The organism is Bradyrhizobium sp. Pa8, assembly GCF_052588265.1.
The window spans coordinates 4,399,923-4,838,354 of record NZ_CP176767.1; the positions used below are offsets into that span (position 1 = coordinate 4,399,923).

470 protein-coding genes, 5 tRNA genes and 5 pseudogenes (2 of these 480 running past the window's edge) are annotated in these 438,432 nt (G+C 63.9%); 309 read left to right on the top strand and 171 right to left on the bottom strand.

The features are described from left to right. On the bottom strand, positions 1-286 hold the 5' portion of the coding sequence (locus ACKWRH_RS19870; RefSeq protein ID WP_445221966.1) for a MarR family winged helix-turn-helix transcriptional regulator. It extends 179 nt beyond the left edge of the window; 286 of the gene's 465 nt are visible here — the first part of the coding sequence; it begins with the start codon at positions 284-286; its stop codon lies beyond the left edge, outside the window. Positions 287-388: 102 nt separating this feature from the next. On the opposite strand from ACKWRH_RS19870, the gene ACKWRH_RS19875 reads away from it, so the two are divergent. From ACKWRH_RS19875 to ACKWRH_RS19885, 3 genes are all read left to right on the top strand, one after another. Beyond that, a complete protein-coding gene (locus ACKWRH_RS19875) occupies positions 389-2,311 on the top strand; it encodes an FAD-binding monooxygenase (protein ID WP_445221967.1) in 1,923 nt (640 codons plus the stop codon). A 156-nt stretch (positions 2,312-2,467) separates the two neighbouring features. Further along, positions 2,468-3,469, top strand: coding sequence for an SH3 domain-containing protein (locus ACKWRH_RS19880; protein WP_445221968.1), 1,002 nt, complete (start codon positions 2,468-2,470; stop codon positions 3,467-3,469). Positions 3,470-3,689: 220 nt separating this feature from the next. Beyond that, positions 3,690-3,917 carry a hypothetical protein gene (locus ACKWRH_RS19885; protein ID WP_224580733.1) on the top strand — a complete coding sequence of 76 codons (228 nt, stop codon included), beginning with the start codon at positions 3,690-3,692 and terminating at the stop codon, positions 3,915-3,917. Positions 3,918-3,932: 15 nt separating this feature from the next. On the opposite strand, the gene ACKWRH_RS19890 is transcribed toward ACKWRH_RS19885, so the two are convergent. Further along, positions 3,933-4,211: a DUF3551 domain-containing protein gene (locus ACKWRH_RS19890; protein WP_445221969.1), complete on the bottom strand. Its 279-nt coding sequence runs from the start codon at positions 4,209-4,211 to the stop codon at positions 3,933-3,935. Positions 4,212-4,324: 113 nt separating this feature from the next. On the opposite strand from ACKWRH_RS19890, the gene ACKWRH_RS19895 reads away from it, so the two are divergent. Both ACKWRH_RS19895 and ACKWRH_RS19900 read left to right on the top strand, forming a co-directional pair. Then, positions 4,325-4,531, top strand: coding sequence for a hypothetical protein (locus tag ACKWRH_RS19895; protein WP_445221970.1), 207 nt, complete (start codon positions 4,325-4,327; stop codon positions 4,529-4,531). A gap of 87 nt (positions 4,532-4,618) precedes the next feature. After that, complete coding sequence (locus tag ACKWRH_RS19900; protein ID WP_445221971.1) at positions 4,619-4,981, top strand: hypothetical protein; 363 nt, start codon at positions 4,619-4,621, stop codon at positions 4,979-4,981. Positions 4,982-4,993: 12 nt separating this feature from the next. Here ACKWRH_RS19900 and ACKWRH_RS19905 read toward each other — a convergent pair whose 3' ends face one another. The 3 genes from ACKWRH_RS19905 to ACKWRH_RS19915 form a co-directional block, all read right to left on the bottom strand. Then, positions 4,994-5,563 (bottom strand): TetR/AcrR family transcriptional regulator, encoded by a 570-nt coding sequence (locus ACKWRH_RS19905; protein WP_445221972.1) that lies wholly within the window; start codon positions 5,561-5,563, stop codon positions 4,994-4,996. After that, complete coding sequence (locus ACKWRH_RS19910; RefSeq protein ID WP_014495640.1) at positions 5,563-5,907, bottom strand: DMT family transporter; 345 nt, start codon at positions 5,905-5,907, stop codon at positions 5,563-5,565. Before ACKWRH_RS19910 ends, ACKWRH_RS19905 begins: the two co-directional genes overlap by 1 nt. 222 nt (positions 5,908-6,129) lie before the next feature. After that, entirely contained in the window at positions 6,130-6,795 is a 666-nt protein-coding gene (locus ACKWRH_RS19915) for an O-methyltransferase (RefSeq protein WP_445221973.1), read from the bottom strand. A 97-nt stretch (positions 6,796-6,892) separates the two neighbouring features. Between ACKWRH_RS19915 and ACKWRH_RS19920 the strand changes: the two genes are divergently transcribed. From ACKWRH_RS19920 to pdxY, 3 genes are all read left to right on the top strand, one after another. Beyond that, positions 6,893-7,525, top strand: coding sequence for a TetR family transcriptional regulator (locus tag ACKWRH_RS19920; protein WP_445221974.1), 633 nt, complete (start codon positions 6,893-6,895; stop codon positions 7,523-7,525). A gap of 96 nt (positions 7,526-7,621) precedes the next feature. Continuing rightward, positions 7,622-8,266: an FMN-binding negative transcriptional regulator gene (locus ACKWRH_RS19925; protein ID WP_445221975.1), complete on the top strand. Its 645-nt coding sequence runs from the start codon at positions 7,622-7,624 to the stop codon at positions 8,264-8,266. A 152-nt stretch (positions 8,267-8,418) separates the two neighbouring features. Next, positions 8,419-9,237 carry a pyridoxal kinase gene (gene pdxY, locus ACKWRH_RS19930; RefSeq protein ID WP_445221976.1) on the top strand — a complete coding sequence of 273 codons (819 nt, stop codon included), beginning with the start codon at positions 8,419-8,421 and terminating at the stop codon, positions 9,235-9,237. A gap of 4 nt (positions 9,238-9,241) precedes the next feature. Here pdxY and ACKWRH_RS19935 read toward each other — a convergent pair whose 3' ends face one another. Beyond that, positions 9,242-10,567: a hypothetical protein gene (locus ACKWRH_RS19935; protein ID WP_445221977.1), complete on the bottom strand. Its 1,326-nt coding sequence runs from the start codon at positions 10,565-10,567 to the stop codon at positions 9,242-9,244. A gap of 307 nt (positions 10,568-10,874) precedes the next feature. Here ACKWRH_RS19935 and ACKWRH_RS19940 point away from each other — a divergent pair, with 307 nt between their 5' ends. The 3 genes from ACKWRH_RS19940 (at position 10,875) to ACKWRH_RS19950 (ending at position 11,931) form a co-directional block, all read left to right on the top strand. Continuing rightward, entirely contained in the window at positions 10,875-11,039 is a 165-nt protein-coding gene (locus ACKWRH_RS19940; protein ID WP_028169565.1) for a Flp family type IVb pilin, read from the top strand. A 206-nt stretch (positions 11,040-11,245) separates the two neighbouring features. After that, a complete protein-coding gene (locus tag ACKWRH_RS19945) occupies positions 11,246-11,500 on the top strand; it encodes a hypothetical protein (protein WP_445221978.1) in 255 nt (84 codons plus the stop codon). A gap of 101 nt (positions 11,501-11,601) precedes the next feature. After that, a complete protein-coding gene (locus tag ACKWRH_RS19950) occupies positions 11,602-11,931 on the top strand; it encodes a hypothetical protein (protein WP_445222653.1) in 330 nt (109 codons plus the stop codon). A gap of 25 nt (positions 11,932-11,956) precedes the next feature. Here ACKWRH_RS19950 and ACKWRH_RS19955 read toward each other — a convergent pair whose 3' ends face one another. Continuing rightward, positions 11,957-12,520, bottom strand: a complete 564-nt coding sequence (locus ACKWRH_RS19955) for a bifunctional transcriptional activator/DNA repair enzyme AdaA (RefSeq protein ID WP_445221979.1) — start codon at positions 12,518-12,520, stop codon at positions 11,957-11,959. A gap of 140 nt (positions 12,521-12,660) precedes the next feature. Here ACKWRH_RS19955 and ACKWRH_RS19960 point away from each other — a divergent pair, with 140 nt between their 5' ends. From ACKWRH_RS19960 to ACKWRH_RS19970, 3 genes are all read left to right on the top strand, one after another. Then, complete coding sequence (locus ACKWRH_RS19960) at positions 12,661-13,077, top strand: nuclear transport factor 2 family protein (protein WP_445221980.1); 417 nt, start codon at positions 12,661-12,663, stop codon at positions 13,075-13,077. 76 nt (positions 13,078-13,153) lie between these two features. After that, positions 13,154-14,074, top strand: coding sequence for a DMT family transporter (locus ACKWRH_RS19965; RefSeq protein ID WP_445221981.1), 921 nt, complete (start codon positions 13,154-13,156; stop codon positions 14,072-14,074). 73 nt (positions 14,075-14,147) lie between these two features. Further along, positions 14,148-14,549: a VOC family protein gene (locus ACKWRH_RS19970; protein ID WP_445221982.1), complete on the top strand. Its 402-nt coding sequence runs from the start codon at positions 14,148-14,150 to the stop codon at positions 14,547-14,549. A 20-nt stretch (positions 14,550-14,569) separates the two neighbouring features. On the opposite strand, the gene ACKWRH_RS19975 is transcribed toward ACKWRH_RS19970, so the two are convergent. Then, the gene (locus ACKWRH_RS19975; protein WP_445221983.1) at positions 14,570-14,920 is read right to left on the bottom strand and encodes a zinc ribbon domain-containing protein YjdM; all 351 of its coding nucleotides are present in this window, start codon (positions 14,918-14,920) and stop codon (positions 14,570-14,572) included. Positions 14,921-15,227: 307 nt separating this feature from the next. On the opposite strand from ACKWRH_RS19975, the gene ACKWRH_RS19980 reads away from it, so the two are divergent. From ACKWRH_RS19980 to ACKWRH_RS19990, 3 genes are all read left to right on the top strand, one after another. Beyond that, positions 15,228-15,764 (top strand): helix-turn-helix domain-containing protein, encoded by a 537-nt coding sequence (locus tag ACKWRH_RS19980; protein ID WP_445221984.1) that lies wholly within the window; start codon positions 15,228-15,230, stop codon positions 15,762-15,764. A gap of 251 nt (positions 15,765-16,015) precedes the next feature. After that, positions 16,016-16,669, top strand: coding sequence for a cell envelope biogenesis protein TolA (locus tag ACKWRH_RS19985; protein WP_445221985.1), 654 nt, complete (start codon positions 16,016-16,018; stop codon positions 16,667-16,669). A gap of 259 nt (positions 16,670-16,928) precedes the next feature. Next, entirely contained in the window at positions 16,929-17,435 is a 507-nt protein-coding gene (locus tag ACKWRH_RS19990; RefSeq protein WP_445221986.1) for a hypothetical protein, read from the top strand. A 117-nt stretch (positions 17,436-17,552) separates the two neighbouring features. Here ACKWRH_RS19990 and ACKWRH_RS19995 read toward each other — a convergent pair whose 3' ends face one another. Further along, a complete protein-coding gene (locus ACKWRH_RS19995; protein WP_445221987.1) occupies positions 17,553-18,335 on the bottom strand; it encodes a class I SAM-dependent methyltransferase in 783 nt (260 codons plus the stop codon). Between the two features lie 120 nt (positions 18,336-18,455). Here ACKWRH_RS19995 and ACKWRH_RS20000 point away from each other — a divergent pair, with 120 nt between their 5' ends. The 4 genes from ACKWRH_RS20000 to ACKWRH_RS20015 all read left to right on the top strand — a co-directional run bounded on the left by ACKWRH_RS20000 (position 18,456) and on the right by ACKWRH_RS20015 (position 20,700). Continuing rightward, positions 18,456-18,722, top strand: coding sequence for a DUF2312 domain-containing protein (locus ACKWRH_RS20000; RefSeq protein WP_445221988.1), 267 nt, complete (start codon positions 18,456-18,458; stop codon positions 18,720-18,722). Between the two features lie 181 nt (positions 18,723-18,903). Then, a complete protein-coding gene (locus tag ACKWRH_RS20005) occupies positions 18,904-19,185 on the top strand; it encodes a hypothetical protein (RefSeq protein WP_445221989.1) in 282 nt (93 codons plus the stop codon). Between the two features lie 203 nt (positions 19,186-19,388). Next, the gene (locus tag ACKWRH_RS20010; RefSeq protein ID WP_445221990.1) at positions 19,389-19,676 is read left to right on the top strand and encodes a hypothetical protein; all 288 of its coding nucleotides are present in this window, start codon (positions 19,389-19,391) and stop codon (positions 19,674-19,676) included. Between the two features lie 178 nt (positions 19,677-19,854). Continuing rightward, entirely contained in the window at positions 19,855-20,700 is an 846-nt protein-coding gene (locus tag ACKWRH_RS20015; protein WP_445221991.1) for an FkbM family methyltransferase, read from the top strand. A 43-nt stretch (positions 20,701-20,743) separates the two neighbouring features. Here ACKWRH_RS20015 and ACKWRH_RS20020 read toward each other — a convergent pair whose 3' ends face one another. The 3 genes from ACKWRH_RS20020 to ACKWRH_RS20030 form a co-directional block, all read right to left on the bottom strand. After that, complete coding sequence (locus ACKWRH_RS20020; protein WP_445221992.1) at positions 20,744-21,541, bottom strand: transglycosylase SLT domain-containing protein; 798 nt, start codon at positions 21,539-21,541, stop codon at positions 20,744-20,746. Between the two features lie 28 nt (positions 21,542-21,569). Further along, positions 21,570-21,770, bottom strand: coding sequence for a DUF4926 domain-containing protein (locus tag ACKWRH_RS20025; protein WP_445221993.1), 201 nt, complete (start codon positions 21,768-21,770; stop codon positions 21,570-21,572). 71 nt (positions 21,771-21,841) lie between these two features. Then, complete coding sequence (locus tag ACKWRH_RS20030; RefSeq protein WP_445222444.1) at positions 21,842-22,894, bottom strand: hypothetical protein; 1,053 nt, start codon at positions 22,892-22,894, stop codon at positions 21,842-21,844. Between the two features lie 248 nt (positions 22,895-23,142). On the opposite strand from ACKWRH_RS20030, the gene ACKWRH_RS20035 reads away from it, so the two are divergent. The 3 genes from ACKWRH_RS20035 to ACKWRH_RS20045 all read left to right on the top strand — a co-directional run bounded on the left by ACKWRH_RS20035 (position 23,143) and on the right by ACKWRH_RS20045 (position 23,973). Continuing rightward, entirely contained in the window at positions 23,143-23,355 is a 213-nt protein-coding gene (locus ACKWRH_RS20035; protein WP_445221994.1) for a hypothetical protein, read from the top strand. 23 nt (positions 23,356-23,378) lie between these two features. Continuing rightward, the gene (locus ACKWRH_RS20040) at positions 23,379-23,675 is read left to right on the top strand and encodes a cytosolic protein (RefSeq protein WP_445221995.1); all 297 of its coding nucleotides are present in this window, start codon (positions 23,379-23,381) and stop codon (positions 23,673-23,675) included. Between the two features lie 100 nt (positions 23,676-23,775). Beyond that, on the top strand, positions 23,776-23,973 hold the full coding sequence (locus tag ACKWRH_RS20045; protein ID WP_014495617.1) for a hypothetical protein: 198 nt from the start codon (positions 23,776-23,778) through the stop codon (positions 23,971-23,973). A gap of 190 nt (positions 23,974-24,163) precedes the next feature. Here ACKWRH_RS20045 and ACKWRH_RS20050 read toward each other — a convergent pair whose 3' ends face one another. The 6 genes from ACKWRH_RS20050 to ACKWRH_RS20075 form a co-directional block, all read right to left on the bottom strand. Continuing rightward, a complete protein-coding gene (locus ACKWRH_RS20050; protein ID WP_445221996.1) occupies positions 24,164-24,859 on the bottom strand; it encodes a phasin family protein in 696 nt (231 codons plus the stop codon). Positions 24,860-24,987: 128 nt separating this feature from the next. Further along, the gene (locus ACKWRH_RS20055) at positions 24,988-25,161 is read right to left on the bottom strand and encodes a hypothetical protein (RefSeq protein ID WP_014495615.1); all 174 of its coding nucleotides are present in this window, start codon (positions 25,159-25,161) and stop codon (positions 24,988-24,990) included. Positions 25,162-25,868: 707 nt separating this feature from the next. Continuing rightward, the gene (locus ACKWRH_RS20060; RefSeq protein ID WP_445221997.1) at positions 25,869-26,384 is read right to left on the bottom strand and encodes a chromosome partitioning protein ParB; all 516 of its coding nucleotides are present in this window, start codon (positions 26,382-26,384) and stop codon (positions 25,869-25,871) included. 262 nt (positions 26,385-26,646) lie between these two features. Then, entirely contained in the window at positions 26,647-27,225 is a 579-nt protein-coding gene (locus ACKWRH_RS20065) for a Swt1 family HEPN domain-containing protein (protein ID WP_445221998.1), read from the bottom strand. 15 nt (positions 27,226-27,240) lie between these two features. Then, on the bottom strand, positions 27,241-27,843 hold the full coding sequence (locus tag ACKWRH_RS20070; protein WP_445221999.1) for a DUF5343 domain-containing protein: 603 nt from the start codon (positions 27,841-27,843) through the stop codon (positions 27,241-27,243). A gap of 178 nt (positions 27,844-28,021) precedes the next feature. Continuing rightward, complete coding sequence (locus tag ACKWRH_RS20075; protein WP_445222000.1) at positions 28,022-31,789, bottom strand: vitamin B12-dependent ribonucleotide reductase; 3,768 nt, start codon at positions 31,787-31,789, stop codon at positions 28,022-28,024. Between the two features lie 760 nt (positions 31,790-32,549). On the opposite strand from ACKWRH_RS20075, the gene ACKWRH_RS20080 reads away from it, so the two are divergent. Next, positions 32,550-33,446 (top strand): DMT family transporter, encoded by an 897-nt coding sequence (locus ACKWRH_RS20080; RefSeq protein ID WP_445222001.1) that lies wholly within the window; start codon positions 32,550-32,552, stop codon positions 33,444-33,446. Between the two features lie 76 nt (positions 33,447-33,522). Next, positions 33,523-34,698 (top strand): tetratricopeptide repeat protein, encoded by a 1,176-nt coding sequence (locus ACKWRH_RS20085; protein WP_445222002.1) that lies wholly within the window; start codon positions 33,523-33,525, stop codon positions 34,696-34,698. Between the two features lies 1 nt (position 34,699). Here ACKWRH_RS20085 and ACKWRH_RS20090 read toward each other — a convergent pair whose 3' ends face one another. The 3 genes from ACKWRH_RS20090 to ACKWRH_RS20100 all read right to left on the bottom strand — a co-directional run bounded on the left by ACKWRH_RS20090 (position 34,700) and on the right by ACKWRH_RS20100 (position 38,265). Continuing rightward, a complete protein-coding gene (locus tag ACKWRH_RS20090) occupies positions 34,700-36,958 on the bottom strand; it encodes a CHASE3 domain-containing protein (protein ID WP_445222003.1) in 2,259 nt (752 codons plus the stop codon). Beyond that, positions 36,955-37,368, bottom strand: coding sequence for a response regulator (locus ACKWRH_RS20095; protein WP_445222004.1), 414 nt, complete (start codon positions 37,366-37,368; stop codon positions 36,955-36,957). Before ACKWRH_RS20095 ends, ACKWRH_RS20090 begins: the two co-directional genes overlap by 4 nt. 246 nt (positions 37,369-37,614) lie before the next feature. After that, complete coding sequence (locus tag ACKWRH_RS20100) at positions 37,615-38,265, bottom strand: BA14K family protein (protein ID WP_445222005.1); 651 nt, start codon at positions 38,263-38,265, stop codon at positions 37,615-37,617. A 246-nt stretch (positions 38,266-38,511) separates the two neighbouring features. Between ACKWRH_RS20100 and ACKWRH_RS20105 the strand changes: the two genes are divergently transcribed. After that, positions 38,512-38,919, top strand: a complete 408-nt coding sequence (locus tag ACKWRH_RS20105) for an NADH:ubiquinone oxidoreductase subunit NDUFA12 (RefSeq protein ID WP_028148726.1) — start codon at positions 38,512-38,514, stop codon at positions 38,917-38,919. Between the two features lie 355 nt (positions 38,920-39,274). Here the strand turns inward: ACKWRH_RS20105 and ACKWRH_RS20110 are convergent, their stop codons facing one another. The 3 genes from ACKWRH_RS20110 to ACKWRH_RS20120 form a co-directional block, all read right to left on the bottom strand. Next, positions 39,275-39,928 carry a glutathione S-transferase family protein gene (locus tag ACKWRH_RS20110; RefSeq protein ID WP_445222006.1) on the bottom strand — a complete coding sequence of 218 codons (654 nt, stop codon included), beginning with the start codon at positions 39,926-39,928 and terminating at the stop codon, positions 39,275-39,277. Positions 39,929-40,065: 137 nt separating this feature from the next. Beyond that, on the bottom strand, positions 40,066-41,787 hold the full coding sequence (locus ACKWRH_RS20115) for an autotransporter outer membrane beta-barrel domain-containing protein (RefSeq protein ID WP_445222007.1): 1,722 nt from the start codon (positions 41,785-41,787) through the stop codon (positions 40,066-40,068). Positions 41,788-42,005: 218 nt separating this feature from the next. Continuing rightward, positions 42,006-42,692 (bottom strand): DJ-1/PfpI family protein, encoded by a 687-nt coding sequence (locus tag ACKWRH_RS20120; RefSeq protein ID WP_445222008.1) that lies wholly within the window; start codon positions 42,690-42,692, stop codon positions 42,006-42,008. A gap of 94 nt (positions 42,693-42,786) precedes the next feature. Here ACKWRH_RS20120 and ACKWRH_RS20125 point away from each other — a divergent pair, with 94 nt between their 5' ends. The 3 genes and pseudogenes from ACKWRH_RS20125 to ACKWRH_RS20135 form a co-directional block, all read left to right on the top strand. Further along, positions 42,787-43,728 carry a GlxA family transcriptional regulator gene (locus tag ACKWRH_RS20125; protein ID WP_445222009.1) on the top strand — a complete coding sequence of 314 codons (942 nt, stop codon included), beginning with the start codon at positions 42,787-42,789 and terminating at the stop codon, positions 43,726-43,728. Between the two features lie 35 nt (positions 43,729-43,763). Beyond that, on the top strand, positions 43,764-44,558 hold the full coding sequence (locus tag ACKWRH_RS20130; protein WP_445222010.1) for a methyltransferase domain-containing protein: 795 nt from the start codon (positions 43,764-43,766) through the stop codon (positions 44,556-44,558). Between the two features lie 15 nt (positions 44,559-44,573). Continuing rightward, positions 44,574-45,116 (top strand): annotated as a pseudogene (locus ACKWRH_RS20135) (GlxA family transcriptional regulator); the annotation flags it as partial. 14 nt (positions 45,117-45,130) lie between these two features. Here the strand turns inward: ACKWRH_RS20135 and bla are convergent. After that, positions 45,131-46,015 carry a class A beta-lactamase gene (gene bla / locus ACKWRH_RS20140; RefSeq protein ID WP_445222011.1) on the bottom strand — a complete coding sequence of 295 codons (885 nt, stop codon included), beginning with the start codon at positions 46,013-46,015 and terminating at the stop codon, positions 45,131-45,133. Between the two features lie 99 nt (positions 46,016-46,114). Between bla and ACKWRH_RS20145 the strand changes: the two genes are divergently transcribed. Beyond that, entirely contained in the window at positions 46,115-47,017 is a 903-nt protein-coding gene (locus tag ACKWRH_RS20145) for a LysR substrate-binding domain-containing protein (protein ID WP_445222012.1), read from the top strand. Positions 47,018-47,045: 28 nt separating this feature from the next. Here ACKWRH_RS20145 and ACKWRH_RS20150 read toward each other — a convergent pair whose 3' ends face one another. After that, positions 47,046-48,053 (bottom strand): Na+-dependent transporter, encoded by a 1,008-nt coding sequence (locus ACKWRH_RS20150; RefSeq protein WP_445222445.1) that lies wholly within the window; start codon positions 48,051-48,053, stop codon positions 47,046-47,048. A 14-nt stretch (positions 48,054-48,067) separates the two neighbouring features. Further along, positions 48,068-49,015 (bottom strand): alpha/beta hydrolase, encoded by a 948-nt coding sequence (locus tag ACKWRH_RS20155; RefSeq protein ID WP_445222013.1) that lies wholly within the window; start codon positions 49,013-49,015, stop codon positions 48,068-48,070. Between the two features lie 203 nt (positions 49,016-49,218). Between ACKWRH_RS20155 and ACKWRH_RS20160 the strand changes: the two genes are divergently transcribed. Beyond that, positions 49,219-50,277, top strand: a complete 1,059-nt coding sequence (locus ACKWRH_RS20160) for a DUF2155 domain-containing protein (protein ID WP_445222014.1) — start codon at positions 49,219-49,221, stop codon at positions 50,275-50,277. A 13-nt stretch (positions 50,278-50,290) separates the two neighbouring features. Here ACKWRH_RS20160 and aat read toward each other — a convergent pair whose 3' ends face one another. From aat to ACKWRH_RS20210, 10 genes are all read right to left on the bottom strand, one after another. Next, the gene (aat, locus tag ACKWRH_RS20165) at positions 50,291-50,971 is read right to left on the bottom strand and encodes a leucyl/phenylalanyl-tRNA--protein transferase (protein WP_445222015.1); all 681 of its coding nucleotides are present in this window, start codon (positions 50,969-50,971) and stop codon (positions 50,291-50,293) included. Positions 50,972-51,018: 47 nt separating this feature from the next. Next, positions 51,019-52,122, bottom strand: a complete 1,104-nt coding sequence (locus ACKWRH_RS20170; protein ID WP_445222016.1) for a sensor histidine kinase — start codon at positions 52,120-52,122, stop codon at positions 51,019-51,021. Then, entirely contained in the window at positions 52,119-52,559 is a 441-nt protein-coding gene (locus ACKWRH_RS20175; protein ID WP_445222017.1) for a response regulator, read from the bottom strand. Before ACKWRH_RS20175 ends, ACKWRH_RS20170 begins: the two co-directional genes overlap by 4 nt. Beyond that, on the bottom strand, positions 52,556-54,073 hold the full coding sequence (locus tag ACKWRH_RS20180; protein WP_445222018.1) for a sensor histidine kinase: 1,518 nt from the start codon (positions 54,071-54,073) through the stop codon (positions 52,556-52,558). Before ACKWRH_RS20180 ends, ACKWRH_RS20175 begins: the two co-directional genes overlap by 4 nt. A gap of 105 nt (positions 54,074-54,178) precedes the next feature. Further along, positions 54,179-55,534: an acetyl-CoA carboxylase biotin carboxylase subunit gene (accC, locus tag ACKWRH_RS20185; RefSeq protein ID WP_445222019.1), complete on the bottom strand. Its 1,356-nt coding sequence runs from the start codon at positions 55,532-55,534 to the stop codon at positions 54,179-54,181. 59 nt (positions 55,535-55,593) lie between these two features. Then, entirely contained in the window at positions 55,594-56,082 is a 489-nt protein-coding gene (gene accB / locus ACKWRH_RS20190) for an acetyl-CoA carboxylase biotin carboxyl carrier protein (RefSeq protein ID WP_445222020.1), read from the bottom strand. 35 nt (positions 56,083-56,117) lie between these two features. Further along, the gene (aroQ, locus tag ACKWRH_RS20195) at positions 56,118-56,585 is read right to left on the bottom strand and encodes a type II 3-dehydroquinate dehydratase (RefSeq protein ID WP_445222021.1); all 468 of its coding nucleotides are present in this window, start codon (positions 56,583-56,585) and stop codon (positions 56,118-56,120) included. Between the two features lie 259 nt (positions 56,586-56,844). Next, positions 56,845-57,660 (bottom strand): DUF1236 domain-containing protein, encoded by an 816-nt coding sequence (locus tag ACKWRH_RS20200; RefSeq protein ID WP_445222022.1) that lies wholly within the window; start codon positions 57,658-57,660, stop codon positions 56,845-56,847. 236 nt (positions 57,661-57,896) lie between these two features. Beyond that, positions 57,897-58,664, bottom strand: a complete 768-nt coding sequence (locus tag ACKWRH_RS20205) for a DsbA family protein (protein WP_445222023.1) — start codon at positions 58,662-58,664, stop codon at positions 57,897-57,899. Positions 58,665-58,762: 98 nt separating this feature from the next. Further along, complete coding sequence (locus ACKWRH_RS20210) at positions 58,763-60,166, bottom strand: M48 family metalloprotease (protein WP_445222024.1); 1,404 nt, start codon at positions 60,164-60,166, stop codon at positions 58,763-58,765. Between the two features lie 178 nt (positions 60,167-60,344). Between ACKWRH_RS20210 and ACKWRH_RS20215 the strand changes: the two genes are divergently transcribed. The 3 genes from ACKWRH_RS20215 to ACKWRH_RS20225 all read left to right on the top strand — a co-directional run bounded on the left by ACKWRH_RS20215 (position 60,345) and on the right by ACKWRH_RS20225 (position 63,612). Next, positions 60,345-61,532, top strand: coding sequence for a pyridoxal phosphate-dependent aminotransferase (locus ACKWRH_RS20215; RefSeq protein WP_445222025.1), 1,188 nt, complete (start codon positions 60,345-60,347; stop codon positions 61,530-61,532). 104 nt (positions 61,533-61,636) lie between these two features. Then, entirely contained in the window at positions 61,637-62,194 is a 558-nt protein-coding gene (locus ACKWRH_RS20220; protein ID WP_445222446.1) for a biotin transporter BioY, read from the top strand. 83 nt (positions 62,195-62,277) lie between these two features. Beyond that, the gene (locus ACKWRH_RS20225; RefSeq protein ID WP_445222026.1) at positions 62,278-63,612 is read left to right on the top strand and encodes a dicarboxylate/amino acid:cation symporter; all 1,335 of its coding nucleotides are present in this window, start codon (positions 62,278-62,280) and stop codon (positions 63,610-63,612) included. Positions 63,613-63,638: 26 nt separating this feature from the next. Here the strand turns inward: ACKWRH_RS20225 and ACKWRH_RS20230 are convergent, their stop codons facing one another. After that, complete coding sequence (locus ACKWRH_RS20230; RefSeq protein ID WP_445222027.1) at positions 63,639-64,523, bottom strand: SDR family oxidoreductase; 885 nt, start codon at positions 64,521-64,523, stop codon at positions 63,639-63,641. Positions 64,524-64,614: 91 nt separating this feature from the next. Between ACKWRH_RS20230 and ACKWRH_RS20235 the strand changes: the two are divergent. Beyond that, positions 64,615-65,464: pseudogene (locus ACKWRH_RS20235) on the top strand (helix-turn-helix transcriptional regulator). Here ACKWRH_RS20235 and ACKWRH_RS20240 read toward each other — a convergent pair. Further along, complete coding sequence (locus ACKWRH_RS20240) at positions 65,461-66,693, bottom strand: NAD(P)/FAD-dependent oxidoreductase (protein ID WP_445222028.1); 1,233 nt, start codon at positions 66,691-66,693, stop codon at positions 65,461-65,463. The pseudogene ACKWRH_RS20235 and the gene ACKWRH_RS20240 overlap by 4 nt on opposite strands. A gap of 65 nt (positions 66,694-66,758) precedes the next feature. Then, the gene (locus tag ACKWRH_RS20245; protein WP_445222029.1) at positions 66,759-69,131 is read right to left on the bottom strand and encodes an Rne/Rng family ribonuclease; all 2,373 of its coding nucleotides are present in this window, start codon (positions 69,129-69,131) and stop codon (positions 66,759-66,761) included. Positions 69,132-69,176: 45 nt separating this feature from the next. Here ACKWRH_RS20245 and ACKWRH_RS20250 point away from each other — a divergent pair, with 45 nt between their 5' ends. The 8 genes from ACKWRH_RS20250 to ACKWRH_RS20285 all read left to right on the top strand — a co-directional run bounded on the left by ACKWRH_RS20250 (position 69,177) and on the right by ACKWRH_RS20285 (position 79,993). After that, positions 69,177-69,968 carry a hypothetical protein gene (locus ACKWRH_RS20250; protein ID WP_445222030.1) on the top strand — a complete coding sequence of 264 codons (792 nt, stop codon included), beginning with the start codon at positions 69,177-69,179 and terminating at the stop codon, positions 69,966-69,968. Positions 69,969-70,583: 615 nt separating this feature from the next. Next, the gene (locus ACKWRH_RS20255) at positions 70,584-71,879 is read left to right on the top strand and encodes an N-acetylmuramoyl-L-alanine amidase (RefSeq protein WP_445222031.1); all 1,296 of its coding nucleotides are present in this window, start codon (positions 70,584-70,586) and stop codon (positions 71,877-71,879) included. 264 nt (positions 71,880-72,143) lie between these two features. Further along, positions 72,144-74,654 carry a penicillin-binding protein 1A gene (locus ACKWRH_RS20260; RefSeq protein WP_445222032.1) on the top strand — a complete coding sequence of 837 codons (2,511 nt, stop codon included), beginning with the start codon at positions 72,144-72,146 and terminating at the stop codon, positions 74,652-74,654. A gap of 103 nt (positions 74,655-74,757) precedes the next feature. Continuing rightward, positions 74,758-75,889 (top strand): peptide chain release factor 2 gene (gene prfB, locus ACKWRH_RS20265; RefSeq protein WP_445222033.1). Its coding sequence is split into 2 segments (ribosomal slippage): positions 74,758-74,826 and positions 74,828-75,889, totalling 1,131 coding nucleotides; the frame shifts between segments, so codons are not numbered across the junction. Continuing rightward, the gene (locus tag ACKWRH_RS20270; RefSeq protein WP_212107514.1) at positions 75,889-76,770 is read left to right on the top strand and encodes an NAD(P)-dependent oxidoreductase; all 882 of its coding nucleotides are present in this window, start codon (positions 75,889-75,891) and stop codon (positions 76,768-76,770) included. Before prfB ends, ACKWRH_RS20270 begins: the two co-directional genes overlap by 1 nt. Before the next feature lie 13 nt (positions 76,771-76,783). Next, positions 76,784-77,659 carry a DMT family transporter gene (locus ACKWRH_RS20275; RefSeq protein ID WP_445222034.1) on the top strand — a complete coding sequence of 292 codons (876 nt, stop codon included), beginning with the start codon at positions 76,784-76,786 and terminating at the stop codon, positions 77,657-77,659. A gap of 77 nt (positions 77,660-77,736) precedes the next feature. Next, positions 77,737-78,648 (top strand): DMT family transporter, encoded by a 912-nt coding sequence (locus ACKWRH_RS20280; RefSeq protein ID WP_445222035.1) that lies wholly within the window; start codon positions 77,737-77,739, stop codon positions 78,646-78,648. 109 nt (positions 78,649-78,757) lie between these two features. Then, on the top strand, positions 78,758-79,993 hold the full coding sequence (locus ACKWRH_RS20285) for an ABC transporter substrate-binding protein (protein WP_445222036.1): 1,236 nt from the start codon (positions 78,758-78,760) through the stop codon (positions 79,991-79,993). On the opposite strand, the gene ACKWRH_RS20290 is transcribed toward ACKWRH_RS20285, so the two are convergent. From ACKWRH_RS20290 to ACKWRH_RS20310, 5 genes are all read right to left on the bottom strand, one after another. Continuing rightward, on the bottom strand, positions 79,987-81,201 hold the full coding sequence (locus ACKWRH_RS20290; RefSeq protein ID WP_445222037.1) for an O-antigen ligase family protein: 1,215 nt from the start codon (positions 81,199-81,201) through the stop codon (positions 79,987-79,989). The genes ACKWRH_RS20285 and ACKWRH_RS20290 overlap by 7 nt on opposite strands. An 81-nt stretch (positions 81,202-81,282) precedes the next feature. Beyond that, positions 81,283-82,662 carry a glycosyltransferase family 4 protein gene (locus ACKWRH_RS20295; RefSeq protein ID WP_445222038.1) on the bottom strand — a complete coding sequence of 460 codons (1,380 nt, stop codon included), beginning with the start codon at positions 82,660-82,662 and terminating at the stop codon, positions 81,283-81,285. Beyond that, positions 82,659-83,399 carry an ABC transporter ATP-binding protein gene (locus tag ACKWRH_RS20300; RefSeq protein ID WP_445222039.1) on the bottom strand — a complete coding sequence of 247 codons (741 nt, stop codon included), beginning with the start codon at positions 83,397-83,399 and terminating at the stop codon, positions 82,659-82,661. The genes ACKWRH_RS20295 and ACKWRH_RS20300 overlap by 4 nt, the downstream gene beginning before the upstream one ends. Before the next feature lie 3 nt (positions 83,400-83,402). Next, positions 83,403-85,331 carry a glycosyltransferase gene (locus ACKWRH_RS20305; RefSeq protein ID WP_445222040.1) on the bottom strand — a complete coding sequence of 643 codons (1,929 nt, stop codon included), beginning with the start codon at positions 85,329-85,331 and terminating at the stop codon, positions 83,403-83,405. Positions 85,332-85,338: 7 nt separating this feature from the next. Then, positions 85,339-85,500 carry a hypothetical protein gene (locus ACKWRH_RS20310; RefSeq protein ID WP_445222041.1) on the bottom strand — a complete coding sequence of 54 codons (162 nt, stop codon included), beginning with the start codon at positions 85,498-85,500 and terminating at the stop codon, positions 85,339-85,341. Between the two features lie 126 nt (positions 85,501-85,626). On the opposite strand from ACKWRH_RS20310, the gene ACKWRH_RS20315 reads away from it, so the two are divergent. Beyond that, a complete protein-coding gene (locus ACKWRH_RS20315; protein ID WP_445222042.1) occupies positions 85,627-86,505 on the top strand; it encodes a DUF6502 family protein in 879 nt (292 codons plus the stop codon). Next, complete coding sequence (locus ACKWRH_RS20320) at positions 86,502-87,710, top strand: DUF5666 domain-containing protein (RefSeq protein ID WP_445222043.1); 1,209 nt, start codon at positions 86,502-86,504, stop codon at positions 87,708-87,710. Before ACKWRH_RS20315 ends, ACKWRH_RS20320 begins: the two co-directional genes overlap by 4 nt. Before the next feature lie 36 nt (positions 87,711-87,746). Here ACKWRH_RS20320 and ACKWRH_RS20325 read toward each other — a convergent pair whose 3' ends face one another. After that, entirely contained in the window at positions 87,747-89,114 is a 1,368-nt protein-coding gene (locus ACKWRH_RS20325) for a peptidoglycan DD-metalloendopeptidase family protein (RefSeq protein ID WP_445222044.1), read from the bottom strand. A 110-nt stretch (positions 89,115-89,224) separates the two neighbouring features. Then, a complete protein-coding gene (locus ACKWRH_RS20330; RefSeq protein WP_445222447.1) occupies positions 89,225-89,914 on the bottom strand; it encodes a redoxin domain-containing protein in 690 nt (229 codons plus the stop codon). Between the two features lie 204 nt (positions 89,915-90,118). Here ACKWRH_RS20330 and ACKWRH_RS20335 point away from each other — a divergent pair, with 204 nt between their 5' ends. After that, on the top strand, positions 90,119-93,919 hold the full coding sequence (locus ACKWRH_RS20335) for a YhdP family protein (RefSeq protein WP_445222448.1): 3,801 nt from the start codon (positions 90,119-90,121) through the stop codon (positions 93,917-93,919). Between the two features lie 174 nt (positions 93,920-94,093). On the opposite strand, the gene ACKWRH_RS20340 is transcribed toward ACKWRH_RS20335, so the two are convergent. Beyond that, positions 94,094-95,785 (bottom strand): methyl-accepting chemotaxis protein, encoded by a 1,692-nt coding sequence (locus ACKWRH_RS20340; protein WP_445222045.1) that lies wholly within the window; start codon positions 95,783-95,785, stop codon positions 94,094-94,096. Positions 95,786-95,922: 137 nt separating this feature from the next. Between ACKWRH_RS20340 and ACKWRH_RS20345 the strand changes: the two genes are divergently transcribed. Next, positions 95,923-96,090 (top strand): hypothetical protein, encoded by a 168-nt coding sequence (locus ACKWRH_RS20345; RefSeq protein ID WP_445222046.1) that lies wholly within the window; start codon positions 95,923-95,925, stop codon positions 96,088-96,090. Positions 96,091-96,145: 55 nt separating this feature from the next. Here ACKWRH_RS20345 and ACKWRH_RS20350 read toward each other — a convergent pair whose 3' ends face one another. The 3 genes from ACKWRH_RS20350 to tyrS all read right to left on the bottom strand — a co-directional run bounded on the left by ACKWRH_RS20350 (position 96,146) and on the right by tyrS (position 99,378). Next, the gene (locus tag ACKWRH_RS20350) at positions 96,146-96,589 is read right to left on the bottom strand and encodes a DoxX family protein (protein ID WP_445222047.1); all 444 of its coding nucleotides are present in this window, start codon (positions 96,587-96,589) and stop codon (positions 96,146-96,148) included. Between the two features lie 219 nt (positions 96,590-96,808). Continuing rightward, a complete protein-coding gene (locus ACKWRH_RS20355) occupies positions 96,809-98,068 on the bottom strand; it encodes an MFS transporter (protein WP_445222048.1) in 1,260 nt (419 codons plus the stop codon). Positions 98,069-98,124: 56 nt separating this feature from the next. Continuing rightward, positions 98,125-99,378, bottom strand: coding sequence for a tyrosine--tRNA ligase (gene tyrS / locus ACKWRH_RS20360; RefSeq protein WP_445222049.1), 1,254 nt, complete (start codon positions 99,376-99,378; stop codon positions 98,125-98,127). A gap of 164 nt (positions 99,379-99,542) precedes the next feature. On the opposite strand from tyrS, the gene ACKWRH_RS20365 reads away from it, so the two are divergent. The 3 genes from ACKWRH_RS20365 to ACKWRH_RS20375 all read left to right on the top strand — a co-directional run bounded on the left by ACKWRH_RS20365 (position 99,543) and on the right by ACKWRH_RS20375 (position 101,770). Beyond that, positions 99,543-100,646 (top strand): anhydro-N-acetylmuramic acid kinase, encoded by a 1,104-nt coding sequence (locus tag ACKWRH_RS20365; protein ID WP_445222050.1) that lies wholly within the window; start codon positions 99,543-99,545, stop codon positions 100,644-100,646. 112 nt (positions 100,647-100,758) lie between these two features. Next, positions 100,759-101,436, top strand: a complete 678-nt coding sequence (locus tag ACKWRH_RS20370) for a glutathione S-transferase family protein (RefSeq protein WP_445222051.1) — start codon at positions 100,759-100,761, stop codon at positions 101,434-101,436. A gap of 10 nt (positions 101,437-101,446) precedes the next feature. Next, the gene (locus ACKWRH_RS20375) at positions 101,447-101,770 is read left to right on the top strand and encodes a DMT family transporter (protein WP_208086618.1); all 324 of its coding nucleotides are present in this window, start codon (positions 101,447-101,449) and stop codon (positions 101,768-101,770) included. Here the strand turns inward: ACKWRH_RS20375 and ACKWRH_RS20380 are convergent. Together ACKWRH_RS20380 and ACKWRH_RS20385 are read right to left on the bottom strand one after the other, a co-directional pair. Next, on the bottom strand, positions 101,767-102,279 hold the full coding sequence (locus tag ACKWRH_RS20380) for a DUF1697 domain-containing protein (RefSeq protein WP_445222052.1): 513 nt from the start codon (positions 102,277-102,279) through the stop codon (positions 101,767-101,769). The genes ACKWRH_RS20375 and ACKWRH_RS20380 overlap by 4 nt on opposite strands. Positions 102,280-102,287: 8 nt before the next feature. Beyond that, positions 102,288-102,935 (bottom strand): alpha/beta hydrolase, encoded by a 648-nt coding sequence (locus ACKWRH_RS20385; protein ID WP_014495555.1) that lies wholly within the window; start codon positions 102,933-102,935, stop codon positions 102,288-102,290. Positions 102,936-103,280: 345 nt separating this feature from the next. Here ACKWRH_RS20385 and ACKWRH_RS20390 point away from each other — a divergent pair, with 345 nt between their 5' ends. The 8 genes from ACKWRH_RS20390 (at position 103,281) to ACKWRH_RS20425 (ending at position 110,828) form a co-directional block, all read left to right on the top strand. Beyond that, positions 103,281-104,420: a cysteine desulfurase family protein gene (locus tag ACKWRH_RS20390; RefSeq protein ID WP_445222053.1), complete on the top strand. Its 1,140-nt coding sequence runs from the start codon at positions 103,281-103,283 to the stop codon at positions 104,418-104,420. Between the two features lie 115 nt (positions 104,421-104,535). After that, positions 104,536-106,032: a Fe-S cluster assembly protein SufB gene (gene sufB / locus ACKWRH_RS20395; protein WP_014495553.1), complete on the top strand. Its 1,497-nt coding sequence runs from the start codon at positions 104,536-104,538 to the stop codon at positions 106,030-106,032. Between the two features lie 62 nt (positions 106,033-106,094). Next, a complete protein-coding gene (gene sufC / locus ACKWRH_RS20400) occupies positions 106,095-106,847 on the top strand; it encodes a Fe-S cluster assembly ATPase SufC (RefSeq protein WP_028161255.1) in 753 nt (250 codons plus the stop codon). A gap of 11 nt (positions 106,848-106,858) precedes the next feature. Continuing rightward, the gene (gene sufD, locus ACKWRH_RS20405; protein WP_445222054.1) at positions 106,859-108,163 is read left to right on the top strand and encodes a Fe-S cluster assembly protein SufD; all 1,305 of its coding nucleotides are present in this window, start codon (positions 106,859-106,861) and stop codon (positions 108,161-108,163) included. After that, a complete protein-coding gene (locus ACKWRH_RS20410; protein ID WP_445222055.1) occupies positions 108,160-109,407 on the top strand; it encodes a cysteine desulfurase in 1,248 nt (415 codons plus the stop codon). The genes sufD and ACKWRH_RS20410 overlap by 4 nt, the downstream gene beginning before the upstream one ends. Further along, positions 109,404-109,775 (top strand): SUF system Fe-S cluster assembly protein, encoded by a 372-nt coding sequence (locus ACKWRH_RS20415; protein WP_014495549.1) that lies wholly within the window; start codon positions 109,404-109,406, stop codon positions 109,773-109,775. The genes ACKWRH_RS20410 and ACKWRH_RS20415 overlap by 4 nt, the downstream gene beginning before the upstream one ends. Positions 109,776-109,824: 49 nt before the next feature. Next, entirely contained in the window at positions 109,825-110,223 is a 399-nt protein-coding gene (locus tag ACKWRH_RS20420) for a HesB/IscA family protein (RefSeq protein ID WP_080586712.1), read from the top strand. Positions 110,224-110,387: 164 nt separating this feature from the next. Then, the gene (locus ACKWRH_RS20425; protein ID WP_445222056.1) at positions 110,388-110,828 is read left to right on the top strand and encodes a TfoX/Sxy family protein; all 441 of its coding nucleotides are present in this window, start codon (positions 110,388-110,390) and stop codon (positions 110,826-110,828) included. Between the two features lie 31 nt (positions 110,829-110,859). Here the strand turns inward: ACKWRH_RS20425 and fabA are convergent. The 4 genes and pseudogenes from fabA to ACKWRH_RS20445 all read right to left on the bottom strand — a co-directional run bounded on the left by fabA (position 110,860) and on the right by ACKWRH_RS20445 (position 115,559). Then, positions 110,860-111,390: pseudogene (gene fabA / locus ACKWRH_RS20430) on the bottom strand (bifunctional 3-hydroxydecanoyl-ACP dehydratase/trans-2-decenoyl-ACP isomerase). Between the two features lie 104 nt (positions 111,391-111,494). Continuing rightward, a complete protein-coding gene (locus ACKWRH_RS20435) occupies positions 111,495-112,562 on the bottom strand; it encodes a GGDEF domain-containing protein (protein WP_445222057.1) in 1,068 nt (355 codons plus the stop codon). Between the two features lie 165 nt (positions 112,563-112,727). Further along, positions 112,728-114,263, bottom strand: coding sequence for a DEAD/DEAH box helicase (locus ACKWRH_RS20440; protein ID WP_445222058.1), 1,536 nt, complete (start codon positions 114,261-114,263; stop codon positions 112,728-112,730). A 300-nt stretch (positions 114,264-114,563) separates the two neighbouring features. Then, complete coding sequence (locus tag ACKWRH_RS20445) at positions 114,564-115,559, bottom strand: helix-turn-helix domain-containing protein (protein WP_445222059.1); 996 nt, start codon at positions 115,557-115,559, stop codon at positions 114,564-114,566. A gap of 201 nt (positions 115,560-115,760) precedes the next feature. Here ACKWRH_RS20445 and ACKWRH_RS20450 point away from each other — a divergent pair, with 201 nt between their 5' ends. After that, on the top strand, positions 115,761-117,281 hold the full coding sequence (locus tag ACKWRH_RS20450) for a caspase family protein (protein ID WP_354075571.1): 1,521 nt from the start codon (positions 115,761-115,763) through the stop codon (positions 117,279-117,281). Positions 117,282-117,330: 49 nt separating this feature from the next. Here the strand turns inward: ACKWRH_RS20450 and ACKWRH_RS20455 are convergent, their stop codons facing one another. Next, complete coding sequence (locus ACKWRH_RS20455; RefSeq protein ID WP_354243502.1) at positions 117,331-117,615, bottom strand: hypothetical protein; 285 nt, start codon at positions 117,613-117,615, stop codon at positions 117,331-117,333. 121 nt (positions 117,616-117,736) lie between these two features. On the opposite strand from ACKWRH_RS20455, the gene ACKWRH_RS20460 reads away from it, so the two are divergent. Together ACKWRH_RS20460 and ACKWRH_RS20465 are read left to right on the top strand one after the other, a co-directional pair. Then, positions 117,737-118,996: an FAD-dependent oxidoreductase gene (locus ACKWRH_RS20460; protein ID WP_445222060.1), complete on the top strand. Its 1,260-nt coding sequence runs from the start codon at positions 117,737-117,739 to the stop codon at positions 118,994-118,996. 179 nt (positions 118,997-119,175) lie between these two features. After that, the gene (locus ACKWRH_RS20465) at positions 119,176-119,943 is read left to right on the top strand and encodes an outer membrane protein (RefSeq protein WP_445222061.1); all 768 of its coding nucleotides are present in this window, start codon (positions 119,176-119,178) and stop codon (positions 119,941-119,943) included. Positions 119,944-120,032: 89 nt separating this feature from the next. Here the strand turns inward: ACKWRH_RS20465 and ACKWRH_RS20470 are convergent, their stop codons facing one another. Together ACKWRH_RS20470 and ACKWRH_RS20475 are read right to left on the bottom strand one after the other, a co-directional pair. Next, positions 120,033-120,803 carry an SDR family NAD(P)-dependent oxidoreductase gene (locus ACKWRH_RS20470; protein WP_445222062.1) on the bottom strand — a complete coding sequence of 257 codons (771 nt, stop codon included), beginning with the start codon at positions 120,801-120,803 and terminating at the stop codon, positions 120,033-120,035. Positions 120,804-120,824: 21 nt separating this feature from the next. Further along, a complete protein-coding gene (locus ACKWRH_RS20475; protein WP_445222063.1) occupies positions 120,825-121,010 on the bottom strand; it encodes a hypothetical protein in 186 nt (61 codons plus the stop codon). Positions 121,011-121,149: 139 nt separating this feature from the next. Between ACKWRH_RS20475 and ACKWRH_RS20480 the strand changes: the two genes are divergently transcribed. After that, on the top strand, positions 121,150-121,800 hold the full coding sequence (locus tag ACKWRH_RS20480; protein WP_445222064.1) for a hypothetical protein: 651 nt from the start codon (positions 121,150-121,152) through the stop codon (positions 121,798-121,800). Positions 121,801-121,868: 68 nt separating this feature from the next. Here ACKWRH_RS20480 and ACKWRH_RS20485 read toward each other — a convergent pair whose 3' ends face one another. Next, positions 121,869-122,651, bottom strand: a complete 783-nt coding sequence (locus ACKWRH_RS20485) for an outer membrane protein (protein ID WP_028161268.1) — start codon at positions 122,649-122,651, stop codon at positions 121,869-121,871. A 428-nt stretch (positions 122,652-123,079) separates the two neighbouring features. Beyond that, complete coding sequence (gene parE, locus ACKWRH_RS20490) at positions 123,080-125,125, bottom strand: DNA topoisomerase IV subunit B (protein WP_445222065.1); 2,046 nt, start codon at positions 125,123-125,125, stop codon at positions 123,080-123,082. A gap of 271 nt (positions 125,126-125,396) precedes the next feature. Between parE and ACKWRH_RS20495 the strand changes: the two genes are divergently transcribed. After that, entirely contained in the window at positions 125,397-125,927 is a 531-nt protein-coding gene (locus ACKWRH_RS20495) for a DedA family protein (RefSeq protein WP_445222066.1), read from the top strand. Between the two features lie 40 nt (positions 125,928-125,967). Here ACKWRH_RS20495 and ACKWRH_RS20500 read toward each other — a convergent pair whose 3' ends face one another. Continuing rightward, a complete protein-coding gene (locus tag ACKWRH_RS20500; protein WP_028153053.1) occupies positions 125,968-126,969 on the bottom strand; it encodes an MBL fold metallo-hydrolase in 1,002 nt (333 codons plus the stop codon). A 392-nt stretch (positions 126,970-127,361) separates the two neighbouring features. Between ACKWRH_RS20500 and ACKWRH_RS20505 the strand changes: the two genes are divergently transcribed. Together ACKWRH_RS20505 and argC are read left to right on the top strand one after the other, a co-directional pair. After that, a complete protein-coding gene (locus ACKWRH_RS20505) occupies positions 127,362-128,030 on the top strand; it encodes an FMN-binding negative transcriptional regulator (protein ID WP_445222067.1) in 669 nt (222 codons plus the stop codon). Continuing rightward, a complete protein-coding gene (gene argC / locus ACKWRH_RS20510; protein WP_445222068.1) occupies positions 128,027-129,010 on the top strand; it encodes an N-acetyl-gamma-glutamyl-phosphate reductase in 984 nt (327 codons plus the stop codon). Before ACKWRH_RS20505 ends, argC begins: the two co-directional genes overlap by 4 nt. An 83-nt stretch (positions 129,011-129,093) precedes the next feature. Here the strand turns inward: argC and ACKWRH_RS20515 are convergent, their stop codons facing one another. From ACKWRH_RS20515 to ACKWRH_RS20525, 3 genes are all read right to left on the bottom strand, one after another. Next, positions 129,094-129,444, bottom strand: coding sequence for a hypothetical protein (locus ACKWRH_RS20515; RefSeq protein ID WP_445222069.1), 351 nt, complete (start codon positions 129,442-129,444; stop codon positions 129,094-129,096). Between the two features lie 84 nt (positions 129,445-129,528). Beyond that, positions 129,529-129,927, bottom strand: a complete 399-nt coding sequence (locus tag ACKWRH_RS20520; protein ID WP_445222070.1) for an MAPEG family protein — start codon at positions 129,925-129,927, stop codon at positions 129,529-129,531. Between the two features lie 63 nt (positions 129,928-129,990). Beyond that, positions 129,991-131,796, bottom strand: coding sequence for a PHA/PHB synthase family protein (locus tag ACKWRH_RS20525; RefSeq protein WP_445222071.1), 1,806 nt, complete (start codon positions 131,794-131,796; stop codon positions 129,991-129,993). A 253-nt stretch (positions 131,797-132,049) separates the two neighbouring features. Here ACKWRH_RS20525 and ACKWRH_RS20530 point away from each other — a divergent pair, with 253 nt between their 5' ends. The 6 genes from ACKWRH_RS20530 (at position 132,050) to ACKWRH_RS20555 (ending at position 138,077) form a co-directional block, all read left to right on the top strand. After that, the gene (locus tag ACKWRH_RS20530) at positions 132,050-132,325 is read left to right on the top strand and encodes a hypothetical protein (RefSeq protein WP_445222072.1); all 276 of its coding nucleotides are present in this window, start codon (positions 132,050-132,052) and stop codon (positions 132,323-132,325) included. A 209-nt stretch (positions 132,326-132,534) separates the two neighbouring features. Next, positions 132,535-133,755, top strand: coding sequence for an LL-diaminopimelate aminotransferase (locus ACKWRH_RS20535; protein ID WP_014495524.1), 1,221 nt, complete (start codon positions 132,535-132,537; stop codon positions 133,753-133,755). Positions 133,756-133,785: 30 nt separating this feature from the next. Beyond that, entirely contained in the window at positions 133,786-135,102 is a 1,317-nt protein-coding gene (locus tag ACKWRH_RS20540; protein ID WP_028161279.1) for a homoserine dehydrogenase, read from the top strand. A gap of 158 nt (positions 135,103-135,260) precedes the next feature. Next, positions 135,261-136,262, top strand: a complete 1,002-nt coding sequence (gene glpX, locus ACKWRH_RS20545; protein WP_028153063.1) for a class II fructose-bisphosphatase — start codon at positions 135,261-135,263, stop codon at positions 136,260-136,262. 126 nt (positions 136,263-136,388) lie between these two features. After that, positions 136,389-137,108 carry a haloacid dehalogenase type II gene (locus ACKWRH_RS20550; RefSeq protein ID WP_445222073.1) on the top strand — a complete coding sequence of 240 codons (720 nt, stop codon included), beginning with the start codon at positions 136,389-136,391 and terminating at the stop codon, positions 137,106-137,108. 75 nt (positions 137,109-137,183) lie between these two features. Then, complete coding sequence (locus tag ACKWRH_RS20555; RefSeq protein WP_445222449.1) at positions 137,184-138,077, top strand: LysR family transcriptional regulator; 894 nt, start codon at positions 137,184-137,186, stop codon at positions 138,075-138,077. Positions 138,078-138,085: 8 nt separating this feature from the next. Here the strand turns inward: ACKWRH_RS20555 and ACKWRH_RS20560 are convergent, their stop codons facing one another. The 5 genes from ACKWRH_RS20560 to ACKWRH_RS20580 form a co-directional block, all read right to left on the bottom strand. Then, on the bottom strand, positions 138,086-138,244 hold the full coding sequence (locus tag ACKWRH_RS20560; RefSeq protein ID WP_445222074.1) for a hypothetical protein: 159 nt from the start codon (positions 138,242-138,244) through the stop codon (positions 138,086-138,088). 239 nt (positions 138,245-138,483) lie between these two features. Further along, complete coding sequence (locus ACKWRH_RS20565) at positions 138,484-139,170, bottom strand: alpha/beta fold hydrolase (RefSeq protein WP_445222075.1); 687 nt, start codon at positions 139,168-139,170, stop codon at positions 138,484-138,486. 242 nt (positions 139,171-139,412) lie between these two features. Beyond that, on the bottom strand, positions 139,413-140,384 hold the full coding sequence (locus tag ACKWRH_RS20570; protein WP_445222076.1) for an MBL fold metallo-hydrolase: 972 nt from the start codon (positions 140,382-140,384) through the stop codon (positions 139,413-139,415). Between the two features lie 128 nt (positions 140,385-140,512). Then, entirely contained in the window at positions 140,513-140,995 is a 483-nt protein-coding gene (locus ACKWRH_RS20575; RefSeq protein WP_445222077.1) for a bleomycin resistance protein, read from the bottom strand. A gap of 110 nt (positions 140,996-141,105) precedes the next feature. Continuing rightward, on the bottom strand, positions 141,106-141,771 hold the full coding sequence (locus ACKWRH_RS20580; RefSeq protein WP_445222078.1) for a GntR family transcriptional regulator: 666 nt from the start codon (positions 141,769-141,771) through the stop codon (positions 141,106-141,108). 119 nt (positions 141,772-141,890) lie between these two features. Here ACKWRH_RS20580 and ACKWRH_RS20585 point away from each other — a divergent pair, with 119 nt between their 5' ends. The 6 genes from ACKWRH_RS20585 to ACKWRH_RS20610 are packed head-to-tail and all read left to right on the top strand — an operon-like array spanning position 141,891 to position 148,051. Next, positions 141,891-142,685, top strand: coding sequence for an enoyl-CoA hydratase/isomerase family protein (locus ACKWRH_RS20585; protein WP_445222079.1), 795 nt, complete (start codon positions 141,891-141,893; stop codon positions 142,683-142,685). A gap of 9 nt (positions 142,686-142,694) precedes the next feature. Next, entirely contained in the window at positions 142,695-143,954 is a 1,260-nt protein-coding gene (locus ACKWRH_RS20590; protein WP_445222080.1) for a CaiB/BaiF CoA transferase family protein, read from the top strand. Between the two features lie 49 nt (positions 143,955-144,003). Then, positions 144,004-144,996, top strand: a complete 993-nt coding sequence (locus ACKWRH_RS20595; RefSeq protein ID WP_445222081.1) for a Bug family tripartite tricarboxylate transporter substrate binding protein — start codon at positions 144,004-144,006, stop codon at positions 144,994-144,996. A gap of 21 nt (positions 144,997-145,017) precedes the next feature. Then, positions 145,018-145,500: a tripartite tricarboxylate transporter TctB family protein gene (locus ACKWRH_RS20600; RefSeq protein ID WP_445222082.1), complete on the top strand. Its 483-nt coding sequence runs from the start codon at positions 145,018-145,020 to the stop codon at positions 145,498-145,500. An 11-nt stretch (positions 145,501-145,511) separates the two neighbouring features. Beyond that, positions 145,512-147,050: a tripartite tricarboxylate transporter permease gene (locus tag ACKWRH_RS20605; RefSeq protein ID WP_445222083.1), complete on the top strand. Its 1,539-nt coding sequence runs from the start codon at positions 145,512-145,514 to the stop codon at positions 147,048-147,050. Beyond that, complete coding sequence (locus tag ACKWRH_RS20610; protein WP_445222084.1) at positions 147,047-148,051, top strand: 4-hydroxythreonine-4-phosphate dehydrogenase PdxA; 1,005 nt, start codon at positions 147,047-147,049, stop codon at positions 148,049-148,051. The genes ACKWRH_RS20605 and ACKWRH_RS20610 overlap by 4 nt, the downstream gene beginning before the upstream one ends. A gap of 10 nt (positions 148,052-148,061) precedes the next feature. Here ACKWRH_RS20610 and ACKWRH_RS20615 read toward each other — a convergent pair whose 3' ends face one another. Next, positions 148,062-148,475 (bottom strand): cupin domain-containing protein, encoded by a 414-nt coding sequence (locus tag ACKWRH_RS20615; protein ID WP_445222085.1) that lies wholly within the window; start codon positions 148,473-148,475, stop codon positions 148,062-148,064. 50 nt (positions 148,476-148,525) lie between these two features. After that, on the bottom strand, positions 148,526-149,269 hold the full coding sequence (locus ACKWRH_RS20620) for an SDR family oxidoreductase (protein ID WP_445222086.1): 744 nt from the start codon (positions 149,267-149,269) through the stop codon (positions 148,526-148,528). 365 nt (positions 149,270-149,634) lie between these two features. Here ACKWRH_RS20620 and ACKWRH_RS20625 point away from each other — a divergent pair, with 365 nt between their 5' ends. After that, a complete protein-coding gene (locus ACKWRH_RS20625; RefSeq protein WP_445222087.1) occupies positions 149,635-149,808 on the top strand; it encodes a hypothetical protein in 174 nt (57 codons plus the stop codon). Positions 149,809-149,881: 73 nt separating this feature from the next. Beyond that, the gene (locus ACKWRH_RS20630) at positions 149,882-150,640 is read left to right on the top strand and encodes a sulfite exporter TauE/SafE family protein (protein ID WP_445222088.1); all 759 of its coding nucleotides are present in this window, start codon (positions 149,882-149,884) and stop codon (positions 150,638-150,640) included. An 80-nt stretch (positions 150,641-150,720) separates the two neighbouring features. Here ACKWRH_RS20630 and ACKWRH_RS20635 read toward each other — a convergent pair whose 3' ends face one another. Next, complete coding sequence (locus ACKWRH_RS20635) at positions 150,721-151,797, bottom strand: methyl-accepting chemotaxis protein (protein WP_038959475.1); 1,077 nt, start codon at positions 151,795-151,797, stop codon at positions 150,721-150,723. Between the two features lie 282 nt (positions 151,798-152,079). Between ACKWRH_RS20635 and recJ the strand changes: the two genes are divergently transcribed. From recJ to ACKWRH_RS20650, 3 genes are all read left to right on the top strand, one after another. Beyond that, positions 152,080-153,921, top strand: a complete 1,842-nt coding sequence (gene recJ / locus ACKWRH_RS20640; RefSeq protein ID WP_445222089.1) for a single-stranded-DNA-specific exonuclease RecJ — start codon at positions 152,080-152,082, stop codon at positions 153,919-153,921. A gap of 92 nt (positions 153,922-154,013) precedes the next feature. Further along, positions 154,014-154,823 (top strand): SDR family NAD(P)-dependent oxidoreductase, encoded by an 810-nt coding sequence (locus ACKWRH_RS20645; RefSeq protein ID WP_445222090.1) that lies wholly within the window; start codon positions 154,014-154,016, stop codon positions 154,821-154,823. A gap of 108 nt (positions 154,824-154,931) precedes the next feature. Further along, complete coding sequence (locus ACKWRH_RS20650) at positions 154,932-155,729, top strand: aldolase (protein ID WP_445222091.1); 798 nt, start codon at positions 154,932-154,934, stop codon at positions 155,727-155,729. A 22-nt stretch (positions 155,730-155,751) separates the two neighbouring features. On the opposite strand, the gene ACKWRH_RS20655 is transcribed toward ACKWRH_RS20650, so the two are convergent. Next, the gene (locus ACKWRH_RS20655; protein WP_445222092.1) at positions 155,752-156,981 is read right to left on the bottom strand and encodes a lytic murein transglycosylase; all 1,230 of its coding nucleotides are present in this window, start codon (positions 156,979-156,981) and stop codon (positions 155,752-155,754) included. A 132-nt stretch (positions 156,982-157,113) separates the two neighbouring features. Between ACKWRH_RS20655 and ACKWRH_RS20660 the strand changes: the two genes are divergently transcribed. The 3 genes from ACKWRH_RS20660 to ACKWRH_RS20670 all read left to right on the top strand — a co-directional run bounded on the left by ACKWRH_RS20660 (position 157,114) and on the right by ACKWRH_RS20670 (position 157,973). Further along, complete coding sequence (locus tag ACKWRH_RS20660; RefSeq protein WP_254138445.1) at positions 157,114-157,374, top strand: hypothetical protein; 261 nt, start codon at positions 157,114-157,116, stop codon at positions 157,372-157,374. A gap of 73 nt (positions 157,375-157,447) precedes the next feature. Continuing rightward, positions 157,448-157,699, top strand: coding sequence for a hypothetical protein (locus ACKWRH_RS20665; protein ID WP_445222093.1), 252 nt, complete (start codon positions 157,448-157,450; stop codon positions 157,697-157,699). Between the two features lie 85 nt (positions 157,700-157,784). Continuing rightward, positions 157,785-157,973: a hypothetical protein gene (locus ACKWRH_RS20670; RefSeq protein ID WP_135213536.1), complete on the top strand. Its 189-nt coding sequence runs from the start codon at positions 157,785-157,787 to the stop codon at positions 157,971-157,973. 6 nt (positions 157,974-157,979) lie between these two features. Here the strand turns inward: ACKWRH_RS20670 and ACKWRH_RS20675 are convergent, their stop codons facing one another. Then, a complete protein-coding gene (locus ACKWRH_RS20675) occupies positions 157,980-158,507 on the bottom strand; it encodes a MarR family winged helix-turn-helix transcriptional regulator (RefSeq protein ID WP_445222094.1) in 528 nt (175 codons plus the stop codon). Between the two features lie 53 nt (positions 158,508-158,560). Between ACKWRH_RS20675 and ACKWRH_RS20680 the strand changes: the two genes are divergently transcribed. Continuing rightward, a complete protein-coding gene (locus ACKWRH_RS20680; protein ID WP_445222095.1) occupies positions 158,561-159,040 on the top strand; it encodes a carboxymuconolactone decarboxylase family protein in 480 nt (159 codons plus the stop codon). A 32-nt stretch (positions 159,041-159,072) separates the two neighbouring features. Continuing rightward, a complete protein-coding gene (locus ACKWRH_RS20685) occupies positions 159,073-159,576 on the top strand; it encodes a cupin domain-containing protein (protein WP_354243569.1) in 504 nt (167 codons plus the stop codon). Between the two features lie 31 nt (positions 159,577-159,607). Here the strand turns inward: ACKWRH_RS20685 and ACKWRH_RS20690 are convergent, their stop codons facing one another. Both ACKWRH_RS20690 and efp read right to left on the bottom strand, forming a co-directional pair. Further along, entirely contained in the window at positions 159,608-161,176 is a 1,569-nt protein-coding gene (locus ACKWRH_RS20690) for a M23 family peptidase (protein WP_445222450.1), read from the bottom strand. 78 nt (positions 161,177-161,254) lie between these two features. Then, entirely contained in the window at positions 161,255-161,821 is a 567-nt protein-coding gene (gene efp / locus ACKWRH_RS20695) for an elongation factor P (protein ID WP_028151018.1), read from the bottom strand. A gap of 162 nt (positions 161,822-161,983) precedes the next feature. Between efp and epmA the strand changes: the two genes are divergently transcribed. The 3 genes from epmA to ACKWRH_RS20710 are packed head-to-tail and all read left to right on the top strand — an operon-like array spanning position 161,984 to position 164,440. Further along, positions 161,984-163,048 (top strand): EF-P lysine aminoacylase EpmA, encoded by a 1,065-nt coding sequence (gene epmA, locus ACKWRH_RS20700; protein ID WP_445222096.1) that lies wholly within the window; start codon positions 161,984-161,986, stop codon positions 163,046-163,048. Then, positions 163,045-164,139 (top strand): lysine-2,3-aminomutase-like protein, encoded by a 1,095-nt coding sequence (locus ACKWRH_RS20705; protein WP_445222097.1) that lies wholly within the window; start codon positions 163,045-163,047, stop codon positions 164,137-164,139. Before epmA ends, ACKWRH_RS20705 begins: the two co-directional genes overlap by 4 nt. 43 nt (positions 164,140-164,182) lie before the next feature. Continuing rightward, positions 164,183-164,440 (top strand): hypothetical protein, encoded by a 258-nt coding sequence (locus tag ACKWRH_RS20710; RefSeq protein ID WP_445222098.1) that lies wholly within the window; start codon positions 164,183-164,185, stop codon positions 164,438-164,440. A 140-nt stretch (positions 164,441-164,580) separates the two neighbouring features. Here the strand turns inward: ACKWRH_RS20710 and ACKWRH_RS20715 are convergent, their stop codons facing one another. The 7 genes from ACKWRH_RS20715 to ACKWRH_RS20745 form a co-directional block, all read right to left on the bottom strand. Further along, positions 164,581-165,666: a 3-deoxy-7-phosphoheptulonate synthase gene (locus ACKWRH_RS20715; RefSeq protein WP_445222099.1), complete on the bottom strand. Its 1,086-nt coding sequence runs from the start codon at positions 165,664-165,666 to the stop codon at positions 164,581-164,583. Between the two features lie 231 nt (positions 165,667-165,897). After that, entirely contained in the window at positions 165,898-166,476 is a 579-nt protein-coding gene (locus ACKWRH_RS20720; protein WP_445222100.1) for an HdeD family acid-resistance protein, read from the bottom strand. A 69-nt stretch (positions 166,477-166,545) separates the two neighbouring features. Beyond that, entirely contained in the window at positions 166,546-167,586 is a 1,041-nt protein-coding gene (locus tag ACKWRH_RS20725; protein WP_028151012.1) for a PrsW family glutamic-type intramembrane protease, read from the bottom strand. Between the two features lie 569 nt (positions 167,587-168,155). After that, positions 168,156-168,398 carry a hypothetical protein gene (locus tag ACKWRH_RS20730; RefSeq protein WP_445222101.1) on the bottom strand — a complete coding sequence of 81 codons (243 nt, stop codon included), beginning with the start codon at positions 168,396-168,398 and terminating at the stop codon, positions 168,156-168,158. Between the two features lie 136 nt (positions 168,399-168,534). Continuing rightward, positions 168,535-169,542, bottom strand: a complete 1,008-nt coding sequence (locus ACKWRH_RS20735; RefSeq protein ID WP_445222102.1) for an acyl-CoA desaturase — start codon at positions 169,540-169,542, stop codon at positions 168,535-168,537. Positions 169,543-169,664: 122 nt separating this feature from the next. Beyond that, complete coding sequence (locus tag ACKWRH_RS20740) at positions 169,665-170,291, bottom strand: PilZ domain-containing protein (RefSeq protein WP_445222103.1); 627 nt, start codon at positions 170,289-170,291, stop codon at positions 169,665-169,667. A gap of 141 nt (positions 170,292-170,432) precedes the next feature. Further along, on the bottom strand, positions 170,433-171,092 hold the full coding sequence (locus ACKWRH_RS20745) for a hypothetical protein (protein ID WP_445222104.1): 660 nt from the start codon (positions 171,090-171,092) through the stop codon (positions 170,433-170,435). Between the two features lie 551 nt (positions 171,093-171,643). On the opposite strand from ACKWRH_RS20745, the gene ACKWRH_RS20750 reads away from it, so the two are divergent. After that, positions 171,644-172,459 carry a methyltransferase domain-containing protein gene (locus tag ACKWRH_RS20750; RefSeq protein ID WP_445222105.1) on the top strand — a complete coding sequence of 272 codons (816 nt, stop codon included), beginning with the start codon at positions 171,644-171,646 and terminating at the stop codon, positions 172,457-172,459. 91 nt (positions 172,460-172,550) lie between these two features. Here the strand turns inward: ACKWRH_RS20750 and ACKWRH_RS20755 are convergent, their stop codons facing one another. Then, entirely contained in the window at positions 172,551-173,600 is a 1,050-nt protein-coding gene (locus ACKWRH_RS20755; protein WP_445222106.1) for an acyltransferase family protein, read from the bottom strand. A gap of 1,306 nt (positions 173,601-174,906) precedes the next feature. Then, a complete protein-coding gene (locus ACKWRH_RS20760; RefSeq protein WP_445222107.1) occupies positions 174,907-175,137 on the bottom strand; it encodes a PRC-barrel domain containing protein in 231 nt (76 codons plus the stop codon). On the opposite strand from ACKWRH_RS20760, the gene ACKWRH_RS20765 reads away from it, so the two are divergent. The 30 genes from ACKWRH_RS20765 to ACKWRH_RS20910 all read left to right on the top strand — a co-directional run bounded on the left by ACKWRH_RS20765 (position 175,136) and on the right by ACKWRH_RS20910 (position 198,016). Beyond that, positions 175,136-175,393, top strand: a complete 258-nt coding sequence (locus tag ACKWRH_RS20765; protein WP_445222108.1) for a hypothetical protein — start codon at positions 175,136-175,138, stop codon at positions 175,391-175,393. The genes ACKWRH_RS20760 and ACKWRH_RS20765 overlap by 2 nt on opposite strands. A gap of 659 nt (positions 175,394-176,052) precedes the next feature. After that, positions 176,053-176,211 (top strand): hypothetical protein, encoded by a 159-nt coding sequence (locus ACKWRH_RS20770; RefSeq protein ID WP_445222109.1) that lies wholly within the window; start codon positions 176,053-176,055, stop codon positions 176,209-176,211. Further along, the gene (locus tag ACKWRH_RS20775; RefSeq protein WP_445222110.1) at positions 176,204-177,865 is read left to right on the top strand and encodes an AAA family ATPase; all 1,662 of its coding nucleotides are present in this window, start codon (positions 176,204-176,206) and stop codon (positions 177,863-177,865) included. Before ACKWRH_RS20770 ends, ACKWRH_RS20775 begins: the two co-directional genes overlap by 8 nt. After that, positions 177,865-178,167: an HNH endonuclease gene (locus ACKWRH_RS20780; protein ID WP_445222111.1), complete on the top strand. Its 303-nt coding sequence runs from the start codon at positions 177,865-177,867 to the stop codon at positions 178,165-178,167. Before ACKWRH_RS20775 ends, ACKWRH_RS20780 begins: the two co-directional genes overlap by 1 nt. Before the next feature lie 147 nt (positions 178,168-178,314). Beyond that, positions 178,315-179,940, top strand: a complete 1,626-nt coding sequence (locus ACKWRH_RS20785) for a terminase large subunit (RefSeq protein WP_445222112.1) — start codon at positions 178,315-178,317, stop codon at positions 179,938-179,940. A 15-nt stretch (positions 179,941-179,955) separates the two neighbouring features. Further along, positions 179,956-180,201, top strand: coding sequence for a hypothetical protein (locus ACKWRH_RS20790; RefSeq protein ID WP_445222113.1), 246 nt, complete (start codon positions 179,956-179,958; stop codon positions 180,199-180,201). A 252-nt stretch (positions 180,202-180,453) separates the two neighbouring features. After that, positions 180,454-180,780, top strand: a complete 327-nt coding sequence (locus ACKWRH_RS20795) for a hypothetical protein (protein WP_445222114.1) — start codon at positions 180,454-180,456, stop codon at positions 180,778-180,780. 585 nt (positions 180,781-181,365) lie between these two features. Continuing rightward, positions 181,366-182,535, top strand: coding sequence for a phage major capsid protein (locus tag ACKWRH_RS20800; protein ID WP_445222115.1), 1,170 nt, complete (start codon positions 181,366-181,368; stop codon positions 182,533-182,535). A 4-nt stretch (positions 182,536-182,539) separates the two neighbouring features. Continuing rightward, positions 182,540-182,818, top strand: a complete 279-nt coding sequence (locus ACKWRH_RS20805) for a head-tail connector protein (RefSeq protein WP_445222116.1) — start codon at positions 182,540-182,542, stop codon at positions 182,816-182,818. Beyond that, entirely contained in the window at positions 182,815-183,357 is a 543-nt protein-coding gene (locus ACKWRH_RS20810; protein ID WP_445222117.1) for an HK97 family phage prohead protease, read from the top strand. Before ACKWRH_RS20805 ends, ACKWRH_RS20810 begins: the two co-directional genes overlap by 4 nt. Further along, a complete protein-coding gene (locus ACKWRH_RS20815) occupies positions 183,344-184,570 on the top strand; it encodes a phage portal protein (RefSeq protein ID WP_445222118.1) in 1,227 nt (408 codons plus the stop codon). Before ACKWRH_RS20810 ends, ACKWRH_RS20815 begins: the two co-directional genes overlap by 14 nt. Continuing rightward, positions 184,567-184,902, top strand: a complete 336-nt coding sequence (locus ACKWRH_RS20820) for a phage head closure protein (RefSeq protein ID WP_445222119.1) — start codon at positions 184,567-184,569, stop codon at positions 184,900-184,902. Before ACKWRH_RS20815 ends, ACKWRH_RS20820 begins: the two co-directional genes overlap by 4 nt. Before the next feature lie 21 nt (positions 184,903-184,923). Further along, positions 184,924-185,358 carry a hypothetical protein gene (locus ACKWRH_RS20825; RefSeq protein WP_445222120.1) on the top strand — a complete coding sequence of 145 codons (435 nt, stop codon included), beginning with the start codon at positions 184,924-184,926 and terminating at the stop codon, positions 185,356-185,358. Positions 185,359-185,565: 207 nt separating this feature from the next. Continuing rightward, the gene (locus tag ACKWRH_RS20830) at positions 185,566-186,765 is read left to right on the top strand and encodes a tyrosine-type recombinase/integrase (RefSeq protein WP_445222121.1); all 1,200 of its coding nucleotides are present in this window, start codon (positions 185,566-185,568) and stop codon (positions 186,763-186,765) included. Positions 186,766-187,033: 268 nt separating this feature from the next. After that, entirely contained in the window at positions 187,034-187,267 is a 234-nt protein-coding gene (locus ACKWRH_RS20835; RefSeq protein WP_445222122.1) for a hypothetical protein, read from the top strand. A 52-nt stretch (positions 187,268-187,319) separates the two neighbouring features. Next, positions 187,320-187,586: a hypothetical protein gene (locus ACKWRH_RS20840; protein WP_445222123.1), complete on the top strand. Its 267-nt coding sequence runs from the start codon at positions 187,320-187,322 to the stop codon at positions 187,584-187,586. Further along, complete coding sequence (locus ACKWRH_RS20845; RefSeq protein ID WP_445222124.1) at positions 187,570-188,409, top strand: DUF7146 domain-containing protein; 840 nt, start codon at positions 187,570-187,572, stop codon at positions 188,407-188,409. Before ACKWRH_RS20840 ends, ACKWRH_RS20845 begins: the two co-directional genes overlap by 17 nt. After that, complete coding sequence (locus ACKWRH_RS20850; protein WP_445222125.1) at positions 188,409-189,611, top strand: AAA family ATPase; 1,203 nt, start codon at positions 188,409-188,411, stop codon at positions 189,609-189,611. The genes ACKWRH_RS20845 and ACKWRH_RS20850 overlap by 1 nt, the downstream gene beginning before the upstream one ends. A 447-nt stretch (positions 189,612-190,058) precedes the next feature. Next, positions 190,059-190,616, top strand: a complete 558-nt coding sequence (locus tag ACKWRH_RS20855; RefSeq protein WP_445222126.1) for a hypothetical protein — start codon at positions 190,059-190,061, stop codon at positions 190,614-190,616. Positions 190,617-190,809: 193 nt separating this feature from the next. After that, the gene (locus ACKWRH_RS20860; protein ID WP_445222127.1) at positions 190,810-191,340 is read left to right on the top strand and encodes a hypothetical protein; all 531 of its coding nucleotides are present in this window, start codon (positions 190,810-190,812) and stop codon (positions 191,338-191,340) included. After that, on the top strand, positions 191,341-191,907 hold the full coding sequence (locus ACKWRH_RS20865) for a hypothetical protein (protein ID WP_445222128.1): 567 nt from the start codon (positions 191,341-191,343) through the stop codon (positions 191,905-191,907). A gap of 161 nt (positions 191,908-192,068) precedes the next feature. Continuing rightward, positions 192,069-192,581, top strand: coding sequence for an HK97 family phage prohead protease (locus ACKWRH_RS20870; RefSeq protein WP_445222129.1), 513 nt, complete (start codon positions 192,069-192,071; stop codon positions 192,579-192,581). Further along, positions 192,578-192,790, top strand: a complete 213-nt coding sequence (locus tag ACKWRH_RS20875; protein WP_445222130.1) for a hypothetical protein — start codon at positions 192,578-192,580, stop codon at positions 192,788-192,790. The genes ACKWRH_RS20870 and ACKWRH_RS20875 overlap by 4 nt, the downstream gene beginning before the upstream one ends. 316 nt (positions 192,791-193,106) lie before the next feature. After that, a complete protein-coding gene (locus tag ACKWRH_RS20880) occupies positions 193,107-193,445 on the top strand; it encodes a P27 family phage terminase small subunit (RefSeq protein WP_445222131.1) in 339 nt (112 codons plus the stop codon). Then, on the top strand, positions 193,445-193,693 hold the full coding sequence (locus ACKWRH_RS20885; RefSeq protein WP_445222132.1) for a hypothetical protein: 249 nt from the start codon (positions 193,445-193,447) through the stop codon (positions 193,691-193,693). The genes ACKWRH_RS20880 and ACKWRH_RS20885 overlap by 1 nt, the downstream gene beginning before the upstream one ends. A gap of 268 nt (positions 193,694-193,961) precedes the next feature. Then, the gene (locus ACKWRH_RS20890; protein WP_445222133.1) at positions 193,962-194,135 is read left to right on the top strand and encodes a hypothetical protein; all 174 of its coding nucleotides are present in this window, start codon (positions 193,962-193,964) and stop codon (positions 194,133-194,135) included. After that, entirely contained in the window at positions 194,132-196,135 is a 2,004-nt protein-coding gene (locus ACKWRH_RS20895; protein WP_445222134.1) for a hypothetical protein, read from the top strand. The genes ACKWRH_RS20890 and ACKWRH_RS20895 overlap by 4 nt, the downstream gene beginning before the upstream one ends. 394 nt (positions 196,136-196,529) lie before the next feature. Continuing rightward, positions 196,530-196,787, top strand: coding sequence for a DUF7940 domain-containing protein (locus ACKWRH_RS20900; protein ID WP_445222135.1), 258 nt, complete (start codon positions 196,530-196,532; stop codon positions 196,785-196,787). Then, positions 196,784-197,407, top strand: coding sequence for a glycoside hydrolase family protein (locus ACKWRH_RS20905; protein WP_445222136.1), 624 nt, complete (start codon positions 196,784-196,786; stop codon positions 197,405-197,407). Before ACKWRH_RS20900 ends, ACKWRH_RS20905 begins: the two co-directional genes overlap by 4 nt. A gap of 33 nt (positions 197,408-197,440) precedes the next feature. Beyond that, complete coding sequence (locus ACKWRH_RS20910) at positions 197,441-198,016, top strand: hypothetical protein (RefSeq protein WP_445222654.1); 576 nt, start codon at positions 197,441-197,443, stop codon at positions 198,014-198,016. 22 nt (positions 198,017-198,038) lie between these two features. Here the strand turns inward: ACKWRH_RS20910 and ACKWRH_RS20915 are convergent. Continuing rightward, positions 198,039-198,098: pseudogene (locus ACKWRH_RS20915) on the bottom strand (DUF3892 domain-containing protein); the annotation flags it as partial. Between the two features lie 479 nt (positions 198,099-198,577). Here ACKWRH_RS20915 and ACKWRH_RS20920 point away from each other — a divergent pair. Beyond that, entirely contained in the window at positions 198,578-198,802 is a 225-nt protein-coding gene (locus ACKWRH_RS20920; protein WP_445222137.1) for a hypothetical protein, read from the top strand. A 777-nt stretch (positions 198,803-199,579) separates the two neighbouring features. Here the strand turns inward: ACKWRH_RS20920 and ACKWRH_RS20925 are convergent. Both ACKWRH_RS20925 and ACKWRH_RS20930 read right to left on the bottom strand, forming a co-directional pair. Next, entirely contained in the window at positions 199,580-200,437 is an 858-nt protein-coding gene (locus ACKWRH_RS20925) for a hypothetical protein (protein ID WP_445222138.1), read from the bottom strand. A 45-nt stretch (positions 200,438-200,482) separates the two neighbouring features. After that, positions 200,483-200,611 (bottom strand): hypothetical protein, encoded by a 129-nt coding sequence (locus tag ACKWRH_RS20930; RefSeq protein ID WP_445222139.1) that lies wholly within the window; start codon positions 200,609-200,611, stop codon positions 200,483-200,485. A 145-nt stretch (positions 200,612-200,756) separates the two neighbouring features. On the opposite strand from ACKWRH_RS20930, the gene ACKWRH_RS20935 reads away from it, so the two are divergent. Next, the gene (locus tag ACKWRH_RS20935; RefSeq protein ID WP_445222140.1) at positions 200,757-201,047 is read left to right on the top strand and encodes a hypothetical protein; all 291 of its coding nucleotides are present in this window, start codon (positions 200,757-200,759) and stop codon (positions 201,045-201,047) included. A 116-nt stretch (positions 201,048-201,163) separates the two neighbouring features. Then, positions 201,164-201,409, top strand: a complete 246-nt coding sequence (locus ACKWRH_RS20940) for a hypothetical protein (protein ID WP_445222141.1) — start codon at positions 201,164-201,166, stop codon at positions 201,407-201,409. Here ACKWRH_RS20940 and ACKWRH_RS20945 read toward each other — a convergent pair. Both ACKWRH_RS20945 and ACKWRH_RS20950 read right to left on the bottom strand, forming a co-directional pair. After that, on the bottom strand, positions 201,406-202,710 hold the full coding sequence (locus ACKWRH_RS20945) for a hypothetical protein (RefSeq protein WP_445222142.1): 1,305 nt from the start codon (positions 202,708-202,710) through the stop codon (positions 201,406-201,408). The two genes, ACKWRH_RS20940 and ACKWRH_RS20945, sit on opposite strands and share 4 nt — an antisense overlap. 114 nt (positions 202,711-202,824) lie before the next feature. After that, positions 202,825-202,899, bottom strand: a tRNA-Glu gene (locus tag ACKWRH_RS20950). A gap of 226 nt (positions 202,900-203,125) precedes the next feature. On the opposite strand from ACKWRH_RS20950, the gene ACKWRH_RS20955 reads away from it, so the two are divergent. Genes ACKWRH_RS20955 through ACKWRH_RS20965 form a run of 3 tightly spaced genes read left to right on the top strand, consistent with a single transcriptional unit; the run spans position 203,126 to position 203,855 of the window. Then, on the top strand, positions 203,126-203,380 hold the full coding sequence (locus ACKWRH_RS20955; protein ID WP_445222143.1) for a PilZ domain-containing protein: 255 nt from the start codon (positions 203,126-203,128) through the stop codon (positions 203,378-203,380). A 56-nt stretch (positions 203,381-203,436) separates the two neighbouring features. Next, positions 203,437-203,682, top strand: coding sequence for a hypothetical protein (locus tag ACKWRH_RS20960; RefSeq protein ID WP_445222144.1), 246 nt, complete (start codon positions 203,437-203,439; stop codon positions 203,680-203,682). A gap of 5 nt (positions 203,683-203,687) precedes the next feature. Beyond that, complete coding sequence (locus ACKWRH_RS20965) at positions 203,688-203,855, top strand: hypothetical protein (RefSeq protein WP_445222145.1); 168 nt, start codon at positions 203,688-203,690, stop codon at positions 203,853-203,855. Positions 203,856-203,988: 133 nt separating this feature from the next. On the opposite strand, the gene ACKWRH_RS20970 is transcribed toward ACKWRH_RS20965, so the two are convergent. From ACKWRH_RS20970 to ACKWRH_RS21000, 7 genes are all read right to left on the bottom strand, one after another. Further along, positions 203,989-204,627: a glutathione S-transferase family protein gene (locus tag ACKWRH_RS20970; protein WP_445222146.1), complete on the bottom strand. Its 639-nt coding sequence runs from the start codon at positions 204,625-204,627 to the stop codon at positions 203,989-203,991. 340 nt (positions 204,628-204,967) lie between these two features. Continuing rightward, positions 204,968-205,420 (bottom strand): VOC family protein, encoded by a 453-nt coding sequence (locus ACKWRH_RS20975; RefSeq protein WP_014495478.1) that lies wholly within the window; start codon positions 205,418-205,420, stop codon positions 204,968-204,970. Between the two features lie 1,019 nt (positions 205,421-206,439). Further along, on the bottom strand, positions 206,440-206,616 hold the full coding sequence (locus tag ACKWRH_RS20980) for a trypsin-like serine protease (protein WP_445222147.1): 177 nt from the start codon (positions 206,614-206,616) through the stop codon (positions 206,440-206,442). Positions 206,617-206,774: 158 nt separating this feature from the next. Next, positions 206,775-207,449 (bottom strand): hypothetical protein, encoded by a 675-nt coding sequence (locus ACKWRH_RS20985; RefSeq protein WP_445222148.1) that lies wholly within the window; start codon positions 207,447-207,449, stop codon positions 206,775-206,777. A 129-nt stretch (positions 207,450-207,578) separates the two neighbouring features. Next, the gene (locus ACKWRH_RS20990; RefSeq protein WP_445222149.1) at positions 207,579-208,193 is read right to left on the bottom strand and encodes a carboxymuconolactone decarboxylase family protein; all 615 of its coding nucleotides are present in this window, start codon (positions 208,191-208,193) and stop codon (positions 207,579-207,581) included. A 124-nt stretch (positions 208,194-208,317) separates the two neighbouring features. Then, positions 208,318-208,446 (bottom strand): hypothetical protein, encoded by a 129-nt coding sequence (locus ACKWRH_RS20995; protein ID WP_445222150.1) that lies wholly within the window; start codon positions 208,444-208,446, stop codon positions 208,318-208,320. A 269-nt stretch (positions 208,447-208,715) separates the two neighbouring features. Then, positions 208,716-208,958 (bottom strand): hypothetical protein, encoded by a 243-nt coding sequence (locus tag ACKWRH_RS21000; protein ID WP_445222151.1) that lies wholly within the window; start codon positions 208,956-208,958, stop codon positions 208,716-208,718. Between the two features lie 83 nt (positions 208,959-209,041). On the opposite strand from ACKWRH_RS21000, the gene ACKWRH_RS21005 reads away from it, so the two are divergent. Further along, positions 209,042-209,242 carry a hypothetical protein gene (locus tag ACKWRH_RS21005; protein ID WP_445222152.1) on the top strand — a complete coding sequence of 67 codons (201 nt, stop codon included), beginning with the start codon at positions 209,042-209,044 and terminating at the stop codon, positions 209,240-209,242. Beyond that, the gene (locus tag ACKWRH_RS21010) at positions 209,242-209,520 is read left to right on the top strand and encodes a hypothetical protein (protein WP_445222153.1); all 279 of its coding nucleotides are present in this window, start codon (positions 209,242-209,244) and stop codon (positions 209,518-209,520) included. Before ACKWRH_RS21005 ends, ACKWRH_RS21010 begins: the two co-directional genes overlap by 1 nt. A 466-nt stretch (positions 209,521-209,986) precedes the next feature. Here ACKWRH_RS21010 and ACKWRH_RS21015 read toward each other — a convergent pair whose 3' ends face one another. The 3 genes from ACKWRH_RS21015 to ACKWRH_RS21025 form a co-directional block, all read right to left on the bottom strand. Beyond that, a complete protein-coding gene (locus tag ACKWRH_RS21015) occupies positions 209,987-210,163 on the bottom strand; it encodes a hypothetical protein (RefSeq protein WP_445222154.1) in 177 nt (58 codons plus the stop codon). An 86-nt stretch (positions 210,164-210,249) separates the two neighbouring features. Then, the gene (locus tag ACKWRH_RS21020) at positions 210,250-210,552 is read right to left on the bottom strand and encodes a hypothetical protein (RefSeq protein WP_014495467.1); all 303 of its coding nucleotides are present in this window, start codon (positions 210,550-210,552) and stop codon (positions 210,250-210,252) included. A 163-nt stretch (positions 210,553-210,715) separates the two neighbouring features. Further along, positions 210,716-211,210 carry a hypothetical protein gene (locus tag ACKWRH_RS21025; protein WP_445222155.1) on the bottom strand — a complete coding sequence of 165 codons (495 nt, stop codon included), beginning with the start codon at positions 211,208-211,210 and terminating at the stop codon, positions 210,716-210,718. 351 nt (positions 211,211-211,561) lie between these two features. Here ACKWRH_RS21025 and ACKWRH_RS21030 point away from each other — a divergent pair, with 351 nt between their 5' ends. Both ACKWRH_RS21030 and ACKWRH_RS21035 read left to right on the top strand, forming a co-directional pair. Continuing rightward, on the top strand, positions 211,562-211,858 hold the full coding sequence (locus tag ACKWRH_RS21030; protein ID WP_007591377.1) for an HU family DNA-binding protein: 297 nt from the start codon (positions 211,562-211,564) through the stop codon (positions 211,856-211,858). Positions 211,859-211,986: 128 nt separating this feature from the next. After that, positions 211,987-212,163 (top strand): DUF2934 domain-containing protein, encoded by a 177-nt coding sequence (locus tag ACKWRH_RS21035; RefSeq protein ID WP_445222156.1) that lies wholly within the window; start codon positions 211,987-211,989, stop codon positions 212,161-212,163. A gap of 295 nt (positions 212,164-212,458) precedes the next feature. Here the strand turns inward: ACKWRH_RS21035 and ACKWRH_RS21040 are convergent, their stop codons facing one another. Beyond that, positions 212,459-212,686 (bottom strand): hypothetical protein, encoded by a 228-nt coding sequence (locus ACKWRH_RS21040; protein ID WP_208086669.1) that lies wholly within the window; start codon positions 212,684-212,686, stop codon positions 212,459-212,461. A gap of 343 nt (positions 212,687-213,029) precedes the next feature. Between ACKWRH_RS21040 and ACKWRH_RS21045 the strand changes: the two genes are divergently transcribed. From ACKWRH_RS21045 to ACKWRH_RS21055, 3 genes are all read left to right on the top strand, one after another. Beyond that, a complete protein-coding gene (locus tag ACKWRH_RS21045; RefSeq protein ID WP_212483880.1) occupies positions 213,030-213,167 on the top strand; it encodes a hypothetical protein in 138 nt (45 codons plus the stop codon). 286 nt (positions 213,168-213,453) lie between these two features. After that, positions 213,454-213,582, top strand: a complete 129-nt coding sequence (locus tag ACKWRH_RS21050; protein ID WP_445222157.1) for a hypothetical protein — start codon at positions 213,454-213,456, stop codon at positions 213,580-213,582. A gap of 355 nt (positions 213,583-213,937) precedes the next feature. Further along, a complete protein-coding gene (locus tag ACKWRH_RS21055) occupies positions 213,938-214,135 on the top strand; it encodes a hypothetical protein (RefSeq protein ID WP_248883244.1) in 198 nt (65 codons plus the stop codon). Here the strand turns inward: ACKWRH_RS21055 and ACKWRH_RS21060 are convergent. Next, a complete protein-coding gene (locus ACKWRH_RS21060; RefSeq protein ID WP_445222158.1) occupies positions 214,132-214,257 on the bottom strand; it encodes a hypothetical protein in 126 nt (41 codons plus the stop codon). The genes ACKWRH_RS21055 and ACKWRH_RS21060 overlap by 4 nt on opposite strands. Before the next feature lie 78 nt (positions 214,258-214,335). Further along, positions 214,336-214,602, bottom strand: a complete 267-nt coding sequence (locus ACKWRH_RS21065; protein WP_445222159.1) for a hypothetical protein — start codon at positions 214,600-214,602, stop codon at positions 214,336-214,338. A 244-nt stretch (positions 214,603-214,846) separates the two neighbouring features. On the opposite strand from ACKWRH_RS21065, the gene ACKWRH_RS21070 reads away from it, so the two are divergent. Further along, the gene (locus ACKWRH_RS21070; protein WP_445222160.1) at positions 214,847-215,134 is read left to right on the top strand and encodes a hypothetical protein; all 288 of its coding nucleotides are present in this window, start codon (positions 214,847-214,849) and stop codon (positions 215,132-215,134) included. Between the two features lie 68 nt (positions 215,135-215,202). Here ACKWRH_RS21070 and ACKWRH_RS21075 read toward each other — a convergent pair whose 3' ends face one another. Further along, on the bottom strand, positions 215,203-215,367 hold the full coding sequence (locus tag ACKWRH_RS21075) for a hypothetical protein (protein WP_282519378.1): 165 nt from the start codon (positions 215,365-215,367) through the stop codon (positions 215,203-215,205). Between the two features lie 285 nt (positions 215,368-215,652). On the opposite strand from ACKWRH_RS21075, the gene ACKWRH_RS21080 reads away from it, so the two are divergent. The 16 genes from ACKWRH_RS21080 (at position 215,653) to ACKWRH_RS21155 (ending at position 228,197) form a co-directional block, all read left to right on the top strand. After that, on the top strand, positions 215,653-216,414 hold the full coding sequence (locus ACKWRH_RS21080) for an SIR2 family NAD-dependent protein deacylase (protein ID WP_445222161.1): 762 nt from the start codon (positions 215,653-215,655) through the stop codon (positions 216,412-216,414). A gap of 199 nt (positions 216,415-216,613) precedes the next feature. After that, positions 216,614-217,246, top strand: a complete 633-nt coding sequence (locus ACKWRH_RS21085; protein ID WP_028150990.1) for a cold-shock protein — start codon at positions 216,614-216,616, stop codon at positions 217,244-217,246. A gap of 143 nt (positions 217,247-217,389) precedes the next feature. Beyond that, positions 217,390-217,872, top strand: a complete 483-nt coding sequence (locus tag ACKWRH_RS21090) for a DUF192 domain-containing protein (RefSeq protein ID WP_445222162.1) — start codon at positions 217,390-217,392, stop codon at positions 217,870-217,872. Between the two features lie 88 nt (positions 217,873-217,960). After that, positions 217,961-218,037: transfer RNA gene (locus tag ACKWRH_RS21095), tRNA-Pro, on the top strand. Between the two features lie 249 nt (positions 218,038-218,286). Beyond that, positions 218,287-218,502, top strand: coding sequence for a helix-turn-helix transcriptional regulator (locus tag ACKWRH_RS21100; RefSeq protein ID WP_445222163.1), 216 nt, complete (start codon positions 218,287-218,289; stop codon positions 218,500-218,502). Beyond that, entirely contained in the window at positions 218,499-218,837 is a 339-nt protein-coding gene (locus ACKWRH_RS21105; RefSeq protein WP_445222164.1) for a hypothetical protein, read from the top strand. The genes ACKWRH_RS21100 and ACKWRH_RS21105 overlap by 4 nt, the downstream gene beginning before the upstream one ends. A gap of 84 nt (positions 218,838-218,921) precedes the next feature. Beyond that, positions 218,922-219,173, top strand: coding sequence for a hypothetical protein (locus tag ACKWRH_RS21110; RefSeq protein WP_445222165.1), 252 nt, complete (start codon positions 218,922-218,924; stop codon positions 219,171-219,173). After that, entirely contained in the window at positions 219,157-221,322 is a 2,166-nt protein-coding gene (locus ACKWRH_RS21115) for an AAA family ATPase (protein ID WP_445222166.1), read from the top strand. Before ACKWRH_RS21110 ends, ACKWRH_RS21115 begins: the two co-directional genes overlap by 17 nt. A 252-nt stretch (positions 221,323-221,574) precedes the next feature. Continuing rightward, complete coding sequence (locus ACKWRH_RS21120) at positions 221,575-222,351, top strand: hypothetical protein (protein ID WP_445222167.1); 777 nt, start codon at positions 221,575-221,577, stop codon at positions 222,349-222,351. 588 nt (positions 222,352-222,939) lie between these two features. Further along, positions 222,940-223,470: a hypothetical protein gene (locus ACKWRH_RS21125; protein WP_445222127.1), complete on the top strand. Its 531-nt coding sequence runs from the start codon at positions 222,940-222,942 to the stop codon at positions 223,468-223,470. Further along, positions 223,471-224,037, top strand: a complete 567-nt coding sequence (locus ACKWRH_RS21130) for a hypothetical protein (protein ID WP_445222128.1) — start codon at positions 223,471-223,473, stop codon at positions 224,035-224,037. 161 nt (positions 224,038-224,198) lie between these two features. Further along, entirely contained in the window at positions 224,199-224,711 is a 513-nt protein-coding gene (locus ACKWRH_RS21135) for an HK97 family phage prohead protease (protein ID WP_445222129.1), read from the top strand. Continuing rightward, on the top strand, positions 224,708-224,920 hold the full coding sequence (locus ACKWRH_RS21140; RefSeq protein WP_445222130.1) for a hypothetical protein: 213 nt from the start codon (positions 224,708-224,710) through the stop codon (positions 224,918-224,920). The genes ACKWRH_RS21135 and ACKWRH_RS21140 overlap by 4 nt, the downstream gene beginning before the upstream one ends. Before the next feature lie 486 nt (positions 224,921-225,406). Further along, positions 225,407-226,150 (top strand): glycine-rich domain-containing protein, encoded by a 744-nt coding sequence (locus tag ACKWRH_RS21145; protein ID WP_445222168.1) that lies wholly within the window; start codon positions 225,407-225,409, stop codon positions 226,148-226,150. A gap of 704 nt (positions 226,151-226,854) precedes the next feature. Next, on the top strand, positions 226,855-227,277 hold the full coding sequence (locus ACKWRH_RS21150) for a hypothetical protein (protein ID WP_445222169.1): 423 nt from the start codon (positions 226,855-226,857) through the stop codon (positions 227,275-227,277). 476 nt (positions 227,278-227,753) lie between these two features. After that, the gene (locus tag ACKWRH_RS21155) at positions 227,754-228,197 is read left to right on the top strand and encodes a Panacea domain-containing protein (protein WP_445222170.1); all 444 of its coding nucleotides are present in this window, start codon (positions 227,754-227,756) and stop codon (positions 228,195-228,197) included. A 451-nt stretch (positions 228,198-228,648) separates the two neighbouring features. Here ACKWRH_RS21155 and ACKWRH_RS21160 read toward each other — a convergent pair whose 3' ends face one another. Further along, positions 228,649-228,984, bottom strand: coding sequence for a hypothetical protein (locus ACKWRH_RS21160; RefSeq protein WP_445222171.1), 336 nt, complete (start codon positions 228,982-228,984; stop codon positions 228,649-228,651). Between the two features lie 776 nt (positions 228,985-229,760). On the opposite strand from ACKWRH_RS21160, the gene ACKWRH_RS21165 reads away from it, so the two are divergent. Continuing rightward, positions 229,761-230,021, top strand: coding sequence for a DUF6894 family protein (locus tag ACKWRH_RS21165; RefSeq protein WP_445222172.1), 261 nt, complete (start codon positions 229,761-229,763; stop codon positions 230,019-230,021). 588 nt (positions 230,022-230,609) lie between these two features. Here the strand turns inward: ACKWRH_RS21165 and ACKWRH_RS21170 are convergent. Continuing rightward, positions 230,610-230,894 (bottom strand): DUF3892 domain-containing protein, encoded by a 285-nt coding sequence (locus tag ACKWRH_RS21170; RefSeq protein WP_445222173.1) that lies wholly within the window; start codon positions 230,892-230,894, stop codon positions 230,610-230,612. Between the two features lie 386 nt (positions 230,895-231,280). On the opposite strand from ACKWRH_RS21170, the gene ACKWRH_RS21175 reads away from it, so the two are divergent. Beyond that, complete coding sequence (locus tag ACKWRH_RS21175) at positions 231,281-231,793, top strand: hypothetical protein (RefSeq protein WP_445222174.1); 513 nt, start codon at positions 231,281-231,283, stop codon at positions 231,791-231,793. A 65-nt stretch (positions 231,794-231,858) separates the two neighbouring features. Here the strand turns inward: ACKWRH_RS21175 and ACKWRH_RS21180 are convergent, their stop codons facing one another. Continuing rightward, positions 231,859-232,140, bottom strand: a complete 282-nt coding sequence (locus ACKWRH_RS21180; RefSeq protein WP_445222175.1) for a pyocin activator PrtN family protein — start codon at positions 232,138-232,140, stop codon at positions 231,859-231,861. 174 nt (positions 232,141-232,314) lie between these two features. Continuing rightward, positions 232,315-232,512, bottom strand: coding sequence for a hypothetical protein (locus ACKWRH_RS21185; protein ID WP_445222176.1), 198 nt, complete (start codon positions 232,510-232,512; stop codon positions 232,315-232,317). A gap of 85 nt (positions 232,513-232,597) precedes the next feature. Between ACKWRH_RS21185 and ACKWRH_RS21190 the strand changes: the two genes are divergently transcribed. Then, positions 232,598-232,888 (top strand): hypothetical protein, encoded by a 291-nt coding sequence (locus ACKWRH_RS21190; protein ID WP_445222177.1) that lies wholly within the window; start codon positions 232,598-232,600, stop codon positions 232,886-232,888. 111 nt (positions 232,889-232,999) lie between these two features. Beyond that, on the top strand, positions 233,000-233,245 hold the full coding sequence (locus tag ACKWRH_RS21195) for a hypothetical protein (RefSeq protein ID WP_445222178.1): 246 nt from the start codon (positions 233,000-233,002) through the stop codon (positions 233,243-233,245). 383 nt (positions 233,246-233,628) lie between these two features. Here ACKWRH_RS21195 and ACKWRH_RS21200 read toward each other — a convergent pair whose 3' ends face one another. From ACKWRH_RS21200 to ACKWRH_RS21210, 3 genes are all read right to left on the bottom strand, one after another. Beyond that, complete coding sequence (locus ACKWRH_RS21200) at positions 233,629-234,891, bottom strand: tyrosine-type recombinase/integrase (protein WP_445222179.1); 1,263 nt, start codon at positions 234,889-234,891, stop codon at positions 233,629-233,631. 371 nt (positions 234,892-235,262) lie between these two features. Next, a complete protein-coding gene (locus ACKWRH_RS21205) occupies positions 235,263-235,424 on the bottom strand; it encodes an RNA-binding protein (RefSeq protein WP_259225151.1) in 162 nt (53 codons plus the stop codon). Positions 235,425-235,980: 556 nt separating this feature from the next. Beyond that, entirely contained in the window at positions 235,981-236,121 is a 141-nt protein-coding gene (locus tag ACKWRH_RS21210; protein ID WP_445222655.1) for a hypothetical protein, read from the bottom strand. Positions 236,122-236,452: 331 nt separating this feature from the next. Here ACKWRH_RS21210 and ACKWRH_RS21215 point away from each other — a divergent pair, with 331 nt between their 5' ends. Then, positions 236,453-236,644 carry a hypothetical protein gene (locus ACKWRH_RS21215; RefSeq protein ID WP_445222180.1) on the top strand — a complete coding sequence of 64 codons (192 nt, stop codon included), beginning with the start codon at positions 236,453-236,455 and terminating at the stop codon, positions 236,642-236,644. Positions 236,645-236,709: 65 nt separating this feature from the next. Here the strand turns inward: ACKWRH_RS21215 and ACKWRH_RS21220 are convergent, their stop codons facing one another. Next, positions 236,710-237,888 carry an OpgC domain-containing protein gene (locus ACKWRH_RS21220; RefSeq protein ID WP_445222181.1) on the bottom strand — a complete coding sequence of 393 codons (1,179 nt, stop codon included), beginning with the start codon at positions 237,886-237,888 and terminating at the stop codon, positions 236,710-236,712. 258 nt (positions 237,889-238,146) lie between these two features. Here ACKWRH_RS21220 and ACKWRH_RS21225 point away from each other — a divergent pair, with 258 nt between their 5' ends. From ACKWRH_RS21225 to ACKWRH_RS21235, 3 genes are all read left to right on the top strand, one after another. Beyond that, complete coding sequence (locus ACKWRH_RS21225; protein ID WP_254119249.1) at positions 238,147-238,452, top strand: ETC complex I subunit; 306 nt, start codon at positions 238,147-238,149, stop codon at positions 238,450-238,452. A 273-nt stretch (positions 238,453-238,725) separates the two neighbouring features. After that, on the top strand, positions 238,726-239,217 hold the full coding sequence (locus ACKWRH_RS21230; RefSeq protein WP_445222182.1) for an Lrp/AsnC family transcriptional regulator: 492 nt from the start codon (positions 238,726-238,728) through the stop codon (positions 239,215-239,217). A gap of 246 nt (positions 239,218-239,463) precedes the next feature. After that, a complete protein-coding gene (locus tag ACKWRH_RS21235; protein ID WP_445222183.1) occupies positions 239,464-239,763 on the top strand; it encodes a DUF3551 domain-containing protein in 300 nt (99 codons plus the stop codon). 75 nt (positions 239,764-239,838) lie between these two features. On the opposite strand, the gene ACKWRH_RS21240 is transcribed toward ACKWRH_RS21235, so the two are convergent. Then, positions 239,839-240,867, bottom strand: a complete 1,029-nt coding sequence (locus tag ACKWRH_RS21240) for an AraC family transcriptional regulator (RefSeq protein WP_445222184.1) — start codon at positions 240,865-240,867, stop codon at positions 239,839-239,841. A gap of 147 nt (positions 240,868-241,014) precedes the next feature. Here ACKWRH_RS21240 and ACKWRH_RS21245 point away from each other — a divergent pair, with 147 nt between their 5' ends. The 4 genes from ACKWRH_RS21245 to ACKWRH_RS21260 are packed head-to-tail and all read left to right on the top strand — an operon-like array spanning position 241,015 to position 246,692. Next, entirely contained in the window at positions 241,015-242,142 is a 1,128-nt protein-coding gene (locus tag ACKWRH_RS21245; RefSeq protein WP_085971460.1) for an isovaleryl-CoA dehydrogenase, read from the top strand. A 24-nt stretch (positions 242,143-242,166) separates the two neighbouring features. Beyond that, a complete protein-coding gene (locus tag ACKWRH_RS21250; protein ID WP_445222185.1) occupies positions 242,167-243,771 on the top strand; it encodes a carboxyl transferase domain-containing protein in 1,605 nt (534 codons plus the stop codon). Between the two features lie 4 nt (positions 243,772-243,775). Next, positions 243,776-245,779 (top strand): acetyl/propionyl/methylcrotonyl-CoA carboxylase subunit alpha, encoded by a 2,004-nt coding sequence (locus tag ACKWRH_RS21255; protein WP_445222186.1) that lies wholly within the window; start codon positions 243,776-243,778, stop codon positions 245,777-245,779. Between the two features lies 1 nt (position 245,780). Continuing rightward, on the top strand, positions 245,781-246,692 hold the full coding sequence (locus ACKWRH_RS21260; protein ID WP_445222187.1) for a hydroxymethylglutaryl-CoA lyase: 912 nt from the start codon (positions 245,781-245,783) through the stop codon (positions 246,690-246,692). Positions 246,693-246,787: 95 nt separating this feature from the next. Here the strand turns inward: ACKWRH_RS21260 and ACKWRH_RS21265 are convergent, their stop codons facing one another. The 3 genes from ACKWRH_RS21265 to ACKWRH_RS21275 are packed head-to-tail and all read right to left on the bottom strand — an operon-like array spanning position 246,788 to position 249,716. Beyond that, positions 246,788-248,146, bottom strand: coding sequence for a TRAP transporter large permease (locus ACKWRH_RS21265; protein ID WP_445222188.1), 1,359 nt, complete (start codon positions 248,144-248,146; stop codon positions 246,788-246,790). Continuing rightward, entirely contained in the window at positions 248,143-248,697 is a 555-nt protein-coding gene (locus ACKWRH_RS21270) for a TRAP transporter small permease (RefSeq protein WP_445222189.1), read from the bottom strand. Before ACKWRH_RS21270 ends, ACKWRH_RS21265 begins: the two co-directional genes overlap by 4 nt. Further along, positions 248,694-249,716 carry a TRAP transporter substrate-binding protein gene (locus ACKWRH_RS21275; RefSeq protein ID WP_445222190.1) on the bottom strand — a complete coding sequence of 341 codons (1,023 nt, stop codon included), beginning with the start codon at positions 249,714-249,716 and terminating at the stop codon, positions 248,694-248,696. Before ACKWRH_RS21275 ends, ACKWRH_RS21270 begins: the two co-directional genes overlap by 4 nt. 297 nt (positions 249,717-250,013) lie before the next feature. On the opposite strand from ACKWRH_RS21275, the gene ACKWRH_RS21280 reads away from it, so the two are divergent. Beyond that, complete coding sequence (locus ACKWRH_RS21280) at positions 250,014-250,256, top strand: pentapeptide MXKDX repeat protein (protein ID WP_028150975.1); 243 nt, start codon at positions 250,014-250,016, stop codon at positions 250,254-250,256. 153 nt (positions 250,257-250,409) lie between these two features. On the opposite strand, the gene ACKWRH_RS21285 is transcribed toward ACKWRH_RS21280, so the two are convergent. Further along, positions 250,410-250,757: a DUF6481 family protein gene (locus ACKWRH_RS21285; RefSeq protein WP_445222191.1), complete on the bottom strand. Its 348-nt coding sequence runs from the start codon at positions 250,755-250,757 to the stop codon at positions 250,410-250,412. A 267-nt stretch (positions 250,758-251,024) separates the two neighbouring features. Between ACKWRH_RS21285 and ACKWRH_RS21290 the strand changes: the two genes are divergently transcribed. The 3 genes from ACKWRH_RS21290 (at position 251,025) to ACKWRH_RS21300 (ending at position 252,510) form a co-directional block, all read left to right on the top strand. Continuing rightward, a complete protein-coding gene (locus tag ACKWRH_RS21290) occupies positions 251,025-251,246 on the top strand; it encodes a hypothetical protein (protein ID WP_445222192.1) in 222 nt (73 codons plus the stop codon). A 70-nt stretch (positions 251,247-251,316) separates the two neighbouring features. Next, positions 251,317-251,553, top strand: a complete 237-nt coding sequence (locus tag ACKWRH_RS21295) for a hypothetical protein (protein ID WP_445222193.1) — start codon at positions 251,317-251,319, stop codon at positions 251,551-251,553. A 174-nt stretch (positions 251,554-251,727) separates the two neighbouring features. Beyond that, positions 251,728-252,510 (top strand): hypothetical protein, encoded by a 783-nt coding sequence (locus ACKWRH_RS21300; RefSeq protein WP_445222194.1) that lies wholly within the window; start codon positions 251,728-251,730, stop codon positions 252,508-252,510. A 101-nt stretch (positions 252,511-252,611) separates the two neighbouring features. Here the strand turns inward: ACKWRH_RS21300 and ACKWRH_RS21305 are convergent, their stop codons facing one another. After that, positions 252,612-252,770, bottom strand: coding sequence for a hypothetical protein (locus tag ACKWRH_RS21305; RefSeq protein ID WP_028161343.1), 159 nt, complete (start codon positions 252,768-252,770; stop codon positions 252,612-252,614). A gap of 599 nt (positions 252,771-253,369) precedes the next feature. Here ACKWRH_RS21305 and ACKWRH_RS21310 point away from each other — a divergent pair. Continuing rightward, positions 253,370-253,588, top strand: a complete 219-nt coding sequence (locus tag ACKWRH_RS21310) for a hypothetical protein (protein WP_445222195.1) — start codon at positions 253,370-253,372, stop codon at positions 253,586-253,588. 148 nt (positions 253,589-253,736) lie between these two features. On the opposite strand, the gene ACKWRH_RS21315 is transcribed toward ACKWRH_RS21310, so the two are convergent. The 16 genes from ACKWRH_RS21315 to ACKWRH_RS21390 form a co-directional block, all read right to left on the bottom strand. Beyond that, the gene (locus ACKWRH_RS21315; protein WP_445222196.1) at positions 253,737-253,967 is read right to left on the bottom strand and encodes a hypothetical protein; all 231 of its coding nucleotides are present in this window, start codon (positions 253,965-253,967) and stop codon (positions 253,737-253,739) included. Positions 253,968-254,378: 411 nt separating this feature from the next. Beyond that, entirely contained in the window at positions 254,379-255,569 is a 1,191-nt protein-coding gene (locus ACKWRH_RS21320; protein ID WP_445222197.1) for a tyrosine-type recombinase/integrase, read from the bottom strand. Positions 255,570-255,574: 5 nt separating this feature from the next. Further along, entirely contained in the window at positions 255,575-255,841 is a 267-nt protein-coding gene (locus ACKWRH_RS21325) for a hypothetical protein (RefSeq protein ID WP_445222198.1), read from the bottom strand. Then, a complete protein-coding gene (locus ACKWRH_RS21330; protein ID WP_445222199.1) occupies positions 255,838-256,215 on the bottom strand; it encodes a GIY-YIG nuclease family protein in 378 nt (125 codons plus the stop codon). Before ACKWRH_RS21330 ends, ACKWRH_RS21325 begins: the two co-directional genes overlap by 4 nt. Positions 256,216-256,301: 86 nt before the next feature. After that, a complete protein-coding gene (locus ACKWRH_RS21335; protein WP_445222200.1) occupies positions 256,302-256,604 on the bottom strand; it encodes a hypothetical protein in 303 nt (100 codons plus the stop codon). Positions 256,605-256,616: 12 nt separating this feature from the next. Continuing rightward, positions 256,617-256,874 carry a hypothetical protein gene (locus ACKWRH_RS21340; protein WP_445222201.1) on the bottom strand — a complete coding sequence of 86 codons (258 nt, stop codon included), beginning with the start codon at positions 256,872-256,874 and terminating at the stop codon, positions 256,617-256,619. Next, entirely contained in the window at positions 256,871-257,320 is a 450-nt protein-coding gene (locus ACKWRH_RS21345; protein ID WP_445222202.1) for a hypothetical protein, read from the bottom strand. The genes ACKWRH_RS21340 and ACKWRH_RS21345 overlap by 4 nt, the downstream gene beginning before the upstream one ends. After that, the gene (locus ACKWRH_RS21350) at positions 257,317-257,550 is read right to left on the bottom strand and encodes a hypothetical protein (protein ID WP_445222203.1); all 234 of its coding nucleotides are present in this window, start codon (positions 257,548-257,550) and stop codon (positions 257,317-257,319) included. Before ACKWRH_RS21350 ends, ACKWRH_RS21345 begins: the two co-directional genes overlap by 4 nt. Continuing rightward, the gene (locus ACKWRH_RS21355; RefSeq protein ID WP_445222204.1) at positions 257,543-257,788 is read right to left on the bottom strand and encodes a hypothetical protein; all 246 of its coding nucleotides are present in this window, start codon (positions 257,786-257,788) and stop codon (positions 257,543-257,545) included. The genes ACKWRH_RS21350 and ACKWRH_RS21355 overlap by 8 nt, the downstream gene beginning before the upstream one ends. After that, positions 257,785-258,201: a VVA0879 family protein gene (locus ACKWRH_RS21360; RefSeq protein WP_445222205.1), complete on the bottom strand. Its 417-nt coding sequence runs from the start codon at positions 258,199-258,201 to the stop codon at positions 257,785-257,787. The genes ACKWRH_RS21355 and ACKWRH_RS21360 overlap by 4 nt, the downstream gene beginning before the upstream one ends. Next, positions 258,198-258,497 (bottom strand): DUF7673 family protein, encoded by a 300-nt coding sequence (locus ACKWRH_RS21365; RefSeq protein ID WP_445222206.1) that lies wholly within the window; start codon positions 258,495-258,497, stop codon positions 258,198-258,200. Before ACKWRH_RS21365 ends, ACKWRH_RS21360 begins: the two co-directional genes overlap by 4 nt. Further along, on the bottom strand, positions 258,494-258,712 hold the full coding sequence (locus ACKWRH_RS21370) for a hypothetical protein (RefSeq protein WP_445222207.1): 219 nt from the start codon (positions 258,710-258,712) through the stop codon (positions 258,494-258,496). Before ACKWRH_RS21370 ends, ACKWRH_RS21365 begins: the two co-directional genes overlap by 4 nt. 128 nt (positions 258,713-258,840) lie before the next feature. Beyond that, complete coding sequence (locus ACKWRH_RS21375; RefSeq protein ID WP_445222208.1) at positions 258,841-260,304, bottom strand: AAA family ATPase; 1,464 nt, start codon at positions 260,302-260,304, stop codon at positions 258,841-258,843. 1 nt (position 260,305) lies between these two features. Then, complete coding sequence (locus ACKWRH_RS21380; protein ID WP_445222209.1) at positions 260,306-260,734, bottom strand: hypothetical protein; 429 nt, start codon at positions 260,732-260,734, stop codon at positions 260,306-260,308. After that, the gene (locus ACKWRH_RS21385) at positions 260,734-261,045 is read right to left on the bottom strand and encodes a hypothetical protein (RefSeq protein ID WP_445222210.1); all 312 of its coding nucleotides are present in this window, start codon (positions 261,043-261,045) and stop codon (positions 260,734-260,736) included. Before ACKWRH_RS21385 ends, ACKWRH_RS21380 begins: the two co-directional genes overlap by 1 nt. A gap of 98 nt (positions 261,046-261,143) precedes the next feature. Then, positions 261,144-261,458: a helix-turn-helix transcriptional regulator gene (locus tag ACKWRH_RS21390; protein ID WP_445222211.1), complete on the bottom strand. Its 315-nt coding sequence runs from the start codon at positions 261,456-261,458 to the stop codon at positions 261,144-261,146. 94 nt (positions 261,459-261,552) lie between these two features. Between ACKWRH_RS21390 and ACKWRH_RS21395 the strand changes: the two genes are divergently transcribed. The 55 genes from ACKWRH_RS21395 to ACKWRH_RS21665 all read left to right on the top strand — a co-directional run bounded on the left by ACKWRH_RS21395 (position 261,553) and on the right by ACKWRH_RS21665 (position 305,010). Next, positions 261,553-261,804 (top strand): carph-isopro domain-containing protein, encoded by a 252-nt coding sequence (locus ACKWRH_RS21395; protein ID WP_445222212.1) that lies wholly within the window; start codon positions 261,553-261,555, stop codon positions 261,802-261,804. Positions 261,805-262,033: 229 nt separating this feature from the next. Next, complete coding sequence (locus ACKWRH_RS21400; RefSeq protein WP_445222213.1) at positions 262,034-262,294, top strand: helix-turn-helix domain-containing protein; 261 nt, start codon at positions 262,034-262,036, stop codon at positions 262,292-262,294. 12 nt (positions 262,295-262,306) lie between these two features. Then, on the top strand, positions 262,307-262,486 hold the full coding sequence (locus ACKWRH_RS21405) for a hypothetical protein (protein WP_445222214.1): 180 nt from the start codon (positions 262,307-262,309) through the stop codon (positions 262,484-262,486). Positions 262,487-262,633: 147 nt separating this feature from the next. Continuing rightward, positions 262,634-263,512 carry a hypothetical protein gene (locus ACKWRH_RS21410; protein WP_445222215.1) on the top strand — a complete coding sequence of 293 codons (879 nt, stop codon included), beginning with the start codon at positions 262,634-262,636 and terminating at the stop codon, positions 263,510-263,512. After that, on the top strand, positions 263,509-263,706 hold the full coding sequence (locus tag ACKWRH_RS21415) for a hypothetical protein (RefSeq protein ID WP_445222216.1): 198 nt from the start codon (positions 263,509-263,511) through the stop codon (positions 263,704-263,706). The genes ACKWRH_RS21410 and ACKWRH_RS21415 overlap by 4 nt, the downstream gene beginning before the upstream one ends. Continuing rightward, positions 263,703-263,921 carry a hypothetical protein gene (locus tag ACKWRH_RS21420; RefSeq protein WP_445222217.1) on the top strand — a complete coding sequence of 73 codons (219 nt, stop codon included), beginning with the start codon at positions 263,703-263,705 and terminating at the stop codon, positions 263,919-263,921. Before ACKWRH_RS21415 ends, ACKWRH_RS21420 begins: the two co-directional genes overlap by 4 nt. After that, the gene (locus tag ACKWRH_RS21425; protein WP_445222218.1) at positions 263,918-265,261 is read left to right on the top strand and encodes a hypothetical protein; all 1,344 of its coding nucleotides are present in this window, start codon (positions 263,918-263,920) and stop codon (positions 265,259-265,261) included. The genes ACKWRH_RS21420 and ACKWRH_RS21425 overlap by 4 nt, the downstream gene beginning before the upstream one ends. Next, positions 265,258-265,740 carry a hypothetical protein gene (locus tag ACKWRH_RS21430; RefSeq protein WP_445222219.1) on the top strand — a complete coding sequence of 161 codons (483 nt, stop codon included), beginning with the start codon at positions 265,258-265,260 and terminating at the stop codon, positions 265,738-265,740. The genes ACKWRH_RS21425 and ACKWRH_RS21430 overlap by 4 nt, the downstream gene beginning before the upstream one ends. After that, a complete protein-coding gene (locus tag ACKWRH_RS21435; RefSeq protein ID WP_445222220.1) occupies positions 265,740-266,147 on the top strand; it encodes a hypothetical protein in 408 nt (135 codons plus the stop codon). The genes ACKWRH_RS21430 and ACKWRH_RS21435 overlap by 1 nt, the downstream gene beginning before the upstream one ends. 169 nt (positions 266,148-266,316) lie before the next feature. Beyond that, positions 266,317-266,823 carry a DUF7220 family protein gene (locus ACKWRH_RS21440; RefSeq protein WP_445222221.1) on the top strand — a complete coding sequence of 169 codons (507 nt, stop codon included), beginning with the start codon at positions 266,317-266,319 and terminating at the stop codon, positions 266,821-266,823. A 1-nt stretch (position 266,824) separates the two neighbouring features. Beyond that, on the top strand, positions 266,825-267,214 hold the full coding sequence (locus tag ACKWRH_RS21445; protein WP_445222222.1) for a hypothetical protein: 390 nt from the start codon (positions 266,825-266,827) through the stop codon (positions 267,212-267,214). Next, positions 267,211-267,900: a hypothetical protein gene (locus ACKWRH_RS21450; RefSeq protein ID WP_445222223.1), complete on the top strand. Its 690-nt coding sequence runs from the start codon at positions 267,211-267,213 to the stop codon at positions 267,898-267,900. Before ACKWRH_RS21445 ends, ACKWRH_RS21450 begins: the two co-directional genes overlap by 4 nt. Continuing rightward, the gene (locus ACKWRH_RS21455) at positions 267,897-268,526 is read left to right on the top strand and encodes a hypothetical protein (RefSeq protein ID WP_445222224.1); all 630 of its coding nucleotides are present in this window, start codon (positions 267,897-267,899) and stop codon (positions 268,524-268,526) included. The genes ACKWRH_RS21450 and ACKWRH_RS21455 overlap by 4 nt, the downstream gene beginning before the upstream one ends. Beyond that, on the top strand, positions 268,523-268,723 hold the full coding sequence (locus tag ACKWRH_RS21460; protein ID WP_445222225.1) for a hypothetical protein: 201 nt from the start codon (positions 268,523-268,525) through the stop codon (positions 268,721-268,723). Before ACKWRH_RS21455 ends, ACKWRH_RS21460 begins: the two co-directional genes overlap by 4 nt. Beyond that, the gene (locus ACKWRH_RS21465; RefSeq protein WP_445222226.1) at positions 268,720-272,421 is read left to right on the top strand and encodes a DNA methyltransferase; all 3,702 of its coding nucleotides are present in this window, start codon (positions 268,720-268,722) and stop codon (positions 272,419-272,421) included. The genes ACKWRH_RS21460 and ACKWRH_RS21465 overlap by 4 nt, the downstream gene beginning before the upstream one ends. Further along, the gene (locus ACKWRH_RS21470) at positions 272,418-272,753 is read left to right on the top strand and encodes a hypothetical protein (protein ID WP_445222227.1); all 336 of its coding nucleotides are present in this window, start codon (positions 272,418-272,420) and stop codon (positions 272,751-272,753) included. The genes ACKWRH_RS21465 and ACKWRH_RS21470 overlap by 4 nt, the downstream gene beginning before the upstream one ends. Continuing rightward, positions 272,750-273,211, top strand: coding sequence for an ASCH domain-containing protein (locus ACKWRH_RS21475; protein ID WP_445222228.1), 462 nt, complete (start codon positions 272,750-272,752; stop codon positions 273,209-273,211). Before ACKWRH_RS21470 ends, ACKWRH_RS21475 begins: the two co-directional genes overlap by 4 nt. Further along, positions 273,208-273,423 (top strand): hypothetical protein, encoded by a 216-nt coding sequence (locus tag ACKWRH_RS21480; protein ID WP_445222229.1) that lies wholly within the window; start codon positions 273,208-273,210, stop codon positions 273,421-273,423. Before ACKWRH_RS21475 ends, ACKWRH_RS21480 begins: the two co-directional genes overlap by 4 nt. A 61-nt stretch (positions 273,424-273,484) precedes the next feature. Further along, positions 273,485-273,772 (top strand): DUF2312 domain-containing protein, encoded by a 288-nt coding sequence (locus ACKWRH_RS21485; RefSeq protein ID WP_445222230.1) that lies wholly within the window; start codon positions 273,485-273,487, stop codon positions 273,770-273,772. Beyond that, positions 273,772-274,002, top strand: a complete 231-nt coding sequence (locus ACKWRH_RS21490) for a hypothetical protein (protein ID WP_445222231.1) — start codon at positions 273,772-273,774, stop codon at positions 274,000-274,002. Before ACKWRH_RS21485 ends, ACKWRH_RS21490 begins: the two co-directional genes overlap by 1 nt. Beyond that, positions 273,999-274,202, top strand: a complete 204-nt coding sequence (locus ACKWRH_RS21495) for a hypothetical protein (RefSeq protein ID WP_445222232.1) — start codon at positions 273,999-274,001, stop codon at positions 274,200-274,202. The genes ACKWRH_RS21490 and ACKWRH_RS21495 overlap by 4 nt, the downstream gene beginning before the upstream one ends. Beyond that, on the top strand, positions 274,199-274,579 hold the full coding sequence (locus ACKWRH_RS21500) for a hypothetical protein (RefSeq protein ID WP_445222233.1): 381 nt from the start codon (positions 274,199-274,201) through the stop codon (positions 274,577-274,579). Before ACKWRH_RS21495 ends, ACKWRH_RS21500 begins: the two co-directional genes overlap by 4 nt. A gap of 2 nt (positions 274,580-274,581) precedes the next feature. Then, a complete protein-coding gene (locus tag ACKWRH_RS21505; RefSeq protein ID WP_445222451.1) occupies positions 274,582-276,306 on the top strand; it encodes an SNF2-related protein in 1,725 nt (574 codons plus the stop codon). Beyond that, positions 276,303-276,671, top strand: a complete 369-nt coding sequence (locus ACKWRH_RS21510) for a hypothetical protein (protein ID WP_445222234.1) — start codon at positions 276,303-276,305, stop codon at positions 276,669-276,671. The genes ACKWRH_RS21505 and ACKWRH_RS21510 overlap by 4 nt, the downstream gene beginning before the upstream one ends. Further along, positions 276,655-276,978, top strand: a complete 324-nt coding sequence (locus tag ACKWRH_RS21515; RefSeq protein ID WP_445222235.1) for a hypothetical protein — start codon at positions 276,655-276,657, stop codon at positions 276,976-276,978. Before ACKWRH_RS21510 ends, ACKWRH_RS21515 begins: the two co-directional genes overlap by 17 nt. A 139-nt stretch (positions 276,979-277,117) precedes the next feature. After that, positions 277,118-278,236, top strand: a complete 1,119-nt coding sequence (locus ACKWRH_RS21520; protein ID WP_445222236.1) for a hypothetical protein — start codon at positions 277,118-277,120, stop codon at positions 278,234-278,236. Then, positions 278,179-278,925, top strand: a complete 747-nt coding sequence (gene nusG, locus ACKWRH_RS21525) for a transcription termination/antitermination protein NusG (protein WP_445222237.1) — start codon at positions 278,179-278,181, stop codon at positions 278,923-278,925. Before ACKWRH_RS21520 ends, nusG begins: the two co-directional genes overlap by 58 nt. Positions 278,926-279,322: 397 nt before the next feature. Continuing rightward, on the top strand, positions 279,323-279,808 hold the full coding sequence (locus ACKWRH_RS21530) for a hypothetical protein (protein WP_445222238.1): 486 nt from the start codon (positions 279,323-279,325) through the stop codon (positions 279,806-279,808). A gap of 1 nt (position 279,809) precedes the next feature. After that, the gene (locus ACKWRH_RS21535; RefSeq protein ID WP_445222239.1) at positions 279,810-279,938 is read left to right on the top strand and encodes a hypothetical protein; all 129 of its coding nucleotides are present in this window, start codon (positions 279,810-279,812) and stop codon (positions 279,936-279,938) included. Between the two features lie 12 nt (positions 279,939-279,950). Then, the gene (locus ACKWRH_RS21540) at positions 279,951-281,582 is read left to right on the top strand and encodes a terminase (RefSeq protein WP_445222240.1); all 1,632 of its coding nucleotides are present in this window, start codon (positions 279,951-279,953) and stop codon (positions 281,580-281,582) included. A gap of 12 nt (positions 281,583-281,594) precedes the next feature. After that, positions 281,595-281,927 (top strand): hypothetical protein, encoded by a 333-nt coding sequence (locus tag ACKWRH_RS21545; protein WP_445222241.1) that lies wholly within the window; start codon positions 281,595-281,597, stop codon positions 281,925-281,927. Between the two features lie 102 nt (positions 281,928-282,029). Then, complete coding sequence (locus tag ACKWRH_RS21550; RefSeq protein WP_445222242.1) at positions 282,030-282,404, top strand: Gp49 family protein; 375 nt, start codon at positions 282,030-282,032, stop codon at positions 282,402-282,404. After that, positions 282,404-282,568 (top strand): hypothetical protein, encoded by a 165-nt coding sequence (locus ACKWRH_RS21555; protein ID WP_445222243.1) that lies wholly within the window; start codon positions 282,404-282,406, stop codon positions 282,566-282,568. Before ACKWRH_RS21550 ends, ACKWRH_RS21555 begins: the two co-directional genes overlap by 1 nt. Then, entirely contained in the window at positions 282,568-282,939 is a 372-nt protein-coding gene (locus ACKWRH_RS21560; protein WP_445222244.1) for a hypothetical protein, read from the top strand. Before ACKWRH_RS21555 ends, ACKWRH_RS21560 begins: the two co-directional genes overlap by 1 nt. Before the next feature lie 4 nt (positions 282,940-282,943). Further along, positions 282,944-284,281, top strand: coding sequence for a hypothetical protein (locus ACKWRH_RS21565; protein WP_445222245.1), 1,338 nt, complete (start codon positions 282,944-282,946; stop codon positions 284,279-284,281). A 3-nt stretch (positions 284,282-284,284) separates the two neighbouring features. Then, positions 284,285-284,602: a hypothetical protein gene (locus ACKWRH_RS21570; RefSeq protein WP_445222246.1), complete on the top strand. Its 318-nt coding sequence runs from the start codon at positions 284,285-284,287 to the stop codon at positions 284,600-284,602. Then, a complete protein-coding gene (locus tag ACKWRH_RS21575) occupies positions 284,584-284,913 on the top strand; it encodes a hypothetical protein (protein WP_445222247.1) in 330 nt (109 codons plus the stop codon). Before ACKWRH_RS21570 ends, ACKWRH_RS21575 begins: the two co-directional genes overlap by 19 nt. Positions 284,914-284,931: 18 nt before the next feature. Next, on the top strand, positions 284,932-286,956 hold the full coding sequence (locus tag ACKWRH_RS21580; protein ID WP_445222248.1) for a portal protein: 2,025 nt from the start codon (positions 284,932-284,934) through the stop codon (positions 286,954-286,956). A gap of 22 nt (positions 286,957-286,978) precedes the next feature. Next, on the top strand, positions 286,979-287,383 hold the full coding sequence (locus ACKWRH_RS21585; RefSeq protein WP_445222249.1) for a hypothetical protein: 405 nt from the start codon (positions 286,979-286,981) through the stop codon (positions 287,381-287,383). A 14-nt stretch (positions 287,384-287,397) separates the two neighbouring features. Then, positions 287,398-288,933 (top strand): hypothetical protein, encoded by a 1,536-nt coding sequence (locus ACKWRH_RS21590; protein ID WP_445222250.1) that lies wholly within the window; start codon positions 287,398-287,400, stop codon positions 288,931-288,933. Between the two features lies 1 nt (position 288,934). After that, complete coding sequence (locus ACKWRH_RS21595) at positions 288,935-289,324, top strand: hypothetical protein (RefSeq protein WP_445222251.1); 390 nt, start codon at positions 288,935-288,937, stop codon at positions 289,322-289,324. Positions 289,325-289,527: 203 nt separating this feature from the next. Beyond that, the gene (locus tag ACKWRH_RS21600; protein ID WP_445222252.1) at positions 289,528-290,616 is read left to right on the top strand and encodes a hypothetical protein; all 1,089 of its coding nucleotides are present in this window, start codon (positions 289,528-289,530) and stop codon (positions 290,614-290,616) included. A 114-nt stretch (positions 290,617-290,730) separates the two neighbouring features. Then, positions 290,731-291,891, top strand: a complete 1,161-nt coding sequence (locus ACKWRH_RS21605) for a phage capsid family protein (protein WP_445222253.1) — start codon at positions 290,731-290,733, stop codon at positions 291,889-291,891. 84 nt (positions 291,892-291,975) lie between these two features. Then, entirely contained in the window at positions 291,976-292,611 is a 636-nt protein-coding gene (locus tag ACKWRH_RS21610) for a hypothetical protein (RefSeq protein WP_445222254.1), read from the top strand. A 59-nt stretch (positions 292,612-292,670) separates the two neighbouring features. Then, entirely contained in the window at positions 292,671-293,159 is a 489-nt protein-coding gene (locus tag ACKWRH_RS21615) for a hypothetical protein (protein ID WP_445222255.1), read from the top strand. A gap of 17 nt (positions 293,160-293,176) precedes the next feature. Next, on the top strand, positions 293,177-293,578 hold the full coding sequence (locus ACKWRH_RS21620) for a hypothetical protein (RefSeq protein WP_445222256.1): 402 nt from the start codon (positions 293,177-293,179) through the stop codon (positions 293,576-293,578). After that, positions 293,578-295,284 carry a hypothetical protein gene (locus ACKWRH_RS21625; protein WP_445222257.1) on the top strand — a complete coding sequence of 569 codons (1,707 nt, stop codon included), beginning with the start codon at positions 293,578-293,580 and terminating at the stop codon, positions 295,282-295,284. The genes ACKWRH_RS21620 and ACKWRH_RS21625 overlap by 1 nt, the downstream gene beginning before the upstream one ends. Then, complete coding sequence (locus ACKWRH_RS21630) at positions 295,281-295,523, top strand: hypothetical protein (RefSeq protein ID WP_445222258.1); 243 nt, start codon at positions 295,281-295,283, stop codon at positions 295,521-295,523. Before ACKWRH_RS21625 ends, ACKWRH_RS21630 begins: the two co-directional genes overlap by 4 nt. Beyond that, positions 295,523-296,452, top strand: a complete 930-nt coding sequence (locus tag ACKWRH_RS21635) for a tail fiber domain-containing protein (RefSeq protein WP_445222259.1) — start codon at positions 295,523-295,525, stop codon at positions 296,450-296,452. The genes ACKWRH_RS21630 and ACKWRH_RS21635 overlap by 1 nt, the downstream gene beginning before the upstream one ends. A gap of 3 nt (positions 296,453-296,455) precedes the next feature. Beyond that, complete coding sequence (locus tag ACKWRH_RS21640; RefSeq protein WP_445222260.1) at positions 296,456-298,369, top strand: hypothetical protein; 1,914 nt, start codon at positions 296,456-296,458, stop codon at positions 298,367-298,369. A gap of 3 nt (positions 298,370-298,372) precedes the next feature. After that, the gene (locus ACKWRH_RS21645; RefSeq protein WP_445222261.1) at positions 298,373-300,472 is read left to right on the top strand and encodes a hypothetical protein; all 2,100 of its coding nucleotides are present in this window, start codon (positions 298,373-298,375) and stop codon (positions 300,470-300,472) included. Between the two features lie 123 nt (positions 300,473-300,595). After that, entirely contained in the window at positions 300,596-301,681 is a 1,086-nt protein-coding gene (locus tag ACKWRH_RS21650; RefSeq protein ID WP_445222262.1) for a hypothetical protein, read from the top strand. Between the two features lie 20 nt (positions 301,682-301,701). Beyond that, positions 301,702-302,421, top strand: coding sequence for a hypothetical protein (locus ACKWRH_RS21655; protein ID WP_445222263.1), 720 nt, complete (start codon positions 301,702-301,704; stop codon positions 302,419-302,421). Next, positions 302,418-302,948 carry a hypothetical protein gene (locus ACKWRH_RS21660; protein ID WP_445222264.1) on the top strand — a complete coding sequence of 177 codons (531 nt, stop codon included), beginning with the start codon at positions 302,418-302,420 and terminating at the stop codon, positions 302,946-302,948. Before ACKWRH_RS21655 ends, ACKWRH_RS21660 begins: the two co-directional genes overlap by 4 nt. A gap of 31 nt (positions 302,949-302,979) precedes the next feature. Further along, positions 302,980-305,010 (top strand): hypothetical protein, encoded by a 2,031-nt coding sequence (locus tag ACKWRH_RS21665; RefSeq protein ID WP_445222265.1) that lies wholly within the window; start codon positions 302,980-302,982, stop codon positions 305,008-305,010. Between the two features lie 4 nt (positions 305,011-305,014). On the opposite strand, the gene ACKWRH_RS21670 is transcribed toward ACKWRH_RS21665, so the two are convergent. Continuing rightward, positions 305,015-306,676 carry an O-antigen ligase family protein gene (locus ACKWRH_RS21670; RefSeq protein ID WP_445222266.1) on the bottom strand — a complete coding sequence of 554 codons (1,662 nt, stop codon included), beginning with the start codon at positions 306,674-306,676 and terminating at the stop codon, positions 305,015-305,017. A 307-nt stretch (positions 306,677-306,983) separates the two neighbouring features. On the opposite strand from ACKWRH_RS21670, the gene ACKWRH_RS21675 reads away from it, so the two are divergent. The 7 genes from ACKWRH_RS21675 (at position 306,984) to ACKWRH_RS21705 (ending at position 310,842) form a co-directional block, all read left to right on the top strand. Next, positions 306,984-307,871, top strand: coding sequence for a hypothetical protein (locus tag ACKWRH_RS21675; RefSeq protein WP_445222267.1), 888 nt, complete (start codon positions 306,984-306,986; stop codon positions 307,869-307,871). 163 nt (positions 307,872-308,034) lie between these two features. Next, positions 308,035-308,574 carry a sterol desaturase family protein gene (locus ACKWRH_RS21680; RefSeq protein ID WP_445222268.1) on the top strand — a complete coding sequence of 180 codons (540 nt, stop codon included), beginning with the start codon at positions 308,035-308,037 and terminating at the stop codon, positions 308,572-308,574. A 147-nt stretch (positions 308,575-308,721) separates the two neighbouring features. Beyond that, positions 308,722-309,072, top strand: coding sequence for a hypothetical protein (locus ACKWRH_RS21685; RefSeq protein WP_445222269.1), 351 nt, complete (start codon positions 308,722-308,724; stop codon positions 309,070-309,072). Positions 309,073-309,080: 8 nt separating this feature from the next. Then, on the top strand, positions 309,081-309,575 hold the full coding sequence (locus ACKWRH_RS21690; RefSeq protein WP_445222270.1) for a hypothetical protein: 495 nt from the start codon (positions 309,081-309,083) through the stop codon (positions 309,573-309,575). A 13-nt stretch (positions 309,576-309,588) separates the two neighbouring features. Further along, positions 309,589-309,894, top strand: a complete 306-nt coding sequence (locus ACKWRH_RS21695; RefSeq protein ID WP_445222271.1) for a hypothetical protein — start codon at positions 309,589-309,591, stop codon at positions 309,892-309,894. Next, on the top strand, positions 309,894-310,307 hold the full coding sequence (locus ACKWRH_RS21700; RefSeq protein ID WP_445222272.1) for a hypothetical protein: 414 nt from the start codon (positions 309,894-309,896) through the stop codon (positions 310,305-310,307). The genes ACKWRH_RS21695 and ACKWRH_RS21700 overlap by 1 nt, the downstream gene beginning before the upstream one ends. Positions 310,308-310,515: 208 nt before the next feature. Continuing rightward, positions 310,516-310,842 carry a hypothetical protein gene (locus ACKWRH_RS21705; RefSeq protein WP_445222273.1) on the top strand — a complete coding sequence of 109 codons (327 nt, stop codon included), beginning with the start codon at positions 310,516-310,518 and terminating at the stop codon, positions 310,840-310,842. Here the strand turns inward: ACKWRH_RS21705 and ACKWRH_RS21710 are convergent. The 3 genes from ACKWRH_RS21710 to ACKWRH_RS21720 form a co-directional block, all read right to left on the bottom strand. Then, positions 310,839-311,153, bottom strand: a complete 315-nt coding sequence (locus ACKWRH_RS21710) for a hypothetical protein (protein WP_445222274.1) — start codon at positions 311,151-311,153, stop codon at positions 310,839-310,841. The two genes, ACKWRH_RS21705 and ACKWRH_RS21710, sit on opposite strands and share 4 nt — an antisense overlap. Then, positions 311,138-311,302, bottom strand: a complete 165-nt coding sequence (locus tag ACKWRH_RS21715) for a hypothetical protein (RefSeq protein ID WP_445222275.1) — start codon at positions 311,300-311,302, stop codon at positions 311,138-311,140. Before ACKWRH_RS21715 ends, ACKWRH_RS21710 begins: the two co-directional genes overlap by 16 nt. A gap of 253 nt (positions 311,303-311,555) precedes the next feature. Next, positions 311,556-311,632 (bottom strand) — tRNA-Arg (locus tag ACKWRH_RS21720). Positions 311,633-311,795: 163 nt separating this feature from the next. On the opposite strand from ACKWRH_RS21720, the gene ACKWRH_RS21725 reads away from it, so the two are divergent. The 8 genes from ACKWRH_RS21725 to ACKWRH_RS21760 all read left to right on the top strand — a co-directional run bounded on the left by ACKWRH_RS21725 (position 311,796) and on the right by ACKWRH_RS21760 (position 324,260). Beyond that, the gene (locus ACKWRH_RS21725; RefSeq protein ID WP_445222276.1) at positions 311,796-312,038 is read left to right on the top strand and encodes a hypothetical protein; all 243 of its coding nucleotides are present in this window, start codon (positions 311,796-311,798) and stop codon (positions 312,036-312,038) included. Then, positions 312,035-317,239, top strand: coding sequence for an alpha-2-macroglobulin family protein (locus ACKWRH_RS21730; protein WP_445222277.1), 5,205 nt, complete (start codon positions 312,035-312,037; stop codon positions 317,237-317,239). Before ACKWRH_RS21725 ends, ACKWRH_RS21730 begins: the two co-directional genes overlap by 4 nt. 95 nt (positions 317,240-317,334) lie before the next feature. After that, on the top strand, positions 317,335-319,443 hold the full coding sequence (gene pbpC / locus ACKWRH_RS21735) for a penicillin-binding protein 1C (protein WP_445222452.1): 2,109 nt from the start codon (positions 317,335-317,337) through the stop codon (positions 319,441-319,443). Positions 319,444-319,493: 50 nt separating this feature from the next. Beyond that, a complete protein-coding gene (locus tag ACKWRH_RS21740; RefSeq protein WP_445222278.1) occupies positions 319,494-321,236 on the top strand; it encodes an ArnT family glycosyltransferase in 1,743 nt (580 codons plus the stop codon). Position 321,237: 1 nt separating this feature from the next. After that, positions 321,238-322,083, top strand: a complete 846-nt coding sequence (locus ACKWRH_RS21745) for a phosphatase PAP2 family protein (RefSeq protein ID WP_445222279.1) — start codon at positions 321,238-321,240, stop codon at positions 322,081-322,083. Positions 322,084-322,148: 65 nt separating this feature from the next. Further along, positions 322,149-322,886: a glycosyltransferase family 2 protein gene (locus ACKWRH_RS21750; protein ID WP_445222280.1), complete on the top strand. Its 738-nt coding sequence runs from the start codon at positions 322,149-322,151 to the stop codon at positions 322,884-322,886. Further along, on the top strand, positions 322,883-323,221 hold the full coding sequence (locus ACKWRH_RS21755; RefSeq protein WP_445222281.1) for a lipid-A-disaccharide synthase N-terminal domain-containing protein: 339 nt from the start codon (positions 322,883-322,885) through the stop codon (positions 323,219-323,221). Before ACKWRH_RS21750 ends, ACKWRH_RS21755 begins: the two co-directional genes overlap by 4 nt. 90 nt (positions 323,222-323,311) lie before the next feature. Further along, positions 323,312-324,260 (top strand): IS630 family transposase gene (locus ACKWRH_RS21760; RefSeq protein WP_445215585.1). Its coding sequence is split into 2 segments (ribosomal slippage): positions 323,312-323,647 and positions 323,649-324,260, totalling 948 coding nucleotides; the frame shifts between segments, so codons are not numbered across the junction. 6 nt (positions 324,261-324,266) lie between these two features. Here the strand turns inward: ACKWRH_RS21760 and ACKWRH_RS21765 are convergent. Together ACKWRH_RS21765 and metC are read right to left on the bottom strand one after the other, a co-directional pair. After that, entirely contained in the window at positions 324,267-325,955 is a 1,689-nt protein-coding gene (locus tag ACKWRH_RS21765) for a Na/Pi cotransporter family protein (protein ID WP_445222282.1), read from the bottom strand. 176 nt (positions 325,956-326,131) lie between these two features. Further along, positions 326,132-327,316, bottom strand: coding sequence for a cystathionine beta-lyase (gene metC, locus ACKWRH_RS21770; protein ID WP_445222283.1), 1,185 nt, complete (start codon positions 327,314-327,316; stop codon positions 326,132-326,134). A 393-nt stretch (positions 327,317-327,709) separates the two neighbouring features. Here metC and ACKWRH_RS21775 point away from each other — a divergent pair, with 393 nt between their 5' ends. From ACKWRH_RS21775 to ACKWRH_RS21790, 4 genes are read left to right on the top strand one after another with little or no spacing between them, the layout of a single operon-like run. After that, positions 327,710-328,726: an amino acid ABC transporter substrate-binding protein gene (locus ACKWRH_RS21775; RefSeq protein ID WP_445222284.1), complete on the top strand. Its 1,017-nt coding sequence runs from the start codon at positions 327,710-327,712 to the stop codon at positions 328,724-328,726. A gap of 19 nt (positions 328,727-328,745) precedes the next feature. Continuing rightward, positions 328,746-329,951 (top strand): amino acid ABC transporter permease, encoded by a 1,206-nt coding sequence (locus ACKWRH_RS21780; RefSeq protein WP_445222285.1) that lies wholly within the window; start codon positions 328,746-328,748, stop codon positions 329,949-329,951. Beyond that, positions 329,948-331,468: an amino acid ABC transporter permease gene (locus ACKWRH_RS21785; RefSeq protein WP_445222286.1), complete on the top strand. Its 1,521-nt coding sequence runs from the start codon at positions 329,948-329,950 to the stop codon at positions 331,466-331,468. Before ACKWRH_RS21780 ends, ACKWRH_RS21785 begins: the two co-directional genes overlap by 4 nt. A gap of 11 nt (positions 331,469-331,479) precedes the next feature. Further along, positions 331,480-332,217: an amino acid ABC transporter ATP-binding protein gene (locus tag ACKWRH_RS21790; protein ID WP_445222287.1), complete on the top strand. Its 738-nt coding sequence runs from the start codon at positions 331,480-331,482 to the stop codon at positions 332,215-332,217. A 52-nt stretch (positions 332,218-332,269) separates the two neighbouring features. Here ACKWRH_RS21790 and ACKWRH_RS21795 read toward each other — a convergent pair whose 3' ends face one another. Both ACKWRH_RS21795 and ACKWRH_RS21800 read right to left on the bottom strand, forming a co-directional pair. Beyond that, the gene (locus ACKWRH_RS21795; protein ID WP_445222288.1) at positions 332,270-333,304 is read right to left on the bottom strand and encodes a cysteine synthase A; all 1,035 of its coding nucleotides are present in this window, start codon (positions 333,302-333,304) and stop codon (positions 332,270-332,272) included. A 96-nt stretch (positions 333,305-333,400) separates the two neighbouring features. Continuing rightward, positions 333,401-334,630, bottom strand: coding sequence for a class I SAM-dependent methyltransferase (locus tag ACKWRH_RS21800; protein ID WP_445222289.1), 1,230 nt, complete (start codon positions 334,628-334,630; stop codon positions 333,401-333,403). A gap of 648 nt (positions 334,631-335,278) precedes the next feature. Between ACKWRH_RS21800 and ACKWRH_RS21805 the strand changes: the two genes are divergently transcribed. The 9 genes and pseudogenes from ACKWRH_RS21805 to ACKWRH_RS21845 all read left to right on the top strand — a co-directional run bounded on the left by ACKWRH_RS21805 (position 335,279) and on the right by ACKWRH_RS21845 (position 347,320). Next, a complete protein-coding gene (locus ACKWRH_RS21805) occupies positions 335,279-336,730 on the top strand; it encodes an efflux transporter outer membrane subunit (RefSeq protein WP_445222290.1) in 1,452 nt (483 codons plus the stop codon). Continuing rightward, positions 336,720-338,120, top strand: a complete 1,401-nt coding sequence (locus ACKWRH_RS21810) for an efflux RND transporter periplasmic adaptor subunit (RefSeq protein WP_445222291.1) — start codon at positions 336,720-336,722, stop codon at positions 338,118-338,120. Before ACKWRH_RS21805 ends, ACKWRH_RS21810 begins: the two co-directional genes overlap by 11 nt. Positions 338,121-338,156: 36 nt before the next feature. Continuing rightward, positions 338,157-341,306, top strand: coding sequence for an efflux RND transporter permease subunit (locus ACKWRH_RS21815; RefSeq protein WP_445222292.1), 3,150 nt, complete (start codon positions 338,157-338,159; stop codon positions 341,304-341,306). Further along, the gene (locus tag ACKWRH_RS21820; protein WP_445222293.1) at positions 341,306-344,413 is read left to right on the top strand and encodes an efflux RND transporter permease subunit; all 3,108 of its coding nucleotides are present in this window, start codon (positions 341,306-341,308) and stop codon (positions 344,411-344,413) included. The genes ACKWRH_RS21815 and ACKWRH_RS21820 overlap by 1 nt, the downstream gene beginning before the upstream one ends. A gap of 37 nt (positions 344,414-344,450) precedes the next feature. Further along, positions 344,451-345,185 (top strand): tRNA-uridine aminocarboxypropyltransferase, encoded by a 735-nt coding sequence (locus ACKWRH_RS21825; RefSeq protein WP_445222294.1) that lies wholly within the window; start codon positions 344,451-344,453, stop codon positions 345,183-345,185. Between the two features lie 192 nt (positions 345,186-345,377). Further along, positions 345,378-346,094: an ABC transporter permease gene (locus tag ACKWRH_RS21830; RefSeq protein WP_445222295.1), complete on the top strand. Its 717-nt coding sequence runs from the start codon at positions 345,378-345,380 to the stop codon at positions 346,092-346,094. A 163-nt stretch (positions 346,095-346,257) separates the two neighbouring features. After that, a pseudogene (locus ACKWRH_RS21835) lies at positions 346,258-346,863 on the top strand (ABC transporter ATP-binding protein); the annotation flags it as partial. Positions 346,864-346,919: 56 nt separating this feature from the next. After that, a tRNA-Cys gene (locus ACKWRH_RS21840) sits at positions 346,920-346,993 on the top strand. Positions 346,994-347,173: 180 nt separating this feature from the next. Next, positions 347,174-347,320, top strand: a complete 147-nt coding sequence (locus ACKWRH_RS21845; RefSeq protein WP_445222296.1) for a hypothetical protein — start codon at positions 347,174-347,176, stop codon at positions 347,318-347,320. Between the two features lie 81 nt (positions 347,321-347,401). Here ACKWRH_RS21845 and ACKWRH_RS21850 read toward each other — a convergent pair whose 3' ends face one another. Beyond that, positions 347,402-347,596, bottom strand: coding sequence for a hypothetical protein (locus tag ACKWRH_RS21850; RefSeq protein WP_014495402.1), 195 nt, complete (start codon positions 347,594-347,596; stop codon positions 347,402-347,404). Between the two features lie 262 nt (positions 347,597-347,858). Here ACKWRH_RS21850 and ACKWRH_RS21855 point away from each other — a divergent pair, with 262 nt between their 5' ends. The 7 genes from ACKWRH_RS21855 (at position 347,859) to ACKWRH_RS21885 (ending at position 354,611) form a co-directional block, all read left to right on the top strand. After that, the gene (locus tag ACKWRH_RS21855; protein ID WP_445222297.1) at positions 347,859-348,122 is read left to right on the top strand and encodes a hypothetical protein; all 264 of its coding nucleotides are present in this window, start codon (positions 347,859-347,861) and stop codon (positions 348,120-348,122) included. A gap of 534 nt (positions 348,123-348,656) precedes the next feature. Continuing rightward, on the top strand, positions 348,657-349,820 hold the full coding sequence (locus ACKWRH_RS21860; RefSeq protein WP_445222298.1) for a PspA/IM30 family protein: 1,164 nt from the start codon (positions 348,657-348,659) through the stop codon (positions 349,818-349,820). Positions 349,821-349,830: 10 nt separating this feature from the next. Next, positions 349,831-350,490: an OB-fold-containig protein gene (locus tag ACKWRH_RS21865; RefSeq protein WP_445222299.1), complete on the top strand. Its 660-nt coding sequence runs from the start codon at positions 349,831-349,833 to the stop codon at positions 350,488-350,490. A 23-nt stretch (positions 350,491-350,513) separates the two neighbouring features. Continuing rightward, positions 350,514-352,208: a flotillin family protein gene (locus ACKWRH_RS21870; protein WP_445222300.1), complete on the top strand. Its 1,695-nt coding sequence runs from the start codon at positions 350,514-350,516 to the stop codon at positions 352,206-352,208. Between the two features lie 210 nt (positions 352,209-352,418). Then, positions 352,419-352,787: a hypothetical protein gene (locus tag ACKWRH_RS21875; protein WP_445222301.1), complete on the top strand. Its 369-nt coding sequence runs from the start codon at positions 352,419-352,421 to the stop codon at positions 352,785-352,787. A 134-nt stretch (positions 352,788-352,921) separates the two neighbouring features. Next, positions 352,922-352,996, top strand: a tRNA-Asn gene (locus tag ACKWRH_RS21880). 268 nt (positions 352,997-353,264) lie between these two features. Beyond that, positions 353,265-354,611 carry a tyrosine-type recombinase/integrase gene (locus tag ACKWRH_RS21885; protein WP_445222302.1) on the top strand — a complete coding sequence of 449 codons (1,347 nt, stop codon included), beginning with the start codon at positions 353,265-353,267 and terminating at the stop codon, positions 354,609-354,611. A 57-nt stretch (positions 354,612-354,668) separates the two neighbouring features. Here the strand turns inward: ACKWRH_RS21885 and ACKWRH_RS21890 are convergent, their stop codons facing one another. The 3 genes from ACKWRH_RS21890 to ACKWRH_RS21900 all read right to left on the bottom strand — a co-directional run bounded on the left by ACKWRH_RS21890 (position 354,669) and on the right by ACKWRH_RS21900 (position 357,583). After that, positions 354,669-355,010 carry a helix-turn-helix domain-containing protein gene (locus ACKWRH_RS21890; protein ID WP_445222303.1) on the bottom strand — a complete coding sequence of 114 codons (342 nt, stop codon included), beginning with the start codon at positions 355,008-355,010 and terminating at the stop codon, positions 354,669-354,671. 304 nt (positions 355,011-355,314) lie between these two features. Further along, complete coding sequence (locus ACKWRH_RS21895) at positions 355,315-355,626, bottom strand: hypothetical protein (RefSeq protein ID WP_445222304.1); 312 nt, start codon at positions 355,624-355,626, stop codon at positions 355,315-355,317. 142 nt (positions 355,627-355,768) lie between these two features. Beyond that, positions 355,769-357,583 (bottom strand): hypothetical protein, encoded by a 1,815-nt coding sequence (locus tag ACKWRH_RS21900; RefSeq protein ID WP_445222305.1) that lies wholly within the window; start codon positions 357,581-357,583, stop codon positions 355,769-355,771. 17 nt (positions 357,584-357,600) lie between these two features. Here ACKWRH_RS21900 and ACKWRH_RS21905 point away from each other — a divergent pair, with 17 nt between their 5' ends. The 4 genes from ACKWRH_RS21905 (at position 357,601) to ACKWRH_RS21920 (ending at position 361,694) form a co-directional block, all read left to right on the top strand. Continuing rightward, positions 357,601-358,266 (top strand): hypothetical protein, encoded by a 666-nt coding sequence (locus ACKWRH_RS21905; protein ID WP_445222306.1) that lies wholly within the window; start codon positions 357,601-357,603, stop codon positions 358,264-358,266. After that, the gene (locus tag ACKWRH_RS21910) at positions 358,263-359,693 is read left to right on the top strand and encodes a phage portal protein (protein WP_445222307.1); all 1,431 of its coding nucleotides are present in this window, start codon (positions 358,263-358,265) and stop codon (positions 359,691-359,693) included. Before ACKWRH_RS21905 ends, ACKWRH_RS21910 begins: the two co-directional genes overlap by 4 nt. A gap of 62 nt (positions 359,694-359,755) precedes the next feature. Continuing rightward, positions 359,756-361,477: a phage major capsid protein gene (locus tag ACKWRH_RS21915; protein WP_445222308.1), complete on the top strand. Its 1,722-nt coding sequence runs from the start codon at positions 359,756-359,758 to the stop codon at positions 361,475-361,477. A 1-nt stretch (position 361,478) separates the two neighbouring features. Then, entirely contained in the window at positions 361,479-361,694 is a 216-nt protein-coding gene (locus tag ACKWRH_RS21920; protein WP_445222309.1) for a phage head-tail joining protein, read from the top strand. Positions 361,695-361,821: 127 nt separating this feature from the next. Here ACKWRH_RS21920 and ACKWRH_RS21925 read toward each other — a convergent pair whose 3' ends face one another. The 4 genes from ACKWRH_RS21925 to ACKWRH_RS21940 all read right to left on the bottom strand — a co-directional run bounded on the left by ACKWRH_RS21925 (position 361,822) and on the right by ACKWRH_RS21940 (position 365,833). Beyond that, positions 361,822-362,562 carry a hypothetical protein gene (locus ACKWRH_RS21925; RefSeq protein ID WP_445222310.1) on the bottom strand — a complete coding sequence of 247 codons (741 nt, stop codon included), beginning with the start codon at positions 362,560-362,562 and terminating at the stop codon, positions 361,822-361,824. A 472-nt stretch (positions 362,563-363,034) separates the two neighbouring features. Further along, positions 363,035-363,763, bottom strand: coding sequence for a hypothetical protein (locus ACKWRH_RS21930; RefSeq protein WP_445222311.1), 729 nt, complete (start codon positions 363,761-363,763; stop codon positions 363,035-363,037). A gap of 48 nt (positions 363,764-363,811) precedes the next feature. Next, a complete protein-coding gene (locus ACKWRH_RS21935) occupies positions 363,812-364,426 on the bottom strand; it encodes a DUF6680 family protein (RefSeq protein ID WP_445222312.1) in 615 nt (204 codons plus the stop codon). 414 nt (positions 364,427-364,840) lie between these two features. Then, a complete protein-coding gene (locus ACKWRH_RS21940; RefSeq protein WP_445222313.1) occupies positions 364,841-365,833 on the bottom strand; it encodes a helix-turn-helix domain-containing protein in 993 nt (330 codons plus the stop codon). Between the two features lie 510 nt (positions 365,834-366,343). Here ACKWRH_RS21940 and ACKWRH_RS21945 point away from each other — a divergent pair. From ACKWRH_RS21945 to ACKWRH_RS22055, 23 genes are all read left to right on the top strand, one after another. Continuing rightward, positions 366,344-367,351 (top strand): formylglycine-generating enzyme family protein, encoded by a 1,008-nt coding sequence (locus ACKWRH_RS21945; protein ID WP_445222314.1) that lies wholly within the window; start codon positions 366,344-366,346, stop codon positions 367,349-367,351. Positions 367,352-367,362: 11 nt separating this feature from the next. Beyond that, a complete protein-coding gene (locus ACKWRH_RS21950; RefSeq protein WP_445222315.1) occupies positions 367,363-369,003 on the top strand; it encodes an arylsulfatase in 1,641 nt (546 codons plus the stop codon). Between the two features lie 67 nt (positions 369,004-369,070). Further along, complete coding sequence (locus ACKWRH_RS21955; protein WP_445222316.1) at positions 369,071-370,105, top strand: AAA family ATPase; 1,035 nt, start codon at positions 369,071-369,073, stop codon at positions 370,103-370,105. A gap of 7 nt (positions 370,106-370,112) precedes the next feature. Continuing rightward, entirely contained in the window at positions 370,113-371,099 is a 987-nt protein-coding gene (locus ACKWRH_RS21960) for a DUF58 domain-containing protein (RefSeq protein WP_445222317.1), read from the top strand. Positions 371,100-371,124: 25 nt separating this feature from the next. After that, the gene (locus ACKWRH_RS21965) at positions 371,125-371,583 is read left to right on the top strand and encodes a DUF4381 domain-containing protein (protein ID WP_445222318.1); all 459 of its coding nucleotides are present in this window, start codon (positions 371,125-371,127) and stop codon (positions 371,581-371,583) included. Beyond that, complete coding sequence (locus ACKWRH_RS21970) at positions 371,576-372,574, top strand: VWA domain-containing protein (RefSeq protein ID WP_445215211.1); 999 nt, start codon at positions 371,576-371,578, stop codon at positions 372,572-372,574. The genes ACKWRH_RS21965 and ACKWRH_RS21970 overlap by 8 nt, the downstream gene beginning before the upstream one ends. Continuing rightward, positions 372,567-374,090 carry a VWA domain-containing protein gene (locus ACKWRH_RS21975; RefSeq protein WP_445215212.1) on the top strand — a complete coding sequence of 508 codons (1,524 nt, stop codon included), beginning with the start codon at positions 372,567-372,569 and terminating at the stop codon, positions 374,088-374,090. The genes ACKWRH_RS21970 and ACKWRH_RS21975 overlap by 8 nt, the downstream gene beginning before the upstream one ends. Further along, the gene (locus tag ACKWRH_RS21980; RefSeq protein WP_445215213.1) at positions 374,087-375,481 is read left to right on the top strand and encodes a BatD family protein; all 1,395 of its coding nucleotides are present in this window, start codon (positions 374,087-374,089) and stop codon (positions 375,479-375,481) included. The genes ACKWRH_RS21975 and ACKWRH_RS21980 overlap by 4 nt, the downstream gene beginning before the upstream one ends. Before the next feature lie 91 nt (positions 375,482-375,572). Then, entirely contained in the window at positions 375,573-377,261 is a 1,689-nt protein-coding gene (locus ACKWRH_RS21985) for an arylsulfatase (RefSeq protein WP_445215214.1), read from the top strand. 17 nt (positions 377,262-377,278) lie between these two features. Continuing rightward, positions 377,279-378,292 carry an HAD family hydrolase gene (locus ACKWRH_RS21990; protein WP_445215215.1) on the top strand — a complete coding sequence of 338 codons (1,014 nt, stop codon included), beginning with the start codon at positions 377,279-377,281 and terminating at the stop codon, positions 378,290-378,292. Between the two features lie 65 nt (positions 378,293-378,357). Then, the gene (locus ACKWRH_RS21995) at positions 378,358-378,867 is read left to right on the top strand and encodes a hypothetical protein (RefSeq protein ID WP_445215216.1); all 510 of its coding nucleotides are present in this window, start codon (positions 378,358-378,360) and stop codon (positions 378,865-378,867) included. 33 nt (positions 378,868-378,900) lie between these two features. Next, positions 378,901-379,140, top strand: coding sequence for a DUF3302 domain-containing protein (locus ACKWRH_RS22000; protein WP_014495358.1), 240 nt, complete (start codon positions 378,901-378,903; stop codon positions 379,138-379,140). After that, the gene (locus ACKWRH_RS22005; RefSeq protein WP_445215217.1) at positions 379,140-380,081 is read left to right on the top strand and encodes an HlyD family secretion protein; all 942 of its coding nucleotides are present in this window, start codon (positions 379,140-379,142) and stop codon (positions 380,079-380,081) included. The genes ACKWRH_RS22000 and ACKWRH_RS22005 overlap by 1 nt, the downstream gene beginning before the upstream one ends. Before the next feature lie 11 nt (positions 380,082-380,092). Beyond that, a complete protein-coding gene (locus tag ACKWRH_RS22010; RefSeq protein ID WP_445215218.1) occupies positions 380,093-381,526 on the top strand; it encodes a DUF1254 domain-containing protein in 1,434 nt (477 codons plus the stop codon). A 55-nt stretch (positions 381,527-381,581) separates the two neighbouring features. After that, positions 381,582-383,048: a DUF1254 domain-containing protein gene (locus ACKWRH_RS22015; RefSeq protein ID WP_445215219.1), complete on the top strand. Its 1,467-nt coding sequence runs from the start codon at positions 381,582-381,584 to the stop codon at positions 383,046-383,048. Positions 383,049-383,117: 69 nt separating this feature from the next. Then, positions 383,118-384,134 carry a SphA family protein gene (locus ACKWRH_RS22020; RefSeq protein WP_445215220.1) on the top strand — a complete coding sequence of 339 codons (1,017 nt, stop codon included), beginning with the start codon at positions 383,118-383,120 and terminating at the stop codon, positions 384,132-384,134. A 21-nt stretch (positions 384,135-384,155) separates the two neighbouring features. After that, positions 384,156-386,261 (top strand): cache domain-containing protein, encoded by a 2,106-nt coding sequence (locus ACKWRH_RS22025; protein ID WP_445215221.1) that lies wholly within the window; start codon positions 384,156-384,158, stop codon positions 386,259-386,261. Then, positions 386,258-387,262 (top strand): ABC transporter substrate-binding protein, encoded by a 1,005-nt coding sequence (locus tag ACKWRH_RS22030; RefSeq protein WP_445215222.1) that lies wholly within the window; start codon positions 386,258-386,260, stop codon positions 387,260-387,262. The genes ACKWRH_RS22025 and ACKWRH_RS22030 overlap by 4 nt, the downstream gene beginning before the upstream one ends. 285 nt (positions 387,263-387,547) lie before the next feature. Next, positions 387,548-387,727 (top strand): hypothetical protein, encoded by a 180-nt coding sequence (locus ACKWRH_RS22035; protein WP_282519248.1) that lies wholly within the window; start codon positions 387,548-387,550, stop codon positions 387,725-387,727. Positions 387,728-387,865: 138 nt separating this feature from the next. Beyond that, positions 387,866-388,522, top strand: a complete 657-nt coding sequence (locus tag ACKWRH_RS22040) for a protein-L-isoaspartate O-methyltransferase family protein (RefSeq protein ID WP_445215223.1) — start codon at positions 387,866-387,868, stop codon at positions 388,520-388,522. 206 nt (positions 388,523-388,728) lie between these two features. Beyond that, the gene (locus ACKWRH_RS22045) at positions 388,729-390,120 is read left to right on the top strand and encodes a TolC family outer membrane protein (protein WP_445215224.1); all 1,392 of its coding nucleotides are present in this window, start codon (positions 388,729-388,731) and stop codon (positions 390,118-390,120) included. Positions 390,121-390,426: 306 nt separating this feature from the next. Continuing rightward, positions 390,427-391,194, top strand: coding sequence for a PopZ family protein (locus ACKWRH_RS22050; protein ID WP_445215225.1), 768 nt, complete (start codon positions 390,427-390,429; stop codon positions 391,192-391,194). 162 nt (positions 391,195-391,356) lie between these two features. Continuing rightward, positions 391,357-394,233 carry a valine--tRNA ligase gene (locus ACKWRH_RS22055; protein WP_445215226.1) on the top strand — a complete coding sequence of 959 codons (2,877 nt, stop codon included), beginning with the start codon at positions 391,357-391,359 and terminating at the stop codon, positions 394,231-394,233. 96 nt (positions 394,234-394,329) lie between these two features. On the opposite strand, the gene ACKWRH_RS22060 is transcribed toward ACKWRH_RS22055, so the two are convergent. Beyond that, positions 394,330-394,932: a DNA-3-methyladenine glycosylase gene (locus ACKWRH_RS22060; RefSeq protein WP_445215227.1), complete on the bottom strand. Its 603-nt coding sequence runs from the start codon at positions 394,930-394,932 to the stop codon at positions 394,330-394,332. Between the two features lie 130 nt (positions 394,933-395,062). Between ACKWRH_RS22060 and lipA the strand changes: the two genes are divergently transcribed. Both lipA and ACKWRH_RS22070 read left to right on the top strand, forming a co-directional pair. Further along, the gene (lipA, locus tag ACKWRH_RS22065; RefSeq protein WP_445215228.1) at positions 395,063-396,019 is read left to right on the top strand and encodes a lipoyl synthase; all 957 of its coding nucleotides are present in this window, start codon (positions 395,063-395,065) and stop codon (positions 396,017-396,019) included. A 6-nt stretch (positions 396,020-396,025) separates the two neighbouring features. Further along, positions 396,026-396,496, top strand: coding sequence for a type II toxin-antitoxin system RatA family toxin (locus ACKWRH_RS22070; protein ID WP_445215229.1), 471 nt, complete (start codon positions 396,026-396,028; stop codon positions 396,494-396,496). 110 nt (positions 396,497-396,606) lie between these two features. Here ACKWRH_RS22070 and ACKWRH_RS22075 read toward each other — a convergent pair whose 3' ends face one another. The 6 genes from ACKWRH_RS22075 to ACKWRH_RS22100 are packed head-to-tail and all read right to left on the bottom strand — an operon-like array spanning position 396,607 to position 401,759. After that, positions 396,607-397,422 (bottom strand): c-type cytochrome, encoded by an 816-nt coding sequence (locus ACKWRH_RS22075; RefSeq protein WP_445215230.1) that lies wholly within the window; start codon positions 397,420-397,422, stop codon positions 396,607-396,609. Continuing rightward, a complete protein-coding gene (locus ACKWRH_RS22080) occupies positions 397,422-399,044 on the bottom strand; it encodes a b(o/a)3-type cytochrome-c oxidase subunit 1 (RefSeq protein ID WP_445215231.1) in 1,623 nt (540 codons plus the stop codon). Before ACKWRH_RS22080 ends, ACKWRH_RS22075 begins: the two co-directional genes overlap by 1 nt. Further along, complete coding sequence (locus ACKWRH_RS22085; RefSeq protein ID WP_038957228.1) at positions 399,031-399,594, bottom strand: cytochrome c oxidase subunit II; 564 nt, start codon at positions 399,592-399,594, stop codon at positions 399,031-399,033. Before ACKWRH_RS22085 ends, ACKWRH_RS22080 begins: the two co-directional genes overlap by 14 nt. Further along, complete coding sequence (locus ACKWRH_RS22090) at positions 399,591-399,767, bottom strand: hypothetical protein (protein WP_445215232.1); 177 nt, start codon at positions 399,765-399,767, stop codon at positions 399,591-399,593. The genes ACKWRH_RS22085 and ACKWRH_RS22090 overlap by 4 nt, the downstream gene beginning before the upstream one ends. A gap of 19 nt (positions 399,768-399,786) precedes the next feature. Beyond that, positions 399,787-401,043 (bottom strand): cytochrome c, encoded by a 1,257-nt coding sequence (locus ACKWRH_RS22095; RefSeq protein WP_445215233.1) that lies wholly within the window; start codon positions 401,041-401,043, stop codon positions 399,787-399,789. Between the two features lie 8 nt (positions 401,044-401,051). Beyond that, positions 401,052-401,759 (bottom strand): c-type cytochrome, encoded by a 708-nt coding sequence (locus ACKWRH_RS22100; protein WP_445215234.1) that lies wholly within the window; start codon positions 401,757-401,759, stop codon positions 401,052-401,054. A gap of 100 nt (positions 401,760-401,859) precedes the next feature. Here ACKWRH_RS22100 and ACKWRH_RS22105 point away from each other — a divergent pair, with 100 nt between their 5' ends. The 3 genes from ACKWRH_RS22105 (at position 401,860) to ACKWRH_RS22115 (ending at position 403,338) form a co-directional block, all read left to right on the top strand. Beyond that, a complete protein-coding gene (locus ACKWRH_RS22105) occupies positions 401,860-402,120 on the top strand; it encodes a hypothetical protein (RefSeq protein ID WP_445215235.1) in 261 nt (86 codons plus the stop codon). A 105-nt stretch (positions 402,121-402,225) separates the two neighbouring features. Further along, positions 402,226-402,405 carry a hypothetical protein gene (locus tag ACKWRH_RS22110; RefSeq protein WP_014495340.1) on the top strand — a complete coding sequence of 60 codons (180 nt, stop codon included), beginning with the start codon at positions 402,226-402,228 and terminating at the stop codon, positions 402,403-402,405. Between the two features lie 156 nt (positions 402,406-402,561). Continuing rightward, positions 402,562-403,338, top strand: coding sequence for a mechanosensitive ion channel family protein (locus tag ACKWRH_RS22115; protein WP_445215236.1), 777 nt, complete (start codon positions 402,562-402,564; stop codon positions 403,336-403,338). Between the two features lie 7 nt (positions 403,339-403,345). Here the strand turns inward: ACKWRH_RS22115 and ACKWRH_RS22120 are convergent, their stop codons facing one another. Beyond that, positions 403,346-403,957, bottom strand: coding sequence for a CinA family protein (locus ACKWRH_RS22120; RefSeq protein WP_208086773.1), 612 nt, complete (start codon positions 403,955-403,957; stop codon positions 403,346-403,348). A 3-nt stretch (positions 403,958-403,960) separates the two neighbouring features. Further along, the gene (locus ACKWRH_RS22125; protein WP_445215237.1) at positions 403,961-405,142 is read right to left on the bottom strand and encodes a bifunctional 2-C-methyl-D-erythritol 4-phosphate cytidylyltransferase/2-C-methyl-D-erythritol 2,4-cyclodiphosphate synthase; all 1,182 of its coding nucleotides are present in this window, start codon (positions 405,140-405,142) and stop codon (positions 403,961-403,963) included. 282 nt (positions 405,143-405,424) lie between these two features. Here ACKWRH_RS22125 and dusB point away from each other — a divergent pair, with 282 nt between their 5' ends. Genes dusB through ntrC form a run of 3 tightly spaced genes read left to right on the top strand, consistent with a single transcriptional unit; the run spans position 405,425 to position 409,050 of the window. Continuing rightward, entirely contained in the window at positions 405,425-406,426 is a 1,002-nt protein-coding gene (gene dusB / locus ACKWRH_RS22130) for a tRNA dihydrouridine synthase DusB (RefSeq protein ID WP_445222453.1), read from the top strand. Next, positions 406,423-407,598, top strand: coding sequence for a two-component system sensor histidine kinase NtrB (locus ACKWRH_RS22135; protein WP_014495336.1), 1,176 nt, complete (start codon positions 406,423-406,425; stop codon positions 407,596-407,598). Before dusB ends, ACKWRH_RS22135 begins: the two co-directional genes overlap by 4 nt. 9 nt (positions 407,599-407,607) lie before the next feature. Continuing rightward, positions 407,608-409,050: a nitrogen regulation protein NR(I) gene (gene ntrC / locus ACKWRH_RS22140; RefSeq protein ID WP_028147560.1), complete on the top strand. Its 1,443-nt coding sequence runs from the start codon at positions 407,608-407,610 to the stop codon at positions 409,048-409,050. Between the two features lie 167 nt (positions 409,051-409,217). Here ntrC and ACKWRH_RS22145 read toward each other — a convergent pair whose 3' ends face one another. Then, positions 409,218-409,502: a histidine kinase gene (locus ACKWRH_RS22145; RefSeq protein WP_445215238.1), complete on the bottom strand. Its 285-nt coding sequence runs from the start codon at positions 409,500-409,502 to the stop codon at positions 409,218-409,220. A gap of 45 nt (positions 409,503-409,547) precedes the next feature. Here ACKWRH_RS22145 and ACKWRH_RS22150 point away from each other — a divergent pair, with 45 nt between their 5' ends. The 4 genes from ACKWRH_RS22150 to hflX all read left to right on the top strand — a co-directional run bounded on the left by ACKWRH_RS22150 (position 409,548) and on the right by hflX (position 415,211). Beyond that, positions 409,548-411,935 (top strand): ATP-binding protein, encoded by a 2,388-nt coding sequence (locus ACKWRH_RS22150; RefSeq protein ID WP_445215239.1) that lies wholly within the window; start codon positions 409,548-409,550, stop codon positions 411,933-411,935. A 17-nt stretch (positions 411,936-411,952) separates the two neighbouring features. Beyond that, positions 411,953-413,323, top strand: a complete 1,371-nt coding sequence (ntrX, locus tag ACKWRH_RS22155) for a nitrogen assimilation response regulator NtrX (RefSeq protein ID WP_014495332.1) — start codon at positions 411,953-411,955, stop codon at positions 413,321-413,323. A 248-nt stretch (positions 413,324-413,571) separates the two neighbouring features. Continuing rightward, positions 413,572-413,820 carry an RNA chaperone Hfq gene (gene hfq / locus ACKWRH_RS22160; protein ID WP_007591126.1) on the top strand — a complete coding sequence of 83 codons (249 nt, stop codon included), beginning with the start codon at positions 413,572-413,574 and terminating at the stop codon, positions 413,818-413,820. Positions 413,821-413,831: 11 nt separating this feature from the next. Next, positions 413,832-415,211: a GTPase HflX gene (gene hflX, locus ACKWRH_RS22165; RefSeq protein ID WP_445215240.1), complete on the top strand. Its 1,380-nt coding sequence runs from the start codon at positions 413,832-413,834 to the stop codon at positions 415,209-415,211. A gap of 78 nt (positions 415,212-415,289) precedes the next feature. Here the strand turns inward: hflX and ACKWRH_RS22170 are convergent, their stop codons facing one another. Continuing rightward, complete coding sequence (locus ACKWRH_RS22170) at positions 415,290-416,312, bottom strand: DUF2278 family protein (RefSeq protein WP_445215241.1); 1,023 nt, start codon at positions 416,310-416,312, stop codon at positions 415,290-415,292. 192 nt (positions 416,313-416,504) lie between these two features. Continuing rightward, on the bottom strand, positions 416,505-417,359 hold the full coding sequence (mazG, locus tag ACKWRH_RS22175; protein ID WP_445215242.1) for a nucleoside triphosphate pyrophosphohydrolase: 855 nt from the start codon (positions 417,357-417,359) through the stop codon (positions 416,505-416,507). A 126-nt stretch (positions 417,360-417,485) separates the two neighbouring features. Between mazG and queC the strand changes: the two genes are divergently transcribed. Continuing rightward, positions 417,486-418,199, top strand: coding sequence for a 7-cyano-7-deazaguanine synthase QueC (gene queC, locus ACKWRH_RS22180; protein ID WP_445215243.1), 714 nt, complete (start codon positions 417,486-417,488; stop codon positions 418,197-418,199). 149 nt (positions 418,200-418,348) lie between these two features. Here queC and ACKWRH_RS22185 read toward each other — a convergent pair whose 3' ends face one another. Genes ACKWRH_RS22185 through nthA form a run of 3 tightly spaced genes read right to left on the bottom strand, consistent with a single transcriptional unit; the run spans position 418,349 to position 420,005 of the window. Then, on the bottom strand, positions 418,349-418,726 hold the full coding sequence (locus tag ACKWRH_RS22185) for a nitrile hydratase accessory protein (RefSeq protein ID WP_445215244.1): 378 nt from the start codon (positions 418,724-418,726) through the stop codon (positions 418,349-418,351). Continuing rightward, on the bottom strand, positions 418,726-419,385 hold the full coding sequence (gene nthB / locus ACKWRH_RS22190; protein ID WP_445215245.1) for a nitrile hydratase subunit beta: 660 nt from the start codon (positions 419,383-419,385) through the stop codon (positions 418,726-418,728). Before nthB ends, ACKWRH_RS22185 begins: the two co-directional genes overlap by 1 nt. Further along, positions 419,382-420,005 (bottom strand): nitrile hydratase subunit alpha, encoded by a 624-nt coding sequence (gene nthA / locus ACKWRH_RS22195; RefSeq protein WP_445215246.1) that lies wholly within the window; start codon positions 420,003-420,005, stop codon positions 419,382-419,384. The genes nthB and nthA overlap by 4 nt, the downstream gene beginning before the upstream one ends. A gap of 120 nt (positions 420,006-420,125) precedes the next feature. Here nthA and ACKWRH_RS22200 point away from each other — a divergent pair, with 120 nt between their 5' ends. The 5 genes from ACKWRH_RS22200 (at position 420,126) to ACKWRH_RS22220 (ending at position 425,361) form a co-directional block, all read left to right on the top strand. Next, a complete protein-coding gene (locus ACKWRH_RS22200) occupies positions 420,126-420,932 on the top strand; it encodes an enoyl-CoA hydratase/isomerase family protein (protein WP_445215247.1) in 807 nt (268 codons plus the stop codon). Between the two features lie 114 nt (positions 420,933-421,046). Next, the gene (locus ACKWRH_RS22205) at positions 421,047-422,519 is read left to right on the top strand and encodes a DASS family sodium-coupled anion symporter (RefSeq protein WP_445215248.1); all 1,473 of its coding nucleotides are present in this window, start codon (positions 421,047-421,049) and stop codon (positions 422,517-422,519) included. Positions 422,520-422,752: 233 nt separating this feature from the next. Beyond that, positions 422,753-423,904: a methionine ABC transporter ATP-binding protein gene (locus tag ACKWRH_RS22210; RefSeq protein ID WP_445215249.1), complete on the top strand. Its 1,152-nt coding sequence runs from the start codon at positions 422,753-422,755 to the stop codon at positions 423,902-423,904. Beyond that, entirely contained in the window at positions 423,894-424,559 is a 666-nt protein-coding gene (locus ACKWRH_RS22215) for a methionine ABC transporter permease (RefSeq protein ID WP_445215250.1), read from the top strand. The genes ACKWRH_RS22210 and ACKWRH_RS22215 overlap by 11 nt, the downstream gene beginning before the upstream one ends. A 28-nt stretch (positions 424,560-424,587) precedes the next feature. Continuing rightward, entirely contained in the window at positions 424,588-425,361 is a 774-nt protein-coding gene (locus ACKWRH_RS22220; protein WP_445215251.1) for a MetQ/NlpA family ABC transporter substrate-binding protein, read from the top strand. 13 nt (positions 425,362-425,374) lie between these two features. On the opposite strand, the gene ACKWRH_RS22225 is transcribed toward ACKWRH_RS22220, so the two are convergent. Then, positions 425,375-426,364 (bottom strand): helix-turn-helix domain-containing protein, encoded by a 990-nt coding sequence (locus ACKWRH_RS22225; protein WP_445215252.1) that lies wholly within the window; start codon positions 426,362-426,364, stop codon positions 425,375-425,377. Between the two features lie 178 nt (positions 426,365-426,542). Here ACKWRH_RS22225 and ACKWRH_RS22230 point away from each other — a divergent pair, with 178 nt between their 5' ends. The 5 genes from ACKWRH_RS22230 (at position 426,543) to ACKWRH_RS22250 (ending at position 434,689) form a co-directional block, all read left to right on the top strand. Continuing rightward, positions 426,543-427,739, top strand: a complete 1,197-nt coding sequence (locus ACKWRH_RS22230; RefSeq protein ID WP_445215253.1) for a serine hydrolase domain-containing protein — start codon at positions 426,543-426,545, stop codon at positions 427,737-427,739. 15 nt (positions 427,740-427,754) lie between these two features. Beyond that, positions 427,755-429,755: a primary-amine oxidase gene (locus tag ACKWRH_RS22235; protein WP_445215254.1), complete on the top strand. Its 2,001-nt coding sequence runs from the start codon at positions 427,755-427,757 to the stop codon at positions 429,753-429,755. A gap of 688 nt (positions 429,756-430,443) precedes the next feature. Further along, positions 430,444-432,438, top strand: coding sequence for a TonB-dependent siderophore receptor (locus tag ACKWRH_RS22240; protein ID WP_445222454.1), 1,995 nt, complete (start codon positions 430,444-430,446; stop codon positions 432,436-432,438). Between the two features lie 59 nt (positions 432,439-432,497). Beyond that, positions 432,498-433,790: a siderophore utilization protein FsrB gene (fsrB, locus tag ACKWRH_RS22245; protein WP_445215255.1), complete on the top strand. Its 1,293-nt coding sequence runs from the start codon at positions 432,498-432,500 to the stop codon at positions 433,788-433,790. A gap of 83 nt (positions 433,791-433,873) precedes the next feature. Beyond that, a complete protein-coding gene (locus ACKWRH_RS22250) occupies positions 433,874-434,689 on the top strand; it encodes a hypothetical protein (protein WP_445215256.1) in 816 nt (271 codons plus the stop codon). Positions 434,690-434,793: 104 nt separating this feature from the next. Here ACKWRH_RS22250 and ACKWRH_RS22255 read toward each other — a convergent pair whose 3' ends face one another. The 3 genes in view from ACKWRH_RS22255 to ACKWRH_RS22265 are tightly spaced (at most 15 nt apart) and all read right to left on the bottom strand, a layout consistent with a single transcriptional unit that may run on beyond the window. Then, entirely contained in the window at positions 434,794-436,245 is a 1,452-nt protein-coding gene (locus ACKWRH_RS22255; RefSeq protein ID WP_445215257.1) for an aldehyde dehydrogenase, read from the bottom strand. Between the two features lie 15 nt (positions 436,246-436,260). Next, complete coding sequence (locus tag ACKWRH_RS22260; protein ID WP_445215258.1) at positions 436,261-437,004, bottom strand: ABC transporter ATP-binding protein; 744 nt, start codon at positions 437,002-437,004, stop codon at positions 436,261-436,263. Further along, a protein-coding gene (locus tag ACKWRH_RS22265; protein ID WP_445215259.1) for a branched-chain amino acid ABC transporter ATP-binding protein/permease crosses the window boundary here: on the bottom strand, positions 436,997-438,432 show its 3' portion. The gene runs 238 nt beyond the window's last position; the window shows 1,436 of its 1,674 coding nt (coding positions 239-1,674); its start codon lies beyond the right edge, outside the window — the gene reads right to left on this strand; it ends in the stop codon at positions 436,997-436,999. Before ACKWRH_RS22265 ends, ACKWRH_RS22260 begins: the two co-directional genes overlap by 8 nt.

Here is a 438,432-nt window from a genome sequence, read left to right on the forward strand (position 1 = left end):
TCTCGAGCTCGCGGGCGCGGCGGTCGCGGCTGGAGGCGCGGCGCTCGGCAAGGCCTTTCTGGACGAGGCGGTCGATGACGCCGGTGATGGTGGTGCGGTCGTAGGCGATCAATCCTGCGAGCGTCACCTGGTCGAGCCCCGGATTGGCCTTGATGGTCGCAAGTGCTGCGTATTGCACCGGCGTGAGGTCGAAACCGGCTTCGCCAACCTCGGCCAGAAACACCGCCACCGCGATCTGCTGGAACCGGCGCGCCAAGTGCCCGGGCATGTCGTTGTTGTCTTTCACCGAATTCTCCTCGGTCGCAGGGACGGTGCGGATCATTGACAAGTATACTGATAGTCAGCATACTGATCAATATCGAAGAAGACGTTGACGGGAGAGATGCTCATGCAATTCCATCTCAATGGATTTCAGCCGGGCGATCCTGAGATCGCCGATCCCGCCGACCGCATTCAGGCTTCGGGCGCAGCCGGGGCCGTGCCGGAAGAGGTCGATGTCCTCATCGTCGGCTGCGGCCCTGCGGGTCTGACGCTCGCGGCGCAGCTTGCGCAATTTGGCGACATCAAGACCTGCATCGTCGAGCAGAAGTCGGGCCGTTTGCTGGTCGGGCAGGCCGACGGCATCGCCTGCCGCACCATGGAGATGTTCCACGCCTATGGCTTCAGCGCGCGCGTGCTGAAGGAAGCCTATTGGGTCAACGAGACGATGTTCTGGAAGCCGGACGAACGGACGCCGGAGAAGATCTTGCGCAGCGGCCGGGTGCAGGATGTCGAGGACGGGCTGTCGGAGTTTCCGCACGTCATCCTCAACCAGGCGCGCATCCATGACGGCTTTCTCGACATCATGCGCAAATCGCCGGCCAAGCTCGAACCCCATTACAACCGGCGCCTGCTCGACCTCGAGGTCGATGCGGCCGCGGGTCCCGCCGACCATGCCGTGACGGTGCGGCTCGAACGCGTAGATGCCGCGAACGAGGGCAAGATCGAAACGATCAAGGCGCGCTATGTCGTCGGCTGCGACGGCGCGCGCAGCACGGTGCGCAAGTCGATCGGCCGCGAGCTGCATGGCGATTCCGCCAACCACGCCTGGGGCGTGATGGACGTGCTGGCGGTGACCGATTTTCCCGACATCCGCTTCAAGGCCCTGATCCAGTCGGCGAAGGACGGCAGCCTGCTGATCATTCCGCGCGAGGGCGGCTACATGGTCCGCCTCTATGTCGAGCTCGCAAAACTCGATGTCGGCGAGCGCGTCGCCAATCGCAACATCACCGCCGATGACGTGATTGCGAAAGCGCAGCGGATCCTGAACCCGCACACGCTGGATGTGAAGGAGATCGCGTGGTGGTCGGTCTACGAGATCGGCCAGCGCCTGACCGACAAGTTCGACGACGTGCCGGAGGCCGAGATCGCCTCGCGCCTGCCGCGCATCTTCATCGCCGGCGATGCCTGCCATACCCACAGCCCGAAGGCGGGGCAGGGCATGAACGTCTCGATGCAGGACGCTTTCAATCTCGGCTGGAAGCTCGCCGCCGTCCTGCGGTGGCAGTGTGCACCGAGCCTCCTGCATTCCTATTCGGCCGAGCGCCAGGCGGTGGCGAAGGAGCTGATCGATTTCGACCGCGAATGGGCGGGCATTCTCGCCTCCGCCGCCAAGGCCGGTGGTGCCGATGCGGCCAGGACGCAGGACTATTTCGTCAGGCACGGGCGCTACACCGCCGGCACGGCGACGCATTACCGGCCGTCGCTTCTCACTGGCGCGACATTACACCAGCATCTTGCCGAAGGACTCGTCATCGGCACGCGCTTCCATTCCGCGCCGGTCATTCGGCTCGGGGATGCCAAGCCGGTCCACCTCGGCCACGCATCGCAGGCCGATGGCCGCTTCCGCATCTACGCGTTTTCGCCGGCGGAAGATCCCGCGGCTGCTGGCTCGGCCATTCGGTCCCTGTGCAATTTCCTCACCGAAGCCAGGGAATCGCCGGTCAGGCGATACACGCCCGCTGGCGCCGACATCGACAGCGTGATCGACCTCCGAGCGGTCTTCCAGCAGGATCATCGCGAGCTCGCCATTGAAGCGATGCCGTCGCTGCTGCTTCCGCGCAAGGGCCGCTACGGTTTGTTCGATTACGAAAAGATGTTCTGCCCCGACCTCAAGAGCGGCCAGGATGTCTTTGCGATGCGCGGCATCGATCGCAAGGCCGGCTGCATGGTCGTGGTGCGGCCAGACCAGTATGTTGCGGCCGTGCTGCCGCTCGATGATTTTGCTGCGCTTGCGTCGTACTTCGATGGCTTCATGCTGCAAGCGAATTGACGGGCTAAAGCGTTCATCGGCGCGTTGCGCCGATGAACGGCGAATGAATATTGAACCGCGCGCGGCGTCCGTCTCAATCTTTCGACGGATGCGACGACTGCTCGCGGAACGCTCATTGCGCGAGCGCGTTCCGACTGGAACGAGGAGGAATTCGCCATGAGACTCAGAACCGCTTTAGTTGCAGCATTGTTACTTGCCCCGACGGCCGCGCTGGCTGCGCCGGGAATCGTCACCGTCTCGACCGGCTTGCGCGCCGGGCCGGGGCCGGGCTTTCCACTGGTCGACCGCGTCCCCGAGGGCGCCCGCGTCAACATCCATGGCTGCCTGCGCGGCAATGCCTGGTGTGACGTGAGTTTCTCCGACGATCGCGGCTGGGTGTCGTCGCAATATCTCGAATATCTCTACCGCAATCACTACGTCTATCTGCCTGACTACGCCGACCAGATCGATGTGCCGATCGTTCCGTTCGTGCTGACCTCGTACTGGTCGAACTATTACGAGGGGCGTCCCTTTTATCGACGCCACGCCTACTGGAATAATTACTGGACCTCGCATCAGCACGTTGCGGCGCGGATGACGATCGATCCGCGTGCGGCCCGCATCGGCCGTGCGGCGACGCATGACGCCGCAATCGCGCTGGGACGCGAGGGTGTGCGCGGCAAGGGCGACAGGGGCGCCGCCGTGATTTCCGGGCGTGACGCTGTAACCACACGACATGACGCCGCGATTACCAAGCGTGACGCCGCGATCGCGAAGCGCGGCGCTGCGGTCACGGCCGACCGGACCCACGCCGGACGGAGCGAGCGCATCGCGCATGAACGTGCCAATGTGCAGACCCGCAATCCGCGCGATGCGCAGGCGCGCATGATGCACGACCAGACACAAAGCCGCGCGGCGCGTGCACAGCCGATGGCGCGCGCGCACGACGCGCCGCGTGTCTCGGCCGCGCCTGCCGCACGTCCTGCAGCGCCGCACATGGCTCAGCCGAATGTGAGCCACGGTTCGCCGATGAATGCGCGCGCGCAGATGCCGGCGCCGCGCGCGGCAGCACCTGCGATGCCGCACGGCGGCGGCGGTGGCGCTCCGCATATGAATGCCGCTCCGCGCGGTGGCGGCGCGCCGGCTGGCGGGCCCGGTGGCGGTCACCAGAAGCACTGACACCACCAAGAAGGCCCGGCCCTCGCGCCGGGCTTTCTGTTGGGCGCCCTCGGGTTCCCGGCCTGTCTAATTTAAGAAAGTTCTTCGCGGGCAGATTTCATCGATCGTAATATGTCTACTAAAAGCTGTAAGCATCCACTCGGGGCAGCGGGGCAACGGGAGGATGACGATGAGACAGAGCCAGGCGGAGACGCGCCGCCAAAATGTCGCGAAGCGGTCGATGACCAAGGAGGCCAAACAGCTGTCCAGCCTGATCGCCGGGCTGCGCAAATCCCTCGACGGGATTCACAAGGAGCGGACGAGCACGAAGCTCACCGGTGCCGAGATGGGCATGCTCGACGAGCGCCGCAACAATCTGCTGCTGACCATCGCAGCATTGGACGACCGCCTCTCGGCGGTGCAGGGGCTGATCGATCTCGGTCGTCCCCATATCATCCGCGTCCACTGAGCGGATCGCGATCTCCTAACGGTTCCGTCGCGGCGGCGATGGACCCGGGCGCGGTGGCCGGCTCTGCAGGGCATAAGGGTTGGCGTAGCACTGGGCGGACTGCCCGGAAGCAGTCGCGGCGCACTGTGCGATCGACGTGAAACTGCAATCGATGCTGCTGCCGTCGATGGTGTAGATCTCGATGCAGACCGGATAGCGCGGATCGTAGGTCTGCGCCCGCGCAGGTGCGGTGGCAAGCAGCGCCACGCCAGGCAAGCCCGCGACAAGCAGAATCGCATTTCTGATGCTGCGCACGATCAATCTCCATCGCTCAGTTGGAACCAGGGGCACAATGCTGCCGTCGATGGCACCAAATTGCCACGCTCCCGGCGAATTGCCGCCAAAGCCCGCTGCCACGAGGAGAGTTGGTGCAGGGCGACGCAAGGGGATGCGCATTGGCCTATAAAATGGTCGCAGAACGCGACAATGAGAAGTGCAGTTTTGCCCGCGAGAGCCGGTTGCTCATCGTGGCGAAGGCAAAAGTATGGGCGAGCGAGGGATGGCAGGTCGTCATCACCGACCCGGACGGCAAGGCCTACACTCCGCCCGAATTCGATCAGCTGTTGGCGGCGTGACCGCGCGACGGGGCCGATTCTTCTTTTGACGCGTTTTTTTACGCGAACCGGAATCCACTTCGCTCGAAAACGCTCAAGGGGACGACATTGATTTCGCTGTTTCGACCGGGGCGCGACGCGATCGCGCCCCTGGTGACTCTCGCAGCCGCGGCGCTGACGGTGACGGTCGCGTCCGCGCAAAATCTCGATGCCGGCAAGCCGGCCGCAAAGCTCTTCGCGGACGGCTGCGCGACCTGCCATCGCAGCCCGCGGGGATTGGCGAAAGGGCGCTTCAGCCTGACGCTCGCCTGGTTCCTGAAGGACCATTACGCAACCAGTCCCGACTCCGCCAAGGCGCTCGCCGCCTATCTGGTGTCCGTCGACGAACCGCCGCCGCGCGCGACGGCCAAGTCCGGCGCAAAGCCGACCAAATCCGCGCCGCGTCCGCCCAAGGCAGTGCAGAGCCAATAGCCGTCGTTCCGGCTATCCGCGCCGATAGGTCTGTGCGATCAGGCGGTCGTGCACGGTACGCAGGTCGGCGCCCATGCGCGTCTGTCCCGTCGTGATGTATGACAACCAGGCGCCGTCGGCGGCGAGGCGCACGACGTGGAGTTCGGGCGCCGCGTCGGTCGTACGGTGACGCTTCAGGCGCGCCTTCATCCAGTCGTTCCAGAGCCGGCGCAGGGACGGATCTGTCACCACGACCATGCTCAGCGCCGCCCAGGGCGTCGCAAAGCCGAAGGCCTTGCCGGTGAAGACCGCATTGACATAGGCCCGCGTAAAGCCGCCGCGCGGCTTCGGGTCCGCTTCGATAGCGGCGTCGATCTCGGCATCGACGCGGGCGAGGAGATCGGCGAACAGGCCTTCGATCAGCGCCTGCTTGCTGCCGAAATGATGGAACAGCCCGCCCTTGGTGACGCCGGCCGCCGCTGCCACCGCCTGCACCGTGATCCCCGATACGCCGTGATCCATGGCGATCGCCGCGGCATGGTCGAGCAGGGCGCGCCGGACCTGCTCGGGCTGCTTGGCGCGGGTGTAGGCGCTGGCCGGCATCAATGCGCCGTCGTCTGCGAGAACAGGTTGATGACCACGACCCCTGACACGATCAGCCCGATGCCGACGAAGGCCGCGGCGTCCAGCATCTGACGGAACAGCACGAAGGAGACGGTGGCGGTCAGGATGATGCCGACGCCGCCCCAGATCGCGTAGGCGATGCTGAGCGGAATGACCCGGATCGCCACCGACAGCGCGTAGAACGAGGCGACGTAGAACAGCACCATGGCCAGCGTCGGCCATGGCCGCGTGAACTGCGCGGACTGCTGCAGGAAGGCGGACGCGGTCACCTCGAAGACGATGGCGAGGGCAAGCGCTGCGTAGGCATTGAAGGCGGAGGTCATGGCGAGCTCAGATGTGGCGCGCGAAAGATACCGCGCGGTAGGTATGTTTAGCACGCGGAACATGGCTTTTGGCGGGTGGATTTATCACGTGTGAGTGACGAGCCTGCGACAGGGCGGAGCCTGTCGGCGGCGGTTTGCCGGAGTTTTGGCTGTTTCGCCGAGAAGACGAAGCCGCCGCGCGATAGATCGCACGACGGCTCAGAGTGTCGATTTTATGCAGCGTCAGCTGATCCGCACGGAGAGCTCGACGTCTTCGGCGAAGGGCGTGGACATGTAGCCGCTTGCGGGCCCGCGTACGCGCGCGAGATAGTCGGGGCTGTCGTCGGCATTGTCGGCGACGATGATCGCGCCCGGCTTGAGATGGCCTTCGACCAGATCCAGGATCTCCGGGTAGAGCGCCTTGGCGCCGTCGAGCAGCACGAGCTCGACCGTGTCGGGCAGATCGGCGCTGAGCGTCTTCAGCGCATCGCCCTCGCGGATCTCGACGAGATCGATCAGTCCGCCGGCCGAGAGATTGTCCCGCGCCCGCGCCGCCTTGGACGGCTCGAACTCGCTGGTGATGAGGCGGCCGCCGCCATTGTCACGCAAGCCTGCGGCAAGGTGCAGGGTCGAGATGCCGAACGAGGTTCCGAACTCGACGATCACCTTGGCGCGCGAACTGCGCGCCAGCATGTAGAGCAGATGACCGGTCTCGCGGGAGACCGCGAGCGGTGCGTTCTTCAAGCGTCCGTAGAGGTCGCGGTATTCGGTCTTGCTCCGCATCATCCGCGCCCGGTCTGCGTCGGACAAATCGGCGACGGCGGCATGCGTTGCGCCCCTGGCTGCTTCGGCCTCGTCAAACAGGCGATCCAGCAGCGGCGCAAGCGTTGTGATGGTTGGGGTGGTCATTTGATGTCTCCGGAGTTCGCGAAGAAGCGCGTGCTTGCGCAGGGATTGAAATACGACTAATTCGTCGCATTCCCTATTCGCATTGCCCGAGCACGCCATGGCCGACCGTCGAAGCCGTTCAATTTCCTCGAGAAAACAGCCGCAACAGGCCCGATCGAGCGGGCTGGTGGCCGCGATTTTGGATGCCGCTGTTCAGGTCCTGGCCAAGGAGGGAGCGCAGCGTTTCACCACGGCGCGGGTGGCGGAGCGGGCCGGTGTGAGCGTCGGATCGCTCTACCAATATTTTCCGAACAAGACAGCAATCCTGTTTCGTCTCCAGAGCGACGAGTGGCGGCGCACGAGCGAGCTGTTGCGCGGGATCCTCGCGGATGCGGCGAAGCCGCCATTGGCGCGGCTGCGCGCGCTGGTCCACGCCTTCATTCGTTCCGAGTGCGAGGAGGCCGCGATCCGCGTCGCGCTCAGTGACGCTGCGCCGCTGTATCGCGACGCGCCCGAGGCACAGGACGCCCGAGCAGCCGGCGAGGGGATCGTCGCCGTGTTCATGCGGGAGGCGCTGCCCAAAGCCACGGATGCGACGCGTATCCTCGCCGGCGAGCTGATCACGGCGACGCTGAGCGATGTCGGCAAGAGTTTTTCGGAAGAGACGCGGAGCGAGACGGAGATCGCAGTCTATGCCGATGCCATGGCCGACATGTTCTGCGCCTATCTTGCGACGCTGAGGCATTGCTGACGTCAGCGTTTGCGGGCCGATTATTCTTCAGATTTTGCCGGGTCATGGGTTAGCCTTCGCTCGCCGTCCCCTATTCGAGCCATCGAGCGCCGCGCCATGCATCTGCTTCGCCCCCAGTTTCGCATCGAGGAGCAGCGTGCGCTGGAATTTGCCGGGCAACGCGGCTTCGGCATGATCGTCGCGGCGGACGAGCACGGTCCGCGCGCCTCGCACGTGCCGTTTGTGCTGGACCAGCGCGACGGGAGCGTCGTCGTGCAGATCCATTTCACCGCCAAGAATCCGCTCGTGTCGCTCGCAGACGGCACGCGGCGCTTCCTGCTGATCGTTGCCGGCGACGACGCCTACATCTCCAACGACTGGTACTCTTCGCGCGACAATGTCTCGACCTGGCTCTACGAGGCCGTGCACCTGTCGGGCGTGGTGCATCTGCGCGAACTGGACGAGAACCGCGGGCATGGCGATGCGCTGCTTGCGGTGTCCGAGGCGCGGTTGCCGAAGCAGCCCTGGGACCTCGCGCAAATGGAGCCGGGCAAGCGCGAGAGCATGCTGGCTGCGATCCGGGTCGTCGATCTCGTGGTCGACACCGTCGAGGGGCAGGCCAAGCTCAATCAGCACAAGAGCGATGCGGACCATGTCGCGGTCGCCGACCGGCTGGCGCGGTCGGAGGAGACAGGGCACCGGCGGCTGGCGCGGAAGATGCGGGCCCTGCGGCCGGGGCTGGGGTATGGCGTTGTCCCGTAGCCCGGATGGAGCCAACGGGTCGGCGCGAAGCGGCCGCCCGATGACAGCCTCCGCGCAATCCGGGAATCATGCTGCAATCTCAGACCCCGGACTACGCTTCGCTCCATCCGGGTTACCTTGCGTCATCCATTATTTGACCCTACGGACCTCTCATGCTCGTCATCTCCATTCAAAGCCAGGTGGTCCACGGCCATGTCGGCAACAGCGCGGCCGCCTATGCGATGCAGGCGGAGGGCGTGAACGTCGCGGCGGTGCCGACGACGCTGCTGTCGAACCATCCGCGTTATCCGACGTTGCGCGGGCGGGTGCTGGAGACCGAGCTCGTCGCCGATCTCCTGAAAGGCGTCGAAGAGCGCGACCTCGTCGATGAGGCCGCGGTGCTGGTCACCGGCTATCTCGGCTCCCCCGGCAATGCGGCGGTGATCGCCGACTTCGTCGAGCGGGCGCTGACGCGGAATTCGAAACTGGTCTATCTCTGCGATCCCGTGATCGGCGATGACGGCCGCGTCTATGTTGCCGACGGCATTCTGGACGTGTTGCAGCACCGGCTGCTGCCGGCCGCCAACCTGATCACGCCGAACCAGTTCGAGCTCGAGCTGCTGTCGGGCGTCACGATCGCGGACACGCAGGGCCTGCGCACGGCGTGCGCGGCGCTGGCGGGGCAACGTCGCATCGATGTCGTCGCTACCGGTTGCACGCTCGCTGACACGGCAGAAGGGCAGGTGGAGACGATCCTGTGCGCCGACGGCCAGCTGTCGCGCTTTGCGACGCCGCGGTTGCCGATCCGCCCCTCAGGCACCGGCGATCTGCTCACCGGCCTGATTGCGGCGCATCTGGCCAAGGGCAAGGCGATGCAGGCGGCCGTACGGCTCGCGGTCGAAACCATCTTTGCGGTGCTGGTGCGCACGCAAGACGCGGGCACCGCCGAAATGCGCCTCGTACCGCTGCCGATCCCCGGGCGGAAGCCGTAACAGGTCAGGTCGCGCGCTTGCCGGCCGATTGCGCCGACTTCTGCGGCTTGGCCAAACCCTTCTGCTCGCGTGCGGCGTGTGTCTTTCGCAGCTTTGCGTGGGCCGCGGCCCGCGTCACCTTCTTGGACCTCACGTTGGCCGCTTCCTTGTGGTCTCCCGTGCCACGCTTCGAGATGTATTCCTGTCCGTCGACCGGGCCGACATGCGGCGGATCGCGGCCGAGATAGGGCCGGCCGATGCCGAATGCCTTGCCGTTGGCGTCGACCCACTTCCACAGGATTTCGGTCGAGACCCAGCGCTGCGTGCGGTTGTTGCCCTGGGTGCTGACGATGTCGGCCGCCATGCCATGGCCGTAGCCACCGCGCGTGCTGCCGCCATGATAGGAGCGGTCGGAGGCGGCCTTCAGGCCGCTTGCGATCGACTGGCGGTAGTCGTCGCGAAACGCGCTGGTGATGCCCGGCGACAGGCCGGCGGCCTCGGCTGCGAGCATCATGCGAAACAGCTTTCGCTTGAAGCTCTTGTCCATGCCGCCGATGACGTAATCCATCATCTGCATGCTGGCGCGCTCGGCCGCTTTCGGATCCTTCCAGCCAAAATCCTGATCGACCAGCTTTGTGAAGCTGCGCATCACCGTGACCATCTTGCCCCTGCGCTTGACGGTGACGGGGCGGCGGTCCTCGACCTTGATCGAATCCTCCTTCGCGGTGCGCTGATAGAGCGTCCACAGATAGCGGTCGATGCAGGCGTCCATGACAAAGCACTCATCGAGCACGGCGACGGTGTCAGCCGGCGGCGAGGGCTTGCTCGCGGCAGGCGCTGGGTCGGTCGCGATCGCTGCGGGCGACAGCGCATCTGTCGGCACAATCTCGGTGGGATCGGCGGATGCGAGCTTGACCACGGGCTCCGGCGCCGGTGCGGCTTCTGCCGGTGCAGCCTCGCTGAGGATGGGCGGCGGGGGTTCAGGTGATATCTGTAGTGCCGGCGACGCCTCCGCCGGCAAGATCAGCGCCGGATCGGCCGAGGCGAGCTTGATGACGGCGGCGGGCATCTCGGCTGTTGCGGTCTCGGGGGCCGGATCCGGATTCGGTGTCGCGGCGACAGCGGCCGCGATATCGGCGGTCAGGGCGATGCCATCCTCGATGGCCGCAGCATGCGGGACGTCGGCGAGCTCGAGCCGGCCAAGATCTTTCGCGCGCGACACGGCGGCAGCATTGGCGCTGCTTTTCTCGATGAGGGCCGGAGCGGAGGCGGACAGGGAGAGCACCAGCCAGCCGGCGAGAACGGCCGAGGGGCACGAGACCGCCACCAGAAGAGACCGCCGATCATTCATGATCCCTGCCTCCAAACGGTTCTGTTCGAACCAATCTTGCACAGCCAGGCACGCGACGCGTCAATTGTTCGGAGGATGGTGTGGCGGCGCAATGGCGCAAATAGGCGAAATGGGTCTTTTCGGGCGGGTGTTGCCGAGGTGCAACGCGAATTCCCTGCGGTTTCAGGGGCGGCAAGTGGCTGAAAAGCGCCAGCCATTCATTGTCATCAAATTGAAGGGATTGAATTTACTCAATCTTGGATTGCGGTTTGGTATCTCTCCCGTAACGGCAACGTGCGGTAGAGTTGGAAGGATGCGAGTTGTGAAATTGAAATGCCTGTTGACCGAATTTGCCGCCGATGAATCCGGCGCCACCGCGATCGAATACGGCTTGATTGCAGCTGGTATCGCGCTGGCGATCATCGAGATCATCTATGCGCTCGGCACCAATCTCGTCGCAAAGCTGCAATCGCTGGCGACGGCGTTGAAATAAGCCGCGTGGACGCGGGGCATGTGCTCGGTGCCTGACCGCCGCCCATAAAAGTGTCATGTCGCGTCAGGCGGGGCTTCGACCAAGCGCTTGTGCGCATTAAACATATTGCCATGCAGCGGGCGCGCTGTTGCAATGCAGCAGAGCATGTCGCAATGCAGCAAAACGCGCTTAAATGTGCTCCGAACTTCCACTCAGGAGCATCACCAATGAACAAGAAGACTCTGTCGATCGCCGCCGCCATCCTGACGATCGCGGGCAGCACCGCGGCCTTCGCCGCCGAGCTGCCGACCTATGAGGCCAACGGTTTTCCGGTCTCCCCCCTGCAGGTGCGCGTGCTCGGTGCCGCGCATGTCCAGCAGCAGGCAACCGTGCCGACCACGGTCGCTTCGGTCCACCAGGCCCGCGTGCTGACGCCGCGCAAGGTCAAGACCGCTGACGTCACGACGGGCACGGCCCGCTGATCTCAATCGTCTGAAGACAACACGAAGCTGGCTCGTCTCCTCCCGAGCCTGCACGGACCGCGTTCTCTTTCGGGAGCGCGTCTTTTTTTGAGAGGCGTGCCGTGATCTGGCGCGCCGTGCGCGGGTTGAGAAAGTTGCGGCAAGAAAAATCGCCGTCGCGCGCCGGTTGTGTACGGCCGTTCAAGACGAGTGTGATCTCTTTAATAGTTGCTTTGCAGATCGCGGCGCCTGATGCGGGCGTCGCTCATTGGCGGCCAAAAATCGTTTTCATAATGGAGGGCGTCATGCCCGTTGCGCAGAAAGCCGTTATTGCCACCACCTCGCCGCGCGCGTTCATTCTCAGGCATCTTGCATTATTCGCAGCCGCCGCGCTGTTCGTGTTCGTGCTGAGCCTGACCTATGGGCTCGATCTCAGCCCCGGATTTTTCTGAGCGAAGTTGCGCAGCTCGATTCGGGCTACGCATGCTTCGATGAGCGTAGACTGGACGGCGATCTTCCATAGAGCTCGGCGAACGCGGCGTTGAAACTCCGCAGGCTGCCGAAGCCGGCCTGGAACGCGATGTCGGTCATGGTGTGTTCGCCGGCATCGAGCAGGCGTTTTGCGCGCTGGACGCGCAGCGTCTTGGCAAGCTGCTGCGGCGTCGCGCCGACATGGCGCTCGAACAAGCGCGCCAGGTGACGCGAGGAGATGCCGAGCCGCATCGCGAGCGTCACCACCGAATCTTCATCGAGCGCGCCCTCGTTGATCAGCTTCACCGCGCGCGCGACCGTCGAACGCGTGCCGTTCCAGGCCGGGCAGAACGGCGCTGTTTCGGGGCGGCAGCGCAGGCAGGGACGGAAGCCAGAGGCTTCGGCCGCGGCCGCCGTCGGGTAATAGACGACGTTGCGCGTCAGCGGCTGCTTGGCCGGACAGACGGGGCGGCAATAGATGCCCGTGGTCTTCACCGCGGTGAAGAAGCGGCCGTCATAGCGGGGATCCCTGCGCAGGCGCGCGGCGTTGCAGTCGTCAAAACTCAGCATGGCCGGATGATAGCGCATGCCCGCGCGGGAGGAAGGGCCGCCGGATGACCGAGTCCGATTGTGGCGAGCCGCAACGCGCATGGCGGCCTAGAAGGCGGCCCTAGATGCAAGCCCCCTCAATGCCAGTCCTGGAGCGCGCCGTGACCAGCCCGAAAGACATCGTCCTCAACGCCTGGAAGACCTTTTCGTCGCGCGATGCCGGCCGCATCGCCGCGCTGTTCACCGACGATGCCGAATGGATCGCGCAGAAGGGTAACGCCACCGCGGTCGCGCTCGATCACACCGATCACATGGTGGGCGCGCAAGCGATCGCGCGCTTCATCGCGCAGGAGATGCACAGGATGTATTCCGAGATCGATATCGCCTTCCGCGGCGTCTACGCCGACGGCGATGTCGTGATCGTGGAGGAGCGGATGCGTGCCACGCTTGCGGGCGGCAAGCCGTACGAGAACGACTATTGCTTCGTGTTCACGGTGGCCGGGGACCGTATTCGCGAGGTGCGGGAATACATGGACACGCGCAAGGGATGGCGGATGGTGTTCGGCGAGGAGGCATGATGGTTGGGATAGGCCGCGTGCCAGACCTGCAACGGCGTGGGTTGAGGCGGCTCACGCGCTGACATAAGGCTTGCCCATGGATCAGCGAACGAGCGGCGCTGACGCTCTCATTCAGAAGAACGATGCGGCGCCGGCGGTACTCGGCGTCGTCTGCGGCCTGTCGGCTGCGCTGTTCTGGGCGCTGGGCTTTGCCGGCACGCGGCACGGCCTCAAGGTCGGTTTCACCCCGGTCGATCTGCTCGTGCATCGCTATGTCTGGTCGGGCATCGCGTTCCTGCCGCTGGTCGCGCGCGCCGGCATCGGTGATCTCTGCGGCATCGGCTGGGGCAGGGGCCTTGTGCTGATGGTGCTCGGCGGTCCCGTGATGTCGCTGATCTCCTACACCGGATTCCTGTTCGTGCCGCTCGGCCACGGCAGCGTCATCCAGCCCTCATGCGCGACGCTCGGCGGCCTCCTGCTAGCGGCGGTCGTGCTGAAGGAGCACATCTCCGCTTCGCGCCTTGCCGGCGCCCTGGTCATCGTCGGCGGCCTCTGCGTGATCGGCACGGAATCGATCGGCCATATCGGGTCCGATGGTGTGCTCGGCGATCTGACCTTCGTGCTCACCGGATTCATGTTCGCCGGTTTTGGCGCGCTGCTGCGGCACTGGCGCGTCTCCGCCGTGTCGGCCGCGCTCGTCATCAACGTGCTGTCGCTGCTGCTGTTGCCGGTCTATCTCGCCACCGTCGGTCTCGCCCATGTCGCGGCGATCGGCGTGACCGAGAATGCCATTCAGGCGCTGGCGCAGGGCGTGCTCGCCGGCCCCGCCGCGCTTTATCTGTTCGCCGTCTCGGTCCAGCGCCTCGGCGTCGCCCGCGCCGCCGTGATCCCGGCCTGCGTGCCGGCGCTGACGCTCCTGGTCGGCTGGCTGCTGCTCGGCGAGCCGCCGACGATGTTGCAGGTGGCGGGCCTGGTCACGGTGCTGGGCGGGTTCTATCTGGCGCAGCGGCAGCGGTGATCGCGCAGCGCGACCGGAGGTGCGGCAACATTCCGGATTATGCATCCGCTCCGTCCGAGCTACGCTGCCCGTCATGACCATCTTGCTCAACATCGACGTTCCCGACGCAGCGCAAGCGACCACCTTCTACACCGCCACCTTCGGCCTGACGGTCGGCCGCCGCTTCGGCACCGACTTCGTCGAGCTGCTGGGCTGGCCCGCGCCGCTGTATCTTCTGACCAAGCAGGCCGGCACGCCGGGCGCGGGCAGCGACCGCCGCCGCTACGAGCGGCACTGGACGCCGCTGCATATCGACGTCGTCGTCGACGACGTCGATGCCGCCGTCGCGCGCGCACTTGCCGCCGGTGCGACCCTCGAGGCGCCCGCGCGCGATGCGCCCTATGGCCGGATCGCCATGCTGGCCGATCCTTTCGGGCACGGGTTTTGTCTGCTGGCGTTCAGCGCGAAGGGGTATGACGCGCTGCTGGAGGAATAGCTCGAGCGGACGCGGGCGGCTTAGGCCTTCTTCACGAACTCCGATTTCAAATTCATCGCGCCGATGCCGTCGATCTTGCAGGCGATGTTGTGGCCGTCGGTGGCGTCCTGGAGGCGGATGTTCCTGACCTTGGTGCCGCCCTTGACGACCGACGACGACCCCTTGACCTTGAGGTCCTTCATCACGATGACGCTGTCGCCATCGGCGAGCGCATTGCCATGCGCATCGCGCACGCCGGCCTCCTGCGCGACCGGAGTGGCCGCATCGCCCCCAGCGCTCCATTCATGGGCGCACTCCGGACAGACCCAGAGATCGCGGTCCTGATAGGCGTGCTCGGACTGGCAGTTCGGGCATTTCATCGGTTCGGTCATTGCTTGCCTCGTCACCCCCTAGAGCCTTTCCCGTTCCGATGGAATCGGAACGGGAAGGCTCCAGGTTTTTGTTTTGGCGCGTTTTCTTTACGCGAGCCGGTATCCCGAAAACGCTCTCACGGGCGCGCCGCACGCATTCCGCCGGAAAAGATGGATTGGGAGCAAATCCTTTACCATGGCGTCCGGTCCCGGTTGAAGTGCCGGAGCCTTAGGAGTTCGGGAAAAATTCCGCGGTATCCATGTCCTGATCATACGGATGCGTCGGCTCCGCCGTTCGACGCTGCCGCAAGCTTTGGGAGTCCAGGTCATGAGCGAGCATCGTGCCGCTGCCAGACATCAGACGTTGCGAACCGGGATTGTCGAGTTCGACAACGGCACCGGCAGCCTCGTCAGCGTGCCCTGCACGATCCGCGATGTCTCCGGCACCGGCGCCCGCCTGCAACTCAACTCGTCGCTGTGGGTGGCCGAGCAGTTCACGCTGGTCTTCAGCAGCGGACTGCGCAAGAACTGCCGGGTCGCCTGGCGTAAGGGGAGACTGATCGGCAGCGCGTTCACTGAGGGTTATGCGAGCCTGGACGAGCAGGCTGTCATGATGACCGCGGACGAGCAGTCCCGGCACCGGCTCGGGATCGGCGCGCGCGTCAGAGCGGCGCGCGAGACCCGCGGCTACACCGAAGCCCAGCTCGCCGAGCGCATCGGCGTCACGCCCGCCTTCCTGGCGCTGGCCGAGAACGGCGAGGCCGACATTCCGCTCTACCAGCTGATGCACATCGCCGATTTGCTGATGGTCGGCCTCGACGGGCTCGTCGCAGGTCCGCCGCCTGAGGACGTCGACGCGGCGTAGGGGCCACCTCGCGGAACCGTTCGCCCAACAAAAATGTCGAAAACAACCCCATGCACCGTAGAAAACACGCATGATTTCAGGGGGCCGCGAGATCGAATATTGTGTTGATCCTTCGGCAAGCCGGGTCGTCGACTGCCCGGATCGATTTCGGTGATCCCGAATAAAATTTGACTCGTCGGGCAAAACAGGGGCACTATGGCATGGTAGCGCCGGTGCGACGGAGAGGTGCGTCGCCGGGGCCGCGGGGCGACATGCCGAAAAACCTGAAGAGAAAACTGAAGACCTACCAGACCTCGCTCGGCTTCTACGATCAGGCGGTCGCCGCACCCTCGATGAAGTCGGCGCTGGAGGCCTGGGGCGCCAGCTCCAACCTCTTCCATCAGGGCGCTGCGAAGGAGACCGATGATCCCGACATCGTCGCCGCGACCATGGCAAGCCCGGGCGTCGTGCTCCGGCGTCCGGTCGGCTCCGACGGCCCGTTTACCGAGAGCGCCGAGCTGCCGACCGATCTCGTCGACGGTGAGGCCAAGCGAAAACCCAAGTCCAAATCCAAGTCCAAATCCGAGTCGAAGCAGCGTCCGGCCAAGGGCGCAACAAAACAGTCACGCAAGATTGACGATCAAGACGCGCGCAAAGCCGCCGCGGCGTTCGAGAAGGAAGAGCGGCGGCGAGACGCCGAGCGCCGCAAGGAAGAGGCCGCCCGCGCCAAGGAGCGAGTGCGCCGAGACAAGGCGGTTGCCACGGCCCAGGCGGCGCTGGACGCAGCGAGGCGGGAGCACGACGCGAAGGCGGAGGCGATCGAAGCCGAGCGGGCCGCGCTCGACGAACGCGCCGAGGCCGAGCAGGGCCGGTGGGACAAGCAAAGGATGAAGCTGCAGGAGGCGTTGCGCCGCGCGCGGGAGTAGGGAACGCGCTGGGGAGCGCGCGGCCGGTCAATTGGGTTGCGAGCTTGCGTCGTCGCTGCCGAGCCGACACCTGCTCGCACGGCAGCTCAAGAAGAGGTTGAACACTCACAAGATCAGTTATCGCTGCGTGCGGCATTCGTGATTAGGAAAAAATGGCAATGTTGAGGCTGTCAAGGATTCATCTGGTTAGGATGCCGCTTATCACCGTAATACACTCAACGCCGTTTGGGGTTCTGGGTGCGTATTTGGGAGGATAATCATGGCAAGTATTGAACAATTGCACAGACGTGAAGGAGTAAACTTGGTTCAGCTCGAGGCGGACATTGCGTCGGTACGCACGGGAAGCTCCATCGCTTCCATTGCTCTGCCTGATTACGTCGAGCACACCGCGGGTGTGACGCGCGTCGGAGCGCTCAGTGCAGAGGCGGTCATTCGCGACTATGAGTCCGCCGCAAAGGAGATCGAGGCCATGGGCACCGAGTTGATCGACGCCGCGCAGAAATGCGAGGCGCTGACAGCCCAGGTCCACGATGCGATCGCTTTCATGCGCGAAACGGCGGCGGGGTATCGGGAAGAGGGACGGAAGATATTCAAGCGCATCGAAGAATGCGCGCTATTCACCGAAGACGTCCGCAAGACCTGCGAACAGATCAAGCGCAGAATGGCGGAAGTCTCGGTCGGCGAGTCTCCCGAGCCGGAGCTTGCGGAGCAAGAACCCGAGCCGAACGGCATCGCCGTCAGGGCGTTGTTGAGCGAGATACACTGAAGTGGGCGTCGAGCGTCCTTCGTAGGACGGTTAAGTCGTTGCGAAACCCATCGTCGCGCGCAGCGTCGATGGGTTCGCTTCCGCTCGTCGAGCTACGCTTGCTGCTTCACCAGACCTTCAGTCCGGCTTGCGCCCGCTGATCGCGTGCGCCCGGGCGCTGCAGGTGATACGGCCGTGCGGGTCGGCGGCGAGACGCGCCTTCACCCGCTGCATGAGCCCGGTGACGTCGGCCGCCGGCATCGCGGCGATGACAGGTGCGGTAGAGGGAGCCTTCGTCTCGACGTTCCAGAACTCGTCGAAATCGCGAAAGGTCCGCTGCACGGTGATCTCGCGCGTGGCGATCCGCTGCAGCCCCGCCGCGCTCCAGAAACCCTTGAGCGCCGCGAGGGTGGAGACTTCCATATGTGGCGGGCGCGTCGGCGACAGCCCCATCGCGCGCATCTCATCGAGGATCGGATCGAGTGGAAAGCCGCCGCCCGTCATGTCCCACATGTAGGTCGCGACGAGGCCGCCGGGACGAACCACCCGCACCAATTCCGAGACACTCTTCGCAGCATCCGGCACGAACACGAGAACCAGGGCCATCACCGCGGCATCGAAGCTCGCGGCCGGAAACGGCAGTGCCATGGCGTCGCCTGTCTGAAACGCAGCACCGCGGGCTCCGGGTCGTGTGCGGGCAAAGGCGAGTTGCCCCTCGGACGGATCGATGCCCTGCACGTCGGCAGGGGTACAGCGCGCAAGGATGAGTTCGGTGAAGGCGCCATTGCCGCAGCCGACATCGATCCAGCGCTGCCCTTGCGCGGGCTTCAGCCAGTCGAGAAAGACCTCGCCGACCGAACGACTCCACACGCCCATCATCTGCTCATAGGCAGCACCGTCGTCGAAGCGAAGCTCGGGCATGGGACGGCTCCACTGGCGCCTCGTCATTGGCGTTTCCGCCGGCGATGCGAGAGGGCGAGGTTAACACATTGGTCATTTCTTTGCGGTCATTTTCACGGCCTCAGTCAGCAAAGAGGCACCATGTCCGACATCACCATTCCCGGCGGCAAAATCCGTTCCTTCGTCGAGCGGATCGAGAACCTCGACAGCGAATTGCAGGAGTTGAGCGAACAGAAGAAGGAAGTCTTCTCGGAAGCCAAGGGTGAAGGCTTCGATGTGAAAATCCTCAAGGAGATCATCAAGCTCCGCAAGGAAGACAAGAACGAGCGCGACGAGCGCGAAAGCCTGCTCGATCTCTATATGCGCGCGATGGACACGGCGTCGCAGGAGCCGGCGAAAGCGGCGTGAGACGATCGGATTGATGCGTGAAGAGGGATAGCCGCGATCGGTGGATTGCGGCTATCGTTCCAGCGTGACGCGGGGAGGAGGCAAGGAGAAGCCGACAGCGGTCATTCAAGCAAAGTCGCGCGCAAATTAGCTTGCCTTGCTTTGCGTCCTTGAGCACTCTTCCCGGGAAGGAGGCCAACGCATGAAGATCATGACTGTCGCGTGTGCGCTCGGAACGGCCCTGGTGCTGTGCAACCTCGGGATATCAGGCGCTGAAGCCCGGACGCGGAAGGCCCAAGTCGTTCGCGAACCACAGCAGAGGCTCATCGTCACGGCGCCCGTGCTCAGGCCAACGCCGTGGGATTACTACATTGTTCCACGATATCGCTATCGCCCTGAAGACGACCGGGTCGATCCATACGGCCCGCCCTATGTGTCGTCATGGGTCCGCTATGAGGGATGGCGGTGGCCATACTGGTGGTGAAGGCCGCCAACGGACGCGGAATGGAATAGACGTGTAGGATGGGTAGAGCGACTTGTCCGCCGTAGCTCGAAGAGCGAAGGCGGAAGCGAAACCCATCAATGGCCGTCATGGAATGATGGGTTTCGCAAGTGCTCCACCCGTCCTGCGCGCTGCTGCTCGAGGCATCCCCGAGACGTGCTATGCTCCCGGGGGGAGGAATCGGCATGAGAGTCGTTACCGCGATACTCGCTCTCTTTCTTGCAAGCCCGGCCGCCGCCCAGGAATGCCAGACATGCTCAATGGCCGACGCCTGCATGAAGGAGTACGGCAAGGCGACGTCGGAGGCCCAAAGGGCCACGAAGCAGGCAGTCCGGGACTGGAAGCAGAACCTGGACCGAAAGGCCTCCGCCGAATTGTCCAGCAGGGGCATACTCGCATTGCAGGACGCGATGGAGGCGCAGGTTCGTTCGGAGCTGGAGCGGCTGAAGGAGTGCCTGGCGAAGATCAGGTAGGGCGCAAGCGCGCGGCGGGAAGCACGCTCATTCAGGGAGGGTTGAGCCTTTGCGAAAACGCATGATCTTCGCGGCTGGCAAGACACTGGTTAAGACACTGGTTGCGCCGTTGTCGTGACAAGCTTCGCATAAGCGCCCGTTGGGATAGTGGCATCTCCGAGTTAGAGGAGATTCTGTAATGCCGATCGCGGGGCAAAAGCTGGCCTTTGTCATGGCCTCGTCCAACCATGGAACGATGATCGTCAATCGCTTCGACTATCGCATGGTCGGTCCTGACCGCGGCTACGGTGTGGGGTTTCAGATCCTCGAAACGGCTGCTTTCGATCCAGTCGAAGTCAAGATTGCTCTCGAACTGCTGGCATTACGACGGCGGTACCACGGTGACGGGGTGGTCGCTATCGACTGTGGTGCGAATATCGGCGTGCACACGATCGAATGGGCCTCGTTGATGACGGGCTGGGGTTCGGTGGTTGCGATCGAAGCCCAGGAACGGATCTACTATGCCCTGGCGGGCAACATTGCCATCAACAACTGCTTCAATGCGTTGGCGGTGCATGCTGCCGTTTCCTCCGAATCCGGCACGATGCAAATTCCACATCCAAACTATTTTGCGCCTTCCAGCTTCGGCAGCCTGGAATTGCGGCAGCGCCCGAGTAACGAATTCATCGGCCAGCCGATCGACTACACCAACAACACCGTCCTCATCCGAAAAATGACGCTGGACGAGCTCAACTTGCCGCGAGTCGACTTCATCAAGATCGATATCGAGGGCATGGAGATGGAGGCCCTTGCGGGGGCTCGGGAGACAATCAAAAAGTACCGCCCGATCCTCTTGATCGAAAAAATCAAGACGGATAACCGGCAACTCGAGCATTGGCTCAACGACAATGGCTACCGGTTTATGGCTCTCGACATCAACATTCTCGCAGTCCATCAAAGCGACGAGTGTTGGAAGGATATCAACGCGCCTCAAAGCGCCGGCCAGCCCGCTGAAGCACGCGCCCTCGCGACAATGAATGTCTAGGCTGGTGCAAGGTGCCGGCTGACTGCTCCAACTATCCCATGAGCTAATTGCCGTCATCCGCCGCAAGGCGCAGAAATCGCCGTTTCATCGCGTTGACCTTGGCGATATAGCTTGCCACCGAGTGGTCGCCGCAGCGCTCGTCGGCGTTCATCTGAAATTTGCGGCGCGCGTAGGCCGTGGCGGGGCCCGCGCCGCAGAGATGGATGAAGGCGGCCAGATCCTGCTTCTGCTCGCGGCTTGCCTTCACATCGCCGGCGCGGGCGAGAACGTCAGCCACGTTGCGGTCGAGATACACCGAGGCCAGCTCGATGGCGTGGCTCGGGATCGCGCGGGTGTAGAGGCCGGTGAACCCGCAGCCGGTCTCCGTGACCGCGTTGCCGCGGACACAGAACCGTGCGGCGTCGGCGAAGGCCGGGTCGGTCATTTGGTAGAGGCCGACGGCGCTGGAGGCGGGCCGGTAGATCGCGAGCGGGTTGAGGCTCAATCGCCAGCGCCAGTAGGTGCGCGCCACCGGATTGCCCGAACTTTCGACCTGCGCCAGCGCGGCCAGCAATTCGGGCGTGACCGTCGCGGTGGAGAAGGTTCGGAACAGCGGCCCGTATTGCCGCCAGTTCTCGGCCGGCTCCTTGTCGAGGGTGTTGCCGACGAAGACGAACAGCTCGGTCGGCTTGCGGACCAATTGATAGCCGATGTTCAGCAGTGCTGCGACCGCAAGCAGGATCGCCACGCTGCCTGCGATCCGAACCATCCGCGGTGCGCGCGCGAACCTCTTTCGCACCCACCGGGCGCCCCGCCGGACGTTGCGAAGGCGGGGGAGGAGGCGACTGCTTTTTTGTGGCATGGGTTGTTGTGGGAGCGGACAGGAGGTCCTACGGGTCTAGATTTAGCCCCGCACCCTGAGCCGTATATGTGCCAAGCGATGCCCCTGCGTCATCTACGAACTCGATCTCGTATGCTGGCGGCTCGGCCGCATGCGCGATCAGAATGGTCCCTCGGGTACCCGGCGGCAGTGGAATCGCTGGCGTCCTTTGCTTCAAGGTGACTACGTCATATTCTTTCGGCATCGACATATTTTCCTGACTGGAAGCGGACAGTTCGCCAGCGAGTGGCGCTCCGCCGTCGGCTCATCCGCCCTGCTGGCTCACCAATCCAGATCGCCGTAGGGGTCGGCCATATAGGGCGGGGGCATCCAGCGTCCTCGCGGCGGCGGCGGCCTGGGCCGCCGGGGTGCCGCCGCTTGCACGTGCGGCCGTGCGGGCGCAGCCGTCTCGCTGCTCGTCGCGCTCCGCACGACCGGTTTCGCGGGTGCAGGTGCGGATGACGTCGTCAGTTGCGTTTGCAGCGCCTGGACCTGCGCGGCGAGGCGCGCATTGTCCGCCGCATCCTTCTCCTGCGCCGCCTTCAGTTGTTGAATGGTGTCGGCCTGCTCGCGCAGTGCCTGCTCGTTGCGGCTTTTCAGTTGCTCGAGCTTTCCGTTGATGCTGGCAAGTTCGCTGGTGATGGTCTTGAGCGATTGCGCGAGATCGGACGATGATTGGTCAGGCGCCGTGCTGGCAGCTCTTTGAGCGTCAGGTCTTTGAGCGTCAGGTCTAGCAGCGTCAGCTTTTGGAGCCTCAGCTCTTGGAGCGCTTTCCGTTTCCTTGCCGAGCGGCGGCGCGGGCACCGGAGCGGGCCCATCCGCAGCAGCCAGTTGCACGGCCGGCGGCTGCGCCGGAGTTTCGACCGCGGATGCTCGCTGGGGCTGACTGGCGGCCGGCGGAGCCCATCGCGCCATGATCGATTTGGCCTCATCGCGATATTGCGAAGCGAAGGCGGCACCGAGAATGCCGATCGCCAGCACGAGGCCAACCAAGGCACGCAGCATGGTCCGATCTCCCTTCAGGCCTTGATTGCCAACCTTGCTATCCGGTGGCGGGGCCTTGTCCCTGGGAGTTTCGGCTGCCTTCGCACCGGCGCTCGCTTGCGGGGCGCGCGTGCCTTCGTTGCCGCGTTCCATTCCGGAAACCAGCCGGTCCAGCCGCGCAAGGTCCTGCTCTGCGCTCTTGATCTGGTCATAGGCCCGCGCCAGCCCGCCATCGGCGCGCACCTCGTCCGGTTTGGGGCCCTCAGGCTTGGGGCCTTCAGGCTTGGGGCCATCAGACTTGGGTTCGTCAGGCTTGGGGTCGTTCGCTTCAGGCACCGATGCGCGCTCCATCCAGTCGGGCGTCAATGGGAGTGCGGCAGTCCGATCGTCGGAAGGATAGGCCTCACCGTCGTCCAACACAACGCGCGTGCGAAGGAGAAATTATGGCGGGCTCCGGTTGCTGAATCAGCCGGGCGCTGCTCCCCCGGGCATCCCTGCGACGTGCTATGCTATCGCGGGAGGAAGCGCCATGAGGGTCCCCACCGCGACACTCGCCCTGCTTCTTTCAAGTCCGGCCGCGGCCAGGAGTGTCATGCTCAATGGCCGACGCCTGCATGAAGGAGTACGTTAAGACGACGTCGGAGGCCCGAAGGGCCACCAAGCAAGCCATCCGGGATTGGAAGCAGAATCCGGACAGGAAGGCCTCCGCAGAATTGTCCGCCAGGGGCATACTCGCATTGCAAGACGCCATGGAGGCGCAGGTACGTACGGAGCTGGAGCGCCTGAAGGAGTGCCTGGCGAAGATCAGGTAGGGCGGGGCGCAAAGGAGGATCCGATGAAATCGCTTCTGCTGCTCACGGCGAGCGGTCCGCTGCTCATTCTCACTTCGCACCAGTCCCTGGACGACCAGAGGCTCCTAGGGGTGCTCAGGCAAAAAGGTATCGGCAAATTCGTCGCGTTCGAGGTTCCCTTGTCGCTCGCCAGAGAGCGCTACGGCGGGCACTTTCACGCGGTCGAAAGCAATCTGCACGAGACCGATGATTTGAGAGTACTCGACTTCAACGGCCAGCGGGTCTTTCAGCTCTTTCATTTCGAAGAGCTCGGTTCACCGATCCTGATAGAGCAGTCGTGATCCGGTTTGGTTCGGCGGCGAAAGGGGATGTGTTGAGCAGGGCTGTTCCGAAGGGACGCCGATTGAGGTACGGTGGAGGCTTGGACCCGTGGAGTCTGCCATGACGTCATATACTGTCGGGTTGAAGCTCGGGGTGCGTGCCAAGGTGCTCACGATCGAAGCCGAGGACGCATTGGTCGCGGCGCTGAAGATCAAGCTCGAGAACCCCGAGGCACTCGTCACCTACGTTCGCAAGTCAAATCGGCGTGGCGATCGTCGCCACCCGCACGAAGTGCAGCGGGCCAAGACAACCGGCTAGCCGATGCGGAGACTGCAGCAAGTAGCCCGGATGAGCCAACGGGTCGGCGCGAAGCGCCGCCCGATGACAGGCTCCGCGACTTCCGGGAGTTCATTCGACGAGTTTTCCCGGATGTCGCTGTGCTCATCCGGGTTGCGCTTGCTGGCTCACGTCTCTTCCGGCTCCGTGGCGTCGGAATACGCAACTGCCGCTAGTGACGTGTCGCGCGAATTTCGAGCGTCGTCTGGGTGAGCCTGGCCACGAACCCCTCAAAATGCATGACCCGTTGTCTGGTCAATTGTTCATGCAACTCGGCGATCTTCTGGGATTCGGCGACAAACGAGTCGCACACCTGTTTCGCGTACTCCATTTGAAGCTCAAAGGCCTCGACGGGTGAGCGCGCCGTCGCGAGCTTTCCCAGGAAGGCCCAGGCGTGCTCGAGCGACGTCCTCGTGTAGTCGCTATAGGCAGCGGCAATGGCCTGCGTGCTGCTGGCGTGGGAGGGTTCCACCGATGTGACGGGCGCGCTTGCAGCGATCTCCATCCCGGAAGCCTCGCCCGGCAAGGCAGCAGCCGACGGTACCTGCGCACTGATCTCCCGGCTCGTCGCTTGGCTGATCTCTTGCTCGGTCTCTTGGCTGATCTCTTGCCTGTTCTCTTGCTTGTTCTCTTGGCTGACCTCCGCCGAGGCATCCGGCACTTGATGGGCTGCAGTCGCGTGTTGCCCGCCGGTCCCGGTCCGTTGCCCGGCCTTCTTCTTCCCGCCGCGCCGGCCGGATTTTCCCGTTGGCTTATTTTCGCCCGCACTCAACATTGCAAATGACTCCTCAATATCGCTGAAGCCGCAAGCCTCCGTCGTGTTTGCGCTGAAATCGCGATTGTGGATTGTCGCTTGCGTGGCGGCCATGTGGTGAGATTTTGCCGGGTATCGGCAAGGCATCCTGCCGGGTCTTGGCCGTCCTGCGCGCGAGACCATGCTGGCCCGATCCGCGTCATCGATCTCGTCGTTGGCGAGATTGATCCTCGCGTTCGTCGTCACCGGAACAGGGCGACATAGACCACGTAGAGCCAGCCCAAGATGCCGTGGATGATCGCCCACAGGATCGAATGATTGTTGGTGTAGGAGATTGCGATGGCGAGTGCGGAGCCAAAACCCACGCCGTATTTGGCGCCCTCGACCCGAACCCCGTAGTAGCGATTGCCGTTCATGGCGGTCCTTCCTGCGGGGCCACGCTTGCTCATCATGCCTTATAAAAGTATTCCGGTAGTTGTGAAATGGCACACAGACGGCAGCCCTTGGGTCTGCTTCTGTGGCGCCGACACAAGACCCTCGTGCGCCGCTCGGCGATGCGCACCGGGCTGGTCGGCATTTGGCAATTTCGGGATGATCGCTATGGGCGCTTTCAATCGCACGGCCATGCTTTGCAGCTCTTTCATCGTGTCCACCATGAGCGGGTGAACCGAGAGATTTCGCGTGCGCGCAGCGGCGCGTGCAGGGATGTTTCTTGAGGCCCCGCCGGTGACGGACGGGGCCTTTCCATTTTTCATGTCAGCCCACGACTGCCCGGCGGTGCCTTCGCGAAGAAGGATGCAGGGTCATGTGGGAGTATTTTGGACCCGATTTTGCTTTCGACGTGGTGAAGGGAGTGGTCGCCGGAATAGCCTCAATGGCGTTTCAGGTCGTCGCCCCGCGGACGTTTCATGCCGCGAAGCGGTTTCGCGCACGCTGGGTTGCCAGAAAAGACGCAAGACAAGCCGCAAGGCAAGCACGCCGCAACGCGCCGGCGAATGATGAGCCGTGAGGTCTCGTAGGATGGGTGGAGCAAAGCAATACCCCCCGCTTTGGCACATCACGATTGACTATCCTACGGGCTGGCACCAGCCTGACTTCCGAGGCTGGGTTCGGGAGCCGGCAATCAATAGCGGCCGCCGCTGCCCTTTTGCTGCGTGATCCAGTCCGACAATGTTTTCGGTGCCGATTTCGCAGTCCGGCCCGGTGATGCCTTCGCATTGTCGCGGACGCCTTTCGTCGGACGGGCGCGCGGCGCTTCCGTTGCGTTGACGCGCTTCGAGGCAGCCGTCGATGTCTCTGCGGCTTCCTTCTCGAGGCGCAACTGTTTCAATCGCGCCATCTTGATGCGCTCTGCCTCGACTTCGGGTCTTTCGGACAGCAGCGGCTTGGGTTGAGCAAGCTCGGCCGGGACCCGCACACCGAGTATGGTCGTCTCGCCGAGCGCCTTGCAGGCTTCGAGCCGATGCAGTCCCTCGACCAGAACGAGCCGGTCTCCGTCGAGCCGAACGGAAATGGGCTCCTGTTGTCCGATGTCCAGCATACTTTCCGCGATCTCCCCGACGATCTCGGGCTTGATGGCTTTCTTCTGCTTCGTGGGAACGAAGATCTTCTCGATCGGGAAGCTTTCCGGTTTGGGCATAACATGACTCCGCTTCTACCGGGCCCGTCGGAACCCATACCGGTTGTGGTCGGAGTTTAGGAGGGAAGGGCTCGACCGCAAAGGCAATTTTGGCGGCAGAGCATTGATGAGCATTGAAGCCGGAACCGATCTGCGATTACGTCCGGACGATTCCGGTGACAGCTCGTAGGATGGGTTGAGCGAAAGCGAAACCCATCAAAGCTTCCTCCGCGCGGAAACAAGATGGGTTTCGCAAGCGCTCAACCCATCCTACGAGCTACGGCTACAAGCCGATCACTCGGTTCCAATCAGCAATGTACATGTAGATGCGTTGAAACTCGGTTGGCAGCAACATGCGATTGTGGGCGATAAAGTTTCGGGCCTTTTCGAGTTCATCCATTCGTTGCTTCAGCCAATGCTGCGTTGGTACGATGTCTTTGAAATGATCCCATTTGGCGATTATCACTTGGGCCAAGTGGCCGAAGTCAATAAATCCCAATAAATCTGATTTTTCGCCCTCGAGCCAGGAATCCTTCTGCGCGGTCTCTCGACGGCCCTCCGCGTGCTCCTTGATCTTTGGTGGTAGCTTATCCTGCCAGTCCGCGCCTTCCTTTTCGGCAAGAGCGTCCCGGATGAAGTCGCGGATTTCGTTCTCAAAGCAAAAGAGAACCGCGTATAACCGTGCCATTTCTAGCGCTTGGTTTCTTCGAACAACTCCGAAGGGTGCCAAGGCTTCTTGTAGCAAGGTCTCTTCCGTTTCGGTTGACGAAACTCCGATTTGTATGCCTGCCTTGCGAAATGACTCCGCCTCCGACTCAAACATTAGTCCGCGGAATAGGAAGCTTCTGAGTTGATCATTCATTGAAGAGGTGTTCCTTCAATGACTTGAAGATAGCATTGTAAACTTCCACATCCTTGGTCGGCGGCAAATGTATCTCGATATTGTATCTGAGTCCGCCAAAAGTCGGGCCCCGGTCTTTGGCGGATCTTTCGTTGGTTGTCCTTCATCAGAATCTTGCTTGGGTGCATCGGTCGACGCCTTGATGATTGGAGCGCTTCGCGCTGAAAGATCAGAAAGAGGAAGCAAACTAAAAAAGGTCTTGGTCATTAAGCTTGCTAAGTGATCGCTTACATTGTGATAGCTCTTAAATTTTCCTTCAATGGCGTTTCGGTCCGCAGCGGTTGGGTGTTCTTTAATCAGGAAAATATCGTCGTAGGCCTCTCGCACGCCCTGGCCCAATATGGATTTCGATCGCGAGTGGTCGCGATAATCGAGGTAGCGCTGAGTGGGTTTGCCGTCAGCGGTTAGAAAGCCCAGCGACTTCAGAAGCGTAGTGAACGCTCGATCGTTGGTTGAGGAAAATCCCCAATCCTTCAGAAGCTGATTAGTGAATCGCTCGGGCGCTTGACCGTCCTGGATCTTCTGGAAGAGGTCTGGGATTCGACCAATGGGCAATACGTATGTATTGGTAAGAGGCATTCTGCTCTATTCCTCAGCTAAAACGAGTCTTCTATGTTAGGCAGTAGGCAGCCTCGCGGCAATTCAACCTTTGATAGATTTAGTTGGGGAGCTAAGCTAAAAGAAAAGGGCGACCCGTTGGTCGCCCTTCGCATGTGCGTAGGTCAGTCAGGTTGGGCGTAACCTTGGTTGCGCCCCCTCACGAACATCCCGTCGTGCTGCCGCAAGTGTCGCACTTCATACACGTGCCATTCCGCACCAGCGTGAAGTTGCCGCACTCTGAGCACATCTCGCCTTCGTAGCCCTTGGCCTTGGCTTCCGCGCGGCGCTCGGCCTTGGTGGGGACGAGCGTCTGTGCGGTGCTGCCGCCCTTGCTCCACTGGAGCGCCTCGAGCTTCTCCGTGGGAGACAAGTCGTGGCTGGCTTCCTGCTTCAGGGCGACGGCGCCTTCGATGGCATCGCCGGCGCGGGCCGAGGTGCCGTGCGAGGCCAGCGCGGTGACCTTGCTGCCGCCGGTCGGGGCACTGTCGTTGCCCGGGGCGATCGCGGCGGAGCCGCCGCGCATCACGACGAGGTTGTCGGTGCGGGAGCGGGTGAGGCCGCGCGAGACCAGCTTGGTCGCGTGCTGCGTCTCGTCCGGCTCCTTGCCTTCCTCGACGCCCTTGCCGAGCGCGTCGAAGTTCGACTCGGTCGGATCGACATGGGCGAGATCGAAGCGCGACATGTAGCTCACCGCGAGCTCGCGGAAGACGTAGTCGAGGATCGAGGTCGCGTACTTGATGCTGTCGTTGCCCTGCACGGGGCCCGCCGGCTCGAAGCGGGTGAAGGTGAAGGCGTCGACATATTCGTCGAGCGGCACGCCGTACTGGAGACCCAGCGACACCGCGATGGCGAAGTTGTTGATGAAGGAGCGGAGCGCTGCGCCTTCCTTGTGCATGTCGATGAAGATCTCGCCGAGACGGCCGTCATCATATTCGCCGGTCCGGAGATAGACCTTGTGGCCGCCGACGACCGCCTTCTGGGTGTAGCCCTTGCGGCGATCCGGCATCTTCTCGCGCTCGCGCATCACGATGATGCGCTCGACCAGCTTCTCGACGATCTTTTCCGAGACCTGGGCGGCACGCGCCGCCATCGGCTTCTCGTAGAGGGACTCGACCGCATCGTCCTCGTCCTCATCGTCGGCGATGAGCTGCGAGTTGAGCGGCTGGGAGAGCTTGGAGCCGTCGCGATAGAGCGCGTTGGCCTTCAGTGCGAGTTTCCACGACAGCATGTAGGCGGACTTGCAGTCCTCCACCGTGGCGTCGTTCGGCATGTTGATGGTCTTGGAGATCGCACCCGAGATGAAGGGCTGGGCCGCCGCCATCATGCGGATGTGGCTCTCGACCGACAGATAGCGCTTGCCGATCTTGCCGCAGGGATTGGCGCAGTCGAACACCGAATAGTGCTCGGCCTTGAGGTGCGGAGCACCTTCCACCGTCATCGCGCCGCAGATGTGGACGTTGGCCGCCTCGATCTCGCGCTTGGTGAAGCCGACGGCCTGGAGCAGGTCGAAGCCGGGGGCCGCGATCGCCTCTGCACCGATGCCGAGCTGGTCGCGGATGAAGTCTTCGCCAAAGGTCCACTTGTTGAAGGCGAACTTGATGTCGAAGGCGGTCGGCAGGGCCTTTTCGACCTTGGCGATGGCTTCATCGGTAAAACCCTTGGCCTTCAGCGTCGAGGCGTTGATGCCCGGCGCATTGGAGAGCGAGCCGTGGCCGACGGCGTAGGCTTCGATCTCCGCGATATCAGCTTCGCGATAGCCGAGCGCGCGCAGCGCCGCGGGGACCGCGCGGTTGATGATCTTGAAGTAGCCGCCGCCGGCGAGCTTCTTGAACTTCACCAGGGCGAAGTCGGGCTCGATGCCGGTGGTGTCGCAATCCATGACGAGGCCGATCGTGCCGGTCGGCGCGATGACAGTGGTCTGGGCGTTGCGATAGCCGTGCTTCTCGCCGAGCTCGAGCGCCGCATCCCAGGCGGCCTGCGCGTGGCTGACGAGGTCAGCCTGCGGGCAGGACACGAGGTCCATCGGTACCGGGTTCACCGAGAGCGCCTCGTAGCCGTTGGATTGGCCGTGGGCAGCGCGGCGGTGGTTGCGGATGACGCGCAGCATGTGCGCGGCGTTCTTCTTGTAGCCCGGGAAGGTGCCGAGCTCGGCCGCCATCTCGGCCGAGGTCTTGTAAGTGATGCCGGTCATCACAGCGGTCAGGGCGCCGCAGAGCGCACGGCCTTCCTTGCTGTCATAGGACAGGCCCATGGTCATCAGCAGGCCGCCGATATTGGCGTAGCCGAGGCCGAGCGTGCGGAACTCGTAGGAGAGCTCGGCGATCGCGCGGGACGGGAACTGCGCCATCATCACGGAGATTTCGAGCACGATGGTCCAGAGCTGGCAGAGGTGCTCGTAGCCCTTCACGTCGAACTGCTTGGTCTCGGTGTTGTAGAACGTCAGCAGGTTGGCGGAGGCCAGGTTGCACGCCGTGTCGTCCAGGAACATGTATTCCGAGCACGGATTGGACGCGCGGATGTCGCCGGACGCCTTGCAGGTGTGCCAGTCGTTCATGGTGGTGTTGAAGTGCAGGCCGGGATCGGCCGACGCCCAGGCGGCGTAGCCGATTTTTTCCCAGAGGTCGCGCGCCTTCAGCGTCTTGGTCACCTTCTTGGAGGTGCGGGCGTTCAGGTTCCAGTCGCCATCCGTTTCCACGGCGCGCAGGAAGTCGTCCTTCAGCGAGACCGAGTTGTTGGAGTTCTGGCCTGATACCGTGAGGTAGGCTTCCGAATCCCAGTCGGTGTCGTAGATGTCGAACTGGATGTCCTTGTAGCCCTGCTTGGCGAACTGCATCACGCGCTTGATGTAGTTGTCAGGCACGAGGCTGCGGCGCGCGAGCTTGATCTCGCGGCGGAGCGCAGGGTTCTTCTCGGGGTCGAAGCAATCGTCGCCCGAGCCTTCGCAGTTCACGCAGGCCTTCAGCACCGCCTTGAGGTGCTTCTGGTTGATCTTGGAGCCCGTGACGAGGGCGGCAACCTTCTGCTCCTCCTTCACCTTCCAGTCGATATAGGTCTCGATATCGGGGTGGTCGACGTCGACGACGACCATCTTGGCGGCGCGGCGCGTGGTGCCGCCCGACTTGATCGCGCCCGCCGCGCGGTCGCCGATCTTGAGGAAGCTCATCAGGCCGGACGAGCGGCCGCCACCCGAGAGCTTTTCGCCTTCGCCGCGCAGGCGGGAGAAGTTGGAGCCGGTGCCGGAGCCGTACTTGAACAGGCGGGCTTCGCGGACCCAGAGGTCCATGATGCCGCCTTCGTTGACGAGGTCGTCACCGACGCCCTGGATGAAGCAGGCGTGCGGCTGCGGGTGCTCGTAGGCGGACTTGGACTTGGTCAGCTTGCCGGTGAAGGGGTCGACGTAATAGTGGCCCTGGCCGGGGCCGTCGATGCCATAGGCCCAGTGCAGACCGGTGTTGAACCATTGCGGCGAGTTCGGCGCGACCATCTGCATGGCGAGCATGTAGCGGATCTCGTCATAGAAGGTCAGGGCGTCCTCGTCGGAGGAGAAGTAGTTGCCCTTCCAGCCCCAATAGGTCCAGCAGCCGGCCAGCCGGTCGAACACCTGCTTGGCCGAGAGTTCGCTGACGAAGCGCTCTTTCTCGGGCAGCGCCGCGAGGGCATCAGTGTCGGGCACGGAGCGCCACAGGAAGGAGGGGACGGACTCCTCCTCGACCTTCTTCAGGCGCGCGGCGACGCCGGCCTTGCGGAAATACTTCTGGGCGAGCACGTCGGAGGCGACCTGCGACCACTCGGTCGGTACCTCAACGTTCTCGAGCTTGAACACGACCGAGCCGTCGGGATTCCGGATCTCCGACGTGGTCAGCCGGAAATCGATCCCGGCGTAAGGTGACTGTCCCGAAGTGGTGTGGCGCCGCTCTATCCGCATGGTCTTGCCCCGTCCTTTTATCTGCCGGACTGCCTCCGCAAGGCGCCCGGGTCGCTATTTCGGTTCGCGATTCCTCCAAGGACCTCATCGGCCCAAAGGCTTCGCAGTTCAGCCGGTGGATCCGGCCCAGTTTCTCCCGGCGCGATGGCTTGGTGCGAGCACCTTGCATCCGCCGGCATGTCCACACCCATCCGCCCCCAAGGGGATGTGCGCGACATGCGTTCAACGCCCCACACGCCACTTCAACCAATGCCATCCGAGCCTGTTGCCGGCCCGTTCTGGCGCCCGAAAGGTCTGCATTTCGAGGGCAGACAAGCCCTCATCCGCTGCCTTTGGCTGGCTTGGCGGAGTGACGATTTGCGAGACCCTTTGGGGGAGTGCCGGCGGGACGCAAACTCACTCGCGCCGAACGGACCGAAAGCTAGGACTCTCCGTTGCGCCCGTCAAGAACTAGTGCGAGTTCCTGAATCAAATACTAAATATGGTGGATTGCGGGGGATAACAGGGGGCAAGCCCGCGCCTGTTGTTGAGCCAAGTATCAGTGAGTCCTCAGGGATTCCCAACCAAAAAAATTTGCATCCCGTGACGATACGGACCCTTCACCCCGCTGTTCACAGGGCAGGTATATTTTTCGGGACCGGGGTTGCCTCAGCGGGACTCACGTAGGGCTACGGAAGGTGAGGGCAGGCATGCCCGCCGGGGTGGTGGTGGAGGCCGCGAATCCGCGCCAAGCTGACCTCGATTTTGCCGGATTGCCCACATGCTTGATTCGACTCGCCGGGATGCGCGATCGCGCATCGCCCCGGCCGGCCTGATGTTCCTCGCGATCACCTCGATCGGCTGGGGTTTCAACTGGCCGGTGACGAAATTCCTGCTCTCCGAGCTGCCGCCGCTGACCCTGCGCGGGGTGACCGGCGTGCTCGGGGCGGCGCTGCTCGCGGCGCTGGCGCTCGTCCGCCGGCAGAGCCTGCGGGTCGCCCCCGAGATCTGGCCGCGCCTGATCACCGCTGCCGTCCTCAACGTCACCGGCTGGATGGTGCTGATGGGCCTGGCGCTGCTCTGGCTGCCGGCCAGCGAGGCGGCGCTGATCGCCTACACCATGCCGGTCTGGGCCTCGCTGATCGCCTGGCCGGTGCTGGGCGAGCGGCCGACCGTGCTGCGCACGCTGGGGCTGGTGATGGCCTTCGTCGGCCTGGCCTCGATCATGGGCGGCAACGGCTTTGCCGCGAGCGTGGAGAAGCTGCCGGGCATCATCATGGCTCTGGGCGGCGCGATCGGCTTCGCCGTCGGCACGGTGTTCTCGAAGAAGTACCCGATCCATCTGCCGCCGATCACGGCCGCGGCCTGGCAGATCGGGATCGGCTGCCTGCCGATCTCGATCATCGGCCTCTTGGTCGAGACCACGCATCTGTCCCTGGTGACGCCGGTCGGCTGGTGGCTCCTGGTCTATTCGACCGTGGTGCAGTTCTGCATCGCCTATGTCAGCTGGTTCGCAGCCCTTGCGCGGCTGCCGGCCTCGGTCGCCGCGATCGGCACCATGGCCGTGCCTGTCATTGGCGTGGTCGCCTCCGCGCTGGCGCTGGGCGAGCCGTTGGGGCCGGGGCAGATCGCGGCGCTGATCTTCACGTTGGCGGCCGTGGTGCTGGCGACGCGCTAGACAGCGGTCTCTTGCGCGAAGCCGCGCTGCACCTCTAGATAGTTCCCTGCAATTCACCTCGCTCCAGGGGCAACGCATGAGAGTCATCGCGCTGGCCGTCGTGCTCGGCCTGATCCCGTCCCTTGGATTGGCTCAAGCCCATCAGGACCGGGTGTCCTGCGTTGCATCCAATGACGCCCCGGAAGCGGCCGTCATTTCGGCCTGCACGCGCCTGATCGAGGCCGACACGCCGAGCCAGGATGAACGTGCGGGCTTCTTTCATGATCGGGGCAACGCCCGCTGGCGCAGCGGCGAATACAAGGCGGCCGTCGCCGATGAGAGCGAGGCCATCGCCCTCAATCCGGCTTTCGCCGACGCCTATATGAGGCGCGGTGCAGCCAATTTCGAGGACGGCGATGTCGATCAGTCGATCGCCGACTCGACGAAAGCCATCGAGATCGATCCGCAGAATTTTCGCGCCTACACCAACCGGGGCATCGCCCGCGCGAAGAAGGGCGATCCGCACGGTGCAATCGCGGACGAATCCAGGGCGATCGAGATCAACCCGAGATGGATCGCGGCCTATCTCGCCCGGCAAGACAGCCGCAATCGCATCGGCGACCGCGCCGGCGCGTCATCCGATCTTGCCAGCGCCCTCGGCATCGAACCGGACGGCGGTTTCGACGGATACCGATACCGGGCCGTGGCGTTCGGGCGAAAGAAAGACTACGACCACGCCATCGTCGACATCGATCACTGGATCAGCATGAATCCGGCCAGTGCGGCGGCTTACGAGAGTCGCGCCAATGCTCGTTTGCGCCAGAATGACTTCGAGCACGCGATTGCCGATGCCAGCAAGGCGCTCGAGCTGAATCCGAAGCGTTCGTATCCGCTCCGCGTCCGAGGCTCGGCCTATCTGCACACGCGCGATCTCGACGCAGCCATCGCCGACTTCGATGCCAGCATCGCAGCCGACCCCAAGGTCGGATACGTCTACGGGCTTCGCGGCCGGGCCTACGCGCTCAAGGACGATCAGGACCGGGCTATTGCCGACTTCACAAAGCAGATCGAGCTGGATCCGGACAATGAACACGCCTATCGCGCACGCAGCGCGGCCTATGAGAAGAAGCACGACGTTGCCGCTGCGAGCGCCGATTTCGAAAAGGCATGGGCGATAGAAGGTGCGCGCTCGCGTGCGCCCGGGACGATGCCTCCGGATGTCGCGAAGGCGTTCGAAACGAAGCGGCGGAAGCCGCCGCAGAACAATCCTTGAACTAGCTCGCCGTCATCCCGCCGCCGTTCAGCGCCTTCCTGATCATCTCGGCGAGCTGGTTGCGGCGGTAGGGTTTTGTCAGCAGCAGCACGCCGTCGTCGAGCTTGCCGTGATGGACGATGGCGTTGTCGGTGTAGCCGGAGGTGTAGAGCACCCTCACACCCGGCCGGCGCTTGGCCACCGCTTCGGCGAGCTCGCGCCCGCTCATGCCGCCGGGGATGACGACGTCGGTGAACAGGAGGTCGAAGTCCTGACCGGCCTCGATCATGTCCAGCGCGGCCCGGCCGTCGGGCGCGGCGACCGTGTCGTAGCCGAGGCTCTGCAGCTGCGCGGTGACGAAGTTGCGCACCAGCGTGTCGTCCTCGACCACGAAAATGGTCTCGGCGCCGCCTTCGGCCTGCGGCGCCACTGGCGCCGCCGCATCCGTCATGCCGTCGCCCGGCGGCAGATAGAGCTTGATCGTGGTGCCGTGGCCTTCCTCGCTGTAGATCTTGATGTGGCCGCCGGACTGCTTGACGAAGCCGTAGACCATGGAGAGGCCGAGGCCCGAGCCCTTGCCGACCTCCTTGGTGGTGAAGAACGGCTCGAAGGCCTTCTGCTGGATGTCTGCCGTCATGCCGGTGCCGGTGTCGCTGACCGCGAGCATCACGTAGGGGCCGGGCTGCACCTCGGCATGGGCCTGCGCATAGGCCTCGTCGAGCACGACGTGGTGGGTCTCGAGCAGCAGCTTGCCGCCGTTCGGCATGGCGTCGCGGGCGTTGATCGCCATGTTGAGCACGGCATTGGTGAGGCGGGACGGATCGATGTGCGCGGTCATCGGTCCCTGTTCCAGCACGGTCTCGATCTGGATCTGCTCGCCGAGGGTGGGGCGCAGCAGCTTGGCGATATCGGCGATCGCGCCGTTGATCTCGACATTGCGCGGCTGGAGCGGCTGCCGTCGTGCAAAGGCGAGCAGATGCTGGATCAGCTCGGCGCAGCGCTCGGCGGCATCGTCGATCAGCCGTGCCACACGCTGGAGCTCGGGCTGCTGCTTCAGGCTCGCCACCAGCGTCTCGGTATTGCCGGAGATCACCGTGAGCATGTTGTTGAAGTCGTGCGCGACGCCGCCGGTCAGCTTGCCGATCGCATCCAGCTTCTGCGACTGGTGCAGCTGTCGCTCGGTTTCCCGCGAAGTGGTCGCGTCGTGATAGACCAGCACGGCGCCGGAGACGTTGCCTTGTCCGTCGCGCATCGGCCGGCCGCTGATCATCAGATGGCGGGGAACGTCACCGCTGTGCGGGCGGACGATCATCTCCAGATTCTCGAACTGCTCGCCGCGCAACACGCGCATCGAGGGCAGTTCGTCCGCCCTGAGCGGCGTGACGCCGTCGCCGTGAAACACGTCGGACAGGGCGCGCAGATTGCGCAGGCTCATGCCGGCGCGATGCAGCAATATGCGCTCCGCGGCCGGATTGGACAGAAGGACAGTGCTTTCCGCGTCGATCACCAGCACGGCCTCGGCCATGCTGTGGAAGGTGCTCTGGAGCACGTTGACCGACAGGCGCAGCTCGTCATGCGCGTTGACGAGATGCTCGGTGCGCTCGGCGACGGCCGCCTCGAGTTGCTCCTTCGCAGCCGTGGTCTCCAGCAGCGTGCTCTTCAACGCGACCGTGGTGCGCTGGCTCTCGCGCATCAGCATTGCGACCAGCAGCAGGATCACCAGCGCGCCGATCACGTCGATGCCGAGCAGGACGATGCCGGTGCGGCGGGAATTCAGGGAGCGTGCGGCGAGCAATCGCTCTTCCTCTGCGCTCAGATGATCGAGATTGCCCATCACCGTGTCCATGAGGCCACGGCCCTCGGCCTTGCCCTGGAGCTCGGCAACGCCGGCCTGGTCGTTCCCGGCGCGCAGGCGCATCACTTCCGCGGCGATCTCGACCCGGCGCAGCGCCAGCGGCTCGGTGCCCTCCATGAGCGCGACCTGATCGGGATTGTCACGCAGGCTGCGCTTGAGGTCGGCGAGCGCCGGTGCGAGCTGGGCGTGCACCGCCTGAAACTCGTCGCTGAAGCTCGGGTTGCGATAGATCTCGTAGCCGCGCGCGGCGCTCTCGGCGCGACGCATCAGCACGCGCAGATCGGAGATCTTCTTCTGCGTCTCGATGGTGTGATTGACCCAGGCGGCATCGAACCGCGACTTGACGTCGAGTCCGATCGAGGCGGCGGTGATGATCAGGAGGATTGCAAGTCCAGCACCGAGAATGACGCGCTGCGTTGGGATCAAGGGACTTCTTTCTTGTCCTTCGGCTGCGCGGCCTCGCCGAGGCATTCCCGGATCGTGGTCAGGAGCGCGTCCGGCGTGAACGGCTTGCGCAGGCAGCGTGTCGCGCCGAGTTCCAGTGCCATGCGGAGGAAATCGGGGGAGGGCGCGGCAGACGAGGCGAAGGCGTAGCCGGACATCGCGATCAGAGGGATCGCCGGGGCGCGCTCGTGAAAGATGCGGATGGATTCGAAGCCGCGCATGTGCGGCATGAAGATGTCGACCAGCATCACGTCAAACGTCTGCGCTTCGAGCGCAGCCAGCCCCGTTTCGCCGCCGTCAGCCATCGTGACATCGAAGCCCTGACGTTGGAGCAGGACCTCGATGGTCGCGCCGACCATCGGATCGTCATCTACCACGAGGATACGCGGCATGACATTTCCCAGTAGATCGAAGTCCCAACATTCATCGGTGATATAGGCGAATCGCGGGACGGGTCAATTTGGGATTGGATCATTGTAGATATGCACGGTGCGGTGAATAGAGGTCCCTCGCGCTCGGGTGCATAGATCCTCGCGCGCGATGCGCGGGCTGCGCGCGAAACAGGTGATGAGCGCGCGATAAACGAAAGAGGCGCCGCACTGATGCGACGCCTCTTCCTTCAAGCGTTGTCGATCTGCTTACGGGCAGGGATGCCGCTGGCCGTCATAGCCGAGATACGTGCCCGAGGCCGGATCGTAGGACTTGTAGCGCTGCGCGCAATAAGCCGACGAGTCACCACCGCCGTCCGGCACCACCGCGACCGACGGCTCGTCATAGTAGCTGTCGTCGCCATAGTAATAGGGATCGTTGTAGTACCCACCACCGTAATAGGCGTAGGAGCCGAGCCCGCCGATGGCCGCGCCCGCCGCGAAGCCGGGCCAGAAGCCGCCGCGACGATGCCAGCCGCCGCCGTGCCAGTTGCCACCGCCGCCACGCCAGTTGTTACCCGCGACTGCGAGCGGACGGCCTCCGCCACGCCAGTTGTTACCCGCGACTGCGAGAGGACGGCCACCGCCACCACTAAACGTGGCTCCTGCGCTCGGACGCATGGCTAGGCCGGCGCTCGGGCGCGTGGCTCCGCCTGTGAAATTCCCGCCGCCGCCACCGATCCGCGCGCCGGCAAAACTGCCGCCGCCCATGCGGGCGCCGCCACCACCGAAATGGGCGCCGCTGCCACCGCCAAAATGACCACCGCCGTGGCCACCACGGCCCTGGGCGAAGCTCGGCGTCGCCAACGGAAGAACCAACGCGATCGCTGCCGCAGCGCTCAAAACTCTCAGACTGTTCATGTTCAAACTCCTTTTCCCGGAAGCAAACCTCTTGAAGGGCCCGCGGTTCCAGGTTTCACGCCGGTGTGCGTGTATGGCGCAGGTTTCCATGCGGCCGCTGTACCCGGCATGAACGGATCGCGTCCGATTTGCGGCAGTGCTTACGCCGGGGGCACCACATTTTGCGGGGGCACGGCCGTCCCCGCGGAACTGGACATTTCGCCGCCCGGATGGCATCAGGGCCTCACGAAGCAGGGCCCTACCCGTATGAAACAGTTCTTCCTCAAGTTCTTCACCTGGTGGAGTGGCCAGACCTTTGGCACCCAGCTCTGGACCAAGCGGTACGGCGAGCTGGTCGGCCAGGATGAGCAGGGAAACCGCTATTATCGGACCCGCGGCGGCGCGATCGATCCGACACTCGGCTTCGAGCGGCGCTGGGTCATCTATAACGGCTACGCCGAGGCAAGCCGCATCCCGACGGGTTGGCACGGCTGGATGCATCACGTCGTCGATGTGCCGCCGACTGAAGAAAACTACCAGCCGCGCGAATGGCAAAAGCCGCACCAGCCGAACCCCACCGGCACGCCGAACGCCTATCGGCCCTCCGGCTCGACGCTTGCCAGCGGCAAGCGTCCCAAGGCGACCGGCGACTACCAGCCCTGGACGCCCGGCTAGCTTTCCGATCTCCGTCCGAATCCTTGCCGTGGGGGTGGATGCACCAGCATCCGCCTCATCTTGCTGTGGACAACGGGAACAGCGGGGACAGCGCCTGCGCGGGCGTTGCAGCTACGCGAGCGATGCGGCTCAATGGTCCCATCTTACGGAGATGGGAGACCATCGCGTTCGGTTCGGGCAACAGTTCGCGACTGTCCCGAGATGCAGCGGCCGCCGACCAGGACTCGATCGGGAGATAGGCCCCCGGTCTGGAAGTTCGAAATCGCCCGATGGAATGTGCAGCCGCCGTAAGACAGGAAAGGCCGCTTGGGAAACCGAGCGGCCTTTTTCTTTGATTTGTTGCCCTGCTCGCTTCTCAGAGATGGAGACGGAGCGGAGGCGAGTTGCCGACTGGCATCATCTGATAAGGCGGCTTCCAACCCGGCAGTCCGGCGACACGCCGGCGCCAGGCATCAATCGCCGGGAAAGTCGCGGCGAGATCGAAACCCGTCTCCTCGGTCGGATAGTACAGATAGCCCAACAGTGAGAAATCGACGATCGTCGGCCGGTCGCCCAGCATGAAGCTGCGGTCGGAGAGGTGTCTGTCGACGATCGAGAAGGCGCTGTCGGTCCGCGCGCGCAAGTAAGCGAGCACAGCGGGATGGGCGGGCTCCGGCATGAAGCAGCGCTGAAACCGGTGCTGGGCGAAGCTCGAGGTGAACTTGTGGTTGTCGAACAGCAGCCAGCGCGTCGCCTCGAATGTCTCCTCGCGTGTCGGGCCGAACACGCCGTGAGTCTCGGCGAGCCACAGCAGGATCGCACCGGACTGGCTCATATGCCGGCCATCGACCTCGAGGACGGGGACTTCGCCCATGACATTGGTTGCGGCCCGCCAGTCAGGCGTGCGGGTCTCGCCGCCGCCGAAGTCGAGGCCAACCGGCTCCCAGTCGAGCCCGGCGCAGTTGAGGAATAGCGCGACCTTGAACGAATGGCCCGAAGCTCCGACGCAGTGCAGCCGGTATCGCGCCATTGGTCAGGTCCTCCCGTGCGCAGGCGACCGGCAAGCATCCGTGGGCGTCAGTCGCAATCCGGATTGTTGCGACAAGCTGCTGACAGCGTCGTGTCAGCAGCGCGCCGCGCGCTGGTGAGTTCGGTGTGCGTCGAACGTCAGAAGCCGACCCGCAAGCCGGCACGGCCGGTGACGGTGCTGGAGTGGTCGGTCAGCGCGGTGTATTCGATACCACCGTAGAGGCCGACCCCACTGCGGAAGCGCCAGTCGAGCGTCGTGCCCACAAAGCCGCCCGCGATGGAGGCCTGGCCCGGTGCGGCGAAGGCGAGGGCCTGGCCCAGCAAGGTGGCGTTGACATCGCTGTCGCCGACGCGCTGTTGCCCGATCACGCCGCCATACCCGCCAAGCTGGAAGCGAACGGCTTCGGTCTGGGTCGTATAGGTCAGATTGAGCTCGCCGCGCTCTTCCATATTTTGCAGCGTTCGGTTGCCGACCGTGAGGTTCGCGGTCGATCCGCTCTCGGTATAGCCGTCATAGCCGGCTGCGAGATAGCGGACGCGCGCCGTTGGCGTCAGCGTCCAGCCGGGCGCGATCGCATGGCGGTAGCCGAGCGCAAGTTCGGGGTTGACGAACCAGCCGCCGAAATTGGCGGTCGCGGTTTCGAGGCCCCCCGCCGCGAGGTTGTTGTTGATGAGGCGACTGGAGCGATTGGAGGTCGCGCCGCCAAGCAATCCGAAGTCGATGAAGGTCTTGCCGATATCCTTGCGGCCATAGACGCCGCCGAAGCCGATGTCGCTCCGGGCGTCGCCCATCGCGGGATCGATGGTGGTCAGTGTCGATCCGCCGCCGCCATAGGCACCAAGCAACAGATCGGGCGCGACGCGCTTGTCGATGCCGATCGCCCCGCCGTAGAAGTCCGTGACGTTGCGCAACGAGATGCCATCCGCCTGCTGCACGCGGTGGCCGGTGAAGCCCCGTGCCCACACCGTGGTGCCATCCGATGCGGTCACGGTCGGGTTCTTGAACCACACCGCATCGGTCGGCGCTTTTGCGTAGCCCATCACCTGGGCGAAGGCGTCGTCGACCGATGACGTCGTGCTGTCGGCCGCGGCAAAGCCGAGGGCACCACCGCCTGCCGTGCTCGCCGCGCTGGTCCGGCTGCCGGCCAGGCCGGTGACGGCGTCGGTGAACGCGAGCAGGGTGCGGTCCATCACGCCGAATATCGTGGGATCGACCGTGACAAGCGTGTTGCCAGAGGCGACACCGGGCAGGCCGGCACCAATGGTCACGGTCATCGCACCGAGCGAATTGACGAAGGTGAGATTCTGGTTCGGGGCGGACACGCTCAGCTGCGCGACATTGGAGATCACGATCTGTCCGATGATCTTGGAGCCGGGCAGCAGGGTGAGGGCGCTTGTCCTGTTCATATTGATGGCAAAGCCTCCTGTCCCGACGATAGTGCCGGAATTGGTGATCTCGGCGGTCGGAGCGTAGGCGATGGGGCCGGACTCGATACCGGTGAGACCGGAGATCACGCCGCTATTGTAGATGACGGTCTGGTTGCCAACGACGATGCCCGCGACGCCTCCCGAAATCGTGCCCGCATTCGTTACCGTGCTCACCAGGGTGAACATGCCGACGTTCGACCCGATAACGGACGCGTCCGAACCAACGGTGACATTGCTGAAGATCGCATTGAAACCTTGCCCGCCGGCGTTCTGGTTCACCGTCGTTCCGGTGCAACTCACGTTGCCGGAAGTCGGACTGCACACCGCGCGCGCAGGCTGGATGGCGCAGACGAGTGCGCTGGTCGCGGTCAGCACGAAAATGGAGGAAAGAGCGCTCAGGGAGTCCAGCCGACCCGGCACCAGCAACGACATGAACGCTCCGAAGGATGAGTCTTAAATATACCCTGAACAGTATCTGACGAGCCTTCAGTGGGGCAGTACCGTTGACGCAGAATCCTCCATCTGAGGTTGTTTCCGAGCAGCCTGTGGTGAATCTGCTACATTTGCAAATTGCTGCAATCGAAAATCAGGTTGTGCTGCACACGAAGTGTGCAGCCTCCGGGCTGCGAGAGCAGCAATCGTGGCGTTCCTCACATCACCCGTTGGGCTGCGCGCTTCACCGCTTCCAGACGGCGGGCCTGGTTTTGCGCGCCGCGCTCCCGCAGCAGAGCGAGCACCTCGGCGGGCGCCGTATCAGGGGAGCCTGAGTTGAACGGCGGGGCGGGGTTGTATTCGATCTGGAGCTGGATTGCTTCCGCCGTGGTGCGGTCGACCAGGATCGACACCAGCGTCAGCGCGAAATCGATCCCGGCGGTGACGCCGCCGCCGGTGACGCGGTTGCGGTCGATGCAGACGCGCGTCTTGGTCGGCGTCGCGCCGAACTGACTGAGCATCTCCATCGCGCTCCAATGGGTGGCGGCGCGGTAGCCTTTGAGCAGGCCGGCAGCGCCGAGCGCCAGCGATCCCGTGCAGACCGAAGTGACATATTTGGCGCCTTCGGCCTGCCTGCGCAGGAAATCCAGCACCTCCTCGTCGTTGAGCAGGTCGTTGGTGCCGGCGCCGCCGGGCACGCAGATCACGTCGAGCTGAGGACAGTCGGCGAATGTCGTGGTCGGCGTCAGCGTCAGCACGGAGTCGCTCGGCACCGGCTCGATGCGCTTCCAGATCAGATGCAGTTTTGCGCCGGGCACGTTGGCAAACACCTGCAGGGGACCGGTGAAGTCGAGCTGGGTGACGCGCGGAAACACCAAAAGACCGATCTGGAGCGGTGACGACATGGGCAGGTCCTCCAAAGATGAGCTTGACGGACGCAGCCTCTCATGATGCCATTCCGTCCAAAATGGCGTATTTCCCTCACTTTCGGACATGACCATGATCGGCATCCTGATCTTCCCGGATTTCCAGTTGCTTGATGCGGCCGGCCCGATCTCTGTGTTCGAGATCGCGGCGCGCTGCACGGGCAAGACGACCACCGGAATCCGGGTGCTTGCGTTGAATGCGGGGCCCGTGCGCAGCTCGTCCGGCGTGGAAATGATGGCGCGCGACTTCAGGTCGGCGAATGCGATCACCACACTGGTCATCGCGGGTGGCGCAGGCGTAACGGACGCCGCACGCTGCGAGGTCACGCGCGCCTTCGTGCAGCGGCTGGCGCGGCGCGGTGTGCGCGTCGCCAGCGTCTGCTCGGGCGCCTATGTGCTGGCCGAGGCGGGCCTGCTCGATGGACGACGCGCCACCACGCATTGGGGCCGCACGCGGGATTTCGTCGCGCGCTATCCCAAGGTGAAGTTCGAGCCGGACCAGATCTTCACGCGTGACGGCAATGTGTGGACGTCGGCGGGCATCACCGCGGGTATCGATCTCGCGCTCGCGATGGTCACCGAGGACCATGGCGAGGAGATCGCGCAACAGGCCGCGCGCCAGCTCGTGCTGTATCACCGCCGCAGCGGCGGCCAGTCGCAGTTCTCCTCGCTCTTGGAGTTGAAGACGCCGAACGGCCGCTTCGGCGCGCTGCTGTCCTGGGCGCGCGAGAACCTCGATGCCCGGCTGACGGTCGAAGATCTCGCCGATCGTGCCGGCATGAGCGCGCGGCATTTTGCCCGCGCCTTTGCCGCCGAGACCGGTACGACGCCGTCGAAAGCGATCGAGCGCTTAAGGATCGAGGTCGCACGCGAGCGTGTCCAGTCCTCGCGCGAGGCGATCGAGCTCGTTGCGGAGACGACCGGATTTGGCGACCCCGAGCGCATGCGGCGCGCCTTCATCCGCGCCTTCGGCCAGCCGCCGCAGGCGTTGCGGCGTGCGGCGAGGGCGGGTTAGCAAATCTCACCTGGCACTCGAGCGCGGAGGCGAAGATGGGCGGGATGGAGTACAGCAACGAGAACGCGAAACGGCTCCAGAGAATCTATCTCACGGGGGACGTGACCGCCCAGCGCGCCGAGACCATTCGGCAGCTCAATCTGTCCGCCGGCGAGAGCGTTCTCGATATCGGATGTGGTCCCGGCTATCTCTGCGAAAGCATGGCGCAGATCGTTGGGCCTGATGGTGCTGTCGTCGGGATCGATGTGTCGACTGACCTGATCGCGGTCTGCAACCGGCAGAAGGCTTCCGCCTGGACTTCATATGCGATCGGCAACGCGACGGAATTGGGTCAACCCGATGCGTCGTTCGATGTCGTCGTGTGCACGCAGGTTGCCGAGTACGTGCCCGATGTTGACCGCGTTCTCGCAGAGACATTTCGCGTGCTCAAGCCAGGGGGCCGTACGATTTTTGTCGCGACAGACTGGGACGCGGTGGTGTGGCATTCCGAAAGCCCGGAACGTATGGCCGCGGTCATGAAATCATGGGAAGCGCACTGCGCTCACCCGCGTCTCCCGAGATCGATGGCGCACAGATTGGCGAATGCACGACTTCACCTGGACGGAGCGTCGGTCTTTCCAATTCTGAATTTGCAGTACGATGACGATAGCTACAGCAAGGGGCTGGCCCAGGGCATTCGCGACTTCGTCGCCCGCAGGAACGACGTTTCAGCCGATGATCTCGAAGCATGGTACAGCGAGTTCGAGCGTCTGGGCGGGGCGGGACGATACTTCTTCAGCACCAACCGATATCTCTTCAGGGCCTCGAAGCCGGCTGCGCCGCCGCTATGACTGCGTCCTCCCTAGGTGGAGTTCGAGCCGGACCAGATTTTCACGCATGACGGCAATGTGTGGACGTCGGCGGGCATCACCGTGGGCATCGATCTCGCGCTCGCGATGGTCACCGAGGACCATGGCGAGGAGATCGCGCAACAGGCTGCGCGCCAGCTCGTGCTGTATCATCGCCGCAGCGGCGGCCAGTCGCAGTTCTCATCGCTCTTGGAGTTGAAGACGCCGAACGGCCGCTTCGGCGCGCTGCTGTCCTGGGCGCGCGAGAACCTCGATGCCCGGCTGACGGTCGAAGATCTCGCCGATCGTGCCGGCATGAGCGCGCGGCATTTTGCCCGCGCCTTTGCCGCCGAGACCGGCACGACGCCGTCGAAGGCGATCGAGCGGTTGCGGATCGAGGTCGCGCGCGAGCGCGTGCAGTCCTCGCGCGAGGCGATCGAGCTCGTTGCGGAGACGACCGGATTTGGCGACCCCGAGCGCATGCGGCGCGCCTTCATCCGCGCCTTCGGCCAGCCGCCCCAGCCGCCCCAGGCGCTGCGGCGCGCGGCGCGGGCGGGGTAGGCGGACGACGATTGTCAGCCGAAGCTCTTGCCGATCTCGCGTCCAACCGATGCAATCAGCTCATTTCGTCCATTCGGGTCGAGCGTGCTGCCCGTGAGATAAACTGCGACGATGAGCGGCGAACGCTCAGGCGGCCACACGATGGCCACGTCATTGGTGGTGCCGTGTTCGCCCGCTCCAGTCTTGTCGCCCACACGCCAGCCTTGCGGCAGGCCGGCGCGCAAGCGGGTATCCCCGGTCTTGTTGGCGATGAGCCATTTGCCGAGTTGGTCGCGACTATCCGGACGAAGGACGTCACCGAGCAGTAAGCGTTTGAAATTTGCGGCCATCGCATTTGGCGTGGTGGTATCGCGGGGATCACCCGGCGCGGCCTCGTTCAGCTCGGTTTCGATCCGATCCAGTCTTGTCATCTTGTCGCCGAGGCTTCGCGCGAAGCTCGTCAACCCGGCGGGGCCGCCGATGCTCTTCAGCAGCGTGTTGCCGGCGGTGTTGTCGCTCATGGTAATGGCGGCCTCGCAGAGTTCGCGAAGCGACATTCCTTCTCCGCCGACATGTTCGCGGGTCACGGGAGAGTTCGCGACGATGGCGGCCTGCTCGATACGAACGCGTCGTTCAAGCCGTTCCAGCTGGCTGCCTGCGTCCTTGAGAATAGCCGCGGACGCCAGGACCTTGAATGTGCTGCACATGGGAAAGCGTTCATCCCCTCGGTGATGAACATTCGCTCCAGTCGTTGTGTCGAGCACGGAAACGCCAAGCCGGCCTCCACTCCTGAGTTCCAGTTGCTCGACGGCGTTGATGAGCGGTCCTGTTCCGCTTGGCGCAGCACTTGAAACCCGGGGCAGGAGGAGACTTCCCGCAAGCGCAAATGCCGATGAGCTGAACTGACGTCGCGTAAGCATCGAAAACTCCCGTGATTGGCGGGCAGGTTTTGCGTCGCGCTCTCGCGATTGACAAACGATGGTTCGTAAGGCCATCCATAAGCAAAACTTGGATCAGACGTGGCCCGCCGCCCTGCCAGCATTTCCAGCCTGCCACTGAACGCGCTCCGCTCATTCGAGGCCGCCGCGCGTCATCTCAGCTTCACCAAGGCCGGTCTCGAACTTCGGGTGTCGCAGGCCGCCGTGAGTCAGCAGGTGCGGGTTCTGGAAGAGAGTCTGCGCGTCAAGCTTTTCCGGCGTTTGACTCGTGGACTGGCTCTTACGGAAGAGGGCGAAGCGCTGCAGCCTGCAATCTCGGATGCCTTCGGCCAGATCAACCAGGTCCTGGACCGGTTCGAGAACGGTCGGATGCGCGAAATGCTGACAGTTGGTGTAGTCGGAACGTTCGCATCCGGTTGGCTCCTGCCGCGTCTCAGGAGCTTCACCGCGAGCCATCCAAACATCGATATCAGGATCTTCGCGAACAACAATCGTGTAGACCTTGGCGGCGAAGGACTGGACTGCGCTATTCGATTTGGTGACGGTGCGTGGCACGGCACCAACGCCGAGCGTCTGGTCGACGCCCATTTCACGCCGATGTGCGCGCCGCCGATTGCAAAGCGACTCAAAGTCCCTGGCGACCTCCATAAGGAGGTGCTGTTGCGATCCTATCGGGTTGGCGAGTGGGCGCAATGGTTCGATTTGGTGCAATGCGCGCAACCGCGGATGACCGGCCCGACATTCGACTCGTCAGTCTCGCTGGCTCACGCGGCCGCTCAAGGCGCGGGGGTCGCGCTATTGCCGGTCGTGTTGTTTTCGGACGACCTGGCGCGCAGGCGGCTGGTTTGCCCCTATGACAGCCAAGTCTTCCTGGGATCCTATTGGCTGACGTCGCTGAAATCGAAAAGGCTTTCGCATGGGATGAAAGCGTTTCGCGACTGGATATTGGTCGAGTGCAGGAAAAAGCGATCGCGCAAGCCATGAGCGGCTTGCGAGGTTTCCGGCGCAAGCCTCAAATCGCGCTGTCTGTTGCCGTCCTGCCGGATGCTTCCGCCCGCGCCGTCAATCGCCGGGCGATCGGCGTCAGCATGTAGGGCGCAAGATGGATCGGAAACTGCGTCATCGCGAAATAGAGCCAGGTGGTGGGCGGCAGCGCGCCGGCGGTCGCGGCCAGCATCAGGCCCAGATTGCGCTGTGACACCATCAGCCCGAGCGCCAGCGCGCGCTCATAGCCGATGCGGCGGAACAGCAGCGTGGTGACGGCGAGCAGCGTGAAATAGATCGCGAAGGACAGAGCCGCCAGGCCGATCGTGAAGAGCGGCTGGGCCACGAGGTCGCTCACGACATCGCCCATGATCGCGGCTGCGAAGATCAGGAGAATGATGATGTTGAAGCCGTCGATCGGCCGCTTGTGACGCTGGATCGCAGCTGCGCCGAAGATCCATCGGATCAAGGTTGCGGCCAGCAGCGATGCCGCGAGGATGCCGAGCAGCTTCAGTCCGAGCGCCGGCGGCGAGATGGTGAGCATGTCGCCGAGGAAGAGGCCCGCGAACAGCGAGGCCGTGAACGGCACCAGCGCGGTCGAGGTCACCAGCGTGACCAGCACGAGCGTGGCATCGAGGCCCATCAGCGCGGCAAGCGCCGGAGACGCCATCATCGGCGAAGCCATGCTCTGGAGCATCAGCGCGAGTGCAAGGCCGGGCGAGTGAGCCGTGAGCCCCGTTGCATGGGCGACCAGCCCGACGATCAACGGCACGCCGATCGTGGTCCAGGCGGTGGCGGTCGCGACCAGCGCCGGCCGGCGCAAATGGCTGTAGAGCGCGGCTAGGTCGACCCGCATGAAGGAGATGCAGAGAAGCCCGAAGATCGCCTCGGTGACGTAGGGCCGCAGCAGCATCCCGAGCGGCGGGACCGCGGCCGCAATGAACACCACGGCGGCCACCGCACGGGTGCCCTGGCTGCCGAGCCATGTCAGCGCGCGCAGGGGGAGGGCGAAGACGGTTTGGAGAAGGGATGGCATCCGGGACGGCGGCGTCAGCCCAATCCTTTCAGCCACGCGCCGATCTCGCTAACGGCGAGGTTGGCCTGCTGGAGCAATTTGCCCATCGTGAAGAAGCCGTGGAATTGGCCGGGATAGTGCTTGTACGTGACGGGCACGCCGGCCTGCCTGAGGCGCTCGGCATAGTCGTCGCCTTCGTCGCGCAGGGGATCGGCGCCGGCGGTCAGCACATAGGCCGGCGGCAGCAAGGCGAAGCTTTTCGCGCGCGCCGGCGAGGCACGCCAGTCCTGGATGTCGGCAGTGCCGTTGAGATAGTGATCGCGGAACCAGCGGATCACCGAATGCGTCAGCAGCACGCTGGTCTCGGGCTCGCGGTGCGAGCCGTGCGTCATGGCGAAATCGGTTGCCGGGTAGATCAGGACCTGGCCCGCGATCTTCGGACCATTGCCGTCGCGTGCGGTGAGTGCGACCACGGCGGCGAGATTGCCGCCGGCGCTGTCGCCGCCGATCGAAAGGCGCGAGGCATCGATGCCGAGCTCGCGCGCATTCGCGGCAATCCACCTGGTCGCGGCGATCGCGTCATCGGCGGCGGCGGGAAACTTGTGCTCGGGCGCGAGGCGGTAATCGACCGAGATCACGATCAGCGCGCCTGAAACGGCGAGCTGGCGGCAGACGACGTCGTGGGAGTCGAGATCGCCGATCACCCAGCCGCCGCCATGGAAGAACACCAGCGCCGGCGACAGGCCGTTCTGAAGGCGCGGCTGCTTCGGGACGTAGATGCGGGCGGGGATTTCGTCGTGCGGAGCCGGGATCGCCAGCGCCGCGACGCGCGCCAGTTCCGGCGGCTCGGGGTTGGTGGCAAAGCGCGCCTGCCCGTAATAGGCGCGGGCTTCCGGTGCGGTCAGGGTCTCGTAGGCGGGGCGGCCGGCCTCCTGGAAGGCCTTGTAGACGGCGGCGGCATCGGGATCGAGCACGACGGGCATGGGGCGACCTTGGGCTTACTGTTGTCGTTGGACGTCGTTTTCGGGGGCGCTGCCCGCCTCGGCCCCGGGGAGGGGCCGGCCAACTGTCCCATCGGGCCGCCGGTCTGGCCAGCCGGCGGCGGGCAGGGCAGGGATGCCGCCCTTCCCCCGCCGTATTCGCCGTGTTAACCCGATGGCCTGCGAGCGGCGGTATCCCCTGTAGAATGTCCAGCAAGCCCGATTCGCTGTTGAAGCCGCGCGAGAAGATGGTTCGAACCCTTACCCTTACAAGACTTGCCCTGCCAGGTCTTGCGGCGCTTCTGGCCGCCACCGCATTGACGGTTGCGACGTCCGCGCAGGCGCAGATCGGCACGATCTTCTCCGACCCGCCGCCGCGGCCGCCGGGTGCGATTCCGCGCGGCCAGCCGCAGCCTCAGATCCCCGATGACGACGACGAGGAAGTCCCCGCGCTGCCGCCGCAGGGCCGCGTGCTGCCGTCGCGCCCGATGGCGCCGCCTCAGGGACGGCAAGGTAACGTGATGCCGGGGCCGGTCGAATCCCAGCCCCTGGCGCCGCCGCCGGGGTCAACCGTCGCACCGCCGAACCAGCCGCCGTCCGTCGCGGTCGCGCCGCCCAATCCGCAAGCCGCCCCGGGTGCGCCCGGTCAGCGCCCGCCCCAGCAGAAGGGCGGGCCGGGCGGCACTGTCCCGCAGACCCCGGCGAGCCTCCAGCCGGGCGACGAGGTCGTGACCGAGCCGCCGGCCCAGAAGATCGTGAACAAGAAGGCGACCTTCTCCGGCCTGGACAAGATCACCGGGCGCATCATCAATTTCGACGAGGACATCGGCGAGACCGTCCAGTTCGGCGCGCTGCGGGTCAAGACCGACGCCTGCTATACGCGGCCGGCGACCGAAGCCACCAATACCGACGCCTTCGTCGAGGTCGACGAGATCACCTTGCAGGGCGAGGTGAAGCGCATCTTCTCGGGCTGGATGTATGCGGCAAGCCCCGGCCTGCACGGCGTCGAGCATCCGATCTACGACATCTGGCTCACCGACTGCAAAGAGCCGCAGCAGACCATTGCGACCGCGGCGCCCGATCCGGCCGCGGCAAAGCCGCCGGCTCCGCCGCCAGCGCAGAAGAAGGCGGCGCCACCCAAGCAGGCCGTGCAGCAGCGTCCGCCGCAGCCCTTGCCGCCGATCCAGCAGCAGCCGGCGCCGCCACCCCCGCCGCCGCCGGAGCAGCGGCCGGGCCTGTTCGGTATTCCCGGGTTCGGGCGCTAGGCCCCATCACCGATCATGGCCGCGAGGCGATGATATCGAGCGCGCATGCGCCCGGGATCGCGTCGCCGGCCGACAGCCTCAGGAAATCACCGGGGTCGCCGGCGAGGGCCTTGTCGAGCAGTGCGGTGTAGCGCCGACGCGAAATCTCGACCGCGCCAAAACTCTTCAAATGCTCGGTGACGTATTGCGTGTCGAGCAGCTCGAAGCCGCCATGGATCAGCCGCGCGACCAGATGCACCAGCGCGACCTTCGAGGCATCGCGCGCGGTGTGAAACATGCTCTCGCCGAAGAAGGCGCGTCCGAGGCTGACGCCGTAGAGCCCGCCGACGAGGTCGTCGCCCTGCCAGACCTCGACGCTGTGGCAATGGCCGAGCTCGTAGAGGCCGCCATAGAGGTCGCGAATCCGCTTGTTGATCCAGGTGTCCTCGCGTCCCGCCTGCGGCGCGGCGCAGCCGGCGATCGTTGCCTTGAACGAGGTGTTGACGGTGACGCGAAAGGCGTCCGAACGGACGGTGCGCGCGAGCCGTGAGGCCACACGAAATCCCTCGAGCGGGATGACACCGCGCAATTCCGGCTCGACCCAGAACAGGGTCGGATCGTCGGCGCTCTCGGCCATCGGAAAGATGCCGCAGGCATAGGCGCGCAACAGCACGGCCGGCGTGATTTCAGACGAAGCGGAGTCGCGCGAAGTCATGGCGCAACAATAGCAGGATCGTGGAGGTGTTGCGAAGGGGGCGAGGGTCAGCCTGCGGCGGCGTTATTGGTCTTGTCGGGGGCTGCGGGCGTGCGGCGGAACCTCAGCATGACGCGAGTTCCGGTATGGGCGGGGTCGCGCTCGACGGTGGCGTCGAGCTTGGTGGCCATCGCCGCGACGATGCGCTGGCCCATGCCGGTCGAGCGCGGATCCGCCTTGACCTTGTCGCCGACGCCGTCGTCGGTGATCGCCAGCAGCAGATCCTCGCCCTGCGAGGTCAGCTCGACATGGATGGGGCCGGCGCCGTCGGGATAGGCGTATTTCACCGCGTTCATCACCAGCTCGTTGACGATGATGCCGACGGCGACGGCGCGGTCCGGATCGATCTCGATCGGCTCGGCCTTGACCGTCAGCCGCGACATCCGGTTGCCTTCGGCCGAGCGCCTGAGATCCTCGAGCAGCGAATCCAGATACTGGTTCAGCACCACGCTCTTCAGGTCCTGCGAGGTGTAGAGTCGGCGGTGCACCTGCGCGACCGCGGCGACGCGGCCCATCGCGTTGGTCAGCGCCGCCTTGACCTCTTCCTGGCCCGCCGAGCTCGCCTGGAGATGTAGCAGCGAAGCGATGATCTGGAGCGAGTTGCCGACGCGGTGATTGACCTCGCGCAGCAGCAACTCACGTTCGGCGGCGAGCGCGGCGTAGCGGTCGCGCGAAGCGTGGATCTCGGCTTCGGCTTCCTCGCGCGCCTTCTGCAATTCGGCCTGGCGCAGCGCGCCGTCGGCGGCGACGTGGAGCAGGGGGATGAAATCGCCCTTGACGTCCTTGACGAGATAATCGGCCGCGCCGGCCTTCAGCGCGGTGACCGCGATGCTGGAATCCTGCGACGCGGTGACGAACACCACGGGCGGCGCATCAGGGATCGCCATGATCTGCTCGAGCGTCTCCAGCCCGTCGAGGCCGGGCATGTACTGGTCGAGCGCCACGACGTCGATGCAGCCGTCCGTCTCCGCGCGGCGGATGCGCTCCAGGCCTTCCTCGCCGCTTGCGGCATGAATGACCTTGTAGCCGCGCCGCGTCAGGCCGCGCTCGACCAGGCGGGCCAGCGCCGCGTCGTCGTCGATGTAGAGCAGTGTTGGCGTGTGCTGGTTCATGAAGCGGCGGACGGGACCTGGATGACCGAGAAGAACAGGCCGAGCTGCCGGATGGCATTGGCGAAATTCTCGTAGTTCACGGGCTTGGTGATGTAGACGTTGCAGCCGAGCTCGTAGCAGCGCTTGATTTCCTGGGAATCGTCGGTGGTGGTCAGCACCACCACGGGCGAGGCCTTCAGATATTTGTTCTCCTTGATCTGCTTCAGGATGTCGATCCCGGTCATGTCGGGGAGGTTGAGATCGAGCAGGATCAGGAGCGCATTGCCCTTCTGCACGAGCCCGCTGCCGTCGGCGCCGAACAGGTGCTTCATCGCGTCCGTGCCGTTGGCGAAGGGGATGATCTCGTTGTTGACGCCGGATCGGCGGATGTTGCGCTCGATCAGCCGGGCGTGGCCCTCGTCGTCCTCGATCATGATGATGGTGACGGGTTGAGTCATTGTTCGGCGTTCCGGTTGCTTGCGTTCCAGGTGATGGGCAGCGTGATGGTGAAGGTGCTGCCCGTATTCAATTCCGATGATACCGACATGGTACCGCCGAGGCGGCGCACAAGTGCACGCACATGCGCAAGACCGATGCCCTGACCAGGCTTGTCCTGGGTTCCCGCCCGGCGAAACAGGTCGAAAATCCGCTGGTGATCCTTCGGATCGATCCCGCGGCCGTTATCGCTGATCTCGAAGATAGCGTAGCCAAGCTTGGTGCGCCCGCGGATTCTGATCTCGCCGGGGGCGCCGGGCTTGAGATATTTGATGGCGTTGTCGATCAGATTGGAGAATATCTGCTCCAGCGCAAGGCGGTCGCTGACGAGATCCGGCAGCGGCGCGACATGGATCTCGGCCTGCGCTTCGGCGGATTGATGCGCCAGCGTCGAGACGATGGCTTCGATCAACTCGCGGCTGTCGATCTTCTCGGGCACGAATTCGCGCCGGCCCTCGCGGGTGAGGTTGAGGATCGCCGAGATCAGGCGGTCCATCTTGGCGATCGACGACTTGATGAAGCCGAGCGCTTCGGAAAAATCCGCTGAAAGCTGCTTGTCGGGGCCTTCGAGCGTGACCTCGCCGTCAGCCAGCGGCGGGCCATCGGCCGGGACATGGGTGAGGCCGCCGATACGGCGGAAAATGTCGCCGCCAAGCTCTTCGAGTTCGCTGGTGAAGCCCATGATGTTGACGAGTGGCGAGCGGAGATCGTGGCTGACGATATAGGCAAAGCGCTGAATCTCGTTGTTGGCCTCGCGCAGGTCTGCGGTGCGTTCGTCGACGACGGTCTCGAGATTGGCGTAGGCGTCGCGCAGGCGCGCCTCGGCCTCGTCGCGGGCCCGCACCGAGCGCCGCACGAGCCAGAGCGAGATCAGGGCCAGCAGCACGACCAGGCCGGAGCCGATGCCGGTCATTGATGCGGCCAGCGTCTGGCTCCGGTCGGAGTTGGCGGTGCGGATCCGGAACAGTCGTTCCTCCTCGCGGATCATCGCGTTGGCCAGGTTGCTGATCGTGGTTGTGATGTTGCCGGCGGCGGCCTCGCGGATCAGCGCCGTGGCACTGTCGGCCTGCCCCTGCTTCACGAAATTCATCTCGCGCGAGAACTGGTCGAGCCGGATCTCGATCGCCGAGCTCAACTTCTCAATGTTGTCGCGTTGCGCCGGATTGTCGCTGATCTGGCGCGTCAGCTTGTCGAGCGCCGGAACAATCGCTGCAACGGCCTTCTCATGATCCGACTGCAAATCCGGTCCCTGCGTCAGGAGAAAGCCGCGGGCGCTGCTTTCGGCGCGCCGGACTTCGAGCAAAAGGGTGTTGATCTGGTTCTCCACCTCGATGGTGTGGAGCACCCTTGTGCTATCTCTCCGCGCCTCGTTGACGAGGTAGACGGAACCGGCGCTGATCACGGTCAACACCAGAAGACCCGCCGCGAGCAGCAGGATCTGCCAGAATACGCGCCGTCGTTGCGCCTTAGCCGTCACGACGGTCTCGCTTCGTCACGTCAACGGAACTCAAAACGCCCCCTCGGAACTGACCCCGCCGTCCAGAACGCGATGGGGCCCAAAGGGTTCCACGGGAAAGGAGGATTATCCCTGGGCCGGTTCCTTACCGGCGAGGTACTGTTCCAGCCAGTGGATGTGATAGTCGCCGTCGATGATCGAGGGCTGGCGCACCAGGTCGCGGAACAGCGGCAGCGTCGTCTCGATGCCTTCGACCACCATCTCGTCCAGCGCCCGGCGCAGCCGCATCAGGCATTCGCTGCGGGTCTTGCCGTGCACGATCAGCTTGCCGACCAGGGAGTCGTAATAGGGCGGGATGGTGTAGCCCTGATAGACCGCAGAATCGATGCGGACACCGAGGCCGCCGGGCGGATGATATTGCGTGATGCGCCCCGGCGAGGGCCGGAAGGTCTGCGGGTTTTCGGCGTTGATGCGGCACTCGATGGCGTGGCCGATGATCTGCACTTCGCTCTGCTTCGCCGGCAGTTCGCCGCCGGCGGCGATGCGGATCTGCTCCAGCACGAGGTCGATGTCGGTGATGCTCTCGGTGACGGGATGCTCGACCTGGATGCGGGTGTTCATCTCGATGAAGTAGAACTCGCCGTCCTCGAACAGGAATTCGATGGTGCCGACGCCGAGATATTTCATCTCGCGCATCGCCTTGGCGCAGGTTTCGCCGATCTTGGCGCGTGCAGCGGCGGCAAGGACGGGCGAGGGACCTTCCTCCCATACCTTCTGGTGACGGCGTTGCAGCGAGCAGTCGCGCTCGCCGAGATGGATCGCGCCGCCGCGGCCGTCACCGAGGATCTGGATCTCGATATGACGCGGCTTCTGGAGGTATTTTTCGAGATAGACGGACGCATCACCGAACGCGGATTTGGCTTCGTTGGCCGCCGTCGACAGCGCCACCTGGAGGTCGGCCTCGCTCTGCGCGACCTTCATGCCGCGGCCGCCGCCGCCGGCGGCTGCCTTGACCAGCACGGGGAAGCCGATCTTCCTGGCGATCGCCATCGCGTCGTCCTCGGGGCCGACCGCGCCGTCCGAGCCGGGCACCACGGGAATGCCGAGCTTCCTGGCCGTCTTCTTGGCCTCGATCTTGTCGCCCATCAGGCGGATGTGCTCGGCCTTGGGGCCGATGAAATGCAGATTGTGCTCGGAAAGGATTTCGGCGAAGCGCGCGTTCTCGGAGAGGAAGCCGTAGCCGGGATGCACGGCATCGGCGCCAGTGATCTCGCAGGCCGCGAGCAGCGCGGGCACGTTGAGATAGCTGTCCTTGGACGGCGGCGGCCCGATGCAGACGCTCTCGTCCGACAGGCGCACATGCATGGCGTCGGCGTCGGCGGTGGAGTGCACGGCCACGGTCGCGATGCCGAGCTCCTTGCAGGCGCGCAGGATGCGAAGGGCGATCTCGCCACGGTTGGCTATGAGGATCTTGTCGAACATGGTGTCCTTAAGGGACTGGCGCGCGGGAAGCGGCTAGGGCGGCTGACCGCCCACGACCATTACTCAATGATGACGAGCGGCTCGCCGTACTCGACCGGCTGGCCGTCTTCGACCAGGATCTGCGTCACCGTGCCGGCGCGCGGCGAGGGGATCTGGTTCATGGTCTTCATCGCTTCGATGATCAGCAGCGTCTGGCCGACCGAGACCTTGCTGCCGACCTCGATGAACGGCTTGGCGCCGGGCTCCGGCGCCCAATAGGCGGTGCCGACCATGGGCGAGGTCACCGCGCCGGGATGCTTCGACAGGTCGGCCGCGACTGGCGCGGCGGCAGCTGCGGCCGCCGGCAGGACGGCGGGAGCGGCCGCCATCTGCATCGGCATGGTCGCGGCGACGCTGATGTTGCGGGCGACGCGCAGGCGAAGGCCGGCCCGTTCGATCTCGATCTCGGTGAGGCTGGTCTCATCGAGCAGGAGTGCGAGCTCGCGGACGAGCGCGGAATCCTCGCTGGAAAACTTTACGGCTGCTTTGTCGTCTGGCTGGCGCGCCATGTTCTGATCCGAATGTTCTGTGTGAAGAGGGAGCGTCAGGCTTTGGGCTTGATGCCGAGCTTGGCGGCAAGGCCCTGGATGGCGAGGCGGTAGCCCTCGATGCCGAAACCGCAGAGCGAGGCGAAGGCCGCGCGCGCGGTGTAGGAATGGTGACGGAAGCTCTCGCGGGCGTGGATGTTGGTCACGTGCACTTCGACGGTCGGGATCTGCACCGCGAGCAGCGCGTCGTGCAGCGCGATCGAGGTGTGCGAATAACCGCCGGCATTGATGATGATGCCCTTCATCTTGCGGGCGTGCGCCTCGTGGATGAAGTCGATCAGCTCGCCTTCGCGGTTGGACTGCCGGCAGTCGGCCTTGAGGCCGTACGCCGCCGCCGTCTCCCGGCACAGCGTTTCGACGTCGGCCAGCGTCGCATGGCCATACTTCTCGGGCTCGCGCGTCCCCAACATGTTGAGGTTCGGCCCGTTGAGGACGAGGATCGTGTCGGTTGCTGGTTCGGCCATTCCAATCCCGCAAGAGGTGCTTCGGCGTGGCGGGGGTTATAGGTAACAAAGCGCGTGAGGGGAAGCCTTGAAGGGCCTCCCGGGCCGCTTCAAGCACCTCATCCGGGGTGCAAAAACCTGTGCGGAAGCCACGGAAATTGCTTGTTAACCAGTCCAAAGCATGGCTGCCGGATGGGACCGACGGGGAAAGGCCGCCTCATAGGCCAAAAGCCCCCGCCGATCTCTCGGCAGGGGTTCATCTGGCCTTAAGCGAAGCAGCTTAGCCTTCGATGATGTAGACGATCTCGCGCGTCTGCGGACGGACGATCACGTACTGGCCGCGGACGAAGATCACTTCATACCCACGCCACTGCGGATAGATCTCGACGATCCGGGGCGGCAGCGGGTGGAAGTGGACGGACGCCGGGACCGCGGTGCCGACCGAGATGTTGAAGTTGACGTTGGTGGTCTCCTCGATCTTGGTCGACTTGATCGCGGTCGAGATTTCAGTCCGCTTCTCGGCGGGCGGCGCGGCTGCGGTGGCCGAAGCGTTGCCGGTCGTGGTCTGCGACTTCGTGTCGGTCGTTGCCGGACGGTTCTCGGCATTGTTGCTCTTGGCAGCGCCGCCGGCCTTGTTGTCCTCCGCCTTCATGTCCTTGGTGCCGGACTTGGTCGTCGAGTCCTTGGTCGAGTCCGAGCTCATGCTCTTCGACTTGTCCTGCTGGGACTTGTCCATCTGGCCCTGCGCGCGTTCGTCGGCGCGCTGGCCCTTGGTGGCGCCAGCCTTGTCATCGGCCGCGTTCTTGTGCATGGCGCCGCCCGAGTGTTCGTCCTTCATCGCGCCGGAGGACTTGTCCTCGGACTTCATCGTGCTGGAGCCGCCAGCCTGACCCACGGTGCCCTTCTCCGGAGCTGCGGATTCCTTGCCCATCGCGCCGCCACGCTCGGCGGCACCGCCGGACGGCTGCGAATGTTGCGTCGGCTGCGCACCGGCGCCGCCACCGCTGTCGCGGTTCATGGTGCCCTGTGCGTTCGCCAGACCGGTGCCCGCCACGAGCGCGAGTGCGGCAACCGAGATCATAAAGCGGTTAGACATTGAATTTCTCCTCACGTGTTTCTTTGCGTCATTGCCCGCGCCACCAACGAAAGGAGATTTGAGTTGTTCCGGAACATCGGCGGTTCCGGGGTATTTGTTTCTTAAACGCGAGATGAATGCGCGCGCCGGATTCGCGCCAGAATTTGCGCAGAGCTGCGGTCAACGAAAAAGGCCGGCTGTTCAGCCGGCCTCGTCGCATGCGCAAGTTGTGAAACGCGAGATCAGCAGGTCGCTTGTTAGCAGGTCGCCTTGCCGCAGCGGGCAACGCCGATCTTTTCCTTCAGGCTTTCGAGGCCGACGGCGCCGATCACGATCTGCTTGCCGATCACGTAGCTCGGCGTGCCGTTCATGCCCATCGCTTCGGCGAGCTTGAAATTCTCCTCGATGGTGGCGCGCACCTCGGGGCTGCCGATGTCCTTCTCGATCTTCGCCGTGTCGAGGCCGGCTTCCTTGGCTGCCTGAAGCGCGCGCGCCTTGTCGGCGGCGCCGCGGCCGCCGAGCAGCTTCTGGTGGAAGTCGAGATACTTCTTGCCGGTGGGATCCTGCATGCGCACGGCGACCGCGACCTGCGCCGCTTCGACCGAGCCCTGGCTCAACACCGGAAACTCCTTCAGCACGACCTTCAGCTTCGGATCGGCCTTCATGAGGTCGAGCATGTCGCCCATCGCGCGCTTGCAGTAGCCGCAATTGTAATCGAAGAACTCGACGAAGGTGACGTCGCCGTCCTTGTTGCCGAGCACGACCTGGCGCGGCGAGTTGAAGATCGCATCGGAGTTCTGCGCGATGCTGGCTTCGTGCTTCTGCGTTTCGGCCGCGGCCTGGCGCTTGGTGAGCTCGGTCATCGCTTCCTCGAGCACCTCGGGATGGGTGACGAGATAGTTCTTGATGATCGCCTCGATGTCGGTGCGCTGGGCATCCGAGAAGCTGTCGGCCGACGCGGGAACGGCTGCGCCGAACATGGCGAGCGCGAACAGCGCGGGAGCAAGCAGGCGCAGCGAAGGCATAGGCAAATCCTCTTATCGAAAGCTGGTTTCGGAAAACGTCCCGGCGGACTTAAGCTCGGTGTCGTGACGTCGTGGTGTCAGGCGTCGTCTTGGTCGCGTTAGTTGCGCGGCGGCTTGGCCGCCACGATGTCGTCGGCCTTGACCCATCCGGGCGTGCCGACGGCGAAACGGGTTTTCGCGCGCGTGGCGAGCTCGCGGGCGGTCTTGTTGTCGCCGCGCAGATAGGCGGCCTGCGCCGACGCCAGATCGGCCTCGGCATAGTCGCCCTTCCGGCCATAGGCCATCGCCAGCTGCATATAGCCGAGCGCAGCCTCCGGTTCCCGTGCCACCGCGGCCCGGAGAATCCGAACGGCATCATCGGTGTAGGCCTTATTATCCGATCCAACCAGAGCCTGCCCAAGTAACATCTCGATGAGGGGCGCGCTGTTGGACAGCTGCACCGCCTTGCGCAGGGCAGGGATCGCCTCGGCCGGCTTGCCGCCCTCCAGCAGGGCCTGGCCGCGCACCTCGTAGAAATACGGGTTGTTTGGCTGGACCTGGATCAGCGCGTCGATCTGGGCCAGGGCACTGCGCAAATCGCCGTGCAGATAGGTGCTGATGGCGCGGGCATAGCGCGCCGGCATGCTGTCGTTCGTCTGGGGGTAGCGGCGGTAGACCGTCTCCGGCCGCTCCATGAACGCGGAAATCTTGGCGCGCACCATGTCGTGGCGGAGCTGGAGCGCGGGATCGTCCTTCTTGTCCCAATAGGGGCTGGAACTGGCGAATTCCTGAAGCGATGCGACGCGCTCGGCGGGCATCGGATGCGACTGGAGATAGGGATCGGCCCCGCGGGCAGCGAACAGGCTCTCGCTGGTGAAGCGCTTGAAGGTCTCGTACATGCCCTTCGGCGACTGCTGGGTCGCGGTCAGAAATTTCACGCCGGCACGGTCGGCGTTCTCCTCCTGCTGGCGCTGATAGGACAGCAGCGTGCGGCGGATCATCTCCTGCGGTCCGGCGATGGCGGCAACGCCGGCATTGGCGAGCCCGTTGTTGCCGGTGCTGTTGCTGCCGCGGGTGCTGCCCACGGCAATCGCGCCGGCCCCGAGCAGCATGGCGATGATCATCTGGGTCTGGGCGTTGGCGAGCTGTTCGCGCAGCTTGGACAGATGGCCGCCGGCCAGATGTCCGGTCTCGTGCGCCAGCACGCCGATGATCTGGTTCGGCGTCTCCGACTGGAGGATCGCGCCGTAATTGACGAAGATGCGGCGGCCGTCCGCGACGAACGCGTTGAACGAGCCTTCGTTGATGATCACCATCTGGATGTTCTGCTTTTCCAGACCGGCAACGCGCAGGATCGGCCGCGTGTATTCGCGCAGCAGCTGCTCGGTTTCGGTGTCGCGCAGGATCGGCGGCCCCTTGGCCTGCGCATGCGCGGCCGGCATCGGCAACAGCGCGATCGCCGCGGCAGTGACGACGGCGGTGAGGGAGGAGGCCTTCTTGCGCAATGCGATCTGGAGCAACATCAGGCGGTCTGGGTCAAACGGTCTTGATCAAGCAGTTTCGTGATTGGTTTTTGGCGATTGGCGGCGGACCGGATACGAGATATGCCCTTATGAGCCGTACAATGCGGCCAGTCTGGGGCGCAAGCGCCCCGTTTACCGGACCGAACCGACCGGTTCGCCAGCGAAATAGCAGAATTCGATGCACGATGCGACATTGAGGAACCGGGTGGGGCAGTGGCTCGAGCCCTCCCGCCGCAGCGATGTTCCCCCGTTCATGGTGATGGACGTGATGGCCGCCGCGGCCCGAATCGAGGCGGCAGGCGGCCATGTCATCCACATGGAGGTCGGCCAGCCCGCAACTGGCGCCCCAAAGACCGCGATCGCGGCAGCCCATGCGGCGCTCGAGGCCGGGCGGATCGATTACACCTCCGCACTCGGCATCCCCTCGTTGCGCGAACGCATCGCGCGCCACTATCGGGATGCCTATGGCTGTGATGTTAGCCCCGAGCGGATCGTGGTGACGACAGGCTCCTCCGGCGGTTTCATCCTGGCTTTCCTGTCGATGTTCGCGCCCGGCGACCGCGTCGCCGTGACGGTGCCGGGTTATCCGCCCTACCGTCACATCCTCACCGCGCTCGGTTGCGAGCCGGTGCTGATCGAGACCACCAATGACACGCGCCATGCGCTGACCGGCGAGGCGCTGCTGGCGGAGCATCGCAAGGCGCCGCTGAAGGGCGTGCTGGTCGGCAGCCCGGCCAATCCGACCGGGACGATGATGTCCCGCGAGGCGCTCGCCGGCCTGATCGCCGCGGCGGAAGACGCCGGCATCCGCTTCATCTCCGACGAGATCTATCACGGGCTCGACTACGCGTTTCCGGCGGCGACGGCGGCGGCGCTGTCGGAGCACGCACTCGTGATCAACTCGTTCTCGAAATATTTTTGCATGACGGGCTGGCGCGTCGGCTGGATGGTCGTGCCCGAGATCCTGGTGCGGCCGATCGAGCGGCTGCAGCAGAACCTCTCGATCTCGGTGCCGTCATTGTCACAAATCGCGGCCGAGGCGGCCTTCGATGGTGCGGCCGAGATGGAGGAGATCAAGCACGGCTATCAGGAAAACCGGCGCATCCTGATCGAGGGATTGCCCAAGGCGGGCCTCAGCAAGTTCCTGCCTGCCGATGGCGCCTTCTATCTCTATGCCGACGTCTCGGACTTCACCTCGGACAGTTTCGAATTCGCCAAGCAGATGCTGGAGCAGGCGCACGTTGCGGCCACGCCGGGTCTCGATTTCGATCCCATCCATGGTCGTTCGTTCATACGGCTCTCCTATGCGCGTTCCGCAGCGGAGATGCGGGAGGCAGTTGACCGGATCGCTCACTGGCTTAAATAGCCGCGAGTTTTCGACAGCCGTTTCGACACCAACCCGCGGAGTTCAACTTGTCTGACCGTTCCCTCCCGTCCGTCGCCACGCCGCATTCTCTTCTCGCCGCATTGATGTGGCCGACCCGTCCGGGTGAAACCGTCGGCGCACTTCGCGCCGTCGTGCTGATTGCGCTCGGCACCGCCATGATGGCGCTATCAGCCAAGGTGAATCTGCCGCTGCCTTACGTGCCCATGACCCTGCAGACTCTGGTCGTGCTGATGATCGGCGCCGCCTATGGCTGGCGCCTTGGCAGCGCAACCATGATCGCCTACCTCGCCGAAGGCGCGATGGGGCTGCCGGTGTTCGCCGGTCCGGTCGGTGGAATTGCACCGCTGGTCGGCCCGACTGCCGGCTATCTGTATGGCTTCGTGCTGGCTGCCTTCATCACCGGCTGGCTGGCCGAGCGCGGCTGGGATCGCAACGTCGTGCTGCTGTTTGGAGCAATGGCGCTCGCCCACGTCGTGATTTTCATCGCCGGCTTCGGCTGGCTGGCCTACGGCATCGGCCTTGGCGCAACCAAGGCCTGGGCGGTCGGCGTCGCGCCGTTCATTGCGGCATCGGTGGTCAAGAACGCGCTGGGCGCCGCGCTGATGCCGGCGGCCCGCCGGATCGTCGATCGACGCGGGTAAAGCGCGCAATAACGAGCAGTTCCGATTGACAGAGCCGGCCAAGTTGATCTTGGCTGGCTCTGAGTTTGAGGGGGAGTGAAACAATGACGACGACAACGATGGCGGGGGCGCCGGTCGCGCCGGCCGCCGCCAAGCCGTGGTACAAGGTTCTCTACGTCCAGGTGTTGATCGCCATCGTGCTCGGCGCCATCGTCGGCTGGCTGTGGCCGACGCTCGCCACCAACGAATGGATCAAGGCGCTCGGTGACGGCTTCATCAAGCTGATCAAGATGGTGATCGCCCCGATCATCTTCTGCACCGTGGTCTCCGGCATCGCGCATATCCAGGACGCCAAGAAGGTCGGCCGCATCGGCGTCAAGGCGCTGGTCTATTTCGAGGTCGTCTCGACCTTCGCGCTGGTGATCGGACTCATCATCGGCAACCTGGTGAAGCCGGGTGCGGGCTTCGGCAGCGCCGCCGCCAACGCGCAGGCCGTTGCCAACTACGCCAAGCAGGCCGAGGGCCAGAGGTCGGTCGACTTCATCCTGCACATCATCCCCGACACCGTGGTCGGCGCCTTCGCGCAAGGCGAGATCCTGCAGGTGCTGCTGTTCTCGGTGCTGTTCGGTTTCGCCCTCATGGGGCTCGGCGAGCGCGGCCACACCATCCGGAGCTTCATCGACGACGCCGCGCATGCGGTGTTCGGCGTCATCTCCATCGTGATGCGCGCGGCGCCGGTCGGCGCCTTCGGTGCGATGGCCTACACCATCGGCAAGTTCGGCACCGGGGCCATCCTCAACCTGGTCGGCCTGATCGCGACGTTCTACGTCACCGCGGCGCTGTTCGTGTTCGTCGTGCTCGGAACCATCGCGCGCTTCGCCGGCTTCTCCATCTTCAAGTTCCTCGCCTACATCAAGGACGAGCTGCTGATCGTGCTCGGCACCTCGTCCTCGGAAAGCGCGCTGCCTTCCTTGATGGAGAAACTCGAGCGCCTCGGCTGCTCGAAGTCGGTGGTCGGCCTCGTGGTGCCCACGGGCTATTCGTTCAATCTCGACGGCACCAACATCTACATGACCCTGGCGACGCTGTTCATCGCACAGGCGCTTGGCTTCGATCTCTCCTTCGGCCAGCAGCTCACCATCCTGGTGGTGGCGATGCTGACCTCGAAGGGGGCCTCCGGCATCACCGGCGCGGGCTTCATCACGCTGGCCGCGACGCTCGCCGTGGTCGATCCGCGCCTCGTGCCGGGCATGGCGATCGTGCTCGGCATCGACAAGTTCATGAGCGAGTGCCGCGCGCTGACCAACCTCTGTGGCAACGGCGTGGCCTGCGTGATCGTCGCCTGGTGGGAAGGTGAGCTCGACCGCGACAAGCTCAACGCCAACCTCGCCAGGCAGATCGATCCGACCGACATGGAAACGGCCCTCACGACGGACTGATCTGCTTGTGGCGGCGCCACGCGCCGTCAGACCTTGAAATAGTAGGGCTGGTCGAGATCCTCGATCAGCCCTTTTTCTTTGGGCGACCAGCCGAGCAGGGCACGCGTTTTCGCACTCGAGGTCGGAACGTCGACGGCCGCAAATCGCGCGAACCAGCCGAAATGCGCCTCGGCGTCGTCGGCGGATTTCGAGACCACGGGTACGCCGAGCCTCTTGCCGATCACTTCCGCAATCGTTTTGAACGGCACGCCTTCTTCGGCGATCGCGTGATAGCGGCGAGCGGTTGCGCCTTGCTCCAGCGCAAGCCGGTAGACGCGCGCGGCATCGAGGCGGTGCGCGGCTGGCCAGCGGTTGCTCCCGTCGCCGATATAAGCCGCGGCGCCTTTCTCGCGCGCGATAGCGATCAGGCGCGGCACGAAACCGTGGTCGCCCTCGCCGTGGGTCGTGGGCGGCAGCCGTACGATGCCGGCGTGGACGCCACGTTCCATGAGATCTTCGGCGGTGGCTTCCGACACGCGCGGGAAGTGGCGGGCGGCGGCATCATCCTCGGTTGCGAGGCGTCCGGGCGCCAGCAGCGCCACGCCTGATGTGACGATGAGCGGACGCTCCGAGCCTTTCAGCTCCTCACCGATTGCCAGGATCGCGCGGCGGTCGAGCTCGCAATTGTCGGCGAATTTCGAGAAGTCGTGGTTGAAGCCGAGGTGCAGGACACCGTCTGAATCGGCAGCGCCGCCGCGTAAGGACGCATGATCCTCCAGCGACCCACGATGGACTTCCGCGCCTATCGCGGTGAGCGCTGCGGCGCCGGCATCGGAGCGGGCGAGGCCGAGCACGCTGTGGCCGGCGGCCATCAGGTCTCGAACGACGGCGGAGCCGACGAAGCCGGTGGCACCGGTAACGAAAACACGCATGCGAAATCTCCTGGGGTTGGTGGAGAGAACCATCTGCGCTAGCGTTATCCGGGTAAAGTAGTGACATTATCAGGGTATAATCGCTAACAGGATGAACGAGAGCACTGCCGCCGAGAACTTGCTTGGGGCCTATCTGAAGGACCGTCGCACCCGGCTCGATGCAGCCGCGTTCGGCTTCTCCGGCAGCCGGAGGCGCACGCCGGGTCTGCGCCGGGAGGAAGTGGCCCAGCGCGCCAATATCAGCGCGACCTGGTACACCTGGCTGGAGCAGGCTGGAGCAGGGCCGCGGCGGGGCGCCGTCGGCCGACGTTCTGGACCGCATCGCGCGCGCGTTGATGCTGACCGATGTCGAGCGCGAGCACCTGTTCCTGATCGGCCTCGGCCGCCCGCCCGAGGTGCGCTACCAGGCGAGCGAAGGAGTCTCGCCGCGGCTGCAACGCGTGCTCGATGCACTCTCATTCAGCCCGGCGCTGGTACGCACCGCGACCTGGGACGTCGTCGCCTGGAATCGCGCCGCAAGCGTCGTGCTGACCGACTACGGCGCGATCCCGCCGGGACAGCGCAACATCCTGCGCTTCATCTTCTGCGATCCGCGCGTGCGCGCCGCGCAATATGACTGGGACAGTGTAGCGCGCTTCGTGGTGGCCGCATTCAGGGCAGACGCAGCGCGGGCAGGCGCCGTCTCGCATGTCGCCGATTTCGTCGACGAGCTCTGCCGGACCAGTCCGGAATTCGCGGCGCTCTGGCGCGACAATGACGTGCGCCATCATGGCGACGGCACCAAGCGGCTGCGGCATCCCGTTCACGGCACGATGTCGTTCGAATATTCGAGCTTCAATGTCGAGGGCCGCTCCGATCTCAGCATGATCGTCTACAATCCGGCGACGCGTGAAGATGCCGACCGCATCAGGAAGCTGCTGGCCGAGCGCGCCGACAGCTAAAAGCGCTCCGGCCGGTACGGTGCGGGATCGATGGCGGGCGTCTCGCCGCTCATCATCTCGGCGAGCAGGCGTCCCGTTGCGGGCCCCAGCGTAAAGCCCTGGTGGCCGTGGCCGAAATTCATCCAGAGGCCGGGGTGACGCGGAGCTTGCCCGAGCACCGGCAGCATGTCGGGCGTGCAAGGGCGGGTGCCGAACCACGGGTCGGGCTCGACCCGCCTGCCGAGGTCGATCAGCTCTCGCGCCGAAGCTTCGGCGCTGGCGAGCTGCACGGGCGTGGCGAGCGCGTCCATGCCGGTCAATTCCGCGCCCGTGGTGATGCGGATGCCCTTCGCCATCGGACCCATGGCGTAGCCGCCGGCCTTGTCGACCAGCGGCAGATCGAGTGATGCGCCGCCGCTGTAATGCATGTGGTAGCCGCGCTTGCGCACCAGCGGAATGCGGTATCCGAATTTGTGCAGCAGGTTGGGCGACCAGGGCCCGAGCGTCACGACGGCGGCCGCAGCGTCGATGGCTCCCTGGTCCGTGTCGACCGACCAGCCGGTCGCGGTCTGCCGCAGGGTCTGGGCATCGCCGAGCACGATGGTGCCGCCGAGGCGCTCGAACAGCTCGGCATAGGCCGTGACCAGTGCGCCGGGATCGGACACGGTCCAGGTGTCGAGCCAATGGATCGCACCGGGCAGGTCGTCGCGCAGGATCGGTTCGGCCTTGGCGAGCTCGGCTCCCGAGAGCGCGCGAAATCTCACGCCGAATTCGCGCTGGTCTTCTTCCGCCGCCTTGACGGCGAGATCGAAGGAAGCTGCGTCGCGATGCAGGTGCCGGTAGCCCGCGCGGCGGATCAGATTGTCGGCATGGGCTTCGCGAATGAGGATGTCGTGCTCCGCCGTCGCGTAGGCGATCAGCCGCGCCCAGGCGTCGATCGCCTCGCGATGCCGCTTCGGCGCCGAATGCCACCAGTAGCGCAGCAGGGGCTCGATATGGAGATGAAGCGACGACAGGCTGTAGCGCACGTCGTTGGTGCGGCCGGTCGCGATCTTCAGGAGCGAAGCGAGGTCGCGCGGCATCGGATAGGGACGCACGGCTTCGGCCTGGATCATCCCGGCATTGCCGTAGCTGGTCTCGCGGCCAGGCTCCCTGCGGTCGACGAGCGTGACCGCCCAGCCGCGCTGCCGGAGGTGCAGCGCCGCGCTCACGCCGATCATGCCGCCGCCGAGAACAATTGCGCTTTGCATCGTACTGACCTTGCCAAATCAAAACCGCCCGGTTTGGCCCGGGCGGTCTCAACTGATTTGTTCGCCTACTCGCCGCCGCCGAACCGGCGAGACCACCAGCCGGCGCGACGCGGAGCGGCCGGAGTTTCGGTTGCCGCTTCCGGTGCGGGTTCAGCGGCTGGTGCGGGCGGAGCAACCGGCTCTGGCGCTGCCGCAACCGGCGTTGCCGGCTCGCTCGCGCTGCTTGACAGGAAGCTCACCTTTTCCCGGACCGTGGAGCGGCGACGCGCAGCCTTGTCGTCGGCGGGCTCTTCGTCCGCGGCGGCAGGAGCGGGCTCAGGCTGGGCCGGCGCCTCAATCTGCACCTCGGCGTGCGGCTCGGGCTGGCTGACCTCAGGCTCGGCGGTGGTGTGTTCCGCCTGCGCGATCGAGGGCGCAGCCTCGCCGCCAAAGCTGTCGAAATCGGCGACGGCGTCGGTCGCTTCCGACGGCGCATTGGCTGCGAGCTCGTCGCCGATGGAGCCGGCGAGACCTTCCTCGTTGCCACCGCGACGGCGGCGTCCACCGCGACGACCACGCCGGCGGCGGCGATCGCCGTTGCCCTGCTGCTCGCTGCGGGCTGCCTGGTCCTCGCCTTCCTCGCCGTCCTGCTCGGACTCGGAATCCTCTTCACCTTCGCTGGCCGCCACGGCCGCTTCGGAAGACGTCGGAGCGCCATCCTCGCGCAACTCGCCGTCGCGCGGGCCACCGCGGCCGCGCCGACGCCGGCGGCGCTTGCGGCGCTGGCCGTCCTGGTCGGAAGCCGCTTCGCCGCCGGCCTGCTCCTCGGCGAGGCCTTCGGTTTCTTCGGTCTCGACCTCGGATTCCAGCTCCGGATCGAATTCCTCGTCGTCATAGACTTCTTCGGCTACGGGCGGCGGGCTTGCGGCGGCCTGTGCCGCCAGCAGCGCCTTGGCGGCTTCCAGCGTATGCACCTGCTCGCCGCGGTCGATGAGATAGGCCTGCGGTCCGCTGACGCTGGGGTCGGCGATGACGGCCAGCGTGACCTTGAAGCCGTTCTCGAGGTCGCGCAGATGGCCGCGCTTGTGGTTCAGCACATAGAGCGCGACGTCGGTGCGGGTGCGGACCACGAGATTGTGGGTCGCGCCCTTCATCAGGATCTCTTCGAGGCCGCGCAGCAGCTGGAGCGCAACCGAGGAGACCGAGCGGACATGGCCGGTGCCGCCGCAATGCGGGCAGGGATCGGTCGAGGATTCCAGCACGCTGGCGCGGATGCGCTGGCGCGACATTTCGAGCAGGCCGAAATGCGAGATGCGGCCGACCTGGATGCGCGCGCGATCCTGCCGCAGGCAATCGGACAGCTTGCGCTCGACCGCACGGTTGTTGCGCTTCTCGTCCATGTCGATGAAGTCGATGACGATCAGGCCGGCGAGATCGCGCAGACGGAGCTGGCGGGCGACCTCTTCGGCCGCTTCCAGATTGGTCTTGAGCGCGGTGTCCTCGATATGGTGTTCGCGGGTCGAGCGGCCGGAGTTGACGTCGATCGAGACCAGCGCCTCGGTCTGGTTGATCACGATGTAGCCGCCGGAGCGCAACTGCACGGTCGGAGAGAACATCGCGTCCAGCTGGCTCTCGACGCCCATGCGTGAGAACAGCGGCTGGCCGTCCCGATACTGCCTCACCGCGCTGACATTGGCGGGCATCAGCATCTTCATGAAATCGCGCGCCTCGCGGTAGCCGGATTCACCGGCGACCGAAATCTCGTCGATCTCCTTGTTGTAGAGGTCGCGCAGCGAGCGCTTGATCAGCGAGCCTTCCTCGTAGACCAGGGTCGGGGCCTGCGACTTCAGCGTCAGGTCGCGCACCGTCTCCCACATCCGGATCAGGTATTCGAAGTCGCGCTTGATCTCGGGCTTGGTGCGGGCCGCGCCGGCGGTGCGCAGGATGATGCCCATGCCCTCGGGCACGTCGAGATCCTGCACGACTTCCTTCAGGCGGGAACGATCCTGGGCGCTGGTGATCTTGCGGCTGATGCCGCCGCCGCGCGCGGTGTTCGGCATCAACACGGCATAGCGGCCGGCGAGCGAGAGGTAGGTCGTCAGCGCCGCGCCCTTGTTGCCGCGCTCTTCCTTGACGACCTGCACCAGCATCACCTGGCGGCGCTTGATGACTTCCTGGATCTTGTACTGGCGGCGCGGGCGGAAGGTGCGTTCCGGCACTTCCTCCATCACGTCGTCGCCACCGACGGATTCGACGTGTTCCTCTTCGGCTTCCTCGCCGTCCTCGTCCTCGTCGTCTTCCTCATCGGACTCCTGATGACGAGCATCAGTGCTTTCGCCGGCAGCGTAGACGGCGTCGGCCGGTTCGGTGGAAGCGGTCACGGCTTCGGCGAGAGCCTCGGCATGGGCTTCGGAGGCGATAGCCTCCTGCGGTTCGGCAGCGGTCTCGCTTGCGACCACGGGCCCGGCGCCGAAGGCTGCGACAGGCGCGGGCGTCTCGTCGGCATGATCATGGTCGTGATGATCATGGTCGTGATGATCGTGCTGGCCGTCATGACCATGGTCATGATGATGGTCGTCGTGCGCATGATCGTGATGATCATGGCCTTCGTGGTCATGATCGTGGTGATCATGCTCGCCATGTTCGTGGTCTTGATGCTCGTGGTCTTGATGCTCGTGGCCGTCGTGCTCGCCGCGATGTTCCGCATCGGCGTGCAGATGCTCGCCCTCGTGCGGCGCGCCCTCGGTGTGCAGGACCTCGCCCTCGACCGGCTGGGCTGCGGGATCGGCGCCCGCCTCGAGGCCCTCGACGATGTCGCTGCGGACGCGCTCGCCATGACCGCGGCGGCGGGCGTTGCGGTGGCGCGAGCGCCGGCGGCCGTGGGAGCGGTTCTCGCTCTCTTCCTCGGCCTCGCGATGGGCCTGTTCCTCGGCCTCGATCAGTGCCTGCCGGTCGGCGACCGGGATCTGATAGTAGTCGGGATGGATTTCGCTGAAGGCGAGGAAGCCGTGGCGGTTGCCGCCATATTCGACAAAGGCGGCCTGGAGCGAAGGCTCCACCCGGGTGACCTTGGCGAGGTAGATATTCCCGCGCAGTTGCTTGCGTTGCGCGGTCTCGAAATCAAACTCTTCGACGCGATTGCCGCGGACCACGACGACCCGGGTCTCCTCCGGGTGGGTGGCATCGATCAACATCTTGTTGGGCATGTCTTAACTCTTGGCGGCGGCGGGCGCGATTCACCGTGGGCGCGATCTGCGCTGCCGGGTGACGCGACGGTCCACCTGATTCGGGGGTGAGGGGAAGGCCGAAACGCCGTCTCTCGCGCCTTGCCGAAACGGAAGCTGGAGGGCCGAAGCGGCGCGCGGGATTGTCACTCCGCAGCGTCGCGAACGGTCCTTCAGAATTCGTCGGCACACTCTGGCGCATCAAGCGTCGGCCCGTATGAAACATTGGGCGGCGGGGCCGCCCCTCAATCAGTTGCTGCTGGCCAGGCATGGCGCGAGCGCGCTCGCCTTGGGGATTACGAACCGCTCCCTTGGGATTAAGGGACCGGGTAACGAGTCACGTCGCTGTCAAAACCGTCCCGGAAACGCGGTGGTAACCAGGGACCGTCCGCCACCGGGGCTTGACCCGCTCCACCTCGCTGCCGCGCACCGCGCTGGTCTTTGAGGGGAACGGAAAAACGCTGGAATTCCCAAACCTTGAGAGTTCCGGCGCTGCACCGGGAGGCTGAACGCGACACAACCGGAAATATCGGCCGTCAGCATTCCGTACATACGTGGAATGGGCTTACCGTGCAAGGGAGCGTCGCACGGCGGTCACAGTCGGCGAGTTTCGTATATCCGTCATTAAGGATCGATTAACCCTGTGGTTCTATTGCGTTAAAAGAGCTGCTCGGAGGCACGAAATCGGTGGCGAGCCGCACAAATCAAAGGGTTTTGCTGGGATGCGCGGTTCTGTGCGCCGCAGCATTGGCATGTGCTGATTCCTGGCGCCTTAGCGCGGCGGAAAGCCAGCCGCAACCCACTGTTGCGGTAGCGAATTTTCCGACAGCCTCAGCCGCCCGGCTGGCCGGCGATGGTAAGCAGACCCGTTTCATTCTCGATATCGATCAGGCCGTGACCTTCCGCGCCGTCACGCTCGCCGACCCGTACCGGGTGGTGGTCGATGTGCCCCAAGTCAATTTTCAACTGCCTGCGGGCACCGGGGTCGGGGGACGGGGGCTGGTCAAGGCCTTCCGCTACGGGCTGGTCATGCCCGGCGGCTCGCGAATCGTGTTCGACCTGACAGGCCCGGCCAAGATCGCCAATTCCTACGTGCTGGAGGCCGCCAATGGGCAGCCCGCCCGGCTCGTGCTCGAGCTGGAGGAGGTCGACCGTACCGCCTTCGTGCAGTCGCTTGCTCCTGAAAAACGCCCCGAACTGCGGCCCGCAATCGCCGACGCGCCGCCGGCAACGGTTCCGGCCGCTGGCGTTCCGGAAGCCGGGCAGCAAAAGGTCGACGGGCGCCCGATCGTCGTGATCGATCCCGGCCATGGCGGCATCGACAACGGCACGCAGTCGAGTGGCGAGAGCGAGAAGACCCTGGTGCTGGCCTTTGGCCTGGCGCTGCGCGACCGGCTGGACAAGACCGGCAAATTCCGCGTGGTAATGACACGGGACGACGACACCTTCATTCCGCTCAACGACCGGGTCAAAGTCGCCCGCGGGCTCAAGGCGGCCTTGTTCGTCTCGATCCACGCCGACGCGCTGCCGAAGGCCGAGGGCGATGCGCAGGGCGCGACCATCTACACGCTGTCCGACAAGGCCTCCGACGCCGAGGCGCAGCGACTGGCGGATGCGGAAAACCGGGCGGACGCGATCGCCGGTTTCAACCTCGCGGAGGAGCCGACCGACGTCGCGGACATCCTGATCGACCTCACCCAGCGGGAAACTCGTACCTTTTCAAGCCGTTTTGCCCGCCTGTTGATGGGTGAAATGAAGTCGACCGTGCGGATGCATAAACATCCCCTGAAGTCGGCCGGCTTCCGGGTTCTGAAGGCACCTGACGTGCCGTCGGTGCTGGTCGAGATCGGCTATGTCTCCAACAAGGGCGACCTCGAGCATCTGGTCTCCGAGGGCTGGCGGTCCAAGGCCGTGGGCTCGATGGCGCAGGCGATCGACGGGTTCCTGACCAAGCGGATGGCCACGGCCGGATCGTCAAACTGACGACCGGGGGATCGTCGAATTGACGACCGGGGGTTCGTCGAATTGAGAGGGATTTTCCGTCCCGTTGCAAAAGCCCTAGTTTGGCCACAGCGGGCGCTTTATAAAAATGCCGCAGGGGGTTCCGGAATCGGCGAGAATCCCGTTCGGCAAGCGTCTTGGGTCCGGCACTGATGTAATTGAGTAGGCCGGTGAATTCGCGACGTGGAGTTGGCGCCTGTTTTGGGTGCCTTGAGCTGATCCAGAGTTTGAACGGATAAACATATAATGCGCTTGCTGGTGCGGTTCATGGGCTTCCTGTTCGCCGCGGGAACGGTGGTGTTCCTTGTCGGTGTCGGAGCCGTGGCAGGCCTGATCTGGCATTTCTCCAAGGACTTGCCCGACTACTCTCAGCTTCAGGACTACGAGCCGCCGGTGATGACCCGCGTGCACGCGGTCGACGGCTCGCTGCTCGGCGAATACGCCAAGGAGCGGCGCTTGTACCTGCCGATCCAGGCGGTGCCGAAGCTCGTGATCAACGCCTTCCTCGCCGCCGAGGACAAGAATTTCTACGAGCATGGCGGCATCGACTACACCGGCATGGCGCGCGCCGGCGTGCTCTTCATCCAGAACTACGGCTCCAATCGCCGTCCGCAGGGTGCTTCCACGATCACCCAGCAGGTTGCCAAGAACTTCCTTCTGACCAACGAGGTCTCCTTCGCCCGCAAGATCAAGGAAGCCTTGCTGGCGATGCGCATCGAGAAGACCTACTCGAAGGACAAGATCCTCGAGCTGTATCTGAACGAGATCTATCTCGGCCTCGGCGCCTATGGCATCGCGGCCGCTTCGCTGGTGTATTTCGACAAGTCGGTGAACGAGCTGACGGTCGCGGAAGCGTCCTATCTCGCCGCGCTGCCGAAGATGCCCGCGACGCTGCATCCGGTGCGCAACCGCGACCGCGCCATCGAGCGCCGCAACTACGTGGTCGACCGTCTGCTGGAGAACGGCTGGATCAAGCAGGCCGACGCCGACAAGGCGCGCAAGGAGCCGCTGGCCGTCACCAGCCGTTCCAACGGCGCCCACACCTTCGCCGGCGAATATTTCGCCGAGGAAGTCCGCCGCGACATCTTCGAGCGCTACGGCGAGAAGAAGCTTTACGAAGGCGGTCTGTCCGTCCGCACCACGCTCGATCCGAAGATCCAGGTCATGGCGCGCAAGGCCATGGTGGCCGGCCTCGTGAATTATGACGAGCAGCAGGGCTATCGCGGCGCCATGAGCAAGCTCGATATTTCGGGCGATTGGGGCGTGAAGCTCGCCGAGATCAAGTCGCTGTCCGACATCTCGCCATGGCGCATGGCGGTGGTGCTGGAGACCAGCGACCAGTCCGCGCGCATCGGCTTCCAGCCGAACCGCGAGCTCGGCGGCGCCATCAGCAAGCAGCGCGAGACCGGCATCGTCACGGTCGACGGCGTACGCTGGGCGAGGGCGGCCCAGGGCAATGCCAAGGGCAAGACCCCGACGTCGGTGGCGCAGGTGTTGCAGCCGGGCGACGTGATCTATGCCGATCCGCTCTACACCAAGGAGGGACAGCCGGTCGAGGGCCAGTATCGCCTGCGCCAGATCCCCGAAGTGTCCGGCGCGATGGTGGCGATGGATCCCTGGACGGGCCGCGTGCTCGCGATGGTCGGCGGCTTCTCGTTCGACCAGAGCCAGTTTAACCGCGCCACGCAGGCCTACCGGCAGCCGGGTTCGTCGTTCAAGCCGATCGTCTATTCGGCCGCGCTCGACAACGGCTATACGCCCTCGACCGTGGTGCTCGACGCTCCGATCGAGATCGACCAGGGCCAGGGCGCCGGCGTGTGGCGGCCCGAAAACTTCTCGTCCGGCAAATTCCAGGGACCGGTGACGCTGCGCAACGCGCTGCGGCAGTCGCTCAACACCGTGACCGTGCGCCTCGCACAGGACATCGGCATGCCCCTGATCGGCGAATATGCGCGCCGCTTCGGCGTCTATGACGAATTGCCGAACTATCTGTCCTACGCGCTCGGCGCCGGCGAGACCACGGCGATGCGCATGGTCACGGCCTATTCGATGCTCGCCAATGGCGGTCGCCGGGTGAAGCCGACCTTGATCGACCGTATCCAGGACCGTTACGGCCGCACCATCTTCAAGCACGACCAGCGCGAATGCCGCGGCTGCGACGCGCCGGGCGGCTGGAAGAACCAGGCCGAGCCGCAGCTGATCGACCGCCGCGAGCAGGTGCTGGATTCCATGACCGCCTATCAGATCACCGAGCTGATGGAAGGCGTGGTCCAGGCCGGTACCGCAACCGTGGTCAAGGAGGTCGGCAAGCCGATCGCCGGCAAGACCGGCACCACCAACGAGGCCAAGGACGCCTGGTTCGTCGGCTTCTCGCCCGACGTCGCCGTCGCGATCTATATGGGCTACGACAAGCCGCGCGCGCTGGGTAGGGGCAACGCCGCGACCGGCGGCCATCTGGCCGCGCCCATCGCGCGCGACTTCCTCAAGCTCGCGCTCGCCGATAAGCCCGCGGTTCCGTTCAAGGTGCCGGCCGGCATCAAGCTCGTGCGCGTCGTCTCCAAGACCGGCATGCGCGCCGGCCCCGGCGAGACCGGCGGAACCATCCTCGAAGCCTTCAAGCCGGGCACGGCGCCGCCGGACAATTATTCGGTGATCGGCGTCGCCGATGCCGACGGGCGCGGCGGCGTGCCGGCGTCGCAGCAGCAGCAGCCGGATTCCGGCTTCTTCATGCGGCCGGGCACCGGCGGGCTGTACTAGCGGATAAGACAGACGATGGCGGTTCCGGCGGTTGCGCTTTGCGGCCGCCGCCGCTACATCCCAGCTCCAATGCACGCGGGATTCCGCGAGATCAGAGAACAACATGCGCGCCGAAATCGAACGGTTGGTAGAAGAGATCAAGCAGTCAGTCGGGCTGCTGAGGAGGCATCTTTGACGTCGAGAAATCGACGGCGCGCCTCGCTGAGCTGAACAAGCTCGCAGAAGATCCCAATCTCTGGAACGATCCCCAGAAAGCCCAGAAGCTGATGCAGGAGCGCACCTCGCTTGAGGATTCGCTCTCGGGCATCGGCAAGGTCGAGCAGGAGCTCGAAGACGACATCGGCATGATCGAGCTCGGCGAGGCCGAGGGCGATGCCGGCGTCGTCACTGAGGCTGAAACCGCGCTGAAGAACCTCAAGAAGGAAGTCGCACGGCGCGAGCTCGAAGCGCTGCTGTCAGGCGAGGCCGATCGTTTCGATTCCTATCTTGAAGTCCATGCCGGCGCCGGCGGCACCGAAAGCCAGGACTGGGCGCAGATGCTCTTGCGCATGTACACGCGCTGGGCCGAGACGCACGGCTTCAAGGTCGAATTCCTCGAGGAGTCCGAGGGCGAAGAGGCCGGCATCAAGTCCGCGACGATCCAGGTCTCGGGCCACAACGCCTATGGGTGGCTGAAGACGGAGGCCGGCGTGCACCGGCTGGTGCGCATCTCGCCGTTCGATTCCAACGCGCGCCGGCACACCTCTTTTTCGAGCGTGCAGGTGTTCCCCGTCATCGACGACAGCATCAAGATCGACATCAAGGAATCCGATGTCCGCGTCGACACCATGCGCTCGGGCGGCGCCGGCGGCCAGCACGTCAACAAGACCGAATCCGCGGTGCGCCTGACGCATATTCCGACCGGCGTTGCCGTGGTCTGTCAGGCCGGCCGCTCCCAGCACAAGAACCGGGCGCAGGCCTGGGACATGCTGCGCGCGCGGCTTTACGAGATCGAGCTGAAGAAGCGCGAGGAGAAAGCCGCCGCCGACCAGGCCGCCAAGACCGATATCGGCTGGGGTCACCAGATCCGCTCCTACGTGCTGCAGCCCTACCAGATGGTGAAGGATTTGCGCACCGGCGTGCAGACGTCCGACACATCGGGCGTGCTGAACGGCGAGCTCGACGACTTCATGGCCGCAACCCTGGCGCAGCGCGCCTTCGGCACCACCGGAGCCGACATCGAGGACGTCGACTGATGTCCCGCGTCGCCTTCATCGGATTGGGGCGGATGGGCCACGGCATGGCCGGCCGCTATCTCGATGCCGGCTTCACGGTGACGCTGTGGAATCGCAGCAAGGCAAAAGCGGACGACCTGATCGCGCGCGGTGCGCATTGGGCGACGTCGCCTGAGGACGCAGCGATCGATGCCGATGCGGTCGTGACCATGGTCGCCGATGACGAAGCCTCGCGCGCGGTCTGGCTCGGGCCTCAGGGCGCGGCCAAGACGGCGAAGGCCGGCACCATCGCGATCGAGTGCTCCACTGTCTCCTATGACCACGCCCGCGAGATGGGCCGCGAGCTCAACGCGCGCGGGCTGATCTACATCGACTGCCCGGTGACGGGATTGCCCGATGCGGCAGCTGCCGGAAAGCTGACGCTGCTCGCAGGCGCCGATGCGGCCGACCTCGAACGCGCCCGGCCTTATCTCGAACCGATCGGCTCGACCATCCGCCATTTCGGCGCGGTCGGCTCCGGCACCGTCTACAAGCTCATCAACAATCTCCTGGGGGCGATCCAGATCGCGGGCCTTGCCGAAGGCCTCGCCATCGCCGAACAGGCCGGGCTCGACATGAATCTGGTGCTGGAATCGATCCAGGCCGGCGTCGCCGCCAGCCCGCAGGTGCAGCGTCATTCCAAGCGCATGGTTGCCCGCGATTTCAGCGGCGCGACGTTTACGGCGGCGCTGCGGCACAAGGATGCTGCCTACGCCGTGAAGCTCGCCGAAAGCCTGCTGGCCGACAAGCCGCTGGTCTCGCGCGCTGCGGTCGAGTCCTATGCGCAGGCCAAGGCCGCAATGCCCGACGACGATGAGGGCAAGATGATCGAGCTGGTGTCGCGGCCGAAGAAGCCGACCTAGCCGGGCGCATCACATGGGGCAGCCTCGTTCGGAACGTGGTCTCGGCATTGCCCTCGTCGTCGCTGCCGCAATTGCCTGGAGCACCGCGCCGTTCTTCACGCGCCTGTTGCCGTTCGATCCCTGGACCATCCTGTTCTGGCGCGGCCTGTTCGCGGGCAGCCTGATCACCGTGTTTCTCGTCGCGATGCAGGGCCGCGCCGCGCTGTGGCAATTGGTCGTGCCGGGGAGGGGCGGCCTGCTCGTCGCGTCCTTGTCCGCGCTCGGCATGGTCTCGTTCATTCCAGCGCTTCAGATGACCAAGGTCATGAACGTGGCGGTGCTGAGCGCCACCCAGCCCTTCGTCGCGGCTGCGCTGGCGTGGCTGTGGCTCGGCGAAGCCGCGACGTGGCGTACGCTGACCGCGAGCCTGATCGCCTTTGCCGGCGTGGTGATCACGGTCGGCGGCGTTCAGGCCGGCGCCGATCTCGGCGGCGTCGCGCTGAGCTGCCTGATGGTGCTCGCCATCTCCGCCATGACCGTCGTGGTCCGGCGCCATCGCGAGACCTCGATGGTGGCCGCGGCAGCACTGTCGAACTTCGTGGGAAGCCTCGTCAGCCTTCCCTTCGCCCACGACATCGCCCGTGTCGGTGGCAACGGCCTTGCGATCCTCGCGATGTTCGGCTGCCTCCAGGTCGCGCTCGGCCTGACCTTCTACATGCTCGGCTCACGCTTGCTGCCATCAGGACAGGCTTCCCTGGTCGCGACGCTGGAAACGCCGCTGATGCCGTTCTGGATCTGGGTCGCTTTTCGCGAGCTGCCCGCCGTGCATGCGCTCATTGGCGGCGCGCTGGTGATTGGAGCGGTGATCGCCGATATTGCCGGTGACGCTCGCTCGCGGCGCCCCTCCTGAGCAACGTTGTCGGAAATCGGGTGGCGGGCTTTCTCGCGCCGTCCTAGGCGGCAGGCTCGGCCGCCGAGGTGAAACACATGTCCCCGAACGATAACAGGATCGACGCGCGAGACTGGTCGCTGCTCGCGGTGCTCTCGGTTCTCTGGGGCGGATCGTTCTTCTTCAATGGCGCGGCGCTGCGGGAATTGCCGCCGCTGACGCTGGTGTTCCTGCGCGTCGCGCTTGGGGCGGCCATTCTGCTGCCGTTGCTGTGGATGCAGGGGATCGGCTTGCCCAAGGGAGTGACGGGCTGGAAGCCGTTCGTTGCGATCGGGCTGCTCAACAACGTCATCCCGTTCTCGCTGATTGTGCTCGGGCAGACTTTCATCCCGAGCGGACTGGCCTCGATCCTGAACGCGACCACGCCGCTATTCACGGTGATGGTGATGGCTGCGGCCGGCGAAGAGGCCTTGCAGATGCGGCGGGTGGCCGGCGTGGCGCTCGGCCTCGCGGGTGTGATCATCCTGCGCGGATGGGGCATCGAGACGCGGCCGGGGCAGGGGCTCGGCATCCTGCTCTGCCTCGGCGGCGCGTTCAGCTATGGCTTTGCGGCGCTGGCCGCGCGGCGGTTGCTGAAGGACTCAGCTCCGCTGGGAACGGCGACGTTTCAGCTGATGGCATCGACGGTGATGATGGCGATCGTTGCCGGCGCAATGGAGCAGCCGTGGCATCTTTCGATGCCGGGCCTGACGACCTGGCTCGCGGTGCTTGGCCTTGCCGCCCTGTCGACGGCGCTCGCCTACATCGTCTTCTTTCATATCCTGCGGCGTTCGGGTGCGACCAATGTGATGCTGGTGACGCTGCTCATTCCCGTCACCGCCATCCTGCTGGGATGGCTGGTGCTGGGTGAGCCGATCTCCGCGCGCGAGATCGCGGGCGCCATCGTCATCGGCAGCGCGCTGCTCGTGATCGACGGACGCGTACTGAACCTGCTGCGGCGCGGGGTGTAAGTTCCGAGTCCGTCGTTTCACGGCGCGGAAAATCGCGGCGCTTGCCAGCGGCGAACGGCCTTGCGACACTCTCCGCAAAACAAGACTACAAAACATAGGGGAGAGAACGATGCCGGGTCGTCGCGAAAACCTTGCTGCCCTCGCCATTCTTGCTGCCGGCGTGCTCGTCACGGCACCGGCCTTGGCGCAGAAGAAATACGATCCCGGAGCCACCGACACCGAAGTCAAGATCGGCAACATCATGCCCTATAGCGGGCCGGCATCGTCCTATGGCGTCATCGGCAAGACCGAGGCCGCCTATTTCAGGATGATCAACGACCAGGGCGGCATCAACGGACGCAAGATCAATTTCATCAGCTATGACGATGCCTATTCGCCGCCGAAGGCGATCGAGCAGGCGCGCAAGCTGGTCGAAAGCGACGAGGTGCTGCTGATCTTCCAGCCGCTCGGCACGCCCTCGAACTCCGCGATCATGAAATACATGAACGCCAAGAAGGTGCCGCAGCTGTTCGTGGCGTCCGGCGGCACCAAGTTCGGCGACCCCAAGAACTTCCCGTGGACCATGGGTTTCCAGCCGAACTACCAGAGCGAGGGGCGGATCTACGCAAAATACATTCGCGATCACTTCCCCAACAGCAAGATCGCCGTGTTCTGGCAGAACGACGACGCCGGCAAGGACCAGTTCAAGGGCCTGAAGGACGGGCTCGGCGACAAGGCGGCTATGATCATCACCGACAAATCCTATGAGGTCAGCGATCCCTCGATCGACTCGCAGATCGTGGCGCTGCATGACTCGGGCGCTGACATTTTCTTCTCATGGGCCGCCCCGAAGGGCTCGGCGCAGGCGATCCGCAAGGTCGGCGAGCTCGGCTGGAAGCCAAAATTCTTCCTCGCCAATACAGCGACTTCCATCGCCTCGGTGCTGAAGCCTGCCGGGCTCGACTATGCCAAGGACATCATCTCGACAGCCTATCTGAAGGACCCGACCGATCCGACCTGGGACAAGGATCCAGCCGTGATCAAATGGCGCGCCTTCATGGACAAATATTACCCCGATGGCGACAAGGCAAATGCCAACAACCTCTATGGCTATGTGCAGGCCGAGGCGATGGCGCAGGTGCTGAAGCAGTGCGGCGACAATCTCACGCGTGAGAACGCGATGAAGCAGGCCACCAGCCTGAAGGACTTTCACACCGATCTGATGCTGCCCGGCATCATGGTCAACACCTCACCCGACGACTACTTCCCGATCGAGCAGATGCAGTTGATGCGCTTCAACGGAGAGGCCTGGGAGCTGTTCGGCGACGTGATCACCGGCGAAGTCGGCCACGAGCGTAGTCAATAGTCAGGGTTGGCGGCCTTCGCTTTCAGCACCATGCCGCCGGCGACGCCGACGCCCATCACATACATCCACCCCGCGTGGAAGTCGAACAAATGCGAGTTCAGAAGCGAGCTCGCGATGTTCTGTACGACGGCCACGAGCCCGATCCAGGCCGCAAGGCCTTCGTCCAGTAACAGGCGAAGGTGGGCGATCCACATGGCGTAGAGCAGGACGACGCCGAGTGCGCCCCATTGCATCGCGACATTGAGGGTCTGGTTGTGGGGATTGCTGACGATCTCCGCATCGAGGCTGCTTCCACCGGTGGCGGCGCGCTCGAACTGGCGCTTGATCGACCCGGTGCCGTGACCGGTCAGGGGCGCCTCGGCAAAGGCGTGAAGCGCCTTGCGCCAATAGGTCAGGCGTTGGGCGGTCGAGGCTCGGCTGATGTCCTCATGGCCGTGGCGGTATTCCACGGCGATGTCCGCAATGCGGTGGCGCAGATAGGGCGAGGTTGTCCAGGCCAGCGCGCTCGCGGCTATCGTGCCTGCGAGCAGGACCAGCGCCGCGCGCCGGCTCAAATGCCTCCAGGCGAGCAATCCGAGCAGCACCGCGATGCACAGCAGCGCCGTGCGGGCGGAGGCGACGAACACCATGTTGGTGGCGAACAGCAGGATCAATGCCAGACAGATGGCTGTCGCGACCACGTTTCCGCGGTGCCAGAAAGTCAACGCCGGCAGCGCGAGCGCAAAGGCGCACAGCGTGAATTCCTGGCTCTGGTCGATGTAGTTCTTGACGGGAACGCCGGCCGACGCGGTCGCGGTGAGTTTCCAGGCGGGATCGTGCAGCACGATCCAGGAATAGACTGCAAGCAGCGTGCAGGACGCGAGAAAGCCAAGGAAAACCCAGAAACCGCGTTCGGATCGGCTGAAGTGATAGAGCAGTGCTGGAATGAGCACGAGCTTTGCGACCGGCTTGATCGCATGCAGCCGATCGGCCCACGCGCCGTCCGACCAGAGCGTGCCGAGAAGCGCGAGCAGCAGGAAGGCAATGGGCAGGGCGAACGCAGGCCGTGCGAGCTGGCGTCCATAGTCGCGCCAGTCGATGGTCGGCGTCACCACCAGCAGCCAGAGCCCGACGAAGATCGAAGGCGCTGTGGTCGACCAGGGCAGCGACGCCGCGATCAGCACAGCGAGCACATCGGCGGCCCCGATCAGAGCGGGCGATTGGCCCATGGCTTGCCATCGGGCGCGCAAAGCCTGCCGACCGGCCGGGCCGGAGGATGCCGCGGTTTCAGCAGTCATGTGCAACGATGCCTATTGCGCGGCGGCCAGGCTTTCCCGGGGCATCTCATGCCCGAGGAAGTCGCGCGCCTGGGTCTCGTAGCCGAAGCGCTCGGCGAGTTCGTGTCGCCTCGCGCGGATGCGGCCGCGGCATTCCTCCTGCCGCGTCAGCACGCGGGTGATTGAAGCTGCGATCGCATCGGTCGAGAAGGGGTCGAAATAGTCGGCGAGCTCGCCCGCGACCTCACGGAACACCGCGATATCGGAGCACAACACCGGCGTGTTCGCGGCCAGCGCCTCGATGATCGGTATGCCGAAGCCTTCGGCCAGGCTCGGCATGATCAGCCCGTGCGCCTCCGCGATCATGGCGGCCTTTTCGTGCTCGTCGACATAGCCGGCGAAGCGGACATTCTGCGGCAGGTTGCGCATCCGGCTGATCTGGCCCGCATGACCGATCACCACGAGATCGGCCTGAGGGACGTTGCGGAAGGCACGAATGACGGTGGCGACGTTCTTGCGCGGCTCGTTCGACACGATGATGACGAAGTTCGGCCGCCCCGGACGCCCCGACAGGGCTGGGAGGTGGAGGACATCCGGGGCGTCGAACCGGGTGCGGGGATACACGACCCGCGCCGGCAGGTGCGCAAATTGCGGCAACAGTTCCCTGAACCGCATCATGCTATAGTTTGAAACGAAGGCGAGCTCGTCAGCCTGGCGCAGGCTGGTGCCGATCCGCGCCAGGAACTGCCGCGTGGCGATGTCGCTGAGCTTGAGGTCGGTGAGCGGCAGCAAATCGTGGACGACGCAGATCACCTTGGCGTTTGGCTTGCGCCTGATCGCGACCCGCGTCGGGGTGTCCACAACGATGAGATCATAGTCACGCGCGTCGATCCGCGGCGGCGGCAGCAGGAAGAAGGCCGAGGAGTCCTGATAGTTGAAGAATCCGGGCTCGAGCTGGAATTCGCTGAACAGTTCGAGATGGCGCATATCTGGCGGAATGTATTCGAGCGCGGCGGTCCGGTTCTCGATCAGCCGGGCTTGCAGGCCAAGCAGGCCGATCGCGCGCAGGAGGCAGAGGATATTGTCCCGCGACAGCAGCATGGTGGCCTTGCGGCGGAGCCAGTCGAACCTGCGACGCGCGCCGCTGAGCATCACGGGCCCGCTCACGTTGACCTCGTCGAGGAAGCGATAAAGAGCGAGCAGCTCGATGTTGCGCGACTGCGTCGGAAACAGCTTCGTGCGTCGCTCGCGCCGACATAGCTTGCGGTAACGCTTCGAGGTTTCCACCAGCAAGGTGAGTTCGTGGCCTTCCGACGCGAGCGAACGTACCAATTCGCGGGTGAAGTGGAAGATGCCGCGCTTGTGATTGGGTTGTCCGAGCGACTCGGACACGACCAGGATGTTTTGTTTCATGCGCGTTTCTCGCGGAGTTCAAAGGCGTGCGTGGCGGGCGGCTCGACCGCGATGGTCGAGGCGATGCGGCCGTGATCGAGGTTAATGATGCTGGAGCAGGTGCGGCGCAGCAGCGGCAGGTCGTGCGAGGCGATGATCACGATCGCCGCCTGCGAGACCAGGTTTTGCAGCCGTCTCTCGGCCTTCTCCGCAAAATGCTCGTCGACGACGCTGAGCCATTCGTCGAGCAGCAGGATGTCGGCCGGGAAAGCGGTCGCGGTCGCGAACAACACCCGCATCAGCATGCCCGAGGAGAACATCCGCAGGGGCAAGCGCTGCATGCGCGCTTCGAGCTCGGTGAAAGCCCAGATCTCGTCGATCACGCTACGTGTGGGCTTGCGACCGCTGATCCGCAGCAGCAGCGCGATGTTGTCCTCCGCCACGAAGTCCAGATTGACCCCGGCGTTCAGGCCGAGCAGGGGCACGACGTTGCCCCGGACCGTGACGCGGCCACTGCTCGGCGGATAGACACCGGCGATGAGGCGCAGCAGCGTCGACTTGCCGGAGCCGTTGGGCCCGGCAAGCCCGATACGGGCGCCGGCTTCGGCCTCGATCGAGATGTTGTCGACGGCGCGGATGATCCGCATCTCGCCCGGTTCGCGGATGAGGTGGCCGAGCAGCCGCCGCTTCAGCGAGAAGTCGTAGGCGCCGTAGAGCGGATAATCGAGACAGACGTTTTGCAGGCTGATCGAGACCATGCGTCAAATCCAGAATGCGGCTTTGCGCAGGTGGACCAGCGTCAGCACGCTCGCAAAGATCAGCAGCGCCAGCGTGATGAGGACGTAGACGATGCTGGCGGGATCGATATGGCCGCCTGCAAGTGGCTCGCGCCACACCGCGAACAGATGGGTCAGCGGATTGAGCCGCATCACCGTCGAGCGGTGATTGATCATCTCGGCGGACCAGATCACGGGCGAGGCGAGGAAGGCGAGCATCAGCGTGGATTCGATGATCGGCTTGAGGTCGCGATAGCGCGTTGCCGTCGCGCCGAGAACGAGGCTCAAGGCGAAGGTGCAGGCTATGAACAGCAGCAGGCCGGGCAGCGCCGCCAGCGCGTGAGAGAGGTCGTGGGGCGAGAGGATCAGCCACAGCGCCAGCGGCACGCAGGCGTTATGCAGCGCGAACAGCGCCTGGCGGAAGGTGCATTGCAGCAGGAAGATCACCGGCGGCAGCGCCCGGTCGCGGATCAGGCTTGCGGAATTCTGAAGCGCCGTGGTCGCATCGAGCACGACGCTGTTGAGGAAGGTCCAGGCCGTCATCGACAGCGCCAGCATCGGCAGGCGCGCCAACATGTCGGCGTTCGACATCTGGCCGATCACCGAGCCCAATACTGCGACCACGATCGCCATCTGAAGCGACATCCAGAACGGGCCGAGCAGCGAACGCACGTAGCGGTGGCGCATGTCCGACCAGGCCAGTGCCGCCGCGATCCGGACGGTGTCCAGCCAGCCGGTCGCCTGCGGTGGCTCGGCGGCGGTTGCGGGTTCCTTGCACGACGCGGTGACGGCGTCGCGGTAGACGGCCTGCATGCCCTCCCTGAAGGCTGGGGCGGAATAGCGGGTGAGGGCGCGCGTCCGGGCTGACAGTCCCATGCGGCGGCGGCGCTCGGGATCGCTGATCAGTGTGTCGATGGCATCGCCGAGCTTTTCGGCATCGCCCGGCGGCACCGTGATCGCCTCCATGCCGTGGCGGGCGACGCGCGGCACCGCGGTGTCGAGCGCCGTGTTCACGACAGGGCGGCCGGCGGCCATGGCCTCGAGCTGGACCAGGCCAAAGGTCTCGGCATTGGTGACCGACGGCATGACGAAGACGTCGGACAGGCACATCAGCTTGATGCGCTCGCTGTCGTTCACCGAACCAAGCAGGCGGACGCGGTCGCCGAGGCCGAGCTCGCGGATCAGTTGCTCCAGCCGCGGCCGCTCGGTGCCTTCGCCGATGATCCAGACCTCGAACCTGCGGTTGACGGCGGCGCGGATCAGGACGTCGAAGCCCTTGTAGGGCACGAGCCGGCCGCAGGCGAGCACGAGCCGGCCGCGATCGTTCACGTGGTGCGGCTCGATCTTGGGCCAGTCGTATCCCGAGGTGTCGATGCCGAACGGCACGACGTGGCATTTGTCGACGAATTCCCGCAGCAACGGCGTGTTCTCGATCAGCGCGTGGTCCGAGACGATGATCGCTTTCGCCCCGCGCAGTGTCCGCCGCATCAACGGTTCGATGAACCAGCGCAGGCCGGCATGGGTGACGATGTCGGCATGCCAGTGCACCACCAGCGGCCGTTGGACGCCGAAGCCGAAGGCGAAAACGAGGTCGGCGAGCGGGAAGGGGGCATGGAGCGCGAGCAAATCGTGCTCGGCGATCTTGCGCCAGAGCCGCCAGGGATAGGTGGGCGCGGCGGGAAGCGACAGGAGATTGCCGAAAGAGCGGACGCGCTCGACCGGCACGTCATTGACGACGATCTCGCGCCGCTCGGCCGATTGCGAGCAGACCAGCACGGCGGAGGCGAAGCTGTCCTTCAGGCTCGCGCAGATGTCGCGGATCACCGTCAGCGTGCCGCCGAACAGGTCGGGATAATAGATCTTGAAGATGTGCAGCACCGACGGGCGGTGCGGAGTTTCGCTGGTGTGATGCATGATGGTGTCAGCCTGCGAGAAGGGCCGCGACGAACGGTGCGGTCAGCACCGAGATGAAGATCACGCCGCGCAGCAGCGCCGGCAGCATCGGCTCGATTGCACCGTGTCTCCAGTCAGGAGCCGGCACAGCACGCAGTGAGTTGGAATTGCGGACCAAGCGGTCAGCCATGGGTGTGAGTCCCTTTACGTCGCGCCCTCAGTGGCGTTTCGTGTACGTGGGAAAATTTACCACGTCAACCGCAAAGTGGGAAAAAGTGGGATTGTGTCCCACGTGCGGCGCGGGTACAGTTCAGACATGAATGCCAAGTCCGGGTCCAAAGCAGCGGCGCCGCAGCCGAATGCCGCCGCGAAGCTGCACGCGCCGCTGGCACGGCTGCTGCGCCCGCTCGTGCGGCTCTGCATTCGCAGCGGCATGACCTTTCCGGCATTGGCGCAATTGCTTCGCGAGCTGTTCGTCAACGTCGCCGAGCACGATTTTGCGCTGGAGGGGAAGGAGCAGACCGACAGCCGTGTCAGCCTGCTTACCGGGATCCATCGCAAGGAAGTGGCGCGGCTGCGCGGTGCCGGCGCGCCGGTGCACGAGGCGCCGGCCGCGGTGTCGCTGACGAGCGCCGTGATCGCGCGTTGGCTTGCTGCGCCCGAATTCACCGATGCGAAGGGCGAGCCGCTGGCGTTGCCGCGCACGGCCGAGGGCGATGCGCCGTCGTTCGAGCAGCTCGTCACCTCCGTCACCAAGGACGTGCGGCCGCGCGCGGTGCTCGACGAATGGGTCGACCGCAAGCTCGTCACCATCAACGATTCCGACGAGATCGAGCTGGTCGAGGCGGCCTTCGTCCCGAGCGGCGAGGACGACAGCAAATGGCACTATCTCGGCCGTAATCTGCACGACCATATCGCGGCCGCCGCGCAGAACGTCTCAGGCGCGGCGCCGCGCTTCCTCGAGCGCGCGGTGCACTACAACAACATCTCGCCCAAGCTGGCGCGGCGCCTCGAGGCACGCTCGCGCGAGCTCGCGATGGACGCGCTGAAGACCGCCAACCGCGAGGCCAATCGCGCGCTCGCCAAGGACAAGGGCGGTGACGCCCGCTGGAATTTCGGCATCTACATCTACAGCGAAGATGCAGATGGCGAGGCAGAGGCCAAAGAAGGCGGCAAGGAGGGTGGTTCTTCATGAGCCGGCCGCCGCTGATCTCCCGCCGTCTGCTGCTGACTGGATTTTGGCTCGCCGGCACGGCGATGGCCCACGCGCAGGTCAAGCGCGGCACCGATCAGGGCATCGGCGGCACCGGAATCAGGCGCGGTGACGACCACGGCATCGGCGGCACCGGTATCGTCGGCGTGATCCAGCGTTTTGGCAGCATCTACGTCAACGGCGAGCGCGTCACTTATGCGAGCGACGTGCCGGTCCGGATCGACGGCGAGGCCGCGAGCCCCAAGGCCCTGCGCATCGGCCAGCTTGCGCGCGTGGTCGCGACCCGTCAGGCCGACGGCACGCTCGTTACGCGCAACATCACGATCGCGAGCGAGGTCGCAGGTCCGATCGAAGCCGTGAAGGGCAACGAGCTGACGGTGCTCGGCCAGAAGATCGTCACAAGCGACAAGGAGAGCAAGCTCCGTGCGGGCACGCAGGTGGCCGTCTACGGCCTGCGCCGGACCGACGGCGTGATCGTCGCAAGCCTGATCGAGCCGCGGCGCGAGGCAACCGAGCGTGTCACCGGTCTCGTCGAGCGCGGGCCTGACGGCTTGCGAATTGGCGGGCTCAGGCTGAGCGGGGTCGATCCGCTGCTGGTTGGCCAGCGCGCCCAGATCGAGGGCCGTTCGAGCCAGGGCACAATGCAGGCCGCACGCACGCGCATCGACGACTTCTCGGATCTCGTCGGTGCAAGCCGCCTCTCGATCGAGGCCTATGTGCAGCGCGTGGGATCGAACCTCCAGCTCGGCTCCGGCTTCGTGGCTCGTGACGGTTCACGCTTCGGCCCGGCCGCCGGCGAGGCCCGCATGGTGGTCAACGGCGTGTTCGATCGCTCGCGCGGCTTCCAGGTGGAGTCGGCTCAGGCCATCGGCCAGGGGCCTGGAGCACCTCCATCCGGTGGCGGCAATCCCAATCGGTCGCCCGGCGGTTCGATCCTGCATCCGAACCGCGGCGCCACCACTCCGAGCGGCGGTCAGCCCGGCGCGCCCGGTGGCGGACCTGCGCCGGGATCTGGCCCAGGACCTGGCACAAGTGCAAATCCTGGCTCCGCGCCGACGGGCCCGAGCGGCCCGTCAGGCCCTGGCGGATTTGGTTCGCCCGGCGGCGGACCCATGGGACCCGGCGGTGGGATGGGCGGTGGCGGCTTCGGAGGTCCCGGAGGCGGGATGGGCGGCGGCCGGCGATAGGGCGCCGCCACGCTGAAAGCGCGTGGCGCGGGCTTATTAGCCCGCGCTGAGCCGCACGCCGGCGCGCAAAAACTTCTGCGGATCGACCGCTTCGCCATCGATGCGGGTTTCGTAATGGAGGTGCGGGCCGGTGGACCGGCCGGTCGAACCGACGAGACCGATGACCTGGCCGAGCTTCACGATCTCACCGACCTTGACGTTGATCTCGGAGAGATGGCCGTAACGGGTCGAGAGCCCGTTGCCGTGATCGACTTCGACCATGCGGCCGTAACCACCGGACCAGCCGGCTGAAACGACCTTGCCGTTGGCGGTGACGCGTGCGGGATCGCCGGTGGCGGCACGGAAGTCGAGCCCGGTATGCATCGCGGGCCGGCCGAGGAAGGGATCGCTGCGCACGCCGAAGCCGGAGGTGAATTCGACCTCGCCGATGACGGGCTTGCGGTAGGGCACCAGCGCCAGCGTGCGATTGAGCCGGTCCATTTCGGCGCGTGTGACATTGATGCGGTTGAGCTGCTTCTCGAACGGCCCGGCATTGGCCGTCAGCTTGACGGGCACGAAAGGACCGCCCATCGCGGAGCGCGGCACGGCGGCTTCGAGGCTGGCGAGATTGAGGCCGAGGTCGCTGACGACGCCGCGCATCCGGCGCATGCGTGAATCCATGCCTTCCTCGACGGCGCTGAGCGTCGCCATTTGGCGACGCTCGACCTGGTCGAGCGAGGTCGTGAGCCGGACCAGGACGTTGTCGAAACCCTGGTTCTTGGCGAATTGGCTGGTTGGCGGTGCCGCGACGGTCGGGGCGCGCGACTCAAGTCGCGCTTCGCGATCGGGCGGTGCCACGAAGATCACGGTGTCGCTGATCGGCGACGGCTTCGGCGTCCCCTGAGTCGCGCCCTGGTTCGAATCGCCGCGCTGCGGAGCCGTGCGGGGGATTGATCCGGTCACGTCGGGCATGGCCCCGAGCGCCGTGGCTCGGGACTCCAGCGCCGTCTGGCGCTTCATGATCTGGTCGAGCTTCTGGTCGAACTGTTCCTGGTCGAGCAGCTGCCGGCTGGTGGTGCGGTCGACCTTGGCACGGAGCTCGGCGATGCGGTCCTCGTAGGCGTACTGCATTTCGGCCTGGCGCGCGATCAGCCGGGTCAGGACGTCGTCGCGGAAGGCGAAATAGGTGGCGGTCGCGGCCGACCAGAGTCCGAGCAGCACGACGGTGCCGACCACGATCCAGAACACCACGGGTCCGAGGCGGACCTGCTTGCCGTGGTGCACGATGGTGTAGGCGTCGTCGGCGTCGGGAAGGGGGATCGCGACGGCTGCCGCTGCGGCTGCGGGGCGGCGATGGAAGGCCCGTCCGTGGTCGTGCGCGTGATGTTGGGGGTACTGCGAATATTGGGCAGAACTTTTCGACATCGGCACTCCCGCGCCGGTCGGATGAGTCCGTACGGCCTAATTGCCGCAGCAATCTGGGCCGGTCATGGTTAATTTTCCGGAAACGGAACCGCTCGAATTTAACGGATTGGTTAAAGGCCTCTTGCCGCTTCCAGCACCTCGTCGGCGTGGCCGTCGACGCGGACATTGCGCCAGACCCTGGCTACCTTGCCGTCGGCGCCAAGCAGTATCGTGGTGCGAAGAACTCCGAGGAAACTCTTGCCATACATGGACTTTTCGCCCCAGGCACCATACGCCTCCAGCATCTCGTGTTTCTCATCGGAGATGAGCGGCATGCCGAGGCCGTGCTTGTCGCGGAACTTCTCCTGCGCCCTTAACGGATCGGCGGAGATGCCGAGCAGGGCCGTGCCGGCGGCGCCGAAAGCGTCCGCCAGCCGCGTAAAATCGATCGCCTCACGGGTGCAGCCGGGCGTGTCGGCGCGGGGGTAGAAGAACAGGACGAGCTTCCGACCGGCATAGTCGGCGAGCGAGACCACATCGCCGCCGTCGCGGGGCAGCCGGAAGGCGGGCGCCTTCTGGCCCTCGGTCAGGGCCGGCTTCGTCTTCGCGGGCGCGGAGGCCGATTTGGAGGAATTTAACTGTTTCGATGCGGCCTTATGTGATCCTGCTTTTGCTACGGTCCTGGTTGATTTGCTCGCCGGCGTCCGCTGTGTTTTCGCGGACTTTGTTTGAGTCGTTGCCCGTTTGGTCGGGGTCTTCTTTTTAGCCGTTGCACTGCCGGAGGGCGTTTTGGACGATTTCTTTCGGGATTTCTTGGACATACGCCTTCCTTTCGTCGCTTTCGGCGGGTCAACCAAAGCGGTATTGCAGCTCTCGTCCGGTGTGCCGGAATCGCGCCCTCGTCTGGGCAAGTCTGGCGACGCCGGGGTATGGTTACAAGGAATTCCACGCACCACCCCACTGCTCGTTGAACGCGCTCCCGGGGCGAAATGACGAACAGCAGGAATATTAGAGGTATGGCGGCAATGCCGGCGCAGGGAGCTTCGCTTCCCGCGGACGGCTGCGGTCCCGGCGGCGCTCAATCCTACGATGGGCGCCTGTATCGAGAGGCAATGGCAAGGAATACGTCGCCCCAGGATTACAATCGGGATTTCGATCGGCGCGGCGGTCCACAGCAGCCGCAGGAATGGGACGACGCCGACTGGGATCCGGATCAGGAAGCAGCGGCGGGCCATCGGGCGCGCCGGCTGTTGTCGCGTTCCAATTCGGGCTTCCCTCGCTTCGGTGACGGATTTGCGTCATTGCGCCGCTGGCTGGCCGCCGATCGCTGGCTGAAGCGGCTGGCCATCGTGGTCGGGGCGCTCGCCGTCATTTTCGTCGGCTGTTTCGGCGCGCTGTGGTGGCGGCTTGGTGCCGGTCCCATCAATCTCGACATCGCGACGCCTTGGCTCGCTGCCGCCATCGAGGACAATATCGGCCACGGCAACACCGTGGAGGTCGGCGGCACCCAGATCGAGCGGGCCGGGCGGATCCGCATCGCCGTGCGCATCCGCGACATCGTCGTCCGCGACCACGATCACGTCATCGTCGCCACCGCACCGAAGGCCGAAGTGAAGCTGTCGGGGGCGGGTCTCCTGATGGGGCACCTGCGCGCCGAGAGCCTCAATCTCGTGGACGCGGAGCTTGCGATCCGGATCGCGCCCGACGGCACCGTCACCGTGTCAGCCGGTGACACCGCAAAGCCGCTGGCAACCGGCGTCGCCTCCAAGAAGGAAGCCGGCCTGCCGCCGACATTCCCGCGCAACGGTGTCCCGCCGCCGCCATTCGCCACCGGACCTGCAGGTCCGGACGCATCGCAGGCCGCTCCCCAGACGGCTGCCCCGAGTGGCATTCTTCAGGGCCTCGACTGGCTCGACAGTCTGAGCATGACTGGCCTCGACGGCCAGAATCTCAACGAGATCGGTCTGAAGAACGGCAATCTGATCGTCGACGATCAGCAGCGCGGCAGCAAGTGGAGCTTTGAGAACATCACGCTCAGCCTGCGCCGGCCGAGCCATGGCGGCGTCGCACTCAGCCTGGGCGAGGAGGGCGCGCACCCGTGGTCGCTGCGCGCCACGATCGGCCCTGCCGAGAATGGTGTGCGCTCGGTCGACATCCGCGCCGATAAGGTTTCCACCGCCAACATCCTGCTGGCGCTCCGGGTGAAGGACTTCACCTACACCGCCGACCTGCCGCTGACCGGCGAGCTCAAGGGCGAGCTCGGCCGCGACGGCGTGCCGACCTTCTTCCGCGGCAAGATCGCGGTCGGCGCGGGCAACATCATCGACACCGACACGCCAGATTATCCGATGGCGATCGACTCGGCCGAGATCAACGTCGAGTGGGATTCGAACCGGCGGGTATTGGTCGCTCCGTTCAAGATTCTCTCGGGCGCGAACCGCCTGACGCTTCTGGCCCATCTCGAGCCGCCCAACGGCACCACCAACGACTGGCAGCTTGGCTTCAGCGGCGGCTCGATCCTGCTGGGCGGAATCGACAACGAGCCCCCGCTGGTCTTCAACCGCATCGCCATCGGCTTCCGCTTCGATACCGACCACAAGCGCATGCTGCTGACGCAAGCCGATATCAGCAATGGCGAGATCGGCGTCGCCGGCACCGGTGCCATCGACTATTCGGGCGAGCCGCGGCTGACGCTGGGCTTTGCGGGAACGCCGATGTCGGCCTCCGCGCTCAAGCGGATGTGGCCGACGCTTGTCGTTCCCGAGTTGCGCGAATGGGTGATCGAGCGGATCGAGCGCGGCACGCTCCAGCGCATCGAGATCGGTGTCAATTCGCCGACGAAGAACCTCCCGCGCAAGGGCCCGCCCATTCCCGACGACGGCCTGTCTGTCAACATCGTCGCAAGTGGCGTCGCGGTCCGCCCCGTGGATGGCATGCCGGTGGTGCACGACGCCGATTTGAAGGCGCGTGTGACCGGGCGCACCGCGACCGTGAATATCGGGCAGGGCATTGCCGATACGCCGGCGGGCCGCAAGGTCACGATCTCCGACTTCGTCTTCGAGGTGCCGGATATGGCGCCCAAACCGTCGCCGTCGCGGACCAGGTTCCGCGTCGATGGCCCGGTGCCTGCTGCCGCCGAAATGCTCGCCAACGATCGCCTGAGCGATCTGTCGTCGACCGTCGTCGATCCCAACACCAGCAAGGGGACGTTCACGGCCAACATCCAGCTCGGCCTGCCGGTCAAGGGCGAGCTGACCAAGGCCGACACCACCTACGCCGTCACCGCCGATCTCAACGGCTTCTCAGCCGACAAGCTGGTGATGAACCAGAAGCTCGAGGCCAACAACCTCAAGATATCAGCGAGCAACCAGGGCTATCAGGTCAAGGGCGACGTCAAGATCAACGGGCAGGCGGCCTCGCTGGACTACCGCAAGCCGGCCGAGGGTGATGCAGACGTCAAATTGCAGACCACGCTGGACGATGCCAGCCGCGCGCGCCTGGGATTCGATCTGAGCCCCGCCGTCAGCGGATCGCTGCCGATCAAGCTGTCGGGCAAGATCGCCGGTGGTCCCGACCAGACGACGAAGCTCGGTGTCGAGGCGGACCTGACCTCGGTCAAGCTCGACAACATCCTGCCCGGCTGGGTCAAGCTGCCGGGCAAATCGGCCAAGGCCAGCTTCAAGGTGGTGCCGACAACGCAATCAACGCGTCTGGAGGACATCGTCGTCGAAGGCGGCGGCGCCTCGATCAAGGGCTCGCTTGAAGTCGATCCGAACGGCGACCTCATGAACGCGAACTTCCCGACCTACGCGCCGACCGATGGCGACAAGGCCTCGTTGAAGGTGGAGCGTGGCCAGGACGGGGTGGTACGCGGCACGATGCGCGGGGATGTGTTCGACGGCCGCGGTTTCCTGAAGTCGGCGATCTCAGGCAATTCCAAGGACGACGCCAAGAACAAGATGAAGAACGTCGATTTCGACATCGACTTGAAGCTCGGTGCCGTCGCGGGATTCAACGGCGAGGCGATGCGCAGCGTCGATGCCAAGATGTCGCGGCGCAACGGCACCGTCAAAGCCTTCACGCTGAACGGCAAGATTGGCCGCGACACGCCGGTGGCAGCCGATTTGCGCGGCGGCCGCGCCCAGGGCAATCGCGAGGTGATCTACCTCCAGACCAACGATGCCGGCGCGTTACTGCGCTTCACCGACACCTACACCAAGGCGATCGGCGGCCAGATGGTGGTGGCAATGGAGCCGCCGACGTCGGAGCCGAACACCACGCGCGAGGGCCTCATCAACGTCCGCGACTTCACGGTGAAGGGCGAGGCGCAGCTCGAACGCGTTGCCGCCGGCGCGCCCAACGGCACCGGGAACGGCGTCTCCTTCAGCGCGCTGCGCGCCGAGTTCACGCGTCAGAACGGCGCCCTGACGATCCGCGATGGCGTCGTCAAGGGTCCGATGATCGGCGCCACCATCGAGGGCTCGATCGACTATCCCGGCAACCAGGTGTGCATGAGCGGGACCTTCGTGCCGATGTATGGCGTCAACAACATCTTCGGCCAGATCCCGCTGTTCGGCATCTTCCTCGGCGGCGGCAACAATGAGGGATTGATCGGCGTGACCTATGAGGTCGTCGGCACGCCGGCCGCGCCCGTGATGCGCGTCAATCCGATCTCGGCGATGGCGCCGGGCCTGTTCCGCAAGATCTTCGAGTTCAACACCGGCAAGCAGAACTCGCCGTTCGAGGAATTCCCCTCGCAGTCGAACGACGGCTCGACCGGATCGACGCGTCAGCTGTCGAGCGGCTGCACCCTCGCGCGGCGGTAAGCTGGAAGCTCAGAACTCCGTCATGCCCGGGCTTGTCCCGCCTACGCGGCCGAAGCCGCTTCGGCGCGGCGAAGGCCCGGGCATCCACGCTCTTCGTGCAGGGCGGCCATAAAAACGTGGATGGCCGGGACAAGCCCGGCCATGACGCATGTGGAGGGATTGGCGTCGCGAAGCTTAGGCCGCGCGCACGCCCGCCAGGAAGGTGCCGACCTCGCCGGAGAGCTGCTCGGCCTGCTTGGAGAGATTGCTGGCCGCAGCGAGCACCATGCCGGCGGCGTTGCCGGTCTCGTTCGCTGCGGTGCTGACGCCGCCGATATTGGTGGTGACTTCCTTAGTCGCCTCCGCGGTCTGCGAGACGCTGCGGGCGATCTCGGCGGTGGCGGCGCCTTGCTCCTCGATGGCCGCGCCGATCGAGGTGGCGATGCGGCTGACTTCCTCGATGGTGGCGGTGATGCCGCCGATGGCGTCCACGGCCTCCTTGGTCGCGCCCTGGATCTGGGCGATCTTGTCGCCGATCTCGCGGGTGGCTTCCGCGGTCTGGCTGGCGAGCGACTTCACCTCGGAGGCGACGACGGCAAAGCCGCGGCCGGCTTCACCGGCGCGCGCGGCTTCGATGGTGGCGTTGAGCGCGAGCAGATTGGTCTGCGCCGCGATGCTGGAGATCAGCTCGGCGACATGCTCGATCTGCTGGGCGCCGTCCGAGAGCGCGCGCACGATGGTGTCGGTGCGGCGTGCGCTGTCGACGGCGCGGCCGGTCACTTCGGCGGATTGCGTGACCTGGCGGCTGATCTCGGTGATGGAGGAGGAGAGCTCTTCGGCGGCAGCCGCGACCGTCTGGACGCGCTGGCTGGCTTCGGTGGCGGCCGAGCCGACCACGGCGGCGCGGCGATTGGTGCCCTCGGCCGTTGACGACATCGACTTGGCGGTGGTCTCGAGCTCGCCGGAGCCCGAGGCCATCAGGCCGACGAGCTGGCCGACCGAGGCATCGAAGCGGTCGGCGAGCGAGATCAGCGCGTCACGCTTCTCCTGCTCGCTGCGTGTCTTGGCGGCGACCTGCTCGGCCTCCAGGTTGCGCGCCGTCAAAGCGGTCTGCCTGAGCACTTCGAGGGTCTCGGCCATGCGGCCGATCTCGTCACCGCGGCCGGTCTCCTCGACCGGCTTGTCGATGGCACCGTCGGCAATCTCCTGCATGCGGGTCTTCTGGCGATCGAGCGCGCCGAGCACGTCGTGGGCGATCAGCCACGACAACGTCGCCATCAGCAGCATCAGGCCGAGGCCGACCGCGGCAAGCTCGAGCGTCAGCGCGCGCACATCGGCGTCGATGTCGTCGACATAGAGGCCATAGCTGATCGTCGCGTTCCAGGGGGCGAACTTGCGCGCGAACACGGTCTTGCGCACCGCTTCGGTCTGGCCGGGGCGGGGATAGAGATAGGAGGCTACGCCGCCGCCATTCTGTTCGCCGGCCTTGAGGATCGCGTCGGCAATGAGGACACCGTTGGCGTCGATCGCGCCGGTGATCTTGCCTTCGAGCTGCTGGTTGGCGCCGTTGACGAGGAGGGACGTGTCGGCGTTGTAGACGACCGGATAGCCCTGGTTGCCGTTGAAGGTCATGCGCCGTCCGCGCATGTGGAACTGGGCCTTGGCCTCGGCCTGCGTCAGCTTGCCGGCGGTGACGTCGTCCTGGACCGACTGGGCGAGATTGTAGAGCATGTCGACCGCGGTCTTCATCTGCTGGACCCGGTCCTCCATCATGCGGCTCTTGCTGAGGAAGGCCGATACCGCGATGATGGCCGTGACTGTGAGAGCCGCAAGGCAGACCATGCTGGTAAGCTTGGTGCGGATCTTCAGGTGGCTCAGCAGCTTCATCGCAGCCTCTACGAAATGGTTGTTATTGCTCGCATCGGTAGCATGAAGTTCTTACCAATCATGAACATAGGCATGAGGCCGCCGGCCGCGCGCGTGACAGTTCGCAGCCTGATGCGTAACCGTGCAGGCAAAGCGACATGCGTCCGCGCACGTCAGCGCGTATGCAGGAGAAGATCGATCCCGGACCTTGGTGGTCATCGAGCCTGGCGGGAGCGGCAATGAACCGATTCGTTCACCGCCTCATCATGTCCGCGCTGCTCGTCGCGGCCCTCGTCCTGATCTGGAACGTGCTGGGCTCGCGGTAGATGACACCGGCAAAGCTGCCGGTGCCATCCGTGACTTGCGCGTCAATTGCGCGCGTCAGCGTCGCGCAAATGCGCCGCCGGTCGAGGCGCGTTCGTTGCCCATCGCCGCATCGACGCTGATCGGGCCGCCGCCGGCCGCCGAGAGATAGAGGCAGGCGAAGCAGAACAGGATGGCGAGCGTGCCGTTGTTGAGCAACGGCAGGAGCACCGGCGTCTCGCCCTTGAGCATATGTCCCATGAAGTAGGCGAAGGCCATTTCACCGGAGAGGATGAAAGCGGCGAGGCGGGTGAACAGGCCGAGGATCAACAGCGCGCCAAGCACCAGTTCAAGCGTCCCGGCCGCGCCGTAAAGCGACATCAATTCGACTTTCGCGAACATCGGCAAAGGCGGAAACTTGAACAGCTTGGCTACGCCGAATTGAAACAGCAGCAGGCCGGTGATGAAGCGGAACAGGCTCAGGAGAACCGGTTCAAAGCGAGTGAGATAGGGAAAGTTCATTGGTTTGTGCCCTCCATCCAATGGGCGACTTGGACCGTATTCAGTTCGGCCTCGCAAGCCACCCGGGGTCAATTCGGCGCTGACATTTTTGTCATGTGGACAAAATATCGCAGTTCGTCCCTTAACTCCGGTTGCGCCCGAGGGTTTCGCACGCGGTGCAGCGTGTGTCGCCCGTAATTTCCCGGTGACGCAGAGGGATGCAGGTTACGTCGGGGAGACCTACTGCCGCAAGGCGGGGACAATCAGAAATGGAATCATTCCGAGGATCACGCTCGCAAGTGCGAAGACGAGCAGGAGGTTGTAGCCCTGCGTGAAGTCGTGGATGAGGCCGCCGCTCCATGAGCCGAACGCCGAACCCAATCCGCTGCCGATCGAGATGGTGCCGAAGATCGTGCCGACGCGCTTGCCGCGAAAAATCTTCATGGCGGTCGCTGTGATCAGCGGGCCGCGCGAGCCCATCATGCTGCCGAAGCAGACGACGAAGCCGGTCAGCAGGATGATGTTCGGATAATACTGCAAGAGCCAGAGCAGGAAGATGCCGATGATCGAGATCGCGTAGCTGAGCAGCACCGAGGGCCGGCGCCCGATCAGCCCGTCGAGCGCGGATACGCCGAGCATGCCGAACACCAGCACCACGCCCGAAAAACCCCAGGCGGTCGCGGCCTGGAGCGGCGGAAAGCCGGCGTCGATGAGGTAGGCCACGATCTGCGCGGCGATCGAATACATGCCGACCGCGGTGAAGAAGAAGGTCGAGAACAGCGCCCAGAAAGCGTGGTGGCGCATCGCGCTCACGAGCGTCCAGCCGTTGTCGATGAAATCAGGATCGGTCTTCTTGGTGATATGCGGCGAGCCGATCGCGAACATGCGCCAGGGCAGAAGCAGCAGCGGCACGAGCAAGCCGAGCGCAGCAAAGCCGTATACCTGATAGGCTTCACGCCAGCCGAGATGATCGATCAAAAGCTGTGAGGTCGGGAGCAGCGCCAGCACGCCGCCACCCATCGCCGAATAGACCACAGCCATCGCGGTCGGCAGCCGTGGCCCGAACCAGCGGCCGAGCAGGATCGAGTTCGGCACAATGCCGATGAAGGCGACGCCAATGCCGACGCAGAGGCCGATCGAGAGCTGAAATTGCCAGAGCGCCTGCGCATGCGCCGCGATCAGGAAGGCCGAGCCGAGCAGGAAAAGCCCGAGTGCGTAGACGATGCGCGGTCCGGAATGGTCGAACAGGCGCCCGACCAGTGGCGCGGTCAGTCCGCTGATCAGCCAGGTCAGTGAGTAGATCGAGACGACCTGCGCACGGTCCCAGCCAAAGTTTTCGGAGATCGGCTTGAGGAAGACGGTGAAGCTCTCGCTGAGGCCGCGGCCGAGGACAGCGAGCGTGAAGCACAGCCCGAGCACGACGAGTGCGGTGCGCACCGCATCTCGCTGCGTGCGTCCGGCCTGTTCCCGCGAAGCTCCCCTGGGCGTGTTCTGATCCATTGCCGGTCAGGGAGCGCGCTTCGGCGCGCCCTGACAAGCATCAAAAGCTCATACGCCTATGCAGGCCGGATGAGGACGTGCTTCTTCTTGCCGAAGGACAGCTTGATCACGCCCTCGGGCGTCAGATCGGCCGCCGACAGCGCCATCTTCTCGTCGCTGACGGACTCGTCGTTGACGCGCAGACCGCCGCCCTTGATCTGGCGCCGAGCCTCGCCATTGGAGGCAACCAAGCCTGCCTTGACGAAGGCGTTGAGCACGCCGAGGCCGGCGTCCAGCTCGCCGCGCGGAATTTCCACCGTCGGCAGACTTTCGGCCAGCGCGCCTTCCTCGAAGGTGCGGCGCGCGGTTTCAGCGGCCTGGTTTGCTGCGTCGCGTCCGTGCAAGAGCGCGGTCGCCTCGGTCGCAAGCACCTTCTTGGCCTCGTTGATCTCCGAGCCGCCGAGCGCCTCGAGTTTCCTGATCTCGCCCATCGGCAGCGTCGTGAACAGTTTCAGGAATTTGCCGACGTCGGCGTCCTCGGTGTTGCGCCAGTATTGCCAGAAGTCATAGGGCGAGAACTGGTCGGCGTTGAGCCAGACCGCGCCCTGCGCGGTCTTGCCCATCTTGGCGCCGGACGCCGTGGTCAGCAGCGGTGTCGTCAGCGCGAACAGCTGGTGGGTGCCCATGCGGCGGCCGAGATCGACGCCCATGATGATGTTGCCCCATTGGTCCGAGCCGCCCATCTGCAATTTGCAACCGGTGCGCTTGGCGAGCTCGACGAAGTCGTAGGCCTGGCAGACCATGTAGTTGAACTCGATGAAGCTCATCTCCTGCTCGCGCTCGAGGCGCAGCCGCACGGAGTCCATGGTCAGCATGCGGTTGACCGAGAAATGCCGGCCGACATCGCGCAGCATTTCGATCCAGTTGAGCTTGGTCAGCCACTCCGCATTGTCGAGCATGACGGCGTCGCTCTTGCCGTCGCCGTAGCGCAGCACCTTTGCGAACACGCCGCGGATCGATTCCTTGTTCGCCTCGATCTCGGCGACGGTGCGCATCGCGCGCGTCTCGTCCTTGCCGGAGGGATCGCCGACCATGGTGGTGCCGCCGCCCATCAGCGTGATCGGCTTGTTGCCGGATTGCTGCAGCCAGTGCAGCATCATCATGGTCAGGTAGTTGCCGATGTGGAGCGAGCGGGCGGTGCAATCGTAGCCGACATAGGTGGTCGCTTCGCCCTTGACGGCGAGCGCGTCCAGCCCCTCGAAATCGGAGCACTGGTGGATGAATCCACGTTCCTGCAGGGTGTTGAGAAAATCCGATTTAAATGCAGTCATCTGTCGGCGTGCCTGACAATTCTTGGTTTACTGTTTCGGGTGCAATTTAAGGGTCTTCCGTGGGAACTCGATTGCCACCCGCCACTTTGCCTGTGGCATTATAAGATGTGTCCCTCTGGCACAAGATCGGCATGCCGGAGGGGGTCTCTTGAGGACGCTGATCCATGATGTTGACGGCACTCGGTTTGATGAGCGGCACCTCGCTGGACGGGGTGGATGTCGCGCTGATCGAAACCGACGGAAAGCAAGTGAAGGCGTTCGGGCCGTCCGGCTACCGGGCCTATAGCCCGGCGGAGCGCAATCTGCTGCGCCAGGCGCTGAGCGAGGCCGTGCACCTGCCGCGACGCGACGCCCGCCCGGGCGTTCTGGCCGAGGCCGAGCGCGCGGTGACGCTGGCCCATGCCGAGGCCGTGGCCGCCTTCATCGCCCAGAACCGGATGAAGCCGGAGGACATCGACATCGTCGGCTTCCACGGCCAGACGGTGCTGCATCGCCCCGAGAAGCGGCTGACGGTCCAGATCGGCGATGCGCCGGCGCTCGCCAGGGCGATCCATATCCCCGTGATGCACGACTTCCGCGCCGCCGACGTCGAGGCCGGCGGGCAGGGCGCGCCGTTCGTGCCGGTCTACCACCGGGCGCTCGTCCATTCGCTGGAGCGCGAAGGACCGATCGTCGTCGTCAATATCGGCGGCGTCTCCAACATCACCTATATCGACGGCAACGACACGCTAATCGCCTGCGACACCGGACCGGGCAACGCGCTGCTCGACGATTTCATGTATCGCACCATGAACCAGGCCTTCGATGCGGAGGGAAAGTTCGCAGCGCTCGGCAAGGCGGACGAAGCCTGGATCGCGCGGGCACTGGACCTGCCGTTCTTCGCGGCTCCGCCGCCGAAATCGCTCGACCGCAACGACTTTGCCGCGCTGAAGCTCGGCGACGTCCCGCCGGCCGACGGCGCCGCGACGCTGACCGCCTTCACCGCGGCGGCGATCGCCCGGATCATCTCGCTCCTGCCGCGGCGGCCGCGGAGCTGGATCGTCTGCGGTGGCGGCGCCCGCAACCTCACCATGCTGCGGATGCTGCGCGAACGGGTGGGTTCGGCCACCGTCGAGGCCGCCGAGACGCTCGGCTGGGCCTCCGACGCCATCGAGGCGCAGGCCTTCGGCTTCCTGGCCGCCCGCGGCCTCAAGGGGCTGCCGCTGTCCTACCCCGCCACCACCGGCGTGCCGATGCCGATGACGGGCGGAGTGATGGCGCGGCCGTGAGGTCCAGGCCTTGAGATCAAAGGCCGGTTGATGCAAATGCATCGATCTTGACGTGTGGATGCATTTGCATCTATATTGGATGCAGTTGCATCAAACCGCCGGGATCATTGCCATGACCGCTTCACTGAAACTCATCAGCCACAAGCTTTGCCCGTATGTGCAGCGCGCCGTGATCGCGCTCAACGAGAAGGGCGTGCCCTTCGAACGGATCGACATCGATCTCGCCAACAAGCCCGACTGGTTTCTGAAACTCTCGCCGCTCGGCAAGGTGCCTGTGCTGGTGGTCGCGACCGAGAAGGGCGAGGTCGCGCTGTTCGAGAGCAACGTGATCTGCGAATACATCGAGGAGACGCAGGCAGGCCTCAAGCTGCATCCGGCGGATCCGTTGAAGCGCGCCGAGCATCGCGCCTGGATGGAGTTCGGCTCGGCGACCCTCGGTGACCTCTGGGGTCTGGAGACCACGACCGATCCGGCGACGTTCGAAAGCAAGCGCCAGGCGGTTGCGGCGAAATTCGCGCGCGTGGAGGCAGCACTCGGTGCAGGGCCTTACTTCGCGGGCGAGGCGTTCAGCCTCGTGGATGCGGTGTTCGCCCCGATCTTCCGCTATTTCGACCTGTTCGACGAACTGACCGAGCACGGCATCTTCCGCGATCTGCCGAAGGTCCGCGCGTGGCGAGCCGAGCTTGCGAGACGTCCGAGCGTGCGCACCGCGGTCGGCGCGGACTATCCGCAATTGCTGCGTGCCTTCCTGGTACGCCACGACGCGCATCTGCTGAAGCTCGCGGCCTGAGCGCACGCCAATGTCGCAATCCATGGCCTGGCTGATGCTGGTGATCGCCGGTGCGCTCGATGTCGGCTGGGCGATCTCGATGAAATATGCGGAAGGCTACACGCGCGCAGGCTGGAGCATCGCCTCGCTGGTGCTGCTTGCCGCCTTCGTCTTCCTGCTCGGACGCGCTTTGCAGGTGCTGGAGGTCGGCGTCGCCTATTCGGTGTGGACCGGCATCGGCGCGGCCGGCACCTTCCTGCTGGGCGTCGTGCTGTTCGGCGAGACCTTGAGTGCGATGAAGCTTGCCGGCATCGCGCTCGTGCTGATAGGGATCGCCGCGCTCAAGCTGGCCTAGATCTCCGCGGCCATCTTCGCGAGCGTTGCGACGGTATTCATGTTGCGCGCGGTGCCGGTCTTGGCGGCGGGGATGACGAGATTCGACGTCCCCATGCCGTTGCCATAGTGCACGTAAATCTCGCGGCGGCCGAGGCGGAGCTCTTCGTTTTTCTGGCCGCGGATGCTGGTAAGCGCGTCTTCAGGAGGCGCCCTGTCGAGAAAGATCGCGACGGTGCGGTTGGGCGCAGCCTTTGGAAAAGGATTGTCGGCCGAGACTTGCGCCATCTCGGCGGCGCTACGCACGAGCACCCCGACCGGCGCGCCGGCGTAGGCGTGCAGGCGCTTTTCGAGGGCGGTCTTGATTGCAGCTTCCGACTTGCGGCTCGTGAAGACGACGTTGCCGCTCGCAATATAGGTGCGCACAGCGGCGAAGCCGAGCTCCTCGCACATGGCCTTGAGCTCGCTCATCGGCAGCTTGCCGGTGCCGCCGACATTGACGGCACGCAGCAAGGCGACGAAGGAGCCCATTTGAGGCCTTAGCGCACGTTGGCCAGGCGCATGTCGAGATAGGCCGTGATGGTTTCCATCAGCGGCTCGAGCTTGGCGTCGAAGAAGTGATTGGCGCCGGGGATGACCTGCTGGTCGATCACGATGCCCTTCTGCGTCTTCAGCTTCTCGACCAGCGTGTTGACGTCCTTGGGCGGCACCACCGCATCCTTCTCGCCATGCACGATCAGGCCCGACGAGGGGCAGGGCGCGAGGAACGAGAAGTCGTAGAGATTGGCGGGCGGCGCGATCGAGATGAAGCCCTCGACCTCGGGACGGCGCATCAACAGCTGCATGCCGATCCAGGCGCCAAAAGAGAAGCCGGCGACCCAGCAGGCGCGTGCTTCGGGATTGATGGTCTGCGCCCAGTCGAGCGCGGCGGCCGCATCCGACAATTCGCCGGTGCCGTGGTCGAACGAGCCCTGGCTGCGGCCGACGCCGCGGAAGTTGAAGCGCAGCACCGAGAAGCCGCGATGCGCGAAGGCGTAGTAACACTGGTACACGATCTGATGGTTCATCGTGCCGTGGAACTGCGGATGCGGATGCAGGATCATCGCGATCGGCGCGTTCTTCTGCTTGGCCGGGTGATAGCGGCCTTCGAGACGGCCAGCAGGGCCGGTGAAAATGACTTCAGGCATGATGATCTCTTGATTGATCCCTTGAAGACGCTCTTCAGCAATCAACCGATTGTGCGGACTTCATCGACTGCTGTGCCGATCAAACCGCGAATGGAAGAGTGGAGCGGCGCCCTCGGATGGTGCGCGAGCGGCGCGCGGTGAACTGACGCGGGCGTTCTAACATGAGGCGAGGGTCAAAAAGCAAGCATCTTGAACATCCCGCAATGGGCTCAAGATGTTAGCGTGTCATGGCGGCGTCATTGCGCGGTGGGGGATTCGGAATCGAGTTGCCAAGCGCTCCACGGGGGCCCATGTCGGGCTCTAGGAGGGCACACCAGCCCGATCCATGGAGTAATATAATACCTCATGCCGAGCCGTGTCTATCTCGACTGGAATGCGACCACGCCGCTGCGCGCCGAGGCGCGGACCGCGATGCTTGCAGCCTGGGAGCTGGTCGGCAATCCGTCCTCGGTTCATGCCGAGGGGCGCGAGGCGCGCCGGCTGGTCGAGGAAGCCCGCGCCACGCTCGCAGCGGCCGTCGGTGCATTGCCAAGGAACGTCGTCTTCACCTCAGCCGGAACCGAGGCCAATGCGCTGGCGCTGTCGCCCGGTCTGCGAGGGCCGTCCGGCGGCCCTGTCGAGCGCCTGTTGGTCTCGGCTGTGGAGCATGCCTCGGTGCTGTCAGGCGGTCGGTTCCCAGCGGACAAGGTCAACCAGATCCCGGTCACACGCGCCGGCATCATCGACCTCGACCGTCTGAAGGCGTTGCTCGGTGACGGCCCGCCGGCGCTGGTCTCCATCATGGCTGCGAACAACGAGACCGGCGCAATTCAGCCGATCGCAGAAGCCGCAGGGATCGTCCACGAGGCGGGGGGGCTCCTGCACGTCGATGCGATCCAGGCGCTAGGGAAAATCCCGTTCGATATCAAGGCTATGGACGCAGACCTTGCGACCTTTTCCGCGCACAAGATCGGCGGCCCCAAGGGCGTCGGCGCGCTGGTCCTGGCGGAGGGGATCGCTGGACTGGAACCCGTGCTGCGGGGCGGCGGACAGGAGCTGAGCCGCCGCGCGGGAACCGAGAATGTCGCTGGCATCGCCGGCTTCGGGGCAGCGGTGAGAGCTGCCCTTGAGGCTCTGCCAGAGGATACGGAGCGAATGGCAACCCTCAGAGATTCCTTGGAAAATGGTATCCGCGGGATTGCCGGGGCGATGATCTTCTCGGATGACATCAAGCGGTTGCCGAATACCATCCTTTTCACGGCCCCCGGCCTGAAGGCCGAAACCGCCGTGATCGGCTTCGATCTCGAAGGCGTGGCTGTGTCCTCGGGCTCAGCCTGTTCATCAGGCAAAGTGCAGCCGTCTCACGTGCTGTCGGCGATGGGGTATGATGCCACCGTTGCCCAGGGAGCGGTGCGTCTCAGTCTGGGCTGGTCCACGGAACCAGATGACATCAACAGGGCGTTAGAGGCTTGGCGAAAGCTTGGTAATACCCTACTTAGAGTCTAAGCGACGAAACACGGCTTGAACGGTTCTAAGCACGTGCTTTCTGCCGAAAAACATCGTAATACTCGTCCAAGTTTGTGATCCACCGCGGTCCTTGAAACCGCGAGCGGAGGATAGAATGCCAGCCGTGCAAGAGACGGTCGAGCGCGTGAAGCGCATCGACGTCGATCAGTATCGTTATGGGTTTGAAACCCTGATCGAGTCCGACAAGGCCCCCAAGGGATTGTCGGAAGAGACCGTCAAGTTCATCTCCGAGAAGAAGAACGAACCCGCCTGGATGCTCCAGTGGCGGCTCGAGGCCTATCGGCGTTGGCTGACCATGACCGAGCCGACCTGGGCGCGCGTCGACTATCCCAAGATCGACTTCCAGGACCTCTATTATTACGCGGCACCGAAGCCGAAGAAGACGGTCACCTCGCTCGACGAGATCGATCCGGAGATTCTCAAGACCTACGAGAAGCTCGGCATTCCCTTGCGGGAAGTCGCCATGCTCGAAGGCGTCGAGCCGAAGCCCGGAGAGGAAGATCCGGCCCGGCGCAAGATCGCGGTCGATGCTGTCTTCGATTCGGTCTCTGTTGCGACCACGTTCAAGGCCGAGCTGAAGAAGGCCGGCGTGATCTTCATGCCGATTTCGGAGGCGATCCGCGAGCATCCCGAGCTGGTGCAGAAATATCTGGGCTCGGTGGTTCCGACCTCGGACAATTTCTACGCGACGCTGAACTCGGCGGTGTTCTCCGACGGCTCGTTCGTCTACGTGCCGCCGGGCGTGCGCTGCCCGATGGAGCTGTCGACCTATTTCCGCATCAACGAGCGCAACACCGGCCAGTTCGAGCGCACGCTGATCATCGCCGACAAGGGCTCCTACGTCTCCTATCTCGAAGGCTGCACCGCGCCGCAGCGCGACGAGAACCAGCTGCACGCGGCCGTGGTCGAGCTCGTCGCGCATGACGATGCCGAGATCAAATATTCGACGGTCCAGAACTGGTACCCCGGCAATTCGGAAGGCAAGGGCGGCATCTACAATTTCGTCACCAAGCGTGGCGACTGCCGCGGCAACAATTCCAAGATCTCCTGGACCCAGGTCGAAACCGGTTCGGCGATCACCTGGAAGTATCCGAGCTGCATCCTGCGCGGCGACAATTCGCGCGGTGAGTTCTACTCGATCGCGATCTCGAACGGCTTCCAGCAGGTCGATTCGGGCACCAAGATGATCCATCTCGGCAAGAACACGTCGAGCCGGATCATCTCCAAGGGCATCGCCGCCGGCAAGTCGCAGAACACTTATCGCGGTCTGGTCACCGCGCACCGGAAAGCGACCGGCGCGCGTAATTTCACCGCCTGCGATTCCCTGTTGATCGGCGACAAATGCGGCGCGCACACCGTGCCGTATATCGAGGCCAAGAACTCCTCGGCGACGTTCGAGCACGAGGCCACGACCTCGAAGATCTCCGAGGACGTGCTGTTCTACTGCATCCAGCGCGGCCTCAGCCAGGAAGAAGCTGTCGGCCTCGTCGTCAACGGTTTCGTCAAGGACGTGCTTCAGCAACTGCCGATGGAATTCGCGGTGGAAGCGCAGAAGCTGATCTCGATCTCGCTTGAAGGGTCGGTCGGCTAATCGCCGACCCTCGCGGTGCGCTACGGCGCTCCATGCATCATTTGAATAGACTGGACACCAAGATGGCTTTGCTTGAAGTGAAGGATTTGAAGGTTCGTGTCGAGGAGCGTGAGATCCTCCACGGGCTGACGCTGACCGTGAACGAGGGCGAGGTTCACGCGATCATGGGGCCGAACGGCTCCGGCAAATCGACGCTCTCTCACGTCATCGCCGGCAAGCCCGGCTATGAAGTTACTGACGGCCAGATCCTGTTCAAGGGCGAGGACCTTCTGGAGATGGACCCCAACGAGCGCGCCGCGAAGGGTGTGTTCCTGGCGTTCCAGTATCCGGTCGAGATTCCCGGCGTCGCCACCATGACCTTCCTGCGCACCGCACTGAACGCGCAGCGCAAGGCGCGCGGCGAGAGCGAATATTCGACCCCGGACTTCCTGAGGAAGGTCCGCGAGGTCTCGAAGTCGCTGAACATCCCGCAGGACATGCTCAAGCGCGGCGTCAATGTCGGCTTCTCCGGCGGCGAGAAGAAGCGCAACGAGGTGCTGCAGATGGCGCTGTTCGAGCCGAGCCTGTGCATCCTCGACGAGATGGATTCGGGCCTCGACATCGACGCGCTGCGCATTGCGGCCGACGGCGTCAACGCGCTGCGCTCGCCCAAGCGCGCGATGGTCGTCATCACCCATTATCAGCGGCTGCTGAACTACATCGTGCCCGATGTCGTGCACGTGATGTCGAAGGGCCGTGTCGTGAAGAGCGGCGGCAAGGACTTGGCGCTGGAGCTGGAAGCGTCTGGTTACGCCCAGTTCGAGGATGCCGCGTAAGGAATTTTAGGATGAACGTTGCTGTGGCAAAGACCGGAAACGGCCGCGCGGTGAGCGATCTCTTCGCCAGCGCCGAAGGCCGCCTGCCGGGTTCGCCTTCTGTGATCACTGTACGCCGCGAGGCGTTCGAGGCCTATGAGCGTCTCGGCCTGCCGCATCGCCGGATCGAGGAATGGAAATATACCGATCTGCGTGCGCTGGTCGGCGAGGTGCTGCCGCTTGCAGCCAGCCCCGATGCGGCCGCGTTGAAGCGTGCCGCGGATGCCGTCAAGGCGCACGCGATCGCCGGTGCTCGCAAGCTGGTGCTGGTCGACGGCGTGTTCGCGGCCGATCTGTCCGACGTCAAGGCGCTTGCCTCTGAGGCGGGCCTCAAGACCCTGCGGGAAGCGCTGGAGAAGGACGCCGGTCTCCTGAAGACCGCGGCCACCGATGCCGTGATCGCACTGAATGCGGCGCTGGCAACCGACGGTGTCGTGCTGTCGATCGCCGACGGCGCGCAGCTGTCCGCGCCGATCCAGATCATCCACATCGCGACCGCTTCGTCAGCGTCGGCTTTCAGCCGTTCACAGATCGCGGTCGGGAACGGCGCTCGCGCCAACATCATCGAGAGCTTTGTGGCGGCCGGCGCCAAGGCCTACCAGGTCAACGACGCCGTCATCATCTCGGTCGGCGACAATGCCGACGTCGCGCATATCCGCCTGTTGGACGATGCGCCCGACGCAGTGAACGTGACCTCGCAATTCGTCACGGTCGGCGCGAACACGAAGCTCAATTTCTTCAACATGACGACTGGCGCTGCCGTCAGCCGCCTCCAGGGCTTCATCACGCTGGCAGGCGAGGGCAGCGATCTCTCCATCAACGGCGTGAACCTGCTCCAGAAGACCGAGCACGGCGACACCACGCTGGTGGTCGATCATGCCGTGCCGAACTGCGTCAGCCGCGAGGTCTTCCGCGCGGTGATCGACGATCGCGCCCATTCGGTGTTCCAGGGCCGCATCATCGTCCGTCCCGATGCGCAGAAGACCGACGGCAAGATGATGACCCGGGCGCTGCTGCTCTCGGACGAAGCCGAGGCCGACAACAAGCCGGAGCTCGAGATCTTCGCCGATGACGTCTCCTGCGGCCACGGCGCCACTGCCGGCGCGCTCGACGACAGCCTGCTGTTCTATCTGAAGGCGCGCGGTCTGCCGGAGAAGCAGGCCCAGGCGCTGCTGATCCAGGCATTCGTGGGCGAAGCGATCGAGCAGATCGCCGATGACGGCTTGCGCGAACACGTGATCGGCATCGCCGAGCGCTGGCTGGAGCGGCGCCAATGAGCACACATCCCGCAGTCAAGAACGGAGCCTACGACGTCGCGCGCGTGCGCCAGGACTTTCCGGCGCTCGCCATGCAGGTCTACGGCAGGCCGCTGGTCTATCTCGACAACGCCGCCTCGGCGCAGAAGCCGAGCGCCGTGCTCGACCGCATGACGCAGGCCTATACGAGCGAATACGCCAACGTGCATCGCGGCCTGCATTACCTCGCCAACGCCGCGACGGAAGCCTATGAGGGCGGCCGCACCAAGGTTGCACAGTTCATCAACGCGCCGCGAACCGAGGAAGTGATCTTCACCCGCAACGCGACGGAGGCGATCAATCTGGTCGCGTCGTCCTGGGGCGGGCCGAACGTTGGGGAAGGCGACGAGATCGTCATCTCGATCATGGAGCACCACTCCAACATCGTGCCGTGGCACTTCCTCAGGGAACGCCAGGGCGCGGTGATCAAGTGGGCGCCGGTCGATGACGAGGGTAACTTCCTCATCGACGAGTTCGAGAAGCTGCTGACCGCGAAGACCAAGCTGGTCGCGATCACACAGATGTCGAACGCGCTCGGCACCATTGTCCCGATCAAGGACGTTGTGAAGATCGCGCATGCGCGCGGCATTCCGGTGCTGGTCGACGGCAGCCAGGGTGCGGTGCATCTGCCTGTCGACGTCCAGGATCTCGGTTGCGATTTCTACGTCTTTACCGGCCACAAGGTCTACGGGCCGACCGGCATCGGCATCCTCTGGGCCAAGTACGATCACCTCGTCGCGATGCGTCCCTATAACGGCGGCGGCGAGATGATCCGCGAGGTCTCGCGCGACATCGTCACCTATGGCGATCCCCCCCACAAGTTCGAGGCAGGCACGCCCGCGATCGTCGAGGCCGTGGGCCTTGGCGCGGCCATCGAGTACGTCAATTCGATCGGCAAGGAGCGCATCGCCGCCCACGAGCACGATCTCACCACCTATGCCCAGGACCGGCTGCGCGAGATCAACTCGCTGCGGCTGATCGGAACCGCCCGGGGCAAGGGCCCGGTGATCTCCTTCGAGCTCAAGGGCGCTCACGCCCACGACGTCGCCACCGTGATCGACCGCCAGGGCATCGCCGTGCGCGCCGGCACCCATTGCGTGATGCCGCTTTTAGAGCGGTTCAACGTGACCGCCACCTGCCGGGCGTCGTTCGGCATGTATAATACGCGGGAAGAAGTCGACCATCTGGCACAGGCGCTGTTGAAGGCGCGGGATTTGTTCGCATGAGTGACACGGCCGAAGTCAAAGCCAATCCGATGGAGACCCAGTCGGCGCTGCCGCCTGAGGAGACCGAGCGTCTCACCACCGAGATCATCGCGGGCCTCAAGACCGTGTTCGATCCGGAGATCCCGGCCGACATCTACGAGCTCGGCCTGATCTACAAGGTCGAGATCAAGGACGACCGCTCGGTCGACGTCCAGATGACGCTGACGACGCCGAACTGCCCGGCCGCCGGCGAGCTGCCGACCATGGTCGAGAACGCGGTCGCCAGCGTCCCCGGCGTCGGCGTGGTCGACGTCAAGGTCGTCTGGGAGCCGCCGTGGTCGCCGGAACGCATGAGCGACGAGGCCCGCCTCGTGCTCAACATGTGGTGACGGTCTCAGCTCGCATTGAATTCGCTCCGCAACGGACCACATAGATAACATGACCCAGGCAACACCAGCTTCGACACCAAAGCCCCGGCGGCCGCGCCCGCAGGTGATGCGGCTGACGGATGCCGCGGCCCAGCGCATCAGCGAGCTGACGAGCCGCGCCGATTCCGAGATCGTGGGTCTGCGCGTCGGCGTGAAGAACGGCGGCTGTGCCGGCCAGTCCTACACGGTCGAATACGCCCACGATGTCCGCCCGACCGACGAGGTCGTCGAGGACAAGGGCGTCAAGATCCTGGTCGATCCCAAGGCCGTGCTGTTCCTGCTTGGTACCGAGATGGACTACAAGGCCGACAAGATGCAGGCCCAGTTCGTCTTCAACAACCCCAACCAGGTCTCCGCCTGCGGCTGCGGCGAGTCGGTCGAGTTGCGCCCGGCCAAGATCGACGGGTAGGCCCGACTGTCGTCCCCGCGAACGCGGGGACCCATACCGCGTGATCTATCTTTAGCGGGAGGTGCCAGTACCGGAGCTGGCACGACTGACAGTCTTCGCTAAACTTCTCCCTGGGGCTATGGGTCCCCGCTTTCGCGGGGACGACGCTGGGGGAGAGTTGGGCCATGGACCGCGAATTCCTGATCGACCTGTTCGCCGATTTCGGCCCCGTCACCATCCGCAAGATGTTTTCCGGCTACGGCATCTCGGCCGACGGTATCAACTTCGCGCTCGCCTTGCGCGCGGGCCTGTTCTTCCGCGCCGACGAGGTCACCATCCCGGGCTTTGAAGCGGAAGGCTCGAAGCCGTTCCAGTACTCGACCCGCGCCAAAACCGTGCTGGTGAATTCCTATTGGGAACTGCCGGCGCGCCTGTTCGACGATTCCGAGGAGCTTGCGCAATGGGCGAGGGCAGCGCTCGCCGCCGCCCAGCGGGCCAAGGTGAGGAAGCAGCCCAAGGGGAAGAAGGCAGCAACCAAGAAAGTGGTGCGCAAACCCGCGAAGAAACAAGCAGCCAAGAAGGCGGTTCGTAGGGGGGCAAAGCGACTCGTCCGCCGTAGCTCGTAGAGCGAAGGCGGAAGCGTGCCCACCGTTAGGTTCAGTCCACCGCCTTGGTCAGTCCGACCCTCATGTCCTTGGCGATGAAGACACTGACGCCGTCGGCCAGCACGCGACCGTCGGCGATCCCGAGCACCAGCTTGCCGCGCCGGACCATGCGCATGGCGACCTCGTAGCGCACGCGTCGCGTCTCCGGTGTGACCAATCCCGTAGCTTCGACCTCGCCGACGCCGATGGCGCGGCCCTTGCCCGGTGAACCCGACCAGCCGAGTCAGTAGCCGATCATCTGCCACATCGCATCCAGTCCGAGGCTTCCCGGCATCATCGCGTCACCGCGATAGTGGCAATCGAAGAACCAATGGCCGGGCACGATATCGAGCTCGCCGACGATGTGGCCCTTGCCGAACCCGCCGCCGTCCAGGCTGATCTCGGTGATGCGATCCATCATGAGCATCGGCGGGGCCGGCAATTGCGCGTTGCCCGGGCCGAAATAGCCGCCGTCGCTCGATCTCAGCAATTCGTCCCTGGTGTAGGACGGTTGCGGTGTGTGAAAGTCATGGGGATTGGGCATGACGACAAGTCCTCTCGACGCTCGCAGTCAGGCGGCGGGGAAGATGTCGTTCGGCGGGTTGGAATGTCAAGCGCCGGCCGCTTCTTCGGTGCGCTGCTTCGGCGTCAGGCCACCCGGCTGTGCGACTCGATCGCGAACTCCGGATCGGCCTCGCAGATCACGCGGTTGCGGCCGTTGCGCTTGGCGGCATAGAGGCAGGCATCCGCACGCTCGATCAGCGCGTCGGGGTCGTCGCCCTGCCTGAGCATGGAGACGCCGACGGAGATGGTGACGCGGCCGAGGATCTCGCCGGTCGATTTCTTCTTCAATTCCTTCGCCATCACGGCGCGGCGGATGTGATCTGCAACGGTGAGGGCCTGGCGCAGCGCCGTGTTGGGCAGCAGAACCGCGAATTCCTCGCCGCCGTAGCGCGCGGTGATGTCCTGTCCCTTGATGGTCTGCTTCATGGACAGGCCGACCAGCCGCAACACCTGGTCGCCGGTGAGATGGCCGTAGGAATCGTTGAACGATTTGAAATGATCGATGTCGAACAGCAGCAGCGACAGCGGCTCGCCCGAGGCGAGCGCGCTCTGCACGGCCATGCCGATCATGCGATCGAAATATTTGCGATTGCCCAACCCCGTCAGCGGATCGGTCAGACTCTCGGCGCGGATCGCCTCCAGGCTCTGCTGGAGATTGCTGATCTCGTTCTTGGACAGGGTCAGGCGGTCTTCCAGCGCCTTGTTGGTCTCGCGCATCTCGCTGGTCGACCGCAGCAGCGTCTCGACGATCGACTTGATCTGGTCGCGGCTCTTGGCCGCCGACAGTTGCTCGGTCGCACCCGACAGGCTGGCATCGTAGGAGCCGGTCATCCCGAGCGCTTCGTTCAGCACCGTCATCACGTCGTCGATCTCGCCGATGACGCGTGCGCCGACCTTGTCGATGCGGTCGGTGGTCTTGATGTGGGAAAGATAGGTCTCGTAGATCTGCTCGAGATCGCCTTCGGTCAGCTTGCCGTGGCGCGCCAGCGTCTCGTTGATGATCTTGTTGAGCGGTGCGTTATAGCCGGTGGCGTAGACGTACCAGATCTCGTAATTGCGGGGAATTGCGGTCTGTCGAAGCGAACGGATCTGACCGAGAGCAACTTCGGCGAACGCCATCGTGCGTTCGTGTTCGTCGAGCACCTTGACCACTGAACATACCCCACAGCGGTCGGTGCGCCATCGACCGCAGCAATGCTTAAATTATGTTCGTAGGCTAACGGACGATCGTGAACGCTCTGTAAACAGACGTTTGCGAATGCATCAGAAAAAGTGTGAGACGGCTCAGCTCAACCGGAGCTGAATCGCGCCGGCGCGTCAGGCGCCGGCGGGAGAACGCACTGGCCGGAGCAGAAACGCCGGAAGGTGCGAGTGATCGCCGGGCTCGGTATCGGCCTCGCGCTGGCGGCGCGGCTCGGGGCGGCCGATCGACGGCACATGCGATGCATTGGCCTGCTGGCGCGAACCATGACGCGGCTCGGATGATGGCCTGGCTTCACGCGGAGGCCTCGGCTCGCGCGCGGGCCTCGCCTCGGGAGCGGGCCTTGTTTCGGCTGAAGGCCTTGTTTCGGAAGCGTGTCTTGCCTCGCCACGCGGTTCGCGCGGCTCGTGGCTGCGCTCACGGTCGCGACCGCCGCGCTGCGGCTTGCCGCGTCCGCCGCGCGAACGCTCGCGGCCGCGCTGCTCGCGCGGGCGCTCGGTCGCATCGCCGGCTTCTGCGTGGATCTCGTAATCGCCCTCGGCGCGCGGAATGTTCTGGCCGATCAGCTTCTCGATCGCCACCATCGACTTCTGGTCGAGCGGCGTCACGATCGAGATCGCGGTACCGGTGCGGCCAGCACGGCCGGTGCGGCCGACGCGATGGACGTAGTCGTCTGGATGATGGGGGACGTCGAAATTGAAGACGTGGCTGACTTCGGGAATGTCGAGGCCGCGGGCGGCGACGTCGGAGGCGACCAGCAGCGGCAGCTCACCCTTGCGGAATTGTTCGAGCGCCGCCATGCGGGCCGGCTGGTCCATGTCGCCGTGCAAGGCGCCGACGCTGAAGCCGTGCTTCTGGAGCGATTTGTGAACGATCGCGACCTCGCGCTTGCGATTACAGAAGATGATCGCGTTCTTGAGATCCTTGGCCTCGCGCAGCAGGCGGCGAAGCAGTTCGCGCTTCTCGTGCGCCTCGCGCCCCGCAGGCACCTGTGACTGCGTGACGGTCACGGCGGTGGTGGCGGGCTTGGAGACCTCGACCTTCTGCGGATTGTGCAGGAAGGTCTCGGTGATGCGCCGGATTTCCGGCGGCATGGTCGCGGTGAAGAACAGGGTCTGCCGCGTGAACGGGACGAGCTTGCAGACGCGCTCGATGTCGGGAATGAAGCCCATGTCCAGCATGCGGTCGGCTTCGTCGATGACGAGCAGCTCGACGCCGGTCAGCAGGAGGCCGCCGCGCTCGGTGTGGTCGAGCAGGCGGCCGGGGGTGGCGATCAGCACGTCGACGCCGCGCGTCAGCTTGGCATCCTGGTCGCCGAAGGAAACGCCGCCGATCAGCAGGGCGACGTTGAGCTTCTGGCCGGCGCCGTAGCGGTCGAAGTTTTCCTTCACCTGCGCCGCGAGTTCGCGGGTCGGCTCCAGGATCAGCGTGCGCGGCATGCGCGCGCGGGCGCGACCCTTTTCGAGGATGGTGAGCATCGGCAGCACGAAGGCCGCGGTCTTGCCGGTGCCGGTCTGGGCGATGCCGAGCACGTCCTTGCGTGCGAGGACGTGGGGGATCGCCTGTTCCTGAATGGGGGTGGGGGTGGTGTAACCGGTGGCCGCCACTGCGGCGAGGACTTTTTCGGACAGTCCGAGATTTGAAAAGGACATTGAGCCTCTGGTCGAAACCGCCGTTCGGAATCGAGGGTAATTAAGGCTGTCGCGTTCCACCCCGAAACGGCGCGCTCTCAAAGAAGCTGGGGGTGCTGACTCACGCGAACAAAGCGCAAGGCTCAAGAATCGGTCTTCGATCTGAGCCGCGTCGCCCCGGAACATAGGCGGGAATCGGCCAAAGTCAATGGAGCGGGCGCGGGAAGACCCTAAAAAACCTGAGGTTTTTGCCCAAATAGCGGGCCCGGCTGGGGTTTTCCGCTTCCACCGTTAACCGGGCGATAGCGGCCGGAGGGACGGCTAACGCCCTTCCGGGCCCTGCGCCCGGAAATCGCCGGGGGCCATTCCGTACGCGGCGTTGAAGACCCGGTAATAGGTCGCCAGGCTCTCGAAGCCGCAGGAGGTCGCGATATCAGCGATCAGCCGGTCCGGCGCCTCGCGCATCAGGCGGCGGCTCTGTTTCAGGCGTTCGTCCGTCACGGTCTGCGAAAAGCTCTTCGCTGCGGTTTCGAACAGCATGTGCAGGTGACGCACGGACACGCTGAGCTGGTCGGCCACCATCGTCGGCGCCAGACCGGGGTCTTGCAGATGGCGCGCGATCAGGCGACGCGCCTGCGAGAGCCGGGCGGTCCGCAGCGCGGCCTGCCCACGGCGGCTACCGGGCCGCACGATCCCGCGCTCGATCAGGGCCAGATAAGCCAAGGCCTGGACGCGCGAGGCTTGATCCAGGGAGGCCTGGGCGATTGAGGTCGCATCAGTGGCGCCGTCATCGCCCGCGGCGGCCTCATTGAGGTCGGCGAAGCAGGCGCCGAGCAGGGGCGCCAGGCTGGGATCGTTGAAGGTCCGAGGCGCAAGCTCGCGCATGCGCCTGTCCTGCGTGGAGAGGCTGCTCACGGGGATCTTCAGGATACGCAGATGGAAGCCGCCTGCGCCGAGCGGCGCGGTGCGGTATGGCTGGTCGGTATGGCTGGTGGCAAAGCTGCCGTTGGCGATCGCAAAGTCGCCGGTGCGCATGCCGCCGAACCAGCCGCCGCTGCCGAGCTGCTGGTAGACACAGATGCTGTCGCCGGGCGCGTAGGCGATGTCGGAGCTGCTGCGCTCGACCGTGTAGTGCGAGGCCTTCAGCTCGACGAGGCCACCGCCGCCGAGCTCGCGCAGCGAGAATTCGCCGTAGAAGTCCGCGCGGCGTTCGCGCTCGAGTTCGGCGGTGACGCCGAACAGGCCCTTGGACCGGACCTCGCGCCAATAGTCGAACCGGTCATGCGGCTCGACCTCGTCAGTACACCATCGATACACGGCAGCCCCCGCTTGCAGCGCAACTGCCTAGAAAAAAGCAGATTCCGAAGGAATCTGCCATAGTCCTGATGACGGAACCCGAGGGCTCTCGGCGTTGAACCGTGGACATGGCTGGACCGACTATCATCAACGGCAGAGGGTTCCAATGAATCGCTGCTCGAGGGGGCCGGCGGAGCGCCGTTCTGCAACGGGAATTTTACGATGACGCGTCGGCTTTTCAGAATTCTGGCGGCCCTTGGCCTTGCGGTGAGCCTGAGCGGCTTCGCGCTGCCCGCACACGCCGAGAAGCGCGTTGCGCTCGTCGTCGGCAACAACGACTACAGGAACGTCCCCAAGCTCCTCAAGGCGGTCAACGACGCCCGTACCATGGGTGATACGCTGAAGCAGCTCGGTTTCTCGGTGATGGTCGCCGAGAACCAGAGCCGGCAGCAATTCTCCGAGACGCTGCTCGCGTTCGACAGGGCGATCGAGCCCGGCGACACCGCATTCTTCTTCTACGCCGGCCACGGCTTCGAGATCGCGGGCCAGAACTACCTGCTGCCGACTGACGTACCGGCGGCGACCGAGGGGCAGGAGGAGCTGGTGCGCGACGCTTCCATCCTGGCCGACCGCATCGTCGAGCGCCTTCAGAACAAGAAGGCGCGCACGTCGATCCTGGTGTTCGACGCCTGCCGCAACAACCCGTTCGAGCGCAAAGGCACCCGCGCGGTCGCCGGCGGCGGCGGCCTCGCGCCGATGGTGCAGCTGCCCGAAGGCGTGTTCTCGGTGTTCTCCGCAGGTCCCCGCCAGACCGCACTCGATCGTCTCTCCAACGACGACGCCAATCCCAATTCGGTGTTCACGCGCACCTTCGCCAAGGAGCTGCTCCAGCCCGGCGAGAACCTGGTCCAGGTGGCGCAGCGCACCCGCCGTCTCGTCAGCGAGATGGCCGACACCGTCAAGCACCGGCAGGTGCCGGTCTATTTCGACCAGATGGTCGACGACGTCTTCCTCAGCGGCGTTGCCAAGGACGCGACGGCCGCTGCGCGCCCGGCCGATCCGGCGCCGCAGAAGCTCGCGGCTCTTCCGCCGGTGTCGGTACCGCGCGTGCCGAAGGAAGAGACCACCAACGCGCCGATCGCCAGCTTCTCGCGGCACAATGGCGGCTGGAGCGTGGTGTTCTCCTTCGCCGACCCGACGCTCGGCATTTCCTGGCGCATGGCCGGCAATGGCGATTTCCGCGAGACCGGCTTCATCGACACGCTCGATCCGCGCACGCGCAAGCGGATGCCGAACCCGTCGATCGAATTGCCGCCGGATGCGCAGGCAGGCACCATCGAGGTCCGCTATGTCGATCAGTCCGGCGACATGCAGGGGCCATTCCCGATCAGGTTCGATCCCGAGGCCGCGCTGATCCGCGACCAGCGCAAGATCCTCGACATGACCGCGACGAGCTGGCTGTCATTCCGCGAGTTCAACGGCCTGCTCGTCTACTACACGCACCTCGTGTCCTACCGCTGCGCCATCCGCGAGGTGCGCATCGGTATCGACACCGCCGTTCCGAACCAGGTGTTGAAGATGCCGGGCTGCGACATGCGCGATCCCAGCGCGATCAGCGCCGGCATGCCGCTCTACATGAAGCTTGCCCCGGCTACGCAGTTCGTCTCGGTGGAACTGACCTACCGCGACGGCAGCGTGTCGGAGATCAAGAGTTTTCGGGCCGCGAACCGCAGCAACAACTGAGCGGTCTGCGGTTCCATTGTTGGGCGGCGAGCGCAGTTGGCGCGGGGAACTAGCCGCGACGCTTTCCGATGTAGCGCTTGATGGAGTCGATCGCTTCCATCAAGGGCGGCGCAAGCGAGAAGAACGTCCCCATGGCGATCGAGATGACGACATGGCGAAGCAGGACCTTCTCCTGTTCCTCGAACGGATAGCCGTTCTGGTCGATCCGCGCCGGCGCGAGCGTGCCTGCGTCCTGAGGATCCGGCTTCCGCGGCTTGCGCGGCGGCAGCATGATCACGACGAAAAGCACGTTGATCAGCAGCCAGATGCCAAGCACTATCAGTATGGTGCGCAACGCGGGATCATCCTGAAATCAATCGAAATCATCAGCAACGCTACTGGCCATTCGGCATTGCGGCAAACCAATTCCGGCTTGCTGCACTGCACAGAGTACTAAAGTTGTAAGCGAGGCGTTGATGACGGAATCTGATACCCCAGACCACACCGTGCGTCACTCCGTGAGACCCCGGTGTTGCATCGTTGGCGGCGGGCCGGCCGGCATGATGCTTGGCTATCTGCTGGGACGCGCCGGCATCGACGTCGTGGTGCTGGAGAAGCATGCGGATTTCTTCCGCGACTTTCGCGGCGACACCGTGCATCCCTCGACGCTCCAGGTGATGGACGAGCTCGGCCTGATCGATGGGTTCCTGAAGCTGCCGCACCAGCGCCTGCAGATGATGGACGGCCTGTTTGGCGGCACGCCCGTGCGGATCGCCGATCTCCGCCGGCTCCGCACCAAGTACCCGTTCATTGCCTTCATGCCGCAATGGGACTTCCTGAATTTCCTGCGCGAGGCCGGCCAGCGCTTCGCCTCGCTCAAGGTGATGATGAATACGGAAGCCGTCGATCTGATCCGCCGCGGCGAGACCGTCGCCGGCGTGCGTGCGATGACGCCGGAGGGGCTGATCGATATCGAAGCCGATCTCACCATTGCCTGCGATGGCCGGCATTCGACGGTGCGCGAGCGTGCGGGGCTCCGTGTCGAGGAGATCGGCGCGCCGATGGACGTGCTGTGGTTCCGCGTCGGCCGCAAGGCGGACGAGACCGAGAACCTGTTCGCGCGCGTCGAGCCCGGAAAGATGATGGTCACGTTCGACCGCGGCGACTATTGGCAGTGCGCCTATGTCATCGCGAAGGGACAATACGAGGCGGTGAAGGCGAGGGGATTGCAGGCGCTGCTCGGCGACGTCGTGCGCATGGCGCCGATCCTTCGATCCGGCATTGCCGATATAAAGAGCTTTGACGATTTCAAGCTGCTCACCGTCGCGATCAACCGCCTGGCGCGCTGGACGCGGCCGGGCCTGCTTCTCATCGGCGATGCCGCGCATGCGATGTCGCCGGTCGGCGGCGTCGGCGTCAATCTCGCCGTGCAGGATGCGGTCGCGACCGCCAATTTGCTGGCCGACAAGCTTCGGCAGGGCTGCCCAACCGAGAATGAACTCGATGCCGTGCGCCGACGCCGCGAATTCCCGGTGAGGATGACTCAGCGAATGCAGGTGATCGTGCAGAACAACATCATCAGCGGTGCCCTGCAGGGCGGCGATCGGCCACTGAAGGTGCCGCTGGTCGTGCGCCTGATCACTGCGCTGCCATGGCTCCAGGGTATTCCGGCGCGCCTGATTGCGCTCGGCGTGCGGCCCGAGCACGTGCAGTCGAACGCCGCGCCGGCATCGTAGTGCAGGAGGTCGGTAGGGATAACGCGGCGTTAAATCGCGCGCCGCGCGTTGCGTGCGTGCAACAGCGCAAACGGATTCACGTCGCGCCGCTTGCCAATCCGGCGTCTTAACTTTCTTGATTCAAATTTGAGTAAGACCTGCGTGTGACCGTGCACCCATCAAAGGACACGGGGTGTACCATGCGTAACAAATTGATTGCCGCCTTCGCCTGCACGACCGCTCTGGTTTCGACCGGCACTGCTTCAGCCGCCGATCTCGGTGCGCGCTACACGAAGGCGCCCGCCTATGCGGAGCCGCTGTTCAACTGGACCGGTTTCTATGTCGGCGGCCACATCGGTGGCGCATGGACCAACGAGCAGTTCATCAACAACGGGACCGGCGCGCCGTTCGGCGATCTCGTTCCGGGCCAGGGCTATCGCCAGCGTGGCGCCGGCATCATGGGTGGCGCCCAGATCGGCTACAACTGGCAGGCAAACAACTACGTGTTCGGCATGGAAGGCACGATCTCCGGCCTCGACAACAAGGGTACGGTCGTCAACACCGTCTTCGGCGCCGCTGACGATATCTTCACCTGGCGCGCCAACGTGCTCGCGACCGTCGTCGGCCGCGCCGGCTTCGCGGTGCAGAACAATTTGTTCTACATCAAGGGCGGCTATGCCGGCGTGAACAACCGTCTCAACGTCAGCGACACCGTTGCGCCCTCGACGGGCTCGGGCGGTCAGACCCACTGGGCCAACGGCTGGACCGTCGGCGCCGGCTGGGAATACGGCATCACCCGCAATTGGATCGTCGGTCTCGAGTACAATTACGCGGCCTTCGGCAGCCAGACCTATCAGCTCGGCGGCACCTCGGGTAACTACACCTTCGATGCCAAGCCGCGCGATATCCAGTGGGCCGTCGTGCGCGCGAGCTACAAGTTCGACGCACCGGTCATCGCGCGCTACTGAGCACGTCAACGAACGACTGAAGCTAAAAAAGTACGGCCAACTGAAAGCCCCGGCTCTGTCCGGGGCTTTTTTGTCGGCCGCAGCCAAGCTTACGCCATCACGGAGAATCCACCGTCGACGGGGATCGCAGTGCCCGTGACGAAGTTGGAGGCGGGCGAGGCGAGGAACACGGCGATGCCGGCGAAGTCGTCGATGTCGCCCCAGCGTCCCGCGGGCGTGCGCGCCAGCACGCGCTCATGCAGTCCCGAGACCTGCTGCCGCGCGCCGCGGGTGAGGTCGGTGTCGATCCAGCCCGGCAGGATGGCGTTGACCTGGATGTTGTCGGGCGCCCACGCATTAGCGCACGCGCGCGTGTACTGCACGATGCCGCCCTTGCTCGCCGCATAGGCGGTGGCGAAGCTCGCGCCGAAGATCGACATCATCGAGCCGATGTTGATCACCTTGCCGTTGCCCGACGCCTTCAGCGCCGGATAGGCGAGCTTCGAGCACACGAAGGCGCTGGTGAGATTGGTGTCGATCACCTTGTTCCATTCGTCGAGCTCGAGCTCGTGCGGCGGCTTGCGGATGCTCATGCCGGCATTGTTGATGAGGATGTCGATCCGGCCGAGCTCCTTGACGACGCGGTCGATCATGGCCGCGACCGCCGCCTTGTCGGTCACGTCGGTGGTGACGGCAATCGCCTTCACGCCGCGCTGTCTGAGATCGGCGACGGCGGCGGCCGATTTGGTTGCGTTGCGTCCGACCACGGCGATATCGGCGCCGGCATCGGCGAGTCCATGGGCGAGGCCAAGACCGATGCCGCCATTGCCCCCTGTGACGATCGCGACTTTGCCGCGGAGATCGAACCGGTTGGATGTCATATTTGTATTCCCTGGTTTCTTCTATTGGTTGCTCTGCCAGACCAGGACCAGTCCGAAGCCGGCCATGGCTGCGCCATAGCCGGCCCATTGCAACTGGTTGACCATGAAGCTCGACCGCGGCCAGGCGACGGTGCCCGTTCCCTGTCCGATCCAGAGCAACCCGACGGCGAGGGCAAACAGGCCTGCGATCAGCAGAAATCTGCGCATGCATTCCTCCCCGCTGGTCTGCTTCTGTCGTGGCCCACGGCATCAACGATCGCCGCTTGTCACGAAAACTTCCCGCCAGACTAGCCGTAGCTTCGGTTTGGATACAATGGCTGCGGATGCAGGGCCGCTGGGAGGATCCATGTCCGTGCGGAAGATGCTCCTGGGTAGCACCCTTGGCATCGCGGCTGCGGCCGCACTGGTGGCGGCCTATGCCGTCATTCCGCGGCGTGCGGATCTGCGGGCGTTCGATCCGGCCGAGATGGCGCGGCTCGAGACCGCGATGTGGCGCGACTATTACGACAAGCGCTATGCCGCGCTGTTCTACCATCTCTACGAATCGACGCGGACGCAGTTCGGCTTTTCGCCGCTAGGAAGCTTGCAGATCGCGCTCGGCGCCGCCGGGGCCGCCAGGAGGTTCCAGCCGACGCGGTCACGCCGGGAAGCCGATGCGGCGCTGCCAGCGCTCGTTGGATATTACCGGGATTTTGCATTAGCCGCGCCCGTGGCATTCGACGCGCACGAGGCCGCCCGTCTCGAGCTTGACTGGTGGCAGGCGCGGCGCGAGGCGGCGGACCCGCGCGACTATGGCCTCACCATCGCAGGCGTGGCGGCGCTGACCTACGGCAGGAGCGTGGACGATTCCGGCATCAGGCAGTTCGGCATCGCGCGGGCAGAGGCCATGGCGCTTCGCGATGCGCGGGGCGAGGCGATCACCGAGACCGACTGGGCGGGGATCGAGAACAAGCTTGGAGAGGCGTACCGGTCCTTGAAGGCGAGCGTCAGCCGCTGACTATCCGGCAACGAAAAAGCCCCGGACAATGCCGGGGCTTTGACGTCTGAATTTTGGTTCAGATCAGATCAGTACTTCGCGACGACCGGACCGGTCCAGTTGAAGCGGTAGACCAGCGAGGTCGAAATCGTCTGGTTCCAGCTGTTGGCGCGGATGCTCTGGCCGACCGGGAGATTGCTGACGTCGAACAGCTCGTCCTGGGTCTTGGCGTTGTAGAAGGCCGAACGATACTCGGTCTTCATGAACCAGCCCGGCGAGCTGATGCCGAAGAAGTTCAGGCTGTTCTCGACGCCACCACCGATGAACCAACCGTTGCGGTTGTAGCTGTTGAGGTGGGCCCCGACGGGAACGCCGGCGAGGTCCGTGAAGTTGGTCTGGCCAAAGTGAGCGCCCGAGTAACCGCCGTTGACGTAGGTGAGAACGTTCGGAGCGGCCAGCCAGCCGAGGCGCACACCAGCGGCCCAGGAGGTTTCCAGCTTCTGGTTGCCCGTGATATTGTTGCCCGGATCCTGGATGGTGGCGCGGATGCTGCCGAACTGACCGTCAGCGAACACACCAGCGACCCAGGTGCCGCTGAACTGCCAGTCGTAACCGGCGCCCACGGTGCCGAACCAGCCCGAGCCACCCTGGCGCTGGGTGATCGTCAGCGGGGTGCCGCTGACAGTGTCGACAATCGATTGATCGGCATTCGAGAGGCCGCCACCGCCGCCGCCGAAGATGTAGAAGCCGGTCCAGTTGGCGACGGGCGCCGGCATCGGGGCCTTCACGTAGGGACGGGCCGCCAAGTCGGCCGCCGAGGCGGAACCGGTCATCGCGGCAACCGCGGTCAGTGCGAGCAAAATCTTCTTCATTCTAAAAATCCCCAAGCTTTGGTCTGTCCGGCAGGCGCGAGCGCACTGAAGTCCGATTGATCTGATGCCCGGACTATAGCCACTTTCCATCGAAATGCTGTTGCCGGACAGGCACAGTCGCCGGGAAACGCCGCTCGGCGGCGATTCCGGGCGAGATCGTCGAAATCAGAAATAATTCTAATATCTCAATGGTTTGCGTCATTTTGCGAAGATCGAGTTCAGGTAACTTCTCGTTAGCAAATCCGGGTCTGTCCGAAATGGTAGCAATCCTGCCCCAGCCTTGGCACCGGTGAGTCGTTGGCCGAGTCGTTCCGCCTCAAGATGAGTCGGGCAACGGACGCGGCCTGGCCGGCCGCCTCCGCGAAGGGCCGCAAACAAAAAAGCCCCGGCCGTAGCCGGGGCTTTTTGCGTGACGTCAGAAGACTGCCTCAGACGTCCAGCAGCTCCTCGCTCGCGAACTCCGCCTTGTCCGAGATGAATGCGAAGCGCGCCTCGGCCCTGGTGCCCATCAGCCGCTCCACCGAATCCGCCGTGGTGTCGCGGTCGTCGGCGAGCAACACCACCTTGAGCAGCGTCCGCTTGCGCGGATCCATGGTGGTTTCCTTGAGCTGCGCCGGCATCATCTCGCCGAGGCCTTTGAAGCGGTTCACCTCGACCTTGGCGTTGGCGTTGAACTCGCTCTTGATCAGCGCCTCCTTGTGCGCGTCGTCGCGGGCGTAGATCGACTTCGTGCCATGGGTCAGCTTGTAGAGCGGCGGCACCGCGAGGAAGAGGTGGCCCTCGTCGATCAGCCGCGGCATCTGCCGGTAGAAGAAGGTGATCAGGAGCGAGGCGATGTGGGCGCCGTCGACGTCGGCGTCGGTCATGATGATGATGCGCTGATAGCGCAGATCCTCTTCGCGATATTGCAAAAGCTGGCCGCAACCGATCGCCTGCACGAGGTCGGAGAGCTGCGCGTTCGCCGTCAGCTTGTCCTTGCCGGCCGAGGCGACGTTGAGGATCTTGCCGCGCAGCGGCAGCACTGCTTGCGTCTTGCGATCACGGGCCTGCTTGGCGCTGCCGCCTGCCGAGTCACCCTCGACGATGAAGAGCTCGGAGCCCTCGGTGCCGGCGTCGGTGCAGTCGGCGAGCTTGCCGGGCAGGCGCAGCTTCTTGCCGGCGGTCTTGCGTGCCGTTTCCTTTTCCTGGCGGCGGCGCAACCGCTCCTCGGCGCGGTCGATCACGAAGTCGAGCAGCCGGTTGGCCATGTTCGGATTGCCCGACAGCCAGTGGTCGAACGGATCCTTCATCGCCTGTTCGACGATGCGCTGCGCTTCGGCGGTGGCGAGACGATCCTTGGTCTGGCCCTGGAATTCGGGCTCGCGCACGAACACCGACAGCATCACGGCCGCGCCCACCATCACGTCTTCCGACGTAATGGATGACGCGCGCTTGCCCTGACCGACGCGCTCGGCGTGATCCTTCAGGCCGCGCAGCAGCGCGCTGCGCAGGCCGGATTCGTGCGTGCCGCCATCGGGCGTCGGCACGGTGTTGGTGTAGGAGGACAGGAAGCCGTCGGCATCCGCGGTCCAGGCGACAGCCCATTCGCAGGCGCCATGCGCGCCGTTGCGGCCCGATTTGCCCGAGAAGATGTCGGGATGCACCAGCGTGTCGGCGTGGATCGCAGCGGCGAGGTAATCCTTGAGGCCGCCGGGGAAGTGGAAGGTCGCTTCCGCCGGCACGTCCTCGACCCCCTTCAAGAGCTCGGGTGCGCAATTCCAGCGGATCTCGACGCCGCCGAACAGATAGGCCTTCGAGCGCGTCATCTTGAACAGGCGCTGCGGCTTGAACGCGGCCTTGGCGCCGAAGATGTCAGTGTCGGGCTTGAAGCGCACGCGGGTGCCGCGGCGGTTGTTGACCTTGCCGAGATCCTCGAGCTTGCCCTTCGGGTGCCCGCGCTCGAACGTCATGCGGTAGAGTTTCTGGCTGCGTGCGACCTCGACCTCGAGCAACGAGGAGAGGGCGTTCACCACGGAGATGCCGACACCGTGCAGACCGCCGGACGTCTCGTAGACCTTGGAGTCGAACTTGCCGCCCGAATGTAGCGTGCACATGATGACTTCGAGCGCAGACTTCTTCGGGAACTTCGGATGCGGATCGATCGGGATGCCGCGGCCGTTGTCGGTGACGGTCAGGAACCCATCGGCGCTGAGCTCGACTCCGATGAAGGTCGCGTGCCCGGCCAGCGCCTCGTCCATCGAGTTGTCGATGACTTCGGCGAAGAGGTGATGCAGCGCCTTCTCGTCGGTGCCGCCGATATACATGCCGGGCCGGCGGCGCACCGGTTCCAGGCCTTCGAGCACCTCGATATCGGCCGCAGTGTAGTCGGCTTCGCCGCCGGTTCCGCGCGACGCCGTCTTGGCGGGCGCCCGCGACTTCGGCTCATCGCCGCCGAAAAAATCGTCTTTTGCTTTTGGCTTCAACTGCTTGGACATATATTTTGATGCACTTTGATGGCCGCGATGGCGGCGAATCGGTTCGGCCGACTATGCCACGGCTGGCCTGCAGAGGTCACCGCAGGTCCGCCGGACGGGTGTGGGTGGGAGCCAATCCCGGCGATTTTACGCCGCAGGGCCCACCAATTCCCGGCAATTTGACACCTGGTCCCGGCTCAGGCCCGGCTTTGTGACTTGATGTCACACAAGTCCTTGGCTTACCAGTCCTTTTATCTGACAGGACCGTGACGGGGCGGGAAGGCAATCTGGAATGGAGCAGTACGCGCACGCACTGGCCGATTTCGTGCGCGCTCACCAGGCCTGGGCGGCTCCAATCGTGTTCCTGCTCGCCTTTGGCGAGTCGCTGGCCTTCATCTCGCTGCTGATCCCGGCCTGGGGGGCGCTGGTTGCGATCGGCGCGCTGATCGGGGCAAGCGGCATCAGCTTCTATCCGGTCTGGATCGCCGGCGGCATCGGTGCTGCGCTCGGCGACTGGGTCTCGTACTGGTTCGGCTATCGCTACAAGGAGCAGGTCGCGCAGATGTGGCCGCTGTCGCGCTACCCGGAACTGCTGCCCAGGGGCGAAGCCTTCGTGCGGAGCTGGGGCGTGCCCAGCATCTTCATTGGCCGTTTCTTCGGACCCTTGCGCGCCTCGGTGCCGCTCGCAGCCGGCATTTTCGAGATGCCCTATTGGAGTTTTCAGGCCGCCAATTTCGTCTCGGCGCTGGTCTGGTCCGCGGCGCTGCTGCTGTTCGGCGACGTGATCGCGAAGGTCATGGAATGGATCTGGCGCCTGATCTGACCGGGCAGCTCGGCCGCCCGGTCAGCACGTACGGCAGAGCCTAGAGCGAGGCGTTCCAGATCGACGGAATCCAGCGATAGCCCGAACCATCCTTCTCCTTCTCGACGCGGACGAGACCCGGGAAGGCGGCATGGAAGGCCTGGATCGGCATCTTCTCGGCAATCGCCATGTCGTAGAGCTTCCGCCGCGTCTCTTGCGCCAGCGGCTTGTCGACGTCGGAGGCGATGTTCCATTCAGGATGCTTCACGAACAGGAAGGCTGCGCCTGCGGTGATGTCGACCTGCACAAGTACCTTTTCCGCGCCGGACGCGACGATGAAGGAGTTGTGTCCCGGCGTGTGGCCCGGGCTCGCCACCGAGGTGATGCCGGGCGCGACTTCCTTGCCGGACTCGTATTGCGTGACCTTGCGGCCGAGCGCATCGAACACACGTCGGATATTCTTGAAGTTGCTCTCAAGGATCGGATTGCCAGTCCCCTTGCTCATCTCGCCGTCATCCATCCAGAACTTCCATTCCACTGCCGGAACCATGATTTCGGCGTTGGGGAAGGCCGGCTTGTTCTCGGCCGCGAGCAGGCCGTTGATGTGGTCGCCGTGGAAGTGCGAGATGATGACGGTGTCGACTGCCGCGCGGTCGATGCTGGCCGCCGCAAGGTTGTTGTGGAACTGGCCGACCTTGCCCTTGGTCTGCGTGAACTGGTCGGGCCCGAGACCGGTGTCGATCACGACGAGCTTCGGCCCGGTGTTCACGACGACCGGATTGAAGGTGTGGGTGACCTTGTCGGTCGGCAGATGGTTCTCGGCGAAGATCTTGTTGATGTCGTCCTTGCTGGCGCCGGCCGCGTAATTGTCCGTCAGGTTGACGGTCGCGACGCCGTCGCAGACCACAGTGATCTGGTGGGTGCCGACATTGTAGCGGTAGAAGCTCGCATTCTGGGTCGCTGCCGGGGGCGCGGCGGCGCTCGCGGGCGAGGTCTTCACGAAGGGCAGGAGCGCCGAGGCGGCGGCGCCGGCTAGCGTTGCGCGACGAGTGATCTCGGTCATGGCGATGTCCTGGGGCTGGGTTGCGAACGAAAGGCACGGACCGGCGGGGTTGTGGCGCCTTTCTTTCTCGGGAACCCCCAAGCTTAGGGGAAATTCCGCTGCTACCCGATGACATCCGTGCGGCATCCTGCCGTCACGAGGTGCGGCATCCTGCCGTCACGCCCCATCGATTTGGACTTGACCCTGGAACCCGCCGGCTTTATAGCCGCGCGCCATGATCAACGCCGCGACCATCCTGTTCGCCCGTCGCCGCCGCCGCTCTTTAGCGGTTTGGGCGGTCGATCGCGTTTGAGATCATCGTCTTTGCCGCTGGATCCGATCCGCGGCATTCTCTCTCCTGTCAGCGCGATCTGATCCGGCGGCCCCCCAAGGAGGCCCAGCAGGAGACCACGATGTACACGCCACCCATTTTCAAGCAGGACCGCGCTGCGAGCCTGAAATTCGCCGAGGAGCGCGGCTTCGGCACGATGTGCGCCTTTGACGGCCACAAGCCGGTCGCCTCGCCGCTGCCGTTCTACCTGACTTACGCCGCTGACGGCACGCCGCAGGCCGCCTTTCATGTCGCCCGTCACAATCCGCTGCTAAAGCTGGCGGACGGCGCGACCTCCTGGCTGCTCGCGGTCAACGGCCCCGATGCCTATGTATCGCCCGACTGGTACGTCTCGCCGGATCAGGTGCCGACCTGGCTCTACCAGTCGGTGCATCTGAGCGGGCCGGTGAAGCTGTTGTCGGACGACGAGCTGGCGGTGCAGATCGACACGCTCAGCGACAAGTTCGAGAATTGGCTGCTGCCGAAGAAGCCGTGGACGTCGGGCAAGATGACGGCGGGCCGGCTCGAGGCGCTGAAGAAGGGAATCGTGGGTCTGGTCATGACGGTTGAAGAGGTCGAAGGCAGCTTCAAGCTCAACCAGCACAAATCGGACGCCGACTATACCGCGATCGCCAACGCGCTCGGCGCGCAACCCGCGGCCGACGCCAGAGAGATCGCACAATTGATGCAGGACGTGAGGCCGGAGGCCTTCGCGAACGAAACCAACATGCTCGAAAGGAGCGCGCCATGAGCCTCACCGAAACCACCAAGGCCCCGACCACCGGCGCGGCCAAGAAGCCCGCCACCGTCTTCGTCGACGGCGGCTCCGGCACCACCGGGCTCGGCATCAATGAGCGGCTGAAGCTCCAGAGCGACGTCACCGTGAAGACGATCGCCGACGACAAGCGCAAGGACCCCGCGGCCAAGAAGGCGCTGATGGAGGAGATCGATCTCGTGATCCTCTGCCTGCCTGACGATGCCGCGAAGGAAACAGTGGCGCTGGTCGACAGCATGGGCGCTTTAGCGCCGAAGGTGCTCGACGCTTCCACCGCATACCGGGTCGCGCCCGACTGGGCCTACGGCTTTCCGGAACTGACGCCGGACCAGGCCGCCAAGATCAAGGCCGCGAAGAAGGTCTCCAATCCCGGCTGCTATCCGACCGGCGCGATCGCGCTGCTGCGGCCGATCGTCGATGCCGGTCTGTTGCCGCCCGATTATCCCGTCACCGTCAACGCGGTGAGCGGCTATTCCGGCGGCGGCAAGTCGATGATCGCGAGCTTCGAAGACGGCAGCGCGCCGTCCTTCGAGCTCTACGGCCTCGGCTTCGAGCACAAGCATCTGCCGGAGATGCAGCTCTATTCGAAACTGACGCGGCGGCCGATCTTCATTCCCTCGGTCGCCAACTACCGGCAGGGCATGCTGGTGTCGGTACCGCTCCAGCTCGACACGCTGCCGGGCAAGCCCGGCGGTGCGGACCTTCAGGCCGCGCTGGCCAAGCGTTACGCCGGCTCGAAATATGTCTCGGTGATGCCGTTCCAGAACGAGGCGACCAAGGGCGGCAAGCTCGAACCGGAGGCGCTCAACGAGACCAACACGCTCGAGCTCCACGTCTTCGCCAGCGATAAATACCACCAGGCGGTACTGGTCGCCCGGCTCGACAATCTCGGCAAGGGCGCCTCGGGTGCGGCCGTGCAGAACATGCGGCTGATGCTGGGGCTGCCGGAGGAGTAGGGCAGCCTCGTGCCCCGGGCGCAGCGCAACGCTTCTTCGGAGCGATGCGCTGCAGGCCAGGGCCTGGCGCAACGCGCCGTCACTCACTGCGAAACAATGTCGGCTGGAAACGGTCGAACAGGGCGGCCGGCGCAAACATTCTTGCGGGCCGCCACGGCCTCGCGGCGATACATCTCGAGGTCGCCGAGCAAGCGGTCGGAGATTTCGCAGACGTCCCGATGGTCGTTCGCATAATCGACCACGGCGCTCCAGGCGCGCGAGGCCCGGATGTAGGCGTCGCAGCGATCCGACATCAAGGCGCGCGCCATCGGTTTTGCGGCTTCGACAGCTTCGCTGCGCAGGCGTGGCAGTTCAGGACATGGCGTCTGCGCGCCGGCCTCGCGACATGATCCGGCGAGCGCGAGCACCGCGAGGACTGGCAAAAGGATCCGCATCGGGATTTCCCGCTTCGGTTGTTACCCCCGTGCGAGGATATCTTTGGATTGCAATAGCGTCCAGCGACCCTGGACGCTGCGACTTCAAAACACCTTGAAGATCGCCAGTGCCAGCACGGCCTGGGCAAGGAAGCCGACGGTGAACGCCAGCGTGCGGAACACCGGGATGCCGAGCGCGTAGACGATCAGATGCGCGACGCGCGACCAGAAATAGACCGCGCAGGCGAGCACGGTCCATTTCGAGGAATAGTCGATCGCGTTCAGGATCAGCACCAGCGGCGCGAAGAGCACGAGGTTCTCGACCGCGTTGTCATGCGCGAACATCAGGCGGTTCGCCCACTCCGACTGCGGCTTGTCGCCGCGCGAGGGATTGGCCAGCGCGCCACTGAGGCCTCGAATTTGGCAGCGGTTGATGGTGTAGGGAATCCAGAGGATCCCGGTCAGGATCACCGTCAGTGTCAGCCAGAACAATTCGCGCGTCATGGTCCGTCCCCTGTGTCGTCGCTGCGTTGAGAACGAGTCTATACGAAAGCGCGGGTGAGTCCGCTATGCCCGAACCCTGACATAGCTGCCGGGCGCGTCCTCGATCGGCGGCAGGGCCCCGCTGCCGACCGCGCGCGCCGGGACTTCCTCGGGATCGAGCCCGCCCAGCCATTCGCGCCAATCCGGCCACCACGAGCCCTTGTGCTCCACCGCGCCCTTCATCCACTCGGCGACGTTGACGTCCTTGACGTTGTCGTTGGTCCAGTACTGGTACTTGTTCGAGGCGGGCGGGTTGACCACGCCGGCGATGTGGCCCGAGCCGGACAGGACGTATTTCACCGGGCCGCCGAAGAACTGCGAGCCGTACAGCACCGATTCCGCCGGCGCGATGTGGTCCTCGCGGGTGGCGAGGTTGTAGACCGGCACCTTGACCTTGGAGAGGTCGAGCAGCGTGTTGTCGAGCACCATCGTGCCGGTGGAGAGCCGGTTCTCCAGATAGCAGTTGCGCAGGTAATAGGAATGGTTGGACGCGGTCATGCGCGTCGCATCCGAATTCCAATGCAACAGGTCGAACGCGCTCGGCTGCTGGCCCTTCAGATAGTTGCTGACGACATAGGACCAGATCAGATCGTTGGAGCGCAGCATGTTGAAGGCCATCGCCATCTTCGAGCCTTCGAGCACGCCGGCCGCCTTCATGTCCTGCTCGAGGGCCGCGATCTGCTCCTCGTCGACGAACACCAGGAGATCGCCGGCGTGGGTGAAGTCGACCTGCGCCGCGAAGAACGTCGCCGACGCCACGCGCTGGCGGCGCTTCTCGGCGAGCCAAGCCAGCGTGGTCGCGAGCATGGTGCCGCCGACGCAATAGCCGGCGGTGTGCACCTTCATCTCGCCGGTGACCTTCTCGATCACGTCCATCGCCGTGAGCGGGCCTTCCTTCATGTAGTCTTCCCAGCTCTTGTTGCCGAGCCGCTTGTCGGGATTGACCCATGAGATCACGAACACGGTGATGCCCTGGTCGACGCACCACTTGACGTAGGATTTCTCCGGCTTGAGATCGAGGATGTAGAACTTGTTGATCCAGGGCGGCACGATCAGGAGCGGCGTGCGCAGCACGCTCTCCGTGGTCGGCGAATACTGGATCAGCTGCATCATCTCGTTCTGGTAGATCACCTTGCCCGGCGTCGTCGCCATGTTGATGCCGACGACGAGGTTGTCCGGATTGGACTGGCGGATCTTCAGCATGCCCTTGCCGGCCGCGATGTCCTCGGCCAGCATCTTCAGGCCGCGCGCGAGATTGTCGCCGCTGCTCGCCACCGTCTCGCGCAGCACTTCCGGATTGGTCAGCACGAAGTTCGACGGCGAAATCGCATTGGTGACCTGCTGGACGTAGAACTCCGCCTTGCGACGGGTCTGCGGATCGAGCTCGGCGTCCTGCACCAGCTCTTGCGCCCATTTGGCTGTGAGCAGATAGAGCTGCATCACGAAATCGAAGAACTGGTTCGACTTCCATTCCGGATCGGCAAAGCGCTTGTCGCGCGGCGAGGGCGCGATCGCGGGTGAAGCGTCCTGGCCAGCCATGCGGCGCGCCGCCGAGCCCCAGAGGGCGAGATAATCCTTGGCGAGCTTGGTCTGCAGATCCGACGCGCGGGATGTATCCGACAGCCAATATTCGGCGACCGACGTGAAGGTCTTGACCACTTCCGTAAGCTCGGCCGGCGGGCGATCCTGCACCTCGCCACTCTCGCGTGGCTTCAGATACGCGGCGAGCGCCTTGCCGCCGCTCTCCATCGCCCGCGCGACATTCATCGCGAAGGCTTCCGCATCGAACTTCGTTTCGGATCTGGGTGTGTCGGTCGTGGCGCTACTCATGAGCAGAACAGTAACGATTCATTCCGTATTCGTCACCGCGAAGCTCGCATGTTTGGCGTTAAACAAGCTCCAACATGTGCTGCACTGCGACAAAGCCCCTTGGTTTTGTCACAATCAGCGTGCACCTCTTCCGCAGTGGGCCTTGGAAGTATTCTCGCTCGTACCATTTGTGGGCAGCAATGGTTTGAACTTGGGCAGGTTGTCGGGTTAAGCTCCGGCAGCCTTGCGTTGGGATGAGTAGGGGATTTCCCAAGTGTTGGCGTTGAGGGACCTGCAAAAGTCGCTGCCGATCTATGGCGCGCTGCTGATAGCGGCGCTTGCCTTGGGCGGCTGCTCGAGTCAGCTGGCTGACTATACGCCCACCGACGCGCAGGCCCATCCCAGGGAGCCCGGCTCCTACCTTCCGGTGCACGATCTGCCGCCGGATCGTGATCAGGCCGTCATCCCGCCGGACCAGCGCGCCAAGATCGAAGCCGAGCTGGCCGCCGCGCGCGACCGCCAATCGGTTGCCGCAAAAGACGCCAAGTAACGCGGCGTAATCGCTGGCGCCCCCGCCATGCCGTGCTAAAAGACCTCAGTTCAGCCGAGAGTCAGGGCGAACGACTTCAGCTCCTGCCGTCGAATATTGCTCTAAGCGTTTGATTTTGAGTGATTTTCGCGAGGGGGCGAGAGCTTTCCCGAGCGGCTGTCATGGCCGGTCGATTCTGTCCTGACCGGTTGCCTGGAGCCCAGAGAGCCATGGAAGAGTTTTACCGCATCCGACGCCTTCCGCCTTACGTGTTCGAGCAGGTCAACCGGGCCAAGGCGGCCGCGCGGAATGCCGGCGCCGACATCATCGACCTCGGCATGGGCAATCCGGACCTGCCGGCGCCGGCGCATGTCCTGGAGAAGCTGAAGGAGACGCTGGGCAAGCCACGCACCGACCGCTACTCGGCCTCCCGCGGCATCCCCGGGCTGCGTCGGGCCCAGGCCGCTTATTACGCCCGCCGCTTCGGCGTGAAGCTCAATCCCGACACCCAGGTCGTCGCGACACTCGGTTCGAAGGAGGGCTTTGCCAATGTGGCGCAGGCGATCACCGCGCCCGGCGACGTCATCCTCTGTCCGAACCCGAGCTACCCGATTCACGCCTTCGGCTTCCTGATGGCAGGCGGCGTGATCCGCTCGGTGCCCTCGGAGCCGACGCCGCAATTCTTCGAGGCGGTGGAACGGGCGATCGTGCATTCGATCCCGAAGCCGCTCGCGCTCGTCGTCTGCTACCCCTCGAACCCGACCGCCTATGTCGCGAGCCTCGACTTCTACAAGGACCTCGTCGCGTTCGCGAAGAAGCACGAGATCCTGATCCTGTCCGATCTCGCCTATGCCGAAGTCTATTTCGACGAGAACAACCCGCCGCCCTCGGTGCTCCAGGTGCCCGGCGCGATCGACGTCACCGTCGAGTTCACCTCGATGTCGAAGACCTATTCGATGGCCGGCTGGCGCATGGGCTTTGCGGTCGGCAACGACCGCGTGATCGCCGCGCTCGCCCGCGTCAAATCCTACCTCGACTACGGCGCCTTCACGCCGGTGCAGGTCGCCGCGACCGCCGCGCTGAACGGCCCCGACGATTGCATCAAGGAGATGCGCGACACCTACCGCAAGCGCCGCGACGCGCTGGTGGAGTCATTCGGCCGCGCCGGTTGGGAGATCCCGCCGCCGGAAGCGTCGATGTTCGCCTGGGTGCCGCTGCCGGAGGCCTTCCGCAGCGTCGGCAGCATGCAGTTCGCAACCCTGATGGTGGAGAAATCCGGCGTCGCGGTCTCGCCCGGCGTCGGCTTCGGCGAGCACGGTGAAGGATATGTCCGCATCGCCATGGTGGAAAACGAGCAACGGATCAGGCAGGCCGCGCGCGGCGTGCGCCGCTTCCTTGAAAGCGGCATCGAAACGTTGCACAACGTCGTTCCGCTCGCCAATCGGCGTTAAGTTTCTCTTCGGCAGGTTTTCTAAAGCATCATGGTTGCACCCCTGAAAGTGGGCATAGCGGGGCTCGGCACCGTGGGCGCCGAAGTTGTCCGTTTGATCGAGACCCAGGCCCGCGTGCTCTCGGGCCGCAGCGGCCGCGGCATTCGCGTCGTCGCCGTCACCGCGCGTTCGAAGGCGAAGAAGCGCGGCGTGGACCTGCGCGGCGTCGAATGGGCCAAGGACCCGATGGCGCTCGCCACGCATCCCGGCATCGACTGCTTCGTCGAGCTGATGGGCGGCGCCGGTGATCCCGCTCTCTCTGCGGTCGAAGCGGCACTGAATGCGGGCAAGTCGGTCGTCACCGCCAACAAGGCGCTGCTCGCCAAGCACGGCCTGAAGCTTGCCAAGGCCGCCGAAAAGCACGGCGGCGCGCTGAATTTCGAGGCAGCGGTCGGAGCCGCGATCCCTGTCATCAAAACGTTACGCGAAGGGCTTGCCGGAACCGGCGTCACCCGCGTCTACGGCATCCTCAACGGCACCTGCAATTACATCCTGACGCGGATGGAGCAGGAGGGCCTGTCCTTCGCCGAATGCCTCAAGGATGCGCAGCGGCTCGGCTACGCCGAGGCCAATCCGTCCTTCGACGTCGATGGCCACGACACCGCGCAAAAACTTGCCATTCTCGCCAGCCTCGCCTTCGGCACGAAAGTTGCTCAAAGCGCGGTGTATGTCGAAGGTATCTCATCCATCGCGCCGGAAGATCTGCGCGCGGCCGACGATCTCGGTTACCGGCTCAAGCTGCTCGGTGTTGCCGTGCGCACCGCCAAGGGCATCGAGCAGCGCGTGCATCCGACCATGGTTCCAAAATCCTCCTCGATCGCGCAGGTGATGGGTGTCACCAATGCGGTCACGATCGATGGCGAGGGCATCCCTCCGATCACGCTGGTCGGCCCCGGCGCCGGCGGTGCTGCGACCGCATCCGCCGTCGTCGCCGACATCGCCGACGTTGCGCGCGGCATCCGCGCCAATCCGTTCGGGCGGCCGATCTCGCATCTGCGCGACACCAAGAAAGCGCCGATGGAGAGGCACGAGGGCGGCTACTATATCCGCCTGCTGGCGCGGGATTTCCCGGGCACTGCGGCTGCGATCGCGACCCGGCTCGCGGAGCAGAAGATTTCGATCGAGTCGATCGTGCAGCGTCATCCCAATGGCGGCGCTGCGCCGGCGAACGGCAAGGCGGTGCCCGTGCCGGTCATCCTGATCACCTACGCAACTCACGAGGATGCCGTGCGACGCGCGCTCGCCGCCGTGCAGAAGGACAAGGTGATCAGCGGACGGCCGCAGGTGATCCGGATCGAGAAGAACTGAGCATGACCCGGAAAAGTGTGAAGCGGTTTTCCGGAAAGGTCATGCTCAAACAAAAAGGTCATGCTCAAACAATAAGACACGGTTCGAACGAACTGTGGGTGTTACGAGTTGATGCGGACGGAGATTTCCGTCCAAAACTGATCCGAAGGAGTTAGCCGATGTCGACCCATATTTCAGTCCCGCCGCACGCGTTGCTCGAGCGCATCCTCACGCTGGAGATCGTGCGGGTGACGGAGCGGGCGGCGGTGTCTTCGGCGCGGCTGCGCGGGCACGGCAACGAGAAGGCGGCCGACCAGGCCGCGGTGGACGCCATGCGGCGCGAGCTCAACAAGCTGCCGATCGAGGGCACCATCGTGATCGGCGAGGGCGAGCGCGACGAGGCGCCGATGCTGTTCATCGGAGAGAAGGTTGGCATGAACGCCGGCCCGCAGGTCGACATCGCGGTCGACCCGCTCGAAGGCACCACGCTATGCGCCAAGAACATGCCGGGCTCGATTGCCACCATGGCGATGGCCGACGGCGGCACGCTGCTGCACGCGCCCGACGTCTACATGCAGAAGCTTGCGATCGGGCCGGGCTACGACAAGGGTGTCGTCGACCTCGATGCGACGCCGGCTGACAACGTCCGCCGCCTCGCCAAGGCCAAGGGCGTCCAGCCGGAAGGCATCACCGTTCTCGTGCTCGACCGTCCACGCCATGCCAGCATCATCGAGAGCGTGCGCTCGACCGGCGCCGCCGTGCGCCTCATCACCGACGGCGACGTGGCCGGCGTGATCCACTGCGCCGATCCTGATAACACCGGCGTCGACATGTATCTCGGCACCGGCGGCGCGCCGGAAGGCGTGCTCGCGGCCGTGGCGCTGCGCTGCATCGGCGGCCAGATGCAGTGCCGCCTGATCCTGGATTCCGACGAGAAGCGCGAGCGCGCCGCCAAGATGGGCGTCAACGATCCCAAGATGATCTACGGCATCGAGGACATGGCGCGCGGCGACTGCCTGTTCGCCGCCACCGGCGTCACCACCGGCTCGCTGCTGTCGGGCGTCAAGTTCCGCAAGGACGGCGTGATCGAGACCGAGACGGTCGTGATGCGTTCCGTCACCGGTACCGTGCGTTACATCAAGGCCGAGCACCGGCAGTTGGAGAAGTTTTACCTGGGCTGACGCGCTTCGTCATTCCGGGGGCTCGCGAAGCGAGAACCCGGAATCTCGCGCCACAACTTCTGGATTCCGGGCTCGATGCTACACATCGCCCCGGAATGACAATAAGAACAATCAGGGGAAGCGCCCATGTCCGATCTCTCCGCCGTCAAAGCCCTCGTCTTCGACGTGTTCGGCACGGTCGTGGACTGGCGCACCAGCCTCATTACCGACTTCATGTGGTGGAGCAAGCAGCGCGGCATCAGCGCCGACTGGACCGCCTTGGTCGACGGCTGGCGCGGCATGTACATGGCCTCGATGGACGACGTGCGCAAACATCCTGAGCGCGGCTACGTCATGCTCGACGATCTGCACCGCCGCTCGCTGGAAAAGCTGGTCGCGCAATTCTCGATCAAGGGCCTCACCGAAGCCGATCTCGACTATCTCACCAAGGGCTGGCATCGCCTCAATCCTTGGCCCGACAGCGTCGTCGGCCTCACACGGCTGAAGTCGAAATTCGTGATCTCGCCGCTGTCGAACGGTAACGTCGCGCTGCTCACCAACATGGCGAAGTTCGCGGGCCTGCCGTGGGACCTCATCATGTCGGCCGAGCTGTTCGAGCACTACAAGCCCGATCCCGAGACCTATCTCGGCGCCGCGCGCCTGCTGGGCCTCAAACCGGAGCAAGTGATGATGGTCGCCGCCCACAACGGCGATCTCGCCGCCGCGCAGAAGAACGGGCTGAAGACCGCGTTCGTGGCGCGGCCAACCGAATACGGCCCGCTTCAGAAGGTCGATTTCGAGGCGGCCGGCAATTGGGACATCGTCGCGAAGGATTTTCGGGGGATTGCCGACAAGCTCGGCTGCTGAGCGGCACTGCTTCTGTTTGACATCCTTCAGGACAGCGCCTTTCATATCGACAATGTCGATGTGTGAGGTGCGTCCCTGGATACCGAGCTCGCGCGTACATTCCTGACCGTGGTCGCGACCGGCAATTTCATCACCGCCGCCGACCGACTTCACGTCAGCCAGTCCACCGTCAGCACGCGGATCCACTCGCTCGAGGAGCTGCTCGGCTGCACGCTGTTCGTGCGCAACAAGGCCGGCGCGACGCTCACGGTGGCTGGGCGGCAATTTCAGCGCCATGCCTCGACGCTTGTTCGCACCGTCGAGCAGGCCCGCCACGACGTCGGCCTCCCCAAGGGCTTTAGCGGGGCGCTGGTGGTCGGCGGCCGCATCGGCCTGTGGGAGGAGTTCCTGCTGCTTTGGGTGCCGCGTATGCAGGAGGCCAATCCGCAGATCTCCATCCGGGCCGAGAGCGCCCTTGAGCCCGAATTGATGCAGGGGCTGGTCGAGGGACGCATCGACATCGGCGTAATGTACACCCCGCAAAGCCGCCCCGGCCTCAAGGTCGAGTTGCTGATCGAGGAGCAGCTGGTGCTGGTCTCGACCAATCCCAGGAGCGATCCGGAGCCGCAGGAGGGCTACGTCTATGTCGACTGGGGGCCCGAATTCTACGCCCGCCACAGCGCCGTCTTTCCCAATTTCGCGGGGCCTGCGCTGACCGCCAATATCGGCTGGCTCGGGCTGCAGCACGTTCTCGCCAACGGCGGCTCCGGCTATTTTGCGCACCGGATCGTCGAGCCGCTGCTGAAGGCGCGGCGGCTGCACCTGGTGGTGGGGGCGCCGAAATTCTCGATGCCGGCCTATGTCGTCTATTCGGTCGACCAGCCCGACGACCACGTGCAGAGCGCGATAGCGATCATGCGCGACCTCGCGGCCGAACAGAGCCGGCGCGTGACGGAGACGCCAGCGCGCGGCGCCCGCAAGCGCCGCTGATGGCTGGTTTACGCCCCCGAGGGGTTGTTGCTCGCCGCGGCTGCGGCCGCGATTTCACTGGCGCGGTGCACCGGCGCGATCGCCGCCATCGTTTGTGCCAACCGATAGGTGACCCAGCGGAGCAGCAGTTGGAAGAATGACGCTTCGCCCTGTGATGTCGTCGTCATGATCACTCCTGTTGTGCGTGAGGCGTCTGCAGGAAGCGGCCTTCGCGGGCAACCGGCGATGCCACGCTGCTCAAGCTACGCAGAAGAGCGATTTTGACAAACGAATAATATCGGCCGTTATAATCGAATTATTCTATATTAAGAAAAGCAGAAATTGTCTGGTGTGTATTTGGCCAATGGTCCGGACGGCATGCGCCCGGACCCGATTTGAAGAGCGACATTGGCTTGGACGGCCAATGTCACCTCGCCGCGATCGCACTCGCTGCCTTACGGATCACGTCCAAAACCACATCCGGCTTCGACAGCATGGGGACGTGGGACGAAGGCACTTCGGTCACGGTGGCGTTCATGCGCTTCGAGACGAAGTGCTGCAGATCGGGGTGAACAGTCTGGTCCTTGCTGGCGAGGATGTACCAGCTCGGTTTTGCGTTCCACGCGGTGCCATCGACCTTTTGGGTCAGGAGATCCGCAACCGGCGCCCCTTGCGTCGCGTAGACCAGCTTCTGCTCGGCCTCGGGCAGGTCGCCGGCAAAGTGCGTCAGGCCGCTTGGCTTGAGCCAGACGCGGCCCGCCGGCGCGTCGATGTGGCCGAACACCTGCGTCGTCGGAAATTTTGCAATCTGGCTCTGCGAGGTTTCGTCGGCAGCGGGCGCGAGCGCCGCGATATAGACCAGCGCGGCCACCCGCGGATCGGTGCCGGCGTGCGTGATCAGCGTGCCGCCATAGGAGTGGCCGACGAGGACCACGGGTCCGGGAACACGGCCAAAACACGCCGTCACGCAGGCGACGTCGGTCGCGAGGGAATCGAGGCCGTGCTGGCTCGCCATGACCTCATGGCCTTCGGCTTGCAGCACCGGGATCAGCTTGCCGAAGCACGATCCGTCAGCCCAGAGGCCGTGCGCGAAAACGATGCTTGGTTTGGTCATGACATGGTCTCCGTTGGCTGCGCAACGGCGAGCCGAGGTGCTCGCGGAGCGTGAAGCGGGGGAGCTTCACGTCTAACGCGCGATCACGTCAGCTGACAGAGGATCGCAAGGATAATCGGGCGAATGCGAAATTGAGCAGGTTCGGCTCGAGAGCGGAATGCAGCATACGCCCCACACGACAGAGAGCGTGCATCGGTTCAATGGTCCGGGCAGCGTGCACCGCCCGGACCGGTTCTCGAAGATTACAACGTCATCTGCATCGGTTCGGGATAGTAATGGAAGCCGTCACCGGCCTTGGCGACATGGCCGTAGCCCGGCCAGGCGAAGTGATAGGACATCACCGGGGTCTTGTTGGCCGCCAGCATCGTCAGCAGCTTGACGCGCGACTCGGCCGCCTGTTTCGGGTCGGTGTCGTAGGAGAACTCCATCCGCGGCCGCTCCAGCAGCAGCACGGAATGGTGCGAGAGGTCGCCGAGAAAGGCAAAGGACTTGCCGGCCGACGAGACCATGAAGATGGTGTGGCCGACGGTATGACCGGGCGCCGAGATCGCTTGCACGCCGGGCAAGAATTCCTGGCCGTCCTTGAAGAATACGATGCGGTCGCGGACCGGCAGCAGGTTCTTGCGGGCGTGTACCACGAAGTCCTTGGCCGCGCTGCCAAGCTTGCCTTCGTCGGTCCAGAAGTCGAAATCGGTCTGGGAGATGTAGATCTGCGCGTTCGGAAACAGCGGCTTGCCGCCGTCGTCCACGATGCCCCCGATGTGATCGATATGGGCATGCGAGCAGACCACGGCATCGATGTCCGTCGGCTTGATGCCGGCCTCTGTCATGCTCTTCTGCTGCCGGCCGGTGGTCGCGCCGAACATCTTGGAGCTGCCCATGCCGGTATCGAACAGGATGAGCTTGTCGCCGGTGTTGACGATCGGGGAGTTCTGCTCCAGCACGACGTTGTCCGGCGACAGGAAATTGTCCGCCAGCATCTTCTTCACCTCTTCCTTGGGAACGCCGGTGAAGGTCCCGGAGGGATCGCCTAGCGGCAGCGGTCCGTCGGACACGACGGTGACTTCGGCATCGCCGAGCTCGAAGCGGTGCCAGTAGGGGGGCTGGGTGCCGAGTTTGGGAGCGCGGGCAAGCGCGCTGCCGCCGAGCATTGCGCTGGCGCCAAGGCCAGCCCCCAATGCGAACAGGGATCGACGTGAGACATCGATAGTCATGCGTTTCCTCCGCCTTTGTCTTTTGTTTTGCGCAACTGTTCGCGCGCCATCGCAATGCAATCAACGACTGTGTCGCGATTGTGTCTCCTTATCGCGCGATGCGGCAGGACTGGACGAATCTTTTTGCGTCAGGATGGCGTGCGCGTGCCCAGGCGCTCGACGAAGCGCACGAGGTAACCGTCCGGATCCTGGACGAGGAATTCACGCTGGCCGAATTCCTGATCGCCGACCCGATACCAGGCTTCGTTCGGCTGCTCGTAGAGCGGCCATTTGGCTTCGCCGAGAGCCCTCAGCATGGGATCAATGCGATCGACGACCATCTGGAAATTGACGCCGCGTCCGAATGGCCGCTGCATCTCGGCCGTCTCCCAGCGTCCATTCAGTTCGCAGAGCATGACCTGCAAACGCCCCCTGACGAGATACGCAAATCGCGCATCGGGGCGATCATAAGCGAGCTCGAAGCCGAGCAAGTCACGCCAAAACGGAAGGCTGGATTGAATGTTGGAAACGCCGAGTTCGGGAACGAGATCGGCGAAGCCGCCTTTCGGTGCGCTTCCCGTGCTGTCGGAGGTCGCACGAGCGACGGGGTCTGAGGGCAGCGGTTTGTTCATTGCGGCGTTGCCTGATCTTATGACCGATCTTCGGGGCGGTTATCGCAGCGAAGCGGCGCGAAGGCCAGACGCGGAATGGGTCGAACGAATGCTCGCCGGGCGAACCCGCCTCACGCGATCCGCAGCGCGAGGTCGTTTCCTTCCGTTTCGGCAAAGCCCGCCTGCAAGACCTCTTCGCGCTTGTGGCGCAGATGCGCACGCAGGATGTGGGAGAGGCCGGCGCCATCGCGCCGCTGCAGCGCATTCAGGATCGCCTCGTGCTCCTTCACGGCGAACGCCCAGCGCTGCGGCGTCATCGGCGTGACATAGCGCGCGCGCCGGATGCGCGCGGTCACGGAGGCATAGAGCCCGGTCAGCGCGGGATTTTCGGCTGCGGCGACGATGGCTTCGTGGATGGCGCGGTTGCCGCGATAATACTGGATCAGGTCGCCCTCGCGATAATGCCGAACCATGTCGTCATGTGCGGCGGCGATTTCGCCGATCCCGGCGTCACTGATGCGCTCGCAGGCGAGCTCGCCGGCGAGCGCCTCGAGACCCTGGCAGACCTCGAACAGGTCGCGCATGTCCTTGTCGGTCAGCTTGGCCGCGCGCGAGCCGCGATGGGGCAGGAGCTGCACGAGCCCTTCGGCGGCGAGCACCTTGAGCGCCTCGCGCAGCGGCGTGCGCGAGATCTGGAGCCGGTCGCACAGCTCGCGCTCGGGAATCCGCGCGCCCGGCGGGATTTCACCGTCGAGCAGGATGGCGCGGATGCGCCCAACGACCTCCTCGTGAAGCATGGGACGAGTGCTCCGATTTGAATTCAAAAATGAAGTTATACGCCACTATCTCAGAAGTTCCAGCTTGAAAATCCATAATTTTGCATTCAAAAGTATAAAAAACAGAAGGACATGAGGAAATGGACCTGGCGGCGGAGGCGGACGACCTCGTTTTTGAATGCAGGGACGGCATCGGGCGGATCACCTTCAACCGTCCTCAGGCCCGCAACGCCTTCACCTTCGCCATGTACGAGCGGCTGGCGGCGATCTGCGAAGAGGCCAACGACGATCATTCGATCAAGGTGCTGGTGCTGCGCGGGGCCGGCGACAAAGCTTTCGCCTCGGGCACCGATATCAACCAGTTCCGCGAATTCAGGACACCCCAGGACGCCATCGACTACGAGAACCGGATCGATCGCGTGCTCACCACGCTCGAGCAGTGCCGCGTGCCGACGATCGCGGCGATCAACGGGTTCTGCACGGGCGGAGGGGCGGGCATTGCCGCGGCCTGCGACCTGCGCATAGGCACGACCAGCACGAAGATCGGATTTCCCATCGCTCGTACCCTCGGCAATTGCCTGTCGATGTCCAATGTCAGCCGTCTCACCGCGCTGATCGGCGCTGCGCGCGTCAAGGATCTGATCTTCACCGCGCGCCTCATTGACGCCACCGAAGCCGCAAGCGTCGGGCTGCTCGGCGAGCTCGTCGATGACCTCGCAGCGCTCGACAAGCGCGCCGATGAACTTGCCCGGCTCTTGGCCAGCCACGCCCCGCTGACATTGACCGCGACCAAGCAGGCCGTGGCCCGTTTGCAAAGGCGACTGACGCGGGACGAGGGGGAAGACCTCATCCTGATGTGCTACACGAGCCAGGATTTTCGCGAAGGGCTCGATGCTTTCCTCAACAAGCGCGCGCCGCAGTGGCGCGGCCAATAGGACGCCCCGATGCAAAGCGATAGATCGCAATCCAACTCCGGCCGTCCGGGGCCGCTTGCCGGCCTCAAGGTCATCGATCTCACCCATGTCATGGCGGGGCCGACCTGCACCCTGATGCTCGCCGACATGGGCGCCGACGTCATCAAGATCGAGAAATCGCCGAACGGCGACGACACCCGTCACTCCGTGCCGCCGAAGATCGGCGAGGAGGCGGCATCCTTTCTGATGATGAACCGCAACAAGCGCGGCATCGTGCTGGACCTCAAGACCGAAGGCGGCAAAGCGGTGCTGAGGCGGCTGATCGCGGGCGCTGACGTGCTGGTCGAGAACTTTGCGCCAGGGGCCATGGAACGCCTCGGCTTCGGCTACGAAGACCTGCACAAGCAGCATCCGACACTGATCTACTGCTCGCTGTCGGGCTTCGGCCGCACCGGTCCCTACAAGCACCGCCGGGGATTTGACCTCGTCGCGCAGGCGATGAGCGGCATCATGAGCTTTACGGGCGAACGCCCCGATGGGCCGCCGGTGAAGTGTGGCCCGCCGCTGTCCGACATCACCGCCGGCCTGCTCGCGAGCATGGGTATCCTCGCCGCTTATACGCATCGCCTCAAGACCGGCGAGGGGCAGTGGGTCGAGACGTCGCTCTATGAGGCGGCGCTGGTGCAGACCTACTGGCAGTCCACGATCGCGCTGGCCGCAGGCACCGCGCCGCGCGCGATGGGTTCGGCCCATCCGCTCAACGCGCCATACCAGGCTTTTGAGGCCTCGGACGGCTGGCTGGTGGTCGGCGGCGCCAACAAGAAGCATTGGCTGTTGATGCTGGAAGCGCTTGGCGCAAGCGAACTGGCCGCCGATCCGCGCTTCGTCACCGGGGCCGACCGCATGGCGAACCTGAAGGAACTCGAGGCGGTCCTGAGCGAGCGTTTCCGCACCCAGTCGCGGGCGTATTGGCTCGCGGCGCTGGACGAAAAGGGCGTGCCGTGCGGACCCGTGCACGACATGCTGGAGGCGCTCAGCGATCCGCAGACGCTGGCGCGCGAGATGGTTGTCCAGGTCGAGCACTCCACGCTCGGGCCAGTGAAGACGATCGGGCTTCCCGTCAAGTTTTCGGAGACCCCAGGCAAAGTGCTGTCGGGCGCGCCGGTCTATGGTGAGCACACAAGCGAGGTTTTGGCCGAGCACGGGTTCGACCAGAAGCAGATCGAAGCGCTCGAGAAAGAAGGCGCAATTGTCTTGGGCAAAGCGAGGCGCGAGGAACGCGTCGCCTGACCGGACGTCGGTAGAACAAAACAACAAAACATAAAAGCTGGAGGAAATCATGGGTGGGACGTCGAAGCTTCTGCTATCCGCGGCTGCGGCCGTACTCGCCGGCACCATGCCGGCGCTCGCCGCCTGGCAACCGCAAAAGCCGATCGAGTTCGTGGCCACGGCAGGGCCGGGCGGCGGCACCGACAATCTCGCCCGCGCGGTGCAGAACATCATCACCAAGTACAAGCTGACGGAGCAGCCGATCGTCGTCGTCAACAAGGGCGGCGGCAGCGGCGCGGAAGGCTATGTCTACGGCAAGGCCTCCGCCGGCGATCCCTACAAGGTGATCTTCGGCACCTCGAATGCCTGGCAGCAGCCGCTCGTCTCCAAGGTCGCCTTCAACTATACCGATCTCACCCCGATCGCGGCGATGGCGCAGGATGAGTTCCTGCTCTGGGTCAAGCAGGACGCGCCCTACAAGACGGCGGGTGACTATCTGAAGGCGGCCGCATCCGGCGAATTCAAGATGGGCGGCGCGCAGTCAAAGGACACCGACGAGGTGCTGACCCGCATGATCGAGAAGGCCGGTCACGTCAAGCTGACCTACATCCCGTTCAAGAGCGGCGCGGAGACAGCGGTGCAACTCGCCGGCGGACATCTCGATTCCCACGTCAACAATCCCAGCGAAAGCCTCGGGCAATGGCGCGGTGGAACGCAGCGCCCGCTTTGCGTGTTCAGCCCGAAACGCCTGGCGCCGGGCGCCAAGGTCACAGCGACCGAAGGCTGGGGCGACGTTCCGACCTGCGTCGAGCAGGGTCTCGACATCACGCAATACGAGCAGCCGCGCACGGTGTGGCTGCCCGGCAAGGTCACGCCGGAGCAGGCCGCGTACTACGTCGACTTGATGAAGAAGGTGCAGGCGACGACTGAATGGAAGGACTACATCGAGAAGACCTCCCAGGTCGACACGTTCCTGACCGGGGCCGAGTTCGACAAGTTCATCAAGGAGGACCTCGAGCACGTCAAACAGGTCGCGGGCGAGCAGGGCTGGCTGGTCAAGTAAAGCGGAAGGTCCCGCACCATCATGATATCGCGCCGCGCCCTTGAACTTGCGACCGCAATCCTCACCGGCAGCTTTGGTGCGGCCGTCGTCGTCTCCAGCCTCGACAACGGCATCGGCTGGTCGAGCGCGGGCGTCGACGCCGGCACGTTCCCGTTCCTGACCGGCATCATCATCGTGCTCGGAAGCCTCTACAATCTGGTGCGGGGCGTGCTGCCGGCTGCGACGCTTGCAAATGTCCCCATCGCGATCACGCCGATCGAGCTGCGCCGGCTTGCCGGCCTGTTCGTGCCCGCCGCGATCTTCGTTGCCGCGATCCCGCTGGCCGGGATGTACATCGCCTCGGTCCTGTATGTCTTCGCGGTGCTTGCGATCCCGCGGCATCAATCCGTGCCACGTGCGCTGGCGATGGCGGCGGCGACGACGCTCGCCCTCTACGTCGTGTTCGAGCGCATGTTTCAGGTCAGCCTGCCGCATGGCGCGCTGGCCGCCGCATTCGGCTTCTGAGGGCGGGGCCGATGGATAATCTCGGAGAACTCCTGCACGGCTTCACCATCGCGGTTACCGTGCCGCATCTGGCGCTGATGGTGGTCGGCGTGCTGCTCGGCATTCTCGTCGGCGTGCTGCCGGGGCTGGGCGCGCCGAACGGGGTGTCGCTGCTGCTGCCGCTGACCTTCGGCATGCAGCCGGTCTCGGCGATCATTCTGCTCTCCAGCATGTATTGGGGGGCACTGTTCGGCGGCTCGGTCACCTCGATCCTGTTCAACATTCCGGGCGAGCCGTCGTCGGTCGCGACCACCTTCGACGGCTACCCGATGGCGCGTGACGGCAGGCCGACGACGGCGCTGGCGACTGCCTTCGGCTCGGCGGCGTTCGGCGCGCTGATCGGCGTCATCCTGATCACCTTCCTCGCGTCCTGGGTGGCGCAGGTCGCGCTCGCCTTCGGGCCGCCGGAATATTTTGCGGTCTATTTCCTCGCCTTTGCGAGCTTCGTCGGCATGGGCGGCGCGGCGCCGATCAAGACCGTCGTGGCGCTGGCGATCGGCTTTGCGATCGCCGCCATCGGCATCGACACCGTGTCCGGCAGCGTCCGCCTCACCATGGGCATCGACGAGCTGGTCAAGGGCGTGAACTTCGTCGTCGCGGTGATGGGCCTGTTCGGCATCGGCGAGCTGCTGGTTGCGGTCGAGGAGGAGTTTCATGCCCGCGCGGTCTCCTCGAAGATCGACTGGCGCGAGGTGCTTCGTGCTGTCGGCCGCCTGCCGCGCCACAGCGTTGCATTGCTGCGGAGTGCCGCGATTGGATGCTGGATGGGGATCACGCCGGGCGGCCCGACGGCGGCGTCCTTCATGAGCTACGGCATCGCCCGCCGCTTCTCGCGCCGCGGCCGGTACTTTGGCACGGGCGAGGTCGAAGGCATCATCTCGCCGGAGACGGCCGATCATGCCGCCGGCACCAGCGCGCTGCTGCCGATGCTTTCGCTCGGCATTCCCGGCTCGGCGACCGCCGCCGTCATGATGGGCGGACTGATGATCTGGGGCCTCAATCCCGGACCCATGCTGTTCGTCGACCAGAAGGACTTTGTCTGGGGCCTGATTGCCTCGATGTATGTCGGCAACATCGTCGCCGTCGCGCTGGTGTTGCTGACCGTCCCCGTCTTCGCCGCCTTGATGCGGATTCCCTTCGTGGTGATCGCGCCCCTGATCGTGATCATCTGCGTCGTCGGCGCCTATTCGGTGTCGAACTCCTATCTCGACGTGGTCATGATGCTCGGCTTCGGAATGGTCGGCTATCTCTTCAAGAAGCTGTTCTATCCGCTGGCGCCGCTCGTGCTCGCGATCGTCATCGGCGACAAGGCCGAGGATGCATTTCGGCAATCGATGCTGATGTCGAAGGGATCGCTCGGGATCTTCTTTGCGAACAAGCTGGTGACGTGCCTGATCGTGGCCGGCATCGCGCTGCTGCTGCTTCCGCTTGTGCTCCAGCTTGCGCGCCTGTTTCGCAAGCCTGCGCCGCCCGCCAATGAGACGACTGCTCAGGAGAAGGTGATCATATGACCGCAAAGCCGCTCATTGCACTGGCGATGGGAGATCCCGCCGGCATCAGCCCGGAGCTGACGGCAAAGCTCGTGGCGGAGGACGACATCCGCGCGAGCTGCCGGATCGTCGTGATCGGCGACCGCCGCATCTTCGACGAGGGCGCGCGCGTCGCCGGCGTCAAGCCTGATATGACCATGGTGCAGCAAGGGGCTGACCTTCGCTCAGCGAGGGGCGATGCGCTGTTCGTCGATCTCGGCCACCTAGACCCTAAGGAAATCCAGCCGAAGACCGCGACCCTTGCCGGCGGACAATTCGCGCTGGCCAATTACCGGCGCGCGCTTGAACTCGGCCGCGATGGCCGCGCCGACGCCGTCTGCTTCACCCCCTTCAACAAGCAGGCGATGCGCCTCGCCCGCGCCGAATATGACGACGAGATCGCATTCTCGGCCGAAGTCGTCGGGCTCAAGACACCTGCAAGCGAGTTCAACGTGCTTGGCGAACTCTGGAATGCGCGGGTCACCTCGCACATTCCGCTAAAGGATGTCGCGGCAAACCTGTCCAGCGAACGCATCCATCGTGCGCTGAAGCTGACGGATGCTTGCATGCGCAACGCCGGTGTTCCGCGACCGCGCATCGCGGTCGCCGGATTGAACCCGCACGCCGGCGATGGCGGCAATTTCGGACGCGAAGAGATCGAAATCATTGCCCCCGTGGTCGAGGCCGGTCAGCGCGACGGCATTGCCGTAGAGGGACCGTTTCCCGCCGACACCGTGTTCCTGCGCGCCAAGGGCGGCGCCTTCGATGCGGTGCTGACGATGTACCATGACCAGGGCCAGATCGCGATGAAGCTGATGGGCTTCGATCGCGGGGTGACCCTGCTCGGCGGCTTCCCGTTCCCGATCTGCACGCCCGCGCACGGCACCGCCTACGACATCGCAGGGCAAGGCATCGCGTCGATCGGCGCCAGCCGCGCCGCGTTGCTGCTCGCCGCGGAGATGGCCGCGCGCCGCGCTACGTGACGAGGCGGCGCTACTTCGTGATCGGCGTGACCAGCTCCTTGTCTGCTGAATCCACCACGAACACGGCCAGCAGCTTCGCAGGTTCGGTATCGCTGGCATTCGCGCTTATGGCGTGACGGTCGCCGGGCTTTTCGAAGAAATTCTCTCCTTTGCGATAGACCTTGGCGGGCTCGTCATTGACCTGACTGCGGATCGCTCCTTCCAGGATGGTCGCATAGATGAATGCGGAGGGCGGATGCATGTGGGCCGGTGAGGACCCTCCGGGACCATACTCGACCAGCACGCCCTTCATGCTCTTGCCTGGGACGTTCGGCAGCGCCCGGTCGAACACGACCGTCACCTTGGCCAGAGGTGCCGGTTCGGCCGCATGACCCGTCAGGACTGATGCGGCATAAACCGCCGTTGCGATCAGCAATCTGCGCATGGGATCTCCTTCATTGCAGTGGTTGTCGTGATGGAAGGTCTGGCGGATCCTCAGAGCCCTGCGAGCCACGTTGCGAGCGGCGTTTTTCCAAGCCGCGCCTCGCCGAGCGGGTTCAGTGATGTGTCGTCGATGGGGGCGCCGTAGTACGGTGCCTTCGGGTCTCCCACCACCGGTCGGGCGTCGCCGGACGCCTTCAGGCGCCGCGCAATGAATTCATTGAAGGGGGCCTTCTCGGGTCCTGCGATATCGATGGTGCCGTTGAGCGGCCGGCGCATGGCGACCTCCGCGAGGCGATCAGCCACGTCTTCGGCGGCGATCGGCTGAAACAGTGCGGACGGGACGACGATCTTTCCTTCGACCACAGCCGTTTCGGCAATGGCGCCGAGGAATTCGAAGAACTGGGTGGCACGAACGATGGAGTAGGGGACCGAAGAGGATTTGATGATGGTCTCCTGGGCGAGCTTGGCCCGAAAATAGGCGTTGTCGGGCGATCGTTCGGTCCCCACGATCGACAGCGCCACGTGGTGCTTCACGCCCGCGGCTGCCTCTGCCGCGACGAGGTTTGTGCTCGAGCGCTGGAAGAAATCGAGCACGGCGGCGGGCTCCCAGGACGGCGCGTTGGCAACGTCGACCACGACATCCGCGCCAGCCAGCGCTGCTGCGAGGCCTTCCCCGGTCACGGCGTTCACGCCTGATTTCGGCGAGGCTGCAACAGCCTCGTGGCCGTGTTGTTTCAACTTCGTCACGAGCTTGGATCCGATCAATCCGGTCCCGCCGATCACGACGATCTTCATGGCATGTCTCCTCGGCATGCGACGAGCGTGAGTGATCCAGGTCCGTGAGCCGATCACGTCACGTCGCCCAACGTGATGCGAAGCGCAGCTTAGCCGAGCAATGCGGCGGGCTCTTGCCTGTAACCGGCCCGCTTTGCCGGAAAATGCTTCAGAAGACTCGTTGCGACGGGGTGGACGCCGCGCCTGCCGCGGTCGGATCGAAGCCCAACGAAGTTTGCTGCATCTGCTCAGGCCATACGGAGGCGGCGAAATTGCACCGAGATCAATGTTCTTATTGTACTGAGAAATGTACCGGTTCATATTGCGCCGCATCGACCCTCAAATGCACCGAGAGGTGGTCGCGCCAGACAAAGCGGAGCAACAGAATGAACGTGAGTTATCTTGATGTGTTTCTGGCATTCCTCGGAATGACCTTTGGCCTGCCTTCAGTGCTGCCCGGTCTCTTTTTCCAGCCGAAGGCCGAGCCGCCTCGAACCTCGCAAGCGACGTCGACCGACGCCGGCCCAACAGCAACCGATGACGACGTCACGGCGATCTGAGCCGAGTCTCGCCCGCGATGTTTCGGCGTGACGCGAGCCAAGGCGCGAGCGTGACGGTCATGGAGATGCGCAGATGGATTTGACGGTCTCCACAGTGATCATCGCCTTTTCCGGCGTCTTCCTGATCTGCTTCATGAAGGGCGCATTCGGCGGCGGCTTCTCCATCGTCGGCATTCCGTTGCTGTCGTGCGTGATGGATCCGGTCACGGCGGGCGGTCTGCTCGCGCCGCTCTTCATCGCCATGGACCTGTTCGCACTGCGCTACTGGAAGCCCTCGACATGGTCGAAGCCGGACCTGGTGCTGCTGTTGCCCGCGCTCGTGATCGGCATTGCCCTCGGCTATCTCTTGTTCCGTGTATTGGACCATCGCGCCGTCGCGATCGTGATGGCTGTCGTGACGTTGAGCTTCGTCGGCATATGGCTCGTGCGTGATCCGAAGGTGGTCATTCGTCCGCGCTCCTCGCCGAAGGCGGTTGCTGCCGGTCTTGCCTCGGGTGTCACGACCATGGTCGCGCATTCCGGCGGACCGCCGCTGGCGATGTACCTCCTGCCGCTTGGCCTCAGCAAGGAGGTCTACGCGGGAACGACGAGCCTGTTCTTCACCGTCGGCAACGCGATCAAGGCGGTACCTTGGCTGTTGCTCGTGCGGCCGGCGGGCAACGTCTGGATCATGATGGCGGCGTGCCTCCTTGCCATTCCCAGCGGTGTCTGGCTCGGCTGGCGGCTGCACGGAAAGCTGGACCAGCGGCAGATCTACCGGGCGTGCCATGGCTTGCTGGCCGTGACGGCGTTGAAGCTGTTGTGGGACGGAGTGTCTGGCTATCTCGGATAGGCTGCAAGTCGCGCCGCATCACGGCGCGACCATCGTTCGACGGTCACGCTGCCCCGCTCACAGGTCTCGTGATGACGTCGTCACGCTCCGCAGACGATCACGCCGTACCAGCCGAGGCCGCGATAGGTCTCGTAGCCTGGCGTCGCATGGAACGCGACCAGCGCGCCCGTGCGGTCGTGGTAGAAGCCGGACCGCTGGCCGTTCAGCGAGATCGAGATGCGCTCGCTCAAAATACCCTGGCCATCGGAAGCTGCGATGACACGCAGATTGGAATCGACCAGCAGCACGCGCGCCTTGTCGCTGTCGCCGACGCGCACGCCCTGCACGATGGCGCGGGCCTGCGCCTCCCAGTCGAAATGGATGGCGAGCACGCCGATCGGCGCGCCGTTGGCCTGGCCGCCGGCGCGGACGCTGGCACAATAGGTCGCGACCTGGGCATTGCCGAGCAGCGGCTGGTTCTCGACATCACCGGCAACATAGTCGTCGCCGGAGCGCAAGGTTCGCGCCTCGCGAAACCACTTTGTGTGGGCGACGTTCTGGCCGACGACGCGAAAGCGGTCGGCGCGGCCGTTGGCGATGACGTTGCCGTCGAGGTCGCAGAGCCAGAGGTCGAGATAGACGGTGTAGGCGCCGAGGATCACACCGAGGCGCTGCGAGGCATGGGAGACGGCTGCGGCGCTCGGCGAGGCCGCGCAATCGACCACGGCGGAGTCGGTCGCCCACCAGCGCACGTCGCAGGTGCGTTCATAGAGGTTGCGATCGATCAGCTCAATGGCGTTGAGCGACAGGTCGACCATGCGCTCGCCGCGCGAGCGCTGGCTCATGCGGTCGATCGAGGCAACGAGATCGCCGGTGCGCTTCGTAAGCTGGGTTTCGAGCTCGCGTGCGATGGTTTCGACCTGCTGGCCGACGCCGCGCACTTCCTGCGCCACCACCGCGAAGCCCGCGCCCTGCGCGCCGGCGCGCGAACTCTCGATCAGCGCGTTCAGCGCCAGCATCTTCATCTGGTTGGTGATCTGCTGGATCGCTTTGGTCTTGTCGACCGCGATCTGGTTGACCTCCGCGGTCAGGCGATTGATCAGCGCGGAGATATCGGAATCGTCATCAGCGGGTTCGGTGGCGATCGGCTTGGCTTTGAGACCCAGCGCAGCAGACATCGGGGGCTCCCCTTGGCAATGAGGCCTGATCTGCAACGAACCCGGAACAACTAATTACAGATCGAATACGAGTCTTTTTCGAAGATTCCGCCTAACGCCCGCTTAATTTGCTGTTCCACGGATTGCCCAAATGATAGTCAGTCCGCGCAGCAAAGCGGCAATCCACCGCTTTGTGCGGCGCGGACATTGCAAATCCCGGGGGATTCCAGGTCAATCGTCATTGTCGGCCGATCGCCGCAACGCCCAGTCCGATTCCTGGGTTCCTCAAGCCAGTCTCGACTCATGACGCCGCCCGCAACCGCCTTGCCCGTCGAAGTGCCCCAGGCGTTTCTGGGCGTCGCGCGCTCGCTCACCGACAAGCTCTGGCTCGACCGGCTGGATGCGCGCGGGGCGGCCAAGGCGCTCGCCATCGTGCAGCGACACCAGCTGCCGGAGTTGCTGGCGCGGGTGCTGGCGGGCCGCGGCATCGACATCGATGGCGTCAGCGACTTCCTGGATCCGACCATCCGCAAGCTGTTGCCGGACCCGTACACTGTGACGGAGATGGAGGCCGCCGCGAAGCGGATCGCGGATGCGGCGGTGCGCGGCGAGAAGGTTGCGATCTTTGGCGACTACGATGTCGATGGCGCGACCTCGGCGGCGCTGCTCGCCTGGCATCTGCGCCATTGCGGGCTCGATCCGCTGATCCATATTCCCGACCGGATTTTCGAAGGCTACGGCCCGAACACCGAAGCGATCCGCGCGCTGGCCGCCAAGGGCGCCACGCTGCTCGTCACGGTAGATTGCGGGACCACCACCATCGAGCCGCTCGCGGAAGCCAAGCGCCTCGGCATGTCCGTGGTCGTGATCGATCATCACCAGGCCGGCACGGAGCTGCCGGAGGTCGATGCGCTGGTCAATCCGAACCGGCTCGACGATATCTCGGGCCTTGGCCATCTCGCCGCCGTCGGCCTCGTGCTGGTGACGCTGGTCGCGGTCAACCGCGAGCTGCGCCAGCGCGGCTTCTGGACGAGCGAGATGCCCGAGCCCGATCTGCTCGGCATGCTGCATCACGTCGCGCTCGGCACGGTTGCGGATGTCGCGCCGCTGATCGGGCTCAACCGTGCTTTCGTCGCCAAAGGCCTGATCGCGATGCGGCGGCGCGACCATGTCGGTCATACCGCGCTGATGGACGTGGCGCGGCTCAACGGCCCGCCGGAGGCCTGGCATCTCGGATTCATGCTGGGGCCGCGCGTCAATGCCGGCGGCCGCATCGGCCGCGCCGATCTCGGCGTGCGGCTCTTGCTCGAAGGCGACAGCGTCGAGGCGGCGCGGATTGCGGCCGAGCTCGATCGCCTCAACAGCGAGCGCCGCGTCATCGAGCAGGCGGCCGAAGCGCAGGCCGAAGCCGAGGCGCTGGCCTCGATCGGGCTCGAGGACAAGATTGGCGTCATCGTCACGGCCTCCGAAGGCTGGCATCCCGGCGTGGTCGGCCTCGTGGCGTCCCGCCTGAAGGAGAAGTTTTCGCGACCGGCCTTTGCGATTGCGCTGGAGCCCGGCGGCATCGGCACCGGCTCGGGCCGCTCCATCGCCGGCGTCGATCTCGGCAAGGCGGTGCGGCAGGCGGTCACCGACGGCATCTTGCTGAAGGGCGGCGGCCACGCGATGGCCGCGGGCGTGACGTTGAGGAAGGAGAAGCTCGCCGAATTCCGCGCCTATCTCGAAAATGCGCTGGCGCGCGACGTTGCCGAGGCGCGCCATGTCAACGAGCTCTATGTCGACGGCGCGGTGTCCGCGCGCGCCGTGACGACGGAGCTTGCGACCACGCTCAACCGCGCCGGTCCCTTCGGCAGCGGCAATCCGGAAGTCGTGCTGGCGCTGCCATCGCATCAGCTCGTCTATGCCGATGAGGTCGGACAGGCGCATTTGAGGCTACGCTTCAAGTCTGGCGACGGCTCGATCGTCAACGGCATTGCGTTCCGTTCGGTCGGCCAGAAGCTCGGCAATGCACTTCTCGCCAATCGCGGTCAGCAATTGCATGTCGCGGGATCGTTGTCGGTCGACCGGTACCAGGGCGCCGAGCGCGTGCAATTCCGCGTGGTCGACGTCGCGCTACCGGACCAGGGGCCATCCGTGATTAGATAACGCAAGATCCCTCGCGAAAAACGCGGTACGCGTTTGCGCGGAGATCATGCATCAAAAATAAGCCGCTCAAACAACAAAAAAAGGGAGTGAACATGGCAGGGCAGGTCGAGGGCAAGGTCGCGCTGGTGACGGGCGGTGCGTCGGGTATTGGCGAGGCCATCGTCGAATTGTTCGCGCGCGAAGGCGCTACCGTCGTCATCTCGGATATTGACGAGCTGCGCGGCCCGGAGCTCGTCAAGCGCGTCACAAAAGCCGGCGGCAAGGCGATCTTCCTGGAGCAGGACGTCACCAGCGAGGAGCGCTGGATCGAGATCGTCGAAGAGATCGCCAAGCGCTACGGCCGGCTCGACATCATGGTCTCCAATGCCGGCATCGGCATTGCCGTACCCTCGATCGTCGATATGACGCTCGCTGACTGGCACAAGCAGAACGCGATCAACCTCGACGGCGTGTTTCTCTCGGTGAAGCATTGCCTGCCGTTGATGCGCAAAACCGGCGGCGGCTCGATCGTGATGATGTCGTCGCTTGCAGGCCTGCGCGGCGCGCCGGGCCTCTCGGCCTATTCGCTGACCAAGGGCGGCGTGCGGCTGTTCGCCAAATCGATCGCGATGGAGTGCGCGGCCGCCGGCGACGGCATCCGCGTCAACTCCGTTCATCCCGGCATCATCGACACGCCGATCTGGGGCAAGATCCCGACGGGGGCGACGGGCGCCGGCCAGAACGCACCGATCGACCCCGAGGAACGAGCCAAGGTCGCAACCCCGCTCGCCCGTGCCGGGCAGGCCGCGGAGATCGCCTCCGGCGTGCTGTATCTGGCCTCCGATGCCTCGCGCTACGTCACCGGCAGCGAGCTTGTCATCGACGGCGGCATGAACGCCGGCGGCGTGCCGCGGCGGCAATAAGCCGCCGCGCCAGACGCGAAGGGCAGGGTGGCGCCCGCAGGGGCTGACGCAGAGGCGTCGGCCCTGTACAACGAGGGCCTCTTCCGACCGAAAGAGGTTTCCTTCGCCATGGCGCACAGTCTTCAATCTTCCTCATCCGCACCTGCGCCGTTCCGCTCGAACCGGCCTGATCTCGCCACCGACGCGATCCGCACCGCGCGCGAGGACCTCGCAGCCTGCTTCCGCATGGCCGCGCGCAACGGCTTTGAGGAGGGGATCTGCAACCATTTCTCGGCCGTCGTGCCCGGCCATGAGGATCTCTTCCTGGTCAATCCCTACGGTTACGCCTTCCGCGAGCTGACGGCGTCAAGGCTCCTGATCTGCGATTTCCACGGCAACGTGCTCGACGGCGAGGGCGCGCCCGAGGCGACCGCGTTCTACATCCACGCCGAGATGCATAAGCGCCTGCCGCGTGCGAAGGTCGCCTTCCACACCCACATGCCCTACGCCACGGCGTTGTCGATGACCGAGGGCGATCCCCTGATCTGGGCCGGCCAGACCGCGCTGAAATTCTACGGCCGCACCGCAGTGGATCGCGATTACAACGGCCTCGCCCTCGACAACCGCGAAGGCGCGCGCATCGCCTCGGCCGTCGGCGATGCCGACATCGTCTTCATGAAGCATCATGGCGTGATGGTGCTGGCGCCGACCATCGCGGAAGCCTGGGACGATCTCTATTACCTCGAACGCGCCGCCGAGGTGCAGGTGCTGGCGATGTCGACGGGACGGAAGGTGCTGCCGGTCGATCCCGCGATTGCCGCTGAAACCTACAGGCAAATGCGCGAAGGCGATTCCGAATCCGCGCGATTGCATCTCGCCGCGATCCGCCGCCAGCTGGATGCGGAAGAACCGCAGTACCGGCACTAGCGAACGCCACTACGGGCCGGCGCTACGACCCCTGCCGCAACTTCGCCAGCACCTTCAGCCCGCCATAGCCATCGGCGGGCGTGATCCCTGCGCGCTGCTGGAAATCCTTGATCGCCTTCATGGTGTCGTTGCCGACACGGCCGTCGGTGCCGCCGGTGTCGAAACCGGCCTTGGTCAGGCGCGTCTGCATCTCCTGCACCTCGGCAAGCGTCAGCGCGCGTTCGGAGCCGGGGAAGGGCTGGATGAAGGGCGGCGCGCCGAGGCAGCGGTCGCCGAGATGGCAGATTGCGAGCGCATAGTTCATCGAGGGATTGTAGCTCTTCACCGAATAGAAATTCGGTCCCAGCAGAAACGTCGGCCCGCCCGCAACCGGCGTCCACATCTGCGCGGATGCATTCGGTTGCGGAAACGGCTGGCCGTCGGCGCGGGTGACGCCGGCCGATGCCCACGCCGCGTAGGTGCGGTTGCCGCTCGCCTCTCCGGACGCGCGCACCTCGTAGCCCCAATGCTCACCGCGGCGCCACTTGCCGCGATTGACCAGATACTTTGCCGTTGAGCCCAGCGCGTCGTCGGGCTTGCCGAACGGCGACACCTTGCCGTCGCCGTCATAGTCGATGCCGACATTGAGCCAGACCTCCGGCATCCATTGCGAATGCCCCATCGCGCCGGCCCAGGATCCCTGCATCTGCTCCGGCGTGCTCCAGCCCTTGTCGACGATGCGCAGCGCGTTGATCAGCTCGGTCTCCCAATAGGCTTTGCGGCGCGGCTCGTTCCAGGCGAGCGCGGCGAGCGAGGGGAATACCGGCGTCATGTGGTTTTGTTGCACCAGCGGATCGCCATAGGCGGACTCCACGCCCCACAGCGCCAACAGCGTGCCGCGCTCGACGCCGAAATCGCGCTCGATGCGCGCGAGCAGCGCTTCGTTGTTCTTCAGCGCGATCTTGCCGTTGATGATGCGCCAGTCCGAGACGCGGCGGTTGATGTATTGCCAGACCTGCTCGTGGAATTCGGGCTGGTTGCGCATCTGCTTGAACACGCTCATGTCGGGCTCGACCCGGGCCATCGCGCGTTGCCAGGTCGCGGCCGAAATGCCTTTCGCCATGGCGCGTGCACGAAAACCCTCGCGCCATTCGTCGAAGCCCGGAGGCGCGGCGAGAAGCTGCGTGGGGAATGTGATGAATGCGGCTGCGCCGAGCGTGGACCGAAGCAGGGCGCGGCGGCTGCGATTGGCCGAGGAATCAGCTTGTTTCATGGACCCATTCTAGCGGGAATCACGGCTGCTGTGGGCCGCTTCCTGGAACACCGGGAACAGGCCAGCGCCCGCGTTCCGCCGGAACAAAGTGTCGCAGTCCCGCATTCCCTCCGCATACACTGGAGGATGAAGATGAAAAGATATCTGTTTGCCGCCGCCATGGTCACGGCCATCGCCGCCCCTGCATTCGCCGACGAAGTCGGCGTTCACGTCGGCCCGGTCGGTGCCGGCGTGACGGTCGGACAGTCGCACGAATATCGTGAGCGGGATCGCGATCGCGACCGCACCACGGTCATCAAGGAGCGCGAGCCCGCCGACCGCACCACGGTGATCAAGAAGGAAGATGAATTCGGCAATCGCAGCAAGACCGTGATTCATCACGACAACGACTGACGGAGCAGGGCCCCGGCCGAGCGCCGGGGCCCGCCTTCTGCACGCAATCTGCTCATCGAGAATTCGGGGTGGAATGAAGATACGGGCACATGCGGAAAGCCATGTCGTCGAACTCGACGACGGATCGCGATGGCGGATCTATCCCGGCGATCTCGCGACCACGTTGAGCTGGAAGCCCGAAACCGAGTTGCGTCTCGAGCCGAGCCGTGATCGGACGAGTTCGCATGTGCTGGTGAATGCCGCCGATCAGAGCCGCGTGCGCGTGAGCGCGGCGGGCGATGCTTGGCCCGATGGCGAGGTTAAGAAAGCGTTGAAGGGCGGTTGAGCGTCCCTGCGCTCGCCCGGATATCCCCAATTTCAAGCCTGTGGCTTTACGGTCGATTTGCTTCCGTCTGCGTAAGAATGCGCGCATGCGGGAGCTGTTCGACATCATCCGTACCAATCCCTGGCCGTTCGGCGCCGGGCTGTTTGTCGTGATCCTGATGATCATCGCCGAGAACTTTGGCCGCGGCATTCAGGGCGACGGCGCCGTCAGCGATTTCTCGGATGCCGATGGAGGCGACGGCGGCTGCGGTGGTGACGGAGGCGGCGGCGACTAGAGCCGGTTAGTCCTGCAAATCGGCGGCGATGCCGGCGAGCCAGCGCCGGATCGCGGTTTCTGCCTTGGCGTCCAGACTTGCCGCAAGACGCTTCTCCAGTGCGATCACGCGCTCCCTGCATGCCTTCAACAGCGTCGTTCCCCGCTGCGTCAGCGTCCATTGCTGGATCCGGCCGTGGACCGGATGAGGCGTCATCACGATCGCACCGTCGCGATCGAGGTTGCGAATGATCACTCCGACCGTCTGCGGGGTCAGGAAGGTGAGCCGGGCGACGTCGGCGCCCGAGAGACCCGGATAGGCGTTCAGCATGGTCAGCACGGCAAACTGCGGCGATGTCACGCCGAGGTCGGCGAGCGTCCGTTCCATTGTCAGGCGGACCGCGGCATGGGCCTGCCGCAGCAGATAGCCGAGATAACCTTGCTCGCCGCGCTTGCCTTCGCCGGGCGCGGGCACGCGAACGGCAGCGATTTGGGCAGGCGCGGCCGGCTTCCGCGAAGCCTTCGATTTCGTGATGGCAGCGGTCTTGCGTGGCATATAAGAGCTCTTATAAGATATAAGCAGTCTTACAATACACGAGGTGAACGGCAATGTCACACGCCCGCAGCGAATACGAGGATTTCAAGAAGATCGCGCCCGATGCGTATGAGCTTGTGCTGGCGCTCGGCCAGGTGGCGGCCAAGGCGGGCCTCGACAAGCAGCTCCTCGAGCTGGTCAAGCTGCGCGCCTCGCAGATCAATGGCTGCGCCTTCTGCGTGCAGCATCATGTCCTGTTGTCGGAGCGGATCGGCGTGCCCGTGGACAAGCTCAATCTGGTCGCGGTCTGGCGCGAGGCGCCAGTGTTTTCCGCGCGCGAGCGCGCCGCGCTGGCCTGGGCGGAGGCGCTGTCCCTCCTGCCCGATGGCGTCAGTGAAAAGGTCTATGCGGAAGCTTCCGGCGAATTCTCCGCGACCGAGCTGATGTACCTGACCTCGGCGGTCGCCTCGATCAACGTCTGGAACCGCTTTGGCGCCGCGTATCGCTGGACGCCGGCGAAGCGGCCGGCCGCAGCGAGCGCTGCGGCATCTTGATTGCAACAACGAGAAAACAAGGGGAGGTTGTCATGACTGCAATGAGTTTGACCCATGCGCAGCGTCCGGTGCCATCGCGCTCGATGGCGCTGGCCGTCGTCGGCGGGCTCGCTTGCGCGCTTGCGATCGGCAAGGCGTTGCCGGTGACGATGGATGCCGTATCCGGCGCGTTGGCGCCGCTTTGCGCGACCGCGGCGGAGAGCTCGCCGCTCGACAAGGTCGAGCCGATCGGCTCCTACGCACTGCCGAACGTCCCGGGCAAGCGCGTGACCATCGTGCGTGTGTTCTACGGTCCCGGCGGATTCTCGCGGCCGCATCGTCACGCGGGTTCGGTGACTGCCTATATCACCAAGGGTGAAATCCGTTCCCAGCTTGGCGGTGGTCCTGTCGAGACATTTGGTGTCGGCCAGTCCTTCTTCGAGCCACCGGGATCCACGCATCTGGTCTCGGCCAATGCCAGCGCGACCGAGCCGGCGGAATTGATCGCGGTGTTCGTGGCGGACGAGGGCGCACAGCTGACGACGTTGTTGGAGTAGTCCGTAGCGGCCGCGTGAGCGAACTCGCCCCTCAATTCTCCTCGCCGCTCGATCCCTCGCGCAGGTCCGGCTTGATCACGTCCTCCGGCAACGCATGCGCCACCGGCTGCGGCGTGCCGGCGATCTCCGGGCCGACTTCGCGGCCGCGGGCGTGGATCAGGCGTTCATAGGCCGAGACCAGCGTGAGGTAAGGACTGACCCAGATCCACCCGTCGCGGGTAAATACCTGCACGTCGAAATGCAGATGCATCGATGTGCCGGCGGGATGGTCGAGATAGTTGGAGACCACGCCGATCTTCTCGCCTTCGGTGACGATGCGGCCGTTGAGCATGCCGTCGGCGGTCAGGGCCTGCGGGTTCATGTGCATGTAGCGGAAGCGGATATGCTCGGTCCGGCTGTTGACCTCGAGTGTCGCGGCCTGATCCTTGGTGCCACGGATCACGATGGCGTCGCGCACCGCGACGACGCCGCGCTGCCTGGGATTGCAGGGTTCGCGGCCTTCGCCGGGCGGTGGGCACTCGGCGGCGCGGATGTCCTCGCCCTGGTGGCCATAACCGCCGCCGCATTGCCAGACCTCGAAACTGCGGGACTCGCAGAAATTGTCGCGCCAGGGATAGGCCGTCGGGCCGTCGCTCTTGTCGCGCTTGCCGTAGGATTGGGAACGCACGAAGGCGGGCGCCTTTTCGAGCGGAAAACGGATCTGCGCATAGGTCATCACATCCGGATGGCCGGCCTTGTTGCGATAGCCGGTGTTCGGGATGATGTCGCCGCTCGGTCGGTAGGTGAAATCCGGCGACCGCGCTGAAGGACGATCGATGATGCTGGAGGCCATGTCCGTGAGCGGCCGCATGCGTTGGCCGCCGGCGATGCGGAGCCCTTTCAGGAAGCGCTCGGCAACCGGATAGGCTTCCTTGCAGGCGAGCCTCCGCGGCTTTGCGATGCTGTCCAGGCACTGGATGGAGACGACATAGGCAACGCCGAAGCGGGTGAAGGCGTAGCGCACATAGCCTTCCCGGATGAACCTGCGCAGGTCCGGATAGGTTGCCGCAAGCGGCTTGACCTGCTCGCCCTTGCCGCCGGCGGGATCGGCGACGTCGTAAACGAGTGCCGAGCCCGTGATCTGCACCTCGACCGGCCTTGCGTAGACGCGGCTCGGCATGCCGTCGCCGGCGCCGGGTTCGAGCGAGAAGCTGGCACTGTAGCCTGAGGGGCCGGCATCGAACATGTCGGCGGGATTGAAATCGGCCTGATAGCGCGAGAGCGCGAGTGTCCCCGGCGCGTGGTTGCGTTGCGCCTCGAGATATGCGGCCGCATCGAACGGCAGCAGCACGGGCACGGAGCTGCGGGCGATACCGGTGAAGAATTGCGATGAGACCGCGTTGAGCTGCACCAGCGCAGGCATCGCGCGCGGATCGTAGCGTGGCACCGAACGGCGGGGTACGAAGATGAAGTCGCCCGCGACCTGGGGACGGCTGTTGACCTCAGTGCGGAGCTGGTCGAGCGCTGCGCGCCAATCGACGCGCAGGGCCGTGAGTGATGGGCTGCGGATCTCATCCGCAGCGAGCGGCGTAGCAGTGAGGAGCGACAGCGACGCCAGCATAAGCGAGACGAAGCGGAAACCCTTCCCAACCACTGTCTCGCCCCCCCGGCGGCACCTGTCCGATCGTCCCGCTCTCCGTTAGTCCTTGGCGCGCTCGGAGTAGGAGCCGTCTTCGGTCATGACGACGATGCGGGTGCCGACCGCGATGTGCGGCGGCACGGTGGTGCGGATGCCGTTGGAGAGCACCGCCGGCTTGTACGAGGAGGAGGCAGTCTGGCCCTTGGTCACCGGCTCGGTCTCGACCACTTCCAGCGTCACGCGCTGCGGCAGCGCGAGCGAGACCACGTTGACGTCGTGGGTTGACAGCTTGACGGTCATGTCTGGCTGAAGATAGGAGGCCGCGTCGCCGACCACGTCCTTGGAGACCTGGACCTGGTCGTAGGTTTCCGGGTTCATGAAGTGGTAGCCGTCACCATCTTCATAGAGGAAGGTGAAGTTGCGCTCTTCGATCGTGGCCTTCTCGACCTGGTCGGTGGTCTTGTAGCGCTCGGAGATCTTTACCCCGTCCGAGATTCGGCGCATTTCGATCTGGCTGACCGGGGTGCCCTTGCCGGGATGGATGTTCTCGGCGCTCACGACGACATAAAGCTTGCCGTCTTGCTCGATCACGTTGCCCTTGCGAATAGAACTGGCGATGACTCTCAAAGCTATATTTCCTGCTTGCTTGGCCCGGCTCGGGCCAGGACGTGGTCAAATCTCGGGGGGACTCGGGGTCTCAAATCGGACCTCAGCGCCCGTTTCGGGGCGCAACATACTGATTTTGCCGTTGGATGCCAGCATTTTGCTGGGCCGGGGAGCAGCCGGGTAATGGTTGGGGACAAGCCGATTTCGCCGTTCTGGTCGCCCGGGAGGCATCTCGACCGGCGGCCGTTCCTTCAGGCCAGGGGGGCCGTTACCGGGTCTCTCAGGGGCTTTTTCGCCGAGCAGGGGTTCCTCGAGGTCGAAACCTCGGTCCTTCAGGTCTCCCCGGGCAACGAAACCCATCTGCACGCCCCCCGGACCGAGATCATGCGGCCCGATGGCAGCCGTGCCAGCCGGTACTTGCGGACCTCGCCGGAATTCGCCTGCAAGAAGCTGCTGGCGGCGGGCGAGGAGCGGATTTTCGAATTCGCACGGGTGTTCCGTGATCGCGAGCGCGGCGACCTGCATCTGCCCGAATTCACCATGCTGGAATGGTATCGGGCTCGCGCCCCCTACGATGCCATCATGGCGGACACAGTCGTCGTCATCGCCCGCGCCGCGCAGGCGACCGGGATCGGGACGTTCTCCTTCCGCGGCCGGACCGCCGATCCCTTCGCCGACCCGGAGCTTGTGACGGTCGCCGGCGCCTTCGAGCGCTTCGCAGGGATCGACCTGCTGTCGACAATCTCGGGCGGCGAGGGTAATCGTGCCGCGCTCGCGCGGGCGGCCGGCGCCAAGGTCCGCGTCGTCGAGGACGACACCTGGTCCGACATCTTCAGCAAGGTCCTGGTCGAGCATGTCGAGCCGCATCTGGGGCAGGGGCGTTTGACCATTCTGTTCGAATACCCATCTCCAGAGGCGGCGTTGGCGCGCGTGAAGGCCGATGACCCGCGGGTCGCAGAGCGGTTCGAGGTCTATGCCTGCGGCGTCGAGCTCGCCAACGGCTTTGGCGAGTTGACCGACGCCGAGGAACAGCGCAAGCGCTTCACGGAGTCGATGGCGGAGAAGCAGCGCCGCTATGGCGAGGCCTACCCGCTGGACGAGGATTTTCTTGCCGCGGTCGCCGAAATGCCGGAGGCGAGCGGTGTCGCACTCGGCTTCGACCGGCTGGTGATGCTGGCGAGCGGCGCAGCGCGGATCGATCAGGTGGTGTGGACACCGCCTGCAAATGAAACGTTAAGTGAGACATGACGAAGACCAACCTTGCACGCACACTGCGTGAGCCGGCCGAGCTTGTGGCCGCGCAGCTTGCACCGGCGGAAGCGCTGCCCGCGCTCGAGCGTGTCGCCGCGCGCTATGCGGTGGCGATCACGCCGGCGCTGGTCGAGCTGATCGACACGTCCGACCCCGACGATCCGATCGCGCGGCAATTCGTTCCGACCGTCGCGGAACTGGAGATGCAGCCAGGCGAGAGCGCCGATCCGATCGGCGATCACCCGCACTCGCCGGTTCCGGGCATCGTGCATCGCTATCCCGACCGCGTGCTGTTCAAGCTCGTTCACGTCTGCGCGGTCTATTGCCGCTTCTGCTTCCGCCGGGAAATGGTCGGGCCCGGCAAGGAGAACGCGCTCTCGGACGGCGCATATCGCGCGGCGATCGATTACATCCGTTCGCACAGCGAGATCTGGGAAGTGATCCTGACCGGCGGCGACCCCTTGATGCTGTCGCCGCGCCGGATGAGCGAGATCATGGCCGATCTCGCGGGAATCGATCACGTCAAGATCATCCGCCTTCACACCCGCGTGCCGGTAGCTGATCCCGCGCGGATCAGCGACGAGATGGTGGCTGCGTTGAAGGTCGAGGGCGCGACCACTTGGGTCGCGGTGCATGCCAACCATGCGCGCGAGTTGACGGGGCCTGCGCGCGCAGCCTGCGCACGGCTTGCCGATGCCGGGATTCCCATGGTGAGCCAGTCCGTGCTTTTGCGCGGCGTCAACGACACCATCGCCGCTTTGTCGGATTTGATGCGAGCTTTCGTCGAATGCCGGATCAAGCCCTATTATCTGCATCACGGCGATCTCGCGCCGGGGACCGTGCATTTGCGAACGACGCTGGCCCAGGGGCAGGATTTGATGCGCCAGTTGCGCGGACGGGTGTCAGGACTGTGTCAGCCCGACTATGTCATCGACATTCCCGGCGGCGCCGGCAAATCCCCGGTGGGGCCGAATTATGTGTTGGCGGTGCAAAATACCGCAGCCGACGCGCGTGAAGCGGAGACGGAAACGCGCTATCGTATCGTGGATTATTGCGGCGACGTTCATCTCTATCCGCCCGAGACGTGAGCGGTGATGCAGAGAACGCGGGTTTGAGAATGGAGGAACGGACATGAAGAAGATCATGGTGGTGGCAGCGTCGCTCGTGGTCTTGCTTGGCGGCGCGGCGGTTGCACAGCCCGGCAGCTCCAAGGGGTCGACATCCGGCGGCGCCACGTCGGGATCGGTGCCGCAGGCACCCATCGGTCATCGCCAGCCGCGCGCCAGCGATGTGCCGAGCGAGAAGAATCTGAGCGATCCGAACAATCCCGTGAACAAGGAGGACGCGGCGCTCGACAAGAAGATCAAGAGCATCTGCCGCGGCTGCTAAAGCATCGTCCGGAAAAGTGTCAAACGGTTTCCCATCGCGACAAACGCGGGATGCGTTTGCGCGAAGATCATGCTCAAGTAATAAGCCGCTAGCGGCGGGCAGGGCGCGACAGCTCGCCCCGCCCGCGTTTTGCTTTGGCCTTACGCCGAGCGCTCGTGCAGCCCCGCGCGCTGCGAGTTGCGCCGGATCTCGACCGCGTCAGCGAGCTGCTCGAGCGCGGTCGCGGTGGTCGCCCAGTCGATGCATCCATCCGTGATGCTCTGACCGTAGGTCAGCGGCTTGCCCGGCACCACGTCCTGGCGGCCGGCGACGAGATTGCTCTCGATCATCACGCCCATGATGCGGTTCTCGCCGCCCGAGATCTGGCCGGCGATGTCGGCCATGACCAGCGGCTGGTTTTCCGGCTTCTTGCTCGAATTGGCGTGGCTCGCATCCACCATCACCAGCGGAGCGACGCCGGATTTGGCCAGATCGTTGCAGGCGGCCGCAACGCTTGCCGCATCGTAGTTCGGCTTGCTGCCGCCGCGCAGGATGATGTGGCAGTCCTCGTTGCCCGCGGTCGAGGCAATCGCCGAGCGGCCGAGCTTGGTCACCGCCATGAAATGATGCGGATGCGAGGCCGACTTCACAGCGTCCGCCGCGATGCGCACATTTCCGTCGGTGCCATTCTTGAATCCGACCGGGCATGACAGCCCCGAGGCCAGCTCGCGATGGATCTGACTCTCGGTCGTGCGCGCGCCGATCGCGGCCCAGGACACGAGGTCCGCAATGTATTGCGGCGTCGTCATGTCCAAAAATTCTGTGCCGGCGGGCAGACCGAGATTGTTCACCGCGGACAGCACGTTGCGCGCCAGCCGCAGGCCCTTGTTGATGTCGAAGCTGCCGTCCAGGTCGGGATCGTTGATCAGGCCCTTCCAGCCGACGGTGGTGCGCGGCTTCTCGAAATAGACCCGCATCACGATCTCGAGCTGGTCGGCAAGGTCTTCGCGCAGGCTCGCGAGGCGCTCGGCATATTCGAGCGCGGCCTTGGGATCGTGCACCGAGCAGGGGCCGATCACGACCAGCAGGCGGTCGTCCTGGCCGTTGAGGATGGCATGGATGGCGTTGCGCGCCGCCATCACCACACGCGTTGCGGTGAGCGTGCGCGGCACTTCCCGCATCACCTCTTCCGGCGTGCTCAGCTCTTTCAGTTCGCGGATACGAAGATCGTCGGTCGTGCTCAGCACGGCAGGCTCCTGTTTGGTTGAACCTGCCGGCAATAAAAAAGCCGCCAGGTCTGGCGGCTTGTTCGGACGTTTGCTTCAATATTCAGATTGAGCGCGATCCTCCTGCCGCCAGCGAGCTGTCGTAGCTAAAGTACCAAAAATAGCTGGTGACGAGGGTGATCATGGACCGGCATATAGCGCGCCGCGGGGGGGTTGTCACCCCCCAAAACGGCGCCGGCGCGATGAGACGTCTCAGGTGTTGCTATTGCGTGCCGCCAGCGCCATGCCGATCAGGGTGGCGCCGCCGAACAGCAAATTGATGCCGACGAGGATGCCGATCGCCCATTCCGCCGAGCTCGGCAGCCCCGTGATCACCATGAACGCGATCGCGATGTCGACGAGGCCCGAGATCAGGAGCCACGTCCACCGGCTGCTCAAATCGCGACGGTGCTCCAGCGCATACATGATGGTGGCGACGCCCTCGGCGAGGAAGTAGGCGCCGAGCACGATGGTCAGCGTCAGCACGGCCTGCATCGGCCGGGCCAGCAGGAGCATGCCGGCGAGCACGGCCAGCGCGGCCGAGATCAGCGACCACCAGAAGCCCGGCGAGCTGCGCGCCCAATAGGTCACGATCAGTCCGCCGATGCCGCTGATCAGGAACATCCAGCCGAGAAAGATCGCGATCGCAAGGCTTGCGAGCGGCGGCAGGATCAGCGCGGCGATACCGAGAACGGCAAGCAAGATGCCTTCGAACAGGAAGGCCTTCCAATGCGCCTTGACCGTTTCGCTCATGGCGGATTGCAGCCGGGAAAAATCCTCAGGCGATGTCATCGGCAGGCTCCAGATCGAAAGATGTGTGCTCAATCTAGTATGCACACACTCAGCTTGCCATCCCGTGGCTCAACCGCCGCCGTGCGCTGACGAAAAACCTTCGCCGCTGGTGCGAACGCGGTTGCGGCCGAGAATGTAGATCGCGATCGTGACGATCAGGAGCGCGAGGCCGAGCAGGATCGAGACGAAGCCGATCGGGATCAGGGCCAGCGTCAGATTGCGCTCGGGATTGATCAGCCAGTGATGGATCGAGGTCAGCACGAAGGCGAGGCCGAGAAAGCCGACGCCGCCGCCGGCGAGCAGCAGCGCCCACATCCGGCGCAGCTGGCTAAGCCGCTCCCGCGCGATATCGGTCCGCGGCGCGTGATGGCGCGCGACCCGCCGCACCAGGCGGATGGCGAAGGCGATCGAGCTGAAGCCGATCAGCAGGCTCGCTCCGCCCAGCCACATCCGCAGCGTCGGATCGAGATCGGGCATCCGCTGCAAGGTCAGCAGCGGGAAGTCGAAGGCCGAATGCAGCGCGAGCGGGCCGGCGAAGATCAGCAGGCGGCTGGAGAGGCGGGCCCAGTCGCGATGGTGGCGGTTCGCACCCAGCGCCGTGCCGGCACGCGCGATCGTCAGGTAGGCGCCGGCGATGATGCCGAGCGCGCCGTGGAACGGCACGGTCAGCACGCTGCGCAGGGCGGCCAGCGAGCGCCACATCTCGGCATGCTGGACGAGGTAGGCGAGGTTCTCGTAGGCGGCAAAGCCGAGGCCGACCGCGGCGCCATAGACCACGGTGTCCATCGGATTGGCGAAGGTCCGCCGCTTGGTCGAGGAGACCAGCACGATGGCGATCACCTTGACGGCTTCCTCGGGCAGCGCGACCCCGAAGACCGAATGCATGGCGAGCGCCGCCCAGGGGTTGTCAGGGGCTGCAACCATCTTGGCGAAGGGCGCGCGGGCAAGGCCCAGCAGCGAAATGCTGGCCGCGCCGAGCAGGAATGCAGTCCAGACCTGGGCCGGCGGTCCCGGGCGCTCCTCGGCGGCAATGACGAGCCACAGCATCAGCAGCGCCGGGGCGATGGCGGCAGTTCCGATGACGGTGGGCAAAGCTTCAATCAGGTACATCGGCGCCGAAAATAGGTTCCCTTGATCCGCTTATCTACGTCTACCGATGCGACCATTTGCTGTCACGTCACTTAACGGGCGCGACAGCAAGCGTTCATCGGGATCGGCACCGAACGTGTAGAAGACGAGCGCAATCAAGCGCATGACAGAACCAATTCGTCATCCATGGCAGCGGCCGCGCGGCCGCCACCGGATCGCGATTGGTAAGTCAGATCAAGGCACTGCACAGGTTTCTTCGATTCACGATGCACGTGGCTGAGCGGCGAGTCCAGAGGCGGCGTGGCTGCCGCCTGGACCACGCGCGGCCGGGCCAACCGGCCTAGTCACGCTTCGTTGTGCGCCCACGGGGCGGCGCAGCGACCCGGCGTGCCCGCACCTGCTCCAGCTCCCAGAAGGCGCGAACGAGGCACGTGCCAAGGCAGAAGACGATGAGCAGCAGCAGGAAGGCCTGGTCGACAGCGGGGATGTGTATCATGACGTTGATTAAGCAACGTGGATGCCATGCGTTCCCGCAGTCGCCTGCGCCGCGCGCAGCTCGCACGGCGATCTGGGCTGGCGTTTCCCGCGCTTCAATGCGTGGTGAACGGCGGCTGTGCGTCCGGCGCGATGTCGAAGGCGCCGAGATGGAATTCCTGGCCGACGGCCATGTCCGGCTCGGCGTGGTGCGCGAGCAGCGTGAAGGCGGCTTGCGGATATTGCTTCCAGATATCGAGGTCGCCGGCCGTAATCGTCAGCCAGCCAAAGGTGTACATGTAGCGTCCGGGCTCGGTGACCCGGCCAACCCGGTCCCAGGTAATCTTGTTGACTGCCATTCGGTCCCCCGATCGCAAGTCTGCAAATGATGTCCGGCACGAGGCACAGACCCTCAAAAGCTGATCCCGCAATGGGGCCGCGATAGGGCAGCGAGCGGAGGCAAGGCGGCCGGAGGAACGGCCGCCGCCTGCCGCCTTAGCGTGCCGTCGTGGCTGCCTGCGCCTCCGCTTCGGACGCCAGCTCCAGCTGACGGTGCGAGGCGTGGAAGACGTCGTGGACGAGGCCGATCTTCTCCATGCCCAGAATGATCAGGCCGTTGAGATCGATCTCCCACCAGGCGTGCGAGATATAGGCGTCCCGCGGGAAGCGGTGATGGTTGTTGTGCAGACCCTCGCCGAAGGTGAGGATCGTAGTCACGAACTCGTTGGTCGAGGCGTCCTCGACCTCGAAGCGGCGATAGCCGTAGGCGTGGCAGACCGAGCCGGTGAGCTGGCTGGTGAGGATCAGCAGGTAGCAGCGGAGCAGGCCGGAGAACAGCACGCAGCCGATCATGGTGTGCACGCCGCCGAAGGTGTAGCCGATGACGGCGGGAATGAAGACGCCGGACATCCCGTACCAGACCCAGCGCGTGCGCACGAAGAACATCGCAATGGGATCGGCGAGGATGTCCTTGGCGTAGTATTCGTTGTCGGTGGTCGCCTGGTCGAACACCCAGCTGCCCTGGGCGTGCAGGAAACCCTTGAGGGCGCTGACATAGCGATTGCCGAAGCCGTCGAATTGCGGGCTGTGGGGATCGCCGACGTCGTCGGCATAGAGGTGGTGGCGGCGATGGTTCGCGACCCATTTCGCGATCGAGCCCTGCACCGCCATCTGGGCGATGGCGCAGAAGAAGACGCGCATGATCGGGCCGGTGCGGAAGCTGCGATGGACGAACAGGCGGTGCATGCCGGCGCCGATGCCGAACGTCGTCAGCGCGAACATCCAGGCGAAGGTAAACAGCTCCACCTTGCCGACGCCTTGCGTGATGGCCCAGATGATGCCCGCGACAGCGCCGACATAGAGAATGCCGAGGAGGAGATAGCTTTCGCGCAACTTGGCCTGAACGAGCGGGCCTTCAGTGATGACGCCGGGCGGGAGCTGCGGCTTTACGGCGGCAGGCGCGTTTCGGGCGGTCTCTGCCGGGGCGAACTCAGCAATGGACATTCCAGGACTTCCAATAACTCGGGGCCCGCAGTGATTGCGGACATGCTGGGTCACACCCTACCGCGCGGGGATCAGCACCTCCAGTATTTAGTTAAAATTGAGTTAAAATCGATCGGGCCGTTTCAGGCCGATTGCAGCATGGGCGTACGGACAACCAGGCGGACGAGGTCGTCTTGCCGCTGTTTCTCGGCGAACTTGACCGCAAAGCCGTTGTCGAATTTGCGAATGACGCGCCCGACGCAGGCGCCGACCGCAAGCGGGGTTCCGATCGGCGGGTCGTATTCGCAGGATATCGCGACGCCGGCCGTGGAGACGTCGATGATGAAGCAGGCATGGGTGCTGCCGTCGGCGAGCGTCAGAAAGGTGTGCGAGACCTGGGGAACGAAGCGCGCGTCAATGCGCAGGTCCTGAATGCTTGCGTCCTTCTGCTTCTTCTCCAGCCAGGTCAGCTTTTCCGACATCCAGGCGCGCCGTTCCCGCGTCATGTCGAGTTCCATCAGGAAGCCAGCCTTCAGCGTCGCGCTGATAGTGCACTGGAATTCGCCAAAGTCCTGGAAATAGGAGGTCACGCGCTCGCCGACCTTGCCGACAACAGGCACGTCGACGATCATGCGAAACGGGGAGACACGCTTGGTGCGGCAGGCGAAGGTGCGCAGCTGGCCCTCACAATCGTACCAGCGCGGCAGCGAGTAGCTGCCGCTCACGCTGACTTCCACTGCGCGCTGCCTGAGGAACTCTGAGACGGACATGAACGCCAATCGTGTTTCGGAGTGTTTCCGTAGATTCACGGTAGGGCGCAACGTCTAAGCAAACGATACGCCGATCAAATAGCAGGGGTAAATTTCCGGTAAATGACCTGGCCATCTCACGACATCGTCATTGTGTGCCGCTCAGAGAGATCCGAGCAGCACCACCAAGGCGAGCAGGCCAAGGGCCATGAGGAGCTTGATCGCCGTCGCGGTCAGGCTGTCCGGCCTGATCTGAAACCCAAGCCACGGCAATGCGTGCCGCATCGCCAGCCCCGCAGACGCTTCGACGGTCGCGAACACGACGGCGATGCCGGCAATGGCGGACCATGACGCGGCCGGCGGCATCCATGCCGCAAGCCAGGCCGGCACGGAGCCTTGCAACGACGCGAGCAGCGCGAACCATCCGAACAGGGATGCGAAGCCCTTGATGATGTCGGGGCCGAGCGTATCCCGATCGAGCCGGATGCCGATCGTTCCAAGCGCGTGTTCGATGCGCTCGCCGTCGGTGAGGAAGAGGAAGGCGCCGAGACAGAGCGGAACGCGCGACTTCAAGAGCAGGGCGATGACACCGAACAAAACCATGTAGCCGAAGGCATCGCCGAGAATGTCCATGCCGCTCGTGCGCGACGGTGTCGGCACCGTCGCGGCCTGGGGCTGCGGAAGCGATCGGGCGCGTGCCATGTGTTCCAGCATTCTGGCGCGCCGCTCCGGCGCGTAGGGCGCGGTACGGTGCATCCAGGACGGCGGCGCCGGCGAGGCGGCGCCGGTCTGGCCGTCCGAGGGGGATTTGCGCTGCGCCATGGGCCTGCACCGGTTCCAACGGGACATTGGTCGTCGGTCAGGGGCGGGGAGGTTCATGCGGGGCAGCGGATTTCGCCGCATCAGGCGGCTTCTACGATATTCAGAATGTGCATTGCGAGCCACGCCGACGTGCGTTGTGCTGGATATCCCTTCCGCGACTTCCAACGGCGACATCGTCCGCCTGCACAACATCAACGGCGGCGGCGCGGTGACATGCACCAGCGTCATCAAACTGCAAGGCACGAACAATCCAGGCAACGCGATCATCGGCCAAGTCCCGGCCGGTAGCTGCACAAATGTCGTCACGAACGGACAGCCGAGCGGATCAAATCGCACAACCCCATCACTTCCAACGTCACCTTTAACCCGTAATTCGAGCGCTGTCAGACCAACAACCTCTGGGCGTCTGAACTGATTTCAGTATCAGTCAGGCCAGCGGAACGTCTCGGTTGACCAACATCGCGGCCAAGAATGGGATCGTATAATCTTGGCGGGGGGAAAAGGCATGCCCCGGCTTGACGGCCGCGTCTGCCAGTCTAGGTTGCATGACCATGGACTGGCGGCTCAAGGCACTGGCATTCCGCGCGCTGGAGATTCCGGGCGGCGCACAGCTGCATTATTTTCTGCAGCGTCATGTGACGCGAAATTGGCCGCGGCCCGCGCAAACGCTGGATTCGCTCGCCGGCGTTGCGCGTCGCGTGGTCGACGACTACGTGCGGCATCGGAGCGCGATGCCCGCCAGCGTCCTCGAGGTCGGCGCCGGTCGTGATCTGGCGGTGCCGCTAGCGCTGCGGCGCCTCGGCGTCAGGGCGGTGATTGCGTGCGACGTCCAGCGTCTCGCGCGATTAGATCTGGTCCAGCATGCTGCGGACACGCTATTGGCTGGTCAGGTCTGTTTGCGCGATTGGGATGAACTGCAGCGGTATGGTATCGACTACAGGGCGCCGCACCATGTCTCGGTAGATGACGGCCCCGTCGATTGCTCCTGTTCGAACGAGGTCCTTGAGCATGTGCCGGCCGACCAGCTTGCGGAATTACTGAAGGCGTTGCGCGCAGTGACCAACGGCATCACGACGCATTCGATCGACTACAGCGACCACTACGCCAGGTCCGATCCGTCGGTCTCGCGGCTGAACTTTTTGCGCTACTCCGACGCCGAATGGCGGCCGTTCAACAGCGGAAAGCAGTACGTCAACCGGCTTCGGCACAGCGACTACGTGCGGATGTTCAAAGAGGCCGGTTTCACGATTTTGGAGGAATCTTCCGTGAAGGCCGAACCGCCCGCCGGGCTGATCGTTGCGCCACAATTCCTGTCATACGATCCGGATGATCTGTTTGCCACCAACGGGCGCGTCGTTGCGGTATGATCGGTCGCCTGTTCCTTGGGTATTGATCGCGCTGGCCGTCATCTCGATTGGCCTGTCGATACACGCCGGCGGGCCTCGCTGATCAGGTAATTCAAGCCGTCTGACTGACGTCAGTCCGGCTGATGGCGTCATGGGGTTTCAGTCTACGATCGGCGATCCGGTTGCCGAAATTGATGAAGGGGCGCTCGATCAGACGCCATGTCCACCAGGACGCAGCACAGCATACGCCGAGCGCTCCAAACCTCCATACCTCACACAACCAGTTCGGCAGATGGTCGAACTGCGCACCGAGCCACCAAGCATAGTACAGGATGATGCCGTGCAGGAGATAAATCGAGTAGGAGGCGTCGCCGATACGGACCAGCCAGCGTAGCCAAGGATGCGACCAGGCCAATTTCACATGGACGATGCCCAGCAGGACGAGCGCAAGGCAGATTGCGGTCGCAAACGGGAAGATGCGGTTCGGCAGCAGCCACAGGAAGAGCAGCCAGCCGGCGCCGCCGAAGAGTGCGGCCAGCGCGGCCACCTGTGGGAGTTTGATGAGCCGGCTCAGCGAAAAGACGAGCACGCCGCCGAGGAAATTGGCCTGATAGGTTGATGCGAGGTGGAATGACCAAGGGTCATGCAGGACGTAACCGGCCCACGCCAGTCCCGCGAGCAGCACAGCAAGGCCGCCGATTCCGGCGACGGGGATGGCAAGGCCGGCAAGGGCATAGAACACGACTTCGCGCTCAAGCGTCCAGCTTACCGGATAGGCCGGGCCGGGTGGTGGGTGCGTCGGCAGCAGAGTCAGCGAATAAAGGTACTGGCTGAGCGAGACCGGGTCCGGGAACTTGCCGGCCCAGATCATCAGGGCCACGAGGAACATGGCAACGAAGTACATTGGGTAGAGCCGAAAAACTCGCTTGATGCAGAACGAGCGAACCGTGAAGCCGGGCCGGGTGATGACTAGGCAGATCACATATCCGCTGATTGCGAAGAAAAAGTCGACGCCGAGAAAACCCCATTCCTTGAAAAATGGGATTGGATGCTGGGCCAGCTCCGGAAATGCGCGCAGTGCGACATAAGAGTGAAAGTAGGCGACGCTAAGCGCGGCGATGGCTCGCGCGGCTTGCAGCCCTTCAAGCTTGTGCCCGTTCAAACCGTCAATCCTCCTTGACGTGCCCAGCTATGGAGCGGGCCGCAGCCCCTAAAGGGGATAGACAAAATTCACCAAATCGTGGTGGGATGGCTCTGGGTTTGATCACCCTGACCAGAGCTAGGCCGCATTCCCTTGGTCAAGGAACCACTCATTTGGCGACGAGTGAGAGCGGCTGAATGAACGGACGCGCTTGCCGGCGCGGCTCCGACCGGCCTTTTATGGCCGGGGGCGAGCGTGCTGTCCAGCGGGAAACCGTAAAAGCGTCTCGACCAGTCGCTCTGGCTGGTGATCAACCCCCGGCTGCCCGGTCTGACACCGGGCGCGGCTTTGATCGGCCAAAGCCAGAACACCGCCATGTCCAACGTCCTCACGTTCCCGGGCAGCCGCCCGCCATCGAACGTCCGCCCCGTCAATCTGTCATTCGACTACCGGCCGGCGCCCGCCAACTCAGTGCGTCCCGAGCGTCGACGCGCGAACGATGGCGCGCCCCAGCCTTGTTGCATGCGCTAATCATTCGTGAATTGCCCACCCCTGATGCCGTAGAAATACTGATCCAGCTATGATGGCGGTGGCGTTGATTACCGGCTGTGTCAGCGTTTTGGCTCTAGGCGCCACATTCGCGGTGGTCATCTATTTCGATGCTAGAGCGGATCGCAGGCGCCAACAGTAAGGCCGCGCCGGAAGTTGATTGCCTGATGAACAGGATCACTCAAACGTTGGGGCGGACGGGGATGTCCCTTGTTGTCGTCTCTCTCGTCTCTGCCTGCTCCAGCTCAGAACATGCCGCTCCGAAGTCAGTTGCTCGATCTGGCGCGCCGTGGGCCCGAGACCTCAATGAGCCGCCCCCAAATCGAGAGTCCGCGAGTGCCGCAACTGCACAGACAAAGGCAGACCTGAACGCTGCGCGCCAGAAGGCGGTTACCGGGCGGTAGGGGGCTTTCGCGCTGAGTCGTCCGCAAGCTTACGTGTGCTGGCAAAGCTTCACGAGTGGCGGGGCTTCGATCCCGCGCCTAGATCAGCAGAAAATGGTTGTTCCTATATTGAAGGGCTGACGGATCCGCAGGGCTCATGGGTTAGGAGCACGTGCCCGTGCCAACATTCATGGTGCGTTTGGGCAAAGCCAATCAAGGCCAGGATAATCAAAGCCACTGCGACGCATCCGGCTACAACGTTCTGCATCATGGCTGCCACTCCAGGTAAACTGTGACTGGCTTACTCAGCCAGGCACCGGCGAGCAGGCCTTCAAAGTCCGCGCTGGGCGCCCGGTCACCGAGTGATCACCGCGGACGGTGACCGGGCGGACAAGCTATCTGGCGAAACCGGAGTCTAGAAGCTTCAGAGTCGAAATCGGCCACTTGCCGTCGTGGCCATCGATCGAGATCCGGAGCCCGTGCACCTCGTCAAGGAAGACGTGATCAACCGTCCCCGCCTTACCGTCGGTCAGGATAACACCCCTGCCGATTAGCTCCGTCTCGGCAGCATGAAGTTCTCGAAGGATGTTCGTCGCTCGTTTGGTCCAGTCATCGGACATGGTCATGCCCTACGCGGCCGGCGGATTATTGAAGATCCGCGAGTCAGTGCCGCCAACCGTCCTTGTCGAGCTCGACCCTGAAACCTTCCGGCAGCCGCGGCGTCTCGCCTTCGGTCACGACTTGCAGCGCGGGTTACTTCGGTGGGCGCAAATCGCCTTGAAGCCAGCGGCGATTGGAATGCATGGGATCTTCATGCATTGCGAATGTCGTAAGTGCGTGATTGCAGACAGCGCAGCGAAACATGTGCAAGTCCACGCTTAGGCTTTTTGGCTCGATGCTGACGAGCATCATCTGGGACTTGCACCTCGGACAGGCTGGGCGCGCAAATGGAGCCGGCGGAATGGTCCGCGCCAATCTGGCGGCCCACCGTTGTTCGAACTTTCTTTCGAGGTCCGCAGGGATCGTGCTCATGATCCGAACTCCGGGGTTCGCGATCCTGCCCCGGTGCTAACGCCTCAACGCTCACCGCGCCCTAAAGGTCCCAAACAGCACCAGAGGGAACCATCGCGTCCGCAGCGGCGCGGTAGTCGGCCGCCAGCGCGTTCAGTCCGTCGCGCGCGAGAACGAGATCGTCATCGTCCGCCCGATCCGAGCAATGGCGCTCCATCTCGCGCAGCTCCGCGACCCGGCGCTGTGTTGGACACGGCGGCGGAAGAGGGCGGTAAGTGATTGATTTGTTGGCGCTCCCTAGCGGTGAGCAACTGCTAAGCATTTTCAATGCCTTGGCTACTCAGTTAGCCAGCAATCGCACCATTGAATCCCATAGCGAAATTCCGGCATCGGCTAACGCTGATGACGGCACAGACGCGGATTAACCGCGCACATTCCCCGGCAACGTCCGGTATTCTTCCACTCACATAGGTACAGTTTTGCAAATCACGAAGTTCCGGCCGGTTGGCCGAGGCGGGCGACGCATTGGCATGTTCAATGCGGAACTTGATAGCGTTTGCCTCAACAAGCTGACGCTCATTCGAAATGCCGAGGGCGAGGTTCGCGTCTTCGGCGACGACATTACCCGGTTGCTCGATTCAATCGCCAAGGCTGCCCTCGCACATGCGGAGGCTGGCCAGCATGACTGACGAAACCCGCGACCTTACCTTCGGCATCTATGACGTCCTGACCGACCAAGGCCACTGCCTCGCTGACGTGGTGCTTGCACCGGCCGGTGAAGATGGCGAGCCGGATTGGGCCAAGGCCGACCCGGCCAACGTTCGGAAGCTCCCTGCCGATGAATGGCCCGAGGACGAGCCTTCCGCTCGCGCCGCCTGCGTGCTTGTGAGCGACGTGGCCGGCTGCGACCCGGATGCAACGTTCCTGATCCGGCTGAACGACGGCAAGCCCGAGCTTATCCAAATCCATGGCCCGGAGTCCGACCGCGCTATTGCCGAGTCTATTATCGCCCGTGACATCGGGGCCGAGCCGCCAAAGCGCGAGCCGTCCGAAATGCAGAAGTCGATGGCGCTATTGCGGGCGCGGCTGTCATCACGGCCAACTGCGGCTAACGACAACGGCCTGTCGCCATCTAAGATGGATTCATGGGGCAAGCTAACCTTCACTTGGTTTGATGACATCGGCACCGAGGCGAAGAAGGAAACTGTCGTCAAGGGTATGCTTGGTGCCGGCGAGTTCACGATGATTAGCGGCATGCCAGGTTCGGGCAAGTCCGTTATCGTGACTGACCTTGCCTGTCATATCGCGGCTGGCCTGCCGTGGATGGGCAGGAAGGTGAAGCAAGGCTTGGTTGTCTATGTGGCGGCCGAGCGCAAGAAACTGACCGAGCGGCGCATGATGGCCTTCCGCAAGAAGCACGGCGTCAAAGACCTTCCCCTGCTTGTGCTTGGCGGCCTGATAGACATGACCACGGGCACGCTTCACGCCACCGCGATTGCCATGGCAGTCAAAGAGGCAGCGAAGATAACCGGCCAGCCTTGTGTTTGGATTATCGTCGACACGCTGACTCGCACCTTCGGGCCGGGAGACCAGCATCAATCGAAAGACATGGCGAAGTATGTCCGGTCCTGCGACACGATTATCGCTGAGACCGGCTCGCACCTGACCGTGGTGCATCATACTGGCTGGGCTGGCGAGCGCGGCAAAGGCGCTATCGACTTGGATGGCGCGGTTGATGCGTCCTTCATGGTCAAGAAGAACGCGGCCGGCCATGTGCTGGAATGCGACGGCACCAACGACGGCGAGGAAGGCGTCATCTGCAATTTCAGGATGGAGTCTGTGAACGTCGGAACTGACGAGGAAGGCGAGCCGATTACCGCGCCCGTCGTGGTCAAGGCGGTGGATGTGGCCGGATTTGCCAAGGCCGTAGGCCAGTCTGTGCAAGCCAAGGCCGAGACCGAACTTATGGACATCCTGACCGACCTTTCGGCAGGCGGGCATCCTGTCGGCGGTGGCATGTGGCAAGCGCGTTATCACCAGATGCACCCCGACGTGAAGGAGAACACCATCGCGTCAAGATGGAAGCGAGCCGTCAAGGCGCTTGAGGAGGCTGGCCGCGTTCAGTCATCCGGGACACCCAAGGTCTATGTCCCAGCCGAGGTGCAAAACCTAGGTGCAAACGAGGTGCATGCACCTGATGCACCTGCACCTGCACCTAGCGACCATTCAGACAGGCTAGGTGCAAAGGTGCAGGTGCAACCCCCCTTTAGGGGTTGCACTGATGCACCTGCACCTGCCGATGGTTTGGATATTGAAGAACCAATCATAAGCGAAGCAGCCTAATGGCGGGCTGGCCCTATAACACCATAGCTTGGCTCAACCTGCGGGCAGCCAAGCTATCAGCCCATCCGTTGTGCGAGGCGTGCCTGTTACGTGGCCGCACGGTGCTGGCCAAGGCCGTGGACCACATCGTCGCGATAGCCAAGGGAGGCCCAGCATTCCCGCCTTTGGCTGGCCTGATGAGCATGTGTGAGGCGTGCCACAACGCCAAGACCAACGCTGTCGACCACCCCAACGCAAGCGGCTTTAGGCGGGCGCTCAAGGGCTATGACGTGGATGGCAATCCGATAGCGGGTTGGGATTGAAACGCACACAGCAAGCGCGCTGCCAAGCCTAGCTACCCCCTAGGGGCTTCCAAGGACTGGGCTTTCCGCCTCCAAGACCGGCGGCTCAGAAGGGCACAGACTTAGTTTTGTACCGTTCAGTACACAATTCATGAAAGGTAAAATATTATGGGCCTTCGTGGGCCGGGCGCAAAGCCCAAATCTAGCGGCGGCATCCTGTCTCCAAAGCTGCGCAAACGCCTGCCGTGGGAGAAGAAAGGCCTCTCAAGGGTAGGGCGCGTCGTCGCCTTCCTTGAAGACCTGCCGATCACGCAGGGCAAGCTGGCCGGAACGAAGATGGTTGTGCGCGACTGGCAGCGCGAATTCTTGGAGGCCGTCTATTCGGAGGATGCACCCGGCATCCGGCCTGTGAGGACGGCCATTCTGTCGCTGGCCCGCAAGAACGGCAAAACTGGCTTGGTGGCTGGCCTGGCGCTCTGCCACTTGGCCGGCCCGGAAGCCGAGCCTCGCGGCGAATGTTATGCGGCCGCGAATGATCGTTTCCAGGCAGGCAAAATCTTCGCGGAGATCGTGGCCATCCTAGGCCAGCACGCGGAGCTGGGCGCACGCTGCAATATCATCAGGTTCCGAAAGGAAATCGAGGTGCTGGACGGCCAAGGCAAGGGCAGCATATTCGCCGCGCTATCGAGTGACGCCGCAACGAAGCTCGGCCTGTCGCCGTCTTTCACCGTAATTGACGAGCTTGGTTATGCGCCGAAACGCGATCTGTACGACGCCTTGGATTCCGCCATGGGCGCGCGGGATAATCCGCTCTTGATTGCCATCAGCACTCAGGCACCCGACGACAACCATGTATTCAGCACGCTGGTAGACTATGGCTTGAAGGTGCAGGCCGGCGAGGTTGTGGACCCGTCGTTCCATCTCACGCTGTACAGTGCGCCCGAGTCCACCGACCCGATGGCGCGCGAAACGTGGTTGCTTGCCAATCCGGCCTTGGGTGATTTCCGCTCCGAGGAGGACGTGGCCCGGCAAGCTGCACAGGCCGAGCGCATTCCCAGCAAGATGCAGGACTTCCGCAACAAGATCTTGAATCAGAGAGTCGCGGCTCACGTTCGGTTCATTGCGAAGGCTGAATGGGATCGCTGCGGCGGCCCGATCGATATTGAGGCGCTGAAAGGCCGGCCGTGTTTCGGCGGTCTCGATCTCAGCGCTGCCCGCGATTTGACGGCCTGGGTACTGGTTTTCCCGATGGAGGACGGCACGCTGCATGTGTTGCCGCGTTTCTTCCTTCCGGAAAACGGCATCGCAGACAAGAGCGAGCTGGATAAGGTGCCGTACGACGTCTGGGCACGGCAAGGACTGCTGGACTTGATACCGGGCAGCACGATCGATCCGGGTTTCGTTGCAGAGGCAATGGCCGAGGATGCAGCCCGGTTTGATATTCAGGCGGTGGCCTATGACAGATGGCGCATTGAGGATTTGAAGCGAGAGCTAGCGCGCATCGGCGCCGAATTGCCGCTCGTGCCGCACGGGCAGGGGTTTCGCGACATGTCGCCCGCCGTCGACGCGCTGGAGCGTTCCGTAGCCGAGGCGCAGCTGCGGCATGGCTCGCATCCCGTCCTAACAATGTGCGCGGCCAACGCCGTGATTACGAAAGACCCGGCCGGTGGACGAAAACTCGACAAGGCTAAAGCCGCCGGCCGCATCGATGGACTCGTAGCACTGGCTATGGCAAATTCAATTTCTGCGCGCCATGAGCCGAACACACTACCGGCTTGCCTGCTGGCGGCCTAGTGAAGGGGAATTGGAATGATTCAGCTATCGAATTGGGAAACACCGACTTGGTTTGGCGATTTTCCCGAGGGCACGAGCAAGCCGATCGCTGTATTCGACGTCGAGGTGGATGGCCGACACATCAGGGAGATGGGACTTTGGCACAACGGTGACGCGTTCGAGGTGCGATGCAACTCGGAAAACAAGGAAGAGATGACCGACGATTGTCGCGAGCAAATCAAATTCGCAGCGTGTTGCGAATACCGGAGGCGGAATCCCTAGCCCCGGCGCAACGCCAACTCAACAAGTCGCCTGATAGCCTCGGCCCTACTGGGTAGGTCCTCCTGCCGGCGCCGCCAGTCGTCGACCAGCTTCAAGAACGAAGCCGGGATGCGCATCTCAAATCTTTCGGTTTTTTCTTCCATGGGCCTTGACCGTAATGTACGTACATCATATTGTCCGTACGTTACGTATAACGGCCCGCCTAGATGGTTGCAACACCTGGACGGGCCTAACCCAGCAAGGAATATACCCATGCTACAGGCTAGCCAGAAATCTAACACGCCCGTCGCCCAACTAGTCCAGGACTACTGCAAGGTCACCACGCTGAAACAGGGCGCGCTGCCCGAGCGCGTTATCAAGATGCTGGAGGAAACCGGCTACGACGTTTTGAAGGAGCTTGCCAACGAACAAGCTCAGACGTGGGATGAGTTCGCCGCGAAGGTGTCGACGCTTGTTGGGGCGCTTAACGATCCACTTCCCGGCTGGCTGAATCACCTCAAGGACTCATTCGCTGCCGACTTGCTCGCGCTGCCCGTGCCGTCGTTCTGGGACGACGAACTGGCGCAAGCCGCCGAGTGACCACACCATATTACCGATTGGGCCCGCTGCAGAGATGTGGCGGGCCTCTGCATTAAATATTTTACACATCAATGCGACATATTGTCGCGAAATGCCCTGTTTATGGCGTGATTGCGTCAAATCGCAGAAAAACCAGATTTTAATTGTTGAATAATGTCAATAGCTTAGGAAACTCCTAAACGCCAAAATTGCAACAAAATCAACCTATTATCGGTTTTTTGGTCGCTCGCTGCCTAGAGTGTGTGAGGCAAATTTTTTTCTGCACACTTCCGCGCGCCACCAACCATATTGTTACGACTGCTGACTCAACAGCAGCGTTGCCGGCAACGTCCGGCGCACTACCCGGGCAACGTGAAGCCCCAAACAAAAATCAGCGCTCAAGCCGAATGGCCGCGCGCAACCTAGAAACCGGAACATCCCGGCACATATGGCCCAACCGGCCCGCGCAGTCCGCGCCAACAATTCCTGATTTTGTATCGCTCGCCAGCCTCGTGCTGCGCGGGCTTTTGGCGTTTCCGAACGCCGCAACCGGCCGTCGCGACGGCCAATCACCGGGCTTCGGCCCACTTCGTACGGAGACTACACTTGCCTAACATCAATCAACTCAAAGAAACCCGCGCCTCGAAGATTGCTGCCTTGCGTGCGCTGGGCGACAATCCCGACGCGACCAAGTTCGACGCGCTCGAAACCGAGGTGCGTGCACTCGACGTTCAGATTAAAAACGCCGCGACCTTGGCGGAATTCGAGCGCCAGGCCGATGCCGAGCCGGACGCGCGGCTTGACGCTGAGGTGCGCGAATTCTCGGTTGCCAAGGCGATCAGGGAATCCGTTGCCGGTGGCCTGACCGGCCGTGAAGCCGAAGTCTCGGCCGAGCTTGGCAAGGGTCGGGAAGTGCGTGGCGTGATGATTCCCACCTCGCTCATCTTCGGGGAGCAGCGGGCGATGACGGTCGGCGGATCGGCCGGCAACACCGTTGAGAAAAACCTCGGCGGGCTGATCGACCGACTCCGGCCGGTGCTGGCTGTGCAGGGCCTCGGTGCGACCGTGATTTCCGGTCTGGTCGGCAATCTCGATTTGCCGCGTCTGACCTCGGGACCCACCGCTTACTGGGTCGCAGAAGACGGCGCGTCGACCGCTTCCGATTCCACCTTCGACAAGGTTAGCCTGTCGCCCAAGACCGTCTCCGGCGAGATGTACCTCTCGCGTCGCCTGACGCTCCAGTCCGGCGTGGCGATTGAAAATATTCTTCGTCAGGATCTTGCCTTCGTTCTCGCGCAGGCTCTCGACTCCGCGGCGATCAAGGGTGGCGGCACCAATCAGCCTACGGGAATTCTGGCCGGCATCACCGCGAGCACGAGCACGTCAACCGCGATCAACGACCTCGCGGCCGACCTTATCGCGGAGCTGCAAATCGACAATGTTGGAGGCAACACGGGCTTCCTCACGTCACCGACTCTGCTCGGTGTTGTGAGGAAATTGAAGGACGGCGAAGGCCGTGGATTCAGCTTGGCTGAAATCTTCCACGACGAACGAGTCGTCGCCTCGAACAACGTTCCGAACAATGGCGGCTCCCCGGCGAAAGAGCACTTGATCTACGGCGCGTGGTCCAATCTAGTTCTCGGATATTGGAGCGGTGTCGATATCCTGGCCAACCCTTATTCGGATGCGACGAAGGGCGGCCTGCGGCTCCACGCGTTCCTGGATGCGGACATTGCGATCCGCCATCCGGAAGCGTTTTCCTGGAAGGCGATCTAGTCAAATGTCCGCCTTAACTTTGGCGGATGCTAAGGCGCACCTCCGAGTCAGTTTTGACTCGGAGGACACCTACATTCAGCCCCTTATCGACGCTGCCGAGTCGTATATCGAATCCATCGGCGTCACGATTAGCACGCCACCGCAGCCGGCCGTTCTACATGCGGTTCGGTTGCTCGTGTCGCATTGGTATTCAAACCGAGACGCAGCCACCACCGAGCCGCCCAAGGCCATCGCCCTCGGTGTTGACACGCTGCTGGCACCCTTCAGGGAAATCAACATATGACATTAAAAATTGAGGAACGCGCAGCCATTGAGGTGCGCGCAGAAGGCAAAAAGCTAACGGGTTACGCCGCGCTCTATAACACTGAGGCGCGCATTGCGGACTTCAGCGAGACGATTGCACCGGGAGCATTTGATTCCAGCCTTGCCGATGGCAGCGATATCTTAGCTCTTGCAGACCACCGGCGCGATGCAGTGCTGGGACGAACGCGAAACAAAACACTTCGACTTAGCTCTGATGCGCGCGGCCTGAAATTCGAATTGGACTTGCCGGACACAGGCGCGGGCCGGGATGTCGCAGCCCTTGCCGCAAATCAAACTCTCGGGGGAATGAGTTTTGGATTCTCCGTCGAGTCCGGCGGCGACGAATGGAACGGCGAGAAGCGCACGCTGCGCAAGGTTACGCTTCACGAGGTTAGCGTGGTTTCTGCATGGCCAGCCTATCCCAACACTGAATTATCGGCCCGCGCGCGTCAACAGCGCACCGCTGCACAACGCCGTATTGCGCTCTTGGAGATGGAGGCGGGCAATGTGGCCGTTTAACAAGAAAGTAGAGGAGCGCATCGCGTCGTCGGATCCATTCCTCGGCGAGTTCCTCGGCGCGCGCTGGCAAGCCCGGGCCGACATCGAAAAGGCTTCGGGCCACTCGGTGGCGCACGCTTGTATCTCGGCTATCACCGGCAATTTGTCGGCCGTGCCGCTTAAGCTGTATCGCCACACCGACGACGGTGGCCGCGAGCCGGCATCTGACCATCCGCTTTACGATGTGCTCCAAACGCAGGCCTCGCCAACGTTGACGGCCTTCGAGGCGCGCGAGTGGCTCGCCGCGAATGTTCTTATGTACGGGAACGCCGTCGCCCGTATCGAGCGCAATGGTCGCGGCCAGGTCACGTCGCTGCATCCGCTCATTGCCGGCAGCGTGACGGTGGAGCGGCTTGGCAGTGGCCGCTTGCGATATAAGCACGCGCAGCAAAACGGCGGCACGGAAGTCCTGTTGCAGGAGGAGGTGCTACATCTGCGCTATCGTACCAGCGATGGCGTGCTCGGCATGAGTCCGATTCAGATCGCGGCGGCGACCTTCGGGCTTGCCTTGAGCCAGCAAGACACGGCTGGCTCCGCTGCTGAAAACTCATTCCGGCCGGCCGGGGCTTTGGTGTTCCCGGAAAAGCTGGCCGTCGCTGGCAAGGGCGCGGGCAACGCCGAGGACATCGTTGCCAAATTCAAATCCAAATTCGTTGGCTCGCTCAAAGCCAATGAAGTCATGGTGCTGGATGGCGGCGCGAAGTTTGAAACGTTCAGCTTTAACAGCAAGGATTCTGAATTCCTGGAATCCCGCAAACTGTCAAACATGGATATCTGCCGCGTATTTGGCGTGCCTCCGAGTGTTGCGGGCATCACCGACAACAGCACCTATAGCAATGTTGGCGACGAATCCCGCGCACTCGTTACGCGCTGTCTTGCGCCGATGGCAAAACGAGTTGAGCAAGCCATGAACGTCGCATTGCTGACGACAGAGTCGCGCAAGTCGTTTTTCATTGAACACGACATGGCGGCACTACTGCGAGGCGATCTGACGGCGCAATACAATGCGTATGCTGTAGGGCGCAATAACGGCTGGCTCTCGGTTAACGAGATCCGCAAATTCCTGAACATGGGGAAGGTGGTTGGCGGTGACGAATACGTCGTGCCTCTTAACGTAACCAGCCTCGCCGCTGCAAACGACAATAAGAACAAGATTGACGAGGCCGCGGCATGACCCAGCCGGGAGAACTTCGGCAGGAGGTAAAACTCGAGAAACAGGTGAGTGTCAGCGACGGTGCTGGCGGCTCTACGATTTCGTGGGTGGAGGTGCTGACGACACCGGCTCGCATCAAATACCTGAAAGGTGGCGAGACCGTTATGTCAGGCCGGCTCCAGGGCACGCAAACCGTAGTCGTGACGGTAAGAAACCAGCCGGGCCTTGGAGACGCTGACCCGACCTGGCGTCTGACCAGCACGCGCAGTGGCCGCGCGTACGACATCAAAAGTATCACACCGGACGAGCGCTCAGCGTTCGTTGACATCTTGGCAGAAATTGGAGTTAGCTAAATGAAATGCGAAGTTAGGGGCATGACCCTCATCACTGAAGACGAGGGAAAAAACGAATTCACGAAGGTGGCGTTTGCCGATGTCTTCTTCCCTGACGTTTTAATGACCTTCTACGGTGTGCGGCTGACTCATTCCGCCAAGGGCTGGCGGGCGCTCCCGCCGTACGCGCTGACTCGCGGCAGCACAACTCCGGCTGTTCGCTGGTACCCCGGGTCGCCCCTGGCCGAGTCGGCCCGCGATGCGCTGTTGGCGATGTACGTTAAGATGGGTGGGCGATCGCCCGAGGCAGTAGCGAACGACGGTGCAGCCAGGCGGCGGATTGCGGCGCGGAAAGCGCGCGAGGCGCTGCCACATCGCACCGTTGAGCAGATTGACGCCGACATGGCGCTGGGCGAGATGGGGTTGTCTCGACCGGACACAGCCGGCCTGGCCCGGACGCTTGGACTGGCCACGTGATCCAACCCCGCGGGCTGAGGCGGGCCGATGCGGCCAGGTATCTGGGCATAAGCCCCAGCCATTTCGACAAACAGCGGGAGCTGGGCGCAATCCCGGCTCCACGCCAGATGCTGGGCGTTGTCATTTGGGACCGACACGAGTTAGATTCGCTTTTTGACGGCAAGGCACCTGCCGTTGCCAACGATAATAACCCATGGGATGACGCGATTGCGCCACCGCAAACCGAAGCACGTACACGCGTACACTGACAGGCTTGGCAAGTCGCGCATCTATCTGCGCAAGCCCGACGAGAAGCGCATTGCCTTGCCTGGGCCGTTGTATAGCCCGGCATTCTGGACGGCATACGAAAGCGCCATGGCCGCGCAGCCTGCTGCCGAGCAGCCGGAGCGCAACCCTGCAGGCAGCATGTCGGCGGCTATTGCTGGTTACTACACCAGCGCAGAATACAGGCAGATGGCCGAATCCACGCGAGCCAACTACCGGCGTGTGCTAGAGCGCTTCCGGGCCAGATACGGCACATTGCCGCTCTCCCGCCTTGAGACGCGCCACATCAATGCAATCATTGACACGGCGTCGGAAAGGACGACCGAGCCGGCCAAGAAACCCGGCGGCAAGGCTCGGAATGTCGGCGGCCCTGCCGCAGCCAACGTGTTGCGAAAGCGGCTGCACACCGTGCTGGAATACGCCATCGGCGCTGGCATGCTCGCTGACAATCCAATCAAGCGCGCCAAGCGCGTCAAGTACACCGAGAAGTCCTATCGCTCTTGGACGGACGCTGACGTTGAGGCCTTTCGCAATCGCTGGAAGGCGGGCACGCTGCAGCGCCTTGGGCTGGAGATATTCATTCACACCGGACTGCGTCGTAGCGACGCTGTGCGGCTGGGCTGGACGCATATCAGCAACGGCTGGATAACCATCACCACGCAAAAGTCGCAGCACAAGACGACGCTGAATATCCCGATCCACCCGACGCTGTGGACGCACCTGAAAGACATTCCGCGCGCCCAGCGCACCTTCCTGCAAACGCAGTGGAAGAAGGAACGCAGCGCCAAGGGTGCGACGAATTGGATACGCGAAGCGGCGCACAAGGCTGGCCTGCCTTCGGACTCCAGCCCGCACGGATTGCGCCACGCCATCTGCGCCAACCTTGCCGACGTCGGATGCACCCCGCACCAGATTCAGGCGATTACCGGCCACAAGAATCTCAAGGAAATCGAGACGTACACGCAGGCTGCCAACCAGAAGCGGCTGGCGCGCATGGCTATGGAGGCATTGGCTAACCGTCCTGCCGAGTTAGCCAATCGCGGCCCTATAGATTTGAAAATGCTTGGGAATTTTCCGGCAATGGCGCTCCCTAGCGGAATGAAACCACAGAGAATAATGTGTAATATTCTTTCTTTTCAATAGGTTGAAATCATGGTGTTTCGCCTTGTATCTACGCGATGTATCTACGTTTGCCTGACGGGGCGGCGAGGGTTGCGGCAAGCGCAAGCATCACAGCATCTCTGTAACAAAACTTGATTTGACTTTTTATATTGACATTAATCGAAAAATCTATATAATCTCTGCTACTAACGCGACTCAGTCGCAGCGTGACTGCATTTTGAGGGCTCCCCAGCCTGGCAGGCGCTTTCGGTTACTCGGCTGAAACACGCCCAAACCGATATCCCCATAAATGTACATCCAGAATCCGCTTGCCGTAACGGTCGAGCGTATCGATGCCGCTATCGACCTGATTTCCGAGGTCATGGTTCGGCATGACCGCCCGCAGTTCGCGCCGTATGTTGAGCGGCTCGAACGAGAGCTAACCCTCTTGCAATCGAAGGGTGACGTCATGGCTCGGGCTCGGCGGCGACTCGCAACACGCGCGGCCAACGACAACCAGTCCAGCGGCACCCAAGCCGCCTAACGCTCGATCGGCCCTTTCGCCGAGAGCACCGCGCCAATGGCGCAGCCCCAAAATGGGGAATTCCACATTGCGAATAATCGACATCAGACCAAGCCCACCGGGCTCGACGACGCTCGCGCGCTTCGATCTTGAGCTGAATAACCACCTACGCCTCTACAACCTCGCTCTGCGGCAGCGCCCAGGTGAGAGGTCCTGGACCGTTGCGCCCAACGCTTTCAGCGAGCGAACTGCCGCTTTTGGCGAGCAGTTCAACCGCGCGATTTCTGATCTTGCCCTTGCGAAACTCTTGGAGCTTTCCGCCCATGCCAGCCAGCACTAACCTCCGCTCTATCGCCAGCGCCCTCGGCGGCAAAGCCGTCCGCGATTACGTTCTTTGCCCGGGCCCTGGCCACAGCCGGAATGACCGCAGCCTCAAGGTCAGGTTCAGGGCCGATGGCACATTCAGCGTCACCAGCTTCGCGGGCGATGATTGGCAACAGTGCAAAGACCACGTCCGCGAACGCCTCGGGCTGCCGGATGACTGGCGCCGCGAGCCCGCCAATGATGACACGCCGGTAATTAAACTGCGCGAGCATGACGACGACGAGCCAGCGCGCATCCGCAGCGCCTTGCAACGGTGGGCGCACGCCACCCCGATTCCCGGAACGCTAGCGGAAACCTACCTTGCGAGCCGCGGCCTGAGCTATTCGGGTGGCGCCGCCCGCTTCCGTGCCAATGATCGCACAATGGTTGCGCTGATGACGGATATTGTCACCAACGCGCCTTGCGGCGTTCACGTCACATACTTGGACAGCGGCGGACGCAAGATCACCCGCAAGATGTATGGCCGCGCCCGTGGCGCCGTTGTTCGTCTCTCGGACGACGCCGACGTTGAATATGGACTCGGCATCGGTGAGGGCATCGAGACTTGTCTAGCGACAGGCTTCGCTCCGATCTGGGCAACGCTGTCGGCGGGCACGATGGCGGCGCTTCCGGTGTTGAGCGGCATCGAATGCCTGACCGTTTTCGCCGACCAAGACCACGCCGGAATGTCTGCTGCCAACGCATGCGGACGGCGCTGGCACGAGGCGAGGAGGGGGGTGGAAATTGTTGCGCCACCGGAGATTGGCAGCGACTTCGCTGACATGCGGGGTGCCGCGTGATGGCGCCTCTTAAAAAATGGACGTCGCAGCCCGGCAGCAAGTTCAACGAAGCCGAGGTGCCACCCAAGCCGGCGAACGACAACGCGCCCCCCGTAAAGTCGGCTGGCAACACAGCTTCTGCAAAACAGAAGGACAGCTATCCCGGCATTCAGACCAGCGCCGAATTCATCCGCGGGTTTCAGCCGCCCGACTATCACATCGATGGAGTTTCGCAGAAGGGCTACCTCTACAGCACCACCGCCATGACCGGCACGGGTAAGACGGCGGTGCTGCTCTTGCTAGCGGCGCTTACGATGTTGGGGAAGCCGCTTGGTGATCGTGAGGTTGAGAAGGGCCGCGTCGTTTACTTCGCTGGTGAAAACCCAGACGACGTTCGCATGCGTTGGATTGCGATGGCGCATCACCTGGATTTCGACCCAGACTGCGTCGACGTGCACTTCATCGCTGGAACATTCAGCGTGGCTGAGATGTTCGAGCGCATTAAGGCCGACGTCGACAAGATAGGAGGTGCCGATATGATCGTGGTTGACACCAGCGCGGCCTATTTCCATGGCGACGATGAGAATAGCAACACACAGCTTGGCGCACACGCGCGGAGCTTGCGTAAGCTGACAACTCTGCCGGGCAAACCTTCAGTCTATGCAGCATGCCATCCCGTGAAGAATGCAGATCCATCGAACCTGTTGCCCCGCGGCGGTGGAGCGTTCATTGCGGAGGTTGATGGGAATCTGACTCTAAATAAGGGCGAAACCGTCAAGATGCATTGGCAGGGCAAGCACCGAGGCCCAGACTTCGAGCCAATCCATTTTGAGCTCAAGACCGTTACGGCGCCATCGCTCGTCGACAGCAAGGGCCGTCCGGTCCCTACAGTGATGGCTGAGGCGCTAACCAAGGGCGAAAGCGTCAAGCGCGCAGACAAGGCGCGCAACGATGATGATGCCGTGTTGCTGGCGATAGAGCAGGGCAAGGGGGCTTCGCTTGCAGACCTAGCTCAGAGCCTGTGCTGGTACACGCCCTCGGGTGACCTGAACCGAGATCGAGTCCGTCACGCCAAAGACCGTCTACTCAAGCGGAAACTAATCGACGTGGCGCGCAAGGGTTGGAAACTCACAAAGCGCGGTCACGAGGCTGCCGTTGAGGCGCGCGCTGACAGGCACGCCGCGGAGACTAGCGCAAGGTCGGCGGCCAACCTCACAATCTGACTGTGCGCGAACTGTGCGCGCGCAAAACAGCCGCGCACAGTAGCGCGATATGACGAATATCATACTATTTGTAAGGACTTACTCGAATGCGCGTGACGCACGAATTTGGACAACAACCATATGTTTGCTGTGTGGTGTGTGATTTATCACACCCACACACAGGGAGAGACTGTGCGCGAGCGCTGTGCACCCATCTTCCTAGGGCGCCGCTATCGGCGCGCCGTGCGAAGAAATCCTATGATTACATATGGTTAGCTACTGTGCGCGAATGAAAATTGTGCGCGCAGTTTCCGCGCGGGCGGGGCATATCGGATCCCCTCCACCATCATCTAAGGACCCGCGGCCCCAGAAGAATTTCCGCGCGTGCAAAATGGAAACCAAAACACGGTTTCGCAGCAATCGGGCCGCGCAGACGGCCAAGCGCACCCCAAGTACACGAGGACTCAAATGCACCACGCTAACGACAACACGCCGCCAGCCGCCGACCGCGTTATCGAGATGCGTCCGCGTCCTGACGAACTGAACCGCATTCTTCACCGCCGCTTCGTCGGCTACGGGCCGGCCTATGGCGCCCAGCTCGACGCGGCGGCCCGCAAAACCTTTAATGCCGACATGACGCAATGGCTGGGCCTGGACGGCCGCTGGCACCCCTGTGGCGAGCAGTACCGCCAGAGCAAAGGTAAGCGCCGTCAGCCCAAGGCAAATGTAACGCCAGCGTTACATTTGGACGAACCCGAGGCCACCACCAAGCCGGTGCGCGATGGGTGGTATTTCAGCGAGACCGCGGCCGCCCGCTGGTGCGAATACGCGCCAGGCGTTGCGGAGGGCGCTGAATTCTTAGCTGGCCGCACGATCCCGGCTACAAGCGGCAGCCGGCTGATGCAATTCGGTGCCGTTGAGGACGCCATGATCCGCGCAATAGACGCCAAACGCCTGCTGGCCGCTAACGACAATGTGCTGACGGAGGCCCGCCGAAACCGGCCGCGCCGGAGGCAGGCTGCGTAAATCCAGATTTCGCCACAGTTGGGAACGTATCGCTTTGAAGGCCACAATTTGTGGCCCGACGTGACGTGTAAGAAACTAGCGCCGGTTCGATCCCGGCGCACCTTTTTCCGGCCCTGAGCCGTGAAGCCGCTGGGCGGCTTTTTATTTCACCCCCTAATCGCAACATCCAAATCTGAAAGGATCAGGCCCCACGATGGCCTCACTTAATGCATGTCTGGATTCCATCCAGACCCACATTGGCTTTCCCCGATCGCGAAGCACCGGCATCGCGAGGCGTTTGCAGGAGGCGGGCATCTTGCCTTCTGGCGCGCCGGGCGTTGCGCCAGACCTCGACGAGGATGGCGTGCTTGACCTCATTGTCGCGCTGGCCGCAGATACCGAGCTGCACACGGCAGTCGCGGCGCTTCGCTCGTATCACAGTCTGACTCCCGGTGGCATCAACTTGGCAGCGGCACTGGCCTCGATTCCCAATGCACCGGTCGCCGTTGCGCTCCTAGTTGAGGATGCCCGATCTGGCGTTGCGGAGGCGCGTAAATCTCAGATCGAAGTGTCCTGCAGTGCACGCTCCGTGGCGATCCACAAGCCGAGTGGTGAGGTCAATCGCTTCATCGCGGCCGGCGCCGATCCTGCACATTGGGCGCTGCGCGGTCACCATAAGTCAACCGCACTGAATGCTGCCGCGGTTGCGGACGTTTTGGACGAAGTTTTTGGAAAGGTTAGTTAAGTGGCAACCAAGAAAAACGCTGACGAATTCCGCGTGTTGAGCCTCGCTGAGGCCGACCCTGCCTATGCGGCACTATTGCAACGGCAGAGTGAATTGAGCGCCCTGCTGTCTAAGCTGAGAAGCGAACGCTCTGATCTCGATAAAAAGATCGAGGAACAGCCGAAGTCAGCCTATTCAGCCGGCGTGTCGCGCCTCTTAGGCGATGATGAAGGAGCCGCACCGCAACTTAGAAAGCGCCGCTCCGAAGTTCTCGGCGAAATCACCGATGTCGAGACGGCACTGGTCGTGATCAAAAAGCGGCTCGATGAGGCCCGCAATGGTGCAAGCAAGTTAGTTTGTGACAATGCGCGACCCGAATACGCCCGCCGTCTCGGCGCCCTGTGCAGGTTGCTGGCTGAGGTGGAAGTCGCCCGTCAGTCGCACGATGAATTGCTTGACGATCTGGAGCGCGAGGACGTGAACCCGGGCTACTTGCGTATTGTGCGCCCGTTCTTTCTTGGCGATAGGCGCGATGGGAAGATCAGCTATTTTGTGAAGGAAGCGCGGGAGGCTGGTCACAATGTCTAAGGGATCCGAACGCACCTCCGACGTCGCGGACCGGAAGCCAGTCCGCCGCAGCGTCAAATTGCCTGGCGAAAGCCGGCACTCCGAAAGCACGGACTCACCCGCCGTGATTGCCCGCAAGCTCATGCAGGCCAAGCGCGAGAAGCGACTGAGGGCGGCGCAGCGTGACCGATAAGATCTCTGGTTGGGCGATCTCGTGGAACAAGCCGGCCATCATCGCCGGTTTGTTTGAGGAACGCTTCGCGCCGGCCTCATTCGACAGGCACCTCGCGCAAAATCCGGACGTCGCCGCGCTGTGGGCTCACGACTCCTCTAGGCCGCTCGGGCGTGTCAGCAATGGCACCTTGAAATTGCGGTCGACCAACGCCGGCCTTTATTATGAACTGCAGCCGAATCCCGATGCGCCGCTCGGGCAAGAGGCGTTGGCCACTGTGGGCAACGGCACGGTCAATGAGGTGAGCGTATCTTTCACCCCGGTGGTCGAGCAGTGGGACGACTCTGGCGACATTCCGAAGCGGCTGATTACCGAGGCCAAACTGTTTGAGATTTCTTTGGTCCTGTGGGGAGCCTACGGCAAGGACACTTCAGCTCAGATCAGTCGGGCAGTGGGCAACAACACAGCAGCCCGCCGTCGCATTGAGGCGAAGATGCTGGCCCGCAGAATACCGTTGGTATGATGAGCACCATGAAATTCGGAACCCTACAGCGCATTGTCGCTGACGATGGTCTTGGCCGGCTATGGCTTGTCGATGCCCATGGCGTCGCGCACGCGATAACTCGCAAGTTGTTGCGCGAGGCAGGCGTCGTGCACCCATCGGCCGGCGATGCGTTCGAATTCATCGCGAGTGACGGCGAGGCCTTGCAGCTACGGAAGGTAGCCGCGTGATTCCGGTTGAGAACTACGCGGCGGAATTCGCGGTGCGCGACGAGCGTGGCAAGCGAACGTGGCGAGCGTGCGAAGTGGTTGGCGTTCGGGGCGAGCCTTTTACTATGCAGTTCGTTATCGTGGTGCGGGGCCCGGTGGAATATGTCGACGTCGTTGATGAGGTTCGTCGGCGACCGCCATCGACTGAGCCGATTGGCTAGGCCCACCCCCGGGGGGGTGTCCGCGATCTCTCCCACCGCCGCCACTAGCTACCGGCGGCCCCCACTTACAATCGTGCGCGCTGCCCCGGTTCAAACAATAATTTGGAGACCTGTGCGTGACATCACCAAGACCACCCGCCCACCTTGAGCCCGCTACCAAAAAATGGTGGCGCGCGGTTATCTGCGATTTCGATCTAGAACCTCATCACCTTCGCTTACTGCAACTGGCCGCGGAAGCGTGGGACAGCGCCCAATCGGCGCGCGCGGTGATTCAGACCGAGGGCATGACATACCTCGACCGCTTCGGCTGCCCCAAACCGCGGCCGGAAGTAGCTATTGAGCGCGACGCAAGGATTGGCTTTGCCAGGCTGCTGCGCGAGCTAGCGCTTGACGGCGTGGACGGTCCAGAGACGCCGCGCGCGCCTCGCACGGCCGACTATGGGAACCGTCGCTGATGCCGGTCCGCACGCGCAAGAATAGAAGGCACGCGACCGCTGGCCTTGATGCCTGGGAGTGCGTCTTCTCCAGCGAATTCGATTTTTTTGGCGAGCTGGCGGACGCGGGCATTGAGACCGACGCCTACGGTCGGCCAGACCGGGAAGAGGCGCGCGCGGCGTGGCAGCGCTTCGGTGCCGAGTTCATGTCGACGTTCAAAGATACGCATCAGCCTTGGGCTTTGACCGAGTTCGGTGAGCCGCGCTGATGCCCGCGCGCCTAAAACGAGACAGACGGCGCCATTCTGCGCACGTAACCACCGAGGCCGTTGCGCTATTTCGGCGGGGCCTTGCCACCAGCGATCAGTACGAACTGCGCGACCTGAAAATCGCGCTAGCCGCAGCACTCGGCCGGTCAAAGTTCGCAGCGTGTCCTCTGGATCGTGAGCCACGGTCGCTAATCGGCTGCGACCGTGAGCCGGTCGAGGTGGTGCTGGGGCTGCGGGCGCAGTTGCTGAAGAGGATAGGGGACCACCAATGAAGATAAATCTCGGGGCGCTTCCGCCCGAACTCACTGAACCACCGCCGGGTGCATACGGCTGGATCGCATTCCAACCTTCGACCGGCAAGGTCTGGCGGAAGGTCGATGGCAAATGGTTGCGGATTACAGAGGCGCTTGAGCGCATCGAAGCAAAGAAGAATTCAAATTGACCGCACTCTCTTCATACTCCACCGGCACCGTTGCAGTTTCCGCAGACGGCACCGTCGTGACGGGCACCGGCACGATTTGGTCTAGCGCCGGCAACGTCAAGCCTGGGGATCTTTTCCAGAGCGGCCATTACGTCGTCCCGATCACAGACGTAACCGATGACACGCATTTGGTCATCACGCCATGGCCTGGCGCTACGATTAGCGGCGCGACTTACGCGGTTTACAAGGTGTCGCAGCAGCGCATTGTCGGCGAGACCTACGCGCGGTCGGTTGACCAGCTCGTTGGGGCGCTCAACACGTCCGGCTTCTTCGTGTTCGTCGATATCAACCAAACCACGCCCGATCCGTCGCTTGGCAATGACGGCCAGTACGCCATGCAGCCGACGACCGGCAAGCAGTGGGTCAAGTCTGGCGGCACCTGGGTTTACCAGGGCATCTACAAGGCGTTCCAGGTCAAGGGTGCGTGGAGCGGCGCAACTGCCTACGCATCCAACGACGTCGTTGCGTTGAACGGATCGAGCTACGTTTGCATTCTCGACCACACCAATCACACGCCGCCGAACTCGACTTATTGGCAGGTGCTGGCGTCTAAGGGCGACACCGGCGCCATCGGCCTCACCGGCGCTGGCTATGGCGGCACGTCAACGACATCGCTCGCGGTCGGAACGGGCTCTAAGGCGTTCACGACGCAGGCGGGGTTGGCCTATCAGAACGGTGCGCGCGTGCGCGCCAGTTCGGCGGCGAATACATCGAACTGGATGGAAGGGCTCGCGACCTACAGCGGCACGACGCTCACCATGACGGCCGACAAGACCAATGGCAGCGGCACGCTTGCCGACTGGAATTTGAATGTAGTCGGTCAGCCAGGCGCGGGCGATCTTACCGCGGCGAATAATCTGTCGGACCTGGCGAGCGCCGCGACAGCTTCGACCAACCTCGGTGTGGTTCGCTATGGCGGCGCGCAGTCATTGACTGCCGCTCAGCAGGCGCAGGCTCGCGCCAACATCGGCATCACCAAAAAGAATTACATCATCAACGGTGCCATGATGGTGTCGCAGGAGAACGGGACTACCGCCGGAACAACGAGCGGCTATTACCCCGTTGACCAGTGGTCGATACAGCCCACCTCAATGGGCTCCGGTACATTCAGCGTAGCGCAGATTGCCGCGTCCACGCCCGGAGGGTCTCCAAACCGTATCAGGCTTACGGTTACCGCTGCTCAGGCGACTGTGGGGTCATCATTCTGCTGGCTCCAGCAAAAGATCGAAGGATACCGCGTTGCTGATCTTCTCTATGGGTCAGCTAGCGCGAAGGCGGTGACGGTTTCGCTCGGTGTAAAAACTTCGGTCGCGGGGACTTATGCAGTTCAATTTCTCAATGCCGCCTCGACCGATGCGGTGTCGGGTTCCTTCACCATCTCAGCGGGTGAGGTGAATACCGACGTCGTCAAAACGGTGACGATCGCGGGGCCCACCGGAAACACATGGGCGAAAGACAATACCGTTGGCATCTTGATGCAGGTCATGCTGATGGCCGCAGGACAAGCAAACATTTTCGCCACCAACGGCAACAACTTCGATCTTTTCGATGTTGGCATATACGAGGGAGGCGCAGCCCCATCGTTTGTAGTTCCGTCGTTCGCCGAGGAGCTTCAACTGTGCAAGCGCTACTGGGAGAAATCGTATAATTATTCCACGCCACCGACTGCCGCCACAGCCGCAGGCGCAGAGTGTAGCTTTTTTGGGTCCGCATCTGGATCGTTCAACCTTGGCGGAGTTTCCCCAAGATTCAAAAAGGCCAAGAGGGCAGCCCCAACGGTCACTATCTATTCAGACCTCACGGGCGCTACGAATAAAATATACGATCGTGTTAACGGCGTTGACGTAACTCCTACTACTGTCGACCTCATTGGCGAAAACGGGTTCAGGACGTATTGCTCTGTTACGGCAGGAACTCAGGTGGCGATTAGCTGTCATTGGACGGCAAACGCAAGGTTGTGATGACCGACTACAGGTGACTTAAAATACGCGGTTGTGGTGGACCGACGGTCAGAGTTTATGCAACCTTGGCGTTATGAGCAAGGATCAGCATGCCCTACTGCGCCGGCGTTGGAACGACTTCGATTGGGGGAGCGCCGCCGGCCTGGCGAAGCTCATCTCAGTTGTTGTCGGCCTCGGCATCACACTCGTCGGCTTCTGCTACTGGCTTTGGCCGAGTATCGAGATACGCGCCGCAAAAGATGACGCTTCAGCATTCCCCCTAGACGCCAAGTTTCGGCGCGGACCATATTCCTCACAACCCCTCCGTGCAAGTACGCCATTAGCTACTTGACATCCGCCGCCAATCGATCCTGCGGCTGAATCGCCACCCATCCCCACCAAAGGACCATTCAAAATGTCCCCAATTTCTTGGGTGCGCGCCCGCGCGCCCACGCTCATCGATAATTGGCGCACCGATCTGCACCGACTTTGGTCCGTGCGCGCAAGCCTGTTCATGTTCGTCCTAACGGGCGCCGTCCTTGGCCTGGCAGCGTTCGTTGACGTGTTCAACCCGTGGTTTTTCCTTGCATTGAGCTGCGCCGGTTACGGCCTCATTGGCTACCTCCGCCTCGTGAAGCAGGTTCCGCCCGCCGACGTCGGGGGTGGCGCATGACCGTACGCAAAACAGCAATCACGGTTGCGAGCGCTGCCGCCATGGCCATGGTGCTGCCCGCCGTTAAGCAGTCCGAGGGCTATTGGCCGACCGTGAAGGTTGACCGCGTTGGCACGGGCCAGCCGTGTACTGGCGGCTATGGCGAAACCGAAGGCGTCAAGTGCGGCGAGACGCACGACGAAAAGTTCTGGTCGGACAGGCTGTCGGTGCGCTTGAAAGAATACGACGCTCGCATTGGCGAGTGCATTCACGTTGACGCTCCCGACAGTGTCCGCGCCGCGATGATTACGACGTCTTACAACGCCGGCACTGGTGCGGTGTGCAAGTCGCCGATGGTGGCCAAGATTAACGCGGGCGACTTCAAGGGCGCGTGCGAAGCGCTGCTCACCAAGGACAAGAACGGCAATTATAACGGCTGGTATATCCGCGCGCGTGGCGTTGTTGTGAAGGGGCTAATCAACCGACGTCGCGACGACCAGAAGATGTGCCTCTCATACCTCAAGGGCGCTCCCGCGCAGGCCAGCGCTATCAAGGCCCGCGCCACGCAACTGGACGCAGATCAGGCAAAGAAGGTGGCTGACGAGCCCGCTACTGCTTTCATCGCTTGTTCGAAACTGTGAATACTCGGCATTTTTCCCCGCATGGTTGAGAAAATGAAGGGCGCGCTGCTGGCGATGATGTCATGGGCTGGGCCTAACCCACTCGAACTAGGTAGGGTAGCCTGGAGTAGGTACAAAGCGCAACCGGAGCGGGAAGGCAAGTCGCAGTGCACCGGATCACGCCAATATTTAGTTGGGGATATCAAGCGGCGGAAAGAGGTGTGGGAGCAGGTGCAAGCCGAGAAGGCGTTGCATATTCGTAGGCGCCAGGAGGCGTGGGAGGAGATTAACGGGTCTCCCAAGGCGATAGGAGCGCGCGCCGCGAACGCCGCAATGGGAAAGGGCGACGCAACGGAAAAATCTTCCGTTGCGTTCACGAAGGAAACAGCCAAAACGTCGGGCAAAGACGAGAGAACAATTCGGCAGGCTGCTCGGAGGGGGAAGGAACTGGGCGACGACCTCCATAAGATCGCTGGCACCAGTCTTGATAAGGGCGTTGAGATGGACGCGCTTATCAAGATGAAAGAGCCTGAGAGAAAGCAGATTATCGAGCGCGCGGCGAAAGGTGAGCAAGTTTCAGCCAGGCCGATGCATTATAGAACTCCCATTCGCCACTTTCGATGTCTTTGATTGTTTGACTGACAGATTGCCTCCATCGACTTCCGTTTGGATATACACCGCCGACACTTTCAATCCTCTCGTGGGGATTCATCTTGTCGGTCTTATTGATGCAATGAATGCGTGCGAGTTTAGCCACGAGGGTTTCTCCTACGTCTGCAAGGCTATGTGACCAGCTTAGACTCGGGCCGTGGAATAGGCGGCCGCCAATCCTGGTAGGTGCCCTGCAGTCCCTCTCCGCGATACTACTTGGTAGCTCCCCGGGGCCTACCGTCACCGCGGGAGCGCGGTGGTTAGCCTTGCCATTCACGGTGGCCAGGCCGGCCACCGAAGTTTGCGGCGTGTGGTAGGGACAGTCACACGCCGCCAACTTCGCTGGCAGCGCGAGCGCGGCAGGGACAGCGTCGATCTGCTTCCCGACGCCGAGTCGTGCTCGCGCTGCTTCAATTGCGCTGAGGTGGATTGCCCCTAATTTCAGGGGGGGGGGTGAAGCAAGCGCGCGGATAAAATCGGCCTCGGGTGGCCCGGAAAGGCCCCAGCAAGATATCGAGCTGCATCCAGAGAGACGTGGGGATGACTAAGGTCACTGTCTACAAGGTTCTTCTCTACGAGCCCAAGGAGAACGAGCCGCTCATTTCCCGGCGGATGGCGACTCGCCTCGGCGCCGCAGCCATGTGCGGGTTAGCCATAAAAGACACCGGGTACGTTGTCGACGCAACACACCTTGAGCAGGGCAATCAATGGACTGCGCTGGATTTCGACCCGGTCGCATTAGGTTGCAAGAAAGAGCGGCCTTGATACTGCAGCGTTCCTGACGAACGCCTGAGGATGGTCTACGGCCGATCACCCAGCACCGCTCGCGCAATCTGCGCTTCGCTGGGGTAGAGGGGCATGTCGTGGATTGGCGCGCGTGTCCTGCGGGGCTTGTTTTCGTCTTCTGTGGTCATGTCTTTATCGAATACTCCTGCATAAAACGCGCAGCTCTGGCGCGCGCTCGCTCCATCATAGCTTCCTTGGCATAAAGCGCGGCAAGCTCAGCCCCTTGGTGTCGCCATTGTTGTTTGGGCTCCATGCCGATAGCGTAGGTCCGAGCGAATGCTCGGTGCCGCGTGTGAGGCTGTGGTGGAATCAACCGGTGCTCGCACCACAGCCCGCAAGGGCTTAGGCTAGCCGGCTGCAGTGCTCACATCGGGGACGACCGCCAGTTCCCTGAGCAAGATACTGCCTTTCGATATTGTTGCCTTCAGTGCATTTGTTGTTGTCGTGATAGACGTTTTTTGTGTTCGGCTTCTTTGAGTGGAATGGAGGCACTTTAGCCATAATCAAAAACTCCCGTAAAAATAGCGTAGCCAATCGCTACGCCGGAAGGTAGCTGCCAGATTCCCACAACCTTGTTGACTCATTAAATAGAATAACAACCTAAAAGGTGTGCGTATGTCTCGCGGCAAGCGCCAGCGCTGCCGTGATGGAGCGGGGATCCTGTTTCCATGATGGGTGGGGGAAGGCGCTGGTGGGCTTTAATCCATGATGACTGCAGGCGGTCTGCGCGACATCACGGCGCGGACATTTCGTATCCTATCTGTTGTAGTTGTAATCCTCGCCTCCTCGCTGAATCAGTTGCTTGCTTTCACGCTCGCACAACCATGTAGCGGATGTCTCATGACCGCTGCTGAATGGGCCTCGATATCTGATGACAACGCGAAAGAACACGTCGTTTTCGGTCGGGACATTCCAATCAGGTTCAAAGCGAGTAGGATACCAACCACCGGCACCGTCCGGGATGTTGATGGGGGATGTAGAGTCCATTCCATCAGGAACGCTCTCGGTGAGAGACCTTCGTTCGGCTCCGGCTTCGAGAATGGGACTTGTGGAGAGATCATGGTCGTCCCAGATACGGTTTGGCAGCCCCGGCTCGCCTCTATCACTGAAAACGAAACCGACAAAAGCGTCCTCCACAATGGCCGGTATAGCCCCATAGTTGGCGACGGTGTAGTAGACGGAAAACGCGGTCTGAGTGGGCTTAAACTCGGTAACACCGAAGATGAAAATATAGGGACGCTGGAGCTGGATCGCGCTGTTACGCGCGATCTCGGCTTGGGCAACTGTTGCGCCGGCAGAGGTGCGCGCGGCCTCAGCGGCGATGGTCGAGTCCCGCATTCCTTTTCTCATATATCGAAGTTGCCAGAAGAACATTCCGATCTGACCCAAGCCCACTATTACGAGCCACGCCGTGAAGAATCCCGACGCGTCGCGAAAGATCCAGTCCCAGACGGAGCCTTTCTCTGCATGGCCTTGATCGCTGCTTGCGCTTTGGGAGGTGGCATCGGATTGGGGTGGTTGGCGACGCGATGACTCAAACGTCATCCCGCCAGCAAACACTGCCACGGTGAGAAAACAGCCTAAGAATATTTCTGGTATTCGGAATCGACGCATTCAGGCCCCCAGCCGCAACCATAGCGCGGGAGGCCTGGCGGGCAGCTACCCCTTTTGATAGGTGCGGAGCGCCATCTCCACCAGGCGGCGGATTGCTTCAGAGCGCGAAGGCTTGTCGGGCTGCTGAGCGGCCCATTGGTCGATGGCTTTCAGAAAGTCGTCCGAGACGCGCATCTGAAATGGGCGATCCTGAATTCTTCCCGGTGGCCTGCCCATAAATGTATTGACCTAAATAATAGATGTCATTACATTTATAGCAGACCGGGTGGCGCTTGCAACACCAGCCCGGTCCTAACCCTAACGCGAGGTTACCGCGCTCATGGCTACCGTGCAGATTACCACAAAGCAGATCAAAGCCGCCCAGGAACTCAAGGATCTTATGCTCGAACAGATCGTCACCGTCCGCCACGCGGCCCGCGCCGTGGCCGATTATGCGAAGGCGGATTGCGGATACACGCCAGCCAGTATGGAGTGGCTAACCTCAAACCTTTCGAAAGACGCACATCGGCTGCACGATATCTGGAGAGATTGGTTCGTGGCCGATCGCCGGGCGCGCGGGATTCCGGAACCCATGCTTCCGGCCGGTGAGCAGTTGGACGCTGCGGAGTAGCGCCAGCTGAGCCCGGACACGGGGCCCGCTCCTAGCGATAGGGGCGGGCTTCTTCTTGCTCTTTTTTCCGACTAGCGTTAACGCTGCCGCCAGCCAGTAGGGGTTGGGGGAATACGGTGAGTAAGGCTCGCGAGTTTATCGACTTCTGGACTGCCAACAGCATTCACCCCGTCGAGCAGTATCGGACACCCGGCGCGTCTCAGGATGTGGAAGAGCTCAGCATGCGTCTTGTCGAGGCCGCTGGGGAGCAGGGCATTTCGGAGTCAGACCTGCTGGCTGAGATCGGAGAAGTCTCCGAATACATCAGGGACCGGCTCAGGGCGGCGAACGACGCTGAGCGCGAGCGGCGGAGTTTGGCCTAGGCTGGAGTCAGCGCGATCGACTGGATGTATCGAGCCTTGAGCTTGAGGCCATAGCCATCGCCGTACTTCGGCTTACCGGTGGCGTGGCCCATCAGCTCATCAACCATCTCCTCGGGGCATTCTGCGGCCTTAAGCCGATCCTTGAACGCGTGACGGAAGCTGTAAACAGAGTGCTTGTCGGTTGGCAGTAACTTGCGCGCCTTCATGTGCTTCATGAGGGTCGCGCTCAGTGACGAGCCCTTGTCGTGATAGCGAGGGAAGCCGCTGCGGTGGCGCTTCATCGCCTCTAGGGCCAGGCCAACGAGCGGAATATCTCGCTCGCTATGCTCGGTCTTGAGTAGCCTGCCTTCAGCTTCGATACGAACATAGGGCACGTCACCGTCCAACACGATCCGGCCTTTCGAGAGGTTCACAATCTCGCTTGGACGGCAGCCAGTTTCCATAACGACGTAGATCACGTCGCGGGCTTCATCGTTGAGGCCGTCGAGCGCTCCAGGCGCGAGAATGACGTTGCGAATATGATCGACCGTAAACGGAGCACGACTTCCGTCCCGGCCGCCTTCGATCCTCGTCCCGCTGAACACGCTATCGAGCCCAAGCTTGAGGCGCTTGTCGACGGCGCGGATCATTCCGCCGATGTGGCTAATGTTTTTGTTGGCGCTGCTAGCGCTGATGCCCTCTGCGATGGTCCGGGCCTCCCAGAAGTCGGCATAGGCCACGGCGTCGGCGCGCGTAATATCCTGCAGCGCCTTGTCGCCGCGCTGTTCGATCAGGATTTCGACCGCTCGCTTCTTCGCGCTAGTCCATTTGCGCTTTTGATTGGGCGACATCTTGGAGAGCGGCGTCTGTTGCGTCTTCTCATACTCGGTGAATAGATCGGAGAGCATGACGCGCGGCTTGTCGACGGCACCGAGTACGGCATCAACGGTGGCGACGTCGGTCCTGCGCTCGCCGATCTTCAGGGTCTCGATGCGGCTTAGCAGCTCTTCAATCTGGCGCTGGGCCGCTTCAACCGGCGCCAAGTAATCCAGACCATGCGAGCGGGCGATGGTGACAGCATCCTGCCAGCGCTGCTTATCTGGCGTGCCGGATGTGAGGGAGCGCCAGTGGGCTTCCTGCTGCTCATTGAGCCTAGCAGCCACGCGCGCGGCCTTGGCGCCCGTGCGATCGTCGGCAACAGCGATCTTGGTGCTAATGACCACAAACTTGCTGCTCTTGCCGTCCAAGCCAGCATAGGTTCTCGGGACGCGGCGGTGGTACTGCCAGTAGCCGTTGCGCTGAATCAGGTAATCCGGCTTCACTTCCGCCCCATGTATCTACGCGATGTATCTACGTTTAGATGAGGGAGGGGCGCCGAAAATGTCAAGTATCGCAGTTAAATAACTGATCTTACGAGGTTTTTGCTGGAGCTGTTTTGGCGCTCCCTAGCGGAATCGAACCGCTCTCTCCACCGTGAAAGGGTGGCGTCCTAACCGATAGACGAAGGGAGCAAACACAAGGCCCCGCCGCTTTTCGCGGCACGGCCGCCGGCCACCCGAGTCGAGCCCGGCGGCTGCAGCGGGCGAACGTATAGTGGCCTTTGGCGCCGTGGGCAAGCCGTTCGGGAACGGTCTTTTGGCACCGGTGGATAGCCGCCGCCCCCGTTACATTCGCGGGCGATTTCAACGGTTTCTTAGGGGGGCCTGAGCTAGCGCTGGAACCGGAGAAATTTTGTTCATGCCCCAGCCCAAGAAGCGCGCAGCCCGTAAATCGCTGTCGCGGCACGCCTGGATCACGCTCGACGGCGGGTTCGCGGCGCGGCATTGCCTGGTCCAGGACATCTCCGATACCGGCGCGAAGATCACGCTGGACGAGGACTCGAGCCAGCTCCCGGGCGTGATCCGGATGGCGTTCGCCCGTGACGCCCGCACCGGGCGGAGCTGCCAGGTGGTCTGGCGCCGCGGCAAATCGGCCGGCGTCAAGTTCATCTGATCCCGAGCGAAGCGACCCGGATGGCGCGTGGCGCCGGTCCGGGCTAAAACGGCTGCATGCGCGCGCCGCTCCTCATCGTCATCCCGTTGCTGGCCACCTCCGCGGCCGCGGCCGAGGCCCTGCGCCTTCCGCCCGCCGAGCGGCCGCAGGCCGGCAAGGCCTTGCCGCTGAAGGGGACGGGCGGCACGGCGAAGGCCGGCTCCTGCGCCTCCTATGGCCCGCGCTTCGTCATGGTCGAGGGCACCGGCACCTGCGTGAAGATCGGCGGCTCGATCAGCGTCGAGACCACGGTCAGGCGCTGAAGCCGATGCCGCCGGATCTCATGCGGCCCGGCATCATCGTCCCCTTCGTGATGTATTGCGCGCTGCTGTTGTGGGTCGGCCGCGGCCTGAGCTGGACGGCCAAGCTCGCCACCGCCGCCGTGACGCTGGTGCTGATCATCTGCGTGCTGCTGGTCGAGCGCGGCTGGCGCTAGGCACCACCCAGAACAAAAAAACGCGAAAACAACCCCATGCACAGTAGCCGTCAAGTCCCGGCGCGACGCCTGATCCGTGCGCCATGACGACGATTCATCGCGCGCTCAGAGCAGCTTACGCCGCGCCGCCGGCTCACGACATCGGCGGTGCGACGAACTGTGCAAATCCGCCCCGTTTGCCGAGCTCGGCGAGCCAGCGGGTCAAATGCGGCTGCGCGGGACGGGTGATGCCCTCGACCCCGAGCCAGCGCCGCGCATAGGCGCCGATCGCGATGTCGGCCAGCGTGAACTGGTCGCCGTCGATGAAGCGGCGCGACGAGAGCAGGCGGTCGGCGATGGCCCAGACCTCGGCGGCGGCATCGGCATCCCGCTGCACCTTGATCATGTCGCGCTCGGCGGGGGCCGTGCGCACGATGCCCCAGAACACCGGGCGGTCGACCGGCTGCACCATCGACAGCGTCCAGTCGAGCCAGCGGTCGACGCTGGTGCGCAGCTTTGCTGCTTCGGGGTACATCGGCGTGCCGCGGCCATGGGCGAGGCAGAGATAGCGCATGATGGAGTTCGACTCCCACAGCACGAAGTCGCCCTCGACCAGCGTCGGGATCCGCGCATTGGGGTTCATCGCGAGATAGTCGGCCTCGCGGGTCTTGCCGAAAGCCATGCCGGCGTCGATGCGCTCGTAAGCCAGGTCGAGCTCGGCGAGGCACCACAGCACCTTCTGCACGTTGACCGAGTTGGCGCGGCCCCAGATCGTCCGCTTGGTGTCCGGCATGAAGTCCTCCCGCATTTCGCCTTGGCGCGCGTGATAGCGGAATTCCTCAGGCGGAGCGACGGCGATTGCGGCGCGCCCCTCATGCAAAAAGCTCCGCCGTCGGCGGAGCTTTCATTGCAAGTCGAACCTGGCAAGTTGAACTTGGTAAATCGAACTTGGCAAATCGAACCTGGCAGATCGAGCCAGACGATCAGTGGCCGAAGAACAGCCACAACAGAATGATCACCGGGATCGGCACGCCAAGCATCCATAGCAACAGTCCACGTCCCATTGCGTCCTCCTCAATCGTTATGTCGGAAGGACAACACCGGTCGCGAGGGCTGGTTCCTGCGGCGCGGCCCTACCAGTGGCCCGTATTCGGCATCGACGACCACGGCTCGGCCGGCGCCTTCGGCTCGCCCTTCTGCAGCAACTCGATCGAGTGCAGATCCGGCGAGCGGACGAAGGCCATGTTGCCGTCGCGCGGCGGCCGGTTGATGGTGACGCCGGCCTTCATCAGCTGCGCGCAGGTGGCGTAGATGTCGTCGACCTCATAGGCGAGATGGCCGAAGAAGCGATCCTCGCCATACTTCTCCTCGTCCCAATTGTAGGTGAGCTCGACCAGCGGCGCGCCGCGCGTTTGCGGCTGCTTCTTCAGCGCCTCGAGATCGTCCGCCGAACACAGGAAGACGAGCGTGAAGCGCCCCTTGTCGTTCTCGATCCGCCGCACCTCCTTCAGTCCCAGCGCATCCTGGTAAAACTTCAGCGCGACATCGAGATTGCGCACGCGCAGCATGGTGTGAAGGTATCGCATGGTTGTTGCTCCCTTGAACGGATGGGGTTTTGCTTTGGGCCGGGACGGCGGGGACAGGAGATAGCAGGAAAGTGGGAGGAGGGGCAGGGGGCGGGGGCAAATGTGCGTGAGGGCGAATCCGGGCTTGGGCTTTGTCAGACAATGGCAGACGAGTTGTCCGTGATGGTTGGATCTGCCTGGGCTGATTGGGACCGTCTCTTCCGCGCTGCCAGTCTGGGTTTACTCCCCTTCTATTTCGACCTCGGCGACAAGAGGGGGAGAAGTCGTCGCGGTGGCGGCTTCTCACCACCGTCGTGGGAGTTGTTCGACGACCGCTCATGGCCCATCAGCCGAAGTGGCGGCACGCCTCATTGACGTCCGTTCAATGGGGCATAGCCGACTGAAATTTGCTTAGGTTGAGTTTTTCACAGTTTGCCCCAGAGCGGTCATCAGCTGCCGTATTCGGGCGAAGTTGATATAGATCAACCTTGATGATGTGCATAATCGACACCGCAAAATGTTGCTTGCAGTCTCTTCGGTAGGAATGAGCCGCAAAGGATAGTCAGTCGTCCAATCATTGACACATAAGGAGACACGCAAATGAGGAAGCTTGCTTCGGTAGGACTGATCGCCGCGGCCATGTTCGCTACTCCGGCCATGGCCACGTGGTACGACCAAAACGGCGCAGCCGTCCATCCGTCCCGCGTCGTTCACTGCATTCGGGCTCCAGACGTTGGCAGTTTTGCCGGAGCTCCGTTCAATAAGCCTCCCTGCGAACCGGCAACATGGCGTAGGGCGGCGTGGCACGACACTGTGTCCGGGCTCCAGACGTTGGCAGTTATGCCGGAGGTCCGTTCAATAAGCCTCCGTGCGAACCGGCAACCTGGCGCTGAAGCGCCAGGTCACACAAAAAACGCGTTTGGGTGCAGTTACGTTGACAGTGCACTCAATTGATGCTGTCCGCCAAGCGCGGTCCGAAGCCGAAAGCCAACGGGGTGGCGATGGCGAATGAATCTGATGCACCGTCACCGTAATTCCGCCTATCGCTTGTCTCCGGTCACCTGTTCGCCCGGCAGGTTAGGCACGGCTTTCCGGATCCAGTCTGCATAGGACGACACGCGGGTGTAGACACCGAGGCCCGCCCGGGGGCTGTCGCAATCCTCGCCCAGGCTGACGATCCCGACCTGATATTTCCGGTCCGCGCTGTTCAGCAGCACTGCCGGTCCTCCGGCGCCCCGGTGCAAACATACGACGGGAATTACGGTGACAGTGCATCAATTGACACCGGGCTTGCAAGCACCGAAGTCGTAGGCGCAAGTTCCTCGCGGATGAGGAGGGCGGCGATGTCACGTTGGAGAGGCGGCTGCAAGTTCATTCACGGGACTCGAAAAGACGTCGGTGCCTTTTGCTTAGGATGAGCCGTCGCGAATATTTCGACGAGGCGCTGGTCCATTTCGACCTTTCTCGCTGGCGTGTAAGTTGAAGGCGAAGAAACGAATTTTTCCATCTCTTTCTTAAAGTCCACCGCCTTATGCATGGCAGAACGAAAGGCGCTCCCACGCTCAACGAAGTTGGGGTGTGGTCGCGTAACGATCGACATCAGCAGCCACGAGAAGCCCCATATCGCGGTCAGCCAAATGAAGACATCGCACGTGTCCACTATAGTCCATTCGGTGACGGCCCCGCTGTCCGAGAGGTCCGCATGATGAACAATGTGGTTCCGCCGCTTCGCCAAGCTCGTGAGATGTGGCAGAAAGCTTGCTAACGAAGATGAATCGAATGAATGCCGGAAGCAAGCTTTCTCTACATCCGCTTCGCCACTGAAGGTAAATTTGTAATTGGGGCGGAGGTTGCTCCTGATGTAGTCCTCGGTCGATGCATGTAAAAATACTACGATTGCCCTCATGAGGTCGCCGCTAACTGACTCCATGGCCACTGCTCCCGCTGGATCGAAACTGGAGCTGCGAGTGAACGCGACGTCAAAGAGAGATTGAATGCGCGTAAGGTTGGTTACAAACCTTTTATGAGCGCGTTCTGCTCGTTCATACATTGAGAATTCCGAATTTCAGTGACGGTGCACTCAATTGACGCTTTCCACCAAACGTGAACCGAAGGCGCAGAGCCAGCAGGGTCGCGATCGCGAATGAATTTGGTGCACTGTCCCCCATAATTCCGGACGTCAATCCGGAAAGCGGGGCAGCTTCGATCCGTCCGTCACCTGGATGCGGGTGGCGTTGATCACCATGGCGACCATGACGTAGTAGCCGTTGACCGCCGTGAGATCGACGACGCCTCGTTCGCCGAAGCGATCTTTCATTCGCGCATAGGTCGCGTCGGAGACGCGCTTGTTGCGGTGGAGTTCGGTCGAGAAGTCGTAACAGATCTCTTCATCCGCGCTCATTCCCGTTGGACGTCTCCCATCCGCGATGGCGTCGACGATCTCCTGCTTGATGCCGGCTTGCAGGGCCGCCGCGGCATGCGATCGCCAGACGTAATCCTGCGACAACTCGCGGGCCGTGACGAGGATCGCGAGCTCGCTCAGCGCCGGGCCAAAGGCCGTCCCGCGGCGCAGATAGCCTCCCATCAAACGTATCGGCGTCACGAGGTCAGGGCTGTAGATTAGCTTCTCGAACGGTCCGTAAGGAGGGCGTTTGAGGGCGGCCTCGAATTCGGCCGCGGCCTTATTTTGCGCCTCGTCATAGCGCTCGGGCGGAATAGGCGGCAGGCGCGTTTGCTGGGCGCGAACGGGTGCTGCAACCAGCAGAGCGCCGAGGGCAACGATAATGAGTTTCATGGCGACTTCCCCAAATTGGCTTCCCCTGCAACACGCGACAAACATGCTGCGAAGCGAGCCGCATCAGTGCCGTCTGCAATATGGCCTCAGGATGACAACCCAGGCGGCGAAGATCGCTCTCCCTCTACTTCTCCTCCGCCGCCGTCGCGGTCGCCGGGCCTTCGCCCATGATCAGAAGCACGGCGTCCTCGTCCTTGGCGCCGTCCCAATGGACCTGCTTGCCCGCGTGGGTCACGAAGCTGCCTGATGCCATTGGGGAATTACGGTGACAGTGCACTTAATTGACGTGACCAGGACTGGAGGCATGCTGCGGCATGGCCCGTCTTGCCTGTGTCGTCCTCCCTGGTCGTCGCGACCATGTCACTCAGCGCGGCAATGGCCGGGCGCGCACGTTCTTTGACGACCGGGCGGCCGCTGAAACCGGCCAAGCGCGGACCGAAGCCGCCAGGGTGGCGACGGCGAGTGAGCTTGGTGCACTGCCGCCGCAATTGTCAGGGCCTACCGGGCCACTTAAGTATCAGATCACTTGGCGTAGCCCTGAGAGCGCAGCCACGCGATCTTGCGGTCACCGTTCATCCAGTCGTCGGCGTCCGCCTTGCTGGCAAATCCGGTAATTTCACGCTGCTCGCTGTCCGGATAGTCGGCGAGTATTTTCCAGTCGCCCTCGGCGACACGTACGGTTCTGAAGGTCACTTTGATTTTAGCCATGTCGCATTGTGCAGCGGTTGGCTCGAAATGAAAACCCGCATCGGCAAACTTCCGCACTTGCGCGTATCTCGAGGCTTGCCCACCTCAATGGTCGAACCCTCGGCAGTTGAACCCCGTCAGAGATGGGGCGACTAAACGCCATGGCCGCACTCCTTGCAGAACTCCTGTTTGATCTCGTCAGAACTCTCGCTGGTAACTGGCTGAGACAGGCTGCGGTAACCGTTTGTGCGTGGCTCGATACGAAAGTTCACGGCCGCGCTGCACGCTTTGTCGTGGGCGGCCTTCTCGGGCTCGCCGCCTATTTTCTCATTCCTGTCTTCGCCGGGCTGCTGGGTTTTTGATGATCTCCGTGAAAGCGAACGTCATCATCGCATTGGCCATCGGGGCGCTCATCTCGTCGGTGCTCCTTGCCATCGAGCCGCTGACCGACTTTGCTTTTCTTTCGCTGGAGTGGCCTGGCATCACCGCAGCGTATTTGTTCTGGGGGGCGGTCGGAGGCTCGAGCTTCGCAGGCATCGCCATATCCTGGATCGTGAATGCACTCACCTACGCTCTCGGTGCTTTCGCCATTCTCATCATTTTCAGCGCTCTCAGGCTGCTGGCCAGGCCGAAGACTTGAGAAGCGCGGCTGCCTCCTGGAGCTTATGAAGGCTGATCCGGACAAAGGCGCAGCGGAGATCCACGCCATGATGGGGGCGGCATGAAGCGCTGGCTTCAAAGGCTCGGAAAGATCGCGAGGGTTGCGGCGATTTGCGGGACCGTCGCGTGGCTTGTGCTTTTGACGAGCTCTCCCCAGGCGCCTGATGCCGCACATCCTGAGCGTTACAGCCACCGACACGATGTCCGGTATGTGAGCCAGGAGATGGGATCGACTCTGCGAATTCTGCTCGGCTCGACGTTTGCCCTGGTCCTGGTGGCGTTTGGATGTCACTTCGCGACCAGGGACATGCGAGATGGGACGTAGCCGCAGCGTGTTCGTCGCTGCTGGACCATGCTTCGCATCGCTGGGAGCGCTGCGTCCGGGGCAGGAGCTCACATGAAAAGCCGCCCCTGACATGGCCAGGGGCGGTCTTCGAAAAGTCGGTCTAGTGACCGGTGCCGGGCTTCGACGTCTTCGGCGGCTTGCCGTCTTCGACGCGGCCTTCGTTCCTGAGGTCACGACCCTCCTGAGCCTTCTTCTGGCTCTCGGGCGACTTGCCGTGCTCGTTCAGCTCTTCCTTGATATAGCCGGCGGCTTCCTTGGCTTTACCTTCAACGCTCATTGCAATCTCCTCATCTGGAGATGGGTCAATGTGCGGGAGAGCCGACCGTTCCTATCCGCCGGTCATTGTGAGGATGCCGTCGGCAACTACGCAGCAATCCGCCGTTCGACAGGCGCCGTCAGATATTTCAGCATCTGCGCATGCTCAAGGTCGGGAACCGCGATCGCAGTGTGGCTGTAGACCGCATGGGTCCGCGAATTGGCGATTTTATCCAGGATCTCTTTGCCCTTGATGACGTGGAGGCCCATGCCCTCCTGCGAGGGGAAGATCGCCAGCACCACGTCGTAAGCCGCGATGACGGCCTTGAGCGCTTCGGCTTTGTCCTCGGCGATGTCAACAAACACGCGAACATCAGCCGCGAGTTCACGCAGCTCGTCAAAATTCAGCACTGTGGGTTTACTCCAACGCAACGATACTGGCGGGGAGAGTGGATGGGTTAGGTTACCGAAGTCTCAACAACGTGCCCCGGGCCGCAGGTTTCACGACGAGGTGACGCGATGGTTGGGGATAAGCGGGTTGCGGAGACGGTCCGCTCGATCCAGCGCGGCGCACCTAGCGCTTGGCTTCCTCGTTGCGAAGCCTGTTATCCTCGGCCTCGTCCACGAGCTTCAAGGCGCTGCCGTCGTAGCTCAGCTTGAGCCCGCGGCCGACGATCCACGTCCATCCCTCGCGGGCGTCCCTGGTCGGTTGGGCGTTGAACTGGTCGGAGATGGATTTGACGGCCGCGTCCTGCGGCCCCGGATTGTTCAACTCGGCATTGACGCGCCGGATGGGGTGGCTGGCGTCGACGTCGTCATTATAGACCGTGACCCTGGCGCCGTTGATTTCGCATTCGAGGATGTACGAACCTCGACCCTGTCGGCAGCGGTAGTGACGTTGCGTGACGAGCTTGTTGGTCTCCTCGAATGTCATCCCGGGCGAAAAGCCGAAGATGTCGGACTTCTTGACCTGTGCCAGAGACGCAGGCTTCAAAAACTCCGGCTGGATGGCGACCAGGGCGGCGACCGCAACGACGATCAGGCCGGCGATAACAATGGCAATCTTCATCAGCCCCTCACGAGAAACATCCGACCATATACCAGCCGGCGCGCTCCACCAGGCAACCAAAAGCGAAAGCCCCGCCTGGGGGAAGCGGGGCTCTCTGATGGGGGTGAAGCTTGGGGACTTCAATTAGTTAGACGCGCCGGCGGCAGAATGGTTCAAAGCGAACGCGGCGGCATGCCGCGACACTTTCACGGTAAGGGGTGGAACCCCCGCACAAGGCATGCTTGTGTTTTGGGCCTCAATGGGTTCTAAGCCCCGTGACTTCATGACCTCCGGCGTGAATCGGCATCACACTTGCGTGGTTCAGCCGCGTCCTGAGCAGGATTTGCTCGCCCGCACAAAAGGAATTCAGACATGGCGAAGATGACGAAGACTCAATTGATTGATGCAATTGCCGAGGGCACGCAGCTGTCGAAGAACGACGTGAAGTCGGTCATCGAGTACATGGCGACGGTTGGCTACAAGGAGCTCAATGAGTCCGGCGAGTTCGTCATCCCTGGCTTCGTCAAGATGTCGGTCGTGAACAAGCCGGCGACCGAAGCCCGCATGGGCGTCAATCCCTTCACCAAGGAGCCGATGCAGTTCGCGGCGAAGCCGGCGAGCAAGTCGGTGAAGGCCTCGCCGCTGAAGGTGGCCAAGGACTCCGTCTAAGCGGCCCGCGAGGGCGTCGCGGCGGCTCCCGGTTGCGGAGCGCCGCAACGACCGCCGGCTGGTGTGCCGGACACGGATAAGGAACTCTCGGGCGTCGTCAGGCTTTGCTTCCCAAAGGGAGACGTCACATGGCCAGTCTGAGCGAGGAACAGATCCGGGACCGCGCCTATCATCTCTGGCGGGAGGCCGGCGAGCCCGCGGGGAGGATGGACACTTTCTGGTATGAGGCCGAAAAGATGCTCCTCGCCGAGCGGGCCGCGCAAGGCGAAGTCCGGCCGGGGTTGAACGACAATTTGCCGGTCTGACGGTCAACAAGGGCCGCACGGAAATTTGCCGAGCGCCGGAACGTTGTCCGGCGTCCGGCGGTTGAGATGACGGCGACGGAATCTTGCGCGAAGCTGACAGTCGTCAAAGCAGCCACCCGGTGTAACGCCCGTGTGGCTGCTTTGTTATTCGCTGCCTTGTTGTTCGATAGCGACGCAAAGAAAAACCCCGGCGTTGGGGACCGGGGCTTCTCAAAGCTGGACAGCCGCGTCGCACAGCCGCCAGCACCACTGAATTCGGCCTGACAACGCGGGGCGGGGACTTTCGTTCCGGCCGCTACTCCGGCGACACCGACACATCGATGATCGCCGGCGGATCGATCTGGCGCTCGCGCCAGACGATGAATTCGCATTTGGGATTGAGCCACTGATATTCGGAGCCGCGCGCCTTGAGGTGCGCAAGCGCCGCATCGTGCGCCGTGGTCTCGTCCGGCGCCTCGACCATGATCTCCACGGTCTCCTCGATCTGACGAACCACCTCGACGGCGTAAAATTTCCTGGTCACGGTCCCTCGCTCCGGAATGGCTAACGGGGAGGGCGGCGGCGCGTTCCCAAAAGAAAAACCCCGCGCTTGCGCACGGGGCTCTCTTGGCCGGCGGCGATGGGATTTCAGCGCCTGGCCGCCAGCGCATCGAACTTAAGGTTGAAAACCCAAAAAGCAACCGCGCTGTGGCGACGGAGTGTTCGTCAGGCGGCTTTCCATGTGAGCGGGCGCGAAAATCGCGTGCTTCCAGGGGGCCCCGCAGCTCCCGTCAGGCTCGAGGCGATGTGCGTGGGAAATCGCGGGCCAGGGGCTGGACTTTTTGTTCTCATTTTGTTCTAGTTGGTCATCACGTTGGAGGTGACGCATGACCATTGAGAAACAGCGCGAAGTGATCAGGCTCTGGAATCAGCTGAGGAAGGTCGAGGGGCCGGCCGCCGAAGAGCTCCGCATCCAGATCCTCGAATGTTTTTCCGAGAAGGGCAACGCCAAGCGAGCGGCGTGAGGCGCGGGCGAGCCACGACGGCGACCGGCAAGAGCGATCTCGTCTGCCGTTGAAAATCTTGCCGATGAAGACGTGACGGCGCGCGCCTTCATCGATCGTTAGGAGTCGCGCCGCGCCGATTTGCTCGACTCCGATTCGTTCTTTGCGAACGAAATGGAGTCGGATGCAGAACAAGGCGTGGCTTCTGTGTCGATGCGGGACAGGCCTTGTCGCAGCGCATGAGCGTGATGCTTCGCACGGTCCCGTCCTCGTGTCCTCGCTACGGAATGAAGCGAGGGAGAGCGACATGGATGCGTGCTGGTTTCTCGCCGAGATCGTCAAAGTGTTCTGGTACGACAGGCGCAAGCGGCTGCGCAAAGGCAGGCCCTCGGTGCCGCAGGTGCCGCCGCCACTGAAGCGAGACGACACGGAGTGATCGGGCTTTCGTTGTGATCGCACGCGTTCGCTTTCGCGGCGATCCATACCACTTGTTAAGAGACGCTCCGCGCTGATTTCTTCGATTCCGATTCGTTCTTCGAGAACGAAATGCGGGCGAAGCTGGAACAAAGCCGTACCCGTTCAGGAGTTTGGGGCGGAGGCGGTCTGAAGCTGTGCGCCGGGATCTCAAGGGCAGATGCCTCAAGCCTTGCGCAAACTCCTAACGAAGATTTGCGGGAAAGCCGATAACCCTATTCGGTTAGGTTAAAACCCCAATCGCGTTGCGCTTGCGGCTGCTTGGGATAGGTGTCTTGGCAAGGACAAGAAACGACTTTGCCCAGAAGCAAGTTTGCATGACACCTTTTTCAGAACCATCCTTTTATCAGGGCGACCGCCACACCTACCGGCGCGTCGCCGTCGTCGGCTCGCTGTTCTGCCTCGCCTTCGTGGTGATCAGCTTCTCGCTGCGGCCGCAGCTCGAGGACACGCGCGTCGCGGTCAAGGCCGACCGGCTGGTGCGCACGGCAGGTCAGGCGCCCCACACCAATTAGCGCTCGTCACCATAGGTGCGATCGTCGGCGGAATGGCCCGGGCACGCGGTGCCGCGGCGCGCAAGCGCGACGAAGCCGGCATAGCCGGACAGGTTGAGCAGAATTTCGAGCCACGCGGGCATGTCGGGTCCCTTCTTGCGTGAAGAGGGCTCAACGTGCGCGGGAAACATTTGTTCCCCACTCGCGAGAAACAAACCCGGTTACAGCGGAGAGGACGGGTCCAGCCGCCGGCCGAGGGTTGCGACGGACGCGCTCGACGGCTGCTCCTTGAGGAACTCGGCGATGGCGCGCGCCAGCTCGCCGTCGCTCATCGGCGTCGGCGGCGGGCGCAGCGCGCCGACACCGAAGTTGCGGACGATCTCGTCGTAATGCTGGTCGCGGGATTTGGGAACGAGCCTGCGGATGCGCCCCAGCAAAGCGGATAGCGGCAATGTGTCCTCCTCGGCATCCATCCCGTTGGCAGCCATTCATGCCTGCTGCCATTGTCTTTCCCTGAAACCAAAAACCCCGCCAGCATCGCGGAGATGCTGACGGGGCATCGTGCTGTCGCCTCTACCGGATAGCGGAGGCTTCCGCACTCGAAGATGAAATCCGCGGAACGCGCTTTCGTTCCGCTCGTGCCGATATTTTTCTGCCGTCCGGGTTCCACCTCTGCGCGCAACCATCGCGGGCCCCCGACGTTGTCCCCGCGAGACGCGAAGGAGGAGAGTTATGAAGAAGACACTGGCAGTTCTGGCCACCGTTGCCGCCGTCGGCGTGACCGCAGTCGCGGCACCTGCGCCTGCAGAGGCGCGCGGCCGCGGCATTGGCCCGGGCCTCGCATTCGGCCTCGCCGCCGGCGCGATCACCGCGGGCGCGGTCGCAGCGTCCCATCCGTACGGCTATTATGGTCCGGGCTACGGCTATTATGGCGGGCCCGCCTATTACAGCCCTGGCCCGTATGCCTATTATGGCGATGGGCCGTACTACCATCGGCGCCACTACTATCGCGGCTGGTAACGGCTGACCAAGTGAAAAGCCCGGAGCGATGCTCCGGGCTTTTTTCATGCGTGGCGATCGGAGGCGCCTTAGGGCCAGAGCGAGGGCCGCTCAGCCTTGCGCGCATTGTCGAGCGTCGACACGAAATACTCTTCGCGCTCGCGCTGGAATTTTTCCTGGGTGGCACGGAAGGCGGCGACACGGGCGGCGATCTCTTCGCGTTCGCGGATTTTGCGTTGTTCGTCTTCGGTCATGTCAAATCCCCTCTACACGTCAGTATGTGTGCACTTCAATATGTGTGCACGGCCGAACTCACGCACTGCCGCCGCAATCACGTTGAGTCGCGTTAACACATGCATTGGCGCTTCTGATTGGGGCGTCAATGGGGAGGCGGCATTGCAGGATTGTGATAAGCGAAGGTCGGAAGAAATTGCCCACCGCAGCTTGCGCGATTCTTGCGCGGCAGTGGATAACAGCGTCAACGATCTTGCCGCTAGCGCATGGTGCTGCTGGCGCAAGGCCAGCCCGGGAGGCCGCAAGTGATTGCATCGGATCTTCGCAGCGGCGTCGAACGACTCGGCGACATGATCGCCGAGTCGAGGACCATCGTGCCGTTCACCGGCGCGGGCATCTCCACCGAATGCGGCATCCCTGACTTCCGCTCGCCGGGCGGAATCTGGACGCGCAACCGTCCGATCCCGTTCGACGAATTCGTCGCCAGCCAGGAAGCTCGCGACGAATCCTGGCGCCGCCGCTTTGCGATGGAATCTGTCTTTGCCGCGGCCAGGCCCGGCCGCGGTCATCGCGCGCTCGCCTCGCTCTACCACGCTGGCAAGGTTCCCGCCGTCATCACCCAGAACATCGACAATCTGCACCAGGCTTCGGGCTTCGCCGTCGAGCACGTCATCGAGCTTCACGGCAATACCACTTATGCGCGCTGCATCGGATGCGGGCAGGCCTATCAGCTCGACTGGGTGAAGCGCCGCTTCGACGAAGATGGCGGCGCACCCAACTGCACCGCGTGCGACGAGCCGGTGAAGACCGCGACGATCTCGTTCGGCCAGATGATGCCCGACGACGAAATGCAGCGCGCGACCGCGCTGTCGCAAGCCTGCGACCTCTTCATCGCAATCGGTTCCTCGCTCGTGGTGTGGCCGGCGGCAGGCTTTCCGATGATGGCGAAGAACGCCGGTGCACGTCTGGTGATCATCAATCGCGAGCCGACCGATCAGGACGACATCGCCGACCTCGTCATCCGCCACGACATCGGCGAGACCCTCGGGCCCTTTGTCGCAAATTGAGGCAGCAGTTTGATTCGCGGCTGTGCAAGCTGTTCATAGGTTCCGGCGAATCTCTTTTTTATCTATGCGTCTCAACCGGGAGTGTTATCTTTTGAGTCGAAAGATTCGCGTCGCGTCGAATTGAGAATATTCTCTTAAGACGCGTGATTCGACGCCGCCGCTGAGGCGGGTTGCAATGGGCAGTGTGGGGTCCGGGGTTATGGGGTCGTCGGACGGATTTGAGTCCAAGAAGATCGGAGTTCCCGCTGTGGGCGAGCACGGCGGCGGTCGCGATAACGCGCTAAGCCCGTTCAGCGGACTTGGCGAAGGCAGTGCCAACCTCGTCGAGGTTCACGGCGTCATCAAATGGTTCGACGCTTCAAAGGGCTACGGCTTCATCGTTCCAGACAATGGCTGGCCGGACGTGCTGCTGCACGTCACCGTGCTCAGGCGCGACGGCTTCCAGACCGCCTATGAGGGCGCCCGCATCGTCGTCGAGTGCATCCAGCGCGCCAAGGGCTACCAGGCCTTCCGCGTGGTCTCGATGGACGAGTCGACCGCGATCCATCCGGCGCAGATGCTGCCGCCGCGCACCCACGTCACGGTCACCGCGACCAGCGGGCTGGAGCGGGCCCAGGTCAAATGGTTCAACCGCCTGCGCGGCTTCGGCTTCCTGACCTGCGGCGAGGGCACGCCCGACATCTTCGTGCACATGGAGACGCTGCGCCGCTTCGGCATGACCGAACTCAGGCCCGGCCAATATGTCCTGGTCCGCTTCGGGCCCGGCTCCAAGGGCATGATGGCGGCCGAGATCCATCCCGAGACGGGATCGCCGGGATTGCAGTCGCACTAGAAAGCTTGCAGTCGCACTAGCGGCGATCGCCTACTCCCGCAATCGTGACAAGAGGCGCGCAGGTGGTCCGGCGCGCCTCTGGCTTTTGTCACGGTCGCCGCGTAAGGACTGGTCCAGTCCCACGCCCCCTCGAGTACCGTCCCATGAATTTTAACCGAAAGGCCGTCTGGTCCATTGCAAGGGGCTGGCTGGCCGCCATCCTCGTCGTCGGCTGTGCCGTCGCGAGCGCGCCGGTGCGCGCCGCCAGCTTCCAGCCGCTCGAGATCGTCACCAGGAACGGCGTGCAGGTGTTCTCGGTGGAAATGGCCACGACCGAGGAGGAGAAGCAGACCGGGCTGATGTACCGCAAGGAACTGGCTGACGGCAAAGGCATGCTGTTCGACTTCAAACCCGAGCAGGAAGTGTCGATGTGGATGAAGAACACCTACGTCTCGCTCGACATGATCTTCATCCGCGCCGACGGCCGCATCCTGCGCATCGCAGAAAACACCGAGCCGCTGTCGACCAAGATCATCTCGTCCCAGGGGCCCGCGCGGGCCGTGCTGGAGGTGGTGGCGGGAACGGCGCAGAAATACGGCATCCGCCCCGGCGACCGCGTCGGCCACCCGCTGTTCGGCACCAAGTAGGGCGGGCGGGGTTATTGCCGCCTTGCCGGCGGCTTGAAAGCTTGCTGGCGCTTTGGGAAGCGTGTATCGACGGGGCTCGCCTGACATTCGGGGTATAGCGCAGCCTGGTAGCGCGGCAGTTTTGGGTACTGCAGGTCGTTGGTTCGAATCCAGCTGCCCCGACCAATAAAATCAGAGACTTAGCCGGACTTTGAAATCCAAAAGTTCTACCGAGTCGCCACCGGGTAGCCACCGGGCCAGAATTGCACCCAAAAATATTTCACGAAATCGGCTGCATGTTTTTTTGCGCCGACCGCCATATATAGATGTGCCTCGGAAATTGGCGAAACGCCGGTAGCCAGGACAACGCTGACGGACATTTGAAACGGCTTTAGCCGGTCCGGGCGTATCGACCCTCCACCAGGAGGTTTTCCTGTGGATCTATTATCCCTCGACCAGACCGCCACCCTGACCGGCCTATCGCGCTCGTCCCTCGCAAAGAAGCGCTGCGACGGTACCGGGCCAGCGTTCTTCAAAATTGGGCGGGCCATCAAGTATGCCGCCGCCGATGTCGACGCCTGGATAATGTCTCGGCGGCGAACCTCGACCTGGGGCGCGAACGACACCACCAGCAAGGCGGTGGCGGCGTGACGGAAACGACTAACAAAATTCAGCACGAGAATCTTGTTAGCCGTTTAAGCAAGATGCAGAAGGAAATCATTTCCTATCTGTTTACAGCGCCGCAGCCAACGCCGCATCCATCAGGCGGTCTGACCGTCTATCACTTGCCTCGCACGGGAGACATTATTGATGCTCTAGGCCGAGAGAGAACGGCGGCGAATTTTGCTGCTGTATCGAAGGCGCTATTGCGGCTTGAGAAACGCGGATTGATTTACTCTTATCGGGCAGAGCTTTGCTACTGGCGCGGCAAGGGAAGCGGCTACGCTTTAAACAAAGACGCTCGAGTCCACGTAACGGCGGCATAGCTTACCGCCTAGACTACCAGCACGATCGGCGCTTCAGCCGAGTGCATCGCCCAATAGGGCAACCCCAATTAGGGGATTTCGACATTGAAGATCCTATCCATCCGTCCCAGCCCTCCGGGCTCGACGACGCTCGCGCGTTTCGACCTGCAGCTAAACGACCATCTGAAGCTCTTCAACCTGCCCCTTCGTCAGCGTGACGGCGACCGCTGCTGGACCGTCGCACCGAACGCTTTTCACGAGCGCACTGCCGCGTTCGGTGAATCATTCAATCGCGCGATTTCTGATCTTGCCCTCAAGTCTCTTTTGGAGCTTCCCGCCAATGCAGCCCGCAGCTAAAACTTCCACCGACCTCGCCCCTATTAGCCACCTTCGCCGCGGTCTCAGTGAGTTTGGTTATCGACCCGTAGCGTGTGACGGCAAGGCTGCGACCGGAAACAACTGGCCAGACCTACACCTTGCCCCGAACGTTGCTGACGCCTACACGCGCCAACATCCTGACCATACCAACACAGGACTCATCTGTGGCGAGCTTGTCGGCCTTGATATCGACACGCCACACCAGGAAACGGCCGACGCTATCTGGGCGATGGTGAAGGAGTTGCCTGGCGCAGACAGGGCACCATATCGCATCGGCAAAGAGCCAAAGCGCTTGATCACCTTCCGCGCAACCGAGCCACGCGAGAAGCGCGCAACTGGCGCCTATGAGGTCAACGGGCACAAATGTCAGGTCGAAGCTTTCGGCGAACGAACGCAATTCGTCGCCTACGGCATCCACCCTGACACGGGCAAGTCATATGAATGGCACAATGGCAGTCCCTCCGAGACTCCATTTGCCGACCTACCGGAAATCACACCGCAAGCCGTGGACGCGCTACTACGCCGTGCTGATGCCTACTTCGCGGAACGTGGAACGCTGATTAAGCGCGCCAAGACTGCGGCGAATGACAACCAGCCGCGCGCCGCTGACAGCGACCACCCGTGGTCTCGTGTCAAAGAGCGTGCATATGCAGACCTTGACGCGTGGGTGCCACAGCTTGGTCTTGAGGATCTAAAGCGCTACCAGTCTGGTTTCCACAGTGTAGCGAGCTTCCGCCCGACCAATAGCACAACCGTTAAGGAGCGCGGTCGTGCTCTAAATATTCAGCCGTCCGGTATCTGCGACTACGCGGACGGAGATCGCGGGTATAGCCCAATTGACTTGGTTGGGGTGTGCCTCGGTCTGCAACCGCAAGAAGCCGTGGACTGGCTGCGCGATCGTGTCGGTGAGCCAGACGATGGCACACCTGCCATTTCAACAGACCGACTATTGAAGAAGAAGGACGCCACAAATGAAGTTGTGGACGATGAAGATACCGAAGATGCATTCCCCGGCATCATGTCGTCTGGAGAGTTCGTGCGCGGGTTTGTTCCGCCGGACTATTTAATCGACGGGATTATCCAGTCTGGATTCCTTTATTCGATTACTGGGCAGACCGGTGCCGGCAAGACGGCCGTAGCTCTGCTGATGACTTCGTGCATCGCACGCGGCGAGCCGCTATCCGGGCAAGGTGTTAAGCGTGGTCGCGTTCTGTATTTCGCGGGCGAAAATCCGGATGACGTGCGGATGCGCTGGATTGGGCTTTGCCACGAGTCAAAGCTAAATCCAGATGACGTTGACGTCCATTTTATCGAAGGCGTGTTTTCTATCCCCGAGTTCGCCGAACGCATCGAACAGGACGTCACGGCTCTTGGCGGTGTTGATGCGATATTCGTTGACACGACAGCGGCCTACTTCCCAGGCACCGACGAGAATAGCAACGTAGAGATGGGGGCCTACGCGCGGTTGCTTCGCTCGTTGACGCGCATGGAATGTAGACCTGCTGTCATTGCAGCCAGCCACCCCATTAAAAACGCGAGCGAGGGGAATCTTCTGCCGCGCGGGGGTGGTGCATTCCTTAATGAGGTGGATGGCAACCTGGCCCTTGCGAAGAAGGGTGAGCGCACATCCGAGCTTCACTGGCAGGGCAAGTTCCGAGGACCCGAATTTGCTCGTATCACGTTTGACCTTCCCGAGATCCGGGTTCCGACCTTGGTGGATAGTCGTGGCAGGCAGATTCCCACTGTCATGGCGAAAACTGTGAGTGAGGGCGAGATAGCCGCCCGTGCCGCGTTGGCGACGAAGGAGAACCAAGAGATGCTTCTTGCCATTCGCGCCAACGGCAAACGGAGCCTGCGCGAGCTTGCGGAGCATCTTGGTTGGGGCGACGATGAGGCTGGCAAGCGCAAGGCGCAGACCGTCACCGACCGGCTCAAGAAAGCGCAGCTGGTGCAGTACGACCTCGGAGTCTGGTCGCTGACCAAAAAGGGCGAAACTGCCGCGCCAGAGGCAGCGCGTACGCTCCATGAGGCACGTACGGCACGCCACAACGCTGAGCGGGTGGTGTCGTCAGGCCGGAGAAAGCCTGAGCAAGTCGTACCCGCCCGTGCACGCTACGGTACGGACTGACAAAAATATCATACGAAACAATGTCTTATGCGCGTACCGCAGCAGTGCACGCGCAAACATAAAACCAAAATCTATGACGGGTGGTGGTTTTACCACCCCCGTCATTGGGAGAAATCAGAACCGTACGTGCATTCCCTTTTACTAGGGGGCGCGCTGTACGGTACGGCACAGCAATTTGACCGTATCGGCCTAGCGCCGACAGCACCAGAGCAGCAAAAGCTGCCACCTATCACGTCACGGAGCACCGCACCAATGACACCCGCCAACGACAACACGCCGCGCACCCCCGCACAGCACCGCGCCATCCTGGCCCAACAGCGCGCGCAGCAAGCCAAGACAGAGGTCCGCTCTCGCAATCGAGACTGGCCGACGTTCGGCCGCCTGAAGCGCGCGGATGCATGGTCGCAAATCCAGGCCCTAGAGCGATATGCTGAAGATGAGGGCGTATCACTGTCTGAGGGAACGATGGCTGCGGCCAACGACAACGCACCTGTCGACGACACCGGCCGCACCGAAATCAGCCGCGTCGACAGCCGGCTTGGCGAGGAGGTGCCTGACGGCGACGATCTCTACGCGGCCGCTATGGCAGATGAAGAGGACCGCAGGAACGGCCGGCCAGAGAAGGCCAACAGAATCTTGTATGACAATAAAAAGCGCATTGTGGCCGTTAAGGTGCGTGGCCGATACCGCAGCTTGGTCGAAACCTTCAGCGAACCGCGCGGGCCAGCGGAGGACAAGGCCAGCGTTGCTATGGATGCCGGCTTTGGCATGCCTGACGAGCTACCGGACGTCCAGGATGAAGCGGCGCGGCGCATGGATCACATCGCCATGAAGCGCCGTCTGGGCCGGGACGCTTGCCGCATATTGGAACTGGCTCTCGGCACGCTTACCAGCGAGGAGATCGGCGAGGAGCTAGGCCTCAGCGCCAAGTCCGGCGAACGCATGGCCGTGAAGCTGGTTGACGGTGCAATCGTGAAGCTGATGGCTGAGTACGCCCGTCGCGACGCCGCGGATCGTGAGGCGGCTTGATTACGGGCGTACCCTGATGTCCCAAAGGGCAAGAGGCCGCCTCGTTTGGCGGCCTTCAGAACGCAAAGAGAGCTATGGCAATGAGCACCACAGGCACACTGCCCAGGATGATTACGGCGATCTGAAACGCGACCTCACTGCCCATGGTGGAAACACTAGCATAGGTTGAGGCAGATCTGACGTGCAGTTTGTGCCAGTAGCGAGAAAAATGGGAAATTTACGGGACTTAGGGTGAGGTGGCCTTGGCAGCCGGCAGGCTCGCAATGCGACCTGACAAAGCACTCCGGCGTGGGATTTCAACGGCAATGTCGCGTGGGAACTCCAGCACACTTCTGCAGTTCGCCGAAACGGCGAACTGAAAAATGAAAGGGCGGATCGCTTCACCGCCGATCACGCTCCCTAATTTGCCACTCATTCCGCTTTATCCCCCATGGGGCCACAATTTGTGGCCCGACGTGACGTGTAAGAAACTAGCGCCGGTTCGATCCCGGCGCACCTTTTTCCGGCCCTGAGCCGTGAAGCCGCTGGGCGGCTTTTTATTTCACCCCCTAATCGCAACATCCAAATCTGAAAGGATCAGGCCCCACGATGGCCTCACTTAATGCATGTCTGGATTCCATCCAGACCCACATTGGCTTTCCCCGATCGCGAAGCACCGGCATCGCGAGGCGTTTGCAGGAGGCGGGCATCTTGCCTTCTGGCGCGCCGGGCGTTGCGCCAGACCTCGACGAGGATGGCGTGCTTGACCTCATTGTCGCGCTGGCCGCAGATACCGAGCTGCACACGGCAGTCGCGGCGCTTCGCTCGTATCACAGTCTGACTCCCGGTGGCATCAACTTGGCAGCGGCACTGGCCTCGATTCCCAATGCACCGGTCGCCGTTGCGCTCCTAGTTGAGGATGCCCGATCTGGCGTTGCGGAGGCGCGTAAATCTCAGATCGAAGTGTCCTGCAGTGCACGCTCCGTGGCGATCCACAAGCCGAGTGGTGAGGTCAATCGCTTCATCGCGGCCGGCGCCGATCCTGCACATTGGGCGCTGCGCGGTCACCATAAGTCAACCGCACTGAATGCTGCCGCGGTTGCGGACGTTTTGGACGAAGTTTTTGGAAAGGTTAGTTAAGTGGCAACCAAGAAAAACGCTGACGAATTCCGCGTGTTGAGCCTCGCTGAGGCCGACCCTGCCTATGCGGCACTATTGCAACGGCAGAGTGAATTGAGCGCCCTGCTGTCTAAGCTGAGAAGCGAACGCTCTGATCTCGATAAAAAGATCGAGGAACAGCCGAAGTCAGCCTATTCAGCCGGCGTGTCGCGCCTCTTAGGCGATGATGAAGGAGCCGCACCGCAACTTAGAAAGCGCCGCTCCGAAGTTCTCGGCGAAATCACCGATGTCGAGACGGCACTGGTCGTGATCAAAAAGCGGCTCGATGAGGCCCGCAATGGTGCAAGCAAGTTAGTTTGTGACAATGCGCGACCCGAATACGCCCGCCGTCTCGGCGCCCTGTGCAGGTTGCTGGCTGAGGTGGAAGTCGCCCGTCAGTCGCACGATGAATTGCTTGACGATCTGGAGCGCGAGGACGTGAACCCGGGCTACTTGCGTATTGTGCGCCCGTTCTTTCTTGGCGATAGGCGCGATGGGAAGATCAGCTATTTTGTGAAGGAAGCGCGGGAGGCTGGTCACAATGTCTAAGGGATCCGAACGCACCTCCGACGTCGCGGACCGGAAGCCAGTCCGCCGCAGCGTCAAATTGCCTGGCGAAAGCCGGCACTCCGAAAGCACGGACTCACCCGCCGTGATTGCCCGCAAGCTCATGCAGGCCAAGCGCGAGAAGCGACTGAGGGCGGCGCAGCGTGACCGATAAGATCTCTGGTTGGGCGATCTCGTGGAACAAGCCGGCCATCATCGCCGGTTTGTTTGAGGAACGCTTCGCGCCGGCCTCATTCGACAGGCACCTCGCGCAAAATCCGGACGTCGCCGCGCTGTGGGCTCACGACTCCTCTAGGCCGCTCGGGCGTGTCAGCAATGGCACCTTGAAATTGCGGTCGACCAACGCCGGCCTTTATTATGAACTGCAGCCGAATCCCGATGCGCCGCTCGGGCAAGAGGCGTTGGCCACTGTGGGCAACGGCACGGTCAATGAGGTGAGCGTATCTTTCACCCCGGTGGTCGAGCAGTGGGACGACTCTGGCGACATTCCGAAGCGGCTGATTACCGAGGCCAAACTGTTTGAGATTTCTTTGGTCCTGTGGGGAGCCTACGGCAAGGACACTTCAGCTCAGATCAGTCGGGCAGTGGGCAACAACACAGCAGCCCGCCGTCGCATTGAGGCGAAGATGCTGGCCCGCAGAATACCGTTGGTATGATGAGCACCATGAAATTCGGAACCCTACAGCGCATTGTCGCTGACGATGGTCTTGGCCGGCTATGGCTTGTCGATGCCCATGGCGTCGCGCACGCGATAACTCGCAAGTTGTTGCGCGAGGCAGGCGTCGTGCACCCATCGGCCGGCGATGCGTTCGAATTCATCGCGAGTGACGGCGAGGCCTTGCAGCTACGGAAGGTAGCCGCGTGATTCCGGTTGAGAACTACGCGGCGGAATTCGCGGTGCGCGACGAGCGTGGCAAGCGAACGTGGCGAGCGTGCGAAGTGGTTGGCGTTCGGGGCGAGCCTTTTACTATGCAGTTCGTTATCGTGGTGCGGGGCCCGGTGGAATATGTCGACGTCGTTGATGAGGTTCGTCGGCGACCGCCATCGACTGAGCCGATTGGCTAGGCCCACCCCCGGGGGGGGTGTCCGCGATCTCTCCCACCGCCGCCACTAGCTACCGGCGGCCCAGTCGCGCATTAAATCCCGCAAGTTTTCAAAATGTAGCATCTGCTGCGACCGCGAACCTGTTGAGGTCGCGCTGGAGTTGAGGGCGGAATTGATGAAGAGAAGCGGAGACCATCTATGAAAATCAATCTCGGGGCGCTTCCGTCCGAACTCACTGAACCACCGCCCGATGCACGCGGCTGGATCGCATTCCAACCTTCGACCGGCAAGGTCTGGCGGCGGGTTGATGGCGTTTGGCTCCGGATCACGGAATCTCAGGAAATCCAATCTGTCGGATGTGGCTAATAAGGCGACTTCGCGAAACAACCTTGGTGCGGCCGGTGCGGTAAAGAAACAAGTATTCACATCGTCCGACACATACACGCCATCTGCAAATTTGCTTTATGCGACCATCGAGGTCGTCGGCGGTGGTGGTGGCGGCGGCGCTGTCAATGGCACCACGGGCCAACTCTATCAAGGCGGTGGCGGCGCTTCCGGCGGGTATTCACGCACAATCGCGTCTTCGGCGACAATCGGGGCATCCCAGACAGTAACTATCGGTGCGGCTGGTAGCGGAGGATCGGCCGGCGCAAACAACGGTTCGGCCGGCGGTGACACCAGCGTGGGTACACTGTGCATCGCGAAGGGCGGTGGCGGTGGCAAGTACGGAAGCAGCGCGCAGATTGGGGCCGGTGGAGCGCCGGGTGTTGCCGGGACTGGCGACATAGCAGCAACCGGCATGGCGGGTGGGTCGGGCCTCTACAATTCAGTCAATGCCACTATCGCGTTTGCGAGTGGGAACGGCGGAAGCTCGATTTTTGGTGGTGGCGCTCAAGGTATCGGAGGACCCGGCGGCGTTGCCGGAATCAATGCGAGCAACTACGGCGGCGGTGGATCCGGTGCGTCGAGCAACGGGTCGGGCACCCTGACCGCCGCTGGCGGAAACGGGTCTGCGGGGTTCGTCATCGTCACGGAATTCTGTTCGAGCTAGGCGAAAACTCTACGCGTGGCCGTCTGCGGCCGCGCGCCGCGACAGGCCTTTCTTTTGGCGAAATTCGGGCACTAGTTATCTGACGGTACGCGAATGGGTGCTTGACGAGCGCTAACGTTTGGTCGGCACGCGGTGTCAACGGAACCAGACACCGCGTGCCTATGAAGCTCGTGCCAGTGCGCGGACAGCCCACACGCAGAAACGGACCGCCTCTATTCACGAGCAACAGTGTGTCGAGTATGCCGCGTCGGTCTGACTAGAAGCTGACGACTCCAGTGGAGGGGCGAGATTTGTCAATCCGCGCAGGCGCGGCCGGAGAGGGTGAGCCGGTCAGCGATTGGACGGTGAGCGGTGAGGCGGGCGGAAGCGGTGGAGGTGAGAATACGGGCGGTCTTAATTTGAGTGTGCCCGTATTGGCTATGACAGCATGGCTACCTATGTTATTGTTCATGAATCGGAGACGAAAAATGCGCGAAAACACGGGTGGCCGCTGGAGTGTAAGGCCGGCCTCAGGCTCGGCCCAGAGCAAGACCGTGACGATTGTATCGAATACGAAGGCGGGTGGCCGCATCGGATCGACGACAATCCAGAGCGCAGACGCGGGGCGCTTTAGAACCGCCAAGAGTCTGGCGGCATCGGTCTTGACCAAAAAGGGCAAGTAAGGGTCCCACGTTTTGGGGAATTACAATCCGATATTCGAGAAGATGTTTTCTCGGGTGAAGGAAAGCGGTGATCTTATCACCGCCTATATCGCTTACGGTATTTACAAGGAACGTAAGCGCGAGTTCCTCATCGAGAGAAAGTCGACAACGGGCGCCGCCGTTCCGCAATCAGACATCGATGTTTTCCAGTCCACATGGAATGACGGGCAGATAGATCTCGCGTGGGACAAAGCAGATCAGATGCTCGCCACGTTCGCAGTCTCCTATGCCGACGAAGAGAAAAAAGAGGCTGTAAGGGCCGCGTTAAAAGACGCCGTGCGCGGGAAATTTTGGAAAGATGTCACCGTAAATGCTGTTGCCAATCTGTTTTTCGCAGTCGGCACGGTAGCCCTTTATCTGTTGCTTAAGTTTATGGGCTTTGACCTAGTTGAAAAGCTCGCGAAGCTGTCGTCCATGCTACATTAGCCGTGACGAGCAATTGTCAGGCTAGCTGCTCAGTTCGCTTCACCATAACTAACGCCCCCGCCTCGGCGGTCTTGGAGCTGGCTTTGCGGGCTTGCCATCGGCGTGAGCGAGAACCGCGCCGGCAAGCCGCCTCTCATCCCGCGTTGCTTTTGGATCGCGCAACTTCTTCCCAGCCAGCTTCTCAATTTCCGGCGAGTGATCTCGCGGACCTTTAATGTTTGCCATATCTGCCTCCCTTGATCTGTCACAACTATAGGGCGGATGAGCCGAGCTTGGCAACCTTCCCGAAACTGGACTTTAGATCGACCGGCTGCGCGGTCGCCGACCGTATTTCAGCAAAATCTAGGCATCCGGGGCGTCAGTTTGGCGCCCCTTTCCGTTGTTTTGGGGGCCGGGTGACAAATCCTAAACGAATCCTATATAATCTGATGGGATTTATGGCCGGCAGGGGGGCCGTTGCCCAGAGGGAAACGCAAATGTCGATCGCTTCGTCCTCCGCAGCGCGACACATCTGCGCGCGTGGAAATTGGGGCGTCACGAACCTCGCCCTACAGAAAATCCTTTATATGGCTCAGATGGTGCATCTCGGACGCACCGGACAACGCTTGGTCGCTGCCGAATTCCAGGCATGGGACTATGGCCCCGTCGAGCCCCAACTCTACCGGCAAGTCCGAAATTTCGGAAGCAAACCAATTCAGGACGTCTTTTTCTGGGCCCCGCCCATTGGTGGGATGCAGGAGGCGGCTACCTTGGATGAGGCGTGCAACTTCCTTATTCAAAAATCGCCCGGTGAATTGGTTGCTATGACGCATTGGCAGAATGGAGCTTGGGCTCGTCACTATGTCCCTGGATCAAGAGGCATCCCAATCCCCGACGCTGACATCATTGCCGAGTACCGCGCGCGAGTCGGAAGCGCATGATTTCTCTGTAATCGTTAGGCAGTCTCCGTCTCATCCGAACATGGTTGAGACGAGTGCTGCAGCGTTAGAGGCTGCTCTGCAAAGGGAATCTGACGAGCGCCGCGAAGAGAGGTTTTATTGGATATGCGGGTGCGTCACCCTCATAGATCTAGCTACGTTTCCTCACATTGGCTTCGTTGGCGTGATCTGCGTCTTCCTAATCGAGATATTGGTACTGGGCGCCTTGGCCAGAAAATATGCAGACGAGCGCATTGCAATCGCAATCGACAAGATCATTGCTTCTATATGCGATAAGTTTGGGTGGAAATGATCCGTGCAAAGCACGTGAACTTATGTCGGGTCGGCTCTCGTATCTCCGACTGGCGCCGAGTCACGTCCGCGCTGTTTTTTACCTGATTGTCACCGGGTAACGGGCTAGCGTCGGTGCGTGCGCTACGTCGAGCCGTCAACTTTATGGCGTGGCGCCCTTGTCCAGCGCGTCGTCCAGCGCGTCCGCTAGCATCCTCAGAAACGGTTGATGCCATTCATCCGACAGCAACCAAGCCGGTAGGCTGGCGACGTAGCGGCTCAGCGCGATGACGCCCGCAAGCGTTGTGGGTTTGGATTGGAGGAGCACGTCTCTGTACTGGTCGAGAGCCAACAACCGCTCCTCGCTGATTGCCTCGGCGGCGTCAAATTCGCCCCCTTCGACTAGTTTCGCGGACATGGATGCCGCGGCATCGTATTGCGCGGAAAGCCCGCGGTAATGCTCAATCACCTCAAAGATCGAATCTAATTCAGTCGCCATGGCGCATTTGCACCAGGCCACATGAGATCGACACCTGCCGGGGTTGGTAGGTGCAATGGAGACCATTCGTCGATACATCTTGAGGGGCATGCCCGTAGACTCGCACTCCGCGCGGCATGTGCCTGGCAGTGCGGGCGCGACAGGGACAGCGTCGGTCTGCATTCCCGACGCCGAGTCGTGCTCGCGCTGCTTGCGGTGTGCGGGTTAGTCATAAAAGGCACCGGGTGCGCTCGCGATAGCTGACGAAAGGCTGGCAGGCCGTCTTGCTTCAATCGCGACCGACGGGCTGCCAGGACTCCAAGTCAGTCCCCAGTCGCGTCCCAGAATGAGGTGCCCCAGCCCGGGCAGCATGCCGGGGTGACACGTTGGGCTGCCGTGAGCCAGAAGTCGAGCCACGACTCGATCATTATGACCGTGAAAATGTAGAGCAGCATCACGCACCGCTCAAAATCGCAGCGCGTTGAAAATCTGCCCCATGCTCCGTGCAGCCGCGGTAGGATCCTGGTTCGCGCTTTGAGGTGCAGTCCAAGCACACGCGAGAAAACGGCAGTTGCCAATCGCGCATAAGAAAATCTCACGTCCTGAAAAAGAACTAAGTTACTATCGCAACCAAGGGCTGTCCACCAGAAAGAAAGCAGCTTCGCTCTCCGTAATTGTCCGGTGGTTAGCTAAAGTGAGAGAGGTATGTCGCTAAGATTGAGTGGGACGGTGCGGATGTCGTTGCATAACGATTCCCTGTCGATTTAGACAGGTGCGCCCTGGTTCGATATGAGCGCATGATCGCCGCGGTGGAGGGCACTCCTATGCGACGTTACTATTTCCCGATCATTCACAACGGAGAGATGCAGGTGGACGAGATGGGAGAACTGTTTGGCTCTGCTGAACTAGCGATCCAATACGGCGCCCGTGTCGCTCGGGACATCGTCAGCGATCCCGACTACGATCACGCTAGCGGCACCGTCGTAATCGTGGTTGACGCCTCCGGTGCAGCGATCGCGCGGCACAGGGTTGATAGCGTTGGCGCGGCAGAGCACTGATCTGCCGCGCGCGTTGTTGCTGCGGTGAAGGATGCTAAGGCGAGGAGGGGAGGCGGTGCAATCCCGTGCGCATTTTTACCCAGTCCAGAGCGCGGATGCAACCGCGCGCGGCGGACGCGAGACTGACTGTAGCGGTCAAGCGGATGGCTCGTTCTCGTTCAGCACATCCACAAAACGCGCGTGTAGTGTTATCTCGTGCTTTGATCCGTCAAGCAGAACACGAACGCGGTAGCGTGTTCCGCCAGATCCGAGAACAACGCCATGTCGGCCGGCCATTTTGGGACCCGCCGCTGCGTTCACGATGATCCGTTGCCCCTTCACCATCTCGTTTTTGACGAGTGTGAGGTCCAGTGGGTTCGGCAGGCTGCGTCTGTTTGGCGGAGGCATGGTGGAAACTTAGCGCCGCCGGACGCAATTCAAGGCGTCTCCTCGTCGTACCAGGTGGTTTGCGATCAGTAGCCCGACAGCCAAGACGGCGAGGGCGACAGTAACAATCTCGCGGATCATTTGGACCTCGAAACGTTCATTTACCTCGCAAGACCATCAAATCGTCAAGCCATGTTGGCTGAGCTGCTGTCAGTCGCGGTGTCACGGACACTCAGCGAGCAATAGAAGATTGTTTGGATGAATGTCGTCCGCCGCCGTCTTGATGTACTTTTGCCCATCGTGCGTGGCCACGATCAAGCCAACCACGATTCCGTCCTCTTCAATATAGAACTCCCATTCGCCACTTTCGATGTCTTTGATTGTTTGACTGACAGATTGCCTCCATCGACTTCCGTTTGGATATACACCTCCGACACTTTCAATCCTCTCGTGGGGATTCATCTTGTCGGTCTTATTGATGCAATGAATGCGTGCGAGTTTGGCCACGTGGGTCTCTCCTTCGTCTGCAAGGCTAAGTGACCAGCTTAGACTCCGGCCGTGGAATAGGCGGCCGCCAATCCTGGTAGGTGCGCGGGAGGACTTTTCGCTGGTACAGCTTCGAGGGCACGCCCCATGGACTGCCATCCGCACGGGCCGTGCTGGTCAGCCTTGCCATTCACGGTGGCCAGGCCGTCCATCAAAGTTAGCGGCGTGTGGTAGGGACAGCGCTATGGTCCAACGCTAGCGCCGAGTCATCGCCGCAAACTTCACTGGCAGCGCGGACGTGGCAGGGACAGCGTCGGCTTTTCGCATGTTTCCCGGCGCCGAGTCGCGCCCGCGCTGCTTCCGTCGCCCCAGTCGCGAGCCCAATCACGGCTGAAGGAGGGAAGGCGATGTCTCCACTGCAAGCAGTCACCCGTTGGCTGGATTCACAAGATTTGGACATGCAGCTTGAGATCGCGGGCTTCGCGACATTCTTAACGTTTGAGCATGATGGCATGCTCGCTTTTGGCACGTCGGAGCAACTCGAATCTCTTCATCGTTGGTTGAACGAGTTGGACTTGGCTGCATGCATCGCCGCAGACCGAGCTTTGTCTTTTCGGGTTTACTTCGATTGCTTTGTCGCGGAAAGAATGACGGACGTCGGATGGAGGCGAACCGAAGAGCTGGTGCGCAAAAGACTGAAAGAGGCCAAGCGCGACGGGAAGTTAGTGGCTGCGCGAAAGGCGCAAAGGATGCTAGAGCTTCTGCCCGCTCGAAAGGAGAGTTGGAGGAGGGTCGTGACGTCCTGGAATAAATTGGCTGCGACTCACCTAACGAACGAGGCCATCACAAGTTGGAGCGCCGCTATGCCGAGGGCGACTCACGAACCATTTTTGATCGAAGCGACCAGCGAAGAGAAGTGAGGCCGAGCCGCCAAAGCGCCACCATAGGGCGAGCCAATCGCGGAGGGCAACTAGCTTTTCGGCACCTAGCCCCAAACCTGCTTTAGCTCCTTCTGCGCCTCGGCTCGGCGTTCATCCAGGTAGTCTGCGAGATCCTGAAGGTGGATTCCTTTGGCACATTTCAGGCTCTCCTCCATGCGCACCATCGGAATTTTCAAATCGCCTTCGTTCACCTTGCGAATGAACTTTCCCGGATCAAGGTGGCTAAAATAGTCGCGGCAGACGTCCTCCACGGGGATCACCGCCTTGCCGCTGTATTGCGCCATCAGAAGGAAGGCCGTGTTGAGAGTGGTGTGGTCCTTCGACATCGCGCGCCTCCGAGGTGAGGGGGCATGCTCGGCCGCCGACCGTCAGAGCGCAAGACGCGCGGAATCGTTGTTAACAGAAGCAGAGTCTGCAGTGCCGGTCGGTCCAAACAGTGATTAGACGAGCTTGCCCCGCATGCCGACAGCATCAGGTCAGAGTCTTGCGGCTTTGATCACTCACTTGGCCTTTCCTCGCAGCCCTAACTCCACTAGCCGGCGGATGGCTTCCGGTCGGCCGGGCAGGTCGGCCTGCTTGCGGCGCCAGTCGTCTATGGCCTTGGCTATCTCCGGCTGGATGCGGATACCCACCAGTTCACCAGTAGCCGGCGCTCTCTTTTTTGGTGTTTTCATGTTAACATGACTTGCGTTGCTCATGTAGCCATGTTATCACGAAATCAGGCCGGCGCAAGGTTGCAGCCCTGCGAACCGGCCCTAACCCTAACGCGAGGTTACCGCGCTCATGGCTACCGTCCACATTACCACAAAGCAGACCGAAACCGCCCGCGAACTCAAAGACGCGCTGCTCGAACAGATCGTCACCGTCCGCCACGCCGCCCGGGCCGTGGCCGATTATGCGAAGGCCGATTGTGGGTATACCCCGTCCAGCATGGAGTGGCTGACCTCAAACCTTTCGAAAGACGCACATCGGCTGCACGATATCTGGAGAGATTGGTTCGTGGCCGATCGCCGGGCGCGCGGGATTCCGGAACCCATGCTTCCGGCCGGTGAGCAGTTGGACGCTGCGGAGTAGCGCCAGCTGAGCCCGGACACGCAGCCCGCCCCATCGCTGGGGCGGGCTTCTTCTTGCTCTTTTTTCCGACTAGCGTTAACGCTGCCGCCAGTGGTGCGTTGGGGGAATACGGTGAGCGAGGCTCGCGAGTTTATCGACTTCTGGACCGAGAACAGCATCCACGCCGTCGAGCAGTATCGGACTCCCGGCGCGTCGCAGGATGTGGCGGAACTCAGCCGACGTCTTGTCGAGGCCGCTGGGGAGCGGGGCATCTCGGAGTCAGACTTGCGGGCTGAGATCGGCGAAATCTCCGAATACATCAGGGACCGGCTCAGGGCGGCGAACGACGCTGAGCGCGAGCGGCGGAGTTTGGCCTAGGTGTCATAGCTGCGAGTCGAGGCCCACCAAAACATTGCCGAGTTCCAGCCAGGGCCATCCTTCTGAACCTAATTCAAAGCACCGGGGCAACCGGTATCATGCCGATTGGGGCGCGTAAGCGCGCGATTAGTCCCGGCACAGTCATCAAGGGCCGTTGCCATATTTGCCGTTCATCGCATCGGCCGCCTCCGTCGCAAATTGGGCGGGCCTTCTGTCGCGCACCGTAGTTGTGCGGACTCCCATTTTCGGAACGCTGTGTTCTATTGGATGAACACTTGAACGAGATTTGAGCACCAAAGATATTGGACTAGAGGAAGCCGCAGTGCGGTCCAGCCTCACTGCGGCTTTTTCATTGGTCGGGGCGGCCTTTCCCGTCAGCGCCGTCACTTCCCATTCATGGCGTCGGCGATCTTGCCAGCGATGAGATCCGCAGCCCGCTTAGCGGGGTTGACCGCAATGTGTGCGTAACGTTGCGTGGTGCTTGCCTGCGTGTGGCCCAACAGGCGGCCGATGATAGGCAGGCCGAGATCCGAGCCAGCGCCGACGCTGGCGAAGCTGTGGCGTAGGTCGTGGATTCTCACATCCTCGATGCTAGCGCGCTTGCGTACGGCATCCCATGGGCGCTTCAGGTCCGCGCGCGGCTTCTCGTCCTTCGTGCCCGCTGACTCGCTGGCGATCACATAGACGCCGATGCGGGGTAGGGCGTCTAGTATTGCGATGGCTGGCGCAGAGAGCACGACAGTTTTCTGGCCCGTCTTGGAGTCGGGCAGGAATAGCAGGCCGCGGCCTGCGTCGTACTCTGCCCATCGCAGATTGAGGATCTCTCGCAGCCTGCAGCCCGTGAACAGGAGCAAGCGCAACGCTGCTGCGGCATGCTGATCGATCTTCGTAAGCCTGTTCTCGGGCTTGGGCGCGTGTTTGGTCTTCTTGGTTGGATCTGGCGCCCACGGAATGCCGACCGTCTCGGCCTCTCGAACTGCATCGCCAACAAGATGCAGTTCTTGTTCGGTGAGGTAGCGCTGCCGTTGCGTTTCGACAAAGGGTGTGATGCCGGCGGCTGGATTCTCGGTACGCTTGGGGAGTATTTCCTCATCGAGGCCAAACTCATAGATTGTTCCGATCAGCGACACGACCCGATTTGCTGCGACATCGTGTCCGGCTTCTTTGATCTTGAGGTGCAGGCGGTTTACGTCCGGTCGAGTCACAGCCGTGGCTTTCTTTTTGCCTAGGGCAGGGCGGATATGATTCTTGATATAACCGGTGTTCAGGCGGATCGTGCCCGCCTTGCATTTTGGCTTCAGGTGGTCCCTGACGAAACTATCAATCAACTCGTCTACGGTTTCCGCCTTCCTCGCAGCGCCCCGCTCCGCGGCCGGGTCGGCGCCCAGCTTCACTTTGGCCAGCAGCGTTTCAGCGGCTTCCCGGGCCTTCTCGGGGGCTAGCGTGGCGGGCGTACCAATCACCATACGGCGTTTCGCAACGCGCCTGCCGCCTTCGCCAGGGCGATACTCGACCACCCATGACTGCGCGCCCGTGGGCGTGACCTTGACGCCGAAACCGGTCAGCTCCGAATCGTAAAAAATGGTTGTTTTCGTCACTGCGGGAAGGCCGGTGACCGCACGTCGGCCGAGTTTCAGTATTGGCATCGCTTTCTCCGGAATAGCCACCGAGTAGCCACCGGATCATGTATTGGGCGGAAACGACAGGAAAGCAATGGAAATGAGACGCTGAATATATTTTAGTATTATCAATAGCTTATATAACGAGCGGAGTTCGATGGTACTAAACGGAACCCGTCTGAAAACAGTCTGCTAAGTTTTGGGTACTGCAGGTCGTTGGTTCGAATCCAGCTGCCCCGACCAGTCCCGAGGTTGAAGCTCCTTCAATTCTCTCGATATTGCGCCGCGCTCGTCCCGTTCCGTTGTCGCCTACGACGGTCAGGTTGGCAGGACGATCCCCGCGAAATTGCGCCAGCTGCAACTTTTGCGTGTGTTGGCGTTCCGGCTGCGTTTCAATTTCAAAACAACAGCCAATCGACGAGGCGCCAGGCGATCCAAGCGAGGGCGCAGATCCAGCCCAGCATGGCGATCCCGGCGACGCCGAGCCCGCACAGCGCGAACAGCGAATTTTCGGTCTCCGGCGTGCCAGAGAGTTTCTCGGTCGTATCGATTTGGCTCACTGCATCCCCTTGCCTTGCGGCCTGATGTTCGTTGGTCTCTGCTCGCTCGTGAAAATTCACCGGCCGCGCTCCAGCTCACACGGTCGTGAGACGAGATGACCGTCCGTACATCGCGCGGACATGGATCGCAGCCACGCGGCTCCCCCGGACAGACGGGAAGAACCTGCAACTCATGGCGCGGTGATTGGTTGCGACCGCAGAGGCGGGAACATGACAACTAGTCGGGACGGACCTGTAACGCCCAGAGCACGTCGCACATCCGAGCCGGCGCTTTTGCGGGGGCGTGGGGTAGGCGGCCTATCGCGACCGGAAGCGCGCGCGAACCTTGCCTGAAGCCTTGACTGAAGCCTTGGCGCTTGTTCTTCACCAAACGCCACTTCTGCGCGATTTTTCAAGGCATTGCGCCGGCCGGCCCGACGCAGAATTCGCAAAATGGCTTCGAACCTTTGGCTGTCGCCATAGACATATGAGCATTGGGGATTTCAGCGCCCAATGCCTAAACGGACGCCGCCAAGCGATGATATTCCGCTTGAGCGGCGTCGCGCTATTCCGGGGATCAGTTCGTCGCGTACCAGCCGAGCGGAAACGGCACGAACGGCCAGGCCAGATGATTGTCGTTGGCCGCCTTCGGCGGTTCAGAGACGGATGTCTTGACTGTCTTGACGCGTGGCGCAGGCGGCACCGAGCGCACCGCCAAGCGCAAACGTCCACATTGCATATTCATTGTGGTGCCCCGGTCAGCAAGTCATTTGAAAAATGAAAATCAGTTCGCAATTGCCACGCGTCCAAAACGGTGCGCTCATTCTCAAATTGTGCACGCATCATAGAAAAATCGGCGCCGGCTTTCAACGGGTCTTGGCGGGTACCCACGAGGGGTAAGGTTGACCGGTTAGGTTAAGGCCGAGTGGTTGTTGCGGCCGCATTCCTGGCTGATATCAGGTCGGCAAGGCTCGCGATGGGCTGCCTGCAATCGGTGCTCACACAGGTCACAGTTCGTCGCGGCGCTCATATCCTGTGAGTTTTGCGTCATGTCTTTCGATCGCAACGTCCGAACCGTCCATCAGCAGTCGAGCTGGACCGAGATCTGGCACCTCTGGACCGTGATCGTGCCGCGCCGCTCGATCAACGGGCAGCTCGTCTACGGAAGGGTCTGGCGCCGCCACGACGGCCGCGACTGGATCTACAAGAAGTTCACCGAGTACGACAGCGAAGCGGCCTGAGCCGGCTCCGCTGCCGCAATGGAAACCCAGCGCCCCGTTCCGATTTCATCGGAACGGAAATGGCTCTAGGCGGCCTTTGCAGGCGCGGCGGCCGCAGGTTTGGGCGGCGGCGGCTTCAACGGCTTGTCCTGCTTTTTCGACCAGGAAATGTAATAGGCCACCGTCGTCATGATCGCGATGCCGGCGATGCTGACGAAGATCTGCGCGAACAGCGAGCCCGAGCTCATCGACAGCTCGAAATGGCCGACGAAGGACAGGAACACGCCGACGCAGAACACGGCGAGCGACTGCTGGCCGCAGACGATCAAGGGATCGAACACCTTCCACTCCAGGCCCGGCCATTCCTTCGGCACGAAGCGGATCACCAGGATCACGATCACGACGAAATGGAGGAAGCGGTAGGGCGCAAGGTTGGTCTTGTCGTTGGGGTTGAAGGCCGAGAACAGCCATCCCGGGAACATGCCGCCGAGGGTGGGGAAGCGGCCGGCCATGGTCATGACCAGCGCGAAGGCGAGATAGCCGAGGCAAAGCCACAGCGTGATCGGCGAATTGATCACGGCTCCCGAACGCCGGGCACCGCCCATCGCGCACCAGGCGCCGAACACGAACAGCACCTGCCAGGCATACGGGTTGAAGTACCACTGGCCGGCCGGATAGGCGGTCAGGTTCAGGCCGTAATGGCGGGCGGCGAGCCACAGCACGATGGACAGCGCCATCGTCAGGTCGGGCTTGCGCAACATGAACCACAACACCGGCGGAAACAGCCCCATCAGCACGATGTAGAGCGGCAGCACGTCGAGATTGAGCGGCTTGAAGCGCAGGAACAGGCCCTGGCGCAAGGTCTCGGTGGCGTTGTCGACGAGGCCGGCGACGTTGAACTCGTTGATCATGTCGGAGTCGCCGAAGCGCAGCGCCAGATAGCTGATCGAGGCGATGTAGATCACGAACAGGATGATGTGGGCGACGTAGAGCTGCCAGACCCGCTTGGTCAGCCTCGTGGCGCCGACGATGAAGCCGCGCTCGAGCATCATTCGCGCATAGACGAAGGAGGCGGTGTAGCCGGAGATGAAGACGAACAGGTCGGCGGCGTCGGAAAAGCCGTAGTTGCGGGTGGTGATCCAGTTCACCACGTTGTCGGGGATATGGTCGAGGAAGATCGCCCAGTTCGCGATGCCGCGAAACAGGTCGAGCCTGAGGTCACGGCCCTTTTCGGGAAGCGTGGCGTTGATGTTCAGGAAGGCCATGCGACGGAAGCTTTCGGAGGGGGCGGATACGCTGGTGTCGGCGAGACAGGGCCGCCGGGCGGGATCCCGGCGCGGAAGGCGGGTACGCAATTGTCACGGTGCAGCATAATGACTATACCCGTCGGCAAGGCATCCCGGGGGGACCGGAATCACCGATCAGTTCCCAAAAGGTGTCTCTATACTATGCCCGCGGTTTCGACCAACTGCTACCGTGACGCATCGGAATCGGACGAAAAGACGAAGAGGCCCGGACCACCCATGACCGCACGCATTTTCAAGCCCGCCAAGAACGCGATGCAATCCGGCCGGTCCAAGACCAAGGAATGGCAGCTCGACTACGAGCCGGAGCAGCCCCGTTCGGTCGAGCCGCTGATGGGATGGACCTCGTCCGGCGACATGAAGCAGCAGATCACGCTGCGCTTCCACAGCAAGGAAGAGGCGGTCGCCTATTGCGAGCGCAAGGGCATCGCCTACCAGGTGATCGAGCCGCAGGATTCGATCCGCCGCCCGGCCGCCTATGCCGACAATTTCTCGTTCCGGCGCGGCGAGCCCTGGACGCATTGAGGGGCGGCTGGCTGCTCCGACTTCATCCGACGTGATTTACTCGTCATGCCCGGGCCTTGTCCCGGGCATCCACGTCTTTGGGGCCGAGTGAAAGAGCGCAGATGGCCGCGACAAGCCCTGCCATGACGGCGGGGGGTACCCCGCCCGCAGACATGACGTCGCGTCCGATGACCCGATGCACGGATCAGCTGTCGCGCCGGGCTCCGGCCCCTTGGCAGCGATTCCGCAGCGTGCTTCGCTGACGTCATGACGGGATCATGGCGAGGTGGAGGGATGGCCGGGCGTGACCAGCTCGACGGCGTCGATCTGAAAATACTCTCCGAGCTGCAGCAGGACGGGCGGGTGCGCAACAACGAGCTGGCACTGCGGGTCGGCGTGTCCGCGCCCAATTGCCTGCGGCGGCTGAAATTGCTGTTCAGCCGCGGCGTGATCCGGGCGGTTCGCGCCGTCATCGACGAGCGGCTGCTTGGCTATGAGGTGGTGTCGTTCGTCTCGATCCAGCTCGGCAGCCAGGCCCAGCCGGTGCTGGAGGCGTTCGAGAGCTCGATCGCCGCGATTCCGCGCATCCAGCAGTGCTGGCGGATTTCGGGCGACACCGACTACCTGCTGAAATGCGTCGCGCCGAACGTCGAGAGCATGCGGCAGCAGCTGCTGCATTTCGCTGCGATGCCTGATGTGAAGAACGTTCGCAGCTTTCCGGTGCTGGGTGTCGCGAAGGACGTGCCGCTGCCGTTGCAGGAGGTCGTGGCGGCGTCGGCGGGATAGGCGATGGCCCCAGCAGGACAGCGAGCTGCGCCCCTCGCGACCCCCGACGATTCACAAAAGCCGAATCCGAAGTCGCCATGTTACATGAGTAACTCACCTAACTGTGACATGTGATTTACGAAGCCCTGCAATGCGCTGAACCGTGATTGCCGGGGTGGGGCGCTGGCCTACATGCGAGGTGTGAGCCTCAGCCTGCGTCGCAGGCTGGGGATGCTTTTGTGGGACCCTGAAGCAGGAAAAGACAACATGACCTCGACCTCGAAGACGTTCGTCGCATCCGCTGCGACGCTGTTCGCCTCTGCGTTTCTCATGATGACCGCGCCCGCCGCAAAGGCGGACGACTACTGCATCACCAACGGCGCCCAGGCTGCACACGGCTGCGGCTATCCGACGATGGAAGCCTGCCGGGCCGCTTCCGGCGGCATCGGCGGCATGTGCTCGCAGGCCGCCGGCGCGAAGACCAGCAACGATGCGCTCGCCTTCCAGCCGAAGCAGCCGCAGTCGCGTACCAAGGCTCGTCCGCGCAAGGATGCGTCCTCGAACTAAGTCACGATCGCCAATTCCGGCGTAAATGGCGCGGCCTCTGCGTTCGATCGCGGAGGCCGTGCGTGTTTGCAGGCCTCAGCGATACCGGTCGCGAAATTCGCGCGGGCTGGCGCCGGTCCAGGTGCGGAAGGCGCGCGAAAAACTCTTCTCGTTGCGGAAGCCGGCGATCTCCGCGATCCGCTTGATCGGCGTCCGGCCGCGCATCAGCTCCTGCTTGGCGAGCTCGAACTTTGCTTCTTCCTTGAGATCGCGCAGCGAGGTCGCTTCCTCGCGCAGGCGCCGATGCATGGTGCGGGTGGAGAGCGCCAGCTCGCTTGCGACATCCTCGGCGCCGAGAATGCGTCCACGTGCATTGCGCAGCACGCGGCGGACGCGCTCGACCAGGAGCCGGTCGCGTCGGTAGGGCAGCACGGTGAGCCGCAGCGCGCCCTTGAGCATACTGTCGAGATCGGCGGGGCTGCGGGTCAGCGGCAGAGAGAGATAATGCTTGTCGAATACGATGCGGGCGCCGTCCGCATCAAAGCTCAAATGCCTGCAGAAGATCGTCGGATAGACCGAGACGTGGCCCGGTTCGGAATAGGGAAACTCGGCCGCACGCAGCGCGATCGCGGAATCGACGGCCCAGCAGGAGAAGCCGAGGACATAGCGGAGCAGGGTGACCAGGCAGAATTCACGCAAGGGGCCGAGGTCGCGCTGCTCGCGAATGGAGATGGTCGCGGTCTCATCACCAAGCGAGAGCTCGAACAGCACGTCCTCGGTCAGCAGGCGATGATGCCGACACCAGCGCTTTAGCGCGACTTCGAGATTGGGGGCCGTGATCGAGGCGCGGCACAGCATGCCATAGGTTCCCCAGGGCAGTCGGCGCGAGAACCAGCCAAGCGCCTCGTCGTCGAGCTCGCGCATGGCGTGGCCGGCCAGCGCCTCGAACTGGGCCGCCGTCACCCGTCCGTCCCGGGATCGAACGAGGTCCGCGGTGACCTGCCCCTTGCCCAAGGCTTCGGCCGGATCCCGTCCGTAAAGGGCATAAGCGGCAACCACGCCGCGGACGAAGGCGGCGGGGGTCATGGCGCGGCGGGGCGTCGCGGTCGCGGCTTGAAAAGGCATGAAAAATCCTCGCCAAACTTGGCGGAAAATGCAACCTTTTCGACCGCCAGGACGCCCGGGCGGGGGTAGGTTCGGACCCGACAAGAATACGGAGGAATCGCCTTGAACATCCCGAGCATCGATTTCGATCTGGGCGAAGACATCAGCATGCTGCGCGACACGCTGCGCGCCTTCGTGGAGGCGGAGATCGCCCCGCGCGCCGCCGAAATCGAGAAGGCCAATCTGTTCCCGGCCGACCTCTGGAAGCGCTTTGGCGACCTCGGCCTGCTCGGCATGACCGCGCCGGAGCAATATGGCGGCTCCAGCATGGGCTATCTCGCCCATATCGTCGCCATGGAGGAGATTTCGCGGGGCTCGGCTGCCGTGGGGCTATCCTACGGCGCCCATTCCAACCTCTGCGTCAACCAGATCCGCCGCAACGGCAACGACGCGCAGCGCGCGCGCTATCTGCCAAAACTGATCTCCGGCGAATATGTCGGCGCGCTCGCGATGTCCGAGCCCGGCGCGGGCTCCGACGTCGTCTCGATGAAGCTGCGCGCCGACAAGCGCGGCGACCGCTACGTCCTCAACGGCTCCAAGATGTGGATCACCAATGGCGGCGACGCCGACGTGCTGGTCGTCTATGCCAAGACCGATCCGGAGGCGGGCCCGCGCGGCATGACCGCGTTCCTGGTCGAGAAGGGTTTCAAGGGGTTCACCCACGGCCAGCATCTCGACAAGCTCGGCATGCGCGGCTCCAACACCTATCCCCTGTTCTTCGACGAGTGCGAGGTGCCGGAAGAGAACGTGCTCGGCAAGGTGGGCGAGGGCGTCAAGGTGCTGATGTCCGGCCTCGACTACGAGCGCACGGTGCTGTCGGGCGGCCCGCTCGGGATCATGGCGGCCTGCATGGACGCCGTGGTGCCCTACATGCACGAACGAAAACAGTTCGGCCAGCCGATCGGCGACTTCCAGCTGATGCAGGGCAAGCTCGCCGACATGTATGCGACCTGGCAGTCGGCGCGCGCCTATGTCTATGCGGTCGGGCGCGCCTGCGACCGGGCCGACCACGCCCGCACGCTGCGCAAGGATGCGGCCGCCGCGATCCTCTATTCCGCGGAGAAGGCGACGTGGATGGCCGGCGAGGCGATCCAGGCGCTGGGCGGCGTCGGCTATACCTCCGAATTCCCGGTCGGACGTCTCTGGCGCGACGCAAAACTCTACGAGATCGGCGCCGGCACCTCGGAGGTGCGTCGCATGCTGATCGGCCGCGAGCTGATGTCCGAGACGGCCTGAAACCTTCACCTCATTGGAATCAACATGCCGCTCCATTCCAGCATCGATACGTCTTCATCCGACTTTGCGCGCAATTCCGAGGCCATGCGCGGGCTTGTCGCTGACTTGCGTGAAAAACTGAGCCAGGTCGCCGGCGGCGGCGGCGAGGTCTCGCGCAACCGCCACACCTCGCGCGGCAAGATGCTGGCGCGCGAGCGCGTCGACCTGCTGGTCGATCCCGGCACCTCGTTCATGGAGCTGTCGCCGCTGGCGGCGTACGGCCTCTATGGCGGTGACGTGCATTCGGCGAGCGTCATCACCGGCGTCGGGCGCATCGCGGGCCGCGAATGCGTGATCGTCGCCAACGACGCCACCATCAAGGGCGGTACCTATTATCCGATGACGGTGAAGAAACATCTACGCGCGCAGGACGTGGCGCGGCAGAACAATCTTCCCTGCGTCTACATGGTCGATTCCGGCGGCGCCTTCCTGCCGCTCCAGGACGAGATCTTTCCGGACGAGCGCCATTTCGGCCGCATCTTCTACAACCAGGCCCAGATGTCGTCGCAGGGCATCCCGCAGATCGCGATCGTGATGGGATCCTGCACCGCCGGCGGCGCCTATGTTCCCGCGATGTCGGACGAAAGCATCATCGTGCGCAACCAGGGCACCATCTTCCTCGGCGGCCCGCCGCTGGTGAAGGCCGCGACCGGCGAGGTGGTGAGTGCCGAGGAGCTCGGCGGCGCCGACGTGCATTCGCGGCAATCGGGCGTGACCGACCACTACGCCCAGAACGATGCCCATGCGATCGGCATCGCCCGGCGCATCGTCGGCACGCTGAAGCCATCGGTGCGGCCGAACCTCAACATGCACAAGCCGCGCGACCCGCTGTTTGCGGCGGAAGAGATCTACGGCGTGGTGCCGGTCGACGGCCGAAAGCCGTTCGACGTGCGCGATATCATCGCCCGCATCGTCGACGGCTCGGAGTTCGACGAGTTCAAAAAGCTCTACGGCACGACGCTGGTCTGCGGCTTCGCCCACGTTTGGGGCTATCCGGTCGGCATCATTGCCAACAACGGCATTCTGTTCAGCGAGAGCTCGCTGAAGGGGGCGCATTTCATCGAGCTGTGCTGCCAGCGCGGCATTCCCTTGGTGTTCCTGCAGAACATCACCGGCTTCATGGTCGGCAAGAAGTACGAAGCCGGCGGCATCGCGCGCGACGGCGCCAAGCTCGTCACGGCGGTTGCGACCGCCTCGGTGCCGAAATTTACCGTCGTGATCGGCGGCTCCTACGGCGCCGGCAATTACGGCATGTGCGGCCGCGCCTACTCGCCGCGCTTCCTGTGGATGTGGCCGAACGCGCGCATCTCGGTGATGGGCGGTGAGCAGGCCTCGATGGTGCTGAGCCAGGTCCGGCGCGACAACATCGAGGCCAAGGGCGATAGCTGGTCGAAGGAAGAGGAAGACCAGTTCCGCGAGCCCATCCGCGCGCAATATGAGAGCCAGGGGCATCCGTATTACGCGACCGCGCGCCTGTGGGACGACGGCGTGATCGACCCGGCCGACACCCGCCTCGTGCTCGGGCTTGGCCTCTCGGCGGCGGCGAATGCGCCCATCGAGCCTACGAAATTCGGCCTGTTCAGGATGTGATGCGATGGACCGTTCAATGCTCTACCGGCGTTTTCGCACGCTCCTGATCGCCAACCGCGGCGAGATCGCCTGCCGCGTCATTCGCACCGCGCGAGCCATGGGCTTGCGCACGGTCGCGGTCTATTCCGAGGCCGACCGCGACGCGATGCATGTCGCGCTCGCGGATGAGGCCGTGCTGCTCGGTCCGGCGCGGGCCCGCGACAGCTACCTCAGTGTCGAGCGGCTGATCGAGGCCGCGCGAAAGACCGGCGCGGAAGCCGTGCATCCCGGCTACGGCTTCCTGTCCGAAAATGCCGAGTTCGCGCGGGCCTGCCTGGAGGCGGGCCTGGTGTTCGTCGGCCCGACCGCCGCGATGATGACGGCGATGGGCTCGAAGTCCGGCTCGAAGGCGCTGATGGAGAAGGCCGGCGTGCCGCTGGTGCCCGGCTATCACGGCGAGGCCCAGGACGAGGCGACGCTTTCGAAGGCCGCGGACAAGATCGGCTTCCCGATCCTGGTGAAGGCGTCCGCCGGCGGTGGCGGCCGCGGCATGCGCATCGTGCGCTCGGCGGACGAGCTTGGGCCGGCGATCGTCAGCGCCAAGCGCGAGGCCAAGGCCGCGTTCGGCGACGACCGCATGCTGATCGAAAAATATGTCGACAATCCCCGTCACATCGAGGTGCAGATCATCGGCGACAGCCACGGCAATCTGCTGTCGCTGTTCGAGCGCGAATGCACGCTACAGCGCCGGCACCAGAAGGTGATCGAGGAGGCGCCGTCGCCGACGCTCAATGCCGCCCAGCGCGAGACGGTCTGCGCCGCCGCGCGAAAGGCGGCGGGCGCCGTGAACTATGTCGGTGCCGGCACGATCGAGTTCGTCTCCGACGGCAAGGACGTGTTCTTCATCGAGATGAACACGCGTCTTCAGGTCGAGCATCCCGTGACCGAGCTGATCACCGGCATCGATCTGGTCGAGTGGCAACTGCGCGTCGCATTCGGCGAGGCGCTGCCGCTGAAGCAGGACGAGCTCCGGCTCAATGGCCACGCGGTCGAGGCGCGCGTCTACGCGGAAAATCCGACCAAGAACTTCATGCCGTCGGTCGGGAGGATCTCGACCTGGCGCTTGCCGGCGGAAACCGGCGGCTTGCGCATCGACGCCGGCTATCGCGAAGGCGATACGGTCTCGCCCTATTACGATGCGATGCTTGCAAAAATGATCGCGTGGGCGCCGACGCGGGACGTCGCGATCGAGCGGCTGAATCGCGGGCTGCAAGAGTCCGACGTCCGCGGCATCGTCACCAACATCCCGTTCCTGTCGGCGCTGATGACGCATCCGAAGGTGCGGACCAATGCGATCGACACTGGATTCATCGAGCGCGAGCTGGCGGTGCTTACGCAGGCCCCGCCGGCACCCGGCGAGCTCGAGCTGTGCGCAGCAGTCGCCGCTGTTATCAACGACGAGCGGCAGGCCGCGCAAGACGAGGCGAGTTCGCCCTGGCAGACTTTTGGCTGGATGCCGGTCGGCCGCCGCCAGCGCAGCTTTGCCTTCCGCGTCGGCCATGGACCTGAGCAGAAGATCACGCTGAACTACGGCAGCGGCCCGTCGACGCTGGTGACCGGTGAGCGCGAGTTGGCGTTCACGATCGCCCCGCGTGACGGCGGCTTCGATCTGACGCTCGATGGCGTCAAATCGCAGGTCGCAGCCGTGATCGACGGCCATGAGCTGTATTTGCGCACACGCAATGGCCGCTTCGATCTGCATTGGGTCGATCCGTTCGGCGGCGAGAGCGAAGAGCATGTCGGAGAGGACAAGATCGCGGCACCGCTGCCGGGCACCGTCGTCGCCGTGCTGGCCGAGGAGGGCGCCAAGCTCGACAAGGGCGCGCCGATCCTCACCCTGGAAGTGATGAAGATGGAGCAGACGCTGCGCGCGCCCTATGCCGGCGTACTGAAATCGATCAAATGCAAGGTCGGAGACATCGTCCAGGAGGGTGTCGAGCTCGCCGTCGTCGAACCATCGGGAGAGTGACATGAGCGATCCCGTCCGCATCATCGAAATGGGGCCGCGCGACGGCCTCCAGAACGAGAAGACGCCCGTCAGCGTCGAGGCCCGCATCGCCTTCGTCGAGGCGCTCGTAGCCGCTGGCCTCACCACGGTCGAGGTCGGCGCCTTCGTCTCGCCCAAGGCGATCCCGCAAATGGCGAGCTCGGACGCCGTGCTGCGCGGCGTCAGCCACGTCAAGGGCGCCGAATTCCACGTGCTGGTGCCGAACGAGAAGGGCTATGACGCCGCGCGCGCTGCCGGCGCGCAAGTCGTCTCCGTGTTCGCGGCGGCCTCGGAAGGCTTTTCGCGCGCCAATATCAACTGCACGGTGGCGGAGTCCATCGAGCGGTTCAAACCGGTGCTGGCGCGCGCCCAGGCGGATGGCGTCAGGGTCCGCGGCTATATCTCCTGCGTGCTGGGCTGCCCGTTCGACGGCGAGATCAAGCCGAAGGCGGTCGCCGATCTCGCCAACACGCTGTGGGAGCTCGGCTGCTACGAGATCTCGCTCGGCGACACCATCGGCGTCGGCACGCCTGATAAGGCCAAGGAGATGCTGCGCGCGGTCATCGCCAACATTCCTGCCGCCAAGCTCGCGATGCATTTCCACGACACCTATGGCCAGGCGCTCGCCAATCTCTATGCCGGCCTGGAGGAGGGCGTCCGCGTTATCGATGCCGCCGCCGGCGGCCTCGGCGGCTGTCCCTACGCGCCGGGCGCGACCGGCAACGTCGCGACCGAGGACGTCGTGTACATGCTCGAAGGCATGGGCGTCAGGACCGGCGTCGACATGGACAAGCTGCTGGCGGCCACGAACGAGATGAGCGTCGTGCTGGGCAAGCCGCCCGTGAGCCGCGTGGCCTCCGCTCTAAACGCGAAGAAGAAGCGGGCTGCTTCGTAGGGTGGGCAAAGGCGCGCAGCGCCGTGCCCACCATCTCTCCGCGACCGAATTTGCGAATGGTGGGCACGCTTCGCTTTGCCCACCCTACGGCAACGTCACCTGCTCCCGTCCGGCCCCATCACCAGGTCCGGCAGCCCGGTCGATATTCCCGGGAAGAAGCACAGCAGCAGCACCGCCAGCATCATCAGCAGCACGAAGGGCAGGGTGCCCCAGATCACCTCGCGCAGGGGAATATCCGGCGCGACGTTGCGGATGACGAAGATATTCAATCCCACCGGTGGATGGATCAGCCCCATCTCCATCACGATGGTCATGACCACGCCGAACCAGATGATGTCGAAATTGGCGGCGCGGAGCGGCGGCAGGATGATCGGCGCGGTCATCAGAATGATCGAGACCGGCGGCAGGAAGAAGCCGAGCACGACGACCATGACGAGGATCGCGAACAGCAGCTCCCAGCGCGGCAGGTGCATCGCGACGATGGATTCGGCGACCGATTGCGAGATGTGCAGATAGCTCATCACGTAGGAATAGAGCAGCGACATGCCGATGATCATCATCAGCATGGTCGATTCCCGGATCGTCGACATCATGATCGGGGCGAGGTCGCTCGGCCGCCACACGCTGTAGATCGCCGCGATCAGCGCCAGCGCGAGGAGGCCGCCGAGGCCGGCGGTTTCCGACGGCGTCGCGTAGCCGCCATAGAGCGCGATCATGACGCCGGTGAGCAGCAGCACGAAGGGGATTACGCGCGGCAGCACGCTGAAGCGTTCCGCGAGCGTGTATTCGTCGCGGGCCAGGATCGCAGCCTCAGGCCCGCCTTTCTCAAAGATCGCCTGCGCCGCGGCATATTCCTGGCGGAAGCGGATCACCGCATAGGCCCCGAACAGCGAGACCAGCAGCAGGCCGGGGCCGATGCCGGCGAGGAAGAGCCGGCCGAGCGATTTTTCGGCGGCGACCGCGAACAGGATCATCGTGATCGAGGGCGGCAGCAGGATGCCGAGCGTGCCGCCGGCCGCGATGATGCCGGCGGCAAAACCGCCGGAATAGCCGCGCTTGCGCATCTCGGGGATGCCGGCCGATCCGATCGCCGAGCAGGTCGCAGGGCTCGAGCCCGCCATCGCCGCAAACAGCGCACAGGCGAACACGTTGGCGACGCCGAGGCCGCCGGGCACGCGATGCAGCCAGGCATGCAGGGCCGAATAGAGATCCTGACCGGCGCGCGATTTGCCGATCGCGGCGCCCTTCAGGATGAAGAGCGGGATCGACAGCAGCGTGATCGAGGCCATTTCCTCGTAGACGTTCTGCGTCACCGTATCCAGGGACGCGGCCGGCATGTAGATGCCCATGAACACGACCGCGACCGCGCCGAGCGCGAACGCGATCGGCATGCCTGAAAACATCACGACCAGCGTCGCGATACCGTAGGCGAGGCCGATACCGAAAACGCTCATGGACGCCTGGCTCCTGCGAAAGGCAGCGCAAGCTGCACGAGGATCTGGATGCAGAGCAGGCTCATCCCGAACGCCATCAGCGAATAGGGAATGGCGAGCGGCGGCGACCACATCGAGTTCGAGACCTGGCCGTCGACATAGGCTTCATGGGTCAGCGTCCAGGACTTCCAGGTGAAAAAGGCGCAGAACAGGAACGTCGCGGCATCGACCAGCCAGAGCCTGATCCGGTTCGCGAGCGGCGACAGCAGGCCGACAAAGGCCTCGATGCCGATATGGCCGCGGTTCTGCTGCACATAGGCCGCCGTCATGAAGGTGGCGCCGACCAGGAGGAATACGGCGGCCTCATCCTGCCAGTAATTGGCGGCCTTGAACAGGGCGCGGCTGAGCACGCTGTAGCTCAGGATGGCGCAGGCCGCGATCAGCGCGATCGCTGCGAACACGACGATGATGCTGTTGAGGACGGCGAGACCGCGATCGATCGCCGCCGCAAGGCCGGTCCTTGCGGCAGCGTTCGCCTGGTCGTCACGATCCGGAAGCGGACCGTGGCTCATGCGCCGACGTCGGAGGCGAGCTTGAGCAGGTTGGCGGCGGTCGCGGTCTTGGCGCCGTAGTCCTTCCACGCGGTGTCGCGGGCGATGTCGCGCCATTTGCCGACAGTGGCGGCATCGAGCACCGAGACCTTGGCGCCGGCCTTCTCGTAGACCTTGGCGACCTCGACGTCGTCGTCCTGCGCGCCCTTGCGGCCGAAGGCTTCGAGCTCGGTTCCGACTGCGAGCAGGACGTCCTGCTGGTTCTTCGGCAGCTTGTCGAAGATCGCCTTCGACATCATCAGCGGCTCGAGCATGAACCAGTAGGAGGCACCCGCACCCGAGGTCAGCGACTTCGCGACCTCTTCGAGCCGGAACGAGATCAGGCTGGTCGAGGAGGTGATGCCGGCATCGCAGGCGCCGGTCTGCATCGCCGCGTAGATTTCGTTCGACGGCACCGAGAGCACCGAGGCGCCGGCGGTCTGGAGCACCATGTCCATCTCGCGCGAGCCGCCGCGCACCTTCATGCCCTTGGCATCTTCAGGGGCGACGATCGGCTTGGAGCGGCTGGCGACGCCGCCGGCCTGCCACACCCAGGTGAGCAGGATGATGCCCTTGTCGGCGAGGAAGTCGGTCAGCGCCTTGCCGACCGGCGCTTTCTTCCAGCGCATGCCCTGGTCGTAGGTGGTCACGAGGCCGGGCATCAGGCCGATATTGGTCTCCGGCAGCTCGCCGCCGGCGTAAGGCATCGGATAGAGGCTGATGTCGAGCGCGCCCTTGCGCATCGCGGAGAACTGCGCGTTGGTCTTGATCAGCGAGGAGTTCGGATAGATTTCCGCGGCGATGTCGCCGTTGCTGCGCTTGGCGACTTCAGCCGCGAACATGCGGCAGAGCCGGTCGCGGAAGTCGCCCTTGTCGATGGTCCCTCCCGGGAATTGGTGCGAGATCTTCAGCGTGGTCGCGGCATGCGCGGTACCAGTGCCGAAGCGAAGAATGGCGGGTGCGGCGACGGCGGTCGCAATCAGATGACGGCGCGTGAGCATGATGTATCCCCTTGGACGGCATTTGGCCGGTTCTTGTTCGGTGTGAGGTGGGCTGGGTCTTTGAGACCAGCGCATAGGTCCATCCTAGCCGGTCTCTCACCCAATATTCTCTCATCTGATAGTTCGAGACCGAATGCCGGGGCAAGTGCCGGCCTTGCTGCGGTGCACACTGAGCGTCCGCGCAGCCGGCCCGCAGAAATTTTGTCATTGGGCCCGTAACAACGCCAGCGGGCAATCCGTCGAGATCAGATAGCGGCGTCCGTCGCTGACAAACACCATCTCGAAGGGAAATCACTCATGACCATTCGCACCCGCATCGTGCTCGGCGTCTCGGCTGCCGCTCTGTCGCTTGGCCTCGCGCTGTCGCCGGCCGCTTTTGCCCAGGACAAGATGGGCAAGGACGACGGCATGATGAAGAAGGACACGATGTCCAAGGACGGCATGAAGAAGGATACGATGTCCAAGGACGACGGCATGAAGAAGGACCACATGTCGAAGGACGGGATGAAGAAAGACGACGGGATGATGAAGAAGAACTGACCTTCCGCCGTCGTCGCGGCGTCTGCGAAGGCAGGCGCGCGCTTGAAAGTCCGAGGGCGGTCACATGGACCGCCCCCAGCGATGTTTCAGTTCAACTTCACTTGAACGCGACGTGAGTTGAACGTGACTTGAGTTGAACGTGACTTGCGAACGTTACTTCCGCTTGGCCTTTCGGGCAGCGTAGCGGGCGTCGCGCTTGGCCTTTTGCTCGGCCTCGATTTCAGCCTGCTTGGCGATCGCCTCTTCCGCTTCGCGGGCGATACGCGCGGCTTCGGCCGCTGCAGCTTCTTCCGCAATCCGCTTCTGCTCGGCCTTCTCGGCTTCGCGCGCGGCCTTTGCCTCCGCGCGCTTGGTCGCGAGCGCCTCGCGCTCAGCACGACGTGCCGCCACCGCCGGATCATCCAGCCCGGGCTGCGACTTGAATTTGTTCAAAAGATTTTTGCGGGCGTCCTGCGCCGCCTTTTGCCGGTCTGCGAAGCCGGGTTCCCTGAATCCACTCATCGACGAGCCTTGTCTTCCTCGCTTCCGATCTTACATCATTGCCTGTTGGTACGTCGGCTGGGCATAGCGGGCGCCACGCGACGCAGAAGCGTGTACATCGGCGCGCGTCGCGAAGCCACCCATAATCGCAGCCGATCAGGTAGACGAAAAATCGCCAACCCCGACGATCTCTCGTAGCCCGGAAAAACTGCCGAATTGTGATGTCCTTCATAGAGGACCACACGGAGCGGCGCCTAGCGTCCGCCCGGTACGAGACGGAGCACGGGCATGATGATCTTCCGACTGAAGGCGCTCGCAATCGCCGTCGCGGTGGTCGCCCTGGCCGGCGTCGCACTGTTGCTCGCCCGCCCGAAGCCGGTCGAAAGTGCCGTCCTCGGCGCGGATTGGGAATGCACCCAGACCGCGTTCTTGCTGACGACCTGCGCACCGCGGGCCACCCCGGCGGTCGAAACCTCGCGCAAGGATGCGATCCGGCAGACCCGGGGCTGAACGATCGACCGGGATGTGACGCGACGTCGCAGAGGTGGTAAAGCCGGTTCACCCCTGCGATCGGCCAGTCATGTCCAAGTCTGAGTCCAAGTCCGAATCCAAGCCCGAACCGGGCAAAAGGCCCAAATCCCTCGCAAGACCTCAATCCGGCGACAACCGTCGTGGCGCGATTGCCGGATTGATCATCGCGCTCGTGATCCTCGGTGTCGGCTGGTGGCTCGCCCGCGATCTCACCGCGGCCAGCAAGATGCAGGACTGCCTGATGTCGGGGCGGACCAACTGCAATGTGATCGAGCCGGCGCGCTAGAACGGTTCCAGCCGTACCCCTAGGGCCGAAAAATGCCGTGATCTTAATCATTTGTAACGGGACTTAGCCGACCAAAGCAGGTCAGTTATGTCCGCCGGCATCAGCCAGGCGCGAGGCGAATCGTCTATCGCGCTAGGCACCACGGCAATCGCGAGAGTAGGGGGTCAAGCACGCATGAGTGCGTCCAGCCGCATGAAGATCATTATTCCCTTGGTTTTGGCCATGTCCCTTGCCGCGCTTTCGGCGCAGGCACAGGACTCATTGCCGCCAAGACCCCAGGCCCAGACGCCTGCGGGGCCCGGCGCGGGCGCGCCGCCCCAGAACAATCAGAACATGCGCAAGGGCCCCCCGCCGCAGCAGGCGGCCCGGCCTGCGCAACAGCCCGGCGGCCAGCCCCACGCCGGTGGCCCCGGTCCCCGCCCGCACGGAGCAGGTGGCCCGCCGCCCGGACGCAATTACGCCAGGGGCCCCGCACCGGAGCGCGACTGGGGCGGACACGCTTATCGCGGCAATCGCGCCTGGGATGGCGGGCGCTGGCGCCACGAGGTCCGCAACGGCCGCTCCGGCTGGTGGTGGGACGTTGGCGGCGTCTGGTATTATTATCCGCAGCGGATGGCCGGCCCGCCGGCCTACATCTCCGAGGATTACATCGACGACATGCCGGTGGCCTATGCCCCGGCGCCGCCTCCTGTCGCCTACGAACCGCCGCCGCCTCCGCCTCCGGCTGATCCCGGCGCAAGCGCGCTTGGCGGCGCCATCGTCGGCGGCGTGCTGGGCGGCCTGATCTCGGGCAACGCCTCGGGAGCGGCCGCAGGTGCCGTGATCGGCGGCGCCACCGGCGCGATCGCCGGCGCCACGGCTGCCTCGCGTCCCGGCTATTATCTGGCCCAGGGCAATTGCTACTACCGCTATCCGAGCGGTCAGTATGTGCAGGCCGATCCTCGCGCGTGTTACTGAGGCTTCAGGCAAGGTCTGAAACAAGGAGGCGGGCGCAGGCCCGCCTCTTTTTTGTCTGGGCAACGTATTGTTTGCCGAACCGATGCTGATCGCTTCGCGCGTCACACCAGCCAGTTGAAGAACGCGATCGCGGCCCAGACCAGGCCCGCGATCCAGGCCAGCATCACGATACCGATGGTGGCAAGAAACGTGGCGCCGAACAGATCGGGCCTTGCGCGTCGCGTCGGGACGTGAGCCTCGGCTGCTGCTTCCTGTGTCATGACAGACCACCCATGCCCTCTCGCGGCGGTGCGAGCGGTTGAAGCGATGTTTAGCCGAGACGCCGGGGGCCGGCTGTGACGCAGTTCACAGATGCGTCTTGGAGGGCCGGACGGCGAGAAAACCACCCCGCATTCATACGGACGAAATTGCCATCGGTCCGTCCATCTCGGTCGGTTAGGTTCGGCCTCATGTGTCCCAAGTACGATCCACAGCACGAAGCCGAGGCGGCGATGAAGAGGGCCGCGGCGTCCGCCGACGGCGCCGACCGGCAGAGACTGATCCAACTGGCTCTGGCCTGGCATCAACTCGCCCGTGACCGGCGCGAGGAGCAGACGGACTAATCGCATCCTCGGCCAGATATCGCGTCAATGATCGGCCGAGGTCGGGACGCTGGTTGGCCTGCATGAGAAAGCCCCGCGCTCGGGGGGACAAGCACGGGGCCCTTCAAAGCCGACCGGGGCTGGCGGGTCGGCACCACTCCATTTCGTTGCAGCCAACGTGCTGGTCGTGATCTCGTTCCGCGGCGCTGCGCATTCCGTCGCGCCGGGCTGACGTTGCGCGGTTAGGAACATCCGTTCCCCGCCGACGTTGGCCGGCTATGACAGACCCCGAATTACGCGCGCAGTCTTTCGAGATCGCCTGGAAATATCTCGACCAATCCGGGCTGCTCACCGGCGAGCGCCAGGATTCAGCCCGCTTCATCCTGAACCGGATCGATCGCTTGATGCTGCGCGGCGAGCGGCGCAGGCTGCTGCTGTCGAATGCCGCGATCGACGCGTACCGGTTGCGGCCCGTGCTCGTGACCGTGGATGCATGAACGAACCGAGCGAGCGAAACGCGGTATTAATGAATGCACGCTGCCGATTTTTGCGATGACGATTCGTGCTTTTGGAACGAAGCGGAGTCGGACCGTGAACAAAAGAAATGCCGCTTAGGCGTCGGCTGATCTGGTGCCGCGACCTGACTCAATCGATCGCCAGGCAGTGCTCCAAGTGTGGCTCCGAGTCGACCTTCTGGCGGCTTGGACGCGCCCACGCCTGAATAGCGAAGGCGAGTTGATGCTGACTGGCCGCCGCGTCCGCAATGGAAGCCCGCGCCGTCTCGATGCGCCGTGTGATCACGCTGGAGTTCACGACGCCTGCGTCGATTGCCAAATACGACATCGCGATCACGGCAACCGCAGATGCGATAGCCATTCTCGTCCACTCGGTTGGCAGCATCGAATTCCCTATCGGGCGCACGTCGCCCGGCGCATAGATAGGGTTCGTCTGTCCGGTTCAAAGACCGGGGCGAGGGTACCCACGTATTCGTGAAGTAAGACGGATGGTAACTGTGCGTCCGTCGCGTCGATCAAGCGGCACCGAAATTCCGGCAGCGGGAATCGAAATCGTCCTCGGGATCGACGAGAACAGTGAGGCTCTTGAGGAGGTCTCCGGTGGGCGGGGGCCGATACCGCAAGTCGGCTCTATCGGCCTCGCCAATCCCGTGATGGATGGCGATCCCAGCAGAGCTTCCAATTTTGAGCACAATCAATTGCGTAGAGGGAAGGTGAGAAAAACGGCCGCTCCACGTGTTTTCAAGGGCTTCCAGCCCTCGTTTTTCTCACCTCAATCATCATCGTCCGCGTCGTCCTGTCCGCCCGGCGTAAAGACCAGCAGGTTCATCGCGCCGCCGGCCATCAGCTGCTGTTGCACGGCCTTGGTGTAGAGCTCGGCCTGCGACAGCGTCTTCCAGCCGAAGATCGCCATCAGCTGGTGCGGTGTCGCCCCATTCTCCGCCGACACCGTCGCGCCGGCCTTGCGGAGCCCGTGGGCGCGCCCGGGGACGCCGGCCTCCACACATCGGTCCGCGAACCAATTGCCGAGCCCCTTGACCGTGTGAGGCTTGCCGTAGGCCGTTTCCAGGAATGTCATGGTGCCGAGCGTGCCGGCATCTTTGGTGGCCTGTAAGACGGACTCAAGCTGGGGCAGGATTGGGATCACCAGATCGACCGGCGCGCGCTTGCGGTTCTTATGCTGGCGGAAGGCGAGCCAGCGACCGGGGTGGATCTTGCGCAGCTTGGCCGCGACATGACGGGGCTGGCGAATGTGCTGCCGGCCGAATTTGGCGACGTCGCTGATGCGCTGGCCGAGCAGCAGGAACAGCATCAAGGCGAGATGCGCCTTGGTGCCCTGCGGGTGCCGCTCAACGTAAAGCTCGATCTCCGGGACGGACCAGGTGTGATGGCCGGTCGTCATCGGGCGCTTCAGGAGATCGACACCCTTGGCCCGGTTGACCGGGATCAGCTTCGGCGTCTGCTTGACCGCCCATTCCGATAGCTTCCGGATCGCCTTGAGCCTGTGATTGGCGGCGTCGATCGAGGTCAACGCCTTGCGGTTGACCAGCAACTCGATCTTGTCCTGCGGAATGTCGCAGCCGAGATCGCCGATCTCCTGCGGGTCATCATCGCTCGCAGGCTCGCGGCAGAGGGCCTTGAGGATCCTGCGGCGGTTCTTCTGGGTCTCGAGGTCGTAGCCGCGAAACTCCAGGCTCTCGCGCATGTATTTGGCGCACAGCCAGCGCAGCGTGTTCGGCTTGACTTGGGCGGGCGGAGCTGCCTTGGCCGCCGCCGGCTTGGCGTAGGGCCGATCGGCGAGGGCCGCGGCATACTCCTCGAAAAAAGCGGCCGTCCCAACCTCCTCGCGCAAGCGGCGTTTGCGCAGCTTCTTCGTCGAGGGATTCCACTTGATGAAATAGAGCCGATCGTTGCCGTGCCGGTCCGGATCGTGGTGGACGTAGCGCGGCAGGATCTCGGGCATGGGATCTAGGTTACCTTGGCCCATCCGCCATCGGCTGGCTGGAGCGGCGCGGCATCGGGCAGGCTCTCATCGGGCAGATTTTCGAAAGCCGTGTCAAGCTCATAGCGGTCCCAGACCCGGCAGCCATGCACAAGTTTGCCGCGTGGCATCAGACCCTCGGCGACGAGCTTATCGAAGGTCGTCGGCTTCATTCCGACCCAGTCGGCGGCGGCGTCCCGGCGCAGGCCGCGCGGGGCGTAGGCGCGCTCGCGATGGTCGGGATGGCGGGTCATAGATCGTCCACCGCGTCTTCGCCCGCAACAGAATTGTGGCGGTTATCTTCAATGAACTGCATCAGGTCGGCGGTTGGGCGAAACCATTCACCCCGGATATGGCTCGCCTTGAACTGAATGTGAAGTTGGCGCTCCAGCCCGGGCGTGGCGCGCAATACAAGCAGCGGGTCGATGCGATACGGAGACGCCGTCTGTAAGCCGCTCAGGCGCTCGCGCCATGCGTCGGACTTCCCAATTTTGATGAACTCGCCGGTCTGAAAGAAGTACACGACCGGGTTCTTCGGCTTTGGCGCCCGATCGACCTTGGGCGGGTCCGGATCAGGTACCGTGAGTTCCCAAGCCCTTCGTCGTCTCGCGCCCGGTGACATCGTCATTGGCTTGCTCTCTTCCTGCCTGCGCCAATTGGCGCACCCTGCGTTCATGCGAGACAGGATCCCGCAGGGTGCGCCGCTTCGCCCCGTCAACTCTTCAACGCCAAGGGTGCCCCGCCGTCGGGATTGCCGCGCTCGATGCACATCGCGGCCGGCGAGCCGCAGGCCGAGATCGGCGGGGTCGCGCGGATGAAGCGGGCGCCCAGCGGCGGGGAGTGGTCCACATAGGTGCCGGGCGTCACCTTCTCGCGGCCCTTGGCGGAGGCCTTGATCATCGCGGCGATGAAGGCGTTGTTGGAGGCGATAGCGGCATCGCGCTCGGCCTTCTCCGACAACGACAGGTATTTGTCGAAGTCGACGTTCTCCAGTGCGTCAAGTCTGATCTGACTCATGGTTTCCCCCTTTCAGTTGCTCTTGCATGGAAGCGTGATGCGGCGCGGATCGTCGGGCCTTCCGGCCGTGGTGATCGCGACCGAGTAGCCGCAGACGTCGCACTGGACGAGATGATGGCCGCAGCGTTTTGCGGGGTAAGGAAGGTCGGCAGAGCAACCGGGCTGCTCCTTGTCGCGGCGCAGATCGACATCGACGCCGTTCGGAAAGTTTGGGTTCGGCGCGCATTGCGGCTCGCGGCCGTGATCCACCCAGATCACATTGACGGTCATCGTTCTGCGCTCCTCTCGGCGATCGCCACGAACGTCACAGCCCGCATCGCGACGATGTCCCCGCGCTGGGCGTAGAGGCGCTGGCAGACCAGCAGCGGGTTGATGCCGAGCGCCCGCCAGAACGCGTCCTCGCTTCGCCTGTGCTGGGCGTGGCGCGCGTTGAGATGATCGTCACGGCACAGCGGCAGCGCCCAACGGTCCTCCGGCTTCTTCTGGAGGCCGCTCGATTTGCCGAAGGCTGCAGAGGCGAGCCGCACATGCGCAGCCTCGCCGCAGGGGTCGACGCCGCAGTACAGGCACGGGCACTGGCGGACTTTCGTGAGGTAGTCGGGATCGTCGGCTGGCTCCGCGCGGAGTTTGCGAGTTTGCGCAGTTTCGCAAACCGGCTTCAGGAGGGCGCCTGGTGCGGCTGGCGGGGTGATACGCTGGGGGCGGGTGATGATCATGACGCAGTGACCTCCGCCTTCGATGATTTCCCCGTCGAGAGGTCGACGATGACCCCGTTGTCAAACCGAACGCCCATCGCTACGTCGACCAGGCGATAGTTGTTGTTGTTGCCTCGGAGCTGGTAATAGTTGTCGCTCACCACGCGAACGTCGAACCATGCGTTCGGAGCGGTCTGGCCCCAATATTTGCTGCTGCGCTTGATGCGCGCGACGAGATGCTGCTCACTCATCGCTGATCACCTTCGCGACCAGCTGCTGATGCGCCTCGTAGCGGGCGTCGTCGACCAGCATCATGACGTCGACGACGCCGTAACCCCTGAAGTGCAGGCAGCGGACGGCATCGCCACGTTCGATGTAGGCCGGCTCTTCGAGCAGGATCGCCGCCATTTCAAGGACACGCGCGGCGCGCCGCTTGGGCTCCTGGAAGGGAGGGCCGTCGATCAGGTAGTTTTTGCGGGGCTCGGTCATCGGGCGAGCTCCGCCGTCTTCGTCTTGAGCCAAGCTTCCAGCGCCTGCGCTTCTTCAGGCGATGCCGGTTCGAACAGCGCCTGCGCCTGGCCGGCTTCGTCGAGCACTTCGAGCTTGTGAATCCGGAAGAGGCCTCCGAGCGTCCAGTTGCAACCGCGCTTGTCGGTCTGGCCACGGCGTTCTGCCTGCTTGTCGGGGTCGTTAGGCCACGGACCGGCGCCGGACCATCGGCCTTCGCAGGAGAAGCCGATCTGATTTTCGAGGCGGCCGTCAGGGCAGCCGGCGCGCTTCAGCGACGCCATGCTTTGCACGGTCTCGCAAACCACGCATTTGAAGGCGGCGTGCTCCCGTCCCGACACGCCCTGAGCGCGCAGGCGGTCGTGCAGCATGCTGATCGTGATCCGATCGGTCATGTGGCCCTCCTCTTGCGACGGAGCGTGCGCCACTCGGTGACCAGGGCCTCGAATTCGGGGCCGTAGCCCCAGACGTCGGGGTAATGCCATTCGCGGGCCACCACAGCGAAGATGGTGACCATGTCGTCCTTGATCTCCTGGTCGACACTCCAGAGGTCGATCAGGTCGAAGCCGCCATCGCGCGAAGCATTCCACCAGGCGAGGAGGAAGTTGGCGACACGCTTGCTCTGGCCGGTGTCGCTCTTGGCGATCTCAAGGAGGCGCTCCAGCGCCTCGCGCTCTTCGAGGGTGATCATCGCCAGAACACCTTCGCGCAATGCGGGCAGACGACGTCGCCGCAGGAGGCGATTGCGTCGTGGCCGGCGGGGTTGACGCAGTCGTGGTCGAGGCGAAACACGTCCTGCTGGCTGAGGATGGCGGCGATTTCCTCCGATGCGATCGGCTGGAGGATGGCGATAGCCTGGGCGCGCGTCAGCGGCTGTGGCTGCCTTGTGCGGGTGAATCCGCTCATGTTAATATTTCCGCGTTGAAATGAGGGGTCATCAGTTGCGGGCGGCGGCCTACCGGGGCTGGCCATCGGCCGCCGCCCGCCTTGGATGCGGCGCTTTGCTATCGGCGCCGCATCCTCGCGCGGACTCCTTACCCGGCCGCCGCCGCGAACTCGGGCAGGGAGTCGTTCAGAACCGCGGGCGTCGCAGGCGCCTTCGAGTGCGCGGGAATGTCGTCAGCGAGCGGCGGCACGTGCTCGGCCTCCATCGCGGATGCGTAGCGGGACGGCTTGCCTTCGAGCGCCTGGTGCAGGCTATCGAAGCCGGCGCGGAGCGTGAGTAGGTCGAACGTCTCCTCGATCTCGACCCAGCCGGCGGAGAAATGCTCCTTCATCAGGATCACGCGGCGCTGCTTGTCGGCGACGGTTTGTCCCGGTACGTGCATCGTCAGCAGGTCCTTGATCTCGTCCAGGACGATCTTGCGCTGGACCGGCTGCCAGTCGCGCTTCTCGGTCTTGATCATGTGCGTGCTGTCGCCCATTGCCTGCACGCCGACATGCGCGCCGCCGATGTTGAGGCGTTTGATGTGCGGGGAGAAAGCCGCCCACACCTGCTTGACCAGGACGTCGGTCGGCAGTCGGTCGCCGTTCTCGTAATAGCCCTCGAAGGTGAAGTCCTTGCCGTCGAGCAGCATCGAGCGATCCTTCACCACGGAGGCGACATGCGCGACCTTGTTGGTGCGCAGATTCATGTCGCGTTCCATCAGCACCAGAAGCGAGGGCTCGAAGCCAGTCTCGGTCTCGGTCTTCATCTTGACGCCGACCTTTTCGAACTGACGCTTGCCGTTCTCGTCGGTGTACTGCTCGGTGTCGTCGCCGGCCCGGCCGCACATGATGATGTGCAGTTTCGAGTTGATGTAGAGATCGGTGAACTGCTGCCAGCCGTGCGGGCCCTTGAGGAAGCTCCAATCGTCGATCTGGAGGAAAGAGCGCTGCTTCTTCTTCAGATAGCTCTCCTGGAGCTCGCGCCACGGATGGGTGATGCTGTCGATGATCAGCACGGAGGCGTTTTCCTCCGCCCACTTCATCGCGGCGATCAGGTCGGCAAAGGACCGCTTCTTGGCAACCACCAGCGGAATGCCGACCTCTTCGAACAGCGGGATCATCCAGTCCGAACCGGTCTCGGTATCGAAGAACGCGACCGGCTTGCTCGCGTAGGTGACGCCGCTGGCCTTGAGATGGCGGACCAGGGCGATGGCAAACAGGCTGCCGGTCACTGACTTGCCTGCTCCCTGCTTGCCCATGAAGCCGGCTTTGAGGTGCGCGGTCGTGGATGTGGCAGGTTCGAAGAGATTGTAGACGTTAGACATGGCGGCGGGCTCCGTGGGTTGGGAAGGGGTTGCAGTGACCGGCGCCGTCGTGGTCTCGGGCGCGGGCTTCTTGACGCGGGTACGCGGCTTGCGCTGCGGCTTCTCGCCGCTCGCGCGCTTCTCGAAGTCGGCAAGGCGGGTGATGCCGGCGGCGACGTAGGTCGGGTCGATCCTGGTCTCGGTCTCTGCGCGCAGGCGCTGAGCGAGCTGATCGGCGAGAGCGTTGTGGTTGGTGCGGTCTTCCATGTCAGGACTCCTTTGATCTCGAGCGCATCATGGACATCGTTCCGAAGTGCGCCCAATCGCCGACAAACGTGATGGGCGAGGACGGATCGACCAGGCTCTTGTGCTCCATGCTCCGGAGCGCGCCGGCAGCCATCTGGAGAGCCGTCCTCAGGTCGCGAGGCGGCGCGTCGGCCGTCTCGTAGCTGGCGGCGAAGATGTCGGGCTTGCATGGATAGATCTCGCCCTTGACGCCGCGGATGATCCAGTCTCCGGGCGAGGCGCTCATCGTGCCTTCGAGCGTCGCGATCGTCATGGTCAGCGGCAACTTGTGGAACATCACGTCGCCACGCTTGATCGCCTCAACGATCCAAATCGGATCTTCGGTTTGATCGGCGTCACCGGTCCAGCGAAACGCTTCGATGGTGACGGGCTTCTTGCGGAACTGCGCCATTACACGGCCCTCCGGAAGGAGCGGCGGTGCGAGGCGCGGTCAACGGCGCACTCGGCCTCATACGTCGCGTTGCCGTCGACGGCGGCAAGGAACGCGCCTTGGAACGAGCGCATGTCGACATCGATCGTGACGTGATCGGCGACGCCGGAACCAACGGCGTACAGCCACTGGTCGAAGATGTTGGCGGCGTCCTTCAGGTGCTCGGACACTTCGCCGATCGCTTGCGGGACGGGCAGGGTCAAAAGGCGCGCGATCAGCGCCTGGCGGGCGGCTTCGAAGGGGTTTTGGGGGATGTCTGCGGCGGCGGACATTGGGTGACTCCGTTGGTGAGAACGGAAGCCACCTTAGTTCGCAATCTGAGAACCGTCAACAATAAAATTCGCAAGTTGAGAACTTTTCGTTCTCATGGTCAGGACGCCTTACGTCGGCCTGCCGGTTCCTTCTCGGTCTTCCGGTCGGCCTCAATTCTGGGTTTGGGGCCCATCTTGATCACGATGTCATGACCCGGCTGGCCGATGTCGCCATTGAGAATCCAGTCGATCGAGATGCCGTACCGGTCTCTTATTCTCTTGGCTGTTTCGAGGGTTAGAGGGCGTTTGCCGCGTTCGAAGGCGTTGAGCGTGTTTTTAGCGATGTTCAAGGCATCCGCGAACGCGGTCTGCGAGAGGTCGTAATGCTCCCGTACCGCTATGAGCCGCCTGGCAATGTCTTGATCGCTATCCATGGTGGATATCTCACCATGCGGCCTGCGAAAAGTCGTTTCGCAAATTACGCCCGGTTGACAGGTTCGCGAATTGAGAACTAAATCTCGAACTGTCATGGAATCAGTTTGGACATGGGGTTCGATCATCGACGCTCTCGGCGGCACGGGTGCCGTGGCCGAGGCGCTCGGTGAGTCCGCCTCAACGGTGAGCGGCTGGCGCAAGCGGCCTCGCGGAATTCCGGGAGAGCGCTGGCGCGGGTTGGTCAACTTTGCCGCTTCGAGCGGCAACGCGGATATCACCCTGGATGTGTTGGCTGAAGTCGCCGCTCGCCGTGTCGAGGTGGATGAAGTGGAGGCTCGCGCATGATGACGCGCAGGAAAACGCACGACAGTACCCATTATTATCAGCCCCGCCCGAGCTTTGAGGAATGCGGCCATGCTGCAATGGTCGGGAAATCCCTGCAACTAAAATCTTCATTTGATAGCGATAGCACTTTGTCGGTGTTCCGCTTTGAAACAGCGCGCGCGCGTCGCGCAGCTTTGCTTCAAGCTCGATTGAAATCATCTGTGTTAGTTGCGTTGCGTTGGGGTGTGTCATGTCCGAATCAAGCCAGCGCATCGCCGCGCTGTCGAGTTTCAAACAGGGAACAGTTGTTCCCGACTGTTCACCAGAATTCAAAAATGGCTTTGCGATCGCGGCGCGCGCCCTATGGCCGCGCAAGACGGCAGCTGAGCTTGCGTTTCGCGCCAACGTGTCAGAGCGCGCGGCAAAGTTCTGGCTGTCCGGCGAGCGCGAGCCGTCACTTGATGCCTGCATGGTCATTCTCGATGCGATCAGGCCGCGCCGCCGCGCCTGACGGGAGGTTCGCATGAGCGCCCAGGTCGTCGACTTCGCCGCCGCCAAGCATGCGCGCTCTAGGAAGCTTGATCCTGTCAACCTGGGGATCTGGCCCGCGATGCTCACGACAACCGTCATGTGCTGGGGCCTGATCGGCCTGACCGTCATCCATCTCGTTCCCGTGATCAGCGAGGCAATCCGGCCTCGTTAAAGCGTTCCCGCCGCGTACCCGCGTTAGTTGTTTTCCCAAGTTCTGAGCCTTCCCGATCGTCCGCGAGCTTCGCGGCGCGCGAGAACGGCTGTCCCGAAAGCCCGACCTTGCGCGCCTCGGCAATTCATCAGGGGCAGGAGAGAGCCGATGATCAACCATCCCAACCGCAGCAAGACTGGCACGGACGACGGCAGCAACAGTGAGGCGACCGCGCCGAAGGACTGGGGCATCAATCTCGACATCGCCAAGAAGGTGCTCGAGGTCGTGGACGCTGGCCTGGTCCATGGAATGGGCCGCCCTGTGCCCGGCCAGATGTGTGTGGAGGCGGCCGTTTGCTACGCGATGGATCTGCCGCATGGCGATGATCCTGCCTGCGTCTCGCGCGGGCTGCGTCGGTTGAAGATCCGGCTCAATGATTCCAGATGGTCGAGCAACGAGGCGCGCACCAAGGGATTGCGACGCCTGGCGCTGGCGCAGCTCGGCAGCCGCGACGTCCTCGACGAGCGCGAATTCGCAAAGCGTGTCGCAACGCTCGCAATCAAGGTCTCTGTGCCGGCGGCACTTCGTGCCGCAGCCTCGATCCACAAGGATCCGAAACATCAGCAGGCGCTGCGTGATGCAGCGAACAAGTGCGAAAACGATCCGACCGAAAAGAGTGCGCGCGAAGCGCGCTCAATATCGGTAGAGGCAAGGCGCGCCGCCGCCGCCGCCGCCGCCGCCGCCGCCGCCGCCGCCGCCGCCGCCGCCGCCGCCGCCGACGCCGCCGACGCCGCCGCCGCCGCCTACGCCGCCGCCGCCGCCGCCGCCGACGCCGCCGACGCCGACGCCGCCGCCGCCTACGCCGCCGCCGCCGACGCCGCCGACGCCGACGCCGCCGACGCCGCCTACGCCGCCTACGCCGCCTACGCCTCGAAATCGGCTCGCGACAAGTCGCTCGCCGATTTCGCAGAGGGAGTGGTGCAAATTCTCATCGAGATGAAGGCGCCCGGCTGCCAGTGGCTGGTCTTGACGGAGCAGGCAGCATGAGCGGCCATCCCCGTCTGTCCGAGCGCGAGGCGATGACGCCCTTGTGGCGTCGTCACCTCATCGAAATCTGGTCGCGATCGATGCCTGGTGAACGGCCGCGCGGGCCGTTCTTCCGGCCGACCGACATGGGCTGGGCCTTGATCCGGGCGATCTATGCCGGCGGTGAGGCGCGCGACGAGAAGGCGGCTGCATGATGGGCGCCGACGATCTCGTTAACTGGGTCTTCGCCTACATGCTGATCGGCGCCGTGATCTGGATGCTGATGTATTCGGCTGGCCTGATCCACAAGGCGTGGGGCACGGTCTCGCACGCTGCCGTGGTGTTTGCCTCAATCGCCGCGATCATCGGCTGGCCCGTGATCGTCTTCGCCTTCTTTGCCGGCGTGTGGTCGGGGAGGCGGATGCGATGATCCTCGAGCCCGGCCATGCCCCTATCAAATTCCACCCGCTCGCCAACCTGTTTCCGATGCTGTCGGACCAGGAGCTGGAGGATCTCGGCGAAGACATGCGCGCCAACGGCCAGCTCGAGGACGTGATCCTGCATCGGGACATGATCCTGGATGGTCGCAACCGCTACACGGCGGCAACGCGCAAGGGGCTGCCGGTCCGGACCTCGCTGTTTCAGGGTGACGACCGCGAAGCGCTCAACTGGGTGATCTCGAAGAACCTGAAGCGGCGGCATCTGACTGAGAGCCAGCGCGCCATGGTGGCTGCGCGCATTGCGACGCTGAAGCTCGGCGCCAATCAGCACACCCAGGGTGCGCCAATTGGCGCACCCCTGCTGGACCTGGTTGGCGCAAGCGAGCCGCAGCAAGTCGAGCCTGCCGCATCGATCTCGCAGACGGAAGCGGCCGACATGATGAGCGTCGGAAGGCGCTCCGTGCAGCGCGCCGCGACCGTCGTTGAGCAGGGTATCCCGGATCTGCAGCATGCGGTCGAGCAGGACAAGGTGGCCGTCTCGGTTGCGGAGAAGATCGCCCGCATGCCGGAGGCCGAGCAGCCGGCGGCGCTGGAGAAGGCGCTGCCGAACGGCGCACGCGCGATCATGTCATCGCGCAAGGAGCCGGATGAGAGCCTCGACTACTTCCCGACGCCGCCCTGGGCGACGCGAGCGCTGATCGAGGAGATACTGATCCCGTATTTCGAGAGCGGCGATCTCGATGACGACGACCAAGGAGCGAAATTCCACCAGCTGCGGATCTGGGAGCCCGCTTGCGGCGAAGGCCACATGGCCGAAGTGCTGCGCGAATACTGCCCCGACGTGCTCGCAACCGACATCTTCGATTATGGCTATGGCGATCGGACCCTCGACTTCCTGTCCGATCTCGAGGTCGAGGGCGAGGAGCGCGACTTCATCCTCACCAACCCGCCGTTTGGCGACAAGACCGAAGGTTTCGTTCTGCAAGCGCTCAAGCGTGCCAAGGTGGGGCTCGCGATGTTCGTCCGCCTCCAATGGCTGGAAACCGGCGGGCGCTATGAGCGCATCTTCAAGGATAATCCGCCGACGCGGATCGTGTTCTATGCCGAGCGCGTCAACCTCTGCAAAGGCCGCTGGGAGCCGGATGGCTCGACGGCAACCGCCTACATCTGGCTGATCTGGATCAAGGGCGAGGCGCCGCGCGCACCCCGCTGGATTCCGCCGACCTGCCGCAAATCCTGGACGCTGTCTGACGACGCCGAGCGCTTTACCCAGCATCCCGTCGTGAAGAAAGACCATGCGGCAGGCGAGAGCGAGGAGCAGGCCGCATGAGCGATCTCTACGACACTGCAAAACCCGTCCGCGACGCTGCGATGGCAGAGGTGCTGCGTTGCCTCGGAGCCGATGCGCAGGTCGACGGCGTTCCGGTCGATCCGGCGATCATCGAGGGGCACAAGCTCGGCACCCACATGCAGGCGCTGTGCGTTGCCTACTGCGCCGATCGCTTCAAGACGTTCACGCGCGGTCTCACCCACGATCCGATTCTCGACATTTTCGCGGTCGCGGTTGCGCAGGTTGCCGCGCATATCGCCTCCACCGCGCGCCCGATTATGGGGGGGCACCCTGTAAGCCCGACCATCTCGGGGCAGGTGTTCCTCCAGAGGGTCGCAGATCTCTTCTTTCAGCAGCTCGTGCATGCAGATCACGGCTTGCAGGATTTCAACGTCTCATTCGCGCGCAAGGACGACGGCTCCATTGAGGTGGAGACGTTCGATCTCGCTCACATGCTGAACAAGGGGAGGGGTTCGTGATGGATCTGGCTCAAGGCGCCAGCGAGCAGGCCGCGCCTGTCGTTGGTCAACCCGGCGCCGAGCTTGCCGCGCCCGTGCAACATCTGACACTCGAGGAGGTTGCGGCGCAATTTCCGGATCCTGCGCCTGATGGTGAGCGCCTGGCCGGCATCAAGAAGGCGATGAAGAAGACGCTGTCCAAGCGTGGCGAGCACAAGCCGAAGGCGCCGCGTCCGGCCGTCACGTATCGAGCACAGCGCCGCAATGAGGCGAAGGCCAAGAAGAAGGCGATGTATCGCATCGGCGAGGATGTCAAGGAAGGTTGGTCGCCCGCGGTCGAGCTCAACCGCTCGCAGAATTGGATACGTGCGCAGACCTACGGCTACGCGCGCGAGATTTCACCTGTTCCGGAAAGGCCTGTGCGATGAGCTTTGTCATCGTCCTGACTTGTGCGGGTTACTTTGCCTGCGACCTTGCGCCTTTTCGCAGCAGCACGGTCTTTCCAACGGCTGAGCAATGCTTGTCCGCGGCACGGTCCAACTTCTCGTTCTACGTCAATAACCCGGACCACTACTCCGTGCGATGTGAGGCCGTTCGATGAAGCAATCAAAGTTCATGTCCCTGGTCGAATCCCTCGTCAACATCGCCGTCGGGTTCGGTATCTCGGTTGCGGCGCAGGCCTTCTTCCTGCCGCTCCTGGGCGTGCACATCAGCCTGCACGCCAATCTTTCCTTCGCGCTGATCATGACCGTGATCTCGATCGCGCGGCAATTCGTGATGCGGCGCATCTTCGAGGCGCTGCATATCCGCCGTCCGCTGTCGCCGTTCATGCAGGCGGTCATCGCCGAACGCTTCCGGCAGATCGAGGTCGAGGGCTGGTCCGCGGATCATGACGCGAAGTACCCGGCCGGCGTCCTGGCGAAGGCGGGCGCGTCCTACGCCATCCATGCCGGCGATACGAAGGGTGAGCACTTGCCTGTCTATTGGCCGTGGGACTGGGAGTGGTGGAAGCCGCAGGGCTTTCGTCGCGACATGGTGCGCGGCACGGCGCTGATGATCGCAGAGGGCGAGAAATTCGACAACGAACGGAAACGGGGAAAGTAGCATGCCACACGTCGATATGCAGAAGATTGAAGCCTCGCTCGCACGAGCAACTGAGCTCCTGCGACCGCTTTCGAACGAAAACACGAGCATGGGGGCGCAGGCGCGCATGTCGATGGTCGTCGATACTGCGTTTGCTCGGCTGATGGCGGAAGAGATCAACCGCGGCACGTCTGTCGAGTTTGTCTCCGACGCGCTCGCGGCGGTCTGCGCCAGCATGATCAGCTCGATGGCACTGAGCGTGCTCGGCGATGATGTGGACCGGGGGGGGCAGGTATCCATGTGTAACGCCCAGCTTTTCAAGATCGCCCGCTGCCTCATGCTCCAGTTCAAGGGCGAGACGCAGGAGGTCTATCACGGCTCGGTCGATCTGGAAGACGGCGGGCACGCATGAAGCCGCAAAAACAACTCCTCCGCCACAACCCGCCCACCGCCTACGGCGACTGCCTCCGCACGGCGATTGCGATCGTGCTGGACATGGATGCGGCCGATGTCCCGCACTTCATGGACGGCGCCGTCTCAGGCGATGACGGCGCCGCCGCCGCGGAAGCCTTTCTGAACGCCCGCGGCATGACCGCGATCAACATCGTCTGCGACGGCTCGCGGCCCTTGCAGGCCGTGCTGGATTCGATCGCGGGGACGAACCTGCGGGAGATGCCGATCTTCCTGGTTACGGGGACGAGCCGCAACGGCTGCGCCCATGTCGTCGTCGCCTGCAACGGCGACATCGTCTGCGATCCCAGCCAGGACGACAGCGGTATCATCGGGCCCTGCGAGGACGGCTATTACTGGCTGACCTTCTTCGGTGCGCTCCAGGCGACCAACGGCAAGGCCAAGGAAGCGCGCGATGCCAAGACCGCGCGCGAGCGGCTGGAGGCTGCGGCGATGCTGCTTTGTGGCGATCTCTGGCGCCTCGGGCTCGATCGCGGTTCGTTCTACATCACGCAAGAGGACGGCGAGCTGCACGTCTACGCCAAGGATGCGCGCCCGGAGGTGATGCCGGCGTGCGCCTATCCGGTCGAGTGGCATGTGGCGGCGGTCGACGTGAAGGCTGTCGAGACGACGGAGGTCGCGGCATGAGCGCGGACAAGTTCCTCTACTTCGGCTGCTACCAAGAGGCCGGTCATTACCTCTTCGAATCCATCGAGGGTCACCTGCGTAAAGTTCACAACCGGCCGGAGTTCAACTTCGACGGATTGCTTTGTCCGCGCGATCCCAAACCCTACGTGGCCGCGCTGACCCGCCTCGGGGGGCTTGGCTATTCCGCCCTTGCGTTCTGGGACTACAGTGTCGACAGCCGCGGCGGATCGAACAGCATCTTTTTCGCGCCCTCGCTGGTGTGCAGCGGCGAGACGATCGCGAAAGGCGCTGAGCGGTTCTTTCCCGAGGTGTGGCGGCGCCTGCCAGAGTTTCATTTCCATGCGTCTGCCAGCGCGCCAGCCGAACAGCTCTACGTTCCTGGGCAATGGCGCTGCCCAAAGTGCAGCTTCACGCTGAACCAATTCAATCTCAACGCCTCCGATGGCTCCGTGACCACGCGCGATGAGGCCGGGGACAAATGCCCCAACTGCAACTCTCCACTATGGCGCATGACTTGGCGTCAGGACGCCATGGAGATGGCCGAGCGGCTCGCCAATGAGGTGCAGCTGCGCCGGGCTGCGGAGGAGCGGGTCAAGGTCCTCGAAGCGGAGAGGGGCGCCGCGTGAACAGCGAGAGCGTCCAGGTCGTCAAGCAGGTTGCCCTCGATGTCGAAGGGGACACGGTCATCGTGGAGATGATCTGCTCCTCCGAGCTCGGCGCGTCCGTGCTGCTTGACGATCTGACCGAGCGGCTGAAGACCGGCAAGCCCGTGACGATCACGCTGACGGCGGGGCAGGTGATTGAAGGGGGCGAGCAGGCATGACCGATCTCCGCACCCTCTCCGGCGAACCGCCGCTCGGCATCGGCGGCCTTGCCTTCCGCGACGACCAGGGCGAGTTCTTCGAGCACGACAATCCGCGCTACCGTTCGCCGGCAACGCGCATCGGCGTGCTGGCCTTGCAGGGCGGGACGTGGCTCGCCCATCCACCCGGTTTCCGGATCGATGGCAAGCAGCATGCGAGCCGCGAGGCGGCGCTTCGCTCGGCGATCGCGGCGATGGTGGGCAAGGCCCGCAAGAACGTGCGGGTGAAGGAAGGCGAGGGGACGAGCTGGAGCGAAGGCTATGCGGGGCGCGTGATCGACTGGGCACTGTCGCTGAAGCCTGCCGGGGCGCCCGCGAGCGCGCCGCAAGCGCTCGATCAGAAAACCTATGCCGAGATCGACGCCGGCGCGACGATCTCGGATCCGGTGGTCGCCTCCCTAGTCGAGGCCCACGGCCTGCGCCGGCAATTCCCGGCCGCCCACCTGTTCTCGATGACGACCGAGGTTGATGACGGCCGCATCGTCTCGGTCGCGACCTGCAAATGCGGCCACGGCTTGCGCTTCGGCTCCAACGACTACGTCCGGATGAATGCCGCGATCGAAGCGCACTGGCGCCGCTTCCCGGATGGTCCGATGGTCGACGGCCGGGGCGATCCGATCAAGCCTGGCGATGCTTCGCGCATCGCGGGCAGCAAGCCGCGTAAGCGGAAAAAGAGTTCTGACGGGCGGGCGGACGAGGCTGTGGCCCGTGAGCCTGTCGCTGCTGTGGAAGGGGCCGAACCTAGGCGTAGTCCCGCACCACGGCGCGACGATGTGCAAACCGGGGTGGGAAGCGAGCGGCCCAGCCCGTCAGAAGCCGATACCAACATCGCAGACCAGGCCCCCACCCAAACTCCGGTTCTGCGATCAGAGCCCGCGTCCTCGCCCCCAAATCAGGACGCGGGCTCACCCCTTCAACCGAGCGATGAATACCTCGCCGGTATCGTCGCAAAGCGCCAGCGCGAGGCTGCGCCAATTGGCGCAGGCAGCGAAAACGTCGTTACGTCACCTGGTGACGTAAGCGCCGAATGGTCGGAGCTGTTGCAGGCAGCCGCCTCGCTCGCGTGGGATGACAACTCGCCCGCAGCGCCGCTGCATTCCTATGACCAGTTCCTCCACGACAAGGTCGTGACGGCGCCGCTGCGCGGCATCGAGGTCGACCGCGAAGCCTTGCACGATTATCTCAAACCGCACTGCAAGGACCTGGTCGTCTGGGCCCTGCGGCTCGGCTGCGCGGCGATCTTCGCGTCCTTCGGCCTGCACAAGACCGCGATGCAGCTCGAATGGTGCCGGCAGCTCCAGCGCCGCAATGGCGGGGCCACCTTGAACGTGCTGCCGCTTGGCGTGCGTCACGGTTTCATCAAGGAGGCCTCGCTGCTCGGCATGGAGGTCCGCTTCATCCGCACCAATGAGGAATACCACCTCGCGCGCGCGGAGAGCGTCGCTCACTTCCTGACCAACTATGAGAGCATCCGCGACAGCAAGCTTGACCCGAACCTGTTCTCCGCATGCTCGCTCGATGAGGCGAGCGTGCTGCGCTCCTACGGCTCGAAGACGTTCCAGGAGTTCCTACCGCTGTTCGGCAAGGTCGCCTTCAAGCTGGTTGCTACCGCAACGCCCTCGCCGAACCGCTATAAGGAGCTGATCCACTATTCCGGTTTCCTGGGGGTAATGGACACGGGCCTTGCGCTGACGCGCTTCTTCCAGCGCAACAGCGAGAAGGCCGGCGACCTCACGCTCTACCCCCACAAGGAAGACGAATTCTGGATGTGGGTGCATTCCTGGGCGGCCTTCCTGCAAAAGCCGTCCGAGCTCGGCTACAGCGATGAGGGCTACGAGCTGCCGCCGCTGACGATCCGCTGGCACGAGGTGCCGGCCGATCACAGCCAGGCGGAGCCGGAGCGCGACGGCCAAACCGTGCTGTTCCGCAAGGGCGCCTCGTCCTTGCAGGATGCCGCCCGCGCGCGCCGCGACAGCCTGCCTTCCCGCATCGCCAAGATGCAGGACCTGCTCGCGCAGGATCCGGAAAGCCATCGCATCCTCTGGCACGACCTCGAGGCCGAGCGCGAGGCGATCGAGGCGGCCGTGCCCGGTGTCGTTGCGATTACCGGCAGCGGCATGGAATTGGAGGAGCGCGAACAGCACCTGCACGATTTCGAGGAAGGGCGGACCAAGTATTTCGCGACGAAACCGATCCTGTCCGGCTCCGGCTCAAACTTCCAGTACCACTGCCACAAGGCGATCTATGTCGGCCTGCCCGGCGACGGCTACAAGTTCAACGACTGGATTCAGTCGATCTATCGCCTGCAGCGCTTCGGCCAGCAGCATCCGGTCGAGATCGACATCATCTACAGCGAGGACATGCGCGCCGGCCGGGCGGCGCTGGAGGAGAAGTGGGCGCTGGACACGGCCATGCGCAAGCGCATGAGCGAGATCATCGCCGCCCACGGGCTCAACACGCTGCCGCTTCGCGATAAGCTTTTGCGCACGATGACGATCGCGCGGCACGAAGAGAGAGGCGAGAATTTCACGGCGATCAACAATGATGCCGTGCTGGAGTGCCGCACCTGGCCGGAGGCCTCCGTCGACCTGATCGTGACCTCGATCCCATTCTCCAACCACTACGAATATTCGGCGTCCTATCGCGACTTCGGCCATACCGACGACAACGCGCATTTCTGGGCCCAGATGGACTTCCTCACCTGCGAGCTGCACCGCATGCTCCAGCCTGGGCGGCTCGCCTGCATCCACGTCAAGGACCGCATCCTGTTCGGCAGCGTCACGGGGCAGGGCGTTCCGACGGTCTCGCCATTCCACGCGGAGGCGATCGGCCACTACCGCGCGCACCACTTCCAGTACCTCGGCATGATCACGGTCGTGACCGACGTCGTCCGGGAGAACAACCAGACCTATCGGCTGGGCTGGAGCGAGAACGCCAAAGACAGCACAAAGATGGGCGTCGGCTCGCCGGAATACGTGCTGCTGTTCCGCAAGCCCCAGAGCGACCGGACGCGCTCCTATGCCGATGTCCCGGTCGAGAAGAGCAAGGACGATTACACCCGCGCGCGCTGGCAGATCGATGCGCACGGCTTCTGGCGCTCCTCCGGCGATCGGCTGCTGACCCCGGAAGAGTTCGCCGCTCTCGATGCCGCCGATCACGCCAAGCTGTTCTCCAAGATCAGCACGGAACGGGTCTATGACTATGAGGCCCATGTCGCGATCGGCGAGCGTCTGGAGGCGCAGGGCGCGCTGCCGGCAACCTTCATGGCGATCGCGCCTGGCTCGCACGATCCGGAGGTCTGGAGCGACGTCAACCGGATGCGCACGCTCAACATGATGCAGCAGAGGAAGGGCGCTGAGATGCACCTGTGCCCGCTGCAATTCGATATCGTCGACCGCCTGATCGAGCGCTATTCCAACGAAGGCGAGCTGGTGTTCGATCCCTTTGGCGGGCTGATGACCGTGCCCTACCGCGCCCTGATGAAGAAACGTCGGGGTGCGGCGACGGAGCTGTCGACGACCTACTTCGCCGATGGCGTGAAGTACCTGCGGCAGGCCGAAGAGAAGATGGCCGTGCCGGCGTTGTTCGATCTGGCGGCGTTTGATGCTGCCAATTCCCCCCCCCCCAGCGATGTGCAAGTGACGGAGGCTGAAGCGTGAGCGCGGAATTCGAGCATCTCAAATCCGTTGTCCATCGGCGTGGCCCGTTGACGGCGGCGGACTATCGCGAAGCGATCTCAGACCTTGCGCGCGCGATGGTGCAGGAACAGGTCAAGCACATCTGCTGCTCGGTCTGTGAAGACACGGGGCATACCGCTGAGCAGTGCGAGCACAATCCTCTGGTCCTGGCGCGGAAGTGGTCGCAGGCGACAAGAGTTTGGTGCTGCTACCACTGCGGCTTCGTCGCGACCAACGATGAAGAGGCGCGGGACCATTTCGGCTTTAATGAGCAGGTCAAGGCAAAGTGCCTGAGGAAAGGCGCGAGCGCATGACCAACATCATCATCAAGGCAATCTCACTCTGGCAGCCCTGGGCCTCGCTGTGGGTGTCACCTAACAAGCTTCACGAAACGCGGCATTGGTCGACGCCGTATCGCGGCCAGTTGCTTGTCCATGCCGCCAAAAAGATCGTGTTCGATCTCGACGAAGAGCTTGCCGACATTGTCGTCAGCGAGTTCGGCGGCCATTGGGGGATGGACCTGCCCACGGGCGCCATCGTCGGGGTCGTCGATCTAACGGACGTCATCCCCACCGAAAAGCTCTACATGAAAGGCTTCATGGATGACGCCGACATGGCATGCGGCGATTTCTCTGCTGGTAGGTTCGGCTGGCGCCGCGGCAGCTATCGCAGGTTCCGCGAGCCAATCCCGTACAGAGGGCATCAGCGCATCTTCAATGTGCAGCGCTCCGTTGTTGCGGCCGTGATAGAGTCAGCGGAGCTGCGACATTGACCCCGCTCCCGACCGCGATCGATCTGATGCCGCAGGACCGGCCTGCGTCGGGCCAAGGCCACCGCCTTGATCCTGACTTCGTGATCGCTGTCGCGCTCTCAACCGTGCCCTACCGCTGGTCGGGGCGGCTTCTGAGCGAAGATTCCTTGCCGGTCCGCGCCGTACTGATCGCGCTGAAGGAGGCGGGCTACCGCATCGTGCCTGCCGAGTGACCTAGCGTTTGTTCCGTTGCGTCCCTGCGTCCCCCGACATCTGTAAACCTGGAGAAGCGCCATGGACGAGCAAGCCTCGACGTCGACCTCTGGCGATGCCCGCGCCGCTGCATCGACCCAATTCGCCAAGGATCAGCTCAAATCCATCATCGAGCGCATCGAGCGTTGCGAGGAGGAAAAGAAGGCGATCTCCGACGACATCGCCGAGATCTATTCCGAGGCCAAGGGCAACGGCTACGACGTCAAGGCGCTGCGCACCATCGTGCGGATGCGCAAGCAGGATCCGAACGAGCGGGCAGAAGCCGAGACGATCCTTGAGACGTACATGCAGGCGCTGGGGATGCTGTGATGGGCGAAGCCGTCCGCGCCTACCTGCCCTGGCTGCTCTCCGCCATCACGATCTGGATGACGCTGCTCGCCGGCAATAAGCACCCGCATGCATGGGCCATCGGCCTTGGCAACCAGGGGCTCTGGTTGGTCTGGATCATCGCATCGCAGGCGTGGGGTCTGCTGCCGATGAATATCGCCCTTTGGTTTGTCTACGCGCGCAACCATTGGAAGTGGAGCCGGGTGGGATGAAGCATCGTTGGGGCCCCAAGACCACATTCGAGCACAAGACCGAACGCCAGTGCGAGCGTTGCGGCATGATCAAGGTGTCGCGCTCCGAGCACGAAGGCGGGCGTGATCGCTACTGGACGGAATTCTACGCCGCTGGTGGCTTCGATCGGATCGAGGGTGAAGGCACACCGGCCTGTGAGCCCGCGGAGCAGGCGGCATGACCACGCGCAAGCTGATCGTTGACCTCTTTGCACGCTACCGCCTCCCGCTGTCAGATGAGAAGGCCTTGCAGGCCGCGATCGAGCAGGTGCTGACGATGGAGCTCGTGCCGTTCGCCCGCGAAGTCCGCCTCGACGACAAGGACATCGTCGACTTCATGGCCGGGGAGGGCGCGACCCTGCAGCCGCTGGCGCCGGCCTGCGCCATCGAGGTCAAGATCGGCGGCTCGCGCCGGGCGATCTATCGCCAGATCGAGCGGTACTGCGCCCATCTGCAGGTCGCGGAGATCGTGCTGGCGACCAATGTGCCGATGAGCTTGCCGTTCGATGTGAACGGCAAGCCGACGGCGATTGCGCATCTGGGGCGGAGCTGGCTGTGAACATGCATTCTCCGTCCGATGATCTCCTTGCCGCGGCTGCCGGCCTTGCCTGGCGCGAAAACGAGGCTGAGACGCGCACCTATGGCAAGCTCGCTCTCGTGGCGGAGGCCGGGCGCTGGGTGATCACCGAACTCGAGCCGCAGGTCGCCATCCGCGCCAAGCGCATCTTCCCACGGCTTTCGGCAACGCAGGTCGGCTCGTACACTTTCGTCGACAGCGACGAGACCCGCTCCGAGCTCGAATGGTTCCTTGAGCGCTATCCGCTGGTCGTGGCGCCCGCCGATCGCTTGCGGCTCGCTGAGGGGCGCATCCGCTTTGAGCGTATCCGTTCCGAGATCGACGACGTCCTGATGCCCACCTGGAAGCCGTCAGGGGCCCCAGTGCGGCTCAAGGAGGGCGTGGTGTTGCGCCCGAACCAGGCTCGGGCGGTCGAGGTCGCAAAGCGCACGGGGCGCCTTCTGGTCGCCGACGACGTCGGGCTCGGCAAGACGCTGGCCGCGCTCGCCGCCTGCATGGATGAAGCATTCCTGCCGATTGCCGTGATCTGCGAGGCGCACGTTGCGAACCAATGGTTCGACGATTTCGTGATGAAGTTCACGACGCTCTCGGCCCACATCATCGCCGGAACCTCGCCTTACGTGCTGCCGAACCGCGACGTCTACATCTTCAAATATTCCAACGCGCACGGCTGGGTGAATGTCGCCGAGACGGGCCGCTTCCGCTCCGTGATCTTCGATGAGGTGCAGAACCTGCGCCACGGCCGCGGCACGCAAAAAGGGCAGGCGGCTTCCGTCTTCGCCCAGAATGCGGGCCGCCGCATCGGGCTGTCGGCAACGCCGATCTTCGGCTATGGCGGGGAGATCTTCAACATCCTCGACATCATCGAACCCGGCATCCTCGGCACCCGCGAGGAGTTCATCCGCGAATGGTGCAAGTTCAATGATGAGAGCAAGCTGATCATCGACGATCCGGTCGCGCTCGGCAGCCATTTGCGCGACCTCAACATCATGATCCGCGAGGTGGGCGGCGGGCCGCCGCCGAACCGGATCGTTGTCGATGTGCCTTACGATGAGGAAGCGGCAGCCGCGGACGAGCAGTTGGCGCGATCGCTGGCGCTGAAGGTTCTCTCCGGCTCCTTCACCGAGCGCGGGCAGGCGGCGCGCGAGCTCGACATGATGGCGCGGCACACGACCGGCGTTGCCAAAGCCCGCCACGTTGCCGCCTACGTCAAGATCCTGCTCGATGCAAAAACCCCGATCATCCTGGGCGGTTGGCATCGCGACGTCTATGACATCTGGCTCAAGGAGCTCGCGGCCTACAACCCGCTGCTCTACACGGGCAGTGAGAGCCCGGCAGCCAAGGACCGCGTCAAGCGCGCCTTCATGGCCGGCGAGACCGACTGCATCATCATGTCCTTGCGCTCCGGCGCCGGCCTCGACGGCTTGCAGCATCGCTGCGCAACCGTCGTTCACGGCGAGCTCGACTGGTCGCGCGAGGTGCACAAGCAGCTGGCCGGCCGCCTTCGCCCGCACGCCCGCACTGATCCGATCACGGAAATCTTCATCGTCGCCGACGGCGGGTCCGACCCGCTGATCGCAAGCGTGCAGGGCCTGAAGGCCTCGCAGGCCCGCGGCATCATCGATCCGAAGGCAGGCCTTGAGCAGGTTCACACAGATGAATCCCGCATCAAGGCGCTCGCCAAAATGTACCTGGAGAAGGGGCAATGAAGACAGCGCAAGGCGTCCTCTGGACGTCAACCGATATCCGCAAGGCCGCCGCCATCTGGCAGCGGGACTTCGCCGATCACCACGGCGACGGCGATGGTCCCTGGGGCGCGCAAGGCGAGGTCTTTGCCAAGATCGCCCGGGCGACGCGCAAGACCGTCGACAGTGTCGCAGCCCGGTTCAACCGCCACGGACCGTCCTTCTCGGCTGGCGCACGCGGCGGCCCGTCGGAGCAGGCCTATGCCGAGCTTGAACGCCGCAGCGCCGCCAAGGATCGGCGTGACCTGACGGCCAGCGTCCTGGGCGACCCGCCGCCAGGTTATTCGGCGCTCGACAAGCGGCGAGGCGGTCATGGTCCACGTCTATGAGGCCGAAAACGCCATCTGGCACCTGGGGGACGACATGAGCGATCAATCGAGCAGCACCATCCTGGTGCTACCGGAGGGCCAGAAGCTCCACCACGTCTTCGGCGATCCCATCAGCGTGCCGCCTTCGCTCGAGCTCGATCGCTACCAGCAGACCGAGCGCACCTGCTCGGTCTGCGGCGTCATCAAGGTGACGGTGCATGCGCCGGACGGCCGCGCCTGGCGCGAGTGGCGGCAGTCGGCCTCATCTGCGCAGCTGCGGCTCCGCGACGACCTGCCGTGCGTTCCCAAGATCGGCGGGGCGCCATGAGCGCAGGCCTTCGCACCATCGCATCCTCTCACGCGCCGCCGATGTCGTCGCGCCTTCGTGCCCGGAACCATGCCGGTCATGCCCGTTGTTTGACTTTTCCACAGGTGACCCTTTGAGCATCAAGGCTATGAATTGGGCGATGGAGCAGGCGACCGGCGATCCCCGCGCCCAGTGTCTGCTTTACGTCATCGCCGACTGCGCCAACGAGGAGGGCGTGGCATGGCCCGGAGCCGACTGGATGGCGGCCAAAAGCCAGCAGTCGCGTGCGACGGTCTACCGCCGCCTCGATCTCTTGCAGGCGTCCGGCCTCCTGGTGATGTTCCCGCGCTGGATCGACGATGCCGGCAAAATCTGGAGCGCGGCAGCACCCGGCCGGCGTCGGACGTCACCTGAAATCCGGCTGCAATTTGGCGTTTTCATCAAGCAGGTCGCCCCTTCGGAAGATCAGGAAAGCGACGATGAGCCGGCCGCACCCCTGTCTCAGGCTGAGACTGGGGTGTCGCAACGTGGCGACGGGGCTGTCTCTGCGGAGCGACAGGGGTCGTCTCACTGCAGCGACAATAACCATCATCTTAACCGTGAAGAAGATTCTCCCCCCAGCCCCCCTCCGGGGGGTGGGTCGGACCTTGAAGGTTGGAAGGAATTCGAAAGCGACTGGGGCGAGCCGATCCTGCGCCAGTCGATCGCGCAGCAGGTCTGGGCAGCGCTGTCGGCCGACGAACGCTCGCTGGCGAGGCGGGCAGCGCAAGGCTATGCGGTTCACCTGCGGTCACAGCGAAGGCCTCCTGCCCGGCTCGGGGCGCACCTGTTCCTGAAGGAACGGGATGCGTGGGAGGGCTTTGCGAAGCTTGCGCCTGATGCCGCCGCCGCAGCGCGGCCAGCGAGTTACGATCCTGCCAGCCCCGAGGGGAGGGCGATCACGGCGTTGTACGCGATTGCCCGCGGTCGCCCGCCGGAAAGTCGTGGGCGGATCGTCTATCCGCGCGAGGTCACGGCGCAGCTGCTGGCGCTCGATGACCCCGCCAAGAGCCCGCGGGGGATCTGGATCGAAGACCGCGAGCAGATCGGCGCGTGGTCCAAATTCATCGCAACCCATGTGCCCGGCAATCGCACCTCACTGATCGACAGCAAGGGCATGGGATTGGAGCAGCGGCGCGGCATCTACGCGCCGCATCCATGGCCTCCGACGCAAAAGGGCGAGTGGCCGCCGCCCAAGCGGCTGATGACCGATCAGGACTACCAGGACTTGAAATCGTGAACGGCGAAGGAGAGGGCAGGATGTTGATGAAAACCGTGAGTAAGGAAGAAGCTGCAGCGCGCCGGGCCTATGCGGAGCAGCGGGAGGCGGAACGCAGGGCCGAGCGGGAGAGCCCGGGGCCGAAATGGTACATCGTCCAGTGCATCCGGGGGTCTGATCAGCAGGCACTCGATGCCTTCGCCCGCTTCAAGATCGAAACCTACTATCCGAAGATCGTCCAGCTGAAGCCGCTGCCGCGCAAGCGCATGTCGGCTTCGCAGCGCGCCTCCGGCATGGTGGTGATGGCCCCGCAGGAGACGGCGCTGTTCCCCCGCTACGTCTTCACGCGGTTCGATCTGCGCCAGCCTGGCTGGCACGATGCTTTCGAGTTTGCCGGCGTCGGCGGGCTTATGTGCCGCGACCGCATGCCGGTCTTCATGCCGGAGGACAAGATCGCCGCCATCAGGGCGCGGGAGAACAACGGCGTGATCCCGGGCAAGGAGAGCTTGCGCGTGCTCTTCGACATCAACGACAAGGTCATGGTGACCGACGGACCGTTCGCGTCCTTCCCCGGGACTGTGGAAGAGGGCCTCGACGTTGCGATCGAGGACCTTGAACCGACGATGCGAATCAAAGTAGCAGTGAACATCTTCGGACGCGCGACGCCAGTTGAGTTGGAATATTGGCAGGTCGCGCATCAAGGCAAGTAGCAGCCACCCTGCCAGCCACCCCGGGAGCCACCCTAACGGCCACCCAAAGTGCGAAGCTTGCGCAATTTAAGCCCCGCCATCGTGCGGGGCTTTGTCGTTTATAGGACGCTTCGTTGGCTCGCGAAGTATCCTCCTCTGCTTGGGAAGGTGAGAACCGGCGAACGCCGTCCGTGCATGAAACACGGGCGGCGTTTTCGTTTTCAGACATAGGTTGTGCGGCCCTGCGGTCCGGACTGGCCTAGTTCCAACTAGGTCGGGGTGATGGGCGTGGGGTCGCTGCCCTCCTTGGGCGTTTCCTTCCTAGACTTAGCCGCCCGCGAAGGTTCGCCTCTGTTGCGGGCGGCTTTTTCATTTGCGGCGACATTGAGTCAGTCCGGACTCAGATGGAATCATATCGATGCACTCGGTGGCCTTGCGTAATCCTCAGGAAGAGCGCGCTGCGCAGCATCTGGCTGCCGGCTTTGCGCTGACGCCCGAGGAGCGCGCCAAGCGCGGCCTGCCGATGACGGCGAGTCTGCAGGAGGAGGCGGCGGCGCTCGGCGGGCTCGACACGGGCGCGTCGTCATTCCGGGCCAACGCGCGCAAGTTCTGCCAGCGCAAGGTCATTCGCGAGCGCGTCGCCGGCATCCAGTACCAGGGCGCGATGCTGGCCTCGACGTCCGTTGCCTCGCTGATGGTGGAGGCCGAAGAGGCTCGCGATCTCGCGATGAAGCTGAAGGAGCCGAGCGCGGCCAACCAGTGCATCCAGACCAAGGCGAAGCTCGCCGGGCTCTGGCGCGACAAGGTCGAGGCGACGGGCAAGGATGGTGTGCCGCTGGCGGGCGTTGCTGTGACGGCTGTCGCTCCGACCATCATCATGACCGGCGCGCCGCAGGGAGTTTGACATGAAGTGCATCGCAGGAACTCTGGCGCTCTTCGGCGGCGTCGTGTTGTGGGTGTTGTTGTCGCCGCCTCCAAGTGCGGAGGAGAAGGGCGCCTTCTGCGGCGCCTCCGGCTATCTGTCGCCCTGCTGAGCAAGCGTCGCCGTGCATGACGAGCGTCCCGACGCGCTCCGCGTTCACCTCTGGCCGAAACAGTGGACGGCGTTCTTAACTGAGGCGACCGAGGTCCTGTTCGGCGGCGCCGCCGGCCCCGGCAAGTCGCATCTGATGCGCGTTGCCGCGATCGTCTGGTGCTCCTCGATCGCAGGCCTTCAGGTCTATCTCTTCCGCCGCGTTCGTGAGGACCTCTACAAGAACCATCTCGAAGGCCCGAAGGGCTTTCGCGCGATGCTGGCACCTCTGGTGCACGGCGGATGGTGCCGGATCATCGGCGATGAGATCCGCTTCTGGAACGGCAGCCGGATTTATCTCTGCCACTGCAAGGCGGAGAACGACGTCTACAAGTACCAGGGCGCGGAAATCCACGTCCTGCTCATCGATGAGCTGACGCACTTCTCGGAAGCTCAGTACCGCTTCCTGCGCAACCGCGTGCGCATGGTCGGCATCACGCTTCCGCCTGAGTATGTCGGCAAGTTCCCGCGCATCCTGTGCGGCTCAAACCCCGGCAATACCGGCCACCTCTGGGTCAAGACCACCTTCATCACCGGCACGATGCCGCTGACGATCCGCCGCATGCCTCCGTCCGAAGGCGGCATGCTGCGGCAGTTCATCCCGGCGCGCCTCGAGGACAATCCCTCGATGGCCAAGGACGATCCGAGCTACACGGATCGTCTTGCGGGGCTGGGCTCGGCCTCGCTCGTCAAGGCGATGAAGGACGGCGACTGGGACGTGGTCGAGGGCGCCTTCTTCGATGAGTGGAGCAACCCGCAGCATGTTGTCGCGCCGTTCACTCTTCCGCGCCATTGGTTGCGCTTCCGCTCTGGCGACTGGGGCTCTTACAGCCCGTTCAGCATCGGTTGGTGGGCCGTTGTTGGAGACGACTACAGGCTTCCCGTTGTCGGGCACGGCGATCAATCTGATCTATCAGAACGTTCCGATCATCGAGGTGGACGATCTGGAGGACTTCATGCAGGGCTCGCAGTGGACGGCGGAAGAGCTCGCTCAAATCTGCTCCCGCGAGGCGCCCTCGTCCGCTACCGCGAAGATTACGGCGCCAAGGGCGGCAAGCTGACGGCCGAGCAGGTCGGGGCGCGCATCGTCAAGCTGGAGAAGGACGATCCGAAACTGTCCTACGGCGTGCTCGATCCCTCGACCTTCAAGGAGGACGGCGGCCCATCGATCGCAGAGCGGATCAACCAGGTCCTGATCAAGGAGAAGCTGGTTCCGTTCCGCGAGGCCGACAACACCCGCGTCTCCCGTGCCGAGAGCCGCGACCGCGGCGGTCCGATGTCGGGCTGGGATGGAATGAGGGCGCGACTGATCGGCACGGCCAAGCGCCGCGAGGATGGTGCGGTCGATTGGTCCGCCGGCCGGCCGATGCTCTACGTCTTCGCAACCTGCGTCGACTTCATCCGGACCGTGCCCGTGCTCCAGCATGACGCGGCTCGGCCTGAGGACCTCGACACCACGGGTGAGGATCACGCCGCCGACGATGGCCGCTACGCCTGCACCTCGCGGCCGTGGGTGAAGTCGCTGACGCCGGCGCAGAAGGAATCCCGCGACGCCTACGGCGAGAGCCGCGAGGAACGCTACTCCGACGACACAGCAACCCTGTAAGGGAGGATGACCATGGACGATCAGGCGAACGCAGGTGAGGGCATCGCTGCGAACGTGCCGGCGACCGGCGAGGTGCAGATCGGCGGCGATCCGAACGCGCCGCAGCGGCAGCTGTCGGTCGCGGAGGTCGAGACCAAGCGCAACGCGGAGAACCTGGAGCGCGCCAAGGCGGGCGGCTACGTCGAGCAGGCGCCGCCCACGATCTCCGAGCGCGTTGCCTCGCTGATCGCGGCCGTCGGTCACTCCATGGAGAACAACGCGCCGATCAGCCGCGAGAACTTCGAGGAGATGAAGGCGCTGCTCGGCCATCGCGGCCAGGCGCTGCCCGACCAGACGGCGGCTTGATCGACCCTGAGGACGAAGACGACCTCGACGCTGCCGAGGTCGAGCCCGACGATCCCGACGCCTGGCGGGATTATTGCGACGATCCGTACGGAGAGGAAGACGATGGACAGCCTTAAGGTGACCGATGCCGCGAGCGAAGCCGTTGCAGTCGCGCCGCGCGTGAAGCTGTCCGACATCGAGGCGGCGATCATCCGCCGGTATGACGTGCGCGGGTGCGATGCCGTCGGTGAGGCGCTGGTCATCACGGGAAATGGCAAGCCCGGCAACCCGCTCGGCTTGCTCTCGCTCTGCATCCTCGAAATGCGCAACGGCTTCACGATCGTGGGCAAGAGTGCGCGGGCTTCGCCGGAGAACTTCGACGCGGAGCTCGGCAAGCAGTACGCATATGAGGACGCCGTTCGCCAGCTCTGGCCCCTGATGGGTTTTGCGCTGCGAGATCGCCTCGCAGCTCCCGAATGGCCCGGGGATCGCCGCTGATGGCCGGCACCGCCTCCGCCCCCGCGAACAACGCCGTTGTCTACCAGGGCAAGCCCAAGGGCAACCGCAAGAACAAGGCGGTCACCCGGAAGGCTGCGAAGGGTGCCATCAAGCGCGGCATGATCTCCGAGAAGGCCGCCAAGCGGCATCTGGGCGACCTCTGATGGCGGAGGCGCTGGGGGCAAGGATGCGCTCGTTCGGTCTCGTGCTGCACGGCATGCTGACCGAGGCGCAGTGGAAGGAATTCCTGGTCGCCGTCTGTGATGCGATCGGCATGTATCCGGTCGGGGAGCCGAAGGTGTGGACCTATCCGCTCGAGGGCAAGGGCGGGACCGGGCAGACCATTATGCTGCCCATCACGGAATCCTTCCTGGTCGTCGACACCTGGTCCGACCATGACGGCGCCTACCTGTTCGTCTGCTCCTGCCGCGAGTTTGGGATGGGCTCTGTCTTCGACCAGGCGGAGAGTTTTGGCCTGAAACCCTCGACCGAGGATGATGGCGCGTTCTTCCACCAGCTGCGCTTGAAAAGGTGAGTCCTTGAACCTCAAGAGCAAGACAGCACTGGTCTATGACAATGGCGTCTTCACCGCGCTCGCCGTGACGCTCGGCAAGTCCTTCGGCCGCGTGCTCTACTACGTGCCCTGGACAAGCGGCATGCCGAAGTCCAATGCGCTTCTGATCGGTGATGGCCTGCCGGGCGTCGAGCGTATCGAAAACCCCTTCGACTATTTCGACGAGGTCGACATCTGGATTTTCCCGGATGTCTATGAGGCGGGATTCCAGAAGTGGCTTGTCGCGCAGGGCAAGCGCGTGTTCGGCTGCCGCGGCGGCGCCGAGCTCGAGATCGACCGGCCGAAGTCGAAAGAGGCGAGCAAGAAGCTCGGCATCGATATTGGGCCCTACAAGGTCATCACGGGGCTCGATGCGCTCCGGCGGTACCTCAAGTCTCATGACGATCAGTGGGTGAAGATCTCGGGCACTCGAGGCGACATGGAGACCTTCGGCGCCAAGAGCTACGACAAGGTCGAGGTCCGCCTCAACGAGTTGGAGCACAAGCTCGGGGCCTACACCAAGATCATGCAGTTCACGGTCGAGGCCGGCATCAACGACGCGGTCGAGACCGGTTATGACGGCATCTGCGTCGATGGGCGCTTCGCCAAGAGCGCAATGACCGGCGTCGAGGTCAAGGACGAAGCCTACCTGATGAAGACGGTCCGCTGGTCCGAGCTTCCAGAGCAGGTGCGCTCCGTCAATGAAAAGCTGGCCCCGGCGCTGAAGCGCTACGGATATCGCGGCTTCCTGTCGACCGAGGTTCGCTGCACCAAGGACGGCAAGGCCTACCTGATCGATCCGTGCTGTCGCGCAGGCTCGCCGCCGAACGAGCTCTACCAGGTGCTGATGGCGAACATCGCCGAGGTGATCTGGTATGCGGCGGAAGGCATCATCGTCGAGCCGGAGTACAAGGCAAAGTGGGGCGCCGAAGTGCTTCTGATCTCCGAATGGGCCGATCAGAACTGGATGCACGTCTCCATCGGCAAGGACGTTCTGGACTTCGTCAAGCTGCGCAACTTCTGCCGCATCGAGGGTGAGTATTACGTCATCCCGCAGTGGACCGGATGCGCCGAGATCGGCGCTGTCGTCGCCTATGGCGATACGCCCGATGAAGCCATCGCCAACTGCAAGGCGGTCGCCGACAAGGTCGAAGGGCATCTGTTGGACAAGCCTCTCGATGCGCTCGACGTCGCGCGGGAGCAGCTGGAACAGGTGCTGGGCAAGGACAAGCCGAAGAGCAAGCAGCAGCGGCAGGCCGAGGCGCTCTACGCCGAGGGCAAGATCTCGGACAAGCAGCTCGACAAGATGCTGGCGAAGGGGTGATCCGTGCTGTCGCGGTCCCTGGCGCGGTGCCGGCGCGAGCGCTTCGTCCGCGACGATCGCCCGCGCTGGCAGGACATCCCGGAGGATCCGGAAGTCGATCCAGATGACGACAATCCGGAAGACTACGACCGGTTCGGCATGATGATGCGGATCGACGGTCTCGACCGCGCCTGGCGCGACCTCGTCAACGAATACGGGTTCTCCCGCGTCATCAGCCTGATGGGCGACGGGCATCATCCAAAGACGGCCGCACGGTTGCTTGCCGCGCGCCGGCAGCGTGAGCAGGGAAGAGGAGACGTGGCATGGCAAAGTCTAAGGTGACCGCGGAAGTGCCGGCGAGCCCAGCGCAGGCGAAGCGCTATGACGACTGGGACGTCCGCGAGGCGATGCGGACGCTGATGCGCGCGGACGAAATCCAGGGGGACAAGAAGCTCATGGGCATGGTTCGCAAAGAGGCCGCCAAGGAATCCGAGAAGATGGCCGAGGTCTCCCGGCAGGCCGATCGCCTGGCGCGCTCCGGCCACATCTCCGACAAGCAGCTTGCGAAGCTGAAGAAGGAGAAGCCGATCGCCTCCGGCAAGGAAGGCGATAGCGGCAAGGGGCAGACCGTCCGCGGCATCGCGACGAAGTAACCCGCGCGACCGCCTCGCATGCCCCTGGTCGAATATTCCCCACTTGACGAGATGGATCGCGCCGACGCTGCGCGCCTGGCGCCGCTCGTCCCCGATAGCCGGCCCGAGACGTCGGATGATTTCTCGCGGCAGGCGCCGGGCGGCGGCATCGAGACCAACCCGAACCAGTTCCTGTCGGTCGGGGAATTGCGCCGGCAGTATCTCGACTATGTCGACAGCAAGGTCGAAGAGGTCGAGGAGGCTAAGGATAGCCGCCGCTACTACCACGGCGCCCAGCTCACGGCCGAACAGCTGCGCGTGCTGAAAGCGCGCCATCAGCCGGTCCAGATCTGGAACCGGATCGGACGCAAGATCAACGGCATCGTCGGCGTCGTGGAGCGCATGCGCTGCGACCCGAAGGCGGAGGGGCGCGATCCCAAGAGCGAGGCGGGTGCGTCCGTTGCCACGCAAACCGTGCGCTATGTGCTGGATGCCAACCAGTTCAAGAACTCGCTCAACTACTGGACCCTGCTCCAGACCGGCATTGACGGCCTTGGCGGCGTGCAGGTCGTGCTCCAGAAGGGCGACAAGGGCGATCCGGACGTCGGCCTCGAATGGGTGATCGGGGACGAATATTTCTACGATCCGCGCTCCTTCCGTTTCGACTTCAAGGATGTCCGCTACGAGGGCATCGCCAAGTGGATGGACGTCGACGCGGCGATCGAGATCTTTCCGGACAAGGCCGAGCTGCTCGAGGGCCTGTTCCAGGGTGACAGCGACCTGACGACGAACCCCGACCGCGAGATCAAGTGGCTGATCACCTCCACGCGCCGCGTGCGCATGGTGGAGCACTGGTACAAGCACAAGGGGCGCTGGTGCTGGGCCTTCTACGTCGCCAACGTGCTGCTCGACCAGGGCGTCTCGCCGTTCTTCGATGAGCGCGGCAATTCGGTCTCTTCCTTCGAGATGTGGGGCCCGTTCATCGACCAGGACGGCGACCGCTATTCGTTCGTGCGCACCTTCAAGGGTCCGCAGGACGCGCTCAACCAGGGCAAGTCCAAGACGCTGGCGCTCGCCAACTCGCGCCGCATCGTCATGGACAAGGGCGCCGTCGACGATGTCGAGATCACCCGCCGCGAGGTCGCACGCCATGACGGCGTGGTGGAGAAGAACAAGGGTTTCGACCTCAAGGTCGACGACACCACGCCGGAGGTCGCGACCTTCACCTCGTTCACGGAAGACGCCAAGAACGAGCTGGATGGTTTTGCCAACTCCAACATCGCGGCGATGACTGGCGCCGGCATGACGCAGCTCTCCGGCAAGGCCATCGAGCTGCTGCGCCAGCCCGGCATGGCCGAGCTCGGGCCGTTCGTGCTGGGACATCGCATGTGGCGGCTCAACCTCTACCGCAAGATCTGGAACGCCTGCCAGCGGCACTGGACTGGGGAGCGCTGGATCCGCGTCAACAACAACCAGAAGCTTGCCGAGTTCATCCAGATCAACGGCGTCGATCTCGACGAATGGGGCCGGCCGGTGATGGTGAATGCGGTCGGCGCGCTCGACGTCAACATCGTGCTCGATGAGGGCCGCGACCTGATCTCTGCGCTTCAGGAGTTGTCGGACAAGCTCTCGAAATATCCGCCCGGCACCATCCCGCCGCAGATCCTGGTCGAGATCGATCCGGACATCCCGCGCGATGAGAAGGACAAGCTGCAGCAGATGATGGCGCCAAAGCCGGAGCAGCTGCAGATTCAGCAGGCCAAGACCAAGCTCGAGCTGGAGCACGCCGCCGGCAAGAACGCCAAACAGGCCGCGGACACCCGGAAGACGCTTGCTCTGGCCGAACAGGCGCTGGCGACCGCGCAAACCAAGCGAGCGCAGGTCACCACGGAAGCGGCGCGCGCCGGCCATCTCGCCCGCGCCTCCGATCTCGATGCGGCAACCTTCGTGCGGGATTCCCTCGTCAAGGCGCATGAGATCATGCTGCCGTTCCTGCAACCGCAAGGGCAGGCGGGGATGCAGCCGCAGCGGCAGGCTGCGCCAATTGGCGCAGGCATGCGCTGAACTTTAGCGAAAGGAAGAAGCGATGCTGGCGTTTGTCAGAGGAATCGTGTTTGCGGGTGCGATGCTGCTTGGCGTGGGCAGCGCTGCCGCGCAAAGCGCCGTGCCGTCGGACAACTGGTCGGTCTCGATCACGACCGGCAACACCTTCCAGACGATCCAGACCGCCAATAACACGCGCCGGGCGCTCACGATCCAGAACAACAATGCGTCGGACAGCTGCTATCTCGACGTGACGGGCGTGGTCTCCGCCGGCAACACCACGGCGACCAGCGTCACCACGAAGGGCGGCACGATTACGGCCGCGAAGGCCTCCGTGCTGCTCCAGCCGGGTCAGGCCTACACGCGCTACTATCCCTACACGGATAGCGGCCCGATCGTCGGGACCTGCGCAACCGCGGGCGACAGCCTGTACGTCGCCATCCAGTAGCGGTTTCGCGCGCCATGAAGCTCCTCCGCTCATTCCTTGCTCTCGCACTTGCGCTAGCGCCGGTCGCCTCGCACGGCGATGGCCTTGGCGGATCCGTCACGCCGCAGCTCGGCGGCGGCATCAGCGCGGGATTCGATGGGGCGTTTTCGGGCGCAGGGAGCATCCCGCCTCCAGCCGGCTTCGCCTGGCCGTTCAACCAATACCCGATCACGATCCAGCAATCGGGCCCGAACAGCTTCACGACGAGCTTTGTGCCCGAGAGCTACGCCTCAGCTGCGCTCGCCGGCCCGAGCTATTACGTCAACTGCTCGACCGGAAACGACGCGAACCCCGGCACCTCGGGCTCGAAGGTCAAGTCGATCTGGAAGGCGACGCAGCTCGGCAATGCTGCCGCTGTACCCTTCAATGTCCAGGTCGACTACGTCGCTGCTGGATGCCCGCGGGAAAACGGCTTCAGCAACGTCAGCACGGTAGTCGCGAACACCCAGCCAGCGGCCTATGTCGCGGTCGGTGGCACGCTCGATGTCTGGACCGGCAGCACGCTCACCTGGTCCGGCTCGCCCGACCCGACCTTCACGACACTTTACACGGCGACGCGCAGCGCCGTCTCTCAGGTCATCAATCCCACGATCCTGGACGCCTACGGCGATCCGATCATGGCGACCAAGTACGCGGACGCTGCGACCGCGAACGCCGCCAGCGGCAGCGCTTGGGCGCAGGTCGGCTCGACGCTCTACGTGAAGTGGGCCGGCGGCGCGGCGGTCACCAGCACCAACACTCGAGCGCTGCTTCAGTCGACCCCAAACTTCGTCACGGACGGAACGTCGAAAGACGTCTACCTCAAGGGGTTCAACTTCCAAGGCGGCGCGAACGGCGCGGTCGCGATGACGGCCGTGGCTACGCTGAACTTCATCGCGGTGAACGTCAAAGCCTGCTACTCGGGCGACAGCACGAACGCCGTCAACGGCTTCAAGCTCGACTTCATCACCGGCCTGGCTGCGCTGGTTAATAGCGTCGGGTGTAACGCCGAGGCCGACGGCATCAACAGCCATTGGACACCGGGCGGAACACCCGGCCTCTATACGCTGACGATCAACAGCGTCGGGCGCAACAACGGCCGCGATACGGTCCAGTCCTGCAACGGGCTGACGGCGCATGACGGGGTGATCTCGATCGACGTCAACGGCGAGTATTTCGGCAATTTCGGCACCAACCTGATCCCGATCAATGCCAGCCAGATGTGGGTGCTCGGCAGCTACGCGCACGACAGTCAGGGTGACGTCGGCCATGGCGGGGTCACGACGCCGACCGATATCCAGGCGCAGAACACCGCGCAGATGTGGTTGCATGGGGTCAGGACCGCAGTCTCGGCAACATCGCTGCTCGCCTCCAACACCTCGATCATCCGCTACAAGAACCTCACGACGGGTGTGGGGCAGTCCTTCGGCGCCGGCGGCGGCACGATCGTTCCCTACAGCTTCCTGCTCCAGCGCGACATCGATCCCGCCTCCAACGACAATTCGCCAGCGTTCCAGAACAAGGTAGCCTGACATGTCCATCAAAGGCCGGTCCTCCGGCACTCCGGCGCCACTCCTGAAGAATGCTTCCGCTGCGCCCTTCGTCTATTTCGACAACGCACCGCTCTATGGCGTTGCCGGCATGGGCATCGAGGTCGAGCTGACGGCTGCCAGCATCGTTCCAAGGTCCGACGGCGCCGTGATGCGCGAAGCGGTATGCGTCGCTCACTTGCGCTGCTCTCCGCAGACCGCGCTCTCGCTGATCGATAGCCTCCAGAAGGCGGTCAAGATGTACAGCGAGCAGATGGCGGAGCTCGCCGCGCAGGCCTCTGAGCACGTCGAGGCTTCTGAGCCCGCAACAGACCACGCGGCCGGTCCGCCGCGGCCATCGTCGCCGCCAGTTCGGCGGTCGATGGTCGCTTAATACAGTTTCGGTCAGCGCCACCAGACGGTGCGCGGCATCCAGGGAGCCGGACTTCAAACCCTGCGGCAGGCGTCCTCCATAGCGGCGCAACGCAATTCATCAGTGCCGGCGTGCCGTCCGAAGTCGGATTTCCGATTGCGGACGCGAACGGCGCTGCGGTCCGTCCAGCACCAGACGCTGGCATGTGAAAAGGTAGCCATTCAATGGGTCAGGTAAGGGAAGTCGACGCCATCTCCGATGCGATCATCGAGACCGAAAGGGAGATCGCAGGGGAGGCGTGGGACATCGAGGATACCGAACGCGCCGACGCATCCGGAGATCGCACGCTCGAGAGCCTGGGCGATGGTCTGGAAGGTCAGCACGAAGCCGCAACCGATGAGGACGAAGACGCCGATGGCTCCGAGGAGACCGAGGGCGATGAGTCCGAAGAGGAGGCGGAGGACGGGGAAGAGGACGGCGAGGCCGAGGCCGGAGACGGCACGACCGGTCAGCAGCAACAGCAGCGCGAGCAGGAGCCGCCAGCGGGCCGTGTGCCCTCCGGCAAGCTCCGTGAGGAGGCCGAGAAACGGCGGCAGGCGGAAGCCCGCGTTGCCGAGCTCGAAGCCAAGCTCAACGGCACGACGGGTGACAATCCGAAGATTGCCGCGCTCGAAGCCCAGCTCCAGCAGCTGACGAGCCTGCTCAATGGCCAGCGGCAGCCGCCGCAGGCCCAGCAGCAGACGCAAGAAGAGCCGCCGGAAGTCCCCGACATCTTCGAAAACCCCAAGGGTTTTGTCGAACACATCACGAGCCTCGTGCAGCAGGCGGTCGCGCCCGTCCGACAGGACGTGCGCAAGAACGCCGTGGAGACGAGCTTTGCGCTCGCTCATGCCACGCACAAGGACACGTTCGCCAAGGCGTTTGATGCCATCAACGGCCTCAACCCGCAGAACCCCGACGACCGGGCAACCGTGCAGCGGATCTACAACTCGTCCAATCCTGGCGAGGAGCTGGTGAAGTGGCACAAGCGGACGACGGCTCTCGCACGTTTCGGGGACGATCCCGATGCGGCGGAGGCTCGTATCCGCGAGGACACCCGGCAAGCCCTCCTGAAAGACCCCGAGTTTCGGAAGCAGCTTCTGGCCGATCTTAAGGCAGAGGCTTCGACCGGAGAGAATGGCGCCCCGCGTACCACCACCCGACTGCCGAAGTCGATCGCGCGGGCCGGCGGCTCCAACCTTGGTGTGGAGCGCATGGACCACAGTGCGCAGGACAATTCGGAACAGTCGGTCGCTGACGCTGCCTGGCGCTAGGGACCGCGAACCTCTCTTTCAGCTCTTAATCGATATCGACCCGCCGGCGCCGTGCCGGCGGCATGAGCTACGCATTCGCGCCTCGCGCTTGGCTTCAACCTCTTGAGGGAAGCCATGCTTACGACGACTGCTGCAAACAACAAGCTCATCTACTTCCGAAAGGAAATCTACCGGGAATACGTTCGCGAGAATCTGTTCTCCCCCTATATGGGCCCGTCGATGAACGCGATCATTCGCGTCATCACGGATCTGGACAAGGGCGGCAAGAACGGCGGCGAGCAGATCAACATTCCGCTGCGGGCCCGCCTCAATGGACAGGGCGTCGGCGTCGGACAGCTGCGCGGCAACGAAGAGGCTCTGGACAACCAGGGCACCCGCATGTGGATCGACTGGTCGCGGCATGCGGTCACGATCAACAACGCGGAAGAGCAGAAGTCCTCCGTCGACCTCTACGCCGAGATCAAGCCGGCGTTGACCGATTGGGGTCAGGAGAAGCAGCGCGACGAGATCGTCGACGGATTCTACGCTCTGCCCTCGCAGAACCCGCCCGCGGGTCTGGGGTCGCCGAACGGCCAGCGCGTCAACGGCATCCTGATGGATGCTGCGACGGCTGCACAGCGCAACACCTGGATCACGGACAATGCCGACCGCATCCTGGTCGGCAACGGCAACACCGCGAACCTCGTGGCTGGCAACTTCGCAGCTTCCATGGCGAACGTGACCGGCGCGATGACGGTGTCTGGCGCTCTCGTCAACCGCATGAAGCGGTCGGCGAAGAAGGCCAACCCGCGCATCCGTCCCTTCAAGCTGAAGGAGAACGGGACCGAGTGGTTCGTGCTGTTCGTCGGTCAGGAGCAGTTCCGCGACGCGCAGAACGACAACGACATCAAGACGGCCAACCAGAATAGCCGGGCTCGCGAGAACCAGGGCTATCTGAAGAACCCGATCTTCGTCGACGGCGACCTGCTCTACAACGGCGTCATCATCCGGGAAATCCCCGAGCTGTCGCTGCGCCTGCCGGTCTTCTACCAGACCGCCGGCTCCGGCGGCATCCAGATCGCGCCCGCCTTCCTCTGCGGTCAGGGTGCGATGGCCTGGTGCTGGGGCAAGATGCCGACGCCGACGTTCCTGAAGGAGGATGACTATCAGTTCCTCCGCGGCGCGGGCATCAAGATGGCCTACGGCGTCGGCAAGATCGCCAAGCTGAATGCGGCCGGCAACTTCAAGGAGTGGGGTGTCTATACCGCATTCCTCGCCGCGGTCGCCGACAACTAAGCCTCTCGGCTGATGAGTGAACGGACGGCGCGCAAAACGCGCCGTCCTCTCTTCAACGCAAATCTTTCGGCCCAGGAGGCCATCATGAAGCAGACGCTCTTGGCGAAGCTCCGCGAGCTCGCCGCTCTCTCTCGTACTGCCGCGCTTGCGGCGCTTGTGGCTCTCGGCATCGCTGGGATGTCGCTCGGTCCCGTTGCGGCAACCGTGCTCACGCTGACACCGAACAACTCGCTGGCGCCGCGCTACTACCCCGAGCAGCTGACGCACTACGTTCGCTTTGCGGTCGACTTCAACGACTGCCCGCTCCGCGCGGCGGACACGGCGTGTTCGTTCCGCGTTGCCTCGCTCCCCTACAACGCGTTCCTGGTCTCGATCTCCAAGCAGATCATCACGACGTTCAACCCGACGACGTCGGCGACGATCGCGCTCGGCACTTCGGGGCAGGCGACCAACGTGATGGCGGCGTTCAACGTGTTCACGGGCCAGGCCACCACCGCGGTCTTTGACACCGCGTTCGCGGGCGCCGGCGAGCTCGTGACCGGGTCGGGCGCGACCGCAACCGGCATGAACGGCGGCTTCGACATCTATGCGACATACACGGTCGGCGCCGCCGGTAGCCAGGGCACGCAGGGGCGGGCGATCTTCATTATCCAGTACATCGCGCCCAACGACGGCGATTGCACGCTGGTGCCGACTGGCTCCACCGCGACGTCCTGCTGATCTTATCAACCAGATGCCCGGGCTTGTCCCGGGCATCGCCTTCGAACGAGGAGAGTGGAATGCCGAAAATCGCCGAGAAGATCACCTATGTGCCGGGCCAGCATGATCCCTCGCACGTCAAATGGGGCGGTCATGTCTTCCAGGCCAATGTCCCCAAGGAGATCAAGGGCGATCCCGACGGCACCTCGACCGAGAAGCTCAACCACGAGATCATCGAGCGTGCCAAGGGCAATCCCCATTTCATCGTCGGCGATGGCAAGCAGCCGCGCACCCCGCGCGAGAAGGCCCCGACCGATGCCAAGGGGTATCTCGCCTACTTCGTCGGCTGGCTGAAGGATGAGACCTTCGAGACGCCCGAAGAGCTGATCGCGCGCTTTGCACGCGACCGCGAGTTGCAGGCCAAGTGCGACGTCGGCCCGGACGACTTTGCGCGTGTCGGCGAATTGTTCGCCCCGCGCCTGCATGAGCTGGCGAAGGCCTGCGACATGTCGGAAGCGCAGGTTGCGGCCGTGTGGGTCAATCACGGCTACAACCAGCTGCCCTGGTAGCGAGAGGCCGCTAGGCCATGGCCCCGACCTCGCCATACCGCACCTCGAGCGATCTCGTCCTCGAGGTGCTCAAGCGGACCAACGTGCTGGCGGTCGGCCAAGCCGTCGACCCCGACGATTTCGCGCTGGTCAATGACAGCCTGGAATCGATCTACCGCAAGCTCGCCGGGCTCGAGATCGTCTATGTCGGCGACCGCGACAACATCCCGGCGGCGTGGTTCTCCGACCTCGCCGACATCGTCGCCGGCGAGAGCGCCAGCAATCTCGGCATCTCCGGGCAGGACATGATCGATCTCGTGGTGAAAGGCCTCGGCGGCCTCGGCGGCGTCGATGTCGGCGCGGGCGCGGCCGCAAAGTCGCTCAAGATCATGTGCCGGGGCCGGCCGACCTACGAGACCTTCCGGATGCAGTGCTTCTGATGGGCAAGCCGGTCCCGATACCGTTTCCGCTCTCGACCTTCCCGGGCGCGACGCCTCAGGAGGGCGCGGGCCGGCTGATCAACTGCTATGCCGAGCCGCTCGGGGAGCCATCGCGCCCCACGGGGCCGGCGCAACAGGTCTGGCGCGGCTGCCCTGGACTATCGCAGCACGCGATCACCGGTGAGAGCGGCTACCGCGGCGGCCTGCTCGTCAAGAACCTCTCCTACGAAATCTTCGACGGCAAGGCGCTGACGACGGACGTGGCCGGCGTGATCAACGTGCTCGGCAACTTTCCGGGCACGAAGATGGTCTCGATCGCGCGCAACATGGCGGCCGTACCGGACGTCGTTGCGGTCGATGTCGACAACGGCGCATATCAGCTCTCAACGGGGGGCGCGCCCGCGTTCTACAACGGCGGCGGCAACCTGCCACAGCCCAATGGCGTTGCATTCCAGGACGGCTATTTCTTCTTCACGATCGGCGATAATCGCTGCTTTGCCTCCGGCCTCAACGCGCTGACACAGAATGCGCTCACCTTCATCACGGTGCAGGGCCGCGCGGATGCGAACCTGCTCCGGCCCATTCCGTTCTCCAATCTGCTGCTGCTCTTCACCACCGGTTCTTTCGAAGTCTGGCAGGATCAGGGCATCGCAGCGCCGGCCTTTCCTTACGGCCGCCTGACCATTGTCGATATCGGTCTCGTGCAGTCTTCAGCCATCGCTGGCTTCGAGCTCGGCTTTGCCGAGCTGCTCTGGGTCTCGCAGGACTTTCACGTGCAGTGGATATCCCCGGGCTCGCTGGCGCCGACTGATGTCTCGCCGCCCGATCTCAACCGTCTGATCGAAAAGGCGGTCAAGGCCGGCCAGATCCTGAAGGCGGGCTGCACCATTGCCGGCGGCAAGAAGTTCTGGCGGCTGTCGTCGCCGACCTGGTGCTGGGAAATCAACCTTGCCACCAAGCGCTGGCACGAGCGCTGGTCGCTTAATGGCGGCGTCTACGGACCCTCACGCATGGTCGGAGGCCATCCGGCCTTCAACAAATGGATCTGCGGCGACACCCAGTCCGGCAATCTGCTCTATGCGGATCAGGAGTCCTACACGGAGAACGGGACGCCGTATCTGTTCCGCGTGGAATCCGGCCCGTCACGCGAATTTCCGGATGCGATGCGCATCGCGCGCGCCGATTTCGACTTCGTGACCGGCGTCGGCATCGAGGTCGGGACCTATGTGATGACGGTCCTTGGTGCATCGAGCGGGACCGGCGGCGTGGTGCGCCTCACGGTCGATCAGACGGCCAAGGCCAAGAGTGGCGACCAGGTCAATGTTGCGGGCGTCACGGGCACGACGGAGGCCAACGGCGCCTTCACGATGACCAAGGTCGACGCCAATCACATCGAGCTGCAGGGCACGGTCTTTGCCAATCCTTACGTCTCAGGCGGGACGGTGACCGATGTCTCCTCGCCGCCGGAGGCGGTTGCGCCGCAGGTTGCGATCTCCTGCTCGAAGGATGGCGGGCTCACCTTCGACAATCCCTCGCTACGTGCACTGGGGCCGCAGGGCCGCGGCGAGCTCGCGCGGGCCTCGGTCAAGAACCGCGGCCTTGCCGGCCCGCAAGGGGTGCGCTGGCGCCTCGACATCACCGATCCTGTGTATCGGGGGCTGAAGGGCGGGGTGATGAGCGACAACCCCCAGCGGGTGGCGCCGTGACGCTTCCTGTCAAGGACAAGAAATTCGATCCGAGCTTTGCCCTGGTCGACAAGGACGGCAGGCCGACGGCGCTGTTTCGCGACTACATGGCGATGGTCGATCAGCTTCTGACAGCGATGCGCGCCGGCAATGCGCCGACGCTCATCAATGCGGCGAACGATGCGGCGGCGGCCGTGGCGGGCGTCAACATCGGGCAATTCTACCGCAACGGCTCCGTGGTCATGATGAGGGTAGTCTGATGAGCATTTTCGATATCTTCGACAACAGTGTCGCACAGGATGCCGCCAACGCCCAGATCGCCGGCATCAACACGGGCGTGTCGAAGGCGACCGAGAACATCAACCAGGGCATCGGCGCGATCAACACCAACTACACGAACGCGTTGCAGCCGTACCTGACGAACTACTCCAACGCCAATGCCGGCGTCGACCAGCTGAAGAACCTGCTCGGGCTCAATGGGCAGCAGGGCGCGGACGCGGCGATGAAGTCGCTGGAGGCGACGCCCGGCTACAAGTTCCAGCTTCAGCAGGGCAACAATTCGATCAACGCCGCGGCTGCGGCGAACGGCACGCTCGCCTCCGGCAAGCAGCTGATCGACTTGTCCAACTACAACCAGGGCCTCGCGTCGACGAGCTACCAGAACGCAGTCAACAACCTGATGCCGTTCCTTAGCGGCTCGCAGACCGCCGCGGGCGGCATCGCTGGCACCTACACGGGGCTCGGCAATGCGACGGCGGGTCAGTACAACAATCTCGCCAACCTCAACTACACGGGCGCCACGGGCATCGGCAATGCCAATGCCAACGCGATCCTGGCGGAGAACCAGGCCAACGAAAACCAATGGGGTTTGTTGAGTGGCCTCGCATCGGCTGGCTCGAAGGTTCTCGGAAGCTCTGGCGGGTTGAGTGGCCTCGCCGGTGCGCTGTCGGTCTTCTCCGATGAGAACCTCAAGGAGAACATCGAGCCGGTAGGCAAGCTCTACGACGGCACCAACATCTACCGGTATAACTACATCGGCAGCCTGATCCCGCATATCGGCGTGATGGCGCAGGAGGTTGAGCGCGACCGGCCGGAGGCCGTGACCGAGATCGCTGGCTTCAAGGCCGTGAACTACGCCAAGGCGACCGATCGGGCAGCGTCGCTGGCGCGCTTTCTCGAGGCGGCCTGATCCATGGCCATGTTCGAACAGACCGTTGCCGTCCCGTCGACGCGCGATTACGCGCCGCCGACGCCGGACATCTTCAGCCAGATCGCGAACCTGCCGAACGCCTATTACCAGGGCGCCTTCAACAAGCAGCAGCGCGAGCTCAACGATCAGGCGATCCGGCAAGGCCAGATCCGGCAGGACATCCAGCAGACCTTCCGCGGCGGCCTGCCGATGAATTCGGACGGCACGATCGACTACGGCCGTGCCGTCGCGATGCTGGCGCAGAGGGGCGACACGACGGCGCTGTGGAACGGCGCGGACGCGATGTACGCGCAGTCGGCCTCGAAGCTGTCGCCGCTGCTCTCCGGCGGCGGCCAGGCGGCCGCGCCTGGCGCTGGCGGCGCTGCGCCGGCCGGGGGCGGAGTGTCTGCGGCCCCGCGCGTACCGGTGCAAGCGGGCGTGCATGGCGATTCAGGCTCGGGCACGATCGCCTCGCTGGTGACGGATCGCCTTCCCAATCAGGATGCAACGACCGGCCAGACCATCGCCAAGATCGCGAGCGTGATGGGGATTGATCCCAACGCCAACATGACGCCGGGCCAGCTGCGCCGCGCGCAGGGCCTGCTCCAGAAGTATGCCCCGGCCGATAGCCAGCCGCAGGCGAGCAGCGCTGCGGTGCCCGCGCGGCCCTCGCAGGTTGCTTCCGGTGAGGGACGCGATATGGCGCCCGCCCAGCGCGTTGCAGACGCCTTCGGCGCGCTGCCGCCCTCGGCCAATGCCGGAACGCCCGCGGCGCAGCCCTCGCCACAGGCAACGTCCCAGCCTGCGCCAAATGGCGCACCCTCCGCGCGGCCGGCGCCGCAGCAGCCTCCACAGCAACCGGTGCAGCAGGCGCAAGCGCAGCCGCAGGCGCCGGCACAGGGCCAACCGATCGTGCCGCAGGTCCCGCTGCCGAAAGGCTTCACGGATCCGCAAGCCGCCATCCTGGCGCTGCGCAGCGAAGCCGCGCGCCTTGCCGCCAATCCGCGCGCGCAGGGTCAGGTGCAGGAGCTCAACAATTGGGCGAGCCGCATCGAGGAATCCTTAAAGCCCGTGCAGGCCAACCCGAACACCACCATGCTGGATCCGCGCAACGGTCAGGTGCTCTATGAGGGCCCGGCCGCCGCGGCGCTGCGCGCAACCGAGACAGCCGGCGGCTCGCCCACGCTCGATGCCGATGCGGAGCGGTACCGCCAGACAGGGCAACTGCCGCCGAACCTGAAGAGCAATCTGATGGGGCAAGCGGAATCCCGCGCCATCCGCCAGCGTGCGGCGCAGCTCGAGCAAGAGGCAGGCGGCGACCCTGGCGAGTGGTCCAAGAAGTGGCAGCAGTTCAAGGGCCAGCAGGTCGCCATTCAGCGCTTCACCTCGGGGCCGCAAGGCAACACCATCCGTTCGTTCAACGTGCTGGTCGACCACCTCGACACGCTGAACGAAGCCGCTGAAGCGCTCAAGAACGGCAACACCCGCATGCTCAACCGCTTCAAGCAGACCTGGGCGGCGAACACGGGCGATCCGGCGCCGACGAACTTCGACGGCGTCAAGGCGCTCGTCGGCGATGAAATCGTCAAGGCCGTGGTGGGGTCTGCCGGCGCGCTCGCCGATCGCGAGGAGGTCAAGAAGGACCTCGATCGCGCATCGAGCCCGCAGCAGCTGGCGCAGCTGGTGGAGAAGTACAAGAAGCTGGCGCTGGGCCAGCTGCACGGCCTGCAAAAGCAGTACGAGACGTCGACGGGACTGAAGAACTTCGGCGACATGCTCTTGCCCGGCACGCTCAAGGCGCTGGGCGGGGCGAGCGAGGAAAAGAAGGGCGATGCCGGCACGGTGAGCAAGGACGGCTGGACGGTCGTGACCGCGCCCAACGGCAAGAAGGCGCGCATTCAGGAAATCACGGAGTAGGCGATGCCGACGTTCCAAATCGAGCAGGACGGCCGCCGCTTCAAGGTGCAGGCCTCCAGCATGCAGGATGCGACCGAGGCGCTGAAGTCGCATCTGGAGACGAGCAAACCTGCGCCCGGCATGGGAGAGAGCATCGCGCGCGGCGCCATGCAGGGGGCGACCGCCAATTTCTCGGACGAGCTGTTCGCCCTCTCGAAAGCCGGCGGCGGCGGCATCGATGATCCGCGCATGGGCATCGACCATCTGATCGGCGGCGCCGTCAAGTATTTCACGGGCAACAAGGATGCGAAGGCGGCCTATGACACAGAGGTCGCCAAGGAGCGCGAGCGCAACAAGCAGGCCTCCGAGGAGCATCCCATCGCCTATACCGCGAGCGAGGTCGGCGGTGCGATGTCGGTCCCGGCAGGGGTTGGCGCCGCGGCTGCAACGTTGCCGGCGCGCATGGCAGCGGGTGCTGCTGCCGGCGGAGGTTTCGGCGCCTTGTCAGGGGCAGGGCAGGGCGAGGGCGCCGCGGAGAGCCTCGACAAGGCCATGACGGGCGGCGGGCTGGGCGTGCTCTCTGGCGGCGCAGCGCCGGTCCTCATGCGCGGCGTCGAGGCGGCGGCGCCCTATGCGGCCAAGGCCATCGAGCCGATCAAGAACGCCGTGCGTGGCTACAGCGAGCCGGAGGCGGAGGCCGCGCGTCGCGTGGTCTCCTCGATCGCGCGCGACTACAAGAACCACGACCCCGGGCTCTCTGGCAAAGAGCTGGTCGCTGCCCGATCGGCTGGCCAGCCGGTTGCCGTCATGGACATGGGCGGCGAGACGACGCGCGCGCTGGCGCGAAGTGCGGCCAATACGTCGCCGGAAGGGCGCGCCATCCTCAACCGGACGATCGATGACCGCTTCGAGGAGCAGTCGCCGCGTCTTGCGGCCTGGCTGCGCAGCACGTTCCATTACCCGAACGCTGACGCGCAACAGACTGCGCTGGACAACATCGCCCGCACGGTCAACCGGCCGAACTATGCCAAGGCCTATGCGGATGGCGCCAATCTGAAGTTCACCGAAACGCTGGAGCAGATCAGCCAGGCGCCCGTGGTGCAGGAAGCGATCCGCAGGGCGATGGCGTCGGCCAAGAACGAAGCCGCCAAGCTGGGCTTTACCCCGCCGAAGACGCCGTTCCGGTTCGATGAGACCGGCCGGCTGAAGCTCAAGGTCAATGAAGACGGCTCGAAAATGGAGCCGAACCTTCAGTTCTGGGACCACGTCAAGCGGGCACTCGACAAGACCGGCACGCCTGAGGCCAAGGACTGGGCGAGGATCCTGCGCGAGCATCTCGACGATGTCGTGCCGAGCTATGGCACGGCGCGCGCTGGCGCGGCCAAGTTCTTCGGCGCCGGCGATGCGCTCGAGGCAGGCGAGAATTTTGTCGGCGCCAGCCAGCGGTTCGGCATTCCGGAAGCGCGCAAAGCGCTCGCGAAAATGTCAGCGGAAGAGCGTCAGCTGTTCCAGGATGGTTACATCTCGCGCCTGGTGCAGACGATCGAAAAGACCGGGGATCGCCGTAACGTCGTCAACCAGATCATGGGCTCGCCAGCCGCGCGCGAAGAGATGCACGTTGCGATCGGCGCCCAGCGCACCAAGGAGCTGGAGGCTCGCCTTCGCGTCGAGAGCATCATGGACCGTATGCGGGGCGCCGTGCAGGGCAACTCGACGACCGCGCGCCAGCTCGCGGAAGCAGGGCTTGCCGGCGGCATCACGGGCGGGGCGGGTTACGGGATTGCAACCGGCGACTGGAATCCAAAGGACGTCGGCGTTGCAACCGTGCTCGGCAGCATGCTCTCCAGCGGCGGACGCTATGCCGGCGCCAAGGTGCAGTCCGGCATCGATCAGCGCGTCGCCAAGAAGGTGGCCGAGATGCTGGTCTCAGATGATCCCAAGGTGCTTCAGAAAGGCCTCGCGATCGTCGCCAAGCAGCAGAAGCTCCTCGGGGCCTTGCGGACCGCCGACGACGCTCTCGCGCGGGCAGGTGGCAACCAGCTCTCGGGTATGAGCGTCCCGCAGCTGCCGGGCATTGGCCCAAGCCGCGCCGACGAGCAGCCAGAACGGCCACGCGGTCAGTAGGAACAGCCCGATCAGGGTCAACAGTAGAGCTGCCCGCGCAAGCGGGCGGACAATTTCGCGCATCAAGCGAACCTATCTGCGTCGCGCAGGACCGGCAACCACGCATGTGGAGAGCATCAATCCATGTTCTTGAAATATCTCAATAAACTTGCCGTTTCGGCGCTTTTTGGAATCACCCTCCTGGCGCTCCCGTCCGCCCATGCGGCCGGCACCATCCCCCTGGCGCTGTCGATCCAGCTCGATACCGACGGCTCGGTTGCCGCCAATTGCCAGGCGACCTTCTACCAGGCCGGCACGGTCGCAACGAAGCAGAACGTCTATTCCGACTTCTCGCTGACCCAGCCGCTCGGCAATCCGCTCTCCTGCGATCAGTCGGGCCGGCTGCCGATGTTCTGGCTGGCCGATGGGTTGATCCATGTCCGCCTGACCAACTTCGCCGGCAACCCGATCGTGGACACCACGATGCAGGTGCTGGGCCCGTCATCGGGTGGCGGGGGAGGCGGCGGCACGGTCGATCCGACCGCGATCATACAGACCGGCGACGTCAAGGCGCGTTATGGGACTGGGCCTCTCTCCGGCTTCGTGCGTGCCAACGGGCTCACCATCGGCAATGCAGCAAGCGGAGCGAGCGAGCGCGCCAACGCGGATACGCAGGCACTGTTTGTCTATCTCTGCGGCACCGATCTCAATCTCGTCATGACGCCGGCCCGCTCCGGCAACTGCCTTGCAGATTACAATGCCAGCAAGCAGTTGACCGTGCCCGATTTCCGCGGACGCGTTCTCGCTGGTCTGGACGACATGGGCAACTCTGCCGCTGGGCGCCTTACTGCTAGCTATTTCGGCACGGGGCCAACAACGCTCGGGTCATCTGGTAATAGCAGCGAAAGCACCACGCTTTTGGTCGGACAATTGCCGACTGGAATCACGTCCACGAACGCCTCCCAATCGATCGCGGTCAACACAGCGGTCAATGCCGGCGGCACTGTCATATCATTGGCTGGCAACAACAACGGCGCTGGACTCTTTACGCTGAATGCAGGTAGCGCTTCCAACGGCTCCGTAGCTGCCGTTCCCCTCGGCGGCTCTTGGCTGACGGTGAACAGCATCAGCGGCACCAACAGCATTTCGGTGACGTCGAGCAATACGCTCGGCCAGCCTCATCGCACGGTGCAGCCGACTGTCGTTCTCACGACCTACATCAAGCTCTAGTCGAGAGGCGGGGTCATTCAATGTACATCAACCCCGTCCTGTTCCCCCAGGTGACGAACCGTGAAGACCTGCTCCGCACGGTCGCGCTGTTCGATGATGACACCGGCGCGCCGATCGACGTCTCGGGGCGAGTGCTGGCCGCGCCCGGCGACTTCACGGCGGCGGCGTGGGTTGTGACGTCAAACGCGGTAGTCACAGCGTCCAACACGCAGCTGACCATCCCGGATTACCCCATCGCGGACGAGATGCAGGCGTTGAGCCTCACGGTCGGCGCTGGCCTTGCCATCGCAGCCGGCGCACCTGTGACGATCGCGGACGCTGCAACCGGCCTCAACACGATGACAGGCTATGTGACGTCCTATGCGCCGGCAACCGGCGCACTTGTGGCTCAGATCGGGTGCGCGTTCGAATTCGAGATCAGGGGGCACACGCACCAGCATGGCTATGGCGGCGGCTATGGCCCCTCATCCTTCATCGGCACGGATGCTTGCGAAGCGCCGCTGATCTCCGCGCAGCTCGGAGGCGGGCTCTCTCTGATTGACATCGGCCGCATCGAGATTCGCATTCCAGCCGCGACCATGGCGAAGCTGCGTCACCGCACCTACGAGATCGCGATGAGTGCCTATGATGGCTACGACAGCCGCCAGCTCTTCATCGGCAAGCTACCGGTCTTCTCCGGCGGCACGCGGCTCCTGCCGCTCCAGACGCCCCAACCCTCCAACCCCTACGGCCTGCCATGACGCTGCCCGCCAACATGCGCGTTGCAACCTCGGTCCCGTTCCCTTCGCAGGTGAAGGGCGCTGGCGTCATCCAGCTCGCCAAGGTCAACGGCGTCTGGACGGTATCGCTCAACTTTGCGCGGCTGCTGCCCGGCGTCGCTGTCGTTCCCAACCCGGCCACGACCTATACGCTGGTCTATGATTCCACGACGGGCGTCTATTACCTGGTCCAGCTGGCTGCGATCGCCACGAACAAGGTGGTTCGCATTCTCACGGCCGCAGGGCCGTATGCCGCGCTGCCCGGCGATGACGTTCTGATCGTCAAGCAGGTCGTCGCGGCACCCTTCAACATCACGGTCGACTGGTCTGCCCGCACCAATCCGCTTACCGTCGTCGACGGCAAGGGCGATGCCCAGGTCAACAACATCTCGATCACGCCCGGCGCCGGGCAAACCCAGATGGCAGCCGTCGACTACGTCTACAAGATCGACGGCAATGGCGGCTCGATCACGCTGACGCCGCTCCCCGACCGGACCGGCGCCTACTAGCTCCCCACGCGATCCAAAGAGGTCTTCTCCGATGAAGCTCCGCTTGCTTGCGGGCGCGCTGGCGCTCGCGCTGTCGTTTGCGCCGTCTGCCGCGCAGGAAAACCAGGGTACCTCGCCGCTGTCCGTTCAGAAGGGCGGCACGGGCGCTGCGACGCTGACGAACCATGGCTTCATCATCGGCCACGGCACGGGCCCGATGACGTCGCTGCTGTGCGGCGCGGCGCAGCTCGCGGTCGGCCAAGCCGCGGCTGATCCGATCTGCCAGACGATCACGGGCGACGTCACGATCAACGCTTCTGGCGTCACAGCGATCGGCGCCAACAGGGTCACGAATTCGCAGCTCGCGACGATGGCTGCGTATACCCTCAAAATGAATGCGACCGGGTCGAGCGCGGCGCCGACCGACGTCGACATTTCGACGCTGGCGACCAAGGCGAGCCCGACGGCCGGCGACTATGTCGTTATCTCCGATCAAGCGGCCTCCGGCGCTTTGAAAAAGGCGGCTTACCCGACCAATAGCGGCATCAATGTCGGGTCCAGTCCGGTCACTGGCGGGACCACGGGGCGTCTGCTTTACGACAATGGCGGCGTCCTCGGCGAATATGCCCAGGTCCCCACCGGGTTCGGCGGGACCGGCGCGAGCAATTCCACCAACGCCACGGGCGACATTCTCAGCTCGAGTAGCACCAACGGCACCTTCGCGGCCCGCAGCCTGAATGCCCTCTGCACGCTGGCGCCAAGCGTCTGTAACCTCGCGCTTGGCTATACCAGCATCTATTGGTACGGCGCGAAATGCGACGGCATTTTCCAGTCCAACCAGAATTTCGATCAGCCCGCGACGAACCTGTCAATTACATCAGGCACCACGCTGCTGACGTCCTCGGGCAGCACGTTCACGAGCGCGGATGTCGGCAAACGGATTTATGTGCCGGGCGCTGGCGCTGCCGGAGCTGCGATCTCGACCACGATTGCAAGCTTTGTCAGCGCGACGCAGGTGAATATCGGCGTTGCCGCCAGCACCACGTTGAGCGCTGTCGCAGCAACCAACACCGCGCCGTTTGTCTATGGCACCGATGACACGTCGGCAATTCAAGCGGCATTGGACGCAGTTCCGGTCGGTGGCATGGTCTATATTCCCGGCAAGAACACGGGATGTGTCATCCGCCAGCAAGGCGCGAACACCTATGCTCTGCGGCAGAATCGCGCCTTTACCGTTAAGGGCTCAGGGCATTTTTCCAACCTGATGACGTTCCCAGACATTCCATCGACCGTCGATAATTTTCTCGTCGATGGATCTGCCGGCTTTGACTGGACCGGCATTAGCTGGAGCGGCTTCAGCATCGGCATGACGCCTCAATTCGTGCCGCCGACGTTCCTGATGTACAAGCGATACGGCAAGCGCGGCCTTGCCCTGGTCGATGTTCCATCCGCCAATTTCGTCAATGTCAACATCACCAATCTCTTCCTTGGCGAGAGCGGTAACGACTACACTCTCCATGTCGGCAACGGCACGTCTTCGGCGTCTCAGGCCGCCAACATTGTAGGGAACCGGATTTTTGGAGGCGTTCACCTTTCGCTGGTCTCCGATAGTTTCAAAATCCAAAACAATTTCCTGTATGGAGCTTCAACCTTCGGCGGGCTTTTCGAGTTCGTCTCCGGTGCGGCCGGCTTCATCTTCTCTGGCAACAACGTTACGTGGACGGGCTGCACCATCTTTGACAGTGGCACCAAGCACGTAGTGGTGAACAACTATTTTGAGGAAGTTGTGAACGCGTCGAGCTGCGCGCGCAATGCGATGGTGGACTTTAACGGCGGTATTGGCACTGTCGTCATGCCGACATTTACAGGGAACGTGGTCAACGCCGCCGTGAGCACCACGGCAACTCCGGTTCGCTACAACAACGTGACGGCGGGGAATTTTGGTGACAATTATCTAGCGACCTCGACGGCACGAACACTGGTCACCAGCACGACGCAATTAAGTTGCATCGCGCCGAATTCATGGACCGGGGGCGGAACACATTTCAGCACTGCATTGGCGAACACCTACGCCGGGTGCTGACTGGCTATTGGAGAAACTCGCTTCCAATCCCCGTGATGGCAAAGGCAAGCCTGCCGAGGTCGGCATCCATGCCAATGTCACCGGCTTCAGTCGGAGTCCACGACCTGAACTTGAGCGTTATCGTTCTTCGATGATTGATCCGCTCTGTGGGGATGAATATCCGAAATAGAGCGGCATCGGATGAGCGAATTCGGGCGTTGCTCAATAGAACATCGTCAAGATAAACGGACACGCGCTGTTCGTACTTATATTGGTCTGACAGGAATCCTTTGGTGTTGATGGTAAAGACGGCAAACCTGGCACGCTCTGGCATGTCTTGGAATTGGGCGTCGATGGATGACCAGTCGCCATCGGACCAATTGATATTTTCGTAATTGCGCCATCCATCTGCAAATTGAAAGATGACCTTGCTGGGACTCACTTGCGGGTTTTGGAAGATTCGCGCACCGTCGATCCACCCTGTGGCAAGCGTTGCTACGGCGCCTGCTACCACGAAAGCAGCAGTAGCTTTGGGGGCTGCGCGTGGCGTGCGCGCCAAGCCATACAAGGTCGCGACCAGGATCAAGGCTGCGGCGTTGAACAGCAGGTCTTCGAATAGGCCCCATGCCACGAAGATGACCAGGCCGATCAGGATCCCGCGCCATGTTGCCGATGCGCGCGCTCTCTCGGCGACCGGCTTGATCGCGACAAACAGAAACGTCGGGAACGCTACGGCGCCGACGATGCCGAACAGCATCCAGGCGGCAAGAATGAAGTTGTGCGGGTTCCAGGCACCGAATGAGAAATCCCAAGCGTAGCCGAAGTTAAGATGCCGGACATACCAAGAGCGCGGCGCTCCCGTGATCGGGTGATAGGCGATCGCATCCATCGCATCGCGCCACATCATCAGCCGGATGCCAGTCGAGCCGAGTTCGGTTGGGTCTGTCAGCCAGGCTGCGGCGGCGGTGTAGATGACGACACATGCAACCAGCGACGCGGCAAAGAAGCCGCACAGCGCAATCACGAGCTGGCGATGGTCAAGGCGTGTTGCCAGCATCCGAAAGGCGAGGGATGCAGCGATCATCACCACGCCGGTTCGCGAGAATGTCGCCAGCGCCAGCACGGCGAATAGCACGGCAAGCCGTCGCGCCCTGCAATGCAATGCGACATTCAGCAGAAAGACAAGGAATGTCGCGAGATAGTTTCCGATCCCGAGCGGGGTGTCGATCAGGGTCTTGAGCATCGAGAGCGACAGCGGAGGTTGCTTATAGATGCCGTCCGCAAGGCTGACTAGCATCATCGCCGACAGCGCAATGCCACCAGCCATCAATGCGGCGAACAGGTCCTGGTCTCTCGTCAGGGGACGGACGGCAGAGGCGCAGATCACTGCGTACAAGAACGGAAGGTATAGGACGAGGTCGGTTCTATCTTGCAGAGGTGTGCTGAGTGATTGTCCTAATAGCGGAAGCGTCAGAAGCCCAAGCATGCAGGCGCCGACCGGGATTGATGGGCGGTCGATCGCAAGCAGGCAAATGGCCGGAATGATCGCGACCGGAAATGAAATTACAAAGTGGACGTTGCCCAGAAATATCGTCGCGACGAGCGCGATGGTTAGCCATCTGACTGCGGCCGTGTTGCGGCTTTCAACCAAAGGCAGTCTGTCCGCGGTGGATAATAGGGCCGACATGCCGGGCGCGCCAACCTAGTCAGTCGTCATGAATGGGAATTGATTTGCTTCCGGGCATGGCTCTGCCAAGCCCTGAAATGGCTGGGGCTTGTGCGTCTCGTATCTTCGCAAAGCGTGCACTGAAAAAAGAGAATTCGCGCCAATAGCGATCGATCTTTGCATGCAGGGCAATCGATCCATTTCTCGTCATGTTCCAAGGTTTCCTCCCGCCCGGGTGAGAAATCTACCACCACAACCCTTAATCGAGCAACCCACGGTTAAAGTTGCAGTTTTGCAACATCTAAGGACGCACGAGAGGCTCCAACACATGGCAAAACCGACCAACGCCGCGATGATCGCGGCGAACGAAGCCCTGTTCGCCAAGGCCGTGATTCGTCCCGAATGGCAGGGCCGCATCGATGCTGCGGCCAAGCGGCTCTGCCACCCGCAAAACAAGGCCTGGTTCACCGAGGAGTCCGCCCGGCTGAAGCGCAAGGGCTATGACGTGCCCTGGTTCATGATTGCGGTGACCAAGGAGATGGAGGCGGGGCCCGACATTCAATTCCTCCGGTCGATTGCGCAGGGCGACCCCTGGGACCGGCCCTCGGTCAACGTGCCCCGTGGGCGCGGTCCGTTCGATGACTGGTATGAGGCGGCGGACGATGCCCTGATCAGTTGCGCGCCCTACATGGCCCTGTGGAAGAACTGGACCATGGGCGGGGCGCTGACGATCTCGATGAAGTACAACGGGCTCGGCTACTTCACGAAGAGTGTGCCCAACCCATACCTGTTCTCGGGCACGACGGCCTACAGCCGCGGCAAATACATCCGCGACGGCGTCTATGACCCGACTGCCATCTCCCAGCAAGTCGGCATCGCTGCCCTGCTGCTCGGCATGCAGAAGTTCGATCCCTCGGTGACGTTCGCGAGCGACAACGTCGAGGCCCGGCCCTCGAGCGAGCCACCGAAGGACATCGTCGACGATGCGACCAAGGGCGCGCGTACGGCGCGTACGGCCGCGGGCGCGGGCGGCGCTGCCGCTGCTGCCAACGAGACGGCCAAGACCGGGGCCAAGACTGGCACGGTCGTGCCGAGCTCCACGCCGCTGCTCCCGTCGGTCGCCGCCTACACGATGATCGGTGTCGCGATCGCCGTGATGATTGCGGCGACGATCACGATCGCGAAGCGCAAGGCGGCCGTCGAAGCGATCTGGTAGGCCAGCGGGTTTAACCGCATCGTTCTGTGTCGGTACCTGTTTCGTTGTCGGTTTTGGAATCTGCTTTCCAAGATCCGGAAAAGACATTCCGGGCACGAAACGTCTCGTGAACGCAGGTCTCCATCGGGCCGCACTCCATCAACTCTCGAAAGTATCACAGCACATGATCCCTGCTCTTCGCGGCGCGCTGGCGCTCGCGCTTCGCGGCGGCGCGTTCCCCAAGCCCAACTGGCTCTACTGGCTGGACTTCGCCGCCTATCCGCTGCTGGCGCTCGCGCTCGCCGCGATCGACTGGCGTGATGCCAGCTGGCCAGCATGGGCAGCAGCCGGCTTCGTCCTCTTCACCTTCACTGAGTATTGGGTGCACCGGCTGCCGCTGCACGCCTGGCTCTACCACGCCCGCCACGAGCGCCATCACACTCACCCGCGGGAATACGTCGTGTTCCCGATCTACTACACGCCAGCCGTGTTCGCGCTCGCCTTCTTCGTCATGCCGCGCGCGATCTTCGCCGGCTTCGTCGTCGGCTACGTCTGGTTCCTGGTCTGGCACCATTTGCTGCATCACGCCGACATGAACAGTCTGCCGGCGCCGATCCGGCGCTATGCGCTTTGGCATCTCGCCCATCATCACGATGAGCGCTGCAACTTCGGCATCACCGTCCCGCTCTGGGACTTCGTGTTCGGCACCTATCGCCGCGTCTAGCGAGGACGCGCCATGATCCAGAGCGTCATCTACCTGATCGGCGCCGGCGTACTGGTGGCTCTGCTGCTTGCTGTCGTGACCATCCCATGGTGGGCCTCGCCGTCGGGCGAGGGGTAATCGCTTCTTTCGAAACAACTGGAGACGTCCATGCTCAAATTCGCTGTGCACGCTTCGCTGATCGGCGCGGCCATCGCGGTTTACGTTGTCTGGGTCCGCCCGAAGATCCGCAACCTGCCGCACATCAAGGAAATGTACGACCAGGCCGACGGGCTCTGGCAGCGCCTCCTGGTCTGGGTCCGCGTGCAATGGGACGCGATCGTGGCCAGCATCCTGATGGTCTGGCCGCAACTGCCCGACATCCTGCAGCAGATCTCCGGCGCCGACATGTCGGCGCTGATCCCGACCGAGACGACGAAGGTGATCAACCAGGTGATCGGCCTGATCCTGATCGTGCTTCGCGTGCTCAACCTCAGAGCCACCAACAACATCACGAAGTAGGGGCACCAATGGGCATGCTCACGGGGCTCCTGACGGGGCCGATCATCAGCGCGATTTGTGATGGCCTGTTCGGCCGGCTCGAGTCCGCCTGGGAGGCCTACGTCAAGAAGGAGATCAGCAAGGATCAGCTGATGGCGCAGATGCAAGCTGCGCTGATGGCGACCTTCCGCGACGTCGAGGTCGCCTTCTACGACAGCCTGTCGAAGACCTATGCGAGCTTCATGCAGGCGCTGGGCAACAGCCCCGTGATGCAGAAGGCCTGGGTTGCGGCCGTCGTCTCGCAACTGTTCGTGCTGGTCTGGCACCAGCTCTGCATCCCCTGGATCGTGATCGGCGTGCAGGCTGCGGGTTTTACCGGCTGGCGCTATCCGTCATCGGGCTCGACGATCGATTACGCCTATTTCCTGCTGATGGCCCTCCTTGGCGCGCCGGCCATCGCCGCGCGGGGCGGCCCCGGGTCAAGCACTTTCGTCGACGGGCTGAAGCGGCTCGTCGGAAAGTAGGAGAAGGCGGCAAATGAGCGAAGACGAGATCAAGACCATCATACGCGAGACTTTGGCGGAGGAACGGCGGCTCGCCAACGACACGGAAGATGCGATGGTTCTGAAGGCCGTTTCCGCAATCCTGACCTCCTTCGGCATCGAGGAGGATGACCGCAAGGAGTTCAAGGCCGATCTGATGCACCTGCGCCGCTGGCGCAAGAGCGTGGAGCAGGCCCAGACCGCGACCTTCAAGGCCGTCGTCAGTGCGATCGCAGCGGGCCTGATCGGCGCCGTATGGCTTGGATTCAAGACCGTGCTCGCGGTCAAAGGAGGTGGCTGATGGCATCGTTTCGTCTCGACGTAGCACTCATCGCCGCGGGCCTTGCGCTTTTGAGCTGCAGCACGCTGGCGCGCGATCTCGACGGCCGTCATGCGGCCTCGCCCTTGAAGCCGTGGTTCGATTCCCTGCATTCCGGGAAGGGGCCATGCTGCTCTGATGCCGACGGCTATGCGCTCTCCGACGTCGACTGGGAATCCAGAGGCGGGCGCTATCGCGTGCGGATCCCGCGCTGGCGCTTCGAGCCGACCGCAAGCGTGCCGGCGCCGCCGGCCGGGACCGAGATGATCTGGGTCGACGTCGAGGATGGGGCCGTGATCACGGAGCCGAACCGGGCCGGGCGCACCATGGTGTGGCCGATCTGGGGCTACCAGGGTCCGACGATCCGCTGCTTCATGCCCGGAAGCATGACGTGAGAGCGCTGCGGATCCTGGCGCTCGCGGCCTTCTTCGGCGCCGGCATTCCCTTCGTCGCGCTCGAGGTCAAGGCGTTCGCCGACCTCTACCGCGCCTATGCGCCCGGCTGACCGGAGACGTTCCGATCTACACGCCCTATCGCACCATCACGATCGGCGCGCGCACCCAGTACGTCGTCAAGGTCTCGATCGAAGACTACGACTTCCTGATGCAGTGGAAGTGGACCTATGCCGTCAGCCACAAGGGCGGCGGCCTGGTCTATGCCCGTCGCTCGGTCAGGGACGGGGACCGCAACGTCACCATCCTGATGCATCGGGTGATCATCGTGGAACGGATGGGGATCGAGCGGCCCAGCCTGAAGCACTTTGTGGACCACGACAACGGCGACAGCCTCGACAACCGCCGGGCCAACGATCGCAGCCGGCAGCAGCTCGCCTGGCTCACGGCGAAAGAGAACATGGCCAAGCAGTGCGGCCACATCTGCCGGCCGATCGTCAAGCCCGCGTTCTCTGTGCTGTCTGATATCCCGTTCTAGCCGATCAGCCGGTAGGCCTTCGCGCGTTTCCTGCGCGGCGGCAGCGTCGGCGGCAGCGTCGGCGGCTTGCCGGCGTTGATGGCGCGCATCATGCCGATGCGGGCGAACATGGCGGGGCCGCCGTGCTGGGCCACCAGCAGCAGCGCCTCGGTGGCCGCCTGCCACTCGGCCCGCCCCTGCGTCGCCGTCGGCAGGGTTTGGATGTAGCGGCCCGCCTCGAGCAACGTAGCGAGCTCGCGGCCATCGGGCAGGGGAATCGGATCGTCGAAGCGGCGCGACCAGCCTGCCTCGCCCATCAGCGCTTGTGCCACGGCCGGCTGCGGTCGCCCTCGATCGCGCGGGCCGCCTTGATCTGGTCGTAGCTGACTTCGCCCTGAAGCTCGGCCCACGCTTTGCGGAAATCGGCCTTGGCCCCGTCCAGGCTGCCGGCGCGCCCGCGGTGATGGCTGCGCTGCGGCACGTTCGGCAGGAAGCAGGACTATGACCAGGCCTTGCCGCCGCCGACCGTCTTGAAGATACGGCCGATGTTGATGTCATCCCAGATCACGACATAGTCGTCGGAGGTGGTCTCGCCGCCAGTGACGGTTCTTCGCATGATGAGGTCGTCGGGCATGGGGAACGAATAGAGAATTTTTTCCCACCCGAACAGGGGTGCTAAAAAGTGAGAAAACGAGGCCGGTTTTTGTCAATAAAATCAGCGGCGATTTAGCCGCTGGCGATCCCAGCAGGACTCGAACCTGCAACCCGCGGAGTAGAAATCCGCTACTCTATCCAGTTGAGCTATGGGACCGTCTTGAGGCCAGCCTCGGCTATCGCCTGCCGGTCTTCTATCACGCCAAATATGAAAAATCCTCGCTCCCGCCAAGTCTGAACCGAACCGTTTTCCTCAACGCCGCGACTAAGCGGAACGGTGGGGTGTCAGGGTGCCGGGTAGAGCGGTAGCGGACTGGACGATGGATTACATCGCCGGGAACGCTGGCCAGCTTCCGGGACACGGCCGCCGGTCGACGGGTCAGGTAGGGCTGCGCCATCAGGACGGCGTGCGCGGTGATATCTCGATCGGTCTCCTCAGGGCTTGCCTTGTCATGGCGAATGCGACGATTTGCACCTTTGGTTCCATCGCCTTGAGTCCGTCACCTTTCCGCGCATTTCATGCTCACGCGGCGTTCGCCGCGATTTCCGGGAGTCCATTATGATCGGTCTTGTTCGCGCCGTCACACTCTGCGCCACGCTGGCGCTCGGCCTTAGCGCAGCGCAGGCCGCCGACAAGGCGTTCAAGCGTGACGACCTCGCCGATTCCGCGATCAAGCTGGAGGCCCAGATCAAGAGCGAAGCGGGGCCGGTCGCCAAGACCAGCGCGACGCTGCGCACCGACGCCGACGCCGCCTTCCGGCGCAATGATTTCCGCACCGGGCTGTCGGTGCTCGGCCAGATCACCGCGACCACGCCGGAGGATACCGGCAACTGGCTGCGGCTCGCCAAGGTGATCTTCCAGATCTCGCCGAAAAGCTCGAGCGAGCAGACGTTCCTGCTGGAGCGTGCCTCGACCGCCGCCTACATCGCCTACCAGCGCGCCGGCAACCCGGGCGAGGAGGCGGATGCGCTCGCCGTGCTCGGCAAGTCGCTGGCCGAACGCAAGCTGTGGCGGCCGGCGCTCGATGCGCTGCGACTGTCGCTCGACATGCGCGAGGTCGCCGACGTCCGCGGCCAATACGAGAAGATGCGCGACGAGCACGGCTTCCGGCTGCTCGACTATACCGTGGACTCGGATTCGGCGAGCCCGCGCGCCTGCTTCCAGTTCTCGGAGGAGCTGGCCAAGCGCACCGATTTCGCGCCGTACCTCGCGCTGGCAGGCCAGGACAAACCGGCGCTGTCGGCTGAAGGCAAGCAGCTCTGCGTCGACGGGTTGAAGCACGGCGAGCGCTACAACATCAATCTGCGCGCCGGCCTGCCGTCCACCGTGAAGGAGGGCCTGCCGAAATCGGCCGAGTTCAACGTCTATGTGCGCGACCGCAAGCCGTTCGTGCGCTTCACCAGCCGCGCCTATGTGCTGCCGCGGACCGGCCAGCGCGGCATTCCCGTGGTCAGCGTCAACACGCCCGCGGTCAGCGTCAACGTCTTCCGGATCGGCGACCGCAACCTGATCAACACGGTCGTCGACAGCGATTTCCAGAAGACGCTGTCGCGCTACCAGCTTGCCGATCTCGGCGGCGAGCGCGGCGTCAAGGTCTGGACCGGCGAACTCGCGACCGCGATGACGCTGAACCAGGATGTCACGACCGCATTCCCGGTCGACCAGGCGCTCGGCGAGCTCCAGCCCGGCGTCTATGTGATGACCGCCGCGGCCAAGGGGCCGGGCTCGGACGACGATTACCAGCTCGCGACGCAATGGTTCATCGTCTCCGACCTCGGGGTCACCGCCTATTCCGGCAATGACGGCATCCACGTCTTCGTCAATTCGCTGGCCTCGACCGACCCGGTCGGCAAGGCCGAGGTCCGGCTGGTCGCCCGCAACAACGAGATCCTGGCGACCCGCAAGACCGACGACAGCGGTCATGTGCTGTTCGAGGCGGGGCTCGCGCGCGGCGAAGGCGGCCTGTCGCCGGCGATGCTCACGGTCACGAGCGAGAAGGCCGACTATGCCTTTCTGAGCCTGAAGGCCTCGGCTTTCGACCTGTCCGACCGCGGCGTTTCGGGCCGGGCGGTGCCTGCAGGCGCCGATGCTTTCGTCTATGCCGAGCGCGGCGTCTATCGCTCCAGCGAGACCGTCTATCTCACCGCGCTCTTGCGCGACGGGCAGGGCAATGCCGTTGCCGGCGGGCCGCTGACGCTGGTGATCGAGCGCCCCGACGGCGTCGAATTCCGCCGCGCCGTGCTCGCCGACCAGGGCGCCGGCGGCCGCACGCTGTCCGTGCCGCTCAATTCGGCCGTCCCGACCGGGACCTGGCGGGTCCGCGCGTTCACCGATCCGAAGGGCTCGTCGGTCGGCGAAACCACCTTCATGGTCGAGGACTACGTCCCTGACCGGATCGAATTCGACTTGTCCGCCAAGGACAAGCTGATCAAAGCTAACGCTCCGGTGGAGCTCAAGGCGGATGGCCATTTCCTCTATGGCGCGCCGGCTTCGGGCCTCCAGCTCGAAGGCGACATGCTGGTCGCGCCCGCGAGCGAACGCCCGGGTTTTGCCGGCTACCAGTTCGGCGTCGCCGACGAGGAGACCACCTCGAACGAGCGCACGCCGTTGGAGAACCTGCCGGAGGCCGACGCCAATGGCGTTGCCACCTTCCCGGTGACGCTGGACAAGCAGCCCGCCTCGACGCGTCCGCAGGAGGCGCAGATCTTCGTTCGCATGGTCGAGACCGGCGGCCGCGCCGTCGAGCGCAAGATCGTGCTGCCGGTCGCGCCCGCCAACGCCATGATCGGCATCAAGCCGCTGTTCGGCGACAAGAACGTCGCCGAGGGCGACAAGGCGGAGTTCGATGTCGTGTTCGTCTCGCCCGAGGGTGAGAGGCTGCGCCGCGACGGCCTGCGCTACGAGCTCCTGAAGATGGAGTCGCGCTACCAGTGGTATCGCCAGAACAATTACTGGGAGTACGAGCCGGTCAAATCGACTTCGCGCGTTTCCGACGGCGATGTGACGATCGCTGCCGACAAGCCGTCGCGGATTTCGCTGAGCCCGCAGCCCGGTCGCTACCGGCTCGATGTGAAGTCGAACGATGCCGACGGTCCGGTGACCTCGGTGCAGTTCGACGTCGGCTGGTATTCCGACGGCAGCGCCGATACGCCGGACCTGCTGGAAACCTCGATCGACAAGCCGCAATATGCCTCGGGCGACACCATGACGGTATCGGTGAACGTCCGCAGCGCCGGCAAGCTCACCGTCAACGTACTCGGCGACCGCCTGCTGACGACGCAGACCATCGACGTCAAGGAAGGTACCGCGCAGGTTAGGCTGCCGGTCGGCAAGGACTGGGGCACCGGCGCCTATGTGGTGGCGACGCTGCGCCGCCCGCTCGATGCGGCTGCGCAACGCATGCCGGGCCGGGCGATCGGCCTGAAATGGTTCGGCATAGACAAGCAGACCCGCACGCTCCAGGTGAAGCTGACGCCGCCGGCACTGGTCCGGCCGAATGCGACGTTGAAGATCCCGGTCAAGCTCGACGGGCTCAATCCGGGTGAGGACGCCAAAATCGTCATCGCCGCGGTCGATGTCGGAATCCTCAATCTGACCAATTACAAGCCGCCGGCGCCGGACGATTACTATCTCGGCCAGCGCCGCCTGAGCGCGGAGATCCGCGATCTCTATGGGCAACTGATCGACGGCATGTCGGGCACGCGCGGACAGATCAAGTCCGGCGGCGATGCCGGCGCCGGCGAATTGCAGGGCTCTCCGCCCGCGCAAAAGCCGCTCGCGCTCTACTCGGGCATCGTCACGGTCGCCGCCGACGGTACCGCCGAAGTGAGCTTCGATATCCCCGAGTTCGCCGGCACCGCGCGCGTGATGGCGGTGGCGTGGACCGCGACAAAGCTCGGCCGCGCCAACACGGATGTCGTGATCCGCGATCCCGTGGTGCTGACCACGACCTTGCCGCGCTTTCTGCTCAATGGCGACCACGGCACGGTCAACCTCGAGATCGACAATGTCGAGGGCCAGGCCGGCGACTACGTGATCAACGTGAAGACCGGCGGCCCGGTGAAGATGACCGGCAATCCCGCAACCACGGTCAAGCTCGCCGCCAAGCAGCGCAACGCGTTTACGCTCGCAATCGACGCGACGGCGGCGGGGCAGGCGACGCTCGACGTCGACATCAAGGGACCGAACGGCCTTGCGCTGGCACGTCACTATGCGCTCGACGTCAAGGCGGCGACGCAGGTGCTGGCGCGGCGTTCGATCCGGACGCTGGCGAAGGGTGAAAGCCTGACGCTGACCTCGGACATGTTCTCCGATCTCGTCCCGGGCACCGGCAGCGTCTCGGTTTCGGCCAGCCTGTCGACGGCGCTCGACGCCGCAACGATCCTGAAGGCGCTCGACCGCTACCCCTATGGCTGCTCCGAACAGATCACGAGCCGTGCCTTGCCGTTGCTCTATGTCAACGAGCTCGCCGCCGGCGCGCATCTGGCCATGGACACCGAGGTCGACCAGCGCATCCGCGATGCGATCGAGCGGCTCCTGGCGCGCCAGGGTTCGAACGGCTCGTTCGGCCTGTGGTCGGCCGGCGGCGACGATGCCTGGCTCGACGCCTACGTGACGGACTTCCTGACCCGCGCTCGCGAAAAGGGCTTTGCGGTGCCGGACGTGCTGTTCAAGAACGCGCTCGACCGTATCCGCAATTCAGTCGTGAACGGCAACGAGCCGGAGAAGGACGGAGGGCGCGATCTCGCCTACGGCCTCTACGTGCTCGCGCGCAATGGCGCGGCGCCGATCGGCGATCTCCGCTATCTCGCTGATACCAAGCTCTCCAATCTCGCAACCCCGATCGCGAAGTCGCAGCTTGCGGCCGCGCTGGCGCTGGTCGGCGACCGCAATCGCGCGGAACGCGTCTACGGTGCCGCCCTCGACGGCCTCGCGCCGAAGCCGGTGCTGGAGTTCGGCCGCACCGACTACGGCTCGCAGCTTCGCGATGCCGCAGCGCTGGTCTCGCTCGCCAGTGAAGGCAACGCGCCGAAGGCGACGCTGACACAGGCGGTGTCGCGGGTCGAGACCGCGCGCGGCCTGACGCCCTATACCTCGACGCAGGAGAATGCGTGGCTGGTGCTGGCGGCGCGCGCGCTCGCCAAGGAGAACCTGTCGATGGAAGTCGACGGCCAACCGGTCAAGGCCGCGCTGTACCGCAGCTACAAGGCCGTGACGCTGGAGGGAAAGCCGCTGAAGATCACCAACACCGGCGATGCGCCGGTCCAGGCGGTGGTCTCGGTGTCGGGCTCGCCGGTCACGCCGGAGCCGGCTGCATCGAACGGCTTCAAGATCGAGCGCAATTATTTCACGCTCGACGGCAAGCCCGCCGACATCAGCAAGGTCAAGCAGAACCAGCGTTTCGCCGTGGTGCTGAAGATCACCGAGGCGAAGCCGGAGTACGGCCACATCATGGTGTCCGACTATCTGCCCGCGGGCCTCGAGATAGACAATCCGAAGCTGGTCTCGTCCGGCGAGAGCGGCACGCTGGACTGGATCGAGGACGGCGAGGAGCCCGAAGATACCGAGTTCCTTGACGACCGCTTCACGGCGGCGGTCGATCGTGCCTCGGACTCCAAGGCGGTCTTCACCGTCGCCTACGTCGCGCGTGCGGTTTCGCCCGGCAAATACGTGCTGCCGCAGGCCTATGTCGAGGACATGTACAATCCCTCGCGCTACGGCCGGACCGGGACGGGTAACGTCGAGGTGCGGGCGGCGAAGTGAGTGGTGAGATGAGCAACGCGAGGTTTCCGCAAACTCCGTCGTCATGCCCGGGCTTGCCCCGGGCATCCACGGACTTTGGCGCTGCCGCCAAGAACGTGGATGGCCGGGACAGGCCCGGCCATGACGGAGCGAGGGGCTGGGGCTTTCGCGTCCTTTCGGGCCTCGCGCTCACGCTCATCCTCACCATCGTCGGCTTCGTCGCCTGGGTCTACTCGCTCGGCCCGCTGCCGCTCGACGAGGCGCGCCAGGTCTCCACCACAATCGTCGATCGCAACGGAAAACTGCTGCGCGCTTATGCCATGGCCGACGGCCGCTGGCGGCTGCCGGTCGATGCCAAGGCCAACATCGATCCGACCTATCTCAAGCTGCTGCTCGCCTATGAGGACCAGCGCTTCTACGCACATAACGGTCTCGACCCGCTCGCTCTCGGGCGCGCCGCACTGCAGCTCACCACGCGCGGCCACATCGTCTCGGGCGGCTCGACCATCAGCATGCAGCTTGCGCGCCTGATGGAGCCGCGGCGACAACGCTCGCTCTATGCCAAGCTGCGCCAGATCGTACGCGCGATCGAGATCGAGCGCAGCATGAGCAAGGACGACATCCTGGACCTCTATCTCGCGCTGGCGCCCTATGGCGGCAATCTCGAAGGCATCCGCTCAGCCTCGATCGCCTATCTCGGCAAGGAGCCGAAGCGGCTCTCGCTGGCCGAGGCCGCGCTGCTGGTGGCGCTGCCGCAATCGCCGGAGACGCGCCGGCTCGATCGCTATCCCGAGGCGGCACGTAAAGCCCGCGACCGCGTGCTGGACCGCATGGTCGAGGAGCATGTGGTCAGCCTTGAGGACGCGAAGCAGGCCAAGGCCGTGCCCGTGCCAAAACTGCGTAAGCCGATGCCGATCCTTGCGCCGCATGCCTCCGACACGGCGCTTTCGACGGTCAAGGATACGCCCGTCATCAAGCTGACGCTCGACGCCAATCTGCAGAAGGTGCTGGAGCCGCTGGCGCGCGACCGGGCCATTGCGCTCGGGCCCAACATTTCGGTCGGCATCATCGTGGTCGACAATGAGAGCGGCGACGTGCTCGCCCGCGTCGGGTCGGCCGACTATTTCGACGAGAGCCGGGCGGGGCAGGTCGACATGACCCGCGCCGTCCGCTCGCCGGGTTCGACGCTAAAACCCTTCATCTACGGGCTCGCCTTCGAGGACGGCTTCGTCCACCCCGACAGCTTGATCGACGACCGGCCCGTCCGCTTCGGCTCCTACGCGCCGGAAAATTTCGACATGACGTTTCAGGGCACGGTGCCGGTGAAGAAGGCGCTGCAATTGTCGCTGAACGTGCCGGCGATCGTACTGCTCGACCGCGTCGGCGCGAGCCGGCTGTCGTCGCGACTGCGGCAGGCCGGCGGCAATCTGGTTCTGCCCAAGGACGAGGCACCGGGGCTCGCGATGGGACTCGGCGGCGTCGGTGTGACACTGCAGGACCTCACCCAGCTCTATACGGGCTTCGCCCGGCTCGGCACCACCATGCCGTTGCGCGACCTCATGACCGGCCGGGACGATCGCGAACCGCTGCGGCTGCTGGATCAGGTCGCGGCCTGGCAGGTCGGCAACGTCCTCCTGGGCACGCCGCCGCCCGAAAATGCCGCCCACAACCGCATCGCGTTCAAGACCGGCACCTCCTACGGCTATCGCGACGCCTGGTCGGTCGGCTTCGACGGCCGGATGACCATCGGCGTCTGGGTCGGCCGGCCCGACGGCGCGCCGGTTCCCGGCCTGATCGGCCGCGTGGCCGCAGCCCCGATCCTGTTCGACGCCTTTGCCCGCACCGGCAAGACGCTGGCCCCGTTGCCGAAGCCGCCGAAGGGAACCCTGGTCGCCAGCAACGCCAAGTTGCCATTGCCGCTGAAGCGGTTCCGCCCGGTCGGGGACCTGGTGCGGACCGGCAGCGAGCAGGCGCTGCACATCCAGTTCCCGCTGAACGGCTCGCGGATCGATGTCGACCGTTCCGGCGGCGAGGGGAGCGCAGCCATGCCGGTAAAGGTCGCCGGCGGCGTCCTTCCCATGACCGTCCTGGTTAATGGAACGTCACTCGGCGAGATCGACGGGCGCCGCCAGCGGCTGATCGATCCGCCTGGTCCGGGCTTTGCGCGGCTGACCGTGATCGACGCCACTGGCGCCGCGGACACAGTTGTCATTCGAATTCAATGACCCCGCCTTAACCGGTTGTCGGAATGACGGTTTCAGCGTAAGCGGAACCAATGGCCGAGACCTATCCCAGCCCCCGTTTTGGAGCCCCCCGCGAGCCGAAAGCGCCCGTAAATCCGGGCAGCCGGCTCGTGTCCATGCTCGACGTCGCCACGGCCAGCCACGCCCGCGCGGTCGGCTTCCTGTTGCTCTGCGCGCTGCTGCTATTCCTCCCGGGCTTCTTCACCATCCCGCCCGTTGACCGCGACGAGGCGCGCTTTGCGCAAGCGACCAAGCAGATGGTCGAGAGCGGCGATTATGTCGACATCCGTTTTCAGGAAGACGTCCGCTACAAGAAGCCGGTCGGCATCTACTGGTTGCAAGCGGCCGCAGTTGAAGCCGCATCAGCGCTCAAGCTGCCGAAGGCCGAATTGCGGATCTGGGTGTACCGGCTGCCGTCGCTGATCGGCGCCATCGGCGCCGTGCTGATGACCTATTGGGCCGCGCTCGGCTTCGTCACGCGGCGCGCGGCGGTGCTTGCCGCGCTGCTGATGTGTGCCTCCGTGCTCCTCGGCGTCGAGGCGCGGCTGGCGAAAACCGATGCGATGCTGCTGCTCTGCGTGACCGCCGCGATGGGCGCGATGTCGCGCGCCTATCTGTCGTGGCAGCGCGCAGAGGATGAGACCCATCCGCCCTGGAGTTGGCCCGCGATCTTCTGGACCGCGCTCGCCGTCGGCATCCTGATCAAGGGTCCGCTGATCCTGATGTTCGCAGGCCTGACCATCGTCGCGCTCGCGATCCAGGACCGCGACGCCTCGTGGCTTTGGAAGCTGCGTCCGCTCTGGGGCCTGATGTGGATGCTGGTCCTGGTGCTGCCCTGGTTCGTCGCGATCTTCTGGCGCGCCGGCGATGCCTTCTTCGCCGATTCAGTCGGCGGCGACATGCTGAGCAAAATCGGCGCCCAGGAATCCCATGGCGCGCCGCCCGGACTGTACCTGGCGTTGTTCTGGATCACGTTCTGGCCGGGCGCGCCGCTTGCGGCGATGGCGGCGCCGGCGGTGTGGCGGGCTCGGCGCGAGCCCGGCGCGCAGTTCCTGCTGGCCTGGCTGATTCCGTCCTGGATCGTGTTCGAGGCGGTGCTGACCAAGCTGCCGCATTACGTGCTGCCGCTGTATCCGGCGATCGCGATCCTCACCGTCGGTGCGCTGGAGCGCAATGTCCTGTCGCGCTCGTGGCTCGCGCGCGGCTCGGCCTGGTGGTTCGCGATTCCCGCTGCCGCCTCGATCATCGCCGTGGTCGGCGCGGTCATGCTGACGCGGCAACCGGCGTTCGTGGCATGGCCGTTCATTGCGGCCTCGCTCATCTTCGGTCTGTTCGCCTGGTGGCTGTTCGACACCAATCGCGCTGAGCGTTCGCTGCTCAACGCACTGGTCGCAGCCCTGATGCTCGCGGTCGTGGTCTACGGCATCGTGCTGCCGTCGCTGACCCCGCTGTTTCCGAGCATCGAGATCGCACGCGCGCTTCGCAACGTCACCTGCGTCGGGCCGAAGGCAGCCGCCGCCGGCTATCACGAGCCGAGCCTCGTGTTCCTGACGGGCACGCAGACGCTGCTGACCGACGGCTCGGGCGCGGCGGATTTCCTGCGGCAGGGGAGCTGTCGCTTCGCGCTGATCGAGCAGCGCTCGGAGCGCAGCTTCGTGCAGCGCGCCGAGGCGATCGGGCTGCGCTACAAGGTCGGTACGCGCATCGACGGCTATAATTTCTCGCAAGGGCGCGCGATCTCGATCTCGATCTTCCGCTCCGAAGGCACTGAGTAGCATGCCGGCGCCGACCGACATCGCGCCGCGCCCGGGCTACCCCGCGCAATTGCTCGCGGTGTCGGGCCGTGCCCTGGCGCAGCTCGTCCGCACGCCTTCGCATTCGCGCCGCGCCGAAGCCGCGCGAAAGCTGGCGCGGCATTCGCTGTGGCTCAGCGCGGCCGGTGCGGCCTTGATCATCGTGCTGCTGCTTGCGTTCGATCAGACCGAGATCCAGCTGATGCCGGCGCGCGGCACGCCGAGCCTGTGGCCGATCCGCATCCTCACCGATTTCGGCAAGGACGAGTATGTGCTCTCCGTGCTCGGGGGGACGCTGGTGGTCCTGGCGCTCGTTGCAGCGGGATTGCACGGCACCCGTCGCGGATTGCTGCTCGGCCTTGGCACGCGGTTGCAGTTCTTGTTTCTGTCTGTCGCCCTGTCCGTGTTCGTTGCCGAGATCCTCAAATATCTCATCGGTCGCGGACGTCCGTTCGTGGGCGGCAAGGCCGATCCGTTCAACTTCATCCCGTTCGAGGGAACGGGGGCTTATGCCAGCCTGCCGTCGGGTCATGCGGTGACGGCGTTCGCGCTGGCGTTTGCGGTCTCGGCGCTGTGGCCGCGCCTGCGCGTGTTCATGTTCACTTACGCAATCGTGATCCTGCTGACCCGGCTGGTGCTGCTCGCGCATCATCCGAGCGACGTCGTCGCCGGCGCTCTGGTCGGCATGGTCGGCGCCATGGCGGTGCGCTACTGGTTCGCGGCCCGGAGGCTCGGCTTTGCCATCCGCGCCGACGGCACCATTGTGCCTCTTGCGGGGGCGGTCTCGGGCCGCCTCAAAAGGGTTGCCCACGGGGCATCCGCCCCATAAAAGCGGCTGCCTGCCGGGACCGCCGGTTCCCCGGGGCAGGCCAATTCCAACCACGAGCTTTCGATTTGTCGTCGTCCCAGCCTTCGGTTTCCATCGTCGTTCCCGTGCGCAACGAAGCCGACAACATCGCGCCGCTGATCGAGGAGATCGGCGCGGCGCTCGACGGCCGCTGGGCCTATGAAATCATCTACGTCAATGACGGCTCGACGGACGCCACCGGCGAACGGCTCGGCGCGGTCATGCAGCAGCGGGACAATCTCCGGCAGCTTCGCCACGCCAGGTCAGGCGGCCAGTCGGCAGCGGTGCGCAGTGGCGTGCGCGCAGCGCGCGGCGCGATCGTGGCGACCCTCGACGGCGACGGGCAGAACAATCCCGGCTTCCTGCCGGACCTGATCGCGGCGGTCGAGAAGGGGGCGGGCCGCGTCGGTCTCGCTGCCGGTCAGCGTGTCGGACGCAAGGACACCGGCTTCAAGAAATTCCAGTCGCGCGTGGCGAACGGCGTCCGCAATGCAATCCTGAAGGACGGAACGCGCGATACCGGTTGCGGCCTGAAGGCGTTCCGGCGCGACGTGTTCCTGATGATGCCCTATTTTGATGGTCTGCATCGCTTCCTGCCGGCGCTGGTGCGCCGCGAGGGCTACGAGATCGCCTATGTCGACGTGATCGACCGGCCGCGCCATTCGGGCGTGTCAAACTATGGTTTCTTCGACCGGCTGTGGATCGGCATCATGGATCTCGTCGGCGTGTGGTGGCTGATCCGCCGCAAGAAGCCGACACCAGACGTGACTGAGGTGAAGGCATGATCATTCAATACGGCCAGGCGCTGAGCAACTATTTCTACGACGTCTTCGTTGCCAAGTTCGACTTCTGGCTCGCGTTCGGCCTCGTCGCGCAGCTGTTCTTCACCGCGCGGTTCCTGGTGCAGTGGATCGCGAGCGAACGGGCCGGCAACAGCGTGGTGCCGATCGCGTTCTGGTTCTGCTCGATGGGCGGCGGCATGATGACCCTGATCTACGGGGTCGTGAAGCGCGAGCCCGTCATTATCATCGGACAGCTGTTCGCGACCATCATCTACATCCGCAACATCATGCTGATCTGGAACAACCACGGCACCGCGTCGAAGACGCTGGATCGCTAGAGCCTTTCATTGCTTAATTGAATCGGAGGGGATTCCGGTTTTTGGCGGATTGTGATTCAAGATGCTGACTGGATTGGAGGCCAGCATCGCATGACCCGACCTCTTTCCCTGGATCTTCGCGAGCGTGTGGTGGCGTCGGTTTTGGCGGGCGAGAGCTGCCGGTCTGTGGCGGAACGGTTTGGTGTTGCGGTCTCGTCGGTTGTGAAGTGGTCACAGCGGCAGCGGGCGACCGGCTCGGTTGTGCCTGGCAAGATGGGCGGTCACCGCAAGCCTGTGCTTGATCCGCACCGCGCCTTCATCGTCGAGCGGATCACTCAGACGCCGCACCTGACGCTGCATGGTCTGAAGGCGGAACTGGCAACCCGTGGGGTCAAGGTCTCACACAACGCGGTCTGGCTGTTCCTGCGTCGGGAAGGGCTGCGGTTCAAAAAAAACACTGTTCGCCCTCGAACAGGCTCGCGCCGACGTCTCTCGTAGGCGCCAGCGTTGGCGATCCTGGCAGGCCGGACTTGATCCGGGCCGGCTCGTCTTCATCGATGAGACCTGGATCAAGACCAACATGGCCCCTTTGCGGGGCTGGGGCCCCAAAGGGGCACGCCTGCGCGGCTTCGCCCCACACGGTCACTGGCGTACCCTCACATTCCTCGGCGCGCTCCGTCATGACCAACTCACGGCACCCTGCGTCTTCGACGGCCCGATCAACGGCGAATGCTTCCGCGCTTATGTGAAGCACCTTCTCCTGCCAACCCTGCGCGAAGGCGACATCGTCATTCTCGACAATCTCGGAAGCCACAAGTCGAAAGCTGTCAGGCAGATGATCCAGGCTGCTGGCGCCAGGCTCTGGTACCTGCCGCCATACTCGCCCGACCTCAACCCGATCGAACAGGCCTTCTCCAAGATCAAACACTGGATGCGGCAAGCTCAGAAGCGCACCATCGAGGACACTTGGCGCCACATCGGTCACCTCGTCCACGACATCCAGCCTCGCGAATGCGCCAACTACTTCGCCAACGCCGGTTATGCTTCAGTCAAAATGTGAAACGCTCTAGCGCGGCAACGCCGAGGCCGCGCCGGAGGCGGGCAGGACGGTATCCGCCTCGCTCCTGCGATACGGCTCGCCGGCGGCATCGAGCACGGGATAGGCGACCGAGCAGATATGCGAGTGGATGCGGCGCAGGTCGCGCAGCACGTCGAGATGCAGCGAGGTGGTCTCGATGGTCTCGGGGCGGCCCTCGCGCAGGCGGTCGAGATGACGCTCGACAGCGGCGAGCTCGGTGTTCTTCAGCGTGGTCTTCTCCACCAGCAGCTTGCGTGCTTCATTGGCATCGCCCGACATGAAGACGCCGAAGGCGATCCGCAGCGAGTCCATCGTGCGCTTGTGGAAGGCGGCGAGTTCCTCGGCGCCTTCGGCCGAGAACTGGAAGCGGCGCTTGATCTTCTTGGTCGCGAGTTCGCTCAGGCTCTTGTCGATGATATCGCCGATATGCTCGAGGTTGATGGCGAAGGAGATGATCTCCATCGCGCGCCGCCCCTCGCTCTCGTCGAGGCTACCCCGCATCAGTTTCGTCACATAGAGCTTGATGGCTTCGTCGAGGCTGTCGACGACATTGTCCATCTTCGAGACCTGGTCGACCAGCGCGCGGTCGCCGGTCATCATCGCCGCCATCACCTTGCGCAGCATGACCTCGACGAGGTCGCCCATGCGCAAGGTCTCGCGCGCGGCGTCGGCGAGCGCCAGTGACGGCGTCTCCAGCGCGCTCTCATCGAGATAGCGCGGCCGGGCCGGATCGTCTTCCCGGACGCGATCGGGCAGCAGCCGGGTCAGGAGCCGGGACATGGTGTCGAGCAGGCCGATGAAGATGACGGCCGTGCCCACGTTGAAGGCGATGTGGAAGGCCGCCGTCATCCTGGCGAGATCGGGCTGCCAGGCGTGCATGTGCTCGGCGATCCCACTCAGGAACGGCAGCACCAGCGCGATCCCGATCACGCGGTTGGCGAGATTGCCGAGCGGCAGGCGGTAGCTCGCGGGATCGTCGCGCCGGGTGCCTTCGAACACGGGGTTGATGGCGCTGCCGAGATTGGCCCCCAACACCAGCGCGAGGGCTGCGTAAGGCGTGATGAACTGCGAATAGGCCAGCGACATGATCAGAAGCACGCTGGCGACGCTCGAATGCACCGCCCAGGTGACGAGCGCGGCGATGACGATGCAGAGCACGGGATCGCCCGTGATCGCAGACATCATGACACGAACACCCGGCGCGTTCTCCGCCGGAGCCAGCGTGTCGAGCAGGATGTGCAGCGACAGCAGCATCAAGCCGAGGCCGATGAAGACGCGGCCGATATCCTTGATCCGCGACCGCGGGCCGGAGCGGAAGGCGACGAGCCCGAGCACGAACAGGACGGGCGCAACGGCTGCGATGTTGAACGACAGCACCTGCACGATCAGCGTCGTGCCGACATTGGCTCCCAGCATGATGGCGAGCGCGGCAGTGAGGCTAACGAGGCCTTCTGCCGCGAATGAGCTGGTGATCAGCGCCGTCGCCGTGCTGCTCTGAAGCAGCGCGGTGAGGCCTAGCCCGGCGGCGAACGCGTTGAATCGGTTGCCAAGTGCCTTGCCGAGCAGCCGCCGCAGGTCCGGGCCGAAGGCGCGCAGAATCCCGCTGTGGACCATGTGCAGGCCCCACAGCAACAGCGCCACGCCGCCCATCAGATCGAGCAGAACCAACGTTCCCATGCTCCGCGTCCGGATTGGAGTCGATTGGTGAGGCTAGCGCCAAACGTCAGCGGTTCAAACCCTTTGTTGGCGCATCCGCGTTTAACGTTTGCGGCGGTTGCGCGTTCCCGCGGCGCGTTTTGCGCGTCCGCCGGCACGATTGCCGCGTCCCGAGGCGCGATGCCTTGTGAGCAGGCTCACATTGCCGCCTTGAGGGCAGCGAAGCCGCGATCGAGATCGGACTTGAGGTCGTCGACGCTTTCGAGGCCGATGTGAAGACGCAGGGTCGGGCCGCCCGGCGACCATTTGGTGGCGGTGCGATAGGCGTCGCAATCGAAGGGAATCACGAGGCTCTCGAAGCCGCCCCAGGAAAAACCCATGCCGAACAGCTTGAGCGTGTCGAGCATGGTGTCGACGGCCTTCTGCGGCGCCGGCTTCAACACGATGCTGAACAGGCCCGACGCGCCGGTGAAGTCGCGCCTCCAGATCGCGTGGCCCGGATCGGTTTCGAGCGCCGGATGCAGCACGCGCGCGACCTCGGGTCTGGCCGCGAGCCAGCGCGCCATATCGAGCCCCGAGCGATGATGCTGCGCCAATCGTACCGACAGCGTGCGCAGGCCGCGCAGCGCGAGGAAGACGTCATCGGGGCCGGCGCAGACGCCGAGCAGGCGGATGCCTTCGGCGATCTGCGGCCAGGCCTTGGCGTTGGCCGAGATGGTGCCGAACATGATGTCGGAATGGCCGCCGATATACTTGGTGGCGGCCTGCATGCTGATGTCGACGCCCTGGTCGAGCGAGCGATGATAGAGCGGCGTCGCCCAGGTGTTGTCGTCGATGACGAGCGCATCGCGCGCATGCGCGACCTCGGCGATGGCGCGGATATCAGGCATCTCGAACGACTGCGAGCCCGGCGCCTCCACCAGCACCGCGCGGGTGTTGGGCTTGAACAGCCTGTCGATGCCCGCGCCGATCAGCGGATCGAAATAGGTGGTCTCGATGCCAAGGCGCGCGAGCATGCCGTTGCAGAAATTGCGCGAGGGCCGATAGACGTTGTCGCAGACGAGCAGATGATCGCCGGTCTTCAGCACCGAGAGCAGGGTGGTGGAGATCGCCGAAAGGCCTGACGGCACGATGCCGACGCCGGCGCATTGCGGCCCCTCCAGCGCCATCAGCGTCTCCTGGAACGCCCTGGTGGTGGGGGTGCCGTGGCGGCCGTACTGGAACTCGCCGCGATGGGCGTGCAGGTCCTCGGCGGTCGGATAGAGCACGGTCGAACCGTGAAACACCGGCGGATTGACGAACCCCTTCTGCGCCTTGGTGTCGCGGCCGGAGGTCACCAGCCGGGTCTCGGCGTGCTGTTGGGAGGGGTGCGAGGAATCCATGCGTCTGCTTTCAAAACCGCGTTTCCACCGGGCGCGCCGCGCCCGCGGGCCGGCCGAAGGCCGCTGCCGTTAATAACAGAACACAGAAGAGTCCCGTCAACCCCTTGACCCGGCTCGCTAGTCGTTCTGAGATGCGCGGGTGCTATTCAGTCGCCGCATGTTGAGGGGCTGCCGCGACCTTCGATCCATCGTCTGACCGGACCTTGCGTCACAGCCATAACGGCGGGCGCCTGCGGCGAGGATTAAGGTATGGCCTCCCGGGATGGGCGAGTGTTCGGCAAGGTTTTCCAGCATGACTCTTGCAGGGCCAGTCGTGATGCGGCTAGGCCTGGCGGAGACGATCCCAAAGACGCCATTCCTGACCTTGAGACGACTTTGAAAGGCCTTCAGCCCATGAAACGCGTAACTCTGGCTCTCACTCTCGCTCTCGCCGCCGGCCTCTCCGCCCAGGCCGCCGATGCTCAAACGCTCAAGACCGTCAAGGACCGGGGCATGCTGTCCTGCGGCGTCAGCCAGGGCCTGCCCGGCTTCTCCTCGCCCGACGACAAGGGCAACTGGACCGGGCTTGACGTCGACCTCTGCCGCGCGATCGCCGGCGCGATCTTCAACGATCCGACCAAGGTCAAGTACGTGCCGTTGTCCGCCAAGGATCGTTTCACGGCGCTGCAATCCGGCGAAATCGACGTGCTCTCGCGCAACACCACCTGGACCATCTCGCGCGACACCTCGCTCGGCGCCAACTTCACCGGCGTGACCTATTATGACGGACAGGGCTTCATGGTGAAGAAGTCGCTCAAGGTGAATTCGGCGCTCGAGCTCAACAGCGCCTCGGTCTGCGTCCAGACCGGCACCACCACCGAGCAGAATCTCGCCGACTACTTCAAGGCCAACAACATGAAGTACGAGGTGATCGCGTTCGGCACCAACGACGAGACGGTCAAGGCCTATGAAGCCGGGCGCTGCGACGTCTTCACCACCGACCAGTCGGGCCTGTATGCCAACCGCCTCAAGCTTGCCAATCCCAACGACCATATGGTGCTCCCCGAAATCATCTCGAAGGAGCCGCTCGGGCCGATGGTGCGCCACGGCGACGACCAGTGGTTCGACATCGTGAAATGGACGCTGTTCGCCCTGGTTACCACCGAAGAGCTCGGCGTGACCTCGAAGAACGTCGACGAGAAGGCGAAACTGGAAAATCCGGAGCTAAAGCGCGTGCTCGGCAGCGACGGCAATTTCGGCGAACAGCTCGGCCTGACCAAGGACTGGGTGGTGCGGATCGTGAAGGCCGTCGGCAATTACGGCGAGGTGTTCGACCGCAACGTCGGCGCCGGTTCGCCGCTCGGCATCAACCGTGGCCTCAACAATCTCTGGAATAAGGGCGGTCTTCAGTACGCGCCGCCGATCCGCTGATCCCGCCTGATCCGCGGCGATGAGCACCGAGGCTCGAAAACCGCCGGCCCAGATCGCGCTGAAGATCAGGCGCATTCTGGGCGGCAAGGCAGGCTGGAACGGCGTCGCCGTCCAGTTTGCCTTCGCCGCGATCCTGGGCTGGATCGGCTATGAGATCGTCTCCAACGCCCGGGCCAACCTCGAAAATCAGCACATTGCCGCCGGCTTCGGCTTCTTGCGGAACAATGCCGGCTTCGACGTCAACCAGACCCTGATCTCCTACACCGGCTCGGACACGTTCCTGCGCGTGTTCGTGGTCGGGCTGTTGAACACGCTCGTGGCCTCGGTGGTGGGCATCTTCTTCGCCACCGTGATCGGATTCATCGTCGCGCTGTGCCGGCTGTCGCCCAACTGGCTGTTGTCGCGCGTCGGCGAGATATATGTCGAGATCATCCGCAACCTGCCGCTGCTGTTCCAGATCCTGTTCTGGTACCTAGCGGTGCTCGCGGCCTTGCCAAATCCCCGGCAGAGCATCTCGCTGCTCGGCTTCGCCTTCGTCAGCAATCGCGGCCTCGTCATTCCGCGCCCGATCGGCGAGAGCGGCTTCGAGGCGTTCCTCGCGGTGCTGGCGTTCGGCATCGTGGCTTCGCTGGCCTTGCGCATCTACGCACGGCGCGCGTTGTTTCAGCGGGGGCAGATGATCCGGATCTGGCCTTATGTGCTGGGCCTGCTGTTCGCCCTGCCGCTCGCCACCATGCTGGTATCCGGTGTGCCCTTCACCTTCGAGGTGCCGCAGCTCAAGGGCTTCAATTTCGCCGGCGGCTCGCGGATCATCCCGGAGTTCGTGGCGCTGACGCTGGCGCTGTCGACCTACACCGCCGCCTTTATCGCCGAGATCGTGCGCGCCGGCATCCTGTCCGTCCACAAGGGGCAGATGGAGGCGGGCTCCTCGCTGGGCTTAAGCCGCGGCACCACGCTCCGCCTGATCGTCGTGCCGCAGGCGATGCGCGTCATCGTGCCGCCGCTGACCAACCAGTACCTCAATCTCACAAAGAATTCCTCGCTCGCGGTCGCGATCGGCTATCCTGACCTGGTATCGGTGTTCGCCGGCACGTCGCTGAGCCAGACCGGGCAGGCGATCGAGATCATTGCCATGACGATGGGCGTCTACCTCCTGATCTCGCTGCTCACGAGCGCCATCATGAGCGTGTACGGTTGGCGCGTCAGCCGGAGCCTCGGCGCATGAGCGACATCACCTCGTCCGCCTACGTCCGCCAGGACCTGCTCATCGAGCGTCCCGCGCCGGTGAAGACCACGGGCTTCATTGGCCTCGTGCGCACCCGCCTGTTCAATTCGCCGACCAACATCCTGCTCACGATCGTAGGCGCCTTGCTGCTCTGGTTCACCATCGTTCCCTCCGTCAGGTTCCTGATGGTCGATGCGGTCTGGACCGGCAAGGATCGCACGGCGTGCCTGACCGAGAATGCCGGCTTTACGGTCGGCGCCTGCTGGCCCTACATCCAGGCCAAGCTGCCGCAACTGATCTACGGCTTCTATCCCGAGGCCGAGCGCTGGCGGGTCAACCTCTCGCTGATCCTGGCGGCGGCTCTGCTGCTGCCGCTGCTGATTCCGCGCCTGCCGGCGAAAGGACTGAACGCAAGCCTCTTCTTCTTCGCCTTTCCAGTGGTGGCGTTCTTTCTGCTGCACGGCGGCGGCATCACCGGGTTCGGCCTGAGCTGGACGGCCGGCCTGCTGCAATTGTTCGACGACAGCATCATCGGCGCCGGGCAGGCTCTGCTCAGTCTCAGCAAGACCTCGGCCATCGCACCGCTCTTCTGGCTGGCCGGCAATCTCATCGTGCTGGTCGGCACCGCGATCTACTGGCTGATCTTTCCGCTGACCTGGCTGCGTGACCAGCTCCAGGGAACGGGCCAGTCGGTCTGGGCCGATTTCGCCATCACGGCGGCGATCGTCTCCCTGATCGCCTTCGTCGTCGGTGGCGGCGTTCGCACCGGCGGCCGGGCTCTGACATCCAGCATCGGCACCTTCATCGCCATCGCGGCCGTGATCAAGGTGATGGGGCTCGATCACGGCGGCCTGCCGGTCGTGGCCACGAATCTGTGGGGCGGGCTTCTGGTGACGCTGGTGGTCTCCGTGACCGGCATCGTCACCTCGCTGCCGATCGGCATCGCGCTCGCGCTCGGCCGCCGCTCGACCATTCCGCTGATCCGGATCTTCTCGATCGCCTTCATCGAGTTCTGGCGCGGCGTGCCGCTGATCACCGTGCTGTTCTTCGCGACCTACATGCTGCCTTTGTTCCTGCCGGGCAATTTCACGGTCGACGGCCTGGTGCGTGCGTTGATCGGCATTTCGCTGTTCACGGGCGCCTATCAGGCCGAGAACGTCCGCGGCGGGCTGGCCGCGATTCCGCGCGGGCAGGGCGAGGCGGCGGCCGCTCTGGGCCTGTCCTGGTGGAAGACGACCTCGCTGATCGTGCTGCCGCAGGCGCTGCGCCACGTCATTCCGAACCTCGTCAACAGCTTCATCTCGCTGTTCAAGGACACCTCGCTGGTCTCGATCGTGGCGCTGTTCGACCTGCTGGGCTCGCTCCGGGCGTCGTTCTCTGATCCGAAATGGTCGACGCCGTCGACCGCGTTCACCGGCTTTGCCTTCGCCGGGATCATCTACTTCATCTTCTGCTTTGGAATGTCGCGCTACTCGCTCTTCGTCGAGCACCGCCTCAACGCCCACCGTCGCAACTGATCGAGGTCATCATGTCCGACCCCATCGTCAAGATTTCCGGCCTCAACAAATGGTACGGCGAGTTCCACGTGCTGCGCGACATCGACCTCGCGGTCGAGAGGGGCGAGCGCATCGTGATCTGCGGCCCGTCGGGCTCGGGCAAGTCGACCTTGATCCGCTGCATCAACGCGCTCGAGGAATTCCAGGAGGGCGAGATCGTCGTCGACGGCATTGAGCTCGGGCCGAACCTGAAGCACGTCGATGCGGTCCGCCGCGAGGTCGGCATGGTGTTCCAGAGCTTCAACCTGTTCCCGCATCTGACCGTCCTGGAGAACTGCACGCTAGCGCCGATCTGGGTGCGCAACATCCCGAAGAAGGACGCCGAGGTCAACGCGATGAAATTCCTGGAGCGGGTCAAGATTCCGCACCAGGCCAACAAGTTTCCGGGACAGATGTCCGGCGGCCAGCAACAGCGCGTCGCGATCGCACGCGCGCTGACGATGAATCCGAAGGTGATGCTGTTCGACGAGCCGACCTCGGCGCTCGACCCCGAAATGGTCAAGGAAGTGCTCGACACCATGGTCGACCTCGCCGAGGAGGGCATGACCATGCTGGTTGTCACCCACGAAATGGGCTTCGCCCGCGAGGTCGCCAACCGCGTCGTGTTCATGGATGCCGGCCAGATCATCGAGGCCAACACGCCGAACGAGTTCTTCGCCGCTCCCCAGCACGCGCGGACGAAGTTGTTCTTGAGCCAGATCTTGCGATGATCTCGTAAGGTGGGCAAAGGCGCACTTGCGCTGTGCCCACCCTACAAGGTAGCTAAACGAATGGCGGCTTGATGTTGCTGCGCTTCTCCAGCCATTCCGGCACCGGCAGGTTCTTGGCGCGCATGAAGTCGGCATTGAACAGCTTCGACTGATAGCGGCTGCCGGAATCGCAGAGCACGGTGACGATAGTCTTGCCGGGCCCGAGCTGTTTCGCGAGCCGTATCGCGCCGGCGATGTTGATGCCGGTCGAGCCGCCGAGGCACAGGCCTTCGTGCTGGAGCAGCTCGTAGATCACCGTGACGGCTTCCGCATCGGGAACGAGATAGGCGTCATCCACCTTTGCGCTCTCGACGATTGCGGTCGCACGGTTGAGGCCGATACCTTCCGTGATCGAGCCGCCCGGCGTCGCCTTGGCGTCGCCGCTCCGGAAATATTCGAACATGCCGGCGCCATGCGGATCGGCACAGGCGATCCTGACGTTCTTGTTCTTCTCTTTCAGATAGCGGCTGACGCCGGCGAGCGTGCCGCCGCTGCCGACCGAGCAGACGAAGCCGTCGACCTTGCCGCCGGTCTGCTCCCAGATCTCAGGTCCCGTCGACTCGTAGTGCGCCTTCGCATTGTCGAGGTTATTCCACTGGTCTGCGAACAGCACGCCATTGGGCTCGGTCTTGCGCAGCTCGTCGGCGAGCCGGCGGCCGACATGCTGATAATTGTTGGGATTGGCATAGGGCAGGGCCGGCACTTCGATCAGCTCGGCGCCGCACAGCTTCAGAAAATCCTTCTTCTCCTGGCTCTGCGTCTCCGGGATCACGATCAGCGTGCGATAGCCACGCGCGCTCGCCACGACCGCGAGGCCGATTCCGGTGTTGCCGGCGGTCGCCTCCACCACGAGACCGCCCGGCTTGAGCTCGCCGCGCTGCTCGGCCTCCAGGATCATCCATTTGCCGGCGCGGTCCTTCACCGACTGGCCCGGATTCATGAACTCGGCCTTGCCCAGAATGGTGCAGCCGGTCAGTTCGGAGACGCGCTTGAGCTTGATGAGCGGGGTGTTGCCGATGGCTTCGACAACGTCATTTTTGATGGTCATGTCAGGCAATTACCGGCTGGTTCATAAGGTGGGCGCGACCCTAAAGTAGGGTGGCGGGCCTTACAAGCGACCCTTGCAAGCCGACCCCGCAAACTCTTATTGCTGCTTTGCGAAGATGACTTGCCGGACGTCGATATTCCCGGACAGGAAGCCGGCCTCGCAATAGGACAGGTAATACTCCCACAGCCGCCGGAACCGGTCGTCGAAGCCGAGCGGCACGAGGCCTGGCCAGGCCGTCTGGAAGTTATTCCGCCAGGTGGCCAGTGTCTTGGCATAATCTTGCCCGAAGATGCGCTCGCGAATGACGGGCAGGCCGAACCTGTCGCCGAGCGACTTGAGCACGGCGGGCGAGGGCAGCATGCCGCCGGGAAAGACGTAGTGCTGGATGAAGTCCACCTCGCGTCGGTAGCCCTGGAACAGCGTGTCCTGGATGGTGATCGCCTGGATGCCAGCAAGGCCGCCGGGCAGCAGCCGGTCCCGCAGTTGGGCGAAATATTTCGGCCAGAACTGCTCGCCGACGGCTTCGATCATCTCGATCGAGGCGATGCGGTCGTAGCGGTCGCGTTCGTCGCGATAATCCTGAAGACGGATCTCGACCTTCTCGGCAAGGCCCGCCTCGTGAATGCGTTTCTGCGCAAAATCGCGCTGCTCGGTCGAGATCGTGAGGCCCACCACGCGCGTGCCGAAGGTCTTTGCGGCGAACTCGGCGAAGCCGCCCCAGCCGCAGCCGATCTCGAGCAGCGTCTGGCCCGGCTTCAGGTCGAGCGCCTCGGCGAGCCGGCGGTATTTGTTGGTCTGGGCTGCCGTGAGATCGGAGGTGCTCTCCTCGAACAGCGCCGAGGAATAGGTCATGCCGGGATCGAGCCAGGCCGAATAGAACGCGTTGCCGATATCGTAATGGGCGTGGATGTTGCGCCGCGCCTGACGGCGGGTGTTGCGGTTGAACCAGTGCTGCAGCAGCTGGACGAACCGCATCAGCGGCTTGTCGTTCAGCATGGCCTGGATCAGATCGTGATTGACGCAGAACAGATAGAGGAATTGCGTCAGGTCCGGCGTATCCCAGTCGCCGGCGAGATAGGCCTCCGCGATGCCGATGTCGCCGCCGTTGACTAGGCGCGAAGCGAAGCCGTAATTGTGCAGCCGCATCGCCGCATTCGGGCCCGGCTCCTGGCCGCCGAGGCGGATCACGCGTCCGTCGGGCAGGGTGACATCAAGCGTTCCTCGCCGCAGCCGCGCGCCAAAACTGAGCGCGAGGCGAACGATGCGCGGCAGATCGGCGAGCACTGTGTCTATGGTGTCTGACGTCACCGAGATGGTATGCGACATCGGCGGATCCATTACCTGAACGGATACTGTCCGACCGCGAGCCAGGCGCCCCCATACGCCTCATATCGCTGGACCCGAGGGCGCCCCGCAAACGGTCAGCGTCGAATCATGCGCATGATATAGGTGCCCGCTGCGCCGGTCGCCAAGGTGCTGGCGGGGTACCTCCGGTAATTCACCGTCGCCTGCATAGTGCAATTGCAGACCATCACCCGATCAGAGCGCGCCGTGCGCTCACCCAAGGCCGGGGAAGCTGCGGTGCGCTGCGGCGCAGGTTTCGGTGGAGCGCCTGCCGCGAGCGGTGGCCCTGGCGTCGGCGTGGCGGCAATATCACATGAAATCTTGGTAAGCTTGAATGCGCCTCGCAGCGAGGTTGGAAGATAAAAAACCTCTGTGACACAGGTATTTTTTGTATTTTTGCGAGTTCGACATCGACGCATTCGGGGGCGCATTTCGCAGGTGCGGGACTGTCCCGCTGTTCCGCGCCCCGCTAGTATGAACTTCAGGTTCCGCAGAAAGCATCACGGCTGTGAACGAGTTACACAAACGCCCCCGGCCGTCCCGCCACGAATCGGTTAATCCGGCTCTGCGGTGGCGGATCGATCTGCCCGGCGGGGGGTGGATGTGACACAGGATGGTCCTGCGGTCGCCATGAGGCGATCTCCCGGCCTTACGTTCCGGACGTCGCGTGCGGCGCGATGGGCTGCCGTGGCGTGCCTTGCCGCCACTTCAGGCGCCTGCGTTCTGACGCAGGATTTGCCCGATCCCGCACTCGATGTTCCCACGCAGTACAAATACGCGGGCAAGCCGGATGCGCCGCCGTCGCTGGATTGGTGGCGCGGCTTTCGCTCTGCGGAGCTGACGCAACTGATGGAGGAGGCGCAGACTGTCAATCTCGACATCGCCGCCGCCGTCTCGCGCATCGTCCAGGCCGACGCCCAGGCGCGGCAGGCGGGCGCTGCTCTGCTGCCGAGCCTGTCGGGCGGCGGATCGGAAACCTATTCACGCACCTCGGGTTCGAGCGCCTCGGGCCTGTCCATCGGCGGCCGCGAAGTCGTCAATTATTCGGCGTCGCTGAGCGCGAGCTACCAGCTCGACTTCTGGGGCCAGAACCGCGATGCGCTGCAAACGGCGGAAGAGACGGCGAATGCCAACCGTTTCGATCGTGACGTCGTCGCCCTGACGACGCTCGCCGGCGTCGCCAACGCCTATTTCCAGGTGCTGGCCTCGCAGGATCGCCTGCGTACCGCCCAGAGCAACATCGCCAGCGCGCAGCGCATCCTCGATGCGATCCGCGAGCGCCGCAAGGCCGGCACCGGCACCGACCTCGACGTCGCCCAGCAGGAGAGCGTGCTCGCCAACCAGAAGGCACTGGTGCCGCCGCTGCGCCAGACGCTCGACCAAAACGTCAACGCACTCGCCGTGCTGGTGTCGCGGCCGCCGGAGAGCGTCCGCGTGCTCGGCGGCTCGCTGAACAAGATCGCCATCCCGCGCGTCACGCCCGGCCTGCCGTCGGAGCTTTTGACGCAGCGGCCCGACATCCGCCGCCAGGAGGCACAGCTCGCCTCGGCGACCGCGAACATCGGCAATGCCCGCGCGCAGTTCTTTCCGACGATCCAGCTCACCGGCAATGGCGGCTATCAGAGCTCGGCGCTGGTCTCGCTGTTCCAGCCGCATGCGGCCTTCTTCCAGCTCGTCGGCAGCGCCACGCAGCCGATCTTCGACGGCGGCAAGATCCTCGGCAATTTTGAATTCGCCAAGGCGCGACAGGATGAATTGCTTCAGACCTACCGCAAGACCATCATCCAGTCGTTTGCGGACGTCGACAACGCGCTGTATTCGATCAAGCAGACCACGATCAAGCTACAATTGCAGCGCGATGTCGTTACCTCGTCGAAGCGCGCCTTCGATCTCGCCGAGCAGCAATTGCGCGCCGGCACGGCCGACATCGTGACTGTGCTGAACGTCCAGCAGACACTATTTCAGGCCGAAGATGCGTTGTGGCAGGCCCAACTCGCACGGCTTCTCGCCATCGTCAGCCTGTATCAGGCGCTCGGCGGCGGCTGGGAGCCGCGAATGGAGAAACCGGTCAATGCTCTTTAAGCCGGATACGAAGGAAGGCGCGAAAGAAGGGACGGCGAAGAAATCGCGCGGCCGCGGCTTCGTCATGACCCTGATCACGCTCGCCATCCTTGGCGGGCTCGGCTATTTCGGCTGGACCGTCTGGCATCAGCAGCCGCAGCAGGCGAACGGCCGCAACCAGCGGCCCGATCTGCCGGTGCCGGTGCTGGCGGCGACGCCCCGCATCCAGGACGTCCCGGTCTATCTCGACGGCGTGGGCGCGATCCGCGCGCTCAACACCGTGACCGTGCGCTCGCAGGTCGACGGCAAGCTGATCGCCGTGAAATTCACCGAGGGCCAGGACGTCAAGAAGGGCGACGTGCTCGGCGAGATCGACCCCGCGCTCTACCAGGCGACGTATGACCAGGCCGTCGCCAAGAAGGCCCAGGACGAGGCGCAGCTCGCCAACCAACGCATCGACCTTACGCGCTACGAGCAGTTGGCTGCCTCCAACGCAGGCTCCAAGCAACAGGCCGACACCCAGCGCGCTGCGGTCGCGCAGACCGAGGCGCTGGTCAAGGCCGACCAGGCCGCGATCGACAATGCGGCGGCGACGCTGAGCTACACCAAAATCGTGGCGCCGCTTTCGGGCCGCGCCGGCCTGCGCCAGGTCGACCAGGGCAACATCATCCACGCTGCCGACACCACCGGCCTCGTCGTAATCACGCAATTGCAGCCGATCGCGGTGTGGTTCAGCCTGCCACAGCAGCAGATCATGCGCGTCAACGCGGCGGCGTCGAAGGGCACGCTCGCGGTCGACGTGTTCGGCAATGACGGCATCACCGTGATCGACACCGGCAAGCTGACCGGCATCGACAACCAGGTCGACCAGACCACCGGCACGCTCAAGCTCAAGGCGGAATTCCCCAACGCCAATTACCAGGTCTGGCCGGGCCAGTTCGTCAATGTCCGCCTGAAGGTCGAGACCTTGATGCAGGCGCTGGTGGTGCCGACATCGGCGGTGCAGCGCGGACCGATCGGCACCTTCAGCTACGTCATCGGCGAGGACAATGTCGTCTCCGCCAAGCCGGTGACCGTGACCCAGCAGAACGAGCATGACGCCGTCATTGCCAGCGGCTTGTCGCCGACCGACAAGGTCGTCACGACGGGCTTTGCCAATCTGTCCGACGGGTCCAAGGTGGTCGTCGGCCGCGATGACCAGACACCGTCGGCCGATCTCGCCCCGCGCAAGCGCACGCGTGGCCCGGATGGCCAGAAGAAGGACGGGCAGGCCAAGGACGGGCAAAAGGACGGACCTGGCAAGGACGGCGAGCACCGCGCCAAGCGGAGCAGCGGCGAAGGCGACCAGAAGGGGCAGACCGGACCGGCACCGGGGCCGGGGGCATCGGGAAGTGGAGCCAAGCAGCCATGATCCCGACAACAGCCGCCTGAGCGGCAGGCAGATCCCATGGGCGTCTCCGAACCCTTCATCCGCCGCCCGATCGCGACTTCGCTGCTCGGCATCGCCCTGCTGATCGGGGGCGCGCTTGGCTATTTCTCGTTGCCGGTCTCGGCGCTGCCGCAGGTCGATTTCCCGACCGTGCAGGTGACGACGCAGCTTCCGGGCGCAAGCCCCGACGTGATCGCTTCGCTGATCACCGCACCGCTGGAGCGGCAGCTCGGCCAGATTCCGTCGCTGTCGGCGATGAACTCGACGAGCTCGTTCGGCGTCAGCCAGATCTCGCTGCAGTTCGATCTCAACCGCGACATCGACGGCGCGACCCAGGACGTGCAGGCCGCGATCAACGCGGCGGCCGGCGTGCTGCCCAAGACGCTGCCCTATCCGCCGACCTACGCCAAGGTGAACCCGGCGGACGCACCGGTGATGACGCTCGCGCTTCGCTCCGACACGATCTCGCTGCGGGCGATGAGCGACATCGCCGACACGCTTCTGGCGCAGCGGCTGAGCCAGATCTCCGGCGTCGGGCGCGTCTCGGTGCTCGGCGGGCTGAAGCCGGCCGTGCGCATCCAGGCCGACCTCGCGCGGCTTGCGGCCTATGGCATCGCGATGGAGGATCTGCGCACCGCGATCGCCAACGCCAACGTCTCGGGACCAAAAGGCTCGCTCGACGGCGCGCAGCAATCCTACATCATCGCCGCCAACGACCAGATCGCGGCCGCCGATGCCTACAAGCCTGTTATCATCGCCTATCGCAACGGCTCGCCGGTCACGATCGCCGACGTCGCGCAGATCGTGGATGGCCTCGAGAACGACCGCACCGGCGGCTGGTACCAGGGCACGCCGGCGGTCATCATCGACATCCAGCGCCAGCCCGGCGCCAACGTCATCGATGCCGTCAGCCAGATCCGGGCGGAAATCCCAAAGGTCCAGCGCGCCATTCCGGCCGGCGTGAACCTCACCATCGTCTCCGACCGCACCGTCACCATCCGCGCCTCGGTCCGCGACGTGCAGTTCACCCTGATCCTCAGCGTCGTCTTGGTGACGCTGGTGGTGCTGTTGTTCCTGCGCTCGCTGCGGGCCACGCTGATCGCGGGCGTCGCGCTGCCGTTGTCGCTGATCACCAGCTTCGGCATCATGTATTTCGCCGGCTTCAGCCTCGACAATCTGTCGCTGATGGCGCTCACCATCGGCACCGGCTTCGTCGTCGACGACGCCATCGTCATGATCGAGAACATCGTCCGCCACATGGAGAACGGCGACAGCGCGATGGAGGCCTCGCTGAAGGGGGCCAGCGAAATCGGCTTCACCGTGATCTCGCTGACGGTGTCGTTGATCGCGGTGTTCATCCCGCTGTTGTTCATGTCCGGACTCGTCGGACGCATGTTCCGCGAATTCGCGCTGACGCTGACGATCGCGGTCGTGACCTCGGCCGTGGTCTCGCTGACGCTGACGCCGATGATGTGCTCGCGGCTGCTCAAGCACGCCCATGAGAAACTGGCGGTGCCGGGATTGGCCGCGATCAGCCGCTTCATTGACCGCACCGTCGAGTTCTATCACCGGACGCTGCTCTGGGTACTGGAACGCCAGCGCGCCACGCTGCTCGTGACCTTCGCGACCCTGGTCGCAACCCTCGTCCTCTACGTCGTCGCGCCAAAGGGCTTTTTGCCGCTTCAGGACACCGCCTCGATCACGGCGGTGACGGAGGCGGGACCGGACGTGTCGTTCACTGAGATGCAGAAGCGGCAGGCCGAGGCGGCCGATGCCATCAAGGCCGACCCTGATGTGGTCGGCGTGGTCTCGGTGATCGGGGCGGGCTCGGTCAACCCGACCACAAATGTCGGACGCCTGGTCATGACCTTGAAGCCGCGCGGCGAGCGGCGCGACGACGTCAGCGCGGTGGTGACCCGGCTGAAGGAACGGGTGTCGGCCATCCCCGGCATGACCGTCTATTTCCAGCCGGTGCAGGACGTGCAGATATCGACCCAGTCGAGCCGTTCGCAGTACCAGTACACGCTGACCGGGACCGACGCGACGCTGGTGTCCGAATGGGCGCGCAAGCTCGTTGCCGAGATGCGGCGCGATCCGTTGTTCCGCGACGTCTCCTCGGAGGCGCAGGAGGGCGGCCTGCGGGCGCAGCTCGACGTGGACCGGACCCGGGCCGGACAGCTCGGCGTGAGCTTGCAAGGAATCACCGACACGCTCAACGACGCGTTCGCGCAGCGGCAGATCTCGACCATCTACGGCCAGGCCAACCAGTACCGCGTGGTGCTGGAGGCGCTGCCGATGTACCAGCGCGACCCCTCGATCCTGTCGAAGCTGTATCTGCCGGGCGCGGCGAGCAGCATCGTGGGCGCGCCCAACGCCCAGGTGCCGCTCTCCGCCGTGGCGACGCTGAAGCGCACCACGGCGCCGCTCGCGATCTCGCACCAGGCGCAATTCCCGTCGATTTCGCTCAGCTTCAACCTCGCCCCGGGCGCCGCGCTCGGCGATGCCGTCGAGGCGGTGAAAACGATCGAGACCCGGATCGAGATGCCGAACAACATCGTCGGCGTCTATGCCGGCGATGCCGCCGAATTCGCCAAGGCGCTCGCCGGCCAGCCCTGGTTGCTGCTCGCTGCCGTGATCACGATCTACATCGTGCTGGGCGTGCTCTATGAGAGCTACATCCACCCCATCACCATCCTGTCGACGCTGCCTTCGGCCGGCGTCGGCGCGATCCTGGCGCTGATGCTGTGCGGGCAGGACCTCTCGGTGATCGGCCTGATCGGCATCATCCTGTTGATGGGCATCGTCAAGAAGAACGCGATCATGATGATCGACTTCGCTCTCGAGGCCGAGCGCGGGCAGGGGATGTCGCCGAACGAGGCGATCGTGCAGGCCTGTCTCTTGCGCTTCCGTCCGATCATGATGACGACGCTGGCAGCGCTGTTCGGCGCGCTGCCGCTCGCAATCGAGAGCGGCACCGGCGCCGAGCTACGCTTTCCGCTCGGCATCTCCATCATCGGCGGCCTGCTGCTGAGCCAGCTTTTGACGCTCTACACCACGCCCGTGATCTACCTGGCGCTCGACCGCATCAACCGCCGCCTCGAGCAGGCGCTGCCGCCGGCTGAATCCGGCGGCCCGCCGGTCGCGGGCGCGACCGAGGGGATGCAGTGATGGCATCGATCTCGGAGCCCTTCATCCGCCGCCCGGTCGCGACCACGCTGCTGTCGATCGGGTTGTTCCTGCTGGGTGTCGTCGCCTACGAGTTCCTGCCCGTCGCCTCGGTCCCGAACGTCGACTTCCCCGCCATCTTCGTCTCGGCCAGCCGGCCCGGCGCCGACCCGTCCGTCATGGCGGCGACGGTGGCCTCGCCATTGGAGCGTCGGCTCGGCGAGATCGCGGGCATCAACCAGATCACCTCGACGTCGTCGCTCGGCACGACCAGCATCCAGCTCCAGTTCGACATCGGCCGCAACATCGACAAGGCCGCGCGCGACGTGCAGGCGGCGATCAACGCGGCGCTGATCGATCTGCCGAGCGACCTGCCGACGCTGCCACGCTTCCGCAAGGCGAATACGGCCGGCGCGCCCGTTTTCGTGCTGGCGCTGACCTCGAAGACGCTGTCGGCCAGCGCGATCTACGACGTCGCCGATACCGTGATCGCGCAGCGGATCTCGCAGGTGCCTGGTGTCGGCGACGTGACGGTGAGCGGCGCGGACCAGCCGGCGGTGCGGATTCAACTCAATCCCGTCGCGCTGTCGAATGCCGGTATCGCCACCGACGACGTCAGGACCGCGATCATCAACGCCAACCCGCTTGGTCCCGTCGGCATCTTCAACGGCGAGCGCCAGAGCGAGACGCTGTCGCTGAACAAGCAGATGCGGACGGCGAAGGAGTTCCGCGACATCATCATCAAGAGCTCGAACGGCAATTTCGTCCGGCTGTCCGACGTCGCCGACATCGAGGACTCCGTCCGCAATGCTCGCTCGATCGCCTGGTTCAACAAGCAGCCGGCGGTGCTGATCCAGATCACCAAACAGGGCGACGCCAACGTCATCGACACCGTCGACCGGGTGAAGGCGCTGATCCCGGCGCTGAAGCAATGGATCCCGGCGGGTGTCGATATTTCCACGCTGGTCGATCGCACCAGCACGATCCGCGCCAGCGTGCTCGACATGCAGTGGACGCTGCTGGCAACCGCTGTCCTCGTGATGGTCGTGGTGTTCGTGTTCCTGCGGCGGCTGACGCCGACGATCGCGGCCGGCATCTCCGTGCCGCTGGCGCTGGCCGGGACCTGTGCCGGGATGTGGGTCGCAGGCTTCTCGATCGACAATCTGTCGCTGATGGCGCTGGCGATCTCGGTCGGCTTCGTGGTCGACGACGCCATCGTCATGATCGAGAACATGTACCGCAATCTCGAACATGGCATGCGGCCGCTCCAGGCGGCCTTGGTCGGGGCGCGGCAGATCGGGTTCACCGTGGTCTCGATCAGCCTGTCGCTGATCGCGGCTTTCACGCCGCTGATCTTCATGGATGGCATCGTCGGCCGGCTCTTGCGCGAGTTCTCGCTGACGCTGACCTTCGCGATCCTGGTCTCGACGCTGGTGTCGCTGACGGTCACGCCGATGATCTGCGCCCATTACATCCGGCAGACCACGTCCGGGACCGCGACGCTGTTCGATCGGCTGATCGAAGGCTCGCTGTCGCGCATCGTCGCCTTTTACGCCCGCAGCTTGCGCACCGTGCTGCAATATCCGCTGCTGACGCTGCTGGTGTTCTTCGCCACCATCGGCCTCACGGTGACACTCTACATCAAGGTCCCCAAGGGCTATTTCCCGACCGACGATTCCGGTTTCGTCATCGGCGCGACGCGCGCCTCGGCCGACATCTCGTTCCAGTCCATGCTCGGCCTGCAGCAACGGCTCGCCGACATCGTGATGCAGGACCCGGCCGTGGCCGGCATCGGCTCGACCGTCGGCAGCGGAGGCGGGGGCCCGGGGGCTGCGACCTCGAACCGCGGCACCATGTTCATCAGTCTGAAGCCGCCGGAGGAGCGCGACCACGTTTCGACGCAGGTCGTGATCGACCGTCTCAGGCGTGCCCTGTACCCGGTGCCCGGCATCCGCCTGTTCATGTTCGCCGCCCAGGATGTCCGCGCCGGCGGACGGCAGAGCGATTCCGACTACCAGTACACACTGACCAGCACCGACCTCAGCCTGCTCCAGAAATGGGCGCCGATCGTGGCCAAGCGTATGGAGAGCGTCGAGGGCATCACGGATATTTCCAGCGACCGCGATCCCGGCGGGCTTCAGCTCACGCTCTCGATCGACCGCCAGAAGGCGTCGGCGCTCGGCGTCAAGGTCCAGGATATCGACAACGCGCTCAACAACGCATTTTCGCAGCGGCAGATCGGGATCATCTACACCCAGCGCAACCAGTATATGACCGTGCTCGAGATCGACCCGAAATTCCAGGTCGACCCATCCAACCTCGATCGCATCTACGTCGCCGGTGCCAATGACGCGCAGGTGCCGCTGTCGGCCGTGGTGCATGCGACGCGCGGGCTCGCTGCGCTGGCGGTCTATCATTCGCAGGCGTTTCCCTCGACCACGGTGTCGTTCAACCTGTTGCCGGACGTGCCGCTCCAGACAGCCACCCAGAACGTGCAGCGCGCGGTCGAGGAGCTGCACATGCCGGAAGGCATTCGCGGCAGTTTTGACGGCAACGCGGGCGATTTCGCCAAGACCAGCGGCCGCCAGCCACTGCTGATCCTCGGCGCGCTGGTGGCGATGTATATCGTGCTCGGCGTGCTCTATGAGAGCCTCGCCCATCCGCTGACGATCATCTCGACGCTGCCGTCCGCCGGGCTCGGTGCGCTGCTCGCCTTGCAGCTGACCAACACGCCGCTGACGGTGATCGCCTTCGTCGGCATCATCCTGTTGATCGGCATCGTCAAGAAGAACGGCATCATGATGGTGGACTTCGCGCTCGATGCCGAACGCCAGCGCGGCCTGTCTTCGGCGGAGGCGATCTTCGAGGCCTGCCAGGCCCGCTTCCGCCCCATCCTGATGACGACCATGGCAGCGCTGTTCGCCGGCATTCCGCTGGTCATCGCGACCGGTCCGGGCACGGAGCTCCGCCGTCCGCTCGGCATCACCATCATCGGCGGCCTGTTCGTCTCGCAGATCCTGACGCTCTACACGACGCCCGTGATCTACCTGCTGATCGACCGCCTGCGCCGCCGCTCCGAGCCGCGTCCGCTCGCCGCGCCCGCGGAATAGGTTGTTGAACCGCCGTTCGAAGCGTATAGCGGCGGCCATGTCGAACCCCACCGCCGCCGCGCCGGCCGATCCGATCCCCGAATGCCCGCACTGCCAGAAGCCGATGCCGCTGTGCATCTGCGACAGCGTCACGCCGATTGAAAACCGGCTCTCGCTCCTGATCCTCCAGCATCCGCAGGAGCAGGACAGGGCGCTCGGCACCGCGCGGCTGCTCGCGACGCATTTCGCCGATGCCACAGTGCGGGTCGGCCTGTCCTGGCCGAGCCTGTCCAAGGCGCTGGGGCGGCCGGTCGAGAACGCCTCGCACTGGGCGGTGCTCTATCTCGGCTCGGCCCGCGCGGCCGATCTCGAAGCCGAGGGCGAGATCCTGGCGCTCAACCGCAAGGGCGAGGTGGCGGAGAACCAGCGCTCGATCCTCGGCAAGCTCGAAGGCGTGGTGCTGCTCGATGGCACCTGGAGCCAGGCCAAGGCGCTGTGGTGGCGCAATCCCTGGATGCTGAAATGCCAGCGCGTCATCCTCAACCCGGCGCATCCCTCCCGATACGGACGCCTGCGCAAGGAGCCGCGCAAGGACGGGCTGTCGACCATCGAGGCCGCCGCAACGATCCTTGCCAGTCTTGAGAAGCGCCCCGACATTGCGGAGACGCTGAACGCCAGTTTTGAACGGATGTTGACACGGTACCGCGAAGTCCAGGCGGAGATGCCGGAATTAGCGCCGAAACCGGCCCCAAAGGGCGGTCGGCGCGACTTCCGCCGCCGCAAGCGGGCCTGACCTCGGCCTTCATCATCCGGACGGTTGATTGCCCGGCGCACGGCGGCCGGATAGAGACCAGCGGCTGATGAGCGGCTATCCTGTCGCGGCATCGGAAGGCCGGAATCGGTAGGGGGCAGTCGAATTCAGCCAGCGGCGAAGGAAATCCTTGCACAGGCGGCGCGACCCGATCGCTGGGGCACGCTCGCGCTGATGGACATTTCGCTGCGCTACCGGCGCACCGTGATCGGCCCACTCTGGATCACGCTGACGCTCGCCGCAACGATCGCAAGTGTTGGCGCGGTCTACGCCGCACTGTTCAAGCAGGACATCGCCGGTTTCCTGCCGCCCTTCGCCGTCGGCTTGATCGTCTGGACCCTGATCGCGACGACCCTCCAAGAAGGCTCCAGCATCTTCGTGGCGTCTGGCCACCTGATCAAGGCCGTGCCGGCGCCGCTGATCGTGCATGTGCTCCAGATGATCGCGCGCAACGTCCTCATCTTCGCGCATCATCTGGTGATCGTGGTGCCGCTCTACATCGTGATGCCATGGCCGCTGCATGGGAGCATGCTGCTCGCGGTGCCCGGCTTTGCGATCCTGCTCATCGTTCTGCTCGGCGGTTCGGTCGCGCTCGGCATGCTCTGCGCGCGCTTTCGCGATATCGGCACGGCGATCGTCAGCGGCCTGCAATTCATCTTCTTCCTGACGCCGATCATCTGGACCGAGGACGCCCTGCGCGGCACCGCGTTCTCCTGGCTGATCCGCGCCAATCCGTTCGCGACGCTGCTCGACCTCGTGCGCAGGCCGCTGCTGTCGCAGCCGACCGATCCTGTGCAATGGCTGCTCGGGGCGATCTATGCGGTCGTCGTAGCCGTCATCGCCTTCGGCTGCTACGCGAAATACCGCCACCGCGTGGCGTATTGGCTGTGAGGCGCGCATGAGTCTTGCTGCGCACATCGTGCTTCGCAACGTTTCGGTCAACTTTCCGGTGCTGTCGTTCCGCGACCGTTCGCTGCGCAGCCGGTTCGTCAGCGCCGTGACGCTGCGCCGGACGGCGGCGGTGCCGCACATCGTCTCCGCACTCAACGACGTCAGTCTCGACATCCGCGCCGGCGACCGCGTCGCCATCATCGGCGCTAACGGTGCCGGCAAGACCACGCTGCTGCGGGTGCTCGCCGGCATCTATCATCCGACCGCGGGCAGCGTGGACGTGCACGGCCGCTGCCTGTCGCTGTTCGACCTGTCGGCCGGCTTCGACGAGGAGGCGACAGGTTATGAGAACATCGTGCGGCGCGGGCTCGTGGCCGGCGCGCGGCGCTCCGAGATCGATGCGCGGCGGGCGGAGATCGCCGAGTTCACCGAGCTCGGTGACAGGCTCGACCTGCCGCTGCGCACCTATTCCAGCGGCATGATGCTGCGCCTGATCTTCGCAGTCGCAACCGCCGTGGAAGGCGAGATCGTGCTGCTCGACGAATGGATCGGCGTCGGCGACCAGCAATTCCGCCGGAAGGCGCGGCAGCGGCTCGACGAGATCGTGGCCCGTGCCGGCATCCTGGTGTTGGCCTCCCACGACATCGAGCTGATCCAGAGCACCTGTAACCGCGCGATCCTACTGGATGAGGGGCGGATGACCGCGGTCGGCCCGACCGATGCGATTCTTGCGAAATATCTCGCCGGCCCCGGCGGGGCCAAGGCGTAAACGCCCGGTCGGGGTTGCCTAAGCCATTGATCCCCTATATTGCTCCGCCCTTACGGGGCCACGTGGCGGAGTGGTTACGCAACGGTCTGCAAAACCGTGTACACCAGTTCAATTCTGGTCGTGGCCTCCATAACAACCTCCTGATATTTCATCACAAATTTTGCTCACTGCGCGTTCCGCCGAGCGCGCGGTTAAGGCCTGCCAGGCCGTGCACACCGGGGGCTTGGCGGACACCACCGATTCAGGCCCGATGGCATAGACTTCGCATCTGCGAAGTGATGCGTCACGAACCCCTGGAGCTGGAGAGCACGTGAGCGACGTCGTCCGATTTGTCCCGAAATCCGAGCTGGAGCGGGCTCGCCTAATTCGCGAGGCCCGCGCGATCTATGACAGCATCTTTCCGCCGGCCGCAGCCGACCGGGTGCCGCAGGACGGCGAGGAGCGGGTCAAGACCTGATCGGCGCCGCGCCGTTCCGGCGCATGGCCGATAGCAAAACGCCCGCGGGAGCGGGCGCATCGGTTGACGTTGTAAGTGGCCTCAACCGGCCGCGTACCAGCCGTCCGGAAACGGCAGAAGGGGCCAGGCGCCCTCATTGTCATTGGCGGCTTTGGGCGTTGCGACGTACGACCACGAGCGGGGCACGAATTCCTCCTCCGGCTCAGGCGCGAAATCTTGATAGACCATGGCGTCCCGTACGGCATCCAGCAGCAAGTTGAATTCGGCTTCGCTCATCGCACCCTCGCAGAACGCGGATGGCGCAATGTCGCAAAGCCGGTTTGTTACCCGATTGAGCCGATCGTTCGCATTTTAACGATCCGGCGATCGGGCTCCGATTGGTTAGTGATTCCTTAAAATCCCCGCGGAACCGTACGTTCCTCCCGTCCGGCCTCAGTGTGAAAGAGATCACATCCCCTGCGATTTATTTCTCCTACCCCTTGGCACGACACCGGCCAGCGAAGGCGAGGGACGGGCAAGGCAGACGGGAGACTTGGTCATGACGGCAAGGTTCTTGCGGTTTGCGGGTGCGAAGCGCCGGGCGCGCCGCGCCTCGACGGTCGGGCTGTTCCTGGCGCTGTTCGCCTCCGCCGCTCAGGCGCAGCAGGGAACGCCGGAGCAGCGCCGGGCCTGCACCCCCGACGTCTATCGGCTCTGCGCCGGCGAGATCCCGAACGTCCGCGCCATCACGGCCTGTCTGCGCCGTAACCGGTCAGGCTTGAGCGAGGCTTGCCGCACCGTTTTCGACCAGGCCGGCGGCTGACATAGCCGCCCTGTGGATTTGTGCGCAGCAAGTGGCTCGTGCGGTCTCGCGAATCCGGCGCAATCGGCCTGTGGATATGCTGCGGATAGGCTGTGGAGAGCTGTGATCTATTTCGGATGCAGCAAGCAGATACGTCATTCCGGCGTCATATCTCCGTCGAACGACCTCACCGGATGATTCCCTAAGCGCGCAAATCCTGGCCGAGCTCCGATATCATTTGGTTCTCCCGAAGTCGCAAATTACGTATCGCGCCATCCCAGGCGACCGCGGGGGCGATGCGTAGCCGAATGGAGCGCAGCGCAATCCGGGCAACCGCAGGAGCATAAGAACGCTGCGCATGTCCGGACACGAGAGCTTCGGCTTTGATGAAAATTGCAACCCGCACGTGCAAGAAGTCTTGATCGGCGGTGATCTAGAAGGTGATAGCCCGCCCTGAACGCGGATCAGAGCCGCCGCGACTAACTTATAGAGTGCACTAGGATCAGGGGAACGTGATCGCACCTGCTCTTCCTAAAGCACCAAAATGGTGCTTTAGTGCTTTCCATGAGCCCGTCGTCCCGAAACGCGCCATCCGTGCTGCGTTACAGGCTTGCCCCTGACCCGGCCGCCAAGGCCGCCATGGAGGCGACGTTCCAAGCCTATGACCGCATGATGGAGATCCTGGATGAGGTGGCGCGGAGCCATAACGTCGGCTCCAACGTCGTCCTGCTCCATGCCCATGCCTATGAGCCGATCCGGAAAGAAACCGCGCTGCCGTCGCGGCTGGTGACGCTGGGCCTGCGCGACCGCGCCGATTATCGCGCCGCGCAGGGCCGCCGCCTGCCGCTCGACGACAAGCTCGCCAAGATCAAGGGCCCCGCCACCATTTCGATTGCAACCGTGCAAGGGCGCTTCAGCGTGCCCTTCGACTATGCCGGCTATGCCGAGGGTTGGGGGCAGAGCGCCCCCGCGCACCTCATCCGCACGGACGACGGGTTTGAAGTTCACTACGGCGTCACGCCGAACAGTCTGCCAGAGGAGGAGAACGCCATGGATACCATCGCTGCCGCCCCCGACAACTTCCTGTCCCGGGTCGGGCGCTTGATCGCCGGGATCGCCTATGACGCGATCGAGCAGGCGGAAGGCAAGAACAAGCTCAAAGTGGTTGGCCAAGCCATCCGCGAGATCGAGCGCGCGGAGAGCGAAGCCCGCGATGCGCTCGCGGCCGCGCGCGCCGAGGAATACCGTCTCAACGCGCGCCGCACCGAGATCGAGCGTGAGATGACCGATCTTACGCCCAAGATCGAGGGCGCGATCGCGGATAGCCGCGACGATCTCGCCCGCGCCGGCATCGCACGGCAGATGGACCTCGAGGCGCAGTTCGAGGTGCTTTCCCGCGCCATCGACGAGAATAACGAGAAGATCGAACAGTGCGTGACGTCGCTGCGCGCCGTGCTGTCAGCATTGCAGGATGCCGAGCAGCGCCGCGCCGATCTCGAAAAGAGCGAGGCTCACGCAAGCCATCAGGCCTCGACGTCGCCCCGGAAATCTGGGGGGGCCTCGGCGGCGGCGAAGGCCTTGCGCGCGGGCAGGGCAGTGGCGCGCGCCACCGGCGTTCCGGCAGCCATCCCGTATTCAAGCGACATCGACGAGCTCAGCACGTTGCATCGCGACAAGGAGATTGCAGCGAGGCTGGCGCGGTTGAAGTCGCGCTCCTGAGTAATGTGTCATGAGCGCTCTGCTCGAACACGTGATGTCGCCGGCGGTCAGGCCGTTCGCGATCGCGGCGGCCATGATCCTCATCGTCGGCTCGATCGAGGTGGTCTCGATGCTGGTCGGGGCCTCGCTGAGCGAGATGCTCGGCACCAACATCGATTTCGGTCACCCCAGTGACAATGGCGTGATCAATGCCATCTCCTGGATCAATGTCGGCGGCGTGCCGCTCTTGATCTTCCTGCTGCTGCTGCTCGGCGCCTTCTCCATCACCGGCTTCCTGATCCAGGACATCGCGCGGATGGTGGCCGGTCCCTTGCCGGCAACGCTCGCCTCGGTCGGAGCGGTCGCCGTCTCGATTCCGCTGGTCCGCGCTGCAAGCAGGGGCATCGCGCGGGTCATTCCCAAGGATGAAAGCTATGCCGTCGGCCTCGGCGATCTCGTCGGCCGCGTCGGCGAGGTCGTGATCGGCCCGCTCGATCAGGGGCCGCCCGGCCGCGTCAGCGTCGCCGACATCCACGGCAACCGCCATTTCGTCTGGGCGGTCGCCGCGCCGTCATCATCGCCCCTGCCGCAGGGAACCATGGTCCTGCTGGTCGATCGCGCCGGCACCCGCTTCGTGGCCGTGAAGGCCGACGATGAACTCAAGCCGTCCAAACCGCCTCTAAGCAGCTAGCAAATCATTTATCGGAGAAAGTCATGTTCGACATCGCAGTCCCGGCCATGATCGGCGTCGCGCTGATCGTCGTCCTCGGGATCGTCTTTACTATTCTCTACAAGCGCGCCACCCGCGACGAGGCCTTCGTGCGTACCGGCCTCGGCGGCAAGAAGGTCGTGCTCGACGGCGGCGCCATGATTCTGCCGATCTTCCACTCCTATGCCAGCGTCAACCTGAAGACGCTGCGGCTCACCGTCGAGCGCAAGGAGCGGGAATCCCTGATCACCAAGGACCGGCTGCGCGTCGACATCGTCGCCGAGTTCTACGTGCGCGTCCGTCCTGACGATGAGAGCATCGCGCTCGCGAGCCAGACGCTGGGCGCACTGACCAACGACGCCGAGGCGTTGCGCAACCAGGTCGAGGCCAAATTCGTCGACGGCCTGCGGTCGGTGGCGGCCACCATGTCCATTTTGGAGCTGCAGGAAAAGCGCAGCGATTTCGTCAAACACGTGCAGGCAACAGTGGAGTCCGACGTGAAGTCGAACGGGCTCGAGCTGGAATCGGTGTCATTGACAAAACTCGACCAGACGGACGTCAAGTTCTTCAACCCGGAGAACTTCTTTGACGCCGAAGGTCTGACCCAGCTCAAGACCGTTACCGAGACGCGCCGGCGCGACCGCAACTCGATCGTGCGCGACAACGAGGTGGCGATTGCGCAAAAGGACCTCGAGGCGCGGCAGCAGACCCTGACCATCGAGCGCACCAAGAAGGAGGCCGAGCTCTCCCAGGAGCGCGACATCGCCAACAAGACCGCGAGCACCCGCGCTGAAGTCGCGACCGCAACCCAGACCGCGCGCCTGACCGAGGAGAACGCCCGCATCGATACCGACCGCGCCGTTGCCGAGAAGGAGGCCGGCGCCAAGCAGGTCAAGGAAACCGCGGTCATCGAGTCGGATCTCGCCATCAACAAGCGCAAGACCGACGCGCAGCGCGAAATCCAGATCGCCACGCAGGAGAACGAGATCCAGATCGCCTCCAAGAGCAAGCAGACTTCGGAAGCCGTCGCCGAGGCCAAGACCGCCGAGGCGCTCGCCGTCTCCGCGGAGGAAAAGGTCGTGACCGCGCGTGCCGTCGAGGTCGCCGACCGTGCCCGTCTCACTCAGGTGCTGGCCGCGCGGACCGAGGCCGAGCGCAAATCGACCGAGCTGATCGTCGCCGCCGAAGCCGAAAAGAAGGCCTCGCTCGATCGCGCCGAGGCCGTCAAGACGCTGGCCACCGCGGAAGCCGAGTCCAACAAGATCAAGGCTGTCGGCGTCAGGAACATCGGCGAGGCCGAAGCCGCAATCATCACGCTCAAGAACGAGGCGCAGAACAAGCTCGGTGCCAACGTCATCGACTTCGAGCTCGCCAAGAAGCGGATCGAGACCATGCCCTCGGCGCTGGCCGAGATGGTGAAGCCGATCGGAAATCTCAAGGACGTCCGCATCCTGCACACCGGCGGCGCGTTCGGCGGCAATGGCACCGGCGGCGGCAATGTCGGTTTCGGCGAAGGGCTTGCGGGCGAGCTCCTCAAGGTGCACGCGCTGCGTCCGATGATCGACGAGATCCTGCGCCAGAGCGGGTTTGCGCCGGGCGAAGATCCTGTGAAAGCGCTGGTCGGCGCCGTGACGGGAAAGAGCAACGGCGCCGCAGTGCCGGCGCCCGCGCCGGAGAAAACAAACACCGCCGATCTATGAACGCCGGTTCATTGCTGCGGAGAATTCGAATCGGTATGAACTGCCCGTGCGCGTCTCGCGTCGCGCACGCTCCGGAGCGTCGATCGATCGCGTGTTGAACCACTCGATCGCGCTCCGGACGAATTCTTCGAGGCAACGCCATTTGTTGCCGCGGCGCCTGCGCGGATCGACGTCAGGCACCGGAGCCTCTTTCGATCGGGGGAATTTCACATGAAGTCTTTTCTGTCCGGACTGGTCGCGATCGGTTTTGCGATCGCCGCTACGCCGTCGTTCGCGGCCGACGCCCGCAACGTTACTGTCGTCAACGAGACCGGCTACGCCATCAAATTCCTCGGCTTCAACGCGCCGGACGATGGCCTGGACGAATGGGACAACGAGCTCGACAAGGTTTTGCAGAACCAGGCAAGCACCTATGTCGAGTTCGACGAGGACGACGAGGGCTGCGTCTGGAACATCCGCGTCGACTGGCAGAACTATGACGAGTCCGTGCTCTGGAAGAACGTCAATCTCTGCAAGATGACCGCGCTCCGGCTGCGCTATGACCCCGGCACCAAGACCACGTCGTTCACTGCCGAGTAAGACGGCCTGACCTGACCCCGAGGAGGGGCCTCTGGGCGTTTCCTCCACGCATTGTGCAAGATCGCGAATTCGTCCTTTGCAAGCGCAAGCGGCTTTGTTATACGCAGCCGCGCGCGAACAACTGGTTCGCCCTTTCCTCGGTAGCTCAGCGGTAGAGCATCCGACTGTTAATCGGATGGTCGCTGGTTCGAATCCAGCCCGGGGAGCCATTAGCCTGTTTTCGCGGTTGTTCTTTGTGATCCGCGAACGTCCAATGGCCCCAACACACCCTTTCTTTCCCAGCCTAAAGCCTTGAAAATCAAGCCCTTACGGGCCTGATCTCGCGTTCGCAGTCATCCAAGCCCCTCCGCATCGGGCCGCCTCCAACCGGGGCGAATTGCAGTATCGTAGCCGGCTGGACCGGGTCCGATACTGCAAGGGCGGTTTACGATACTGCAATGGCCCCGCTTTGTTCACATTACGAAGAGGGAACCACCCATGGCGCTCAATGCCATCCAACTGCAAAATCTGAAGCCGAAGTCGGCGGACTACCGGATGCCGGATGACGACGGGCTGTATGTGCTTGTCCGAACGAATGGTGTCCGACTGTGGCGTTTTGACTACACCCTTCATGGGACCCGGCGCACCCTGTCGATCGGCGAGTATGGCGAGGAGCGCGAGGGCAAGGTCACCTTGGCCCGCGCCCGGCGCATCCACGCCGACGCCATCGAGGCGGTCGCCAAGGGCGAGCACCCCGTCAGCCCGGCGCAGGCTCGCCGGCTTGCCGAGGCCGCCGCCAAGGCCACGGCGGCTGCCGAGAAGGCCGCCGAGGCCGACGCCGAGCAGCGCGCCTTCGGCCGGCTCGCCGACGAATGGCTGGCCGCGCGCAAGGTCGGCAACTCCCCCAAGACCTATGCCCGCGATGAACGCTGCGTCAGCTACTTGAAGGGCGGCTATCGCACGGGCAAGGGCTTCGGCCATGTGCCAGTCGAGCAGGTCGAGACCGCGCATTTGTCTGACCTCGCCGAGAAGTTCAACAAGCCGAGCCGCATCCGTGTGATCTCGGCGGCGCGCAAGATCATGGCGGTCGCGAAGCGCAAGGGATGGATCAAGCACTCGCCGTTCGCCGACGTGGACTTCAACGAAGGGCTGGCGAAGCATCGCGAGAGGAAGCGCCCGGCGATTACCGATGAAGCCAAGTTCGCGCAGCTGCTTCGTGACATCGACGGTTACGATGGGCGCGGTCATAACCTGACCCGCTACGGGCTGAAGCTGCTCGCACTGACCTTCGTGCGCCCCGATACGATGGCGAAGGCCCGGTGGCAGCACTTCGATCTCCTCAAGGCGCAATGGGTGATCCCGTTCGCGTCGCTCAAGATGGCGTCGCAGCGCGCCGAGACCGGTGAAGCCGTGGAGGACTTCGTGGTGCCGCTCTCGAAGCAGGCGGTCGCGCTTCTGCGCGAGCTGCACGAGATCACCGGCAAAGGCCGCTACCTGTTCCCCGCGCTCGGCGTCGGCCGTAATCCCGGCGACGTGATGTCCGAGAACACGTTGAACAGCGCCCTGCATGCGCTGGGCTATAAGGACGTGCATTGCGCCCATGGCTTCCGATCGTCGGCCTCGACGATCCTCAATCGGCAGCGCAACGGCGACGGGCGCCGGATGTTCGATCGCTCGCTGATCGAGCTGCAGCTCGACCATCAGGACGGCTCGACGCGCGCGATCTATGACCGCGATGATGCGCTGCCCGAGCGCATCGGGCTGATGCAGTATTGGGCCGATCTGCTCGACACGTTACGCGGGGGCGGGCGGTCTAAGGCGAAGTATCTGGAGGCTGTCGCCTGAGTGCAAGGCGGCGTCGAAACAAAGAAGCCGCCCCGGAGGGCGGCTTTTTTTTCGTGCTTAGCCGGAGCGCTCCTTGGGCTTCTTGGGCTTCTTGGGCATGCCCGGCTTCGGGGTGAAGGGCTTCAGCGACGCCGCCAACTTCGCCTTGTAGTCATCGATGCTGGCACGAGCGATGAGAGTGCGACCATCCTCCTCGCGCGTGAAGGCGGCAATTTTCCCCTCGTTGATCAGTTCGTAGACCTTGGTCCGGCCATAGCCGAGCAGGTCACCTGCCACCTTGACCGTCTCGAAGCCCTCCGGCACGGCATTCGCATTCATCACTTCATCCCTCACTTGCTGTGGGTCACAGACCCGAATGACATTGGCCGCGCATGAACAAATCACCTCGACCGCGTGCATCAACGAAATCAACAGAACGCGCGATGTTCGACAAGGCATCTTGGTCAATAACTCGGAGAAAGCGGTAACTAACTCGAAGAAAGCGGCAAATAACTCCGCAAATTACAACTGCGACATGTGAGGAAATTTAAGCCGTTATATAACGTGCGCCGTGGTCACGATTGCCGCGTGTTCTCTGCGACGACAACAACAATCAATATCAACACCCCGGGAAAATACTGGACCTGCGGAATAGCCGAGCGGGCGCGCGACCTGCCCCCCGGTGGGGGTCACAGTACCTTGCGGTTGTAAAACAAAAGCATTCCTACTTATCGTGCCAGTCATCAAGCAGCACGAGCTCGATGCGCAACTCGCGGGCGATCATGTCGGCGGCGTCGCGCAGCGCGATCTCGACGGCGCGCAGATCGTGACGGCCGGCGCCGCGAAGCGCCTCGATGCCGAGACAACGGATGAGATCGGCGATGTCGAGAAGGTCAGCAGTCGCCGTCATGCCATCGACCCTCGTGATCACTGGCCGAGCGATGGCCGACGAAGCAGCAGCCGTGACAGGCGTGACCACCTTGACCAGTTTTTTCCTCTTTTCCCTATAACTCTCACTTTCCCCTCTCTCTTCCATACTTTCTCTATTCCTCTGGTTTAATAAGAATAACTGGTCACTACTGTCATAGACGACGGAATTACAAACGAAGCCAACGGCTTGCGACGGTGACAGTTGCTATGACAGATGATCCCTTGACGCCTCTCGAACTGGTCACTGGTCACGCCGAATGCGTGACCAGTTCGGCCGGCATGACAGGTTCGGTGACGGTTGCCTGCACCCTGTCATGGCGCTCGAATGCCTTGCGCATCTTGATGATGCTCTCCAAGCCGTCCCAGCTCGGCGGGATGAAGCCGTTGACCTCGCGGGCAGCGTCCGATGTGTTGAGCTTCTTGGCCTCGAACATGCGGCTCCGGCTCTCAGACGCCGCCTTGTGGTAGCGCAGGCCCATCGCGTTGAGCTTCATCCCGCAATAGTACCGACTGGAGTTTTCACGCAGATCGACACGATCGATAGCAATGCGAGCATCGCCCGTCATCTTCAGCGCGTTGCCGATCGCGACGTTGGACGGCAATCGACGCTCGCTCTTCTGTTCCGACCACCACGCCGAATGCGCCAGACAGAAGTCATTGGTCTTCAGCCGCTTATTTGGGTCGAACTCGACGCATTCGCTCAGGAACCCCGCCACGACGTTGCTGTCCTCATGGATCGCTTTGGCGGTCTCGGCGATGCTCTCGGTGGTGGCGATGGCGCCACGCTCCAGCGCGCGCTTAAGCCCGGCGATGGCCCAATTCAGGATGCCGGGCAGCTCGGTAGCGACCACGAATTCGCCCGGCTTCGAGAAGCCGCGCTTGATGGCCTCAGCAGCGGCGCCGATCGGCTTGCTTTCTGAGAACGCTCGCGTGACCTCGATGACGACCATGCGCGAGACGATCGCCTTCGTTGCCTCCTTGAATTGGGGCGGATGATTGGTCGCCCAGAAGATCGGCGCGTGTGCGACTTGGGTCAGGTAAGGGCCGTTCTTGACGTTCATGCCGATCGGCTCACCCGTGACGATCGCCTTGACCGTTGACGAAAAGTGCCATTGCCCGGGATTGAATGCCTCGTGGAGAACCCATGGCGCCCGACGCAAGAAGGGCATGGTGCCGTGGTTGCCGTCCAAAGAAGAGATCGACGCCGCGATCGGGTTGCCACCGAACAAGCCCGTGACGACTTCAAGCACGCCCGACTTGGCGCGGTTCTCAATGCCCCAGAACACGCACGCCTTCGACAGAGCGCGCGGCTTCTTGTCGATGAGCGCGGCGCCCATCAGCTCTTGCACGACGCCGACCAGTTCGCGTTGATGTTGAGGATCACGGTCGCCGAACATGTCATTGATCATGATCTCCCACCACGGACACGTCGCCGTCGCGTCGTAATCGACTTCGATCCGCCACTTACAGAAATGGTCTGGGCGTGCCGGCTCCAGCGCGCCCGTGCGCGGATCGACGAGACCGGAGCGCGTCGGGATTTTGCCGTGCTGATCCCATTGAATTTCATCTTCGCGCCACAACTCAGGCCGGCGTTCGATCCAACTACGGGCTTCGGAACGCAGCTTGTTGTTCACGGTGAAGCCAAGACGCTCGCCGGCATCCTGAACGCGCACTTCGAGCCAGTCGGCGTCGGTGCGCAGCTCCCACGTACCTTTGCGATAGGACCACGAGCCCTTCACGGTGTTGATCAACTGTTCGCCGTCGTGCGCCATCTTGGCGAGCACAGCCTTGGCGACGATGATGTGCAGTTCGTTCTTCTTCGGGCGCCGCAGCCGCGCGCTTGCGCTCGCAATATCGATCGGGGTATCATCGATCATTCCAACATGATCTCCTTTATGATCTGCCTCCGGTTCGGCGCCGGGGGCAGATTTTTCTGTCGTTCGCGACCTTCCAATTCCGTCCGCTCGCCTCCGAATACATCCGAATTTATCTCGTGTATTCAATGGCTTACGCTTGATCAGCGATAACATCCTCGATACATCTCCACAAGACAGCAGCGTCACACAACGGAGATTTCGAAATGTCTGCGCTCACCGCCATCGCTCCACACGAATTCGACAAGCTGATCGGCAAGAGCGCGTTCAATCGCCGTCAGCTCAAAGCGCGCGGCCAGCTTGCGCCGCTCATCGTCGCGACGCCCGAGCACCGCGCGGATGGTTTGTGGCGCGATCAGATTTTCATCGTCGCCGACGCCGTAATCCTGACCGCGATCGATATGCTGATCGCTGCCGGTGCCAAGCGCACTGCGATCGATCACGTGATGCATGACCTTCAGGTTGAGATCGTGTCGCAGTTCCACGATCTCGATGACGCGAAGGCGATTTACCTCGCCTTTGCTCACGACGGCCGGCGCTGGCTCATCTCCTCGGCGCCGGCCGTCAACGTCGCCATGAAGGCGACGGCCGAGCACTTCCTTGCAATCGATGACAATCTTGCAGCGTTGGGTATCACCGAGGCGCCGCGCGTTGCCTTCTATTGCGTGCCGCTCCATGAGGCGCTTGGCACCGTGCGCGTTCGTGCCGCCGAACATGACATCGAGCTGCCCGAGCGCATCTGGCCGACGCCCGAAGAACTCGATGCCGGCGCCGATCTGCTGGCGGCGGCGATTGCGCCGCGCGTCTCGCCGATCATCGAGAAATGGCAGTTGCGGCACCGTGAAGCTGCCGAGGAGGGCGCTCTGCAGTGAAGAGCCCGAACATCTTCAAACGCACCACTTGCGCTCTCCGCGCCTTCGCGCGCAGCTTCTCCGGTTATGACATCACCGGAGGCGCCGGCCGCTGGCCGCATAGCTACATGCTCAACGCGCCGGTCGCGCAGTCGCTTGCAGCGGCGCGGCTGGCGTCGCGCAAGATTGCACACCAAGCGGAAAATAATGCGTTGGTCTCGTCGATCGTCACGAACGCTGCGACGGCGATCGTAGGTGACGGGCCGACCGTGCGCTCGGCGCATCCCGATCCCGACGTGAATGCGCATCTGCAGCGCGTCTGGAATGAATTCTATAAGTCCTGCGACCTCGAAGGTACGATGTCGCTTGCTGGCTATCTGAACCGCGTCGCGCGCGGCTTCGTGATCGACGGTGAGAGCTTCACCAAGTTTGTTGTCGATCCCTCGATCATGTCGTTGCGCCTGCAGCTCCTCAGCGCCGATCAGGTTGACAGCGCCCGGACCGTACCGAGCCTCGGCACGACGGGCGACAGCCCGAACATTGTTGCCGGCGTCGAGTTCGACGCGATCGGCCGCCGCGTGGCCTACTGGGTGCTTCCGACCCAGCCCGATGCGCCATGGGCGAGCGTCCTGCCTCCCGTGCGCGTGTCGGCGCTTGATGTGTGTCATGTTTTCGAGCCGCGTTTCCCGGGCATGCCGCGCGGCATCAGCCCGCTGACGGCAGTTGCGCCGCTGGCGATGCAGCTTGATGAAGCGGTCGATGCTTCCATCGTCAAGCTCAAGACGACGGCGTTGCTGTCGATGCTCATTCGCGATCCCGAAGGCGAACTGAGCTATGACTTCGACAGCACCAACAATCCGCAGGCCCTGCACCTTGAACCGGGTGCGACGCTGCGTCTGCCGCCCGGCGCCGACGTGACATTCCCGCCTGTCAGCGAAATGAACACGCTCGGCGAGGTCCTGTCTCATATCGAACGTCTGATCTGTGCCGGCTCCGGCACGGGCGTGCCATTCTTTATCGCGACCGGCGATCTCGCCAGCGTGAACTTCAGCGCCGGCAAGCTCGGCATGACGGCGTTCCTGCGCCGCGTGAAAGCTCTGCAGCAGAACTACATCGTCGCGCAGCTTCTCACACCGATCTGGGACCGCATCGTGCTGCTAGAAGTCTTGAGCGGTCGCATGCGTGCGCCCGACTATGAGACGAACCCGGAGCGCTACGCGGCGCAGTTCCTGTTTCCGGGGTGGCCGCCGATTGACGAGCTGAAGTCAGCGAAGGCGAACACGCTGAACATCGCGGCCAAGGTGAAGTCCCGCTCCGAAGTGATCTCGGAAGGCGGTCGCGACCCGGCCGATGTCGATGCCGAGATCGAAGCCGACCCCTTTGCCGCCGACGACTTGTCGGCGGATGTCACCAACATCTCCAACCAGAACGAACCGGAGAACAATTAATGCATATCCGTCCCGTAATCTCGCTGCGCGAAAGCGCCGTTCCTCTCGGACGCCGCGACGCGATGCCGCGCCCGCGCACGTTCAACCCCGACGACATGACGATCGAAGCTGTGATCGCTTCGAACACGCCGGTCCGTCGGCGTGATGCGCGCGGCGAGTTCTTGGAAATCCTCGACCCGGCCGGCCTCGACCTTGCGGTGACGCGCGGCGCCAGCGTCTTGAACTCTCACGATGCATCGAACCTCGACGCGGTGCTCGGCTCGCTCGACGACGTGCGCATCGAGGGTAATGAGGTCATCGCGCGCATCCGCTTCTCGTCGCGCCCGGAGATCGCAGCGGTCGTTCAGGATGTCCGCGATGGCATTCTGCGCAGCCTGTCTGTCGGCTACGCCGTTGACGAGTGGCGCGCCGGTAAAGCCGCCGATGGCACCCCCACCAAGACGGCAGTGCGCTGGAGCGTGCGGGAAGCGTCGTTCGTCGCGGTGCCGGCCGATCCGACCGCGCGGACGCGGGCAGGTGGCCCAAATGGGCCAGTTGACACCCGCGCCATCCGTGAACTCGGCCGCCGGGCTGGCGCGTCGGTCGATCGCGTCGATACCTTGATTGAACTCGGCGCGACCGTCGATCAGGCGCGCGCTGCCTTTCTCAACGACATGATGGACCGCTCTGTGACGGTCCGCAGCAACGGAAATCCTATGCGTCATAACCACAACTCCCTCGACAATCCTGAGGTATTTCAGCGCGTCGCCGCTGAAGCGATGTACACCCGCATCAACGCGGCCTTCGCTCCGGCGCCGGAGGCTCGGCAGTTCGTCGGTATGACCTGCGCGGACATGGCGCGGGAGTGTCTGCATCGGGCCGGCGTCAGCGTCATGGGCATGACGGGGCCGAGCGTGATCACCCGCGCGTTGCAGACAACGTCCGACTATCCGGCGCTGCTTGCGAACCTCATGAACAAGTCACTTCGCGACGCTTATCAGACGGCGCCGGGCGGCATCCGCCGTATCGCCAAGCAGACCGAGGCGAATGACTTCCGACCAAAGTCGCGTATCCAGATCGATCACTCCGGGTTCGTGCTGGAACAGGTCAATGAAAGCGCCGAATATCCGTTCGGTTCGTTTATCGATAGCGCGGAAGGCTACTCGCTCGGGACGTTTGGCAAAATCTTCTCCATCACGCGCAAGGCGCTGATCAATGATGATCTTGGCGGTCTCGGCGATGTCACGCGGTACCTTGGCCTTGCTGCTGCTGAATTCGAGCGGCAAGCGCTCGTCAATCTGCTGGTGTCGAACTCCGGCAGCGGTCCGACGATGTCGGACGGCCAGACGCTGTTTCACGTCAGCCACGCCAACGTGGCGGCGACAGGGGCAGCTCCTTCGGTCGATACGCTCTCTGCCATGCGGCTCTTGATGCGTTCGCAGAAGGGGCCGGGCGGCGGGTTGGTCTCGGCGGTGCCCGCGTTCATCATCGTGCCGTCCACGCTTGAAACCGTTGCCGACCAGCTCGCAGTCACGACCAACCCAATCAAGGTCGATGACGTGAACCCGTTCACCTACCTGACACCAATAGTCGAACCGCGCCTCACCGATCCCAAGCGCTGGTATCTTGCCTGCGATCCCGCCCTGATGCCGTGCATCGAGTATGCCTATCTGGCCGGTGCGTCGGGTCCGCAGACCGAGAGCCGCGCCGGCTTCGAGGTCGATGGCGTGCAGACCAAGGTTCGCCTCGACTTTGGCGCCGGTGCCGTCGAGTGGCGCGGCCTTGTCATGAACGCCGGCCAGTAGCATGGCCGACGTTGCCGACTTGCAGTCGCAGCTCGATGAGTTGAAGCGCGCCTATCGTTCGGGCGCGCGAACCATCTCATACGATGGCAAGAGCGTCACTTACGCTGACGGTGCCGAGCTGCGCGCCGCCATCGCTTCGCTCGAAAGCGAGATCGCGCGCGCGATGGGGTTACCGTCGTCGGTGATCGGCGTGGTGCGCGGCACGAAGGGTTATTAGGAGTTCGGCACGGCAAGTTCATGACGGCGACGCGGCCAGCCCAACAACGGAAAGCAGACCTCCCCGCCGTGCTTGAGAGCCTCTGGGGTCAAGGTTAGCGAGGCCGCAACTACTAGCTCTTCCATAGTCATCCGAGAGGCAATAACGGTGCTGCGGCTCCGACTTGGTGCTGCGTGGCTTCAGGAAGTGGAACAACTTTCAGCATCTGAACCATCGCGTTATGGATGCCGTTCATCAGTGCTATGGCATCATCGGCATTCTGAATATTTTGGTCTGGGTGCATCAACGGATTTCTGTGAAACTTGACCAGATGCTCTAGAGCGGCCCTGACATTTTCGTCGCCATATTTGTTCTGCTTCATCTGGTTCAGATAGTCGCCCATATTTCCACGTACAGGTCGTGGTGCTCCCTTCGAGACAACATCCCAATATCTTCTCAAGACCGCCTCGTTAGCTCGGTGCAAGTGAAAGCCGGCTGCGGTGTTAAGCTCGAACGCGAGACACTTCGTTCCCTCTCGCAGATCGTCAATTACTTCCGGAACCTTAAACATGATGTCTATTGGAAAGCAGTGAACGCCGTTTTCGATGAGGGTCGTGATATCGTACCCCCCTTTGGGCATGACAACGTACAGAGGGAGAAGCGCCAACTCGGCCTGCAACACGCTCTCGAAAGCTGAAAGGTTGTTGCTCAAGTGATAACTGTCGAACCAATCAAGAGCTTCGTTGTCGTTTTCGCCGAGCTTCGTCTTGTCTTTGATGGTTCGGATGGCTTCGAGTAGTCGCTGACCGGCCGGGACTGCAGTCCGCAATCGAAAAATGCTGCGATGCAAGAGGGGTTCAAGGGCACCTTCGGCGACAAGCAGCGGCAAATATGCATCCGCATATGTGGTCCCCGGCCCAGGCACGCCTGACCGTATTTGGCTGAGCGGACGGAGTTGGCCGCCCACCGTATAGAGATAGAAGCCATCTATGCGTTGCATCTTCAGAGTGGTCCTTTCGAAAGGCCGACACACACTAGTGGCACTTCGGTGCTTCGGTAGCTCACGAACGTGCACATTTCCTCAGAAAAATCGGGCGTGCTATCGAGCAACCCTATAGACGTTCGTGCGCTTCCGACGTGGCATTAGGTCGGGCGTGGCCTTGCCTGTATTCATCGCTCGCATGATCCCGAACCGAACGAACATGGTCGGCCCACTGCGCTCGACGACCAGCAACAGCGCCTCTGATCATGCACGCCCTTGGGGAGCTTCGCGATGTAATGGCCGGCGTCGCGGAGCGTGCGCAACTCGCCGCCCGGCAGCTTGATCGGATCGTCGAAAGGGCGCCCCCAGCCTCGTTCTCTCATCCTTTGGGCTTCATTTCGCTTAGCGATATCCGCGTGAACGGTTGGTGAGGTGGTCCGGGGGGCCACGTCCCCGGGCCATTTCTAAAAAACGAAATCGGCTCGAACCGTAGCTGGCTCGCGTTCGCTTTCATGATCTCGATCAACTCAGGACGCTCTTTGATCTTTAGGACGAGACCTTCGGCCTTTTTCCGTCGCTCCACGTCGCCGAATTCGCCAAGTGTGCCTGCCAACGTCATCAGCTTCCGTGCGGTCACGGACGCGGATGCGTGGCGTGTCCATGGCCCCCAAAGCGCGAGCGTGTTCTGATCGTCGAAAACAGCGACGATGCGGTCGTCGAGAAATGGTTCAGCGGTTTCCGGGTAAAAGCTCCCGTAGTGTGCTACCCATTTATTTCGAATGTCATGAACTTCGGAATGAAAGTCGCGTAGAGCCTTGGTAGTCAGTCCGGCTTCGAAATTCCAGCCGGATAGCCCGTCGTTTCCGTTCGTGGTCGCACGGGCATACAACAGTATAGAATGCTGAAGCAGTGGAGCTGCCAGATCGGCGTTTTCCCAAAAGGAAGTCAAAAACGTAAGATTGCTATGGATTTGTTGGAAGTCGATAACTGCAGCATTTACGGTTCGGAGCTGCCGAATTCGGTTCCTGATCTCTGCCCATTTCGGTTGGTTGACCAGATCGTGCTCAAGCACGTTGAGGTCGATGTTCCCCAATTTCGTTGCGGTCATTTTCGTACCCGATTGGCCTGAAAGCGCCGGCCGCTTCCACCATTCTGCTTAGCTGCGGCTCCGCCGCGCGGTGTCGGACTGTGCAACCATCTCAACTCGCAAGCCGGCGTCGCCGATCGCGCTAATCAGCTTGCCTTGGAGTGCGAGTTGCGAGCTGACCATCTCGCTTGAGACCGGGAAGCTCGATATCTCCATCTTCAAGGGCTGGTCACCTGAAAGCACGGCAGCCGCGTTCTTCAGAACACGATGGCGATCGGCTTCAATCTCGGCATGGCCGGTCGGGTAGTAGATGCCGCGCTGCAGGTGTTCTTTGGTAAAGTCGAACCCAACGGCCTTGGACATCACGAACAGCAGCTCGATGAACAGACGGTGGGCGTCCGAATTCCACGCGACCCTCTGAGCCTCGCTTGTCTGGTCATGGGGCGTGTTGAGCTGGAGCGCATAGGAGCCCCATGCGTCGATGACGGCGCGCTCCTTGACGCGGCTGGTGCCGAACGCGAGGTCAATCGAATTGAGCGCCCGGACGTGGTCCTCAGCCAAGCGCGTCGCCCGCGTGCCCATCAGAGCATAGAAGATGTTCTTCTTGCGCTGGTCGTCCTCACGGCTCCGTTCGAGCCACTTCTGTGCTTGGACTGCGAGTATAGGCCCGGCGATCGTCGCCATGATCAACAGCCCGTCTGTAACCGTCAACGCCATGGAAGCCCCCATTGCCTATTGAGGTAGCATGGAAGGCGCGGTTCGACGCATGCTAGAGGGGCGTTATCCCCCTGATTGTGGGTTTCGCTGAGCGGCCAAAAACAGGGATCGGGGAGGGGCGTTTCGCAGTATCGAACGCAGTATCGTGGCCCCTTACGGGTCGCAGCATCGCGCAAACCCTATAGATAAAGGGTGTTTCATTATTAGTTTGCATCCAGCCCGGGGAGCCAAAATCCAATAAATTCAAAGTCTTATGCGTGTTGCAATTGCGCAACATTGCCCAACGCCACCGCGTTGGACCCGGCGTGTGGCTGTTCTGCCGACCGGTCGAAGGGGAATCGGCTGCACCATGGCCGGCCCCGGCGCCGCCGAACCCGGCGCCTATAATTCAACTCCAGAGGGTTGGACCTTCACGCGAGGGCCAGCTCCAATTCCCAGGGTCTGCGACGGACGCTCCCCGAACATCGCATGGTAATACTGCGAGAACCGGCCGAGTTCGTAGAAGCCCTGCTGCATGGCGACAGCGGCCACCGTCGTCGAGCCCGGCAGGCTCTTATGCAGAATGGAATGAACGGCACACAACCGCTTGTGCCTGAGGAAGCTGACCGGGCCCAAGCCGAACACCTCCTGGAACGCGCGATGGAGGGTGCGGCGCGACACCCCGAGAGCGGCACAGATCTCCGAGACATGCACCGGGCGCGTGCCGGCCTCGTCGAGATACTCCTCGACCCGGCGGATCAGCCGCCTTGCCGAAGGCAGCCAGCCGGTGTCGTCGTGCGGTAGCGACGACATCACGTTGGCCGCCATGCATTCGACGATCGATCGCTTCCAGAAATCGGCGGTCGAGGGCGTCAGGCCGCTCCTGTAGGTGCGCAGGTGCGACATGATCCGGACCAGACGTTGTGCGGCGATCGCGCCGCTATTGGGGTCCGCCCGGAAATGGTCGCGCCTGCGCCAGGTGTCGGGATTGCTCAGCCTCGCTTCGCCGCCGAACAGCGATGCGACCTCGTTGATGTCGAAGCGCATGGCGGCGTAAGCGGATCCACCGTGAAAGATTCCGTCATGCTCAAGCAGCGGCGGAATCACGAGCACGTCGTTGAGGCGCATGTCGAAGGACCAGTGGGTGACGCGCTCTTCGGCCGCGAGCAGCATCCCGATGATCAGCTTGTCGTCGCTGGAGACACGCTGCGTACGCATGCCGACGCTGAAGGTGCCGATGCTGAGCGAGAAATCGCCGATGCCGACATGGGACAGCGATCCGCGCAATCGCCCGCGCCCCAGCTGCATGACATCGACGTGCGAACCGTGAACGGCCTGGTGAAGACCTTCGAAGCCGTCGAGCTTACGCGAATCAACCAGTAGGAATTGGCCCATGGCTCCACCCTGTTACTCAAGGGCGACAATTCTGCGGCACGCAGCAGCGAAATACCACTACAACGCGAAGTGGGTACGACAGTCCGAGTTCGCGCTTTGAGGTAAATTATCGCAGAGTTTGAAGCGAGCTGTACGCCACATGACGCTTTGGATTGAGGAATTTGCGACATGTGTCGTTAAGCCTCACCGATCGGCGCGACGTATTGGCACAAACTGCACATCACGGGCATCCAATCTTCGGATACCGTCTGCAACCTAGGCGATATCGGCGACGATCGCTCTGCGAACTGCAGGGCGGGGATGGCGGTATGGTGTTGCCGCAGGCTCGAAGGATGTGCGCAAAAGAGGGAGAGATGCTGACGCAAGTCTACGACACCCATCTCGCACCCTCGGCGCCAAGAAGAGGGGACCAGACAATGCGTCCAGAATGCCGGGCAATGTGCTCTCGTCGACGCCTGCTGAAGTTCGCGCCATAGTATCGGGTGGAATACTCGTATCGGAGTTTCCACGATGCTGCGGGCGGATACGGATCACTGCGAGTGGTTGCCGGACGACGTGAAGACCGGCGAGATGGTCTTCATTCCCGGCGGGACCTTCCGTATGGGATCCGACCATCATTATCCCGAGGAGGCGCCGAGCCACCGCGTCTCCGTCGACGGTTTCTGGATCGACCGCACCCCCGTCACCAACCGGCAGTTCAAACAATTCGTCAACGCGACCCGCCACGTCACCGAGGCGCAGATCGTTCCCGACCCCAAGGACTATCCCGGCGCGCTGAAGGAGATGCTCTACGCCGGCTCGCTGGTGTTCGAGCCGCTGCCGCGCATCACCGATCTCACCGACTGGAGCCAATGGTGGTCCTTCATGCGCGGCGCCAACTGGCGTCATCCTTACGGCCCCGGCAGCAACATCAAGGGCCTCGACGACCATCCGGTCGTGCATGTCTCCTATAGCGATGCAGCCGCCTATGCCCGCTGGGCCGGCAAGGAACTGCCGACAGAAGCGGAATGGGAGTTCGCCGCGCGCGGCGGCCTCGACGGTGAGGAGTTCGCCTGGGGGGATGCGCTGATGCCGGGCGGCAAGCACATGGCCAACGTCTGGCAGGGCAATTTCCCCGTCCAGAATCTCGGCGAGGATGGGTTCGAGCGAACCTCGGCGGTCATGGCCTTCCCGCCGAACGGCTACGGCCTCCACGACATGATCGGCAATGTCTGGGAATGGACCTCCGACTGGTGGTCGGCGAAGCACCATGCGGACGCGGCAAAGCCGTGTTGCATTCCACGCAATCCGCGCGGCGGAGATGAGGATGCGAGCTTTGATCCATGTCAACCAACCATACGCATTCCGCGGAAAGTGTTGAAGGGCGGTTCGCATCTGTGTGCCCCCAATTACTGCCGACGTTACCGCCCCGCTGCAAGGCACGCCGAGCCGATCGATACCTCAACAAGTCACGTCGGCTTCCGCTGCGTGGTGCGGATACCTGCCGACGCCAGCTCACCGGTACCTTCTGGGAAGTAGGGAGTATCAAGATGGGAAGTGACGTGAAGGAGAAGGCCAAGACTTGCGCAAACGCAACTGACAAGAGCCGAAAGTCGCTATTCCGTGGCCTGCTCGGCGCGGCTCTGGTTGCGACAAGTCTGAGCCCTCTCATCAACACGCCAGCGATCGCGCAGCAGCCCAACACGGCCAAGCCGAACATCCTTGTCATCTTCGGAGACGACGTCGGCCAATCCAACATCAGTGCCTACACGCGGGGCCTCGTCGGATACAAGACGCCGAACATCGATCGCATCGCCAACGAAGGCATGATCTTCACCGATTACTACGCTGAGAACAGCTGCACGGCGGGCCGATCCACCTTCATCACCGGACAAGTCTGCCTGCGCACCGGCTTGTGCAAGGTCGGGATTCCCGGCGCGGCGGTTGGATTGCAGGACCGCGACGTGACGATCGCGCAGGCGCTCAAGCCGCTCGGTTACGCCACTGGCCAGTTCGGCAAGAACCATCTTGGCGACCGCGACGAATATCTTCCCGTCAAGCACGGCTTCGACGAGTTCTTCGGCAATCTCTATCACCTCAACGCCGAGGAGGAGCCGGAGCGGCCCTATTATCCGAAGAATGATACAACGTTCACCAAGAGCAATTCACCGCGCGGCGTGCTCAAGGCCTCAGCCGACGGAAAGATCGAGGACACAGGACCGCTGAACCGCAAGCGGATGGAAACGGTCGACGACGAGACCACGGACGCCGCGATCGATTTCATCAAGCGGCAGGCGCGCGCCAACAAGCCTTTCTTTACGTGGATGAACACCACGCGCATGCACGCCTTCACCCACGTGCGCCCCTCGATGCAGGGACAGAGTGGCATGCCCGGCAATGAATATGCCGACGGCATGATCGAGCACGATGGCGACGTCGGCAAGCTTCTCAAGGCGCTCGACGAACTCGGCGTCGCCAACAACACCATCGTTGTCTACACCACCGACAACGGCCCCAACCAGTGGTCCTGGCCGGACGCTGCGACGACGCCGTTCCGCAGCGAGAAGGACACGAACTGGGAAGGCGCATTCCGCGTTCCCGCGATGATCCGTTGGCCCGGCCGCATCAAGGCCGGCGACGTCTCCAACGAGATGGTCTCGGGTCTCGACTGGTTTCCGACGTTGCTGGCTGCGGCCGGCGACACCGACGTCAAGGACCGCCTCCTGAAGGGCACCGATCTCGGCGGCAAGAACTTCAAGGTTCATCTCGATGGCTACAACCAGTTGCCCTACTTGACGGGACAGCAGCCAAAGTCGGCCCGCAACGAGTTCTTCTATTTTAACGACGACGGCGATCTGGTCGCTTACCGCTACAACGACTGGAAGATCGTGTTCTGCGAGCAGCGCAAGCCGGGCGGCTTCGAGGTCTGGGCGAACCCTTTCACGTGCTTGCGTGCGCCGAAAATGTTCAACCTGCGAATGGACCCTTTCGAGCGTGCCGACGTTGTGTCCGATCAGTACTACGATTGGTTCGCGAAGAACGCCTATCTGATCCAGTATGGCACCTGGCGCGTGGCTCCATTCCTTCAGACTTTCAAGGACTATCCGCCGAGCCAGCGTTCCGCGAGCTTCAGCATCGACCAGATGGTCGAAGGGCTGATGAAGTCGCTCGATAAGACCGCGCCGAAATAATCCGACGATCACTTGCGCTCCGGCCAACCATCCCGGTGGCCGGAGTTCGCGTCAATAAGTTGCAGCCATGCCCGATGCCAGCGCAAGCCAGTTCAAAGCCGTGACAGAGCCTGAGGGTAAGAAAAGCTCGCCCGCCCGCGATGCCGTGCTCGAACTGAAGTCGCGGATCGGTAAGTCCGTGCTCGGCCAGGATCATCTGGTCGAGAGCATGTTGATCGGGTTGCTCGCCAACGGCAATCTGCTGATCGAGAGCCTGCCGGGCCTCGCCAAGACGCGCGCGGTCAAGACGCTGGCAAAACATCTTGCCGCTGACCTGTCGCGCGTGCAGTTCACGCCTGATCTGCTGCCATCGGACGTGACCGGAGCGGAGATCTACGTCCAGACCGACAAGGGCGGCCAGTTTCAGTTTCAGAAGGGCCCGATCTTCGCCAATCTCGTGCTGGCCGACGAGATCAACCGTGCGCCGGCCAAGGTGCAGTCCGCGCTGCTCGAGGCCATGGAGGAGCGCCAGGTCACGGTTGCCGGCAAGACTTACAAGATGCCGGATCTGTTCATGGTGCTCGCGACCGAGAACCCGATCGAGCAGGAAGGCACCTATGCGCTTCCCGAAGCGCAGCTCGACCGCTTCCTGATGCATGTCGTCATCACCTATCCCGACGAGGCATCCGAAGGCGAGATCATCCGGCTCAATCGTGCCGAGAACGCACAAGCACCGAAGGACCACACCTCGGAGCCGCCCCCGATCCCGCAGCAGGCGATCCTGGATGCACGTGGCGAAATCGACGGCATCTTCGTCTCCGACCTCGTTCAGAAGTACATGGTCGACGTGATCTACGCGACGCGCTTTCCTGGGCGCTATGGCGAGCCCTTGAGCAAATGGATCCAGGTCGGCGCCAGCCCGCGCGGCAGTCTGGCGCTGGATCGTTGCGCGCGAACTCGTGCCTGGTTCGATGAGTATGATTTCGTGACGCCCGACCACGTGCGCGCAGTGATCCACGACTGCCTGCGCCACCGGATCATCCTCAGCTACGAGGCGGTGTCGCAGGGCGTTACGCCCGACCAGGTGATCGACAAGATCACCGAGCTGGTTGCAGCAGCCTGAGGCCGACATGACCGAGACATCAGCCAATATGCCAGGTGTCTATGTCGGTCTTCACGATCTGATCGCGCTCGAATATCGCGGACGCAAGGTTTCGTTCCTGCCGCGCCAGCCCGTACATAGCCTTTTGTCCGGCCGCCTTGCCTCCCGCATGCGGGGCCGCGGCCTGAACTTCGAAGAGATCAGGGATTATCGTCCCGGCGACGACGTCCGTTCGATCGACTGGAAGGTGACGGCGCGCCTGCGCAAGCCGCATATCCGGGTCTTCAACGAAGAGCGCGACCGGCAGACGATCCTGGTGGTCGATCAGCGCCTGTCGATGTTCTTCGGCAGCCGGCATGCGATGAAATCGGTGACGGCGGCCGAGGCCGCAGCGATCGGGGCGTGGCGGGTGCTCGGCGCCGGCGATCGCGTCGGCGCCGTCGTGTTCAACGATCGAGACTTTATCGAGGTGAGGGCGCATCGTAGCCGGGCGACCGTGCTCCAGATCCTTGCGGCCGTCGTCACGCAGAACCAGGCGCTCGGCGTCGGGCGCGGTCTCGTGTCCGCGCCGACGATGCTCAACACAGCGCTCGATCATGCAAGGCGCCGGGCACCGCACGATGCAGCCGTGATTATCATCAGCGATTTCGACGGCGCGGACGCTGCAACGCGCGATATGGTCGCCGCGCTGGCGCGGCACAATGACGTTGTCGCTGCGATGGTCCATGATCCCCTGCAAAGCGATCTGCCACCGTCGGCCAGCATGACCGTGACCGATGGCGAGTTGCAGATCCGGCTCGATGTCGGCCGTGACAGCGTCCGCAAGAGCGTATCGCAGCTCACCCGGGACCGCCTGAAGAGCATCTTCGACTGGACGCGCGAGCTCGGAATTCCCGTGCTGCCGCTGAGCGCGGCGGAGAACACCGCTGCGCAGCTTCGGCGTCTTCTTGGTGGTCTGCCGGCCGGTCGTGGCCGCGCGGCCCCGCACAATCAGACGGAGGCGGCCCTTGGCTGAGGCTCCATCCGTGACTGCCGACCCCATGGCCGGTCTGATCGACGTACCGCTGCCGCACGAGGTCAGCCTCTGGCCACAGACCTGGGCGGCGAGGCTCGCGATCGCCCTGCTGCTCGCGGCCATCTGCGCTACCGTGTGGCGCGTGGCGCATCTGCGCCGTGTCAACCGCTATCGCCGCGAAGCGCTCGCGGAGCTTCATAGCATAGAGCAGGCGCGCAATTCGATGCCGTCGGAGCTGTTGTCGAAGTTGACCTTGCTGGTGCGGCGAACGGCGCTCGCGGCCTTTCCGCGCGAACGAGTGGCACCACTGGTCGGTCCGGCGTGGCTGGCCTTCCTCGATCGCAGCTATGGCGGCGAGGAGTTTTCTCACGGCGTGGGGCGCCTGCTCGCGAGCGGGCCTTACCAGCAAATTCCGCCTGATGGCGCCGAACTGCAATCGCTGGTTCGTCTCGTGCGCCGCTGGATCGGGGGGCATCATGCTTGAGTTCGCCTGGCCATGGCTGCTTCTGCTGTTGCCGTTGCCGGTCCTGGCGTGGTGGCTGCTGCCGCCATACCGGGCGCGGCAGGCCTCGATCCAGGTGCCCTTCTTCGACAGGCTGGCGGCGGCAACCGGGCAGACGCCGCAGCGCGGCGCGGTTGTCCTCGAACGCCGCGCCGTCCAGATGATCGCGGCTGCGGCCATCTGGACGCTGCTGGTTGTGGCGCTGGCCCGGCCGCAATGGGTCGGCGACGCGGTGACGCGCGAGGTTTCCGCGCGCGATCTGATCCTGGCGATCGACATCTCGGGATCGATGGACCAGCGCGATTTCAAGGCGTCGGACGGCACGACGCTCACCCGTCTCGACGGCGTCAAGCGCGTGGTCAGAGACTTCATCGCCCGCCGCAAGGGCGACCGTGTCGCTCTGATCCTGTTCGGCACCAGGGCCTATGTGCAGGTGCCCTTCACGCAAGACCTCCAGACGGCGCAGCAATTGCTCGATCAGGCAGGGGTCGGCATGGCCGGCCAGCAGACGGCGATCGGCGACACAATCGGGCTCACCATCAAGACGTTTGCAGCCAGCACGGCAAAACAGAAGCTCCTGATCCTCCTGACCGACGGCAACGATACGGCGAGCCGGGTGCCGCCCGAGCACGCCGCCGACATCGCTCGTCAGAACGATGTCACGGTCTACACCATCGGCGTCGGCGACCCCGCAGCCTCGGGTGAGAACCGCGTTGACCTCGCCGTCTTGCAGCATGTCGCGGACACCACCGGAGGGCATTTCTTCCGCGCCGAGGATGGCGCGCAGTTGCAGGCGATCTATGCCGATATCGACCGCCTTGCGCCGGCCAAGCTTCAGACCCTGTCATGGCGGCCGAAGCTGCCGCTGTTTCAATGGCCGTTCGGCCTGGCCATCGCGATCGGTCTGCTCTTGTGGCTTTGGCTCCTGCTCGGCAGCGAGTGGCGCCGGATGCGGAGCGTCAGCCATGCGTGACGCAGCAACGACGTCCTTCCATCTCTTGCGCCCGCTCTGGCTGCTCGCGCTGATCCCGCTCGCTGTCGTGTTTGCGGTGCTGCTTCGCCGGCAGGACGTGCGCGCGCAATGGGGTGGCGTGATCGCTCCGCATCTGTTGACGCATCTCATCGTGCGGCCGGGACAAGGGCGCCACGTCAACCCGGTTTATCTCGTAGCAGCCGGCATGATGCTCGGCATCATTGGTCTGTCCGGTCCGACCTGGCGCCGCGAGCTTCCGCCCTTCGTCGAAGACAAGGCGCCGTTGATGATTGCGCTCGCAGTCGGATCATCGATGAATGAGACCGATGTGGCGCCCTCGCGCCTCGAGCGCGCCAAACAGAAGATCAGGGATCTGCTTGCGGCCCGCGCGGGCGCCAGGACCGGGCTCGTGGCCTTTGCCGGCACTGCGCATCTGGTGATGCCGCCGACTGACGACCGCTCCGTGATCGAGCCGTTTCTGGCCGCGCTTGAGCCAGGGCTAATGCCGGCGGACGGCAAGAACGTTGCGGGTGCCGTCGCGCTGGCGGCCGACGCGCTGGCGGCCGAACCGGTCCCCGGAACGGTCCTGCTGGTCGCGGACGATCTCGGGACCGCGGATGCGGCCACGATCCGGCAGGCGGCCGGCCGCAATGGCCTCGTCATATTCGCGGTCAGCCCGGACACATCGGCGCTGCCGGCCGGCGCGGACGTCATCCGGGTCAGTATCGACGGCTCGGACATCGTGCGACTGGAGCGCCGGATCGAAACGCGTTTCCAGGCCGCCCAGGGCGATGCGTTCGGCACGCAATGGCGAGATGAAGGCTATTGGCTGCTGCCGCCGCTGGCGCTGTTGAGTCTGCTGTGGTTCCGGCGCGGTACGACGGTGGCGTGGGTCCTGGCTCTCTTCATTGCGACGCACGCCAGCGCCTCGAGAGCCGAGGAGCCATCGCGCTTTACTAATCTTTGGCTGACGCAGGATCAGCAGGGACGACTCGCATTTGACCGTGGCGACTATGCCGCCGCGAAAACGACATTCGCCGATCCGATGTGGCGCGGCATCTCGGCATACCGCGCGTACGATTTTCTCGCCGCCGCTGAGGAATTTTCGCGCGTTGACACGCTCGACGGAAAATTCGCGCTGGCCAACGCGCAGGCGCAGAACCACGCTTATGAGAAAGCGCTCAAGACCTATGACGAGGTGCTCAAGGCGCAGCCGGGCAACGCCGCCGCGAAGACGAACCGTGCCATCGTTCAGGCGGCGCTTGATGCGCGTGAAGCCAAGCGACGCAAGCAGGAGCAGGATGACCCTGCGCCGCCGGATGAGAAGGCCGACGAGATGCGCGTCGATCCCAATCAGAAAGGCGGCAAGAAGATCACTGTCACGCCGCAGGACGTCACCACTGCCGGCGCGGCCGAAGCCTGGATGCGTCAGGTCCAGACCTCGCCTGCGGATTTCCTCAAACTGAAATTTGCGATCCAGGCGGCCGCTCCGACACAGGGGAGGGCGCCGCAGTGAGAGTTTGGATCGGCTTCATCGCCTTGCTGCTTGGCGGCGCGCTCCCGTCGCCCGATGTGTATGCGCAGCAATCGGTGGCCCTCGAGCCGACCGTGCAGGTCACGATCAACCCGTCGCGGGTCGTGGTCGGGCAGAAGACCACGCTGAGTATCCTGGTCATGGCGCCGAACTATATGACGTCGCCGCCCGAACTGCCCGATTTTCAGGTGCGCAACGCGGTGACGCGACAATTGCAGAGCGTCAACACCATCGAGCAGCGCGATGGCGTGACTTATGCTGGTGTACGGTTCGAATACGCGATCTCGCCGCAGGAGCCGGGCTCCTACGCCGTCGCCGATCAGAGCGTCAGGATCAAATATGCGGCCGAGCCGCCAGCCACGCGCGAGGTGGCCGTCGCGCTGCCACGCGTGTCGTTCGAAGCCTTCATCCCGGACGCGGCGGGCGCACTTCGCCCGTTCGTATCGGCCACCAGCCTGACCGCCGAGCAGGACGTCAAGCGTTCGTCCGACCCGCTCAAGGCCGGTGATGCCGTCACGCGAACCATCACGATCCGGGCGGAAGGCACGCCAGCGATGCTGCTGCCGCCTCAGCAATTCCCGTCTGTCGATGGCTTGAGGCTTTATCCGGCGCAGCCGAAGCTCGAGGACAAGGTCGACGGGCGCTCCGACGTCATGACGTCGACCCGCGTCGATTCTGCAACATATATGGTGGAGCGGGCAGGTGACTATTCGCTGCCGTCCGTCGATATCGGTTGGTGGAATGTCGGTAGCGGCAAGGTCGAGCAGGCTCACCTCGAGGCCGTGCCTCTCAAGGGAATCTTGACCTCGGCGGCGACAGATTCGGCTTCCTTGAGCCGATCGGGTCAGGGGCGGATGTGGGATAGCGTCGTCGACTTTATCGTCGACAACTGGATGACAGTGCTGCTCCTGGCGGCAATTGCCGCGGGGGTCGCTTGGTTCGCGCCTGGTGTCGCACGCCGCGTCGCAGCCGGTCTTCATCGTCGGCACCAGTCCTATCTTCAGTCGGAGGCTTTTGCTTTCAGCCGGCTGCGCAGCGCGATCCGCCGTCGCAATGCACAGGCCTCTTATTTCGCACTGCTTGAATGGCTGCCGCATCTCAACGTGGGGCAGCCTCCGAGTACGGCCAAAGCTTTCAAGGCCGTCGCAGGTGATCCGGAGCTGGACTGCCAGCTTGATGCGATCGAGAGCGATTTGTTCGGAAATAGGCACAATCCGGCTCATTGGTCGCCGCGCCGGCTGCTGCACCGCGTGGTCGCCGCCCGCCGCAGGCTGCGCCCGCGGGCCGGAGGCCGGGTCACGGCAGGTCTGCCCCCGCATTTGAACCCGGTCGGGACCCCGAAGGTCGCCGCGTATCGAAAGCCCGCGAGATAAGCAAAACACAGGAGGTCACTCAGACGGAACGGACGATCTAGATTCGCCCTCATCCACGACAACCAAGATCGAATAAATCAGGGAGCGTCGAATGACCAACGAGACGAAGAAGCAGAATAATGCCGTTGCCGATTCCACCTGTGGCGACCAATCGGCGATTCATCGCCGCGCCGTGCTGCTTGGTACATCGTCGATCGTCGCAACAGCGGCGCTGACATCGCAGGCACTGGCGCAGGCTCAGAAGGCGGCCCCTTCGGGGGCGCCGGCTGCAGCGCCCGCGGCGGGCCGCAAGCCCAACATTCTCGTCATCTTCGGCGACGACATCGGCATTCCCCAGATCAGCGCTTACACCATGGGCATGATGGGATACCGCACGCCAAACATCGACCGGATCGCGCGCGAGGGCGCCATCTTCACCGACGCCTATGGTCAGCAAAGCTGCACCGCCGGCCGTGCATCCTTCATTCTTGGCCAGGAACCGTTCCGGACCGGCCTTCTCACCATCGGCATGCCCGGCGATCCCCATGGCATCCAGGACTGGATGCCGACGATTGCCGACGTCATGAAGACACAAGGTTATGCGACCGGGCAGTTCGGCAAGAATCATCTTGGTGACCGTGACGAGCATTTGCCGACCAAGCACGGCTTCGACGAATTCTTCGGCAATCTCTATCACCTCAATGCCGAGGAAGAGCCGGAGGGCTATTTCTATCCGAAGGATCCGAATTTCCGGAAGCAATACGGTCCACGCGGCGTGCTCAAGGCATCGGCCGACGGCAAGATCGAGGACACCGGCCCCTTGAACACCGCGCGTATGCCGACGGTGGACGAGGAATTCCTGGGCGGTGCCAAGGATTTCATCGGGCGTCAGGCTCGGGCCAACCGTCCGTTCTTCGTCTGGTTCAACTCGACCAGGATGCACGTCTTCACTCATTTGAAGCCGTCGTCACTCGGCAAGACCGGCAAGGGCATTCACGCCGACGGCATGGTGGAGCACGACGGCATGGTCGGCGAACTGCTCCAGCAGCTCGACGATCTCGGCATCGCTGACAACACCATCGTCGTTTACACCACGGACAACGGTGCCGAGCTCGCGCTGTGGCCCGACGGCGCACAAACGCCCTTCCACGGCGAGAAGGGCACGACCTGGGAAGGCGGCATGCGCATCCCGATGATGGTGCGGTGGCCGGGTGTCGTGAAGCCCGGCACGCAATACAACGAGATTATCTCGCTGATCGACTGGTTCCCGACGCTCTGTGCCGCCGCCGGCATCACGGACATCAAGGAGAAGATGAAGTCCGGCTTCGCAGGCGCCGGCGGCAAGAGCTTCAGAGTCCATCTCGACGGCTACAACTTCATGCCCTTCTTCAAGGGAGACACCAAGGAGCCGCCGCGCGATGCCATCTACTATTTCGACCAGGGCGGCAATCTCAATGCGATCCGGTGGAACGACTGGAAGCTGAGTTTCGCGACGGCATCCAAGGGCAATATCGCGACAGCGACCCGTGAAGTCCCGGCATGGGCGCTAATCGCAAATCTGCGCATGGATCCCTATGAGCGGGGGATGGAGGAAGGCGGCGGAGCGATCGACTTCCTCGCCCGGAACATGTGGCTGATCGTGCCCGTGCAGGGCAAGATCAAGGAGTTCTTCTCCGACTTCGACCAGTTCCCCTACCAGGAAGGCAGCTCGCTGAACGCGAGCGGCATCAACTACGGCCTGCTGCGGCAGCAAGCGGCATTGAAGCGTCTCAACGAGCTTGAGCGCATGAAGCCGCAGTAGGAAGAAGGGCAAGCACGATGATGGCTCGGCTTACCGCGTTCCTGGTTGCAAGTCTCGCGACCATCGCAGCTGCGATGGCGCAGCCGGCCGATCCGTTGCCATCCTGGGACGACGGCGCGACGAAATCGGCAATCACCGATTTTGTCGCGCGCGTCACGCGCGACGGCGGGCCGGATTTCGTTCGACCCGCCGAGCGCATCGCCGTGTTCGACAATGACGGCACGCTGTGGTGTGAGCAGCCGGTCTACTTCCAGGCGGCGTTCGGGCTCGATCAGGTCAAGGCGCTGGCGCCGCAGCATCCGGAATGGAAGCAGAAGCAGCCGTTCAAGGGATTTCTTGCGAATGACAAGCCCGCGCTCGCGGCGCAAGGCGAGAAAGGGTTGCTCACGCTGCTCTCGGTCGCGCATAGCGGGATGACAACGGACGCTTACGCCAAATCGGTCGGCGATTGGCTCGCGCAGGCGAAACACCCGCGGTTCAACCGTCCGTACAACGAGCTCGTCTACCAGCCGATGATAGAGCTGCTCGCTTATTTGCGCGCGAATGGTTTCAAGACCTTCATCGTGTCGGGCGGCGGCGTGGAATTCATGCGGGTGTGGGCCGAGAAGGCCTACGGCATTCCCCCTGAGCAGGTGGTCGGCTCCTCAGGCGTCACCCGGTTCGAGATCGGCGCCGATGGAAAACCCGTCCTGATGAAGCTGCCGAAGGTCGAGTTCATCGACGACGGTCCCGGCAAGCCGTCGGGCATCAACCGCTTCATCGGCCGTCGCCCGATCCTCGCCTTCGGCAATTCGGACGGCGACCACCAGATGCTGCAATGGACCGCGGCAGGACCCGGTGCGCGCTTCCTCGGCATCGTCCACCACACCGACGCCGTCCGCAAATATGCCTACGACCGGCAATCCAAAATCGGAAAGCTCGACAAAGCCTGGGACGAGGCGGTGCAGCGCGGCTGGACCGTCGTCGATATGGCGAAGGATTGGAAAACGGTGTTCGCGTTCGAACGCAGCAGCACAGGTGCGTCGCAATGACGAGAGCCCCCGCGAACAAATTCGGTGACTGAGCGGCAACACGAAAAGCGAGAGAAGGAGCGACAATGTCTAATCATACCCATTTGACGCGACTGGCGAGCTGCATTCTGGCGCTGGCGACGGGCCTATCCGTTCCGCTGGTAAGCGTGTCGGCCGCCCCGCTTCAGCCCGCCGCGATCCAGCACGACGCTGCGGGGCCGCCCGACCTCATCGAGGTGCGCGCCGCCGGGCGCCGCGGCGGGGCGGCAGTCGGTCCTCGTGGCGGTGCAGTCGTTCATCGTGGCGGTGCTGCCGTTGGTCCGCGTGGAGCGGCCTATCGCGGTACCACCGCCGTTAGGGGACCGCGCGGCAACGTTGCGGTTCGCCACACGACGGCGGTCGCCGGCCGCGGCGGCTGGGCGCGGCCGGGCTGGTACGGCTGGCCGAGAGGCGGTGCGATCGCCGCAGGTGCCGCAATCGGCGTCGTGACCGCCGCAACGGCGGCCGCGTGGGCCGGTGCTGCCCCCGCACCCGGCATGTGCTGGTACTACACCGATCCATCCCGGACCCAGGGCTTTTGGGACTACTGCCAATGACGGCGGCGCTCCGATGAAACCGAGGCGTTCTTCATGAGTGGCTACGACATCTTCGCCTGGATCGTGCTGGTGATCCTGCTCGCCAGCGCGATCGGCGTTGTCTGCATCGCCGGCTGGCTGCCCGGCCACATCGCAAAATCGCGCAATCATCCCCATGCGCAGGCCGTGACGGTCGCCGGCTGGATCACGCTGTTCTTCGGCTTCGCGCTATGGCCGATCGCGTTGATCTGGGCCTATCTCGACGTGCCCGCGCGCAAGGCGGGAGATGCGTGATGGCGATCGCAATCCTCAATACCTACCTCGTGCTGCTGTTCCTGCTGGTGCACTTCAGGATCGTGCGCTTCAACCTGTTCTGGAAAGTCTCGCCGGCGATCGTCATGGTGCTCGTGCTGCTGGGGCTTCTGATCCCGATGGGGTGGGGCGCGCCGCAGGGCAACGCGCTGGTGGTGCGTAACGCGGTCTCGATCGTGCCTGATGTAGCGGGCGAGGTGACGGATGTTCCTGTTCTCGCCAACGCGCCGCTGAGGGCAGGCGATGTCCTGTTCAAGATCGACCCGACGCCTTATGCGGCGCAGGTCAAGGCGATCGACGCGCAGTTCAAGCTCGCCAAGACGCGCCTCGGCCAGATGACGCAGCTCTACGAGCGGGACGCCGGCCGCGGCTTCGATGTCGAGCAGCGGCAATCGGAGGCCGACCAGCTCTCCGGCCAGCTCGAGGCCGCGCAGTGGAATCTCGAGAAGACGGTGGTGCGCGCGCCGGCCGACGGCTACGTCACCAACCTCGCGCTGCGCAAGGGTGCGCGCGTGTCGAACCTGCCGCTGGCGCCGGTGATGGCCTTCATCGACACCTCGAGCACCATCATCGGCGTCGAGATCAACCAGAACGATGCGCGCTATGTCGCCCCGGGGCAGGAGGTCGAGGTCACCTTCAAATTCGCACCTGGGCAGATCTACTCCGGCAAGGTCGAGAGCGTCCTCCAGGCGATCGCGACGGGACAGACGCAGACATCGGGCACGGCGGTCCTGCCGAAGGCCATCGAGGCCGCACCTTTCGTCGTGCGCATCAGGCTCGACGATGCCGGGTTCGCCCGGCGCCTGCCCGCTGGCAGCGCCGGCACGGCGGCGATCTACACCGACCACGTCAAGCCGACCCACGTCGTACGCCGCGTGATCCTGCGGCAGGTCGCAATCCTGAATTACGTCAATCCATTCTGACGGAGTGCAACATGTTGAGAGCGATCGCCGGAGCCGCCATCGTCGCACTGATGACCATGAGCGCGCAGGCGCAAGGTACGTCTCCGGAAGACCTCGCCGCGCGCAATATCCAGCGCCGCGCGGTCGAAGCCGTCATCTGGGGCATGCCGGCGGTCAACTACGACCTGATGCTTCAGGAGATGCTGACCAAGACGCCGGGCAAGGTGGGACAGGTCATCTACTGGGGTCGTCCACTCGATTGGCGCAATCAGACATTGACGCCCAATCCGGACGCGCTCTACTTCATGGCGTTCTTCAACACCAAGGACGGCCCTGTCGTGCTCGACCTGCCGCCGGGCGACAAGGACGGCTCGTTCAACGGAAATATCGTCACGATCTGGCAGATGCCGCTCGAGGATGCCGGACTGCTTGGTGCGGACAAGGGAAGCGGCGGAAAGTATCTGGTCATGCCGCCTGGCTATTCCGGCAAGGCGCCGGACGGCTACATCACGCTGCAATCCGACACCTTCGGCGGTTACATGCTGTTCCGCTCCAACCTCAGGAGTCACGGCGCGGCCGATGTTGAAACGTCGATCGCCTACGGCAAGCGGCTCAAGGTGTATCCGCTCACACAGGCCGGAAACCCGCCCCCGACGATCTTCACTGACGTCAAAGACGTCAGTTATGATTCAACGATCCGTTACGATGGGACATTCTTCGAGCATCTCGATCGGATCATCCAGAGCGAGCCCTGGCTGCAGCGCGACCGCACGATGATCGACCAGCTCAAATCGCTGGGCATCGAGAAGGGAAAGCCGTTCAAGCCGGATGATGCGACGCGAGCGGCGCTGGCCGGCGCAGTGCGCGAGGCTGGGGCTCTGCTCGAGGCGAAATACGATGCCGGCCTGCCGCCATTCTTTTCGCCAACGAGCCGCTGGACCTTCCCGGCGCCGCAAAATCTCATCAAGGCAACGCAGAGCGGGTACGCGGACCCGGATCAGTATCCGGTCGATGAGCGCGGCATGGCCTACAGCTACGCCTATATTGGCATCAAGCGTCTCGGCGCCGGGCAGTTCTATCTGATCTCGATCAGGGACAAGGACGGTCAATCGTTCGGCGGAGACCAGACTTATCGCCTAAGCGTGCCGGCTAATCCACCGGTCGAGCAATACTGGTCTGTCACGGCGTACGACCGTCAGACGCATGCGCTGATCAAAAACATGGCCCGCGCCAGCCGATCCTCGCAAATCGCCGAGCTGCAGAAGAACGCCGACGGCTCGGTCGATATCTATTTCGGTCCGACAGCGCCGACGGGCAAGGAAGCGAACTGGGTACCGACAGATCCGAACCGCAAGTTCGAACTGATGTTCCGCGCCTACGCGCCGACCAAGGCGCTGTTCGACCACAGCTGGGTACTGCCTGACGTCGAGCGCGTCACCACCACTATCGGAGGAGCCACGAAGTAGCCGCCCACCACATGGTTCGCGAACGGCAGTCAAAACATCAAAAAGGGTGATGACGATGAGAAGCACGTTGTTCCTGACGGTCGCCGTATTAGCGATCCTTTGCCATCAACCGGCGCACGCGGAAGGATCGGCGCCTTACACCTTCGAGCGCGGCTATCCGTCGTCGGATACGACCAAACGCGCGCGCGACGATGCCGATTTCCAGCGCGCGATCACGGCCTACCGCTTCTGGTATCCGACCGTCTCGGTCGAAGGCATCTTCAACGGCAATCGCGAACTCGGCCTGAAGGACGGCGAGAAGATGGGGATCGCCGCGGCCGGCCCGCGGCAGCTCGGTTTCACGCTGAATTCCGACACGCCTTACGGCTCCGCGGTCATCGACGTCGCCAAGGGTCCTGTCGTCATCGAGCTGCCGCCCGGCCCCTATATCGGGCTCATCAACGACCACAACCAGGGCTGGGTGCAGGATCTCGGCATGCCGGGGCCCGACGCCGGGAAGGGCGGCAAGCATCTGGTGTTGCCACCGGATTACAAGGGTAAAATTCCGGCCGGCTATCACGTCGGGCAGTCGAAATCCTACAAGAACCTGCTTGCCGTCCGCGCGCTGCCCGTTGGTGGTGACACCAGCAAGGCGATGGATGCCCTGAAGGCGATCAAGATTCATCCGCTCGGCAGCGCAGCCAATCTTGCCGTCGTCGACATCACGAAGGACAAGATGGACTCGTCCTCGCTGCGCTGGGAGGACAACGGCAAGTTCTGGGCGGTGCTGAAGCAGATCGTGGACGAGGAGCCGATCGTTCCGTCGTTCTTGCCGATGTACGGCCTGCTCGCCGAGCTCGGCATCGAGAAAGGCAAGCCGTTTGCACCCGACGCGCGGATGACTGAGATCCTTGATCGCGCAGCCAAAGCAGGGCGCGATCAGATGCTCGTCTCGGCTTTTGACAGTGCGCGGGCCGATCGCGTCAACTGGCCCGATCGCAAATGGGAGTGGGTCGGGCTTACCCCCGGCAGTGCCCAGTTCGAGACACCGGCAGGGATGGACCTCGAGGCGCGCGACCGCTGGTTCGCGCAGGCGATCGTGACGTCGCCTGCGATGTTCCGTCGCTCCGCGGGCGCGGGCTCGCTGTACTGGATGAGCACGCGCGACAACACCGGCGCATTCCTCGACGGAGCCAAGAACTACAAGCTCACGATACCGCAGCCGGTTCCGGGAAAACTGTTCTGGTCGGTTACCGTCTACGACACCCAGACCCGCTCGCAGGTCCAAACCGATCAGGACAAGGGTGCGTTGCGCTCGATGTTCGAGCTGAAGGACGTCAAGGGCGCGGCATCCTCGGACCTCTTCTTCGGCCCGGACGCACCGAAGGGCAACGAGACCCACTGGATCAAGACGCAGCCGGGCCGCGGCTGGTTCGCCTACATCCGCATCTACGGACCTGAAGCAGCCGCCTTCGACAAGAGCTGGAAGCCCGGCGACTTCACCGAGGTGAGGGCAAGCACGATGGGCAGCGCCACGAAATAGCCGGCGCACGACGAGGGTAGGACAGTCCTGTTCGGGTGGAAGACATGATGGGACTTGAGGAGACGTGACATGACGGGACATCTTCGGAAGGCGGGGCTTGCAACCGCATTGGCAGCGGCAAGCTTCACCGCCCAGCCTGCGCTCGCTGATTCCGGCGGCGTGGGCTTCTGGCTTCCGGGCATCTTTGGCAGCCTTGCCGCCGTACCGGTGACGCCGGGCTGGGCGTATTCGACGATCTACATCCATCTTCAGGAGAAAGCCGGAGCAGGGCAGAGCTTCGTCACCAGCGGCGGCATACCCGGCTCGGTGACCGCCGGCCTGAATGCCCATGCCGATGTGCTGGTCCAGGGCATCACCTACACCTCGCCGATGCCGGTGCTCGGCGGCCAGGCCGCCTTTACGCTGATCACGGCGCCGGGAAATATCGGCGTAGGGATCGACGCAACCCTGACCGGCCCCCGCGGCAACACCATCTCGGGCAGCGCCACCGACAACCGCACCACGCTGACCGACGTCTTCTACCAGGGCACGCTGAAATGGAACCAGGGCGTCCACAACGAGATGGTCTACATCACCGGCAACATCCCGAGCGGCACCTATGATTCCAGCCGGCTCGCGAATCTGAGTTTTGGCTTCCCCGCGATCGACGTCGGCGCAGGCTACACTTATCTCGACCTGACGACCGGCCACGAGTTCTCCATCGTCGGCGGGCTCACCTATAATTTCATGAACGCAGCTCTCCAGTACCAGAACGGTGTCGATCTCCATGTCGACTGGGCCGCCTCCCAGTTCGTCAGCAAGAGCGTCCATGTCGGCATCGCCGGATACTTCTTCCAGCAGATCACCGATGACAGCGGTCTCGGCGCCAACCTCGGCGGGTTCAGGGGGCAGGCGGTCGGGATCGGTCCGCAGATCGGGTTCATGATCCCGATGTCCGATGGTTACCAGGGCTACCTCAATATCAGGGGATACAAGGACCTGGAGGTGGAGAACCGTCCGAGTAGCTGGTCGACCTGGGTGACCTTCTCGGTCTCGCCGGCCGCACCCGCGCCGGCTGCGACGAAACCCATCGTCCGAAAATTCTGAAGGAGGCGTCGCGCAGCTCCGATGAGCGGAAAGAGAGCCAGCAAGCGTCCATTTCGCATCGGCTTCCAGACATCGATCATCGCGGTGTTCGTGGGAGTGGTGCTGCTCGTTGGACTGACGCTGGTCTATCTCAGTTTCGAGCGCGTGACGGTCATCACGCGTACGGCGGCCAGCGGCTTCATCGAAAAAGTGGCGCAGCTCGGCGCCGACCATGTCGACGAGCAGTTCAGGAACGTCCGCAACAATCTCGACATCCTGTCCGGCCTGCCGCCGATCCAGGAGGCCGACATCGCGGACAATTCACGGCTCTACAACCTGATGGCGGCGATGCTGCGCAACAACCCGCAGCTGTTCAATCTCTATGTCGGCTACGAGGATGGTTCGTTCATCGAGATGGACGTCATCGACCGCGCCAAGCCGGCGTTCCGGAAGGGTTTGAATGTCGATGAGGATGCTGCCTTCCGGCTGGTCGTGATCTCGCGCACGGCGGGGGCCGCGCCTGTCACGCAATATCTCTCCGAGAACCTTATTCAGGTTGCTGAGGTCGCCGGACCCGCGAGCTATGACCCGCGGCAGCGGCCCTGGTATGTCGAAGCGTTCAAGAACGACAAGACGCTGTTGACCGGTCCTTACGTCTTCTACGCCACGGGCGAGCCGGGCTACACGCTGCGGACGCCGTTGAGGGAAGGGCGCCGCGGCGTTATTGCGGGTGATTTGCTGCTGAACCGGTTCGAGGACATGCTGGCGGAGCAGAAGCTCGGTCAATCAGGGCTGACGTTCCTGTTCAACGATGCCGGACGCATCGTCGGTCATCCCGAGATGAACCGCCTGATGGCGGAGATCCCGGAGCGGCAGGACGACCTGCCACAGATCGGCGCGCTCCGGCTGCCTGCGCTCGTGCCGGTCATCCGCTCCTGGCGGGACGGCGGGGCCCCCCAGCAGTTCTTTGCCGACGCGTCGGGCCGAACCTATGTCGCGGCGGTCCACAGGCTCGAGACAGCCGGTTCGGCCAATATCCGGATGGCGATGGTCGCGCCGCTCGACGAGTTCTATGCGCAGATCATCAACGAGCGCCGCACGCTGTTCGCGCTGGCGCTGGCCTTTGTCGGAGCCACGCTGCCATTCGCGTTCTGGCTGGGATCGCTGATGGCACAGCCGCTGCGCAAGCTGGCCGACGAGACCGACGCGATCCAGCGGTTCGAAATTACCGAGCGGCCGCGCGTCCATTCCGTCATCGCCGAGATCGAGGAGCTTGGCCGCTCGGTATTCACCATGCGCAGCGTGGTCCGCAGCTTTGCGAGCTTCATCCCGCGCCAGATCGTGCGGCAGCTGATCGAGACCGGCTCTTCGCTCAGCCTCGGCGGCTCCAGGCGTGAGATCACGGTGCTGTTCACCGACGTCGCCGACTTTACCGCCAAGACGGAGCGCGCCGACCCGTCGCGGGTGATGATCCACACCTCGCGCTATTTCGCGGTGCTGTCGGACGAGATCATGCGGCACCAGGGCACGGTCGACAAATATATCGGCGACGCCGTGATGGCATTCTGGAACGCGCCGGCCGACGATCCCGACCACACCGCCAATGCCTGCCGTGCCATCCTGGCATGCCTTGCAGCCAACGAAGCGCTCAACAAGGAGTTTCGGCGCGAGGGTTGGCCACCCTACGACACCCGCTTTGGCCTGCATGTCGGCGATGCCGTGGTCGGCAACATCGGCTCGAGCGACCGGATGAACTACACCGCGCTTGGCGCCACCATCAACCTGGCGTCGCGGTTGGAGGGACTGAACAAGAATTACGGCACGCGCGTGCTGGTCAGCGCGGCAGTCCGCGCCAGCGTCGGCGATAGGTTCCTGTTCCGCAGCGTCGACATTATCACGCCGAAGGGATTTGCCGACGCGATCGAAGTCAGTGACCTCCGTGGCGAGCTGGCGCACGCTGGTGAAGCCGACGTTGCGATGTGCCGACGCTGGGATGAAGTCTTTGCGGCGATCGTGCAGGACGGCGCGGCCGAGACGACGTTGGTCCGGCTGTCGGCCTTCCTGCACGACTATCCCAAGGATGGCATCGCGCTATTTCATGCCCAGCGATTTCGGTCCGCGCCCCGGAATGCGGGAGCGGCGGCATGAACATCTGCGGTGTCAATCGCCGGCAATTGCTGCGGCACGGCGCGGCGCTCGCGGCTGCGTCAATGCACGCGGCGCCGGCCATCGCGCAGGCGCGCAGCAGAATTCGGCTCGGTTATCTCCACGTGGTCGCCGTAGACGGACACATCTGGACCGGGCTCGATCGCGGCTCGTTCGACCGCGAGGGGATCGATCTCGAATTGCACGAGTTCAACACCGGACCTGAAGTCTTCGAGGCGATGGCGCGGGGTGAGCTCGACGTCCTCTCGGCCGGCGGCGTCATCTCCAACTATCTGGCGCTCGGCCGCGGCCGGGGCTTTCTCATCAACGACATTGAGGTCGCGACCACACAGCTCTGGGTCCGGCCGACGCTCGGCGTCAAGGGGATGGCCGATCTAAGGGGCAAGCGGATCGCGACCACGATGAAGACCACGGCGCACATCTTCCTCGATCGCGCGCTGCGGGCCAACAACGTCAATCCGTCCGAGGTCGAGATCGTCAATGGCAGCATGGCCGCCGCCGTCAAGGCGTTCATTGCCGGCGAGGTGCAGGCCGTTGCGCTCTGGGTGCCGTTCAACATTGCCGTCCGCGAGGCGCTGCCGGATGCGGTCAAGCTGGTGGATGCCTCCGCCTTCTACCCGCAATCCGCCGTGCTCGGCGGCTGGGCCGCGCGGATGGATTTTTATGCGGGGAACAGGGAGGTGCTGGCCCGGATCATCCGCGCCTGGGCGGAAGCGAACGACCACATGGTGCGCAATCCGGCGGCCGCGGCGGAGGCGCTCCAGACACATTACGGACAGTCGCGTCGCGCCGACATCGCGGAAGCCTTCAAGGCCCAGAAGCTCTATTCCTCGCGCGAATGGAAGCGGCTCTATTCCGACGGGACCGTCGTGAAATGGCTCCAGCAGGTCAGCGACTTCTTCATGACGGATGCCGGCGTCACCGCACCCGTGCGGGCCGCAGACTATTTCGACACGCAGCTCTACCTTGCAACCGTCGTCTGAACCTGCAGCGTGGAACATGCTCGCACGGACGCTCGTTCCGCCCGTGCGTTAGCCTGTGGAGCGCCCGGAGCATATTTCAATGCATTTTCAATGCGCTGCGCCCATATTCTAATGTCGCTGCCGCACCACTTCAGGCGACATTTCAACAATGATCCACCCAAATCCAGCGCAGAATCGCACTCAAGCAGTCGTGTGTGCGGACGCGGTCGCGTCATGAGGGGGACGCCAATTCGACCCAATTTAAGTCGAGCTTGCGAGTGTCGGATTTTTACGGAGCTGATTCCCATGCAAGACGTCCAGGTCGACCGTTCCGAAATGGCCCCCTCGATTCTGCCGGCGGACGTTCCCGAGCTCAGCGATGACGAATGCCTGGCCTGCCTCGCGCGCGCCGTCGAGGCGCACGATTCGGCCCGGCTCGACGAAGTCGCCGCGCTGATCGGCCGCCTCGCGGTCACGATCGAATAGCTCACCGACCAGCTTGACGCCGCGGGTTGCGTAGCCCGGTCCGCCCGGGCCAACGGACGTGTTGCGTTTTCGCGGAGCCTGTTCCAAAGATGCCGCCAAATTTCGTCCGCGGCATCGTCCGCCTTGCAGGGTCCGCAAATGTCCGGTTTCTCGACCGCGCGCCTAAAAATGGTCGATGGCCAGGTGCGCACTAATGACGTCACCGATCGCCGTATTCTCGACGCGATGCTCACGGTTCCGCGCGAGGCGTTCGTGCCGGTTGCCAGGCAGGCACTGGCCTATCTCGACCTCGATCTTGACGTGAGCGAAGGCGGGGCCAAGCGGTTCCTGATCAAGCCGCAGCTGACCGGCAAGCTGCTCCAGGCCGCCGAAATCGGCGAGGGTGACAACGTGCTGGTGGTCGGCTGCGCCACGGGCTACCTCGCCGCGCTGACGGCCACGCTCGCCCGTCAGGTCACCGCGACGGAATGTGATTCGGCCTTGGCCGCGAAGGCCAAGGATGCTTGTGCCAGCCTCGCCAACGTCACGTGCAAGGCCGCAACCTGCGCCGAAGGGGATCCTTCTGCCGCTCCCTATGACGTCATTATCCTCAACGGCGCCTTCGAGGTGACGCCTGAGGCGCTGCTCGGGCAGCTCAAGGAGGGCGGGCGCCTCGTGGGGGTGTCGGCCCAATCCACGCCCCCCCGGGCCGTGATCGTGACCCATACCCACGGTGAATTCGGCCATCGGGCGCTGTTCGATGCCGCAGCTCCGGTCCTTCCCGGGTTGGAACGGGCCGCCGCTTTCGTCTTCTGAAGTCCCAAAGCCCGTTAAAATCCCGTTCTGAATCAGAAGTGTGGCCCGGATGCTGCACGTGAAGAGTTTCCACCGGGAACTACCTTCAGGTGGTTCCGTTGCGCCAATTGGCGGCCTATGTTGCTGCGGGGCAACGACTCCACTCGGTAGACGGTATCCTAGCTCGCGGGCACGAGCGGGGCGTTAGAATGAACGGAATTTAAGGGATGCATGGGGTGAAGCTCTTCACCGGAGCTGCGGTTTCGGTCCTGTTGCTGGCACTTGCCGGGCCGACGCCTGCCTTGGCGGACACCATCGAGTCCGCACTGGTGCGCGCCTATCAGAACAATCCGCAGCTCAACGCGCAGCGCGCCCAGGTGCGCTCGACCGACGAGAACGTGCCTCAGGCGTTGTCGGGCTATCGCCCCAGGGTCGCGCTGTCGGCGAACGGCGGCTATCAATATCAGGATACGCTGAGCTCGCCGGCGCCGGGCAACTCACCAATCAACGGGCCCTCCGTGCCGCGCAGCGTGGGTGTGACCGTCACGCAGACGCTCTATAACGGCAACATCACCGGCAACAGGACGCGCGCCGCCGAGAGCCAGGTTTCCGGCTCCCGCGAAGCGCTGCGCAGCCTGGATCAGAGCGTGCTGCTTCAGGGCGCCTCAACCTACATGGACTATCTGCGCGACGCCGCCACGCTTGAGGTCCAGCGCAGCAACGTGCGCGTGCTCGAGCAGACGCTGAAGCAGACGCGTGATCGCTTCAACGTCGGCGAAGTGACGCGCACCGACGTTGCGCAATCGGAAGCGCAACTGGCGGCCGGCAAGACGCAGGCCCTCACGGCCGAAGCGAATCTCACCACGACGCGCGCGAACTTCCGCCGCATCATTGGCAACGAGCCGACGAACCTCGCGCCCGGCTCGCCGGTCGATCGTTTCCTGCCCGCAACCCTCGCCGCGGCGGTCGAGCTCGGCCTGATCGAGCATCCCAACGTCACGGCCGCAATGTTCGGCATCGACGTCAATTTTCTGCAGGTCAAGGTCGCCGAAGGCGCGCTGCTGCCGACGATCGCGTTGCAGGTTGGGGCCACGCAGGGGAACGAACAGTCCTTGATCCAATACAGGTCGTTCAATGCGTCCGCCATCGCGCAGGCCAATTGGCAGCTCTACGACGGCGGCAATTCATATTCGCTGATCCGTCAGTCCAAGGAAAACCTGGCGCAGCAGCGTCTCAACCTCGAAACGACCCGCGACCAGACTCGCGCGACGGTCGTGCAGTGGTGGGGTTCATTGCAGGCCGGCAAGGCCCAGGTGCAGTCCGCGCAGGCGCAGGTCACAGCGTCCGAGATCGCGCTGAACGGCGTCCGCGAAGAAGCCAAGGCTGGTCAGCGTACCACCCTCGACGTGCTCAACGCGCAGCAGGCGCTGGTCAACGCGCGCGTCGCGCTGGTCACCGCCCAGCACGACCGCGTGGTCGCGTCCTATCAGGTTCTGGCCGCCATCGGCCGTCTGTCGCCGCAGGTCCTCGGCCTTGCGACCACGGTTTATGATCCGAGCGTTCACTACCATCAGGTCCGCGACAGCTGGGCCGGCGTGCGCACGCCTGACGGACGCTAGAGTCCGTAGTCATCCGGTCGGCCTCGCAAACAGCTGAGGCCGACTGGTGCTTTGCTTGCAATCATCAAAATCCCTGACATAGCCTTGCCAAGAAGATGCGGGTCGATTCGCCCGGCACCTGATGTCGTGTGCGTAAAGGCTTGAGTGCCGAGGGCAGAGGCGCACCGCCGCACGTTGAGCCGTGAACTGGGGACAAGTCGGGCTGCCGCGACGAAAATGTCGGGGCGTCCGTTCCGGAACCGGCCAATCCTGTCGTGCTTGGTGTAAAACAACGCATGCGAGGGCGTTGATGATGTGGAGTCGGAGATGACGCAGCCTGCAAAGGTCACAGAACCCTCGATGGAGGAGATTCTGGCCTCAATCCGGCGCATCATTGCCGACGATGAGGCCAAGCCGCCGCCGGCAGAAGCTGCCAAGCCAGCGCCGGCTCCCGCGGCGCCCGCACCAAAGCTTCAGGCGATGAACGACATTCCGCCGTCCAAGGTCGCTTCCGCAAAACCTGTTGCCGAGAAGCCCGCGCCGCCGCCGGCTGCGAAGCCGGCTCCAGCGCCGCCGCCGCCCGCACCTGCGGCGGATGCATCCAATAACCAGGACGATATTGATGCTCTGCTGGCGGGGCTGGACGCGGCTACGCCTGCGCCCGAGGTCCGTGCGCCAGAGCCCGAACCTGAAACCGACGTGCTCGAATTGACCGACGAGATGGCGGTGGATCCGGAGCCGACGCCGCCTCCGCCGCCGCCGAGCTTCCGCAAGGTCGAGCCGCGCGACGATCTGGAATTCGCCGAATCGCCGCCGCGCCTGACGCCGTCATCGTCCTATGCGCCGGTGGACTACGATGCGCCGCCGGTACCGCCCCAACAACCGATCCTGGCCCAATCGACGGTCTCGGCGGTCGAATCCGCCTTCAACTCCCTGGCCCACACGGTGCTCAGCAGCAATGCGCGGACGCTGGAAGATCTGGTCAAGGAGATGCTGCGTCCGATGCTGAAATCCTGGCTCGACGACAACCTGCCGGGCCTCGTTGAACGCATCGTGAAGGCCGAAATCGAGCGGGTCTCGCGCGGCGGCAGGTGAGGGCGGCCGCAGAGTCCTCATAAAGCCCCGCTGATGCGCCTGTTTGGCCTGCCGACCGGCCGGAAAGCCGTTTTGCCGCCGGGCTTTCCGTTGACCTTCTCTTGGTCCTTCTTTTGGACCTTTTCGTTGACTTGCCCCCCGCGCGCGGCTTTCTAGCAGCCCATGATCGAGAAAAATTACCAGCCCGCCGATATCGAAGCCCGCATGTCCGTCGTGTGGGAGGACAGCCTTGCCTTCAGGGCCGGCCGCCCCGACCGCCGCGACGCAGTGCCCTTCACCATCGTGATCCCGCCGCCGAACGTGACGGGCTCGCTGCATATGGGCCACGCCCTCAACAACACCCTCCAGGACATCCTGTGCCGGTTCGAGCGGATGCGCGGCCGCGACGTGCTGTGGCAGCCCGGCACCGACCATGCCGGCATCGCCACCCAGATGGTGGTCGAGCGGCAGCTGATGGAGCGCCAGCAGCCCGGCCGCCGCGAGATGGGCCGCGAGAAGTTTCTGGAGCGGGTCTGGCTGTGGAAGGCCGAGAGCGGCGACACCATCATCAACCAGCTCAAGCGCCTCGGCGCCTCCTGCGACTGGTCGCGCGAACGCTTCACCATGGACGAGGGCCTGTCGAAGGCCGTCATCAAGGTGTTCGTCGAGCTGCATCGCGACGGCCTGATCTACAAGGACAAGCGGCTGGTGAACTGGGACACCAAGCTGCTGACCGCGATCTCCGACCTCGAAGTGCAGCAGACCGAGGTCAAGGGCAGCCTGTGGTATCTGCGCTATCCGATCGAGGGCAAGACGTTCAGCCCCGAGGATCCCTCGAGCTTCATCGTCGTCGCCACCACGCGGCCCGAGACCATGCTCGGCGATACCGGCGTGGCCGTGCATCCCGACGACGAGCGTTATCAGAAGCTGGTCGGCAAGAACGTGATCCTGCCGCTGGTCGGTCGCAAGATTAAGATCGTCACCGACGAGTATTCCGATCCGGACAAGGGCTCGGGCGCGGTGAAGGTGACGCCGGCGCACGACTTCAACGACTTCGAGGTCGGCAATCGCCATGGCCTGCGCCGGATCAGCGTGCTCGACAAGGAAGGTTGTCTCGATCTCCTCGACAACGAGGATTACCTGCGCGACCTGCCGGAAGGCGCCTCGCAGTTCGCCGAGGAGTTCAACAAGGTTGACCGGTTCGCCGCGCGCAAGCGCCTCGTCGAGCGGCTGGACTCGTTCGGCTTCGTCGAGCGGATCGAGCCGCACACCAACATGGTGCCGCATGGCGATCGCTCCGGCACCGTGATCGAGCCGTATCTGACCGACCAGTGGTACGTCGACGCCAAGACGCTGGCCAAGCCCGCGATCTCTGCGGTGCGTTCGGGCGAAACGACGTTCGTGCCGAAGAACTGGGAAAAGACCTATTTCGAGTGGATGGAGAACATCCAGCCCTGGTGCATCTCGCGCCAGCTGTGGTGGGGTCATCAGATCCCGGCCTGGTACGGTCCTGACGGCAAGGTGTTCGTCGCCGAGACCGAGGAGGAGGCCGTCAGCCACGCGCTCGGCTATTACGTCGAGCAGGAAGTCATCACGGCCGAGCAGGGCCGCGAGATGGCGCTCGACCGCAACAAGCGCGAAGGCTTCATCACGCGTGACGAGGACGTGCTCGACACCTGGTTCTCCTCGGCGCTGTGGCCGTTCTCGACGCTCGGCTGGCCTGAGGATGCACCGGAAGTGCAGCGCTATTACCCGACCAACGCGCTGGTGACCGGCTTCGACATCATCTTCTTCTGGGTTGCCCGGATGATGATGATGGGCCTGCACTTCATGAAGGAAGTGCCGTTCTCGACGATCTACATCCACGCCCTCGTCCGCGACGAGAAGGGCGCCAAGATGTCGAAGTCGAAGGGCAACGTCATCGATCCCCTCAAGCTGATCGACGAATACGGCGCCGACGCGTTGCGCTTCACGCTGGCCGCCATGGCGGCGCAGGGACGCGACATCAAGCTCGCCACCAGCCGCGTCGAGGGTTACCGGAATTTCGCGACGAAGCTCTGGAATGCGTCGCGCTTCGCGGAGATGAACCACTGCGCCGTGCCCGACGGTTTCGAGCCGGCGAAGGCCAAGGAGACGCTGAACCGCTGGATCGCGCATGAGAGTGCGCACACCACGCGCGAGGTGACCGAGGCAATCGAAGCCTATCGCTTCAACGATGCGGCCGGTGCGATCTACCGTTTCGTCTGGAACGTCTATTGCGACTGGTATGTCGAGCTCGCAAAGCCCGTGCTGCTCGGTCCGGACAGCCCGGCCAAGGACGAAACCCGCGCCATGGTCGCCTGGGCGCGCGACGAGATCCTGAAGCTGCTGCACCCCTTCATGCCCTTCATCACCGAAGAGCTGTGGGAGGTGACGGCCAAGCGCGACGGCCTGCTGGCGCTGGCGCAATGGCCGCTGAAGCCGTCCGAGCCGACGCCGGAGCAACTCGCGATGCTCGCTGCGGCTGCCGGGCCGACCGATCCGCTGATCTCGCCAGTCCTGATCATGCCGATCTTCGACCATGCCGACTTCACCGATCCCAAGGCGGAAGCCGAGATCGGCTGGGTGATCGATCTCGTCACGCAGATCCGCTCGGTGCGCGCCGAGATGAACATCCCGCCGGCAACGCTGACGACGCTGGTGCTCGCGGGCGCTTCGACCGAGACGAAGGAACGCGCGCCGCGCTGGACCGACGTCATCAAGCGCATGGCACGGCTGTCCGACATATCCTTCGCCGACCGCGCACCTGATGGTGCGGTCCAGCTCCTCGTGCGCGGCGAGGTGGCCGCGTTGCCGCTGAAGGGCGTGATCGACGTCGCCGCCGAGCGCACGCGCCTCGACAAGGAGATCGGCAAGGCCGACGCCGACATCAAGCGTGCCGAGTCCAAGCTGGCGAACGAGAAGTTCGTCGCCAATGCGGCCGAAGAGGTTGTCGAGGAGGAGCGCGAAAAGCGCGAGGCGGCGCTGGCCCGCAAGGCCAAGCTGCTGGAGGCGCAGGAGCGGCTCAAGCAGGCGTCGTGACCTGGCTCTGTCATTCCGGGGCGGCTCAAAGAGCCGAACGACGGTGCGCAATTGCGCACCTGAGGTCTGGTCCTTCGGACCATCCCGGAATGACGGTCACTTCGGAAACGGCTTGCTCAAAAACTTCGAGCCCTTGACGCCATAGCGCCAGGGCAGCTCGACGGCCTTGGTGATGCCGATCCGGATGCCGGCCACCACCTCGACCTCCTCTGTCCGCGCATGCAGCGCGATCGGCGGCCGGTCCAACGGCAGGGCGTTTTGCGCGATGGTGATGCCCAGCGCCTCGGTCAGCTTACCGGGACCCGAACACAGTGCGTGCACCTCCTGGAGATGGCGGCGGCGGCGCATCGCCGCCAGGCCATGCGTCGGCTCCAGCGCGCGGATCAGCACGGCGCTGGCGGAGCCTTCCTCCTCGCAGACGAAGTTCACGCACCAGTGGATACCGTAGGAGCGGTAGACATAGGCAAAGCCGGGCGGGCCAAACATGATTTGGTTCCGCGTCGTCGGGCCATTGTAGGAGTGCGCCGCCGGCTCGGTATGATGATAGGCCTCGACCTCGACGATGAGGCCGCCGATGCCGTTGACCAGCATGGTGGCCCCGATCAAATCGGGCGCGACCTCGTGGACGCTGCGGCCGAAAAAGGCACGCTTCAGGGCTTTGCCGAGGCGCGGTGGTGAGGCTTTCGAGGTTGGAGCCATTCGAGGTGAGAATCGCCTGAGAACAGAGCAGGATATTGCCCATATCTGCCATGTTCCCTGAAGCGGCGCGAGCCGGGTTGCGGCAGGCAGCCAGACCGACTAGGTAGGACCTGAACAGACCGGACAGCCCATGGTCGTTATTGTCGACACCATCTCGAATCCGTTGCGCCCGCGTCACCCTGAAAAGGTGAATCGCCCTGATTCCGCTTCGCCGCCGAAGCCGGACTGGATCCGCGTGCGCGCGCCCAATACCCGCGGCTATGCCGACACCCGCAACATCGTGCGCGCCAACGGCCTGCATACCGTGTGCGAGGAGGCGGGCTGCCCGAACATCGGCGAGTGCTGGGACAAGAAGCACGCGACCTTCATGATCATGGGGGACACCTGCACCCGGGCCTGCGCGTTCTGTAACGTCAAGACCGGCATGCCCAATGCGCTGGATGCCGCTGAGCCGCAGAACGTCGCCGAGGCCGTCGCCAAGCTGGGGCTGGCCCACGTCGTCATCACCTCCGTCGACCGCGACGATCTGGCCGATGGCGGCGCCGAGCATTTTGCAGGGACCATCCGTGCGATCCGGGCCGCGTGCCCCTCGACCACGATCGAGATCCTGACGCCCGACTTCCTGCGCAAGGAGGGGGCGCTCGAAATCGTCGTCGCGGCGAGGCCCGACGTGTTCAACCACAATCTCGAGACCGTGCCGTCGCGTTACCTCACGGTGCGGCCCGGCGCGCGCTACTTCCACTCGATCCGGCTGCTACAGCGGGTCAAGGAGCTCGATCCCACCATCTTCACCAAGTCCGGCATCATGGTCGGCCTCGGCGAGGAGCGCCACGAGGTGCAGCAGGTGATGGACGATCTGCGCTCCGCCGACGTCGACTTCCTGACCATCGGGCAATATCTCCAGCCGACCCGCAAGCACCACGCCGTGATGCGCTATGTGCCGCCCGACGAGTTTTCGTCCTACGAGAAGGTCGCCTACACCAAGGGTTTCCTGATGGTGTCGGCGAGCCCGCTCACCCGTTCGTCGCATCATGCCGGCGAGGACTTTGCGAGACTGAAGGCCGCACGGGCCGCGTCTGCCCGCTGAACCGCCATGCCCAAGTTTTCAAGCAAGCGCCGTGTCCATCACAGCGCGTCCGAGATGTTTGATCTGGTCGCCGACGTCGAGCGCTACCCGGAGTTCGTGCCGCTGTGCAGCGCGCTCAAGATCCGCCAGCGGATGGCCAAACCCGACGGCACCGAGGTGCTGGTCGCCGACATGACGGTGTCGTTCAAGCTGGTCAAGGAGTCCTTCACCAGCCGCGTGACGCTCGACCGCGCCAATCTGAATATCCTGGTCGAATATCTGCAAGGTCCGTTCAGCAACCTCGAGAACCGCTGGACGTTCGAGCCCAAGGGCGAGGGCGTCTGCGACGTCGGATTCTTCCTCGCCTACGAGTTCAAGAGCCGCATGCTGGCGATGCTGATGGGTTCGATGTTCGACGCCGCGTTCGCGCGCTTCTCCATCGCATTCGAGAAGCGGGCGGATGCGATCTACGGCCGGCCGAAGCTGGCGTCGACGTAAGGCATGCTCTCTCCGCCGTCATTGCGAGCAGCCCTTGCGACGAAGCAATCCAGGACCTTTCCGCGGAGGGATTCTGGATTGCTTCGCTGCGCTCGCGATGACAGTGAGGCTCAATCCACCGCCTTCACCACATCCGGCGGCTGCGAGGCGTAATACGCCGCGGCCTGCTCGATCTCCTGCGGCGTCATCGCGCGTGCGATGTTGCGCATCTGCTGGCTGATGTCGTTCCGTCGCTCGCCGGACGCGAAGGCTTGGAGCTGCGCCTTCATATAAGCTTCGGACTGGCCTTCGAGCCAGGGACTGCCGGTCTTGTTGTCGAGGCTGCCATGGCACGAGCCGCAGGGCGCGATCCCGCGCATAGGCGCGCCGTAGATGACGATGCTCGGTTTCGGCAGCTGCGGCGTCGGGTGATAGGCTGCCGGCCGCGGCAGATAGGCGTAATAGTTCGAGAGATCGGCGATCTCCTGGTCCGTCAGATTGACGGCGAATGGCGACATCACGGCATTGGTGCGCGCTCCGGAGCGGAAATCGTGCAGCTCCTTGTAGATGACGGCCGCGTACTGGCCGGCGAGATTGGGCGAATCCGCGCGGCTGATGCCGGTCGGGCCGTGGCAGATGGCGCAGCGCTGCGCCAGCGTCGCGCCACGGCCGATCGCTTCCTGGCTCGGACGCGACAGCGTATGCGAGGTCAGCACGACCTCCGACAGGCGTTTTGTCTGTTCCGGAGCAGTAACGTTCGCCGCACGCTGCGGGACGCCGGCAGCGCTGCAGATCGCATCCCAGACATTGGCGAACTGAACCCAGGGCTGCGCGAATGGCAGCACGATGAAGCCGATGATCGCCGTCACGACGAGGATCGCGGCGGTGACGCCGACGCCAATCCTGAAATGGCTGTTGCGAAAGGTGAAGAGGTCGCGCGCGCTCATCACTGCGCTCCCACATAGACGGCCGGCACCGACGTGCCCTCGGTCAGCGCCAGCGTCACGATCGGGTAGCCGTAATTGGTGAGGGTGAGGACGATCATCAGCGCCACCCACAGCGCATGCGTGTTGAGCGCGACCGGCACGGTCGCGGACTGATGCACGGCCAGCGCAAAGCGGTAGGGGCCGGCGTCAACCTGAGGCGCACGCATGCCACGTGCCAGGATGACGATGAACATGATGCCCGACGCCAGCAGGATGAAGCCGCCGATCGCCGAGAAGGTGACGGAGAGCGCCTGAGGCGCGATCGCGGGATCGCCGAAGTCGAAATAGGCCATGCGACGCGGCATGCCCAAAATGCCGACCCAGTGCCACGGGAACGTGGTCACTGTCATACCGATGAACCACAGCCAGAGCTGGGTGCGCATGAGGCGGATGTCGATCAGTTCGCGCCCGGTCAGATGCGGCCACAGATCATAGGCGATCGCAAAGTACATGATCACGATGGCGCCGCCGAAGATCAGGTGGAAATGGCCGGTGATCCACTGCGTGTTGTGGATCGACGCATCGAGCTGGTAGCTCATGTTGATCAGGCCGCCGGCACCGCCGAAGCCGAGCATGACGAACGAGAACGCCAGCGCCAGCATCATCGGATTGTCCCAGGGCAGGGCCCTGATCCAGCCGAACATGCCGCGGCCGCCGCGCAGACGTGCCGCGATCTCGACGGAGGCGCAGATCGTGAACACGGTCAGCAGCGTCGGCAGCGCGACCAGCGCCGTGAAGGCCGAATGGATGAACTTGAAGCCGGCGCCGACCTGCGGATCGGCGAAGGTGTGATGCATGCCGATCGGCATCGCCACCACCAGGAACAGGATGAAGGAGATCCGCGCCATGCTGTCGGAATAGACCCGGCCGCCGATCGCGCGCGGCACGATGGTGTAATAGGCGATGTAGGTCGGCATCAGCCAGAAATAGACGATGGCGTGCAAGGTCCAGGAGAAGAACACGCGGGCAAGACCCGCGTCGATCGTGGCCTTCAGGCCGGCCGCGACGGGGATGATCTGGAGCAGCAGCTCGAGCGCGGCGCCAACCGCGGTCCAGGCCCACAGATAGGAACCCGCGACATTGGCGAACATCGCCAGCGGCACCGGTGCGCCGGGATGGGCCTTCCGCCAGACGCGCAGATTGATCGCCATCAGCGCGACCCAGATCCAGGAGCCGACCACGACCAGCACGACGCCGAGGTAGTAGAACACGTTGCCGATCAGCGGCGGATAGAATGTGTAGAGCACCGAGGCGCGGCCGAGCGCGACCGGGACCATCGCCATGATCGCGCCCGCGACGATCAGCCAGAAGCCGGTCCAGGCCCAGCGCACGCCGACGAGGCGCTGCTCCAGCGCGGACTCGCTGATGGCATAGCCAAAGCCCATCGCGACCAGCGTGGGAAAGACGTAGCCCATCACGGTGCCGTGCGCGGTCAGCGAGCGGTAATAGAGTTCGGGATTGGACAGCCAGGTGCCGATCGGGCTGCGGATGAACATCTGCCAGGCGCCGAGCGTGAGCGCGATGCCGAACACGCCGAAGGCCAGCCAGAAATGGGCGAGGATGAGCTTCCTATTGGCCAACACAGTTCAGCCTCCCGCCACCCTTCGCGCGATCGGCGAATTCGGTCTTGTCGATCACCTTGACCTTGCCCCACATGCCCTCGTGGCCGAAGGAGCAAAACTCCTGGCAGGGCATCAGATAGTCGCCGGTCCTGCTAAAGCGCATGAGCTGTTCGGAGATGTAGCCGGGCACCAGCATGGTGTTGATGTTGGTGCCCTGGATCAGGATGCCGTGGACGACGTCGGCGCTGGTGGCGCGCATCGTGATCGGCGTATCCGCGGGCACCACGATGCAGGCCGGCGTGAAGGAATATTGCTGGCCGATCGCGCGCACCGTCACATTGCCATTGGCCTCCAACACGCTGCCGAGATTGCTCTCGACGAACTCGCCGGAGAGATGAATCCGCGATGGATCGGTGGTTTCGACGCGCGGCTGCGGCATGGTCGCGCGATGGATGCCGGCGAACGCCGCCAGCAGCGCCATCATCACGATGATGATCACGGCGACGGTGGCCCAGCGCCGCTCGACGCGGGCGGCGACCTCGGCGCTGCCATGGGTATCCTCTGCGCTCATTGCAGTGACCCGCGCGGCAGGAAGACGAACAGATAGAACGCGAGCCACATCGCGACCACGCAGGCCGTTGCGATGCCGGCAAGCACGATCGCGCCCGACGGTCCCGCGGCGACGACCTCCTCGACGGCCTGGTCGGCGGCGGCTGGGCTGGTCGGCGGATCGGAATTGATCATGATGGTTCTCTGGCGTCTCTCAGTTCAGTGGTGCCGAGCGCAGCTCGTTGGCCTCGCGCGCCGACACCGGCGTGCCGCGATTGCCCCAGGCGGTGCGGATGTAGGAGACGACGGCCGCGACCTCGTTGTCGGAGAGCAGGCCGGCGAAAGGCGGCATGCCGTAGGGCATCGGATTGCCCTTGGTGCCCGGCGGATAGCCGCCATTGAGCACCATGCGGATCGGATTGACCGCCGACTGCATCTCGATCGACTGGTTGTTGGCGAGCGGCGGCCAGTGCGGCGGCTTGCCTTCGCCCTGCGTGCCGTGACAGCTCGCGCAGTTCCTGTCGTAGACGGTCTTGCCGAGGCTGATCAGCAGGCTGCTCTCGGTCGTCGGCAGCGTCGTGCTTGCCGGCGGCGGAGGCGAGGGCTCCGCGATGCCCTTGAGGTACACCGCCATCGCGCGCGTGTCCTCGTCGTTGAGGTATTGCAGGCTGTTGTGCACGACCTCGGCCATCGGGCCGTAGACCACGCCGCGCATGGAGACGCCGGTCTGGAGCAGATCGGTGATGTCCTTGATGCTCCAGTCGCCGAGACCCGCCTCACGGTTGGAGGTGAGGGACGGCGCGTACCAGTTCTGCATCGGGATCAGGCCGCCCTTGAAGGCGTCCGATTGCGAGGTGCCGCCGAGCGCGTTGATCGGCGAATGGCACATGCCGCAATGACCAAGCCCCTCGACCAGATAGGCGCCGCGATTCCATTCCGCCGACTTGGTGGGGTCGGGCTTGAACTCACCCTCGCGGAAGAACAGCGTGCGCCAGCCGAGGATGAGCTGGCGGTTGTCATAGGGAAAGCGCAGCTCGTGCGGCTTGTTCTTCTGGTTCACCGGCTGAATCGAGCGCAGATAGGCGAAGATCGCGTCGCTGTCGGCACGCGTGACCTTGGTATAGGACGCGAACGGCATCGCCGGATAGATCAGCCCGCCATCCGGGAAACGGCCGTTGTGCATGGTTCTGTAGAAATCGTCCGCGCTCCACTTGCCGATGCCGGTCTCCGGATCGGGCGTGATGTTGGAGGTGTAGATCGTTCCGAACGGGGTCGGCATCGGGCGCCCGCCGGCAAACAGTCGGCCCTCGGCCGCAGTATGGCAGGCCGTGCAATCGCCGGCGCGGGCGAGATATTCGCCGCGCGCGATGACATCGCTGGTCTTGTCCTGCGCCTGCGCGGCCGTGGTGAGCGCGGCGAGGGCCAGGAGCTTGATCGATAGCAGCGTGATCGACGGTCTTGAGCCCATCATGCGCCTCGTCAGTTGGGCTGGCTGCCGCAGCCGAACGGCAGCGCGTAGGTGCCCTTCGGTACGGGGGCCGGGTTGGTGGGCGCCGGCCGTGTCGCGAGCCAGGCCGCAACGGCGGTAACATCTGCCTCCGTCAGATGGCCGGCGACGAGTTGCATGCAGTCAGGCGATTTTGCCGTTCGCGTGCCGTAGCGCCAGGCGCCGAGCTGCGCGCTGACGTAAGCGGCGCGCAAGCCCAGCAGGCCGGGGATGCCGGGCTGCATGCCCGTGAGGCCCGGGCCGTGACAGCTTACGCACGCCGGTATGTTACGACCGGCATCGCCGCTGGTCGCGAGCAGCTCGCCCTGCGCCAGCACTTCCTTGCTGACTTCGCTCGGCGCGGGCTGCGGCAGCGGCGGATGCTCGCTGGCGAAATATTCGGCCATCGCCTCCAGATACGGATCAGGCAGAAACTCCAGCAGATAGTTCATCGGCGGGTATTTGCGCCGGCCGCCGCGGAAGGCGAGGAGCTGGTTGTAGAGATAGCCGGCCGGCTTGCCGGCAAGCCGCGGGAAATAGACGTCGCTGGTGCCTTCGCCCTTGTTGCCGTGACAGGGCGTGCACGCCTCCACCCGCGCCGCCATGGTATCCGGCGGCTGGTTGACCGTTTGTGCGGCAGTACCATCAATGCCGGCCAAGGTAGCAATGGCGATTGCCACTGCAGTGTCGCGAGCGAACACGCCGTCGCCCTCCAGAAAGCAGGACCGGGTTGATTCCTGGCCACAGCGTAGAGCCGCATTATTGCGCCAATACAGTCGCGCGCAAGATCGGACATGAGCGATGACGCTTGGTCGCGGTTGCACCTTTGCGATCTTGATCGAATTCGACAAGAATTGCGTGCTTTTTGAAAACTGGACAAAACGCTGCGATCTCGCGGCGTATTCCGCCCGAGCTTTGCTCCACAAGCGGGAAGCGCGGCAATGTGGAATCCGTTCGCGCGCGCGGATGTTCTGCCGCTTGGGCCGGGCAGACGACCTTCCATCAGAGCGCATCTTCACATCGGGCGACAAGTGCAGTTTGTGCCAAAACGCAGCGCGCTGACGCAACACCCCTCGCCGCAAACGGCGCACCAAGAACTCTGCCCTTCGCGAAGGGCTCGACTACAATCCGAGTCGGGCGCGGGCGCTTTGTCGCGGGATCGGGGAGATGGCACGCTGGAAGCAGGCATGGAGCGAAGAAGACCTTGGCAGGCTGAAGGTCCTGGCAGGCACCAAGCCGATTGCGCTGATCGCGAAAGAGCTCGGCCGGACCAGCGGCACGGTGCTGGCGAAGGCGATTGAGCAGAAGCTCCCTGTCATTTGTCGGACGAAGCGCCAGGAACAATAATTGGATGTCGCGGAACCCGTTCGGCTCCCTTGCGCCGAACGCGCATGCCGGGAACGCGCGCTTGGCGCGCCCAATTGACAGCATGGGACAGGCCGGCAGAGCGGATCATTTCGCTCCGCGGCGAGTTCTGTACGGATTGTCCGGGTTGGAGCCGCCATGACCATCAATTTCGACACGCTGAAAGCGTCACTCATCCTGTATGGGCTGAACGCGATCTACGCGATCCTGCTGCTGGCGATCGGCTGGTATCTGTCCGGCGCAATGCAGCGTTTCGTCACGCGCGTGCTGAACGTCGGCCATCGGATCGATCCGCTCGTGACCGTGTTCGTGTCCAGCGTCACGCGTTACGGCGTGCTGGCCGTGGTTGGCATCGCCGTGCTTCAGCTGTTCGGCATCCAGACCGCAAGCCTCGTCGCCGTGCTGGGCGCGACATCACTCGCGATTGGTCTGGCGTTACAGGGCACGCTGTCGAATCTCGCTGCCGGCGTGATGCTGCTACTGTTCCGGCCCTTCCACATCGGCGACGACGTCGAGGTCGGCGGCAAGTCGGGGAAGGTCAGATCGCTGTCGCTGTTCATGACCGAGCTCGTCGCGCCCGACAACACGCAGATCCTGTTGCCGAACGGGCAGGTGTGGGGCGCAGCGATCATCAATCACAGCGCCTATCCGGGCACAGGCGAGGTCAAGGTGACGTTTCCGGTCAGGGCAGGATCCGCCAATGCGCTGGCTGACCAGATCCTGAAGGAGCTGCGTGAAGATCCTCGCGTCGACGAGCGGGCCGCACCATCGGTCAATGTGTCGAAGGTGGTCGCCGCCGATCCCGCAGCGCCCGTCGTGGAATTGACGGTGAGCGCGAAGACGAAACCGTCCGACGCTGATGCGGTCAAGCAGCGCGTGCTCGACCACGCGAGCGCGCTGCTGGCGGCGGCATGACGTGTCTCTAGCCGCGCGGTGACCGCGGCGTCCTGCGCTTCACCGCATGCCGGCGCGGCGAGCGGGTCACGCGAGGCCGCAGGCGGGTTGCCGCGGCTGCGCGCCGGGGCTTGGGCTGGGCCTTCGGGCCGCGGGCGAGATCCATCAGCATGCGCAATGCCTCGACCACCGAGCGCTGGCGCACGGCGGTCCGACCGATCGCGCCAAAGCGATGTTCGCGATGGACGATGCGGCCGTCGCGCGCGGCAACCGCAAAATGCACGAGACCGACCGGCTTGCCGGGCGTGGCGCCGCCGGGGCCGGCGATACCGGTGATGGCAACGGCGAGATCGACGTCGGCACGCTCCAGTGCGCCGACCGCCATCGCGGTTGCGGTCTCCTTGCTGACGGCGCCGAAATTCGTGAGCGTGCTCGCCTCGACCCCTAACATCGCTCGCTTGGCGTCATTGGAATAAGTTACGAAACCGCGATCGATCACGTCGGAGGAGCCCGGAATGTCGGTCAGCGCGCCGGCAACCAGACCGCCGGTGCAGGACTCGGCGGTGGCTATCGTCAGCTTGCGCATCCGGCAGAGATCGAGCAGCGAGCGGGAGAGGGCGCGTGCGTCGCTGCCGCCCATGACCTAGACGCTCCAGGGAAGGCGGATGGTGGCGCTCGCGGTGGCCGCGATGCCTTCCTCGCGGCCGGTGAAGCCGAGTCGCTCGCTGGTGGTCGCCTTCACCGCGACGCGGGAGATGTCGACCCCGGAGATCTCGGCGATGCGGGCGCGCATGGTGTCGCGCAAGGGGCCGATCTTCGGCCGCTCGCAGATCATCGTCACCTCGAGGTTGGCGACGCGGCCGCCGCGCTGGGCGACGCGCTCGATGGCGTATTTCAGGAACTGGTCGGAGGAAGCCCCCTTCCATTTCGCATCGCTCGGCGGAAAGTGCGAGCCGATATCGCCGTCGGCGAGTGCGCCGAGGATAGCGTCGACCAGCGCATGCAGGCCGACATCGCCGTCGGAATGGGCGAGGAAGCCTTTGGTGTGCGGCACCCGCACGCCACAGATCATCACGTGGTCGCCTTCGCCGAAGGCGTGCACGTCATAGCCGGTGCCGGTCCTGATGTCGCCGAGCACGCTGGCCAGGCGCGCTTCCTCGCGCACGAAATCCTCGGGAGTGGTGAGCTTCATATTGGCAACATCGCCTTCAAAGGTTGCGACCGTCAATCCCGCCCATTCGGCAATCGCGGCATCGTCGGTGAAATCGCTGCGCCCGTCCTTCGCCGCGCGACGATGCGCCTCGAGGATGACGTCGAAACGAAAGGATTGCGGCGTCTGCGCGATTCGCAAGGCTGCGCGGTCCGGCGTGTCCTCGACATTGCCGCTCTTGCCGGTGACCTTGATGGTGTCGGTGACGGCAACCACGGGGAGCGCAGCGCCGGTGCGGCTGGCCGCCTCGATTGCGCGCGAGATCACGCCGGCCGAGACGAAGGGGCGCGCGGCGTCGTGGATGAGTACGATATCGGGCTTATGCTTGGCGAGTGCTTCGAGCCCTGCGAGCACGGAGGCCTGCCGCGTCGCGCCGCCATTGGTCGGCTGCTCGTGGCTGAGACCTGCGACCGCTGCCGTGAACATGGCGCTGTCGTCGGGGTTCACCACCGGCTGCACGGCAAACACGTCGGGGTGGCGGCTGAAGGCTTCCATGGCGCGATAGATCACGGGGACGCCGCCGATCTCGCGATATTGCTTGGGACCACCGGCGCCAGCCCGCAGGCCGCGTCCGGCCGCGACGAGGACGACTGCGGTGCGCTGTGATTTCGCCATAGGACTCAAATACTCAGTTGGTGATGAAGAGAGTCGGGGAGTGGGGTGATTGCCGCATGCCTCTAGCACGGCAGGCCCGCAAAAAAAGGGGGTTTCCCCGGATTGTGGGAAACAGCATTTTGCTGCACTGCACTTGAAAGGTTTGCAGAACTGTCTAAACTGTAGGCATGACGCTTGACTGCACAAGAATTGTGCGCAAGATAGGTCATGGCAGACGCGATGAGGCCCTGCCTACGCAACGAGACCCCTGTGACCGGCTCGGCAGTATCAGGCTCTAAGCCGTTGAAAATTGGCGATATCGAGGTCGCCACCCCGGTCTTCCTGGCGCCGATGTCGGGGGTCACCGACTCGCCCGTCCGCCGGCTTGCCGCCGAGCTCGGGGCGGGTCTGGTCGTGTCCGAAATGACCGCCAGCGATGAGCTCGCGAATGGCCACAAGATGTCTCGGTTGCGCTGCGAAGCGACCGGGATCGGGCCTCATGTGGTCCAGCTCGCCGGCTGCGAGGCGCACTGGATGGCCGAGGGGGCCCGGATCGCGGAAGCCGGAGGCGCCGACATCATCGACATCAACATGGGCTGTCCGGCCCGGCACGTCACCGGCGGCCAGTCCGGCTCCGCCCTGATGCGCGATCTCGACCATGCCGTCAGCCTGATCGATGCGACGATCGCGGCGGTGAAGGTGCCGGTGACCCTGAAGATGCGGCTCGGCTGGGACGATCACACCCGCAACGCGCCGGAATTGGCGCGGCGTGCGGAAGCCGCCGGCATCAAGCTCGTCACCGTGCACGGCCGCACCCGCTGCCAGTTCTACAAGGGCGAGGCCGATTGGGATGCGATCCGCGCGGTGCGGGAAGCGATCTCCCTTCCGCTCGTCGTCAATGGCGACATCACCACTTACGAGAAGGCGCTCGCGGCGCTGGAGGCCTCCGGCGCCGATGCCGTGATGATCGGCCGCGGCGCGCAGGGGCAGCCCTGGTTGCCCGGCGAGATCGGCCGCCGCCTGAAGGGCGGGGCGGTCGAAGTGGCGCCGTCGCTCGAGACGCAGCTGCATTATGTCCGCACGCTCTATGAGGGCGTCTGCGCGCTCTACGGCCTGCGCATCGGCCTCCGGCACGCACGCAAGCATCTCGGCTGGGCGCTCGACGTCGCGGCCGATGTGAGCCGTGCACCGGCCGAGAAGCTGAAAGCCTGGCGCCAGAAGATCCTCACCTCCGAGGACCCGCGCCTCGTCCACCAGTCGCTGCAAGATGCCTTCGACGATTTCGCATGGAGCGCTGCTGCATGAGCTCAGCCGCTGACCATCGCCGGCCGCTTCCGTCCGAGAGCGATGCGATCCTGGATGCGCTGCCCAATCCCGTGCTCATGATCGGGCCGGACGGCAAGATCGTCGCCGCCAACATCGCGACCGAAGCCTTCTTCGACATCTCGACGCAGTTCCTGAAGCGGCAGTCGCTGAAAGAGCTGGTGCCGTTCGGCAGCCCCTTGCTGGCGCTGATCGACCAGGTTCGCTCGTCGAACTCGCCGGTCAACGAATACAAGGTCGATCTGGGCACGCCGCGCATGGGCGGCGACCGCCAGGTCGATCTGCATGTCGCCCCGCTGACGGAACGGCCCGGCCATATCGTGGTGATGCTCCAGGAGCGTTCCATCGCCGACAAGATGGACCGCCAGCTCACCCATCGCAGCGCCGCGCGCTCGGTGATCGCGCTGGCCGCCATGCTGGCGCATGAGATCAAGAATCCGCTCTCCGGCATCCGCGGCGCGGCGCAGCTGCTGGAGCAGCAGGCCTCGTCCGAGGACCGCATGCTGACGCGGCTGATCTGCGACGAGGCCGACCGCATCGTGACGCTGGTCGACCGCATGGAGGTGTTCGGCGACGAGCGCCCCGTGGTGCGCGGTCCCGTCAACATCCATTCCGTGCTCGATCACGTGAAGCGACTGGCGCAGTCGGGCTTTGCCCGCAACATCCGCTTCATCGAGGATTATGATCCCTCGCTGCCGCCGGTCCTGGCGAACCAGGATCAGCTCGTCCAGGTGTTCCTCAACCTCGTGAAGAACGCCGCCGAAGCGCTGATCGACGTCCCCGACGCCGAGATCCAGCTCACCACCGCGTTCCGTCCCGGCGTGCGCCTGTCAGTCCCCGGTCAAAAATCCCGTGTATCCCTGCCGCTCGAGTTCTGCGTGAAGGACAACGGACCAGGCGTGCCGGACGATCTTCTGCCCAACCTGTTCGATCCCTTCGTGACCACCAAGCAGACCGGCTCGGGTCTTGGCCTGGCGCTGGTCGCAAAGATCATCGGAGATCACGGGGGCATCATCGAATGCGAGTCTCAGCCGCGCAAGACCACCTTCCGCGTGCTGATGCCGATGTATTCCACATCGGTCAAACATGCCGATCAAAGCAGCCGCGACGGCTCTGCCGGGAAGTCGTCGTCTGCGTCACAGGGGGCGAAATGAGGATTAACGATGCCCGCAGGTAGCATTCTCGTTGCAGATGACGACACCGCCATCCGCACAGTTCTCAATCAGGCACTGTCCCGCGCCGGCTATGAGGTCAGGCTGACCGGCAATGCCGCAACGCTGTGGCGCTGGGTCAGCCAGGGGGAGGGCGATCTCGTCATCACCGACGTGGTGATGCCCGACGAGAACGCCTTCGACCTGCTGCCGCGGATCAAGAAGATGCGGCCCAATCTGCCCGTCATCGTCATGAGCGCGCAGAACACGTTCATGACCGCGATCCGCGCCTCCGAACGTGGGGCGTACGAATATCTGCCAAAGCCCTTCGACCTGAAGGAGCTGATCGCCATCGTCGGCCGTGCGCTGGCCGAGCCGAAGGAACGGGTCTCGACGCCGGACGAGGACGCCGAGATGGAGGCGATCCCGCTGGTCGGCCGCTCGCCGGCGATGCAGGAAATCTACCGCGTGCTGGCGCGCCTGATGCAGACCGACCTCACCGTGATGATCACGGGCGAGTCCGGCACCGGCAAGGAGCTGGTGGCGCGCGCGCTGCACGATTACGGCAAGCGCCGCAACGGCCCGTTCGTCGCGGTCAACATGGCCGCGATCCCGCGTGACCTCATCGAGTCCGAACTGTTCGGCCATGAGCGCGGCGCCTTCACCGGTGCCAACACCCGCGCCTCGGGCCGGTTCGAGCAGGCCGAGGGCGGCACGCTGTTCCTGGACGAGATCGGCGACATGCCGATGGAGGCGCAGACCCGCCTGCTGCGCGTGCTTCAGCAGGGCGAATACACCACCGTCGGTGGCCGCACTCCGATCAAGACCGACGTGCGAATCGTCGCGGCGTCCAACAAGGACCTGCGCGTCCTGATCCAGCAGGGCCTGTTCCGCGAAGATTTGTTCTTCCGCCTCAACGTCGTGCCGCTGCGGCTGCCCCCCTTGCGCGAGCGCATCGAAGACCTGCCGGACCTCGTGCGGCACTTCTTCACGCTGGCCGAGAAGGATGGCCTGCCGCCGAAGAAGCTCGATGCGCTGGCGCTGGAGCGGATGAAGCAGCACCGCTGGCCCGGCAATGTGCGCGAGCTCGAGAACCTCGCCCGGCGCCTCGCCGCGCTCTACCCGCAGGACGTGATCACCGGCTCCGTCATCGACGGCGAGCTTGCGCCGCCCACGGTCAGCCCCGGTGCCGCGGTCCAGCAGGGCGTCGACAATCTCGGCGGTGCGGTCGAGGCCTATCTGTCCTCGCACTTCCAGGGCTTCCCGAACGGCGTGCCACCGCCGGGCCTCTATCACCGCATCCTCAAGGAGATCGAGGTGCCGCTGCTCACGGCCGCGCTCGCCGCCACCCGCGGCAACCAGATCCGCGCCGCCGATTTGCTCGGTCTCAACCGCAACACGCTGCGGAAGAAGATCCGGGATCTCGATATCCAGGTATATCGGAGCGGGGGCTAGTCTTGCCGAACGGACGGTGGCTCAGCTCCCCCTACCAAAGCGGAGCTGAGCCTGTCCGGATCGCGCTGGCCGTTGTGGCTGGCGCGGTGAGCAAAAGTCCGAATCAGGCCGAAACGTTCCGTTGGAACGTATGAATTGTTATTCGACCGCAGGGCGCTGCGTCGCGCTCATCTGATCAGCCGTCCCGAGACCGGCTGGACGCTGGCGACGTTCGCCAGCGGCTGCTGCACCCCGAGACCATTGACCAAGAGGTCGGCGGCTACGATCAGCAGCAGCACGGCCGACACCATCATCGCGAGAAAGAACCTGTCCATGGCGGTCAATCCGCAGGGGCGGGAATCCGTTCCCGCAAGCGAGGTTTGCCAGAACAGCCGCCTGTGGATGCGCCGGTCCGTCGCGGCGAGGGCGCCGCGGAATTGTCGCAATTCGGCAACAATGTGGTATGAATACATCAGTATCCGCCCACCGCGGACCCCGTTTTCAGCACCATTGCCGGAATGACCAGCGCAGACACCTCGGCCGCACACTTCGACACGGCCCCAGCGGAAGAACCCCGGCGTTGGTCGGTGCGGCGCTGGCTGGCGCCCCTTGCCGTGGCTATGGCGTTGCTGTCGGCCCTCCTGACCTTCCTGGTCCTGACCGGTCTCACGAGGATCGAGCCGACGCCGGAGGTGGTCCGCTCGCTCTATCTGATCAATGCGGCCACGATCCTGCTGCTAGTCGGCATCATCGTCCGCGAGCTCTGGCAGCTGATCCTGGCGCGGCGGCGGGGCCGGGCGGCGGCGCGCCTCCACGTCCAGATCGTCAGCCTGTTCTCGATCGTGGCGGTGCTGCCGGCGGTGCTGGTCGCCGTCGTCGCCAACGTCACCATCGAGCGCGGCCTCGACCGGCTGTTCTCCGGCCCGACCAAGGAGGTGATCCAGAATTCGCTGACGATCGCGCGCGCCTATATGCAGGACCACGCGCAGCTGATCCGCGGCGACATTCTCGGCATGGCCAATGATATCGCCCACGCCCGGCCGCTCTACGACCAGGACCGCCGCTCGTTCCGCGAGCTGCTGACCGCCAGCGCCGGCTCCCGCAACCTGCCGGGCGCGATGATCATCGACAAGAACACCAACATCCTGGAATCGGCCGACACCGGCATGCGGCTCGCCTATTCGCCGCCGGCGCCGGACTTCCTCAGCAACGTCAACGAATCCGAGCCCGAGATCGCGGTGCTGCCGGACGCAAGCTTCGTCGCCGCGGTGATCCGGCTGCGCGCCTTCAACGACACCTTCCTTTATGTCGCGCGGCCGCTCGATCCGAACGTCGTCAACCAGCTCAAGCAGACCGAGGTCAGCGTCGCCGAATACGCCCAGATCGAGTCCCGCCGGCTCGGCATCCAGGTCGCCTTCGCCTTGATGTTCGCGGTGATCGCGCTGACCATCCTGATGGCCTCGGTGCTGATCGGCCTCAACTTCGCCAACTCGCTGGTGGCCCCGATCCGGCGGCTGATGAACGCGGCCCACACGGTCTCGACCGGCGACCTCCATGTGAAGGTGCCGGTGCATCAGTCGGAAGGCGACCTCGCCCAGCTGGGTGAGACCTTCAACAAGATGACGCAGGAATTGCGCAGCCAGCGTGACGAGCTCGTCAACGCCAGCGATCTCATCGACAGCCGCCGCCGCTTCATTGAGGCCGTGCTCTCGTCCGCAAGCGCCGGCATCATCGGCGTCGACAATTCGGGCAGCGTCGGCATCCTCAACCGCTCCGCCGAGAAGCTGATCGGGCACTCCGAAGCCGAGACGCTCGGCCATCCGCTCTCCGACGTGCTGCCCGAGCTCGAGGAGATGATGAAGACGGCGCGTGAAGGGACCCAGCGCCTGGTGCAGGGCCAGATCACGATCACGCGCGACGGCACCGAGCGCAACCTGTCGGTCCGCGTCAGCGCCGAGAAGACCAGCCAGCCGCACGACAGCTACATCATCACGCTCGACGACATCACCGAGCTGGTCTCGGCGCAGCGCACTTCGGCCTGGGGCGACGTTGCGCGCCGCATCGCGCATGAAATCAAGAATCCGCTGACGCCGATCCAGCTCTCGGCCGAGCGCATCCGCCGCAAGTTCGGCAAAGACATCACCGAGACCAAGGACAAGCAGATCTTCGAGCAGTGCACAGACACCATCGTGCGCCAGGTCGACGATATCCGCCGCATGGTCGACGAGTTCTCGCGTTTCGCGCGGATGCCCAAGCCGGTGATGGAGGGCGAGGACGTCGCCGACACCGTTCGGCAGGCGGTGTTCCTGATGAAGGTCGCCCATCCCGAGATCGATATCGAGGCCGAATTCAAGGAAGATCCGCTGCGCGCCCAGTTCGACCGGCGGCTGATCTCGCAGGCGGTCACCAACATCGTCAAGAACGCCACCGAGGCGATCGAGCAGGTCCCGCCGGAGGAGCTCGGCAAGGATTACGGCAAGGGCCGCATCGATGTCGTGGTCTCGCGCGAGGGCGAGGACGTGCTGATCGACGTCATCGACAACGGCATCGGCCTGCCCAAGGTCGCGCGCTCGCGCCTCCTCGAGCCATATGTGACAACGCGGGCCAAGGGCACCGGGCTTGGCCTGGCGATCGTCGGCCGCGTGCTCGAAGACCATGGCGGGCGTATCGAGCTGAAGGACGCTTCCGATTTCCGCGAGGGCCAGCGCGGCGCGTGGATGCGGATGCGTTTTGCGATCTCCGGTGCTCCCGCGAAGAGCGAGGGGACCGAGCAGGCATCGTCGGCCGCAAACGCGGTCAAGGAGATCGCCAAGGCCCCCGAAACAAAACAGCCGGCCGCCGAAACCAAAGAGGCGGCTGAAAAGACCAATGATTCAACGAAGATCGAAGCCTCAACAGGCATCTGACAAGACAGGCGCGAACCATGGCAAGTGAAATTCTGATTGTCGATGATGAGGCCGATATTCGCGATCTCGTTGCGGGTATTCTCGAAGACGAGGGCTTCGTGACCCGGACCGCCCGCGACAGCGATACGGCGCTCGCCGAGATCGCCAATCGCAGGCCGCATCTGGTGTTTCTCGACATCTGGCTCCAGGGCTCCAAGCTCGACGGCTTGCAGCTGCTGGAGCAGGTCAAGAAGGACAATGCCGATCTGCCGGTCGTGATGATCTCCGGCCACGGCAACATCGAGACCGCGGTCGCCGCGATCAAGCGCGGCGCCTACGACTTCATCGAGAAGCCGTTCAAGGCCGACCGCCTGATCCTGGTCGCGAACAGAGCGCTCGAGAACTCGCGGCTCAAGCGCGAGGTCAAGGAGCTGAAGCAGCTCGCGCCGAGCGCAAGCTCGCTCGTCGGCCGCTCGCCGAGCATGAACCAGCTGCGCCAGACCATCGACCGCGCGGCCAAGGCCAACAGCCGCATCCTGATCGTCGGCCCGGCCGGTGCCGGCAAGGAGCTGACCGCGCGCACGCTGCATACGGCCTCGGGCCGCGCCGATGGTCCGTTCGTCGTGATCAATGCCGCCGCGATCACGCCGGAGCGCATGGAACACGAAATGTTCGGCGTCGAGCAGTCCAATGGCGAGCAGCCGCGCAAGCCCGGCGCGCTCGAGGAGGCCCATGGCGGCACGCTGTTCATCGACGAGATCGCGGACATGCCGCGCGAGACCCAGAACAAGATTTTGCGCGTGCTGGTCGAGCAGTCGTTTCAGCGTGTCGGCGGCACCGCCAAGGTGCAGGTCGACGTCCGCATCATCTCCTCAACCGCGCGAAATCTCGAAGAGGAGATCGCGGCCGGTCATTTCCGCGAAGACCTCTATCATCGGCTCTCGGTGGTGCCGATCCGCGTGCCCGCGCTCTCCGAGCGGCGCGAGGACATTCCGGAATTGATCGACTATTTCATGGAGCAGATCTCGGCCGGCAGCGGCCTGCCCAAGCGGCAGATCGGGCAGGACGCGATGGCGGTGCTGCAATCGCATGTCTGGCCGGGCAACGTGCGCCAGCTCCGCAACAACGTTGAGAGAGTCATGATTCTGGCCGCGGGCGGCCCGGAGGTGATCATCACCGCCGACATGCTGCCGCAGGACGTCGGCTCGATGGTGCCGGCGATGCCGACCAGCAACAATGGCGAGCACATCATGGGGCTGCCGCTGCGCGAAGCGCGCGAAGTGTTCGAGCGCGACTATTTGATTGCACAGATCAGCCGTTTTTCAGGAAATATTTCTCGCACGGCTGAGTTTGTTGGCATGGAACGTTCGGCGTTGCACCGGAAGCTGAAGGCGCTCGGTGTCGGCTGACACCGCGACGTCGCGGCCGTAGCTCAGGGATTAGCAAGGAAAATCATCGATTTCCGTAGTTTTTCGGGGCAATTGGGCGTGGCCTGCCGCGTGAAGCGGCTTGCCTAATAACCCGTCCTGTCCTCTAATCGAACCGCTGTTCCTCCGAGGGGGATCTCATGAGGAATAGCAACCGGAAGAGGCCCCGAATGTCACAAAGAGGGCCGCAACCGGCGCAATAAAAAGAAACTCAAAGCGAGAAAAAAACAATGGCGGCAGACCGCGCACAAAACCTACAGGACACCTTCCTCAATCACGTTCGCAAAACCAAGACGCCACTGACGATCTTTCTGGTCAACGGAGTGAAGCTCCAGGGCATCGTGACCTGGTTCGACAATTTCTGTTTGCTGCTTCGGCGTGACGGTCACTCGCAGCTTGTCTACAAGCATGCGATCTCGACCATCATGCCTGGCGCTCCGATCCAGTTGTTCGAAGGCGGCGAGGATCAGCCGGCTTGAGAGTGATCTGATTGGAACCCCGGAATTTCGACGGGGACGCCGACCGTCCGCGGTCGGCAGGGGCGAAGCAGACGGGGCGGGTGCTTGTCATCGGCCCCTACTTGCGTGTGCGCGCGGGCGGTGCCGACACGCAATCGGAAAGCCATGTTCAGCGTGACGCGGAGGCCCGGCTCGATGAAGCCGCCGGCCTCGCGCGGGCGATCGACCTCGTCATTGCCGATGCCATCATCGCGCCGATCAACCAGATCCGCCCCGCGACCTATATCGGCAAGGGCAAGGTCGAGGAGATCGCCGCGCTGGCCAAGAGCCTCGACGTCGAGCTCGTGGTGATGGATTGCGCGCTGGCGCCGATCCAGCAGCGCAATCTCGAGAAGGAGTTGCACGCCAAGGTGCTCGACCGCACCGGGCTCATCCTGGAGATCTTCGGCCGCCGCGCCAAGACCAAGGAAGGCTCGCTCCAGGTCGAGCTTGCGCATCTCAACTACCAGCGCTCGCGCCTCGTTCGCTCCTGGACCCATCTGGAACGCCAGCGCGGCGGTTTCGGCTTCATGGGCGGTCCCGGCGAGACGCAGATCGAGGCCGATCGCCGCCTGATCCAGGAGCGCATCTCGAAACTCGAGGGCGAGCTGAAGAAGGTGCAGGCGACGCGACGGTTGCATCGTGCCGGACGCCAGCGCGTGCCGTATCGCGTCGTCGCCCTGGTCGGCTACACCAATGCCGGCAAGTCGACGCTGTTCAACCGCCTGACCCGCGCCGACGTTCAGGCCGCCGACATGCTGTTCGCCACACTCGATCCGACGCTACGCGCGCTCACTTTGCCGCATGGCGGCAAGGCGATGCTGTCGGACACCGTCGGTTTCATCTCCAACCTGCCGACGCAGCTCGTCGCGGCCTTCCGCGCCACGCTGGAGGAGGTGCTGGAGGCCGACGTCATCCTGCATGTGCGCGACATCTCGCACGAGGATGCCGAGGCCCAGCAAAGCGACGTTGACGCCGTGCTGCGCCAGCTCGGCATCAACCCCGACGATTCCGGCCGGATCATCGAGGTGTGGAACAAGATCGACCGTTACGACACCGAGCAACGCGAAGAGCTTCTGAATATCGCAGCGCGCAGGCCGGAGGATCACCCGGCGATGCTGGTGTCGGCCGTGTCAGGCGAGGGGATCGACGCGCTGCTCGCCGCGATCGAGGAACGGCTCGCCGCAAAACGCACCACGCTCGATCTCTCTATCGACGCCGCCGACGGCGCCGGCATCAGCTGGCTGCATCGAAATGCGGAGGTGCTGACGAAGGAGCTGCACGACGGCCGCTTCGACATGACCGTACGGGTCGACGAGACCAAGCGGGATATCGTGGTGAACCGGTTCGATGCCGTGCCGCGCGTGGCGTGATCCGAAGGGCGCGGTGCGCCCGACAAGCTTGCGTGCGATATCGACCATATCCGCGTTTCTGGGTTGAGACGCGTAACGCTAGAACGGAATGGTCAGGCCCGGAGTCTTCGCTTGCGCCTTGGTGTAGGCGACGCCGTGGATCTTGATCCCACGCTCGTCCAGCAACGAAATGATACCGCCCTGGTTCGACAATTCCATCGGCTTCTGCACGACGACGGCAAGCGTGCCCCCGGCCACGATCTTCCCTGACAGGGCCATTTTGTTCTTCTGCTTGTCGGCCAGCATCCAGCCGGTGAGATCGATGTCGCGATCGGCTGTATTGAGCAGCGTGACGACTTCCCGCTCGGGCGTCTTCACGGCGTTGACGAGTGCTGCAATGATGCGCACGAGTCCGTCAGGCATTTGCCCGGTCGGAGGAGCCGTCGGATCTGGCGGCTGTGTCGGCGTGCCGAGATCGATGGGGTCACCGGTCTTGTCGTCGGTGTGCCAGGCCTGCGTCTGGAATTTGAGGAAGACCGCCGTCCATAGCTTCTGATCCGGGAATTCGAACACCAGCCCGCCGTCTTGCCATGGCCCGTTGTCGCCCGAGAACCTTCCGATTGGATTTCCCTGATTCATATGGATGTCGTGGATGCCGCGGCCCGGCCGGAAGCCGAAATAATTGTCGGCCTTGGTCTCCGGCCCCCATGTCTCACCGAATGCGTAGATCATCGCGGTTTCGTTTGAGAGCGCGCGCTGGACGAACTGGTCGAGCTTCTCGTTGAGGTCATTGTCCGGTCCGGGCATGGACAGCGGCAGCGGGATCATCTCCTGGGGCTGCATCAGATTGCCGCGAATGAAGTCCAGCGCGATGCTGGCCGGCTTCGGCGGCTGCGGGTGCAGGCCCTCCGCCAACGCCGCGAGTTGATCGGTGATCGGATGGACAAAGTGCGATCGCACCAGGAACTCGACTTCGCTTCCGTCGCCTGACTGCACATTGACGGCGATGCGGAAATCCGCGTTGTCGGCCACGACATGGACCTGATAGTGCGGCGACTGGCCGGTGCCGAAACGCATCGCGATCGGGCGTCCCTTGAGGACCGAATAGTGCTTTAGTGGCATCGCACTCACCTGAGGTGGGATTTCGGCTGCGCGGGCTCCGTTGCTCAACTTTAGACTGCTTGTCGTGACGGTTTCATGGCTTGACTACGATCCGCCATGACCGCCTCGCTGCCTTCGGGAAAAGATGCTGACCTATACCTCCTTCGCGATCGCTTCGATCCCTGCGGGCACGCCTATGGAGCATGCCGCAAGCTAGCGACGGGCCTGCGAGCGAGTCTCTGATACCGGTTTCGCCTCACTCTTCGCCGCGTTCCACAGCGCGTCCATCTCCGCCAGCGACGCCTGCTCCAGCGTCCGCCCCTGCGCCTCGAGCGCCCGTTCGATGAAGGCGAACCGCCGCTCGAATTTCGCGTTGGTGGCGCGTAGCGCGGCTTCCGGATCGGCATCGACATGGCGGGCGAGATTGACCAGCGCGAACATCAAGTCGCCGGTCTCTTCCGCCAGCCCCTCGTTGTCGTTGCGGTCGAGCGCTGCCTCGATCTCGTCGGCTTCTTCGCGGATTTTCGCCAGCACCGCGCGCGGGTCGTTCCAGTCGAAGCCGACCGTCGAGGCCTTGCGCTGGAGCTCCATCGCGCGGGTCAGCGCGGGCTGGCCGGCCTTGACGGCCGAGAGTAACGACTTGTGCGTCGGCGCTTCCTCCGGCGGTCGGCGCGCCGCACGTTCGGCTTTCTCCTCGGCCTTGATGCGGTCCCAGACTTCCTTGACGTGGGAGGAGGCGAGATTGCCGTCCTTGTCGGCGAAGACATGGGGATGGCGCCGGATCATCTTGCGGGTGATGGCTTCGACGACGTCGCCGAAGGCAAAGGCATTCTGTTCTGAAGCCATCTGGGCGTGGAACACGACCTGGAGCAGCAGGTCACCAAGCTCCTCGCGCAGATCGTCGAGATCGCCGCGGCTGATCGCCTCGACCACCTCATAGGCTTCCTCGATCGTGTAGGGCGCGATCGTCGCAAAATTCTGCTCGAGGTCCCAGGGGCAGCCGGTCACCGGCGTGCGCAGCGCCGCCATGATCTCGATCAGGCGGGAAATGTCACGGGAAGGGGTCATTGCGGGGCAGTCTCCTGGGTCCAAAACCTTATGCCAAAAGCGGCCCGCCGTTCCCAGCGCGGCGCGGCGGAACAGGCCGATTTCCACCGATTGGCGGCAGATTGGCGAGGTGCTAAAGCGCGGGCCATGAGTGACGCATTTTCATCACAAACCGCCCTGGTGCTGTTTTCCGGCGGCCAGGATTCCACCACCTGCCTCGCCTGGGCGCTGAGCCGCTTCGCGCGCGTGGAGACGCTGGGGTTCGACTATGGCCAGCGCCACGCCATCGAGCTTGCCTGCCGCGACCGGCTGTTCGACGGCATCAAGGGTCTGCGCGCAGACTGGGCCGCAAGACTCGGCGAGAGCCACACGCTGTCGATCCCGACGCTGGCGGCCTTGTCCGAAACGGCGCTGACGCGCGACGTCGCGATCGCGATGGGCGCCGACGGCCTGCCGAACACGTTCGTGCCTGGCCGCAATCTGGTGTTCCTGACATTTGCCGCGACGCTGGCCTACCGGCGCGGTATCACCCACATCGTCGGCGGCATGTGCGAGACCGATTATTCCGGCTATCCCGATTGCCGCGACGACACCATCCGCGCCACGCAGGCCGCGCTCTCGCTCGGCATGGCCAGGCAATTCGAGCTGCATACGCCACTGATGTGGATCGACAAGGCGGCGACGTGGAAGCTCGCCCACGACCTCGGCGGCGCAGGACTGGTCGATCTCATCCGCGAGCACTCGCACACCTGCTATCTCGGCGAACGCGGCGCGCAGCATGACTGGGGTTATGGCTGCGGCGAGTGCCCGGCGTGCAGTTTGCGGGCGAAGGGATGGCGGGAGTTTGCGGCGGGGCGCTGAGGCCACATATTCGGTGTCATCGCCCGCGAAAGCGGGTGATCCAGTATCCCAGAGACCGTGCTTGAGTCGAGAGGCCGCGGCGTGCTGGATTCCCCGCTTTCGCGGGGAATGACAGCGGAGGGCTTGGCACGCGCGCGCCTCTTACCGAACTACCGAAAATCTTCTTCCAGCAGCTCGATCGGCTTGCCGTGCGGCGTGCGGTCGGCGGCGTGGTCCCAGGCGTCGCGGTAGCGGTGCAGCGTCTCCGTCGATGCGACGCCCTTGCTTGCAACCAAACCTTCCAGCGTGGCGAGCCAGTGCAGGTAATAGGTCTCGCCCGTGTCAGGGTCGCCGGCGGCTTGCGCGCGCTTGATCTCCGAGGCCAAGGCTGCGGCCCATTCCGGCCAGGTGAACACGCCGCGCTCGTGCAGCGTCAGCGCCATCGCAAACGCATGCGCTTCCCAAGGCGCGCGGAACACCGGGCCGTCGTCATCGCGCGGAATGCTCGGAATGGCCGCCGTCGCGGCGGCCGCAGCCGTGCTGCCCATCACGCCGGGTCCAGATAGGGTTCGAAGGCGTCGATCGACACCTTCAAGGTCGGATCACCGTCCGCGCCCCAGAGATCGCTGCCCTCGAACACGACCGTGTAGAGCCATTGCGGATTCTCACCGAGCTCCATCGCCGCCGAATCCGGAAACACGTGGCAGCCGTGGTTCAGCTCGACGACACCGACATGGCCGCGCACATAGCGCGGCAGCCGCGTATGCGTGGTCGGATGAATGTTCCTGGCGCGGACGCGGTCGCCGATGTTGAATTTTGCCGGCGCCGGAGCAGGGCGGGCGAACTTGCCGCGCACCATGACGCGCTCGACATTGGCGATGTCGAACTTGCCGTGCTTGAGCGCCCTTGCAGGCTGCATCGCGTGACCGGCAGCGACCTCCTCCCGGGTGAGGTAGCCCTTCTCGATCAGCATTTCCTCGAGCCCGAGAAACCATTTCTTGTAATAGGAGCTCGACAGATAGACGTGCGGCGGCAGCGTCTCGCGATAGAAGCGCGAGGTGTCGATATTGAAGGCGCCGGCGGCGCCCATCGCGCGCACCATGGCGAGAACACGCGATTCCCACTCCTCGTGAAACATCGGCTCGTTCGGCTCGGCGTCGACCTTGCCGAACCCGTCCATGCCGCCCATGTCGTGGACACCGTTCACGAGGGCGCTCCAGGCGTCTTGGGAAAGCCCGTGCCGATCATGGAATCGCGCGTGACGAGCTCGGCGAGCTGTTCCTCGCTCCACCCCTCCGTGCCTTCGGGACGCATCGGCAGCACCAGGAAGCGGGTCTCGGCCGTCGAATCCCAGACACGGATTTCCATGTCCTTCGGCAGCGTGACGTCGAAATCGGCGAGCACGCCGCGCGGGTCCTTCACCGCGCGCGAGCGGTAGGGCGCGGCCTTGTACCAGACCGGCGGCAGCCCCAGCATTTCCCAAGGGTAGCAGGAGCACAGCGTACACACGACCATGTTGTGGCGCTCTGGCGTATTCTCGACCACGACGAGATGGTCGCCGACGCGGCTGACATGGCCGAGCGTGCCGATGGCCTTCGAGCCATCCTCCAGCAGCGCCTGCTTAAAGGCCGGGTCGGTCCAGGCCTTGGCGACGACGCGCGCGCCATTGTGCGGTCCGATCCTGGTCTCATAGGCCTGGATGATGGCGTCGAGCGCGGCCGGCTCGACATAGCCTTTTTCGGTCAAGATCGTCTCGAGTGCGCGCACGCGCAGCTCGGTCTCCGACAGCTCGGAATGGTCGTGATGATGGTCGTGATCGTGGCTCATGGCGCAAAGATAGGCGCAATGGTCCCTGCCTGTCGAGTATGCGCTGGGGCGCAACCGGGTCCCATATTCGTGAGGCCGGATGTAGGCTAGCCTCGCAGCAAAGCGGATAAGGAGACATTGGTGACGGACTTCGTGAAGATCGAGAAGGGGCTCGGACCGGAGGGGCGGATTGCGGTGGTGCGGTTCGACCGCGGCGACGGCATCAACGCGCTCTCGCCGGAGGCGCTGCGCCAGCTCACCGCAGCCGCGCGCAGCTTCGAGGATGATGCCGCAACGTCCGTCGTGGTTCTGACGGGCAGCACCAGCGCCTTCAGCGCCGGCTTCGACTTGAAAGATGCCGAAGGGAGCTCGCGCAAGGACATGGATCTCGGCACGCTGCGGCGGCATCTAAAGCTCGGACCGCGTCTGACCCATGCCTGGCAGGAGATGGAGCAGATCACGATCGCGGCCATCGAGGGTTTTTGCGTCGGCGGCGGCGTCGCGCTGGCCGTGGCGCTCGACTTCCGCGTGATGGGGCGCAATGCGCATCTGCGCGTGCCCGAGATCGGACTCGGGATGAACATGAGCTGGCAGAGCATCCCGCGCATGCTGCATCTGATCGGGCCGGCCCGCACCAAGCAGGCGGTGATCCTGGCCGACCAGCGCATCAGCGCTGATGAGGCCTATGAATGGGGCCTGGTGGAACAGGTGACCGACCCGGGCCATGCGTTCGATGCCGCCATGGAGCTTGCTCGGAAGGTCGCCGCGCAGCCGCCGCTCTCGGTCGCCATGACCAAGCTGACCGTCAACCGGCTCGCACATGCGCTGGACGATCTCGCCAGCCACATGGACGTCGACCAGTTCGCGCTGGCGAGTCTCACCGAAGACCACAAGGAGGGCGTCGAGGCGTTCCTGACCCGCCGCAAGCCGCGCTTCAAGGGGCGGTAGAACGTGAAGTCAGGCCATTGATCGCGCCGCGGACAGTCCGTATACGCCGCGCTAGGACAAAAACGGCTCGGCCAACGGGCGGTACAATGCGACGACAATCGAGGGGGAGGGCCCATGGCCGCTAGCTCGCAGACGCCTCAGGCAAAAGGGTCTAGCTGGAAGCTGATCGCGCCGCTCGTGGTGTGGCTGGCCATCTATCTGTGGCCGGTGCCGACGGGTCTCAACGCCAATCAGTGGCACTATTTTGCCGTGTTCGCGGCCGTCATCACCGGACTCATCCTGGAATCGATGCCGGTCGGCGCGGTCGGGTTCATCGGGCTGACGGTCGCAGGCGTCGCCGGCTATATCGATCCCGATCCCGGCAAATCGCTGCGCTGGATGCTGGCAGGATTTGCCGAGAGCACGGTGTGGCTGATCGTCGGCGCCTTCGTATTCTCGATCGGTTATCGCAAGAGCCAGCTCGGCCGCCGCATCGCACTGGTGCTGGTGCAGAAGCTCGGCCGCAACACGCTTGGTCTCGGCTATGCGGTCGCGATGTCGGACTTCCTGCTGGCACCAGCGACGCCATCCAACACCGCGCGCAGCGGCGGCATCGTCTATCCCATCATCAGCAACATCCCGCGCATCTACGGCTCCGAGCCCGGGCCGACCGCCGGCAAGATCGGCACCTATGTGATGTGGACGGCGTTTGCGGCAACCGCGATTACCAGCTCGCTGTTCTTCACCGCGCTCGCGCCCAATGCGGCCGCGCTTGCGATCGCCAAGAAGACTGCCGGCGTCGAGGTGAGCTGGGCGCAGTGGTTCGTCGGCTTTGCGCCGCTCGGCATCCTCCTGATGATCCTCGTGCCGCTGCTCAGCTATGTGGTCTGCCGTCCCGAGGTGAAGCACAGCCCGGAGATATCCGAATGGGCGGCCAGGGAGCTCAGCGAGATGGGCCCGATGTCGCGCAACGAGTGGATCATGCTGGCTCTGATCATCCTCGCGATGTTCCTGTGGATCGCGGGCTCTAGCCCGGACATCCACGTGCCGCTGCTCGGCTCGAACTTCGTCAACGCCACCACCGTCGTGTTCATCGTGATCTCGCTGATGCTGGTGACGGGCGTGATCGAGTTCGCCGACATCGTCAGCGAGAAGAGCGCCTGGGAGGTGTTCTTCTATTTCACCTCGCTGCTGACGCTGGCCTCGGGCCTCAACGAAATCGGCTTCATCAAATGGTTCGCGACCGAATACGCCAAACCGCTCGCGGGGCTGTCGCCGTCGACCGCGATGATCCTGCTGGTCGCGCTGTTCTTCTGGATCCACTACTTCTTCTCGAGCATCACCTCGCATGCGGCGGCCGTGCTGCCGGTGGTGCTCGCGGTGGGATCGGGCATTCCCGGCCTGCCGGTCACGACGCTCGCCATGCTCTGCATGTATTCGCTCGGCCTGATGGGCGTGATCTCGCCTTACGCGACGGGACCCGCGCCGATGTATTTCGGCAGCGGCTACATCGGGAAGGGCCAGTTCTGGGGCTTTGGGCTGCTGTTCGGGCTGCTCTATTTCGCGGGACTGCTGCTGATCGTGCTGCCCTGGTTGCAGATCAGCTGAGCGGGGCCGGAAGCTCATACCCTCGGCAGACGAATTTTCTTCGCCGGGGTGGGATTCGGGAAACTTCGTCCAACTCCCCGCAAATATCTGACATTGCAAGGAAGACCTGAAAAGGCGATGGTGCGTGCTGCAGTGCAGCGCGTTCCACCCGAACCCTCGCCGCGATTTCACTCTCAGTCGCTTGACGCGACCGGTTCCCGCATGCCCCACGGGGGCAGCAGGAACTGTTGTGCATGAAGGCCGCCTCCATGAACGCCCACCAATCGCTCGCAATCGGACAGAAGATCGAAACGCTTGAAGCGATTTCACCTGCCGCCGAGATCGCTGACGCGATGGTGCGTTTCGAGGGCATCTCGAAGATCTATCCGGCCTATCGCGGCAAGCCCGGCGTCAACGCCCTGCAAGACATCGACTTCGCGATTGCGCGCGGCTCGATCACCGGCGTCATCGGCCGCTCGGGCGCCGGCAAGTCGAGCCTGGTCCGGCTGATCAACGGGCTGGAGAAGCCGACCACTGGCCGCGTGATCGTCGATAACAGCGATATCTCTGCGCTGGCAGGCCGCGAATTGCGGCTGGCGCAGCGCTCGATCGGGATGATCTTCCAGCATTTCAACCTGCTGTCGTCGCGTACGGCGGCCGACAACATCGCGCTGCCGCTGGAGATCGCCGGCTGGGCCAAGGCCGACATCAAGGCCCGCGTCGCCGAACTGCTGGCGCTGGTCGGCATCGCCGACAAGCATGACCGTTATCCTTCCGAACTCTCGGGCGGCCAGAAGCAGCGCGTCGGCATTGCCCGTGCGCTGGCGACGCGGCCGAGCGTGCTGCTGTCGGACGAGGCGACCTCGGCGCTCGATCCGCAAACCACGCGCGCGATCCTCGATCTGCTCGCCAACATCAACGGCGAGCTCGGAGTGACCATCGTGCTGATCACCCACGAAATGTCCGTGGTGCGCCAGCTCGCCAAGGAGGTCGTGGTGCTCGACGCCGGCCACGTCGTCGAGAGCGGCCATGTCGCCGACATCTTCACCCACCCAAAACATCCGATCACGCAGTCCTTCCTCGCCGAAGTGATCGGCGACAGCCTGCCCGTGTCGCTTGCGAGCCGGATCGTGGCGCAGCCGTCCGCGGGCTGGCAGGCGGTGATCCGCGTCCAGGTGCGCGGGGCAGGGGCCGGCGACACGCTGGTGGCGCGGCTCGCCCGCGATCTCAGTCTCGACGTCTCGCTGCTGTCGGCCCGCATCGACGAGATCGGCGGCCAGCATGTGGGCTCGCTGACCCTCGGTATTCCTCTCGGTATTTCCGGTGGTGAGGACGCGGTGACGCGGACGCTGGCCTGGCTCTCTCAATATCAATTCTCGGCGGAGCGTCTCGGCTATGTCGCCTGAACTCATCAACCTGATCGTCCAGGCCACCGGCGAAAGCCTCTACATGGTGGGCATCGCGGCGCTGCTCGGCACCGCCTTCGGCCTGCCGCTCGGCGTCTTTCTCGCGACCAGCCGGAAAGGGGAGCTGTTTTCGGCCCCCGCCGTCAATCGCGTGCTCGGCATCGTCGTCAATGCAACGCGCTCCACGCCCTTCATCATCCTGGTCGTCGCCATCATCCCGTTTACGCGGCTCATTGCCGGCACTTCGATCGGATCGACCGCGGCGATCGTGCCGCTGGTCATCGCATCGACGCCGTTCATCGCGCGTCTAGTCGAGGCCGCGATCCGCGAGGTCGATGGCGGCCTGATCGAAACCGCGTCCTCGTTCGGGGCCTCGCCGATCCAGATCGTGCTCAAGGTGCTGATCCCCGAGGCGTTGCCGGGACTTCTGCTGGCGCTGACGCTCGCGGTGGTCAGCCTGCTCGGCTACTCCGCCATGGTCGGTGCCGTCGGCGGCGGCGGGCTCGGCGATCTCGGCATCCGCTACGGCTATCAGCGCTTCATGCCGGAGATGATGCTCGCCGTCGTGGTCGTGCTGATCGCACTGGTCCAGCTCGTGCAGAGCGCGGGCGATTATCTCGCACGCCGGGTCAACCGCCGGCTGCGGCAGCGCTGATACACATTTTCTGAAACTGGAGACTTCAATGCGTTTTCTCGCAACCCTTGCGGCTGCAGCCTTGCTTGCGACCACCGCTCAGGCCGAAACCATCCGCGTCGGCGTCACCGCCGGCCCCCATGCAGAGATCCTGGACGTGGTGAAGAAGGTCGGCGCCGAGCGCGGCCTCGACATCAAGGTGGTCGAGTTCACCGACTACGTGATACCGAACCAGGCGCTGGCGCTGAAAGACCTCGAGGCGAACTCGTTCCAGCACGAGCCGTACTTGAAGAACCAGATCTCCAAGACCGGCTGGAAGATCGTCAAGGTCGCGAACACGATCGGCTCGCCGCAGGGCGTCTATTCGCAGAAGTACAAGAAGCTCGCCGATCTGCCGGAAGGCGCCCGCGTTGCGATTGCCAACGATCCCTCCAACGGCGCCCGCGGCCTGATGATCCTGGCGCTGCACGGCGTGATCAAGCTGAAGGACCCGAACAACGTCTCTTCGACCATTGCCGACATCACCGACAACCCGAAGAAGCTGCGCTTCGTCGAGCTCGATGCCGCCCAGCTTCCGCGCGCGCTGCAGGACGTTGACGTCGTCTCGATCAACAACAATTACGCCGTGCAGGCCGGCCTCAATCCGGCGACCGATGCGATCGCGCGCGAGAACCCCGATGGTCCCTGGGTCAACATCCTCGCCGTCCGCGAGGAGGACAAGGACAAGCCGTGGGTGAAGCAGCTGATCGAGGTCTATCACTCCGATCCCGTGAAGGCGTTTCTTGAGACGCGCTTCAAGGGCACCTATCTGGCGACCTGGTAAGGCAGCAAGCGCGTCAGGCAGCGAGCCTGGCGCGCCGTAGCGTCACCGAGGGGAGCTCGGAGAAGTGGCGCTTGTAGTCGAGCGAGAACTGGCTGAAGTGCCAGAAGCCGTGTTGCACAGCGACGTCGTAGACCGAGGTTTCGGCGCCGCCGGCGCGCCTCAGATCCCGGCGCACCCGGTTCAGCCGCATCGCGCGCCAATAGTGCATCGGGCTCGTACCCACGACTTCACGGAAGCAATAGCCGAGCTTGCGCGGGCTCGCGCCGACCGCCTTGCAGACCTCCAGCAGCGACAGCGAGCGATCGCCGCTGCCGTGCATCAGCTCACGGGCGCGATCCACCGTGCGCTTACGCGCCGTGGCGCTTCGGCCGGGATCGCTGGGCTGGGCCGTCGGCAACATGTCCATGATCTCGACGAGGAGGGCGTGCTCCAGCGCCTGCCGCGCGGCCGGATCGTCGAACCGTTCGGGTGTGGCCGTGATGGTCTCGTGAATGGCGGCGAGATGGGCGCGCAGCCGCGCGACCGGCGCCTCCGCCATCTCGATCACCCGCAACTGGTGCCAGACGGCACGCGGCAATTCGATGTCGAGGCGAGCGGCAAGCTCCGCGATCAGCACCGCGCTGGCGACGACACCGCGCAGCTCGAAGGCCTTCGGCGTACACATGTCGATCTCGGCATCGATGCTGGCGATGACTTGGGAGCCTGCAACACTGGCTCCGTTGCAATGGACTTCGCCGTCGCTGTGCCAGGGCAAACCGATGCCAAAACTGTCGGCTCCGAGCTGGCCGTATTGGCGGACTTGCTGGCTGGTGATCTCGCGGAAGACTTCGAGCCGGGGCAGGGAGAGTTGCGTGAAGCTGCCGCGGAAGGCGCCGGCGCTGATCTGGTCGTAGCTCAGGCGCCAGCGGCCGAGCGCGGCGCAATGCTCGTCGACGTCGGTACTGCGCGCCTGAAATAGGTTTGCAGCCGAGTCTGGAGTCGGAAGAGTTGCGCTTAAGGCCATGACATCACGTCGAAATTTGGTAGCCAGGAGCTAACAATAACCACGCCAGACTGGCACGGCCATGGCCGCTGTCCAGCAAAATATTGCCGGATCTCGATAACGCCCGATGCGGCCTGTGTGCAGTCTTCTCCCTTGCCGTTCCGACATCGCAGTCGGGATGGCCTTGCGGAGGATCGAGATGCGACCGACGGACATCATGCGCGGCAGCCCACCTGCGCCCGAAGCCCAGGTGACGCGCGGCAACTGGCGTAGCTTCCCCGCCATCCGCTGGGGCTTCACCCACACCCGCGAGGTGCTGCCGACCGCCGAGGTCCGCCGCTCGGCCTGTCCGACTCCGATGCCGAGCGCACCGCGCGAGCTGCAAAAGCTCGACTTCACCGCGCCCGACGGCAAGCCGACCACGATCGAAGCCACGCTGCGCGAAACTTTTGGGGATGCGCTGCTGGTGATGCATCGGGGCACGCTGATCCACGAATGGTACGGCGACGTCATGAGCGCGACCACGCCGCATCTGATCTGCTCCATCAGCAAGTCGATCGCCGGCACGCTCGGCGGCGTGCTGGCTGCGCGCGGCCTGCTCGATCCCGAGGCGAGGGTGGTGCGCTACGTGCCGGAGCTGGAGAGCTCGGTCTATGGCAGCTGCACCGTCCGCAACGTGCTCGACATGGCCGTCGCCATCAAGTTCGAGGAGGATTACGAGGATCCGGCCGGCGATGTCGCGCGCTATCGCTTCTCCTCGGGCTGGGACGTGCCGCCGCACGGCGTCGAGCCCGGCCATCAGCGCGCCTATCTCACCACGCTGCGTGGGACCGGCAAGCCGCACGGCAAGGTGTTCCACTACGTCTCGACCAACACGGAAGTGCTCGGCTGGGTCTATGAGCGCGCCTGCGGCATGCCTTACCATCGCATCCTCTCCGACTATCTCTGGCAGCCGATGGGCGCCGAGGAGGATGGCTCCCTCACGCTCGACAGCCACGGCATGGGCCGCATCGCCGGCGGGCTTTCCGTTACCGCGCGCGATCTGCTGCGCTTCGGCGAAATGATCCGCTGCCGCGGCGTGGTCGAGGGACGGCAGGTGGTGCCGGGCTGGTGGATCGACGACATCCATGAGAACGGCGATCCACAGGCGTGGGCGGCCGGCGATCTCGCCGACATCTTCCCGGGCGCCCGCTATCGCAGCAAATGGTACACCATCGATCCCTCGCGCAACGATCTCGCGGGGATCGGCATCCACGGCCAGTGGCTCTATATCGACGCCGCCACCGACACCGTCATCGTCAAGCTCGCGACGCAGCCGAAGGCGATGGACGTTCCGCTCGACCACCGCTGGCTCGCCGCTTTCCGCGCCATCACCGCGCATCTCGCCCCGCGCTGATCTCTGGTGATCATCATGCTCGATACCGTCAAAGCCAAATCACCGATCCAAGCGGCCGCTCCTCATCCGCTCGATCCTCTGACAGCCGAAGAGATCACGGCCGCCTGCACGCTGGTTCGTGCCGCCGCGACCTCGCCGGAGAACTGCCGCTTCCCGACGGTCCGGCTGGAGGAGCCGACCAAGCAGGAGCTGGCCGCTGGCGGAGCAGGGCGCCGCGCCTTCGCGCTCGCGCTGGACATCACTACGGGCGAGGCGATCGAGCACATCGTCGATCTCGGCCGCAACGAGATCGTCGCGCGCAAGGTCATTCCGAACCGCGAGGCGCCCTACGGGCAGCCGCCGGTGATGCTGGAAGAATTCTTCAAGTGCGAGGCCGTGGTGAAGGCCGATCCAGGCTGGCGCGCGGCGATGCACCGGCGCGGGTTGACCGACAAGGATATCGAGCTGGTCCAGGTCGATCCGTTCTCCTCGGGCTTCTTTGATTTCGAGTACGAGCGCGGCGCCCGTATCGTGCGCGCCGTCAGCTTCTTTCGCGAACATCTGCAGGACAACGGCTACGCCCATCCGATCGAGGGCGTGGTCGCCGTCGTCGACCTGATCGGCGGCAAGGTCATCGACCTCACGGACGCAGACCCGATCGTGCCGATCCCGCGCAAGAAGCGGAATTACGGCGCGCACGAGGTCAAAAACCCGCGCACCGACATCAAGCCGCTGCATATCGAGCAGCCGGAGGGCGCGAGCTTCAAGGTCGATGGTTGGAAGGTCGACTGGCAGAAATGGAGTTTTCGCGTCGGCCTCACGCCGCGCGAGGGCCTGGTGCTGCATCAGCTCGCCTACCAGGACGGGATGCGCAAGCGCTCGCTGATCCACCGCGCCAGCGTCACCGAGATGGTGGTGCCCTATGCCGATCCGACCGCCAACCACTTCTGGAAGTCGGCCTTCGACGCCGGTGAATACGGGCTCGGCATGCTCGCCAACGCGCTCGAGCTCGGCTGCGACTGCCTCGGCAACATCCATTATTTCGACGTGCCGGCCGCCGATAACAAGGGCGAGCCCTTCGTCATGCAGAACGCCATCTGCATGCATGAAGAAGATTACGGAATTGCCTGGAAGCACTACGAATTCCGCAACGGCCTGTTCGAGGTCCGCCGGTCCCGACGGCTCGTCATCTCGTTCTTCGCCACCGTCGGCAATTACGATTACGGCTTCTACTGGTACCTGTACCAGGACGGCACGATCCAGCTCGAGACCAAGCTCACAGGCATCATCCAGACCGCCGCCGTGCCATCCGGCGAGACGTATAAATGGGGCGGAATGGTCGACGACAATCTCGGCGGGCCGACGCACCAGCATTTCTTCAACGTGCGCCTGCACATGGACCTCGACGGCGGCGGCAATACCGTTACGCAGCACGATTTCGTGCCGAGGCCCTGGGGGCACGACAATCCGCACGGCAACGCATTCGACACGACCACGCGCGTGCTGTCGCGCGAGCGCGACGCGGCGGCCATTGCCAATGGGGAGACCGGCCGGTTCTGGAAGATCAGCAATCCCAACGAGACCAACTCCGTCGGCAACGCGCCGGCCTACAAGCTGGTCGTCAATCCAAGCCCGCTGATGCTGGCGCAGGAGGGCAGCTACGTGCGCAAGCGCGGCGGCTTTGCGACGAAGCACGTCTGGGTCACCGCTTTCGACAAGGACGAGAAGTACGCCAGCGGCGATTATCCCAATGTCCATGCCGGCGGCGACGGCCTGCCGCGCTACGCGGCGCAGAACCGCAGCATCGAGAATACCGATCTCGTGGTGTGGCACTCCTTCGGCCACACCCATGTCTGCAAGCCCGAGGATTTTCCGATCATGCCGGTCGAGTATGCCGGCTTCATGCTGAAGCCGACCGGATTCTTTTCGGCCAATGCCGCCGGCGACCTTCCGCCGGAGCGCAACAGTCGCAGCGTGCTGGCGGGCGACCCGAAGGATGCCGCCGGCGGCCCGTGCTGCCACGCCGGCAAAGCCTAGCTCTTCGCGCGACAAGTCGCGATGCTGTTTGCGCCGAGCGTTAAAGCGCTCAACACGATGATGGCCGCGCAAGGTTGAACCGCCGGGCTCCCAGCCGTCGCATTGTCGCCGTAGCCATTCGTTCGCGGCAGCGCGCCCGCCGTTTCCAGGCGGTTGCGGACAAGCGGCGAATGTTCTCACTCTAGAAGCATTCCATATCGAAGCGCTCGCAGAAGCCAGCGATGCACCTCGACGCGCATATGGGCGCATTGGTCGCACGATTTATTCCCCGGTCTCGATAGATTCTAACTCTGCGTCTCTCGCGCTGAGAATGCCCCCGCGTTAGGGCGAGAGTCCAAAAATCATTCCGGCAAAGCCGGCAGTGCGTGGGACCTCGCTAGACGTGTCAGACTTCCAACTTCGTTCGTGCTCCAATGCGCGTGTTCGACAGCTTCAGGTGCTTTTCTTCGGTGCCGTCAGCATGTTCGCTCTCTGCGTTCCCTTCGCGCCCGTGCAGGCGCAGACTCAAATTCCCACGGTCTCGGTGGAAGCGCCGGCGCAGCGCGCCCGACCCGCGGCGGCGGCCTCGTCGCGGCGGTCCGCGACGACACGGACCGCACGCGCCAACCGGCGTTCTCCTGCGCAGCAAGCCATGCCGACGCAATCGGCCTCATCGAATCGCGACACGGGTGAACGCGCCAATGGGCCGGTGCGCGGCTTCGTGGCGACACGGAGCGGCACTGCCACCAAGACCGACACGCCGCTGATCGAAACGCCGCAGTCGGTGTCGGTCGTCACCACCGACCAGATCAGGAACCAGGGGGCGGTCTCGATCGGCGAGGCCTTGCGCTACACCGCAGGCGTCAGCGGCGACGTCAATGGCGGCTCGGACACCCGCTTCGGCGCTCTCCAGATCCGCGGCTTCGACACGACCATGTCGGGCCTCTACGTCGACGGCCTCAGGATTCCATCCAGCAATTACGTGCATTTCAACGGTCTCGATCCCTACGGGGCCGAACGCCTGGAGGTTCTCAAGGGGCCATCCTCGGCGATGTACGGCGGCAGCGGCACCGGCGGCATCCTCAACTACATCACCAAGCTGCCGACCGCGCAGCAATTCGGCGAAGTCTCGATCTCTGGCGGCAGCTTCAACCGCTATCAGGGCCAGTTCGACATGGGCGGCTCCGCCAACAAGGAAGGCACCGTGCTGTGGCGCCTGACCGGGGTCGTCCGCGACGGCGAGACCCAGGTCGACTTCACCAAGGACAACCGCGTCTTCATCGCGCCCGCCGTCACGTTCAAGCCGAACGAGGACACCACCATCACGATCCTCGCCAACTACCAGAAGGACCGGGCAGGGTGGGGCCTTCAGTTCCTGCCGGCCTCGGGCACGGTATGGCCGAACAACGGCCGCACCATCCCGGTCTCGTTCTTTGCGGGCGTTCCGAGCTTCAACGCGTTCAATACCGAGATCGCAACCGCCGGCTACCTGCTCTCGCACAATTTCACCGACAACATCACGTTCCGGCAGAACCTGCGCTACGCCTATCAGCACAACGAGGAAAAGGTGTTTTACGGCGGAGGCTACACCAACGAGGCCGCGGGGCAGCTCGCGCGTTTCGGTAGCTACAGCAACTCCTACATCAACTCGTTCGCGGTGGATAATCAGCTCCAGGGCAAGTTCACCACCGGCATCCTCAGCCACGCCACCCTGGTCGGGATCGACTATCGCAACACGTCGTTCCGCGACACCGCCTTTGGCGTCACGACGTCGGCGCCCGAGATCAACGTCTTCAACCCGGTCTACAGCTACGACTGGACCATCGGCGCCATGAGCGACAACACCGGTGTCAGGCAGTCGCAGGTCGGCCTCTATGCGCAGGATCAGATCAAGCTCGGCCGGCTGTCGTTCCAGCTCGGCGGCCGCCAGGATTTCGTGACGACGCAGGTCGACAGCAATCTCCCCACCTCCAATACGTCGGTCTCGAAAGATGCCTCGGCCTTCACCGGCCGCGCCGCCGTGATGTACAATTTCGACAACGGCATCGCTCCCTATTTCAGCTATTCCGAGTCGTTCCTCCCGGTGCTCGCGACCGGTCCGTCGGGGCAGATGCTCAATCCCGAAACCGGCGTCCAATACGAGGTCGGCGTCAAGTACCAGCCGCTCGGCTGGAATGCACTGTTCACCTTCGCCGCCTTCGACCTGACGCGCGACAACGTTGTCACGTTCGCGCCGCCGAGCTATCTCGCCGAGCAGATCGGCCAGGTGAAATCGCGCGGCATCGAGCTCGAAGGCACGATGTCGCTCGCCGACGGCTGGAACCTGCGCGCCGCCTACGCCTATGTCGACGCGATGCTGTCGCAGGATCCCGTCAATCTCGGCAAGGCGCCGCCGACCGTGCCACTCAACCGCGCCTCGCTGTGGAGCGACTACACGCTCCAGAACGGGCCGCTGGCCGGCCTGCAGTTCGGCGGCGGCATCCGCTATGTCGGCGCGACCTGGGGCGACGACGCCAACACGTTCAAGGTGGGATCGTCCACCGTGCTGGACGCGCTGCTCGCCTATAGCAGGGACAATTGGCGCCTGTCGCTGAACGTCACGAACCTCGCCGACACGCGCTATGTCGCCACCTGCTACAGCCTGTCCGGCTGCTTCTATGCGGAGGGGCGGAAAGCCATCGGCAAGCTGACCTACCGCTGGTGAGTTCGAAGTGAGGACGGTCCGGCGATGTCAGCCGGACCCGCTTGATGAGAGTCGAGACGATGAGAGCGATATTCGGCAGGCTGCATCGCTGGGCGGGACTTCTCACCGCCGGATTCCTGTTCTTCTCCGGCATCACCGGCGCGATCATCTCCTGGGATCATGAGATCGACGAAGTGCTGAACCACCACCTGTTCGATGTCACCAGCAAAGGCCCCGCGATTCCCTCGATCGAGCTCGCGAAGATGATCGAGCAGCGCGATCCCCGCGCCCGCGTCGTCTACCTCTTCATGACGCCGGAGGAGGGGCACTCGCTGTGGTTCTTCGTGATGCCGCGGATCGATCCTTCGACCGGCAAGCGCTTTGCGATGGACTACAATCAGGTTTTCCTCGATCCCAACACGGGCGTCGAGCTCGGCCGGCGCTACTGGGGCGCGGTGTGGCCGGTGACGCGCGAAAACTTCGTCTCGTTCCTCTACAAGCTCCACTACACCATGCACATTCCCGAATTCTGGGGCAGCGATCGCTGGGGCATGCGCGTGCTCGGCGTGATCGCCATCATCTGGACCATCGATTGCTTCGTCGGCTTCTATCTGACGCTCCCCTCGCGACGGCGCGCCAAGGCCGCGCGGGCGCCCCAGGTCACGCGCCAGCTCGAACGCGGCTTCTGGGCGCGCTGGGCACCGGCCTGGACCATCAAGACATCGGGCAGCGCCTACCGGATCAATTTCGACATCCATCGCGCCTTCAGCCTGTGGAACTGGGGCGTGCTGTTCATCATCGCCTTCACGGCGTTCTCGCTGAACCTCTATTTCGAGGTGTTCTCGCCGATGATGAAGATGGTGTCGAACTACACGCCGACGCCCTATGAGCAGCGGCCCTACCGCAATCTCGACGATCCCATCGAGCCCAGGGTGACGTTTGACGACATTGCTGCGCGCGCGGCGGCTGACGGCAAGGGGCGACGGTGGACCGTCCCGGTCGGCTCGATCAATTACGGCCCGGCCCATGGCGTCTATGCCGCGGCCTTCTTCCATCCCGGCGACGATCACGGCGCCGGCGGCGTCGGGCCGGCCCAACTCTATTACGACAGCGAGGACGGCCGCCCGATCGGCGAACGGCTGCCCTGGGTCGGCACTGCCGCCGACATCTTCGTGCAGGCGCAATTCCCGCTGCATTCGGGCCGTATCGTCGGGCTGTTCGGCAGGATCCTGATCTCGATCATGGGCCTCGTGGTGGCGGCACTGTCGGTGACCGGCGTCGTGATCTGGTGGCGCAAGCGCCGTGCCCGCGTCCGGGTGCGCGAGACGGCGGCGATGCGCCTGAGCCGGCAGCAACTCACGCCGGCGGAGTAGGGGCCCCGTTGGCTTTCGCGGGATGAACCTTCGCGCCCGGCATCGGCACAAAGACTGGAGATCGCTCCCAGTCGGACCATGCAATGAGATCGCTCGCCTTGCTCTGCCTGCTCGTTTTCGTCACGCCCGCTTCTGCGGCCGGCCCCGAGCAGCACTATCTCGACCTGCGCGATCGCTACATCGCAAAATTCTCCAAAGCCAAGGAGAGCGACGACACTTTTAAGCGGCACGATGCGGCGCTCAACGAGCTGACCGGTGTGCTGCGCGGCCTGGTCGGACCGGTCACGATCAAGGGGCTGCCGGCGGAGGGCAAGTCGAATGCCGATACGCTGTTCAAGGGCGACTCCGGCTTCGGCCATCTCGACGGACTCGGCTTCGCCTCCGAAGGCGACAAGATGCAGGCCGTCGTGACCACGATCCCGCTGCTCAAGCACTGGCTGGCCGAGCACCGCGAAGACGGCATGCCGCAGGAGATCGCCGCGGCCTTCAAGTCGGATCGCTTCTACTATCAAGCCATCCAGGACTCGGCCTTCGCCAAATATGCCGAGCTGCCGGTCACGAAGCCCGCATCCGCGAGTGCCGCGGTCGCCGTACTCGGCGTCCGCGGCAACGGCGACCTGAAGGGCGCGCCGCGTGAAATCGACGTCGTCGCGATTCAAGGCGAAAAGGTCTTCTTCCTCGCCGCAACCGACGCCGTGAAGACGGCTGAGATCCCGGCCTGCGAAAAAGTCTGGAAGCAGATGATGGCCAGGAAGACTCCAGAGGACGCCATGGCCAAGGAAGATCAGGCCATGGACGCCTACACGAAGTGTTTCGCCAAGGAAGCGCCGAGCCAGAGCTGGTACGCCGCGGCCGTGAAGAAGGCGCAGAGCCAGCTGGAGCTGCTGCCGCTGCGCTAAGGCGAACTGCCGCCGAGATTCGGGCAGCGGCCGCCTGCCGACGACCGTCCGATGAACAGTCGGATGGTCGCCGGGCGCAAGTCAGCGCGAGCGCAGGCCACGGTTCAGAACGGATAATGGCGAGGTCCGGTCTGCACGGTGATCCAGCGCAGCTCGGTGAACTCGTCGATGGCCGCTCTTCCGCCGAAACGGCCGTAGCCCGAGGCCTTGGTGCCGCCGAACGGCATCTGCGGCTCGTCATGGACGGTCGGCGCATTGACGTGGCAGATGCCGGCTTCGATCCGCCTGGCAACGGCCAGCGCCCGCGCGATGTCGCGGCCGAACACGGCGGACGAGAGGCCGTATTCGGTGTCATTGGCGACGCGCACGGCTTCGTCGACCCCGCTGACGCGGACAACGGTCACGACGGGACCAAAACTTTCCTCGCCATAGATGCGCATCGCCGGCGTGACGTGATCGACGATCGTCGCCGGCATGATGGTGCCGCTGCCATGTCCGCCCGCCGCGAGCACCGCGCCCTTGGCAACGGCATCGTCGATCAGACCACGGACGCGGTCGCAGGCCGCGCCGCTGACCAGCGAACCGAGCACGACATTGCCCTTGCGGGGATCGCCGAAGGGAAGTCCGTTCGCTTTGGCGGCGAACTTGGCGATGAAGGCATCTGCGACCTTGTCGTCGACGACGATCCGCTCCGTCGACATGCAGATCTGACCCTGGTTCATGAAGGCGCCGAACGCGGCAGCGTTGACGGCCGCATCGAGGTCCGCATCGTCGAGAATGATGAGCGGGGCCTTGCCGCCAAGCTCGAGCAACGCCCGCTTGAGATGCTTGGCGCAAGCGAGTGCAATGAGGCGGCCGACCCGAGTCGAACCGGTGAAATTGACACGGCGGATGGCGGGATGGGCGATCAGCCCCTCGACCACGGCCTGCGCATCCTCCGGCGCATTGGTCACGACGTTGACGACGCCGTCGCCAAGGCCGGCCTCAGTGAGGCAGCTTCCGATCAGGCGATGGACGCCCGGACTCATCTCGGAGGCCTTCAGCACCACCGTGTTGCCACAGGCGAGCGGCATCGCGATCGAACGCACGCCGAGGATGACAGGCGCATTCCACGGCGCAATGCCGAGCACGACGCCGACCGGCTGGCGGAAGGCCATCGCCAGATTGTCGGGCTTGTCGGTCGGGATGACCTCACCGGAAATCTGCGTCGTCATGGCGGCGGCTTCGCGCAGCATACCTTCGGCGAGATGCACGTTGAAACCGGCCCAACCCGCGGTGGCGCCGGTCTCGGCCACCATCAGCGCGGTGAACTCCGCCGCGCGCCGCGCGAGGATGTCGGCGGCCGCGCCGAGCCGCTTGCGGCGTTCGGATGGACCGAGCTGCGACCAGGCCGGGAAGGCGGCCGCCGCAGCGTCGGCGGCGCGCATGGCATCGTCGATCGAGGCGGCCGCCACTGTTGTCGCGACCTCGCCTGAGATCGGATTATGACGCTGGAAGGTGCGCTGGTTGCTCGCCGCCTGGTCCTTGCCGCCAATGAGAAGGTCGATTGCGTTCATGGCGCTCTCCGTGGGTTAGGGGAGTGATGTTGGTGTAGGTGACGGGATACGGGCCTTGCCGAGATAGGCGCGCTGGATCTCGGGATCGTTCTTCATCGCGCTCGCAAGTCCGCTGCCGGCGTTGCGGCCGGACTCGATCAGGTAGACGCGGTCGGCGATGTCGAGGCTCGCGCGCGCGTTCTGCTCGACCAGCAGCACGCCGACGCCGTCGGCACGAATTTGGCCGAGGGCGCGAAACACCTCGCGGCTGAGCAAAGGTGACAGGCCGAGCGAGGGCTCATCGAGCAGCAGGAGCTGCGGGTTCGACATCAGCGCGCGGCCGATCGCCACCATCTGCTGCTCGCCGCCGCTCATGGTGCGGACGGCCTGGCTCATGCGCTCGGCAAGACGCGGGAACAGTTTCAGGATTTTTGTGAGCCGGTCCGCTTCGCCCGCGCGCGCACGGGCCGGATAGGCACCGAGCTGCAAATTCTCGGCGACCGTCAGATCGCCGAAGACGCCGCGGCCCTCAGGCACCAGGGCAATGCCGCGCTCGACGATCAGATGAGCCGGCAGCTCGCCGATGCTCTGTCCGTCGAAGTGGATCGTCGTGCCCGGCGCGGGCTTCACCAGACCTGCGATGCTCTTGAGCAGGGTCGACTTGCCGGCGCCATTGGCGCCGAGGATCGCCACGATCTCGCCTTGCGCAATGTTGAGCGCGACGTCGGCCAAAGCTCGGTGCTTGCCATAGAAGTGGGAGAGGGCGGTGACATCAAGCATCGTCGCCTCCGAGATAGGCGGCGATCACCTTTGGATCGGCCAAAACCTCGTCCGGCGCGCCGCGCGCGATCACGCTGCCGGCGTTCATGACGATGCAATGGCCGCACAGCGCGCGGATCGCATCCATGACGTGCTCGACCATGATGATGGTGAGGCCACGGTCGCGCAGCTTTGCGATCAACGCGATGCCGGTCTCGAGCTCGCTGGGATTGAGACCGGCCAGCCATTCGTCGAGCAGGACGAGGCGAGGCTGAAGCGCCAGCGCGCGGGCGAGCTCGAGGCGCTTCTGGTCGATATAGGTCAGATCGCCTGCGGGCGCTTCGTGCATCGCGCCGAGCCCGACCAGGTCGAGCAGTTCGCTTCCGGTCACGTCCGAACCGCTCGATGTCGAGAACAGCCGCGCGGCTGCGACGTTCTCGGCGACGGTCAGATCCGGCATCACGCGAACCAGTTGGAATGTGCGGGCGAGGCCGAGCCGTGCGATCTGGTGTGCGCGCAAGCGATTGAGCACGGTGCCGCCGAGCCGGATCGTGCCCGATGAGGGCCGCAGCGCGCCCGAGAGCGTATTCAGCAGCGTCGTCTTTCCGGACCCGTTGGGTCCGATGATGCCGATGATCTCACCCTGCGCCACCGTGAAGCTGACACCGTCGACCGCGCGCAACCCGCTGAACGACTTGCTGACACCATCGACCGCAAGGAGCGGCGCATCCATTGTGCGGGCGGAGGCGGCGGTGGAACCGCCTCCGGCCGGGACGCGCCAGCGTCCGGCTCCGAGCAGGCCGATCACGCCATTGGGCAGCACCATGACGATGAAGACGAAGATGATGCCGAGCACGATGCTGAAATGGTTGGGCAGCGTCGCGGTCAGCACCTCGAACAACAGCACCAGCGGGATGACACCCAGCACGGGGCCGAACAGCGAGCCGGCACCACCCAGCAAGGCCATGATCACGACCTGGAACGAGATCGTCGGATTGAAGGCAATTGCTGGATCGATGTAGGTCCAGCGTGGCGCCATGATCGCGCCGGTCATTGCCATGAATGTCGCGCTGAGAATGAACACACCGAGTTTGACCCGCGTGGCGTCGATGCCGGAATGGCTCGCGGCGGTCTCATCAGCGCCGATGGCGCGCAGGGCCAACCCATAGCGCGAGCGCCCGAGCAGCCATCCCGCCAGGAAGACGAGCGCGGTGAGGGCGAGGAGCTGCCAGTAGAGAATGTCCTGCGTGACCGCGCTGAAGAGATACCGGCCGACGGATTTGTGGATGTTGACCTCGTACCAGATCACGAGCTGCCGGATCAGCTCGGCCAGCCCGAACGAGAAGATCACGAAATAGATGCCTGATAGCCGCAGCGTCGAAAGCCCGGTGATGGCGGCGGTGAGCGCGCCCACGCCCGCCGCGGCCAGCAGCACGACGGGCCAGGGCA

Excerpts from the sequence above, each read along its gene's own strand:
- ACKWRH_RS21625 (WP_445222257.1), top strand. The coding sequence starts at position 293,578 with ATGGGCAAGCCGGTCCCGATACCGTTTCCGCTCTCGACCTTCCCGGGC.
- ACKWRH_RS21150 (WP_445222169.1), top strand. The coding sequence starts at position 226,855 with ATGTTTTCTCGGGTGAAGGAAAGCGGTGATCTTATCACCGCCTATATC.
- ACKWRH_RS21465 (WP_445222226.1), top strand. The coding sequence starts at position 268,720 with ATGACCGATCTCCGCACCCTCTCCGGCGAACCGCCGCTCGGCATCGGC.
- ACKWRH_RS21355 (WP_445222204.1), bottom strand. The coding sequence starts at position 257,788 with ATGACCGAGCCCCGCAAAAACTACCTGATCGACGGCCCTCCCTTCCAG.
- ACKWRH_RS21215 (WP_445222180.1), top strand. The coding sequence starts at position 236,453 with ATGTCTTTCGATCGCAACGTCCGAACCGTCCATCAGCAGTCGAGCTGG.
- ACKWRH_RS21545 (WP_445222241.1), top strand. The coding sequence starts at position 281,595 with ATGGACGATCAGGCGAACGCAGGTGAGGGCATCGCTGCGAACGTGCCG.
- ACKWRH_RS20860 (WP_445222127.1), top strand. The coding sequence starts at position 190,810 with ATGGCCTCACTTAATGCATGTCTGGATTCCATCCAGACCCACATTGGC.
- ACKWRH_RS21705 (WP_445222273.1), top strand. The coding sequence starts at position 310,516 with ATGCAGTGGAAGTGGACCTATGCCGTCAGCCACAAGGGCGGCGGCCTG.
- ACKWRH_RS21940 (WP_445222313.1), bottom strand. The coding sequence starts at position 365,833 with ATGGGCCAATTCCTACTGGTTGATTCGCGTAAGCTCGACGGCTTCGAA.
- ACKWRH_RS21865 (WP_445222299.1), top strand. The coding sequence starts at position 349,831 with ATGAGCGCTCTGCTCGAACACGTGATGTCGCCGGCGGTCAGGCCGTTC.
- ACKWRH_RS20635 (WP_038959475.1), bottom strand. The coding sequence starts at position 151,797 with ATGTCTGCTGCGCTGGGTCTCAAAGCCAAGCCGATCGCCACCGAACCC.
- ACKWRH_RS20115 (WP_445222007.1), bottom strand. The coding sequence starts at position 41,787 with ATGTCGTTGCTGGTGCCGGGTCGGCTGGACTCCCTGAGCGCTCTTTCC.
- ACKWRH_RS20060 (WP_445221997.1), bottom strand. The coding sequence starts at position 26,384 with ATGCCCAAACCGGAAAGCTTCCCGATCGAGAAGATCTTCGTTCCCACG.
- ACKWRH_RS20580 (WP_445222078.1), bottom strand. The coding sequence starts at position 141,771 with ATGCTTCACGAGGAGGTCGTTGGGCGCATCCGCGCCATCCTGCTCGAC.
- ACKWRH_RS21995 (WP_445215216.1), top strand. The coding sequence starts at position 378,358 with ATGTCTAATCATACCCATTTGACGCGACTGGCGAGCTGCATTCTGGCG.
- ACKWRH_RS20845 (WP_445222124.1), top strand. The coding sequence starts at position 187,570 with ATGCCAGCCAGCACTAACCTCCGCTCTATCGCCAGCGCCCTCGGCGGC.
- ACKWRH_RS20500 (WP_028153053.1), bottom strand. The coding sequence starts at position 126,969 with ATGACCGAGATCACTCGTCGCGCAACGCTAGCCGGCGCCGCCGCCTCG.
- mazG (WP_445215242.1), bottom strand. The coding sequence starts at position 417,359 with ATGACCCCTTCCCGTGACATTTCCCGCCTGATCGAGATCATGGCGGCG.
- bla (WP_445222011.1), bottom strand. The coding sequence starts at position 46,015 with ATGCTTACGCGACGTCAGTTCAGCTCATCGGCATTTGCGCTTGCGGGA.
- ACKWRH_RS20150 (WP_445222445.1), bottom strand. The coding sequence starts at position 48,053 with ATGCCATCCCTTCTCCAAACCGTCTTCGCCCTCCCCCTGCGCGCGCTG.
- ACKWRH_RS22005 (WP_445215217.1), top strand. The coding sequence starts at position 379,140 with ATGGCGATCGCAATCCTCAATACCTACCTCGTGCTGCTGTTCCTGCTG.
- aroQ (WP_445222021.1), bottom strand. The coding sequence starts at position 56,585 with ATGGCCGAACCAGCAACCGACACGATCCTCGTCCTCAACGGGCCGAAC.
- ACKWRH_RS22220 (WP_445215251.1), top strand. The coding sequence starts at position 424,588 with ATGCGTTTTCTCGCAACCCTTGCGGCTGCAGCCTTGCTTGCGACCACC.
- nthA (WP_445215246.1), bottom strand. The coding sequence starts at position 420,005 with ATGAGCCACGATCACGACCATCATCACGACCATTCCGAGCTGTCGGAG.
- ACKWRH_RS20085 (WP_445222002.1), top strand. The coding sequence starts at position 33,523 with ATGAGAGTCATCGCGCTGGCCGTCGTGCTCGGCCTGATCCCGTCCCTT.
- ACKWRH_RS22185 (WP_445215244.1), bottom strand. The coding sequence starts at position 418,726 with ATGGGCAGCACGGCTGCGGCCGCCGCGACGGCGGCCATTCCGAGCATT.
- ACKWRH_RS20810 (WP_445222117.1), top strand. The coding sequence starts at position 182,815 with ATGACATTAAAAATTGAGGAACGCGCAGCCATTGAGGTGCGCGCAGAA.
- ACKWRH_RS21145 (WP_445222168.1), top strand. The coding sequence starts at position 225,407 with ATGGCGTTTGGCTCCGGATCACGGAATCTCAGGAAATCCAATCTGTCG.
- ACKWRH_RS21800 (WP_445222289.1), bottom strand. The coding sequence starts at position 334,630 with ATGTCGCATACCATCTCGGTGACGTCAGACACCATAGACACAGTGCTC.
- ACKWRH_RS21595 (WP_445222251.1), top strand. The coding sequence starts at position 288,935 with ATGTCCATCAAAGGCCGGTCCTCCGGCACTCCGGCGCCACTCCTGAAG.
- ACKWRH_RS21600 (WP_445222252.1), top strand. The coding sequence starts at position 289,528 with ATGGGTCAGGTAAGGGAAGTCGACGCCATCTCCGATGCGATCATCGAG.
- ACKWRH_RS21675 (WP_445222267.1), top strand. The coding sequence starts at position 306,984 with ATGGCAAAACCGACCAACGCCGCGATGATCGCGGCGAACGAAGCCCTG.
- ACKWRH_RS20345 (WP_445222046.1), top strand. The coding sequence starts at position 95,923 with ATGCGTCCGCGCACGTCAGCGCGTATGCAGGAGAAGATCGATCCCGGA.
- ACKWRH_RS19995 (WP_445221987.1), bottom strand. The coding sequence starts at position 18,335 with ATGCCCGAGCTTCGCTTCGACGACGGTGCTGCCTATGAGCAGATGATG.
- ACKWRH_RS21780 (WP_445222285.1), top strand. The coding sequence starts at position 328,746 with ATGAGCACCGAGGCTCGAAAACCGCCGGCCCAGATCGCGCTGAAGATC.
- ACKWRH_RS20930 (WP_445222139.1), bottom strand. The coding sequence starts at position 200,611 with ATGCGCGTCTCGGACGACTTTCTGAAAGCCATCGACCAATGGGCCGCT.
- ACKWRH_RS20825 (WP_445222120.1), top strand. The coding sequence starts at position 184,924 with ATGACCCTCATCACTGAAGACGAGGGAAAAAACGAATTCACGAAGGTG.
- ACKWRH_RS20485 (WP_028161268.1), bottom strand. The coding sequence starts at position 122,651 with ATGAAGAAGATTTTGCTCGCACTGACCGCGGTTGCCGCGATGACCGGT.
- ACKWRH_RS20065 (WP_445221998.1), bottom strand. The coding sequence starts at position 27,225 with ATGAATGATCAACTCAGAAGCTTCCTATTCCGCGGACTAATGTTTGAG.
- ACKWRH_RS21615 (WP_445222255.1), top strand. The coding sequence starts at position 292,671 with ATGCCGAAAATCGCCGAGAAGATCACCTATGTGCCGGGCCAGCATGAT.
- ACKWRH_RS20025 (WP_445221993.1), bottom strand. The coding sequence starts at position 21,770 with ATGTCGATGCCGAAAGAATATGACGTAGTCACCTTGAAGCAAAGGACG.
- ACKWRH_RS20840 (WP_445222123.1), top strand. The coding sequence starts at position 187,320 with ATGGGGAATTCCACATTGCGAATAATCGACATCAGACCAAGCCCACCG.
- ACKWRH_RS21965 (WP_445222318.1), top strand. The coding sequence starts at position 371,125 with ATGGCCGGTCTGATCGACGTACCGCTGCCGCACGAGGTCAGCCTCTGG.
- ACKWRH_RS21660 (WP_445222264.1), top strand. The coding sequence starts at position 302,418 with ATGACGCTGCCCGCCAACATGCGCGTTGCAACCTCGGTCCCGTTCCCT.
- ACKWRH_RS22145 (WP_445215238.1), bottom strand. The coding sequence starts at position 409,502 with ATGTATTCATACCACATTGTTGCCGAATTGCGACAATTCCGCGGCGCC.
- epmA (WP_445222096.1), top strand. The coding sequence starts at position 161,984 with ATGGTTGGGGACAAGCCGATTTCGCCGTTCTGGTCGCCCGGGAGGCAT.
- ACKWRH_RS21235 (WP_445222183.1), top strand. The coding sequence starts at position 239,464 with ATGACCTCGACCTCGAAGACGTTCGTCGCATCCGCTGCGACGCTGTTC.
- ACKWRH_RS21200 (WP_445222179.1), bottom strand. The coding sequence starts at position 234,891 with ATGCCAATACTGAAACTCGGCCGACGTGCGGTCACCGGCCTTCCCGCA.
- ACKWRH_RS21535 (WP_445222239.1), top strand. The coding sequence starts at position 279,810 with ATGAAGTGCATCGCAGGAACTCTGGCGCTCTTCGGCGGCGTCGTGTTG.
- ACKWRH_RS21665 (WP_445222265.1), top strand. The coding sequence starts at position 302,980 with ATGAAGCTCCGCTTGCTTGCGGGCGCGCTGGCGCTCGCGCTGTCGTTT.
- ACKWRH_RS20515 (WP_445222069.1), bottom strand. The coding sequence starts at position 129,444 with ATGCGGATCCTTTTGCCAGTCCTCGCGGTGCTCGCGCTCGCCGGATCA.
- ACKWRH_RS20990 (WP_445222149.1), bottom strand. The coding sequence starts at position 208,193 with ATGAAACTCATTATCGTTGCCCTCGGCGCTCTGCTGGTTGCAGCACCC.
- ACKWRH_RS20955 (WP_445222143.1), top strand. The coding sequence starts at position 203,126 with ATGCCCCAGCCCAAGAAGCGCGCAGCCCGTAAATCGCTGTCGCGGCAC.
- ACKWRH_RS21065 (WP_445222159.1), bottom strand. The coding sequence starts at position 214,602 with ATGGCTGCCAACGGGATGGATGCCGAGGAGGACACATTGCCGCTATCC.
- ACKWRH_RS20660 (WP_254138445.1), top strand. The coding sequence starts at position 157,114 with ATGAAAAGATATCTGTTTGCCGCCGCCATGGTCACGGCCATCGCCGCC.
- ACKWRH_RS21580 (WP_445222248.1), top strand. The coding sequence starts at position 284,932 with ATGCCCCTGGTCGAATATTCCCCACTTGACGAGATGGATCGCGCCGAC.
- ACKWRH_RS20440 (WP_445222058.1), bottom strand. The coding sequence starts at position 114,263 with ATGTCCTTTTCAAATCTCGGACTGTCCGAAAAAGTCCTCGCCGCAGTG.
- ACKWRH_RS20550 (WP_445222073.1), top strand. The coding sequence starts at position 136,389 with ATGTCCGATCTCTCCGCCGTCAAAGCCCTCGTCTTCGACGTGTTCGGC.
- ACKWRH_RS20505 (WP_445222067.1), top strand. The coding sequence starts at position 127,362 with ATGTACACGCCACCCATTTTCAAGCAGGACCGCGCTGCGAGCCTGAAA.
- ACKWRH_RS21440 (WP_445222221.1), top strand. The coding sequence starts at position 266,317 with ATGAAGCAATCAAAGTTCATGTCCCTGGTCGAATCCCTCGTCAACATC.
- ACKWRH_RS20615 (WP_445222085.1), bottom strand. The coding sequence starts at position 148,475 with ATGCGCAGATTGCTGATCGCAACGGCGGTTTATGCCGCATCAGTCCTG.
- ACKWRH_RS20705 (WP_445222097.1), top strand. The coding sequence starts at position 163,045 with ATGACGAAGACCAACCTTGCACGCACACTGCGTGAGCCGGCCGAGCTT.
- ACKWRH_RS20300 (WP_445222039.1), bottom strand. The coding sequence starts at position 83,399 with ATGGTCTCGATCAGCCTGCAAAACGTCTGTCTCGATTATCCGCTCTAC.
- ACKWRH_RS22000 (WP_014495358.1), top strand. The coding sequence starts at position 378,901 with ATGAGTGGCTACGACATCTTCGCCTGGATCGTGCTGGTGATCCTGCTC.
- ACKWRH_RS20805 (WP_445222116.1), top strand. The coding sequence starts at position 182,540 with ATGTCCGCCTTAACTTTGGCGGATGCTAAGGCGCACCTCCGAGTCAGT.
- accC (WP_445222019.1), bottom strand. The coding sequence starts at position 55,534 with ATGTTCGACAAGATCCTCATAGCCAACCGTGGCGAGATCGCCCTTCGC.
- parE (WP_445222065.1), bottom strand. The coding sequence starts at position 125,125 with ATGTCCAAGCAGTTGAAGCCAAAAGCAAAAGACGATTTTTTCGGCGGC.
- ACKWRH_RS21370 (WP_445222207.1), bottom strand. The coding sequence starts at position 258,712 with ATGAGCGGATTCACCCGCACAAGGCAGCCACAGCCGCTGACGCGCGCC.
- ACKWRH_RS21670 (WP_445222266.1), bottom strand. The coding sequence starts at position 306,676 with ATGTCGGCCCTATTATCCACCGCGGACAGACTGCCTTTGGTTGAAAGC.
- ACKWRH_RS21950 (WP_445222315.1), top strand. The coding sequence starts at position 367,363 with ATGGGAAGTGACGTGAAGGAGAAGGCCAAGACTTGCGCAAACGCAACT.
- ACKWRH_RS20650 (WP_445222091.1), top strand. The coding sequence starts at position 154,932 with ATGGCGCACAGTCTTCAATCTTCCTCATCCGCACCTGCGCCGTTCCGC.
- ACKWRH_RS20525 (WP_445222071.1), bottom strand. The coding sequence starts at position 131,796 with ATGAGTAGCGCCACGACCGACACACCCAGATCCGAAACGAAGTTCGAT.
- ACKWRH_RS20850 (WP_445222125.1), top strand. The coding sequence starts at position 188,409 with ATGGCGCCTCTTAAAAAATGGACGTCGCAGCCCGGCAGCAAGTTCAAC.
- ACKWRH_RS20965 (WP_445222145.1), top strand. The coding sequence starts at position 203,688 with ATGCCGCCGGATCTCATGCGGCCCGGCATCATCGTCCCCTTCGTGATG.
- ACKWRH_RS20595 (WP_445222081.1), top strand. The coding sequence starts at position 144,004 with ATGGGTGGGACGTCGAAGCTTCTGCTATCCGCGGCTGCGGCCGTACTC.
- ACKWRH_RS21345 (WP_445222202.1), bottom strand. The coding sequence starts at position 257,320 with ATGATCATCACCCGCCCCCAGCGTATCACCCCGCCAGCCGCACCAGGC.
- ACKWRH_RS21560 (WP_445222244.1), top strand. The coding sequence starts at position 282,568 with ATGGCGGAGGCGCTGGGGGCAAGGATGCGCTCGTTCGGTCTCGTGCTG.
- ACKWRH_RS21745 (WP_445222279.1), top strand. The coding sequence starts at position 321,238 with ATGCCGGCGCCGACCGACATCGCGCCGCGCCCGGGCTACCCCGCGCAA.
- ACKWRH_RS22170 (WP_445215241.1), bottom strand. The coding sequence starts at position 416,312 with ATGCCACTAAAGCACTATTCGGTCCTCAAGGGACGCCCGATCGCGATG.
- ACKWRH_RS21495 (WP_445222232.1), top strand. The coding sequence starts at position 273,999 with ATGAAGCATCGTTGGGGCCCCAAGACCACATTCGAGCACAAGACCGAA.
- ACKWRH_RS20995 (WP_445222150.1), bottom strand. The coding sequence starts at position 208,446 with ATGGCATCAGGCAGCTTCGTGACCCACGCGGGCAAGCAGGTCCATTGG.
- ACKWRH_RS21315 (WP_445222196.1), bottom strand. The coding sequence starts at position 253,967 with ATGGCTATCGCATCTGCGGTTGCCGTGATCGCGATGTCGTATTTGGCA.
- aat (WP_445222015.1), bottom strand. The coding sequence starts at position 50,971 with ATGACTTCGCGCGACTCCGCTTCGTCTGAAATCACGCCGGCCGTGCTG.
- ACKWRH_RS21305 (WP_028161343.1), bottom strand. The coding sequence starts at position 252,770 with ATGACACAGGAAGCAGCAGCCGAGGCTCACGTCCCGACGCGACGCGCA.
- sufD (WP_445222054.1), top strand. The coding sequence starts at position 106,859 with ATGAACGTTGCTGTGGCAAAGACCGGAAACGGCCGCGCGGTGAGCGAT.
- ACKWRH_RS21025 (WP_445222155.1), bottom strand. The coding sequence starts at position 211,210 with ATGAAGATTGCCATTGTTATCGCCGGCCTGATCGTCGTTGCGGTCGCC.
- ACKWRH_RS21310 (WP_445222195.1), top strand. The coding sequence starts at position 253,370 with ATGACAGACCCCGAATTACGCGCGCAGTCTTTCGAGATCGCCTGGAAA.
- ACKWRH_RS21490 (WP_445222231.1), top strand. The coding sequence starts at position 273,772 with ATGGGCGAAGCCGTCCGCGCCTACCTGCCCTGGCTGCTCTCCGCCATC.
- ACKWRH_RS21815 (WP_445222292.1), top strand. The coding sequence starts at position 338,157 with ATGGGCGTCTCCGAACCCTTCATCCGCCGCCCGATCGCGACTTCGCTG.
- ACKWRH_RS21075 (WP_282519378.1), bottom strand. The coding sequence starts at position 215,367 with ATGACCGAAGACGAACAACGCAAAATCCGCGAACGCGAAGAGATCGCC.
- ACKWRH_RS21445 (WP_445222222.1), top strand. The coding sequence starts at position 266,825 with ATGCCACACGTCGATATGCAGAAGATTGAAGCCTCGCTCGCACGAGCA.
- ACKWRH_RS20625 (WP_445222087.1), top strand. The coding sequence starts at position 149,635 with ATGAACGTGAGTTATCTTGATGTGTTTCTGGCATTCCTCGGAATGACC.
- ACKWRH_RS21530 (WP_445222238.1), top strand. The coding sequence starts at position 279,323 with ATGCACTCGGTGGCCTTGCGTAATCCTCAGGAAGAGCGCGCTGCGCAG.
- ACKWRH_RS21045 (WP_212483880.1), top strand. The coding sequence starts at position 213,030 with ATGACCATTGAGAAACAGCGCGAAGTGATCAGGCTCTGGAATCAGCTG.
- ACKWRH_RS21435 (WP_445222220.1), top strand. The coding sequence starts at position 265,740 with ATGGATCTGGCTCAAGGCGCCAGCGAGCAGGCCGCGCCTGTCGTTGGT.
- ACKWRH_RS20280 (WP_445222035.1), top strand. The coding sequence starts at position 77,737 with ATGTCCCCGAACGATAACAGGATCGACGCGCGAGACTGGTCGCTGCTC.
- ACKWRH_RS22040 (WP_445215223.1), top strand. The coding sequence starts at position 387,866 with ATGTCCGGTTTCTCGACCGCGCGCCTAAAAATGGTCGATGGCCAGGTG.
- ACKWRH_RS21415 (WP_445222216.1), top strand. The coding sequence starts at position 263,509 with ATGAGCGGCCATCCCCGTCTGTCCGAGCGCGAGGCGATGACGCCCTTG.
- ACKWRH_RS20890 (WP_445222133.1), top strand. The coding sequence starts at position 193,962 with ATGAAGATAAATCTCGGGGCGCTTCCGCCCGAACTCACTGAACCACCG.
- ACKWRH_RS21825 (WP_445222294.1), top strand. The coding sequence starts at position 344,451 with ATGTCGAACCCCACCGCCGCCGCGCCGGCCGATCCGATCCCCGAATGC.
- ACKWRH_RS20610 (WP_445222084.1), top strand. The coding sequence starts at position 147,047 with ATGACCGCAAAGCCGCTCATTGCACTGGCGATGGGAGATCCCGCCGGC.
- ACKWRH_RS21785 (WP_445222286.1), top strand. The coding sequence starts at position 329,948 with ATGAGCGACATCACCTCGTCCGCCTACGTCCGCCAGGACCTGCTCATC.
- ACKWRH_RS21350 (WP_445222203.1), bottom strand. The coding sequence starts at position 257,550 with ATGAGTGAGCAGCATCTCGTCGCGCGCATCAAGCGCAGCAGCAAATAT.
- ACKWRH_RS21295 (WP_445222193.1), top strand. The coding sequence starts at position 251,317 with ATGTCCAAGTCTGAGTCCAAGTCCGAATCCAAGCCCGAACCGGGCAAA.
- ACKWRH_RS21260 (WP_445222187.1), top strand. The coding sequence starts at position 245,781 with ATGAGCGATCCCGTCCGCATCATCGAAATGGGGCCGCGCGACGGCCTC.
- ACKWRH_RS20690 (WP_445222450.1), bottom strand. The coding sequence starts at position 161,176 with ATGCTGGCGTCGCTGTCGCTCCTCACTGCTACGCCGCTCGCTGCGGAT.
- ACKWRH_RS21275 (WP_445222190.1), bottom strand. The coding sequence starts at position 249,716 with ATGCTCACGCGCCGTCATCTGATTGCGACCGCCGTCGCCGCACCCGCC.
- ACKWRH_RS20465 (WP_445222061.1), top strand. The coding sequence starts at position 119,176 with ATGCGTAACAAATTGATTGCCGCCTTCGCCTGCACGACCGCTCTGGTT.
- ACKWRH_RS20295 (WP_445222038.1), bottom strand. The coding sequence starts at position 82,662 with ATGAAACAAAACATCCTGGTCGTGTCCGAGTCGCTCGGACAACCCAAT.
- ACKWRH_RS20320 (WP_445222043.1), top strand. The coding sequence starts at position 86,502 with ATGAGCCGGCCGCCGCTGATCTCCCGCCGTCTGCTGCTGACTGGATTT.
- ACKWRH_RS21240 (WP_445222184.1), bottom strand. The coding sequence starts at position 240,867 with ATGCCTTTTCAAGCCGCGACCGCGACGCCCCGCCGCGCCATGACCCCC.
- ACKWRH_RS22020 (WP_445215220.1), top strand. The coding sequence starts at position 383,118 with ATGACGGGACATCTTCGGAAGGCGGGGCTTGCAACCGCATTGGCAGCG.
- ACKWRH_RS21425 (WP_445222218.1), top strand. The coding sequence starts at position 263,918 with ATGATCCTCGAGCCCGGCCATGCCCCTATCAAATTCCACCCGCTCGCC.
- ACKWRH_RS21420 (WP_445222217.1), top strand. The coding sequence starts at position 263,703 with ATGATGGGCGCCGACGATCTCGTTAACTGGGTCTTCGCCTACATGCTG.
- ACKWRH_RS22235 (WP_445215254.1), top strand. The coding sequence starts at position 427,755 with ATGCTCGATACCGTCAAAGCCAAATCACCGATCCAAGCGGCCGCTCCT.
- ACKWRH_RS21635 (WP_445222259.1), top strand. The coding sequence starts at position 295,523 with ATGAGCATTTTCGATATCTTCGACAACAGTGTCGCACAGGATGCCGCC.
- ACKWRH_RS20275 (WP_445222034.1), top strand. The coding sequence starts at position 76,784 with ATGGGGCAGCCTCGTTCGGAACGTGGTCTCGGCATTGCCCTCGTCGTC.
- ACKWRH_RS19945 (WP_445221978.1), top strand. The coding sequence starts at position 11,246 with ATGAACAAGAAGACTCTGTCGATCGCCGCCGCCATCCTGACGATCGCG.
- ACKWRH_RS20665 (WP_445222093.1), top strand. The coding sequence starts at position 157,448 with ATGAAGATACGGGCACATGCGGAAAGCCATGTCGTCGAACTCGACGAC.
- ACKWRH_RS21180 (WP_445222175.1), bottom strand. The coding sequence starts at position 232,140 with ATGTCGAAGGACCACACCACTCTCAACACGGCCTTCCTTCTGATGGCG.
- ACKWRH_RS21220 (WP_445222181.1), bottom strand. The coding sequence starts at position 237,888 with ATGGCCTTCCTGAACATCAACGCCACGCTTCCCGAAAAGGGCCGTGAC.
- ACKWRH_RS20375 (WP_208086618.1), top strand. The coding sequence starts at position 101,447 with ATGTCGCAATCCATGGCCTGGCTGATGCTGGTGATCGCCGGTGCGCTC.
- ACKWRH_RS21960 (WP_445222317.1), top strand. The coding sequence starts at position 370,113 with ATGACCGAGACATCAGCCAATATGCCAGGTGTCTATGTCGGTCTTCAC.
- ACKWRH_RS21320 (WP_445222197.1), bottom strand. The coding sequence starts at position 255,569 with ATGCCCGAGATCCTGCCGCGCTACGTCCACCACGATCCGGACCGGCAC.
- ACKWRH_RS22115 (WP_445215236.1), top strand. The coding sequence starts at position 402,562 with ATGACCATCAATTTCGACACGCTGAAAGCGTCACTCATCCTGTATGGG.
- ACKWRH_RS21175 (WP_445222174.1), top strand. The coding sequence starts at position 231,281 with ATGTCTCCACTGCAAGCAGTCACCCGTTGGCTGGATTCACAAGATTTG.
- ACKWRH_RS20220 (WP_445222446.1), top strand. The coding sequence starts at position 61,637 with ATGTGGCCGACCCGTCCGGGTGAAACCGTCGGCGCACTTCGCGCCGTC.
- accB (WP_445222020.1), bottom strand. The coding sequence starts at position 56,082 with ATGGCGCGCCAGCCAGACGACAAAGCAGCCGTAAAGTTTTCCAGCGAG.
- ACKWRH_RS20410 (WP_445222055.1), top strand. The coding sequence starts at position 108,160 with ATGAGCACACATCCCGCAGTCAAGAACGGAGCCTACGACGTCGCGCGC.
- ACKWRH_RS20855 (WP_445222126.1), top strand. The coding sequence starts at position 190,059 with ATGCACCACGCTAACGACAACACGCCGCCAGCCGCCGACCGCGTTATC.
- ACKWRH_RS21450 (WP_445222223.1), top strand. The coding sequence starts at position 267,211 with ATGAAGCCGCAAAAACAACTCCTCCGCCACAACCCGCCCACCGCCTAC.
- ACKWRH_RS21300 (WP_445222194.1), top strand. The coding sequence starts at position 251,728 with ATGAGTGCGTCCAGCCGCATGAAGATCATTATTCCCTTGGTTTTGGCC.
- ACKWRH_RS20420 (WP_080586712.1), top strand. The coding sequence starts at position 109,825 with ATGACCCAGGCAACACCAGCTTCGACACCAAAGCCCCGGCGGCCGCGC.
- ACKWRH_RS21085 (WP_028150990.1), top strand. The coding sequence starts at position 216,614 with ATGGGGTCGTCGGACGGATTTGAGTCCAAGAAGATCGGAGTTCCCGCT.
- ACKWRH_RS22010 (WP_445215218.1), top strand. The coding sequence starts at position 380,093 with ATGTTGAGAGCGATCGCCGGAGCCGCCATCGTCGCACTGATGACCATG.
- ACKWRH_RS20260 (WP_445222032.1), top strand. The coding sequence starts at position 72,144 with ATGCGCTTGCTGGTGCGGTTCATGGGCTTCCTGTTCGCCGCGGGAACG.
- ACKWRH_RS20055 (WP_014495615.1), bottom strand. The coding sequence starts at position 25,161 with ATGAACGGCAATCGCTACTACGGGGTTCGGGTCGAGGGCGCCAAATAC.
- ACKWRH_RS21050 (WP_445222157.1), top strand. The coding sequence starts at position 213,454 with ATGGATGCGTGCTGGTTTCTCGCCGAGATCGTCAAAGTGTTCTGGTAC.
- ACKWRH_RS21485 (WP_445222230.1), top strand. The coding sequence starts at position 273,485 with ATGGACGAGCAAGCCTCGACGTCGACCTCTGGCGATGCCCGCGCCGCT.
- ACKWRH_RS21455 (WP_445222224.1), top strand. The coding sequence starts at position 267,897 with ATGAGCGCGGACAAGTTCCTCTACTTCGGCTGCTACCAAGAGGCCGGT.
- ACKWRH_RS20120 (WP_445222008.1), bottom strand. The coding sequence starts at position 42,692 with ATGTCGTCACCGCTCCAGATCGGTCTTTTGGTGTTTCCGCGCGTCACC.
- ACKWRH_RS20835 (WP_445222122.1), top strand. The coding sequence starts at position 187,034 with ATGTACATCCAGAATCCGCTTGCCGTAACGGTCGAGCGTATCGATGCC.
- ACKWRH_RS20765 (WP_445222108.1), top strand. The coding sequence starts at position 175,136 with ATGCCCTACGCGGCCGGCGGATTATTGAAGATCCGCGAGTCAGTGCCG.
- ACKWRH_RS21285 (WP_445222191.1), bottom strand. The coding sequence starts at position 250,757 with ATGAGTGGATTCAGGGAACCCGGCTTCGCAGACCGGCAAAAGGCGGCG.
- ACKWRH_RS19905 (WP_445221972.1), bottom strand. The coding sequence starts at position 5,563 with ATGCCGGCCAGCGCCTACACCCGCGCCAAGCAGCCCGAGCAGGTCCGG.
- ACKWRH_RS20365 (WP_445222050.1), top strand. The coding sequence starts at position 99,543 with ATGATGTTGACGGCACTCGGTTTGATGAGCGGCACCTCGCTGGACGGG.
- ACKWRH_RS22050 (WP_445215225.1), top strand. The coding sequence starts at position 390,427 with ATGACGCAGCCTGCAAAGGTCACAGAACCCTCGATGGAGGAGATTCTG.
- ACKWRH_RS21365 (WP_445222206.1), bottom strand. The coding sequence starts at position 258,497 with ATGATCACCCTCGAAGAGCGCGAGGCGCTGGAGCGCCTCCTTGAGATC.
- ACKWRH_RS21610 (WP_445222254.1), top strand. The coding sequence starts at position 291,976 with ATGAAGCAGACGCTCTTGGCGAAGCTCCGCGAGCTCGCCGCTCTCTCT.
- ACKWRH_RS21340 (WP_445222201.1), bottom strand. The coding sequence starts at position 256,874 with ATGACCGTCAATGTGATCTGGGTGGATCACGGCCGCGAGCCGCAATGC.
- ACKWRH_RS21875 (WP_445222301.1), top strand. The coding sequence starts at position 352,419 with ATGAAGTCTTTTCTGTCCGGACTGGTCGCGATCGGTTTTGCGATCGCC.
- ACKWRH_RS21500 (WP_445222233.1), top strand. The coding sequence starts at position 274,199 with ATGACCACGCGCAAGCTGATCGTTGACCTCTTTGCACGCTACCGCCTC.
- ACKWRH_RS21605 (WP_445222253.1), top strand. The coding sequence starts at position 290,731 with ATGCTTACGACGACTGCTGCAAACAACAAGCTCATCTACTTCCGAAAG.
- ACKWRH_RS20820 (WP_445222119.1), top strand. The coding sequence starts at position 184,567 with ATGACCCAGCCGGGAGAACTTCGGCAGGAGGTAAAACTCGAGAAACAG.
- ACKWRH_RS21165 (WP_445222172.1), top strand. The coding sequence starts at position 229,761 with ATGATCGCCGCGGTGGAGGGCACTCCTATGCGACGTTACTATTTCCCG.
- ACKWRH_RS20015 (WP_445221991.1), top strand. The coding sequence starts at position 19,855 with ATGCCGATCGCGGGGCAAAAGCTGGCCTTTGTCATGGCCTCGTCCAAC.
- recJ (WP_445222089.1), top strand. The coding sequence starts at position 152,080 with ATGACGCCGCCCGCAACCGCCTTGCCCGTCGAAGTGCCCCAGGCGTTT.
- ACKWRH_RS19910 (WP_014495640.1), bottom strand. The coding sequence starts at position 5,907 with ATGACCTCCGCCTTCAATGCCTACGCAGCGCTTGCCCTCGCCATCGTC.
- ACKWRH_RS21795 (WP_445222288.1), bottom strand. The coding sequence starts at position 333,304 with ATGACCATCAAAAATGACGTTGTCGAAGCCATCGGCAACACCCCGCTC.
- queC (WP_445215243.1), top strand. The coding sequence starts at position 417,486 with ATGAGTGACGCATTTTCATCACAAACCGCCCTGGTGCTGTTTTCCGGC.
- ACKWRH_RS21115 (WP_445222166.1), top strand. The coding sequence starts at position 219,157 with ATGCAGCCCGCAGCTAAAACTTCCACCGACCTCGCCCCTATTAGCCAC.
- ACKWRH_RS20535 (WP_014495524.1), top strand. The coding sequence starts at position 132,535 with ATGGAAGAGTTTTACCGCATCCGACGCCTTCCGCCTTACGTGTTCGAG.
- ACKWRH_RS21140 (WP_445222130.1), top strand. The coding sequence starts at position 224,708 with ATGATGAGCACCATGAAATTCGGAACCCTACAGCGCATTGTCGCTGAC.
- ACKWRH_RS20745 (WP_445222104.1), bottom strand. The coding sequence starts at position 171,092 with ATGGCGCAGCGCAAATCCCCCTCGGACGGCCAGACCGGCGCCGCCTCG.
- ACKWRH_RS21700 (WP_445222272.1), top strand. The coding sequence starts at position 309,894 with ATGGCATCGTTTCGTCTCGACGTAGCACTCATCGCCGCGGGCCTTGCG.
- ACKWRH_RS21690 (WP_445222270.1), top strand. The coding sequence starts at position 309,081 with ATGGGCATGCTCACGGGGCTCCTGACGGGGCCGATCATCAGCGCGATT.
- ACKWRH_RS20935 (WP_445222140.1), top strand. The coding sequence starts at position 200,757 with ATGGCTACCGTGCAGATTACCACAAAGCAGATCAAAGCCGCCCAGGAA.
- ACKWRH_RS21775 (WP_445222284.1), top strand. The coding sequence starts at position 327,710 with ATGAAACGCGTAACTCTGGCTCTCACTCTCGCTCTCGCCGCCGGCCTC.
- ACKWRH_RS21325 (WP_445222198.1), bottom strand. The coding sequence starts at position 255,841 with ATGACCCGCCATCCCGACCATCGCGAGCGCGCCTACGCCCCGCGCGGC.
- ACKWRH_RS21855 (WP_445222297.1), top strand. The coding sequence starts at position 347,859 with ATGACGGCAAGGTTCTTGCGGTTTGCGGGTGCGAAGCGCCGGGCGCGC.
- ACKWRH_RS21820 (WP_445222293.1), top strand. The coding sequence starts at position 341,306 with ATGGCATCGATCTCGGAGCCCTTCATCCGCCGCCCGGTCGCGACCACG.
- ACKWRH_RS21915 (WP_445222308.1), top strand. The coding sequence starts at position 359,756 with ATGCCGCGCCCGCGCACGTTCAACCCCGACGACATGACGATCGAAGCT.
- ACKWRH_RS20000 (WP_445221988.1), top strand. The coding sequence starts at position 18,456 with ATGTCCGACATCACCATTCCCGGCGGCAAAATCCGTTCCTTCGTCGAG.
- ACKWRH_RS21905 (WP_445222306.1), top strand. The coding sequence starts at position 357,601 with ATGTCTGCGCTCACCGCCATCGCTCCACACGAATTCGACAAGCTGATC.
- glpX (WP_028153063.1), top strand. The coding sequence starts at position 135,261 with ATGTCGACCCATATTTCAGTCCCGCCGCACGCGTTGCTCGAGCGCATC.
- ACKWRH_RS20540 (WP_028161279.1), top strand. The coding sequence starts at position 133,786 with ATGGTTGCACCCCTGAAAGTGGGCATAGCGGGGCTCGGCACCGTGGGC.
- ACKWRH_RS20885 (WP_445222132.1), top strand. The coding sequence starts at position 193,445 with ATGCCGGTCCGCACGCGCAAGAATAGAAGGCACGCGACCGCTGGCCTT.
- ACKWRH_RS20785 (WP_445222112.1), top strand. The coding sequence starts at position 178,315 with ATGGGCCTTCGTGGGCCGGGCGCAAAGCCCAAATCTAGCGGCGGCATC.
- ntrC (WP_028147560.1), top strand. The coding sequence starts at position 407,608 with ATGCCCGCAGGTAGCATTCTCGTTGCAGATGACGACACCGCCATCCGC.
- ACKWRH_RS20655 (WP_445222092.1), bottom strand. The coding sequence starts at position 156,981 with ATGAAACAAGCTGATTCCTCGGCCAATCGCAGCCGCCGCGCCCTGCTT.
- ACKWRH_RS22075 (WP_445215230.1), bottom strand. The coding sequence starts at position 397,422 with ATGAGCGCGCGCGACCTCTTCACCTTTCGCAACAGCCATTTCAGGATT.
- ACKWRH_RS20020 (WP_445221992.1), bottom strand. The coding sequence starts at position 21,541 with ATGCCACAAAAAAGCAGTCGCCTCCTCCCCCGCCTTCGCAACGTCCGG.
- ACKWRH_RS20230 (WP_445222027.1), bottom strand. The coding sequence starts at position 64,523 with ATGCGTGTTTTCGTTACCGGTGCCACCGGCTTCGTCGGCTCCGCCGTC.
- ACKWRH_RS20290 (WP_445222037.1), bottom strand. The coding sequence starts at position 81,201 with ATGGGCCAATCGCCCGCTCTGATCGGGGCCGCCGATGTGCTCGCTGTG.
- ACKWRH_RS22110 (WP_014495340.1), top strand. The coding sequence starts at position 402,226 with ATGGCACGCTGGAAGCAGGCATGGAGCGAAGAAGACCTTGGCAGGCTG.
- ACKWRH_RS21985 (WP_445215214.1), top strand. The coding sequence starts at position 375,573 with ATGACCAACGAGACGAAGAAGCAGAATAATGCCGTTGCCGATTCCACC.
- ACKWRH_RS21005 (WP_445222152.1), top strand. The coding sequence starts at position 209,042 with ATGGCCGCACTCCTTGCAGAACTCCTGTTTGATCTCGTCAGAACTCTC.
- ACKWRH_RS20045 (WP_014495617.1), top strand. The coding sequence starts at position 23,776 with ATGACGTCATATACTGTCGGGTTGAAGCTCGGGGTGCGTGCCAAGGTG.
- ACKWRH_RS21930 (WP_445222311.1), bottom strand. The coding sequence starts at position 363,763 with ATGACCGCAACGAAATTGGGGAACATCGACCTCAACGTGCTTGAGCAC.
- lipA (WP_445215228.1), top strand. The coding sequence starts at position 395,063 with ATGGTCGTTATTGTCGACACCATCTCGAATCCGTTGCGCCCGCGTCAC.
- ACKWRH_RS21740 (WP_445222278.1), top strand. The coding sequence starts at position 319,494 with ATGGCCGAGACCTATCCCAGCCCCCGTTTTGGAGCCCCCCGCGAGCCG.
- ACKWRH_RS20590 (WP_445222080.1), top strand. The coding sequence starts at position 142,695 with ATGCAAAGCGATAGATCGCAATCCAACTCCGGCCGTCCGGGGCCGCTT.
- ACKWRH_RS21375 (WP_445222208.1), bottom strand. The coding sequence starts at position 260,304 with ATGGAAGACCGCACCAACCACAACGCTCTCGCCGATCAGCTCGCTCAG.
- ACKWRH_RS21650 (WP_445222262.1), top strand. The coding sequence starts at position 300,596 with ATGTTCTTGAAATATCTCAATAAACTTGCCGTTTCGGCGCTTTTTGGA.
- ACKWRH_RS21640 (WP_445222260.1), top strand. The coding sequence starts at position 296,456 with ATGGCCATGTTCGAACAGACCGTTGCCGTCCCGTCGACGCGCGATTAC.
- ACKWRH_RS21265 (WP_445222188.1), bottom strand. The coding sequence starts at position 248,146 with ATGAGCGTTTTCGGTATCGGCCTCGCCTACGGTATCGCGACGCTGGTC.
- ACKWRH_RS21920 (WP_445222309.1), top strand. The coding sequence starts at position 361,479 with ATGGCCGACGTTGCCGACTTGCAGTCGCAGCTCGATGAGTTGAAGCGC.
- ACKWRH_RS21695 (WP_445222271.1), top strand. The coding sequence starts at position 309,589 with ATGAGCGAAGACGAGATCAAGACCATCATACGCGAGACTTTGGCGGAG.
- ACKWRH_RS20600 (WP_445222082.1), top strand. The coding sequence starts at position 145,018 with ATGATATCGCGCCGCGCCCTTGAACTTGCGACCGCAATCCTCACCGGC.
- ACKWRH_RS21015 (WP_445222154.1), bottom strand. The coding sequence starts at position 210,163 with ATGAGCGTTGAAGGTAAAGCCAAGGAAGCCGCCGGCTATATCAAGGAA.
- ACKWRH_RS21255 (WP_445222186.1), top strand. The coding sequence starts at position 243,776 with ATGGACCGTTCAATGCTCTACCGGCGTTTTCGCACGCTCCTGATCGCC.
- ACKWRH_RS20050 (WP_445221996.1), bottom strand. The coding sequence starts at position 24,859 with ATGGCCGCCACGCAAGCGACAATCCACAATCGCGATTTCAGCGCAAAC.
- ACKWRH_RS20735 (WP_445222102.1), bottom strand. The coding sequence starts at position 169,542 with ATGTCCATTGCTGAGTTCGCCCCGGCAGAGACCGCCCGAAACGCGCCT.
- ACKWRH_RS21955 (WP_445222316.1), top strand. The coding sequence starts at position 369,071 with ATGCCCGATGCCAGCGCAAGCCAGTTCAAAGCCGTGACAGAGCCTGAG.
- ACKWRH_RS20035 (WP_445221994.1), top strand. The coding sequence starts at position 23,143 with ATGGCCGACGCCTGCATGAAGGAGTACGTTAAGACGACGTCGGAGGCC.
- ACKWRH_RS20330 (WP_445222447.1), bottom strand. The coding sequence starts at position 89,914 with ATGTCCAAGAAATCCCGAAAGAAATCGTCCAAAACGCCCTCCGGCAGT.
- ACKWRH_RS20175 (WP_445222017.1), bottom strand. The coding sequence starts at position 52,559 with ATGACTCAACCCGTCACCATCATCATGATCGAGGACGACGAGGGCCAC.
- ACKWRH_RS20900 (WP_445222135.1), top strand. The coding sequence starts at position 196,530 with ATGTCCCCAATTTCTTGGGTGCGCGCCCGCGCGCCCACGCTCATCGAT.
- ACKWRH_RS21870 (WP_445222300.1), top strand. The coding sequence starts at position 350,514 with ATGTTCGACATCGCAGTCCCGGCCATGATCGGCGTCGCGCTGATCGTC.
- ACKWRH_RS22030 (WP_445215222.1), top strand. The coding sequence starts at position 386,258 with ATGAACATCTGCGGTGTCAATCGCCGGCAATTGCTGCGGCACGGCGCG.
- ACKWRH_RS20010 (WP_445221990.1), top strand. The coding sequence starts at position 19,389 with ATGAGAGTCGTTACCGCGATACTCGCTCTCTTTCTTGCAAGCCCGGCC.
- ACKWRH_RS22215 (WP_445215250.1), top strand. The coding sequence starts at position 423,894 with ATGTCGCCTGAACTCATCAACCTGATCGTCCAGGCCACCGGCGAAAGC.
- ACKWRH_RS22015 (WP_445215219.1), top strand. The coding sequence starts at position 381,582 with ATGAGAAGCACGTTGTTCCTGACGGTCGCCGTATTAGCGATCCTTTGC.
- ACKWRH_RS22150 (WP_445215239.1), top strand. The coding sequence starts at position 409,548 with ATGACCAGCGCAGACACCTCGGCCGCACACTTCGACACGGCCCCAGCG.
- ACKWRH_RS20070 (WP_445221999.1), bottom strand. The coding sequence starts at position 27,843 with ATGCCTCTTACCAATACATACGTATTGCCCATTGGTCGAATCCCAGAC.
- ACKWRH_RS20030 (WP_445222444.1), bottom strand. The coding sequence starts at position 22,894 with ATGGAGCGCGCATCGGTGCCTGAAGCGAACGACCCCAAGCCTGACGAA.
- ACKWRH_RS21585 (WP_445222249.1), top strand. The coding sequence starts at position 286,979 with ATGCTGGCGTTTGTCAGAGGAATCGTGTTTGCGGGTGCGATGCTGCTT.
- ACKWRH_RS20920 (WP_445222137.1), top strand. The coding sequence starts at position 198,578 with ATGACTAAGGTCACTGTCTACAAGGTTCTTCTCTACGAGCCCAAGGAG.
- ACKWRH_RS20270 (WP_212107514.1), top strand. The coding sequence starts at position 75,889 with ATGTCCCGCGTCGCCTTCATCGGATTGGGGCGGATGGGCCACGGCATG.
- ACKWRH_RS22205 (WP_445215248.1), top strand. The coding sequence starts at position 421,047 with ATGGCCGCTAGCTCGCAGACGCCTCAGGCAAAAGGGTCTAGCTGGAAG.
- ACKWRH_RS22085 (WP_038957228.1), bottom strand. The coding sequence starts at position 399,594 with ATGAGCGCAGAGGATACCCATGGCAGCGCCGAGGTCGCCGCCCGCGTC.
- ACKWRH_RS21475 (WP_445222228.1), top strand. The coding sequence starts at position 272,750 with ATGACCAACATCATCATCAAGGCAATCTCACTCTGGCAGCCCTGGGCC.
- ACKWRH_RS19955 (WP_445221979.1), bottom strand. The coding sequence starts at position 12,520 with ATGCTGAGTTTTGACGACTGCAACGCCGCGCGCCTGCGCAGGGATCCC.
- ACKWRH_RS19985 (WP_445221985.1), top strand. The coding sequence starts at position 16,016 with ATGCCGAAAAACCTGAAGAGAAAACTGAAGACCTACCAGACCTCGCTC.
- ACKWRH_RS20675 (WP_445222094.1), bottom strand. The coding sequence starts at position 158,507 with ATGCCACGCAAGACCGCTGCCATCACGAAATCGAAGGCTTCGCGGAAG.
- ACKWRH_RS21765 (WP_445222282.1), bottom strand. The coding sequence starts at position 325,955 with ATGGGAACGTTGGTTCTGCTCGATCTGATGGGCGGCGTGGCGCTGTTG.
- ACKWRH_RS20415 (WP_014495549.1), top strand. The coding sequence starts at position 109,404 with ATGAGTGACACGGCCGAAGTCAAAGCCAATCCGATGGAGACCCAGTCG.
- ACKWRH_RS21250 (WP_445222185.1), top strand. The coding sequence starts at position 242,167 with ATGCCGCTCCATTCCAGCATCGATACGTCTTCATCCGACTTTGCGCGC.
- ACKWRH_RS22225 (WP_445215252.1), bottom strand. The coding sequence starts at position 426,364 with ATGGCCTTAAGCGCAACTCTTCCGACTCCAGACTCGGCTGCAAACCTA.
- sufB (WP_014495553.1), top strand. The coding sequence starts at position 104,536 with ATGCCAGCCGTGCAAGAGACGGTCGAGCGCGTGAAGCGCATCGACGTC.
- ACKWRH_RS21680 (WP_445222268.1), top strand. The coding sequence starts at position 308,035 with ATGATCCCTGCTCTTCGCGGCGCGCTGGCGCTCGCGCTTCGCGGCGGC.
- ACKWRH_RS20200 (WP_445222022.1), bottom strand. The coding sequence starts at position 57,660 with ATGTCTAACCGCTTTATGATCTCGGTTGCCGCACTCGCGCTCGTGGCG.
- pdxY (WP_445221976.1), top strand. The coding sequence starts at position 8,419 with ATGCTCGTCATCTCCATTCAAAGCCAGGTGGTCCACGGCCATGTCGGC.
- ACKWRH_RS21520 (WP_445222236.1), top strand. The coding sequence starts at position 277,118 with ATGGAGCAGGCGACCGGCGATCCCCGCGCCCAGTGTCTGCTTTACGTC.
- ACKWRH_RS20100 (WP_445222005.1), bottom strand. The coding sequence starts at position 38,265 with ATGAACAGTCTGAGAGTTTTGAGCGCTGCGGCAGCGATCGCGTTGGTT.
- ACKWRH_RS20075 (WP_445222000.1), bottom strand. The coding sequence starts at position 31,789 with ATGCGGATAGAGCGGCGCCACACCACTTCGGGACAGTCACCTTACGCC.
- ACKWRH_RS21120 (WP_445222167.1), top strand. The coding sequence starts at position 221,575 with ATGACACCCGCCAACGACAACACGCCGCGCACCCCCGCACAGCACCGC.
- ACKWRH_RS21125 (WP_445222127.1), top strand. The coding sequence starts at position 222,940 with ATGGCCTCACTTAATGCATGTCTGGATTCCATCCAGACCCACATTGGC.
- ACKWRH_RS20170 (WP_445222016.1), bottom strand. The coding sequence starts at position 52,122 with ATGAACCAGCACACGCCAACACTGCTCTACATCGACGACGACGCGGCG.
- ACKWRH_RS21035 (WP_445222156.1), top strand. The coding sequence starts at position 211,987 with ATGGCCAGTCTGAGCGAGGAACAGATCCGGGACCGCGCCTATCATCTC.
- ACKWRH_RS21360 (WP_445222205.1), bottom strand. The coding sequence starts at position 258,201 with ATGACCGATCGGATCACGATCAGCATGCTGCACGACCGCCTGCGCGCT.
- ACKWRH_RS20815 (WP_445222118.1), top strand. The coding sequence starts at position 183,344 with ATGTGGCCGTTTAACAAGAAAGTAGAGGAGCGCATCGCGTCGTCGGAT.
- ACKWRH_RS22210 (WP_445215249.1), top strand. The coding sequence starts at position 422,753 with ATGAAGGCCGCCTCCATGAACGCCCACCAATCGCTCGCAATCGGACAG.
- ACKWRH_RS20985 (WP_445222148.1), bottom strand. The coding sequence starts at position 207,449 with ATGTATGAACGAGCAGAACGCGCTCATAAAAGGTTTGTAACCAACCTT.
- ACKWRH_RS20335 (WP_445222448.1), top strand. The coding sequence starts at position 90,119 with ATGCCGGCGCAGGGAGCTTCGCTTCCCGCGGACGGCTGCGGTCCCGGC.
- ACKWRH_RS21405 (WP_445222214.1), top strand. The coding sequence starts at position 262,307 with ATGAGCGCCCAGGTCGTCGACTTCGCCGCCGCCAAGCATGCGCGCTCT.
- ACKWRH_RS20750 (WP_445222105.1), top strand. The coding sequence starts at position 171,644 with ATGGACTGGCGGCTCAAGGCACTGGCATTCCGCGCGCTGGAGATTCCG.
- ACKWRH_RS20960 (WP_445222144.1), top strand. The coding sequence starts at position 203,437 with ATGCGCGCGCCGCTCCTCATCGTCATCCCGTTGCTGGCCACCTCCGCG.
- ACKWRH_RS20725 (WP_028151012.1), bottom strand. The coding sequence starts at position 167,586 with ATGTACCTGATTGAAGCTTTGCCCACCGTCATCGGAACTGCCGCCATC.
- ACKWRH_RS20680 (WP_445222095.1), top strand. The coding sequence starts at position 158,561 with ATGTCACACGCCCGCAGCGAATACGAGGATTTCAAGAAGATCGCGCCC.
- ACKWRH_RS20910 (WP_445222654.1), top strand. The coding sequence starts at position 197,441 with ATGAAGGGCGCGCTGCTGGCGATGATGTCATGGGCTGGGCCTAACCCA.
- ACKWRH_RS21330 (WP_445222199.1), bottom strand. The coding sequence starts at position 256,215 with ATGACGATGTCACCGGGCGCGAGACGACGAAGGGCTTGGGAACTCACG.
- ACKWRH_RS20570 (WP_445222076.1), bottom strand. The coding sequence starts at position 140,384 with ATGACTATCGATGTCTCACGTCGATCCCTGTTCGCATTGGGGGCTGGC.
- ACKWRH_RS20110 (WP_445222006.1), bottom strand. The coding sequence starts at position 39,928 with ATGGCGCGATACCGGCTGCACTGCGTCGGAGCTTCGGGCCATTCGTTC.
- ACKWRH_RS20780 (WP_445222111.1), top strand. The coding sequence starts at position 177,865 with ATGGCGGGCTGGCCCTATAACACCATAGCTTGGCTCAACCTGCGGGCA.
- ACKWRH_RS21590 (WP_445222250.1), top strand. The coding sequence starts at position 287,398 with ATGAAGCTCCTCCGCTCATTCCTTGCTCTCGCACTTGCGCTAGCGCCG.
- ACKWRH_RS20905 (WP_445222136.1), top strand. The coding sequence starts at position 196,784 with ATGACCGTACGCAAAACAGCAATCACGGTTGCGAGCGCTGCCGCCATG.
- ACKWRH_RS19875 (WP_445221967.1), top strand. The coding sequence starts at position 389 with ATGCAATTCCATCTCAATGGATTTCAGCCGGGCGATCCTGAGATCGCC.
- ACKWRH_RS20730 (WP_445222101.1), bottom strand. The coding sequence starts at position 168,398 with ATGGCAGTCAACAAGATTACCTGGGACCGGGTTGGCCGGGTCACCGAG.
- ACKWRH_RS20795 (WP_445222114.1), top strand. The coding sequence starts at position 180,454 with ATGCTACAGGCTAGCCAGAAATCTAACACGCCCGTCGCCCAACTAGTC.
- ACKWRH_RS19915 (WP_445221973.1), bottom strand. The coding sequence starts at position 6,795 with ATGACCACCCCAACCATCACAACGCTTGCGCCGCTGCTGGATCGCCTG.
- ACKWRH_RS20315 (WP_445222042.1), top strand. The coding sequence starts at position 85,627 with ATGAATGCCAAGTCCGGGTCCAAAGCAGCGGCGCCGCAGCCGAATGCC.
- ACKWRH_RS21685 (WP_445222269.1), top strand. The coding sequence starts at position 308,722 with ATGCTCAAATTCGCTGTGCACGCTTCGCTGATCGGCGCGGCCATCGCG.
- ACKWRH_RS21380 (WP_445222209.1), bottom strand. The coding sequence starts at position 260,734 with ATGGCGCAGTTCCGCAAGAAGCCCGTCACCATCGAAGCGTTTCGCTGG.
- ACKWRH_RS21270 (WP_445222189.1), bottom strand. The coding sequence starts at position 248,697 with ATGAGCCACGGTCCGCTTCCGGATCGTGACGACCAGGCGAACGCTGCC.
- ACKWRH_RS21055 (WP_248883244.1), top strand. The coding sequence starts at position 213,938 with ATGACACCTTTTTCAGAACCATCCTTTTATCAGGGCGACCGCCACACC.
- sufC (WP_028161255.1), top strand. The coding sequence starts at position 106,095 with ATGGCTTTGCTTGAAGTGAAGGATTTGAAGGTTCGTGTCGAGGAGCGT.
- ACKWRH_RS20095 (WP_445222004.1), bottom strand. The coding sequence starts at position 37,368 with ATGCCGCGTATCCTCGTGGTAGATGACGATCCGATGGTCGGCGCGACC.
- ACKWRH_RS21230 (WP_445222182.1), top strand. The coding sequence starts at position 238,726 with ATGGCCGGGCGTGACCAGCTCGACGGCGTCGATCTGAAAATACTCTCC.
- ACKWRH_RS20215 (WP_445222025.1), top strand. The coding sequence starts at position 60,345 with ATGCACGATGCGACATTGAGGAACCGGGTGGGGCAGTGGCTCGAGCCC.
- ACKWRH_RS22060 (WP_445215227.1), bottom strand. The coding sequence starts at position 394,932 with ATGGCTCCAACCTCGAAAGCCTCACCACCGCGCCTCGGCAAAGCCCTG.
- ACKWRH_RS19920 (WP_445221974.1), top strand. The coding sequence starts at position 6,893 with ATGGCCGACCGTCGAAGCCGTTCAATTTCCTCGAGAAAACAGCCGCAA.
- ACKWRH_RS21030 (WP_007591377.1), top strand. The coding sequence starts at position 211,562 with ATGGCGAAGATGACGAAGACTCAATTGATTGATGCAATTGCCGAGGGC.
- ACKWRH_RS21895 (WP_445222304.1), bottom strand. The coding sequence starts at position 355,626 with ATGGAAGAGAGAGGGGAAAGTGAGAGTTATAGGGAAAAGAGGAAAAAA.
- ACKWRH_RS22255 (WP_445215257.1), bottom strand. The coding sequence starts at position 436,245 with ATGAACGCAATCGACCTTCTCATTGGCGGCAAGGACCAGGCGGCGAGC.
- ACKWRH_RS20450 (WP_354075571.1), top strand. The coding sequence starts at position 115,761 with ATGACGCGTCGGCTTTTCAGAATTCTGGCGGCCCTTGGCCTTGCGGTG.
- ACKWRH_RS21390 (WP_445222211.1), bottom strand. The coding sequence starts at position 261,458 with ATGGATAGCGATCAAGACATTGCCAGGCGGCTCATAGCGGTACGGGAG.
- ACKWRH_RS20210 (WP_445222024.1), bottom strand. The coding sequence starts at position 60,166 with ATGTTGCTCCAGATCGCATTGCGCAAGAAGGCCTCCTCCCTCACCGCC.
- ntrX (WP_014495332.1), top strand. The coding sequence starts at position 411,953 with ATGGCAAGTGAAATTCTGATTGTCGATGATGAGGCCGATATTCGCGAT.
- ACKWRH_RS20475 (WP_445222063.1), bottom strand. The coding sequence starts at position 121,010 with ATGCGCAGATTTCTGCTGATCGCAGGCCTGTTTGCCCTCGCCGTCGGG.
- ACKWRH_RS20325 (WP_445222044.1), bottom strand. The coding sequence starts at position 89,114 with ATGTCGAAAAGTTCTGCCCAATATTCGCAGTACCCCCAACATCACGCG.
- ACKWRH_RS21190 (WP_445222177.1), top strand. The coding sequence starts at position 232,598 with ATGGCTACCGTCCACATTACCACAAAGCAGACCGAAACCGCCCGCGAA.
- ACKWRH_RS21790 (WP_445222287.1), top strand. The coding sequence starts at position 331,480 with ATGTCCGACCCCATCGTCAAGATTTCCGGCCTCAACAAATGGTACGGC.
- ACKWRH_RS20520 (WP_445222070.1), bottom strand. The coding sequence starts at position 129,927 with ATGACGCGCGAATTGTTCTGGCTGACACTGACGGTGATCCTGACCGGG.
- ACKWRH_RS21725 (WP_445222276.1), top strand. The coding sequence starts at position 311,796 with ATGGATTACATCGCCGGGAACGCTGGCCAGCTTCCGGGACACGGCCGC.
- ACKWRH_RS20670 (WP_135213536.1), top strand. The coding sequence starts at position 157,785 with ATGCGGGAGCTGTTCGACATCATCCGTACCAATCCCTGGCCGTTCGGC.
- ACKWRH_RS22045 (WP_445215224.1), top strand. The coding sequence starts at position 388,729 with ATGCATGGGGTGAAGCTCTTCACCGGAGCTGCGGTTTCGGTCCTGTTG.
- ACKWRH_RS20285 (WP_445222036.1), top strand. The coding sequence starts at position 78,758 with ATGCCGGGTCGTCGCGAAAACCTTGCTGCCCTCGCCATTCTTGCTGCC.
- ACKWRH_RS22055 (WP_445215226.1), top strand. The coding sequence starts at position 391,357 with ATGATCGAGAAAAATTACCAGCCCGCCGATATCGAAGCCCGCATGTCC.
- ACKWRH_RS19965 (WP_445221981.1), top strand. The coding sequence starts at position 13,154 with ATGGATCAGCGAACGAGCGGCGCTGACGCTCTCATTCAGAAGAACGAT.
- ACKWRH_RS22090 (WP_445215232.1), bottom strand. The coding sequence starts at position 399,767 with ATGATCAATTCCGATCCGCCGACCAGCCCAGCCGCCGCCGACCAGGCC.
- ACKWRH_RS19990 (WP_445221986.1), top strand. The coding sequence starts at position 16,929 with ATGGCAAGTATTGAACAATTGCACAGACGTGAAGGAGTAAACTTGGTT.
- ACKWRH_RS21935 (WP_445222312.1), bottom strand. The coding sequence starts at position 364,426 with ATGGCGACGATCGCCGGGCCTATACTCGCAGTCCAAGCACAGAAGTGG.
- ACKWRH_RS21225 (WP_254119249.1), top strand. The coding sequence starts at position 238,147 with ATGACCGCACGCATTTTCAAGCCCGCCAAGAACGCGATGCAATCCGGC.
- ACKWRH_RS20685 (WP_354243569.1), top strand. The coding sequence starts at position 159,073 with ATGACTGCAATGAGTTTGACCCATGCGCAGCGTCCGGTGCCATCGCGC.
- ACKWRH_RS21655 (WP_445222263.1), top strand. The coding sequence starts at position 301,702 with ATGTACATCAACCCCGTCCTGTTCCCCCAGGTGACGAACCGTGAAGAC.
- ACKWRH_RS20355 (WP_445222048.1), bottom strand. The coding sequence starts at position 98,068 with ATGGATCAGAACACGCCCAGGGGAGCTTCGCGGGAACAGGCCGGACGC.
- ACKWRH_RS21550 (WP_445222242.1), top strand. The coding sequence starts at position 282,030 with ATGGACAGCCTTAAGGTGACCGATGCCGCGAGCGAAGCCGTTGCAGTC.
- ACKWRH_RS20585 (WP_445222079.1), top strand. The coding sequence starts at position 141,891 with ATGGACCTGGCGGCGGAGGCGGACGACCTCGTTTTTGAATGCAGGGAC.
- ACKWRH_RS21990 (WP_445215215.1), top strand. The coding sequence starts at position 377,279 with ATGATGGCTCGGCTTACCGCGTTCCTGGTTGCAAGTCTCGCGACCATC.
- ACKWRH_RS20925 (WP_445222138.1), bottom strand. The coding sequence starts at position 200,437 with ATGCGTCGATTCCGAATACCAGAAATATTCTTAGGCTGTTTTCTCACC.
- ACKWRH_RS21620 (WP_445222256.1), top strand. The coding sequence starts at position 293,177 with ATGGCCCCGACCTCGCCATACCGCACCTCGAGCGATCTCGTCCTCGAG.
- fsrB (WP_445215255.1), top strand. The coding sequence starts at position 432,498 with ATGAGAGCGATATTCGGCAGGCTGCATCGCTGGGCGGGACTTCTCACC.
- ACKWRH_RS21885 (WP_445222302.1), top strand. The coding sequence starts at position 353,265 with ATGGCGCTCAATGCCATCCAACTGCAAAATCTGAAGCCGAAGTCGGCG.
- ACKWRH_RS21070 (WP_445222160.1), top strand. The coding sequence starts at position 214,847 with ATGAAGAAGACACTGGCAGTTCTGGCCACCGTTGCCGCCGTCGGCGTG.
- ACKWRH_RS20385 (WP_014495555.1), bottom strand. The coding sequence starts at position 102,935 with ATGCCTGAAGTCATTTTCACCGGCCCTGCTGGCCGTCTCGAAGGCCGC.
- argC (WP_445222068.1), top strand. The coding sequence starts at position 128,027 with ATGAGCCTCACCGAAACCACCAAGGCCCCGACCACCGGCGCGGCCAAG.
- ACKWRH_RS19885 (WP_224580733.1), top strand. The coding sequence starts at position 3,690 with ATGACCAAGGAGGCCAAACAGCTGTCCAGCCTGATCGCCGGGCTGCGC.
- ACKWRH_RS21575 (WP_445222247.1), top strand. The coding sequence starts at position 284,584 with ATGGCAAAGTCTAAGGTGACCGCGGAAGTGCCGGCGAGCCCAGCGCAG.
- ACKWRH_RS20040 (WP_445221995.1), top strand. The coding sequence starts at position 23,379 with ATGAAATCGCTTCTGCTGCTCACGGCGAGCGGTCCGCTGCTCATTCTC.
- ACKWRH_RS20250 (WP_445222030.1), top strand. The coding sequence starts at position 69,177 with ATGATCATGGTCGTGATGATCATGGTCGTGATGATCGTGCTGGCCGTC.
- ACKWRH_RS20130 (WP_445222010.1), top strand. The coding sequence starts at position 43,764 with ATGGGCGGGATGGAGTACAGCAACGAGAACGCGAAACGGCTCCAGAGA.
- ACKWRH_RS21805 (WP_445222290.1), top strand. The coding sequence starts at position 335,279 with ATGAGGCGATCTCCCGGCCTTACGTTCCGGACGTCGCGTGCGGCGCGA.
- ACKWRH_RS22025 (WP_445215221.1), top strand. The coding sequence starts at position 384,156 with ATGAGCGGAAAGAGAGCCAGCAAGCGTCCATTTCGCATCGGCTTCCAG.
- ACKWRH_RS21850 (WP_014495402.1), bottom strand. The coding sequence starts at position 347,596 with ATGAGCGAAGCCGAATTCAACTTGCTGCTGGATGCCGTACGGGACGCC.
- ACKWRH_RS21945 (WP_445222314.1), top strand. The coding sequence starts at position 366,344 with ATGCTGCGGGCGGATACGGATCACTGCGAGTGGTTGCCGGACGACGTG.
- ACKWRH_RS20620 (WP_445222086.1), bottom strand. The coding sequence starts at position 149,269 with ATGAAGATCGTCGTGATCGGCGGGACCGGATTGATCGGATCCAAGCTC.
- ACKWRH_RS20240 (WP_445222028.1), bottom strand. The coding sequence starts at position 66,693 with ATGCAAAGCGCAATTGTTCTCGGCGGCGGCATGATCGGCGTGAGCGCG.
- ACKWRH_RS20350 (WP_445222047.1), bottom strand. The coding sequence starts at position 96,589 with ATGAACTTTCCCTATCTCACTCGCTTTGAACCGGTTCTCCTGAGCCTG.
- ACKWRH_RS21810 (WP_445222291.1), top strand. The coding sequence starts at position 336,720 with ATGCTCTTTAAGCCGGATACGAAGGAAGGCGCGAAAGAAGGGACGGCG.
- ACKWRH_RS21730 (WP_445222277.1), top strand. The coding sequence starts at position 312,035 with ATGATCGGTCTTGTTCGCGCCGTCACACTCTGCGCCACGCTGGCGCTC.
- ACKWRH_RS20480 (WP_445222064.1), top strand. The coding sequence starts at position 121,150 with ATGTCCGTGCGGAAGATGCTCCTGGGTAGCACCCTTGGCATCGCGGCT.
- ACKWRH_RS19975 (WP_445221983.1), bottom strand. The coding sequence starts at position 14,920 with ATGACCGAACCGATGAAATGCCCGAACTGCCAGTCCGAGCACGCCTAT.
- ACKWRH_RS20370 (WP_445222051.1), top strand. The coding sequence starts at position 100,759 with ATGACCGCTTCACTGAAACTCATCAGCCACAAGCTTTGCCCGTATGTG.
- ACKWRH_RS22250 (WP_445215256.1), top strand. The coding sequence starts at position 433,874 with ATGAGATCGCTCGCCTTGCTCTGCCTGCTCGTTTTCGTCACGCCCGCT.
- ACKWRH_RS22105 (WP_445215235.1), top strand. The coding sequence starts at position 401,860 with ATGACGCTTGGTCGCGGTTGCACCTTTGCGATCTTGATCGAATTCGAC.
- ACKWRH_RS20005 (WP_445221989.1), top strand. The coding sequence starts at position 18,904 with ATGAAGATCATGACTGTCGCGTGTGCGCTCGGAACGGCCCTGGTGCTG.
- ACKWRH_RS20425 (WP_445222056.1), top strand. The coding sequence starts at position 110,388 with ATGGACCGCGAATTCCTGATCGACCTGTTCGCCGATTTCGGCCCCGTC.
- ACKWRH_RS19980 (WP_445221984.1), top strand. The coding sequence starts at position 15,228 with ATGAGCGAGCATCGTGCCGCTGCCAGACATCAGACGTTGCGAACCGGG.
- ACKWRH_RS21510 (WP_445222234.1), top strand. The coding sequence starts at position 276,303 with ATGAAGACAGCGCAAGGCGTCCTCTGGACGTCAACCGATATCCGCAAG.
- ACKWRH_RS21245 (WP_085971460.1), top strand. The coding sequence starts at position 241,015 with ATGCTGCGCGACACGCTGCGCGCCTTCGTGGAGGCGGAGATCGCCCCG.
- ACKWRH_RS21400 (WP_445222213.1), top strand. The coding sequence starts at position 262,034 with ATGTCCGAATCAAGCCAGCGCATCGCCGCGCTGTCGAGTTTCAAACAG.
- ACKWRH_RS21290 (WP_445222192.1), top strand. The coding sequence starts at position 251,025 with ATGATGATCTTCCGACTGAAGGCGCTCGCAATCGCCGTCGCGGTGGTC.
- ACKWRH_RS22125 (WP_445215237.1), bottom strand. The coding sequence starts at position 405,142 with ATGGCGAAATCACAGCGCACCGCAGTCGTCCTCGTCGCGGCCGGACGC.
- ACKWRH_RS21515 (WP_445222235.1), top strand. The coding sequence starts at position 276,655 with ATGGTCCACGTCTATGAGGCCGAAAACGCCATCTGGCACCTGGGGGAC.
- ACKWRH_RS20305 (WP_445222040.1), bottom strand. The coding sequence starts at position 85,331 with ATGCATCACACCAGCGAAACTCCGCACCGCCCGTCGGTGCTGCACATC.
- ACKWRH_RS20775 (WP_445222110.1), top strand. The coding sequence starts at position 176,204 with ATGACTGACGAAACCCGCGACCTTACCTTCGGCATCTATGACGTCCTG.
- ACKWRH_RS20080 (WP_445222001.1), top strand. The coding sequence starts at position 32,550 with ATGCTTGATTCGACTCGCCGGGATGCGCGATCGCGCATCGCCCCGGCC.
- ACKWRH_RS20630 (WP_445222088.1), top strand. The coding sequence starts at position 149,882 with ATGGATTTGACGGTCTCCACAGTGATCATCGCCTTTTCCGGCGTCTTC.
- tyrS (WP_445222049.1), bottom strand. The coding sequence starts at position 99,378 with ATGACTGCATTTAAATCGGATTTTCTCAACACCCTGCAGGAACGTGGA.
- ACKWRH_RS21060 (WP_445222158.1), bottom strand. The coding sequence starts at position 214,257 with ATGCCCGCGTGGCTCGAAATTCTGCTCAACCTGTCCGGCTATGCCGGC.
- ACKWRH_RS22035 (WP_282519248.1), top strand. The coding sequence starts at position 387,548 with ATGCAAGACGTCCAGGTCGACCGTTCCGAAATGGCCCCCTCGATTCTG.
- ACKWRH_RS19925 (WP_445221975.1), top strand. The coding sequence starts at position 7,622 with ATGCATCTGCTTCGCCCCCAGTTTCGCATCGAGGAGCAGCGTGCGCTG.
- ACKWRH_RS20160 (WP_445222014.1), top strand. The coding sequence starts at position 49,219 with ATGTCCAGCAAGCCCGATTCGCTGTTGAAGCCGCGCGAGAAGATGGTT.
- ACKWRH_RS21890 (WP_445222303.1), bottom strand. The coding sequence starts at position 355,010 with ATGCACGCGGTCGAGGTGATTTGTTCATGCGCGGCCAATGTCATTCGG.
- ACKWRH_RS21970 (WP_445215211.1), top strand. The coding sequence starts at position 371,576 with ATGCTTGAGTTCGCCTGGCCATGGCTGCTTCTGCTGTTGCCGTTGCCG.
- metC (WP_445222283.1), bottom strand. The coding sequence starts at position 327,316 with ATGGATTCCTCGCACCCCTCCCAACAGCACGCCGAGACCCGGCTGGTG.
- ACKWRH_RS20605 (WP_445222083.1), top strand. The coding sequence starts at position 145,512 with ATGGATAATCTCGGAGAACTCCTGCACGGCTTCACCATCGCGGTTACC.
- ACKWRH_RS22135 (WP_014495336.1), top strand. The coding sequence starts at position 406,423 with ATGAGCTCAGCCGCTGACCATCGCCGGCCGCTTCCGTCCGAGAGCGAT.
- ACKWRH_RS20495 (WP_445222066.1), top strand. The coding sequence starts at position 125,397 with ATGGAGCAGTACGCGCACGCACTGGCCGATTTCGTGCGCGCTCACCAG.
- ACKWRH_RS20720 (WP_445222100.1), bottom strand. The coding sequence starts at position 166,476 with ATGACATCGCCTGAGGATTTTTCCCGGCTGCAATCCGCCATGAGCGAA.
- ACKWRH_RS20125 (WP_445222009.1), top strand. The coding sequence starts at position 42,787 with ATGATCGGCATCCTGATCTTCCCGGATTTCCAGTTGCTTGATGCGGCC.
- ACKWRH_RS21645 (WP_445222261.1), top strand. The coding sequence starts at position 298,373 with ATGCCGACGTTCCAAATCGAGCAGGACGGCCGCCGCTTCAAGGTGCAG.
- ACKWRH_RS21090 (WP_445222162.1), top strand. The coding sequence starts at position 217,390 with ATGAATTTTAACCGAAAGGCCGTCTGGTCCATTGCAAGGGGCTGGCTG.
- ACKWRH_RS20770 (WP_445222109.1), top strand. The coding sequence starts at position 176,053 with ATGTTCAATGCGGAACTTGATAGCGTTTGCCTCAACAAGCTGACGCTC.
- ACKWRH_RS20155 (WP_445222013.1), bottom strand. The coding sequence starts at position 49,015 with ATGCCCGTCGTGCTCGATCCCGATGCCGCCGCCGTCTACAAGGCCTTC.
- ACKWRH_RS20790 (WP_445222113.1), top strand. The coding sequence starts at position 179,956 with ATGATTCAGCTATCGAATTGGGAAACACCGACTTGGTTTGGCGATTTT.
- ACKWRH_RS22070 (WP_445215229.1), top strand. The coding sequence starts at position 396,026 with ATGCCCAAGTTTTCAAGCAAGCGCCGTGTCCATCACAGCGCGTCCGAG.
- ACKWRH_RS21335 (WP_445222200.1), bottom strand. The coding sequence starts at position 256,604 with ATGAGTCAGATCAGACTTGACGCACTGGAGAACGTCGACTTCGACAAA.
- ACKWRH_RS20380 (WP_445222052.1), bottom strand. The coding sequence starts at position 102,279 with ATGGGCTCCTTCGTCGCCTTGCTGCGTGCCGTCAATGTCGGCGGCACC.
- ACKWRH_RS20205 (WP_445222023.1), bottom strand. The coding sequence starts at position 58,664 with ATGCCTTCGCTGCGCCTGCTTGCTCCCGCGCTGTTCGCGCTCGCCATG.
- ACKWRH_RS21010 (WP_445222153.1), top strand. The coding sequence starts at position 209,242 with ATGATCTCCGTGAAAGCGAACGTCATCATCGCATTGGCCATCGGGGCG.
- ACKWRH_RS19935 (WP_445221977.1), bottom strand. The coding sequence starts at position 10,567 with ATGAATGATCGGCGGTCTCTTCTGGTGGCGGTCTCGTGCCCCTCGGCC.
- ACKWRH_RS21155 (WP_445222170.1), top strand. The coding sequence starts at position 227,754 with ATGTCGATCGCTTCGTCCTCCGCAGCGCGACACATCTGCGCGCGTGGA.
- ACKWRH_RS22120 (WP_208086773.1), bottom strand. The coding sequence starts at position 403,957 with ATGGGCGGCAGCGACGCACGCGCCCTCTCCCGCTCGCTGCTCGATCTC.
- ACKWRH_RS20760 (WP_445222107.1), bottom strand. The coding sequence starts at position 175,137 with ATGACCATGTCCGATGACTGGACCAAACGAGCGACGAACATCCTTCGA.
- ACKWRH_RS19880 (WP_445221968.1), top strand. The coding sequence starts at position 2,468 with ATGAGACTCAGAACCGCTTTAGTTGCAGCATTGTTACTTGCCCCGACG.
- ACKWRH_RS21410 (WP_445222215.1), top strand. The coding sequence starts at position 262,634 with ATGATCAACCATCCCAACCGCAGCAAGACTGGCACGGACGACGGCAGC.
- ACKWRH_RS20575 (WP_445222077.1), bottom strand. The coding sequence starts at position 140,995 with ATGAACAAACCGCTGCCCTCAGACCCCGTCGCTCGTGCGACCTCCGAC.
- ACKWRH_RS20560 (WP_445222074.1), bottom strand. The coding sequence starts at position 138,244 with ATGACGACGACATCACAGGGCGAAGCGTCATTCTTCCAACTGCTGCTC.
- ACKWRH_RS20460 (WP_445222060.1), top strand. The coding sequence starts at position 117,737 with ATGACGGAATCTGATACCCCAGACCACACCGTGCGTCACTCCGTGAGA.
- ACKWRH_RS20225 (WP_445222026.1), top strand. The coding sequence starts at position 62,278 with ATGACGACGACAACGATGGCGGGGGCGCCGGTCGCGCCGGCCGCCGCC.
- ACKWRH_RS21755 (WP_445222281.1), top strand. The coding sequence starts at position 322,883 with ATGATCATTCAATACGGCCAGGCGCTGAGCAACTATTTCTACGACGTC.
- ACKWRH_RS20340 (WP_445222045.1), bottom strand. The coding sequence starts at position 95,785 with ATGAAGCTGCTGAGCCACCTGAAGATCCGCACCAAGCTTACCAGCATG.
- ACKWRH_RS21160 (WP_445222171.1), bottom strand. The coding sequence starts at position 228,984 with ATGGCGACTGAATTAGATTCGATCTTTGAGGTGATTGAGCATTACCGC.
- ACKWRH_RS21505 (WP_445222451.1), top strand. The coding sequence starts at position 274,582 with ATGCATTCTCCGTCCGATGATCTCCTTGCCGCGGCTGCCGGCCTTGCC.
- ACKWRH_RS21280 (WP_028150975.1), top strand. The coding sequence starts at position 250,014 with ATGACCATTCGCACCCGCATCGTGCTCGGCGTCTCGGCTGCCGCTCTG.
- ACKWRH_RS21395 (WP_445222212.1), top strand. The coding sequence starts at position 261,553 with ATGGAATCAGTTTGGACATGGGGTTCGATCATCGACGCTCTCGGCGGC.
- ACKWRH_RS21385 (WP_445222210.1), bottom strand. The coding sequence starts at position 261,045 with ATGTCCGCCGCCGCAGACATCCCCCAAAACCCCTTCGAAGCCGCCCGC.
- ACKWRH_RS20970 (WP_445222146.1), bottom strand. The coding sequence starts at position 204,627 with ATGCCGGACACCAAGCGGACGATCTGGGGCCGCGCCAACTCGGTCAAC.
- ACKWRH_RS21830 (WP_445222295.1), top strand. The coding sequence starts at position 345,378 with ATGGACATTTCGCTGCGCTACCGGCGCACCGTGATCGGCCCACTCTGG.
- ACKWRH_RS20105 (WP_028148726.1), top strand. The coding sequence starts at position 38,512 with ATGAAACAGTTCTTCCTCAAGTTCTTCACCTGGTGGAGTGGCCAGACC.
- ACKWRH_RS21185 (WP_445222176.1), bottom strand. The coding sequence starts at position 232,512 with ATGAGCAACGCAAGTCATGTTAACATGAAAACACCAAAAAAGAGAGCG.
- ACKWRH_RS20470 (WP_445222062.1), bottom strand. The coding sequence starts at position 120,803 with ATGACATCCAACCGGTTCGATCTCCGCGGCAAAGTCGCGATCGTCACA.
- ACKWRH_RS21975 (WP_445215212.1), top strand. The coding sequence starts at position 372,567 with ATGCGTGACGCAGCAACGACGTCCTTCCATCTCTTGCGCCCGCTCTGG.
- ACKWRH_RS21555 (WP_445222243.1), top strand. The coding sequence starts at position 282,404 with ATGGCCGGCACCGCCTCCGCCCCCGCGAACAACGCCGTTGTCTACCAG.
- ACKWRH_RS20875 (WP_445222130.1), top strand. The coding sequence starts at position 192,578 with ATGATGAGCACCATGAAATTCGGAACCCTACAGCGCATTGTCGCTGAC.
- ACKWRH_RS22230 (WP_445215253.1), top strand. The coding sequence starts at position 426,543 with ATGCGACCGACGGACATCATGCGCGGCAGCCCACCTGCGCCCGAAGCC.
- ACKWRH_RS20565 (WP_445222075.1), bottom strand. The coding sequence starts at position 139,170 with ATGACCAAACCAAGCATCGTTTTCGCGCACGGCCTCTGGGCTGACGGA.
- ACKWRH_RS20740 (WP_445222103.1), bottom strand. The coding sequence starts at position 170,291 with ATGTCCGTCTCAGAGTTCCTCAGGCAGCGCGCAGTGGAAGTCAGCGTG.
- ACKWRH_RS20390 (WP_445222053.1), top strand. The coding sequence starts at position 103,281 with ATGCCGAGCCGTGTCTATCTCGACTGGAATGCGACCACGCCGCTGCGC.
- ACKWRH_RS20975 (WP_014495478.1), bottom strand. The coding sequence starts at position 205,420 with ATGCGATACCTTCACACCATGCTGCGCGTGCGCAATCTCGATGTCGCG.
- ACKWRH_RS20645 (WP_445222090.1), top strand. The coding sequence starts at position 154,014 with ATGGCAGGGCAGGTCGAGGGCAAGGTCGCGCTGGTGACGGGCGGTGCG.
- ACKWRH_RS20310 (WP_445222041.1), bottom strand. The coding sequence starts at position 85,500 with ATGGCTGACCGCTTGGTCCGCAATTCCAACTCACTGCGTGCTGTGCCG.
- hfq (WP_007591126.1), top strand. The coding sequence starts at position 413,572 with ATGGCGGCAGACCGCGCACAAAACCTACAGGACACCTTCCTCAATCAC.
- ACKWRH_RS20710 (WP_445222098.1), top strand. The coding sequence starts at position 164,183 with ATGAAGAAGATCATGGTGGTGGCAGCGTCGCTCGTGGTCTTGCTTGGC.
- ACKWRH_RS21430 (WP_445222219.1), top strand. The coding sequence starts at position 265,258 with ATGAGCGATCTCTACGACACTGCAAAACCCGTCCGCGACGCTGCGATG.
- ACKWRH_RS22260 (WP_445215258.1), bottom strand. The coding sequence starts at position 437,004 with ATGCTTGATGTCACCGCCCTCTCCCACTTCTATGGCAAGCACCGAGCT.
- ACKWRH_RS22095 (WP_445215233.1), bottom strand. The coding sequence starts at position 401,043 with ATGATGGGCTCAAGACCGTCGATCACGCTGCTATCGATCAAGCTCCTG.
- ACKWRH_RS19970 (WP_445221982.1), top strand. The coding sequence starts at position 14,148 with ATGACCATCTTGCTCAACATCGACGTTCCCGACGCAGCGCAAGCGACC.